The following is a 448,457-nucleotide window of genomic DNA, read 5'->3' as shown; positions in this document are numbered from 1 at the left end:
CCGAGACCCAGGCCAGCAGCCTGCAGCAGACCGCCGCGTCCATGGAGGAGCTCACCAGCTCCGTGGCCCAGAACGCCCAGTCCGCGGGCCAGGCCAGCCGCATGGCCGCCGACGCGTCCGGCGCCGCCGGCGAAGGCGGCCAGGCCGTCAGCGCCCTGGTCGAGACCATGCAGGGCATCAGCGACGCCTCGCGCCGCATCGGCGACATCATCGGCACCATCGACGGCATCGCCTTCCAGACCAACATCCTGGCGTTGAACGCCGCCGTCGAAGCGGCCCGGGCCGGCGAACAGGGTCGCGGCTTCGCGGTCGTGGCGTCCGAGGTGCGGGCGCTGGCGCAGCGTTCGGCGGCGGCGGCCAAGGAGATCAAGGATCTGATCCAGGCCAGCACCCAGCGTGTGGACACCGGCGCCCGCCAGGCGCAGAGCGCCGGCGAGGTGATGCAGCGGGTGGTGGCGCAGGTCAGCCAGGTCGACACCCTGATCCGGGAGATCTCCGCTGCCACGCACGAGCAGAACGGCGGCATCCAGCAGGTCGGCGACGCCGTCACCCACCTGGACCAGGTCACCCAGCAGAACGCGGCCCTGGTCGAGGAAAGTGCCGCCGCCGCCGAGAGCCTCAACAGCCAGGCGCAGCAACTGGCGAAGCTGGTCAGCCAGTTCCGGGTCGGCGTCGCCGCCTGACGATTACCTAAGTCACCACCCCGACCGTCCCCCGCTGGCTATCCTTTCTTCCGGTCAAGAAGGACAACCAGATGCTCACGCCGCGTTCGGGACACCAAAACCCCCTTTCCCTCACTCGCAGGGCCGCTGTTGCGGCCCCGTTGGCTTTGGGGGCGTTGATCGCCCTGGGTGCCCTGGGGGGATGCTCCTCCCTGGACAAGATCAATCCCTTCTCCAGCTCGGACAAGCCCACCGAGGTGACCAAGGGCAGCATCCAGGCCTCGGCCCAGGTGAACCCGAGCGTCACCAAGCGGCCGTCGCCGCTGCTGGTGCGGGTGTATGAGCTGAAATCGGACGTCGGCTTCAATGCCGCCGACTTCGTCAGCCTGTACCAGAAGGACCAGGCCGAGCTGGGCACCGAGCTCGTCTCCCGCGAGGAGATGACGCTGCAGCCCGGCGAGGCGCGTCCGTGGTCCAAGAAGATCCTGTCGCCCGAGACGCGCTTCGTCGCCGTCTTCGCCGCCTACCGCGACCTGGAGCGTGCGCGCTGGCGCGCGGTGGTGCCGGTGGTCGTCGGCCGCAAGCAGGAGATCCTGATCCAGGCCGACGAACTGGCGGTCAGCGCGACGGTCAGGCTGCCGTGAGCTGGCACAGCAAGGTCATCTGGTCGCAGGGCATGTTCCTGCTGCCGCACCATTTTCAGCAGGAAACCCGCTACCTCGAACACCTGGTGGACAGCCGCGCCCGCGCGCTGGCGCCGCACGGCTGGGGTTTCACCGAGCTGGTGCTGGACGAGGCGCTGCTGAGCGTCGGCCGGCTGGGCATCGTGCGCGCCAGCGGCGTGCTGCCCGACGGCACCCCGTTCCAGATCCCGCAGGCGGACGCCGCGATGGCGCCGCTGGAAGTGCCGGCGGACCTCAAGGGCGACATGATCGTCCTGGCCGCGCCGATCGCCCGTCCTGGTACGGACCAGGTCGCGTTCAACGGCCATGACGCCGGTGAACTGCATCGTTATCACGTCGTCGACCAGGACCTGCGCGACCAGACCAGCGCCGGCGACGAGCCCGAGCCGGTCCAGACCGGCTCGCTGACCTTGCGCCTGCTGCCCGCCCGCGAGTTGAACGACGCCTACGCCGCGCTCGGCGTGGCCCGGGTCGCCGAACGCCGCGCCGACCAGCAGCTGGTGCTGGACCGCAGCTACATCCCGCCTCAGACCCGCATCGACGCCAGCGGCCACCTGTCCGCCATGGCCTCGCTGCTGCACGGCTTGGTGCGCCAGCGCGCGCAGTTGCTGTCGTCTCGCATGGGACAGCTCGGCAACGGCGTGTCCGAACTCGCCGACTTCCTGATGCTGCAGGCGCTCAACCGCGCCGACCCGCTGTTCCGTCAGCATGCGGCCTCCCCGCACGTGCATCCGGAAACGCTGCACCGCGACTGCCTGCAACTGGCCGGCGACATGGCCACCTTCGTCAGCGACACCCGGCTGGCGTCCGAATTCCCGCTGTACCGCCACGACGACCTGCGCGGCAGTTTCGCCCCGCTGCTGGAGGAACTGCGCCGCATGCTCAGCGTCGTGCTGGAGCGCAACGCGCTGCAGATCGACCTCACCGAGCGCACCCACGGCGTGCGCACCGCCATCGTCCCGGACGCCGACCTGCTGCGCAGCGCCAGCTTCGTCATCGCGGTCAACGCGCAGGTGGCCGCCGAACAGCTGCGCCAGCGCTTCCCCGCGCAATCCAAGCTGGGCCCGGTGGACCGCATCCGCGACCTGGTCAACCTGCAGCTGCCGGGCATCAGCATGCGCGCGCTGCCGGTGGCGCCGCGCCAGCTGCCGTTCCACGCGGGCTTCCATTATTTCGAGCTGGACCGCGGCGGCGACCTCTGGAAGCAGCTCGAGCGCAGCGGCAGCCTCGCGCTGCACGTGGCCGGCGATTTCCCCGGGCTGGAACTGGAGCTCTGGGCCATCCGTCAGTGATCGCCGTCCGCGGCGACACCGGGCCCCTGCCCCACGCATCCACCGATCCAAGACACCAGTAACCTCCGGGAGCCGGCATGGACCCCTCCGCGCTCAACGATCCGTTCGCAGGCTTCGACGATCAGCGCACTTTCATCAAGCCCCGTCCGGGCGGCGCCCAGTCGCCGCGCGGCGCCACGCCGTCGCCCGACTCCGTGCAGCCCGACGCCGCCCCGCCGGCCGCCGGGCTCAACCCGCTGCTGACGCTGGCCAATCCGCTGCTGCTGCTGGTGCCGCAACTGCGCGCCACGCGTCGCGTCGACGACGTCGCCGTGCTGCGCAACAACCTCGCGCAAGGCATCCGCGACTTCGCGGCCCGCGCCGCCGCCGCCGGCATCCCGCCGGAGCGCGTCATGGCCACGCGCTACGTGCTCTGCACGATGATCGACGAGGCCTGCGCCGACACCCCTTGGGGCGGCTCCGGCGTCTGGGCGCGGCACAGCCTGCTGTCGATGTTCCACAACGAGACCTGGGGCGGCGAGAAGGTCTTCCAGCTGATGGCCCGTCTGGCCGAGAAGCCCGAAGCCAACCGCGACCTGCTCGAACTGATCTACGCCGCGCTGACGCTGGGCTTCGCCGGCCGCTACCGCGTGATCGACAACGGCCCGGCGCAGCTGGAAGCCGTGCGCGACCGCCTCGCGCAGATCCTGAAGCAGCAGCGCGGCGACTATCCCGCCGCGCTCGCCCAGCATTGGCAGGTCGAGGCCATCACCCAGCGCCGCCACATCGGCTGGCTGCCGCTGGCCGCGACCGCCGCGCTGACCGCGCTGCTGCTGGTCGGCGTGTACCTGACGCTGACGCTGTCGCTGGCGGAACGCTCCGACCCGGTCTTCGGCCAGATCCAGGGCCTGCGCCTGTCGCCGCCCGTGGTCGCGCCGCCGCCGCCGCCGGCCAAGCCGCGTCTGGCGCAGTTCCTCCAGTCGGACATCAAGGCCAACCTGGTCACCGTGCGCGACGAAGTGGACCGCAGCGTCGTGATCATCCGCGGCGACGGCCTGTTCGCGCCGGCCAGCGCGACGATCGTGCCGGAGCGCGAAGCGCTCATGGGTCGCATCGCCGATGCGCTGACGCAGGTCCAGGGCACCGTGCTGGTGACCGGGCACAGCGACAACACGCCGATCCGCACGGCGCGCTTCCCGTCCAACTGGCACCTGTCCGAAGAGCGCGCGAACACCGTGCGCGAACTGCTGATCGCGCGCCGCGTCGCGCCCGAGCGCATCCGCGCCGAGGGCCGCGCCGAGGCCGAGCCGGTCGCCCCCAACGACACCCCGGCCAACCGCGCGCTGAACCGGCGCGTCGAAGTCAGTCTGATGGTCAACGGCCGCGCGCCTGAAGCGCCGGCGCGCGGAGCTTCCCGATGAAACGCGTCCTGGGATGGATTTTCAACCGCTGGGTGCTCCTGGCGGTGCTGGTGCTGGCCGTCGCGCTGCTGATCTGGATCGTCGGTCCGCTGGTGGCCGTCGGCGAAGCCCGGCCGCTGGACACCGAACGCTCGCGCTGGATCACGATCGGCGTGCTGGTCCTGATCGTCGCGGCGTGCATCGCCTGGAGCCGCTGGCGCGCCAAGCGCGGCAACAGCCAAGTCGTCAACCAGTTGCTGCAGCAGCCCGCCGCGGACACGCCCGAGCGCGAGACCGCCGACATGCTGGCCGTGCGCGAGCGCTTCCGCCAGGCCCTGCAGATGCTGCAGCGCTCGCGCTTCGGCGCCGAGGGCTCGGCCGGTTTCGGCGCGAAGCTGCGCTCGCGCTTCGGCGGGCGTTATCTCTACGAGCTGCCCTGGTACCTGATCATCGGCGCGCCCGGTTCGGGCAAGACCACGGCGCTGCGCCACAGCGGCCTGAACTTCCCGCTGGCCGACCAGATGGGCGACCACGCCATCCGCGGCGTCGGCGGCACGCGCCATTGCGACTGGTGGTTCACCGACCGCGCCGTGCTGATCGACACTGCCGGCCGCTTCACCACGCAGGACAGCGATCCCACCAACGACAAGGCGACCTGGAGCGGCTTCCTGCAGATGCTGCGCCGCTCGCGCCCGCGCCAGCCGATCAACGGCGCGCTGGTGACTGTGTCGGTGACCGACCTGCTGGCGCGCAGCCCGTCGGAGCGCGCCCAGCATGCCGCGACCGTGCGCGCCCGCGTGCAGGAGCTGCAGAAGGACCTGGACATCCGCTTCCCGGTCTACCTGCTGGTCACCAAGGCCGACCTGCTGTCGGGCTTCATGGACTACTTCGCCACGGTCGACAAGGACCAGCGCGCGGCACCCTGGGGCTTCACCTTCCCGCGCAGCAGCACGTCGCCGCTGGCGGGCTACGGCGCGGAGTTCGATGCTCTCGAGCAGCGCCTGCAGAACGGCCTGATCGACCGCCTCCAGGCCGAGCGCGACCCGCAGCGCCGCGCCCGCATCTACGGCTTCCCGGCGCAGTTCGCCAGCCTGCGCGCGCTGCTGGCCGAGTTCGCCGAGGGCGTCTTCGCGCCCTCCCCCTACGAAGCCCAGCCGCAGCTGCGCGGCGTCTACTTCGTCAGCGGCACGCAGGAGGGCACGCCGATCGACCGCGTGCTCGGCTCGGTGGCGCGCAGCTACCAGATCGAGAACGCGGTGCAGGCGCCCAACCAGGCCAGCGGCCGCAGCTACTTCCTGAACCGGCTGCTCAACGAGGTCGTCTTCGCCGAAGCCGGCCTGGGCGGCACGCACCGCGGCTACGAACGCCGCCGCAACGCGCTGGCGCTGGCCGGCTATGCGGTGGTGGCGGTCGCCGGCATCGGCCTGCTCACGGCCTGGACCGTCAGCTACTTCAACAACAAGAAGTACCTCGAGGACACCTCGGCGCGCGCGGACCAGGTCCGCGAGCTGCTGCAGGCCACGCCCAACCGCGCCAGCGCCGACCTGCTGCCGATCCTGCCCGCGCTGCAGGCCACGCGCGCGCTGGCGGCGGTGGATGAGAGCGTGCCGTGGTCGATGCGCATGGGCCTGTTCCAGGGCAGGAAGCTCGACAGCGCCGCGCGCGCGGCCTACCAGCGCATGCTGGGCGACGCCGTGCTGCCGCGGCTGGTGCTGCGCATCGAGGAACAGCTGCGCCAGGGCGCGGCCACGCCGGTCACGCTGTACGAGGCCCTCAAGGCCTACGTGATGCTGCACGACCCGCAGCACTTCGATGCCCCGGCGCTGAAGCAGCACATCGAAGGCGACTGGGAGACCACGCGCCGCGAGCTCACGCCCGACCAGCGCGCGGCGCTGGGCGCGCACCTGGACGCGCTGCTGTCGCAGGGCGGCATCGCCTCGCCGCTACCGGAGGACGCCTCGCTGCTGACGGCGGTGCGCACGCAGCTCGCGACGCAGCCGCTGCCGCAGCGCATCTACAACCGGCTGCGCGCGCAGGGTCTGGGCAGCGAGTACCCCGACTTCACCGTCGCGCGCGCCGGCGGCCACAACGCGCCGCTGCTGTTCACGCGGACCAACGGCGCACCGCTGACGCAGGGCGTGCCGGGCTTCTTCACCCGCGACGCCTACCTGCGCGGCTTCCAGCCGCGGGTCGGCCAGGTCGCGGACGAACTGGCCGCCGAAGAGCCCTGGGTGCTGGGCGTCGCCGCCGCGCCTAAGAATCCGCAGGACCTCGTGCGCGCCAACGCGCCGCTGGTCGACGACGTGCGCCGGCTCTACCTGAACGACTACGCGGCCTCGTGGGAGTCCTTCCTCAACAGCGTGAAGCTCCTGCCGATGGCCACGGTGCCGCAGTCGGTGGAGCGCTCGCGCATGCTGTCCGCGCCGGACAGCCCGCTGGGACCGTTCCTGCGGGCGGCCTCGCGCGAGACCACGCTCGCGCAGCCCGGCAACGCGATCGAGAACGCCGAGCGCCGCGCCGCGGACCTGGTCCAGCAGACGCGCGAGAAGGTGGCGGGCATGTTCTCCGGCAAGCCCGGACAACCGAACGCGGCCGACCCGAACGCGCCGCGCATCGAGAACATCGTCGACGAACGCTTCGTCGGCCTGCGGAGCATGGTCACGGCCCCGGCCGGCGGCGGCAAGTCGCCGCTGGACGAGACCGTCGGCCTGATCGCCGAGGCCAACATCATGCTGACGGCGGCCGATTCCGCGCTCAAGGGCGGCAGCGCGCCGCCGCCCTCGCCGGTGCCCACGCGACTGAAGGCCGCCGCCGCGCAGAGCCCCGAGCCGCTGCGCACCATGCTCGACGATCTGGGCAGCAGCAGCGCGCGCGTGTCGCAGGGCGCGATGCGCCAGAACCTCGGCATGGAGGTGCGCTCGCAGGTCGGCGAGTTCTGCAACCAGGCCGTGGCCGGACGCTATCCGCTGGACCGCAACTCCTCGCGCGACGCGACGCAGGCGGACTTCGCCATGCTGTTCGGCCCGGGCGGCAAGATCGACCAGCTCTTCCAGCAGAAGCTCGCGCCTTACGTCGACACGACCACGCGGCCGTGGAAGTTCCGCGCGGTCGAGGGCACGCCGCTGGGCGGCGACAGCGGCACGCTGCCGCAGTTCCAGCGCGCGCAGGCGATCAAGGAGACCTTCTTCCCCGGCAGCGCCACGCCGTCGCTGCGGCTGGACTTCAAGCCCATCGAGATGGACACCACCATCCAGCAATTCATCCTGGACGTGGACGGCCAGATCGTGCGCTACAGCCACGGTCCGCAGATCCCGACCTCGGTGCAATGGCCGGGACCGCGTGGCAGTTCGCAGGTCCGGGTGCAACTGAGTCCGGTCAGCGCGAGCGGCTCGTCGGGTCTGGTCAACGACGGTCCGTGGGCGCTGTTCCGGCTCTTCGACCGCGTCAAGATCGAGAAGACCTCCGCGCCCGAACGCTTCAAGGCCACCTTCGAGATCGAAGGCCGCAAGGCAGTCTTCGAGGTCACCGCCAGCAGCGTGCGCAATCCGTTCCGGCTGTCGGAGCTCAACGAGTTCCGCTGCCCGGGCGGCCTGTGAACCGCATCAGGAGAATCCGACCATGAGCGCGCTGCCCGAAGCTTTGAACACCGCCGGCGACGCCGTGCCCGGCTGGTACGGCAAGGTCGCCGCGCTGGGCGATTTCGCCCAGCGCCGGCTGCCCCAGCATTGCGTGCAGCATTGCGATGCGTGGCTGTCCGGGATGATGCAGGACCTGCCGAAGACGCTCGGTCCGCGCTGGCTGGACACCTACCTGACCGCGCCGGTGCTGCGCTTCGCGTGGGCGCCGGGCGTCGTCGACATGAAGTGGTGGTTCGGCGTGCTGATGGCCAGCTGCGACAACGTCGGGCGCTACTTCCCGCTGGTGATCGCGCAACCGCGCACGCAGCCGCCGGTGGACCGCGCCGGGCTGGATCATCTCGACCGCTGGTACACGGTGCTCGCCAACGCGGCGATGCGCACGCTGGACGACACGGCGACGGTGAATTCGCTGGAAGCGGCGCTGGCCGCCGCCCCGCCCTGGCCGCCCAGCCACGCGGCGACGCTGCCCGCGCCCGAGAACGCGGTGCAATGGGTCAGCTACACCGCGCCGGCGAGCCTGCTCACGGCGGCGGTGCCGATGCTGGCGGCCGGCGAGCTGCTGGAGCGCCTGGCCGGCTGCACGGTGTGGTCGCCCAACCCCGAGCCCGGCGAGCAGGTCCACATGCGCTGGGGACCGGGGCTGCCGTACGTCGAGGCCTTCGCGGCGCTGCTGACGAAGAAGGCGGCCTGATCGCCCATGGGGTCAGGCGTTGCCAGAGTGACCGCCGACCTCACTTGCCGTCCACGGCGGGACCCGGAAGTTCGAGGAACGGCACGCCAAAACGCAGGCTCAAGTTGACCGCGTTGCGAGCCTTCCCGTCGCTGTAGCCCTGTTCGCGCAGACCCGCGAACTGCAGCCAGTACTCCGACTCTTCCGTCGAGAACGGCAGTCGGAGTTCCGCACCGATCGATAAGGTGCGTAGACGTTCCTTCTGCACGTCGCCGAGACGCACGCGCCTGAATCCGTAGTCGGCGAAGAAGTGTCTCGTCGCCTGTCCTGCCTTCAGACGCAAGGTGGCCTCCTTGCTGTCCTGCCGGACCAGCTTGGCGGCATCGTCCGGGTCCTTGGCCCGATCGTCGAGGCGGCGACTGTAGAAGCCTTGCAACAGCACGCGCCAGCCTCCGGCGGTGTCCTCCCCGTTCTTCCCCGCAAAGTCGTAGGAACCCGCCAGCCACAGGGACTTGCCCGCGCCTTTCGCATCGGTCAACTTGGCGGTGCTGGAGTACCACGACTGGCCGAAGCCTGCATAGAGAGACGGCTGGGCCCATAAAGGGTTCGTTTTCCCGATCTCGTCGTAGCAGACGCCGAGATCTGCCGGCTGCGGTGTCAGCGACATCTCGACGGGAACATCCGGCGCCAGCTGCCGCCTGACGCAGCTGGCCAGACTGCGGTAGTACAAGCCCGGATCTGCCTGATCCACCAGCCCGATGCGGACGCCCCAGGCGGCGCGCGAGGCGCCGCTGTCGTCGGGCTTCGTCGCTGCGACGGACACCGTGGTCCGCGCGAGGACGCGCGTCCCGTAGTTGGAGGTCAGGAAATCGCGGTTGCCTTCGCCGTCGCGGGGACCGTAAAGCGTGCCGCCGCGCAGATGGTCCCGGAAGAACAGCGACATCGGGTTGAAGTCCATCGCGACCCCGTTGGTCACCTTGCCGTCGGGCGAGAGGCCTTGAGCAAGCGACGCCGCGAATTCCCTGAGGACACCGGGCCTCTGGGCCTTGTCCGACGACAGACCCAGGATCGCCAGACCTGGACTGGCCGGCACCGAGAGATCCGCCTTCATCCTTGAAGTCGCGGTGGAAAACGCGTCCACGTCGGTCGCCACCGCTGCTGCGGTCGCCGCCTTCTTGGCGCCGCCCGACTTCCCGCCGTCGCTGGCGGCCTCCATCGTGGATGCAATCGGACCGGACGCCGCAGCTGCCGCAGCGACCGCCGTCGCCTTGGTAACCGACGTTGCCGTGTCCGACGGCGCCAGCACCAGACCCAACCGGACCAGTTGCTCCTGGCTCATGAGCAATCGGCACTCCGATGGCTGCCCGGAGGCTCTGCAGACCACGGGAATCTGCATCGTTTCCTGCGGCACCCATCCCTGCGGCACGGCCACCTGCCCCGCGGCGGCCAGCGGCACCGAGCCGAGGATCAGGACGGGGCCGCGCCTCACAGGACCGCCTCGTGATCCAGGGACGTCGGCGCAGGCACAAGGGCCAGCTTGCTGCCGTCGAACTGGATGTCGTCGTTGCTCTTCTTGTCCGGGATGACCGCATCGAAACGTCCGGACTCCAAGGTCCGGCCGCTGGTGTCGGACAGGCGCGAGGCCACCGTGTAATCCGCCAGATTGGCACCGCTGCGGACTGCGGTCACGCCCCACTTCACATGCGAGAGCCCGGGGCCGGCAACGAAGCTCCAGCGCACCCGTCCTCCGTTCTCCGTGGTGAGCGGCTCGCCAAACTCGTGACTCCCTACCCCCTGCGTCACCTTGCCGTTCGCGTCCACGACGATCACCTGCACGCGGGCGATCGGGCCTCCAGTGACGTCCACGGTCAGCGAGACGACCTCGCCTTCCGAAACGCTGATCGGGCGGAATGCAATGCGCTTGTCCTGTCCTGGCTTGATGGGCATGAGCATCTCCTTCAAGAAATGTGAGTGGGGGGGTGGGGCGCGCCGCCTACAACGCGGCGTTCGTAGGCAGATCCGCCAGCCTGGGACGCTCGTCGAGCGTCTCGTCCGGCGGGTCGTCCGGCGAGTCGGTCGCCTCGTCATCGACGGCGGCGACGGCCTTCATGGCCGATTCGGACGACTTCGCCGCGAAGTAGTAGCTGACCACCGAGGTCATCAGCGTGCCGACCAGGGTCAGCAACTGCTTGGCGAAGTCGGACGCGGCGACACCGGCCGGGGCATCGACGACCAGGTCGAACCGATAGCCGCCGGGACAGTCCGTGGCGCTCGCGGCGCAGGCCACAGGCGTGACCGAGCGGACGTGGATGAGCGGGTCTTTCAGGAAGGCTGCCTTCTGCGCCTCCATCACGCCGGACACCGTTCTCCCGCCGTCGAGGGTTTGATAGAGCATCACGGCGATCAGCGCGAAGAGGACGATCAAAGCAAGCGCCACGGTCGCGCGGATCGAACCGGAAGGCAGCCCCAAGGCCTCCGCCGGATTGGCCAAGCCCAATCGCGAGAAGAGCGCAGACACGAGCGCCAGCGAGCCGAGCAGGATCACGATGCCGAAGATGGCAAGCAGCGGGAGCCCGACCGACGGCCTGTTGGCCAGATACGAGAGACCGAACACCAGCGCCGCGCCGGGCAGCACAATCAGCACCAGAGCCAGTCCCGGCGCCATGCCGAAAGGCGAAGCCGGCGAACTGGCCTGTGTGCGGGTACGCGGGCGGATACGAACGGTGGCGCGACGTGTCTTCATGGGACCTCCGACTGACGATGCGACGAAGTATGGAAAGCGGAGATGGCGGCGCCAACCACAGGATTGATGACGTCCATCGACGCGACTTGAGGGCATCGACCGCCGCGATCGCTGGGGCTTGCGAGCGCGCGCAGGGCGACTTGTGCGACATTGCGTCCCAGGGAGAACAAGCACATGAAGACTTTCGGACGCAGCCTCGCGCTGGGATTCCTGCTGGCCGCGCTCGTGCTGTGCGGCGTGGGCGCGGTCGCGATGCGCAGCGCCTACCTCATGGAAGCGGCGGCCGACGGCGTGACGCAGAGCCACCAGGGTCTGCGCATCCTGGCCGAGCTGCTGAACGACGTGGCCGAGGCGGAAGCGGCGCAGCGCGGCTTCATGCTGACCAAGGACACGGTCTACCTGACGGCGCTGGACAAGTCGACGGCCGAGATCAACGCCGAGATGGCGGAGATCCGCGTCACGCCGGCGTGGCGGTCGCGGACCGTGGACATGGACAACACGGAGAAGGACATCGCGGCGCTGCTCACGCTGTTCCGCGAGCGCATCGCCGACCGCCAGACGATGACGCTGGAAGAGGTCACCCGCTCGCCCAAGGTCAACCAGGTCCGCCAGCGGATGGAACGCCTGCGCGAGCGTTTCAACACGATGGAGAACGACGAGGTCGAGCACCTGGTGGCGCGGTCGGCCGAGATGGGCCAGACCACGCGGCTGGTCAAGGCCATCGGGCTGGGCGGCACGGCGCTGGGCCTGCTGATCGTGGTCGTCACCGGCCTGGTGCTGCAGCGGCTGCTGATGCAGATGGTGGGCGCGTCCGCGGTGGACGTGGCCGCCCGGGCGCGCGAGCTGGAGGCGTCCTCGCTCAAGCAGGCCGGCGCGACAAAACAGACCTCCTCCGCCGCCATCGAGCTCACCGCGACGATGCACGAGGTGCAGGCGGCGGCCAACCAGATCGCGCAGCGCTCGACCGAGGTCGAGGAGATGGCCTCGGCCAGCACCCGAGCGGCGCATTCGGGCAGCCAGGCGATGGCCCGTGCGCGCGAGGCCACCGTGGGACTGAGCCAGCAGATCGACATGGTCGTCACCCAGATGACGACGCTGGGCAAGGAGGTCCAGGGCGCCGCGACGGTGCTCGGCGCCATCGAGGAACTGGCCGAGCGCACCAACATCCTGGCGATCAACGCCACGATCGAGGCCTACGGCGCGGGCGACGCCGGCGAGCGTTTCCGCGTCGTGGCCGACGAGATCCGTCGCCTGGCCGAGAAGGTGCGCGCGGATGCGGTGGACATCCGGCGTCAGCTCGACTCGATCCGCAACGTCTCCAACGCCACCATCATGTCGACCGAAGCGGGTGTGAAGGCGGTGGCGGCGAACTCCTCGCTGTTCTCGGAAGCGGAGGCGATGTTCGCGCTGATCTCGGAGCGCGTCGCCGCGTCCGACATCGCGAGCAAGGAGATCAAGATGGCCACGCACCAGCAGTCCAGCGCGGGACGGCAGCTGGAGATCGCGCTCACGGACGTGGGCCGCGCGTCAGCGGACGCGGAACAGGTCGCGCAGAGCAACCTGGAGACGGCCGCGGCGCTGTCGAAGACTGCGCAGCGCTTGAGCGCGTTCGTGGCGTCGCCGACGCGGTGGCCTGCGGCAAGACCTGGCCCCGCGGGCGCCACGAAACGCGCGCCGGGCACTTGATGCACAGGCGAGGCCGCGCCGCGCTGCATTGAGGCTCAGGGCGGCGTACGCCGCTTCATCTCTTCATCGCACCAGATCCGCAAATCAACATGAGTTGTGTGATTCTTATTCTGGACAAGAAACTGAAGTCCATGCAATTTGAAGATTGCCCGAACTTCTTTGCTGACGACACGGGACATCAATACTCAAGAGTTTGCGAGGATGATGACAATGGATTCTATGATTGGCTGAGAAGTCCCGAAGAAAATGTCATCGGCGTACGATGGTTTCCCTATGAAGGTGCAGTCTTAAGGGACAGACGCCTTGCGTATCTGAAAGAGCTTGGCTATTTAGATGTCGAAAGGGACCATCTGGAAACCTCGATATTCTTTTCAGAATCGCGCGAGATCGACAAACCAAAATCCTGCGATCAAGATTTTTGCAACAATAACGTGTTCATCTCTGACCACGGCGTGTGTGCAATATCGTTTTCAACTGCCAATCTGAGTGAGGAGCAGAAGCGCTCTCTGCCAATACCTGATGAGCTACGACGCCGCTGAGTGCCCATAAATGGAATACAGCATTCGCATACTCGTCCGCCATCCGACGTTGTCGATCGATGAGATTTCAAGGTATCTGAATACCGAACCGACCTACTCCCGGACTTCCGATCAAACAAGCGATTCTCAAACAGCCTGGTCAGTCGTCAGTTGGACGGAGGGGAACCGCCGTTTCTTCACCGAGGTGGACGAGGTCATTGATTGGCTGGAACGCCGACCGGAGTTCATCAGTGCCGTCCGGCACGGTGGCGGGAAGGTCTGTGTGATCGCGCAACTCTCGGGGAAAGAGAATATTGGCGACGAGCTCAGCCCGAACACGATGGCGCGGGCCGCAGCCATCGGCGTCAGCATTGGGGTTGAGGTCTTCCCGAATATGACGAAGCCGCGCGAAACGCGGCGCTAAGCTCAAAGCGGCATGCGCCGCGTCGACTCGTCCTCTTCTTCCGCTTCCAGCGGGATCGGACCCGAGTCCACTGCCGCGGTGCCGTCCTCGCCGGTCGGCGTCTGCGCAGTCGCCGCCAGCATCGTCTTGACCACCCTCCGCGCGAGCGCGAACGGCGGAGGCGGGCAAAACATCGCCCCGCGTTTGAAGGTGCTTTCTGTCGTCGCGAACACCCCAAGGAGTGAGCGCGATGGCTGTCGAGGGTTTCCACGAGCGAGGTTCGGAAACTCCGTGTTCTAGCATCGGCGCCGCCGGCTTCGAACCGCGAGATAACGCGGCGTCCGGCCAGACAACAACCAGAAGATTGAGTTCCAGCAGGGAGGAACCTCGGGACATGCCAGACCGGCGGCCGCACGCGCGGTCCGGGGAGTAGGCGCGTGTGTCGAAGGTGGCCACACCCAGCGGGAGCTCGGGAGTGTTTGCCTTGAAGAACCACACGCAAGTTTCCGGATCGGAACTCCTTGGCCGCGCGACATTGCGCGGTGCGCGATGGGCGTCACGCCTTGGCTTGATCGTCCTGACCGCAGTGACGCTGGGCGCGCACGCCCAGTCCGGTGCAACGCTTGAAGAAGCGATGGCCAACGAGCGCGCGAAGCGCGTCAAACCCAGCTCGGGCCTGTCGACACGCTCCGCCATTTCGACCTCAGTGGCGGGCGATCCCGGTGAAGGCGGACCGACCAGCTTCGACCCGGCGAACTACTTCGAGAACGGCAAGCTCATCCGCGCCCCCAAGGCGCTGTCGATGCTGGGCCCCGACCTCTTCGGCGACCGCGTCAACCTCTATCGCGGCACGCTTGAGTTCGTGCAGACGGACGTCAATCTCGATGGCAACAACGCCCTGCCCGTCGCCGTCACGCGTCGGTTGTCCACGGGCAGTCGCGGCAACTATGGGCAAGGCCTGTTCAGCGAGTGGGAACTGGAGATTCCCCACATGCAGGGAACCTTCCACGGCAACCTGGGCTGAGTGAAGCAGCTCTCGCCGGGCGTCAACAGCAACCTGCGCTGCACCAACTTCGGCGCGCCGCCGGATACGCCGTCGCAACCACTCGCTCCCGGCTGGCGGGCCAAGGAGTACTGGCAAGGCAACTTCATCAACATCCCCGGCGCCGGGCAACAGGAGGTGCTGCGCCGTGATTCCGCAGTCAACACGAATGTTCCCGACGATGGCCAGGCCACGCCTCTGGTCACCACAGGGCTGTGGGCGATCCGCTGCCTTGGGTCGCTGGCAAGCACAGGCTCTGCGACGCCGGTCAAGGACCAGGGCGAAGGTTTCCTCGCCATCTCGCCCGATGGCACGCGCTACCGCTTCGATTGGCTGGTCTCGCGTACCGCTGGAGGCATGAGCAAGCAGGCCAGCATCGCCGGCGCGCATGTGTCGATGGAGCGCGTCGACGTGCGCATCTTCCCGACGCTGATCACCGATCGTTTCGGAAACACGGTCAGCTACACCTTCGACACCACCGACAAGTGGAAGCTGCTGAGCATCCAGAGCAGCGACGGCCGCTCCCTGTCCTTCACCTATGAGCCAGGAAGCCGGCGCATCAAGACGGTGTCCGACCGCTGCGCTATACGGATCCTGATGGGCTCAAATGTTCCGGGACTGGAGGCGACGCCAAATGTACGGTCGATCTGATTGACGGCAAGGCAATTGACAGGGCGAAGCTCACTGGGGCTCAGAAGACGCAGATCGGAAAAATTGAAGCTGCGCTCACCGCCGCATATAAAGGAGCACTGGCCAATTCGGATACGACATTCAGCCTGCAGCAAGATGCGGCCGGGCACGAGGGCGAGGTGACGGGTAAAGAGATCGCTGGAATTCTGAAGGAGTCGACCGTCGATCTGCAGTCAAAGGGTGGCAGTGATGGACGAATAGCAGAGGCCGGATTCTCTTCAGGTCAGCCCGGAATTAATTTCTTCTCAAAGAATATTGACAAAAACTCAAATCAAAGTCTTAGAGAGGCAGCGGCGCATGAACCAATTCATTTGGCGCGGGAATTCAAATTCATGCCATTTCGCACAGGAGATGGGCACAACAAATGGTTCGACCCTGCGGTGAAGGAATTGATTAAAAATACCGACAAGGCAAAGAAATGAGTCAAAAAGCAAAGGCGATTGTCGCTCACCCATGTGCAGCGTGCGCATTAACAATATTCGCCGCACTTTTCTCCGCCGGGGCTGAGGCAAAGTATATGTACAATTACGTTTGCCCAAGATTTGCCGGCGGCCTGTTCATGGGAGAAGGTGCAATTTCGCTACAGCTATTTGATGAACATCCCGGAATTGGAAGAATATCGGGACGCAGGCACGTGGTGCTTGATCGATTCGAATATTCCGAGTGCCAAGAGGACAGATTTTTTTGCATCTCAGGTGACGAATCGAAATTCCTTCTGGATGTTCCAATTGCGGCCCCAAAGATAATTTATACAGAATATAAATATGAATACTCTGGACTAACGTTGGAGGCCACGCCGGTGGAGCGTGAGCGCTATAAGAATCGAAGGGCGGTTCAGTTGCTGGTGCAGCGTTCCGGCGACCAAGGTGGGAGCTGGTACAGCCTCACCATTGTCGAGGGAGTAGGGGTAGTAGATTTCTACATTCCTAGGGCGCGGGCAACGAGGGCTTCTACAGGCGATCCAATTGAAGTGAAAGACCTCACATGTTACTTGGATTCAAATAAGGGAATCTTCTCCAAAGTGGTTATTCAAGTCAAATAGGCGAAGGCACGAGGGAACGACTCAATTCAAGCGCCACAGCCCGCTCAAAAGAAACCAAGCCTCGAAAATAACGAATCGATTTAGGCAATTGATCGCAAATCAATAGACGACTGGCATGAATTGTGTGATTCCAATTCTTGATCAAGAATTAAGAACCGTTCAATCAGACAAATATCCAGATTTTTTGTTGATGCCACAACGCTGCATCGCACGTTCACATTCAAAGCACCGGAACGCGAATGGCCTTATACACGTTCATCATGGACTACGATGGCGGCACGTACATCAGCCAGATAAGAGCAACATCACACCTCGCAGCGATGCGAAAGTGGGCTCGCACCAGAACGCCTGGGGAAATCTCCGGCATGGGCGTCAAAGGATTTGAAGAACTTGCGAACGCGATGGACGCAACCGACGCGGCAAACTTCAATGGAGCGATAGTCAATACCTGGTGTACGAGCGCACTCGTTCGAGGGAAGCTGGCCCTCATCAACTTCGTGAAAACGCACGAGGCGTGACCGGGGCGGTCACGAGTATGAAGAGGCCGAGTTGCAGCCGCGCGAGACGTGGCAACCGGCTGTCATGTTGGCTTGCGCTGCGGCGCTAAGCCTCAAAGCGGCATGCGCCGCGTCGACTCGTCCTCTTCTTCCGCTTCCAGCGGGACCGGACCCGAATCCACCGCCGATTCTTCGGCCGCGGTGCCGGCCTCGTCCGCCGGCGTCTGCGCCGTGGCCGCCAGCACCGGCTCGCCCACCCACAGCGCGATCGCGCTGAAGTTGTCCTGATCGGGCAGCCCGCGCTCCTCGATCACCGCGCGCATCGCCGCCAGCCAGTCGTCAGGCGAGCCCGCCGCGCGCAGCGTGTCGTGGATCAGCGTGTCGCCCGCGCTCCCCCACCAGCCGTCGCTGCACAGCAGAAAGACGTCGCCGTCCTGCAGCGGCTGCGGCGCCGTCGTGTGCGGATGCAGGTCGTCCTCGATGCCCAGCGCGGCCACGAGGTGGTTCTTGTGCGGATGATCCTCCGCCTGCTCGGGTGTCAGCAGGCCGGCCTCGATCAGCATCTGCACCACGCTGTCGTCCTGCGTGATCGTGTCGATGTTGCCGCCGCGGATGCGGTACAGCCGCGAGTCGCCCACGTGCGTCCAGAGCGCGAAGTTGCGCTGCGCGTCCACGCACAGCGCCACCAGCGTCGTGTGCATGCGGTCGCGTCCCGTGCCCTCGACGCCGCGACGCACGTCGTCGTGCGCGGCCAGCACCGCGCCGGTCAGCAGCTCCGGGCGCCACGGCAGCGTCGCGTCGCCCAGGCTGGTCTGCATGCGATGCACGGCCCGGCGCGCGGCCTCGGCCCCATTGCGGTGGCCGCCCGCGCCGTCGGCCAGCACGGCGTACCAGCCGGGGCCGTTCTCGTGCGCCACGATGGCGTCCTCGTTGTTGTTGCGCGCGCCTTGTTCGCTGCAGGCGGCAACCCTGATCTTGAGCATGGTGTGAACGACGTGTAGGACAAACGGCGGGGCTCAGGCCCCGCTCTGCTGTGCTTGTTGTTGTGACTGCGCGGCGCCCTGCCCATGCTGGCTCAGACGCTCCAGTTGATCTTCGTAGGCCTCCAGGAAGGCCTTGCCGAACAGCGTGTGGAAGTCCTCCTGCGCCTCGTCCCGGATGGACTCGAAATGCTGCAGGTAGAGCTCCCAGAGCTTGGCCTTGCGGTTCATCGCCAGCACGCTGTCCAGCACCGACCGGCTGGTGAGTTTCGCCTCCAGCGCCTTGGGCTGGAAGCGCGTCAGCACGCCCTCCAGCGCGGCGCGCGTGCCGGCCATGGTGCCGATCGTGTGGCCGACCAGGTCGCGCATCGCGTCCTGCATCGCCGCCGGACCCGGCAGGAAACCGCGCACCGGCGGCTGCAGGAGCTGCTCCAGCGCCGACTGCACGTCCGGCGAGAACTTCAGCGGGTTGTTGTCGCGCGAGCGGATCACCGTCACCTGCGCGCGCAGCTCGTGCTTCGTCGCGGCGCGCACCGCCATCATCCGCAGCGTGCCGTCCACCGAGGCGTTCAGCAGCGAGCCGATGACGCGCATCAGATCCGGATTGAGCCCTTGAGGCGGCGCAGCCATGCGCACGCCGGCGCCTTCGCAGAAGGCCTGCCAGAGGGCGGCCGTGTCGGCAGCCTGGCCAGGCGCGGTCGCCGTCGGCGCTGCGGCCACGGCCGGCGCCGGTGGCGCGACGTACGGAGGCGGCACAAACGGGGGAGGCGCCTGCACCGGCGGCGGCACGACGGCCAGCGGCGGCGGCATCACGGGCGCGGCAATGGGTGCAGCGATCGGGGCGGTGGCAGGCGGAATGACCTGCACCGCCGGCGCCACCACGGCGGGCGGCACGGCTGCCGCAGGCGGCTGAACCGGCTGGACCGGCGGAGGCGGCGTCCGGACCTCCGGCGGACGGAACGCCGAATGCAGCGCCGGCGTGTGGTCGGGCAGCGCGGGGGTCTGCGGCTCGGTGTTCGTGGCCGGCGCCGCGGCGCCGAACAGCGCCAGCGGATCCGAACCCACCGCGTCGCGCAGGCTGTCGCCGGGCTTGTTCGCGCCGGCCATGAAGCCGGCCAGCGGATCGCTGCCGCTCGGCTGCAGGCCGAAGAGATCGTCCAGCGACCGGTTGTTGTCACCCGGCACCAGATCGGCGAAGGCGCCGCCGAAGCCGAGGTCGTCGTTGCGCGCCGGCGGAGCCGTCGGTGCGGGCGGCGGCGCCAGGTCCAGCCCGCCGAAGGGATCGAAGGACGACGGGATGCCGCCGCTCGAGGCCCCGGAAGATGTCGAAGCAGCAGGCGCGGTCCGCGCCGGCGGCGGCGCGAACGGATCGAAATCGTCCGGCAGCATCATCGGACCGGCCGGTGCGGGCGGCGGCGCCTGGACGGGCGGCGCGGCGAAGGCGGACACGTGCGGCGCGGGCGCCGGCGAGGCGCCGAAGACGTCGGACGGCGCCTGCGTGCCGCCGAACAGGTCCGCGAACGGATTGGCGCTGGACAGGGCGGCCGGCGCCGGCGCGGGGGCATGCATCGGTGCCGTCGCGGGACCGATCGTGGGGGGACGGCTCAGATCGGGCGCCCGGCGGATCACCGTGGCGCCGTTGTCGGCGCTCGACTCATGCTGGACTTCCAGCAGATAGCCGCCGATGCGGACCTGGTCGAGATGGCGCAGCGGCACGGCCTGGCCTTGAGCGACGGCCTGGCCCGCGACGGTGATGGGATTGGCGCTGCCGACGTTGCGGATCACGAAGCCGCCGGCGTCGGCGCTGATCTCCGCCTGCTGGCGGGAGATGTGGCGCTCGGGGTCCGGCAGCGCCATGGTGTTGTTGTCGGCGCGACCGATGGTTCCCCCGGTGGCGTCGAAGCGCGCGGTGATGGGCTGCGTCAGGGGCAGGTCGTTGAGCGACACCGCGCGCAGGGTGAGGGTCATGTGGCTGCCTTTGGGACCTCGGGAGACGGCATGGCATGTTTCCGTGACAATGGTCGCGCTTCAATGAACGAAAGTCACCTGAGAGGGGCTTGTCGCTGTTTCATACTGCACCCCGCTCGAATTCCGACGTGATGCCGATGTCGACCTCTTTCCGTTCCGACGCTCCGATCTCCCTGACCCCGACCGCGCAAGCGGCGCGGGGCCGCGGTCATTCCACCCTGACAGTTGGCACGGCCCTGCTGCTGAGCGTCGCGCTCGCGGCCTGCGTCACGCCGGCACCGCCGCCTCCGCCGCCGGAACCGGTGGTGACGGCGCCGCCGCCTCCGCCCCCTCCTCCGCCCGAACCCGTGCCGCCGACCGCGGCCGAGCAGGCGCTGTCGCAGAAGACCGCCATGCAGGCGATCGAGCTGCTGGAGGCCGGCCAGGAAGACCAGGCCCGCAACGAGCTGCAGCGCGCGCTGCAGCTGGATCCGGCCAACAAGCTGGCCAACAGCCTGATGCGCCAGATCACGGTCGATCCGGTGCAGCAGCTGGGCCGCGAATCCTTCGCCTACACGGTGCAGTCCAGCGACACGCTGTCGCGGATCGCGGGCCGCTTCATGGGCGACATCTACTCGTTCTACATCCTGGCCCGCTACAACGACATCCGCGTGCCGCGTCAGGTGTCGGGCGGCCAGGTGCTGCGCATCCCCGGCAAGCCGCCGGCGGGTCCGCTGTACCCGCGTCCGTCGGCCAAACCGGACCCGAAGGCCACCGCTGCGGCCGCCGCTGCAGCCGCGCAGGCGACCCCGCCGGCGACGACGGTGGCCGCCGCCCCGACGCCGGCCGCTCCGCCCGCACCGCCGCCCGCGCCGGAACTCTCGCCCGGCGAGAAGGCCATGCGCGCCGGCGACGCGCATGACCGCGCGGGTCGTTTCGACAAGGCGCTGGAGGAGTACCGCCGCGCCGAAGCCGCCGACCAGCCCGGCGCCGGCGCCAAGATCGAAGCCGTGCGCAAGAAGCAGATCGCCAAGGCCACGCTGACCGCGCGCACCGCGTTCGCCAAGCAGGATCTGGCCGGCGCGATCAAGGGCTGGGACAACGTCCTCCAGCTGGATCCAGACAACGAGCTCGCCAAGCTGGAACGCCAGAAGGCAGTCACGTTGAAGGCCAAGGCCGATCAACTGAAGTGACGGGTCGACGATGACCGCATGCGATGGGGGCGCTTCGGCGCCCCTTCGCTTTTCCGCGCCGGACTTTTCCCGGGTAACGCACGTAACCCGGCGGCACCGCCGCCGGACGGCGCGATCCCGCTACGATCGCGGCCCTTCACGACGCTCACGCCCATGGACGCCCACCCGCCGCGCAACTTCGCCATCGACTGCCTGAGGGGCGTGGCCATCCTGCTGGTGGTCGTGCACCACCTGGCGCTCCCGTTCCGACTGCCGCTCGCCCCCAGCCTGCTCGGCCCCTGGGTGCCCAAGCGCCTGATCGACGCCGTCAGCTTCAACGGCTACGAGGCGGTGTTCATGTTCTTCGTGATCTCGGGCTTCCTGATCACGACACGCATCCTCGACCGCGACGGCGATCTGCGACGCGTCCGGCTGGGCGCCTTCTACCTCGCCCGCGCCCGCCGGATCCTGCCGCTGCTGCTGGTCGTGCTGAGCGTGCTGACGCTGCTCGCCGCGCTCGGCGTGCCGGACTTCGCGCCGTCGTCCCGGCAGTCGCTGGGCGGCCTGCTGGGCTCGGCGCTGACCTTCACCTTCAACTGGTATGAAGGCCGCACCGGCTGGGCGCCGGCGGCGTGGGACGTGCTGTGGTCCTTGTCGATCGAGGAGGTCTTCTATGTCGGCTTCCCGCTGCTGTGCCTGGTGCTGCCGCGCCAGTTGCTGATCGTCGCGCTCGCGGTGCTGGCGTTGAGCCTGCTGCCGTTGCGTTCGCTGGTGCCCGTCAGCAACGAGGTCTGGTGGGAAAAGGCCTACCTGCCCGGCATGTCCGCCATCGCCTGGGGCGTGCTGGCGGCGCTCGCCGCGCAGCGGTGGCGACCGGCCGTGCGCGACGCGCGGGCGCTCGCGATCTTCGGCGGCTTCTGCGTGCTGCTGGTGATCGGGTGGGGCGACCTGGTCCACCGTCACCTCTTCAAGAGCGGCATGTACGGCCTGTGCCTCGGCACCTGCGCGATGCTGATCGCGTTCCGGGCGCAGACGCCCTCCCCGCGCAGCGGCCTGCGATGGCTCGCCCGCATGGGCCGGCTCAGCTATGAGCTCTACCTGAGCCACATGTTCGTCGTGCTGGGAACGGTCGCGCTGTACCGCGCGCTGCTCGGCGCGTCGCAGGCGTGGACCTTCGTCGTCTACGTGCCGGCGGCCGTGCTGTGCGTCGGGCTGGCCATGGCGCTGGAGCGATTCATGGCGCGCCTGACCCGCCTGGCGACGAGAGGGACGCCAGCCTCCCGCGCCGAAGACACGGAGATCGCTCGCAGCGGTTGACCCGATGCCGCCGGAAAACTGTATATTCATACAGTATTCAATCTTTCCGGCAGTTCATGGACCTCTCCCGCAAGCTCGCCATCCTGGCGGACGCCGCCAAGTACGACGCCTCCTGCGCGTCGAGCGGCACCGACACGCGCGATTCCCGCGGCGGCACCGGCATCGGCTCGACCGAGGGCATGGGCATCTGCCACAGCTACGCGCCGGACGGCCGCTGCATCTCGCTGCTGAAGATCCTGCTGACCAACCATTGCCAGTACGACTGCCTGTACTGCGTGAACCGGTCGTCGAGCAACGTCGCGCGGGCGAAGTTCAGCGTCGAGGAGGTCGTCGCGCTGACGCTGGACTTCTACCGCCGCAACACGATCGAGGGGCTCTTCCTCAGCAGCGGCATCGTCAAGAGTCCGGACTTCACGATGGAGCAGGTCGTGCGCGTGGCCCAGGTGCTGCGCGAGGAGCACGACTTCCGCGGCTACATCCATCTGAAGACCATTCCCGATGCCAGCGAGGAACTGCTGCGGCGCGCCGGCCTCTATGCGGACCGGCTCAGCATCAATGTGGAGCTGCCGACGGACGACGGACTGAAGGCGCTCGCGCCTGAGAAGGACACGATCGCCATCCACCGCTCGATGGGCCGGTTGAAGCTGCACATCGACGATTCGAAGGACGCACAGAAGACCGCGACGGCGACGCCGATCCGCGTGATACCCGGCGCCGCGGCGCGTCCGGCCAGACCGCCGCGCTTCGCCCCCGCCGGCCAGAGCACGCAGATGATCGTCGGCGCCGACGGCAGCGACGACCGCAGCATCCTGCGCAGCAGCGCGGCGCTGTACGGACGCTTCCGGATGCGGCGGGTCTATTACTCCGCCTTCAGCCCGATCCCGGATGCCGCGCGGGCCCTGCCGCTGCAGGCGCCGCCGCTGGTGCGCGAGCACCGGCTCTACCAGGCCGACTGGCTGATGCGCTTCTACGGCTTCGACCATGAGGAAATCGTCGACGACGGCACCGGCCTGCTGCGGCTGGACGTCGATCCCAAGCACGCCTGGGCGCTCGCGCATCCGGAGCGCTTCCCGGTCGACCTCAACCAGGCGCCGCGCGAGATGCTGCTGCGCGTGCCGGGACTGGGCGTCGGCTCGGTCGACAAGCTGCTCGTCGCGCGTCGCGTCCGGCGCCTGCGCGCGGAAGACCTGCGGCAGATGAAGCTGCCCGCGCGCAAGGTGCTGCCCTTCGTGATCGTGGACGGCCACCGGCCGGGAGCGAGGGTGTCATCGACGATCCCTGCGACGCCCCCGATCGCCGCGCCGACGCAGATGGGGTTGTTCTGATGGTCCGCGTCACGCTCGACGGTCCCGTCGATGTCGAGGGCTTCCGCCACGCGGCGAAGCAGCTCCTCGCCCGTGGCGTCGCGCCAGGCGACGTGGTCTGGACGACCGGCCAGGAAGACGGAGCCGTTGGCGACCTCTGGGCCGATGAGCGCATCGACGGCACAGCGGGCCTGCCGTTGTCCATCGCGACGATGACGTCGAAGACAGCCGAACCGCCGGCGTTCAACGTCCCGGCGGCTTTCCTGTCGCTGTGTCGCACCGCCCTTCTCCACGCCGAACCCCAGCGCTTCACGCTGCTGTACCGGATGCTGTGGCGGCTCAGGGCCGAGCCGGGCTACTGGCGCGACACGCTGGACGCGGACCGTCGCCGCGCCGAGCGACTCGAGCGCGAGGTCCGGCACGAGATCCACAAGACGCATGCCTTCGTCCGCTTCGTGCCGGTCGAGGACGTCGACGGCGAGCGGCTGGTCGCGTGGTTCGAGCCGACGCACTACACGCTCGAAGCGGCCGCGCCCTTCTTCGCGCGGCGCTTCGCCAACCTGCGCTGGGCGATCCTGTCGCCGCGCTGCTCGGTGTCGTGGGACCGCTCGACCTTGCGCATCGGCCCCGGCGGACGCCGCGAGGACGCGCCGCCGCAGGACGCCGGCGCCGAACTCTGGCTGACCTACTACCGCAGCATCTTCAATCCGGCGCGCCTCAAGGTCGCGATGATGGAACGCGAGATGCCCCGCCGCTACTGGGCCCATCTGCCGGAAGCCGCCTTGATCGAGCCGCTCATCGAGCAGGCCGGGGCGCGAACGCAGGGGATGCTGGCCGCAGACCCGACAGTGCCGCGGCGCATCCGGCCCATCGGCGAAACGGCGCGCTGATTGCCCTCTCCCTTCACGTCACCCGTCAACAGGAGCGCTCATGGAAACCCAGGAACTGCATCGCGGACGGCTCATCGACCACCTGCAACTCGTCGTGCGGGATCTGGCGGCGAGCAAGGCCTTCTACACGGCGATCCTGCCGCCGCTCGGCGTGCCGCTGGGCGGCGAAGGCAAGGACTACTTCTGGTTCGACGAGCTGTTCGTGTCCAGCGCGGACAGCGACGCGGCGGTGGGCAAGCTGACCGGCCGGCATCACCTCGCCTTCCAGGCCAAGGACCGCGCTGCGGTCGAGGCATTCCACAAGACCGCGCTGGCCCATGGCGGCACCGACAACGGCGCGCCCGGCGAGCGCCCCTACCACCCGGGCTACTACGCGGCCTTCGTGCTGGACCCGGACGGCAACAACATCGAAGCCGTCTTCCACGGGGAGGCCAAGCGCAGCGCTCCGTCGGTCAAGGTGACGTTCTGAGCGGCGCTCAGGCCGTCACTTCCTGTCGACCTTGTTCTTCGCCGTCGCCGCCGCGGCCGGCGCGGGCGCTGCGGTCTTCGCCGCGGAATCGTCGATCAGCTGCCGCATCAGGGCCGTCGCGCGCGCGTTCTTCGGATCCACGCGCAGGCACTTCTGCAGCACCATGATCGCGCCGGACTTGTCGATGGCGGCGAGCTTCTCGGCCTTGCGCACGTAGAGGTCGGCCAGCAGCCGCTTGGCCGACGGATCGTTGCGGTCCTGCGGCGCGCGACGCTCCAGCAACCGGATCGGCTCGTCGACCTCGCCCTGTGCGGCCAGCATGGCGATGTGCTCCAGCTGGTTGGGATCCGGGCCGGCCGCGGCCTGCGGGGGCTCCTTCGCCGCAGCGCCCGCCGTCGCGGCCTGCGCCTTCGTCGTCGCCTGCGCCTTCGGCGTCGCCGCCGGCTTCGCCGCGACCGGCGGCGTCGCCGCCTTGCGCAACGTCACCCGCGCGGGCTTGCCCAGATAGCTTTTCTGGTTGCGTTCCTTCTCCAGCGCGCGCAACGCGTCGGCGGCCGTCTCGTTGTCCGGCTGCAGCGACAGCGCCGACAGGTACTGCGTGGTCGCGCCGTCCAGATCGCCGCGCTTGTGCGCGGCCTTGGCCTTGTCCAGGCGCTCCGTCACGCCGGCATCGATCTGCTGGCGCGTCGCGGCCAGGCTGTCGCGGTAGCCGGCGTTGTCCGGACGCAGGACCGTCAGCGCCTCCCAGGTCCAGGCGGCGTCGGCCAGTTGGCCGTCCTTCACCTGCTCCTGCGCGCGCTGGACCTGCGCCTGCTCGAACGCCGACGGCGGCGCGCCCGCGCTCCCTTCCGGGTGGCGCAACGCGCTCGGACCGCCGGTACAGGCCGTCAGCGCGACGGCCGCCAGCATCGCCCATGCAACGGCCGCCCTCATGGGGTGGTCCCGATGCGTCGGCTGGTCTGCAGCCGGGCCTTGAAGGCCTCGAGGTCGTGGTCGCCGAAGATCATCGTGCGGCGCAACATCAGCGGCTGCGCGAAGAAGGCGTTGCCGCCGGGGTTGACGGTGACCGCCAGGGTGTATTTCTGGCGCGTGAGCGCGTCCAGCACCAGCTCGTTGGCGTCGCCGTAGGGATAGGCGTAGTGGCGCACCTGGCCGGCCGTGCCGAGCTTCTGCTCGATCAGGTCCCGCGGGCCGGCGGTCTCGGCGTCGAGGTTGCGCTTGTAGCGTTCCTCGTTCTCGCCGGTGGTGCGTTCGATCAGGTTGCGATGCGACTTCGAGTGCGACTGGATGTCCATCAGTCCCGAGGCCTGCATCTCCGCCAGCTGCGGCCAGCTCACCGCATCGCCGCCCGCGCCGACGAAGTCGGTGTAGACGAACATGGTCGCCGGCAGGCCCAGCTTGCGCAGCACCGGGTAGGCCAGCTTGTAGACCGACTCGTAGCCGTCGTCGAAGGTGATCACCACGGCCTTGGGCGGCAGCGGCTCCTTGCCGTCGAGGTAGCCCGCGAGCTGCGACAGCTTGACGACGCGGTAGTCGTTCTTCGCCAGCCACTCCATCTGCGCGGCGAAGTTTCCCTGCGACACGGCCATCTTGCCGCCGACCGTGCCGAGGCGGTGGTAGCAGAGGATGGGCACCGTCTGGAGGTTGCCCGAGCGCACGCCCAGCGGGCTCATCGGCTTGAGCGGCACGATCAGCGGCTGGCCGGGCTCGGCCTTGGTGACGCCGGCGTTGGCCTCGCTGATCTGCCAGTCGCGGTCCTCGCTGCCGAGCAGCCGACCGGCGATGCCGCGCAGCGATTCGCCCGCCACCGGCACGTAGATCAGCAGCCGGTCGCTGCGCGCGACGATCTCGCCGTTGGTCGTCGTCGCGGGCGCCTTGACCGGCGCGGGCTCGTCCAGCGGCGGCGTCGCGGTCGGCGGCGCGACGCAGCCGGTCAGCGCGAGCACGGCGGCAATGGCAGCCGCGGCGAGGATCGAACGACCCTCACCCCTGCCCTCTCCCGCAGTGCGGGAGAGGGAGTTCATGCGGTGCCCGGTCTTGCCCCCTCTCCCGCACTGCGGGAGAGGGTGGGGGTGAGGGCCAGCGGCCGTCGCAGTACCGCTGTTCAAGAATCCATGCAACACGACCATCAGGCAGCTCCCGGCGTCGATGGCGGAACTGGCGGCGCGGGTTGCGTCTGCTCGTCCGAAGGCGCGGCGGCGACCGGCGCCTTGGCCTCGGGCTTCTGTTCTGGCTTCTGTTCCGCCTTCTGCTCGGGCTTGGCGTCCGCCTGAGCCGCCTGCGCGGCCTGCTGCCGTGCCGCCGCCAGCGCGCCGGACTTGCGTCCGATCGTCGTGGGCGCCTCGGCCTTGGCGGCGGAGGCCGCCAGCGCCTGCTTGTCCTGCAGCGCCTGCGCCATGCGGTCGAAGGCGGCGTAGAGCAGACCGAATTCGTCCTTGCGCTGTTCCCGGATGCGGAAGTCGACGCGGCCGCGGCCGATCTCGTCGAGCGCTTCCACCACCAGCTTGATGGGCCGCGAGAACCAGTTCGCGACGAAGAACATCGCGATCGCGACGGCCAGCACCGTCGTCACCGCGAGCACCGCCATCAGCGTGCGCGACAGCCGCGCGACGCTCTCCAGCGGGCGCTCCGGCAGACCGAGCGCGACGCGCCCCACCGTCTTGTCCTGGAACGTGATCGGCGAATCGAAGCCCAGGATCGCCGCGCCGCCCGCCGCGTGGTACCGCGTTCGCTTGACCGCGCCCTGGTCGCCCAGCAGCTCGCCCGGCGGCGCCTGGTACAGCTTGCCGACCGTGTCGGGCAGGCTGGAGGCCGCGACCACGCCGGCGCGGTCGATGACGCTGACGCTCTCGAAGTCGCCCGTCTTCATGATCTCCTGCAGCGAGACGTCGACGGAGACCCAGTCCTCGCCCAGCGCCGCGGTGGCGTTCTGCGCGGCGATGAAACGCGACAGCGCGGTGCCGTAGTCGGCCACCTGCTGCATCAGCGCGGCGTTCTGGCGCTGGCTGATGATGGAGCCGCTCACCGCCATCACGATGGCGACGATCCCGGCCATCATGGCTGCCCACTTCACGCGCAGCGGGATCAGCTTGGCGCGGCCCTTGTTGCGCGCTTCCTCGTCGATCTCGCCCAGCACCTTGACCAGAGACTCGGCCAGTTCCGCGCCGGTCTGGAAGCGGTTGTCCGGCGCCTTGGCCAGGCAGCGGTCGACGACGCGGCGCAGCGACGCCGGGATCTCCGGACGCAGCTTGTTGAGCGGCGTCGGATCGTCCTTGGCGATCTTGAGCGCCAGGTTCACCACGCTGTCGCCGGTGAACGGACGCACGCCGGTGAGCATCTGGTACAGCACGATGCCGACCGAGAACAGGTCCGAGCGGCCGTCGATCTTCTCGCCGTTCATCTGCTCGGGGGCCATGTATTGCGGCGTGCCGAGCACGTCGCCGACGCGGGTGCGTTGCTCGCCCTTGGTGGACTCCATGTGGGCGATGCCGAAGTCCATCACCTTGATGTCGAGCGTGCCGCGCACGCGGGCGATGTTGCCGGGCTTGATGTCGCGGTGGACGATGCCGCGCTTGTGCGCGTAGTCGAGCGCGCGCGCCAGCTGGATGGCCATCACGACGGTGTCGCGGATGGGCAGCGGCGTGCCGGGTTCGAGCAGGTCGGCCAGGGGTTCGCCGTCGAGCAGCTCCATGGCCATGTAGGGCCGGCCGTCGACCTCGCCCACGTCGTGCACGGTGACGATGTTGGGGTGCGACAGGCTGCCGGAGGCGCGCGCCTCGCGCAGGAAGCGGGCGTGGTATTCCTCATCCTCGCACAGCGAGGCGTGCAGGAACTTGATCGCGACGTCGCGGCCGATGCTCGGGTCGTGGGCCTTGAACACGCTGGCCATGCCGCCGCGACCGATGCGGTCCAGCACCTGGAAGCGGCCGACCTGGCGCACCGGCGCCTCGTTGCTGGCGACCTTGGCGGCGAGCGCGCCGCCCGGCAGCGTGCCGGTGGACGGCTTGGGATCGGGCACCGGGGGCATGGCGCGCAGCGCCGCCACGGCGGCGGCGGCGTCGGGATCGAAGACGGTTTCGGCGAACTCGGAAGCGCCGAACTCGGATTCTTCGGCCTCGACGGGCTGCGGAGCCACGCGAGGCGCGGCCGGAGAGGCCACGGGCGACGCAACAGCCGGTGCCGCGGGCGGCGCCACGGGAGGCTTGGCGGGCGCGGCGTCGACCGCCGCCGGCGGGGTCGCGAGCAGCTTGGACGCGGGCACGATCACGGTCTCGTTGCCGGTTTCGTTGCCGGTGGCGGCGGATTCGGGGATGGGCGCGGCGGGCGGTGTCGGCTCGGCCGGCGGGGAAGTCTTGGTCACGGGATTCAGAACGGCGGCGGGAGCGATCACGGTCTCATTGCCGGTCGGCGAGAGCGTGTCCAGGGGCGAAGCGACGGGCGAGGAAGCGACGGGAGTCGGCGGGGCAACCGGGGCGACCGGCGCAGCGGGAGCGGCCGGTGCGGCAGAAGCCTCCTGGGCGGGAGGGGCCTCGGAGGCTTCCAAGGGAGGGGCGACGGCCTCCACGGGCTCGACGGCGGCCGGCGCGGGTGCGGCGGCGGTCGGTGCCGGGGTGGGCGCCGGGGTCTCTTCCGACGGCTGGGCGCCGGCTGCCGGCGCTCGCGGCTTCAGCATCGCGGCGGGCGCGATGATGGTGTTGTCGGTGTCGAGCGGGATGTCGGCCGGCTTGCGGCTGGCGCGCATCGAGAAGGTGTCGGGGAACGTGGGATCGATGAAGCTGATCTCGCGTTCGTGCTGGACGGTTTCGGGGCCGTCGTCGTGCGCGGGGTCGGCGTCAGCCGCGGGGGTCGGCGCAGAGACCGTCGGGGTGGCGGGCGCGGCGCGGTTGGCGGCGGTATTGGGCGGCATGCGGTCCAGCGGCGCGCCGGCCGGCACGATGCGTGTCGCGTCCGGATCGAGCGTCGGATCGTCGGCCGCCGCCGGTGCGTTGCCCGGCTTGGCCGAGCGGGGGTGGTTCTCTTTTCGTGACATCGAACGCCTCGCCGCGGCGAGGATCGCCGCCCGATGCGCATTGTCCCTGTCACAGGGAACAGCGGCATTGACCGAAAGTCACGAGGTGTAGCGGGGGCAAGCCTCCCTTCAGTAGTTCCTGCGCTTCCACGGCGGGCTTGCTGCGGGGTCGTGCACGATGAAGTGGATGCCTGGGTTCGCTGGCTCGGTGAAGAAAACCCTCCCCCGGCCTTCGAACGCATGGGCGGTCAGGAAGTTGGATTTGATGACTTGGACATCGCGTCCCACCAGCTCGGCAACACCGTCCCAGATGGCAAACAGCACGCGATCGCCGAGCGTGACCACATCGTTGAGCTGGAGCGGATAGCGGCCGAACTCGATGAAGCCGGAGGCTCCGCCGTGCAGCAATCGGCCCTCATCACCCGCCGAACAGATCAGCACCGAGCCGTCGGTCAACAGGGCGATCCCGCCGAACGACTCCCCCTCGTTGGGAGAGCCAGGCGTAGGAAGTTTCCGCCATTGAGCACCATCGAAATGCAGAATCATGTCGCGAGTCCCGATCGCGAAGACGCTGTCGCGACCGTGCCCCTTGATGTCGACGATCGACTGATACGCGGTGCCATCTCCCTGATGGGTCTGCCGCCACGCCTTGCCGTTCCAGTGGTAGAGATGTCCGCCATGGGTGCCGACATGCACGTCGTCATCCCCCGAGCCGTGGATCTTCAGGATGTTCGGGGGCAGCCCTTCAAGGCTGTCGACGGGCAGCGTGGCGACCGTCCAGCCGCGGGAGCCGTTGTGGGCCCTGTAGTCCGCTTGACGCGACGGCGCAGCCCATCCGACCGGAGCCGTCGTCGCCACGCGACCATCCGCGCATCCGACCCAGAGATGCCCCGCCGGCGAACACCACAGCGCACTGAGCGTCTCGTTGGTCGTCAGGATTTCCCTGGCAGTCTCCTGCTCGTCATTTGCATCAATGAGCAGCAATCCACCGATCGGCGCATCGTTCTCGTCCTCGGACTGCAGGGTCAGCAGCACGATGCCCTGTGCGGTCTCGATGACGTGGGTGACCTCTTCTTCCAAGATGAACTCCTTCAGCGTCCGTTCGTTTCCAATCCTGGCCGGCAGTCCCAGAGGTACAAGTGCCCGCAGCCGGTGAGGACTTGAACGTCTGAGTCGCTGTTTCCCAGATCGTCGTGGACTTCACCCACGCCCTACTCCACGTCGACCTTCAACCAGGCCTGTGGCGCAATGAACCGTTGCAGCCAGGCGTTCATGACGTCTTCGTCAGCCAGTTGCCCGAACATCGGCGAGCACGAGGTCAGCAGCGCCGGCTTCAGCGCCTGCGCCACGGTGACCAGCGGCGCCAGCGATTCGTCCGCGTGGATGTCGCCGCGAAGAGGCGCCGCACCGGCGGCCAGCATCGTGGAACCCCGCCCTCGATGGACGAATACCTCGGGCCCAGCCAAGCCGGCCAGCGACGCCGCATCGATGCCGTGTTCTGCTGCAAAGGCATCGCCGACCAGCGTGAGCCAGTTGACGCCGGGCATGCCGCGCAAGGCCTCCCATTGGAGCGCCGACGTCTCCAGGATCTGGATCGACCAATGGCGGCGTGCCTGAGCAATCATCGTCCGCGCGGCCACGTGTTCGGAGCCGCCCTTCACCTCGAAACTCCAGCCGCCCGTGCCCCAGAGCACCGGAACGTGCGCCGCCAGCCACCGGGCAACCTCCGCGATCTGCCGGCCAGATGAATCCGACGGGAAATCGAAGACGACGTGACTCGCCCGTTCCATTCCGAGAGCGGGGGCCAGGTCCGAGATCTTGAGAGACAACGCTTCCCGCCCACCCTGGCCGTCCCCTGCGAACTCCACGCACGCTGCGGGATCAAGGCCCGCGCGGCGCGACCAGATGCGACCAGAACCGCCTCCAGGCGGCAGCCGCCAGTGCGTCTCCGACGCGCGGCGGAAGCGATTCAGATGGGACGCGAACGGCTGCTCTCGCAACAGCTCCCAGAGCGCATCCGGATCCAGCCGCTGCTGCGTCAGAGACCCTCTCACGAAGACCATCAGTTTCAAGCGCACGTCGACCAGAGCACCCGCACGCGGGATCTCCTTCAGCGTTTGCAGCGCAGCCAGCACGTCGGCTCACAGCTCGGCGGTCAGAACCCGTAGCGCCACCACGGCGCGTCGCCGTTGCGCGGATCGAGTTCCACAAACTGAAGTTCCGGCACCGCCGGTTCGATGAAGAACGCGCGTCCAAGTCCCGCTGTCACGCCGGACGTCTGGAACGTCTCCTTGATCATTCGGACATCCCGGCCCACCAGTTCAGCGACGCCATTGCCGGTCGCAAACAGCACCTTGTCATCCACGACGGCGATCCCGACCAATTGAACCGGATAGCGCCCCAACTCGGAAAATCCCGCGCTGCTGCCATGCAGCAACCGACCTTGATCTCCCGTTGCACAGATCAGCGTGGAGCCATCCGCGAGACAGGCGATGCCGTTCAAGGCGTCGCCGGCGTTCGGCGCACCGGGCACCGCCAGGGAGGTCCACGCCGAGCCGTCGAAATGCAGCAGCGTGTCGCGAGCGCCGACGGCAAAGACATCGTCCCGCCCGTGCCCTGAGATCGCCCGGATGGTCTGATAGCTGGATCCATCGCCGTCGCGGACCTGAGTCCATGAACGGCCGTCCCAATGATAGAGATGGCCGCCGAAGGTGCCGACATGAACGTCGTCATCCGCACTGCCCCAGATCGCAGTCACATTGGGCGGCGTGCCGTCCCCGCGCTCGCGGGGCAAGGCGGTCACCGACCACGTCGCTCCCGCCAACGTGTTGTACTGGCTGCCGTCGGCAGGCGCCTGCCACCCCGTCGGGGCCGTCGTCGCCACGCGGCCGTCAGCGCTCGCCACCCACAAATGGCCGGACGGAGACGTCCACATCACCCGCAGCGTGTCGTTGGTGGCCAGCAGTTGTGTCGGCATATCCTCCGAATCCCGATCGGGCGGGATCTGATAGACGTTTCCGATGGCGCTGCCGATATCGCCCTCTTCGTAGACGAGGGTCATGAACACGATGGCCTGGGAGGTCTCCGCGACCTGATGAATTTCCTGCTGCAAGTGGGATCTCCTTCAAATGGGTCCAGTGTCGCCTGATCACGCCCGGTCTCACGGACTCGATCCTGGCAACGAGATTCTGTTTCCGTTGCTTACGGTGGAGGCGCGCTACGACGTCCCAGTTGTCGGGCCGCCGCTTGCACCTGCTCCTGAGTTGCTTTCCACGGATTGCGCAAGGGCGTGTCCTCCGTCACCGGAGGATCAAGTTTCCCAAACGACTCCTTCGCGGCGAGCACGATGCATTCCGCCGCCTGCTCGATCAGGCTGTCCCGGTCCAGATCTGTCCGATTGATCGTGCGGTGAGGTAGACCCTTGTCGAGGGCCGCCTTGGCACCCTCCTTGTATTCCTTCAACCATTCCTTCATCGGTGCGTTGCGAGGAGGCACCTTCACATCGTTCGCCTGGGAGAACTTGCGCATCTGGTCGGTCAGGATCTTGTGCTCGAAGCCTTCCTTCTGGCCGTCCCCGGCCATGAATGTCAGCGCACCTCCAGTGCTGTACCCCTCGCATCCCGCGAACTTGTCCCCGGCGCGCCCGAGGTCGTGCATCGCCGACGTCGGCAGGATGTGCTCCGCCTGATAGCCGTCCTTCGTCCCCTGCATCTGCGAATGCGTGCCGAATTCGATCGGCGGATCAAAGCAGGCCAGGATCTCCGAGCATTTCATGTCGGCGGGAGAGCCGGCGCCGCCGGCTTTCACCACCTTCAACTGAACCATCGCCGCGCTGGTACCCATGGGCTCACATCTGGTTGCCCATGCCCGAGCTGCCGGTGTAGACCACCGCCTTGCCCTCGAACTGGACGTTGGGACTGCCGTCGATGATGAAGGCGGTCGAGCCGATCTTCATGCTGACCACTTCCTTCTGCGTGCCCGGCTGATTGCCGACGCAGTCATGCACCACCGCATCGACGTGGAAGGTCGGCTTGCCGCCTATCTTCACCCCGCGCGTGTCACCGTCGAGCTTGCCCGATCCGGCCGGCGTCAGGATCGGATACGGGATGGGCAACGGGCTCGGCGCCGCGGGCGTGAGGCACACGCTCGGGTTCATGTATACGATGACGTGACCGGTGGATTCGCCGGCTACCTCGCGGAAATTCGCGTTGACGCTCACGCCGGCACCTCCTGCCGATCAGAGGTGCTGGCCGCACTGGACGTGCGCGGTCGCGCGCCGGCCGCCGCGGGATCGCCCGCCGCCAGCAGCAGCGCGCCGCGGGCGCCGTCGTCGGAGCCCGCCGCCAGTACCGCGAGTTCGTCGCGCGCCACGCCGTGCGCCCAGTCCTGCAAGGTCAGCGCCACCATCAGCGGCAGCGCCGCCGCGCCGACGTCGCCCAATTCCTTCAGCGGCATGCGCAGGTCGGTGCCCGGATCCAGCACGTCGCCGAATCGCGCGATGACGTTCTGCACCTCGCGCGTCGCATGGCGCTCGTGCGAAGCGTCCATCGCCCACAGCGCGCAGCGCCGGCCCGCCGCGCGCAGCGGCGCGACGGCTGCGGACAGCGCCTGTGCGAAGCCGTCGGAGCGGCACGGCGCGTCGCTGCCGACCGGATGCGCCTCGCGCCCCAGCCCCAGCCCGGCGACCCAGCCGCCCTCGCGCGCCTCGTGCGTCACCATCGCGAAGGCCGCCGCCTCGCCCGGCCGCACGCCGTCGATGTTCTCCATGGTCAACAGCCGTTCGCGCTGCTGCAGCGCCTCCAGCGTGGGCCAGTGCAGCAGGCTGTCGACGCCGCCCCAGATCACCTCGCGGCGCGACTCGGCCAGCTGCAGCGCGCGCGCCATCGCGATCGCGCCCGCGGCGCGTCCGAACGGGAAAGCCTCGATGTCGGCGCCCGCGAACGGCGCCGGCAAGGCGGCCGCGAGCCGCTGCACGAAATCGCGGCCGGCGACGTTGAGTTCATAACTCTGCGGCTCGAGCGCGAAACGCGCCGGCAGCCCGAGCAGCAGGATGGGCGGCCGGTCGGGCCGGGCCCGTGCGTCGGCCGCGCGGCGTCGGGCCACGCCCGTGAGCGCATGCACGGCCAGCGCCAGCAGCCGCTCGCGCGCCGGCAGATCCGGCGGCAGCGCCGGCGAGGCGCAGCCCATGACGCGACGCCCCTGCGCGTCGACGAAGTCGGTCAGGCCGACGCCCGAGATCCCCGCGCGCAGCAGCAGCGCGGTCTCCTCCAGCGTTTCGCCGAGGCAGGTGGCCGCCTCCGCATGGGCCAGGCCGGCGCGCCAGCCGGCGGATCGCTGGGACGACGCGCTCATTCGAGGTACTCCTTGGCTTGCACGGTGATCGAGGTGAAATGCCCGCGCATCTTGGGCGGGCAGCGGAACACCGCGCGCCAGACCATTTCCAGCATCAGCGCATCGCTGTCGACCACCACCGTGTCAAGATGCGGCCGCCGCGTGTCCGGCCGGCCGTCGACGATGGCGTCGATGCGCAGCAGCTGCCGAGGCAAGGCGAAGTCCAGCAGCGCTTCGGCATGCACGCCGGCGATGCGCACCGGCTCGCCGCCGCGCAGCGGCTCGTCGAAGACCAGGCCGGGCGCGGCGCAATGCTCGTGTTCGGGCCGGTAGTCGGCCGGTCGCGCGGGATAGGCGTTCGCCATCCAGGCGGCGTCGTGCGTGCCGGCGCTGGCGCGGCGCGGCGCGAAATGCCGGCCCAGCGGCGCACAGCCGGCCGGGGTGTGGCGGCCGCCGGCGGCGGTGACCGCCTCGCCGGCCGTTTCGATCTGCGGCGCGGGGCGCCCCACCAGCGTTTCGGGATGGCGGCTCACGCCGCTGCCGACGGGATTGCGCGCCTCCTCCAGCGGCTTGGCGGGATCGCTGAAATCGGCGCCGCCGTAGGCCCGCGACCAGGCCAGCGGCGTCCGCACCAGCGGGCCGCTCTTGCCCGGTCCGATGCCGCCGAAATGTCGTTCCCAGACCCGCGGGCCGTGCACGCGCAGCAGCTTGACGCGGTCGCGCACGCGGATGCCGACGTCCATGGCCGTCGCGTCGCCGCCGACCGGCGGCACCGCATGGCCGCTGAGCACGAAGTCCGTCCCCGGCTTGGGCAGGCCGTAGTCGCCCGGCAGCCGCAGGTCCGCGATCGCGGGATCGCCCCAGGGCTCGTCGCCCAGGCGGATCTCGCGCGGTTCCTCGGCGGCACGCAGGCCGCCGCCGGGCACGATGTCGTAGCTGGCCTTGATGATGACCAGGCGCGCCTCGGCGCCGTCGCGGTCGAGGATGGGCAGCACCTGCGCGTGGTGGCCGCTGTGGTTGTAGAAGGCGGGCTCGTCCATGGGATCGCTGCCGGTGTCAGTGCGCCGAATGCGCAGGGTGCACGGGATGCACCGGAGGCGCGGGATGCCCGGCCTGGGCGGACGCCGCGCGGCCGTCGCGCGGCACCATCGCCTCGGCGAGGCGCCGCAGCGAGGTGTCCTGCACCGCCACGAAGTCGAAGGGGCTGAAGCGCGGCGCGCGACCGCGCGAGGCGGCGACCAGCTCCAGGTACAGGTCGTGGCGACCGGCACGCCACCAGCCGGGGCCCTCCAGCTGCGCCAGCAGCACGCCGGCGCTCAGCGGTCGCCCGCCGCGCACGCGCACATCGCCGGGCGCCTGGGCGACGCGATGCCACCAGGCGGCCGTGTCGCCGCCGTCGGGCGCCGGACCGGCGATCGTCGCCAGCGCCTGTGCCGCGAGCTGACGTTCCTCGTCGTTGCGCAGCGGGTCGTCGTGCAGCGCCAGCAGATCGGGCACCAGCGACGGCAGTCCCAGCACGCCGGCAGCCCGCGCGGCCTGCCAGCGCCCGGCGCTGCGCAGCATCGCGCGCAGCAGGTCGGCATCGCCGGGATGACCGTGCATCGCCATCGCCAGCAGCGCGTCGGCCCAGCGGCCGTCGCGCGTGGCCATGCGGGTGGCCTCGCCGTGCAGCGCGGGCAGGCGCAACGCCGCCCCCAGACGCAGCGCGGCGCGCGCGACCGGCTCGGCGGACGACTGCGCGGCCGCCATCAGCAGCGGCTCGCAGCGGCCCGGGTCGAAGTGCTGGGCCGGCGCGCCGAGCGCCGCTCCCACCACCGACGGATTCGGATCGCGCATGGCCGCGTCCCACGCGGCTTCCGGCAACTCCCAGCGGAACGCCAGCACGCGCACGGCGGCGGCGCGCAGCGCCGCCGCCTCATGGTTCAGCAGAGGCGTCAGCACCTCGGACAGATCGCTGCGCGGCGCGAGCGAGAGCGCCTCCACCGCGTGGGCGCCCTCCTCCGGATGCCGGGTCACGGCGGTCTCGAAGATCCGCCGGATCTCCGACAACGGGCGGTCCCCCGCAACGCAGCCGAGCACCAGCAGCGCCGCGAAAACGCGGCCGGGATCCGGCAGGTCGGGATCGATGGCCAGGGCCGCGATCTGTTCCAGCGCCTCATGTCCAAGGCCCACGATCGCGTTCACCTGCGCCAGCAGCCGGCGCTCCGAGCCGATCGGCGTGCGCCAGTCCTCCTCCGGCTGCGGCGCGCGGTAGGCGCGCAGCACGGCGACCAGGTCCAGGCATTCCTCCGCCGCATGACGACGGAACACCGACGTGCCGCCGGCGTCGAAGGCCGGCGCGGCGCGGTCGGCGTCCGCGGGCCAGGCCGCGCGCCAGCCCGGCTGCGCGGGCACGCGCAGCGACGGCGCCGGCGCGCCGAGGGTCGCCACGTCGAGCACACAGGGACGGTCGAGCATGAGCCCGCGCGGGGCGGACGCATCGCGCCCCGTCCCGGAGGCCGGTCCAGCCGCAAGGGTCACGGGGGCGGTCACGTGGAAGAACTCCTGAGGGACACGGGTCAGTTCATCTTGATCATGGGCGCCAGCAGCCGCAGCAGCCGGCGGCTGCGCGTGGCGAAGCTGGAGCAGACGATCTCCACGTCGCCGTCCGCGCCCAGGCGCAGGCGCGACTGGCCGTTGCGCAGCACGATGTCGCCGCGGGCCTCGAGGATCAGGGTCTCCGGCCGCGCCGCGAAGGCCGCGGGATCGACCACCGGCTGCGGCGCCGCGGACTGGCGTCCGATGCGGCCCAGCACGATGCCGCCGCCCGCGCCGTCCTGCCAGACCAGCACCGCGTCGCCGCCGCTGCAGGCGGCACCGGGCGCGTCGGGCTGGAGCAGCTCGCAGCGCAGCGTGGCGCCGTCGGCGAGCGTGACTGTCAGGCGGCCCTCGTCGTCGACGCCGGCGACTTCGCCCCGGCACAGGGTCTGCGGTTGTCCGATGAGCGGCGCAAGATCGAAGAGGTTGGACACGCGCGCCTCCTTCAGCTGTTCTGGTTGACGTTGGGCGAGCCCTTCAAGTCGAGGTTGCCCCCGGCCTTGACGTTGATCTTGCCGCTGCCCTGGATGGTGATGCTGGCGCCCTTGAGCGTGATGTCGCCGCTGCTCTTGAGGATCAGCTGCGCGGCGCCGCACTTGAGCACCAGCTCGGAGGCGGCCTCCACGGCGGCCTTGGCCTTGCTGTTGACGCTGTAGTCGCCGCCGGACTGGAAGCTCATCGTCGAGCCCGCCTGCGCCGCGTAGCTGGCGCCAGCCTTGTGGCTCATCTTGGCGCCGGCCTCGTGGTTCATGTTGGTGCCGGCGGACACGGCCTTGCTGAGGCCGATCTGTTCGGAGCTCAGGCCGCCCACCGCCACCACCTTGGCCGCGCCGACTTCCTGCAGCAGCGCCGCGCCGATGGCCTGGTTCATCGCCGCGCCGACGGTCAGCGCGTAGGCGGCGCCGATGGTCTCGGCCTTGACCAGCGCGACGGTGACCGTCTGCGTGCTGCCGAAGCTCTGCGTGTCGGCGGCGCCCACGGTCAGCGTGCGCGTCGCGCCGATGGTCTCGATCTGGTTGGCGCCGATCGTCAGGGTCTCGTCCACGCCGACGGACTTGGTGCGGTTGCTGCCGACCGACATCGTCTGGTTGGACCCGATCGAGATCGTCTGGTTCACGCCCACCGTCTGCGTCTGGTTGTTGCCCACGGTCTCCGAGTCGTCCACGTCCACCGTGTCGGTGCGGTTGTTGTGGATGGTGGAGGTCTGGTCGTGCTCGATCGTCGTGGCCATGTCGAACTGGCCGTGGATGGTGATCATCTCCTTGCCGGCGGTGTCGTCCATGGACAGCTCGTTGTAGCCGGCGCCCTTGTGGGTCTTGGACTTGATGCCGCTGATGACGGCGGCGGCGGGCAGGCCGTAGGGCGGCATCTGCTCGGCGTTGTAGACGCGGCCGGTGACGAGCGGCTGGTCGGGGTCGCCCTCGACGAAGTCGACGACGACTTCCTGCCCGATGCGCGGGATGGAGACGCCGCCCCAGCCCTTGCCGGCCCAGGGTTGCGAGACGCGGATCCAGCAGGAGCTGGTCTCGTTGCGCTTGCCGCGGCGGTCCCAGTGGAACTGCACCTTCACGCGGCCGTACTTGTCGGTGAATATCTCCTCGCCGGACGGGCCGGTCACGATCGCGGTCTGCGGTCCCGGGGCCATCGGCTTGGGCGTGCGGCGCTCGGGGCGGAACTGCTGGTCGGCGGGGATGGCGTTGAAGCGGCAGCGCAGCTCGGACTCGCCGGAGGCCGATTCGGTCGACGCCTGGCGCAGCTGCGTGACGGTGCCGGTGATGAGGTACTTCGCGTTCTGGTCGTCGCGCGGATGGCGGCTCAGCGACAGCAGGTGGCCGGTGCGCACGCCCTGGGCGTTGGTGTCGCCGTCGAAGCGGGCGTAGGCGGTCTGGATCTCGTCGAGGCGATCCTCGACGTACTGCGCGCCGTCGCTGCCCTGCACGTAGCCGCCGGGGTAGTCGAACACCTCGCCGTCGGACAGGTCGTAGTCGCGGGTGCGGTCCAGCTTGGTTTCCAGCGAGGTCGAGGGCCGTTCGAAGTCGTAGTCGGTGATGACGACCTTGCCGGGCTTGAGGCTCTCCTGCGTGACCCAGGCGTCGACGTATTCGAGCTCGGGCGGTGCGTTGTTCGTGCCGCCGTAGAACGGGAGCGTCTCGCAGCCGGGGGCGCAGTCGTGGGCGGAGGCGGCGTCGGTCAGCACGAGCGTGTGGCCGGCGTCGTCGTGGGTGAAGTACCAGTAGATGCCCTCGTTCTCGAGCAGCCGGGCGACGAAGTTGAAATCGGTCTCGCGGTACTGGACGCAGTAGGTCCAGGGCCGGTAGGCGCGCATCAGCTTGAATTCGTGGCGGGCGACCGGGTGGTCGTCGAAGACCGCCTTGACGATGTCGGGGACGGTCATCTCCTGGAAGATGCGGCAGTCGGCGGTGCGCGTGAGCAGCCACAGCCAGGGGCGCATCGTCATCTGGTAGACGGTGTGCTTGCCCTCGAAGCCGGTCTGCGCGAAGCGGGTGACGTAGCCGGCCAGATGGCGCGGTGCGTCGTCGCGCAGGGCCATGGTCAGCGTCGCGGACTTGCCCAGCAGTTCCGAGGCGCGGATGTCCTTGCGTTCGCTGAGCAGGGTGAGCGTGGTCTCGCCGAGGTCGCTCAACGCCTCGCGCGACGCGCAGGCGTGGACGCGGAGGACATCGTCGTCGAGGGCGGTCTTGAGACGGAATGGAGCTGCCATGGGCGGACCGGAAGAACGGACCTGAGCAATCGGTCGTTCACGGTAGGCCTGTGCGCATGTCGCAGGAAGCGACCAAAGTCATTCGCGGCCTACCCCCTTGTAAAGGGGTGATACGGCGGCCCGGGGCGTGTCACCGGTGTGGGTGACGCGTGCGCGCCGGCGACCCGGGATGGGTGCGGCGGCGCACGTTGGGTGTTCGCGGAGCGCCTGTCCGACGTCCGCGAGGCGCTTACATCGGCAGCGTCATGGAGACGGTGAGAGTGAGCACTGCGCCGTCGTCGGCGTAGTCGGCGGTGACCTCGCGGCCCTCGACCTCCCACTGTTCCCACTCGAAGACGCCCTCCTCCTCCTCGCCGTCGACGGCGTCGCCGTAGGCGGCAATGGCGGCGTCGCGGGTGGCCACGGGCGTGGTGGCGAACGGGCCGTTGCCCTGGTAGGGGTCGACTTCCTCGCTGCCTTCGGGGTAGTAGAAGATCGCGCTCAGCACGTGGGTGCCGGTGCCCAGCGGCTCGCCGTAGTCGACCGCGTGGGTCTCGCGCGGGGAGAAGGACAGCACGACGCCGGCCTCCTTCAGGTGCACGAAGCCGGCGCGAATCTCTTTCTTGCGCTTCTGGGAGAGCTCGGTCGGCGCAGGCGTGCCGGCGGGCGTGGTGTGCGCGAGCACGGCAGCGATGAGCGGAGCGTCGACTTCGGTCAGGCCGAGGAGGCTCGGGAGCTCGGGGAGCGTCAGGATGGAGGTGGTGGTCATGAGGCTGAACGATAACCCGTAATCGGGCCAACGGGCCGGGTCACCAGGCCGGGCCGGCGATGAGGACGGAACTCAGGCAGTTCCAGTCCCGCTCGGCGAAGCCGAAGGCCAGCTTGCCCCACGGCTCCCGACGGGACCACGAGGTCTCCTCGTCGAGCGAACCGCCACGCGGATGCCCGGTGATCTCCATGCCTTCATGGCGGCGGAGCACATCGGTCCGCAGCACGCACGGCCCGGCGATCCGCAACACCAGCCCCCAATGCGCTTCGGGGTCCCGTTTGCGCATGCGCAGGAAGGCCTCCTGGACGATCACCCCGTCGGCGAGCCGCACCGGACCGCCGAAAAAGGCGTCCGTCCACTCGTTGGCGATGTCGCGCTGTTCCATCGGGGACTGCAGCACGGCAGCCAGCCTGGGTGCGTCGATCGGCGCCTGCGCGACCAGCAAGGGGAGCAAGGCCCAGAGGTCCAGAGGAAGGTCAGTCACGGTCGATCGGCCGGGCGACGGCGAGGAATTCAGTGAAGGAATCGGCGACGAAGCCGAGGTGGTCGTGGGACATCGGATGCGGGATGTGGAAGGTCGACAGGAAGTAGACCTTGCCGCGTCGCTCGCCTTCCAGGCCGAGCATGAACTGCGAGTTGCCCGGATCACCGCCGATCGGCAGCAGCCCGGGCGGATGGAGGTGCTCGTTCCAGAGCAAGTTGTCGTCGAGGTTGCAGCCGCCTCGGTAGGGCGAGTCGGTCCCCTTCTCTTCGAAAAGGCTGTAGGTGCTGTTGAGTTCGGCCTCGTCGCCGTAGGAACTCGCGGGTTTGCCGCCCCAGTCGACCGGCATGGCGATGGCGGCCCAGCCGCCGAACTGGTTCCGCATCATCGGTGGCGAGCCGCGATGTTCGAGCAGGAAGGCGGCGTAATCGGTCGGGAGCTCGAGCTGGTTACGGGCCTCGAAGGCGCGGATGTCCTCCAGGGTGATCTCGGGATACTGGTCCTTCCAGGGGAACTCCATCCGCCATTGGAAGGAGGCCCAGCGGGCAGCGTGGGCCTCCGCCCTCGCCCGCTCGGCGAGTTCCTCGGCCACCTGACGGGCGAACGCCTTGGCGTTCCAGGCGAGTTCGCGCGCGGGCGCTTCCGCGCGGCGCCGCTCCAGGGCCGCTTGGAGATCGGCCTTGGCCTGGTCGAGCTCCTCGCGCGTGGCCGGCGGGTACGGACCCGGGCCCTGCGACTGGCGCAGGGCGATGACGAACTCGGCCCAGTCGTCGTCGGTCAGAGGGGTGTCGTCGGCGTCAGTCATTTGCCGTTGAAGACTCAGCGAAAGTCGAATGCTTGCCTTAGTCCGAACTTAAACGTAGGGCGCCACGCTGGTGACTCATCCGCCGGACGCCCAGGAAGTAGTTGCGAACTCCGCCCAAAGTCGGGGAAGCTCGACCAGACCGCCCTGATGCGGATCCAGCAACTGACTTCCTTCGATCGGCAGCGGATTCAATCGGACCCGATTGAAAGGCGATGCACTGGGATCGATATCTACGACTACTGCGGCCTGGACGCACATACCGTTCCGCCAGCGCAGGAGTAGCGGGAGATCGGGCGGGATGAAGCCTGACAGGAAGTCCGCATGTTCCTCGAGATCAAGCCACAGCCAAGCCACATGCTGCGGCATCGCCACGGCACACAGCGCATCGAAAGCTGGCCGCAGGCGTTGGCACTTCTGGCACCACGCCTCCGCGCCGATCACGATCATCAACTCGGCGCCAGGCGCTTGAAGATGGCGTCCGAGTGCCCGGGCATCAGTCCACGGATCAAATGTCGGCATGCTCAGGCGACCACAACGCCCATACGGCGCAGTTGCTCGCCCTGTACGCGAGCGGGTGCACGGAGGTCGAGTGGGTAATCCGGGTGCATCCACGAAAGGGCGTGTGCGGCGACGGCACGCAATGCCTGAGGTTGATCAGCCCCTGGATGGAGCAGCGAGCGCAAGTGCTGCGCGGTGACGTCCTTCCCCAGCAGGCGACGGGAGCCGCTGTGCGGCGTCGGCGAGGAGCCCCCGTGGGCAGCGATTCGCGCGACATCCGGCAGGGGCAGTCCTGCATCACCGTCCGCTCGCGCTGCATTGAGCGGAGCATCCAGATCGATCTCGGTTTCCTCGAGCGCCAGGTCTTGCGCTTCGATGTCGACGCCGGTCATCGCCTGCCAGGTCCAGCCCGCCCATCGTGCCTCGCGCTCGTCGCTCATTGACGCGATGACGAAGGGCAAATGGGCGACATCTCCATGGACCAAGATCGCGTCGAGCGCGAGCCGGCGTGGCAACCGGTCGAGCAATGCGCGCATGCCCGGATGCCCCAACGGCGTGAACCACGCGAGATGCTTCAGCCAGCGGCGCAGACGGCGCTCGGCCTGAGCGCGCGGCCAGCCCGTCAACGACGTCCAGACTGCGATCTGATCCGTCACGCACGGCCAGAGCTGGGCGGCCGCAGTCCGGCCGTCCGACTGCTCGAGACGCGCGACCGCAATGGCGCATTCAGCACGAACGAACAAACTGTCGTCCTGGGCTAGCGCGCCGATGGCGCCCCGGCCTCCGGGTCCGGTTGCCCTGCAGGCAGCGGCGCGGACCTGCGCATCCGGATGCTTCAACCACATCGATATGCTCGCGACCTCCTCTCGAACAAGCGAGGCAGCGCGCAGCGCAATCGCGATGTCCACGGGATTGTCACCAGCAAGGGCTGCACGCATCCAAGCCGCTCGCTTGTCGGGAGATGTCCAGGCCAAGGCGGAAATCGCCCCTCGCGCGACCACATCGGGATGGGCGCGAATGCTGCGCATCACACTCGTCATCGCAGGCGCCCATTCGCCGTTTCCATGCTCTAGCGCGAGCAACATTGCGACGAAAGCTTCGCCGGGCTTGCGCCAACGCTCGAGATTGCCTTGAGTGATCTTGACGCCCTCCTCGCCGGCCACGATCAGGCCTTCGAGATGGGCTCCGAGTTGGGCCTGGAAACCTGAGACCGCGTCGGCACGCAGCAGGACTGACGAAGCCGCGCCGTCGATTTGGCTCCAGTAGAAAGCGGCATCGTCGGCATGGCGGCGCACGATCGCGGTGATCGGCACATCAGCCAATGCGAGCGTCACGGAGGAAGAGGTGTCGGGCATGTGGGTCAGGGAAGCCGTCGATCACTCGTTGAAATCATCATTGAAGAGCAGGTCCCACGTCTTGCCATCAAACATCGTGGCTCCGTACATCCCGGCCACCAGCAACTTGTCTCCGTCAGGCGACACGTCGAGCCGGTGGGCGTGGACCGCAGTTCCCGCAGGCATCGGATCCCGCTTCGCTCGATGCGCGGCAATCATCTGCCCATCCTCCAGCACGAAGCAGCCGTAGGAGTCATTGGCGCAATAGAGGCGGCCCTTGAACCAGACTGAGTCCTGGTAGGGAAGCATTTGATTGGCCTGGACAATTCGTTCCCATTGATCATCGTGCCCCTTCCATACAGACCCACGCATATCGGTGATATACGCCGTCCCATCCGGAGACACCGCCACGGTATGGAGTGCGAGGTTGCCAGGGAACTCCACCTGCTTCCAGACGCCGCCCTTTCGCCTCCAGACCGCGCCGGCACCACCCACCGCATACATATCTTCCGGGGAAATGCCTGCCAGATCCTGGAATCTGCTGTCACTCACTGCGTCCATCATCGTTTCGCGATCAGGACTCCCCAGTCCGGCAGGAATTTCTATGTCGCCGTGCTCTTTCCAGAGCTGGCCGTCAGTTCTTTCGAAGATTCGCTGCGGCCCACCGATGGCAAAGACCGTCCGTCCCACACGCACGGTCTTCATGACGACCGCATCAAATTCATGATGAGCGTTCGCAGCAAGCTTACGTGCTTCAAAAGGAATATCCTGCTCTCGTCCCTTGTAGGTTTTCGGCTTATATGAATACGTTTCACGACCAATACCTACGGCCACAAACTCTTCATTGTGAGGCGCCCATGCGCTCGTCAAGCGCGCCCCCACCCCCAAGCCATTGGCGGACATGGAAAAGAAGCGCTTGTCCATTGCATTGGCCAGCTTGACCGACAAGACACGGATCTTGAAACCATTTTCCAGCTCGGCGTCTTCGTCAAGCTCCTCATAGAGCAAGAACCCCAGGCGACCGTCTTCGAAGCCAATCGTGCAATCCTTGACGACATAGCCTTTCAGAAATTCATTCCAGCAAGCCTTATCAATAATCATTTCAACTCCTTAAGATCAATCGTCGTTACCGCCGTCGTCGTCATCATTGCGCACAGGCTGAGCGCCAGTTCCATCGTGGGGAGTGACCTTCGAGTTCTCACAATCAGGGCAACCCAGCTTTTTACTGGCCGCCTTACCACAGTAATAGGCATCCAGTTGTTCCTGGAGGCACTTCTTGTTGCAGCCATAGGTAGCGGACACCTCTTTCAGAATCAGATCGCGTGCGACGGGATAGGGCATCTCTTTCTTGCCTGAATACCCATTACCCCGCAAACTCGCCTTCGTCAAATCATGCATGATTCCATGAGAACCCATGTGCTGGTTGTTCCCCTCGACACAGATTGTCGGCGAATTACCCTCGGTGTAGCCATCCCAGCAATCACGCGTCGGCATCTTGCTGCGAGGCATCGACTTGAGCTTGCCCTTCGCATTGAGATTCTTGGGGTCCGCCGCCCAAGCCGACTTCGCGGCAGCCGCCCTGGCCCCGTTATCGCGGAACATTGCATCAGGGAGCAGGTGGTGGCCGGTCTGTCCGGGACAGCAACCATTGCCGGCCCATTTCGCGGCGCCATCCTTGCTGAACGGCACCAACATGCACTTCCGGGCGCGCAGGCACGGATCGGCTCCGGCATAGGCGGTTTGAATGTCCGCCATGACCGTGTTGGCGACCTTCTTCTGGTCGGCTTTGCTGAGCTTGTCGAAGTTCTTGAGATCGTCCTTGTAATGGTCGAGCGTGCCCGAAATCTTGTTGCCCGCGTCCTTCAAGCGCTCGACCGTTCCTTTGAGATCTTCGACGGTCTTGCGCATCTCACCGATGCGCCCGGCAGCATCGTAGGCAGTGACCGCGACATCCACCGCCGTCAACACCCAGCCGACGACCGGAATCCAGCCCGTCAGTCCGCGCCGGACAGCAAGTTTGGCGATCTGCTTGCCGCTGTACTCGAGCACCTCCTGCTCGATCTTCGCGATCACCGAATTCTGCAGCGTGCTTCGAATGGCACTCAACGAGGACGTGATGTCGCCGAACTCCTGCGCCCATTCCTTGAAATTTCCGAGTCCGGGCTGGACCATCAACGGCCCACAGTGATCCAAGACCCAGTTGCTGTCCTTGCCGGCATTCTTGTGGGACAGGCGCGACTTCGGGCGTCCCTTGCCCCGGCCCTTGTTCTTGTCGTCCGCCGCGCACTTCTTCTCCATCTCTGCCTTGTCATCGGCGCACGCCTTTTTGGCGGCGGCCGTGTCGAGGTAATAGCTGGTCGGCGTATTCGCTGCTGATGCCATCGCGCGCTCAGGAGTGGTTGTGCGTCATCGGATCTTGATGACGGCAGACGTTGAGACCTTCGACCTTCACGTCCGAACTCCAGTTCACGAAATACGCATCGCCCGTGATCGTGTGCGTCGCGACGCCCATCGGGAAACTGCGCGTCGCGGGTTCGTTGCCCGTGGACTTCGTGAGGAAAGACTTGTCGCGCAAGGCGAGCGGCTTGCGGCAGATGAAGACCGTCGAACTGCCCTTGGTCAGCTTCGTCGCGAAGGCGGTGTTGCCGTAGGGAATAACGACAGGACCCGCCGCCGGCGCCGGTGGACTCCAGCACGGATCGGGTCCGATGATCGCTTTGCCGTCGGCGGCCTTGGAGCAGATCTCGTTGTCGTTGGCGTAGACGTGGGTTTCCATGGCGTCAGTCGGCTCGGGCCCAGACGGGCCGCATTTCAAGGATCACCGCCGCACGCAGGCCACGATCGTCGGCCAGGTGCATGACGTGATGAGAAGAGATCGACACTGGCCAATCTCGCGGACGTACCACCCGACCCGCCCGATGCCAGAGATAGGCAATCGCCGCGGGCCCAAGGGCCGCACCGACTTCACCCAGGCCGCTTGCCGGCGTGACGTGCGATAGCTGAGGCCGGCCATTCAGCAGCCGGGTGAAAGCCGTCGCAGACTCGCGCGCGTAGAACGCCTCGCCGTTGATGTCGCTGATGCGCATGGTCAGGTCAGCGACGTCCACCTCCGCGGCGCCGCAGGCGGCACGCACCGCCGCCGTCAAACCTTCCGCGCGATTGGGCAAGGCGCCGTCCCAGTTGCCGGACTCCTGCGCGGCGCCCACGCCGCGCAAGCCCAGCGAGCCGCCGCGCCCGCGCTCCACAAGCACTGCGGCCGCGGCCTCTCCGGGGAAGAATCCATCCGGGTTCCCCGGCACCTGCAAGCGCTCGTCGCGCAACAGCAGGTTGATCCGCCTGGCATTCAGCAGGCTGCTCGCCCCCGCCATCAGCACGTGACGGACCCCATCCTTCTCATCCAGCAGCTGTTGCGCTCGCGAACACAATGCAGCAAAGCCTGCCCTCCCCGAGGGAAGGATGGCGCTGCGTCCGCTAAAGCGCAGACCGGTCAATTCGCCAAATCTGGTGAAGAGCTCCGCGCCCCACGTGCCGGAAGTGTCGCCCACGTCGTCGCAAAGCAGCAGCAGCGCACAGTCGGCCGGGTCGAAACGCAAGCGACCGTCAACAGGCATCGCCTGGAGCGCATCCTGCACCGCAAGCGCCAGCCACTTGGCAACGCGGCCAACGCCCCAGGACTTTTCACCCGGCAGCCGCGCGACCCGGACCGGATCGCCTGCGTTGCTCTGGAACTCGCTTTCCTGGAAATGATCGAGGTTGGCAAGCAGAGCCGGAGACGCTGCATCGAGGCGCTGGCCCACGGCGCAGCACAGTCCGGCCGCCACCACGTCCAGGTCCAGGCTCGCCGCACGTGCTTCCACTGCGGGTCTGGCGGATTGATTCGTCGTCATCTCGTCACGCGCCCTGCGGCTCAGCCGCGCTATGGACAGGCACGTCGTCGCGACAACCCGCGCAGCCGCCTCCCAGCCGCTGCTTGTCCCACCAAACCGGGTCGATCGGGCCGATGCCCACCTGCTTGATCTCCTGGATGCGTCGCCGGATGGGCAAGGTGGCCCGCCAGACCACGCTGAAGCGGCCGCGCTCCACCTCGAAGAAGAGCGTGTCGACATGCGCCAACGGTGCCGCCTGACTGAAGTCGCTGCGCAGCACCCGCACCTGCATGTCCAGCTTGGGCAAGACGAAACGCAGATCCGGGCGTCCGTGAGCGAGATGCACGAGGCGTACAGGCTCGCCACCATTCGGATATGGCATCTGCTGGTCCGAAGGCGCACATTGATGGAACTGGTCGTCGAAGTCGTCTGGCAGCAGCGGGAACACCTCCCGCTGCCATACCTCGTCGTATGTGCCGGCAAAGGCGCGGCGCGGCTGCCAGTGGCGTCCAACGGCGCTCAACGCGACCGGTAATCCACCGACCGTCGGTCTCTCCAAGGGCTGTTCAACTGACGACAGTTGAGGTGCGGGTGCTCCGGCAAGCTGAGCCAGAGTGGTCGCGCCAGCGAAGCCTAAGCCCACGGGATTGGCATCTAGCGCCTCGCAGAATGATTTCCCATCACGTTCGTACCAACGAGCGCCACCATAGGCTCGCCCGAAATGCATCGGCACCTGGAGGAATGGCTCCGGCTCTCCAAGCTGATAGTCCTTGGCATCAACGCCCGAACCGTTCCACACTCGGGGGCCAGAGACACGGACTCGCTTGAGGAGCGGGCCGATCTCGAACCCGGCCACCAACTCCCGCACACGCACTCCGCCCGGCGCATGAGCCGTCGCATCGAAGATGACGTCACATCGCGGCTTGAATCTGGCGAGGTCCGCGCCATAGCGCAACGGCGACTCGCCAGGGTCACCCAAGTATTCGTCGACCATCGCAATCGGCTCAGGTGGCAGCGGTCGCGGCCGCTGGCCTTCCTCCGGAATGCTCCACGTCGCCTTTGCAACAACCACGAGATGCTCTCGGCCTGTTACGTCCGGCGCGACCGTCACTTCCGTCGCGAGATAGCGGGATCCGACTTCAACCTGCACGCCAGCCCCTCAGTTCACATGCACCGACCCACCGACGATGCGCTGCGTCGCGCTCGCGTGGCTGGTGATGTAGGTCCCGCGCAGCTGGATACGGCCATCGGCCGTCAGCACGATGCACGCCTCGCCGCAACGCAGCTCCAGTTCCTCGGCGGCTTCGATCACCTCGCGATGACCGTCCACTGTGATGACGAGCCCTTGCGGCTCCTCGTCATGCGAGACCGCCGCCGGCTCGGTCGCTGGCGGGGTCGCGCCGTTCCACAGCAAGCCCAGTACGATAGCGGAACCGCCGGCGAGCACACTCAGCGCGACGCCCTGGCCTTGGTGTTCCGCCGACAACGGCACCAAGCTGTGAGCCACGCCAACCAGGCCCAAACCAGGGACCATCGCCGCGCCGGTGGCGCCCTGAGCAGGGACCGTCTGCAGCGTGCCGATGATCACCTGTCCCGGCACCGGCATCGCCGCGGCCTGCGAGCCCTGATTCAGCAGCGCATGGAACGGCGATGCTTCCTGCGCGGCCACATCGACGCCATGCGCCGGCATGTCGAGTCGCTCCACGTCAGTTCTCCAGGATCTTCTTGCCCTTGACCGTGACCTCGCCGTCGGCCTTGAAGGTCTGCTCGCCGGTGGTGCCGACGCTGAACGTGTGGCCGTTGATGATGATGGTGCCGTCGGACTTCATCGTGAGGCTGGCCTTACCGACCGTCAGATGGAGTTCATCCTTCGCGGTGACCGAGTACACCGCGCCGCTGTTGATGGTGTAGTCCTTGCCCACCATCGTGTTCTTGTACAGGCCAACCTGCTCGGTCTGGAACGCGCCGACCGTCGTGTTCATCATTGCGCCCACGGAGGTCTGGTAGCCCAGGCCGATGGTCAACGCCTTGGCCATGCCGATGGTTTCGGCCTTCGCCATCGCGATGGTCTCGGTCTTGTTCGCCCCGATCGTCACCGACCGGTTCGACCCGATGCTGATCGTCTCGTTGATGCCGACGTCCTCGGTGCGGTTCATCCCGATCGAGATCTTCTCGTCGAGGTCGACCCGCTCCGTCCGGTTCTGATGGATCGTGATCGTCTCGTCCAGGTTCACCGTCTCGGTGCGGTTGCCCTTGACCAGCGTCGTCTCATGCCGGTCGATCGTCTTGGTCCGATCCCGTCCGACCCAGTGCGTCTCGTCGTTCTCGACCTCGATGTCCTGGTTCTTCTCCGCGTGGATCCAAAGCTGCTCGTCGCCGTGTTTGTCCTCAAATCGGATCGCGTTGGCGTTGCCGTAGCTGCCGCCCTTGGTCGAGCGCGTCAGGAAGCCGCTCTGTGTCGCGTTGGCCGGCAGGTCCCATGGCGGCAGGTTCTCGCCGTTGTAGGTCCGCCCCATGATGATGGGCGCGTCCGGGTCCCCTTCGATGAACCCGATGATCACTTCCTGCCCGATGCGCGGGATGTGGATGCCGCCGAAGTTCGAGCCCGCCCACGGATGCGCGACGCTCACCCAGCACGAGCTGCGCTCGTCGCTCTTGCCGCGCCGGTCCCAATGGAATTGCACCTTCACCCGGCCGTACTTGTCGGTGTGGATCTCTTCGCCCGCCGGGCCGCTCACGATGGCCGTCTGCGGCCCCGCCACCAGCGGCTTCGGCGTGCGCCGCGCCGGCCGGTACTGCTGAGCCGCCGGGATGCAGTTGAAGCTGCAGCGCAGCCCCGTCTCACCCGAACCGGCTTCGTTGGCTGCCTGGCTCAAGCTGATCTGCGTGCCCGTGATCAGGTATTGCGCGTTCTCGGTCTCGCGCGGATGGCGCGACAGCGACAGCAGATGCCCCGTGCTCACACCCTGCGCGTTGGTCGTGCCGTCGTAGGTCTGGAACTGCGTCTGCAGCTCGTCCAGGCGGTCCTCGACGTACTGCGAGCCGTCGCCCGTCTGGATGTAGCCGCCCGGGTAATCGAAGATCTCGCCGTCCGACAGGTCGTAGTTGCGCGCCACGCTCTGATTCGTTTCCAGCGATGTCGATGGCCGCTGGAAGTCGTAATCGGTGATGACGACCTTGCCCGGCTTCACGCACTCCGCGCTGCCCCAGGCCTGCACGTATTCCAGCGCCGGCGTGGCCTGCGCGCCCGAGCCGTAGAACGGCAGCGACTCGCAGCCCGGCTTGGCGTCATGCCCGCTGGCCGAGTCGCACAGCACCACCTTGTGGCCGGTCTCGTCGTGCTCGACGTACCAGTAGATGCCTTCGTGCTCCAGCAGCCGGGCCACGAAGTTGAAGTCGGTCTCGCGGTACTGGACGCAGTAGTTCCAGGTCCGGTACGGGCGCAGCAGCTTGAACTCGTAGCGCGCGACCGGGTGGTCCTCGAAGACCTGCTTGACGATGTCGGGGACCGACAGCTCCTGGAAGATCCGGCAGTCAGAGGTCCGAGACAGCAGCCACAGCCACGGCTTGAGCTGCATCTCGTAGACGCAGTGCTTGCCCTCGAAGCCGCGCTGCGCGAAGCGCGTCACGTAGCCGCTGAGGAATCGCGGCGCGTCGTCGCGCAGCGCGATCGTCAGCGTCGCGGGCTTGCCCAGCAGCTCCGAGGCCTGGATGTCCTTGCGTTCGCTCAGCAGCGTCAGCGTGGTGTCTCCGGCGTCGCTGAGCCCCTCCCGCGACACACAGGTGTGCACGCGCAGGGTCTCGTCAGGCAAGGCGGTCTTGAGGCGGAAAGGTGAGGCCATGGCACCAGGGGTCAGGTCGACACCCCGGAGGCTAGGGATCACCCGCGATCACCACAACGGTCGAAAGTCACTCCCACATTTCGTGGGCCCCTGGCGAATTCCGCAGAATTATCAGAACGGGGCCATGCAGACGGCTCAACAGGGTCAGGTCATGAGCATGAAATCCTGATCGTCGACGCGCTGAACGACGTCTTCCCGCCATTGGCGCGGGTCGTCCAGCACGGACCAGGACACGCTTTGGGGCCAGGTCCTGCCTTCGTGGAAACGGTCGCGCATCGTGGCGACGATGCCTCGCGAAGTAGGCCATCCGGTTTGTCCGATGCCGATCATCAGGTTTCCCCGATCGAGCTCATCCAGCAAGACCTGACGCAGATCGGCCGGAAGTCGGTAGGTCAGTGAAATCCAATCCTTGGCGGCGTGAGGATCACGCTGGCGCGCGCGGATCTCATGAGCGTGCAGCCTAGCGGTAGACGCAGCCTCCTCATCAGACATTGACGCCCAAGGGAAATCGAACTGGTCGCCGCCAGGCGCGGAGAAGCGGCGCCAAGCCGAGTGGTGGGTCATGTCGATCGCTTTCCACGGAGCCATCTCGTCATGATTGCGATGGATCCTCAAAGCCATCACGGTAAGGGAGGCCGAACGCATGCAGGAGAGGCGAAGGTCATTCCGGGCGGAAAGCGCCCGATACTCCACGCATGTCCATTCTCCGCCGCGTCATCGCCCTCACCGTCCTCGCCGGCTGCGTCTGGACTTTCCAGGAGAGTCGACGAGGCGGCTTCGGCATGCTGGGCGCCCCCTTCGCGATCATCGCGGTGATCATCGGCATCCTGGCGCTGGCCGCGGCGATCTTCAACCTCAAGGTCTTCGGCGATCGGCAGTGGGAGGACAGCGGTTTCGACAACTCCGTGCTGGGTCAGCGCTCCGGCCGTGTGTTCGGCGTCTTCCTGGCCTTCATCTTCGGCGGCGCGCCGATCTTCATCGCGATCCGCGGTCTGGCGCGAGGCGTGATCCCGCCGCTCTGGAGCGCGCCGGACCTCGCCGCCGCCCGGTCGCCGGTGATGTTCGTGCTCTGCTTCGCGCTCTGGCTGGGCATCGGCATGGCGCTGTTCGTGCTGATCATCAAGGGCACATGGCTCGCGAAGTTCGGCGGCGAGAAGACCCCGCCCGTCCAGACGCCGCGCCGGCGGCGTTGATCCGCGCAGGGCGGTCCGCGCCCGGCGAGAAACACCCGGTTGCGAATTCCCGCCTGTGCAGAGGCCAAAGTCACTTCGGTCCGACCCACCCGACCGGTACCGTGCGTTCATCCGCATTGCGAAGGAAGCGTCGATGGGTGCTGCACGCATTCCCGGGCCTCAAGGCGCCGGGGCCAACACGTTCGAGATCGACGACGGCACGATGATCCGCGCCGCGTCCCCGCTGGTGTCGCCCGTCGGCGCCGCGCCGCGCGCCGAGAAGGCCGCCCCCATCGACGACGACACCCGCGCGCTGGCCGCCGTCGCCTACGGCGAGGGCTCGACCGGCAACGTCTACGAGGAGATGGCCGCCATCGCCAACGTGCTGGTGCGCCAGCAGAAGGCGCGCGGCTTCGCGACCATCAGCGCGTTCATCAAGACGGACAAGACCTTCGCCTTCGCCGCGCATGACGGCAACCAGCGACACAACAAGCTCAAGAAGGCCACCGCCGACGAGATCGCCGCCGACACCGGCATGAGCGACGCCGTGCGCGGCGCGCGCAACGCGCTCAGCGCCACCGGCACCGATTACGCCAACGGCGGCTACTTCTGGGACGGCGCCGACATCAAGTCGAACTACGACAAACACCCCAAGGTGAAGGCCGGGATCCACATCACCGATCCGAAGCACAACATCTACGACATCAAGGACAAGGACGTCCCCGGCGAAGAATGGTGGCGCAGCGCGACCGGCGCCAAGACCAAGCTGCGCGGCAAATGGGACTACAAGTACGAGTCCACCGCCGCCTACGGCGGCACCATCTTCTGGAAGTACAACGACGACTTCGTGAAGGCCACCAACAACAAGGTGTACGACTGATGTCCAGGCTGTCCCGTCCCCTGCCCCACACCCTGCCCCACACCCTGCGGGGCTCTCTGCGCCGCACCGTGCGCCGCTCGCTGCCGGTGATGGCGACCGCCCTCGCCGGCTCGTTCTTCGTCGCCTGCGCGGCGCATGCGGACGCCGTGGCCAGGAACGCGACCGAGCTGCGCGATCTGCTGCGAGGCACGGCGACGCCCGCGGCGCTGGAGCCGGTCAAGACCGAAGGCTGGTGCGGGCCGCAAGGCTGCTTCGTCGACGTCGGCGAGCTGCGCCTGGACCGCGACAAGGGGGGCGTCGCCAGGGCGTCCGGGGGCAAGCCGCTTGTGGTCGTCGAACACCGGGCGATGGGCGGAGATCCCCTGCCCGACATCGACTGGACCTCGACCGAAGCCTACCGCGTGAGCGTCGGCGGCCAGCGCTGGGGCACCTGCATGGAGTTCTCGCACACGGGGATCGGCAAGAGCGGCACGTACCAGCGCTGGGTCAGCGTGGTGCTGGTGCCGTTCAGCGGCGACAAGCCGGCGGGACCGGCGCATCGATTCGTCGGGTACTGGGCCGGCTGCGATTCGCTGCAGGCAGCGAGCGCGGGTCAGGTCTTGCTTCCCGTGATCGAGCGCGGCGAGCCCAAGGCCGCCAAGCCGGTCAGGCTGGTGAACTACCAGTGCTCGGCGAAAGGCTGCGAGGGGAAGGTCGACGAGCGGGTCGTCGACGGAGATCCGGCGGGCGAGAACGGCGGGATGTCGATCCGGGCGAAGTGAACGGCTGACTGCCACGGCCGCAGGCCCTCACCCCCACCCTCTCCCGCAGTGCGGGAGAGGGGGCCACCCCCTCAGTCGAATGCGTAGTCGAAGTCCCCGTCCTTCACCGCCAGCTCGACCTTCGTGATCGCCTGGCCGTTGGTGACGCGGGTGAGGTACTCGCGGCTGATGCGCGGCAGGACCGTGTTCGTGAGGATCGCGTCGACCACGCGGCCGCCGCTCTCCACCTCGTTGCAGCGGCTGATGATCAGCTTCACCACGTCGTCGCCGAAAGTCAGCGGCACGCCCAGGTTCTCGCCCACGCGCTTCTGGATGCGGCCCAGCTGCAGACGCACGATCTGGCCCAGCATCTCCTCGCTCAGCGGGTAGTACGGGATCGTCACCAGGCGGCCCAGCAGCGCCGCCGGGAAGATCTTCAGCAGCGGCTCGCGCAGCGCCTTGGCGATGCCTTCCGGTTCCGGCATCAGCTCCGGATCCGCGCACAGCTTCATGATCAGGTCGCTGCCCGCGTTGCTGGTCAGCAGGATGATGGTGTTCTTGAAGTCGATGTGGCGACCCTCGCCGTCTTCCATCCGGCCCTTGTCGAAGACCTGGAAGAACAGCTCGTGCACGTCCGGGTGGGCCTTCTCGACCTCGTCCAGCAGCACGATCGAATACGGCCGGCGACGCACCGCCTCGGTCAGCACACCGCCTTCGCCGTAACCGACGTAGCCCGGGGGCGAGCCCTTCAGCGTCGAGACCGTGTGGGCCTCCTGGAACTCGCTCATGTTGATGGTGATGACGTTCTGCTCGCCGCCGTAGAGCGCCTCGGCCAGCGCGAGCGCCGTCTCCGTCTTGCCCACGCCCGACGTGCCCGCCAGCAGGAACACGCCGATCGGCTTGCTCGGGTTGTCCAGCCCGGCGCGCGAGACCTCGATGCGCTTGGCGATCATCTCCAGCGCATGGCGTTGGCCGACGACGCGCTGGTTCAGCGTGTCCGCCAGCTGCAGCACCGCCTGCACCTCGTTGCGCACCATGCGGCCCACCGGGATGCCGGTCCAGTCCTGCACCACCGCGGCCACCGCCTGCTCGTCGACCTGCGGCAGGATCAGCGGCGCATCGCCCTGCAGCGTCGTCAGCTCGGAACGCAGGCCGTGCAGCTCCGTCAGCAGCGTCTCGCGCTCGGCCTCTTCCGGCGCGCCCTCGCCGTCCTTGCGCAGCAGCGCGTGCAGTTCCAGCACGCGGTCGACCATGCCCTTTTCCTTCAGGTGACGGGCTTCGAGCTCCGCCTTGCGCGTCTGCGCCTCGTCCAGCTGCGTCGCGACGCGCTGCTTGCGCTCCGCGACGTCCATGCCGATCGCGCCTTCGCGACCGATGATCTCGCGCTCGATCTCCAGCGCCTGGATGCGGCGCAGGCAATCCTCCAGCTCCGCCGGCGTCGCATGCTGGCTCACCGCCACGCGCGCGCAGGCCGTGTCGAGCAGGCTCACCGCCTTGTCCGGCAGTTGGCGCGCCGGGATGTAGCGGTGGCTCAGCCGCACTGCGGCCTCGATGCCTTCGTCGAGCAGCGCCACGCGGTGGTGCTTCTCCAGGATGGACGCCACGCCGCGCAGCATCAGCACGGCCTTGTGTTCGTCGGGCTCGGGCACCTGCACGACCTGGAAACGCCGCGTCAGCGCGGGATCCTTCTCGATGTGCTTCTTGTACTCGGCCCAGGTGGTCGCCGCGATCGTGCGCAGCTTGCCGCGCGCCAGCGCCGGCTTGAGCAGGTTGGCCGCGTCGCCCGTCCCCGCCGCGCCGCCCGCGCCGATCAGCGTGTGCGCCTCGTCGATGAACAGGATGATGGGCTTGGGCGAGGCCTGCACCTCGTCGATGACCTGGCGCAGGCGGTTCTCGAATTCGCCCTTCATGCTGGCGCCGGCCTGCAGCAGGCCGATGTCGAGCATGTACAGCGACACGTCCTTCAACTGCGGCGGCACGTCGCCCTGCGCCAGGCGCAGCGCGAAGCCTTCCACCACCGCCGTCTTGCCGACGCCCGCCTCGCCCGTGAGGATGGGGTTGTTCTGGCGGCGGCGCATCAGGATGTCGACGATCTGGCGGATCTCCTCGTCGCGGCCGGCGATCGGGTCGATCTCGCCGTTGCGCGCGCGCTCCGTGAGGTCGACGGCGTAGCGCTTGAGCGCCTCCTGCTTGCCCATCGCCGCGGGCGCGATCGCGCCGCTGGCGTCGCCGGGGGCAGCGCCCGGTTCGGCGGCGCGCATCGCGCGCTCGGGCGAGCCTTCGAGGATCTGGTTGAAGTTCTCACCCAGGTCGTCGACGTTGATCTTCTCGAACTGCTTGGACACCGACAGCAGCACGTTGCGCATCGAGGCCGTCTTCAGCAGCCCCAACACCAGGTGGCCGGTGCGCACCTGCTGGTCGCCGAACATCAGCGAGCCGTAGACCCAGCCGCGCTCGACGGCGTTCTCGACCCAGCTCGACAGGTCGGTGACCGAGGTCGCGCCGCGCGGCAGCCGGTCCAGCGAGGCCATCAGGTCCGTCGACAGCTGCGCGGCGTCCAGCCCGTAGTGCTTGACGATGCGATGCAGGTCGGAGTCGGGCGTGTTGAGGATCTGGTAGAGCCAGTGCTGCAGCTCGACGTACGGATTGCCCCGCAGCTTGCAGAACACGGTGGCGCCTTCGATCGCCTTGTAGGCCAGCGGGTTGAGCTTGCCGAAGAGGCTGGTACGCGAGATTTCAGTCATGACGATGCTCCCTGTGATGCCGGCGGCGTGGCCCGCCCCTTCACCCGCTGTTGCGGATGCAGGTGCAGGTCGCCCCGGTCGTGACGATGCGGACGGCCGCCCGAGCTGCCCGTCCAGGAGGTGAAGCCCAGGCGCGCGCCGCCGCTGAGCGCCGCGGCGGGCACCTCGTCGCGGCGCAGCACGGGCTGCAGCTCCCATTGCAGGTTGTGGCCGACGTACTGCCGGATCCAGTCGTTCAGCGGCCGCCACGCGTCGCCGTCGGGCAGGAAGCCCTCGTACTGGCGCAGCGTCAGCGGACCCAGGACGACGCGGAAACGGTACTGCCGGTCCCAGGCCTTGTTGCCTGCGGACGTGTTGCGGCCCAGGCGCGGCAGCTCGCGGCCGATACGCTCGGGCCGCTGGCGCGCGAAGCCCAGCCGCGTGCGCTCGCCGTCCTCGACGGGCAGCCAGTGCGGCACGTGCTCCTCGATGCGCACCGGCACCTTGAAGTGGGACGACAGGATCTTGGCGAGGCCTTCCGGATGCTGCGCGCGGCCCCCGTGCAGGCCGGCCTGGAACAGCCGCGCCGTCTGCGGCAGCGAGTCGCCGGGGCGCTGCGCGCCGTCGAGCCCCGCGGCCGCGCCCAGCCAGGCCGCGTAGCGGTCCGTCGCCGGGCGGTCGTGCTGCACCGCCGGCTGCGACTGCGCCCAGGCGCGGTAGAAGTGCAGCAGCAGGCGGTGATGGAAGACGTCGAGGAAACGGCTCAGCGTCGGATCGCCGCGCTGGTGCAGCCGCTCGCGGGTGTATTCGGTCAGGTGCAGCGGCATCGGCCCCTGCGGGCCGAGCAGGCCGAAGAAGCGCACGCCCAGCCGCGGCGCGGGGCTCTGTCCGCGCGTCAGGCTCTGCAGCGCCGCCGGCGCGAAATCGAGTTCGGGCTCCTGGCCCAGCCGGATCGCCTCCTGCGACGGGCGCAGGCCGCGGCCCAGGCGCGGCTGGTCGGGCGTCAGCCCTTCGATGCGGCGGAGGAGCGCGAAGAAATCATGCGCCCAGGGCGTCGCTTCGACGTCCTCGAACAGGGCGCGCAGCGCGGCGTCGGTCTCGTTGCGCTTCTCGGGACGACGCGCGAGCAGCGAGGCCGGCGACGCCGACGCGCTGTCATCGGACGCGGCCTCCGGCCCAGCGTCGGCCGCCTGCGCGACGTCGCCGCCGGCACCGCCGGTGGCCTCGTCGTCAGGCGTGGAGCCCGGGCCGTGGAGGCTCATCCGCGTTCCTCGTCGCGGGCGCGATCGCCGCGACCCTCGGCGTCGCCGCCGACGCGCGGCGCCCAGCGTTTCACCAGGCCGCGCTGGGTCGTGCGCAGGCTCAGCTGCGTGAAGCTGTTGATCGCGGCGTGACGCGTGAAGTAGCGCTCCAGCACGCTGGCGAAGAGGAAGCTGCTGTGGCCCTGGAACGCGTGTTCATCGAGTTCCAGCGCGATCTCGGCCCCGGTGCCGTAGCTCAGCGGTCCCGTGAACGGAAGACGGCGCACGACGGGCTTGGCCTCGACGGCGCGCACGCCTTCGACCTGCCGCAACCAGCCCGGGTCGCCGGGAGGTCCGTACAACGCAAGGAGCCGTCGCAGCGTCGCCGCCGCCTGCGCGGGCGGTTCGTCGCCCCACGGCAGCTGCTGCTGCGTCAGCAGGCCGACCAGGCTCCAGCCCGCCTCGCCCGCCGGCTGGCGGTTCACCGGCCGCGTCGGCCCATGCACCGCGTCGACCTTGAGCACCGGACCGGCCGCGTCCAGCCGCCACATGCCCGCGCCGTTGTGAGGGAGCAGCATCGGCAGGTCGCGGTTGGTCACCAGCGCCGACACCGACAGCTGGCGGATGTCCTCGCGATACGGCGCGTGGCGCGGATCGACCAGCGAGATGAAGACCTCGTCGCCGATGTAGCCGGTGCGCGGTCCCTGGTCCTTCTGTCGCGTCGACATCAGCCGCGGCTCGCGCCGCGCGGTGTAGAAGCCCGGCGCCTCCGGCGGCGCCTGGTGATACGTGGCGTAGAGCGGCTCGAAGCCCTGCTGGCCGAGCGCCCCGGCACCGTAGCCGGTCACCGACTGCAGGCTGTGGACCTCGTAGTCCATCGGCCGGGTGCGGTCCGGCACGACGTGGTACTCCCAGTTCCCGGTGCCGAGCTGGATCCGGTCCAGCCGCTTCGGGAACAGGTTGATCGCCGGCGTGCAGTGCAGCGACACGCTGTCGACGTCGACCATCGCCTCCAGCGCGCCGTCGCCGCGGGAGAAGAACAGCACGATCTCGAAGGACGTGCCGTCGATGCGCGCGAGGCGGTCGGCCAGTTGATCGATCTCGAGGAACAGGAAACGCCGCGGCATCGCCGCGAGCTCCTGCATCAGCCGGCTGCCGGAGAAGTTGCGGTGCGTCTCGGGCAGCAGCGCCTCGTCGGGTGCGAAGCCCAGCGGACGGATGCTCGTCGCCGAGCGCCACTGCACCGGCACGGTCGACGCATCGATGCCGTCGCCGGTGACGAAGGTGCCCAGCGGCGCGCCCAGCGCGAGTTCATGCAGCCGGTAGGCGACCTCGTCCGGCGCGCTCAGGTAGAGCGCGAGCCGGTCCAGGCCGAGCTGCTTCACCGGAATGCCGCCGCCGGTCTTGAGCTTGAGCCGCACGCCGCCGCGGCTGCCCGCCGCTTCCGGTAGGCGCGACATCGGCAGGTCCGGCGCGTGGGTGAAGTACTGGACGTCGTCCAGGGTCAGAGGCCACAGCGTGAGGTCGTGGGAGGTGCGGAACTCGCAGCGCGTGTCCTGCCCGCGCGGGATGCCGGACTGCAGCACGCTGCCGCGCGGCACCGGGTGGCCCTTGGACAGGTTGGGGTCGGTGGGATCGACGCTCAACCGCGCGATCATCATCGACGGAATGGGCGCCAGGAAGTTCGGATAGATCGATTCCAGCAGGTGCGAGATCAGCCGCGGGTGTTCCGCGTCCAGCTTGAGCTGCACGCGCGCGGACAGGAAGGCGAAGCCCTCCAGCAGCCGCTCGACGTAGGGGTCGGCGACCTCCGCGTCCTCCAGCCCGAGCCGGGCCGCGATCTTGGGGAAGTCGCGCGCGAACTCGGCGCCGACCTCGCGCAGGTGGGCGAGTTCGTCGTTGTACAGGCGCAGCAGGCGCGGATCCATGTCCTCAGCCCTCGCGCACTTCGACCTGGCCGGCCTCGAGGTCCATCTGCGTGCGCAGCAGGATCTCCAGCGGGATGGGCTGCGCCCACAGGTGGCCGCGGATGTCGAACTCGATCACGTTGTGCGTGTCCATGACGCTCTGCGTCTCGATGGCGCGGACCTCCAGCGTGTCGGGCAGGATGCGCGGCTCGAAGCGCAGGATGGCCTGGCGGATCTGCTTCTCCAGCAGGTGCACGTCGATGCGCGAGGCCAGTTGCCCCGACAGCGCCGGCAGTCCGAAGTTCAGCACGCTGTCGCCCACGTGGCCGTAGGGATCGCATTCCTTGCCCATCGGTTGGATCGCGTTGAACAGCCAGCCCAGGTCGCGCAGCACCGCCTGGCGCAGCTGCGACTTGGTCATGACGCGGCGCTCCTCCGCCTCGACACGGTGGAAGGGATCGTCGTCGGTCAGCCGGTCCAGCAGGGCCGGCTGCAGGCGGTCGCGGTGGATCTGGCTCATGAGCGGGTCGGACGGTTCCGGAGCGGCGTCGCCGCGCAGCGCACCGCGCGCGACGTCGGGATCATGGCTGGCGCAGTTCGATCAGGCGCGCGTCGAGCAGCCCGGTCTCGCCCTGGTCGGTCATCAGCACGCGCTGGCCGACGCCGGCGTACTGGTCGTCCTGCGAGCCCGGCAGCGGCTGCCATTCGGTGCGGCGCGCCATCCAGACGCGCTCGTCGTCGAAGGCCACGCTGCGCGGATAACGCGTCGGGATCAGCGCGACCGAGCCGCCGCCGTTCGGGAATTCGAGGTGCGCCGCGGACCACACGAGATCGCGCAAGTCGGTCGGCGGCTCGATGTGGATCTCCTTGATCGCGGAGAACGGCACCCAGCAGTAGCGGCCGTTGATCACCGCCTCCAGCACCGGGCCGATGCGCGAGTCGCCGTCGCAGATCCAGTCGAAGGCCTGGCCGTCGATGGAACCGGGCGTCGCGGGCGCGGCGTCCAGCGCCTGGGCGCGCAGCTGGCGCGCGCCGGCGACATCGCCGTCATGCTCCAGCTTCAGCGAGTGCACCAGGTTCGCCACCCATTCGGCCGGCTCGCCCATCACCATCGGCGTGGTGCGGCCCTCGAAGACGGCCTCGCGCACCAGCTCGCACTTCAGCGCTTCGCGGTAGGTGTTGACCATCGCGAGCGTGCCCGCGTCGAGCTCGCCGCAGACTTCCAGCTGCGCCGCCGCGCGCGCCCACTGGCCCGTCACCGCCAGCAGCTGGAACAGCATCGTGCGCAGCTTCGCGTCCTGCGGACGCTGGCGCACTTCCGCCTGCGCCGCGGCCAAGGCCTCGGTCGGGCGGCCCGCCGCCAGCAGTTCCTGCACTGCGCTCATTCCGTACTCCCCTGCAATTCAAGGATCGCGGCACTCGCGGGTGTCCGCGATGGCGCGATGTTCCGGCGGGCTCACCGGCAGTGAGCGCGCCGCAAAGACCTCAGGTGAGGTCGTCGTCGAAGGTGTGCGTGCCGCCCATCGCGCCCTTGGCGTTCTGGGTGCGGTACTCGATGTTGACCTTCTGGAAGCTCATCGAGATGCGCTCCACCGGCGCGCCGGTCTCGTCGCAGTCGATGTCGTAGGACGCGATGCGCGCCTTCTCCAGCGTCAGGCAGAAGTAGTCCTCCTGCGAGCCGCCGGCCTTGCGCAGGTAGAGCTTGGAGCTCTTGACCTCGTCGTTGGTCGCCACCGCGCTCATCAGCGCGGTGCTCGCGGCGTCGAGGCCCTTGGTGATCGTCAGCTGGCGGTAGCTGCGGCGGCCGGTCTGCTGGCCCGCCACGGCATCGCCCGCGGCGCCCACGCCCCAGCTGAAGCCGCGCACGACGATGTCGTTGGCGTGGCCCGCCGAGGTGGATTCGCCTTTGACCTTGCCCGCGCGCTTGAGCGACAGGTCCAGGTACATGTCGGCGCTGCTCGCGCCGCTGGTCAACGGATTCATCTTTCGCTCCGGCATGGACAACGGATGACGGCTGCACGCCCCGTCCTACCGTCATTCGTTGTCCGAGCGCGGCGCGGCAGACCGAAGCCTGTCGCGCCGCGGGGATCATCGACGGCGGCGGCGCCGGCGCGAGCCGGCGCACCGCCCTCAATGCATCAACGCGTTTCGGTCGTGGCCACGTTCCAGCCGAACTTGACCGCGCCGCCCAGGCCGCCCTTGGCGTCTTGAGCCTTGTACTCGAACTCGATGTCGGCGTAGGACACCGACACGCTTTCGCTGATCTCGCCGCCGGCCGAAGCGGACGGGGAGACGGCGGTCACGAGGACTTGCTTCAGGGTGACCTTCAGGAAGTCCTGCTGGCCTTCACCGGCCTTGCGGCAGGTCAGCACGGCCTGGTCGAAATGCTTGCCCGAGGCGCAGGCCTTGGCCAGCACCGGGGACGCCTTGTCGTAGTAGTGCGCGAACACGAACTGGCCAGGAACGCCCTTGCCCTTGCCCGAGCCGGTACCGGCGGCGGCGGTGCTTTCCTGACGCACGTCCCACGACCAGGCCAGCAGGTCGATCTCGCCCTTGTGGTCCTTGTGGGTGGATTCGCCTTCGACTCCGGCGAACTTCAGATTGGCGTCGATCGTCATGGTCGGTTTCTCCTAGATGAACTCTGTGAAAACGGTCTCCGCCTCGACGCTGACCGCGACGGAGACCAGGGATTTCGGACCTCGAAAGATCCGGATGGCGGGGTGCCTCGAAAGTTCAGAACGCGCCTTCGGAGGCGCTCCCTTCAACACGTCGCGCGTCGTCGCGCGCGATTCTCAAATTCTTGGGGCGATGACCGCGCGGCGGTCATCGCCGGGCTCACTTGCCCCGATCATTTACCCTTTTGCGACGGCAGCGTCGAGACCAGACGCAGCGACACGGTCAGGCCTTCGAGCTGGTAATGCGGACGCAGGAAGAATTTCGACGAGTAGTAGCCGGGGTTGCCCGGGATCTCCTCGACGACCACTTCCGCGGACGCCAGCGGCTTCTGCGACTTCGTCGTCTCCGACGAGTTCGCCGGATCGCCGTCGACGTAGTTCATGATCCACTTGTTGAGCCACTTCTCCATGTCGCCGCGTTCCTTGAACGAGCCGACCTTGTCGCGCACGATGCACTTCAGGTAATGCGCGAAGCGGTTGCAGGCGAACAGGTAGGGCAGGCGCGCGGCCAGGTTGGCGTTGGCGGTGGCGTCGGGGTCGTCGTACTCGGCGGGCTTTTGCAGCGACTGCGCGCCGATGAACGCGGCGAAGTCCGAGTTCTTGCGGTGCACCAGCGGCATGAAGCCGTTCTTGGCGAGCTCGGCCTCGCGGCGGTCGCTGATCGCGATCTCCGTCGGGCACTTCATCGCCACGCCGCCCTCGTCGGTCGGGAAGGTGTGGGCCGGCAGGCCCTCGACCGCGCCGCCCGCTTCCACGCCGCGGATGCGGGTGCACCAGCCGTAGGTCTTGAACGAGCGGTTGATGTTGGTCGCCATCGCGTAGGCCGAATTGGCCCACGTGTACTTGGCGTGCTCACCGCCGCCGGTCTCTTCCTCGAAGTTGAAGTCCTCGACCGGATTCGTCTTCGAGCCGTAGGGCAGGCGCGCCAGGAAACGCGGCATGGCTAGGCCGATGTAGCGCGCGTCGTCGGACTCGCGCAGCGACTTCCAGGCGGCGTACTCGGGCGTGCTGAAGATCTTGGTCAGGTCGCGCGGGTTGGCGAGTTCCTGCCACGAGCCCATCTGCATCAGCGACGGGTTCACCGCGGCGATGAAAGGCGAGTGCGCGGCGGCCGAGACCTTGGCGATCTCGCCCAGCAGCTCGACGTCCGGCGGGCTGTGGTCGAAGTAGTAGTCGCCGACGATGGCGCCGAAGGGCTCGCCGCCGAACTGGCCGAATTCCTCTTCGTACACGCGCTTGAAGATCGGGCTCTGGTCCCAGGCCGTGCCCTTGTAGCGCTTGAGCGTCTTGCCGAGGTCGGTCTTCGAGATGCTCATCACGCGGATCTTGAGCTGCTCGTCGGTCTCGGTGTTGTTGACCAGGTAGTGCAGACCGCGCCAGGCCGATTCCAGCTGCTGGAACTCGGCGTGATGCAGGATCGCGTTGACCTGCTCGGACAGCTTCTTGTCGATCTCGGCGATCATGGCCTCGATCGAGACGATGACGTCGCTGCCGATCAGCGTGGTCTGCGACAGCGCCTGCTGCGCCAGCGTCAGCACCGCCTGCTCGACGGCGGACTTGGCCTCGTCGGTCTTGGGCTTGAATTCCTTGTTCAGCAGCGAGGCGAACTCGCCGCCTTCGTACTCGATGCCCTGCAGTGAAGGCGCGTGTTGCGCGAGGGTCTCATCGGCCATGGTGCGTGCTCCGTGGGGTCCGTCGGTTTCTGTGTGACGTGAGGCGCCGCGCTTACTGCGCGCCGCCGTCGGCCGGTTTCTGGGCCGTGGCCAGGGATTTCAGCAGCGCCTCGTCCTTGACGACCTTGGCGATCAGCTGCTCGGCGCCGGCCTTGCCGTCCATGTAGGTGATCAGGTTGGCGAGCTGCTGGCGCGCCTCGAGCAGCTGCTTGAGGCCGTCGACCTTGCGCGCGACCGCGGCCGGCGAGAAGTCGTCCATCGATTCGAAGGTCAGGTCGACCATCAGGTTGCCTTCGCCCGTCAGCGTGTTGGGCACGGCGAACGACACGCGCGGCTTCATGGCCTTCATGCGGGCGTCGAAGTTGTCGACGTCGAAGTCCAGGAACTTGCGGTCCGACACCGGCGGCAGCGGCTCGGTGGGCTTGCCCGACAGGTCCGACAGCACGCCCATCACGAAGGGCAGCTGCACCTTCTTCTCGGCGCCGTAGAGCTCGACGTCGTACTCGATCTGCACGCGCGGGGCGCGATTCCTGGCGATGAACTTCTGGCTGCTGGTGGCCATGGGGTGCTCCTTGAAGCGGGGATCGGGTGAAAGGTGGAAGCTGGGAAAGCGACGTCGGTCTGGGTGTCAGTAACGGTGTCGGGCGCTACTCGCTGGTCGTGCCGGCGAGCTTCTCGATCTCGTGCACGCCGTCCGGATTCAGGTCGCGCATGATTTCCATGAAGCTCTTGCTCATCAGCCGCTGCGCGCGGCGGATCAGCAGCGGCGCGGGATTGCTGGGCTCGTGGCGTTCGATCCATTCGCAGGCGCGTTGCAGCGCGCGGACGGCGTCCTCGCGGCTGGCGATCGTGCCGGGCGCGGGCACCGCCCCGACGACCACGCCGCCGAAAGCCGCGGCCGGCGCACCGGCGGCGTCGTCCGCAGCGGCCGCGGCGTCGCCGCCCTGCCCCTGGAGCTGTCCGGCCGCCGCGGCGAGCGGCTTGAACAGTCGCAGCAGCGGCGAGAAATCAGGCCCCTGCCCGGCGCCCAGCGGCGCTTCGATCGCCGCGACGATGCCCTGCACCGTCGGCAGCGCCTCGTGCAGGCGGGCCGCGAAGGCGGGATCGTTGGCGGCCTGCGACGACAGCCCGGCCATCAGGCCTTCGGGCGACGGCACGGATTCCTCGCCCATCGGATCGGCGTTGCCCAGCGCCAGTTCGACGTCGCGCACCCGCGGACCGCCGCGCTGGCCGGTCAGGCTCGCGGCGCGCAGATCGGCGATGCCGGCCATCACGCTGGTCAGCGGCTGCAGCGCGTTCAGGCGCATCGTCGGATCGTCGTGGTCGGAAGCGTCCAGTTGCGGATGCACGTGCGCCCACTGCTGCTCCAGCAGACCGCGGATCAGCGCCAGGCCGTCGATGGCGGCGCTCAGGCCCTGCAGCCGGGCGCCGGCGCGCACCAGCCAGACCGCGACGCGCAGGTCGCGGGTCCGCTTGGCCAACGCCAGCGCCTGTTCCTGCACGGCGTGCCAGTCGGGCTCCTCGGCCGCGATGATGGTGTCGCCGAATTGCTGCTCGGGTTTGCCCGCGCCCGCCGCTTCCAGGGCGAGGAAGGCAGGGTCGTACTCCAGGTCGGCGCCGCACGGGGCGTCATCCTGCAGGGGGGCAAGCAGCGAATCGAGGTCGAGGTCAGCCATCGCGTCGGAGGCAGCAGAACAGTTGCATGCCATGGACTCTATTGAGGGCTGTAACCGCGCGCAGTGGTCGAAAGTCACTTTGGCGCAAGTGGGGGGTGCTCAGGCTAGGGATTGATGCACTCCGGATGTCAAGCCGACGCACCTCCGCGCAGCCTGCGACACCCTCTTCCGAGGTACCAGGATGAATGCCAGCCGTCAGCAACATTAACAATGTGTTTCGGTGCGGGACAAGAACACAGCGGGCCACTCATACTGCGACCCCGCAAGACCTGTCCCCTGCGTGAGGGACAGGGCGATCCAACGCTGCAAGAGCTCTCCCCCATGAAGCACCCGGTTGATTTCCCCTTGAAGGCGCTGACGGACGCGCTGGTCGCGCCGAGCGCGCCGACGCTCGTCGCCCCGTTGCCGCCCGACGTCGACCGTCGTCGCCTGCTGACGCTGGCCGGCGCGAGCGCGCTGCTGTCCGCCTGCGGCGGCGGTGGCGGGGATTCGCCGGCAACGCCGGCCTCGCCTCCCGTGGCAGGATCGCCGCCCGCTTCACCCCCGCCGCCAGCCGCACCCACGCCGCCGGCCGCACCGCCGCCACCGGCTTCGCCCCCTCCCCCGGCAGCCCCGCCGCCGCCGGCGTCCCCCCCGCCTCCGGCGTCGCCTCCTCCTTCGCCCCCGCCACCCCCGCCGGCTCCTCCCCCGCCGGCGCCACCGCCGCCGGCCCCCGCCCCGTCGGTCAAGCGCGGCATCGCCTACGACCTCAAGGACGCGGCCGACTTCAACGCGCTGTCCGGCGGCAGCGTCGGCTGGTGGTACAACTGGGCGCTCCAGCCCGATGCGAACGTCCGTTCGAATCCGTCGATCGCCGGCACGATGGAACACGTGCCCATGGTCTGGACCTCCAAGGATGTCAATGTCGCCAGCGTCGTCGCGGCGTTGAAGGCGCGTCCCACGGTGAAGGACCTGCTGGTGGTCAACGAGCCCAACCTGACCGATCAGGCCAACCTGTTGCCGGCAGACGCCGCCGTGCAGTGGCTCAAGCTGGAGGACATCGCGCGCCAGACCGGCGTGCGACTGATCGGGCCGGCGCTCAACTGGGGCACGATGGCCGGCTACAGCGATCCGATCGTCTGGATGGACGCCTTCCTCGCCGCCTTCCGCGGCGCCAACGGGCGCGATCCGCAGATCGACGCCCTCGCGTTCCACTGGTACGACTACGGCCTGGCCGACCAGTTGAACCGACTCAAGAAGTACGGCAAGCCGTTCTGGGTCACCGAGATGGCGAACTGGCACAACGGCGACGGCAACGCGCAGATCGACACGCCCGCCAAGCAGATGGAGCAGATGGCCGACATGGTTCGCATCTGTGAGTCGCGCAGCGACGTGCTCCGCTACTCGTGGTTCATCGGTCGCATGTCGCCCGATCCGCATTTCACGAGCCTGCTCGGCGCGCCCGGCGTGCTGACCGACGTCGGCAAGCAATACAAGAGCCTGCCCAAGGCCTGACCGACGTCCGGGCGACGGCGGCGATCAGCGCAGGGCGGCAATCAGCGCCGCCTGCGCGAGGTGACAGCGCGCCGCCGCCTCCTGGCCGCGCTTGCCCCCCGGTCCGTCGGTGGAGGCGAGCACGGCCTGCACGTCCACGACGGGGACCACGGTCACGGCGCGCAGCCGTCGCACCACCGACGGCGGGAGGCCGTCGCACGCGATCGCCCCGTACAGGTGGCCGAGCAGTCCCGCGACCTCCTCCAGCGCGGCGCCGTCCGCCAGCACCCGTTCCGGGTCCAGCATCGTGACCTGCGCGCCCAGTTCGACGGCCATCTGCCGGAACAGGACCGGGTCCGGCGCGTCCCCATGCCTACACACCATCCCCATGCGCAGGCCTAGCAAGGGCTGATGCGTCGTGCGCGAAAGCGGGTCGGGTGGCGGCATGGTCGCAAGGGCGGTTGGGAAAGCGGAGGGTGTCGGCATGGCGAGTCCGGCGGGCGCGACGCCGCGCCGGGAAGCGAGGCCCGCAGCGTAATCAGCTCTGGCGCGCAGCCCTTGATCGATGTCAACGAGTGGGGGCGCGACTCCCCGGAGAGAGCGCCGGGAGAGCGCCGGGAGGGCGTCGGGAGAGCGTCGGGGACATCGCCAGACCGACCGGTCTCGACCGGTCGTTACTGAACCGTCACCGAGGGTTCACCGACTGTTGCTGATCGATGTCAAGGATTGGTGCCGCATTTGCGGGCGATTCCTAGCATCCCCAGCAATCCCTTCAACCACGAGACCATCATGCACAGCGCCATCGCCATCGCCTCCCCTTCGAGCGAACTCCCCCGCGACCGCCTGCGCGATGCCACGGCCGGCCGGCCGCGCAAGGCGCCCGCCGCGAACGCATCGCCGCGCGACGCCGCCACGCCGCTGTCCTCCGTCTGCGCACTCGTCGCCGGCGCCACGCCGGGTCTGATCGCGCCCGATCTGCGCCCGACGCTGCCGACACCGCTGCAGCTGACCCTTGCCGAACCGCGCGTGTTCAGCCGCGACCCGCAGCAGCGCATGCTCGACGTGATGCGCACCATCCGGGACATCATCCAGCCCGCGGCCAAGGTGGTCCGCGCCGGCGACATGATCTTCCGCGCCGACCAGCCCTTCAATACCGTCTACCTGATCAATGCCGGCGCGTTCAAGCTGGTGAGCCGCAGCCTGGACGGCCGCGAGCAGATCGTGAGCCTGAAGTTCCGCGGCGACTGGCTGGGCTTCAGCGGCATCGCGCACGGCCGCCATCCCTGCGACGCGGTCGCGATGGACACCGGCAACATCTCGATCATTCCCTACGACACGCTGCTGCAGGCCTGCGCGCGTTATCCCGAGATGATGGCGGTCGTCCACGAAGGCATGAGCGCCGAGATCACCCATGAGCGCCAGTCGCTGATGTCGGTCTGCACGCTGGCCTCGCTGGCGCGGGTGGCGGAATTCCTCTGCGCCTGGGCCCGCAGCATGCACCAGCGCGGGCTGCGCGCCGACGAACTGACACTGCGCATGACGCGCGCCGATCTGGGCAACTTCCTGGGCATGACCCTGGAGACGGTGAGCCGTTGCCTGTCCAAGCTGAACCGCGAGGGCCTGATCCTGTTCGGCGAACGCGGCCGTCGCCAGATCTCGATCCCCAACCGGGAACGGCTCGAACAGTTCGTGATCGGCGGCTCGATGTCGCGGGGGAAGCTGGCCGCGGCGGCGTGAACAGCCAGCGTGAACAGCCAGCGTGAACCGTCAGCAGGGACAGCCGGCGTGTCAGCGCGCCAGCACCTTTCCGATCGCCCGGGCAAGCGCGGTCCGCTCATAGGGCTTGGGCAGCAGCGCCCAGTCCAGCCCTGTCTGCGAGTCGGACGACAGAATCTCCACGGAAAACCCGGACATCAACAGCACGGCGATCCCCGGCCACGAACGGCGGACGTGGGTCGCCAGCTCGGTGCCTCGCATGCCGGCGCCCAAGGCGATGTCGCTCAGCAGCAGATGCGGGAGCTGGCCGCCCGCCGACTCTGTGAGCGCGTCCAGGTGGCGCAGCGCCTCTTCCCCGGACGCGCACGCCGTGACGCTGCACTGCAGATCGTTCAGATAACGACGCGCGACCGCACGCACCTCGGCGTCATCTTCCACCAGCAGGACGCGCAATCCCGGCGGCACGGTTGCGGCCGTCGCATCCTGTTCAGCCACCTCGCGAGGCGAGGCCGGCGGCTGCGGCAGGATCAGCGACAGCGTCGTGCCATGGCCCGGCGTGCTCTCGATACCGATCGCCCCCAGCGACTGCCGCGCGAACCCATACACGGTACTCAGGCCCAGACCGGTGCCCCGACCGACCTGTTTGGTCGTGAAGAACGGCTCGAACGCACGCTCCTTGACGTCCTCCGGCATCCCCGTGCCGGTGTCGGAGACCGCGATGCGGACGTAGCGTGTCGTCGACACCTCCGTGCCTGCCGGTAACGGGGCCTCGTCGCCCGCTTCCAGCTCCCTCCGCAACTCCGGCGGAATGGCCGCCAGCGGCCCGGCCTCGAACACCAGGTCGCCGCCCTCGGGCATCGCGTCCCGCGCGTTGATGGCGATGTTGAGCAGCGCCGACTCCAGTTGCGCCGGATCGGCCTGCACGTCGGGACAGCCAGGCGCCACCGCGATCCGGATCCGGATGCGCTGGTCGAGCGTGCGGCGCAGCATGTCGGCCAGCGAGCGCATCATCGCGCCCACGTCGACCGTCGTCGGTTGCAGGCGTTGGCGGCGCGAGAACGCCAGCAGCTTGCCGGTCAACTCCGCGCCGCGTCGCGAGGCCCGCGTCGCCGCCGCGACCAGTTGCGGCGCGACGCCGTCGTCGGCGACCGTCGGCAGCTCGGCCAGCACCTGGAGATTGCCTTGAATGACCGTCAGCAGGTTGTTGAAGTCGTGCGCGATGCCGCCCGTCAACTGGCCGACGGCCTCCAAGCGTTGCGAGTGATGGAGCGCCTCCTCCGTCTGCGCCCGCTGCAGGCAGGTGCCGAGCAGGTTGGCCACCGATTCCAGGAAGCGCGACTCCGCGTCGCCGAAGCGCCGCGGCTGGCGCGAGCGCACCGCCAGCGTGCCCACGGCCCGCCCCCGATCGGACAGCGGAACCGCCAGCGACGACACCAGCCCGGCTTGCCGGTAGGCCTCGGGCACGGTGAAGCGCTGCTCGCTGCCGTAATCCTCCACGACGACCGGCGCGCCCTGCGCCAGCACGAATCCCTGCGGCGTGTCGGGCCGGTTCGGCACCAGCGTGCCGGGGCCTTCGTCCGCGAGCAGCCCGACGCCTCCCACGACGCGCAATGCCGTCCGTCCCGCTTCCAGCAGACACACCACCGCCACCTCCGCTTCCAGGGCCTGGGCGGCAATCGCCGGCACCTGGCGCAGCACTTCCTGCGGATCAAGCGAGTCGACGGCGACCTTGCCGAGCTGCGCCAGATGCTCGCTGTAGCGCGCCCGCTGCAGCGCCTGACGCACCCGCGGATACTCCGCGACGCTGCGGATCGACGCCATCGTGTACGGCAGCCCGAGCGGCTGCAACGGGCTCAGGGCGATCTCCACCAGCACTTCCGAGCCGTCACGCCGACGCGCGACCAGCTCCGTCGCCGTGCCGCCCATGGGTCGCGACCGCGGCGCGCCTTCATAGTCCTGCCGGTATGCCGCGTGGCGGGGGCGGATGCTGTCGGGCACGAGCATCTCGACCGGCGCGCCGACCAGTTCCTCCGCGGCATAACCCAGCAACTGGGTTGCCGTCGGATTCGCGAGCCGGATGACGCCTTGATCGTCGACGAGCAGCAGCCCGTCCGGCGACGCGGCGAACAGCGCGCGCAAGACCGCGGATTCGTCGATGGCGCCGCTCATGGGGAGTCCAGGTCGGTCAGGACCGGTTCAGGTCGACCGCGTCGAGGTGACCCTCGGCGCGAACAGGTAGCCGGCGCCTCGCACCGACTTGATCCACTGCCCTTCGCCCGACTCGGCGCCGAGCTTGCGGCGCAGTCGCCCCACCTGCACATCGATCGTGCGGTCGAACGGACCGGACTCGCGCCCGCGGGTCTGCTCCAGCAGGAAGTCGCGCGACAGCACGCGCCCCGGGTGCAGCAGGAAGATGTGCAGAAGATCGAACTCGCCGGTCGTCAGCGCGGCCTCTTCACCGCCCGGTCCGGTCACGCGCCGGGCCGCCACATCGACGGTCCAGCCGTCGAAATGCAGCAGCGTATGGGCTTCAGCGACCGGCATCGGCACCGGCACCGGCACCGCCGTCGGCGCCGTTGCCACCGCAGGTGCCGGCGCCAGGCGACGCAGCACGGCCTTCGCGCGGGCGACAAGCTCGCGCAGGTCGAAGGGCTTGGTCACGTAGTCGTCGGCGCCGACCTCCAGCCCGACGACCTTGTCCACCGCATCGCCGCGCCCCGTGACGATCACCAGGCCGCAGCGCCAGTGTTCGCGCAACTGGCGGGCGATCAGGAATCCGTCCTCGCCCGGCAGGCCCAGGTCCAGCAGCACCAGGTCCGGCGTGTCCGCGGTCATCAGGTCCATCAACGCGCGGCCGGTGTGCAGCTGCGTCGTGCGAAAGCCGTGCGAGCCGAGGTAGGCGGCGAGGAGCTGCGTGATGTCCGGCTCGTCGTCGAGGATCGCCACATGCGCCGGCGCGGGCGCCGGAACGGGCGATGTCGCGCTGGCCGGAGCGGTCGCGGAAGGGAAGAGATCGGGCGCGGTCATGAGCCCCGATTAGAGCGCGTCCGCGCGGGTCAGCCGCTCCAGCGTGCGCGTCAGGCGATCCAGATCGATGGGCTTGACCATGTGTTCGTCGAAGCCGCTGCTCAGCGCCTTGTCGCGATCCGAGGCCTGGCCATACCCGGTCAGGGCGATCAGGCGCGGCGCGGCGGCGCCGAGCTCCCGGTGGATCAGCATCGCCAGCTGGTAGCCGTCGATGACCGGCATGCCGATGTCGAGCACCGCGGCATCGAAGCGCGACGCGCGCACCCGCTCCAGCGCCTCTTGCGGCAGCGTGGTCGTGACGACGTCGTAGCCCGCGTAGCGCAGCGCCATGCCCAGCGTCTCGGCGGCGTCGCGGTTGTCGTCGACCACCAGCACCCGCCCCTGCACCGGCGGCAGCGTGTCCAGCGCCTCCGTGGCCGGTCCCGGCGCCGGCGGCACGGCGTGGATCTCCGCCGGCAGCGTCACGCGGAAGGTCGCGCCCTGACCCGGTCCGGCGCTGTGCACCGCCACCTGGCCGTGATGCATCTCGACCAACTGCTTGACGATCGCCAGCCCGATGCCGAGGCCGCCCTTGGAGCGGTCCAGCGTCGTCGAGCCCTGCTCGAACAACTCGAACACGCGCGGCAGCATGTCCGCATCGATGCCGGCGCCGTTGTCCTGCACCTCGATCACCAGCGCGTCGCCGACGGCGCGCGCCGCCACGCGGATCTCGCCGTTGGTCGGCGTGTACTTGGCCGCGTTGCTCAGCAGGTTGACGACGACCTGCCGCAGCCGGGCCCGGTCGCCCATCAGCCGCAGCTCCGGGCCGACCTCGCAGGCCACGCGCAGCAGGTGGTTGCGCTCCTCCAGCAAGGGGCTCACGCCTTCGATCGCGTCGGACAGCAGGAAAGGCACGTCCACCGGCTCGCGCGACAGCTCGATCTTCCCGCGCGTGATGCGGGTGATGTCGAGCAGGTCGTCCACCAGCTTGGAGAGGTGGCCGACCTGGCGTTCGATGATCTCGTGCTCCCGCGACAGCTGGCCGGTCTGCAGCCGGATCAGATGCAGCGCCGTGGAGATGGGCGCCAGCGGGTTGCGCAGCTCGTGGCCGAGCATGGCGAGGAACTCGTCCTTCGCGCTCGCGGCGCGTTCGCGCTCGTGGTCCAGGCGGGCCGCGTGCAGCCCGGTCGACGCCAGCGTCGCCGCGGCGCGCATGAAGGCGCTCTGGTGCGGCGACGGGAAATCCGGCCGGGAGGAGCCGAACCACAGGCTGCCCGCCCGGCCTGCCGGTCCCAGGTAGAGCCGCACCACGCGCAAGGTGCCCAGCGGCGACTCCAGCGCGGTGGCGCTGTCGGCGGTGTCGGGCATCTGGCGGCAGGCGACGATGAAATCGGTCCACGCGTCCTGCGAGACGCGCACGCCCCCCAGCTGGAGGACGGTGGCCGGCGCGGCGTCCGGCACCAGCGGCGCATGCAGCAGGCAGACGGCCGTGCCGACGATGCGGTTCACGGCCTCGGTGGTGAGCTGGAGCACGGTGGCCGCGTCGCGCCCGACCCAGAGGGCCGGCAGCGCGAGCAGCCCCATCAGGTCGCGCAGCGCCTGGTCGGCCGCGGACGGTTCTCTTTCTCGGGACATCGTGGTCATTCGATCCGCCGGTCTCGGGCCGGCATGGGGAGCGCCACCGGTGCGGACCGTCCCCGGCGCCTGGCCGTGGCGCGGCGCGCGGACAGCTCGCGCAACATCTCGGCCGGCGGCGTGAAGAACGGATTCTCGCGCAGCACGCCGCCTATCATCGTCAGCGGATGCGTCCGCAGCAGATCCATCATCGTGGCGCCGTCCAGCGGCGCCAGGTCGTAGACGCAGATCGCCAGGCGACGGTGCTCGTCCAGCACCCCGTTCAGGCGGGCTTCGTACTCCAGCAGGTCCAGCCGGTCCATGCCGTGACGGATCGCCCAGCCCATCTGCGCCATGACGCGCAGGCCGTCATGGCCGTCATGGCCGTCATGGCCGTCATTGCCATCATGGCCGACGGGCTCGCCCTGGGAGGGTCCCGTCACGCTCGACATGAGCGCGAGCAAGGTCTCCACGTCCACACCGTCGGATCCGGCCGGCCAGGTTTCGAGCGCGAGCTGGCCGCGGTGTTCGCAGGCCACGACGTCGATGCCCGCGCCGACCAGCCGGGCCCGGTGCTCGTCCAGACAGCCCGGCTCGATCAGGTGCAGGTTGCGTTCGTTGTTCTGCTCCGCCTCCCGGTAGAACGGCGCCAGGACCTGACACGCGTCCTCCCGGCTGTCGAAGAAGGCACAGATATGGAAATGAGGGGTGATCACTGCTCTCTCGCACCGTCCGAGGCGCGCGCGCCGCCGGACGTCCTCCATCCCGAGTTGCATCGGCCAGTCGACTGGCTCTTGGGAATCGATGCGTGGATGTTAGCCGTGAAGGCCGAGGGCCAGGAGCAAGCTCGGACGGGATCTCAGGCCGGATGGTTGACCGTCTTGAGATGGTGTAGAGCGCCATGTCGACCGCCAAGGTCCTGGTGGGATGCCTGTTCAGAACGCCACACCAGCGCGTGCCGGCTCGTGCCGGCGTTCCCGCCTGTTTGATCGAATCCCGATTTACTTCACATGGTTTCGGTTTCAAAACCGCATTCGCATCCCGCGAGGTGGTTGAAGGCATCGAATCCGAATATGCCTGAGCGCGGCCCGTGATCGATATATCGATAGGGAATGCACGGGAATCCGGGAGGGTTTGGAGACCAGCCGCCCGGCAGGAAGTTCCTGGCGGGCGGCCTTGCGGTCAAGTTCAGGCATGGGCGCCCAGCGAGTGGCGCTCGCCGGCGTGCGGTTCGCAGGCCAGCGCGCAGGCCCGGCAGGCCTGCGCGCAACGCTTGCAATGCGCGTGCTGATGCTTCTCGCATTCCTCCGCGCACGCCCGGCAGAGATGCGCGCACAGGGCGCAGAAATCGCCGTGGTGGCTGGACTCGCGGGAGAGGACACCGATCGTCGCCTCGCAGAGGGCGGCGCAGTCCAGGTTCAGCAACGCACAGGCCTCCATCAGCCGATCGCCGGAACGGATGCACGCATTGGCGCACTGACGCGTTGCGAGCAAGGCGTCCGCGCAGGCCTTCATGCAGGGTTCGAGGTCTTCGTTCAGCGTCGTCATGGCAGGTCCTTTTCGGGGGAGTGGGACACACCGTCTGGCAACCGACATTCCCCACCCGCTGGATAGCAAATATTTGCTAGTTTCTTTGCATAAACAAACTACCAATGGTTGTCGGCGCCGAAAGGCTAGCAAACGGATGTCATTGTGAGAGGAACGGGCAGGAAACGAAACTGAGCGTCATCGCCAAACAGCCTGACGGGGTTTCCCTTGCACTGCCGACTGACTTTCCCGCCCTTTCGCCTCTCGAATATCGATATTGCCGGCGGATGGCAATATCTGTTCGCCGCGTTGGCATTGACCTGCCTCCAGGCGCGGGCTGGCGACGTAAACCCGACCCTGACCGAGGTCGCGCCTGTCATCGCCAAGGACACCAGCCGCAACCTCGAGAAGGGGACCGCGCAACCGGCCTCCGTCACCGAGCGCTGGGGGGCCGGCATGGACGACTTCCTTCGCGGCGCGTTGTCGGCCGATCCGTCGATGGAGGGCGCCCGGGCGTCCATCGCTGCAGCTGAAGACGGCGTTACCGCCGCGAAGTGGCAATTCGGTCCGTCGCCGAGCTTCTCCCGTCAGCTCGCGGCTGGCACAAGTCGGTATGTCAACGTCCTGAGCATCCAGCAGCCGCTCTACACCGGCGGGCTGCTGTCGGCCAACCTGAGCGCCGCCCGGACCGCGCTGCGCAGCAGCGAGATGACCTTGCGATCCGTGCAGCTCCAGTTGAAGTTGCGCATCGTGCAGACCTGGTCCGACTGGGCCAAGGTCCGCGGTCGCATCGACAGCCTGGAGGCGCTGCGCGGTGAGCACCAGCAGTTGTTGGACATGATCCGGCGCCGCACCCAGGCCGGCGTCGCCACCAATGCCGACGCGGCACTGGCGGCCTCCCGGCTGAGCGCCGTGCAGGCCGAACTGGCGCAGGCGCGGCTGGAGGAAGCGCTCCAGCGCGACCGGCTGCAGCGCCTGGCCCGTCGGCCGGTCGACGATCCGCTTCGGGCCGTGCTCGACGGCGATCTTCCGGCGCCGCCAAGCTTGAACCAGGTGCTCGACCGCATCCAGCTCTCGCCCGAACTGGCCCTGGCCCGCGCGAACGTCGACCTGTCCCGCGACGAGCTGGCCAAGGCCAAGGCGGCGCTGATGCCGACCCTCAGCCTGCGCCTGGACCGCCAGAGCGGCGCCTACAAGGACGATCGCATCGGCTTCGTGTTCCAGGCCGGCCTGCCGGGCGGCCTCTCGGCCCTGTCCGGCGTGAACGCGGCGCGTTCGCGCATCGCCGCGGCGGAAGCCGCCGTGTCCGCGACCGAACAGGACCAGTTCGCCGCCTATCAGCTGGAGTTCACGCGTCATGCCGCCGCGGTCGCCTCGCTGCAGAACGCCGCGCTGACCGCGGCAACCGGCGACGAGGTGCTGGCTTCGTACAGACGCCAGTTCGATGCCGGCAAGCGTGCCTGGCTGGACCTGCTGAACATGGTCCGCGAGGCGCATGCCACCCGGCAATCGCAGCGGGACGCCGCGATCGACGAACGCGCCGGGCTGTACCGCCTGAACCTGCTGCTCGACGGCGCATCGGGGCCGGGCTGAACGTGCCGTCTCCTGCATCCCCCCACTCCCCTCTTGCCCAGCGCCACTCCCGAGATGCCCACCATGTCATGGAATCCCTTCAAGCGCCCGAACGCCTCATCGACGCCCCCATCGGCGGCCCTTGCGGCCGTCCTGGCCCACTGGATGCGACTGAAGGGGCGCCCCGTCCCGCTCGATCTGGTGCGTCAGCATCAGATGGCCTTGGCGATGCCGCTGGAGGACCTGTCCGCCGCGCGGCTGCTGGCCGGGGCCATCGACGGGCAGACCCGTTTCGTCCTGCTGGACTCCCCCCAGCCTGCCGCGCTGCCGCTGCTGTTCCATCACGCCGAGCTCGGCTGGCAGGTCATCACGGCACGCACGCCTGAGGGACTCTGGACCTGCGTGGACAGCGCCAAGACCTCGCGCGACCTCGTGCTGGCGGACCAGCCCTGCCTCCACGCGGCCATGGACAGCGACATCGATGCGGTCTCGTCCAGCACCGCCCGCGGGATGATGCTGTCGCAGGTCCGCGGGCAATGGCCGATCTTCCTGGAGGCGGCGGGCCTGTCGCTGGTGCTCTCGACGATCGGCATCGCCATCTCGTTCTTCTCGATGCAGGTCTACGACCGCGTCATCCCCAGCCAGGGCCAGCAGACGCTGTGGGTCCTCACGCTGGGCGTGGGCCTGGCGGTGGTGATCGAGTTCCTGCTCAAGCTCGCACGCGCCTCGCTGCTCGAACCGCAGCTCAAGCAGCTCGATGTCAGCATCTCCAAGGCCTTGATGAGCCGGCTGAACGCGGTGCGCATGGACCAGCGGCCCGGCTCGGTCGGCACGCTGGCCTCCCAGGTGCAGAGTTTCGAATCCATACGCGGCATCCTGTCGGCCAGCACGCTCTTCCTGCTGTTCGACATGCCGATGGCGCTGATCTTCGCGCTGGTGATCGCGGCCATCGGCGGCTTCTGGATGGCGCTGCCGGCGGTGGTGCTGTTCGGCGTGACCGTGCTGACCGGGCTGCTGCGCGCCCGCCGCATCGCGCGGCTGACCGCGAGCACCCAGTCCGGCGCGAACGCCAAGACCGGCCTGCTGGTCGAGGCCATCGAGGGCACCGAGGCGATCAAAGGCCTGGGCGCGACCTGGCGTTTCGAGGCCCGATGGGCTGCGTTGTGCGAGGTGAACGCCGCGCAGAGCCTCGCCTTGAAGCATGAGAGCGACACCACCTCCTACCTGTCTGCCGCACTGCAGCAGGCGAGCTACATCTCCCTGATCTGCGTCGGCGCCGTGCTGGCGATCGACGGGCACCTGACGCAGGGCGCCATCGTGGCCTGCTCGATCCTGTCGGGTCGCGTGCTCTCACCACTGGCGTCCATCCCGCCGCTGCTGGTTCAACTGGGCAGCGCCCGCGCGTCCATGAAGGCGCTGGATGCGATCTTCAAGCTCCAGGTGGACAACGACGGCATCGCCCGGCCCATCGTGCCCCAGACCATGCACGGCGAGCTGCGTTTCGAGGAGGTCGAGTTCGCCTACCCCGGCCAGAAGGAGCCGCTGCGCATCGGCAACCTCCGGTTCCGCCCGGGGGAGAAGGTCGCGATCCTGGGAACGATAGGCGCGGGGAAAACCACCCTGTTGTCGCTCGCGTGCGGTCTGACGAAGCCGACGCGCGGCACCGTCTACCTGGACGGCGTGGACCAGCAGCAGATCCACGTCGGATGGCGCGCGAACCAGTTGGCCTACGGCCCGCAGCACGCCTGGCTGTTCGCCGGCACCTTGCGCGACAACCTGCTGTTCGGACTGCCCGACGCCAGCGATGACCAACTGGTCGCCGCGTGCCAGCGCACGGGTCTGTGGCCCATGGTCGCGCAGCATCCGCTGGGCCTGGACCGCAAGCTCTCGGAAGGCGGGCGCGGACTGTCCGGGGGGCAGCGGCAGCTCGTGGCGCTGACGCGCCTCGTCCTGGCCGATCGCGCGGTGTGGCTGCTCGACGAGCCGACCTCGGGCATGGACGACGGCCTGGAGCAGGCCACCGTCCGGCTGATGCGGCAGATGCTCAAGCCGGAGGCGACCCTGCTGCTGGTGACCCATCGCCTGTCCATGCTGGCGCTGGTCGACCGCGTCATCGTGCTCGCGCCGCAAGGCGTCCTGGCGGACGGCCCCCGGGACGAAGTCCTGGCAAGGCTGCAGGGCCGGCCCACGCCCCCCACGCCCCCCACGCCCACCCCGCCACCCATCGCCCTCGCGACCGCCCCCCGGGTCGGGTGAACGCTGCCGTTCCAGGACTTCCGACATCGAGAGATTCCCATGACAATCAAGACAAGTCTTCACGAAGGTCAAGCGCGCATTCGCTGGACCGTCCTCGCCACCGTGGCGGCGCTGGGCGCCGGTGGGTGGTGGGCCTCGCAGGCGCAGATCGAGCAGGTCACGCGCGCCGCAGGCAAGGTCATGGCGTCTTCGCGCACACAAGTGATCCAGGCGCCCGATGGAGGTGTGGTGGAAAAGCTGTTCGTGCATGAGGGGGATGCCGTCCGCAAGGGCGACCTGCTGGCCCAGCTGGACAACACCAAGGCCAGCGCGGCGCTGGCGGACTCCAGCGAGAAGGCCGACGCGTTGAACGCGTCGCTGGCGCGCCTGCGCGCCGAGACCCTGGGCACGCCCTACCGTCCCGCCGGCACGGGCCCCTTCAACGAGTTGCAACGCCAGCTCTATGAACGGCGTCGGACGGCCTTGCAGGAAGAACTGGCCGTCCTGGCCACGTCCGCGGACCTGGCACGCCGCGAGGTCGACCTCAACGAGCCCCTCTACAAGGCCGGCGACATCAGCGCGGCCGAATTCCTGAGGCTGCAGCGCACGGCGAACGAGGCGGCCGGCCAGGTCACCTCCCGACGCAACCGCTTCCTGCAGGATGCGCAGGCCGAGCTGGCCAAGGCGGAGGAAGAACTCGCCAGCGTGCAGCAGATGCTGAACGACCGGCGCGGCAACCTGGAACACACGCAGCTGCGCGCGCCGGTCGACGGCGTGGTCAACCTGATCACGCTGACCACCGAGGGCGCCGTCCTGCGTCCCGGCGACGAGATCATGCAGCTGCTGCCCACCGGCGATGACCTGATCATCGAGGCGCGACTACGCGCCGCCGACATCGGTTTCATCCGCCGCGGCATGCCCGCGGCGGTCAAGGTGGACGCCTTCGACTACAGCATCTACGGCGCGCTCGACGGCAGCGTGACCTATGTGAGTCCCGACGCGCTGACCGAGCGCACGCCGCAGGGCGAGCAGGCTTATTACCGCACCCACATCCGCATCGACGGCAAGCGCTTCAAGGGCGAGAAGGCGGATCGCATCGTGATCCAGCCCGGCATGACGGCGACGGTGGAGATCATCACCGGCCGCCACACCGTGCTGGACTACCTGCTCAAGCCGGTGAAGAAGACGGTATCGGAATCGCTCGGCGAGCGCTGAAGCCGCGACGACCGCACGACGTCTGCACGAGCACCACTCACTTCACGTCATCAATCCTCATCGACCATCAGCAACAACAACTGCGAACTACAGGGGAACACCACATGATCACCGTCACCATCATCGAAGACGACGCCACCGTCCTGCAGCGCCTGATCGACGTCGTGTCGGCCAGCAGTGCCTGCCAGATCGTCGGCATCGGTCGCAACCGCGGCGAATCGGTCTCCGCGATCCTCGCCAACCGCGCCGACATCTACCTCGTCGACCTCGGCCTGCCCGATGTGGACGGCATCGACCTGATCAAGCTGATCAACGAGAAGTGCCCGGATGCGCACAGCATCGTGATCAGCACGTTCGGCGACGCCAAGCACGTGATGCGCAGCCTGCGCTCAGGCGCCTCCGGCTACCTGCTGAAGGAGGAGATCCAGCCCAGCCTGATCGACAAGATCATCGCCACCCACAACGGCCACGCGCCCTTGAGCCCGGCCGTCTCGCGACTGGTGCTCGACAAGCTCGAAAGCCTGGAGACCGGCGTGAAGCCCAAGGTCGACAAGGCGCAGAAGCTGAAGGAGCTCGGCCTGGGTCAGCGCGAATGGAGCGTGCTGAACCTGCTGATCGAAGGTCTGCCGATCGTCGACATCGGCAGTCGCCTGTCGATCTCGCGCTTCACCGTGAATCAGCATCTGCGGTCGATCTACCGCAAGTTGAACGTCAACTCCCGCGCGATGGCCACCAGCGTGGCCAGGCTGCATGGACTGATCGACGAATGAGCCGACGGGGTCGGCCAAGGCCGGCCATGGACGGCGAGGACACCGATCCCGTCGTCCTTCCCGGCAAGAGAAAGCCGCCCTCGGGCGGCTTCTTCGTTGGTCCCGGAGGCTCGTGCGTCAGGCGGCGGCTCTATCCACACCGTTGCCCGATCCGGCATTCCCTGCGGTCGCTGCACGAGCCGAGGGCGCCTGGAACTCCGCGGCCGGTCTCGAGAGCAGACGCATGCGCAGCAACTGCTTGCAGAGGATGAAGGAGGCCTCTTCAAATGCGCTGTTCGTTTGCACCCGACCTTCGCTGCGCAGGCGCAGGCGGCCGTCCGCCAGTTCGCCGCGCAGCAGCCGTGCCAGTTCGCGATCGCGGCCGTGCACCGCGGCGATGTTGAACACGGCCAGCCAGGCGGTCAGGACGGCGCGCGGCAGGGAGTCCAGCACGGCGGCGAGAGAGTCCGCCGTCGCCACGTATTGCGGCGCGTGGATGGCCTGCACACGCAGCAGCCTGGCGACCAGCGCGGGATGGCGCCCCGCGAGCAGCGCGAGCGATGACGCCGATACGCCTGAACGCGACAGCAGGAACATCTGCCCGACCACGGCCGCCTCGCACCCGGGGAGGGCCGGCACGGCCAGCGTCGTCGGGCTGGCGATGTCGTAACCCTGGAAATAGTCGGCGCCGGCACGGCGCGCGCGCTGGAGTGCGTCCTCATCCTCGATCTTCTCGGCGATCACGGCCATGCCCAGCTGATGCGCCCGGTGGACCAGCCGGGGCAGTTGATCCGCATCAAGGCCGAGGACATCGATCTTGGCGAACTGGACCCAGGGCGCCAGCTGCCATCGGGGATCGTCCGCGCTGACGATGTCGTCCAGCGCGAAACGGTAGCCGCGCCCGTGAAGATCGCTGATGCGCTGCATCAGCGTCACATCGATCTCGACGGTCTCCAGCAGCTCGATGACGCCGACGTCGGGTGTCAAGGCCTCGGCCACGGGACTCAGCAGGGTGCGACGGTCCATGTTGACCAGCAGGTCGCCGACGGGGTGTTCCGCCGCCGGGGAGTCCGTCAGCACCCCGCCGTCGATCAACGCGTTCGACAGCGCGGCGGCGGTCGCATAGGCGCCCAGCTCCGGGCCGACCGTGTCGTCGCTGGCATTCCAGCGGAACAGGAGTTCGGTGGCGACCACGCGGCCGGACCTGTCGATGATCGGCTGGGTGGCATAGCGGACGCGCGGGCCGAGGTGCTCGTCCTCCCGGCTCTTCGGGACGTCGTTTCCGGCACCGCTGACGGGGGTGCGACCGGGTTCGAGGCAGCGGGACATGGGCACTCCGCGGAGCGGTTGGCAAAGGAGGCTTCATGCTATGAACCCTGCCCGTTACGCTGAATAACAAGTACTTGTCATCCCACCCCTCGGAATAACAGTTATCTGCAGGAGTCCTGACTGTGATGCGGGTCGAATCGGCAGGTGCCGCGCTTGCCCTCGAGCCATCACCGTCGAACGCGCGCCTGAATCGGAACCCCGGTGCGACGCGCGGGCAACTCATCCAGCAGACCTGGAACGGCGGTGCCGCCGCGCGGGATACTGACTCGCGCGGGCAGCGGCACAGCTGCCCGGGTCGTTGGGTTTTCTTACCCGGATCACAAGGAGAAGCAAGATGCAGATGCGACACACCCGACTGGCCGTGGCGGCCCTGGCGGCGGCCGTCCTGGCCGGCTGCGCGAACATGGACGAGCGCCAGCGCGGCACCGCGGGCGGCGCCGCGATCGGCGCCGTCTCCGGCGCGGTCATCAGTTCGGCCACCGGCGGCAAGGCCGGCACCGGCGCGCTGATCGGCGGCGCGCTGGGCGCGGTCGCCGGCAACGTCTGGTCGCGCCACATGGAAGACAAGCGCCGGGCGATGGAGCAGGCCACGCAGGGCACCGGCGTGGAGGTGACCCGCACGGCCGACAACCAGCTCAAGCTGGATGTGCCCAGCGACATCTCGTTCGCGACCAACAGCGCGGCGGTCGAACCGCGACTGCGGCCCGTGCTGGACGCGTTCGCGAACGGCCTGAACAACAACCCGTCGCCGACGGTGGTGCGCGTGGTCGGCCACACCGACAACACCGGCTCCGATGCGATCAACGACCCGCTGTCGCTGCGTCGCGCGGAAAGCGTCCGGGCCTACCTGGCCGACCGCGGCGTCCGTGGCGACCGGATCGAGGCCGCCGGCCGGGGTTCGCGCGAGCCGCTGGTGTCGAACGACACGGCCGAGAGCCGCGCCAAGAACCGCCGCGTCGAGATCTTCCTGCGCGAGCCGCAGCAAGGGTCGGGCGGCTGATCCTCGCTGGAGCGCGCGATGGCGCGCCATCGCGCGGCCATGAAAAAGGCGCTCCTTGCGGAGCGCCTTTTTCGTATCCGGCGGACGGAATGCGTGGGCCTGTCAGGCGGATGGCTTGGCCGGCTCGGGCCCCATGTGCGGGCCGGAGCGATGCAGCGCGCCGCCCTCGCCTTCCCAGGTCGTGACTTCCTCGGGTTTCGAGTGCGAGGTCTTGTGCCGCTGCTCGTGGCGCCGGGCCTGCCATTGCCACAGGGCATAGCCGGCCAGGCTGGAGAGCGCGAGCGGGACGAGGCGTTTCATCAGCATGGTGTCGCTCCTCTTCGATCGCTCAACGGGCCGGCGCGCTGGCCTTGGGCTGGCGCGGCGGCGGGACGTCGGGGCCCGGTCGCATGGTCGCGCTCGGAGGCTCGGCCGGGGCCGACGGGATGCCGGCCGCGGTCGGGTTCTCCTGCACCATGCGGTCGATGCGGGTCAGGATGCCGCCGCTCTTCACGCTGCCGTCGCGGGTACCCTGGCCCATGACCATCATGCGGCAGTCCTCACGATCCTCTTCGGCCACGCGCTGGCAGCGCAGCATCGCGTTGTTGGCGAGATCCTGCGTGCTCGCGGTGCGGAGGTTGCCGCGCTGGGCTTCCTGGCGCGCCGCGCCGGCTTCCTTGAGACAGGCGGAGCGTTGCTGGCCGGTCTTGCCGGCGAGGCAGTTGGCCCGTTCCTGCTCGTAGGTCGCCTGGATGTCGGTCTTGGACGACGCACCGGCCGCGAAGGCCGGCGTGGTCACGATCATGACGGCCGACAGCACCGCCCCGGCAGTGATCCAGGCGGCGGCGGAGGGCGACGTGAAGGTCTTGTTGAGCTTGATCATCTGGGTTCCTTTCCGGCGCTCGGCGCCGAGGTCGGAGACGGGGGGAAGTTGATGGAGCAAGGCTAGGTCGGTCGCCGGCGGCCGTCTGTCGTACCGCGCCGGAGCCGCGTGTAGGACGAGTCCGGCATCCGCGCCAGCCGCCTCCGTGCCCCGCTCCTGCGGCGTCCTGTCCTACACCCGGACGTGGGCCCTGCTGATCCCTTCGCCCCCCCGGCCGCTTCTACAGTGAGCCCAAGCGCCGCGCCGCGGCCGACTGCTCGAAAGGACATCGTCATGTTGAAGTGGGCCCTGATCTTTGCCGTGATCTCGCTGGTGGCGGGCGTCCTCGGCTTCACCGGTCTCGCCGCGGGCGCGGCCGGCATCGCCAAGATCCTGTTCGGGATCTTCGTGGTCATCTTCCTGGTGCTGCTGGTGCTGGGCATCACGGGCTTCAACGCCATCCGGAAGTGACGCTTCCGGTTTCCTGAAGTTTCCTGAACCCAGAGGAGCCAGCCCATGAACGCCCCCGAACACAAGCACCTGAAGCTTGATGAAACGGCCTTGCAACGCGCTCGCCAGCACCTCGACGAAGGCCCGGTCACGCCGAGCTACGGTCCCTGGCGCGAGGACGTGATCCGTCTGCTCAACGACGCGCTCGCGACCGAGTTGGTCTGCGTGCTGCGCTACAAGCGCCACTACTTCACCGCGCACGGCCTGAACTCGCCGCGCATCGCCGAGGAGTTCCTCGAGCACGCGACGCAGGAGGCGGTCCACGCCGACCGCATCGCCGAGCGCATCGTGCAGCTCGGCGGCGATCCGGATTTCAAGCCGGATTCGCTGACCCAGCGCAGCCACGCCGAGTACGACGAATCCAAGGACCTCAAGGCGATGCTGCGATCGAACCTGATCGCCGAGCGCATCGCGGTGGAGGCCTACCGGCAGATGATCCAGCTGATCGGCGACAAGGATCCGACGACGCGCCGCATCCTGGAGGAAGTCCTCGCCGAAGAGGAAGAGCACGCCGACGACCTCGCCGACCTGCTGCGGGACTGAGCCCATGCGCCGACGCGTCGCCGCCCTGCTCTTCGCGCTCGGCGCGAGCGTCGGCCTGGTCGCGTGCGGCACGCCGCGCGCGCCGGTCAACGGCCGGGTGCCGGATCCGCCCTCGACCGCGCCGACCTTGACGCGGGTGGCCGCGCAGGTGGACGTCACCGGATCGCGTGGCCAGATGAACCAGGCCGGCCGCGAGCAGGCGCTGCAGGGGGCGGCCTCGCAAGGCAAGGCGGACCTGCTGAAGCGCCAGATCGCCGCGATGTCCGCCTTCGGCGATGTCGATCTCTACGCGGGCAACGACGCTCAGCTGCTGGTCGACGGTCCGGCGACGTTCGCCGCGATGTTCTCGGCGATCGACAAGGCGCGACGCCAGATCGTCCTGGAGAGCTACATCATCGAAGACGCCGACGTCTCCCGGCAGCTCGCAGACCGGCTGCTGAAGCGGCGCGCCGACGGACTCGAAGTCGCCGTCCTCTACGACGGCGTCGGCTCGATGGGCACGGACGAGACCTACTTCGACCGCCTGCGCCAGGGCGGCATCGCCGTCTGCGCCTTCAATCCGGTCAATCCGCTCAAGCAGCGGACGAAGTACCACAAGATCACGCAACGCGACCATCGCAAGATGCTGGTGGTCGACGGGGAGACCGGTTTCACCGGCGGCATCAACATCAGCGCGGTGTACTCGTCGGGCTCGGGCGGCTTCGGCAGCCGCAGTCCCGCGAAGCCGCCCAGGCCCAAGGCCGCATCCAGCGACGCCGGCGACGGCAAGTCCGGCGACAAGGCGGACGAGAACGGCTGGCGCGACACGATGGTCCAGGTGCGCGGCCCGGCGACGCAGAAGCTGCATACGCTGTTCCGCGAGGTCTGGTCGCAGCAGCACTGCGAGGGCACCGTCGCCGAGATCGCTCCGCCGCCCGGCCCGCCGCCCGGTCAGCAGCTGATGCGGGTGGTCCCGTCCACGCCGCAGGACACGGAGAACCGCATCTACACGCTGCTGCTGGGCAGCATCCGCGCCGCGCAGCGCAGCGTGTACCTGACGATGGCCTACTTCGCGCCCGGCCAGGACATGGTCGACGCGCTGTGCGAGGCCGCGCAGCGCGGCGTCGACGTGCAGCTGATCCTGCCCTCGCGCAGCGACTTCGGCCCGGTGATGCACGCGGGCCGCAGCCATTACGAGCGCATGCTGAAGGCCGGCGTGCGCATCCATGAACTCCAGGACGCGGTGCTGCACGCGAAGACCGCCGTCATCGACGGTGTCGTCTCCACGGTGGGCTCCAGCAACATGGACTGGCGCAGCTTCGTGCACAACAACGAGGTCAACGCGGTCGTGCTGGGCGAGGACTTCGGCGGCGCGATGACGCGCATGTTCGAACGCGACCGGACCGCGTCCAAGACGATCGAGCTGCAGCGCTGGCAGGACCGCGGGCTGTGGCAACGGGGCAAGGAATACTTTTCCAGGATGTTTGAACAATGGTGGTGAACAACGCTCCCTCTTCCGCCCCGGCGCCGGCGCCGGGTCCTCGACGACGAGGCCGACACGGTTGGGCGCTGGGTCTGGGCGTGCTGGTCGTCCTGCTGGCGATCACGGTCGGCGTCTGTGAATGGCTGGGCTGGCCCTTCCTGCGCCGGCCTGCCGAGCAATGGCTGAGCCAGAAGCTCGACCGGCAGGTCCGCTTCGACGGCAACGAGGACAACGCGGCCTGGCAGCTTCGCCTGATCGGCAACCTGCGCCTGCGCACACACAGTCTCACGATCGCGGGTCCGAGCTGGAGCACGCTGGGCGGCCCGATGCTGCAGGCGCAGGACGCGGCGCTGACCTTGCGCTATTCGGACCTGCTGGCCCTGCGCCACGAGGGTCAGGCCTTGCAGGTCAAGGCGCTGCGCGCGGGTGAGCTGAGCATGAAGCTGGAACGCGACGTCGAAGGCCGCGCGAGCTGGCAATTCGGCAAGCAGCCATCCAGCGACACGCAGGTGCGCAAGCGCCCCAACATCGACGGCATCCGTTTCGACCTGCTCGAGGTGAACAAGGGCACGGTGCTGGTGGACGACAAGATCCAGCAGCTGTCGCTGCTGGGCCGGTTCGCGCTGCGCGAGACCTGGACGACGGCGGAGGAAGCCGCATCGGCGGTGCGCTCCGGTCGCGCCGCGTCGAGCGACGTCCGGAGCACGGTGGAACCGCAGCGCGCGCCCACGGCGGCGGCGCGCGTGGCGAGCGCGGCGGCTTCCGGCACCCGGCTGGCCGTGGACTTCGGCGAGCGCGTGGCGGGCAAGCCCAAGGGCGCGTCGGCGCCCGCCGACGATGCCCGCCCTGGCGAAGGCGGCCGCTACGGCGTGACGGCGCAGGCCGAGGGCCATTGGCGCGACCTGCCGATCAAGGCCAGCCTGCAGACCGGCTCCGCCCTGCCGTGGATGTCCTCGGATCCGAACGCACCCGCGGTGCCGGTCACGCTGCGCGGCAACATCGGCAAGGCACAGCTGAGCTTCGACGGCCTGGTCCGCGACCTGCTGGTCAGTCAGGGCCTTTCCGGCCAGTACACGCTGGCGGGCCCGTCGCTCGCCGCGGTCGGCGAGCCGCTCGGCGTCACTTTGCCGACCACGCCCGCCTTCGCGATGAAGGGCAAGCTGACCCGCGACGGCTCGCGCTGGGCCACGGCGGTCAGCCAGGCCACGATCGGCAAGAGCCACCTGAACGGCGAGTTCGTCTACGACAAGAAGGAGAACGGCCTGCCGACGCTGACCGGCGAGTTGCGCGGTCGCGAGCTGTGGCTGGCCGACCTGGGACCGGCGGTCGGTGTGCCGGCGGAGCCCGGCGCGCCCAAGGTGAAGAAGGCGCCGTCGCGCGTCCTGCCGGACAAGCAGTTCGACCTGCCCTCGCTGCGGGCGATGAATGCCGACGTCAACGTGAAGCTGGCCCGTTTTGAATCGGGCACGGCGATCCTGCAGGCGGCCGAGCCGCTGAACGCCCGCATCGTGCTCCAGGACGGCGTGCTGGAACTGCGGGACATCGACGCCCGCGTGGCGCGCGGCCAGGTCGCCGGCAGCATGAAGCTGGACGGCCGCGGCCCGCAGGCGAAGTGGCAGGCACGGCTGCGCGTCGGCGGCGTGCACCTGGAGCAATGGCTGAACCTGGAACGCAAGAACGGCCAGCGCTGGGTGACCGGCCTCATGGGCGGACGCATCGCACTGGACGGCGAAGGCAAGTCGACGGCGGAGCTGCTGGCCAGCGCCGACGGCCGCATGGTGCTGTATTGGACCGACGGCACCATCTCCCACCTGATCGTGGAGGCGGCGGGCATCGACATCGCGCAGGGCCTGGGCATGCTGGTGCGCGGCGACGAGCCGCTGGCGGTCTACTGCGGCGTCGCCGATCTGCGGGTCAAGGACGGCGTGGTGACGCCGCGCCCGATGGTGATCGACACGAAGGACTCCGTGGTGCTGGTGGACGGCGGCATGTCGCTGGCGACGGAGCGGCTGGCGCTGACGGCCAAGGTCGATCCCAAGGACCGGAGTCCGCTGACGCTGCGCACGCCGCTGAACATCCAGGGGACATTGGGCGACCCGCAGCTCAGCCTGCAGAAGGCGCCGCTGCTGCGCAAGCTGGTGCCGGCGGCGGTGCTGGGGGTGGCGGTGGCGCCGCTGGCGGCGATCGTCCCGCTGATCGACCTGGGCGAGGATGCGGATCCGGAGAGCATGAAGGCGCTGTCTGAATGCAACGCGCGGCTGGCGCCGACATCGAAGCGGGGCTCGGGATCGTGATAATGGGCGCCTCGCTCACGCCCATGCCCATGTCCACCGTTCCCGTCACCGCACCGACGCCAGGCACGCTGAACTGTTTCCTGGTGGAGGACAGCCCGCTGATCCGGGAGAACCTCGTCGCGACGCTGCAGGAGATGCTCGACCTCGACGTGGTCGGCATGGCCGAGGACGAAGCCGGCGCCTTGCGCTGGCTGCACGACGAGGCGGTCCCCTGCGACATCCTCATCATCGACCTCTTCCTGAAGCGCGGTTCGGGCATGTCGCTGCTGCCCAAGGCGCGGCTGCTGCAGCCCGAGGCCAAGGTCATCGTGCTGACCAACTACGCCACCGCCGACATGCGCCAGCGCTGCGAGGGCCTGGGCGCCGACAAGGTCTTCGACAAGTCCAGCGAACTGGACGAACTCATCGCGTACTGCCTGGAGCTGGCGTCGTCGAAGGCCTGACCGCGCACACCAACGCGCGGCGCGACCGCATACCGCCCGTCTCACAGCAGAAAGGGGTCCCGCAGGACCCCTTTTCTGTTGCTGGGCGACGACTGTCGCCTCGACGATCGCTTCAACGGCGCGCGATCAATGAGCCCCGCCCGCATCCACCGGCGCGCCCATCTTCGGCGGCCGCTTGGTCAGCCACACGAAGGCGATGAGCACGATGAACAGCACCGCGGACGCCAGGAAGATGTCGTCCGCCGCGCGCGTGAACGCCTGCTGGTCCACCAGCCGGTTGATGTAGGCCAGCGCCTGGTCGTGGCTGAAGCCCTGCCGCTGCAGCGTGTCCAGCGCCGCCGTCTCCGCCGGATCGCCGAGCGAGAGACGCTCCGCCAGGTGATGGTGGTGCAGCGCCGCGCGGTTCTCCCACAGCGTCGTGGAGATCGACGTCCCCATCGCGCCCGCCGTGATCCGCACGAAGTTCGACAACCCGGCCGCCGCGGCGATCCGGTCCGGCGTGATGCCCGACAGGGTCAGCGTCGTCAGCGGAATGAAGAAGAACGCCAGCGCCCCACCCTGCAGGATCGTCGGGATCATGATGGTCCCGAGGTCCGTGTCCGTCGTGAACAGCGAGCGCATCCACAGCACGATCGCGAACATCACGAAGGCGAAGCTCGCCATCATCCGCGGATCCCACACCGAAACCTTCTTCCCCACCACCGGTGAAAGCAGGATGGCCAGCACCCCCACCGGCGCGAGCGCGAAGCCCGCGGCCGTCGCGGTGTAGCCCATGTGCTGCTGCAGCCACAGCGGCAGCAGCACCACGTTGCCGAAGAACAGCCCGTAGGCGATCGACAGCACCGAGGCCCCGAACAGGAAGTTCCGGCGCGCGAAGAGACGCAGGTCCACCACCGGATGGTCGTTGGTCAGCTCCCAGACGATGAACACCGCCAGGCCCACGACTGCGACCACGGCCAGCGCGATGATCTGGTTCGACTCGAACCAGTCCAGCTCCTTGCCCTTGTCCAGCATCACCTGCAGCGAGCCCACCCACAGCACCAGCAGCGACAACCCGACGGTGTCGATCGGCAGCTTCTTGGTCGGCGTCTCGCGGGTGCGGTAGATGCTCCAGGTCAGGCCGGCCGCGAACAGGCCCACCGGCACGTTGATGTAGAAGATCCACGGCCAGGTGACGTTGTCGGTGATCCAGCCGCCCAGCAGCGGCCCGACCACCGGCGCGACCAGCGTCGTCATCCCCCATAACGCGAGCGCCGTGCCCGCCTTGTGCTTGGGATAACTCGACAGCAGCAGCGTCTGCGACAGCGGGATCATCGGCCCCGCCACCAGCCCCTGGAACACGCGGGCGACGACCAGCATCTCCAGCGAGTGCGCGAATCCGCACAGCCAGGACGCGAGCACGAACAGCAGCACGCTGGTCGTGAACAGCCGCACCGCGCCGAAGCGCTGCGTCAGCCAGCCGGTCAGCGGCACCGAGATCGCGTTGGCGACGCCGAAGCTCGTGATGACCCAGGTGCCCTGCACCGGGCTGACGCCCAGGTCGCCGGCGATCGCGGGCAGCGACACGTTCGCGATGGACGAGTCCAGCACGTTCATGAAGGTCGCCAGCGACAGCGAGATGGTGCCCAGCACCAGCGCGGTGCCGGTCAGCGGCGCGGGACCCGCCGGTGGCCCCGCCGGAGCAGGCATCGCGGACGGCCCGGGGGCCGCCGGCGCGCCGGGCGCGGTTGGAGTGGATTCGCTCATTGCACGCGGGAAGTGTTCGCCTTGGCCGCGGCCTTGCCGAGGTTGGTCGCGATGATCTTGTTGACCTGCTCGTCGGCGGCCTTCTCCTGGACGTCGTAGATCGTGGTCTGCAGACGCGGCGCGCTGGCGCCGGTCGCGGCGGCCAGCATCGCGCCGCCCTGCTCACGGATGTCGACCTGCACGTCCATCGACAGTCCCACGCGCAGCGGGTGCTCCTGCACTTCCTTGGGGTCCAGCGCGATGCGCACCGGCACGCGCTGCACGACCTTGATCCAGTTGCCGGTGGCGTTCTGTGCCGGCAGCAGCGCGAAGGCCGCGCCCGTGCCCGCGCCCAGGCCCTGCACCGTGCCGTGGTACTCGGTCTTCTTGCCGTAGACGTCCGCTTCCAGCGTCGCCTTCTGGCCGATGCGCAGCTTGGCCAGCTGGCTTTCCTTGAAGTTGGCGTCGACCCAGACCTGCTGCAGGCCGACCACCGCCATCAGCGGCGCACCGGCCGCGACGCGCTGGCCCAGCTGCACCGAGCGACGCGCGACCCAGCCGTCCACCGGCGCGATCAGCTCGGCGCGCTGCAGCGCCAGGTAGCTTTCGCGCAGTCGCGCGGCGGCGCGCAGCACGTTCGGGTGTTCCTCGACCTTGACGCCGTCGGTCAGCACCTGGTTGGAGGCCAGTTGGTCCTTCGCGGCCTGCAGCGCCGATTGCGCGGCGGCGGCCTGCGCGCGGGCCGAGGTCAGTTGCGACTGCGCGTGTTCCAGCTCTTCCTTGCCGACGGCGCCGGTGGCGACCAGCGGCTGGCGGCGGGCGACGTCGGACTGCAGACGCTCCAGATCGACGCTGACGCGCTTGAGGTCGGCCTCGCGGACCTTGACCTGCGCCTCGAAGCCGCTGTTGTTCGCATACAGCGTGCGGACTTCGCGGACCGTCTGAGCCAGTTGCGCCTGCGCCTGTTCCAGCGCGACGCGGGCGTCGACCGGATCCAGGCTCACCAGCTTCTGGCCGGCCTTCACGAAGTCGGTGTCGTCGGCGTAGACCGCGCGCACCGTGCCGCCGACCAGCGGCGTGATCTGCACGACGTTGGCCTGCACGTAGGCGTTGTCGGTGGACTCGTAGCGGCTGCCGACGATCCATTCGTAGGCGACGTAGCCCAGGCCCGCCACGATGACGACGGCGGCGATGGCGGTCAGGCCCTTCTTGCGGGTGCCGTTCTTGGCGGGAGCTTGCGTGTTGTTCGGGGGCGTTGCGCTCATGGTGTGCTCTTCGGGATTCTTGTGATTCGGGGGCGTCGGCGCTCAGCGGCGCTCAGGGGCGATCGGCGGAAGCGGTCGTCTGCGCGGCGCCTCGGGCGGGCTCGGCGTAACCGCCGCCCAAAGCGCGCATGAGGTTGATCTGCGCGTCGACGGTCAAGGCCTGCAGATCGATCTGGCCGCGCTGCTGCAGCAGCTGGTTCTGCTGCGCGCTCAGCACCGCGATGCGGCCGGTCAAGCCGGCGCGGTGGCGCTGGTCCGCCAGCGTGGCCTGGCCGTCGGCGTTGGCCACCAGCGCGTCCTGCTGCGTACGCTGCTGACGCAGCGATTCGAGCGTCGTGTACTGGTCGCTGGCGTCGCGCACGGCGTCCAGCACCGCGACGTTGTAGCTCGCGATCGCGGCGTCCTGCTCGGCGGCGCTGCCGCGCAGATTGGCGCGCAGCCGGCCGCTGTCGAACAGCGGCAGGTGCAGTGCGGGGCCCGCGCCGTACTGGCGGCTGCCGCTCTTGAACAGCTCATCCAGGCCGATCGAATTCAAGCCGATGAAGGCCGTCAGGCTCACGCTCGGATAGAACTGCGCGCGGGCGACGCGGATGTCCTGCGCGGTCGCCTCGACCCGGGCGCGCGCGGCGGCCAGGTCCGGGCGGCGGCCCAGCAGGTCCAGGTGGGGCGCCTGCTGCCAGTCGAGCGCGACCGGCAGCGCGGCGTCCAGCGACTCGGTCGCCTTCGGGCCCTGGCCGGTCAGCGCGGCGAGCTGGTGGCGCAGCAGCGTCTGCTGCTCGCGCAGCACGACCTGCTGGCGCTGGATGTCGGGCAGCGGCGCCTCGGCGACGCGCAGGTCCTGGCCGTTGTCCAGGCCGGCGGCGCTGCGCTGGCGCACCAGTTCGAAGGACTGGTCGCGCAGCGTCTTCTGCTGCTCCAGCAGACGGCCCTGCGCCTGGCTGCGAGCCAGCGCGACGTAGGCCTTGGCGACCGCGTTGGACACGCTCAGCCGCGCGGCGGCCGCGTCGGCCTCGGCGGCGCGGCGCTGGCCGAGCGCGGCCTGCAGCGCCGCGTCATGCTTGCCGAAGAAGTCGAACTCGTAGCTCAGCCCGGCCTGGATGTTGGCCAGCGTCTGCACGCTGCCGGCCAGCGGCGGCGGGTAGATGCCGTGTTCGGTGATGCGCTGGCGGGTCGCGTCGGCCTCGAGCTCGGCGGCCGGGCGCTTCGCGGCCTCGGCGTTCTCGGTCATGGCGGCGGCGCGGGCGATGCGGGCACGCGCGAGCGCCAGGTTCGGCGAGTTCGCGATCGCCTGGTCGACCAGCGCGTCCAGCTGCGGATCGCGGAAGGTCTTCCACCAGGCGGCGTCGAGCGCGGGACTCTGGCTGTCGTCCAGGCCGAGGCGGGCCGCTTCGGCGCCGTCGATCGGGCGGCCGGGTTCGTCCAGCTTGGGGATGGGCGCGCAGGCGGTCAGCACCATCAGCAGCGCCGCGCCCATGGCCAGGACCAGGGTGGTGCGGTGAAGGAATCGGGAGGTCATCGGGGGGTCCTCAATGTTGTTCTTGTGGAGAGCGTTCATTCGCATTTGTCGACGAGGGTCGACGATTCGGAGGTCAGGCCCGCGTCGCGGATCGCCTGGCCGTTGACGACGATGCGCTGCAGCAGGCCGATCAGCGTGCGGAACTCCTGGTCGGAGAACCCGGCCAGGTGGTCGTTGAACACCTTGGACAGCACGCCCGGGGCGGCTGCCATCGCGTTCACGCCGACCTCGGTCAGCGACACCATCACCACGCGCCGGTCCTCGACCGAGCGCTCGCGGCGCACCAGGTTCTTGGCTTCCAGCCGATCCAGCAGCCGCGTCATCGCGCCGCCGTCCATCGCGAGCTCGCGGGCGAGCGCGGCGCTGGACATCGGGCCGTTGAAGCGCAGGCGCAGCATGGGCGCCCACTGGGCGTGGGTCAGGTCATGCTCGCCGAGCATCTTGTCGGCCTGCAGGACCATGGACTGCTTGATCTGACGCAGCAGCCAGCCGAGGCTAGGCTCCGACGTGAAACTGTCGGCGCTGTAGAAATCGGCGGGCGGGGGCAACTTGGCACTCATGGCGTCGTCCTTCGTGACTTCGGATTTCCGGGACGGAGCTTCCGGAAATGCTTGATGACAATTATTGCTTAGGCAATGATTGCCGTGCCAATCACTGCCTGGGATGGGCTTTCCGTGGATAGGGACATTCCCGCAACACGAGGCCCCTAAACTGAGCTCATGTCCGCCATGTCCCCTACTTCTCCCACCTCGTCCTCCTCGGAGACGGGGTCCCGCCCCGAGTCGGCTCCCTCATCGGGCGGACAGGCAAACGCCGTGCGCACGCCGCCCAAGGCTTCGCCCCCCTTGCGGGCGATGGCGCCGGCGCTGTGGCCCTTCCTGCGGCCCTACCGGGGACGGATCGCCGCGGCGATCGTCTTCCTGATCCTGGCGGCCGCGGCGACGCTGGTCTTCCCGCTCGCGCTGCGGCAGCTGATCGACCAGGGCCTGGTGTCCGCCGATCCGGGCGACCGGCTGATGGCGCTGCGCGAGCACTTCGTCTGGCTGTTCGCCACCGGTGCGGCGTTGGGCGTGTTCTCGGCGCTGCGCTTCTATGCGGTGACCTGGCTGGGCGAGCGCGTCAGCGCCGACCTGCGCACGGCGGTCTACAGCCACGTGCTGCGGCAGAGCCCTGAATTCTTCGAGACCACCCAGACCGGCGAGGTCATCAGCCGCATCACGACGGACACGACGGTGATCCAGAGCATCGTCGGCTCCAGCCTGTCGATGGGGCTGCGCAACGTGATCATGGGCCTGGGCGCGGTGGCGTTGCTGATCGCCAGCAACCCCTGGGTGATGACGCAGGTGCTGGGCATCCTGGTGCTGGTGGTGGCGCCGGCGATGTTCTTCGGCAGACGCGTCAGACGACTGTCCCGGTCGAGCCAGGACCGCATCGCCGACACCAGCGCGATCGCTGCGGAGATGCTGAATGCGATCACGGTGGTGCAATCGCACGCGCAGGAAGCGCGCGAGGCGGTGCGCTTCGACGTCGCCAGCGAGGCCGCGTTCGACACGGCGCGCAAGCGGACCAAGGTGCGGTCGTTCCTGGTGGCGTTCATCATCACGGCGACCTTCGGCGCGCTGCTGTGGGGGCTGTACCAAGGGACGCAGGCGGTGATGGCGGGCAAGATCTCCGCCGGTCACCTGGGGCAGACGGTGGTCTACGTGATCCTGCTGGTGTCGTCGGTGGCGGTGCTGGCGGAAGTCTGGGGCGACCTGCTGCGCGCGGCGGGCGCGATGGAGCGACTGATGGAGCTGCTCGCGGCGCAATCGCCGGTGGCGGATCCGGCGGCGCCGGTCGCCCTGCCCGCCTCCACCGGGCCGGCACGCGTGAGCTTCGAGCAGGTGCGATTCCACTATCCCTCGCGCCCGGACCGCGCTGCGCTGGAGGACTTCACCCTGCGCATCGAGCCCGGCGAGACCGTCGCACTGGTCGGCCCGAGCGGCGCCGGCAAGAGCACGGTGCTGCAGCTGCTGCAGCGCTTCTTCGACGTGCAGGGCGGCAAGCTGCAGCTGGACGGCGTCGCGGTGGACCGCGTGAAGCTCGCGGAGCTGCGAAGCCGCATGGCGCTGGTGCCGCAGCAGAGCGTGATCTTCTCGGCCAGCGCGCTGGACAACATCCGCTACGGGCGTCCGGAGGCGAGCCGTGAGGACGTCATCGCCGCCGCCAAGGCCGCACATGCGGACGAGTTCATCCGTCAGTTGCCGGACGGCTACGACAGCTTCCTCGGCGAGCGCGGCGTGCGCCTGTCCGGCGGTCAACGTCAGCGGATCGCGATTGCGCGGGCGATGCTGCAGGACGCGCCGTTGCTGCTGCTCGACGAAGCCACGAGCGCGCTCGACGCCGAGAGCGAACGGCTGGTCCAGCAAGCCTTGGATGAAGCGATGCGGGACCGGACGACGCTGGTCATCGCGCACCGGTTGTCGACGGTGCAACGCGCTGATCGCATCGTCGTGATGGATCAAGGTCGCATCGTCGAGCAAGGCACGCATGCCGAGCTCGTGGCGCGCGGCGGGCTGTACGCGCGCCTGGCCGCCCTGCAATTCAATGCGTAAGTCCTGGCCCCTCTAAAATCTTCCCCATGACCGCCGACATCACTTCCTCGCGCCCGGTGCGCAGCCAGTTCGAAGACTTCATGCGCCACGTGTACGAGCACGGGGTGGCCAAGGGTGACCGAACCGGCACGGGCACGCGCAGCGTCTTCGGCCACCAGATGCGCTTCGACCTGAGCGAGGGTTTCCCGCTGGTGACGACGAAGAAGGTGCACCTGAAGTCGATCATTCTTGAGCTGCTGTGGTTCCTGCGCGGCGACTCGAACGTCAAGTGGCTGCAGGAGCGCGGCTGCACGATCTGGGACGAGTGGGCGCGGGAGGACGGCGACCTGGGTCCGGTCTACGGCGTGCAGTGGCGCAGTTGGCCGAAGGCCGGCGGCGGTCACGTGGACCAGATCGCGGAGGTGGTGAAGCAGTTGAAGACCAACCCGGACTCGCGGCGGATCATCGTCTCGGCGTGGAACGTGGCGGAGCTGGACCAGATGGCGCTGATGCCCTGTCACGCGTTCTTCCAGTTCTACGTGGCGGACGGGAAGCTGTCGTGCCAGCTGTACCAGCGCAGCGCGGACATCTTCCTGGGGGTGCCGTTCAACATCGCGAGCTACGCGCTGCTGACGCAGATGCTGGCGCAGCAATGCGGGCTGGGGTTGGGGGACTTCATCTGGACGGGCGGGGATTGCCACATCTACTCGAATCACTTCGAGCAGGTGGAGACGCAGCTCTCGCGCACGCCCTTCGCGTATCCGACGATGCACATCAAGCGCAAGCCGGAGTCGATCTTCGATTACCAGTTCGAAGACTTCGAGCTGCAGGACTACCAGCACCACGCGGCGATCAAGGCGCCGGTGGCGGTGTGAGCAGCGGGAGCTGAACTCACATGGTGCTCAAGCCGGAGGATCTCACTGAAGAGGAGATGCTCGCGGCGGAGGCGCGATTTCCGGAGCTGGCCGCGAAGGCTGGGCGGAAGGCCTACGAGCGGGCGTTGGCGGAGATGGGCTCGGTCGTGGTGGCGAGCGGTGATTGGCTCGTCAGGCGGTTTGCGGATGGCAGCGAGACGCTCATTAAACGACTTCCGCCGGATCTGAAAGTGAAACGCGGTGTTGCCTTGACCAGGAACGCTTCCTCGTTTCTTCATCAATCCAGAGGATGAAACGATTCGGCCCCTGATGCCGCTTCATTCGGTGGATTCAGACTTGGGAGTCACGAACAACCCGAAAGCGATGTCACATTGGCTGACCATCCGGACCGGACGCGAGCATCGCGTCCACGCTCGACATCGCCGCCGACCACGGATCGACCTTTTCGGCATCCAGGACCGTCAACTACGACCGTCTGTCGAAGCAAAAGACTACTGCCACCGTCACCGGGCGCTCTGTGTCACTCGCGGGGTTGAACTCCACCGATATCCAGCGAGGTGCATCGGCCTCATATTGCCTGGACAGTTCTGACCTTCAACAGAGCGATGACGGAATGGCGCTCAGCGGCAATCCACTGTCGGAGCGGCTCCAGGGACTTTACCTTCCGGCGATTGAATAGGGAGGAGTCGCGCCAAGTGTGAAGTCTCAATGGCTGTGTCGATCAGCTGCAGCAGGAGGAGGAGTGAGACTGTGTCTAAGGTCATCTTCGAGCGTTTCGGAAAGATCGTCCGACTACTTCAGTCCAGGCCATCGGTCCCGATGAAGGACTTCATCCGTGAATTGGAGGTCTCTCAGGCTTCAGTCAAACGTGACCTTGATTTTCTGCGCGACCGAATGGGTTGCCCGCTTGCCTGGAACGCAAAGAAGCGCGGCTACGTTATCAACGACACGGAGGGCAATCGATTCCAGTTGCCTGGAGTCTGGTTCGAAGCTTCCGAGGTCTTTGCTCTTCTGACCATGCTGCATCTTGTCGAAGGCGTGCAGCCGGGCTTGCTCGCTGAACATGTCGGCCCGCTCAAGACACGACTGAAGTCGATGTTGTCCGAGGGAACGACGTCGCGGCGTTCTATCGAATCCAAAGTGCGACTCATCCACTTTGCCCCGCGAAAGGTGCAAGCCAGCCATTTCCGGGAGGTCGCGAGCGCGCTTCTGGACGGGAAAAAGCTCCATCTCAGGTATTGGAATCGCGACCGCAACGACTCCACCGAACGAACCATCTCCCCTCAGAAGCTGGTGCATTACCGCGAGAACTGGCTTCTCGACGCTTGGTGCCACCAGCGTGAGGCGCTTCGCTCATTTGCGCTGGAGTCGATCCAGTCCGTGCAGGCGCTCGAAGAAGAGGCCGTTTCTGTCAGCCCGGAGGTTATGGAAGAGCACTTCCGTGCAGGCTACGGAATCTTCGCCGGCCCTGTTTTGCACAAGGCTAAGTTGAAGTTCACGCGTCAGCGCGCTCAATGGATCAGCCAGGAAACTTGGCACCACAGTCAAACAACCTCGACCGAATCAGACGGCTCTTTCATCCTCGAAGTGCCTTACTCAAACGACCAGGAGCTGCTGATGGACATCATGCGCCATAGCCCCGAGGTAGAGGTCCTGGCTCCCGCCGAGCTGAGATGCAAGCTGCATGAAGCCTTGTGCGCCGCAGCAGCAAAAAACCTACCCGCAGCGGGCCAGTAGGTCACTCTTTGAACCACTGCACTTCCAACAATGCGGCTCACGCTTGGCAGTTTTCCAAGCGCGGAGTAATCACATGCAGATCGAATTTGCGCACCTTCGCGAGCAAGCTCGCGGCGGAGGCTGGATCAATTTTGCAGTCTTCGGCGCTCGCTCCGGGTCTGGGACTCGCGACGACAACGCACGTTTACTGGCCCAGTTGACGGCCAGGGCGAGGGCCGCCAACCTCCGCGTCGACCAATCCGCCCTCGCCTTCACCTCCGGTGGCCGAACCCAGTTTTTTGGCGATCCGAACTTGGTGGATTACCTGTCCAAATCTGGACTACCGCGCTGGACTCATTCCCTGAACGCCTGACTGACAGGAGCCTTGACATGGCCAAAAACGATCCCGTTGGTGATAACGCTCGACGCGGCGCGGTCCGCGATCGCTCGCAGGTCTACAACCCAAAGAATGAAACTTGGACCAAGCGCGACTCTGACTCCGGAAGGTTCATGGACCAGAAGAAGGATGGAGAGCCATTCAAGGGCGTACGCAAAGAGCCCAAGTAGGAGTTCAGTCCCCGCTGCGCAGCTCTCGTTGGAGCGAGATCGGCCGCGCCGCCGCGCACTGCAGTTGAGCTATGCCGTCAACGCTCAGTTCAACCTCAGATTCGCGGTGGCGTGGCCCTCGATGTCGCCCATGCTGCGCAGCAGCCACTTGCTGTCGCTGCTGTAGTCCTTCTGGTCTCTTACCAAGCAGCGCGCCCTTCAACCGACTTCAACCTTTGCCATCGCGGCCGCTCGCTCCTGCGCCTTCTCCCGCCTCGCCGCCCACCACGCCTTGATCGACGGATGCCCCCAATACTTGTCAAAGAAGTAGTGAAGGACAGTGTTCACCAGCGGCTCGATGAACGTCACCAGGCCCGCGATGGCGATACTCCCGGTGAGCAGGTAGGTCACCGTGAAGGAGGTACCAAGGTGGAGCACCCCGAACGCTGCCGTCTTCGCCATTCCGCCACCCCTTCCAAGCTGATCTGATGTTGCTCGGAATGGTACGGAGCGTCGATACGTCCGCCCAATCGCCATTGCTCATCGCGGGGATAGGTACTGACGGGACAAATCCTGGCACCTCGACGCCCTTGAGCTCAGCGCCCGATCACTTCTTGGTCCGTCTGAACTCCCACGGCGGCGTCGGCGCCGCTTCGCTCCACAGTCCGCGTCTCGCGCGCCGGGCATCGACCTCCTCGTCGGAGTACAGACTGCGCTGCGCGGCCTCCTGCTCTCTCGCGTACGCCTTGTAGTGCCACGCCAGGCCCGCTCTCAACTGCGCTTGACCCACATCCACCGACCTCACACGAACCACCCCGAGGATGCGGCCGTAGCGGTCTCTCTTCTTCCAGTCCACGACCACCTCCTGCCGGAACACCAGCTCCGAGAGGTGCTGCCGCGATCGCTCCCCGAAGGCTTGGCGCTTCTCCGGCGCATCGATGCCGACCAGCCGCACGCGATGCTGATGGCGCTCGTTGTCAAGCACGGTCAGCGTGTCGCCGTCGGCGAGGCCGACGACTTCGCCGCGCAGCGTTTCTGCGCCGGCGGTACCGAGCAGGCCGCACAGGAAGCCGGCAATCAGCCATGCGCGGCGCGAAGAGAACAGGGAGGGACGTCTACCGGATGAAACGGACATGAACTTCTGCGGATGGCAACGGGCCCCGGTTTGTAAGTCATTTCCCGACAGCCGTTTGATGGATCCGCCGACAGACTGACAAATGATAAAAATGCAAAATTCATTTCACGTTGTTGCCGCGATCAGCGGTGTCAACGTCCCCGCTTTTCCTCCCTGAGCGGGGTCGGCTTCAAGTCGATTACGCCCGGTCGCGCAAGCGGTCCGGGCTACTTTTTTTGCTTGCACGGTTGGGGAGATCGGCGACCGTCCACCGAGAAAAATGCGAATTCTGCTAATCGACGCTTCGTCCTCTTTCCGCCGGCGACTCCACGATCGCCTGACCCGCGTGCCCGGTGCGGCGATCGTGGGCGAGGCGGAGCATGAGGATCAAGCCGTCATGGCCGCCGGCCTGTGCAGGCCGGACGTCATCCTCACCGACCTGACCCTGTCCAAGGGCACCGGGTTCTCGGCGGTCGAACGGCTCCGGGCCAGCGGGTTCCAGGGCACGGCCTACGCCGTCACCTGCGAGGACGAAAGCGTGTTCGGCCCGCTCTGCATCACTGCGGGCATCGACGGCTATTACGACAAGATCCACGACCTGGACCGCCTCGTGCAGGCGCTGGTCGTGATCGCGGACGCCCCGACCCCGCCTACCCGGTCGACCCTCAAGATCGCCGAACTCTGAGTTCAGCGCACTGAAGGAATGCCGGGTTGCGGCCGATGGCGGCCAGCCGCACGCGACGCTCACGACGCGTGGCAGAGTCGAGGCTGTCAACAGCCAACGATCGTCACCGCGCATGAAGCTCCTCATCACCGGACTGAACGGCACCGTGGCCCCTTGGGTCGGCCGTGAAGCGCAAACGCGAGGCTGGGAGGTCGTGGGCTGGGACCGCAACGCCGTGGACCCTGCCAACGAGGCCGCCGCCCTCGCCTTCCTGCGCGTCGAAGCGCCGGATGCCATCATCCATCTGGCGATGGGCTCAGAGCACTGGGCCGGTCAGCTTGCCGGCTTCGCGAGGCTGCACGGTGCACCGATGGTCTTCGTGAGCACCGCGATGGTCTTCGACGCTTCGCCGGACGGACCTCATCGGCCCGGCGACCCGCGGACCGCCAAGGACGACTACGGGCGCTACAAGATCCGATGCGAGGACGCAGTGCTGACGCTCAATCCGTCGGCCACCGTGGCCCGCATCGGTTGGCAGATCGCGCCGGACGCCGTCGGCAACAACATGCTCCGCCACCTGGATGAGCAGCACGCCCGCGACGGTCGCATCCGCGCGAGTTCAGCCTGGCGCCCGGCGTGCTCGTTCATGTCCGACACCGCGGCGGCGCTCTGCGACCTCGTGCAGGAAGGCACCGGCGGTCCCGTCCATCTCGATAGCAACGCCCTGGATGCGCTGACCTTCGACCAGCTGGTTCAGAAGCTGGCGACGAAGTTCGAGCGCGATTGGGTGGTCGAAGTGACGCAGGACTACGTGCACGATCAGCGGCTCGTGAACGAGAGCGGCGGCTCGATGCTGCCGCCGCTGAGCATGCATTGGGGATGAGGCCGGTCACGCGCCCGTGACCGCTCTGCTGCCCCAGCACACGCATTGTTCCTCCGCAGACAACTCCCTGTTCCCCCGCCCCTCGTTGATTGCCTCCTCTCACATCGTTACGCTCTCGTATCGATAGGAGGGCCAGGAATTGCGTCCTGGCCATTGACGTATGCAGCAGTTCGACTTTGATCTCTTCGTGATCGGCGCGGGTTCCGGCGGCACGCGTGCCGCGCGGGTCGCCGCACAGCATGGCGCACGCGTGGGCATCGCCGAAGGCGCCAACTTCGGCGGCACCTGCGTGAACCGCGGTTGCGTGCCCAAGAAGCTGATGGTCTACGCCAGCCGCATCCCCGATGCGATCAAGTCCGGCAAGGCCTTCGGATGGGACGCGCCCGCCGCCAGCTTCGACTGGCACGCGCTGATCAACCACAAGGACACCGAGATCGACCGCCTGGAGAGCGTCTACGAGCGCAACCTCCACGGTGCGGGTGTGCAGACCTTTTCTGAACACGCCACGCTGCTCGACGCCAACACCGTGCGCCTGCGCGACAGCGGCCAGGTCGTGACGGCGGAGCGCATCCTCATCGCCACCGGCGCCGCGCCGGCCCGCCCGGATTTCCCCGGCGTCGAACTGGCGATCACGTCCGACGAGCTCTTCCATCTGCCCGAGCAGCCGAAGCGTCTCCTGATCGTCGGCGGCGGCTACATCGCGGTCGAGTTCGCCGGCGTCTTCGCGGGCCTGGGCAGCCGGGTGACGCAGCTCGTGCGCGGCCCGGCGCTGCTGCGCGGCTTCGACGACGAGATCGCCGAGACGCTGCGGGAGCATCTGTCCCTGCGCGGCGTCGACCTGGTCTTCGATGACCGCATCGAACACCTTCAGCGCGACGGCGCGTCCCTGCGCGTCACCACGACCGGCGGACGATCCTTCGAGGTGGACACCGTCCTGCTCAGCACCGGCCGTCGCCCCAACATCGAGGCTCTCGGGCTTGAAGCCGCCGGCGTCGAGATCAACGACAAGGGCGCCATCGTGGTCGGCGCCGGTGGCCGCACGAACGTCGCATCCATCTTCGCCATCGGCGACGTGACCGATCGTCTGAACCTGACGCCGGTGGCCATCCGCGAGGGCCAGGCGTTCTCGGACCGCCACTACGGCGGCATCGAGTCGCCGGAGATCGACTACGCGCTGGTCCCGACCGCCGTCTTCACGACGCCCGAGATCGGCGTCGTGGGCATGACCGAGGCGCAGGCGCGCGAGCACTACCCTCGCCTGCGCGTGAGGAAGACCAAGTTCCGCTCGATGGCGCAGGCCTTTGCAGGCTCGCGCGACCAGGTCTTCTTCAAGGTGCTCGTCGATGAGGCGACGGACCGCGTGGTCGGCGTGCACCTGCTCGGAGAAGGCGTCGCGGAGATGATCCAGTTCATCGCCGTGGCCCTGAAGGCGAATGCGACCTGGCAGGACTTCCGAAGCACGGTCGCCTTGCATCCGACCATCGCGGAGGAACTGGTCACGCTGCGCTGACTCTTCCTCTTGTCCTACACGCACTCCCACCGCTCTCCGGCAGAGGCAAGTCCCGACCCCCGGCACCATTCACGGCAATCCACCCGAGACATCCGAGAGCCGCCATGACGACCAACCCGCCGATTTCCGCCGCCGACATCCTCCTCCGCATCGCTTCCGCGCGCCCCGCCCTGCGCGTGGAGGACGTCGAGATGCACAGCTCGGCGCGCGGCCTGAGCAACGCGGCGCTGGACGCGCTGGTGGAACTCGCCGCCCTGACCGAGACCACGGACGAAGTCGCCGCCGAAGCCGGCTACCGCCAGGCCATCGCCAACGATCCCTGCCACATCGAGGCCTTCTCGCAGCTGACCTCGCTGCTCAGCCGCCAGGGTCGCCATGACGACGCGCTGGAGATGATCGACCAGGCCGTCGGCTGGTGCAGCGACATCGCCTCGCTGTACTTCTTCGCCGGCAAGGTGCAGGAAAGCGCCGGCCGCGTCCCGCAGGCCATCGCCGCCTTCGAGCAGGCACTCGACCTGAACCCGGCCCTGGCCGAAGCGCATTACCGCCTGGGCTCGCTGTGCGAGCAGCTCGGCGAGCCGCGCGCCTCCGCCGCCCACTTCCGCGTCTACCGCCGCCTCGTGGACGAGAACCAGTCCAATCAGCGCCTGAGCTGATCCGGCCCGACCGGATTCGCGTAATCCCTCCTTCCGATCGCGCACCGCCGGTCCATCATCCGGCGGTCGACGAGGACTGCGGCGAGCCTGACGCTCGCCGCGCCGCGTGGTGCCGCCGGATCGAGATCCAGAGCCGTTAGACGCCCGACCGAGCCCCGCCACGTTCCTCGTGCTCCCGCACTCGAGGAGGGGTTCCGTGAACACCATCGCCATCCTGATGTCGGCGTTCGTGCTGTCCGTCGTCGCGCTGATGATCTTCATCTGGACGCAACGGCGCGGCATCCTGCACGGCGACCCGAAAGCCGCCGAAGTCATCTTCGCCGCCGGTGAAGTCGGCACCGTCGAAGATCCCGCCGCCTCCGGCCGACGCGCGCAAGCACTGCAAGGCACCAGCCCGCCGCAGGGCGTGCCCGACGCCCGCGAGCTCGCCGAGCGCGCCCGCGCCGACGCCTCCTCCGGCCCGCTGGTGTTCTTCTTCCTCTGCTGCGCCTTCGTCTGGCTGCTGGTCGCTTCCGCCGCCGGACTCACCGCCTCCATCAAGCTCCACGAGCCCGACTGGCTGGTGCAGTACCCCTGGCTCACCTTCGGCCGCATCCGCACCATCCACCTCAACGCCGTCGCCTACGGCTGGGCGCCGATGGCGGGACTGGGCATCGCGCTGTTCGTGATCCCGCGGCTGCTCAAGACCGAGCTGGTCGGCGCGCGTTACGCCTTCCTCGGCGCGGCGCTCTGGAACGCCGCGCTCATCGCCGGTCTCGGCGCGATCGCCGCCGGCTTCAGCGACGGCCTCGAATGGCTGGAGATCCCCTGGCAGATCGACATCCTCTTCGTCCTCGGCGGCTCGCTGGTCGGCGTGCCGCTGGTGCTGACGCTGCTCAACCGCCAGGTCCACCACCTCTACGTCTCGGTCTGGTACATGGGATGCGCGCTGTTCTGGTTCCCGGTGCTGTTCTTCGTCGCCAACGTGCCCGGCCTGCACAAGGGCGTGCAGCAGGCCGCCATGAACTGGTGGTTCGGCCACAACGTGCTGGGCCTGTTCTACACGCCGCTGGCGCTCGCCTCGATCTACTACTTCCTGCCCAAGATCGTGGGCCGGCCGATGCAGAGCTACAACCTCTCGCTGTTGGGCTTCTGGGGCCTGGCCTTCTTCTACGGCCAGGTCGGCGGCCATCACCTGATCGGCGGCCCGGTGCCGGGCTGGCTCATCACGCTGTCCATCGTCCAGTCCTTCATGATGGTGATCCCCGTGCTGGCCTTCAGCGTCAACATGCATGGGACCTTGAAGGGACGGCTCGCCGCGATCAGGCATTCGCCGACGCTGCGCTTCATCGCCTTCGGCGGGCTGATGTACTTCGCCAGCTCGGTGCAGGGATCCTTCGAGGCGCTGCGCAGCGTCAACGCCGTCGCGCACTTCACGCACTACACCGTCGGCCATGCGCACCTCGGGCTCTACGGCTTCGTCACCATGGTGTTCTTCGGCGCGATCTACTTCGTCGTCCCGCGCGTGACGACGCGCGAGTGGCCCTCGCCCTGGCTCATCGGAGCGCACTTCTGGCTCGCCGCCGTCGGCATCACGCTCTACTTCCTCAGCACCAGCATCGGCGGCTGGGAACAGGGCAAGGCGATGCTCGACGCGTCCCGCCCCTTCATGGAATCGGTGACGCTGACGATCCCCTACCTCAAGCTGCGCAGCATCGGCGGCGGGCTGATGGCGCTGGGGCACGTGGTCTTCGCGGTGCACTTCGCGATGCTGCTCGCCGGCAAGTCGGCCGGGCAGGATCGACCGACGCTGTTGCGCGCCATCTGAGCGGAGCCGCCCATGTACAACGAAACCAAGTTGCTGGCCGGCGGGATGGTGATGCTGGGCGTGGCGACCAGCGCCCTCGTGGTCGTGCCCTACCTGACGGTGCGCGACCTGCCGCCGCCGGCGGAGCTCAAGCCCTACACCTCGGCCGAGCTGCGGGGCCGCCAGCAGTACATCGCCAACGGCTGCGTGTACTGCCACTCGCAGCAGCCGCGCGCCAAGGCCTTCGCGCCGGACACGGAGCGCGGGTGGGGTCGGCCCAGCGTCGCGGCGGACTACGCCTACGACACGCCGCATCTGCTCGGCACGATGCGCACGGGGCCGGACCTCTTCAACATCGGCGCACGACAACCCAGCGACCAGTGGCATCTCGGCCATCTGTTCCAGCCGCGGGCGTATGTGCAGGGCAGCATCATGCCGTCCTACCCCTACCTGTTCGAGCTCAAGGCCAAGGCCGATCCCGGCGATGTCGAGGTGGTCCTGCCGCCGGGCTACTCGCACGGCAAGACCGTCGTGGCGACGAAGGAGGCGCTGGATCTCGTCGCCTACCTCAAGAGTCTGAATCACACCTACGCCATCGTCGAGCTGCCGCCGGAAACGTCCGCGACGTCCGCGACGTCCGCGACGGCAGCCTCGGGCGCGGCGCGCTGAAACGGGAGGACCCATGGCCGACCTCGACGTCTCCGCGCAGCAGAAGCGCGAACTCCCCGATCCCACCGAGCGGGTCACGCCGGTGCCCTGGTTCGTCCTCGCGACCACGATCGCGCTGATGGCGCTGGGCGTCGTCTACATCGCGTTCGCGGACATCAACACGCCGGCCGCCTGGGGCGACGGCCGGCAGGAGTCGGAACTGGCCGGGCCGGCGAAGAGTGCCGCCGGCGCGAAGGTCGACGGCGCGGCGTTGTTCGCTTCGCTGTGCGTGGCGTGCCACCAGGCGTCGGGGATGGGCCTGCCCGGCGTGTTTCCGCCGCTGGCGGGCTCGGAATGGGTGGCGGGGAAGGACACGACCGCGGCGGCCATCCTGCTGCATGGCGTGACCGGCCCGGTGAAGGTCAAGGGCACGACCTACAACGGCGCGATGCCCGCTTTCAAGGACCAGTTGAACGACGCGCAGATCGCGGCGGTGCTGTCGCATATCCGATCGCAATGGGGCAACACCGGCGCTGCCGTGACTGCGGAGACGGTCGCCAAGGTCCGCGAGGACACGAAGGACCGCACCGCGCCCTTCGCCGGCGACAAGGACCTGCCGTCGCACGAGTGAGGCGCGGGCATGAGCGATTCCGCCGCAGCGCCGACTCCGATCCAGAACGCAACGACGCGCCTGGCGCCGACGCTCGCGGTCTGCGCGGCCGTCCTCGCGATGGCCGCAGGATCGATCGGACATCTGACGCGCGGATTCGAGCTCTGGACCTTCGAGGACATCCGGCGGGATGAGGTGCGTCGCGGTGAGCTGCGCGCGGTGCCGACATCGTTGGTGAAGGCGGACGGCGCCGCGCTGAACGCATTCGGAGACGCGACGCCGGGTGATTCGGCGGCTCGTCCGGCCGTCTATGTCGTGGACTTCATCTACACGAACTGCACGTCGGTCTGCCAGACGCTCGGCGCCGAGTTCTACCGGATGCAGGAAGCGCTTCGTCGCGAAGGCCGCAACGATGTCCGGCTGCTCTCCATCAGCATCGATCCGCAGCGCGACACCGTGCCCGCACTGCGGGCCTACGCGGCACTCCATCGTGCCGACGGGGAACGGTGGACCATCAGCGCGCCGGTGCAGATGGCCGCGCTGCACGAGCTGACCGGAGCCTTGGGCGTCATCGCGATTACCGATGGACTCGGCGGCTACGTCCACAACGGCGCCATCCATGTGATCGACAGTTCCGGCATCGTCCTCGGCATCCACGATTACGAGCAGTGGGAATCCGCACTGCGGCAGGCGAGAGGCCTCTGGCCCTCACCCCTCCCTCTCCCGCAAGCGGGAGAGGGCGAACGGGCGAGCGCTGCACAGGTCGCGCGCAGCGTCGAAGTCCCGCGATGAGTTGGCTCCTCATTGCATCGCCGCTGATCTGGCTGATCAGTCCGCTCCGTCATGCGGTCGAGGCGAGCATGTTCACGCACATGGTCGTGCAGTTGCCTTTGCTTCTTCTCGCCGGGCTCTGCGCCGGCCGTCGGCTGTCCGGTCCGACGAGCGCGCGCGTCGCCATGGTCGATGCCTTCGGACTGACCTCCGTGCTGCTCGTGATCGCGTCGTCTTTCGCGTGGATGATTCCAGCCGCGCTTGACCTCGCACTGCTGTCACCGTCCATCGACCTGCTCAAGCACGTCTCGCTCTGGGCCGCCGGGTTCCTGCTCGGAACGGCGAGGCGCCGGCTCACGCTCGGCATGGAGACCTTCCTGCTGGGCAACGTCGGCTGGATGCTCGCCACCGCCGGACTGCTCTACATGGACGCGACGACGCGACTCTGCGTCAACTACCTGTTCGACGAGCAACGCGCCGCGGGCATCGGGCTGATGGCGATGGGCGTGCTGCTCGGACTTCGGCTGATGGTGCGGTGGCATGGGGCGTCCGATGCGGTCATCCCCGCGCATACCGGCTCGGCGCCACACCCACCTCCCGGCTGAATGCGGTGCTGAAGGTGCTCGTCCCATGAGACATCATCAGGCCAGCTCGGTGCATTCTCACTCCCTCTCCTGCTTGCGGGAGAGGGTGGGGGTGAGGGCCAGAGGCCTTGGCAGTCAACGATCCGCCACGAAGGCAAGGGTCATGTCTTGCGTGGGGCTGCTGGCCCTCACCCCTGCCCTCTCCCGCAAGCGGGAGAGGGAGCAAGAGGGCTTCAGCACTTTCACCGCCGCAAGCGCTGAGTCTGCGACGGCCGTTTGGACGCGCGGCCGCGTGCCTGCCCTCAATACTTCGCCGGCACAAACATCGATTCCGGCACCGGATGGCGCTGGTAGTCCTCGTGCCGCTCGCGATCCGGCAGGCGGATCTCGGGACGCTCGACCTCGTGGTACGGGAACTGGTCCAGCAGATGCTGGATGCAGTTCAGCCGCGCGCGCTTCTTGTCGTCGGCCGCCACCACCCACCACGGCGCTTCCGGGATGTGCGTGCGGTCCAGCATCACTTCCTTGGCTCGCGTGTAGTCCTCCCAGCGGCGGCGCGACTCCAGGTCCATCGGCGACAGCTTCCACTGCTTGAGCGGATCGTGGATGCGGCCCAGGAAGCGCAGATGCTGTTCCTCGTCGCTGATCGAGAACCAGTACTTGATCAGCGTGATGCCGGAGCGCACCAACATGCGCTCGAACTCGGGCACCGAGCGGAAGAACTCCTCGACGTCGTCCTCGCCGCAGAAGCCCATCACGCGCTCGACGCCGGCGCGGTTGTACCAGCTGCGGTCGAAGAGCACGATCTCGCCGGCCGCCGGCAGGTGCGGCACGTAGCGCTGGAAGTACCACTGCGTGCGCTCGCGGTCGTTGGGCGCGGGCAGCGCCACCACGCGGCACACGCGCGGGTTGAGCCGCTGCGTGATGCGCTTGATCGCCCCGCCCTTGCCCGCGGCGTCGCGACCCTCGAAGAGGATCACCACCTTCTGCCGCGAGTGCTGCACCCAGTCCTGCAGCTTCACCAGCTCGCGCTGCAGGCGGAACAGGTGCTTGAAGTAGGCGATCCGCTCGCTGTGGGCCTCGGTCGAGTCGCTCTCATCGAGCGCGCGCAGCGCCTCGTCGACGTGGCGGTCCTCGATCTCCAGCTCCAGTTCCTCGTCGTAGCCGTCCTGCAGGTCGCGGCGGATGCGTTCGACGAGATCGTCGCGGTCGGATGCTGAGCTCATGGCGGCAGAGGCGGAATTTCAGAAGCTCCCATCATCCTCCCCCGAGGTGACGGCGACGTGACGAGGCCGGACCTCCTCCCGCAGCGCCCACCCGACATCCCCGACCCGCCTCCTCCCAAAGGATGAGTCCCCCCTCCCCGCCCGGGAGGAGCCGCCACGCATCCCCCGTGCTGACGACATCGCCCCGTCGCCGCCGGACAGTGGGTCCTCCACAGGAGGACTCCGCTCATGGCCTATCAACTCAAGATCAACGGCAAGACACAGACCGTCGACGTCGACGGCGACACCCCGCTGCTCTGGGTGCTGCGCGACGTCGTCGGCCTCACCGGCACCAAGTTCGGCTGCGGCATGGCGATGTGCGGCGCCTGCACCGTGCACGTAGCCGGCAACCCGGTCCGGTCCTGCTCCTTCCCGGTCGAGGCCGTCGGCAGGCAGTCCGTCACCACCATCGAGGCCGTCGGCCAGACGCCCGCCGGCAAGCGCATCCAGGCCGCCTGGGTCGCCAAGGACGTGCCGCAGTGCGGCTACTGCCAGTCCGGCCAGATCATGTCCGCCTGCGCGCTGCTCAAGCAGAATCCGCGCCCCTCCGAGGCCGACGTCGACGCCGCCATGTCCGGCAACCTGTGCCGCTGCGGCACCTACCCGCGCATCAAGTCGGCCATCCTGATGGCCGCCGCCGGCGCGACGGCCAAGGGGTGAGCCATGGAACGCCGCGATTTCCTCAAGATCGGCGCCGGCACCGGCGGTGCCTTCGTCGCCTCGTTCTGTCTGCCGCTGCCCGCGGGCGCGGCGAAAGCCGCCAAGTCCCCGACAGCCCCGGCAGCCGCCTCCTTCGAACCCAACGTCTACATCCGCATCGCGCCGTCCGGCAAGGTCACCTACGTGATCCCCTTCGTCGAGATGGGCCAGGGCTCCTTCACCGCGATCCCGATGATGCTGGCCGAGGAGATGGACATCCCCCTCTCCAGCGTCACCGTCGAGCAGGCCCCGGCCGATGAGAAGCGCTACGCCAACCCGATCTTCGGGATGCAGATCACCGGCGGCTCGGCGTCGATGATCGCGGCGTGGAAGGCCGTGCGCACCGCCGGCGCGACCTGCCGCGCGATGCTGGTCAACGCCGCCGCCGACACCTGGCAATGCAGCGCGCAGGAATGCGTCACCCGCGACGGCAAGGTCGTTCAGACCGCCACTGGCAAGCAGCTGACCTACGGCGCGCTCGCGACCAAGGCCGCCACGCTGGCCGTGCCCAAGGACGTGCCGCCCAAGGACCCGAAGGCCTACAAGCTGGTCGGCAACCCGACCAAGCGGCTGGACACGGTCAGCAAGACCAACGGCACGGCGCAGTTCGGCATCGACACGCGTCTGCCCGGCATGAAGGTCGCCGCGATCACGCACTGCCCCGTCGTCGGCGGCAAGGTGCGCCGCGTCGACGACCGCCAGGCGCTCGCCGTGCGCGGCGTGCGGCGGGTGCTGGTCGCCGACGACATCGTCGGCGTGGTCGCGGAGCACTACGGCGCCGCGCGCAAGGGCCTCGCCGCGCTGGTGATCGACTGGGACGAAGGCCCCAACGCCGGCTTCTCGACGACGGCCTGGAAGGCCTCGGTGCGCGACGCGCTCAAGCGCAAGGGCATCGTGTCCAAGCAGGAGGGCGACTTCGCCGCGGCCAAGGCCGCGCCGGGCGCGCGCCTGGTGGAGGTCGAGTACGACGCGCCGACCATGGTCCACGCGCCGCTGGAGCCGATGAACTGCACCCTGCACTTCCACGACGGCGCCTGCGACGTGTGGCTGGGCACGCAGGCCCCCGTGAAGGTGCAGCAGGCCGTCGCCGCCGTCAGCGGCGTGCCGGTCGAGAAGATCCAGGTCCACAACTTCCTGATCGGCGGCGGCTTCGGCCGCCGGCTCGACGCCGAATACGTCGGCCAGGCGGCCAAGCTCGCCAAGCAGGTCGACTTCCCGCTCAAGGTGGTCTACAGCCGCGAGGAGGACATCCGCCATGGCAGCTTCCGCCCGCTCTACTGCGACGAGATGGCCGCGACGCTGGACGCCGCCGGCAGGATCACGGCGTTCTCGCACCGCCTGTCGGGCTCGTCCATCGTGGCCCGCTACGCACCCCAATGGCTACAGCCCGGCGTCGCTGATCCGGATGCCGTCGAAGCGGCCGAGACGCCTTACGCGATCCCCGCGAAGATCGTCGAGTACGTCCCGGTGGAGCCGCCGCCCGGCTACATGACGGCCTTCTGGCGCGGCGTCGGCCCCAACCACAACGCCTGGGCCGTGGAAGGCTTCATGGACGAGCTCGCCGTCACGGCGAAGGCCGACCCGGTGGCCTTCCGGCTGGCCCATCTGAACGACAACCCGCGCCTGAAGGCGGTGCTGGAGACCGCCGCCGCGAAGTCCGGCTGGGGCACGCCGCTGCCGGCGCGCACCGGCCGCGGCGTGGCCGTGCTCAACGCCTGGGGCAGCCACATCGCGATGGTGATGGAGCTGAGCGTCACGCCCGACGGCGCGGTGATGCTGCGCCGCCTGACCACCGCGCTGGACTGCGGCATCGCGGTCAATCCGGACAGCGTCGTCGCGCAGATGGAAGGCGGTCACATCTTCGGCTTGACGGCGGTGATGCTGGGCAAGCTCACCATCGACAAGGGCCGCGTGGAACAGAGCAACTTCCACGACTTCCCGCTGATGCGCATCGACCAGACGCCGAAGATGGACATCCACCTGGTCCACAGCAGCGCGGAGCCCGGCGGTGTCGGCGAGATCGGCACCGCCATCGTCGCGCCGGCCTACATCAACGCGCTGTACGCCGCGACCGGCAAGCGCTTGCGCAGCTATCCCGTGACCCCCGAGGAGCTGAAGGCATGAACCACACGACCTCTCTCCTGGCGTTTTGCGCCGTCGCGGCCTTCACCGGGTCCGTCTTCGCGCAGGACGCGCGGCCCGCGTCCGTGGTGCCGCTGCGCACCGTGCAGAGCTTCGACGCGATCGCCGATCCGCAGGAGCGCTCGCGGGCGATCTTCACCGAGGCCGGCCGCGTCATCCAGAGCCCGCGCTGCGTGAACTGTCATCCCACCGGCGACCGGCCATTGCAGGGCCAGGGCGTGCAGACGCGGCTCCACATCCCCAACGTCACGCGCGGTGCGGACGGCAAGGGCGTGCCCGCGCTGCGCTGCGCCAGCTGCCACCAGGCGAAGAACAACGACGCCTCCGGCGTGCCGGGCCACGCGCAGTGGCACATCGCGCCGCGCGAGATGGCCTGGCAGAACCTGTCGCTCGGCGAGATCTGCGAGCAGATCAAGGATCCCGCGCGCAACGGCAAGCGCACGCTGGCGCAGATCCACGAGCACATGGCGCACGACACCCTCGTCGGCTGGGCGTGGATGCCCGGCGCGCACCGCGAGCCGGCGCCCGGCACCCAGGCTCAGTTCGGAGAACTCGTCGACGCCTGGATCAAGACCGGCGCCTTCTGTCCGGCGAAGTGAGGCGGTCGGGCGGTCAGCCCGCTGCGCGCGGCGATCGCGACCGCCTCGGTGCGCGCGCCCGCGCCGACCTTGCTGAGGATCGCCCTCACATGCGTCTTGACGGTCGCGTCCGTGATGCCCAGGCGCTGCGAGATGTCCTTGTTCGACGCGCCAGTGGACATCGCCACCAGCACGTCCATCTCGCGCTTGGTGAGCCGGTCCTGCGTCAGGCTGCGCGCGAGCTTGGGCGCGAGTTCCACGGACACGAACTGCACGCCGAGCATCACCGCGTCCACCGCTTCGACCAGCTGTTCGGGTCGGCATCGCTGCAGCAGGTAGCCGTGCACGCCCGCCTCCATCGCGGCGCGGACGTCCCACTCCCGGTCCATCGCGGTCAGGACCAGGATGCGTGGACATCGACCCGCCGCATGTGCGCCGTGGCGCCGCGCCGCCTGCCGGGCGGTCAGGGCCAGCGCCAGCGCGCTGGTGTAGTCGGCGATGAGCACGTCGCAGCGCTCGGGCGACTCGCCCGCCGCGATGCGCACCGCCTGCGACAGGCTGCAGATCGACGTCGCGAAGTCGTCGCGACCGCCCAGCACCGCCGCGCATCCCGCGCAGGTCAGGGCTTCCTCGTGGACGATCTGGATGAAGGTCGGTCCAAGATGGGACATGGTGGCGCACCTCGTTGTGCTCGCCGGGGGTGGCCCCCGGCGTTCGAGACTCCCGCCCCAATGTAGATCGACGACCACCGGTACCGCAACCAACCCGCGCACCGACGCAGGGGACACGCCATGAACGCAGAAGCCTCCCACCACTCGCTGGAGACCCGCCGCCACCAGATGTATCCGCGGCTGAGCGCCTGCGACATGGCGCGCATGCAGCGCTTCGGCACGCCGCAGACCTTCCTGCCCGGCCAGACGCTGCTCAGCGCGGGCAAGCCGGGGCCGGGTCTCTACCTCATCCTCGGCGGCACGGTCGAGGTCTGCCATCGCGACGGCATGGGCAACACCACGCCGCTCATCCAGCACACGCGCGGCAACTTCTCGGGCGAACTGGCGGCGATGTCGGGCAAGCCCTCGCTGGTCGACGCGGTCGCGGTGGACACGGTGGAGACGCTGCTGCTCCCGCCCAGCCAGCTGCGCGCGCTGATCATCGCGGAGGCCGACCTCGGCGAGCGGCTGGTGCGGGCGATGATCCTGCGCCGCGTGGGCCTGATCGAATCGGGCGCGAGCGGCCCGGTGCTGATCGGTCGCCCCAATTCCGCCGCGCTGCTGCGGCTGCAGAGCTTCCTGCACAGCAACGGCGAGCCGTACCGCGTCGTCGACGTGGCGCAGGACGCGGCGGCGGCGACGCTGATCGAAGAGTACGGCGCCGCGCCCGGCGACGTCGTCGCGGTCTGCCCGGACGGCGCGGTGCTGGTGAATCCGCCCGAGGCGACGCTGGCGCGCTGCATCGGCATGGTGGACGAGTCGCCGCGCGAGGAGCTGTTCGACGTCGCCATCGCCGGCGCGGGCCCTGCCGGTCTGGCGACGGCGGTGTACGCGGCCTCGGAGGGCCTGCGCGTGGTCGTGCTCGATCGCCGCGCCTACGGCGGCCAGGCGGGCAACAGCGCGCGGATCGAAAACTACCTCGGTTTCCCCACCGGCATCTCCGGCGGCGCGCTCACCGGCCGCGCCTGCGTGCAGGCCGAGAAGTTCGGCGCTGAACTGCTGATCCCCACGGAAGTCGAGTCGCTGGACTGCGCCCGCGAAGGCCCGGAGGGCGAACTCCTCATCGCCCTGACCGACGGACGCAAGCTCCGCGCGCGGACGGCCGTCATCGCCAGCGGCGCGCGCTATCGCCGCCTCGCGGTGCCGCGCCTGAGCGACTTCGAAGGCCGCGGCATCTGGTACTGGGCCTCGGCCCTGGAGGCTCCCTTGTGCGTGGACACCGAAGTGGTCCTGGTCGGCGGCGGCAACTCGGCCGGACAGGCGGCGGTGTTCCTGTCCGAACACGCGTCCCGCGTGCACGTGCTGGTGCGGGGGCCGGGTCTTGCCGACAGCATGTCGCGTTACCTCATCGATCGCATCGAGGCGACCTCCAACATCGAGCTGCGTCCGTACACGGAGATCACCGAGCTGCACGGCGATCCGCTGCGCGGCCTGGAGGCGGTGACCTGGCGCTGCGCGCGCACCGGCGCCGAGTCGCGCCAGGACACGCGCAACGTTTTCCTCTTCGTCGGCGCCGAGCCGGAGACGGACTGGCTCGCGGGCTGCCCGGTGATGTCCGACGCCAAGGGCTTCGTGCTGACCGGTGCGGACGTGCGCCGCGCGCAGCGGCTCGCGGACCCGACGCTGGCCGCGGACCTGGAGTGGCAGATCGAGAACGGTCCCGCGCCGCTGGAGTCCAGCGTCCCCGGCGTGTTCGCGGTCGGCGACGTGCGCTCGGGCTCGGTGAAGCGGGTCGGCGGCGCCATCGGCGAAGGGGCGGCGGTCGTCGCACAGATTCATCAATGTCTGGCGAGAATGCGGCCACGGAGGTCCCCATGATCCTTGAAGTCGCCCCGCTCCCCGTCCGCGCCGGCCACGAGGCCGCGTTCGAAGCCGCTTTCCTGCAGGCTCAGCGCATCATCTCGGCCATGCCCGGCTACCTGGGACATGAACTCCAGCGCTGCGTGGAACGGCCGGGCGAGTACCTCCTGCTCGTCCGCTGGCGCACGCTCGAGGACCACGAAGTCGGCTTCCGCAAGTCGCCGCAGTACCAGGACTGGCGCGCGCTGCTGCATCACTTTTACGACCCGTTTCCGGTGGTGTCGCATTACGAGTCGGTGGCAGGCGCCGCCGGCTGAGGGAACACTGTCCGCCACGCGGGGCGACCGTAAACTTCCGTCCCTGTCTTCTCCCGCCCGCGACCACTGACGTTCCCATGCCTCACCTGACCCTCATCGCCGCCCTCGACAGCGCGCGCGGCATCGGCCGCGACAACGAACTGCTGGTCCGACTGCCCGAGGACATGGCGCGCTTCAAGGCGCTCACCCTCGGTCACACCGTCGTCATGGGACGCAAGACCTGGGACTCGATCCCGGCGAAGTTCCGGCCGCTGGTGCAGCGCCGCAACCTGGTGCTGTCGCGCCAGCCGGGACTGAAGCTCGAGGGCGCCGAGGTGTTCGCCACGCTGGACGAGGCCCTCGCCGCCTGCGCGCCGGACGAGGCCGTGTTCGTCATGGGCGGCGCCCAGGTCTACGAGCTCACCCTGCCCCGCGCCGACGCGCTCGAACTCACCGAGATCGACGCCGCCTTCGACGCCGACGCCTTCTTCCCTGCCGTCGATCCCCAGGTCTTCGCCGAGGTGCGCAGAGAACGCCACCACAGCCCCGCCGAACGCGGCCACGACTGGCACTACGACTTCGTGCGCTACGAGCGACGCGGCTGACGCCCCGGCGCGGCGTCGACAGGCGCCGACCTCCCCTCCCTAGTCATCACTCTCCGAACTCATGTCCGGCAACCATTTCCACGTCCACGGTCCGCACGACCACGAACTCGAACACGCGGCGCAGCACGAGCCCAAGGGGCTCGCCGGCCAGTTGGCGGTGATCACCGCGATCCTGGCCACGCTGGGCGCCTTCTTCTCCTACATGGGCGGCGCCACGCAGGCCAATGCGGGCCTGTTCAAGAACAACGCCGCGATCACCAAGACCGAGGCCGCCAACCGCTGGAACTACTTCCAGGCCAAGAGCAGCAAGCAGAACCTGGCCGAGTTCGCGCTCGACCTGACCCCTAGCGACGAGCAGAAGGCCAGGTACCGCGAGAAGATCGCCCGCTACGAGACCGAGAAGAACGAGATCAAGGTCCAGGCCGAGAAGCTCGAAGCCGAGTCCACCGAGTGGGACCACAAGAGCGACGAGCAGCTGCACCTCCACCACCGCTGGGCGCAGGCCACCACGGCGCTGCAGGTGGCCATCGCGCTCGCCGCGATCGCGCTGCTGACCAAGCGCCGCTGGATGGAGTACGCGACGCTGGGCGCCGGCGCGATCGGCGTCGGTCTGGGCATCGCCGCCTGGCTGCACGTCTGATCGCAGAGCGCACTCCTCGCCTGAGCCGTTCTCCCTCCGTCGGGGGAGACCGCTCAAGTTCCGGGGAGACCGGTCGATAGCGAAGGGATCACCGCCACGCCTTCAGAGCACCGCGGGATAAGCCGCCAGGGAGGCGCTTCGCAATGACCCTCATCACCTCGACCGGCGCGGGCGTGCTGGACCGCATCGCGGCCAGCCGCACGACCTCGACCTTCCGCCCCGCGGGCATGACCGCGCAGGCGGCCAGCGCCGCCGCCAGGACCGCATCGACGGCCTCTGCGTCGTCCGCGGCCACGCGCATCACGCTGGAGGCGACGTCCGACAGCGACCTCGTCTACGCCAAACCCAAAGCGCCGGGCTTCGGACCCCAGCGCTTCTGGGCCAACGCGCGTGACGACAGGCTCACCGAGATGATGACCCGCAACAGCGGCAAGGACGCGCTCTCGCTGTCCGACCGTTGGCGCGGACTCGGCGGGGGACTGCTGAAGCAACTCGCGGAGACCGGCACCGGCTACAAGCAGACGCTCGCCGACTACGTGCCGGCCGCGGATGCCGCCGGTGCCGTCGAGGGCACCGACGCCACTGCGACCGCTGCGGCTGCCGCCGCACTCCAGGAACAGTCCCTGGGCGGCGTCAGCACGAACGCCGCGGAGGTGAACCTCAAGATCCAGACGCGCTCGGGTCACACCGTCGAACTCAAGATCGGCGTCAACAACGGCGACCAGGGCGGCACACGCGGCCTGCAGGTCGAGGTGAAGAGCTCCGGCGCGCTCAGCAGCGCGGAGCGCCAGGCGCTCTCCGCCTTGAGCGACGGCCTCGATCAGGCGCTCGAAGGCCTCGGCGAAGGCGCGCCCACGCTCGACCTCTCCGGGCTGACGGGCTTCGATCGCGGCGGCGTGCTGAGCGGACTCGATCTCAAGATCGAGAACCCGAACGCACCCGCCGACGTGCCCGGCAGGATGCAGGCCTTCTCGCTGCACCTGGGCACGGACACGAAGTCGGTGAACATGCGCACGACCAGCGGCGAGATGAACCTGGAGGTCGACGCCACGCCGCCCAAGGGCGCCGCGAACAACGGCCAGCGCTGGTCCGCCATCGACCAGTTGCTCAAGCAGATCGACACCGCCGCCGATCGCGGTCATGCGGACGCGGCGATGACGAAGTCCTTCAAGGACGCGTTCCAGCAGCTGCAGGCACCGCCGGTGGACGACGCACCGTTGAACGCGGGGAGCGCAAAGAATGCCGAGCCCCCCGTCGCGAAGGACGACGGCAAGCCGATCACGCCGACCACGCCGACCATGAGCGACGGCCTGCGCGACCAGGTGCAGTCGCTGCAGAGCGGCCTCGCCGATTTCAAGGCAGACTTCAGCGCCGACTCGCAGCGCACCAGCCGCATCGGCAGCATCCAGGAAGCCGGCCACGCCGACTACAAGATCAGCCAGACGACCACCGACCGGCCCAACACGGCCACGGGCGGCCGCTCGGTCACGCAATCGCAGACGGAAGAACTCGACGCCCACTTCGAGAAGTCGCGCACCTTCACACTGGACCGCAGCAAGGGCAACTACGACGCGTACACGGTCAAGGACAGCAAGACCGTCACGACGCTGATCGACACGGTGAAGGATTCGGTCTCGCGCGCGATGCGCAAGACCGACGAGCAGCAGCTCAAAACCTACTCCCGGATCGAGGACTTCAAGCCCACCGAGCACAACGAGTGGCCCTCGCAGCGGAGCTTCACCGAGCGGCTGCGCTGAGTAGGCCCATGCATTGACCTCCCGCGGCAGTTTGTGCGTAAATGCGAATCGTTTTTATTTGGAAACGACACGCAGGTCGCCCTTTCGAGCCGCTCCATGCAAGACACGCACACCCTCCACCTCGCCGACGTGGGCCACCTCTACCGTGGCCATCACCAGTGGTTGGTCGGCTGGCTGCGCCGGCGGCTCGGGTGCCCCCACCATGCGGCGGACCTGGCCCACGACACCTTCGCGCGCGTGCTGGTGCGGCGGGATGTCCTCACCTGGCATGCCGAGCTAGGCGGCGGCAAGGCGCTGCTCAGCACCATCGCCCACGGCCTGATGGTCGACCATCTGCGACGGGCGGCGCTGGAGCGCGCGCTGCTCGAAGCCCTCTCGCTGATCTCGCAGGACCAGACGCCATCGATCGAGGATCAGCAGGTGATGCTGGAGACCCTGGTCGAGGTCGACGCCGTGCTGCGCGGGCTGCCCGACAAGGTCCAGCAGGCCTTCCTGCTGTCCCAGATCGACGGGCTGCCCTACGCCCAGATCGCCAAGGAACTCGGCGTGTCGCTCAGCTCCGTCCAGCAGTACATGACGAAAGCGTTCAGCGCCTGCTACCAGGCGCGGCAAGGCATGTCGCTGCAATGACGAGTTCCAGCCCGGCGTCGGGCGAACTGCACCCGGCGGTGGTCGAGGCTGCCGTGGCGTGGATGGTCAAGCTCCAGTCCGGGCGCGCGACACCTCAGGACCACGAGGCCTGCGAGCACTGGCGGCACGAGCGGCCTGAGCACGCGCAGGCCTGGGCCACGTTGAGCGGCTTCAGCCAGCGGCTGAAGACCTTGCCGCCGTCGCTGGCGCGAAGCGCGCTGGCGGCCACGCGCGAGCTCGAACGCGAACGCGCCCCGCGTCGGAGGGCCCTGCTCAAGGGCGTGGCGCTGCTGGCTGGCACCGCAGGTATCGGACTGGCGAGCTCGCCAGACGGCGGTTGGAAGAGCCTCGCCGCTTCGCACCGCACCGGCGTGGGCGAGCGCCGACGCGTGGCGCTGGCCGACGGCAGCGTGCTGCATCTCAACACCGCCACGGCGGTGGACGTCCGTGTCGATGCGCACGAGCGTTGCATCGACCTCTTGGCCGGCGAGGTGCTGGTCGAGTGCGCGCGAGACACCGGCACCGGCACCGGCACCGGCACCAGCACCGGCACCGGCAACGGCAGCGCGACGTCCCGACCTTTCGTCGTGCGCACGGCACAGGGCCGGATCCAAGCGGACGAAGGCCGCTTCATCGTCCGGCAACTCGCCGCACAAACCTTCGTTCAGGCGCTGGACGGATGGGTCGACGTGAGCCCGGGCAGCGGACAGCTCGCCAGCCGACGGCTCGCGGCGGGTCGTCAATGGGCGTTCGATGCCCGCGGCGTCGGTGCCGTCGAAGCGGCCAACGGCGACGCGGGCGCCTGGGTCGACGGCGTGATCGTGGCGCGCGACATGCCGCTCGCGGCCTTGGCCGCGGAGCTTTCGCGCTACCGCCACGGCTGGCTGCGCTGCGACCCGGCCGTGGCCAGGCTGCGCATCTCCGGCGTGTTTCCCGTCGACGACCTCCACCGCGTGATCGCCGCGATCCAGCGCACGCTGCCGGTCCGGGCGCGCACGCGGACGTCCTGGTGGGTGACCTTGGAGGCGCGCTGAAACTTTCTGAAGATTTTTTGCGAAGGGACTGCAGTTTTCGGCGACTCGTTCGGTTCACAGGAAAACCACCCTCTTCTGACGAAAGGTTTCCATGACCGCCCGACGCCTCAGCGCCGCTCCTGCTTCTTCTGCTTCCGCTTCTTCCGCCTCTGCTTCTTCGAAGACCTTGTTCAAGCGCTCGCCTCTGTCTGCCGCCAGCCTGGCCGCTTGCTTCGCCTTGCCGCTCGTGCCTGCCGCCGTGCTCGCACAGCAGGGCGTCGGCGGTGCCGCAGCGTCCGCCGCATCGGGGGCGCGCAGCTTCAACATCCCGCCCGGTCCGCTCGATCTGGCGCTGAACCGCCTGGCCCGGAGCGCCGGCGTGCTGCTGTCCTTCGACCCCAAGCTGGTCGAAGGCCGTCAAAGCGCCGGACTGAACGGGACCTACACGGTGGACGCCGGCCTGCGCAGCCTGCTCGGCGACACCTCGCTGAAGGCGGTGGCCCAGAGCGACGGCAGTTTCGTCGTCGAGCGCGCGACGCCCGATGAGTCCGCCGCGATGCCCTCGGGCACGCTGCCCGCCGTGCGGATCAAGGCGCGCACCGGTCTGCCGGCGAGCGAAACGACCGACCGCTACGGCGCCCCCGCGTCCAGCACGGCGACGCGCCTCGCGCTCTCGCCGCGCGAGACGCCGCAGTCCGTCACCGTCGTCACCCGCGCCCGCATGGACGACTTCGGCCTGCTCAACGCCAACGACGTGCTGGCCAGCACCACCGGCGTCTCGGTCGACGTGGTCGAGACCGACCGCACCTACTTCAACGCCCGCGGCTTCGACATCTCCAACTTCCAGATCGACGGCGTCGGCATGCCGTTCACCAACGGCGACCAGCTCGGCGACATCGACACCGCGCTCTACGACCGCGTCGAAGTGCTGCGCGGCGCCAACGGTCTGCTGTCCTCCACCGGCAACCCCGCGGCCACGGTGAACTACGTGCGCAAGCGTCCCACGGCGGACTTCCAGGCCTCGTTCGGCCTCACGCTCGGCTCGTGGGACAAGAAGCGCGCCGAAGGCGACATCTCCGGCCCGCTCAACGAGTCCGGCACACTGCGCGGCCGCGCCATCGTCATGGCCCAGCGCAACGAGTCCTTCATGGACAACTACGCGCTCACCAAGAACCTGGCGGCGGGGCTGCTGGAGGCCTCGCTCGCGCCGCGCACGACGCTGACGCTGGGCGTCTCGCGCCAGGCCAACCGTCCCGAAGGCACGGCCTGGGGCGGCCTGCCGCTGAACTATGCGGACGGCTCGCCCACCGACTACCCGCGCTCGACCGCCGCGGCGCCGCGCTGGTCCCACTGGGACAACACCGACACGACGGGCTTCGTCGAGCTCGCGCACGCGCTGGGCAACGGCTGGACCGCCAAGGGCATGGCGAGCTATCGCAAGCTGAGCGCCGACGGCAAGCTGTTCAGCATCTCCGGCGCCCTGCCCGATCGCGCGACGGGCGCCGGCACGGAGAGCTGGCTCTCGACGCAGGTGACCGACGAAACCCAGAAGCTGGTCGACGTCAGCGCCTCCGGCCCCTTCGAACTGCTGGGACGCCGCCACGACGCGGTCGTCGGCATCAACACGGCACGCGTCCACAACGAAGCGTCCTACCAGCGCGGCGCCGGCAACGGCACGGCGATCACGGCGCCCGACGGCTGGGGCAGCTATCCCGAGCCCGCGTGGGACGGCGGCACCGGCTCGGCGGACTTCGTCAATCGGCGCGAGTCGATCTACGCCATGACGCGCCTGAACCTGGCCGATCCGTGGAAGCTGCTGCTCGGCCTCAACCACACGCGCATGCGCAGCGAAGGCATGGGCTTCCGCGCCGTACCGCGCGTCTACAAGGAAGCCGAGACCGTGCCCTACGTCGGCACCGTCGTCGACATCGACGCGCATCACTCGCTCTACGCGAGCTACACGAAGATCGTGAATCCGCAGACGCAGGTCGACGCGCGCCAGGCGCTGCTCGGGCCGATCACGGGCAGCAACGTCGAGGCCGGCGCCAAGGGCGAATGGCTCAACGGCGAGCTGAACGGCTCCGTCGCCGTGTTCCGCACCAAGCAGAACAACCTCGCCGAGTACGCCGGCTTCGACACCGACGGCGGGTTCTCGTACTACCGCCGCATCGATGCGGCGTCCACGGGGTTCGAGCTGGAGATGGCGGGGCGGCTGAGTCCCGACTGGGACCTGACGGCCGGCTACACCCAGCTGCGCATCGAGGACGCCGCCGGCGCCGACGCCCGCACCTTCATCCCGCGTCGCACGGCCCGCGTGTCGGCGCGATACCGCGTGCCCGCGCTGCCGCAGCTCAAGCTCGGCGCAACGCTGCGCTGGCAGAGCGACATCCACCGCATCAACGGCACGCAGACCGCGCCCGACGGCGCCGATATCGTCGCGCGTCAGTCCGGCTACGCGGTGCTGGGCCTGATGGCGCGCTACGACTTCAGCGACCGCCTGAGCGGGCATCTGCTGATCAACAACGTGACCGACCGGAAGTACCTGGCCAGCCTCTACTGGGACCAGAGCCTGTACGGCGCCGGACGCAACGGCCAGGTCACCTTGAACTGGAAGCTCTGACATGACGGCGCCGCTGCCGCCGTCCCCGCACCCCGTCGTCGCCGACTTCATCGCCCACCGCCCGCAGCTCAAGCGCGCGGCGTGGCGCTGGATGGGCGACCGCGATCTCGCCGACGACGTGATGCAGGAGGCCTACATGAAGCTGATGCAGAGCACGCCGCCGCCCGGCGTGCAACAGCCCGTGGCCTACTGCATGCGGGTCGTGAAGCACCTCTGCATCGATCACCTCCGTCGTCGCCAGACGGAGCAGCAGCTCATCGGCGAAGAGGACGAGGGCCTCGACCCGGAAGGCGCGACCGGCACGCCCGAGCACCGGGCCATCGGCCGCCAACTGCTGCAGTGCGTCGACCGATGCCTGCGCGGTCTGCCCGCGCGCACGCGCCAGGCCTTCGTGCTGCATCGCGTGCACGGCCACACGCAGCAGGAAGTGGCGCAACGGCTGGGCGTGTCGACCCCGCTCGTGAACGCCATGGTGCAGGACGCCCTGCGGGCGCTGACCCGATGCCCGGAGCTCGGACGTTCGAACTGAGCGCCTGCGGAGTTTCCCCTCGGAGTACCCCCTCGGATCGCAGGTCCTCTTCCTGAATATTCGTCGGCGCGTTTCGTCAAAGGGAGGTAGCGCGCGGTTGTCCACTGCGCACCCCACTCTCAGCGACTGGAAGGCGGCCACGATGCCTGGCAACGATCCCCGATCCAACGACGCCGAGGTGCTTGATGTCATCGGCATCGGCCTCGGCCCTTTCAATCTCAGCCTTGCGTGCCTGATGGCGCCATTGGCCGACGCGCCGGCGCCGTGCCGCGCGCTCTTCCTCGACAGCCACCGGGAATTCAACTGGCACCCCGGCATGCTGATCGACGAGACCACGCTGCAGAACCCCTGCCTGGCCGACCTCGTCAGCCTGGCCGACCCGACCAGCGAATACAGCTACCTCAACTACTGCAAGCACAGCGGCGAGATCTACTCGCACTACATCAACGGTCCGCACTACATCACCCGCGAGGCCTTCAACCGCTACTGCCAGTGGGCCTCGCGCCGCCTGCCCAACGTGCGCTTCGGCCATGAGGTGATTGCCGTTGCGCATGACGCCCACGCTGCGGGCGGCGCTGGCTACCGCGTCCATGCGCGCCGCGCGGACGGCTCGCCCGTCGAGTTCCTCGCGCGCAAGCTGGTGCTGGGCGTGGGCGCGCAACCCAGCCTGCCGGCATGCTGCGACGGCGACGCCCATCCCTACCTGCACACGGCCCACTACCTGCAGCACAAGGCGCAGCTGCTGGACAAGCGTTCGGTGACCATCGTGGGCAGCGGCCAGAGCGCCGCCGAGGTCTGCCACGACCTGCTGAAGGAAGCCGTGCATCGTGGCACCACGGTCAACTGGATCACGCGCTCGCCCTACTTCTTCCAGATGGAGACGACCCGGCTCACGCTGGAGATGTTCTCCCCGGACTACACCGACTACTTCTACGACCTGCCCGAGGACCGCAAGCCCGCCGTGCTGGCGCGGCAGGACAGCCTCTACAAGGGCATCAACGCGCGGCTGATGGACGACATCTACCACCAGCTCGAACGCGCGCGGCAGCGTCGCAGCCATCAGGCGCATCTGGTCACGCAGTCGGAACTGCGGCGCTGCCGCTTCGACGAGGCCAGCGGCCAGCACGTGCTGGAGTTCCATCGGACCGACACGGGCGAGGTCTTCGAGCACCAGACCGACGGACTGATCTTCGCCACCGGCTACCGGCAGCGCGTGCCGCGCTTCCTCGGCGGCATCGAGCATCGGCTGCGCTTCGACCGCCAGGGCCGCTACCAGCCGACGCGCAACTACGCGGTCGACACCGCGGGCAGCGAGGTCTATGTCCAGAACGGCGGCCTGCACAGCCACGGGCTGAGCAACCCCGAGCTGGGCCTGGCCTGCTATCGCAACTCCTGCCTGATCCGCGAGCTCACCGGCCGCGAGCACTACCCCATCGAGACCGGCTTCGCGCTGCAGAGCTTCGGCGTGCCGCGATCGCCGCTGTTCCGGGCGATGCCGTCCGTTTCCCTCTTCCCCAACTCCCCGCACTCCCCGCAGGACACCGCATGCGCCTGAGACACGGACTCATCCTGATGACGCTGTTCGCCGTCATCAGCGACGCCCTGCTGATCCCGTTCTATCCGCAGTTCTTCGCGGAGCGCTACGGCGAAGGCAGTCCCTGGCACGTCGGCGCCTACGTGGCCTTCATCTCCATCACGGTGATGTGCGTGTTCCCGCTGTGGGTGCGCGTGGCGCGCCGCTTCGAGACGCTGCACATCCTGCAGTACACGCAGGGCGTCGCCGCGGCGCTGTGCCTGGCCAGCTACTGGGCGCCGGACCTGGTGAGCTACTGGGTGCTGTCGATGGCGATGTTCGCCTTCAAGAGCAGCTACCTGCTCAACTTCCCCTACCTGATGCGCACCGAGTCCGACGAGACGCGCGCCGGCGCCATCGGCCTGCTGTCGGTGACGGCGCATCTGGGCGTGGTCCTCGGCGCGGTGACGGGCGGCGCGGTCATCGAGCACTGGGGCGTGCGCGACTGCGTGCTGCTGATGGCGCTGGCCGACCTCGTGCAGATGGGCCTGTGCACCTGGCTGATCCGCAGCCGGCGCATGGTGCCGGTACTGGCCGAGGACGCCGAGGAACGCGCGGCCCCGCGGCGCTTCAGCCTGAGCGGTCACACGGCCATCCTGAAGCTGGCGGTGGTGATGCTGCTCTTCGACTTCGGCGCGGCGCTGGTGCGGCCGTTCTTCTCGATGTACTGGTCCAGCCTCAGCGCGGCGGGCAGCGAGGCAGGCGGCGAACTGGCGGCCGGGGCGGCCTTCGCGGTGCCCAAGATCGTCGCGGTGTGCGCCTTGCTCATCCATCGCTGGCTGACGCTGCCGGAGCAGCACCCCACGCGGCGCACGCTCGCCAACCTGATGCTGGGTGCGGTGGGCCTGCTGCTCCAGGCCGCGCCGGACATCGCGACGCTGCTGATCGGGCGCGTACTGCTGGGCTGGGCGCTGTACCAGCTGGTCATCAACTTCGACGTGCAACTCTACCGGCTGAGCACGCCGGACGACTTCGGCCGCGACTACGGCGTCATCAACATCTTCCAGAACTGCGGCGTGCTGCTCGCGTCCTTCACCGCCGGGTCGCTGGTGGCGACGCTCGGCCTGCGGGCGCCGTTCATCGTGGCCGGCACGGCCTTCCTGCTCGCGGCCGCGCTGTGGCTCTGGAGCTTCCCGAAGGCGCGCTCCGCGGACCACGCGCCCGCCCTCACCCCTGATCCGGAGGAGTCGTCCCATGCGCCCGTCGCTTGAATCCGCCGTCGCCGACATGGCCGCCGCGTCGGTATCCCATGCTGCCGCTGATGCGCCGGCGATCTACACCTCGCCGGGAGGCCTGGCGTTCCGCCGCCTCGTCATCCCGGACGACATCCCGCTCATCCACGGCTGGTTCCAGCAGCCGCACGCGAAGTTCTGGTGCCTGCAAGGCAGCACCGTCGGGGAGGTGCGCGAGCTCTATGCCGCGCAGCTCGCCTGCGGCTTCCGCGACGTGCACATCGGCTCTCTCGCCGGCGAGCCCGTCGTGCTGGCCGAGTCCTACGACCCGCGCTTCGACCAGTTGGCCGATCACTACGCGGTGCAGCCCGGCGACCTCGGCATGCACATCTGCGTGGCGCCTGCGCGCCGGCCCGTGCGCGGCTTTTCGCGCCGCGTCTTCCAGGCCGTCATGGACCTGATGTTCGATGGCCTGGGCGCGCGCCGCGTCGTCGTCGAACCCGACGCCGGCAACGAGCGCATCCACGTGCTCAACAAGACCTTCGGTTTCGTCTACCGCGGCGACGTCCAGCTGCGCGAGAAGGTGGCCAGCCTCGCGCTGTGCACCCGCGCGGACTACCGCACCGCCCTGCAACACCTCCAGGAGATCCCCGCATGACCTCGCCTTCCACTTCGTCGCCTCTCACTTCGTCGCCTCTCACTTCGACGCTTGCCGCGCCGGCCGCCGTGGTCGATCACCTGAACCCCGAGGTCTGGCGCACCGTCAACCGCCTGCTCGTGCGCAAGGCGCTGTCCGAATACGCGCATGAGCAGATCATCGAGCCGCGGCTCGATCCCGCCTCGACCGCGCGACGCCCGCTGCACCAGTGCTATTCGCTGGCCACGCCCGACGGCAACACCGTCTACCGCTTCGAGGCCCGGCTGATGGCGCTCGGCCACTGGGCCGTCGACGCCGATTCCATCGAGTGCCTGGCGGGCGGCGTCGTCCGCGAGCTGGACGCATTGCGCTTCATGACGGACTTCAAGCAGGCGCTGGGCCTGAAGCCCGAGCAGTTGCCGATCTATCTCGACGAGATCTGCAGCACGCTCTACAGCAGCGCCTACAAGCGGATCAACACCGCGCACGGCAGCCGCGCGCTGATCCACGAGGCCGACTTCCAGGTGATCGAGACCTCGATGACCGAGGGCCATCCCGCCTTCGTCGCCAACAACGGCCGCCTCGGCTTCGACGGCGCCGACTACCGCGCCTACGCGCCGGAGGCCGCCTCGCCGTTCCAGATCGTGTGGCTGGCCGTGCACCGCGACCAGGCGGCCTTCCACTGCGTGCCCGACCTCAGCTACGAACAGCTGCTGCGCGAGGAACTCGGCGACGAGACGCTCGCCCGCTTCGACCGCCAGCTGCGCGAGCAAGGCCTGACCCCGACGGACTACCTCGTCGTGCCCGCGCATCCCTGGCAGTGGGCCAACAAACTCTCGGTGGCCTTCGCGCCCTACGTCGCCCAGCGGCGCATCGTCTTCCTCGGCCTGAGCGAAAACCAGTACCTCGCGCAGCAGTCCATCCGCACGATGTTCAACGTCAGCGCGCGGCACAAGCGCTATGTGAAGACCTCGCTGTCCATCCTCAACATGGGCTTCATGCGCGGGCTCTCGCCGTACTACATGTCCGGCACGCCGGCGATCAACCAGTGGATCAAGGAGCTGCTGGATCGCGACGACGAGCTGCGCGCCAACGGCTTCACGATGCTGCGCGAGGTCGCCTCGATGGGCTTCCGCAACCACTACTACGAAGCCGCCGTCGAGTCCGACACGCCCTACAAGAAGATGTTCTCGGCACTGTGGCGCGAGAACCCGCTGCCGCTGCTGAAGACGGGCGAGCGGCTGATGACGATGGCCGCCCTGCTCCACGTCGACCGTGACGGCGAGTCGCTGCTCCCCGCGCTCATCGAGGCCTCCGGGCTCAGCGCGCGCGCGTGGCTGAAGCGCTACCTCCAGGCTTACCTCACGCCGCTGATCCATTGCTTCTATGCGCACGATCTGGTCTTCATGCCGCACGGCGAGAACCTGATCCTCGTCCTGCAGGACCACGTGCCGGTGCGCGTGCTCATGAAGGACATCGCCGAGGAGGCCGCGATCTTCAACACCGAGGCGCAGTTGCCGGAGAACGTGCGCCGGCTGGTGATGGACTTCCCGGACGACCTGAAGACGCTCGCCGTGTTCATCGACATCTTCGACGGCTTCTTCCGGTACATGAACCAGATCCTCGTCGAGAGCGGCACGTGCAGCGAGCAGGACTTCTGGCACGAGGTGGCCGACAACATCCGCGTCTACCAGGACGAGCATCCGCAGCACCGCGACAAGTACGCCCGCTACGACCTCTTCGTGCCGACTTTCCGGCAGTCCTGCCTGAACCGGCTGCAGATGGGCAACAACACGCAGATGATCAACCTGTCCGATCCGGCGGCCAACCTGAAGATCGTCGGCACGCTGGACAACCCGCTGGCGCCTTTCGCTTCTTTCGCGCCCGTCGCGGCGAAGCGCGGAGCGGCGTCGGCGTCCGCCTCGGCGGCGACGGCCGAGGTCGCATCCTGACCCTCGCTGCGTTCTTCGCGAGGGCGCGCAGCGTGGTGCCGTCGCTGCAGGGGCGTTGCGATGCCGATGCGGCGGCCCTGCCCGCCGGCCCCGCTGCCGAGCGGCTCATCGGCGCGCTGCGGGCGCGCGATCCGCAGGCGGGCCGCGCGTACTGGGCGCTGCGTGCCTGGTCGCGGCTGGTCTGGCAACCGACCTACGCCAGCGTGTTCTCCGTCGAGTTGGCGGGCGGCGTGTTGCCGCTGGCCAGCCTCGGCTGGGACGTGGACGTCGACGAGGCGGACGTGACCGGCTTCGCCGTTCCGGCGTCGAGCTTCGCGGCACCGCACTTCGCGGGGGCGACGCCGGGGTCAGGTCGTGCCAGGGCCGCAGAGCAGTTGCGGGCCTTGTCGGCGACGCTCCTGGCCGCGGTGCAGGCCAACCTGCCGCTGCATCCCAAGGCGGCGCGGCGACAGCTCGCCGACTGCGTGCTGGCGGCGCTGCTGCGGGTGCAGCCGATCGCGAGGCTCGCGGACGACGCGCTGTCCGACATCGGCGCCGACTGGCTCGCGCAGCTCGGCGCGTCCGGCGACAGCGGCTATCTGGCCTTCGACACGGCGCCCGGCACCTCGTGCCTGGCGCTGGACCGCGGCGTGTGCTGCCTCGACGACAGGCGCGCCGGCGGCGACATGTGCAACACCTGCCCGCGCCTGCCGCGCGCCGAACGGCTGCGGCGGCTGGGCGCCCAAGATCTCCGGAACTCCGCATGAACGACATCGTCCGACGCGCCCATCTGCTGTCCACCCAGCCGCAGCTGCCGGTGCAGGCCTACTTCGACGACGCGCTCTTCCAACGCGAGATGGCGATGTTCGAGCGCCAGGCGCCGCGCTACGTCGGGCATCGCCAATGGGTGCCGGAGCCCGGCGACTGGCGCACCCTCCAGCACGAGGACAACGCCCGCGTGCTGGTGAACGGACGCGAGGGCGTGAAGCTGCTGTCGAACGTGTGCCGCCATCGCCAGGCGCTGATCCTGGGCGGCGATCCGGGCGCGGTGACGGCCGGTACCTCGCAGGGACGCCTGCCGGCAGCCTCGGGCGGCCACATCGTCTGCCCGCTGCATCGGTGGACCTACACCGATGCCGGCGAGCTCGTGGGCGCGCCGCACTTCTCGCCGCAGCCCTGCGCCCATCTGCCGACCTATCCGTTGAAGGAGAGCCACGGCGCCTTCTTCGAAGGCCCGCGCGATCCCGCGCGCGACCTGGCCGGTCTCTTCGACCGCCCGGAGTTCGACTTCTCGGACTACGTGCTGGACCGCATCGAGACCCACACCTGCCGCTACAACTGGAAGACCTTCATCGAGGTCTACCTGGAGGACTACCACGTCGGCCCCTTCCATCCGGGGCTGGGCAGCTTCGTGACCTGCGACGACCTCGATTGGGAGTTCGCCGCGCCGTTCAGCGTGCAGCGCGTGGGCGTGCACCGCGAGCTGGACTCGCCGGGATCGCCGGTCTACCGCGCGTGGCATGAACGGCTGCTCGCCTATCGCGGCGGCGTGCCGCCGGAGTTCGGCGCGATCTGGGTGACCTACTACCCAACCCACATGATCGAGCTCTACCCGCACGCGCTGGTGCGCTCGACGCTGCACCCGCGCGGGCCGCAGGAGACGCTCAACGTCACCGAGTTCTACTACCCCGAGGACATCGTCGCCTTCGAGCGCGAGTTCGTCGAGGCGCACCAGGCGGCCTACAACGAGACCGTCGTCGAGGACGACGAGATCGCCGAGCGCATGGACGCGGGACGTCGAGCGCTCTGCCGGCGTGGCACGACCGATGCCGGTCCCTATCAATCGCCGATGGAGGACGGGATGCGGCATTTCCATGAGTGGTACCGGCTGGCGATGGGCGGTTAGCCCTCAAGGCGCGCGTCGCGTAGAATCGGTGTCCCCCTCATGGCTGACTGGCAATGCCGCCAGACCGCAGCCGTTCGCGTACCGACCATCTACTCACGCCAGAGGTCGAGCACGCATCCTCCGCGCCGTGCGCGCCTATGGGGCGCCTCAGACTCCTGACGGCGCGCCATGACTCAGAAAGGCTCTCCTTGAGCACCAAGATCTATGTTGGGAATCTGCCCTACTCCGTGACCGACGCCAGCCTCCGAAGCAACTTCGGGGAACATGGCAGCGTCAAGTCCGCCAAGGTCATGACCGACCGCGACACCGGCAACTCCAAGGGCTTCGGCTTCGTGGAAATGGCCTCGGCCGAAGACGCCCAGGCGGCCATCACCGCGCTGAACGGCATGTCGGTGGACGGCCGCTCCATCGTCGTCACGCTGGCCCGCCCGCGCGAAGGCGGCAACGACGCCGGCGGCAGCCGCGGCAACAGCGGCTCGGGTGAGTTCCGTTCGAGCAAGCGCTCGGACGTCGGCTACGGCAACGGCGGTTTCGGCGGCGGACGCTACTGATCCCGACAGCTTCGGCTGAAAAGGACCGGCTCGTTGGAGCCAGTTTTTTTTCGCCCGAGCCAGCTCGCGATGTCGCGCTCCAGGACCTGCAGCGCCCCTCGGGTCAGGACTTGCCTGCCACGTGGCGCACGACGTCGTCGAAGAACCGCGCCGGCTGTTCGATCCAAGGGAAGTGACCGGTGTTCTCGTAGATCACCAGGGTCGACTCCTTGATGCCTTCAGAGATGCGCCGGGACACCATCGGCGGGCAGACCGGGTCCTGCAGCCCATCGATGACGAGCGTGCGAGCGGTGATCAGCGGGAGGCTGTCGACCTGCTGGACAGGCGGCGCCGGACGACGCTTGGCTTGCGACGGCCAGGCCGACAGCGGTTTCTTCAGCGTGGCGATGAAGGCCGGCGCGTCCTTGGTGTCGTAGAGATAGTAGGGCGACATCCGGATGAAGTGGCGGGTGTAGGCCTCGTCGGTCGGCGGCCGGGGCTCGTCCGCGGCCTTGATCGCTTCCTTGAAGCGCGGGTCCTGCCTGCGGGCCTCGTCGAGCGGTTTGGTCTCCGCCGTTCCGGCATACCCGTACAGCTGACTGCCGACCAGCACCAGCCGGCGCACGCGCGACGGGAAGCGGGACGCGTAGGTCATCGCCAGCGCACTGCCCTGCGAATGACCGAGCAGATCCATCTGGGGGAGCTTCAGATGCTGCCTCAGGCCTTCCAACTGATCGGCGACCTCCGACGACGTGAGCGAATAGCCGTCTTCAGGCTTGTCGGAAGCACCGCTCCCGGCGACGTCATAGGCGACGAGGGTGAAGTGCTTCGCGAGCGGCGACAGGCCGTTCAGCAGATAGTCCGACCCGATGCCCCACGACGGGGACTGGATCACCAGCACCGGGCCGCTCCCCACCACGTCGTAGTGAACCTGCAGCCCGTTGATGCGGGCCCAATGTTCGCCGGGGCTGAGCGGACCGGCGTCCGACGGCAGGGACGGCGCGTTGCGCTCGGACACCGACGCAGCCTCGCTCTGCCCATCCATTGGCTGCGCCACGGTGGCCGTGGCCAGCAGGCAGAACGACACGGCGGCGACGATCGGAGACCAGCGGTTGGACGCGCAGAGAGAGTCAGACTTCTTCACAGTCGGCAATTCCAGATTCGAGACGCAGGAGACCGCTGCATTTTCGCCGCCACCCCGCGGGTCGCTGTTGCCGCGTCGAACAATCCGTCGAGCTCTACCTCTGAAGGGTTCAGGACATCCATCAATCACAGTTCGCGCCGCCTTGCACGCGCCGCAGACACCCGCGCTCCGAGCGCGGGTCGGCGTCCGTTCCCCAGTAGCTGGGCGGATAGTTCCAGACCGGTCCGCCCCAGGCCAGGGTGCGTGCGCCGTCCGTGACGTAGACGAAGTGCGTGCGGGTCCGCTGAAGCGCATCCTGCATCTGAGCGGGCGTGGCCGAATGGATGAGCGCCCAGGTCTTGACCTGGCGCGTGTCGGCGACTTCTCGCGCTTGAACGTCGAGGGCGCCCGCGCGCACGTCATCGGCCGGGCCGTCGATGCTCACCACATGCTCGCCCGCGCGGGCCGATCGCAGGAAGCAATGGTTGGGACCGGAAGCGCCCGCATTCCAGACCACGGTGCCTCCGACGTTCAGCGCGGCCAGATGCGTACGCACGCCCTGCCAGCGGGCATTCGCGGTCTCGCACGCGTCGGGCTTGCCGGCGATCATCGGATCGGGACCTGCCTGATCGAAGAAGAAGCCGTCCACCCCGTCCAGGACATCCCGATAGGCAGCGATCTCCCGCGGCACGGCGGCGAAGCTGGCCTGCTGGTCCTGCGTCACGCCGCCGTGTCCCATGGCGATGTAGCCGAGCGCCCTGCCCCCTTGCGACCGGATGGTCCGGATGACTGCTTTCCAGTTGGCCCGCTGCGTCGCATCGAGACGCTGCACGCCCTCCACCGGGCCGATGACGACCAGGCTGCCCGGCGGCACCCGCCCCTCATAGCTGCTGGGCGACTGATCCCACAGGGCCAGCATGCCGAAGTTGGACGGCGCGGCTTCGCAGGCCGGGCTGAGCGCGGCGAGTGAGATGAGCGCGACAGCCAGGGCCATCGCGGCGGTCCGGGATCTGATCAGGAGGCGGGTTGAGGTGTTCATCGTCTTCATCATCTGCGCGACCTTCGTAGCGATCGTGAACGACGCACCCATGTTCGCCCGTTGCGAACACCCTTGCGCGGCGGAGGGATCGTTGTGCCCTCCAGTTGGATACGATGGCGCGTTGCGCAATCGCTTAGAGAAGTCATGAAATTCGCCACCTGGAACGTCAACTCCCTGGCCGTGCGCCTGCCGCAGCTGCTCGACTGGCTGGCCGCCAATCCGGTCGACGCGCTCGTGCTGCAGGAGACCAAGCTCACCGACGACAAGTTCCCGACGCTGGAAATCGGCGAGGCCGGTTATCAGGTGCAGTGGTTCGGTCAGAAGACCTACAACGGCGTGGCCCTGCTGAGCAAGACACCGGCGAAGGACGTGGTCAAGAACATCACCGGCTACGCCGACGAACAGGCGCGCCTGATCGCCGGCACCGTGGGCGACGTCCGCGTGATCGGCGGCTACTTCCCGAACGGCCAGGCGCTGGACAGCGACAAGTTCGTCTACAAGATGGCCTGGCTGGACGGCCTGCGCGCCTGGCTCGCCACCGAGATGCAGCAGCACGAGAACCTCGTGCTGATGGGCGACTTCAACATCGCCCCCGAGGACCGCGACTGCTACGACCCGGCCGCCTTCGTCGGCCAGACCCACACCTCGCCGCAGGAGCGCGCGCACTTCCAGGCGCTGCTCGACCTGGGACTGACCGACGCCTACCGGATGTTCGAGCAGCCGCCCAAGAGCTACAGCTGGTGGGACTACCGGATGCTGGGCTTCCAGAAGAACAAGGGCCTGCGTATCGATCACATCCTCGTGAGCGCGGCGTTGAAGTCCCGCGTCACCGCCTGCACGATCGACCGCGCCATGCGCAAGCTGCCCAAGCCCAGCGATCACGCGCCGGTGATCGTCACGATCGATTGAACGCGTCGCCGGAGCGGCCCGCTCCGGCCCACGACGGGCTCCTCAGTCCAATCAGTCCGGCGCGACCTCGCCCCGCATCAGCGCGGCGCATTCGTCCAGCAGCGCGTGCAGGCGCTGCACGCGGTCGTCGCCCAGGCGCTCGTTGAGCGAGAGCTGCGCGCGCTTCCACGTCGCCTTCATCTGCTTGCGCCGCGCGTGGCCCTCTTCCGTGGCCTGCAGCTGGCGGCTGCGCGCGTCCGCGCCCGGCAGCGTCTCCACCAGGCCCTGCGCCTGCAGCGGCTGCACGTTGCGCGACAGCGTCGAGAGATCGATGTCCATGCGCCGCGCGAGCTCGCTCGGCTGGATCGGCCCCAGCACCACGATGTGCGACAGCAGCGCGTACTGCGTGGTGGTGAGGCCGGACTCGGAGAACTGCGCCTCGCAGTGGTTGGACACCAGCCGCGTCACCTGACGCAGCTTGAAATTGGTACAGCCCTTGGGCGAGATCGGCTCCGCCTGGGCCTGCGCGGACGTCGGCTTCGAGGTGGAGACGGGGACGCTCATCTGGAGTGATCTCTCAAGGTGTCGCCGAGAGGCTTGACAAGGAAATATTGTAGCTGCAACCATTGCAGCCACAAGTATTCACGGCGATCGGGCCGGATCCAACCGCACAGGACAACATGATGAGCGCAGCACTGACTCCTTCGCCCACCCCTTCGTCTGCCGTGTCGCATGACGAGGCGCTGGCTCAATGGCAGGCGGAGGAGCGGGAGGTCCGCGCGAAGATCCGTCCGGATCATGGTGTGGCGACGATGGCGGAGATCGCCGGGCTGACGGGTCTGGAGCAGATGGAGGCGATGCTGGCTGGCAAGCTCCCGCCGCCGCCGATCGCGCAGACGCTGGATTTCACGTTGCTGCGCGTGAGCAAGGGCGAGGTGATCTTCCAGGGCACGCCGAAGTTCCGGCACTACAACCCGATGGGCACGGTGCACGGCGGCTGGTACGCGACCTTGCTGGATTCAGCGCTGGGCTGCGCGGTGCACACGACGATGGACGTCGGCCGCGCCTACACGACGCTGGAATTGAAGATCAACCTCGTGCGCGCGCTCAGCGACAAGGTGCCGGTCGTGCGCGCCATTGGCCGTGTGCGGCACGTCGGCCGCCAGATGGCGACGGCCGAGGCCGACCTGGTCGGCCATGACGGCAAGTTGTATGCGCACGCCAGCACCACGTGCCTGGTCTTCGATCCGCCGAAGCGCTAAGCCCTCCGCCGCTCACCCGCCCCTTGGGGGCGGGCCGGGGTGGGGTGACATCTGCCCCGCCCGCTTGGAGGGCGGGGATGGGGTGGGAGCGAAACGATAAAAGAAAGCTTCCAGAGCCTCGTTCACCGGGTGAATTCAAGCGCGTAGCGCGCTGGCCTCCTTGGCCAACTGCGTGATGCGGGCCCAATCGCCCGCCTTCACTGCGTCTGCCGGCGTCAGCCACGAGCCGCCGCAGACCTTCACGTTCGGCAGCGCCAGGAAGTCGGGCGCGGTCTGCACCGTGATGCCGCCCGTGGGGCAGAACACCACGTCGGTGAACGGTCCGGCCAGCGCCTTCAGCAGGTTCACGCCGCCCACCGCCGTGGCGGGGAACAGCTTCAGGAACTTGTAGCCCGCGTCGCTGGCCATCATCACTTCGCTGGCCGTCGAGACGCCCGGCAGCAGCGGCAGGAAGTTGGCTTCGCAGGAGCTCGCCACGTCCTGCGTGAAGCCGGGGCTGACGGCGAAACACGCGCCGGCCTTCTTCGCCGCCACGGCATCCGCCGAGGTGCGCAGCGTGCCCGCGCCGAGGATGGCTTCCGGCACGTCGCGCGCGATGGCGGCGATCGCCTCCAGCGCCACCGGCGTGCGCAGCGTCACCTCCAGCACGCGCACGCCGCCCGCCACCAGCGCGCGCGCCAGCGGCACCGCGTCCTCGAGGCGGTCGATGACGATGACCGGAATCACCGGACCGTGTTCGGCCAGGCTCAGGGTGTCCTTGATGGAAGTCATGTGGATCTCCTCGTAGTCAGATTCGTCAGATTCGGTCGCATTCGAAAGCGGGCAATGGCACGGTCGGCGGGCGGTCGGGACGGCCTCACAGCCAGCTGACCGCGCCCTCCTCGGCCGTCGTCACGTTGCGCCGCATGCCGGCGAACAGCTCGCGGCCCATGCCGGCGCCGTTCTCGATCACCGCATCGGCGGTGATCTGCGCCAGTTCGCGGCGGTCCCATTCGTCGGCCGGCACCAGCGCGCTCAGCACGCCGGTGTTGGCGCAGACGCGCACCAGGTCGCCGTCGCGCAGCTTGGCCAGCGGACCGCCGGCCAGCGCCTCGGGACTCACGTGGATCGCCGCCGGCACCTTGCCCGACGCGCCGCTCATGCGGCCGTCCGTCACCAGCGCCACCTTGAAGCCCTTGCCCTGCAGCACCGCCAAAGGTGGCGTCAGCTTGTGCAGCTCCGGCATGCCGTTGGCCTGCGGGCCCTGGAAGCGGACCACGACGACCACGTCGCGTTCCAGCTCGCCGGCCTTGAATGCCGCCTGCATCGCTTCCTGGCTGTCGAAGATGCGCGCCGGCGCCTCGACCGTGTGCCGATCCTCCGGCACCGCGGAGACCTTGATCACCGCACGACCCAGGTTGCCCGCCAGCAGCTTCAGCCCGCCGGTCGGCGAGAACGGCGCCGCGACCGTGCGCACCACGCTGTCGTCGTTGCTCTGGGCCGGCAGGTCGGTCCAGCTGACGCTGCCGTCTTCATTGCGATGCGGCAGGCGTCCGAAGGCGCTCAGGTTCTGGCCCGACACCGAGGTCAGCACGTCGCCGTGCATCAGCCCCGCGCCGACCAGTTCCTTGATCACGAAGCCCGGGCCGCCGGCGGCTTGGAACTGGTTCACGTCGGCGCTGCCGTTCGGGTACACGCGCGCCAGCAGCGGCACGACGGACGACAGCTCGGAGAAGTCGCTCCAGTCGATCAGGATGCCCGCCGAACGCGCCACCGCGACCCAGTGGATCAGGTGGTTGGTCGAGCCGCCCGTGGCCAGCAGCGCGGCCATCGCGTTGACGATGCTGCGCTCGTCGACCATGCGGCCGATCGGCGTGTAGTCGCGCTGCGGGATGATCTTCAGCGCCTGACGCACCGCTTCGCGGGTCAGCGCCTCGCGCAGGCCGTCGTGCGGATGCACGAAGGCCGCGCCCGGCACGTGCAGGCCCATCGCCTCCAGCAGCATCTGGTTGCTGTTGGCCGTGCCGTAGAAGGTGCAGGTGCCCGCGCCGTGATAGGCCTGGGACTCGGCCTGCAGCAGCTCGTCGCGGCCGACCTTGCCCTGCGCGTAGAGCTCGCGCACCTTGGCCTTGTCGTTGTTGGACAGGCCCGAGCTCATCGGCCCCGCCGGCACGAACACGCAGGGCAGATGCCCGAAGTGCAGCGCGCCGATCAGCAGCCCCGGCACGATCTTGTCGCAGATGCCCAGCAGCAGCGCCGCGTCGAACACGTCGTGCGACAGCGCCACCGCCGTGCCCATTGCGATCGTGTCGCGCGAGAACAGGCTGAGCTCCATCCCCGGCGTGCCCTGCGTGACGCCGTCGCACATCGCCGGCACGCCGCCGGCGACTTGCGCCGTCGCGCCCAGGCGGTGGACCTCGTCGCGGATGAGCGCGGGGTAGCCCTCGTAGGGCTGGTGCGCCGACAACATGTCGTTGTAGGCCGTCACGATGCCCAGGTGGGGCGCCTTCTCCGCCACGATGCGCAGCTTGTCGTTGGCCGGCATCGCGGCCACCGCGTGCGCCACGTTCGCGCAGCCCAGGCGTTGCACGCCGCGCTGCCGACCCGCCATGCGCTCGATCAGGTCCAGATAACGCTCGCGCGACGCGGCGCTGCGCGCCTTGATCCGCGCGGTGACATCCAGAATGGTCTTGTTCATGCCGACTGCCGATGTAACTCGGCCAGGGTTAGATTGGTAACCATATTACACGCCCGGGAGGCCCAACGGCTCTCCAACAGGCCTTTCCCGGGTACAAGCTGGTTACAGAAACGTTCCCGGGCGCCCATGGACGGCGGCACACCACGTTCCCAGGCTATGGCAGCATCTCTCCCATGATCGCCGACCCCCTCGCCGAAGCCAGATTGGAAGACCTCCCCACCCACAGCCAGCGCCTGCTGGAGGTGGCCGAACGCACGTGGGACCGTGAGCACGGCCTGATGATGTTCGCTTACGGCTCGCTGATGTGGAACCCCGGTTTTGACCCTGCGCAGACCTTGGTCGCGAGGGTCCAGGGCTACCACCGCGCGCTGCGGCTGCGCTCGCTGGTGAACCGCGGCAGCAACGAGCAGCCCGGGCTCGTGATGACGCTGTTGTCGGGCGGCAGCTGCCGGGGATTGATCTATCGCGTCGAGCCCAAGGACAGCGAAGCGACGCTGCGCCGGCTGTGGCTGCGGGAGATGGTGGTCGGCACCTATGTGCCGCGGTGGCTGGACTGCCATTGCGCCGACGGCCTGGGCACGCGCAAGGCGCTGGCCTTCACGCTGTCGCGACGCAGCCCGGGCTGGGTCGGTGACATCGCCGACGACCGGCTGCTGCACATCCTGCGGCATGCGCGGGGCCGGTACGGCACGACGCTCGATTACCTGCAGCGTGCGGTGACCTGTCTGCGGGAGCACGGCATCCATGACCGCGCGCTGGAACGTCAGCTGGCGCTGGCCCGGTCGAACGGGCTCTGAGCGGGCGGGTTCTGAACGTCTATTGAACGCGGACCGGCTTCAACCCAGCGTCCGCAGTCCTTCGCCGCTGGGGCGCGGCTTGAGCGGATCGTGGGCGAGCCGCTCCAGGTCCTCGACGGTGTCGACGTCGATGAGCACGCCCGGGTCGTCGACCTCCACGGCCTGCGCCGGATAACGCGCCAGCAATCGCCGCGCGCCCTCGTCGCCCTGCAGGCTCGCAAGTTCGGAGAAGAGCTCCGCGTTGAACCCCACCGGATGCCCGCGGCGTCCGCGGTGCTGCGCATACGCGATCGGATCGTGCTCGATGGCCTGTGCGACCGCGGCCAGGGTGCTGGACCGCACCATCGGCATGTCGGCCGGCAGGATCAGCCAGCCGGGCGCATCCCCGGTCGCGGCCACGCCGGCCGCGATCGAATGCCCCATGCCCAGCGGCGCGGGGCGCCCCAGGCGGTCCTGGTCGGGCAGCACCAGCATGTCGCGCGAGGCCACATGGCGTCGGACCAGAGGCGCCAACGCGGTCGAGGTCACCACGAGCATCGGCAGGCCTGACGCCATCGTCTGGCGCAAGGTCAGCGCCAGCACGGTGTCTCCGTTCACGACCTGTTCCAGCTTGTGGCCCTCGCCGCGAAAGCGCTGGCCGCGCCCTGCCGCGAGCACGACGACGGCGGGTCGTCGCTGATTCATGCGAACTTCCTTCTGGTTTGGTCCCGATCCCCCTGGGCCCCGCTCTGCGGCGCGGCTCGACGAGACCAAGCATGCCTGCGGCACGAAAGCGCTCCCACCCGGAGTTTCCAGGGTGGGAGCTTTACTTAAGGATTCGCCCGATACTCCAAAGGATGGACAAACTCTCCGACCTTCGAAAGAGCTACGAGCGCGCCGAGCTCGATGAACAGCAGTCCGCGGGCGAACCGCTGCGCCAGTTCCGCGAATGGTTCCAGCAGGCGCTGGACGCCAAGGTGCCCGAACCCAATGCGATGACCCTGGCGACGGTCGGTGCTGACGGGCGACCGTCCACGCGGATCGTGCTGATCAAGGACATCGAGGAGCGCGGCCTCGTCTGGTACACCAACTATGACAGCCGCAAGGGCCGCGAGCTCGCGCTGCATCCGTTCGCCGCCCTGCAGTTCCACTGGGTGGAGCTGGAACGCGTGGTCCGCATCGAGGGCGCCGTCGAGCAGGTCGACGGGGCGCAGTCCGATGCGTACTTCGCGTCGCGGCCGCTGGACTCGCGGTTGGGCGCGTGGGCCTCGCCGCAAAGTCAGGTGATCTCCTCGCGCGCGGTGCTGGTGGCGAATGCGGCCAAGGCCGCGGCACAGCACGGGTTGAGCCCGAGCCGGCCGCCGCATTGGGGCGGCTACCGGCTCGTGCCCGAGCGCTGGGAGTTCTGGCAGGGGCGTAAGTCGCGGCTGCATGACCGGCTCGTGTACCGCCGTGAAGGCAACGAGTGGATCCGCGAACGGCTCGCGCCCTGAGGTCAGTACTGCCACGGCCGCTGGCCCTCACCCCTGCCCTCTCCCGCAAGCGGGAGAGGGAGACTGACTGGCTCGACTCGCGGCACTGACTCCTCTTGCCCCCTCTCCCGCTTGCGGGAGAGGGTTGGGGTGAGGGGGTTCTCTCCCGCTTGCGGGAGAGAACCGGGGTCGGTGCAGTCCTCAGAACTTCACCTGCAGCCCCGCGAAGAGGCTGCGGCCCGGCAGCGGCGTCAGGTCGCGGATGGTCTGGACGCTGCCGGCGTTGTAGGCCAGCTTGTTGGCCAGGTTGTCCAGCTTGACGTACCACATCGCGTCCAGGTTGCCGATGTCGAAGTGGCGCGCGATGTTCAGACGCAGGATGCCGTAACCGGCCGTCGGCGTGTCCAGCGCCGGCACGCGGTCCTGGCGCATCGCGCCGCGCAGCTCCGCCTGCAGCAGCCACGGGCCGCGCTCGGCCTGGATGGAGACGCTGCCCCGCACCGGCGCCAGACGCGGCAACGGCTCGTTGGTGTCGCGGTTGGTGCCGCGCACCAGATCGATCGTCGTGCCCAGCGTCAGGTCCCAGCCCGCGAGCCTGGACAGCGGCTGCTTGCCTTCCAGCTCCACGCCGTGCATGCGAGCACGCACGCCGCGGTAGAGGTACTCGGGCACCGAGGCGATCTCGCCGTCTTCGCCGACCTCGTCGATGCTGCGGCCGCTCGCATCCAGCGCGATGTAGTTGGAGAAGCGCGTCTGGTAGACCTGCACGCTCCACTTCGCGTCGCCCTGCTTCCAATGCAGCCCCAGGTCGACCGCCTTCGCGCGTTCGAGGCCCAGGTTGATGTCGCCCACCTCGTACGCGCCGGACGCCACATGCACGCCGTTGGCGAACAGTTCGTAGAAGGTCGGCGCGCGCTGGCTGCTGCTCAGGTTGCTGGACAGGCTGAAGCCGTTGCCCAGCTCGTAGGCGCCGCTCAGTGAGAAGCTCTTGGGGCTGAAGCGCCGCGTCACCGGATCGCCGAAGCGCTCCTCGTCGCCGCCGGTCGAGCCGATGTTGACCCGCTCCGCTCGCGCGCCGGCCTGGAGGCTCCACGGGCCCGAGCGGAACTGCTCGATCAGGAACAGCGCGTTGTTGCGCGTCTTGGTGCCGGGCACCAGCGCCTCCTCGCCGAGCGCGGAGAAATCGCTGAGTTCCCACTGCCATCCGAGCACGCCCTGCATCGTGCCCCAGTCGCCCTGCAAGGCCGAATGCGTCGCCTCGATGCGGCCGTCCTTGCCGTCGGACGAGAAGACGGTGCCGACCTCGCCGCTGCCCTCCACTTCCTGGTGCTTGTAGCGGCTGCTCGCGAACTGCCAGGTCACGCGCGCCAGGCCCGGCAGCGGATCGCGCCATTCGCCGGCGGTGGCCAGGCGCTGGCGCTGCATCTCGATGCGCACATCGGGCTCGACGGTGACGCCGTAGTCGTTGTGATAGTCCTCGACCGACACACCGGCATAGCCCTGCGAGAACAGCAGCGAGCCGCCCACCGCGCCGCTGCGGCCGTGGCTGTCGGAGTTGCGGACGTGCGTCGACGAACCGTCCTCGCTCTGGAAGCGCGGCACGCGCTGGTCGTCGGCGCGGCGATCGGCCGCGTCCACGTGCCAGGCGAAGCCGGTCGTGCCGCCGTCGAGCACGACCGCGCCGCCGCGTTCGTTCGAAGCGCCGCCCAGGCGCAGCTCGGCCGCGCCGTTCAGGCCGGGCTGGGCCAGGCGCGGGATGCGGTTGTCGATCGCGTTGACGACGCCGCCGATCGCGTTGCCGCCGTACTGCAGCGCGGCCGCGCTGCGCAGCACCTCGACGCGGGTCAGCACCAGCGGGTCGACCGGCAGCGCGTGGTCGAAGCTCAGGCTGGACGCATCGACGGACGCGCCGGAGTTGCTGAGCATGCGCACCCGGTCGCCGTCGAGGCCGCGCATCGTCGGCCGGTTGCCGTTGGGGCCGAAGTAGGTCGAGCCCACGCCGGCCATGCCGTCCAGCGTCTCGCCGAGGCTGGCGCCGCGCTTGAGCGTCAGCGCATCGCCGCTCAGCACCTGCACGGGCGCGGCAAGTTCCTTCTGGCTCAGCGGGTTGCCGGTCACGACGACCACGTCGAGCTTGTGCTTGTGGGGGCGGTCGGCGCCGCCGGACGCGGTGCCGCCGTCGGCTGCGGCCGAGGTCGATGCGGCCGAGGTCGATGCGCCCGAGGTCGACGCCGCCGCGTCAGCCGAAGCGGATGCGGGAGCCGGCGCACTCGGCGCGGCCGGTGCCTGTTGCGCCCAGGCGCCCCCGGCGGCGACGCTCAGCGCGATGGCCAGCAGCGTGGGTTGGAAAGGAGCGTGCGAAGACGCCGACGAACGGATCGAAGTGGACTGGAAGGCCATGGAAACACTCTCGAGCACCGGCGGCACAACGCCGCGGCGCCATCAAATTCTTGGAGGGCCCAAGCCGGCACGCCGCGCTGCCGGAGGCAGGCGCGAACGACCCGGTCGCGTGAACGGACACGCCCGGAACGGACGCGCCTGAGCAAGGGCGGAATCGATGGAGGTGTCAGGCTCTGGGCGGCCCGCGGGCGCCCTTGCGCCACTGCTGCGCGAGCGTGGCGTCGTGCGGCTGGTCGATGCCGACGGGGATGTCCGGCGGCATCGCGGTCCAGGCGGACGCCTGGACGATGGGGCCCAGCACGTGGCTGAGCTGGTCGAGAAGCTGGCAATCGCCGGAGCCGGCGACGTGCCCGAAGGTCAGGATCGGGCCCTCATCCGCGTCGCCGGACGCCGCCAAGGCGGCTGCCGCGGCCAGTTCCGCGCGTTCGATGGCGGCGGCCTGCTGCGCGGCGGCGACCGCGAGCCGGATCGGCTCCGGCATCGGTCCGCCATGCAGCGCGCGGTGCACCAGGCCCAGCGCCTGGAAGCCCACCACGGTGACCACGCACAGCCAGATCCACCAGCGCTGCTGGCGGGTCCTGACGATGGCGGGCGGACGGGACATGGGCGTCGGTGATTCAGCGTTACAGCGTTACAGCGTTACAGCGCTTCAACGCGTCGCGCGGACGGCGTCCGTCACGCGATAGAACATGCCGTAGGGATCGTCGTTGAGGACGGCCAACTGGCCTTCCACGGTCACGACATCCAGCGTGTAGCGCACCGGCGTCTTGCTGCGCACCTCGACCAGCCCTTCGGGACCTGCCGGCACGCAGAACGAGCAGCTCGTCGGCACCGACGACAGCAGGAAGTGGCTCTGCTTGTCGCCCGGCTCCAGCGGCATCATGAAGCCCTGGACCTTCACCGTGCGCTGGTTCAGCGCCAGCACGCCGGAGGGGAAAGTCGGGATGACCTTGCTCTTGTCCGCCTTCACGGTGACCGAGGACAGCAGCTTCCAGCTGACGACGCCCTCGACCTCCTGCAGCGGCTTGAAGGGGCTGCGCGGATCGTGATAACCGGGGCCGGAGCCCATCGGCATGGCGGCGCCCGACGTGGCGGCCGGCGCGGCCGATGTCGAGGCCTGCGCGAACGCCGTCCCCGAGGCGCCTGCCATGACGATCGTCACGAGCGCGATCGCGGCCCGGCGGGCGGGCGGTGCAGCGGTGGTGGAGCGAGTGGTCATCGGAGCGGCGGCGACGTGAATGCGACCTCAGGGTCGCGTGAAGCTCATCATTGTGCACCGGCTCGATGACCGCCCGGAGCAAGGTCCGGGCGAGCCGCGATCAACGAGGCGTCTGGAGCAGCTCGGTGACGTCGAGCCGATAGCCGCGCCAGGCCGGCCACGCAGCCGCGAGCAAGGCCAGGCCGAGCGCGAGCGCCGGCACGAGCGCCTCCCAGCCGGAAACCCAGGCGCCGGAGATCCGCACCGACTGCTGCTGCGCGAGCACCGCCCCCAACCCCGCCGTCAGCGCGTGGGCCAGACCCAGCGCCAGCAGCGTGGCGAGTCCCGCCAGCATCAGCGCCTCCATCGCGATCAGCGCGGCGACGCGCATGGGCGTGGCGCCGAGCATGCGCAGCATCGCAAGATCGCCCTGGCGCTCGCGCACCGCGTGCAGCAGCGCCACCAGCACCGACAAGGCCGCCGCCAGCAGCAGCACGCCGCCGAAGCCGCGCAGCACGTCGACGCCCACGCCGACCATGCTCAGCAACCGCGCCGTCTCCAGCGCGGGCACCGAGGCCTGCAACCCCGGTTGCGCATTCACCCAGCGCGGCAGCATCACGGCCGCCAACGGGCTGCGATAACGGACCAGCACCATGCTGACCTCCAGCGAGGCCTCGTCCGGATGTGCATCGTGGTCCTCGTGGTCCTCGTAGCCCTCGTGGCCCTCGTGGGCGCCCTGCCCGTCGCGTCGATCGCGGCCGTCGTCGCCTGAGGTCGCGGTCTTCCCATGCCCGTGCGAGGCATGCGCCTCCCACACGGAAGCGAGGTCCGTCAGCACCAGCCGATCGACGACGCCCCCCGTCGGCGCCAGCACGCCGGTGACCTCGTAGGCCTGCTCGTGCTCGTCGCCGCCGGACGCGAGTCCGTGTGTGCCGTGGAAGCGGTCGCCGGGCTTCAAGCCGGACCGGCTCGCCACCTCCGCGCCGAGCACGGCCTGCATCGGCGCCTTCCACGGCGCACCTTGAGCCAGCGAGAGCTGATAGAGCCCCAGATAGTCGGCGGTCGTGCCGACGATGCGGAAGCCCTGGAAGCTGTCGCCGAGGGAGATCGGCACGGCCTGCGCGACCAGCGGCTGCGCGCGCAGCTGCGACACGGTGGCCAGCGGGATGTTGCCGGTGGACTGGTCGAGGTGGAACACGCCCGCCAGCAGGATCTGCATCGGGCTGCCCTTCGCGCCGACGACCAGGTCGATGCCGCCGAGATCGCGCCGCAGGCCCTGCTCCATCTGCTCACTGACGAGGACGACGAATCCGATCGCCGCCAGGCCGAGGCTCAGCAGCATCAGGTTGAGCGCCGTCAGCATCGGACGCGCCCAGAGGTAGCGCCACGCCAGGCGCGGCAGGTTCAGCGGCGCGCGGCTCATGCGGTCGAGGTCGAGGTCGAGACCCAGGCAGTCGAGCTCGGGACGGCGCTCCGACCGGGGAGCCTCAGTCGATGCAACGCCGGCCAATCGGCCCAGGCTGCCTCAATCCGCGCGTCGTGCGAGGCGATGATCAGGCACACGCCATGCTCGGCGGCCGCGCGGCGCAGCAACGCCAGCGTCGCGGCGCAGGCCTCATCGTCGAGATTGGCGGTGGGCTCGTCGGCGAGCACGAGGCGCGGCGCACGCAGCAGCGCCCGCGCGAGCGCCACCCGCTGCGCCTGCCCCTGACTGAGCGCATGCGGTCGACGATCCTGGAGCGCGGCGATGCCGAGCTCGTCGAGCAAGGCGTGGATGCGTGCGGCATCCGGCGCCAGACCCGCCGCCACGTACGGAAGCGACAGGTTGTCGCGCACGCTGAGCGAGGGGCTGAGATGCAGTCGCTGCGGCACGAAGCCGAGATGCGCACCGCGCCACGCGTCGCGCGCGGCGGGCGCGAGCGCGCCGACCTCGACGCCGCCCACCGTCAGCCGCCCGCCCGTCGGCGTCAGCAGGCCCGCCATCAGTGCCAGCAACGTGCTCTTGCCGCTCCCGGACGCACCGCGCAGCAGCAGGTGCCCGTCGGCGGGCAGCGAGAAGTCCGGGAACCGCAGCTCGGCGACGGACGCGCGATCGTCGTCCTGCATCCGGCCGTGATCGCCGCGATTGCCGCGATTGCCGCGATCGCCGTCGGTGCCGTAGCGGTAACGAAGCCCCTCCAGAACGACCATCAACCCGCCGCCTCGTCCTTCAGGAGTTCCTTGAACTTCTTGGCGAACTTGTCCACCTTGGGCGCGACGACAAAGGCGCAGTAGCCCTGCTCCGGATGGTTGGCGAAGTAGTCCTGGTGGTAAGCCTCGGCGGGCCAGTAGTTGTCCTCGGGCTGGACCTCGGTCACGACCTTGCCGCCGTGGGCGCGCTGGGCCTCGTCGACGACCTGCCGGATCACGCCGAGCTGGTCGGGCCGCGCGTAGTAGATGCCCGAGCGGTACTGCGTGCCGACGTCGGCGCCCTGGCGGTTCAGCGTGGTCGGGTCGTGGATGGTGAAGAAGACCTGCAGCAGGTCTTCCAGGCTCACGACCTTCGTATCGAAGCGCACGCGCACGACCTCGGCATGACCGGTGCTGCCGGAGCAGACCTGCTCGTAGTTCGGGCTGGCGAGCGGCCCGTTGGTGTAGCCCGATTCAACGCCGAGGACGCCCTTGACGCGCAGGAACACCGCCTCGGTGCACCAGAAGCAGCCGCCGCCCAGGGTGATGAGGTCCTCGCCGGGCTGGAGTTGGACGGGGTTCGGGGTGGTGGTCATGGTGGATCCTTGGCTCATGGGTCGATCGCCCTACATGGCGTCTGCGGCGTATTCCTCAAGGCTCGCCCGCCGCACCTGTCGCACTCGTCGCCCCCGCTTGAGGCTGGACGAGGTCGAACTGGAGGACTTCCTCGAACACGCGGTTCCGCGCCTTGGCGTCGCGAATGAGGGACGAGGCCGGCGTCACATACAGGTGAAGCGGCACATCGCTGGATTGCCCGATCAGGAAATCGTTGTAGACCACCCGCTCGGACAGGGAGAAGACATCCTTGAATCCGGTCTGCTTCAAGTCGCGGTAGAACTCGTCGTCCACCTCGACGATCGAGAACGCGAAGACTTCCCTCACTGTGGGGATGCGATCCGCCAGCGCGCTCGCATAGAGGCGGCACTGCAGCAGCGACTTGTTGTTCTCGAAGATATCCGCCGCCGGCTTCTTGAATTCGATGATCACCAGCTTGTTGGGCTGGTCGTCGCTGTCCTTGGAGAAGAAGGCCGCGACATCCGGCCGCCGTTGCAACTTGCCTTCGAGGCCGTGCCCGACCTCTTCCAGGATCTGCTGGAGCCGCTCATCGCTGTGGATGCTCGAATAGGAGAGGAACTTGTCGTCGACCAGCCAGACGTTGTTCTCCCGCAGATTCGCACCGTCGCTGCGCTTCGGAAGGATCGCGCTGTGGATCACTTCCTCCACGCAGTCGTGCGGCAGGTTGGCCAGGGAATCGATCACCAGGGCCCGGTGGACGATGAACCGGGCCAGGTCCTCGCTGGCCAGGTGGGAGACATCGTCCAGGGAGACTTCGCGCCCGCTTTCGAGGGCCTCGACCACCTGGTCCTCGCGCCGCGCCTGCTGTGCGCGATACGCCTTGACGATCTCGTCCGCGTCCAGCAGCGCGGCGTTGCCGCCTAGCGACTCCAGGCGGATGAACGGGTAGTACTTCCTCAAACGCCCCAGATTGTTGGACTTGAACTTGTCGATGCCGCTGTTCGAGGACCCACGGATGAGCCGCATGCATTCGGCCTCGATACGCGGCATCAGCCGTTCCCGGCTGATCGGCGAGATCATGTCCACATCGTCTTCGGTGCGCGGCAGTTCCAGGCGCTGCCGCTCGATGTTGGAGCGGTCGTTGAAGTAGTTGGAGGTGATGAAGATCAGATGCCGGCAGACATCGAAGCGCCGGCTGATCATGAACTCCTCGATGCAGAGTTCGTCCGCGCACAGCATGGCCGCGATGCCCTTGCGCGGCAGTTCATCCCGGAACAGATAGCAGCGGAACTGCTCGTCCCCGACCGAGAACTCGTGCTCGGCCACCGCCTTGACCTCGTTGCCCGAGAAGACGAACTCGTCGTCGAACGGTTGCCGGGAGTTGTGGCGGAAGGTCACCGAGATCTGATGCCCTTGCCGCGCCTTGAGGAAGAGCAGCAGGCGCAGGTCGTCGCAGATCGAGTTCACCAGCTTGGTGACCTGCGTGTTGATCCGCTCCTTCAGGTCGCGCAGGACGATCGCCGTGCGCGACGGTCCCGCGACATCGACATACCGCACATCCTCGAGCGTGAACTCCGGCGTGTAGCTGAACTGGACCAGGCGCTCCGGAAGCTGGCTCTCGATCTGGACCACCCGGGCGTACTTGAGGAACGCGAGCCGACCCACGCCCTTCCCGCCGATCTCATCCTTGTGACCGGTGCAGATCTCGTCGAAGTACTGGAGGTTCTCGTGCGTGAACCCTTCGCCGTCGTCCGCGATGGTGATCTGCTCCAGCACGCGGCGCACCTCGGTGCCCTGGAACAGCTCGCCGTTCTTCTCCGAGAAATGCAGATCCACGGCGATCTGGCGTCCGCCGGCATGGATCGAGTTGGTGATGGCCTCACGGATCACGTCGCGGGCCGAGACCCCGCCGCGGTAATGCTCCGCAATGAATTTCCGAAGATTGATCCGGGCCATCTGGTCGTTCCCCGCCTCGACGGCGGCACTTGAATCGAATGATCTTACGGCCGTTCGACAGCGTCGGATTCGAAGCTACTGTGCGCTCAGCGCCAGATCGACGCGCGGCGTCCAGGCCTTGTCCTTGTCGGCGCCGCGCTCGTCGTCCTTCGCGTGCAGCTTGGGCGACGCCAGGAACATGCGCGCGTTCGGCACGCCGCGCTCGAGCAGCGCGTCGCGCACCGCGACCGCGCGCTGCAGGGCGAGCTCGCGCAGCTGCTCGTCGGTGACCGTGTAGCTGTCCATCAGCAGCTCACGCATCTGCGCCGCCGGGATGTCCTTGGACAGCCCGATGAAGTTGCGCGGCTTGTTGGGCAGCTTGGCGTTGTCGTAGACGACCTTGAGCAGCCGCGCGCGCTGCGCGTCGTCGAGCACGACCGGCGCCTGCGCGTCGGCGGCTGTCGACGGCCCCGAGGCACCCGAGGCCGCTGCGCTCGCCGCAGCCGGTGTGCCGACCGCCTGCGTGACCGCCATGCGACGCAGCTCGCGGCGGCGTTCGGCGATCAGCGCGTCTTCGAGACGGGCACCCTGCGCGGCGCGGCGCTCGCCGTCGGGATCGACCCAGCCGGTGATGCTCAACTGCAGCGCCGGCTTGTCGGCCAGCACCTTGGTCAACGGCTCCAGCTTCTTCGCCGCCTCGGGCTGCAGCGCCGCCGTGCCGGGTTTGAATTCGAGCTGGCTCATCTCGGCGCCGCCGCCCCCGCCGGACAGCAGCGAGAACGGCGCCGTCAGCGCCTTGGTCAGCAGGTTGACGATCAGCTTCACCACCAGGCTGCCGACGCTGAACTCCGGATCGTTCAGCGAGCCGCTGACCGGCAGGTTGACGTCGATGACGCCGTCGCTGTCCTTGAGCAGCGCCACCGCCAGCTTGACCGGCAGCCGGGTCGCCGTCGGGCTGTCGATCCGCTCGCCGAAGGTCAGCTGGTTGAGCACGATCTTGTTGTCGGCCTCCAGGCGGCCGCCGGGCTCGATCTGGTAGTGCACCCGCGTGGACAGCTTGCCGCGCTCGATCGCGTAGCCCGCGTACTTGCCGGCGTAGGGCGACAGCGGCGCAAGCTCGATGTCGGTCGCGCTGGCGGTGATGTCCAGCGCCAGCGGCGCCCCGCTCGGGTTCAACTGGCCGCTGATGTCCAGCAGCCCCGTGCCCTCGACCTTGCCCTTGAGCTGCAGCGGCGCCATCGCCGCCGATCCCGCCGAGAACGCGCCCAGCGTGCCGGTCAGCTCGCTGAGGTTGGCGCTGTAGTTGGGCTTGATGAAACGGTCGTTGAAATCGACCTTGCCACCGTTGACCCGGGTTTCGGCAATGCTGATCCGCAGCGGCGGATTCCCATTTCCGTTCCCACTCCCGGCTGCGGACGCCGCGGCCGACGGGTCAGCCGCCGGGTTGGGCGCCGACGTCGCGCGGGCCACCGTCGCCGCCACCGGCGCGGACGCTGCCGTCGTGCCCGCCACGGCGGCCACCGCCTGGCCCTGCTCGGTCTGGTTCAGGTCGCGCAGGTTCAGGCGGCCCTGCTCGTTGATGATCAGCCGCGCGTAGAACTCGTCCAGCACGGCCTGCTGGATCTTCACGTCCGGCGCACCGCCCGGCGCCAGCGTCACCCGCAGCCCGCCGAGCTTCAGACCCTGCCAGTTCAGCAGCTCTTCGGCGGAACGGCGTCTGCCGTCCTGCAGCCGCGCCTGGCGCAGCCGGAGGTCGGCGATCACCAGCTCGCCGCCGGCGCGCACCGAGGGCCCCTTGGGCGTTTCAGTGAACTCGAAACCGCCGCGCATCGAGCCCTCGGCGCGCTGCAGATGAATACCGATCGACGGATCGAGGTAGGGATCGGCCCAGTGCAGCGGCAGGTGCTCGGCGGTGAGGCGTCCCGAGGCCTTCAGCGGCGCCAGCGCCAGTTGACCGTCCCAGCGGAACTTCGGCACCTCGCGCAGGTTGCGGCGCGTGGCGTCGGGCCGACGCAGCGTGGCGCCCAGTTGCACCGGCAGCGGCTTGCGGAGCTGGCGGCCATCCCAGTCGATGCCGGACACCTTCAGCATCAGGTCCTGCACGCCGATCGGGCGGGCGGGCTCGTCGTCCAGCACGTGCGTGGCCAGGTCGAGCAGGGTCGCCTCGCCGCCTTCGACAGCGACCTCGGCGATCTGCGCGGTCCAGAGGGTGTCGTTGGCCGGTGCTGGCGTCATCGCAGCCGCCGGAGTCGCGGGCGCGATCGTGCCCGCGACAGGCCCTGCCGCCCCTGCTGTCGCCGGGCGTTGGAGCACCTCGGGAACATTCAGCGTCAAGCGATCGCCACGTCCCTCCGAGGCGCGTCGGCGGGAAGCCGCCGCCACGCCGAGATTCGCCGTCGCAGTCCCCTGCCCGCTCGCCACCGGCGTCGACGTCGCAGCGCCCATCCAGGCGTCCCAGCTCCACTTCCCGGCCTTGTCCCGGCCCATCTGGACCTTGGGCGCCACCAGCGCAAGTCGACCGGCCGTCAGCTTGCGGCTGCCCAGCGCGAGCTCCGCCTGATCGAGGCTCAGTTGCTTCAATGCCAGCACCGGCTTCTTGCCGTCGGCCAGTTGCACGTCGTCGAGGCTGAGCGCCTTCAACGAGAGCTTCAGATCTTCGCCAGTGGGGCCCGCGCGCACGGCGCCCTGCGTCGCGAAGCGGCCTTGCACCGACAGCGGCGTCGCCGCCTTCAGATACGGGGCGAAGGCTTCCAGCGCGAGGTCCTTCAGCGCCCAGTCGAGCGCGACGCCCGCTGCGCCGAGTTCGCCCTTGCCGCTGAAGGCAGCCGGGGTCTTCTCGCCCTCCGGCGACAAGGTCGCGGCGATCTCCACCGGCGCCGCCTTCGCGGCCAGCGGCCACGACAGCGCGCTGCCCTTGACCGTCAGGCCGTCGACGCTCCACCGCGCCACGGGACGGAGCGTCTCGTCGGTCCAGCCGACGCGACCGCCCTCCAGCGCCAGTTGCCGCACGCCGACGCGCCAGGGCGTCGCGCCTTTGGCCGGCGTCGTCGCGGGAGCCGACGACGGAGCCTTCGGTACCTCGGCGACGGCCTGGGTTGCCGGCATGTCCGGCAGCCACAGGCGGCCCTGCGCGTCCCGGCCCATCAGCAGCTCCGGCTGCTTCAGGCTCACCGCGCCCAGCAGCACCTGCCGCTTGAGCGGCTGCACGTCCGCCAGCTCGACGCTCAACGCCTGCCAGCGCAGCCAGTCCTCCCAGCCGCTGTCCGCTCCGGCACCCGCGCGTCGCTGCAAGGACAGCTCCCGCACCGAGGTCCGGCCGCTGATCTTGACCTCGGGGGACTGCTTGGGCGGCTGCTTGAAATCCAGCGTCAGCTGCGAATCGACCAGCCCCTTGGCCAGCCGCATCGCCAGCTCCTTCGGCCAGTACGCGCGGTACGCCGACAGGTCCAGCGCGTCGAGCTTGACCGTCATGCTCGCGCTGCGCGTCTCTGCAAAGGGCTGCACCTGGCCTTCGCTCTCGAAACCGACGCCGTTCAGGCGTCCGGACAAGCGCGGCTGCACATGGACCTCGACGTCCGCATCCAGCGTCGACAGGAACGGGATGCCCAGGTGGAGCGCCTTGAGCTCGTGGACCATCCCGGCCGTGCGATCGTCCAGGCGGAACTCGCCGTCGGTCAGCTCGATGTTGTAGAGCGCGGCCTCGGCGGGGCCGTCGTCGGCCGTGGGCGGCGCCTTGGGCGCGGCGGCCAGCTTCGCGCGGATGTCGTCCAGGTCGGTCTTGCCGTCAGGCAGCAGCGCGACGCGCACCCTCGGCGCCTCCACCGTCAGCGACGACAACACCGGCGCCAGGTGCCAGAGCGAGCGCGGCGACAGCACCGTGCGCACGCGCTTCACCTCGAACAGCGGCGGCGCCTCGGCCGTCGGCCCGGCGATCTTCAGGTCGTCCAGCGCGAGGGCCAGCCGCCACGGCGTGAAGCTCGCGCCGCCCAGCGTGACCGGTCGCCCCAGCTGTTCCGAAGCGATCCTGACGCCCGCCCGCTCGATCCACATCGGCAGCGCCACCCACGCCACCAGCAGCAGCGCAACGACGGACAGCACCAGACCCACGAGCACGCGCAGCGCGCGCCGCGGCCAGACCGGAAGAGCAGAGAAGAACACGAAGGGCAGCCGGCGAAACCCGGACGAGTCGTCAAGGAAGCTGATTATGCTGGCGGGCCTCAACACCTGACACCGATCCCCGGCTCTCGATGAACGACCTGATACATGCGGTCGCAGCGTTCCTGCTGCCGCCCACCGGCGCCTTTCCGCTGCTGCTCCTCGCCTGGTGGCTGCGGCACCGCCGCCGCTGGATCTCCGGCGCGCTCTTCGCGACCGGATTGATCGCCGTCTGGATCGGCAGCACCGAGCTCGGCGCACTGTGGCTGCAGGACCGGCTGCTCGGGCCGCAGCAGGCCGTCCGGATCGAACGCCTCAAGGACGTGCCGCCGAAGCAGACCATGATCGTGGTGCTTGGCGGCGGCGCCCGAAAGCTGATGCCGGAATACGGCATCGCCCAGCTCAAGCCCATCTCGATCGAGCGGCTGCGCTACGGCATCTGGCTGTCGCGGCAGACCGGCATCCCGATGATGTTCACCGGCGGCACGCCGCGGGACTCGTCGGACGAGCGCATGACCGAGGCCGCGTTGGCCGAACGCACGGCGTCGCAGGAATTCGGTTTCACGCTCGCGGCCAAGGAAGACCGTGCCACCGACACGCGCGAGAACGCGCGCTTCACGGCCGAGCTGCTGCGTGGCCAGTCGATCCGGCGCGTCGTGCTGGTGACGCACGACGTCCACATGCGCCGCTCGCTGCGCGCCTTCCGCGAGGCACTGCCACCGGAGGTGGAAGTGGTCCCCGCCCCGCTGGGCCTGGCCTTGCCGGGCTTTGAATGGCGCGATCTGCTGCCTTCGCAGGAGGGCATCTCCCGGGCGCGGTATCTGGGCTACGAATGGCTGGGCAACGTCGGAGGCCATTGACCCGACCCGAACGGACCAGAACGGAACGGAACGGAAACCGGCGCCCCAAATAGAAACCCCCTCCGCGCCGGGCGTGCCGGACGAGGAAGGGGTGGGCGGACCAGCCGCCTTTGGGGCTCCGCAGCGAACTGCCGCAGGGCTCCTGGCGCGCAGAGACTGCGCCAGTTGAAGTGCCGGAAAGGCCCGACAACCTTAGGCAGGCGCGACGGCGCTTTCAAGCGGCCATCGCCAGAACGGGTAGTTTCCTAGCCCCCGAACAAACGCTGATAGAGATCCGCCGCACGGGCTTTCTGCTCAGCCGGCATCTCGATCACCCGACCCCATTCGCGCGGCGTCTCGCCCGGCCACTTGTTGGTCGCGTCCAGGCCCATCTTCCCGCCCAGCCCGCTGACCGGGGAGGCGAAGTCCAGGTAGTCGATCGGCGTGCCCTCGACCAGCGTCGTGTCCCGCACCGGATCCATGCGCGTGGTGATCGCCCAGATCACGTCCTGCCAGCTGCGGATGTCCACGTCCTCGTCCACGATCACGATGAACTTCGTGTACATGAACTGGCGGAGATAGCTCCACAGACCGAACATCAGCCGCTTGGCGTGTCCCGGATAGGCCTTCTTGATGGAGATGACCGCCATCCGGTAGCTGCAGCCTTCGGGCGGCAGATAGAAGTCGACGATCTCCGGGAACTGCTTCTGCAGGATGGGGACGAACACCTCGTTCAGCGCCACACCCAGGACCGCCGGCTCGTCGGGCGGCTTGCCGGTGTAGGTCGAGTGGTAGATCGCGCCGTCGCGCTGCGTGATCCGGTTGACCTCGAAGACGGGGAACCAGTCCTGCTCGTTGTAATAGCCGGTGTGGTCGCCGTACGGGCCTTCCAGCGCGTGGAGGTAGCCGCCCTTCTCCTTCAGCGGGATGCCGTCCTCGCTGTGGCCGGTGAAGCCCGGCGCGGCCGGCGGGATGTGGCCTTCGAGCACGATTTCCGCCGTCGCCGGCACCTGCAGCATGCGGCCAGCCTCGCCGACGTTGGTGTCGGCGACTTCGGTCCTCGAACCGCGCAGCAGGCCGGCGAACTGGTATTCAGACAGCGTGTCCGGCACCGGCGTGACCGCGCCCAGCGTCGTCGCCGGATCGGCCCCCAACGCCACGGCGATGGGGAACGGCTGTCCCGGGTTCGCGATGCCGAAGTCGCGGAAATCCAGGGCACCGCCGCGATGCGCCAGCCAGCGCATGATCAGTTGCCGCTTGCCGATCAACTGCTGTCTATAGATACCGAGGTTCTGGCGCAGCCGCGGGTTCGCGATCTTCTGCGGCCCCCGCGTCACCACCAGCCCCCAGGTCAGCAGCGGGCCGACGTCCCCGGGCCAGCAGGTCTGGATGGGCAGGCGCTTGAGGTCGACGTCGTCGCCCTCGATCACCTGCTCCTGGCAGGCCGGCCGCTTCACCAGCGACGGCTTCATGTCCCACAGCGCCTTGCCCATCTGGGCCAGCTTGCCCACGTCGCGCAGGCCGCGCGGCGGCTCCGGCTCCTTCAGCGTCGCCAGCAGCTGGCCGACCTCCCTCAACTGGGTGGTCGACTCGGCGCCCATGCCCAGCGCCACCCGTTTCGGGGTGCCGAACAGGTTGGCCAGCACCGGCATGCGGTAGCCGGTCGGCTGTTCGAACAGCAGCGCCGGCCCCTCCGCCTTGAGGACGAGGTCGCTGACGGCCGTCATCTCGAGGACCGGCGACACCGGCTCGGCCACGCGGCGCAGCTCGCCCATGGCCTCCAAAGCGCCCATAAAGTCACGCAGATCTCGGTACTTCATAACCCAAAGTAGTTAAGAACAAGGCCCATACGGTTGACGGGTTATTTTTGATCCATAAAATCGCGCCCTGCCCTGACCCCAGGGTTATCCCGGTCTTTGCTGTGGGACGCAAAACCGGTGTGCTGCCAATGGACGCTGGATCGCCCGTCTGTCGCATCAAGAGCCTGGAGCCCTCTGAGAGCCCTCCAGGCCGTCGACGACGCCCGAGCCGGCCCATTATCACCACCCCCAGGTGGCTGTTTCGCGAGTGGACGCTTCGAGCGGCTCGCCAGACGGACACCGGGCGTGGTCGGAGAAAGGAGTCGCATGACAGCGCGTTCAGACCTGCTATCCCTGCCCCGCCAGGCGCAAGCCGCCCTGGTGCTTTTCGTCAAGGACATCGGCCAGGGCCTCCTGGTCGTCAGCCACAACACGCTCGCCCTGGTGGGCTTCGCCGTCGTCGCCGTCGGGCTGGTCTTCGCCAGCCAGGCCGATCTGCGCCAGCAACTGGAAGGCCAGGTGCTGGGATGGCTCAACGCCCGCCACGAGGCGCGCGTCGAGGCCTCCGGCGACGTGCTCGCCCTGATGGCCGAGCCCGACGCGATCAGCCGCGCCACCGCGGTCGATCCGAAGGAGCTCACCCGCCAGCAGGCGCTGGTGGCCAACTACCTGGCCCGGCGCTACCGCGTCGCGCCGGAGCCGGTCAGCCGCTTGGTCAAGGAAGCCTGGGAAGTCGGCCAGCGCGCCCGCGTCGAGCCGACGCTGATCCTGTCCATCATGGCGATCGAATCGGGCTTCAACCCCTTCGCCCAGAGCGCCGTCGGCGCCCAGGGCCTGATGCAGGTGATGACGCGCGTGCATGACGACAAGTACGAGGCCTTCGGCGGCAACTTCGCCGCCTTCGACCCCGTCACCAACCTGCGCGTGGGCGTGCAGGTGCTGAAGGAATGCATCCAGCGCGCCGGCAGCCTCGAGGAAGGCCTGCGCCGCTACGTCGGCGCGGCCAACCTGCCCGACGACACCGGCTACGCCTCGCGCGTGCTGGCCGAGCAGGACCTGCTGAAGGCCGTCGCCCAGGGCCGCAATGTCAGCCCGTCGGCGCCGCGCCCGATCCGCGAGCCGGCGTCCGCACCGGCCTCGACCGGCGAACAGGTCGCCATGACCGCCGTGATGCGCTGATCGTTCGAGCCGCGCCTTCGAGGCGTTTCTGAAAACGGGTTCCCATCGGAACCCGTTCTTCATTGGGCGAAGCCTTCGCCCCCTCTACCCCCACGGCCGTGGGAACAATGTCACGGGATGGCCTGCGCCCCTCGACGGTGCGGCTACACTGCGGGCTTCGCGCAACTGGCGATCAGGGCGCCCTGCCCGGAGACGATCCTGTCTCCGCACAGGCGTCGCCCGAGGTGGGCCACCACCGGGAAGCGCGAACGGCCGGGGACGTCTCCGGCTGTCCGTGCCGTTCGCCTGGGCCGCCGTCGTTCCGACATCCGTCGCCGCCTCGCCGCCTCGCCGTCATCCCGACCCGCGAGCGCGCCGATGCGCTGCCGGGCGGGCGGGCGGCGCCAACCCTTGAGCCGACATCATCATGTTTGACCGCACCCAACAGACCCTCGCCACCGTCGATGCCGAAGTCTTCGCCGCCATCCAGCAGGAGACCCGGCGCCAGGAAGACCACATCGAGCTGATCGCCTCGGAGAACTACACCTCCCCGGCGGTGATGGAAGCCCAGGGCAGCCAGCTGACCAACAAGTACGCCGAGGGCTATCCCGGCAAGCGCTACTACGGCGGCTGCGAGTACGTGGACATCGTCGAGCAACTGGCGATCGACCGCCTGAAGCAGCTCTACGGCGCCGAGTTCGCCAACGTGCAGCCCAACAGCGGCTCGCAGGCCAACCAGGGCGTGTTCTTCGCGCTGCTGCAGCCCGGCGACACCATCATGGGCATGAGCCTGGCCGAAGGCGGCCACCTGACCCACGGCATGGCGCTGAACATGAGCGGCAAGTGGTTCAATGTCATCTCCTACGGCCTGGACGCCAAGGAAGCCATCGACTACGACGCGATGGAAGCGCTGGCGCGCGAGAAGAAGCCCAAGCTGATCATCGCGGGCGCGTCGGCCTACTCGCTGCGCATCGACTTCGAGCGCTTCGGCAGGATCGCCAAGGAGATCGGCGCCTACTTCATGGTCGACATGGCGCACTACGCCGGCCTGATCGCCGCGGGCGTCTACCCGAACCCGCTGCCGCATGCCGACGTCGTGACCTCCACGACGCACAAGAGCCTGCGCGGCCCGCGCGGCGGCATCATCCTGACCAACGACGAGGCGATCGCCAAGAAGATCAACTCCGCGATCTTCCCCGGCATCCAGGGCGGCCCGCTGATGCACGTGATCGCCGGCAAGGCGGTGGCCTTCAAGGAAGCGCTGACGCCCGAGTTCAAGGCCTACCAGCAGCAGGTCGTCGCCAACGCCAAGGTGCTGGCCGACACGCTGATCGAGCGCGGCCTGCGCATCGTCTCCGGCGGTACGCAGAGCCACGTGATGCTGGTGGACCTGCGTCCGAAGAACCTGACCGGCAAGGAAGCCGAGGCCATCCTGGGCGCGGCCCACATGACCTGCAACAAGAACGGCATCCCGAACGACCCGCAGAAGCCGATGGTCACCAGCGGCGTGCGCCTGGGCACGCCGGCGATGACCACGCGCGGCTTCAAGGAGGAGCAGGTCCGCAAGACCGCCCACCTGATCGCCGACGTGCTGGACAACCCGCACGACGAGGCCAACCTGGCCCGCGTGCGCGAGCAGGTGGCCGAACTGACGCGTCAGTTCCCGGTCTACCGCTGAAGCGGGTCCGCGGCGCATGCGATGCCCGTTCTGCGGTCACGGCGACACGCAAGTGTCGGAGACCCGGGAGTCCGACGAAGGCGACGTGGTGCGTCGCCGCCGTCGCTGCCAGTCCTGTGACAAGCGATTCACGACCTATGAGCGCGCGGACATCGCGCTGCCCATGGTCGTGAAGAAGGACGGCACGCGCGCCGAGTTCGACATGGGCAAGCTGCGCGCGTCGATGACGCTGGCGCTGCGCAAGCGGCCGGTGAGCATCGAGCAGATCGACGCCGCGCTGGAGCGCATCCAGGAGAAGCTCCTGAGCACGGGGGTGCGCGAGATCCCGTCGACCAAGCTGGGCGAGCACGTGATGCGCGAGCTCAAGCGGATCGACAAGGTCGCCTACGTGCGCTTCGCATCGGTGTACCGCTCGTTCGAGGACGTCGACGAGTTCCGGCAGTTGATCCGCGACATCTGAGCGAGCGCTGAGTGACGGCTCGGCGAACGCCGAACGAGCGCTGAGTTCGTCAACGCGTGGTCTGGGATCACGCGCCCTTCACGAGCATTTCAGGCGTATCCCCCATCGCCGCCTTTTCGCTCGTGGTCTGCCCGATTTCTCCCCCAAAAGCCGGCCCCCTTCAGCGGGTCGCCGCTTCCCTCCTGAAGGCGAAGCGGAATACGGGCCATCTCCCTAGAGTTCTCAGCAACTCTTCGGGAGATCTTCCTTGCAGCCCTCCGCGTCCCCGCTTCCCCGCCCGCTTCCTTCAGCGTCGGCGGCGCCCGTTGCCCCAGTCGCACCTGCAGCCGCGCCACGTGGCATCAGCCTCATCGAGATCCTGGTCAGCCTCGCGCTCGTGACCTTCGTGGCCCTGCTGGCCGCGCCCGACCTGCGCGACTGGCTCTGGCGCCAACGGCTCGCGAATGCCGCGCAGGCCGTCCTCGGCGACCTCCAGCTCGCCCGCAGCGAAGCGATCCAGGGCGCGCGCAATGTGATCCTGCGCTTCGGCGGCGATGCGTCCGCCGTCAGCGGCAGCGGCAGCGGCCGCTGCTATGTCGTGCATACCGGCGCCGTCGCATCGGGCGTCTCCGGCGCCACCGTGCCCGCCACCGCGCCCGCCGCCAACTGCGATTGCCGGCTGGACGCCCCGCCTGTCTGCGATGGCGGCGCGCAGGCGATCAAGCAGACGCGCTGGCAGGGCGGCCGGGGCCAGGCGGAGATCGTCTCGAACGTGCCCTCGATGCTCTTCAGCGGACGCCAGGGGACCGTGTCGGTGAGCGGCACGATCGAGGTCCGCATGACCGGCATCGGATCGGTCCGCCACATCGTCAGCATCACGGGGCGCGTGCGCAGCTGCACGCCCGACGGCGCGCTGAGCCGCCTGCCGAGGTGCGCATGAAGACCCCCACCACCGCGGGCGTCACCGCGAGCACCACCCCGGGCATCACCGAATGCGTCGCCGCGCACCTCAGCGCCCGCATGAAGACGCCGGGCCGGCAGCGGGGCTTCTCGCTGATCGAGCTGCTGACCGTGCTGGCGATCGTCGCCGTGCTGGCGGCGCTGACGCTGCCCGGATTCCGCGATCAGGTCATGAAGGGCCGACGCGCCGAGGCGCGCGAGGCGCTGCAGACCATCCAGCTCGCGCAGGAGCGCTTCCGCTCGCGGAGCGCTCGCTACGCCGACCGGCTGGAGGACCTGGGGCAACCCGCGACGACGAGGAGCAGCCTCTATCGACTGCGCATCGTCCAGGCCGATGCAACGCGGTATCAGGTGGAGGCCGTCGCGCAGGGCAACCAGCTCGGCGATCGCCGGTGCCGGGTGTTGACGCTCCGGCTGGAGCTCGGGGCGACCACCTCGACCGGGTTCGACGACCAGGGTGTCGAGCAGGCCACCGCCTGCTGGCCGCAGTGAAGGGAGCCGAACGATGACCCGAAAGATGACCCGAACGACGAACCAGCGAGGCTTCACCCTGGTCGAACTCATGATCGGCCTGACGATCGGGCTCCTGCTGCTGGCGGGCGCCTTCTCGATGGCCGGTGTCCAGCTCGGCGAGCACCACCGGCTCATGCTGGAGCTGCAGGTCCAGCAGGAACTGCGCGCCACCGCCGAGTTCATCCTGCGCGATGTGCGGCGCGCGGCGTTCTGGGATCGCGCGCAGGACGGCGTCTGGCAGGACGAGACCGACGCCCCGATCCGCAACCCCTTCACCGAAGTTGCCGTGGAGGACGCCGGGCGCCGGGTGAGCTACAGCTTCGCGCGGGATGGCGGTTCGCCCAGCACCGGCAGCGTCCGCGAGACCTCCGGCTTCCGGCTGCGCGAGGGTCGGATCGACCAGCTGATCGCGGGTCGTTACCAGCCGCTGACGGATCCCGACCTGCTGCGCGTGAGCCGGCTGGAGGCGCGGCTCGACGCCCAGGCGCATCCCCTGGACGGCGCCTGCCCATCGACGCTGTCCAGGCGCCTGGTGACCGTCATCGTCGATGCCGAGGCCACGCACGACGCGCGCGCCGGGCACCACCTTGAACTGCTCAGCCAGCTCCACAACGACGCCCTCTCGGGAGATTGCCCATGATCCGACGACAGGAACGCCGGCAGGAACGCGGTCTCGCCACGCTGACCGTGTGCGTGGTACTGCTGGCCGTGCTCGCGCTCGGAGCCGCCTGGGCGGCGCGGCAACTGGTGACGGCGCAGCGCGTGGCGGCCAACGATCTCCGGGCGGCCGCGGCGTCCGAAGCCGCCGAATCGGGCATGGCCTGGGCCCTGGCCCTGCTCAACAGCGGCACCATCGACGACGCCTGCCGACCCGCGGCAATGCGACCAGGGTCGGGGTCGGGGTCGGGGTCGGGGTCGGGGTCGGGGTCGGGGCCGAGCGCCTCGGCGTCGTCGGACTTCCGCAGCCGCTTCCTGCTGATCGGCGCGGACGGGCACTATCACGCCCCGCCGCCGCCGTCGGGATCGGCCGGCTCCGCGACGCCTGCAACGGCCGCAGCGCCGGCCTGCGCCAACTCGGGTCCGCTGCGGTGGTCCTGCCGCTGCGCCCCCACGCCCGGTACGCCGTGGGACGCGACGGCCGGTCCACGCGCCGACGGCGAGGCGCAACCGCAGTTCAGCGTCCGCTTCGTCGACGCGGGCGGGGTCGGACAGCTGAAGCTCATCGTGCGCGGTTGCAGCGACCGGCGCGCGGACTGCGACGACCCTTCCGGCGGACCGATCGGCGTGACGGAAAACGCCCAGCAGTTGGCGCTGCTCAGCGCGCTGCGCCTGCCGCCGCCATCCGCCCTGATCGAAGGGCCGGGCAGCTTCCTTCGGGTCTTCGGTTACCCGTCCAACCGCTACCGGGACCAACCCGCCATCACGCGGCTGCGCTGCACCGACGATTGCAGCGGGCCACTCGCCCAGGCGCTGGCGCGCGGCCGCCGCCTGATCTGGATCGACGGCGACGCCCGCCTGACCCAGTGGCCGGCTTCGGCGCTCGACGGCACGCCGCTGGTGCTGGTCGTCGACGGACGACTGGACCTGCTCGCCGCCGGCCACCCGCAAGGCGTGATCTACGCGGCCAACGGCGTGGATTGGCATCCGCCCGCGGATCAGCCCACGTCGCTGCGCGGGGCGCTGGTCAGCGAGGTCCCCGTGACCAAGGCGGGCTCGGTCCAGTTGATCCACGATGCCGCCGTCCTGTATCGCATCCACCGGCAGATGGGCAGCTTCCTGCCCGTGCCCGGCGGCTGGACACCGACGCGATGAAGACCGACGCGATGAAGACATTCCGCGGATTCACCCTCATCGAAGCCCTGGTCGCGCTGGTGCTGCTGTCGATCGCGGCGGTCGCCCTGATGACGCTGCAGGTCCGGCTGCGCGTCGCCGCAGACGAGGCGCGCCACCACGACCAGGCCCTGCGCCTCGCGCGCAACGAGCTCGAACGCTGGCGCTGGCAGCCTGCCGCGCCCGCCCCGACGCTGAACTGGGAAGGACCGGACATCGGCTTCTCCGTCGCAGGCAGCGCGACGCTCACGGACGACGCCTTCGGCCGCGCCGACGGGGACGCGCCGGACGCGGGATCCGTCGCCCTGCCCTTGCGCCCCGTGCGGCTGCGCGTGCAATGGACGGACCGCACCGGCCAGGCCCGGTCCGTCACGCTCGACAGCCTGCTCCCCCTCAACGATCCGGCCCTCTCCGGATGGCTCCAGTTGCCCCCCGGTTCGCGCCGCTAGACTCCGCGCCATGCAAGAAGTCCGACTGCCTCCCCCCTCCGACGCACACGCCCCGTCGCCGATGTCACGCGACGACCGCTGGATGGCCCAGGCCGTGCGCCTGGCCCAGGACGCCGTCGGCCTGACCGATCCGAACCCGCGCGTCGGCTGCGTCATCGTCGACGGCCAGGATCGCGTGCTCGGCCAGGGTCACACGCAGGCCGCCGGCCAGGCCCATGCCGAAGTCATGGCCCTGCGCGATGCCCAGGCCCGGGGTCAGGACGTGCGCGGCGCCACCGTGTACGTCACGCTGGAACCCTGCGCCCACCACGGGCGCACACCGCCCTGCTGCGACGCCTTGATCGCCGCCGGCGTCGGACGGGTCGTCGTGGCGCTCGGCGACCCCAATCCGCAGGTCGCCGGCCAGGGGCTCGCGCGCATGCGCGCCGCCGGCATCGCGACGGAGGTGCTAGCGACCGGCCACCCCAGCGCCGTCGAGGCGCGAGAGCTCAACATCGGCTTCCTGACCCGGATGCAGCACGGACGCCCCTTCGTGCGGATGAAGATCGCCGCGTCCCTCGATGGGCGGACGGCGCTCTCGAACGGCGTCAGCCAGTGGATCACCGGCCCCGAGGCGCGCCGGGACGGCCATGCCTGGCGCCGCCGTGCCGGCGCGGTGCTGACCGGCATCGGCACCGCGCGTGAGGACGATCCGCGCATGGATGTCCGGGATGTCGAGACCGTGCTGCAGCCGCAACGCGTGCTGATCGACTCCCGCCTGGAGCTGGATCCGACCGCGCGGCTGCTGGCGCCGCCCGGGCAACTGCTGATCTATCACGCGCTGGCCGAGCCCGGCGAGCGCGGCGCCGCGCTGGCGGCCCAGGGGGCCGAACTGGTGTCCGTCGCCGACCCGGTCAGGGGCAAGGTCGACCTCGGCGCGGCGATCCGCGACCTGGGCCGTCGCCAGGTCAACGAGCTCCACATCGAGGCCGGCTACAAGCTCAACGGCTCGCTGCTGCGCGCCGGGCTGATCGACGAACTCCTGATCTACATGGCGCCGATGCTGCTGGGCGAAGGCCGCGGCATGGTCGACCTGGGCGGCCTGACGGCGCTCTCCGGCGCGCCGCGCTTCCGGATGGTCGACTGCCGCCCGGTCGGGGGCGATCTCCGACTGCGGCTGAGACCGGAGGACCCGGAGGCGGGCTCCGCGACGTCGACGGCTCCCCCCGTGTGACCACGCGGCCCTCCCGGCCGTTCCCAGGAACCCCGCGCCCCGGATGACCGGGCCGCCCCGCCTACAATCGCACCCATGCCTATTTCACCGATTCCCGAGCTGGTCGCCGAGCTGGCGGCCGGCCGCATGGTCATCCTCGTCGACGAAGAGGACCGCGAGAACGAGGGCGACCTCGTCCTGGCCGCCGACCACGTCACGCCGGAAGCGATCAACTTCATGGCCAAGCATGGCCGCGGCCTCATCTGCCTCACCCTGACCCGAGAGCGTTGCGAGCTGCTGCAGCTGCCGCCCATGGCCACGCGCAACGGCACCAAGCACGGCACGGCCTTCACCGTCTCGATCGAGGCGACCACCGGCGTCACGACCGGCATCTCCGCGGCCGACCGGGCGCGCACCGTGCAGGCGGCGGTGGCCAAGGGCGCGGTCGCGACGGACCTGGTGCAGCCGGGCCACATCTTCCCGCTGCAGGCGCAGGACGGCGGCGTGCTCATGCGCGCCGGCCACACCGAAGCCGGCTGCGACCTGTCGCGCATGGCCGGCCTGACGCCCGCCGGCGTGATCTGCGAGATCATGAACGACGACGGCACCATGGCCCGTCTGCCGGATCTGGAGATCTTCGCCAAGGAACACGGCCTGAAGATCGGCACCATCGCCGACCTGATCGAGTACCGCAGCCGCAACGAATCCATCGTGCAGCGCATTGCGCAGCGTCCGCTGGACACGCGCGAAGGCCGCTTCGACTGCCACGTCTTCCGCGACCGCTCCAACAACGTCCACATGGCGCTGGTGCTGGGCCAATGGCAGCCCGACCAGGAGGTGCTGGTGCGCGTGCACGAGCCCTTCTCGGCGATGGACCTGCTCGACGCCGGCCGCTGCGGCCACAGCTGGCCGCTGCCGCAGGCGCTGGCGGCGATCCAGCGCGAAGGCTCCGGCGTCGCGGTGCTGCTGAACTGCGGCGAGGACGCGGACGCGCTGCTGGCACGCCTGCAGCCGAGCGCCTCGGAAGACACCCGCCAGACCATGGACCTGCGCACCTACGGCGTGGGCGCGCAGATCCTGCGCGAACTCGGCGTGCAGCGGATGAAGCTGCTGGGCAGCCCGCGCCGCATGCCGAGCATGACCGGCTACGGGCTGGAGGTGACCGGCTTCCAGGCCGCCCAGGAAGGTGCCCGTGGCGGCGCCGACGACAAGAACTGCTGAAGGGCCGAGGACCGCATGCAAGGATCTGACAAGGGTCAATCGACCCGACTGGACGGACGGGGTCTGCGCGTCGGCATCGTCCAGGCGCGCTTCAACGACGAACTCACGACGGCGCTGGCCAAGGCCTGCCTGGGCGAGCTCGCCCGGCTGGGCGTCCAGGACGCCGACATCCGGCACGTGACCGTGCCGGGCGCGCTGGAAGTGCCGGTGGCGCTGCAGGCGATGGCCGAGAGCGGCAAGTTCGACGCGCTGGTCGCGCTGGGCTGCATCATCCGCGGCGAGACCTACCACTTCGAACTGGTCGCCAATGAGAGCGGCGCCGGTGTGACGCGCCTGGCACTGGACTACCGCCTGCCGGTCGCCAACGCGATCCTGACGGTGGAGAACGAGGAACAGGCCTGGGCGCGGGCCGAAGACAAGGGCCGCGATGCCGGGACCGTTGCCGTCGAGATGGCACAGCTGCTGAAAGAACTCAAGTGAACAACAACGACAACAACCCCGCCGGCAAACCCGCTTCCAAGAGCGGCAACACAGGCGGCAACACGGGCGGCGGCAAGCCGGCCGCCAAGAAGGCGCCGGCCAAGTCGGCCCGCCGCCGTTCGCGCGAGCATGCGCTGCAAGGCATCTACCAGTGGCTGGTGACCGGCGACGACCTGGGCGTCATCGACGCGCACACGCGTGAGCAGGAAGGCTTCGAGAAGGCCGACCGCGGCCACTACGACAAGCTGTTCAACGGCGCGATCGAGGAAGCGGCCGATCTGGACGCGGTGCTGGCCCGCCACGCGGACCGCAAGACGACCGAGCTGTCCCCGATCGAGCATGCGATCCTGATGATCGGCGCGTACGAGTTGAAGAACTGCATCGACATCCCGTACAAGGTCGCGATCAACGAGGCCGTCGAACTGGCCAAGTCCTTCGGCGGCACGGACGGCCACAAGTACGTCAACGGCGTGCTGGACCGCGCCGCCATTGATCTGCGCCCCGTCGAGGTCAAGTCCGTCCGCGGTAGCTGATCTCCGTCGTCTGACGACCAAGGCCCGGATGGCATTCGCCTCCGGGCCTTTTCTCTTTCAGGGCCTGGGCACCGCAGGGGGATGAACCACCGACGCAACGACAGGTGCCGGCGCCAGATTGACGCGCGCCAGCAGGCCCGTGCCGACCCAGGCGATGCACGGCCCGATGCCGGCAAGAATGAGGCCGGCGGCCCAGGCGGCGCCCTTGTTGTACGAGCCCTTGTGGAGCAAGGTGTCGAGCTTTTTGTTGGTCTCCTCGAAACCCTTGTCGACCTTGGCTTCAAGCTTGTCAATGCGGACGTCGAGCTTGTCCATCCGAACATCGAGCTGATCGATCCGACCCTGCATGGCCCGGCTCTCCACCTTCAGCTCCGTAACGTCGTCGCTCAGCGCGGTCATGCGCTCGACCAGATAGACATTCAGGTGGAAACCTTGGCGGTCCGCTGCGCGGGCCAGGACGAGCTGTTTGTTGACCTGGTTGCGAGACCGACGATGGGGCTGCGCGCGGGACGGATCGATGTACGGCATGGAGAGGCTCATGACGGAGGCCTTTCAGGACTGGGAAATAAGGAGGGGGAGTTGCGGCTGGAGAGGCGATTAGTTTCCGCCTGCCACGATCCCGGGACATTGACGCAGCCCTGCAACGACATCGAATCCGTCAAAGAAACGGCGCACCTCCGCTCAACTCGCGCGCCCTCGCCACACGCTCACCAATCCCGCGACCAACGCGAATCCCGCAGCCATCGCCAGCCCTGCATGCGACGCCCGTGACGCGGGCAGCCACGTGAACAGCAGCCCCATCAGCAGGCTGCCCAGCGTCTGACCGGTGAGGCGCGCCACGCCTTGCGCGCCGCCTGCCGCGCCGCTGCGCTCCTTGGGCGCGGACAGCAGCATGTTGCGGTTGTTGGGCGTCTGGAAGAAGCCGAATCCCAAGCCCGCCAGCGCGGTGAAGACGATCAACGGCGGTCGCGGATCCGCCTGCACCGGCCACGCCGCGCAGAGCGCGAGTCCCGCGGCCAGACAGCCCGCCCCCGCCGCGCAGAGCCAGGCCGTCGGCAGACGGTCGGCCATGCGGCCGGACAGCGGTGCGGCCGGACAGCGGTGCGGCCAGCATCACCGCCAGCGGCCACGGCGTCATCAGCAGGCCGGTCGCGAGCACGCTCAGTCCCAGCACGTGGTGCATGTAGAACGGCAGCGCCACGTAGCTGGCCATCTGCCCGGTGAAGCAGCACACCGACGCGATGATCGACATCCGGAACGACGGCGAGCGCAGCAGGTCCAGCGGAATCAGCGGCGCCGCGCGCGGCAGCTCGCGGCGGACCAGCAGCGCGCCGCAGACGATGGCCGCAATCAGCAGCGCGCCGCCCTCCATCGGCCTGGCCAGCACCTGATCGCCGCCAAGCACGAAGGCCGCGAACATGCCCGCGTTGAGCGCAACGCTCACGACGTCCAGCGGCCGGCGTGTACCGGGCGTGTCGGGCAACCCGCGGGCGGCGATCAACACGAGCAGCCCGACCGGCAGGTTCACCGCGAACAGCCACGGCCAGCCGGCCACCGACAAGATGGCCGCGCCGATGGCGGGCCCGGCGGCCGACGCCCCTGCGACGGCCAGTGCGTTGTACGCGATGGCCTGACCGAGCAACCGCTTCGGATAGGTGAAACGCAGCAGCGCCAGACCGAGCGGCATCACCGCCGCGCTGCCCAGACCCTGCAGGCAACGCCCCGCCACCAGCCACCCCAGCGAGGGCGCCAGCGCACACAGCGCCGACGCCGCGGTGAACAGCGAGACGCCCGCGACGAAAACGCGTCGATAGCCGAGCCGTTCGCCGAGCGCCGACGCCGGCAGCAGGAACATCACCACCGCCAGTTGATACGCCGTCGCGACCCAGATCGCATCGGCGGGCGAGCTGTTCAAGGTCTGCGCGATGTTGGGCAGCGCGACGTTGGCGATCGCGCCGTCCAGCACGACCAGCGCGATCGCGCCGAGCAGTGCAGCGACCGCGGCATGCCGGCGCGGCAGCGGGACGCCGTCGGGATCAGACTCGGAAGCGGACGAAGCGGGCAGCGTGGCGGACATCGGGACGACGGCTCGGAAAGGGATGCGTTCAGCATAGGAGCCACCCGGCGACGCGACCAGCGCGCCGGGCGCAGGGAGTCCCTGCACCGGACGCCATCCGCACTGCTCGCGCGCGTGCTAGCGTGCCGCGATGGCCGACATCGATCTCAACCTGCTCACCGCGCTGGATGCGCTGCTCGCCGAAGGCAGCGTGGCGAAGGCCGCCGAGCGGCTGCGGCTCAGCGAATCCGCGATGAGCCGCACGCTGGCCCGTCTGCGCGAAGCCACCGGCGACCCGCTGCTTGTGCGCGCGGGCCGCACGATGGTGCCCACGCCGCACGCGCTGGCGCTGCGCGAGCAGGTCCGGGAGTTGGCCCAGGGCGCGCGCGCCGTGCTGCAGCCCGCCGGGGCGGGCTGGGACCTGCGCCGGCTCCAGCGGACCTTCACGCTGCGCGCGAACGACGGCTTCATCGAGGCTTTCGCGCCGGCGCTGGTCGCCCGCGCGGCCGAGGAGGCGCCGGGTGCCTGCCTGCGTTTCGCGCCAAAGCCCGACAAGGACGTGCGCCCGCTGCGCGAAGGCCTGATCGACCTGGACATCGGCGTGCTCGGCGAGTCCGGTCCCGAGGTCCGGATCCAGGCGCTCTACCGCGACCATTTCGTCGCCGCGGTCCGCGCGGGTCACGCGCTGCTCGACGAGCGTGAACTCGATGCAGCGCGTTATGCGGCCTGCGCCCACGTCGTGACCTCGCGCCGAGGCCGCCGCGCCGGACCGGTGGACGAGGCGCTCGCCGCGCGGGGCCTGGAGCGCCGCGTGGCGGTCGTCGTGCCGAGCTTCCGCGCGGCGCTGTCGATCGCGGCCGCAACGGACCTCGTGGCGCTGGTGCCCTCCTCCTTCTTCCGGGCGGACATGGCCCACGGGTCGCTGCGCTCCCTGCCGCTGCCGGTAGCGACCGAACCCATCACCGTGTCCCAGATGTGGCATCCGCGCCAGGACAAGGACCCGGCGCATCAATGGCTGCGCGGCGTGGTGTTCGACCTGTGCCGGTCGACCGCGTCGACCTGATCCCACATCGCCACCGCTCCCACCTGCCCCTCCCTTCAACCCGCTCAACGTTGCTTCTCATGTCCCGACTCAATATCGCGATCACCGGTTTCGGCGGCATCGGCCGCAAGGTCGCTGAACTGCTCTCGGTCCGCGCCGAACGTTATCGCCAGCAATTCGACCTGGACGTCCGCATCGTCGGCGTCTGCGGCTCTTCAGCCGGTCTCATCGAAGAAGACGGATTGACGCCCGAGGCGCTGGCGGATCGTTCCAGCTATACACCCGGCCTGAGCGGCGACACCTTCATCGAGCAGGTTCCCGCCGACCTCCTGATCGAAGCGAGCCCCACCGACTTCCGCACCGGCGGCGCGGCGCTCGGCTACATCCGGACCGCGTTCCGCCGCCGGATGCACGTGATCGCGATCTCCAAGGGGGCGCTCGTCCACGACTTCCCCGGGTTGCATGCGCAGGCGTCCCGTCAAGGACTGGCCCTCAAGGTCAGCGGTGCCGCGGGCTCGGCGATGCCGACCGTCGACCTCGTCCAGTACAACCTGGCGGGCTGCGAGGTGAAGTCGCTCTCGGCCATCGTGACCGGCACGACCAACATCATCCTGTCCGAGATGATGGACAGGGAATGCAGCTTCGCCGACGCGCTCGCCGAAGCCCAACGCCTGGGCATCGCGGAATCCGATCCGACGCTGGACACGCACGGCTGGGACACGGCGTGCAAGATCGCGATCCTGTGCAGCGCCGCCTTCGGCGACGTCATCGACGTGCAGGCGATGAAACGCCAGGGCATCGACCACGTGACGCTGGACGACGTCCGTCGCTGGAAGGTGCAGGGCGTCATGCCGCGCCTGGTCGGCCGCGTCGACCGCTCGGCCGGCGTGTGCGACGCGTCGGTCGGCATCGAGCTGTGCGGACCGGACCACCCGTTCGCGCGAGCCCACGGACGCGCGAAGGCGGTCCACGTCGTCACCGACCTGATGGGCGAGCTGACGCTCACGGGCGGCGGATCGAGTCCCTACGGCACGGCAGCCGCCGCGCTCAAGGACCTCGAACACATCCTCAGGGACACGCGGCTTGCGCCCAGGCTGCGCAGCCTTTAACCCCCGTCCCGGAACTCCGGATACAGGCTCATCCCGCCGTCGATGAACAGGGTCGTGCCCACGACGTAGTCGGAGGCATCGCTCGCCAGCCACACCGCCGCGGCCGCCACGTCCTCCGGCGCGCCGATGCGCCCGTACGGGATGAGCGACAGCATCTTCTTCCTGGCCGCCTCGTCTTCCACCGACGCGCGATTGATCGCCGTGGCGATGGCGCCCGGCGCGATGGCGTTGACGCGGATGCCCTCCTGCGCCACCTCCTGCGCGAGGCTGCGCATGAACAGGTCGATGCCGCCCTTGGACGCCGCGTAGTTCGCGTGCCCCGCCCACGGAATGAGTTGATGCACGGAGCTGATGTGGACGATCTTGCCGAGCGCGCGTGAGCGCTCCGCCTCCCGCCCCTGCCGGCGGAACAGCCCGACCGCCGCTCGGGCGCAGAGGAACTGCCCGGTCAGGTTGGTGGCGATCACCTCGTTCCACTGGGCCAGCGTCATCTCGCCGATCGGTGCGTCGCGCTGGATGCCGGAATTGGCCACGAGGATGTCGACCCGGCCGAACGCCCCCAGCGCCCGCTTGAACAACCGGTCGACGTCGGGTTCCGATCCGACATCGGCCTTCACCGCGATCGCGCGGCCGCCGGATCGGGTGATGTGTTCGACGACCGCCTCTGCCGCCTCCGCCTGCGAGTGGTAGTTGACGACGACGGCCGCGCCGGCCTGCGCCATCGCCACGGCGATGGCCTTGCCGATGCCGGAACTGGCGCCCGTCACGAGGGCCACCTGTCGATCCAGGATGGATGGATTCAGGAGGGGCTGATCGAGAGTTGGCGCGTTGGGCATGAGGTCCTTTCCGTGGTTCATCGGCCAGGCGCGTGTGCGTCGATGGCCTCGTCCAGCGCGATCGCGGCGCTGATCAACGCCAGGTGGGTGAGCGCCTGCGGGAAGTTGCCGAGGTGCTCGCCGCCGCGCCCGATCTCCTCGGCATACAGCCCGAGATGGTTGGCGTAGGTGAGCATCTTGTCGAAGTGCAGCCGCGCCTCGTCGACGCGCCCGGCCCGGGCCAGGCACTCGACGTACCAGAACGAGCACGCCATGAACGCGCCCTCCTGCCCATGCAGACCGTCGAGGTTGTCCGCGTCCGCGCCGTCCGACGTGGTGTATCGCGCGACGAGGCCGTCCACGCTCAGTTCCCGGCCCACGGCGTCCAGCGTGGACAGCCAGCGCGGATCGCTCGATCCGATGAACTGGACCATCGGCATCAGCAGCACCACCGCGTCCAGCGTCTCACCGCCGCGGTACTGCACGAAGGCCTGTTTCCCGGAATGCCAGAACTCGTCGATGATCTGCGACGCGATCGCGTCGCGCGTCTCGACCCAGCGCAACACCGGCGCCGGGCGCGCATAACGCCTGGACATGCGCAGCGCCCGGTCCAACGCCACCCAGCTCAGCAGCCGGCCCGAGAGGAAATCGCGCCGCTCGCCGCGCATCTCCCAGATGCCGTCGTCGGGCTGGTCCCAGTGCTCGCAGAGCCAGTCGATGCGCGCCGTCAGCCGACGCCAGACATCGATGGACGGCGCGGGTCCGTGCTGGTCGGCCAGGTACATCGCGTCGACCAGCTCGCCCACGACGTCGAGCTGCAACTGGTTCGCGGCGGCATTTCCCACACGCACCGGGCGCGAGCCGCGGTAGCCGGAAAGGTGATCGAGCGCCATCTCCTGCCCGACGCGACGGCCGTCCACGGCGTAGAGCACTTGAGGCAGCGAGCCCTCCTCGTCCTCATCCGCCCGGCCCTTGGCCCAGGCGATGAAGCGGTCCGCCTCTTCGGTATACCCCAGCCGCAGCAGCGCATGCACGGTGAACGCCGCATCGCGGATCCAGCAGTAGCGGTAGTCCCAGTTGCGCACGCCGCCGACGTGCTCGGGCAGACCGAAGGTCGCCGCGCCGATGATCGCGCCGTGTTCGGCAGAACTCAGCAGCTTCAGGATCAGCGCGGAGCGCAGCACGATCTCGCGCCATCGGCCGCGGTAGGACGAGCGCTCGCTCCAGGCCTGCCAGTACCCCACCGTCTCGGTGAACGAGGCCTCCAGGAAGTCATGGAGATCCTCATCGTCGGTCGGCCGCTCGATCACGCATTCGAAGACGAAGCCGACCTCGTCGCCCGCCGTCAGGTCCATCGTGGCGACCACCGCGCCGACCTCGTCGCGATCGACCTGCAGCGGCACCGTGCTGCGCAGTTGCATCGGACCCGGCGACGCCCCCATCGTGAACGACGCCTGCAGGCCGTCGTCGCCGACCTCGGCCTCGCATTCGGCGCGGCCGTAATCGAACTTCGGCTCGCAGCGCATCTCGAAGCGCTGCGCACCGCGAATACAACGCACCCGACGCACCAGGGCGCTCTGCGGACCATTTTGTCGAACCGGCATGTAATCGATGACCTCGACCAGGCCCTCCGCCGACATGTGACGGGTCAGCAGCACGTTGGTGTCGGGCAGGTACATCTGCCGCGTGTGCATCCCGGCGCCGTCCACGGGCCCGATGCTGAAACGCCCGCCGCGCCGCTCATCCAGCAGCGAGAGGAACACGCTCGGCGAGTCGAAGCGCGGGAAGCAGAAGAAGTCGATCGTGCCGTCCGTGCACACCAGCGCCGTCGTGCGCAGATTGCCGATGACGCCGTGCGATCCGATGTCGGGGTAACTCAATGCAACTCCTGCGCCCAAATGCGGGAAGCCCCTGCAATCGGTATTCCCGCATCGCCGTACATTCCGCTCGTTGAAGCACCTGGATGCGGCGCTTCGCACCTCGACACAACGTTTCGCGCCGGTGTTCGCCCAAGTGCACCGGCGTGGCGCGATGACCACGATCACGGTCGCCATTCGCCCGATCATGGCGGCCCTCAACTTTCTGCCAGGAACGCACGTGAGAACTCTCTGTGGGCTGACGCTCTCCCTCCTCTGCGCCACGATGACCGCCACGATGACCGCGGCGATGACCCCGACGACCGCGCACGCCGAAGTGCTCATCGGCCAGACCTCCGGCTTCACCGGCTCGGTCGCGGCCAGCGTCAAGGAAACGACCGACGGCGCCAAGCTCTACCTCGACTCGGTGAACAAGGCCGGCGGCGTGCACGGCGAAAAGATCAAGCTGATCTCGCTGGACGACAAGTTCGATCCGAAGCTGGCGGCGGAGAACGCGAAGACGCTGATCGTCAACGACAACGTGCTGGCGCTGTTCCTCACGCGCGGCACGCCGCACAACCAGGCCATCATGCCGCTGCTCACCGAGCACCGCGTGCCCCTGATCGCGCCCTCCACCGGCGCGATGGCGCTGCACAAGCCGGTGCATCCGTGGCTCTTCAACGTGCGCGCGACCTACCAGCGCGAAGCGGAACGCGCGGTCAAGCACCTGAGCCTGATCGGCATCGAGAAGATCGGCGTGGTCCAGGTCGACGATTCCTTCGGCGCGGACGCGGTGGTCGGCGTGATGGCGGGCTTCGCCGCGGTCGGCAAGACGGCGGCCTTCCTGGAGAAGTTCGACCGCGCCCATCCGGACTTCAAGGCGTCCGTGGCCAAGACGCAGTCGAGCTCGGCACAGGCGGTGATCTTCCTGGGCTCGGGCCAGGCGGTCGTCGACGGCGTGGCCGCGCTGCGAGACAGCGGCTCGCGCGTGCAGATCGTGACCTTGTCCAACAACGCCTCGTCGGGCTTCGTCGCCTCGCTGGGCAAGAACGCGCGCGGCATCATTGTCGGCCAGGTCTTCCCCTACGAGCGCTCGCGCAACGCCGCCATCGTGACCGAGGCGCAAGGCCTGGCGTCCGCCCAGGGCCTGGGCGACATCACGCCGGCCATGATCGAAGGCTTCGCCGGCGCGAAGGTGCTGGTGGAGGCGCTGCGCCGCGCCGGCCCGCACCCGACGCGCCAGAAGCTGCGAGACACGCTGGAGAACATGCAGAAGGTCAACATCGGCGGGCTGGAGATCAGCTACAGCCCGACCGACCACTCCGGCCTGGACTTCGCGGACCTCTCCATCGTGGGCGAAGGCAACCGCTTCGTGCGCTGAGCGGCAGCGTCACGGCGAGGCCGCCCGGCGTCACGGCTCCCCGGGGCCGGTCGGCTGGAGCTCCAGGCTGGTGATGAGACAGCAGGCCTCGCCCAGATGCTCGATGGGTTCGGCGCTCAGGATGACCGGGACGGCTTCGCCGCTGTCGGTGCGCAGGCGCAGTCGCAGGTCGCGGACGCGACCCTGCGTCGCCAGGACGCGATAGAACCGATCCCTGTCTTCCGGCAGCACGCCGTAGGCGTGCGAGGCCGTCGAGGTGCCGAGGATCTCGCCCTCGGACTTGCCGTACCGCTGGCACAGCGCCTGGTTGACCATGACGATGCGCCTGTCCTTGACCGCCACGATGGCCATGGGCACGGGGGCGGCCTGGAACAAGCGCTCGAAGCGGTCCCTGCCGGCGGCGATCTCGCGGTAGTCGCGCTCCCGCGCGCGCCGCGTCTCGACGATGTCCATCGCGAAGGACAGGTCCGCGCCCAGCTCTTCCAGCAGCGCCATCAGTTCGGCGTCGAAGAAGCCGGCCTCGCGGGCGCACAGCATGAGCACGCCCGCAACCTCGTCGCCGCGACGCACGGGAATCCACGCGATGGCGCGGATGCCCTTGTCCACGGCTTCCGCACGCCATCGGCCCGCCTGGGCGTCGAGGACGTAGTCGTTGCTGACGGCGCTCACGCCGCCGCGGAACACGCGGCCGGTGTAGCTGTTCTGGATCTCCGTCTCCCGCAGGTCGAGAGGATCCGGCACGTTGGCCAGCACCTCGGTCGCCGGTCCGGCGAACGCGATCCGGCGGGCCAGGTCGCCGTCCTTCAGATAGACCGTCGCCAGGATGGCGTAGCCCGCGTCGACGCAGATCCGGCAGGCCTCCTGCAGCAGTTCGCGCTCGTCGTCGATGCGCTGCACCATGCGGTTGGCGCGCAGGACACTGGTGAGCACGCGCGTCACGCGTTCCTCGCGGGTGCGTGCGCGGGTCCGCAGCGACCGCTCAAGCCGCAGCCGCCACAACAGGACGACGACGCCGGCGGTCAGCAGCGGGAGACACAGCAGGAGCAGGGGCGAGCCGTTCATTCGACGGGTCCGTCAGGGACACGCCGCCATTGTCGTCGGCGGCGCCGCACCAATTCCGGAGCCCGTGGAACCGAAAGGCTGGACGCTCAGCGCTCGCGTTCCTTCTCCCTCTCCTTTTCCCTTTCCTTTTCCTTCTCAATCTCCCGCTGCTTCGCCTTGTCCTTCACGCGTTGCTTGTCGTGCTCGCCGGCCCGGTCGCCCTCACGGCGATCATCGGCCGACGAGGGTTGACGTGGCGGTGGCGTGCTCGCCGCGGGACGGGGCGCCTGCGTCGCGAGCTCGTGCTGCCGCGCGAGCTCGCGTTCGCGTGCCGCGTCATGGGCATGAGCGGCTTCACGTTCGCGATGGACGTCCTGCTCGCGCTGCGTTTGCTGCTGTTGCGCTTGCTGTTGCGCTTGCTGTTGATGCGGCGTCGTCGGCTGGGGCGGCTGTTGCAGCCCGGGCGCGGGCGCGTGCACGACCGCCGGGAGGGCCGCCGCCAGATGCGCGGCGGCAGGCACGTCGCCCTGGAAGGCTCTGCCGTTCGCCGTCGCGTTGGGCGGTGCCACGATGGTCACGTTGGTGATGGTCGTCTCGTTGCGGACGTTGTTCACCGTCGTGTTGTTGTTGACCACCGAGTTGTTGACGACCGTGCGGTTGATCTGCGTGTTGTTGTTATTGTTGTTGTGCTGGATGCGCATGCCGACGTTGGTCACCGGGGGCGCGCTGACCACCACGGCGGGCGGCGTCCCGACCGGAGCCGGGACGATCAGCCCCGCGCGCGATCCCGGCGGCGGCGGGACGAACACGCCCATCGGTCCCACCGGACGGGCACCGCCGCCGATGGCGATCTGGACCGAGAGATGCAGCCCCGGCGGCGGCGGGACGAATCCCACGCCACGCGCCGCCCAGTAGCCGGAGACGAACACGACCGCGCCGTCGCGATGCTCGTAGTACGGCTGGACCCAGACGTAGTCGGCGCGCGGCGGCGACGACCACCGCCCGACACACCACACCCAGCGGCCCTGCCAGCCCCAATATCCGCCGGTCCAGACCGCGCCCGGATACGGTTGCGGCGGCGGCACCTCGACCAGCATGGGCGGCGGCGCGACGTCGATGAACACGGGCTCCGGCTGCACCAGCGGGGGCTCGACATACACGCTGACGACAGGCGCCGGCGGCGGCGGCGGCGGCAGGGGCGCCCAGGTCGGCGGCGCGCGGTAGGACGCATCGGCATGGACGCTGGTGTGCGTGGGCGCGGCGCATCCGGCGAGGAGCACCGCGAGGACAGCCGCGGCCGGCGCGGCAAGACGGAACGAGTGGCTCATGGGCTTGAAGGGATTGACTGCGATGCCCTTGCCAACGAGGCCCGGAAGGCGATCGTTGACAGCTCTTCCGCCCCATCGGTATCGGCTTGTCAGCCACTTCAACGGGTCGTCAACAGCGCTTCAACGCCGCTTCAACGAAGCTTCAAGATCCCCTCAACGGCGCCTCAGTGCCGCCTCAAGAACGCTCGCGGGTCGTTCCCAGGACGCTCCCAGGATGCATCGGGGCCGCTACGGGAGCCGCTCGCAAACCTCCTATCATTCCGACCATGAAACTGTCCGACCGAGTAGCGCGCATCGCCCCGTTCTACGTCATGGAATGCGCCAAGCGGGCCGACGAGATCGCCCGCACCGCCGTCTGCGATCCGGCGCAGGGCGGCCGGCGCATGATCTACCTGAACGTCGGCGAACCCGACTTCGGCGCCGGCCCCGCCGTCCGTGAAGCCGCCGCGCGCTTCACCGCCGAGGGCCGCATTCCCTACACGCAGTCCAACGGCCTGCGCGCGCTGCGCCAGCGCATCGCCGACTGGTACGGCCAGACGCAACACCTGACCCTCGATCCCGATCGCATCGTCGTCACCGCGGGCGCGTCCGCCGCCTTGCAGCTGGCCTGCCTCGCGCTGTTCCAGAACGGCGACGAGGTCCTGATGCCGGATCCCAGCTACCCCTGCAACCGGCATTTCGTCGCTGCCGTCGACGCCACGCCGGTGCTGGTCCCGTCGACCGCCGAAGAGCGTTTCCAACTCAGCCTCGACCGGCTGCGCGCGCACTGGAACGAGCGCAGCCGCGGCGTGCTGCTGGCCTCGCCGAGCAACCCGACCGGCACGTCGATTCCGCAGCAGGAGCTCGCCGGCATCCACGCCTTCGTGCGTGAGCGCGGCGGCGTCACCATCGTGGACGAGATCTACCAGCCGCTGGGCTACGACGACCGCTACGCCCGCAGCGCGCTGACGCTGGGCGACGACGTCGTGTCGATCAACAGCTTCTCCAAGTACTTCGGCATGACCGGCTGGCGGCTCGGCTGGCTGGTGCTGCCGCCGGCGATGGTGGGCGCGGTCGAGAAGCTGGCGCAGAACCTCTACATCTGCCCGTCGACGATCGCGCAACACGCCGCGCTGGCCTGCTTCGAACCCGCGTCCATCACCGAGTACGAACGCCGCCGCGAGGAACTGCGCCGCCGTCGCGACTTCGTCGTGCCCGCGCTCGAGGCCATGGGCCTGCCGGTGCCCGTCGTGCCCGACGGCGCGTTCTACGCCTGGGCCGACGCCTCCGGCACCGGGCTCTCCAGCTGGGACCTGTGCATGGACCTGATGGAACACGCGCAGGTCGCGCTCACGCCCGGTCGCGATTTCGGCCCGGCCTTCGGCGAACGCTTCCTGCGCCTGTCCTTCGCGAGCAGCATGGACGACCTACGCGAGGCGCTCGACCGCGTGAGCGCCCGCCTCGATCAGCTGAAAGCCAAAGCCTGAAGCCGGCCTGAACCCGGTCTGAACCCGGTCTGACGGCGGCCCGAGGACGGCCCGAAGCCGCCGCGGTGTCGTCCGCTACAGGTTGGTCGGCTTCCGGATGCGACCCGTCTTCGCCAGATCGGCGGGCTGACCGAGACCGGCAATGCCGCCCGCGCCCAGCACCCGCTGATGCGGGTCGTCGGACGCTCGCATCGCCTCGATGCGCCGGGAGGCCAGCCGGGACGCCTGGGACGCCTGCCGGCCCTTGGGCGTGACCGCCGCGGTGGCAAGTTGACCGATGTAATCGAGATCAAATGGGTGCATGGCACATCACGTGATGAACACGAGCCCACAGAGCACGCGGCGTGCCAGCCCCCCACCCGGAATGGGTATCGCGAGCACCGAACCGCGCCTGCGGCTTCCCGGACCGGGTGAGCCCGGCAAACGCCCTATCATCCCGGCATGAGTTCCGGTTCCCCTGACCATCCCGATTCGGATCCCCGCGCCGACGGCGCCGCCGCCACCGTCCCCGCCCTGCTCGGCGGACCGCTCGCCGTCTCCGGCGCCTCGCCTGCGCTGGCCGTCCATCATCACGAGCTGCGCATCTACTGGGAAGACACCGACGCCGGCGGCGTCGTCTTCTACGCCAACTACCTGAAGTTCATGGAACGCGCCCGCACCGAGTGGCTGCGCGGCCTGGGCTTCGAGCAGGAAACGATGCGCCGCGAGGAAGGCCTGATGTTCGTCGTCAGCGACACCGCCCTGCGCTACCTGGCGCCGGCGCGGCTGGACGACTGGCTGCGCGTCAGCGTCGTGCCGGCCGAGGTCGGTCGCGCCAGCCTCGTGATCGACCAGCAGGTCTGGCGCGGCGAACAGCTGCTGACCCAGGGCCGCATCCGCATCGGCTGCGTCGACGCGATCAGCCTGAAACCCGCCCGCATCCCGGCACGCATCCTGCAAGCGCTGCAGCCTGCCCCGGGCACCCCAGGCGCTTCGGGGGCGGTGTCGCCTGCCGACCTCTGACGCCGCCCTCCGCCCTGCCCCCGCCCCTGACACGCTTCTTTGCATGTGGCTGGTCCGTCGTTTGCCAAGGACCCCGCCAGACTTGTCACAATTCCAGGATGGATCCCAGGCCGGGTCCACCGTTGATCCGTTGTTGATCCGTCCTTGATCCCCGACCACCGCCCGTCGACCTCATGAACCAAGACCTCTCCATCGTTTCCCTGATCGCCCACGCCAGCCTCACGGTGCAGCTGGTGATCGCCGCGCTGCTGCTGGTGTCGCTGGCCAGCTGGAGCGTGATCTTCAGCAAGCTCATCTCGCTGGGCCGCATCCGCTCGCGCAACGAGGGCTTCGAGCAGGAGTTCTGGTCCGGCAAGAACCTCAACGACCTCTACAACAGCGTCTCCAACCGCCAGGACGGCGCGCCGCTGGAGCGCATCTTCGCGTCCGGCATGCGCGAGTTCCTGAAGCTGCGCGAGAAGCGCGTGGTCGACGGCGGCCAACTGCTGGACGGCGCCCGCCGCGCGATGCGCGCCAGCTTCCAGCGCGAGCTCGACGCGATGGAATCGCACCTGTCCTTCCTGGCGTCGGTGGGCTCGGTCTCCCCGTACGTGGGCCTGTTCGGCACCATCTGGGGGATCATGCACGCCTTCGTCGGCCTGTCCAACCTGACCCAGGTCACGCTGGCCACCGTCGCGCCCGGCATCGCCGAAGCGCTGGTGGCCACGGCGATCGGCCTGTTCGCCGCGATCCCCGCCGTGCTGGCCTACAACCGCTTCGCGCGCCAGATCGACCGCAACGCCATCACGCTGGAGACCTTCATCGAGGAGTTCTCCAACATCCTGCAGCGCAATGCCGGCCAGCCCGCGCCGGCCGCGCAGCGCTGATCCGGAGCGTCGGTCATGCCCGGAATGTCCTCCCGCAGCGGCTCGCGCCGCCGCACGATGAACGAGATCAACATGGTCCCGTTCATCGACGTCATGCTCGTGCTGCTGATCATCTTCATGGTCAGCGCGCCCCTCATCACCACCGGCGTCGTCGACCTGCCCAGCGTCGGCTCCAGCCGCACGCAGCCGCAGCACGTGATCCAGGTGATCGTGGGCACCGACGAGCAGCTCAAGATCAAGCTCGACGGCGACCAGGACCCGTCGCCGGTGCCGCTCAAGGCGCTGGCCGCCCGCGTCAAGGACGCGCAGAAGGGCGACGCGGCCACGCCGGTCGTGATCTCGGCCGACCGCAACGTGAAGTACGAAGCCGTCGTCAAGACGATGGACGTGCTGCAGCGCGCGGGCATCCAGCGCGTGGGCCTGTCCGTGAAGAACGGCGCCCCCGCCGATCGTTGAGACCGGGAAGCGATCCGCAGCGATGAGCACCATGGTCTCCCGATTCCACCCGGACCGCGATCCCCTGCGGCCGCCGCCCGCGCCCGGGCTGGGGCGCGGCTTCAGTTTCGCGATCGTCGCGCACGTGCTGCTGGTGGCGGCGCTGAGCTTCGGCGTCAACTGGCGCTCGGCGCCGGTGCCGGCGATGGACGCGGAGCTGTGGTCCGCCATCCCGCAGGCCGCCGCGCCCAAGGAACAGCTGCCGACGGAGCAGCAGCCCGAACCGCCCAAGCCGCAGCCCGAGCCCCCGAAGCCGCAACAGCCGACCCCGCAGGAAGTCCAGGCCCAGCGCGACGCCGACATCGCGATCGCCAAGGCCAAGGAGCGCAAGCAGAAGGAAGAGCAGGAGCAGCGCGAGGCCGAGGACAAGCGCAAGCAGGAGCAGCGCAAGAAGGACGAGGCGGACCAGAAGGAACGCGACCGCAAGGCCAAGGAAGAGCAGGCGAAGAAGGACGAGGCCAAGGACAAGGCCGCCGACAAGGCGAAAGCCGAGAAGGCCCGCAAGGAGTCCGAAGCCAAGGCCGAGGCACAGCGCCAGGAGAACCTGCGCCGCATCCAGGGCATGGCGGGCGGCACCGGCGCGCCGGGCGCGACCGGCACGGCCGCGAGGAGCTCGGGGCCGTCGGCGAACTACGCCGGCCGGATCAAGGCCCGCGTGCGTCCGAACATCATCTACAACGATCCGGGCGGCGATTCGAATCCGGAAGCGGAAGTCGAGGTGCGCACGGGTCCTGGCGGCTCCATCATCGGACGCAAGATCGTCAAGTCCAGCGGCCTGCCGGACTTCGACAGCGCCGTGCTGCGGGCCCTGGACAAGACCGAAAGCTTCCCCGCGGACACCGACGGCACCGTGCCCAAGGTGATGATCATCACCTTCCGCCCCAGGGAGTGACGGCCTTCTCGACGTTCTGGACGTTCTGGACGGTCTCGACGCGCGCCAGCCAGCCGCGCGAGACCGCCGCCGACAACCACGCGCTGAAATCGAAGCCGGAGCCGGCGGCCAGGAGCGCGCGCTCCAGGTCGAGCCCGGCACGCAGCGATTCCAGCCAGCGCACGGTCACGCCGTCGAGCGCCATCGACTGAGCACCCCAGCCGTCGCGCCACACCATCAGCGCGGCGCGCGGACCGTCGCCGAAGGACTCGTTCGCCAGGTCGAGCAAAGCCTGCGGACCGGGCGCCCCTCCCCCATGCAGCGCGACATGGTCCGCCAGGACCAGCCGCACCGCGCCGGCCGGCAGCCGGCCGAGCAGCGCCAGCGAGTTCAGGTCGGGCTGCGGATCGGCCAGGCGCGCCACCCGGTGCAGCTCCCATTCGATCCGGGCCAGCGCGGTCCAGAGCGGGGGCAGGCCTTGCGCCTCCGCGCCCGTGAGCAGGCCGATCAGGGCCTCGCCCCATTCGCCCAGGTCGCCGTCGACGGGCGGATGGCGGCGCCAGCAGGCCCAGGCCAGCGACGCGAAGCTGCCGGGCTGGTCCGCCTCCACGCGATCGCGCAAGCGCGGATAAACCGCCGCCAGCGCGCGGTCCGCCTGGGCGCTCACGTGCGCCTGGTAGGCGCGCAAGGCCCGCGGCAGCCCGCCGACGATGCCCGCGGGCGCACGCAGGCCGACCGGCGCCGGCGGCGTGGTGTCCGCGACGGATGGACCGGACGAACCGGACGAACCGGCCGAGCCTGACGAATTCGACGAGCCGGACGGGACCGACGCACCCGGCGCGGTCAGCAGCGCGGCCATCAGCCCGGACTGCAGGACCGCGAGGTCTTGATCGGCGGCGGATGACTCGATCTCGCGCGTCGGCGCCGTCCGCCGCCGTTCCCGTGCCGCGACCTGCCCCTCCGGCTGCAAGCGCTCCCCGCGCGACGATGGTCGCGGCGGCGGCGGTGCGATCTGCTCCCGGTCGAACGCGGCCTGCTCCGTGCGGGCGCGGGCCACCTCGCCGCACAGCGTCGCGAGCGGCGGCAGCGCGTGGTCCCATTCGATCAGGGTCGGTCGCGCGCCGATGTGCGCCAGCGCGTGGCGATACAGCGACCACACCGGCTCGCCGACTGTGCCGCCATGGTCGGCGACCACCATCCCTGCCATCCTGGAATGGCCCGACAGGTGGTACTGCCCCACGACGGCCGGGTTCACGGCGTCCAGCCAGGCGAGGCTCTCCTTCAAGGCCGATTCGTCGTCCAGGCCGCGATTGAGCGCGTTGACGAACAGGCTGTTCAGGTCGAGCAGCAGACCGCAGCCGGTCCGCCCGGCGAGGGCGTTGAAGAAGTCGGCCTCGTGGATCGCATCCTCCTCCCAGGCCAGGTAGGCGCTGAGGTTCTCGATCAGGATCTGGCGGCCGAGGCCCTGCTGCACGGCGTCCACGTGCGACGCCAGCAGCGACAGGCCGCGCTCGCTGAACGGGATGGGCAGTTGCTCGTGCGCGTGGACGGTCGTGAGGCGATGCCGCGCACGGGCGAATCCGGCGTGTTCCGATACCACCGCCGGCTTGACCGCGTCCACCAGCGCACGCACGCGCTGGAGGTGCCGGGTGTCGACGCCGGCCGCCGAGCCCAGGCCCAGTCCGGTGCCGTGCAGGCTGATCGGGAATCGCCGGGCGGCGTCCAGCAGCAGTTGCCGGCTGGCGCCGCCGGGCGCCAGGAAGTTCTCGGTGTGGACTTCCAGGAAATCCAGGTCCGGGGTGCCTCGCCCCAACACCTCGCGGTAGTGGGGCTGGCGCCAGCCGATCCCGACGGCGACCGGCCACAAGGCCGCGCCGCGCCTCACGAAGCCTCCTGGACGACGTAGGCCCATTCGTCGGGCACCCGGTCCCGTGCCGACGGGCCGGCGCAGTCGTGCTGGCCTGCCTTGACCAGGTCGTGGCACTTCTCCCGGGCCCGCGTCCCCGGCTCCGCGTCGGAAGCGGCGGATGCGCCGGCGGACAGGGAGGCCGTCAGCGCCGCGAGGACGATCTGGCGAATGGTCATGGATGACTCCGATGGGCGGGGCCATGCCCGCGAAGGTGGAAGGCGGCGCAGGCGACACCGGGCAGTTCCCTCGCCCTCGCCGCGCCTGGGCCCTCAGTTGGGCCATCCCTTCCCCTCGCTCTGCGCGTCCGGTTCCGTTCGTTGACATCGGTCAAGCGCCGGGGCGCCGTCCCGAGAACCGCTACGGAATGCGCAGACCGCGCGCCCGACCACCGTCCGTCCGGCGCTCAGCCAGGCTGTCAGTCGAGCTGCCCGCCGCCCGCGCGGATCTCCTGCGCGGTGACGGCCAGTTCCACGGCCAGCCGCGTGGCCGCGACCAGCGTGGTCAGCGGCAGGCTGGGCGCGCCGGGGTGGCGCGCGGCCTGTTCCGGCAGATACGGGATGTGCATGAACCCGCTGCGCAGCCCCTGTCCGTCCAGCCGATGCTGCAGCCCGTAGAACAGGTGATTGCAGACGAAGGTCCCCGCCGTCTGCGAGACGGACGCCGGAAACCCGGCCGCACGCAGGCCCGCCACGATGGCCTTGATCGGCAGCGTCGAGAAATAGGCCGCCGGCCCGTCCGCCACGATCGGTTCATCCACGGGCTGGGCGCCCGCGTTGTCCGGGATGCGCGCATCGTCCACGTTGATGGCGACCCGCTCCAGCGACAGGTCGCAGCGGCCTCCGGCCTGGCCGATCGCCAGCACCACCACGGGCCGCACGCGCTGCAAGGCCTCGTCCAGGCGCTGCAGCGCCTCGCCGAACACGCAGGGCAGCTGCACGGCCACGACACGGGCGCCGGCGATCACCTCGCCGTTGAGCGAACGCGCCAGCTCCCACGAGGGGTTGATGACTTCGCCGCCGAACGGGTCGAAGCCCGTGACCAGAAGGTTCTTCATGGCGACCAGTCTAGACGCGAGGCCTGACCCCGTGTGCGCGCCGGAGCCGTCCGGAGCGCTCTGGCGCGATGAGGAGCAGCGGTCGACCGCCGGCGCAACCGGGCATGCCACCTGCTTATCTGGGTAGTGACCACTCTGCAAACGGGTTAATCTCCCGCCTCAAGAATGTCCAGATACAAATTTCCCGCGGAGACCGCCAGATGACCGACCCGTCCGTGCCGCTGCAATGGCCTACAGCCCAGCCGGGCAGCGCTCCGGCCGACGCGGCACCGCAGTTCGAGTGGCCCACCCCGCCCTTCGCCGCCTACCCGCGGCCGCGGCCGCAGCGCGAGCCGCAGGCCTGCGAGATCATGGGACTGAACGGCAGTCGCACGGTCGGCAAGGTCATCCTGATGGTGCCGTCGGAGCGGCTGGCGCAGGTCGTCGTGCCGCCGGCGCGCAATGCGATGCCGCTGAAGTTCTCGCAGTTCAAGGCGCTCAAGCTGCTGCATGCGATCGAGGTCCCGCCGCGCGACCCGGCCGCGGCCAACGACGCGATGTCGCTGGACCAGCGTCCGCGCAGCGACTTCAAGCTGGTCTACCAGGGCGGCGAGGAACAGAAGGGCTCGACCATCGGCCATCACGAGACCGAGCTGGGCCTGTTCCTCTTCCCGCCGGTGAGCGAGACCAGCGACTGGGTGCGCTGCATGTTCGTGCCGCGCGAGGTGCTGGTCAGCTTCGAGGTCGGCGAGCGCATCGGCGACCTGCTGGTGCGCCAGGAAGTGGCGACGCAGGCACAGGTCGACGCCGCCGCGGATGAGCAGCGCGAGCTGCGCGACCGCCGCGTGGGCGACATCCTGGTGGCCACGCACATCGTCAGCGCCGAGCAGCTGATGCAGGCGATCGAGCAGCAGGCCAAGATGCCGATGGTGCGCATCGGCGAGGCGCTGCTGGCGCTGGACCTGATCACGCAGCCGCAGCTGGACGAGGCGCTCGCGCAGCAGAAGCAGGACCGCTCGGTCCCGCTGGGCGAGCTGCTGGTGCGCAAGGGCATCGTGACCCGCGCGCAGCTGCAGTCGGCGCTGGCCCGCAAGATGGGTTATCCGCTGGTCGACGCCGACAACTTCGCGATCGAGCCGGACTCGGTGCGCAAGCTGCCCTTCTCGGTGGCCAAGCGGCTGGAGGTGCTGCCGCTGGTGCTGCGCGACGGCCGCCTGATCGTGGCGATGGAAGATCCCACGCGGCGCGACTGCATCGACGAGGTCGAGTTCATCACCCAGCTCAAGGTCGTGCCGGCGCTGGCGCGGCTGGGTTCGCTGATGTTCGCGATCCCGAGCGCCTACGAGCGCTTCGGCAACCAGCCGGTGTCGGCCCTGGGCAGCGCCCTGCCCGCGCTGACGATGGACTTCGAGCTCGACAGCTCCGACAAACTGATCGAGACGCTGGAGCGCGAAGGCCAGGAACAGTCCGCCCGCGAGTCGGCGCGCGAGGAGGAGAAGGACCGGCAGATCGAGCAGAGCGACAACTCGCTGGTCCGGCTGATCAACACGATGATCATCGACGCGCACAACCAGAACGTGTCGGACATCCACATCGAGACCTATCCGGGCAAGGAGAAGGTCAAGATCCGCTTCCGCAAGGACGGCGTGCTGCAGCCCCACCTGGAGCTGCCGCACACCTACCGCAGCGCGCTGATCGCCCGGATCAAGATCATGTGCGACCTCGACATCTCCGAGCGTCGCAAGCCGCAGGACGGCAAGATCAATTTCGCCAAGTTCTCGGAACGCCACAAGATCGAGCTGCGGGTCGCGACCATCCCGACCAACAACAGCCTCGAAGACGTGGTGATGCGGATCCTGGCCTCGGCCAAGCCGATCCCGATGGAGAAGCTGGGGTTCTCGGAGCGCAACCTGCGCGAGCTGAAGGCGGCCTCGGAGCGGCCGTACGGCATGGTGCTGTGCGTGGGCCCGACGGGCTCGGGCAAGACGACGACGCTGCATTCGGTGCTGGCCAACATCAACAAGCCGGAACGCAAGATCTGGACGGCCGAGGACCCGGTCGAAATCACGCAGACCGGTCTGCGCCAGGTGCAGGTCAACCCGAAGATCGACTGGACCTTCGCCAAGGCGCTGCGCGCCTTCCTGCGCGCGGACCCGGACGTGATCATGGTCGGCGAAATCCGCGACGAGGAAACGGCGGAGATCGCCGTCGAAGCCTCGCTGACGGGTCACCTGGTGCTCTCCACGCTGCACACCAACAGCGCGCCGGAGACGGTCACCCGGCTGCTGGACATGGGCATGGACCCGTTCAACTTCGCCGACTCGCTGCTGGCGGTGCTGGCGCAGCGGCTGGTGCGTCGCATCTGCCCGTCGTGCCGCAAGTCGGAACCGATGACGGACGCGACGCTCAACGAGCTGCTCGACGACTACCTCCACGTGTTCTCCGCCGAGAACCGGCCGGACCGCGAGAAGGTGCTGGCCGAATGGAAGGGCCTCTACGGCCAGCCCAACCTGCTCCAGTACCACGCACCCGGCTGCGAGAAATGCGACAACTCCGGCTTCAAGGGCCGCGCGGGGCTGCATGAACTGCTGATCGTGACCCGCCCCATCCGCCGCCTCATCCAGACCGGCGGGCGGGCGGAAGAGCTCATGCACCTGGCCATGGCCGAAGGCATGACCACGCTGCGCCAGGACGGGATCGCGAAGGTGCTGCAGGGCGTCACCACCCTGGGCGAGGTCAGGTCGACGAGCAACCAGTAGCGAGTTGAAGAATCGGCGCGGCCATCCGCGCCGCCGCACCGCGATGCGCCGCGGCGAAGGCCGTGGCCGCTGCGGCCATCGCATCGCGTTCGGCTGTTTGCGTGAGCAGGGTCAGGGCTTGCGCCACCCCTTGCGGCAGCGTCTCGACGCGGCGCGCAGCACCGGCCTGCAGCGACAGCTCCGCCGCCTCGGCGAAGTTGAAGGTGTGCGGTCCCATGAAGAGCGGCACGCCGCAGGCGGCCGTCTCGATGAGGTTCTGGCCGCCCAGCTTCTCGAAGCTGCCGCCGAGCAGCGCGACGTCGGTCAGGCCGTAGTACAGCGCCATCTCGCGCATCGAGTCGCCCAGCCACACGTCCGCCACGCCCGCGCTCAAGGGCGGCGTGGCGATGTCGCTGGTGCCGAAGGCGCTGCGCCGCGCGAGCGTGAGCCCCGCGTCGTTCACCATCGCGGCGATCTCGTCGAAACGCTGCGGATGTCGCGGCACGATCAGCAGCAGCGGTGAGCCCGCAGCCGCCCTCGCCTGCGACGCCGCCTTCCACGCGGCCAGCATCGCGGCCTCCTCGCCTTCGCGGGAGACCGCCAGCATCACCACCGGTCGATTCAGTCCGGCGCGCCAGGCGCGACCGCGCGCGAGCAGCGCCTCATCCGGCTGAAGATCGAATTTCAAATTGCCGCAGATGCGGACGTCCTCGACGCCGGCTTGACGCAGGCGATCCGCGTCACCGGCCGTCTGCGCCAGCGCGAGCTTCAGGCTGCGCGCCGCCGGTGCCAGCAGCGCCTTGAACTTCTCGCCGCGACGCAGGCTGCGCGCGGACAAGCGCGCGTTCGCGAGCACCATCGGCACGCCCGCCTTCTGCGCCTCGTGCTGCACGTTAGGCCAGATCTCCGTCTCCATCAGCACGCCGACCGCCGGCCGCGTGCGCTTCAGGAATCGGCGCACCGCGCCCGGCGTGTCGAAAGGCAACCAGCGCTGCGTGTCGCCCTCGCGCAGCAGCGCGCGGCCGGCCTCCCGGCCGGTCGCCGTCGTGTGCGTGAGCAGCAGCCGCATGCCGGGCCGCTCCTGGCGCAGCCGCTCGATCAGCGCCGCGGCCGCCCGCGTCTCGCCGAGCGACACCGCATGCACCCAGACCGCACCCGGCGCGATCGCCTCGCCGAAGCCGAAGCGTTCGCCCGGATGCACCGCGTAGAGCGGCTCCTGGCGTCCGCGCAGGAACAGGCGCAGGAAGTACGCCGGCGAGGCGAGCCTCAGCACCGTGCTGAAGACGCCGCGCGCCAGGCGCTCCTTGAACGAATCGGCGGGCAAGGGACGATGCAACGGACGATCAGTGGCCGGACGTGAAGGTGATGTCCGGCTTCACGCGCTTGAGCTGGGCCAGCACTTCCTTCTGGATGCGCTCCAGCGCTTCCTGCGTGTGGCCTTCGAAGCGCAGCACCAGCACCGGCGTCGTGTTGGACGCGCGCACCAGGCCGAAGCCGTCGTCGTACTCCACGCGGATGCCGTCGATCGTGATGATGTCCTTGGCGTTCGGGAACTCGGCGATCTCCTTGAGCTTGGCGACGACCTCGTGGTGCTCGCCTTCCTTGCAGGGGACGTTCAGTTCCGGCGTGTTCACGCTGTTGGGCAGGTCGTGCAGGACCTTGCTCGGATCGTCGCTGCGCGACAGGATCTCCAGCACGCGCGCGGCGGTGTACATCGCGTCGTCGAAGCCGTACCAGCGCTCGGCGAAGAAGATGTGGCCCGACAGCTCGCCGGCCAGCGGCGCGCCCGTTTCCTTCAGCTTGGCCTTGGCCAGCGAGTGGCCCGTCATCCACATCAGCGGCTTGCCGCCGTGCTCCTCGATCCAAGGGGCCAGGCGTTGCGTGCACTTGACGTCGAAGATGATCTCCGAGCCCGGCAGACGCTTCAGGATGTCCGCGGCGATCAGCATGATCTGGCGGTCCGGCATGATCATCGTGCCGTCCTTGGTCACGATGCCCAGGCGGTCGCCGTCGCCGTCGAAGGCCAGGCCCAGCTCCGCGTCGGTCGCGTGCACGATGCGCTTGAGGTCCTCGAGGTTCTCGGGACGCGACGGATCCGGATGGTGGTTGGGGAAGTCGCCGTCCACCTTCGAGAAGATGTCCACCACCTCGCAGCCCAGCGCGCGCAGGATCGCCGGGGCGGTCGCGCCGGGGATGCCGTTGCCGCTGTCGACCACGATCTTCATCGGACGCGCCAGCTTGGCGTCGGTCACGATGCGATGCGTGTACTCGGCGATCACGTCCATCTTGGCGACGCGACCGTTGCCGGTGACGTAGTCGTCGGCCTCGATGCGACGCTTCAGGCCCTGGATCTGCTCACCGTAGACGGCAGCACCCTTCAGGACCATCTTGAAGCCGTTGTAGTCCTTCGGATTGTGGCTGCCCGTGACCATGATCCCGGAGTTGCAGCCATGCTTGCCGCGCGTCGCGGCGACGTAGTACAACATCGGCGTCGTCACCGAGCCGATGTCCACGACATCCAGACCCGTCGACTTCAGACCGCGGATCAGCGCGTCCACCAGCGAGGGACCCGACAGGCGACCATCGCGACCGACAGCGACCGCCTTTTCACCGGCATTGACCGCCTCGGTACCGAAGGCCTTGCCGAGCGCCTCGGCCAGCGCCTCGTCCAGCGTCGTACCCACGACGCCGCGGATGTCGTAAGCCTTGAAGATGGATGCGTGAACTTGCATGTGCTTCCTTGCAGGAATGGTGGAGATTCGAAACTGGGGCGCATTGTAGGCAGCGCCTATGAGGGCTCCGTGTAACCCGGTGCACGGAGGCCCAGAGAGGGCAATTACCGGGCCAGGGACTTCGTGGGGCCGAGCGCTCGGGAACCGGCCAGGGGCCCCTTTTCTCCATGCCTGTGGCCAGAGGCCACAGGCCTTCGCTAGGCACAAACAGTCCTCAGGACTGTTTGTGTCCGAGCGAAGTCCCTCCTTTGTCGGCCGCCCCGGCCTCCAAATTCCTTCCTAATACTTCCGAAAAGGGGCCCCTGGCCGGTTCCCTCCACACGTCTCGTGGTGGGCCTGGAAGGCCGGAGGGAGATGTCCGAAAACGGCGAGAACGCCTGGACATCGACTCCTATGATCCTGTTCATGGACTTCCTCCTCGACCCCGACCACTGCTACCCGGCGCTGCTGGCGCGGGACGCGCGCTTCGACGGCCAATGGTTCGTCGGCGTGACGTCGACCGGCGTCTATTGCCGACCGATCTGCCGGGTGCGCGCGCCGCGGCGCGAGAACTGCCGGTTCTTCCCGAGCGCGACGCTGGCCGAGGCGGCACGCTTCCGCCCCTGCCTGAAATGCCGCCCCGAACTGGCGCCCGCCGCACGTCCGTGGAGCACGATGGACGCCGCCGAGGTGCTGGCCCGCGAAGCCGCCCGCTGGCTCGACGAATGCGCGCCGGAAGAAGCCTCGCTGCCTGCCCTCGCCGCATACCTGGGCGTCAGCGAACGCCATGTGCGCCGCGTCTTCACCACCGTGCACGGCGTCGCCCCGCTGCAGTACCTGCAGACCCGCCGACTGCTGCTGGCCAAGCAGTTGCTGACCGATACGCGGCTACCGATCGGCGAAGTCGCGCTGGCGGCGGGTTTCTCCAGCCTGCGCCGCTTCAACGCCGCCTTCCAGGAGCACTACCGGTTGAGCCCCACCGCCCTGCGCAAGGGCGGCGCGGAAGCCGAGCCGAGCTCCGCCGGCGCCACGCTCGAAACCGCCGAGCTGCGCCTGGACCTGCGCCCGCCGCTGCTGAGCTCGGCGCTGCTGAACTTCCTCGCCGCCCGCGCGGTGCCGGGCGTTGAGCAGGTCGATGTCGAGCGGCTGACGGTGTCGCGCAGCGTGCGCTTCGTGCGACCGGGCCAGCCCGACGTGCTCGGCTGGCTGTCGGCGCGGCTGCCCGCCGACGGCGACGAGCGCCCCCGCGTGCGCCTGTCGCTGAGCCCGTCGCTGTGGCCGGTGATCGCGCCGTTGATGCCGCGACTGCGTCGCTGGCTGGATCTCGACGCCGATCCGCAGGCCATCGCCGCCGCGCTCGGCGAGACGCTGGGACCGGCCGCCGCCGGGCTGCGGCTGCCGGGCTCGCTGGACCGTTTCGAACTCGCGATCCGCGCCGTGCTCGGCCAGCAGGTGACGGTCGCCGCCGCCCGCACGCTGGCCACGCGTCTCATTGCCAAGTTCGGCGAGCCGCTGCCCGACGCCACCGGCGCCCCGCCCGGCGTCACGCATGTGTTCCCGACGCCGGCCACGCTGGCCGCCGCGACGGTCGACGACGTCGCTCCGCTCGGCATGCCCGGCCGCCGCGCCGAAGCGCTGATCCACCTCGCCCGCCAGTGGCCGGCACTGGCCTTCGCCCAGGGTCGAGGCACGGTGGAGGACGCCATCGCCGAACTGGCCGCCCTGCCCGGCCTCGGTCCCTGGACCGCGCACTACATGCTGATGCGCGGCTGGAGCTGGCCCGACGCCTACCTGCCGGGCGACGTCGTCCTGAAGCAATGCCTCGAAGAACGCGCCGGCACCCCCTTGCGACCGCGCGAGCTGATCGCCGCCGCCGAGCATTTCGCCCCTTACCGCAGCTACGCGGTGTTGCAACTCTGGCGGGATGCCGCGCTCAAACCCAAGGTCAAGGCTGTCAAGCCGCTCAAAGGAATCCCGTCATGAAGTCGACGCACACCGCCTGGACCGAGACGGACACCCCGCTCGGCCGCCTGCTGATCGCGCGTAACGCCCAGGGCCTGTCGGGTCTGTGGTTCGAGGCCCAGAAGTACCACCCGGGCGTGCTCAGCGCCCCGCGCGACGATGACGACGTCTTGCTGAAGGACACCGTCGCCGCGATGAAGGACTACTTCGCGGGTCGCGTGGCCGCTCTTCCGCCGATGTCGCCGACGGGCACCGCCTTCCAGGAAGCCGTGTGGAAGGCCTTGCTCGGCATCCCGTCGGGCGAGACCGTGACCTACGGCGAGCTCGCCGCGCGGTTGGGCCGTCCCGAGGCCGTGCGCGCCGTCGCCGCGGCGGTGGGCCGCAACCCGGTGTCGGTGCTGATCCCGTGCCACCGCGTCGTCGGCGCCGACGGCAGCCTGACCGGCTACGCCGGCGGCCTGCACCGCAAGGAGGCCCTACTGACAATCGAGGGCGGCCTCCCCGCTAAGCTCCGGGCCTCGCCGACAGAGACTCCTCCCGGACCACCGGCCATGCGCGGATCCGGCAAGCAGAACAACGACCGGCACGACAGCGACCGGCACGACAACAACCAAGAGGCCCCCGCGTGAAGCGAAGCGATCTGATCGAACTGCTCGTCCTGGCCGCCATCTGGGGCGCCTCCTTCCTGTTCATGCGGGTGGCCGCGCCGGAGTTCGGCGCCGTCGCGACGGCCGCCGTGCGCGTGGCCGGCGCGTCGCTGTTCCTGCTGCCGCTGCTGGGCCTGCGCGAGGGCCTCGGTGATCTGCGCACCCATTGGAAGGGCCTGCTGCTGGTCGGCCTGCTCAACAGCGCCTTCCCGTTCGCGCTGTTCAGCTTCGCCGCGCTGTCGATCAACGCCGGGCTGTCGAGCATCCTCAACGCCACCACGCCGATGTGGGGCGCGCTGGTCGCGTGGGCCTGGTTCGGGCAACGCCTGGACGGGTCGCGGATGCTGGGCCTGGCATTGGGCTTCGCCGGCGTGGTGCTGCTGGCCTGGGACAAGGCCTCGTTCAAGCCGGGCGGCAGCGGCTTCGCGATCGTCGCCTGCCTGATCGCCGCGCTGAGCTACGGCGTCGCCGCCAGCGCCACCAAGCGGTATCTCACCGGCGCCAGCCCGCTGGCCGTGGCCACCGGCAGCCAGTTCGCGGCCGCGCTGCTGCTGGCCGCGCCGGCCTGGTCGCTGCGTCCGGCCGCGCTGCCCAGCGGCCATGCGTGGGGCGCAGTCGCGCTGCTCGCGCTGCTGTGCACCGGCATCGCCTACATCCTGTTCTTCCGGCTGATGAAGCGTGTCGGCCCGACCAACACGATCTCGGTGACCTTCCTGATCCCGGTGTTCGGCCTGCTGTGGGGCTGGATCTTCCTCGGCGAGACGCTGAGCGCCGGCATGGCCGTCGGCTGCCTGGTCGTGCTGCTCGGGACCGCGCTGGCGGTGGGCGTGCTCAAGCTGCCTTCGACGTCGCCTCCAGCGACGTCTTGAGGATCCGGTCCGACAGTCCCGGCGCCGACCCGGCGCAGGCCCGGGCCAGGATCATCCCGCCGACCATCGTCGACAGGACCTGGATCGCGCGGGCCTCGTCCTCCGCGGTCGGCTCGTCGACCACCGTGCCGTCGGGCCGGTGCACGGCGAGTTCGCGCAGGTAGGCGGCGATGCCGCCGCTCATCGCATCGCGCAGCAGACCGCCGTCGCGCGCGGCGTCGACCGCCAGCGCCGCCATGGGGCAGCCCGCGCCCGGCGCGTCTCGGTGCGCCGCGCCGAAGTAGCGCTTGAGGAAGGGCTGATAGTCGCCGTCATGCTTCTCCAGCTGAGCGTTCAGGCGCGTCAGCGAGACGTCGAAGGCCACGTCGCAGGCCTCGGCCGCGAGCTCTTCCTTCGACGCGAAGCGCCCGTAGAACCCGCCGTGCGTGAAGCCGGCCTCGCGCGAGATCTCCGCCAGCCCGACGCCGGACACGCCGCGCTCGCGGTACAGCTTGGACGCCGCGTCCACCAGCGCCTTGCGGTTGGCTGCGGATTGCTCTTTGGTGACTTTCATGATGGTCACCATTGTAGGAAGCTCGTCCGCCAGCGCCCATCGACGCGCGATGCCGGATTTTGAGTAGGGACATCATCAAATCTGCGGCGCGTGTCGGGAATCCCGATACGATGGCGACCATCATTAAAACAAGCACCCCTGGAAGGATTCCCGCATGCTTGCCGCCGCCATGTCCCGACGCATGACCCATCGGGGTCTCCACTTCAGCTGGGTGATCGCCGGGCTGACCTTCCTGACGATGCTGTTCATGTCGGCGGCGCTGGGCCTGCCCGGGGCGATGCTGCAGCCGCTGGCGACGGAGTTCGGCTGGTCCACCAGCCAGATCTCGTCGGCACTGGCACTGCGCTTCGCGCTGTTCGGGTTGATGGGGCCGTTCGCGGCGGTGCTGATGGAGCGTTTCGGCGTGCGCGCCGTGGTCAGCGTGGCGCTGGGGCTGGTCGGCGGCGGGATGCTGCTGGCGGGGCTCGTCACGCAGCTGTGGCATCTGGTGGTGCTGTGGGGCGTGGTGCTCGGCCTGGGCAGCGGGATGACGGCGCTGGTACTCGGCGCGATCGTGTCCAACCGCTGGTTCGCGACGCGCAAGGGCCTGATCATGGGCATCCTGACGGCGAGCGCCGCGACGGGTCAGTTGATCTGCCTGCCGATCGCCGCCTGGATGATCGAGCGCTGGGGCTGGCGCGCACCGCTGCTGCCGCTGGCCGTGATGTGCCTGGCGGTGATGAGCCTGGTGCTGCTGTTCATGCGCGACCGGCCGTCGGACGTGGGCCTCGCGCCTTACGGCGCCGATCCGGCCGCCGCCGCGGCGCCTGCCGCGCCCGCAGCGAAGGTGGGCTGGCTCACGCCGTTCACCGCGCTGCGTGAAGCGTCGACGCAGCCGACCTTCTGGCTGCTCTTCGGCACCTTCTTCATCTGCGGGTTGTCGACCAACGGTCTGGTGCAGACCCACTTCATCTCGCTGTGCGGCGACTACGGCCTGGCGGCGGTGCCGGCGGCTTCAGTGCTGGCGATGATGGGGATCTTCGACTTCATCGGCACCATCCTGTCGGGCTGGCTCAGCGACCGCTACGACACCCGCAAGCTGCTGTGCTGGTACTACGCGCTGCGCGGGCTGTCGCTGCTGTGGCTGCCGAACGCGGAGTTCACCTTGTACGGGCTGTCGCTGTTCGCGGTGTTCTACGGCCTGGACTGGATCGCGACGGTGCCTCCGACGGTGCGTCTGACGGCGGAGCGCTTCGGTGCGGCGAAGGTCGGGATGGTGTTCGGGTGGATCTTCGCGGGTCACCAGATCGGCGCGGCGGTGGCGGCGTACGGCGCGGGACTGAGCCGCAGCCTGCTGCTGAGCTACGCCCCGGCGCTGTATGTCGCCGGCGCGGCCTGCCTGCTGGCGGCGGTCATGGCGATGGTGATCCGGCGAAAGACCGCAGCGGCCTGAGCGCTAAGGGCTTCAGTACTGCCACCGCCGCTGGCCCTCACCCCCGCCCTCTCCCGCAAGCGGGAGAGGGAGTGAGAATGCACCGAGCCACTCGGAGCAGCGGTAAGAGCGAGCCATTCGCACAGGAGTAAGAGCGAGCCATTCGCACAGGAGTAAGAGCGAGCCTTTCGCGCAGGAGCACTGGGGTGGCCCCCTCTCCCGCACCGCGGGAGAGGGCGGGGGTGAGGGCCAGCGGCCTGTGCAGTCAGCCGGCGTCGACGACGTCCGGCGGTGCGGCCAGCAGCGCCTGCAGGCCTTCCTCATCGAGGACCGTGACGCCCAGTTCGCGCGCCTTGTCGAGCTTGGAGCCCGCCTCCTCGCCCGCGATCACGTAGCTGGTCTTCTTGGACACCGAGCCGCTGACCTTGCCGCCGGCGGCCTCGATCAGTTCCTTGGCCTCGTCGCGCGACAGCGTCGGCAGCGTGCCGGTCAGCACCAGCGTCTTTCCCGCCAGCGGTTGCGGTCCGGCCGGCGCCGCGGCGGCGCCTTCCGATTGCGGGAAGGTGACGCCCGCCGCGATCAGCTGCTCGACGACCTCGCGGTTGTGCGCCTCGGCGAAGAACGCCGCAATGCTCTTCGCGACGATAGGCCCGACGTCCTTCACCGCGAGCAGCTGTTCCTCGCTCGCGCCCATCAGCGCGTCCAGGTTGCCGAAGTGCTTCGCCAGGTCCTTGGCCGTGGTCTCCCCGACCTGCCGGATGCCCAGCGCGAACAGGAAGCGCGCCAGCGTCGTGTGCTTGCTCTTCTCCAGCGCGTCGACGAGGTTCAGCGCGCTCCGGTCGCCCATGCGCTCCAGCGCGGTGAGCTTGGCCACGCCGAGCTTGTAGAGCCCCGGCAGGCTGGCGACGATGCCGCCATCCACGAGCTGGTCGACGAGCTTGTCCCCCAGCCCCTCGATGTCCATCGCCCGCCGACCGGCGAAGTGCAGCAGCGCCTGCTTGCGCTGCGCCGGGCAGAAGATGCCGCCGGTGCATCGATATTCCGTCCCGCCCTTCTCCCGCTCCGCCTTGCTGCCGCATACCGGGCAGGTGGCCGGCGCACCGTCCTTCTTGAAGCGGAAGTTGGACACGTACGCCGAGCGCGGCGCATCGACCTTGCCGACGACCTCCGGGATCACATCCCCGGCGCGTCGGATGATGACCTGGTCCCCGACGCGGATGCCCTTGCGGCGCATCTCGAAGAGGTTGTGCAGCGTCGCGTTGCTCACCGTCGTGCCGCCGACGAAGACCGGTTCCAGCTTGGCCACCGGCGTCAGCTTGCCGGTGCGGCCGACCTGGATGTCGATGCGGTCCAGCCGCGTGACCTGCTCCTGCGCCGGGTACTTGTGCGCCACCGCCCAGCGCGGCTCGCGCGAGACGAAACCCAGCCGCCGCTGCAGCTCGCGGTTGTTGACCTTGTAGACGACGCCGTCGATGTCGAAGGGCAGCGCGTCGCGCTTCTCGCCGATCGTGCGGTGGAACGCCACCAGGCCGTCGGCGCCACGCACCACCGCGCGATCCTCGTTGACCGGCAGCCCGTAGCTCTGCAGCGCGTCCAGCATCGCGCCATGCGTGGCCGGAATCTCCCACCCCTGCGTGTCGCCGATGCCGTAGGCGAAGAAGCTCAGCGGCCGCTGGCGCACCAGCGCTGGATCCAGTTGCCGGATCGCGCCCGCGGCCGTGTTGCGCGGATTGACGAAGGTCTTCTCGTTGGCGGCGCGCTGACGCTCGTTCAGCGCCTCGAAATCGTCGCGCCGCATGTAGGCCTCGCCGCGCACTTCCAGCACCGCCGCCTTCGCGCCCTCGCCCTTCAGCTTCAGCGGGATCTGCTTGATCGTGCGCACGTTCTGCGTCACGTCCTCGCCCGTCTCGCCGTTGCCCCGCGTGGCGGCCTGCACCAGCACGCCGTGCTCGTAGCGGAGGCTGATCGCCAGGCCGTCGAACTTCAGCTCGGCCGCGTACTCGACCGGCGCGGCGTTCTCGCCCAGGTCCAGCTCACGGCGCACGCGCGCGTCGAAGTTCTCCGCGCCGCTGGCCTCGGTGTCGGTCTCGGTGCGGATCGACAGCATCGGCACCACGTGCCTCACCGTCTCGAAGCCGTCCAGCACCTGCCCGCCCACGCGCTGCGTCGGCGAGTCCGGACTCAGCAGCTTCGGGAACGCGGCCTCGATCGCCTGGAGTTCCTGGAACCGCTTGTCGTACTCGGCGTCGGGCAGCGACGGCGCGTCCAGCACGTAGTACAGGTGGGCGTGGTGATGCAGCAGCTCGCGGAGTTCGGCGGCGCGCGCGGCGGCCTGTTCGGCGCTGAGGGAGGACACGGGAGTCGGATCGGATGTCGGCACGGCAGTCGGCACGGGATGGGACCTCGAGGGAGTCATGCGCGCATTGTGGCCCACCCCCACTGAGCCGCCGCCGGTCACAGCCGGCACCCTTGTCTTCTCGAACTCCCTGGAAAGGAGGTCTGTTCCATGACCGTCAACACATCCCGCCGCGCATCCCTCCCGGCACCGCGACACGCCGTCCTCCCCGCCTCGGCGCGCCGTCCCCGGCATCGCCGCCACGGCGCCCGTCCGCAACGCGGCGTCACGCTGCTGGAATTGCTGATCGGGGTCGGCGTGATCATCGTCGTGATGGTGATCGTGCTGATGGGACTGCGCAGCCTCAACAGCCAGATGGACCGGTCCGCCCTGCTGCGCCAGGCACCGCAGATCCGGGCCAACCTGGCCGGCTACGGCAGCAGCACGGGCGGGATGAGCTTCGCCACGCTGACCACCGCGCAGGCGAACGCCCTGGGCGCCTTCCGGCCGGAGACGGTGAGCGGCACCGGCAACGCGGTCACCGTGCAGCACGAGTTCGGCGGAAGCATCTTCGCGGCAGGATTCGGCCACGACTTCGGGAGCGTGAAGAGCGGCACGGGGTTCACGCTGAGCTACGCCGGCATTCCCAGGGCGCAATGCGCCAGCATCGCGCGCGGACTTGCGCTCGTGGCCGAAGGCCTCTGGGTCGGCGACGAGACGACTGAAACGCTGCTCTCCAAGCCCACCACCAAGATCGTGAAGACGCCCGGCAGCCCTGCGCCGATCAGCGTGTCCGAGCTCACCGACGCATGCACGACGACCGCCGACGTGGTCACCATCCACGCCCTGATGTCCTGAGCGCCCGGATCGATGTTCCTGTCAAGATTGCTGTCCGCGTACATGCTGGCCTGGGTTGCTGCGACAGCGTCGACAGCGGCGACAGCGGCGCCGTCGACGGTCCCCGACCGGGCGCCGCCCGCATCCGACGGCGCGACCGCGTGGTCCTTCACCCGCGCCGACGGCACCGTCCATCAGGCGCTCCAGCGCTGGACGCGCGAGGCGGGTTGGCAACTCGTCTGGGAGGTGGAACGCGACTTCCCCATCGATGCCGAGGTCACCCTGCGCGGCACCTTCCTGGACGCGCTGAACCAGGCGATGGCCGCGCTGCGCGACACCGACTTCCCTTTGCAGGCCCGCGTCCAGGCCGACACCCGCGTGGTGCGCATCGGGCGCTACCTGCCCGACGGAGCGCGTCAGTGAGCGGCGTGTTCGTCCTGCGAGATCTTCGGCGGACGCCGCCGCGACGCCTCGCGCTCGCCGTGGCCGCGTGCGCCGCGCTCGGCGGTTGCGCCGTGCCCGCCGCGCGGCAGTCCCAGGCGGTCCAGCAGGGCCTGATCGACCGCACCGCGGCGCTGCAGTCCCGGTTGCGCACCGCCGCGCCGCCGCCGCCGCTGGTGGTGCACGACCCGGCACCGCGTTTCGCGAGCCGGTCCATCCCGCTGCACCGCGACGAACGGCTGCCCGCGCACCTGGGCGACGTCCGCCTGCACGTGCCGGGCCGGCTGCCGCTGGCCGCGGTGGCGGAACTGTTGTCGCGCACGATCGGCCTGCCGGTGATCATGACGCCGGACGCGCTGCACAGCGCCGCGGACTATGCGCCCGGTCCCGCGGCGCGCCCCGCCTTCGACGGATCGACCGCCGCGCCCGAGGAGACGACCGCGCTGCGCCGGGCCGGCCGGGCGGGAGCGCTCCGGCTCGACGTCTCCGCCGCGGAACACCAGAACACCGTGGAGCTCGATCATGCGGGCCCCTTGCGCCCGCTGCTGGACCGCATAGCGGCGCACGCCGGCCTGCAGTGGCGCCACACCGGCGGACGCATCGTGTTCTCCCGCGTGGTCACCCGCGCGATGCCGGTCAAGGCCTTGCCCGGCGGACTGGACGCGAGCGCGGCGTTCGACGTGCTCGGCGGCGCGGAAGGTGCCGGCGCGGGCGCCGCCAAGATCGACGGCAGCTCGCAGAGCGACTACTGGGCCGGACTGCCCGACGCGCTCAAGCCGATGCTCTCCCCGGTCGCGTCGCTGCAGGTGGATCCTCGCGCCGGCCTGGTCACCGTGACGGACGCGCTCGCCAACGTCGAGCGCGTGCAGGCCTACCTGGACGCCCTCAACGCCAACCTGCTGCGCCAGGTCGTGCTGGAGATCGAGGTGCTGCAGGTGAGCTTCTCCGACGAGTTCAGCAACGGCATCAACTGGGAACTCGTGCTGGGCGGGCTTGCCCCGGCCAACCGCCTGCGCGTCACCGCGCCGTCCGCGCTCGGCCCGCTGGGCGGCGGCACGTCCGCGTCGATGAGTTTCGTGCTCGGACCGTCCGCGTCGCGCGCCGCGCCCAGCAAGTGGATCGCCCAGGCGCTGCAGGAGTACGGCAGCGTGTCGACCGCCTACTCCAGCGTGGTCGCCACGACGAACCGCATGCCGGTGCCGGTCGGCGCGCTGCAGACGCGGTCCTATGTGCAGCGCTCGACGGCGCCGACGGTGAACACGACCATCGGCCTGACCTCCCCCGGCGCGCTGGAGACCGGCAAGCTCACGACCGGGCTCGGCCTGACGGTGCTGCCGGTGATCCTGGACTCCCACCTCGTGCTGCTCCAGACCGCGCTGCAGATCAGCGAACTGCGTCAGCTCCGCGTCTTCACCAGCGGCGGCGGCGCGATGGAGCAATCGGTGCAGCTGCCGGAGACGATGAGCTTCAGCACCCTGCAGCGCGTCAGCGTGCCCGCCGGCCGCACGCTGGTGCTGGCCGGCTTCGAGCGCCAGCAGACCCAGCTCGACGACGCGGACGTGGTGCGCGGCCTGCTCCCGCTGGCGCGCCGCGGTCAGCGCGCGCAACAAGGCACCGTCGTGCTGATCACGCCGCGGCTGGCGGAGCCGTGATGGGCGGCCGATCGACATCGACGGCCGGCGCCGGCGAGCCGGGGGCGTCGCCCGAGCCCCCGGTGCAGGGCGCCACGATCCACGGGGCCCGGGAGAACGGCGCGGCCCGGGTGATCGAGGTCGGCGGCGTGCGGCTCGCCTTCGGACTGGAATGGCATCCGGTGACCCGGTCCGGGGACCCGGGACCGGAGCTGCGTCAGGCGCGCGCCGCCGGTCACCGGTTCGTCGCCCGGCTGCCGGACGGCAGCCTGGTCGGCCTGGCGCGGACGATCGACGGCGGCGGTCGGCCCCTGCGTCCCGTGCATGCCGGCGTGGCACTGCTGGTGGCGCGATTCGCCGAGCGCGGCGCGGAGGCTTGCCTGATCGCCGCGACCGGTCCGGGCGATGCGCCGGCGCCGGTGGCCTTCGTCGGCCTGATGGAGCGGCGGCCGGTGCCGGGTTTCGATCGGCTCCTGCCCGACCTCGACACGGCGCTGGCCGTGCTCCAGGAGTTCCGCGAGATGCATCCGGACCAGGAGATCCGCATCGCCGGTCACCTGCCCGAGCGGGATCGGATCGGCGAGGTGCTGGCGCCGGATCTGCTGTTCGGGCAACCCGACGGCGACACGCGGTTGCGACCGCTGCTGCCCGCGCGGTGGCCGGCCGGGCTCTCCGCCGGCCTGGTCGTGCTGGGCCTGGCGGCCGGGTTCACGCTCTGGTGGCGGCACGAACGCGCGCTCGAGCGCGACATGATCGCCGCCGCGCGCCAGAGCGCCGCGGCGGCGGCGTCGCGCGCACAGGCCGGTGCCGAGCGGATGCGGCAACTGGCCGGCCGGCTCGAGCGGGCGGGGCGACCGGGTGCGACGCCGCTGGACCGTTGGCGCGCAGCCATCACCGCCTTGCCGGTGAGCCGCGGCGGATGGACGCTGCAGCAGGTCGACTGCGACCGGATGCTGGGATGCGTGGCCACCTGGGCGCGGCATCACGGCAGCCTCGAGACGCTGGACGCCTTGCCGTCCGGCGCGATCGGACCGCCGTCGATGCCGCCCGACCTGGCCGCCGACGGTGATCTCCTCGCCGCGTCCATGCGCACTGCGCTGGTGGACACGCTCGAACTGCCGCTCAGGCCCGGGGAGGCGCTCAGCGCCGCGCGGCTGCCGCCGCTGCGCCTGGCCGTCAACGTCTGGGGCAGCCACCTGCAGGACCTGGTCACCGCAGGCGGGGCGCAGGCCACGTTGCAACCCGGCGTTCCCCTGGAGGCCCCGGCTGCGGTCGGCGGTACTGCAGGCGGCACGGCAGGCGGCACGGCAGCCGCGGCGCCTGACGGCGCCGTCATCGGAACGGCGCGCGCGCCCTCTCTGGCGGACGCGGCACCCACCGGCACGAGCGCGGTTCCCCAGAGCGTCCTTCGCATGGCCTGGCGGCTGAAGGGCGGCGCCTGGTCGCTGCCGCTGGTGGAGATACCGCCGTACGTCGTCGTGGAGACCCTCACCTTGAACTTCGCCGACTCCCAGATCAGTTATGAGCTCTCCGGATCCCTCTTTGCCCACGGCGCGCATGGCACGCGCTACTGACCGTCGCCCGCCTCGACCGGCGCCGTGCCCGGCCTGGCTGGGACTGTGGCTGCTCGCCGGCCTGTCGACGGCGCATGCCGGCCATGCCGACCATGCCGAGACGCCGCCCCCCGGCAATGCCGGGCCGCAGGCGGACGGCACTGCGCCGGCAGTGACGCTGCGCGCGCTCGTGGACATCGCCCGTCGCAACAAGGCGGCGGAACTCGGCGAGGCCACGGCGCGTCTGGCGGGCACGCCGCTGCCGCCCGGTGCGTCGGCGGGCCGCCTGCCTGCACGGGACCGCAGCGCCGGCGCGCCGCCCCGACTCTGGTCGCTCACGGCGGCAGGCGGACGCTGGCGGGCCGAAGTGCTGCTCGACGGGCGTGTGCATGCGGTCGACGCCTCGTCCGGGCCGGCGGCGCGGATCGGGCCGTGGCGTGTCGTCGGACCGACGCCGGACGGACTGCACATCGAGCGGATCGCGGCGGTCGGCGTGTCGCCGCGTCGCCTCGTGCTGCCGCCGCCGGGAAGAGGCGCCTCGACGGCGAGTTATCGTTTCGGCAGGCCCGGGCCGCCATCGACCAACGCGGCCAACGCGACCGGAAGCGCCGTCGCGGCGCCGACGGACCGAGGCGAGGACATCGATGCCGGCCATGCGCGCGCCGATGACGAGGGCAGCGGCGACGGCGGCAGCGAGGGCGATGCCGACGCCGCCGTCCGGCGCGCCGCGGCCTTGCCGATGCCGGCCGTTCCGGCCCGGCCCGGCACTTCCGGCCCGTCGACGCATGCCGCCCCTTCCGTCGCTCCGTCCATCCCTTGAGCCGCCACATCGACGCCCCCGCGGGGCTGCCGCCGTTCGAGCGCGTGCTGAGCGTCCCCGCGGACGGCCGGCTCGACGCGCCCTCCGCCGACGGGCTGCCCGTCGCCCGCCACAAGCAGGACCGGCTGGCGGCCCTCGCGTTGGGCGCCAACCGCTTCCTCGTCGTGTCGGCACCGGACGAGGTGCACCGGCCCGACTGGTACCGCCTCGTCCAGGCCGGCAAGGCCAGGGGGCTGAACTACGCCGGCCACCTGACCGCCGCGCCCGAGGTGTTCACGGCGCTGCTCGCCCGCGCCGATGCGCTCCGGGCCATGGCGGAAGAGCTGTCCGAGGCGACCGCCGACGAACGCCGGGCGGCGGAGACGGCCCGCGACATCGACGCGATGGTGGCCGGCTCCTCACCGCTGGAATGGTTCCGCGCCATCGTGCAGCGCTGCCGCCTGGCCGGCGCCAGCGATCTCCACGTCGAACTGCGCGGCGCGGTGGCGGTCGCCCGCGTGCGGCTGGACGGCCGCATGCGCGAACTGGGCCGCCACCCGGCGCGCACCGCCATCGACGGACTTTCGGCCGCGTACACCATGCTGGCCGAGGAACGATCGCGCTCCGAGGTCGCCTTCAACGGCGCGGTACCGCAGGCGGCGATGATTCCGCTGGACCTGCCCGGGGCCAGGCTGACCCTGCGCTACCAGAGCCACCCCGCGGTCGGCGGCATGGACGTGGTGATCCGGCTGCTGCGCGCGTCAGGCCAGGGCGGCGACAGCAGCGGCGGGCAACGCCCGCGTCCCGCCGCCCTGGAGCCGCTGGGCTTCACGCCCTGGCAGGCCGACCGCCTGCGCGAAGCGCTGGCCTCGGCCTGGGGCGGCGTGTTCGTCGCCGGCGTGACGGGCTCGGGCAAGACCACGACCCTCAACGCGATGATGACCATGCTGGCGCGCGACGGCTCGCGCAAGCTCTTCACCATCGAGGACCCGGTCGAGTACGAGACGCCCGGCGTCAGCCACCTCTCGATCCAGCGCGGCGCGTCCGGGGGCGCCGACCCCTTCCACGGCGCGATGCTGGCCTTCCTGCGGATGGATCCCGACGTCGGCCTGTTCGGCGAGATCCGCGACGCGCTCTCCGCATCGATGGCGCAGGCCGCCATCCAGACCGGCCACAAGATCCTGTCGACGGTGCACGCGACCTCCGCGCTGGGGATCGTGGGCCGGCTCTCCTCGCGCCTGCTGGGGCTGGCCCGCGAGGACCTCTGCGATCCGGAGTTCCTCTCCGCGATGGTCTACCAGGTGTTGATGCCCATCAACTGCGAGCACTGCAAGCGTCCCGCCACCGCCGTCCTGGGTGCCGACGCGTTGCAGGTGTTCCAGGCGGGGTTCGGCCTCGATCCGGACAAGATTTGCTGCGCCAGCGCGCACGGCTGCACGCACTGCCGGCGCCCCGGGATCGACTACGGGGACAGCATGCCCGCCGACACCCTGCCCCCTTCCTTCGACGGCGTCGTCATGGGCGCTCCCCCGGGGGCCGTTCCAGACGTCGGAACCGCCCGACCGCCGCACGACACCCATGACGGCACGGCCGGCGTCAAGGTCGGCGCCGAGGTGATCGTGCCGGACCTGCGTCTGCTGGACCTGCTCCGGCAGGGTCGGGACGCCGAAGCGCGACGCCACTGGCGCCGGCGCCGCACGGCGCCGTTCACCGACCCCGACATGGACGGCAAGGACGCGTGGGGGCATGTGCTGTACGACGTCGCCCAGGGGCGCGTCGATCCCTATCACTTCGAGCGGACCTTCGGCAGCGCGGCGCTGCTGGCCCAGACGCTCGCCGACGATGACGCCTGACCCATGAGCCCGCCCCGATGACCAACCCGCTCGACTGGCTGCTGCTGCGCGCGGCGGCCCGGCGCCTGCGCCGCCGGCGCGCCGACTTCTACTACGACCTGGCGTCGGCGCTGGAAGACCGCGTCCCGCTGTACACCATCCTGCGCAAGCTCGAGGCCCGCGCCCGGCGGCGCTCGCGCGGCGACCAGCTGCTGTACCGCCAGATGCTGCGCGCGGCGATGGGCGGCTCGCTGGCGCGTGCGCTGCAGGGCGTCATGCCGCCGACCGAGCTGCTCATGATCGACGCGCTCCAGGGCGGCGGCGACGAGCGCCTGTCGCAGGGCCTGCACTTCCTGTCCGGCACCGTGGAGAAGGTCGACGGCATGTTCCGCGCGGTGCGCAAGGCGGTGGCCTACCCGCTGCTGCTGCTGGGCGCGATGACCGGGATCCTGGTGGCGTTCTCGCTGCACGCGGTGCCGGTGCTGGCCGACCTGATCGACCCCGAGCGCTGGCCGCCGCTGGGGCGCGCGCTGTACGCGGTCGCCTGGACGATCCGTCATCACGGGCTGACCCTGGGCGCCGCGGTGCTCGCCGCAGGCGGGCTGTTCGTGTGGGCGCTGCCGCGCTGGCAGGGGCGCGCGCGGCGCTGGCTGGACCGGCATCCGCCGTTCAGCCTCTACCGCGACTTCTCCGGGGCCATGCTCGTGATCTCGCTGTCGTCGCTGATGCGGGCCGGGGTATCCCTGCGCGCCTCGCTGGAACGCGCCGGCCGCTTCAGCGCCCCGTGGATGCGCTGGCACCTGCGGCAGATCCTGTCGCGGCTGTCCGGGCGCGAGTCGGCGCAGTTCGGCCGCGCCTTCGCCACCGGCGTACTCAACCCCAGCATGGAGGAACGCGTCCAGGACGCCGCCGAACGCCGCGATCCGGTCGCCGCGTTCGTGCGCATCGGCATCGGCTCGATCGACCGGCTGCAGCAGGGCATCTCCGACTCGGCGGCGCGTCTGAACGGGCTGCTGATGGTCGCCGCGGCGATGCTGCTGCTCTTCCTGCTGGGCGGTTTCCTGGCGACGGTGATGGAGGCGCAGAGCAGCCTGCAATCCGAGATGGGGGGACTGTGAAACCGGCGGCTGCGGGTTTCGCCCACGCGCTGGCGCTGGCCGCGGCCATGGTGCTGTCCGCCGTCGCTTTGCCGGCGCGTGCGCAACAGGCGACGGCAGGCGCGAAGGACGGGCCGTCACCGCGCGCCGACGCCTCGCGTTTCGACCGCTGTTTCCTGCTGGCCGGAGAGCGCTACGGCGTCTCGCCGCTGCTGCTGAAGGCCGTCGCGCGCCAGGAGTCAGGTCTGAACCCGTCGGCCTTGAACCGCAATGCCAACGGCTCGACCGACATCGGCCTGATGCAGATCAACTCCTCCTGGCTGCCGGTGCTGGCGCGACACGGCGTGCAGGAAGCCGACCTGCACGTGCCCTGCGCCAACATCCTCGTCGGCGCCTGGATCCTGGGCAGCAACTTCCGGGCGATGGGCACGACGGCCGATGCGCTGGGTGCCTACAACGCGCGCGATCCGGCGAAGCGGCTGGCCTACGCGCGCCAGGTGTTGCGCCACTACGCGGCCTTGCAGACGGCCGTCCCGCACGCCGTCCCGAACGCCGTCCTCAGTCGGCCGTCTCCGCCGCCTCCGACGCCGGCGCGTCCCCCGACGGCGGACCGCCCACCCGCGCGATCATGACCTGGTCGACGCGGTGGCTGTCGACGTCGACGACCTCGAAGCGCCAGCCGTGCCATTCCACGACGTCGGTGCGCTTGGGGATGCGGCGCAGCATCACCATCAGGAAACCGGCCAGGGTGTCGTACTGGCCGTGGTGCGGGAAGTCGTCCACGCCCAGCGCGCGCTGCACGTCGGGGATGGGGGTGATGCCGTCGGCCAGGAAGCTGCCGTCGTCGCGGCGGATGATCTGCTGCTCCTCCTCGGCGGTGGAGACCAGCGAGCCCATCACCGTGCTCATCACGTCGTTCAGCGTGATGACGCCCACGACCAGGGAGTATTCGTTGACGATCACCGCGAAGTCCTCGTGCGCATGCCGGAACTGCGTCAGCACCTCGGCCAGCGTCAGGCGGTCGGGGACGATCAGCACCTTCTTGACCAGCGCCGGCTCGGCGCGCAGCGAGATGACCTCGCCGCGCAGCACGCGCTGGAACAGGTCGGTCGCGTCGACGTAGCCGACGACCTGGTCGATCTCGCCCGCGCAGACCAGGTAGGTCGAGTGCGGCGAGTCCGCGATCCGCGTGCGGATCAGCGCCTCGTCGTCGTCGAGCGAGAAGTACACGACGCGCTCGCGCGAGGTCATCGAGGACTCGACGGTGCGGGTCTCCAGCTCGAAGACGTTCTCGATCACCTGCTGGTCCGCCGCCGAGACCACGCCGGCGCGCTGGCCGGCGGCGGCCAGGGCGAGGATGTCGTCGTGGGTGATCGTGTTGTCCGGGCTCATCGGCCGGCCGAGCAGGCGCAGCAGGCCGTCGGCGACGTGGTTCAGCGCCCAGGCGATGGGCCGCAGCACCAGGGTGAGGAAGAGCATGGGCCGGATCAGCGCCATCGCGACGCGCTCGGGCTCGTTCATCGACAAGCGCTTGGGCAGCAGGTCCGCCAGCACCACGAACAGGATGGTGACGCAGGTGAAGGACAGCGCGAACGCGGCGCGCTGCGCGGTGTCGACGTCGATCAGCGGGCGCAGCAGCGACTCGAAATGCGGCGTCAGCGCGCCCTCCCCGACCACGCCGGCCAGGATCGCCAGCGTGTTGACGCCGATCTGCACGACGGTGAAGTAGTAGCCGGGCTGCTCCTGGACCTTCAGCACCTGCGCGGCGCGGTGGTCGCCTTCGTCCGCCAGTTGCCGCAGCTTCAGCCGGCGCGACGCGGCGAGCGAGAGCTCGGCCATCGAGAAGAACGCGCTGGCGCAGATCAGCAGGAGGATGAGCAGCAGGCTGGAACTCAAGGCGGCTTTCGGAATGGGAGAGCCGCCAGTGTAGCGGGCGCCCTCTGTCCGCCCGGCCCCTCGTCCAGGCTGGAAAGGGCCGCCGCGCTGGCCCATGGAGGCCAGCGGACAGTGCCGATGCGGGTGCGCGGTTTGCTTCGCCCCTCATAGACTCCCCTTCTCCGCTCCCGACACGGGAAATTCTGCCGATGCACGTCCTGCCCGCCGGCGCCGCCGGCCTGCCCTCCGAACCGCGCGGCGACACCCCCCGCGACACGCCGCGCGACGCGACGGATCCCACGCTGCCGGCGCCGTCCGCCGCGCCGCGCCTGCGCCACTTCCTGGACGGCGGCGGCGAGGTGGGCGAGCGGCTGCGCGCGCTGGACTGGGCCGCCACCACCATGGGCCCGCCGGACGGCTGGCCGGCCTCGCTGAAGACGGTCGTCCGGATGATGCTGGACTCGCGCTACGCGATGTGGCTGGCCTGGGGGCCGGAGATGACCTTCTTCTGCAACGATGCCTACCTGCCGACGCTGGGGCTCAAGCGCGAATGGGCGCTGGGGGCGCGGTCGGAACGCGTCTGGGCCGAGGTCTGGGACGCCGCCTACAGCCGCATCCGCCATGTGCAGACGACCGGCGAGGCGACCTGGGACGAAGGACTGCTGCTGTTCCTGGAGCGCAGCGGCTTCTCCGAGGAGACCTTCCACACCTTTTCCTACAGCCCGGTCTACGACGACGCGCTGCGCGTGGACGGCATGCTGTGCGTGGTCACCGAGGTCACGGACCGCGTGATCGGCGAGCGCCGCCTGCGCGTGCTGCGCGACCTGGCGGCGCGCACCGTCGGCGCCGAGGACACGCACGACTGCGCGCGACGCGTCTGCGACGTGGTCGCCGACTGCCCGCTGGACCTGCCGTTCGCGGCGCTCTACCTCAACGACCCCGGCGGACAGGTCGCGCGACGGATCTGCTTCAGCCTGCCGGAGGCCGACACCCCCTCGCCCTTCCCCGAGCGGCTCAGCCTGGTCGATCCGGCGGGCGGCTGGCCGGTGCAGGAACTGGCCGCGGGCGGCGGCGCGCGCGACCTGCCGGACATGCCCGCCCTGGGCGTGTCGCTGACGCGGCCGCCGTGGCCGGAAACGCTCCGGCGCGCCGTCCTGCTGCCGCTGCGTGGCGCGGGCAAGGACCTCGCCGGTTTCCTGGTGCTGGGCGTCAGCCCGCGCCGCCCGCTGGACGAGGAGTACCGCGATTTCCTGAACCTCGTCGCGGGCCAGGTGTCGGCGGCGCTCGCCGACGCCACCGCCTACGAGGCCGAGCGCCGCCGCGCGGAGTCGCTCGCCGAACTGGACCGGGCGAAGACGGCGTTCTTCTCCAACATCAGCCACGAGTTCCGCACGCCGCTGACGCTGATGCTGGGCCCGCTCGAGGAACTGGTGACCGCGCCCCACCTGGACGGTCCCGCGCGGGACCGGCTGGCGCTGGTGCTGCGCAACGCGTCGCGGCTGCAGCGGCTGGTGAACACGCTGCTGGACTTCTCCCGCATCGAGGCCGGCCGCGCGCAGGCGCGCTTCGAGGCCACCGACCTCGCCGCGCTGACGCGCGACCTCGCGAGCACTTTCCGCTCCGCGATGGAGCGCGCCGGACTGGGCTTCGAGGTCGACTGCGCGCCGCTGTCCGCGCACGCCTATGTCGACCGCGAGATGTGGGAGAAGATCGTCCTGAACCTGCTGTCCAACGCCTTCAAGTTCACGATGCGGGGACAGGTGACGGTGCGGCTGCGGCAAGCCGGCCGTGACGAGCGCGGTGACGACCGCCGCGATGCCGACGCGGACACCGAGGCAGAGGCGGACCGCGATCCCGGCCAGGCGGTGCTGGAGGTCGCCGACACCGGCGCCGGCATCCCGGCGGACGAACTGCCCAAGGTCTTCGAGCGTTTCCATCGCGTCGCCGGCGCCGAGGGGCGCACGCACGAGGGCTCGGGCATCGGCCTGGCGTTGGTGCAGGAACTCGTCCGCCTTCACGGCGGCCGGATCGAGGCATCCAGCGTGCACGGCGCCGGTGCGCTCTTCCGCGTGATGATTCCACTGGGTCGGGAGCATCTGCCGCAGGATCGGATCGAGCGGGTCGAACGCGTCGCCAGTACCACCGGCGCGCGGGCCTATGTCGACGAAGCGCTGCGCTGGCTGCCGGCACAGGAAGGGCCGCGGGACACCGCGTCGCGCGAGGCGGCCACCGAACGGATCGACGGCGCCGACGCCGCCTGGCCGGCGGGGGACCAGCGGTTCGCGGCGACCTTCGGCGCGCGCGTCGTCGTCGCCGACGACAACGCGGACATGCGCGCCTACCTGCGCGACCTGCTGTCGCCGTACTACGCGGTCGAGCTCGCGGCGGACGGCCTGCAGGCGCTGGAAGCCGCGCGGCGCGAGCCCCCGGACCTGCTGCTGAGCGACGTCATGATGCCCCGGCTGGGCGGGCTGGCGCTGCTGGCGGCGATCCGCGCGGATGCGCAGCTCGGCGGCGTGCCGGTGGTGCTGCTGTCGGCGCGGGCCGGCGAGGAGGCCCGCATCGAGGGCCTGGACGCGGGCGCCGACGACTACATGATCAAGCCCTTCTCCTCGCGCGAGCTGCTCGCGCGGCTGGGTGCGCTGCTGGAGCTGCGGCGCATGCGGCAGTCCGCGGAGGCGGCGTTCCGGCTCCGCACGCGGCAGTTCGAGACCCTGCTCAACGAGGCGCCGATGGGCGTGTTCCTGGTCGAGCACGACGGCACGACGCTGCGCCTGCGCGAGGCCAATCCGACGGCCCGCGCCACCTTCGGCGATCCGCCGGACCTGCTGGGCGCGCGCTTCGACGCGCTGATCGAGCGGCAGTGGGGCCACCCCTTGTCGGACCAGATCGTCTCGCTGTTCCAGCGCACGCTGGAGACCGGCGATCCGTACCACACGCCGGAGTTCATCCAGGAACGCAACGACCTCGGCATCACCGAGGCCTACGAGTGGCAGATCAGCCGGATCCCGCTGGCGGACGGCTCGATGGGCGTGGTGTGCTACTACCGCGAGATCTCCGCCCACCTGAAGGCGCGCCGTCGGCTGGAGGCGGCCGACCGCCAGAAGGACCAGTTCCTGGCGATGCTGGCGCACGAGCTGCGCAACCCGATCGCGCCCATCCGCAGCGCGGGCGACGTGCTGTCGCGACTGGGCCTGCCCGATGAGCGTTCGAAGAAGATGGTCGACATCATCCGGCGGCAGGTGGAGACGCTGACGCGCCTGGTGGACGACCTGCTGGACGTGTCCCGGATCACCCAGGGCCGGGTGGAGCTGCAACTCGGTCCGGTGCTGCTGTCGGAGGTGATCGCGCAGGCGGTGGAGACGGCCGAACCGCTGATGCGCGAGCGTCGCCACCACTTCACGGTGACGTCCTCGACCTCGGTGGCCACCGGCGGCCCGCCGGTGCGCGTGCACGGCGATCAGGCGCGGCTGGTGCAATGCGTGGCCAACGTACTCATGAACGCGGCCAAGTACACCGATCCGGAAGGCCGCATCGAGCTGGCGATGAGCGAGGAGCCGCCGTCCCCCGGGAACGCGGGCACGGCCTTGATCCGCATCAGCGACGACGGCATCGGCGTGCCGCCCGCGCTGCAGGCGACGATGTTCGATCTGTTCGTGCAGGGCGATCGCGCGCTGGACCGCTCGCAGGGCGGGCTGGGGATCGGGCTCTCGCTGGTCAGGCAGTTGATCGGCATGCACGGCGGCAGCGTCTCGGTGCACAGCGAAGGCCCGGGACGCGGCGCGCGCTTCGAGCTGCGCCTGCCGATGCTCTCGACGACGGCCGCCTGAACACGCACCTGGGCCTGCGACGCCCCTCCCCCCGCCCGCAGCGCGGGAGGGGGAGTCATGCGGACCGAGCGCGGCTCAGACCAGCGTGACGGTCGGCTTCACGTCCAGCCGCTGCTTGAGCAACCCCACCTGCAGATAGAAGTCGGCGCTGCGCTGCTGATCCGCGAGCACCTGGTCGTCGAGCGCGATCCAGCGCGTGGCGCGGCGCTCGAACTGCAGGCGCGCGGCCTCGACGGGGATGCCGATGATGCGCGCCAAGGTCGCGGAGAACTCCGGCACGTGCTGGTAGGACCAGGCCTGCGCGCGCTTCACGCGCTGCGCGAGGTCGGCCAGCGCCTCGCGCTTGGTCGCCAGCGCCTTGTCGGTCGCCGCCAGGAAGCTCAGCCCCGACCACTGCCCTCGCCCGCTCACCAGCACGCGCGCGTGGCCCGCCGTCTCCGCCAGCGCGGTGTACGGCTCCCACGTCGCCCACGCGTCGAGCGAGCCCTGCGTCAACGCGAGCTTCGCCTCCGCCGGCGGCAGGAAACGGACCTGCGCGTCGTCAGGCTTCAAGCCCGCAGACGCGAGCGCCTTCAGCGCGATGAAATGGCCGATCGATCCGCGGTTCGTGCCGATGGACCTGCCCTTGAGGTCGGCCGCCGTCTTGAACGGCGAGTCGGGCCGCACCAGCACCGCCGTGCCGTAGGCATCGGAGCGGTTCACCGCGAAGGCCTTGATGCGCGTGCCCGCGGCGATCGCGAACAGCAGCGGCGCGTCGCCGATCGGGCCGAAGTCGACGGCCTCCGCGTTCAGCGCCTCGGCCAGCGGCGCGGCGGCGGGGAACTCGCTCCACTGGATGTCGTAGGGCAGCTGGCGCAACTCGTCCGCCGCTTCCAGCAGCGCGCGCAGGTTGCCCTTCTGGTCGCCGGCCTTCACGACGACTCGGCCCTGCGCGCGCACGGAGCGCACGTACGGGACGGCGGCGAGCGCCGCGAACGCGGCGCCGCCGGACAGCACGCGGCGGCGTGATCGGTCGTGAGCCTCGGGCCGGCTCGTGGCCTTGTCGGTGAGGTGGCGGTTGTCGAGGTCGTCGTTGGAATCCATGCTCATGCAGTCCTCGAAACGGAGAAGGTGAAGCGGAGAAGGTGGACCGGGGAGTTCAAGCGGCCCGGCGCTGCGCCAGCCGCTGCTCGACGAGCGCCCGCGTGCGCGGGATCAGCTCGCGGCCGTAGTCGATCGCGTCTTCGAGCGGATCGAAGCCGCGGATCAGGAAGGTCGTGACGCCCAGGTCGACGTAGTCGAGCAGCGCCTGCGCCACCTGCTCCGGCGTGCCGACCAGCGCGGTGCTGTTGTGGCGCGCGCCGGTCTCGCGCGCGATCTCGGTCCACAGCCGCTTGTCGACGCGGCTGCCCTTCTCCGCCGCCGCGAGCAGGCGCCGCGCGCCCTCGCTCTGCTGCGGCCCGCCGCGGCTGTAGCCCGCCGCGACGCGCAGGCGGCGCGTGTCCTCCAGGATGCGCTCGGCGCGCGCCCAGGCGGCCTCCTCGGTGTCCGCGAGGATGGGCCGGAAGGACACCGAGAACCCGATGCTGCGCCCATGCCGCGCCGCTTCCGCGCGCACGCGCCGGGTCAGGTCCGCCGTCTGTTCGAGCGACTCGCCCCACAGCGCGTAGACGTCCGCGTGCTTGCCGGCCACCGGCAGCGCCGCGTCGGACGCGCCGCCGAAGAACACCGGGATGTGCGGCTGCTGACGCGGCTTGACCTCGCTGAAGCCCTGATCGAAGCGGTAGTGCGTGCCCTCGTGATCGAAGGGATGGTCGCTGGTCCACAGACGGCGCAGCAGGCCGACGTATTCGTCGGTGCGCTCGTAGCGCCGGTCGTGGTCGAGGTAGTCGCCGTCGCGGCGCTGCTCGGCGTCCGAGCCGCCGGAGATGACATGCACCGCCAGCCGGCCGCCGGTGAACTGGTCCAGCGTCGCGAGTTCCCGCGCCGCCAGCGTCGGCGCGACGAAACCGGGCCGGTGCGCCAGCAGGAAGCCGATGCGCGAAGTGTGCGCCGCCGCATGCGCGATCGTGAGCTGCGCGCTCGGCCCGGTGGAATGGTGCGGCACCAGGATGCGGTCGAAACCGGCCTCCTCGTGCGCCCGGGCGAAGGCGCTCACGTAGTCCGGATCGACGACCGGCCCGCTGGCCGCGTGGATCTCGGACGTCTTCTGCGACTGGATCATGCCGATGAATTGGATGCTCATGGTGGTGGCTCTGGGTAGGTCGGACAGCGCCAGACCGTAGAGCTCCGCGCCGCGAGCCGCAAAGAACGAATCCGACTTTCCATGCTCGGATTGCAGGATTCACGGCCGCCAGCGCGGCGCCCACACTGCGACGCATGAGCGCCCTTCGCCAGCCCGGGTCACCGGGGCTACCGGAACTACCGGAACTACCAGAGCGTTTGCAACGATTCATCGCCTCCATCGAGGCGTTGATCGATCGAGGCCTGCGCGAGTCCGAGCTGCTGCCCGAGTTGCGCCCCTTGCTCGCTGAACTCGTCGCGCGTGACGACTGGCTGCCGTCGAGCCACGCGCAAGCGGGTGCCGATCGCTATCGGCAGTACCCGCTGCACGTCGATGCGCAGGGACGCTTCTCCGTCGTGTCCTTCGTGTGGGGACCGGGCCAGGCGACGCCCGTCCATGACCACACGGTCTGGGGCCTGATCGGGATGCTCCGCGGTGCGGAGGACTCTCAGGGCTACCGCTTCAAGGGGCCGCACGAACTCGTGCCGGACGGGCCGCCGGTGCGCTTGTCGCCGGGCCAGGTCGAGGCGGTCTCGCCGCGTCTGGGCGACATCCACCGCGTCCACAACGCGGTCGAGGGTCAGGTCTCCATCAGCATCCACGTCTACGGCGCCGACATCGGCCGCATCGAGCGATCGACCTACGACGCCGATGGCACGCCGCATCGCTTCGTGTCGGGGTACTCGGCGCCGGGCTGAGGGCGAGCAGCGTCGGCAGTCAGATCAATCGGGCCGGTCCAGCACCGCGCGGACCGCGGCGGCGAGTTCATTCAGCGTGAACGGCTTGCCCAGCAGGTCCACGCCGGGATCGAGCACGCCGTTGTGCACGACCGCGTTGCGCGAGTAGCCGGTCGTGAACAGCACGCGCAGGCCGGGCCGGCGCCGGCGCGCCTCGTCGGCGAGCTTGCGTCCGTTCATGCCGGGCATCACGACGTCGGCGAAGACCAGCGCGATCTCGGGATGCGCGTCGATCAGCTTGAGCGCCGCCTCGCCGCCGTCGGCCTCGAGCACGCGATAGCCGAGCTCCGTCAGCGCATCGACGGAGGACGCGCGCACGGCGGGCTCGTCCTCGACGACCAGCACCGTCTCCTGGCCCTGCGAGACAGACACCAGCGGCACGCGCTGCGACTCGATCTCTTCTTCCTGATCGTTGAGCAGGCGCGGCAGATAGATCTTCACCGTCGTGCCCTGACCGGGCTCGGAGTAGATCTTCACGTGCCCGCCCGACTGCTTGACGAAACCGTAGACCTGGCTGAGGCCCAGGCCCGTGCCGCGGCCGACTTCCTTGGTCGTGAAGAAGGGATCGAAGGCGCGCGCCAGCACGTCCGGCGTCATGCCGCTGCCGGTGTCGGTCACCGCGACCATCACGTACTGGCCGGGCATCACGCCCACCTGCTCGGCGACGTAGCGCTCGTCGAGGTGGGCGTTGGCGGTCTCGATGGTCAGGCGGCCGCCGTCGGGCATCGCATCGCGCGCGTTGACCGCGAGGTTGAGGATCGCGCTCTCCAGCTGGTTGGGGTCGGCGTGCGTGCGCCAGAGGCCGCCGGCCTGCACGGCTTCCAGCGCGATGGCGCCGCCGATGGAGTGGCGCAGCAGGTCCGACATGCCCGCCACCAGCCGGTTGGCGTTGAGCGCCTCGGGCCGCAGCGGCTGCTGGCGCGAGAACGCAAGCAGCCGTTGCGTCAGCTGCGCCGCGCGCTGCGTGCCGTTGCGCGCGGCGTCGACGTAGCGCATCGCGAGCGGGTCGTCCTTGAGGAACTTGCGCGCCAGCAGGTCCAGCGAGCTGACCACCACCGCCAGCATGTTGTTGAAGTCGTGCGCGATGCCGCCGGTCAACTGGCCCACGGCTTCCATCTTCTGGGACTGGCGCAGCGCCTCCTCGGTGCGCAGGCGCTGGGCGACCTCCTCCTGGACGCGGCGTTCCAGCGTCTCGTTGAGTTCGCGCAGTTCCTGGTCGGCGCGATGACGGCGCGTGACGTCCTGGAACAGCACGGCCACCTGGCGGCGCTCGACCGGCTCGATGCGGAAGGCGGAGAGCTCCAGGTAGCGGCCGGTCCGTTCGAGCTCGCGCTCGAAGCGCACCGGGATGCCGGTCACCAGGACGTTGCGGTAGATCTCGACCCAGGCGTCGGCTTCGTCCGGCACCATCTCGCGCACCTTCTGGCCGACGACGTCGGCGATGCCGGCGTTGGCGTAATAGGCCGGATTGGCGAGCACGTGCACGTAGTCGCTCAAGGGGCCGTGCGGGCCGTCGATGAACTCGATGACGCAGTAGCCCTCGTCCATGCGCTCGAACAGCGTCTGGAACTGGGCGAGGTCGTTGTCGGGAGGGCGCTGATCGTCGGTCATGGCGGGCACTGGAGCGGGGCCCTTCCGGAGCGAAGGGGACGGCGGAGTATCGCAGCCGGGTGCGACGCTTCGTCCCCGGGTCAAGCCGCATGGGGCAAGTGGCGCGCCGCCATGCGTGCGCGCAGCGCGGCGGCCTCGCGCGTCAGGTTCACGGCCTCGGCGGCCCGGATCGCCAGCAGGTAGGCGCGACGCGTCGGGCGCTCGCGCAGGTTGGCCCGCGCCAGGGACCAGGCGCGCCGCGGATCGCGGCCGGCACCGAGGTAGAACTCGGCGGCGTGATCCGCGAAAGCCTGCGGATGCCGGGCCAGCAGCGCCTCGTAGCGGCGCGCCGCGCGGGCGATCTCCTCGTGCCCCTCGGACGTCCGGCCTTGCCGCAGGTGCAGTTCGCCGAGCAGCGCCAGCGCCTCCGGTTCATCGCCTGACCGGACGACACGCGTCAACCGCGCGTGGGCCGAGGACTCGTCGCCGCGCACCAGGTCCAGCTCGGCGAGGTGGATGCCGGCCGCCGCGTAGTCGGGCAGCAGGCGCAGCGCCTCCTCGTAGAAGGCAGCGCCACGCGCCGCGTCGCCGCCCTGCTCCGCCCACATCTGCCCGCGCGCGAATGCGATGGATGCGGCGGGGAACGGCCACGTCGTGTCCAGCTTCGTCAGCGCCTGGGCGTAGTGACGGTCGGCCTCGTCGAGTCGACCCACGGCGGCTTCGGCACGAGCGAGCGCGACCAGGCTCGCGAAGTCGGGCCGGCGCGCAGCCTCGTCCGTCAGCGCGGACAAGACCTGACCCGCGCGTCCGGTGGCGACGAGCAGGGCCGCGCGCTGCAGCGGCGTGGCGCCGGCGGCGTCGAGGAGCCGCTCAGCCTCCGCGAACCGATGCAAGGTCACGAGCGCGCGCACGCGCCGCAGGCTGGCGGCGGCATCGCCGGCTGCATCGACCGTCGGGCGTTGCGCGACCTCGGCCGCACGGTCGAGCACGCGGTAGTCGGCAAGGAACTGCAGACGCATCAGCGAGTACTCCAAGGCCGCCGGATCGTCCCCGTGCTGTCGGATCAGGTGGTCGAGGTTGGCGATGGCGAGGTCGCCCTGCGTCGTGGCCGCAGACGATGTCGATGTCGATGTCGATGCAGGTGCTGATGCAGGTGCCGGTGTGGGATTCGCCGGCGCGGCGAGGAACGGAAACTCGATGGTGGAGTGCGAACGATCGTCGCGCGTGACGCCGTCGTCCGCGACATCCGGCGTGCCGCGGATCAGCAGCGAACGGAACACTGCGTTGACGTTGACCAGCGGCGTGCGGCCGCCGCAGTCGGGCGGGAGGCTCGCGCCGGCGGCGTGCCGCTCCACCGCCAGGTAGAGCTCGCAGCGCGTCTGCCGGCTATCCACCCAGAGGCGGTCATCGGCCAGCAGCTCAGCCAGACGTCGGTAGCGAGCCGGCGAGGCGTCCTTCGCCTCGGCCAGCCACTGGTTGCCGGCCACGCCGTCGAAGCCGTCGTACAGCGCGAGGTTGCGGCCGATCTCCGGGGCGAAGTCCTGCCAGTCGGCGGGCCCGGCGCGGTTGTAGGCCTCCTTGAGCGCATTCGCCGCCTCGTCCGTGCCGATCGTGGCCAGCAGCGCATTGCCGGTCAGCGCGCGGCCCATGCGGTCGATGGGCGCGCCGGGCGGCGGCGGTCCGTCGTCCGGCGCGGTCTGACGACGCTCCGTGCGCCCCCAGACCGCCAGCATCGGTCCGCCGGCGTTCACGAGGTCCAGGTCCACCGACACGACCAGCGCCGAGGTCGTCCACCCGGCGAGGAAGTTGCGCGCCGGACCGCCCTCGGTCTGGCCCCACAACGTGCCGATGCGCTGGAGCGTCTTCTCGTCGAAGCGATGGAAGCCGCTGGCGTCCTTCGTCGCCTGGCCGGCGCGGACGGCGTCGGCCGTCGCGTTGAGCGCGGCGCGCGTGCCTCGTACGTTGTTGAAGTAGGGATCGTCCCGCTGGCCGGCGAAGACGCGCAGGCGACCGTGCCGGCTGGGCAGGCCGACCGCGACGCTCGCATCGCCCTGCACGCGGTCCTCCCGGCCCGCCCAGCAGCTCACGATGCCGGCAGCATCGAACTGGCAGAGCAGCCGCGTACCGACGGTCGTCGCGCCGAAGCGCTGTCCGCTGTCGACGTGGAAGACGTACTGGACCTGATCGGAGAAGCGCTTGCCGACGATGTCCATGACGAGGTTCAGGCGTTTCCCATCGGCGGAGGTCCAGGCGTAGAGATCGCCGATGTCGGCCGCGGGATCGGCGATGACGGTCGGCGTGTCGAGGTGATCGGCGGCGCGCGCCGGCGCAACGACGAAGAACGTGGCGATGCCGAGCGCGGCGATGAAGGGCGTGATGAGGTGTTTCATGCGGGCAAGCCTAGGGAGGCCCGCCGCAGAAAACTTGGCAAAAACTGCGATGCCTGCTGACAGGCTCTGGAGCGGGCGTTCCTTAGCATCCGGACCATGCCGCTCAGCCACCCTGCCCTCGATGACGCCGTCGCTCACGACCGCCGCTACCGCCCGCTGCAGTCGGGCACCGGCCTGCGCCTGGCGCACTGCCAGTGCCGGGCCGCTCGCGGCGAGCGACCGATCGACGAGGAGCACCAGCACTTCTCCATCACGCTGGTCGATCGCGGCCGCTTCACCTACCGGACGCGGACCGGCGCCGCCGTGCTCGGCCCCGGCTGGCTGATGCTGGGCAATGCCGGCGACGGCTACGCCTGCTCGCACGAGGACAGCGACGGCACCGGCGACGACTGCACGGTGCTGTCGATGTCGGCATCGATGCTCGACGAGCCGCTGGCGGCTGAACGCTTCGCGCATGCCTGCCTGCCGCCGATGCCGCGCGTGGCCGCCCTCTTCCGCGGCCTGGACGACGGCGGCGAGGAAGGCTTCGCACTCGAAGAGGCCACGCTGGCCATCGTGGCCCAGGTGCGTCGGGCGCTGGGCGACGGCGAGGCGCCCGCGCCATTGCCCCGGCAGGACGAACGCGCCCGCGCCGCCGCGCACTGCATCGAGACCCGCAGCGCCGAGGCGCTCACCCTCGACGACGTCGCCGACGCCGCCGGTCTCAGCCCCTTCCACCTGCTGCGCGTGTTCCGCCAGGCCATCGGCGTGACGCCGCACCAGTACCTCATCCGCCAGCGGCTGATGCACGCCCTGCGCCTGCTGCGCGACACCCGCCGCCCGGTCACCGACGTCGCCTACGACAGCGGCTGGGCGGACCTGTCGAACTTCAACCGCGCCTTCCGGCGTGAATTCGGCTGTTCCCCACGAACACTCAGAGGTGAAGCAAAACTACATCCGACAGCATGAAATCGTGGCCTTTTCACCCGGATGCCGCCTGGATCCTGTAGCTTCCTTGTCCCCTGAAGCCTCGACATGTAATCCGACTTCGGGATTTCACGGTCACATGATGTAGTTTTACTTCCTTAGCATCCGGCCACCTTTGAGGAGGGCACGGACATGCAGGCATGGGCTGACAGGTGGTCGCGCACCGCGCGACGGGTGGCGGGGGCGCTGACGATCAGGCTGGCGATGGGCTTGAGGGTCGGCTTCACCGTCGGCTTGACGGTCGGCGTAAGCGGACTGCTCTCGGCGTGCGGCGGCGGCGACGCCGGCGTCGCGGCCAAGGCTGGCACGAGCGCGGCAGTCGTCGACGAGAACGGCGTCGCGCTGATCGCGGAGGTGCCGACCGACTCGACCTCCGGCTCGACGAGCACCCGCGCGCGGATCGCCGCGGTGGCAACACCTGACGCTCCCGCGACTTCGCTGCGCGTGCATTACCGCCGCGCCGACGGCAACCACGCCGGCTGGCAGATCCACACCTGGAACGCCGCGCAGAGCCCCAACTGGAACGAGGGCTGGAACGCCGCGGGCAGCGACGACTTCGGCGTCTACTACGACGTGCCGCTCGCCGCCACCAGCGGCACCGTGGGCTTCCTCTTCCACAACGGCGACAACAAGGACAACGGCGGCGCGGACCAGAGCCTCGTGCTCCAGGCGGGCGCCAACGAGGTCTGGCGCCTGCAGGGCGACAGCACCAACTACCCGGGCAATCCGCTGCAGCTGGCCACGCCCGACATCACGACGGTCCGCGTCCACTACAAGCGCTTCGACGGCGCCTACAGCGCCTGGGGCCTGCACCTGTGGAACGGCAGCGGCCTGAACGCCGCCGCCCTGCCCGGCGGCGTCACCATCGACAACTGGACCCAGCCCGTCGCCTTCAACGCGATGCCGGGCTACGCGGCCGGCGGCGACGAGGTCGTCTTCGACATCCCCGTGCTCAATCCGCAAGGCGATGCGAGCCGCAAGGGCCTGGAGTTCATCGTCCACGGCATGCCGCCAAACGAGAACGACAAGGACGGCCGCGACAACAACATCCGCGTCGAGTTCTCCGCGCTGACGATCCAGAACCAGGTCGGTCACGTCTGGCTGGTGGAGCGCGACGCGACGGTCTACACCGCGACGCCGGACCTGCGCCAGGTGTCCAGCACCGATGCTCGCGCCGTGTGGCTCAACAAGACGCTCGTGAAGTGGCCGCGCATCGGCGCTTCCGCTCCCGGCGCGGGCTCGGTGCGGCTCTATCACTCGGCGACCGGCCAGATCAGCGTCGCCGCCAACGCGCCGGTGGGCGGCGCCGACGGCTTCATCACGCTGGACCCGTTCACCGGCACCGTGCCGCCGGCCGACGCGCTGCGCTTCAAGTACGTGGCCAGCGGCGCGGTCTTCGCGGTCCGCCAGGCCGATGTCGCGCGACTGCCATCGTTGCATCAGCGGCAGCTCGTGCTCGTGCAGGAGGACGCCGACGGCCGCGTCCAGAACGCCACGACGGCGCAGATCGCCGGCGCCCTCGACGATCTCTACGCCGCCGCCAACGACGTGCCGGACCTCGGCGCCGTCGTCGCCAACGGCTCGACCAGCTTCAAGCTCTGGGCGCCGACCGCGCAAGACGTGGCCCTCGTGCTGACGACGCCAATCGCGGGCTCGCCGCTCACCCGCACGACCACGGAGCCGATGACGCGCGACGCCGCCACCGGCGTCTGGCGCCTCAGCAAGGCCGGCAGTCTGCAGGGCGCCACCTACCGCTACCAGGTGCAGGTCTTCGTGAAGGGCGTCGGGCTGGTGCGCAACCTCGTCGCCGATCCCTACTCGCTGGGCGTGACGCTCGGCGGCCAGCAGAGCGTGGTGATGGACCTGCAGTCCGCCGCGACCAAGCCCGCGGGCTGGGACGCCGGCGCGCCGCCCGCCACGGTGTCGGCGCCGTCCGACCTGAGCATCTACGAGCTGCACGTCCGCGACTTCTCCATCAACGACGCCACCGTGCCCGCCGCCCGCCGCGGCAAGTACCTGGCCTTCGCCGAGAGCGGCTCCAACGGCATGCGCCATCTGGGCGCCCTCGCCGCCGCGGGTCTGACCGACGTGCACCTGCTGCCGGTGTTCGACTTCGCCACCGTCAACGAGAAGGGTTGCGTGACGCCCTCGCCTTCCGGCGCGCCGGACGACGAGTCGCAGCAGGCCGCCGTCGCCGCCACGGCCGGCACCGACTGCTTCAACTGGGGCTACGACCCGCAGCACTTCTCGACGCCGGAAGGCAGCTATTCAAGCAACGCCAGCGACCCGCTCGCGCGCGTCGTCGAGTTCCGCCGCATGGTGCAGGCGCTCAACGCCGCCGGCCTGCGCGTGGGCATGGACCTGGTCTACAACCACACCACCTCGTCGGGACAGAACGTCACCTCGGTGCTCGACAAGGTCGTGCCCAACTACTACTTCCGCTACAACGCCGCCGGCGGCATCGAGCGCTCCACCTGCTGCGAGAACACGGCCTCCGAGAACCTCATGATGGCCAAGCTGATGATCGATTCGGCGGTCACGTGGACGCGGGACTACCGCATCAGCTCGCTGCGTTTCGACATCATGGGCCACCACCCGCGCGCGGTCATCGAGGCGCTGAAGGCCCGCGTCAAGCTGGCCGCCGGCCGCGAGGTGCAGATCGTCGGCGAGGGCTGGAACTTCGGCGAGGTCGCCAACGGCGCGCGCTTCGTGCAGGCGGAGATGCTGTCGCTGAACGGCTCGGGCATCGGCAGCTTCAACCCGCTGATCCGCGATGCGGTGCGCGGCGGCGGCTGCTGCGATTCGGGCGAAGCGCTACTCGCCAGCCAGGGCTACGTGAACGGCTTCTTCTACGACAACAACGGCCACAACAGCGGCCAGACGCGCGGCGAGCTGATGTGGCAGGCCGACCGGATCCGCGCGGCGCTGGCGGGCTCCATCCGCAGCTTCCAGATGCAGACGAGCTGGGACGCCACGCTGCGCCTGGAGCAGATCGACGTCGGCGGCATTCCCGCGGGCTGGGTGCTGGAGCCGGGCGAGGTCGTCAACTACGTGGAGAACCACGACAACCTGACCCTGTTCGACAACAACGCCTTCCGGCTGCCCGTCGGCACCAGCCGGGAGGACCGCGCCCGCGTGCAGATCCTGGCCAGCGCGATCAATGCCTTCAGTCAGGGCGTGGCCTACTTCCACGCCGGCGCGGACACGCTGCGCAGCAAGTCGCTGGACCGCAACAGCTACGACAGCGGCGACTGGTTCAACCGCCTGGACTGGACCTACGCGGACAACAACTTCGGCGTCGGCCTGCCGCCGTCGCGCGACAACGCCGACAACTGGCCGTACGCGAAGCCGCTGCTGGCGAACGCGCTGATCAAGCCCTCGGCCGCCGACATCGCGTGGACGCGAGACGCCTTCCGCGACCTGCTGCGCATCCGCAAGAGCTCGACGCTGCTGCGCCTGCGCACGGCCGAGGACATCAAGGCGCGGTTGACGTTCCTGAACACGGGTTCGTCGCAGGAGGCGACGGTGCTGGTCGGCAGGCTCGATGGCACCGGGTATCCGGGCGCCAACTTCGCCGAGCTGGTCTACCTCGTCAACGTCGACAAGACCGCCAAGGACCTGACGCTGCCGTCGCTGGCGGGGCATGCGCTGACGCTGCATCCGGTGCACACCGCGCCGGGCGCCGCCGACGCGCGCGCCCGGCAGGCGGGCTTCGATCGCGCCACCGGACGCTTCTCCGTGCCGGCGCGCACGGCGGTCGTGTTCGTCGTCCCCGCCGCCGCTTCGCCCGCCGCAACCGCCACCGCAACCGCCACCCATAGAATCCCGACGCCATGAAAAAACTCCATCACCTCGCCGCCGCGTCCGTCGTGGCCTCCGCCCTGCTGAGCCTCGCCAGCGCGCCCGCACAGGCGACACCGTTCGTCGTCGATGTCGCCGGCGCGAAGAGCGTCAACCTGCAGGGCGAAGCCGGCAACACCCTCTGGTTCATCGATGTCGGCGCGAACGCGGCGCTGAACTCGCTGTCCTGGTCGATCGAGCTGGACGCCTTCGCGCCCAGCGCGCTGTCGGAGATGCAGATCAATTTTGGTGAATCCCGTGGATGGGGCTTCGTCACCTTCGCGCCGGGCCGATCCAGCTCCGCCAGCGGCGTCGGCAGCTTCAGCGGTTCGCTCAACTTGAGCGGACTCGGCCTGGGCCTGGGCTCGGACGGCCTGCTGCGACTGGAGTTCAGCGAGGCGTACAAGGACTTCGCGACCGGCGTCGCCGAAGGGGAATGGCTGCGCGGGACCCTCACCTTCGATTACACGGTCGCCTCGGCCGTGCCGGAGCCCGCGAGCGCGGCGCTGGCGCTGCTCGGCCTGGGCGCGATCGTCGGTGTGCGGGCGCGTCGACGGGTCGCGCCCCGTCGGAACGGCTGAGAGGCTGGCCGGCTGAGACGCCGGCCGCCACGCATTCGTTGAGGCCCGCCTACACCTTCGGCGGATCGGTCTCGCGCTCGAAGTGCCGGTGGGTCGCCAGGGCCTCGATGAGCGACTTGGCACCCTTCTCCGCGGAATCGCCGGTGAACAGCCCCGGCGTCATGACGTCGGGCTCCACCGCGGGTCCGAGACCCGCGGCGCGCAGCAGCGAGACGCCCGCGCCCAGCGCCAGGATCGGCTTGCAATGCCGGAACTGGTCTCGGATGAACTCGTAGACGTGCGCGTCCCGTCCGAGCGCGCGGATGGCTTCCTCGCCGTCCGGCACGACCAGCGCGTCGAACAGGAAACCGGGCTCGTTCTCCAGCGACACGTCCGCCTCGATCATCACGCCGTCGGCCGCCTTCACCGGACCGATGCGCGGCGCTGCGTAGCGCGGCGCGGCGCCTTTCGCGAGCAAGGCGGCGTGGACGTCCCTGGCCCCCTGTCCGACGACGCCGTCGGCCACCAGGATCACCACCTTGCGGCCGGTGATCGAGCCGTCGCCCGGACGCGCCAGCAGCGACAGCGACGGTGACTTTTGCACCTCCGGCTCCGGCGCGTTGTCGATGGCCAGGGGCATTGGCGGCGGCAAGGGCATGTTCAATCCGTCGGCGACCTTTGCCGCCAACTCTTCCGAAGCGTTCCGCAGCGAAGACAACATGCGTTCGCGGATCGCGGGCACGGTCACCTTGCTGAGCTCGAAACGGAAGGCCGCGGCAATGTGTGCCTGCTCCGCCGGCGACTGGCTCTCGAAGAAGAGGCGCGCCTGGTGGTAGTGCTCGGCGAAGAGCTCGGGCTTGGCGCGCACCTTGGCCTGCTCGTCCGAGCCGCGCTGGCGCGCCGCGACGGAGGTGAAGCCCTGCGCCGCCCCCGCCTGGAACGGACAGCCGCCGCCCAGCGAGTTGGGCTCGTAGGACACGCGTCCGCGCGGGATCGCCTGTCGATGCGCCCCGTCGCGCTGGTTGTTGTGGACCTGCGCGATCGGCGCGTTGATCGGGATCTCGTGGAAGTTGGGCCCGCCCAGGCGCGTGATCTGCGTGTCCACGTAGGAATGGATGCGCCCGGCCAGCAGCGGGTCGTTGCTGAAGTCGATGCCCGGGATCACGTGCGCGGTGCAGTACGCGACCTGCTCCGTCTCGGCGAAGAAGTTGTCCGGATTGCGGTTCAGCACCATGCGCCCGATCGGGCGCACCGGCACCAGTTCCTCCGGGATGAGCTTGGTCGCATCGAGGATGTCGAAGCTGAACGCGTCCGCCTGCTCCTCGGTGAAGACCTGCACGCCGAGCTCGTACTCGGGGAACGCGCCCGATTCGATGCGCTCCCACAGGTCGCGCCGGTGGAAGTCCGGATCGGCGCCGGAGATCTTCACTGCCTCGTCCCAGACCAGCGAATGCGTGCCGGCCTTGGGCGTCCAGTGGAACTTCACGAACACGCTCTCTCCTGCCTCGTTGACGAAGCGGTAGGTGTGCACGCCGAAGCCCTGCATGGTCGCGTACGAGCGCGGGATCCCGCGGTCGCTCATCACCCACATCAGCATGTGCGTGGACTCGGGCATCAGCGAGACGAAGTCCCAGAAGGTGTCGTGCGCGCTGGCGGCCTCGGGCATGTGGTGATGCGGTTCGGGCTTCACCGCGTGGACCAGGTCGGGGAACTTCATCGCGTCCTGGATAAAGAACACCGGGATGTTGTTGCCGACCAGGTCCCAGTTGCCTTCGTCGGTGTAGAACTTGACCGCGAAGCCGCGCACGTCGCGCGCCGTGTCCTTGCTGCCGCCGCCGCCTTGCACGGTGGAGAAGCGCACGAACACGGGCGTCTGCTTGCCCGCTTCCTTGAACGGCGCCGCCTTGGTGAGGTCGGTGATGGCGTCGTAGCACTCGAAGAAGCCATGCGCGGCGGAACCGCGCGCATGCACGATGCGCTCGGGGATGCGCTCGTGGTCGAAGTGGGTGATCTTCTCGCGGAGGATGAAGTCCTCCAGCAGCACCGGACCGCGCGGACCGGCCTTCAGCGAGTTCTGGTTGTCGGCGATGCGCACGCCCTGGTTGGTCGTCAGCGCCTGACCCGAGGAGTCGACGCGCACGCGGTCCAGCGGCGCGATCGCGGCATTGCGGCCTTCGGGCGCCTGCGTGCCGACCTTGTCGTTGGTCTGGGCCTCGGACAGCGTGCTGGCCGACGGCAGGCGCGATGGGGCCTCGACGGTGATGCCGGGCTGCGGATGCACGCCTTCATCGAAGCCGTGCTCGGCCGGCTTGTTCGCGTTGAAGGGGAAAGCGGTCGCGAGCGCATTCGTTTCTGCGGCCTGGGCAGCTTGCGCGCCGGCATCGTCACGGGCCTTGCTGGCGGGTGCGCCCTTGCGGGACGCCCGTGCGGGCGGGGTGGGAGATTTGGCCATGGTCGTCCTCATGATTCGACAGGGAGGTCGACGCAAGACAAGGCAGGAGGCGTTCCTGCCCATGGGCAGGGCCTGAAAACGCTTGGCAAGGGGCTTCACCGGATCGCGGTCCGGTGGGCCGTTCCTCAACTCGATCGACAGTCCAACGCCGCAAGGGAGCGCCCATGGTGACCATGGAGTCGGCACGCGCGAACCGGCTCCTGGCCGCGTTGTCGCAGGACGAACTCGCCCGGTGGCTGCCGCATCTGGAGGCGGTGGACGCGCCGCTCGGCGAGGTGCTCTACGAGCCCGGCGGTCCGCTGACCCATGTCTGCTTTCCCACGACCTGCATCGTGTCCCTGCTCTACGTCCTGGAGGACGGCGGGTCCGCGGAGATCTCCGTCGTGGGCTTCGAAGGTGTGCTCGGGGTGGCGCTCTTCATGGGCGGTCAGACGACGCCGAGCCGCGGCGTCGTGCAGAGCGCCGGCCGTCTGCTGCGCCTGCGATCCGACCTGATGCTGGCGGAGTTCAACCGCGCCGGCCGGGTCATGCAGGTGCTGCTGCGCTACACGCAGGCGCTGCTGACGCAGATGTCGCAGACGGCGGTGTGCAACCGGCATCACTCGCTGGATCAGCAGCTGTGCCGCTGGCTGCTGCTGAGCCTGGATCGCCACCGCGGCGACGACCTCGTCATGACCCAGGAGCTGATCGCCAACATGCTTGGCGTACGCCGGGAGGGCGTGACCACGGCCGCCGGCAACCTGCAGGACGCGGGGCTCATCCGCTATCGACGCGGCCACATCACCGTGCGCCGCGCGATCAGGCGCTCCGATTCGGAGCCCTGGCGCTGCAGGCGTCCGAGCAGCGCCGCAGCGATATCCTGGCGCTCGTCGCGCACGAACTGCGGGATCCGCTGGCGGCGATCGGCTCCGCGCTGCGGGTGCTCAACGTCAGGGCGCACGCGGACGACACGGCTGAGCGCGCCGTCATCGAACGCCAGCTCGACACCTGCCAGCGTCTGGTGGAGGACCTCCTTGACCACGCGCTGGTCTCGCGCAATACCTTGGCGGTGCACCGGGTGCCGGTGACCGTCCGCGAGTTCCTTTCCAACGCCTTGGAAGCCACGAAGCCCGGTCGCGAGCTCAAGCGTCATCGGATGATGGCCATGCTGCCCGATTCGCAGCTGCGTGTGCGGGGAGACTGCACGAGGCTGGCGCAGGTGGTCGGGAACGTGCTCTCGAACGCCACGCGGTACACGCCCGCCGACGGATGCATCGAACTCTGGACAGAGAAGTCCGACGGACACTGCGTCGTGCACGTGAAGGACAACGGCCAGGGGATCGCCGTCGAGCAGTTGGGGCGCATCTTCGAGCCGTACGTCCAAGGCCGGCAACCACTCGGCACGGAGTACCACGGGCTCGGTCTGGGACTCGCGCTGGCGAAGGCTATCGCGGAGCTCCACGACGGCTCGATCACCGCGCACAGCGAAGGACCGGGTCAGGGGAGCGAGTTCTGCCTCAAGCTGCCGATCTGGCAGCCATCTGAGGCCGGTTGAAGGTCGAGGCCTGTCCACGCCCCGAACGAGCGCCTAGGGCTCGTTTGCTCGCCCCCAACGGGGTTCAGGCCTGGGTGTCCGTCTCAGCGTGCTCTGAAGCGTCACGCGACTCGCCGGAGGCGAGCGAGATGAACAGGTAGGACGCGCCCAGCATCACGGTCGCGAACAGCCCATGGCCGAACACATCGCCGTGACCGGACCGCCAATGGGAGATTCCCAGCGCGATCCCGCCGCCTGCCAACATTGAATGCGCCATCCCGACGACGCGCCAGAGCACTTTCATTCCCGACCTTCAGACCTTTGGATTTGTGCCAGGAATGTAGCGAGGGCGGGTCAGCACGGCTGGCGAGACTGAGGGGGTTGCGAGGCAGCGGCAACGCGGCGGCGCGACTTCTGCACGGCGAAGCATCGCGAACAAGAACGCCCGCAAGACACCGATGAAGGACACCAATGAAAAACGCCCGCAGGACTTGCGTCTTGCGGGCGTTTCTTATTCGGTGGGGTGGCTAATGGGACTCGAACCCACGACAACCAGAATCACAATCTGGGACTCTACCAACTGAGCTATAGCCACCACTGGAGAAGCCTTAGATTATGGCCACTTTTCTCCTCTGTGGGAAGCACTTTCTGCGATTCTTCTGAAAATACTTTCGAATCGCGCGAGTGCCGCCCTTTTCACTCTGCGCAGCAATCAGTTCGCCGGCGCCGAGGCCGCCGTGGCCTTCAGCACCGCCGGCTTGATCGCCGCCTTGTAGTCGGCCTTGAGCACGTTGTAGTAGCTCGCCATCTCGACCGCGCTCCAGGCGCGCGCGTACTGGTCCGCCGCACGCTTGGCATCGATCAGCGCCGGATCGCGCGGCAGGATCTTGTCGATCTTCACCACCAGGAAGTCGCCGTTGCCCGCGTCCACGCCGACATAGGCCGGCAGCTTCGAGGCATCGGCACGCAAGACCTGGTCCAGCGCCTTCTGCGGCAGCACGCCCGGCTTGGCGCGCGACACCGTCAGCGCCTCGCCCAGACCCTTGGCGTCGCCGCCCTTCTGCAGTTCAGCCAGACGGGCCTCGCCCGCCTTCTTCGCAGCCTGCGCGGAGTGATCCGCCACCCAGGCCATCGTCAGCACAGGCTTCACTTCGGCCAGCGGCGGCACGCGCGCCGGCTTGTAGGCGATGACGCGCGCCGACACCAGCTGGTTGCCGCCCGCCTCGACCGCGGCGGTGTTGTTCTTCTCCTTCAGCGAGTCCGCCGCGAACACCGCTTCCAGCAGCTTCGGCGAGGCCAGCACGCCGGTCGCGTCCGGCGCGGCCTTGCGCTGCACGGTCGCCTTCTGGATCGTCAGCTTGAACTTGTCGGCCGCCGGCTTCAGCGACTTGGCATCGCTGTAGACCGCGTCGCCGAAGCTGTCCGCCTGCTCGGTGAAACGCTTCTGCGCCAGTTCGCGGCGCAGGTCGTTCTCGATGCCGGCCTTGACCGTGTCGAACGGACGCACCACGCCGCCGCGCACGTCCGTCAGCATGATGATGTGATAGCCGAAGTCGGACTGCACGACGTTGCTGATCTCGCCCTTCTTCAGCGCGTAGACCGCGTCCTCGAACGGCTTGACCATCGCGCCCTTGCCGAAGAAGTCCAGATCGCCGCCGTTCGCGGCCGAGCCCGGATCCTCGGAGTTCTTCTTCGCCAGCTCGCCGAAGCCGGCCGGGTTCTTGCGCGCTTCGGCCAGCAGCTCGTCGGCCTTGGCCTTCGCCTTGGCCTTGTCCGCCGCCGACATGTCCGAACCGGCCTTGATCAGGATGTGGCTCGCGCGACGTTCCTCATCGCTGGTGAAGCGGGGCTTGTTCGACTCGTAATACTTCTGCACGTCTTCCGGATTGATCGTCACGCCCGCCTGCAGCGCGCCGACATCCAGCACCACGTACTCGATGTCCGCGCTTTCCGGCAGCTGGAACTTGGCGGAGACCTTCGGATCCTTGTAGTAGGTCTCCAGGTCCGCGTCCGTCGGCGTCTGCGCGGCGGCGAAGTCCTTCGCGGCGAAGGACTGGAAGCGCAGCTCACGCTGCTGCAGCAGTGCGTCGAAGGCCAGGTTGGCGCTGGCCTGCGTGGGCAGCGCGCTCTGCGCGATCGGGCCCAGCACGCCGTTGGTCTGCAGGCTCTGGCGCACGTTCTGCAGCAGACCGTCCACCGTCATGCCCTGCTGCGCCGCGATGCGCTTGGCGGTCTCCACGTCGCGCAGCGGCGCGAGTTGCGGATCCGTCTTGATCAGCTCGATCAGCTGCTCGTTGCTGATGGTGCGATGCTCGTCGGCCACCACCGCGGCGAGCACGCGCTCGCGCAACAGGTTCTCCAGCACGTCCTTGCGCACTTCCGGCGAGTCGAAGACCTTGGGGTCCATCGTCGGCGATTCCATGCGCATGCGCTCGACCTGCGTCTTCTGCGCCTGGTCCCATTCGGACTGCGTGATCTTGTGGCCGTCCACGGACGCCACCGTCGCGTTGCCGCCGTCCATGAAGCGGCTGTAGCCCTCCACGCCGACCAGCACGAAGGACGGCACGATCAGGATCAGCAGGATGAACTGGAACAGCCGCGTGTGCTTGCGTACGAAATCGAACATCAACAACCTCAGGTCTCTTTTAGGACGGGTTCAAAGGCACGTCATCAGATACGACAAAGGCGAACCGGGGTTCGCCTTTGGGCCGCGGCATTCTAGTCCACCGATGAGATGGATACGCCTCGGTTTTCTGGTGGGCGCTGACGGGCTCGAACCGCCGACAATCTCCGTGTAAGGGAGGTGCTCTACCAACTGAGCTAAGCGCCCGGAATTCTTCAGGTTCCGGCTTTCAGGCTTTCAGTTCACCGCGTCCTTGAGGGCCTTGCCCGGACGGAACTTCGGCACCTTCGCCGACTTGATCTTGATCGCCTCGTTCGTGCGCGGGTTGCGGCCCGTGCGCGCCGCTCTCTTCGTGACGCTGAAGGTGCCGAAGCCCACCAGCGACACGGTCCCGTTCTTCTTGAGCGTGGTCTTCACACCGCCGATGACAGCTTCCAGTGCGCGCCCCGCGGCCGCCTTGGAAATGTCCGCCTGCTTGGCGATGTGCTCGATCAATTCGGACTTGTTCACGAAGGTACCCCCTCATTGGTTTGCCAGGCCGCCCGAACGGCGCGGGAAGCGGATTCTAGACGCTTTGACCGCGCGTCCAGACAAGGGGGAAGTCCCGATACGAGGGGGTCCGACGCCAGTCGCCCAAGGGACAGCGCCCGACTTGAAACCCGCATCCGCACGCACTCTTCACACGCTGTTTCAACGTTCCCGCGAAACCAGGTACCGAACGAGGTAGCGAATGCGCGTCAGCGCGCCTTGGCCCGGATCTCGGGCAGCGCCTTCTGCAGGTAGTAGACCATCGACCAGATGGTCAGCACGGCGGCCAGGTAGATCAGCCAGGTGCCCCAGATCCGCGTGTTGATGACATCGAACAGCCTGCCGTCGAACAGCAGGAAGGGGATGGCCACCATCTGGACCGTCGTCTTGAGCTTGCCCAGCACGTGCACCGCCACCGAGCGCGAGGCGCCGATCTGCGCCATCCACTCGCGCAGCGCGGAGATCGCGATCTCGCGGCCGACGATGACCAGCGCCACCAGCGCATCGACGCGCTGCTGCTCCAGCAGCACCAGCAGCGCGGCGCAGACCAGGAACTTGTCGGCCACCGGATCCAGGAAGGCGCCGAAGGACGAGGTCTGGTTGAGCTTGCGCGCCAGGTAGCCGTCGGCCCAGTCGGTCAGGGCCACCGTGATGAAGAGGACGGTGGCCAGCAGGTTTTGATGGGCGGGCGACATCTGCAGGTGGAACACCCCGACGATCAGCGGGATGGCCACGATGCGGGCCCAGGTCAGCAAGGTTGGCAGCGTCCAGAACATGGGCGGCATTGTGCCCACGTTTCACGGCGCGAAACCGTCGGTCGCTGCTTAATCGTCCAGCGTCCGCGGCTTGAAGCGCCGGTCGTCGTCGAAGAGGAACACCTCGACGAACTTCCAGGGCTTGGGCAGCCGGCTCACGTCGCCGAACGGCGCGGCGCGGCGCACCGCCGCGATGGCGACCTCGATGGTGTCCTCGGCCTGCGTCGGCTTGCGCAGCACGCGGATGTGGCGGATGGAGCCGTCCTGGTTGAGTTCGACCTCCAGCACGGGAATCGCCAGCAGCTCCGGCGGCACCTCGCCCATGTAGGTGCCGTCCGGATTGGCGGCGACCATGCGCTGCGCGGCCTGGCGGCGCAGGTCCTCGTGCGAGCTGACCGCGTGCGGCGCCGGCAGCGGCAGGCCGCGGCGCACGGCCGGAGAGGTCGGCACCGGACCGCCCGGGGCCACCGGGGTGGCCACAGGCGCGCGCGGCGCCTCCTGCACCGGCGGGCGTTCGGGCTGGCGCTGCGTCGGCGAGCCGCAGGCCGCCAGCGACAGCGCGAGCGCCAGCTTGCCGCTCCAGCGCAGCGCGCGCATCCAGGTCATTCGATCGATCGGTGTCATTCGTTTTCCCAACACATCCCAACAAGCCGCGCGCCGTTCAATGCAGCGCGCGATAGATTTCTTCCGCGAGCTCGCGCGAGATGCCCTTGACGCTGCAGAGCTCCTCGACGCTCGCGCCCGCCACGCCGCGCACGCCGCCGAAGCGCTGCAGCAGCTGCGCCCGTTTCTTCGGACCGACGCCGGGCACGTCCTCCAGGCGCGAGCCGCCGGTGCGGATCGACGCGCGCTTGGCCCGCATGCCGGTGATGGCGAAGCGGTGGGCCTCGTCGCGGATCTGTGCGACCAGCATCAGCGCCGCCGAATCGCGCCCGAGGTAGACCTTCTCGCGGCCATCGGCGAAGACGAGTTCTTCGAGGCCGACCTTGCGCCCTTCGCCCTTCTCCACGCCGACGATCAGGCTCAGGTCCACGCCGAGCTCCTCGAAGACCTCGCGCGCCATCGACACCTGGCCCTTGCCGCCGTCCACCAGCACCAGGTCCGGCATCCGTCCGGTCCCATTCTGGGCGGCCTCGGCCATCTTGCTGTAACGGCGTGTCAGGACCTGGCGCATCGCCGCGTAGTCGTCGCCGCCGGTGATGCCTTCGATGTTGAAGCGCCGGTACTGGGCGCTCTGCATCTGGTGGCCCTCGAAGACCACGCAGGACGCCTGCGTCGCCTCGCCGGCCGTGTGGCTGATGTCGAAGCACTCGATGCGGAACTTGTCCAGCTCGGTGACGCTGAGGTCCAGCGCGTCGATCAGCGCGCGCGTGCGCGCCTGCTGGGACCCCTCTTCCGACAGCAGTCTGGCCAGCGCGATCTCGGCGCCCTTGACGCACATCTCCTGCCAGATGCGTCGCTGACCGCGCGGCTGCGCCTGCGCCGTCACGCGGTAGCCGGCCTGCGCGCTCAGCGCCTCGGCCAGCGCCGGGTCCACCGCGTCCGACAGCACCAGCAGCGACGGCACCGCCATCTCCAGGTAGTGCTGCGCGATGAAGGCTTCCAGCACGAGGCGTTCGGCGCTCGGCGGTTCGACGCGGGTGCGGGTGGCTCCTCCGCCCTCGCCTTCGACTGCAACTTCAACCGGCGTCAGCTCGTCGTCGTCCAGCAGCTGGACGGCGGTCGCATCGTCGACGTGCTTGGGGAAGTACGCGCGGTCGCCCAGGTGCCGGCCGCCGCGCACCATCGCCAGGTTCACGCAGGCGCGCCCGCCCTGCAGCTTCACCGCGAGGATGTCGACGTCGCGATCGCGGCCGGTCGCGCTGTTCTCGTCGACGGCCTGCTGCTGCAGCACCTTCGACAGCGCGGTGATCTGGTTGCGGATGCCCGCCGCCTGCTCGTACTCGAAGCGTTCGGCGTGGGTCATCATCTGCGCCTGCAGCGCGTCCATCACCTCCTGCGTCTCGCCGAGCAGGAAGCGCTCCGCGTTGCTGACGTTGCGGCGGTAGTCGTCGTTCTGCCCTTCGGGCACGCAGGGCGCGGTGCAGCGGTGGATCTGGTGCAGCAGGCAGGGCCGGCTGCGGTTGTTGAAGACGGTGTCCTCGCAGGTCCGCAGCTGGAAGACCTTCTGGATCAGCTGGATCGATTCCTTCACCGCCCAGGCGCTCGGGAACGGCCCGAAGTAGCGGTGGCGGCGGTCCACCGCGCCGCGGTAGTAGCTGATGCGCGGCCAGGCGTGGCCGGACAACCGCATGTAGGGGTAGCTCTTGTCGTCGCGGAACAGGATGTTGAACCGCGGGTTGAGCGCCTTGATCAGGTTGTTCTCAAGCAGCAGCGCCTCGGCCTCGGTGCGCACCACCGTGGTCTCCAGCCGCGCGATGCGCGCGATCATCATGCCGATGCGCGTGCCGCCGTGGTCCTTCTGGAAATAGCTCGACACGCGCCGCTTCAGGTTCTTCGCCTTGCCGACGTACAGCACGTGGTCCTGCGCGTCGAAGTAGCGGTAGACGCCGGGCAGCGCGGGCAGCGCCAGCACCTCGGCCAGCAGGCGGTCGCGGCCCTCGCGCGCGGCGCGCTCCATGTCGGCGACGCGGCGCGACTCGGCCGCCTCGATGGCGGCGGACTGGGTGTTCCACTCGTCGGCGGCGGACGCGGCAGGACTCGCGGGGGCGAGGGACGGATCGGGGGTCGGCTCCGGCGCTTCGCTGGCGCCGGCGGGGGTCGTGCTCATGGGGCGCGATTGTGCCGCCGGATAATCGGTCGATGCCTGACGCCCTCGCCGATTCCTCGTCCGACGTGCCGACTCCTGACAGCCCCGACAGACCGACGTGGGACATCTTCTGCCGCGTCATCGACAACTACGGGGATCTCGGCGTCTGCCTGCGGCTGGCGCGCGACCTCGCGCAGCGCGGCGCGCAGGTGCGGCTGTGGAGCGACGACCTGTCGCCGTTGAGCTGGATGCAGCCGACGCCGGTCGAGGGCCTCGCCTGCCTGCCGTGGACCGACAGCGCGCGGGCGGCGCCGGGCGATGTCGTCGTCGAGACCTTCGGCTGCGACCTGCCGGAGCGCTTCGTCGCGGCGATGGCCGCGCGCGCGGTGAAGCCGGCGTGGATCAACCTCGAATATCTGAGCGCGGAAAGCTACGTCGAGCGCAGCCATGGCCTGAAGTCACCGCAGTTCTCCGGCCCGGGCGCCGGTCTGGAGAAGCGGTTCTTCTATCCCGGCTTCAGCGACCGCACCGGCGGGCTGCTGCGCGAGCCGGGCCTGATCGAAGCCGCCGACGCTCACGTGGCCCACGGCGCCGCGGCGTGGCTGGCCGCTCGCGGCTGGGCGCCGGCACCGGGCGAACGCGTGCTCAGCCTGTTCGCGTATCCGCACGCGCCGCTGGCGGCGTTCCTGGACGCGCTCGGGCCGGGCTGGCTCCTGCTGCTGTGCCCCGGCGCGCCGCAGCAGGAACTCCCGCCGCTGCTGCGCGACGGGCAGCGCGCGATCGCCCTGCCCCACCTCAGCCAGACCGACTACGACCGCCTGCTGTGGTCCTGCGATCTGAACCTCGTGCGCGGCGAGGACTCGTTCGTCCGCGCGCAATGGGCCGGGCGGCCGATGCTCTGGCAGATTTATTTCCAGGACGACGGCGCGCACGGACCGAAGCTGGAGGCTTTCCTCGCCCGGGCGATGACCGGCAGCCCGGCGCCGCTGCGGGCGCGCTGGGGGGCGTTGTCCCGCGCGTGGAACGGCTTGGCGCCGTGGACGCCGGAGGCCGCGGAGGCGCTCCGCGAGCTGGCCGACGCCGCCGCGCATGCCCGCGCGTGGCGCGCCGAGCTCGCGGCGATGCCCGATCTCACTGCCCGGCTCCAGGCCTTTGCCGGGCTGTCGAGTGGCGCATGAGGGGCCTTTCGAGCTAGAATGCGCGGCTTTTCCGCGTTCTGACGGCGCGGCTCCCCGAAAGGCCAGGGCACACCAGGACATACCAGGACACGGCGTGTCAGGGTGCCAGGCACCAGGGACGCCGCGACAGAACGCCTCACACCACCGGAACAGTTCGGATCTTCAAGCATCCAGATGACTGTGCCCGGACCCAATCTCCCGGAATCATCATGAAGATCGCTCAAGAAATTCGCGCCGGCAACGTGATCATGCACGGCAAGGACCCCATGGTCGTGCTGAAGACCGAATACAGCCGCGGTGGCCGCAATGCCGCCACCGTGCGCATGAAGCTGAAGAGCCTGCTGAACAACTCGGGCACCGAAGTCGTCTTCAAGGCCGACGACAAGATGGACCAGATCATCCTGGAGAAGAAGGAGTGCACCTACACGTACTTCGCCGATCCGATGTACGTGTTCATGGACTCCGAGTACAACCAGTTCGAGGTGGAAGCCGAGAACATGGGCGACGCCATCAACTACCTGCAGGACAGCATGGAAGTCGAAGTGGTGTTCTACGACGGCAAGGCCATCTCCGTGGAACTGCCGACCAGCGTCGTGCGTGAAGTCACCTGGACCGAGCCGGCCGTCAAGGGCGACACCTCGGGCAAGGTCCTGAAGCCCGCCAAGATCGCCACCGGTTTCGAAATCCCCGTGCCCATCTTCGTGGCGCAAGGCGACAACATCGAAATCGACACGCGCACGCACGAGTACCGCAAGCGCGTCTAAGACGCCTGCGAGTCGGCAAGTCGGCGAGCCTTCGGGTTCGCCACCTGCTCGGCACCAACGAAAAAGCAGCCCTCGGGCTGCTTTTTTGCTTTCCGGCTTGTCCGGTACCCGCCTCCTGACGAGGCCAGGTCCGTCGGCGGGATCAGGCGGCAGCGTGACGCTGCTTGCTCTTCTTCGGCTTGCCGTTGCCGGCGTTGGCGACCTTCTTCGAACCCGACTTGCCCGACGAGGCCTGCTGCGCCGACTTCTTCTTGGCGCCCGACTTCTTGGCGACCGCGTGCTTGCCGCTCTTGTTCGCCGCCTTGCCGGTGGCCTTGTGCTTGCTGCCGGCCGTCTTGCCGGCATGGGCGGGCTTGGCCGCGGGGGCGGCCATGTCGGCGTGCGCGGCCGCGACCGGCGCCGTCGCGGGAGGCATCGGTTGCGACTGCGGCTGCGGCTGGACTTGCGCCTGCGCGAGCGTGGTCAGCAGTGCGGCACCCAGGGCGGCGATCAACGACTTCATGAGGATTTCCTTCTTCTGGACGCGCCGACCTGGCCGGCGCTCGTGATGATGAGCGGGAGTCTAGCGGGCGGCCGGTCAAGGCCGCGTCAAACGAACTCGCCCTGACGTAACCATTTTGTGGCGACCCACTTCTCGCCTTCGACCACCGGCGCGCCGCCGTGCAGCGTCAGCGTCGCCGGATCGGGCCGGTCGTAGCTGAAGAAGACCGCGTTGCCCTTCTGCGCCATCACGTCCAGCTTGATGTCGGGGAACACCGTCGCGCCGCCTCTGGCCGGCGTGTTCAGGTACATCACGATGGTGGCGACCCGCTGGCCGCCGCGCTCCAGGATCGCCTTGCTGCTGGCGTGGCGCGGGTCGAAGTAGTCGTAGTGCGGCTGGTACTCGGCGCCGGCACGGTAGCGCAGCACCTGCAGACCTTCGCCGTTGCGCACCGGCCAGTTCAGCAGCGTCGCGATGCGGCGCTCGATGCGGGCGACGACCTCGTTCTCGCCGCGCTCGAAGAACATGCCCTCGCTGGTGCGGGCGGCATTGACCTCGCTGCCTTCGCGCTGCGCCGCCACCGTCTCCGAACGCGCCAGGCGCTGCCCGGCGTTGGTGACGATGGCGTCGCACTCGTCCGCCGACAGCAGGTTGCCGAACACGATCACCCGCGGTCGCTGCAGCGCCGTCAGGATCTCGACGCGGTGGCCGTCGGGCAGCAGCACGCTGCGCTGCTCGCTGAGGTCGGGCTCCGGCAGCGAGCCGGGCTCGATCGGGGGCTCCGCGATCGCGGGCAGGGTCAAGGGCGCCTCGAACGGACGATGCTCCGCCAGCGCCTGCTGCGCCATGTCGGGCTGCCAGCCGCTGGTGAGCATGGCCTGGTACAAGGCCTCGCGCGTAATGCCATTGCGCAGTTGCGTGGCCACCCATTCGCGCAGTTCGGGCGTGAGGTATTGCGAGTTACTCATATCCGCAACGGTATCAAACTGATCGATGTCTGCCTGTATCCCGGTGTGCCCGGAACAGGCCCCTGCTTACGCTTGGCTGCTCATTCGTGTCGACGCCACCCGGTTGATCACTCGGCGATCACTCGGCGATGCGACGACGGAACACCAGCCGATCCGGCTCGCTCGCCTCGGGCGCGTAGGCGTAGCCGTCGACGGCGAAGTCCTGCAGACCGGACGGCGTGCCGATGCGATGCTGGATCGCATACCGCGCCATCAGGCCGCGCGCGCGCTTGGCGAAGAAGCTGATGATCTTGTAGCGGCCATTCTTCCAGTCTTCGAACTGGCATTCGATGACGCGCGGCTTCAGCACCTTGCGGGCGGCGGCCTTGAAGTATTCCTGCGACGCCAGGTTCACGATCACCGGCGACTGGAGCTGGGCGCTCTGGGCGTTCAGATGCTCGGCGATCGTGTCGCCCCAGTAGGCGTAGAGGTTGCCGCCCTTGTCGTTCTTCAGCGCGGTGCCCATCTCCAGCCGGTACGGCTGGAGCCGGTCCAGCGGCCGCAGCACGCCGTACAGGCCGGAGAGGATGGCCAGGTGGCGCTGCGCCCACTGCAGGTCGTCCAGCGACAGCGTCGACGCCTGCAGGCCGTCGTACACGTCGCCGTTGAAGGCGAGCACGGCGACCTTGCTGTTCTTGTCGGTGAAGCGGCTGGACCACGCGTGGTAGCGGGCAACGTTCAGGTTGGCGAGGGTTTCCGAGATGTCCATCAGCCCGCCGATGTCGGACGGCGTCCGGGTCTTGAGGATCTCGATCAGTTCGGCCGACTGCGGGACGAACTGGGGACGGCTGGCCAGGGCGGCGACGGCGTCGGGGGTGGGCGTGTCGTAGTCCAGGGACTTCGCGGGGGAGATCACGAAAAGCATGGGACGGATTGTCGCGTGTCCGGCGCGCAAGACCTGTCACCAGAGACCCGGATGGACGAAAGCCGCCCGGAGGCGGCTTTCGTTCAGGGGGCGGCGCTTACTGCGCCAGCAGCGCGTTGATCGCCGTGATGTCTTCAGGGCGGAGCTGCCCGGAGGCCTGGCGCAGCTTGAGGCTGTTCACCAGCACGTCGTAGCGCGCCTTCGCGAGGTCGCGCTGCGTCGTGTAGAGCTGGGTCTGCGCATTCAGCACGTCCAGGTTGACGCGCACGCCGACCTTGTAGCCCAGCTGCGTCGCTTCCAGCGCCAGCTTGGTGGAGGATTCCGCCGCTTCGTAGGCCTTCACCTGCGCCTGCAGCGACTGCACGCCGAAGAACGCGCGCTTGGTGCCTTCCTCGACGCTGCGGCGTGCGAAGTTCAGGTCGTTGCGGGACTTCTCTTCCAACGACATCGTTTCCTTGATGCGGTTGGTGATCTGTCCGCCGGTGTACACGGGCAGGTTGACCGACACGCCCAGCGAGCCTTGCTTGGTGTTGCCGGTGTAGCTGACGCCTTCGCCGGTCTGGCGCTGCACGCCCAGCGAGGCGTTCAGGTCGACGGTCGGCCAGCGGGCGCCCTGGGCGCGGTCGATCTCGATCTTGGCGATGTCCAGGCCCAGTTGGGCCTTGCGGATGGCGGGGTGGGCGCCTTCGGCCACGCTGACCCAGGGTTCCACGGTCGACGGCGCGACGGGGGGCAGTGCCACCGGCACCGCCAGCGGACGCGGCTCGACGCCGACGCGACCGACCAGCTGGTCCAGCGTCACGCGCTTGACGCGCAGGTCGTTGTCGGCGGCCAGTTCCTGGGCGGTCGCCAGGTCGTAGCGGGCCTGCGCTTCGCGGGTGTCGGTGATGGTCGCGGTGCCGACCTCGAAGTTGCGCTTGGCCGAGGCCAGTTGCTCCGCGATCGCGGCCTTGTTCGCGCTGGAGGTCGACAGCGTGTCCTTGGCGGCCAGCACGTCGAAGTAGGCCTGCGCCACGCGGACGATCAGGTCCTGCTCCGCCGTATCCAGGTCGGACTGGGCGACGTCGACGCCCAGCCGGGCCTGCTCGATGCTGCCGGCGTTCGGGCGGTTGAAGATCGCGTACTTCGCGTTCAGGCCCGCGGTGGCGACCGTGTTGCCCTGCCAGCCGGTGTTGACCGAGCCGCCCTGGCCGTTGGGGATCGCCGGGAGATCCACCTCGTTGCGCGTCGCGCCGACGCCCAGACCCACGCTCGGGCGCGCCAGCGCCTGCGCCTGGCCGTAGCGGTACTGCGCCGAATCGGCCACTGCGCGCGCGGCGAGGAAGGTCGCGTCGTAGGCGCGCGCCGCGTCGTACAGCTCTTGCAGGCTCTGCGCCTGGGCCGCGCCCGCCACGAAGGCGAGCGCCGCGGCCAGGAGCGTGACCCGCGGCAGGCGGGAGGTCGGAGACGGACGGCGTTCAGCGGCCATGAGGCATCCTCGTGTCGATGTGATGTTCTTCGGATCGATCCAACTGCGGACCGCACGCGGCCAGGCCGCGGACGGGATTCAGTACCTCGGCACCGGCGGGTCGATCGCCTCCGATCCGACCCGGGTGCCGCGGGCGAGGTTATAGATCACCTCCCCCGCTTCCCTCGAAAGAAATGCGACGACTTGCAGTCTTCGCACCCCCTGACGGCAATTACGCGCGATGGGCTGCTGGCGCGCCTCGGGCTCCTTTGAAGCGCCCGTGCCCGCCTTGGCGACGCCCGCCGCCTCAGAACGTGAAGTGCGAGCCCGTGTCGAAGCCGTCCAGGCGCTGCACCACCGTCTCGAACAGGTTCTTCGTCGCGAACTCGCGCTCGCCGGTGCGGGTGATGATGCGGGCGGTCATGGCCGGCTCCTCGCCGACGATCACGCCCATGCGGCCGCCGACCTTGAGCTGGTCCAGCAGCGCCTGCGGCACCTGCGCCACCGACCCCGACAGCAGGATCACGTCGAACGGACCTTCGGCGGGCAGGCCCTTGACGCCGTCGCCCTCGACCACGGTCACGTTCAGCACGCCGTTGCGGCGCAGCGCGTCGCGGGCGGCGCCCACCAGCTGCGCATCCGGCTCCACGGTGAAGACCTGCTGCGCCTTGTGGCCCAGCAGCGCGGCCAGGTAGCCGGCGCCGGTACCGATCTCCAGCACCTTCTCATGACGTTCGATCTGCAGCTCCTGCATCCAGCGGGCCTCGACCCGCGGGGGCAGCATCTTGCGGCCGTGCGCCAGCGGCAGCTCGACGTCGGTGAACGCCACGTTGCGGTAGGCCGCCGGCACGAAGTCCTCGCGCTTGACCACCGCCAGCAGGGCCAGCACGGAGGTGTCCAGCACATCCCAGGGGCGGATCTGCTGTTCGATCATGTTGAAGCGGGCTTGTTCGAAGTTCATGTTCTGGTCCTCTGGCGCCGCACGGCGCGCCAAATTCGATCGGGAAAGCAATCGGAATGCGATCAGGAAGCGGTCGGGAATGCGGGCGGTATTCTAGGCGGCCGGCCGCGGGGTGGCCGGATCTCGCGGGCGGTTGAGAAGTCCCTCGAACATGAGTTCGAGCTGCAGCTTCAGCACCACCTCGGGTTCGGGCTTGTGGTCGTGGACGACGCCCGCCGCGCCGATCGAGTGCTGATGCAGCACCAGGTGCAGCACCGGACCGATCAGCACCATCACGCAGGCGTCGGGATCCACGTCGCGGAACTCGCCCGAGGCGATGCCCCGGCGCACGACCTCGGCCAGCAGCGCGCAGCTGGGCTCGATGACCTCGTCGTTGTAGAACGCGGCCAGCTGCGGGAAGTTGCCGGCCTCGCTCATCATGATCTTGTGGATGCCGCCGGCGGGGGTCAGTCCCATGCGCTCCCACCAGCTCCACAGCATCCAGGTCAGCAGCTCCGCCATCGAGCCCTGGTGCTTGCCCAGCTCCGAGACCCCTTCGGCGATCTTGGTGCCGATGGCCTCTCGCACCACCGCCTTGAAGAGTTCCTCCTTGGAGGGGTAGTAGAGGTACAGCGTCCCCTTGGACACCCCCGCCTTGGCGGCGACCTCCTCCGAACGGGTGGCGGCGAAGCCCTTCTCCACGAATAGCGACAGCGCCGCCTCCAGCAATTCCTGCGGCCGCGCCTCTTTGCGCCGTTGTCGGGTGGACGACGGCGCCGGTGCGGCGGTCTTGGCGGAAGCGCGAGGCATCTTGAACGAACGGAGCTTCTTGCTCCCTCTCCCGCATGCGGGAGAGGGTGGGGGTGAGGGGCGCGCGCAGCGCGCGGGATCTGGGCAGTCCCATAACTGACTAACCGGTCAGTAATGTAGCGGCGGGCTTTCGAGCCGGTCAAGCGTCGCCCCTTCAGCGATCCCCTGGCACGGAGCCTGTTAAGAGGGACTGAAGGCCTTCACGCTCCTCTCACGCCGGACCCGCCCATCCGGGTGCTGCACTGCGGCAAACCGGGTTCGAGCCGCGGCTATGATCCCCGCCGACCCGCCTCCACCCCCGAGCGAGGCGGCATTCTGGAGTCGAAGTTTGGACACTCTGATGCTGATCAAGGCCGCGATCATGGGGATCGTCGAAGGCCTGACCGAATTCCTGCCGATCTCGTCGACCGGCCACCTGATCCTGGCGGGTTCGCTGCTGGGCGGCTTCGAGGATGCGCGGGGCAAGGTGTTCGACATCGCGATCCAGACCGGCGCGATCCTGGCGGTGATCATCGTGTACTGGCAACGCCTGCGCGAGACCGCCGCCGGCCTGGGCAGCGACGTGCGCGCCCGGCGCTTCGTGCTGAACGTGGCCATCGGCTTCCTGCCGGCGGTGATCCTGGGCCTGCTCTTCGGCAAGGTCATCAAGGAACACCTGTTCACTCCGGTCGTGGTGGCGAGCACCTTCATCATCGGCGGCTTCATCATCCTGTGGGCGGAACGCCGCCAGCAGACCGCCGTGCGCATCCAGGACGTCGACCAGATGACGCCGATGGACGCGTTGAAGGTCGGTTTCGTGCAGTGTCTGGCGATGGTGCCGGGCACCAGCCGCTCCGGCGCGACCATCATCGGCGGCATGCTGCTGGGCCTGTCGCGCAAGGCGGCGACCGATTTCAGCTTCTTCCTGGCGATCCCGACGCTGATCGGCGCCGGCCTGTACAGCCTGTACAAGGAACGCTCGGTGCTGTCGACCGGCGACATCCCGCTGTTCGCCGTCGGGCTGTTCTTCTCCTTCGTCAGCGCCTGGATCTGCGTGCGCTGGCTGCTGAAGTACATCGCCAGCCACAGCTTCGTGCCTTTCGCCTGGTACCGCATCGCCTTCGGGATCGTGGTGCTCGTGACGGCGTACACCGGCGTCATCGTCTGGGCTGAATAAGCTCCCCCCTACCGGCTACGCCGGCCCCCAAGGGGGCGAGCCCGTGCGCCTGGCAAAGCCAGATCGCCGGGCTCCGCTTGAAAAGTCGGCCGCCTTCGGGGCCTCCGCAGGCGGTCCGGCGTTTCCGACTGGCGGCAGCTAAAATCGAACCCATGACCATCACGATCAAGACCGGCGCCGACATCGACGCCATGCGCATCGCCGGGCGTCTGGCGTCCGAGGTGCTGGACATGCTGACCCCGCACGTCAAGCCGGGCGTCAGCACCGACCACCTCGACAAGCTGGCCCACGACTACATCGTGAACGTCCAGCAGGGCATCCCCGCCCCGCTGAACTACCAGCCGCCGGGCTACACGCCCTACCCCAAGTCGATCTGCACCTCGATCAACCACCAGGTCTGCCACGGCATTCCCAACGACCGTCCGCTGAAGAACGGCGACATCGTCAACATCGACGTGACCGTCATCAAGGACGGCTGGCACGGCGACACGAGCCGGATGTTCGTCGTCGGCGAGGGTTCGATCGCGGCCAAGCGGCTGTGCGCCTTCACCTACGAGGCGATGTGGAAGGGCATCCAGAAGGTCAAGCCGGGCGCGCGCCTGGGCGACATCGGCCATTCCATCCAGACCTTCGCGGAGAACGCCGGCTTCAGCGTGGTGCGCGAGTTCTGCGGCCACGGCATCGGCCAGAAGTTCCATGAGGAGCCGCAGGTGCTGCACTACGGCCGCCCCGGCACGCTGGAGGAACTCGTGCCCGGCATGGTCTTCACCATCGAGCCGATGATCAACGCCGGCCGCCGCGAGATCCGCGAGATGGGCGACGGCTGGACCATCGTCACCAAGGACCGCTCGCTGTCGGCGCAGTGGGAGCACACGATCCTGGTCACCGACACCGGCTTTGAGATCCTGACGCAGTCGGCCGGCACCCCGCCGCCGCCGGCCTTCGCGTTGCCCCAGGCCGTCCCGGCCTGATCCGCGCGGCCCGCCCATGAACGCCAGGACGCCCGGCGAGGTCGGCGACGCCGGCGCTTCCTCGAACGAGCCTGCGAAGGTGCCGGCCGAGGCCCTGTCGGTCGCCGACCTGCGCCAGCACTTCAAGTCCGGCAAGCAGGCGCTGCTGGATGACTTCGCATCCGCCAAGGCCAGCGTGTCCGCCGCCGCGCGGCTGATGCGGCTGCTGGCCCGGCATGTCGACGGCACGCTGCAGGCCTTGTGGACGCAATCGGGCATCGCCGCGGCGGCGCCCGAGGCGGCGCTGGTCGCCGTGGGCGGCTACGGGCGGGGCGAGCTGTTCCCGCATTCGGACGTCGACGTCCTGCTCCTGCTGCCCGACACACTGCCCGACGGCGTCACCCCCGACCAGCCCGGGCCGCTGAAGCAGGCCATCGAGGCCTTCATCACCGCGTGCTGGGACATCGGGCTGGAGATCGGCTCCTCGGTGCGCACCGTCAAGGAATGCCTGGACGAGGCCGCGGGCGACGTCACCATCCAGACCGCGCTGCTGGAGTCGCGCTGGCTGGCCGGCGCGAAGCCGCTGGTCAAGCGCTTCGACCGGGCCTTCTGCGCGGCGATGGATGCGCGGGCGTTCATGCGCGCCAAGACGCTGGAGATGCGCCAGCGCCACACCAAGTACGAAGAGACGCCCTACGCGCTCGAACCCAACATCAAGGAAAGCCCCGGCGGCCTGCGCGACCTGCAGGTGCTGATCTGGATCGCGCGCGGCGCGGGCCTGGGCAAGACCTGGCCCCAGCTGGCGGCCAAGGGCCTGATCACCACCTTCGAGGCACGCCAGCTGCAGCGCAACGAAGGCGTGCTCAAGAGCATCCGCTGCCAGCTGCACCTGGCGGCCCGGCGGCGCGAGGACCGGCTGGTCTTCGACCTGCAGACTTCGGTGGCCGAGCGCTTCGGCTACGAATCGACCAAGTCGCTGCGCGCCTCCGAGAAGCTGATGCGCCGCTACTACTGGGCGGCGAAGGCGGTCACGCAGCTCAACCAGATCACGCTGCTCAACCTGGAAGAGCAGATCAACGGCACCGTCGGCAACGAGCTGCGGGCGGTGGACGAGCGCTTCCTGGAACGCAGCGGCATGCTGGAGATCGCGACCGACGACCTCTACGAGCGCGAACCGCACGCCATCCTCGAGACCTTCCTGATCTACCAGCAGACGCCCGGCATCAAGGGCCTGTCCGCGAAGACGCTGCGCGCGCTGTACAACGCGCGCGGGCTGATGAACAGCGCGTTCCGGCGCGACCCGGCCAACCGCGCGATGTTCATGCGCATCCTGGAGGAGCCGCAGGGACAGACGCACGCGTTCCGGTTGATGAACCAGACCTCGGTGCTGGGGCGTTACCTCTGGGTGTTCCGGCGCATCGTCGGGCAGATGCAGCACGACCTGTTCCACGTCTACACGGTGGACCAGCACATCCTGATGGTGCTGCGCAACATCCGGCGCTTCTTCATCCCGGAGCACACGCACGAGTACCCGTTCTGCTCGCAGCTGGCGGCGCAATTCGACCGGCCTTCCGCGCTGTACGTCGCGGCGCTGTTCCACGACATCGCCAAGGGACGCGGCGGCGACCACTCCGACCTCGGCGCGGCCGAAGCCAGGCGCTTCTGCCGCGCGCACGGGCTGCCGAAGGCGGACGCGGCGCTGGTCGTGTTCCTGGTCGAGCACCACCTGACGATGTCGCGCGTGGCGCAGAAGGAGGACCTGTCGGATCCCGAGGTCATCCAGCACTTCGCGCAGCTCGTCAAGGACGAGCGCACGCTGACGGCGCTCTACCTGCTGACGGTGGCCGACATCCGCGGGACGGGACCCAAGGTCTGGAACGCGTGGAAGGGCAAGCTGCTGGAGGACCTCTACCGGCTGACACTGCGCGCGCTCGGCGGCGCCAAGCTGAACATGGCCGCGGAGATCGAAGGCCGCAAACAGGAAGCGCGGCAGGAGCTCGCGCTGAAGGCGCAGCTGCCGGGCACCGAGGATGCGCTCTGGAAGACTTTGGACCTGAGCTACTTCGCGCGGCATGACGCGCCCGATCTGGCCTGGCATGCGCGGGCCCTGTGGCGGCATGTCGAGAGCGTCGAGCCGGTGGTGCGGGCGCGGCCCTCGCCGGTCGGCGAAGGCCTCCAGGTGCTGGTGTACGCGAAGGACCTGCAGGACCTGTTCGCGCGGATCTGCGGCTACTTCGACGGCGCGGGCTTCAACATTCTCGACGCCAAGGTCCATACGACCCGCAGCGGCTATGCGCTGGACACCTTCCAGGTCATCGCGCCGGAGCTGGACCTGCATCACCGCGACCTCACGGCGCTGGTCGAGTCCAAGCTCGGCCAGGCGCTGGTCGCACAGGGGCCGCTGCCCGAGCCCCGCAAGGGCCGGCTGTCGCGGCGGGTGAAAAGCTTCCCCTTCACGCCGCGCATCGCGCTGCGACCCGATGAACGCGCGCAGCGCTGGCTGCTGTCCGTCAGCGCGACCGACCGCGCCGGTCTGCTGTACGCCATCGCCCGCGTGCTCGCGCGGCATGGCATCAACCTGCAGCTGGCGAAGGTCTCGACCTTGGGCGAGCGCGTCGAGGATACGTTCCTGCTCGACGGCGCCGCGCTGCAGCAGAACCGCACCCAGCTCCAGATCGAAACCGAACTGCTGGACGCGCTGTCGGTCCAGTGAGGCGATGAGCCAGTACCACGTGATCCCGTCGGCCGAGGCCTTTTCCCGGCTCGGCGGGTTCAGCACCGTGATCGACGTGCGTTCGCCCGGCGAGTTCGCGGAAGACCATCTGCCGGGCGCCCTCAACTGGCCGGTGCTGGACAACGAGGAGCGACGCATCGTCGGCACGCTCTACCGGCAGGATCCGCTGGAAGCCCGCAAGCTGGGCGCGGCGATCGTCGCGCGCAACATCGCCAACCACCTCGACGCCAACCGGCCGCTGATGCAGAAGCACTGGCGGCCGCTGGTCTATTGCTGGCGCGGCGGGCAGCGGTCCGGCGCGATGAACTGGTTCCTGAACCAGATCGGGTTCAAGTCGCTGCAGCTGGTGGGCGGCTACAAGGCCTTCCGGGGCGAGGTGATCAAGATCCTGGCGGAGCAGCCGGCTCGGTTCGATTTCGTGGTGCTGTGCGGACGCACCGGATCAGGCAAGACCCGGTTGCTGCAGGCGCTCGCCGCCGCGGGCGAGCAGGTGCTCGACCTCGAAGCGCTGGCGCGGCATCGAGGCTCGGTGCTGGGCGCCCTGCCCGATCAGCCGCAGCCCAGCCAGAAGGCGTTCGACACGGCGCTCTGGCAGGCGATGGTCGGGCTCGATCCGTCCAGGCCCGTCTTCGTCGAGAGCGAGAGCCGCAAGATCGGCGGCGTGCAACTGCCCGAGCCGCTTCATCTCCGATTGCGGCAGCACGGCCGCTGCGTCTGGATCGACATGGCCGACGCCGGACGTGTGCAATTGCTGCTGGAAGACTACGCCCACTTCAAGGACCAACCCGAACAGTTCAACGCGCTCATCGGCGGACTGGTCACGCTGCGCGGCAAGGAACGCGTCGCGAGGTGGCAAGCCCTGGCCCTCGACGGACAGTGGTCCCAAGTCTTCGGGGAACTCATGCGGGAACACTACGACCCCGGCTATGAGCGCTCGCTCACGAATCAGTTTCCGAAGCTGGTCGACGCGCCGCGGGTCAGTCTGCTCGACGGCAGCGCCGCGGAGACCGGGCGGGCGGCGGAAGCGCTGGTCTCGTTGACCGCAGATGGAGCGATGCGACGACCCTCACCCCAGCCCTCTCCCGCAGTGCGGGAGAGGGAGTAAGAAGGGCCGTGGGTTGCCCCCTCTCCCGCACTGCGGGAGAGGGTTGGGGTGAGGGTCTCCCGAGGACGCTCAAACCGCCAGCAATTCCACTTCGAACAGCAGCGTCGCGTGCGGCGGAATGACGCCGCCGGCGCCGTAGGCGCCGTAGCCCAGCTCCGACGGGATGACGAGGAAGCGAGTGCCGCCGACCTTCATGCCTTGGACGCCTTCATCCCAGCCCTTGATGACTTCGCCGGCGCCGAGGTGGAAGCGGAAGGGATCGCGGCGGTCTTTGGACGAGTCGAACTTGCGACCGCGTTGGCCGTCCTTGTAGAGCCAGCCGGTGTAGTGGACGGTGACGCGCTTGCCGGCTTCGGCGACGGCGCCCTCGCCTTCCTTGACGTCTTCGAACTGGAGGCCGCTGGCGGTGGTCGACAGCTGGTTCAGCTCGATGGCTTCGGCGCCGCCGGAGACGCCCAGCAGTTCGACTTCGAACATGAGCGTCGCATTCGGCGGGATCACGCCGCCGGCGCCGCGGGCGCCGTAGCCGAGCTGGGGCGGGATCACGAGCACGCGGGTGCCGCCGACCTGCATGCCTTGCACGCCTTCATCCCAGCCCTTGATGACCATGCCGCCGTCGAGTTCGAACTCGAACGGTTCGCCGCGGTCCTTGCTGGAGTCGAACTTGGTGCCCTTCTCGCCGTCCTTGAACAGCCAGCCGGTGTAGTGCACCTGCACGTCCTGGCCAGCGCGGGCGGTGGCGCCGGTGCCGGTGGTGGTGTCGTCGTATTGCAGGCCGCTGTCGGTCGTCTTCATCGAGTTTTCCTTGAAAGGGGGAAGCGCATCCGCATCCCGAAAAGCAAAAGCGTGATCATGCCAGCGGCGCGGGGTCCTTACACCGCGCGTTGGCGTACAGGCCACGCTGCCACGGCGCTGGCGAGCCACTCGGGCGTCGTCCGCGCTTCGTCCAGCGCCGGCAGGCCGAGGCGCATGCCGGCGCGCCGCAATGCGGCAAGCGGGTTGCCCAGGTCGAGGGCCTGGGCCCCGTTCTGCTTGGAGAGTTTCTCGCCGTTCTCGCCGAGCACCAGCGGCGTGTGCAGATAGCTCGGGCGCGGCAGGCCGAGCAGTTCCTGCAGCCGGATCTGCCGCGGCGTGTTGTCGGCGAGGTCTTCGCCGCGGACGACATCGGTGACGCCCTGCCAGCCGTCGTCGACGACCACGGCGAGCTGGTAGGCCCAGAGGCCGTCCGCGCGCAGGAGGACGACGTCGCCGACCTCGTCCGTCAGGTCCTGCGACTGCGCGCCGAGCCGTCGATCGAGCCAGTCGATGCGCAGCGGATCGTCGCCGTCCACCGTCGCGGTGCTGCGCAGCCGCCACGCCCGCGCCGGCTTGCCTTGCAGGCCGTGTCGGCAGGTGCCCGGATAGACGAGTTCCCCATGCCGCTCCCGCTGCCCGCCCTGGGCCGCGATCGCCTCGGCGATGTCCTTGCGCGAGCAGCCGCAGGGGTAGGCCCAGCCCGAGGCCCTGAGCCGCTCCAGCGCGGCCTGGTAGGCCGCATCCCGCTTCGACTGCCACACCGGCGGCTCGTCGGGCAGCAGCCTCACCTGGGCGAGCTGCGACAGCACCGTCGCATCCGCGCCGGCCGGGCAGCGCGGCCGGTCGACGTCCTCGATGCGGATCAGCCAGCGCCCGCCATGCGCACGCGCGTCGAGCCAGCTCGCCAGCGCGGCGACCAGCGAGCCCTCATGCAGCGGCCCGGTGGGCGACGGCGCGAAGCGGCCGACGTAAGCCCGGCCCTGCCGGATCACAGCAGCAGCCCTTCGTGCTGCTCGATCAGCGAGCGCCGCGTCGTCTCGCTCCGCAACCGCTCCAGCCACCAGGCCAGCGCCTTGGCAGGACGCTGGCTGGTGTTGCGCCACGCGTAGTGCATCGGCGAGATCCGTTTCCCCTGGAAGGTCTCCTTCTGGACCAGCCGCCCCGCGTCCACATGCCGCCGCACCATCGGCGTCGGCAGCGAGCCCACGCCCAGGCCGCGCAGCATCGCTTCCAGCTTGATCGCCATCGACGGCACCGTCAGCACCTCCTGGCCGGGCACCACGCCGACGGTGATGGGCGCGAGGCTGCGCGCCGTGTCCGCCACCGCGACGATACGGTGCCGGGCGATCTCGGCGGAGGTCAGCACCCCCTCGAATCCCGCCAACGGGTGATGCGGCGCGACGCAGAACACCATCTCCATCGGTCCCAGCACCTCGCAGACGACCGAGCTCCCCGGCGGCTGCGCGCTGGTGCCGATCGCCAGGTCGGCCTGGCCGGAGATCAGCGCCTCCCAGGTGCCCGAAAGCACCTCGGTCCGCAGCTTCAGGCGCGTCGGCGGCGGCTTGCCGTCCTCGGCCTGCTGGTAGAAGGCCTCCATCAGGTCGAAGATCGCGCGCCGCGCGATCGCGTCGTCGAACGCGATGGTGAGTTCGCTTTCCCATCCGGTGGCCACGCGCTTGACCCGGTTCGCGACCGCATCCATCTCCTGCAGCAGCCGCCGCCCTTCGGTGAGCAGTTCGTGCCCCGCGGCGGTCAGCACGGCCTGGCGCGAACTGCGGTCGAACAGCAGCACATCGAGCGCGTCCTCCAGCTGCCGCACCGAGTAGGTCAGCGCCGACGGCACCTTCCCCATCTCCCGGGCCGCCGCGGCGAAGCTGCCGCTGCGCGCGATGCTGTCCATCATGGCCAGCGCTTCCGGCGTCAGCACCCGTCTCTTGTCTTGTTGAGCCATCCCTTCATCTTATTTGAATGCTGGCTTCAAGCCCCCTCCCCCTCGGGAGAGGCCTGCTTCCCTACAGTGAGTCCATCGCCAACCAGCGGGCCCTCTCCACCACACCCGGGGGGCCCGCCACAGAAGGAGCATCCCCATGCGTGAAGTCATCAAGTCCTCGGATCGCGGCTACGCCGACCACGGCTGGCTGAAGAGCTTCCACAGCTTCTCGTTCGCGGACTATCACAACCCGCGCCGGATGGGCTTCGGTCCGCTGCGCGTGATCAACGAGGACCGCATCGCCGGCGGCACCGGCTTCGGCACGCACGGCCACCGCGACATGGAGATCATCAGCTACGTGCTCAGCGGCGAGCTGGCGCACCAGGACAGCATGGGCAACGGCACGCCCGGCGGCGCGAACGCGGGCGTGATCCGTCCGGGCGACGTGCAGCGGATGAGCGCCGGCACCGGCGTGCGCCACAGCGAGTTCAACCACTCGAAGGACGGCCAGACCCACTTCCTGCAGATCTGGATCATGCCGGACCGCCAGGGCGTCGAACCGGGCTACGAGCAGAAGCATTTCGCCGACGCCGACAAGCGCGGCCAGCTGCGGCTGGTGGCCTCGCCGGACGGTGCGCAGGACTCCGTCTCCATCCACCAGGATGCGCGGCTGTACGCCGGACTGTTCAACGGCGATGAACGCGCCGAGCTGCCGCTGGCGGCGGACCGCATCGCCTACGTGCACGTCGTGCGCGGCCAGGCGAGCGTCAACGGCGAGGCACTGGGCACCGGCGACGCGCTCCAGCTGGCCAAGGAAGCGCAGGTGACCATCGAGGCCGGCCAGGACGCCGAGGTGCTGGTGTTCGACCTGCCGGTCTGATCGGTTGATCTGATCGCAGGATCTGATCGTCCCGGTCTGACCGGCCGGGACGATCTGCCGAACGGCCTCGAACCCGCACCGCCGGGATCTTCACTTCGCCGCTTCACTCGGGGCCGGACCCGTCGCATGTCGCGACGGGCCGCCGCCGGACGGAGACTGCGGATGAAGCCCGGCCCCTTGACCTTTCCGATGGTCCCGATCTGCCCCGAGGGCACCGGCGCGGCGTCGTCGGCTGGGCTGTCGTCGTTGATCCGCCTGTTGATGGGGCTGGACGACTGGCCCGAGGACCACGGGATCCTCGTCTACAGCAAACGGCATCGCGCGCCGTTGGCCTATGCCCGGGTCGCCACGACCCGGCATGTGGTCGAAATCCTGTTCGACCCCGAGACGGGTCGCTATGACTGCATGAACTGCCAGTCCATCGGTGTCGACCTGCCGACGGCGATGGCGACCGAACCCGAAGGCCGCTTCATCGGCGCCGTCATCCGCGGCCTGACGGCGGCGGCGGCGACGGCGCTGCTGCAAGGCGCCATGGCGCTGCTGGAGCGGTGGGCGGATTGGACGTCAGCGGCCCGCATGGCCCAAATGGCCGACATGGCCGATATGGCCGCCCTGGCGCACGACGACTGTGGCCCCCTGGTGGATGACGGTATCGCGGTGCGCCGCAAGCCGGCCGTCTGAGCGCCTCGGACCCACCGCCGAGGTCCCGCCCTGTCCCGGGCGGCCCCTACACTCGCGCGATGCAAACGCTCCGACAACTCCTGGCCGCGTTGCCGCTGCTCGACTGGGCATCGCTGGGCCTGTATTTCGTGGCCTGGATCGGCTACGCGCAATTTTCCAAACGGCATGCGGACGGGCGCGGCTCGCTGCTGGCCATCACCAACCGCGTGCGGCGCCAGTGGATGCTGCAGTTGACCTACCGCGAGATGCGGGTGCTGGACGGTGCGGTCAGCCAGGCGCTGCTGTCGAGCCCGTCGTTCTTCGCCTCCACGACCATCCTGATCATCGGCGGCCTGCTGGCCGCGCTGGGCGCCAGCGAACAGACCAGCGCCATGGTGCTGGGGCTGCCGTTCGCGGTGAAGACCAGCACGCTGGTGTTCGACATCAAGCTGGCGCTGCTGACCGGCATCTTCGTGTATGCCTTCTTCCGCTTCACCTGGAGCATGCGGCAGTACACCTTCGGCGCGCTGCTGGTGGCGTCCGCGCCGGAGGCGGGCCAGTTCGCGCAACTGGGGGCGGACGCGGGCGCGGCGCGCGAGCAGTTCGCCGACCGCGCCGGCGCCGTCGTCGGCATGGCGGCCGAGGCCTTCAACGACGGCCTGCGCGGCTACTACCTCGCCTTCCCCGTGGTGGCCTGGTTCTTCTCGCCCTGGGCACTGGCGCTGTCCACGGCCGGCGTGCTGAACGTGCTGTATCAGCGCGAGTTCAGATCCGAAGTGCTCGAGAAACTGCGTTAATGCACCACCCGTCCGAACGAGAATTCGCCCGGCTCGCCGCCGGCTGAGCTTTCGACACTCACCGGGATCACGTCCTTCGGGCCGAAGCGGCCCTGCAGGATCAACTTCGACAGCGGGTTCTCGATGCGCTGCTGGATCGCCCGCTTGAGCGGCCGCGCGCCGAAGACCGGATCGAAGCCGACCTTGGCCAGCTCGTCGAGCGCTTCGTCGCTGACGTCGAGCTTCATCTCCAGCTTGTCTAGCCGCTGTTCGAGCTGACGCAGCTGGATCTTCGCGATGGACTTGATGTGGTCCGCGCCCAGCGCATGGAAGATCACCGTCTCGTCGATGCGGTTGAGGAACTCGGGCCGGAAGTGCGCCTTGACCTCGCCCCAGACCGCGTCGCGGATGACCTCGTCGGGCTCGCCCTGCAAGGCCATGATGTGCTGCGAGCCCAGGTTGGACGTCATCACGATCACGCAGTTCTTGAAGTCGACCGTGCGACCCTGGCCGTCGGTCAGGCGACCGTCGTCCAGCACCTGCAGCAGCACGTTGAACACGTCCGGGTGGGCCTTCTCGACCTCGTCGAGCAGCAGCACGCTGTAGGGCTTGCGGCGCACGGCCTCGGTCAGGTAGCCGCCCTCGTCGTAGCCGACGTAGCCCGGAGGCGCGCCGATCAGCCGGCTCACCGAGTGCTTCTCCATGAACTCGCTCATGTCGATGCGGATCATGTGGTCCTCGCTGTCGAACAGGAAGCCCGCCAGCGCCTTGCACAGCTCGGTCTTGCCGACGCCGGTCGGGCCCAGGAACAGGAAGCTGCCCAGCGGCTTGTCCGGATCGGACAGCCCGGCGCGCGAGCGCCGGATCGCGTCCGCGACCGCGACGATGGCCTCGTCCTGGCCGACCACGCGCTCATGCAGCTTGTCTTCCATCTGCAGCAGCTTGTCGCGCTCGCCCTGCATCAGCTTGGCCACCGGGATGCCGGTCGCGCGGGCGACCACTTCCGCGATCTCCTCCGCGCCGACCATGGTGCGCAGCAGCTGCGGCTGGGTCTTGTCCTTGGCCTTGCCCATCTCCTTGGCCTGCGCCTCGTTGAGGCGCTTCTCCAGGTCGGGCAGCTTGCCGTACTGCAGTTCGGCGACCTTGTTGAAGTCGCCCTTGCGCTTGAGTTCCTCGATCTGGAACTTGATGCGGTCGATCTCTTCCTTGACGTGCGCGGAGCCCTGGGCCTGGGCCTTCTCGGAGGTCCAGATCTCTTCCAGGTCGTTGTATTCGCGCTGGAGCTTGAGCAGCTCTTCCTCGATCAGGCCGAAGCGGCGCTGGGAGCCCTCGTCGGTCTCCTTGCGCACGGCCTCGCGCTCGATCTTGAGCTGGATCATGCGGCGGTCGAGCCGGTCCATCGCCTCGGGCTTGGAGTCGATCTCGATCTTGATCTTGGCCGCGGCCTCGTCGATCAGGTCGATGGCCTTGTCGGGCAGGAAGCGGTCGGTGATGTAGCGGTGCGAGAGCTCGGCCGCGGCGACGATGGCCGGGTCGGTGATCTCGACGCCGTGGTGGACCTCGTACTTCTCCTGCAGCCCGCGCAGGATGGCGATCGTCGCTTCGACCGTCGGCTCGTCAACGAGCACCTTCTGGAAGCGGCGTTCCAGCGCGGCATCCTTCTCGACGTACTTGCGGTATTCCTCCAGCGTGGTCGCGCCGATGCAGTGCAGCTCGCCGCGCGCCAGCGCGGGCTTGAGCATGTTGCCGGCGTCGATGGCGCCCTCGGCCTTGCCGGCGCCCACCATGGTGTGGATCTCGTCGATGAACAGGATGATGCGACCTTCGTCGGCGGCGACTTCCTTGAGCACGGACTTCAGGCGTTCCTCGAATTCACCGCGGAACTTGGCGCCCGCGAGCAGGCCGGCCATGTCCAGGGACAGCACCCGCTTGCCCTTGAGGCTCTCGGGCACTTCCTCGTTGACGATGCGCTGCGCCAGGCCTTCGACGATGGCGGTCTTGCCGACGCCCGGCTCGCCGATGAGCACGGGATTGTTCTTGGTGCGGCGCTGCAGCACCTGGATGGCGCGGCGGATCTCGTCGTCGCGGCCGATCACCGGGTCGAGCTTGCCGGCGCGGGCGCGCTCGGTCAGGTCCAGGGTGTACTTCTTGAGCGCCTCGCGCTGGCCCTCGGATTCCTGGCTGTCGACCTTCTGGCCGCCGCGCACGGCTTCGACCGCCGTCTCCAGCGCCTTGCGGGTCAGGCCGTGGCCGCGCACGACGCCGGCCAGGTCGCTCTTGGCATCGGCCAGCGCCAGCAGGAACATCTCGCTGGCGATGAAGTGGTCGCCCCGCTTGGAAGCTTCCTTCTCGGCGTTCTGCAGCAGGCTGACCAGGTCGCGGCTGGGCTGGACCTGCTGGCCCTCGCCCTGCACCTGCGGCAGGCCGCCGAGGATGCCGTCCAGCGCGCCCTTGAGGGCAGGCACCTTCACGCCGGCGCGCTCCAGCAGCGCCTTGGGGCCGTCGTCCTGCGCCAGCATGGCGCCCAGGACGTGGACGGGCTCGATGTAGGGGTTGTCGCGCGTCACCGCCAGGCTTTGAGCCTCGGCCAGCGCTTCTTGGAACCGGGTAGTGAGCTTGTCGACTCGCATGGGTAAAAACCTCCGTTGCGAACCAAAGTAGGACTATGTCCCTAATTTGCAAGAGGCTTCGGCAAGGATCGCGCCCAACTTTTTTATCGTTTCGCTCCCACCCCATCCCCGCCCTCCAAGCGGGCGGGGCAGCAGTCGCCCCACCCCCACCCGCCCCCACGGGGCGGGAGCCATTCACTTCATGCGAGGAACTGGCTCAGGGTCGCGTGGCCGGGCTGCCAGTCGATGCGGCCGAGCGCCCCCTGGACAATGGACCACTGGGGGCCGACGTGGCCGATGTCGAGGTCCAGCAGCACCGGGCACGGCAGATCGCCGAGCGCGCGTTGCAGCGCGTGTTCTTCGGTGAAGTCGCCGCCCGAGGCGATCTCCCTCGCCACCGCGCTGCGGCCGAAGACGATGCCGGCGGCATCGTCGAACCAGCCCGCGAGTCGCAGGCCGTGCAGCGCGCGGGCCAGCTCGAAAGGCGGCAGTTCCGCCACCTCGAAGAACCAGAGCGGACGCTCGTCGTCGCCCAGGGTGCCGCGCCAGGCGGCCACGTCGGCCACCTTCGCACCGGCCAACCGCGACAGCGAATCCAGGCAGCCGCCGACGAGGCACCCCTCGACCGACAACGGTTCGACGCCGCCGTCGAGCCGACGCGCCACAGTCCCCGGCGCCGAGTCCTGCTCGAACGGCGCGCCGCCCTCGGCGAACCACAGGTCGAGGATCCGTTTCGACACCGCGTCCAGCGCCGGATCCCAGAGCTGCATCAGGTTCGGTCCATGGAGCGACGCCCAGCCCGCGCGCAGCAGCAAGGGCACCTGGATCGTCGACAGGTCGGAGAAGCCGCTGAACCACTTGGGCGACGCGTCCCGGAGCCGATCGAAGTCCAGCCGTCCCAGCACCTCGATCGCGAGCTCCCCACCCCAGGGCGGGATCACGGCGGCGATCTCCGGGTCGAGCAGGACCTCCATCAACTCCGCCGCGCGCTGGTCGGCACTCGCGCTCGCGCCTTGGACCTGCTGCCGCAGCGAGCGCCCTTCGCGCACGATGAATCCCTGGCGACGCAGCATCCACAGGGCGGCATCCAGGCGCTCATGCATCGCCGGCTTCACGCCGGACGACGGCGCGACGACCGCGACGACGTCGCCCGCGCGCAGCGGCCGGGGAAATCGGATCGGCGAGTCCGTCCCGGCGTTCATGCCGAGGTCAGCATCTGCATGACCTTGAGGCCGGCCGCGGCGGCCGCCAGCGAGCCGATCACATGCGCGGCCGAGTGCGACAGCGCCATCAGGAACTCACCGCGCTGCAGCAGCGACAGCGATTCGCCGGAGAAGGACGAGAAGGTCGTGAGGCCGCCGAGGAAGCCCGTGACGAGCAGCAGCTTGAGCAGGTCGTCGGGATACCGCCCGAACCACTCCAGCGCCATGCCGATCAGAAAACCGCCGACGATATTGACGGCCAGCGTCCCGAGCGGGAAGCCCTGCCACTTCGTGTTCAGCATCAGCCCCGCGCCCCAGCGCGCGAGCGCCCCGCCCGAAGCCCCGACGGACACCGCCGCCACCTGCATCCAGCTCATCGCCCATTCCCCTCCACGTTGATCCCCCAGCGCGCGAGCGCCTCGTCGTCGGCGACGCGCGCGTCCACCCAGCGGGCGCCGTCCGGTCCGTGTTCCTTCTTCCAGAACGGCGCCTGCGTCTTCAAGTAATCCATCAGGAACTCGCAGGCCTGGAAGGCCTGGCCGCGGTGGCGCGAGCTCACGAGCACCAGCACGATCTGCTCGCGCGGCTGCAGCGCGCCGACCCGGTGGATGACGCGCGCGCCGCGCAGGTCGAAGCGCCTGAAGGCCTCGTCGATCATGGCCTCGATGGTGGCCTCGGTCATGCCCGGGTAGTGCTCCAGCTCCATCAGCGTCACGGGCGTGCCGTCCGCCCCGTCGCGCACCGTGCCGACGAAGCTCACCACGGCGCCGACGCCGCCGTCATCGGCGCGCAGCGCCAGCGTCTCGGCGCTGAGGTCGAAGTCGTCGGTCTGGACGGAGACGCGCGGCAGGCGCGAGGCAGGCGAGTTCATCGGGCCATTTTGGCATTCGTCCATGCAGCTGCAGCCTCTTGACGAGTTCTTGATGCCGGAGGGCCGGGTCTTGCCCCGCCCTTGAGGCACGGCTCCCTACGCTGGAGGCCTCTCCACAACGGCGCGCTTGTCCGCGCCCCCTCGCATGAGACCGGTGTTGATCCTTCAGCACGAACCCGCTCAGGGTCCGGGTTTCCTTCTCCAATGCCTGCGCGCGCATGACGTGCCGGTGCACCTGCTGCGGCCTGACCTGGGCGACACGCTGCCGCGCACCGCCGGCGCGTTCAGCGGCCTGGTGCTGCTGGGCAGCGACCACGGCGTCAACGACGGCACGCCCTGGATCCGTGCGGAGCAGGCGCTGCTCATCGACGCCTTGCGGCACAGCCGCCCGATCCTGGGCCATTGCTTCGGCGCGCAGCAGCTGGCGCGCGCGATGGGCGCGGGCGTGGCGCGCAATCCGCGTCCCGACATCGGTTGGCGCGAGCTCTGGATCACCCCGGCGGCGCGCGGTCTGTTCGGCGGTGAGGACCGGCTGCTCAGCTTCAACTGGCATTACGACAGCTTCCAGATCCCGGCCGGCGCGACGCGGACGCTGTTCGGCTCGAACTGCCTGAACAAGGGCTTCTCGCTCGGACCGCACATCGGGCTCCAGAGCCACCTCGAAGTGACCGAGCAAGGCCTGCGCGACTGGTGCGCCCACGGGCGCGAGGAATTGCGACGCGGCCGCGGCCTGACCGTGCAGAGCGAGACCGAGATCCTGTCCGCCCTGCCCGAGCGTCTCACGCGCCTGCGCGGCGCGGCAGCGAGCTTGTACCGCCACTGGATCGGGCAGCTCGACCGTCCGCCGGTCTTTGGCGGCGCACGCGCGGCCTGACCCTTCGCGACGGTCCGCAAGGCTCGATGAAGGGAGTGATTGGGGAAACCCCGCCCCCGCCTCTCCCCCATCCGACCGATGCGCTCGCCCCGGCCCTCCCCCTAAGGTGTCCGCAGGAGCGCGCCGCGCTTCGCCACGCCGCGGCGACGCGGCTCAGCAGGGAGCACGCATGTTCGGTCTGACCCTCCTCGGCGCCGTCCACACGGCCTTCGCACTGGTCGCCCTCGTGGCCGGCTACGCCTTGATCTTGCGCCACGGCCGCATCGACGGGCAGTCGACCTTCGGCCGCGTCTACGTCTGGTGCACCGTCGTCACCTGCCTGACGGCCTTCGGCATCTTCCGTCACGGCGGCTTCAACATCGCGCACGTGCTGGCGATCGTCACCCTCGTCACGCTGGCCGTCGCCGTCGCGGCGCATCGCACGCGTTTCCTCGGCGGCCTGTCGCCGTACGCGACGACGCTGGGCTACAGCTTCACGCTGTTCTGCCACATGATCCCCGGCCTCAACGAGACCTTCACCCGCGTGCCCGTCGGCGCCCCGCTGTTCACCGGCCCGGATGATCCGGCGTTGCAGAAGGCCATCGGCGTCGTGTTCCTGCTCTTCCTGATCCTCATGGCGGTGCAGGCCTGGCGCATCCGCAAGGGCCCTGCGGCAGGACGGTCGCCGCATCCGGCCTGATCGGACTGGACGAATGGATGCGTCGCCTGGACGATCGGCGATGACCTGAACGGCAGCGGGACACGACGGGCGCGGATACTGCGCGCATCCCCACCCGCTCGCGCGTCCGCCGCGCTCCGTCGATGTCCACGCCCAAGACCGTCCTCGCCGTCCGCCATCTGGCTTTCGAAGACCTCGGCCTGCTGCGGCCCGTGCTGGCCGAACGCGGCTTCGAGCGCTTCCTGACGCTGGACGCCGGCGTCGACGACCTGCGCGAGGTGGACCTCGACGCGGTCGACCTGCTGGTCGTGCTCGGCGGCCCCATCGGCGCGTACGACGACGCGCTCTATCCGTATCTGAACGACGAGATCGGGCTCATCCGCCGTCGCATCGCGTCGCGGCGACCGTTGCTGGGCATCTGCCTCGGCGCGCAGTTGATGGCGCGGGCACTAGGCGCCGACGTGCGGCCGATGGCGCACGGCCGCAAGGAGATCGGCTTCGCGCCGCTGACGCTCACCGACGCGGGCCGCGACTCCGCGCTCGCGCCGCTCGCCGGCGGGCAGCCGGTGCTGCACTGGCACGGCGACCAGTTCGAGATCCCTGACGGCGCCACGAGCCTGGCGACCACGCCGCTGTGCCCGAACCAGGCCTTCGCCGTCGAGGACTTTGCGCTCGCGCTGCAGTTCCATCTGGAGAGCGATCCCGCGCGTCTGGAGCAGTGGCTGATCGGCCACGCCGGCGAGCTCGCGCAGGCGCGCGTGTCGCTGGACGAGCTGCGACGCGACGCCGCCACGCACGGCGCGGGATTGCGCGCTGCACTCGGCGAGATCGTCGATCGCTGGATGGCGGGCTGGCCTCATTCCACCGGGCGATCCTCCGGACAGTAGCGCACCGCGTGCGCCTCCGTCGGCACCGGCAGCTCCCACTTGCGCAGCATTCCCTGCAGCGCACCGTTGGACAGCGACGTATCCCGCCGGTCGTTGCGTCGCAGCAGCTCCGCACGCGGGCGTTCGAGGTAGACGATCTCCACCTGCGCGCCGTACGCGAAGAGCAGGTCCAGCGTCTTGTCCCGCATCTGCTGGCTCAGGTGGGTCGCGTTCCACACGAACGGCGCGCGCTCGCGCAGCAGCGCCTTCGCCTTGTCCACCGCCGCATGCGCGACCTTGCCCTCGTTCTGCCCGTGCTTCAAGCCGAGTTCCGCGCGCGCGTCGTCGAAGGACACGACCGGAAGACCGCGTCGATGCGCCGCCACCCAGGTGTCCTTGCCGGATGCGGGCAGGCCGCACATCACCGTCACGCGTGCGCCGGGTTCCTGGAACAGCGCGTAGTCGGGATGAACGTCCGCGCCGCGGAAGTAGCTGACCCGCGTGTGCGCATCCGCGAAGGCCCGCGGCTGGCCGTAGCAGCCCTCCTCCCGCGCCAGTTCCCGGAACAGCTCGATGTGATCGAGCACCCGGTCGCGGTCCTCGCAGACACGTCCACGCATGTCGGCCTCGGCCAGCGCCGCGAGCAGCGGCAGGCTCAGCCGGCACGACAGCTCGCGCACGATGAACTCGGGCGACAGGCCGCGCTTCGAATCGGCCAGCGCGAAGAACGGCACCTGGTGCACGGCGATCAGCCGGCAGACCGCTTCGCGCTGCTCGAAGGGCATGCCCGCATCCCACAGCAGCACGCGTGCATCGATCGCACCCATGCGGGAATGACCCGGCTGCCCGATGGCGCCCGTCACCGGATCGATCACCGTCGTCGCGTGCTTGGACACGTCGTGCAGCAACGCGGCCAGGAACAGCACCTCCTGATCGGCGCGGCTCGCCGCCCGGTAGTCGGGCAAGGCGAGCAGTTCCTCGATCACCATCCTGGTGTGCGTCCAGACGTCGCCCTCGGCGTGATAACGAGGATCCTGCGGTGTCGTCTTCGCGAGTTCCAGCACCGGGAACGCGGCCAGGCAGGCCGCGAAATCCGCGGACCGGCCGTCTTCAGGCACCAGTGCCTGGATGTCTTTCCATTGGATGTTCATGGTTCTCTCCTCCGTCCGGTTCAGGGACATCGGTGTTCACGGTGTTCGCGCCGATCGCTCGACGCCGCCGTCGCCTTCAACGCCTTCAACGCCGCCAGCGACGTGATCGTCTCCAGCCCGAGGTCGTGCCACGTCACCGTGGGCCGCTCGGCGAAGAGATCCGCTCCCGGCGCCAGCGCGTTGGGCAGGATCGGCCGCCGGGCGTGGTGCGACTCGCTGTCGAGGATGGTCTGCGTGAAGGACGGCCTCACCAGCTTGAAGCGACCGAGCACCTGGTCCTCGTCCTCGACCTTCAGGTAGAGGCCTTCGGACTGGTCGGCCTTGTCGGTCTGCTTCCAGCACAGGTCCAGCGGCAGCGATTCGCGCCGCGTCGCGGCCTCGAAGGCGCCGCGCCAGTCGGGCGACTTCGCCAGCGAGCGCACCACCAGCGCCCACAGCAGCGTCGGGTCGGTCGGCATGGGCCCCGCGTACAGCACGGGGACCGACAGCACCGGCGAGCCCGCGAGCAGCGCCTGCCGACGCGGCGTCGACAGGAAGCGCGAGGTGGCGCGGTCGTAGACGTCGAACTCGTTGAAGTAATGCGGCAGCCGGTCGTACCAGACGCTGTGCTTGGCATAGGCCCACTCGCCGTAGAGGACGTAGCGGTCCTCCAGGCGCTCGATCAGCCGGTGCTCGTGCGCCAGCGCCCAGATCTTCATCGGGTTGAACTGGCGCTCGCCGAAGCCGCCGATCAGGTAGTGGCCGCGCGACTGCAGCAGCAGATCGCCGCCGTCGCTGAACGAGAGGCCGGCGTTGGCGCCGTCGAGCTTTTCCTCGATGACGACGTGGCAGCCGGCGAGTTGCTCGAGCGGCATCTGGTCATGGGCGGAGTCGCCCGCCTGCAGGCGGCTGCCCGCGAGGTGCGCCGTGCGCGGATAGCGCAGCAGCGGCAGGGATTGCAAAAACATGGGATCCGTCACCCGCCGCGTTGTTGGCGCGGGCGGGTCCTGGTGGAGTCAGGGAACCGACGGACGTGTCGCAGGCGCGGTCGAGTCGCCGCCGGTCGAAGGGACCGGGCGGAGTCGCTGGGGGAAGTCGCGGGAGGTGTCGTGCGCCACCGGCCTCATGGCAGGTCTCGGGGCGTCAGGAACCGGTGCCGCAGCCTTCGCGGGCGCAGACGGCGCCGACACGATGCTGCAGGGAAGCAGTCGTCGGCAATCAGCAGTGGATGGACGTACGGGTCTTCATGGGGCACCTCCTGGACAGTGAGAGGTTGGAACGCGCGCGGACGGAGCCGTCCGGCGTGGGCGCGATTCTTCAACGCAAGGTCGGGCGCGTCAACCCGCGCGAGCGGCGCTGATGCATCGATCCGACACCGGGATGAGGGACGCCGTCGGTCGCGCTCAGTCGTCGGTGACGAGCGCAGGCAGCACTTCCGCGCCCAGTTCCTCGATCACCTCGCGGGCTGACCGCCCTCGTCCGAGGTTGAACAGCACATGGGCCACGCCCATCGCGCGCAACCGGCGCAGATAGGCGATGAGCGCGCGCCGGCCGCTGCGCAGGCCGAGCTCGAGCGGCTCCGGCGCCGCGTCCGGATCGGCGAGCAGCTCCAGCTGCACCGACTGCACGAAGGGCTTCGCGCCGACGCCCTTCTGTTCGAGCGCGCGCTGCCACAGCTCGATGCGGCCTTCCTGCCGCGCTTCCTCGCGGTGGTAGGTGGCCCAGGCGTCGGCGTGCGACGCGGTCCATTGCAGCGACTGCCGCGCCGAGCCCACGACGATCATCGGGATCCGCCGCGCCGGAGCGGGCAGCACCTCGAAGCCGCCGGTCGCGGCGGTCACCGCAAGGCGCTCGTCGACATCGGGCGACAAGGCCGCGCGCACGGTGGCCCAGCGGTTGCGGAAGGCCTCCGCGCGATGGTCCAGGTCTTGTCCGAAGGCGGCGAACTCCGCGGGCCGGTCGCCCGAGCCCATGCCGAGGATGAAGCGCCCGCCGCTGAGACGGTCCAGCGACAGCGCGGCCTTGGCCACATGCAGCGGATGCCGCAGCGGCAGCACGATGGCGGCCGCGCCGACGGCGATGCCGCGCGTCGCACCCGCCAGGGCGCCCAGCCATAGGAACGGATCGTCCAGCGCGCTCGCCGTGTTGTCGCTGCCCTGCGGGATCATCAGCGGGACGTCGCGCGTCCACAGCGCGGCGAAGCCGAGCCGGTCCGCGAGCGCGGCCAGTTCGAGCGCCTCGCGAACGTCAGCCATCCGGTCGGGCCGGGCGTCGACGGGTGTCATCAGCCCGACCGAGAGCCGGCCGGGCTGGAAGACGCGCCGATGCGCGTCGTTGAACGCAGGACCCACCGGTCCTTCCGAACTCACTGGCTCACTTGGTCTTCTTCTGGACCACCTTGGCGTAGTCCGCCTGCATCTTGGTCATGAAGTCGGTGGTGGCGCGGAACTGCTGCTCGTGGAAGTCGATCAGCTTCTGGAACTCGTCAGCGGCGACCTCGAAGGGCGTGCCCGCCGAGCGCATCGATTCCATGATCGCCTTCTGCGATGCGAGCACCGTGCTCCACGCCGCATAGTTCTGTTCGAACGCCTTCTTCGATTGCTCGAAGAAGGTCTTGGCGAGTTCAACCTGGGCCTGTTGGATCATGAGGAGTCTCCGATTGAGCGGGTTGTCGAGTCCACGCCCGCGGGACGGGCGTCGGGCAATGCTACAGCGCGTTGGGCTCCGGCCTTGCTGGAACGCTCATCATCCGCATGCAACAGGTTGATCGTGAGGTGGTCGCACTGGCCACACGTGAACCACTGACTGAGCAGCAGGCTGTCGATGCGATCTGGAACCGTCACCCAGCCAAGCGGAGACTGCCACGTCCCCCCCTTATGCTTGGAGATCAGCCGCTTGCCGTCCGACTCCCATTTCGTCATCTTCTGCCGGAAGCGTTCGGGATACTCGTTGGCCGGACCGCTGATATTGGCCCAAGGATCGCAGACGTACAGGTGGCGCGGCCACAGAGAAAGAGGACGACCGGCATGGGTCGGCTTGAGCGACCCCACGACCAGCATCGCATGGTCCTCTCGAAAGTGGACGGTGGAAATCTGGACCTTGGGAAAGTGCCTGGCGAGATAGTCTTGCGCGGCCCGGCACAAAGCGCTGCAGTTTCGCTTCATCCCCCTCCAGGCCTCCATCGACGCCTTCGCGTAGGCATAGCGCGCAGCGGCCGCCGGGTCATCGGCAAGCTCCGCCTGAGAAGGCTTCACATTGAGAGTGGCCGTGGGGAACTCGCGTGGATCGGTGCAGGCATGTCGGGGCCACTTGTTGGTCGACTTGGCCGGACTACCCAAAGACAGGTCATGCAACGCTTCCCTGATGGCCTGAAGGGCCTCTTGGGCAGCCGTTGCGTTGGTCGCGGCCCACGAGCCATCGTCCGGCGCGGGGTACTCGACAGGGTCGCCGAGGGCCTGTCTGCAACAAGCCATTTCCAGGCGGCGGAACGCCGCCTGATCGAAGTCCCTTCGCAGGGCATCGGCTCTTGCGATGCGTTCCGCATCAATCGACGCCGAGCCTGGCTCCATGCCTTCGCAGCTCGTTCGCGTCTGGGTGTCGGCGCCGGGCAGACTGTCGTGGAGAGCGGAGGCACTGCTCGAATGAAACGCCGTCGACCTCGTGGTAAAAGGCATCGGGGGGCTCTGGGGATACTTGAGGAACCCGACTAGTGCGCGCCGCCGCACACGTCGGTCGAATCCCGTGGCCGCTTCAAGGCATCAACCGATACCCCACCCCGGTCTCCGTCAACAGGTGCTTCGGACTGGCCGGCTCCGCCTCCAGCTTCTGGCGCAGGTTGCCCATGTAGACGCGCAGGTAGTGGTTCTGCTCCACGTGCGACGGCCCCCACACCGCCTTGAGCAGTTGCCGGTGCGTCAGCACCTTGCCGGCGTTGCCGATCAGGTGGCTGAGCAGGCGGTACTCGATCGGCGTGAGGTGCACGTCCTCGCCGGAACGGCGCACGCGACGCGCGGCCAGGTCGATCTCGACCTCGCCGAAGCGGAAGGCCGGGTCCTGCTGTTCGCTGGACCGCGCCTGGCTGCGCCGCAGCGCGACGCGCACGCGCGCCAGCAGTTCGCCGACGCCGAAAGGCTTGCTCAGATAGTCGTCGGCGCCGTGGTCGAGCGCCGCGATCTTGTCGTCCTCGGCGCCTCGCGCCGAGAGCACGATCACCGGCACCGCGGACCATGCGCGCAGGTCGCGCAGGAAGTCCTGGCCGTCGCCGTCGGGCAGGCCCAGGTCGAGGATGACCAGGTCAGGACGCCGCGTCCCCGCATCGATCAGGCCCTGGCGCAGGGTGCCGGTCTCGTGCACGGCCCAGCCCTCGCCCTCCAGCGCCAGGCGCACGAAGCGGCGGATGTTGGTTTCGTCCTCGACGATCAATGCCACGGGGACGACGCTGGCCTGCAGTTCGTTCACGATCGGACGCTCACGGTTGGAATTCCCTGTCTTCGTCGAAGGCCGGCAGCGCCGGCGGCTGCCCCAGCGGCAGCGCCAGGCTGAAGCGCGCCCCGCCCTGCGGCGTCGCGCGCTCGGCCCAGATGCGCCCGCCGTGGGCCTGCATGATGGCACGGCAGATCGCCAGGCCCAGCCCCACGCCGGGCAGGGGCGACTCGGCATGGCCGCGCGTGAATTTCTCGAACAGCGCCTCCTCCCGGCCCAGCGGCAGGCCGGGGCCGTTGTCCTCGACGGACAGGCGGATCTCGCCCTGATCCCCCGGGGCACCGAGCTCGACGACATCGCCGCCCTGGCCGCTCACGGCCACGCCGTGCGTGCGGGCGATCACGCGGATCTCGCTCCCCGGCGGCGTGTACTTCGCGGCGTTCTCCAGCAGGTTGACCAGCACGCGCTCGATGAGCACCGCGTCCAGCTCCACCATCGGCAGTGTCGCGGGCACGTCCAGCACCACGCGGTGCCGCGCCAGCGTCGCGCCCGTCAGCTGCAGGCTGGTGCCGATGACCTCGTCCACGGGCTGCCACTGCCGGTTGAGCTTGAGCGCGCCGCTCTGCAGCCGCGCCATGTCCAGCAGGTTGTGCACCATCGCGTTGATGCGCAGCGATTGCTGCTCGATCGCGTGCGCGGTCTCGGCGGCATCGGGATCGAGCGGGCGCTTCGTCAGTGTTTCGGCCAAGCCCTGCAACGCCGCCAGCGGCGTGCGCAGGTCGTGCGACAACGCGGACAGTAGCGAGTTGCGCAGCCGCTCCGATTCGATCTGCAGCAGCGCCTGCTGCGCGACCTCGACGTAGTGCACGCGCTCCAGCGCCTGCCCCGCGATGCGCGCGGCCGTTTCCAGCTGCGCGCGGCGCTCCGGCAGCATCAGCGTCTGCGCGTCGCCCGGCCGCAGCGCGAGCACGCCGCGCGTGCGCATCGGCGCGCGCAGCGGCAGGTAGAACCAGTGACTGCCCGGCAGCGTGTCGGTGCCCAGGCCGGCGGCCTGCTCGTGATCGAGCGCCCAGCGCGCGGTGCCGGCATCGGGCCGCTCGCCCATCGCCAGCGTCTGCTCCGTCGGCGACGGCTGCAGCCGGTCCTCGTCGTCGAGCACGTGCAGCAACGCCCGTCCGCCGAACTGCTGCGCCAGCTGCAACTCCGCCGTCGCGACGACCTGCTCGGTCTGCAGCGCGCCGGCCAGCTCGCGGGTGAGCTCGAAGAGACCGCGCGCCCTCGCCTCGCGCTCCGAGGACACGCGCGCCTCGTAGCGCAGCCCCGCCGTCAGCTGCCCGGTGATCAGGCCCACCGCCAGCATCACGACGAAGGTGATCACGTATTGCACGTCGCTGACCGCCAGACTCAGCCGCGGCGCGACGAAGAGGAAGTCGAACAGCGCGACGCTGAGGAAGCTCGCCAGCACCGCCGGTCCGCGTCCCCAGCGCATGGCGACGCCCACCACGCCGAGCAGGAACAGCATGACGATGTTGTCGTTGGCGATGCGGTGCGACAACGGCCAGCAGGCCACGGCGACGCCGACGCAGGCCAGCGTCGCCCAGAGGTAGCGGCGCGGCGCGGCCCCCAGGGTCGGACCGGGGTCGTCCTCGCTGCTGCGCTGCGTGGCCGACGCGCCCACCTGGATCAGGTCGAGCTCCGGCGCCGCACGGCCCAGGTGGGCCGCCAGGTCGCGACTGCCCCAGCGCCGCAACGACGAGAACGACAACGAAGACGAGGACGCGGACGCCGCTGGCGCGCCCCGCCCCATCAGCAGCTTGGACAGGTTGTGCTGGCGCGCATAGTCGGCCAGCGCCTGCGCGGGGTCCTGCGCGGCCAGCACGGCCGTCGCCGCGCCGAGGTCCTGCGCCAGCCGCACCACGCGCAGCGTGCGTTCGCGGCGCGCGTCGGACTGCCGATGCAGCGCCGGCGTCTCGACATGCACCGCATGCCAGCTCACCGCCAGTTGCTGCGCGAGCTGCGCGGCGCTGCGCACGATCGATTCGGCCTCGTCGCCGGGGCCGATCGCACACAGGATCGCGGCCTCGGTCTTCCACACCGGCGCGATGCGCTCGTTGCTGCGCCACGCCTGCACGTCGTCCTCGACGCGGTCGGCGGTGCGGCGCAGCGCAAGCTCGCGCAGCGCCATGAGGTTGCCCTTGCGGAAGAAATGCTGGCCGGCGCGCTCGGCCTGCGCGCCCTGGTAGACCTTGCCGGCCTTCAGGCGCGCGAGCAGCTCGTCGGCCGGCGTGTCGACCAGCACGACCTCGTCCGCGCGGTCGAAGAAGGTGTCGGGCAGCGTCTCCTGCACGCGCACGCCGGTGATGCCGCCGACGACGTCGTTGAGGCTCTCCAGGTGCTGGACATTGACCGTCGTGTAGACGCTGATGCCGTTGGCGAGCAGTTCCTCGACGTCCTGCCAGCGCTTCGGGTGCCGCGAGCCGGCGACGTTGGAATGGGCCAGCTCGTCGACGAGGATCAGCGCGTCGGGCTGGTCCTTCAGGCGCGCGAGCGCGCCGTCGAGGTCGAACTCCGGCAGCGCGCGGCCGCGGTGGTCGACCTGGCGCAGCGGCAGCCGAGGCAGCGGCGGCTGCCCGTCGAGCAGCGCGGCCGTGTCGGCGCGCCCGTGCGTCTCGACGACGCCGATCAGCGGTGCGCGGCCCTGGTCGGCCAGATGGCGCGCCGCCTGCAGCATCGCGAAGGTCTTGCCCACGCCGGCCGACGCGCCGAAGTAGATGCGCAGCCGGCCGCGCGACTGTGCCGCCTCCTGCTGGCGGATCTGCGCCAGCAGGTTGTCGGGGTCAGGTCTTTCGTCTGCGGCGCTCGGCATCCGGCGATTCTCTCCCTGTCAGGGGCTCAGGCCACATCAGAACGTCTTGGAGACGCTCAGCACCACGCCGGTATCGCCCAGGCGCTTCGCGCGTGCAGCCGCCGAATCGCCCGCCTGGTACAGCGCCTTGTCCGCGTCGGTGCCGACAACGGCCAGCCCCAGCGTCAGACCGCCGAGCTGCTTCATCTCCTTGGTCACGGACAGCTTCCAGTCGGTGTAGGAGAGATCGCCGTACTTGCGCACCCAGAGGTGGCCGAGGTGCACGCCGGCGTTGAAGCCCTGCCCCAGCTCGAAGCCGTAGTTCAGGTCGAGGTAGGCCGTGCCCTTGGACGAGCCCCTGGCCGGCAGCGCGTTGAAGTAGGCGTAGCCGGCGGTCCCGCCGTCCAGGCCGAAGTAGTCGGTCGCGGCGACCGACAGCTTGGCCGAGAACGCGCCCGCCGTGACGGCGGCGTAGAGGTCGACGTTGTCGTACTTGTTCGAGGTCGGCTGGCCGGGCGCCGCGTTCAGGCGCGCACCCGGATAGACGTAGGCCAGCGCGCCGACGTCCAGCGTGACGGCGTCGGTCACCGGCAGCTTGTAGCCGCCGTAGAGGTCCCACTCCATGCCGGCGCCGTTGTTGTAGCTGTTGCCCGAGACGGTGGACGCCCAGGTGCCCAGGTACAGGCCGCTGCTGTGGCTGTAGTCGAAGCCGGCCTGCACGACGGGACGCTTCCAGGTCTGGCTGATGCCGCGGAAGCGGTAGTCGCTGACGAAGCCGACATTGCCGGTGAAGGTGTGCTCGGGCGTCGGCGCCGACGTGGCGACCGGCGCTTCGCCTTCGGCACGCGCGGCGGCGTGCAGGAAGCAGGAGGAGATCAGGAACAGCGAGAGAAGACGGGTTTTCATGAACTGCGTGAACTGCTTGAGTTGGGTTTGTCGTTCCGTTTATGCGGTCGGCGCGGAGGCCGACGCGGCCGGCGGCACCTCCGCCTTGCGTCCCGACACCTTGTCCAGTGCCAGGTTGAGCTTGAGCACGTTGACGCGCGGCTCGCCGAGGACGGCAAGATCGCGGGCCTCGGTGTTGGCCTGGATGAGGCGCTGGACGGCCTCGACCGGGAGGCCGCGTTCGCGGGCCACGCGGGCCGTCTGGTAGCGCGCCGCGGCCATGCTGATGTGCGGATCCAGACCGCTGGCGGAGGCGCTCACGAGGTCGACCGGCACCGGCGCGGTGTTGCCCGGATCGGCGGCCTTGAGCGCTTCGATGCGGCCCTTCACGGCGTCGACCAGCGCGGGGTTGGTCGGCCCTTGGTTGGAGCCGCTGGAGCCGGTGGCGTTGTTGGCCATGGGACCGGTCGCCGACGGACGGCCCCAGAAGTAGCGCGGCGAGGAGAAGTTCTGGCCGATCAGCTCGGAGCCGACCACCTTGCCGTCGTGCAGGAGGAGGCTGCCCTCGGCCTGGAACGGGAACATGGTCTTGGCGACGCCGGTCACCAGCGCCGGATACAGCAGGCCGGTGACGGCGCTCAGCAGCACGAAGCCGACGAGCGCGGGGCGCAGCATGCGCAGCGGCGAATGAGCGGTCGACGTTGAAGTCGACGCCGAGGTCGACGTCGAGGTGGATGGGGTGCGTGTCATGATGAAGTCCTCCGCGTCACACGAGGTGGAGCGCGACCAGCAGCAGGTCGATCGCCTTGATGCCCGCGAAGGGCACGATCAGGCCGCCGAGGCCGTAGATCCACAGGTTGCGACGCAGCAGCGCGGCCGCGCCGATGGGCCGGTAGGCGACGCCCTTGAGCGCCAGCGGGATGAGCGCGACGATGATCAGCGCGTTGAAGATGACGGCCGACAGGATGGCGGACGACGGGCTGTGCAGGCCCATCACGTTGAGCGCCGCCAGCTGCGGATATACGCCCAGGAACATCGCCGGGATGATGGCGAAGTACTTCGCCACGTCGTTGGCGATGGAGAAGGTCGTCAGCGAGCCGCGCGTCATCAGCAGCTGCTTGCCGGTCTCGACGATCTCCAGCAGCTTGGTCGGATTCGAATCGAGGTCGACCATGTTGCCGGCCTCCTTCGCGGCCTGCGTGCCGCTGGCCATCGCCACCGCCACGTCGGCCTGCGCCAGCGCGGGGGCGTCGTTGGTGCCGTCGCCGGTCATCGCCACCAGGCGGCCTTCGGCCTGGTAGTCGCGGATCAACTTGAGCTTGGCTTCGGGCGTGGCTTCGGCGAGGAAGTCGTCGACCCCCGCTTCGGCCGCGATCGCCGCGGCGGTGAGGCGGTTGTCGCCGGTGATCATCACCGTGCGGATGCCCATCCGGCGCAGCTGTGCGAAGCGTTCCTTGATGCCGCCCTTGACGATGTCCTTGAGCTCGACCACGCCCAGCACGCGGGCCTGGCCGTCGCTGAGGTCGGCCACGACCAGCGGCGTGCTGCCGCGGCGCGCGACTTCCTCGGCCACCGCGGTGACCTGCGCGGGCATCTGGCCGCCGTGCAGCTCGACGAAGCGACGGATCGCCTCCACCGCCCCCTTGCGCAGCTGGCGCTTCGGGTGCTCGGGATCGCCGAAGTCGACGCCGCTCATGCGCGTCTGCGCGGTGAACGGGACGAAGTGCGCCTGCAGCGTCGCCAGCTCGCGCTCGCGCAGGTTGAAGCGCTGCTTGGCCAGCACGACGATGGAGCGGCCTTCCGGCGTCTCGTCGGCCAGCGAGGCGAGCTGCGCCGCGTCGGCCAGCAGCTGCTCCTGCAGCGTCGGGGCCGGCAGGAAGGCGCTGGCCTGGCGGTTGCCCAGCGTGATGGTGCCGGTCTTGTCGAGCATCAGCACGTCGACATCGCCGGCGGCTTCCACCGCGCGGCCGGAGGTCGCGATCACATTGGCCTGCATCAGCCGGCTCATGCCGGCCACGCCGATGGCCGACAGCAGTCCGCCGATGGTGGTCGGGATCAGGCACACCAGCAGCGACACGAGCGCGGTGATGGACACCACGGTGCCGGCGCCGGCCGCCTCGACCGCGAACAGCGAATACGGCAGCAGCGTCACGGTGACGACCAGGAAGACCAGCGTCAGCGCGACCAGCAGGATGGTCAGCGCGATCTCGTTGGGCGTCTTCTGGCGCTTGGCGCTCTCGACCATCGCGATCATGCGGTCGAGGAAGGCCTCGCCCGGGTTGACGGCGATGCGCACGACGACCCAGTCCGAGAGCACGCGCGTGCCGCCGGTGACGGCGGAGAAGTCGCCACCCGATTCGCGGATCACCGGCGCGGATTCGCCGGTGATGGCGCTCTCGTCGACCGAGGCGACGCCTTCGATGACTTCGCCGTCCAGCGGCACCAGGTCGCCGGCCTCGACCAGCACGACGTGGCCCTTGCGCAGTTCTTCCGATGCCACCGGATGCCAGGACGAGCCGTGACGCGGGGTCTCCAGCTTCTTCGCCCAGGTCTTGCTCTTGAGGCCGCGCAGCGAGGCGGCCTGCGCCTTGGAACGGCCTTCGGCCAGCGCCTCGGCGAAGTTGGCGAACAGCACGGTGAACCACAGCCACAGCGCGATCGCGAGCATGAAGCCGGGGCCTTCGGCACCGGCCAGCTCGGGCCTGGCGAAGCTCGCCAGCCACAGGCCGGTGGTGAGGATGCTGCCGGCGTAGACGACGAACATCACCGGGTTGCGCAGCTGCACGGCGGGCGTGAGCTTGGCGAAGGACTGCGCGATCGCAGGTTTCACCAGCGCGGGATCGAAATATTGATTCTTCATGACGGGCTCCGAATCACTTCCAGAGCATCAGGTGCTCGACGACGGGACCCAGCGCGAGCGCGGGCACGTAGTTCAGCAGGCCGACCAGGAGGACGGTGCCGATGAGCAGGACGACGAACAGCGGGCCGTGGGTGGGCAAGGTGCCCTCGCCGACGGGGATGCGCTTCTTGGCGGCCAGGCTGCCGGCGATGGCCAGCACGGGGACGATGACCAGGAAGCGGCCGAGCCACATCGCGATGCCGAGCAGCGTGTTGTAGAACGGCGTGTTGGCGGACAGCCCGGCGAAGGCGCTGCCGTTGTTGTTGGCCGCCGAGGTGAAGGCGTAGAGGATCTCGCTGAAGCCGTGCACGCCGGGGTTGGCGACGCCGGCCTTGCCCGCGTCGGCCAGGACCGCGATGGCGGTGCCCGCCAGCACGACGATCGGCGTGACGAGGATGGCCACGGCGCTCATCTTCATCTCGAAGGGCTCGATCTTCTTGCCGAGGTACTCGGGCGTGCGGCCGATCATCAGGCCGGCGATGAAGACGGCCAGGATCGCGAAGATCAGCATGCCGTACAGGCCGGTGCCGACGCCGCCGAAGACCACCTCGCCCAGCTGCATCATCACCAGCGGCACGGCGCCGCCGATCGGGGTGAAGCTGTCGTGCATCGCGTTGACCGCACCGCAGGACGCGGCGGTGGTCACGACGGCAAAGAGCGAGCTGGCGCTGATGCCGAAGCGCGTCTCCTTGCCTTCCATGTTGCCGCCGGCCTGGAGCTCGGTGGCCTGGATGTCGACGCCCTGCGCGGCCACCAGCGGATTGCCGGCCTGCTCGGCGGGCGTGGCGATCAGCACGCCGACGATGAACATCACGCTCATCGCGGCCAGGATCGCGGCGCCCTGGCGGCGGTCGCCGACCAGTTGCCCGAAGCTCAGGCACAACGCGGCCGGGATCACGAAGATCGCGACGATCTGCAGCAGGTTGGTGAACGGCGTCGGGTTCTCGTACGGATGCGCGGAGTTGGCGTTGAAGAAGCCGCCGCCGTTGGTGCCCAGCATCTTGATGGCTTCCTGCGACGCGACCGGACCCATCGCGAGCGACTGCTCCTGCGTGTGCTGGTGCTCCATCACGGGCTCGCCCTTGGCGTCCTTCAGCGGCTGGCCGTCGGCGCCGAGCCTGGGCGTCTGGTAATCCTGCGCCTCGACGGTCTGCACGGTGCGGTAGCCGTCGAAGTTCTGGATCACGCCCTGCTGGACGAAGACGACCGCGAACACGAGGGACAGCGGCAGCAGCAGCCACAGCGTGCAGCGGGTCAAGTCGGCCCAGAAGTTGCCGACGTGGCCGGACAGGCGCGAGGCGAAGCCGCGGATCAGCGCGAACACGACCGCGATGCCGGTGGCGGCGGACAGGAAGTTCTGCACCGTCAGCGCGAGCATCTGCGTGAGGTAGCTCATCGTCGACTCGCCGCCGTAGCCTTGCCAGTTGGTGTTGGCGACGAAGCTGATGGCGGTGTTGAAGGACGAGTCCGGGCTGATCGCGCCCATTCCCTGCGGGTTGAGCGGCAGCACGCCCTGCAGGCGTTGCAGCGCGTAGACGGCGATGACGCCGATGAAGTTGAAGATCAGCAGCGCGATCGCGTACTGCTTCCAGCCCATGCCCTCTTCGGGCCTGACGCCGGCGAGGCGGAAGATCGGCCGCTCGATCGCGGCGATCCATCCGGGCATCTGCCCCTTGGCGAGCGCCGTGATCCAGCGCGCGAGCGGCCAGGCCAGCAGCAGCGTGACGACGAGGTAGAGGGCCAGGTTGGCCCAGGCGAGGTTCGTCATGTCAGAACTCCTCCGCCCGCCACAGGGCGACCAGGAGATAGACGAACAGACCGGCGGAGATCAGTCCGGTCAGCCAGTAGAGCGTGCTCATGGCTTGGCCTCCAGACGATGGCTGGCCACGGCCAGGCCCACCGCCACGAGGAACAGCACGACGCTCAATCCGAGAAAGAGTGCATCCATTTTTTTGCGGTCCCATGCCCTCTCGATTGAGGGCGGGATGGGATGGATGGACTCTAGGAACGACGGCCTCAAGGGGCCGTAGAAGCTCGGAACGGGGGTATCAAGATTTCATCAAGAACAGTCCTTGAAACCGTCTTGTCGTACAGCCTAAAGTAGTCCTGGCCGAGGTCAACGACGGAGGGGATCCTCATGAACCGGCGTCATCTGCTCCAGAGCGTCGCCGCCCTCACGGGGGCGCGCAGCCTGTCCGCCTTCGGCGAGGTGCCCCGCATCGTGCTGGGTCAGTCCGCGCCCTTCAGCGGCCCGTCCCAGGACCTGGGCGACCAGTTCAAGGCCGGCGCGATGCTGGTCTTCGATGCCGTCAACCAGCGCGGCGGCGTGCACGGGCGGCACATCGAGCTGCGCAGCCTGGACGACGGCGACGACCCCGAACGCTGCGCGGCCAACACGAGGCGCCTGATCGAGGACGGCGCCCAGGCGCTGTTCGGTTATGTCGGCACGCGCACGACGCTGGCGGCGGTACCGGTGCTGACGGCGGCGAAGGTCCCGCTGGTGGCGCCGCTCACCGGCGCGGACGCGCTGCACGCGCCCTTCAACCGCTACCTCTTCCACATCCGCGCGTCGTACAACGACGAGGCGGCGGAGATCGTCAAGCAGCTCACCTCGGTGGGCAGCCGGCGCGTGGCGGTGTTCTTCCAGAACGATGCCTACGGTCAGGCGGACCTCGAGGCCTTGAGCTCGGCGCTGAAGCTGCACGACCTGACCCCGGTATCGCAGGGCATGGTGGAACGCCACTCCGACAACATCATCGCGCCGCTGCACGCGGTCATGGCGGGCAAGTCCGACTGCATCGTGCAGATGGCGGCGCACAAGTCCTGCGCGGCTTTCATCCGGGGGGCGCGCCGGACCGGTTACCGGGGAGCGTTCTACAGCTTCTCGTTCGTGGACTCGCAGGCGCTGGCGACCGACCTGCACAAGGACGCCGGCGGGGTGGTGGTGTCGCAGGTCGTGCCCTTCCCCTTCCACGGGCTGACGCCGCTGGCGGGGGACTACCTCCAGCACGCCAAGGCCGCGAAGGCGGAGGTGAGCTACACCGGCATGGAGGGCTTCATCGCCGCGAGGACGATGGTGGAAGGCCTGCGCCGTGCGGGCAGCGGGCCGACCTCGGCGAGCATCGTCAGCGGCCTGGAGTCGCAGAACCAGCTCGACCTGGGCGGGTTCTTCATCAGCTTCTCCAACCAGCGCCACGCCGGGTCCCGGTTCGTGGACATGACCATCCTGACGGAGGACGGGAAGGTGATGCGCTGACGGCGCGGGAGCGCCGGTGGACGATCAACCCCTGAGCTCGGGGGTTCATGTTTCAATGTGAAAGCGCTGTGAAGTTGTCCACGGTCAATACGGATAAGCAGGCGATGTGGCTACTGCATACACGTCTGGTCACCGCGTTCGGGGAAGATCGCGGGTTTTCCAGAAGTGCCAGGACGTCTTCCCGCCATGAACCGCCGCCACCTGCTCCAGAACTTCGCCGCCCTCGCGGGCGCCGGCAGCCTGCCTGCCTTCGCCGACAACTCGCGCATCCTGCTGGGCCAATCCGCGCCGTTCAGCGGTCCTGCGAAGGAGCTGGGCGAGCAGTTCAAGGAAGGCGCGATGCTGGTCTTCGACCAGGTCAACCAGCGCGGCGGCGTGAGCGGGCGTCGCATCGAGCTGCGCAGCATGGACGACGGCTACGAGCCGGAGCGTTGCGCGGCCAACACGCGCCGCCTGATCGAGGACGGCGTCAACGCGCTGTTCGGCTACGTGGGCACGCCCACGACGCTGGCGGCGGTGCCGCTGCTGACGGCCGCGAAGATCCCGCTGGTCGCGCCCTTCACCGGCGCTGAAGCGCTGCGCGCGCCGTTCAACCGGTTCCTGTTCCACATCCGCGCGTCCTACAACGACGAGGCGATGGAGATCGTCAAGCAGATCACCTCGGTGGGCATCACGCGCGTGGCGGTGTTCTTCCAGAACGACGCCTACGGCCAGGCCGGCCTGGCGGCGGTGACCGCAGCCCTCAAGCAGCACAACCTGGCCCCGGTGTCGCAGGGCACGGTGGAGCGCAATTCGGTGGACGTGGCGGCGTCGCTGACGTCGGTGATGGCGGGCAAGCCCGAGTGCATCGTGCAAGTCGCGGCCTACAAGTCCTGCGCGGCCTTCATCCGGGGCGCGCGCAAGACCGGCTTCCTGGGCAACTTCTACAACTTCTCGTTCGTGGGCGCGCAGGCGCTGGCGTCGGAGCTGGGCAAGGACGCGCGCGGCGTGGTCGTGTCGCAGGTCGTGCCCTTCCCGTTCTCGGGCCTGACGCCGATCGCCGGCGAGTACCTGCAGCGCGTGAAGGCCGCCAAGTCGGAGCCGAGCTACACCGGCATGGAAGGCTTCATCGCCGCCAAGACCATGGTGGAAGGCCTCAAGCGCGCCGGCAACGACCCGACGCCGTCCAACATCATCAACGGCCTGGAAGCGCAGAGCCAGCTCGACCTGGGCGGCTTCTTCCTCAGCTTCTCGGGACAGAAGCACGCCGGCTCGCGGTACGTGGACATGACCATCCTGACGGATGACGGGAAGGTGCGGCGCTGAGCCAGCACTGAACGGGCACTGCATCTGCGCCCCTTGCAGGACCTTCCCTTCGTCAGAAGTTCAGATCCAGCCCCAGCCACTTGCCGACGACGAAGGTCAGGACCAACAGGACCACGGCGAGCACCAGGAAGATGCCGACCAGCTTGGCGCACGCGCGGAGCACCGCGCGCTGCTTCTCCACGCCGTTCTTCCTGCCCTGGTCGTAGTGCCACTTGACGGCGTAGAACATGCCGATGCACAGCACGGTGCCCTTGAAGGCGATGAAGAGTGTGGGGACCCATTCCATGATGGTGAGACTGTGCTCCCGCCGGCCTGATAAATACAGATTCAGATTCCTGTAAAAACACCGGATCAGATGGGCGATTGAGAGGGAAATCACGGTGGCCGGGAGCTAGCCGATACAGTGCAGTCGTTCCACGCGACAGGCCATATCAGCATCCTCCTCATGAAGCGCTACGAAGCCCTTGCAGATGATCTGGCGGCGTCCATCGCCTCGGGCCAGTTGCGGCCTGGCGACCGCCTGCCCTCGGTCCGCGAAGCGAGCAAGGACCGCGGCGTCAGCCCCTCCACGGTCTTCGAGGCCTACTACCTGCTGGAAGCCCGCGGCCTGATCGAGGCGCGGCCGCGGTCCGGTTACTTCGTCAGCCAGGCGGCGATCCCGCACCCCGAGCCCCACGCATCGGACCCGCTGGCCGAAGAGCGCAGCGTCGAGGTCTCGGAGCTGGTGTTCCAGGTGCTCGGGCTGTCGCGCAACCGGGCCGTGGTGCCGCTGGGCTCGGCGTTCCCGAGCCCGACCCTGTTCCCGCTGGACAAGCTGGCACTGGCGCTCGGCAAGGCCACGCGCGGGCTGGACCCGTGGCGCACGGTCGAGGACCTGTCCCCGGGCAGCGCGGAACTGCGGCGCCAGATCGGCCTGCGCTACCTGGGCGCGGGGTGCAAGGTCGACGCGGACGAGATCGTCGTGACCAACGGCGCGATGGAAGCCCTCAACCTCTGCCTGGAAGCAGTCACGAAGCCGGGCGACCTTGTCGCCATCGAATCCCCGACCTTCTATGGCGCCCTGCAGGCGCTGGAACGTCGCGGGCTCAAGGCGGTCGAAGTGGCCACCCATGCGCGCACCGGCGTCGACGTGGCGGCGCTGGCGGCCGTCATCGACCGCCATCCGGTCAAGGCCTGCTGGCTGATGCCGAATTTCCAGAACCCGCTGGGCAGCCTGATGCCCGATGCGGCCAAGGCGGCGCTGGTGGCGCTGCTCGCCGAGCGCGAGATCCCGCTCATCGAGGACGACGTCTACGGCGAGCTGTACTTCGGTTCGCGCCCGCGGCCCGCCAAGGGCTGGGACAAGAGCGGCCTGGTGCTGCACTGCAGCTCGTTCTCGAAGTCGCTGGCGCCGGGGTTCCGCGTCGGCTGGGCGGCGGCGGGGCGGTTCGCGCGGGACGTCAGCCGTCGCAAGCTCATGAGCTCGCTGGCCACGCCGGTGCCGATGCAGGAGGGCCTGAGCGAGTACCTCAGCCGGGGCGGCTACGACCGGCACCTTCGACAGCTCCGGCAAGCGCTCGTCACGAACCGGCAAGCGGTACTGAGGACCATCGCGAAGAGCTTTCCCGAAGGCACCCGCGTCACGCAACCGGAGGGCGGCTACTGCGTCTGGGTCGAGCTGCCCGAACAGATCGACGCGCTGGAGTTGCACCGGGTCGCCCTGTCCCATGACATCAGCATCGCGCCGGGGCATCTGTTCTCCGCCGAGCCCCGTTTCACGCACCACCTGAGGCTCAACTTCGGGCATCCGGACAACCCGCAGGTCGAGGGCGCTCTGAGGACGTTGGGGCAGATCGCCAAGGTGCTCGTGCGCTAGAGTTTGACGAGATCCTCCGCGTCACTGGGCCGACCCAGAACCATCCGCAATGACACAGCTTCCCCGCCCTCGCCTTCGCGGCCACACGTGGGAATTCCCCGTGCATCACATGCGCGGCGGCACGTCCACCGGGCTGGTGATCTGGGACGACATCGCTCCGAAGGAACTCGAACTCCGTGAGGAGCTGCTGCGTCATCTGATGGGCGTTCCGCTGTCGGGCGAATGGCCTGGCAATCGGCAGATCACGGGCTTGGGTCGCGGTCCCGCGACGAGCAACAAGGTCTTCTTCGCCTCGCTGGAAGAAGGGAGCGATGCGCCTCGTCTGATCAGCACGCTCGCGCAACTGGCGTCCGACCACGGCCGCATCGACTGGAGCGTGAACTGCGGGAACATGTCGTCGGCGCTGCAGCTCTGGGCCTTGGACACGGGGCTGGTGAGCCGACCGGACGCCGGCAAGATCGAGCTGGACATCCTGAACACCAACACCGGCGTCCTGACGACGTCGCGCATGGTGATCGAGCCGGACGGGACCTTCGCCGCCGGCGAGATCCCCGGCGTGATGGGTCGACACCCCGCAGTGAACCTGTTCCTGCATCGGCCTGCGGGCGCGAAGACAGGCGCCCTCCTTCCGACGGGTCAAGCGGTCGATGTCTTCCAGGGCGTGCGCGCGAGCTGCGTGGATGTCGCAGTCCCCATGGTCATCATTCCCGCAGTCGATCTGGGAAAGACCGGACACGAGTCCACGCGTGAGCTGGCAGCCGACGTCGCGCTGATGCAGCGCCTGCGGGAGATCTGGGTCGAAGCGGGCCTGAAGATGCAGCTCCGCCGCAAGGACGGTCAGCCGATGACGGCGCAGGAGCTGCTGCTGAGCGAAACCATTCCCAAGGTCTGCATCATCAGCGCGTCTACCGTCGGGGCTGACCTGGCGGTTCGGTACTTCACGCCGCAGACGGTGCATTCGTCGCTGGCGGTGTCGGGCGGCTGCTGTCTGGCCGCGGCCACGCTGATCCCCGGATCCGTGGCGCATGACCTGGCACCCAAGCAGGCTTCGGCCTCTTTCACCGAGATCGGTGTCGACATCGAGAATCCCGCCGGGGTGCTGTCGACCACGGTGGTTGCAGCGCTTCGAGATGGTCAGCTCGACATCGAATCTGCGGCCTATCAGCGCAGCGCTCAAGTGTTGCTCAGCGGGTTTGCGCCGGTCTATGGCGCTTCGGTTGAACTGCAACGTGCGCTTAGGCAAGTCGCTGGGGGCTGACTTCACTCGTTCCCGTTTTGGTAGGAGCCTGTGGGGATCGGAGGGACGAGCGACTCGTCATTCTCGAAGTAGTCCGATACAACGCCGTGCGCGTATTCGTGCCATGAGGAAGCCTCGTTCGGGATGTGCGCAACCTCAACTTCACCAAGGTTCTCATCCGGCTGCGGCTTGGCCCGCTCGAGAAAGCAAACCTTTGGAAAGAAGTGAGTTTCACCCTCTTGAAACCAACCGGCATCGAGCTCATAGGAGAGGCCGAACATGAACTGAGCGCAGATCTCCTGCCTCTGTTCTGAAGCGGAGACACCATTCGCGCGAAGCGCGGTGTTCAAGCGATGGGTGACAAGCGCCATGAAAGTCATCCCGACTTCGTCGAGCACCTCGACGGTGTGATCATCGTCATGCTTGATTTTCATGGTCATTTGGCGGTTCCTTGCGCGGCCCTTTGCATGCTTGCCGCCGCTCCTACGTTGGTCTTTGGCGGACTTTGCCGGACATTTGAGCAGGCTTTGTGTCAGGCCGACCTGCGAAATTGTCTGGATTGATGGTGGTCATCGGCTGGAGTTACCAGCGCCATCAGGCGCTGCCAGGCTCCCAGCCATGGAGACACTATGCCTCGCCTTTGCGCGGCTCTCCATCGCCGGGTGTTCCACCCATCCATCGACCGGTACTTCACGCCTCAGACGACGCATTCGTCGCTGGCGGTGTCGGGCGGCGGCTTCCTGGCCGCGACCACGCTGGTCCCCGGAACGTCGCGCATGACCTGGCACCCAAATGCTGTTCGGCAGGTCTGATCCACTCTATGGCGCGTCGGTGGAACTGCAACGACACTCCCGCACCACTCTGACGCCGAATAAGATCGACCGCCATTTTCAACAACCAGATTCGCAATGCCAACTTCCCCTGCGGACACGCGACGACTGTTTGAACAGGAGCTACAACGACGTGGCATCGAATTCGGCATCGATCCGGAATCTGGTCGTCATTCGCTGAGCATCGCTGGAACGGACATCCTGGTCAGCCTCTCCAACCTGGAGAGAAGTCTGGAAGATGGCGATGACGTCGATCGCGTGGCCCGCTTCGTCGACACGGTCGTCGAAACGGGTTCGCACGGCACGGACGACCTGTCCGCTGAGCAGCTCTACTGGGCGATGGAACCCAACGACTATGAAGAGCCCGCGGAATTCCGAGTTCCGCTGAGCGATCGGGTGGACCGGGTTCTGGTTCACCAGTCGCCTGACGGCGGAGCCATTCATTGGGTCAGTCACGACATGCTGGAGCAACTCGGCCTGAGCGAGGCACAGGCGCAAGACAAGGCGTTCGATAACTTGGCGTCGAGCTTGCGGAATGCCACGGTCGAATGGTCTGACGTAGACGGCGTTCGACTGGCTTATCTGAGCACTTCACTCCCCTTCAAGGCGTCGCTGCTGCTTGCGCCCAATCTTCGGGAAGTCGTCCAGCACACGATTGGCTGGCCCGTACTGGCAGTGGCTCCCGATCGCGACTTTCTCTATTTCTGGGCCGCAGAGCATGCCGACTTCGCCGGCCGCGTGGGCGCAGTTACCGTGCACGAATTCCAGGAAGCCGCCTACCCTCTCTCGACAGAGGTCTTCGAGATCTCCGAGGAGGGATGCCGCGCCATCGGCGAGTTCCCAATTCCGAACTGATGGAAACTCCTGCACCGATGACCCTGCTCCAGCCTGAAGCCGTTCCACCTCAAGCTACAAGCCGCAGCATTGGTGCCAGAGACGGCTCTGCAGCGCAAGGGTCGACCGGAAACGGCTATGCCTTGAAGTCGCACCACGCGCTCCAGATCTGCTGAGACACCGCTGCGTACTGCTCCCTGGCTCCGGCCTCTTCCGGCCCGAACCAACGACAGAACTCCTCGTGCACGATCGTCTGAACGTCGTCCGCCGAATGCGCCCCTTCCAATCGGGGCAGGATGGTCCCAACCTCCGGGTCGTATTCATCCGTGTTGCTCTCGAAGTTGATACCCATCGGGTCGGCTTCGAACAGCAGTTGAGCCATCTGATCAAAGAGCGGCTTGTACTTGTGCTTGAGTTGCTCTCGCTCGGCTTTCATCTCGGCGTCACGTTTGGCAAGGGATTTGTCGGATTGCACCTTCCCAGACATTTGAGCACGCACTGTTCAGCGGGGGCTGGTGAAATCTCCTGGATGGCAACGACCGGCCCCTGCTTGGAGTTGCTGTCCAACCGCAGATTGACGACTTGACCACTGATGCCGCAGAAGGCTCTGTGGCGATAGCGATTCTGGCTGAAGTTAAGAGCCCCATGCTGTGCTGCTAGGCTTCCTGCCATGAAGATCCCGTGCCTCGCGCTTGCGCTGCTCTCCATAGCCGGCTGCTCAACTCATCCAGACAGCCTGCGTCTCGCGAAGCGAGATGCCGAGTTTGTGGAGTTCGCCAAGTACTCGTCATCGTGGCCTCCTGGCACGCTAGCGCTGGCTTTGATCTTCGAAGGCAATGCGCCTTTTGCCGCCATCGCCAATGAGCAGCGGCAAGCACAGTTCCGCTGCCATGTGCTGAGCGCGACGGGCACTCCAATCACGCAAATCGAATCCGGCTGGGTGTTCCTCGAAGGCCCGGCAGCCCCTGCAGGTCAAACGAGCCCTTTCGTTCCCGGCGAGTTGTCCAGCGAGGGGGAGCGCTATCGCTACAAGGCGATTCTTTATCCCGGCCTGAAGGCGTTCACAGAGGCCAATCAGCCTGCCGTTTTCGACCTCCTGAAGCGCGACTACGACCGGATCCGATGCCAGCTGGTCGGGGTCCAGATGATTGGGGGCTTCATGTACTCCAACGAGCTATCGGTTTCCAGATCGGAGCTGATCCGACTGCACGAGCGCAATGCCACGAAGTAGCAGAGGCCGGCTGGAGCCTGGGAGCGGACTGGCTAACGCCGCTGCGCCCGCCAGGTCATCACGCCCAAGATGAGGCACGTCGCGCCGCAGATGAGAAAGACCAGCACATACAGGGAAAAGGCCAGTGGGTCGGTTTCCCAGTAGAAGCTGCTCTCTCCATACCTGGACGGCTTGGACACTTCTCCAGTCTGTATGGCGTTGATCGCGAAGTGGAAACCACACAGCCCCAGCACCGCGATGGCGGCGCCGGCCGCTCGCCAGATCAATCTGTCGATGAGCTTCGGCTGACGATTGCTGTTTGAACGCATTGGATGTGGTCTCTTCCGACCCCAGTCTCGCAGATTCGGAACTCCGCTTCCGCCGTCCCTGATACCAGTCAAGCAACGAAAGGACGGCAATCTCAACCGCCTACACGGCCGCCTCGCTGATCAGCCAGTCGCGGAAGGCGACCAGTCTCGGCAGATTGGCACGCTCGGCGCGGTAGACCGCGAAGTAGGCCAGCGCGGAGACGAACTCGATCTTCGGAAACAGCCGTACGAGCCGCCCCGCCGCGAGATCGTCGCGAGCCATCACGCTGCGCGCCAGCGCAATGCCTTGGCCGTCGATCGCGGCTTGCAGCACCGCCGCGGAACTGTTGATCCGCGTGCCGCGCTTGGTCGAGACGCCGGACACGCCCGCCTTCTTGAGCCACTCGTCCCAAGAGGGGAAGTCCGCATGACTGTCCATCGACAGGTCGTGGATCAGCGTCTCGTTCGCTAGGTCGCCGGGCGCCTTCAGTCGTCGACCTGCGCGCATCAGGCCGGGAGAACAGACGGGAAAGACCTCCTCGTCCATCAGCTTGTCCGCGACCAGCCCGGGCCAGCGCCCGGTGCCGTAGCGCACCCCGATGTCGATCCACTGGGAAACGAAGTCGACCGGCTTGAGGCTGGTCTCCAGGCGCAGGTCCGTGTCGGGCCATGCGGCGTGGAATCGCTCGATGCGGGGCAGCAGCCACTTGGCGGCAAAGGCAGGGCTGACGGTGACCGTCAGGACGCCACTCGCCGAGCCTTCCTTGAGTCGCTCCAGGCCGACGCTCAGCCGGTCGAATCCGGCCCGCAGGTCCGGCAATGCGAGCTGCGCCGCTTCGGTGGCGACCAGCCGCGCGCGGCCACTGGTGCCGCGGACGAACAGCGGTGAGCCCAGCCAATCCTCGAGCGTGCGCACCAGTTGGCCGACCGCCGCCGGCGTCACATTCAGCTCCGCCGCCGCGGCCGAAAAGCTCTGATGCCTGGCGCTGGCCTCGAAGGCGCGCAGCGCGTTGAGATGGATGGGTGCCTTCACGACGCTAAAGAATTTCTTTCTGACCGAGGCACTTTATCTCGTTTGTCCGCGAGCGACCAGATCTGAAGAATGCGATGCATGGCTGGCGGGAGGAGCAAACACACCGGGCTCCACCTGTGACCACCATCAACGTTATCTATCAAAGGAAGATCGTCATGAACACCGGAAACAAGCAGAAGCGCGTGCTGCTCGTCATGTCCTCCGTGGACGAAATGGGCATCAGCGGAAAGCAGACCGGCACCTGGTTCACCGAACTGGCCGCGCCGTACTACATCCTCACCGAGGCCGGCTACGAAGTGGTCTTCGCATCGCCCGCCGGCGGCGACGCCCCCATCGATCTGCTGAGCATGAAGGCGCCGTTCACCACCCCCTTCACCGATCGCTTCCTGGCCGATCCGGTCGCGATGTTCGCCGCCAGGAACACCCGCAAGCTGCGCAACATCAACACCGACACCTTCGATGCGGTGTTCTTCCCCGGCGGCTACGGCCTGCTCTGGGACCTGGCGTCGGATTCCTTCGTGGTCAAGCTGATCCGCGACTTCCATGCCAGCCAGCGCCCGATCGCCATGGTCTGCCACGCGCCCGCCATCCTGCGTGACGTCAAGAAGGCCGACGGCGACTACCTGGTCAAGGGCGTCAAGCTGACCGGTTTCAAGAACGCCGAGGACAACGAGATCGAGCTGCTGGACCACCTGCTGTTCTCGCTCGAAGACGAGCTCAAGGGCCGCGGCGCCGACTACGTCAGCAAGGCCAACTGGGAGCCCAACGTGATCGTGGACGGTGTGCTCATGACGGGCCAGAGCCCGGCGTCGGCAGCCCCGCTGGCTGAAGCCCTGGCTCAGCGCCTGCAAGGCTGATTGCCCCGACGCGCCGGTCGGCCGCGGCTGCGACCGCCGGCGCTCACCAGCCCTCCCCGCGGAGCACCGCTGGACCTTTCCTTGGCTCATGAAACACACGATGAACGTCAATGCAGATTTCTCGCGCCGCGCCGTTGTCGTGCCCGATCAATACCAATGGGTCGCCTCGCCCCAGTCCGGCGTTGAACGCATGATGCTGGACCGCGTGGGTGAAGAGGACGCACGCGCGACCAGCCTCGTGCGCTATGCACCGGCTTCACACTTCCCGCCTCACCAGCACCCGGGTGGAGAAGAGATCCTCGTGCTGTCCGGCACGTTCTCGGAAGGCGATCGCCACTACCCCGCTGGCTGGTACCTGCGCAATCCGCCGGGTTCCGCTCACAGGCCGTCCAGCGCTGAAGGCGCCCTCCTTTTCGTCAAGCTCCGTCAGATGACGCCGGGCGAAGCGCATCCGATCCGCATCGACACGCGCGATCCTGCTGCCTGGACACGCGCGAGCGGTCGAGACATCTGCCCACTGTTCTCGAACGAGAGCGAGCAGGTGGTCCTGGAGCGCCTTGCTCCGGCGTCGCCACTCTCCACGGCTCCCGTCGGAGGCGCCGAGTTCCTGGTGCTCGACGGCGACCTGTCGGTGGACGGTCGGCCTTTCATTCGCGGCAGCTGGATGCGCTGGCCTGTGGGCGACCATCCCGACGTCGTCGCCGGCGCGAATGGCGCCACGCTGTATCTCAAGACCTGCCACCTGCCAGCGGAAGCGAAAGGCGCTCTCCCATGCTGACCTCACGGATCGCCATCATCGGCGGCGGCCTCAGCGGCCTCTACGCCGCGCATCTGCTCGAACAGCAAGGCGTCAAGGACTATGTCCTCCTGGAGGCCCGCGGCACCTTCGGCGGGCGGGTCGAGTCCGCGTCATTCGGCGGGACGCAACTTGCCGACACGGTTAGCGTCCCGAATGGCGTATCGAGAAAGGCAGATCGCTTCGATCTCGGACCGACCTGGTTCTGGCCCGCATTCCAGCCTGAGCTGGACCGGGTAATCCGCGATCTGGGCCTCACTCGCTTCCAGCAGCATGAAGCCGGCGACATGGTGATCGAGCGTTTTTCGATGGCATCGCCCGAACGCATGCGCGGCCACCTGACCTCGCCCCCGTCGATGCGATTGGCCGGAGGAATGGGTGCGCTGGTCGATGCCCTGCGCAGCGCCTTGCCGCCTGATCGTCTGCATTCCGGTCAGCGGGTACGTCATCTGCATGTCGACGGCCAACACATCGGACTGGAGACCGAAGACATCGATGGACGTCGAACCTCCTACCGCGTCGACCATGTGCTGCTGGCCGTTCCTCCACGCCTGGCCATGGCCGCGATCGTTTTCTCACCGGCCTTGCCCGATGCCCTGGCGCAAGCGTGGAGCGCCACGGCCACGTGGATGGCGCCGCACGCCAAGTACGTCGCCGTCTATGACACACCGTTCTGGCGTGAGCAGGGCCTCTCCGGGCAGGGCCGGAGCGCCCGAGGTCCGCTCGCGGAGATCCACGACGCCTCGTCGCCCGGCGGACGTGCCGCCCTGTTCGGCTTCCTCGGCGTCCCGGCGCACGCGCGCACGACCATCCCCGACGACCAGTTGCTGGCTCATTGCCGTGCGCAACTGACACGGATGTTCGGTGTGAACGCGGGTTCGCCGAGGGCAGAGTTCATCAAGGACTGGGCCAACGACCCCTACACGGCGACCGCCGCGGATCGCGAGGGCGCGACGCTGCACGAAGCGGCCCCTTTGAGCAGCGCCGGCGCGGGCGCATGGCGCGGGCGGATCGTGGGCATCGCCAGCGAATGGTCCCCGCAATTCCCCGGGTACCTTGCCGGGGCGATCGAGGCGGCAGGACGAGGCGTGCAGACGCTCTTGAAAGCAACCCCACAGGAACGACAAACCCCATGACCCCGACCACCTTGATCATCGCGGGATTTGCGCCGGGCCTCGGCGCCGCACTGAAGCTCCGGTTCGAACGCGCCGGCTACGACGTGCTGGGCATCTCGCGCAGCAGCGATCCGCCGTGGAACACCGATCTGCAGGACCCTGCCGCCACCGCCCGACTGTTCGAACGCATCGACCGCGACATGCCGCCCTTGGCCGGCGTGATCCATACCGCCATGCACTTCCTGCGCAAGCCCTTCCTCCAGACGGAGCCCGAAGCGTTCCAGGCCGCCTGGCAATCGATGGTGATGACGGCGGTGAACGTCAGTCAGCAGGCCATACCGCGCCTGAAGGCCCAGGGCGGAGGTGCGCTCATCTTCAGCGGCGCGTCCGGCAGCCGGCGGGCCGGCCCGAACTTCTCCGCATTCAGTTCGGCGAAATTCGCGCTGCGCGGCCTGAGCCAGGCGCTCGCCCGCGAACACGGCAGCGAAGGCATCCACGTCGCGCACGTCGTCATCGACGGACTGGTTCGCAGCGAGCGGACCGCGCAGCGCTTCGGGCCTGTCGACGACGAGCAGCTGATCGCTCCGGCCGACCTGGCGGAGCAGTACTGGCACCTCTTCCACCAGCCTCGCAGCGCGTGGACTCACGAGCTGGATGTGCGCCCCAGCGGCGCACGTGCCTGAACAAGTTGGCCGTGGCGTGTCGCGCACCGACGCGAGCGCACTGAGCGGGCTTCCCGACTATCCAGGAGCGCGCCATGCCTGGCGGCATTCCCACTCTTTCTTTCCCTGAACACCTGCGCAGCGCCAGCGGATTTCCCGATTGCCTGCAACAGCGACGCGTCGGCGCGCGTCCGCCTGAGCGCAACGCAACGCTCGACGCGGCGATGTCGCGACTGACGCAGTCCGCTGCGGCATCCTCGACGCCGCCGGCGCTGCTGGAAGATCTGCGCGAGGGGCTAGGCCTGGCCTCCGAGGCCGACGTGGGCTGCGAGTTCGAAGGGCAGTACTATTTCAGGCAGCGCCTCGATGCCCTCCAAGGGGCACTCGGATCGCTCGCGCAGGACGATCCATTGAGCGTCGCACAACTGCGGGAGCTGCGCGACGAGGTGCTGTCCCTCGCGGCCAAGTCCGTGGAACGCGGCAGGCTCGGTCGGCTGGAGAGCACAGACGTCGACGATGAGCCATTTTTCAGACTCGACCAACTCCGTGCGCCGGACGACCTGGTGGAAGCGATGAACATGTTGGCCGGGCTGCGACGCACCGTGGAGTTCTACCCTGCGTCGCTCCCGCTGGACAAGGCGTCGCTCCAACGGCTCGGGGACTGGCTGAACGACCTGCGCCAGGCGGACATCAGGGACCTCGGCGCCCTGCCCCGATATCGCCAGCTCATCGAGCGCTGTCTCGCCCTGCCGCGTTCATGAGTCGCTGGCCGACAAACCCTGCACGCTGACGACAGGCGCGCCGGCCGCTGCAGTTCAAGCCTCGCAATCTGCAGCCTGTCGGCGAGCGATGGGGGCTGATCCTCGGATCGGGCAGAGTGCCGGCACCATCGATTCACCGCGCAGCCTCTGCGTCGCACCATGGACCTTCCCGGAATGAGACCAGGCGCCGCCGCGTCGGCTTCGAGCCCTGCCCCATGGGTTCAGCGCTTCGGCGCTTCAACCGCCGGCACATGGCTCGCCGCACTGCTGTTCATCGCCCTCCCTTTCATTGCGGCGAACATCTTCACCAAGCTGTTCATACCTGACCCCGGCCTGCGAGAGTGGCGCAACCTGATCAAGGCGCTGGTGCTCGTCGCCGGGTACTGGGCTTACGTCCGCTACTGGGAACGGCGTCCAGCGCGCGAGTTGTCCGCCTTCGGGGCCGGCCCCGAACTTCTTGCCGGCCTGCTGCTGGGCGGCCTGCTCTTCTCCTGCGTGGTGGCCATCCTGACTGCCGTTGGCGCGTATTCGCTGGAAGCCGTGGGGACGCCCGGCGACCTCGGCGCGGTGCTCGTGAGCATGGTCCCGAAGATTGCAGCCGGTGCGCTGATCGAGGAACTCCTGTTCCGGCTCGTGCTGCTGCGACTGCTGGAGCGTTCGTTCGGCGCCGCCTGGGCGCTGGCGATGTCCAGCCTCCTCTTCGGTCTGGCCCACCTGGGCAATGCGGGCGCGACGCCACTGATCGGTGTCCTGCTCGGGTTGGAACTCGGCCTGCTGTTCGGAGCCGCCTACCTGCTGACGCGCCGGATCTGGCTGTGCACGGCGCTGCACTTCGCCTGGAACTTCGTGCAGGGCGCCGTGTTCTCCATCGCGGTCTCCGGTCACTCGGGGGAGTCCTGGCTCCACGGCACGCTGTCCGGCCCGGCCTGGTTGTCCGGTGGCGCCTTCGGCGCCGAAGGATCCGTGGTGGCGATCGTCCTCTGCCTGGCCATGACCGGCGTCCTGCTGACGCTCGCACACCGTCGAGGCCGACTCATCCCCACGGCAGCTCAGTAGCCAAACTACAAACGAAAACAAATCCGCCGCCCAATATCTATAGGCAAACGGCGTGACTTGGTAGTTTTCCTACGCTTCTCCGTCGCATGCCCGCTTAGAGTGGTGGCACTTCTCCGATCCGGAGAAGCGGCCATGGCATGCAGTCGATTGGCCGACACCAGCCGCCCCGCGACGAGGGCGGCGGTCGATCAACACCGGAGACCCCCATGCCCCAGCTGCCCTTCCCGAGCCGCCGGCTCGCCCACGCCCTGACGGCCGCCGCCGGCCTCGCCCTGGCCGCCGTCGGCGGTCCCGCGCAGGCCCTGAATCCGAACAGCACCTCGGTGCAGATGTTCGAGTGGTCCTGGCCCGACATCGCCACCGAATGCACGCAATGGCTGGGCCCCAAGGGCTTCGGCGGCGTGCAGATCTCGCCGCCCGGCGCGTCCAAGAACGCCAACGGCTGGTGGGGCGTTTACCAGCCCGTCAACTACACCAACCTGACCAGCCGCATGGGCACGCCCGCGCAGCTGCAGAGCATGGTCAACGCCTGCCACGCGGCCGGCGTGCGCGTGTATGCCGACATCGTCGTCAACCAGATGGCCGACGGCAGCGGCACGGCCACCGACGGCTCGACCTGGAACGCCGCGACGCTGAGCTATCCCTTCTTCAGCGCCAACGACTTCCACGCCAACTGCAACATCAACGACGCCGACTACAACTCGCCGTCGGGCCGCAGCAACGTCCAGAACTGCCGCCTCGGCGGCCTGCCCGACCTGGCGACCGAGAGCAGCTACGTGCAGGGCCAGATCGCCAACTACCTGAAGTCCCTGCTGGCCATGGGCATCGACGGCTTCCGCATCGACGCGGCCAAGCACATGCCCGCCGGCGCGTGGACGTCCATCATGAGCGCCGTGAAGGCGACCTACCCCAAGACGCTGCAGGGCGAGGACATCTGGATCACGCAGGAGATCATCAACGACGGCGAGGTGGACCGGCCCAGCTACCTTCCCATCGGCACGATCAACGAGTTCCAGTTCCCGTACGCGATGCGTGACGTGTTCCGGGGCAACAACGGCAACACCCTGTCCAGCCTGCCCGGCATCATGGGCACGTGGGGCAACTGGGGCGGCAGCTGGGGCTTCCTCCAGCCGCAGAACGCCACCGTCTTCGTCACCAACTGGGACACCGAGCGCAACGGGAGCTCGCTGAACATCAACAACGCGGCGAGCAACGACGCCGCCAACCAGCGCTACACGCTGGCCAACATCTTCATGCTGGCCCAGGGCTATGCCGAGGCGCAGCTGTACTCCGGCTTCAAGTTCAGCAACACCGACGCCGACCGGCCCACCGCCAGCCCCTACAGCGGTGGCGTGCCGCAGATCAATGTGGTGTGGGACTTCGCCCACCGCTGGACGCCGCTGGCCAACATGGTGGGCTTCCGCAACGCCAGCATCGGGCAGGCGCAGCAGAACTGGATCGTCGGCGACAACGGCAACCAGGTCGCCTTCAGCCGCGGCAACGTCGGTTTCGTCGCGCTGAACAACAGCGGCAACGCCTGGACGCGCAGCTTCGCCACCGGCCTGTCCGCCGGCACCTACTGCAACGTCGTCAACGGCTCGAAGAACGCCGCCGGCACCGGCTGCACGGCCGACACCGTGACCGTGGACGCCGGCGGCAACGCCAGCTTCACGGTGCCCGCCAACTCCAGCGGCAGCACGCCCGCGGTGGCCATCTACACGGGCCAGAAGGTCAGCGGCGGCGGCACCGCCAGTTGCGCCGTGACGTTCACGATCGCCAATGCCAACACGGTGGTCGGCCAGAACCTGCGCGTGGTGGGCAGCGTGAGCGGACTGGGCGCCTGGGCGCCGGGCTCCGGCTTCGCGCTGACCATCCAGGGCTCGGGCGCCAACGTGCCGTGGACGGGGACCGTCACCCTGCCCGCCGGCACGGCCGTCCAGTACAAGTACGTGAAGTGGAACGGCTCGACCGCCGTCTGGGAAAGCAACCAGACCACCGGCAGCGGCAACCGCGAGTTCACCAGCTGCGCGAGCGGCTCGCAGGCCCGGTCCGACGGCAACTTCAAGTTCTGAACGCGGGCCTGGCAAGGAAGCCGGACGTAACAGTCCGGCCCGCAAGCCTCGCATACGATGGGCCGGTCCTTCCCTCGGAAAAGATCGCGCCCCTCCATGACTCCGATTCAGCAATGGCATGCCACCCGCAGCCTGCGCCTGCTGGTGCAGACGCTGCGCGACATGATGGTCTCGATGGGGCCGCTGCTGCTGCTGGGCGGCGGTCTGCTCATCGCGGCCTACTGGTGGCTGGATCCGCAGCCGCCGCGCCAGGTGCGCCTGGCCACCGGTCCGACCGGCAGCGCCTACGCCAACTTCGGCGAGGGCTACGCGAAGGCGCTGGCGCGCGAGCGCATCCAGGTGACGCTGATCGCCAGCGAAGGCGCGCAGGACGATCTGGCCCATCTGCGTGCCGGCACGGCCGACGTGGGCTTCGTGCGCGGCGGCATGGCCGATCCGGTGGCCGACACCGAGGCCGGCATCGTCTCGCTGGGCAGCCTGTTCTACGAACCGATCTGGGTCTTCTACCGCCGCGACCTCGGCATCGCACGCCGCCAGCCCGGCGGCGAACTGCAGCGCCTGGACCAGCTGCGCGGCCTGCGCGTCAGCGTGGACCAGGACGGCAGCGGCGTCCCGCAGATCGTCGAGCGGCTGCTGACGCTGAACCATCTGAAGCCCAGCGATCTGCGCCTGTCCAACCTGTCGCCCGACGACGCCGGCGCGGCCCTGCGCGAGGGCCGGCTGGACGCCGCGGTGCTGATCTCCGCGCCGCAGTCCCGCCTGATCCGCGCGCTGCTGCGCGACCCGGCCATCGCGCTGATGGCCTTCGAGCAGAACGAGGCCTACTCGCGCCACCTGCCCTTCCTGTCCACCGTCACGTTGCCGCGCGGCGTGGTGGACCTGGCCGCCGATCTGCCGCCGCACGACGTGCCGCTGCTGGCCACCACCACCGCCCTGCTGGCGCGCGAGCAGACGCACCCTGCGCTGCGACAGCTGTTCGCGCAGGCGGCCCTGGGCCAGCACAGCGGGGCCGGCTGGTTCAACGGCGCGCGCGACTTCCCCAACACCCGCACCAGCGAGCTGCCGGTCAGCGCCGAAGGCGACCGCGCCATCAACGGCACGCCGCCGGCCTGGGCGCGCTACCTGCCCTTCTGGGCCGGCAACCTGCTCGAACGCATGTGGCTGGTGGTCGGCGGCCTGCTGGTGCTGATGCTGCCGCTGTCGCGCGTGGTGCCGCCGCTGTACACCTTCCGTGTGCGCTCGCGCGTGTTCCGCTGGTATGCGCGGCTGCGCGAGGTGGAAGCCAGGCTGGAAACCGGCACCGGCCAGCGCGAGGACCTGCTCGACGAGCTGGATGAACTGGACCGCGTCACCCACCGCATCGCCGTGCCGCTGTCCTATGCCGAAGAGCTCTACGCGCTGCGCAACAACATCTATGCGGTGCGCAAGCGGCTGCTGGCGCAAGGCGCCCGGCAGACGGACAAGCCGGCGCCGACCGACTGATCGCGGTCGCGGTCGCGGTCGCGGTCGAGCCTCTCAGAGCGCTTCGACCAAGGCCCTCGCCGCGCGCAAGTCCGCCGTGCCGAAGCCTTCCTTGAAGCGGACGAACACGGGTTCGAGCGCCGCCAGGGCTTCCCGCGAACGGTCCTGCGTCTGCCAGTGGCGCGCCAGGCTGGTCGCGGTGCGCAGTTCCCAGGAAGCCGCCTCCTGCTCCCGCGCCAGCGCGAGCGATCGCTGCAGCAGCCTCTCGCCGCGTGCGCCTGCATCGCCTGAGCGCTCCCGCAGCGCGCGCTCTCCGAGCAGGCGGAACGCCTCGGGGGCGCACCATCCCACCATGCCGGACTCGACGCGCTGGATGCAGCGCGGCGTCAGCCAGCGCTCGTCGAGCGTGGCCAGATGATCGGCCAGCACCGGCTCCGGCTCCTCGAACCAGCTGGCGTCGGCATCCGCGGGGACCTCGCCGCCTTCGCGCAAGGCCACCATGGCGCGCAAGCCCCGGCTCCAGCGCAGCCAGTGGGAGAACCCGAGCAGCCTTTCGAGGTCGACGAGCTGGTTCGCCAGCAGCCTCGCCGGCTCGGCCAGACCGCTCCACAGGGCGATGACGAGCGAGCCCATCGAGATCACCTGGCAATGCGCCAGGGGCGAATCGGTGAGCGCGTGCTCGATCGCCTCCTGCGCCATCGCGGCGGCGCTGTCCGGTCGCCCCTGCATCCACAAGGTCCTCGCCAGCGTCACGCGCATGGACACGCGGAGCTCGACGGGCGACGGGTGGTAGCTCAGCGGAATCGTCCGCCACGATTCGTTCAGCACGCCGCGCGCCCTGTCGGCGGCGAGGGAATGCCGACCCGCGAAATGCAGCGTCTGCGCCTGGATGCGGCTCGACACGAGGCGCGCGACGGGATCCTCGATGCGCCCGGCGAGCGCCTCCATCCTGTCCGCCCAGACCGCCCCCTCCTTGAAATCGCCGCGGAACACCGCCATCGCCCACAGGCCGTTGCAGCCGGCGAAGCGCTGCAGCAGTTGATCCCCGCTCGTCAGCGAATTCGCCGCCGTCTCCAGCGTGAGCGTCAGCGACGCGTCGGCGGCCAGGCCCAGGCAGGCGATGAGGAAGGTCAGCCGCTTGCGACTCGCATCGGCATCCGCCGGATCGAGCGCCGAGCCGGGGCCCTCGCCGTGGCGCGCGATCGCGTCGATCGCCCGCCTCACGCGGTCGGTGAATTCGTCGACCAGCAGCATCTGACGCCCGATCGCAAAGCCGGCGATCGTCAGGTCCACACCCAGCGCGACATCGCCGTCCGCCGTGAACGCCCAGTCGAGCGCGGCGCGGATGTCGTCGATCAGCGGCGAGTAGCGCGACATCCACTGCTGCCGGGTCATCCGGTTCCAGGCGTCGTCGGCCTCGGCCAGCACGCCCGACAGCCAGCGCGCATGGCGCCGGCTCACGCGATGACGCTCACCCGCCTCGTCCAGCTTCTGGCCGGCATACGCGCGCGTCGTGTCGAGCAGGCGTCGCAGCGCATGATTGCCGCCGCGATCCGGGGCGACCAGCGACTTGGCCATCAGATCCAGCAGCAGGTCCTGCATGTCCTCGGCGTCGGCCGCGTCGACGTACGCCACGACCTGCTGCGCCGCCTCCGCGCTGAAGCCGCTGCGGAACACCGACAAGCGGCGCAGCACGGTCTGTTCCTCGGGCGAGAGCAGCCGATAGCTCCATTCCAGCAGGGCCGACAGCGTGCTGTGCCTGGCGGGCGCGTGGCGACGCCGGGCCGGCAGGTGGAGCAGCAGGCTCTCGAGCTGGTCCGACAGGTCGGCCAGGCCCAGCGAGGCCACGCGCGCGGCAACGATCTCGATGGCCAGCGGGATGCCGTCCAGCCGGGCGCACAGCGAGACCAGCTGCGGCATGTCGGCGTCCGTCAACACGAAGCCGGGCGATGCGGCCTGCGCGCGCTCCACAAACAGGCGCAATGCAGGGAACGTCATCGCCTGGTCGGCGGCGACCGTCTCGCCGGGTTGCGGCAGCCGCATCGGAGGAAGCCGGTAGATCCATTCGCCGCGCGCGCGCAGCGGCTCCCGGCTGGTGGCGAGCACGGCCACCCGTGACCCCGCACCGCCGAGCGCTTCGGCCAGCTCGGCGGCCGCGTCGAGCACGTGCTCGCAGCTGTCGAGGACGACCAGCGCGCGGCGCTCGTTCGCCCATTGCTGCAGGACGGCATGCGCGGAGGTGTAGCCGGTCAGGCAGCCCACCGTCGAGGCGACCCGCTGCGCGAGCAGGTCGGGATCGACGACCGGCGCCAGATCCACGACATACACGCCGTCCGGATAGTCGTCGGCGGCCGCGTGCGCCGCGGCCACCGCGACCGTGGTCTTGCCCATGCCGCCCGCCGCGAGGAGGGTGACGAAGCGATGCGCCTCCAGCTGCGTCACCACGCGGGCGATGGCGTCCTCCCGGCCGAGGATGTCCAGCCGCCTGGCCGGCAGCGCGGTCCGCGGCGCGCTGGCGCGGCTGGCGTCCATGAGGGTGAAGCGCGGTTCCGCGTCGTCCGGATGCCAGGCCACGTACCAGGCTGACGAATGCAGGCCCAGCGCGTGGTTGATGTCGCCCACGCGCGCGCACAGGCGCTCGACGCTGTCGTCAGGAGCGGCCGCGCCCGACGCCGCGAGCTGCGCCGGCGAGAGGCCGGACGGCGCGGCGGCGATCGCCGCGAGCAAGGCGATCGCCGGGGCGTCCAGGTCAACCGCATGAGCGCCGACGTGAAGCCCGGGCGGCGCGCCAGTCAACAGGAAGGGCCCGAAGGCGAGGGGTTCGGTCTCGCTCATGATTCAGGCTCGCATGGTCGCACCGGTGCACGCGCCCAGCCGTGAATTTGCGTGAATCCTGCAGGACGCAGCCGCCCGAGCGTCGCGCAATAGGTATGGTGACGCCCATGGTTGCCTCTCTGAACTCCGACCTCGCCGAGCGCATGGACCGTCTGCCGCTCACCCGGCTGCACGTCCTGGCCATGTTGACCTGCGGGATCGGCATGACGATCGACACGCTGGAGATGGCCTTCGGCGGTGTGCTCGGCACGGTGTTCTCGACGCAATCGCCGCCGGTGCCGCCCGGCCAACTGGGCCTGCTGCTGTCCGCCGTCTTTGTCGGCGCCGTGCTGGGCGCGCCACTGCTGGGCTGGTGGGCCGACCGGCACGGACGACGCGGCGCGCTGGTGGCGCTGATGCTGTGGATCGCGCTCACCTCGCTCGGGGCCGCGATGGCCGACGGCGTGGGCCAGCTCACGCTGTGCCGCTTCCTCGCCGGCCTCGCGCTCGGCGGCTATCCGCCCATCGTCATTGCCTACCTCACGGACCTCCTGCCGCCGCAGCGTCGCGGCACGCTCATCTTCCTGAGTCTCACGCCGTCCCTGCTGGGACCGCCCGCCGCCATCTTCATGGTGCGCTGGCTGGGCCCGCTGCAGCCGCTCGGCCTGGAAGGCTGGCGCTGGGGCTTCCTCGTGGGCAGCGCCTGCGCGCTGCTGTCCGCCCTCTCCTTCCTCGCGCTGCCGGAATCGGCGCGCTGGCTGCGCACGCGCGGCCGGAACGACCAGGCCGAAGCGGTCCTGCAGGCCTTCGAGCGCTCCGCCACCGTGGTGGCGGCCCCGCCCGATGCGGGCGCTGCGACACCGGTCGAGCAGGTCGCGCCCCCCCCAGCGCCGCCGCACCGGCGCTGGCTGGCCGTCGTGGGCCTGTTCTCGCTCAGCCCGTGGGCCACCATCGCCTTCCCGCTGCTGACGGGCGCGGTGCTCGCCCAGCGAGGCTTCCGGCTGGATGCGGCGCTGCTCATCTTCGGACTCTCCTCCATGGGTCCGCTGCTGGGCACCCTGCTCGCTTCCGCGGTGATGGACCGGATCGACCGTCGCCTCGCGATGGCGACCTGCATCGTCGCGATGCTCGCCTGCGGCGCGGCCTTCAACTTCAGCACCGGGACCGCCTCGCTGATCGTGGCGATGGCGCTGTTCAACCTCGCCGTATCACTCTACGTGCCGCTGCTCACGGTCTACAGCGCCGAGCTCTTCCCGACCCGCCAGCGCGCCTCGGCCACGTCCATCGCGTGGTCGATCAATCGCCTCGGCGGCGCGCTGGGACCGCTGCTGCTGGTGCCGACGCTGCGCGGCGCAGGGCCGGCCGTGATGTTCGCGGTCGTCGCCGCGAGCCTGGTCGCGACCCTCGGCGTGCTGGCCGCGTCGCCGCGCGGACTGGAACGCCAGACGGTGAGTTGACGGTCCGGTTGAAGGGTCTGTCGACGGGCGGGTCGACCCGCTGATGGACGGGTCAGCTGACGGCGTCACCAGCGGCCTGCAAGGCCATGGCGCGCCGCACGTCGACGCATCCGCGGCCCTCCGTGATGGCGGCCAGCACCTCACCGAGCAATGCCTGTGCGGCGTCGTGCCGGCCGACAGATCGCCACAGCGCCGCCAGGCTGGTCGCCGTGCGCAATTCCCAGGCCCGGGCGCCCTGGCGGCGCGCCAGCGTCAACGCGCGCAGCAGCAGCGCCTCGCTGCCCAGCCGCTCGCCCTCCACACGCAGCACCTCCGGCGCGCACCAGCCGACGATGCCCGCCTCCACCCGCTGCAGGTCGCCCGGTCGGACGAATCGAGGCGCCAGCGTGCCGAGCATGTCGGACTGCATCTCGTTGATGCGCTCGGTATCGCCGAGCCGCGCGCGCAACGCCGCCACGTCCAGACCGCGCAGGGCGAGCGCCTTGCAGTAGAGGTGGGGCCAGGCGATCCAGAAACTCTGGAAGTGCATCAGCTCGTGGTCGATCAGGCGTGTGACGAAGCCCAGCGCGCGCTCGTCGTCCCCGCGCCAGAGCAGGATCGGGATGATGGCCAGCGACAGCGCGTGGCTGAGCGCGAACGGGTGCGCGCCTTCGCAGAAGCGCAGCAGCTCCAGCGCGCGGTCGAGGGCCTCGTCGGCGAAGCCCTGCAGCCAGCGGATGCGCGCCTGCAGCACGCCCATCGACACGGGCAGCGGCATCTGCATGTAGGTGCCGGCGCGCCAGGGTCCGGCGTGCTCCAGGACCCGCACGCTGCCGGCCCAGGCCGTCTCGTGCTCGCCCAGGTAGTGCCGGCCGAGCGCATCGAAGCGCAGGCCGGTCAACGTGGCGGCGGCATGGGTCGGGTCCAGCGGATCCACCGGCAAGGTCGCGAAGCGGTCGGCCCGCGCGACGACCGTCGGGTAGTCGCCCCGCCCGAACGCGTTGACGCACAGCGCAAACAACGCCAGGCGCTGCTGCTCGGGCGACCCGATGCGCCGGGCCAGCGCGTCGAGCTGCGAGGGCAGCTCGGCGGGGACCGCACGATCCAGCAGGGCATGGCCGCCCATCATGCACACCAGGGTCAGCAGTCGAAGTCCCAGTTCGGACTCGAGCTCGCCGTGCGCCTGCAGGGCCGGGAGCGCGTCGAGCGTGCGCGGCAGCAGCTCGTCGATCAGGCCGATCTCCAGCTGCAGCCGGCCCGACTCGACCAGCAGCTCCGCGCCGAGGAGGCGATCGGCACCGGGTCCGTGCGCCCAGTCCAACGCGGCGCGGACGTCCGGTATGGCGGACGCATTGGCGGATCGCCAGGCCATGAGGCGGGTGCGCGGGTCGCGCAGCTCCGCATTCGCTCGCCCGAGCGCGGCGCGGATGCTCAGCGCGTGGCGTCGCCTCACCGCGTGGGCATCGCCGTCCTCGATCAGCCGCTCCGCCGCATAGATCCGGGTGACGAAGAGCAGGCGATAGCGGGCATTCCCCCCCGGCTCCAGCTCGACCAGCGAGCGCGACACCAGATCGAGGACGCAGGCGGTGACGGTCCCGGGCGCGATGCGTTGGCAGCCGGCGACCTCCGCGGCTGCCTGGAGATCAAAGCTGGCCCGGAAGACCGACAGGCGATGCAGGACGGTGCGCGTCACCTCGTCCAGCAGGTCGTAGCTCCAGTCGAGCAGGGCCTGCAGGGTCTGGTGCCGCGGCAGCACGGTGCGGCGGCCGCGGCGAAGCAGACGGAACACGTCGTCCAGCCGGTCCGCGAGCGCGTGGATGCCCAGACTGCCGACGCGCGCCGCCGCGAGCTCGATGGCCAGCGGCATCCCGTCGAGGTGGCGGCAGATGGTGATCGCCGCGGCCAGGTTCGAGGACGAGAGACGGAAGTCGTGCGCGCTCGCGGTGGCGCGCTCGACGAACAGCCGCAGCGCCGAGAAAGCCAGCGCGTCCTCGACGTTGGACGCGGTCTCCACGGGCGGCACGGCCAGCGGGTCGAGTCGATAGACCGCCTCGGATTCGGCGTCCAGCGGCTCGCGGCTGGTGGCGAGGATGCGGACCCGCGGTGCGATGCGCAGGACGCGTTCCGCCAGGTCCGCGGCGGCCGCGGCGAGGTGTTCGCAGTTGTCCAGGACGATCAGCAGGTCGCGCGGCGCGATCGCCTCTTCCAGGATGGACCACGTGCACGGATCGGGCGCGGTGACGCCGATCGCACCCGCCAGCGCATGGGGGACCATCGCCGGATCGTCGAGCGGCGCCAGGTCGACGAAGCAGGCGCCGTCGGCATGCCGCTCGATCGCGTCGCCGGCGAGCGCGAGCGCGACCGTCGTCTTGCCCATGCCCCCGGTCGCCACCACCGTGACCAGCCGGGACCGTTCCAGCTTGGCGGCGATGACCGCCAGTTCCTGCTCGCGGCCGACCACGCCGGTCAGCCGATAGGGCAGCAGGCGCGGCGTCATCGGGACGGCCGCCGGCGCCGCCTCGGGGATCGGACGGTCGACGTCCGTCGTCGAGACGTTCATGACGAAGCTGTAGCCGCGGCCCGGCAGGCTGGCGATGTAGCGCCTGCCGTCCACGCTGTCGCCGAGCGCCTTGCGCAGCGCGGAGAGGTGCACGCGCAGGCTCGACTCTTCCACCACCGTGCGAGGCCAGACCCGCGCGAACAGCTCGTCGTGGCTCACCACCTCGCCGGCCCGCTCCACCAGCGCGATCAGCAGGTCCAGCGCCCGCCCGCCCAGGCGCACGGCCCGCCCGTCGTCCAGCAGCAGCTTGCGCGCCGGGTCGAGCGTGAAGGACCCGAAGCGCTGCACCTTCGCGAACGCGAAGTCCGGCGCCGGTGCGGGAGTCACGTCGGACATGGGACTAGAAGTCGTGGCGCAGCGTGGCCACCCACGTGCGCGGCGCGTTGTAGTTGGCCGCGTCCACGTCCACCGACGGGATCATGGTGCGCAGCACCACGTGGGTCCGGTTGGTGACGTTGCGCACGCGCACCGAGAAGGTCCAGCCGCGATCGGGGCTGGACCAGCTCGCGGCGAGATTCAGGTAGGTCTGCGGCTCGATCGCGAGGGCCGCGGTGTTCTGCACATCGGCGTACTGGCGCGACAGGTGCTGCAGCGTCGCCGTGAATTCCAGCGCCGAGCCGTCCTGCAGCGGCTGGACATGGCCGAGCCGGGCCGACAGCGACACGTGCGACGCATACGGCAGCTCGTTGCCCACGTAGTTGCTGATGGCCGCGCCGGTGGGATTGGCGAACGCCTCGATGCGGCTGCGCAGCAGCTCCACGGCCAGCGCCAGCTCGGTGCGCTCGGCCAGCTTGGCGGCCAGGTCGATGTCGGCGCCGTAGGTCTTCGCGCGGCCGGCGTTGACCAGCACCTGGTCGGGCACCGTCACGCCGTTGATCACCGTGTTCTGCAGCGAGGCCAGGTATTGCCCGTACCGGTTCAGGAACAGCGCGACGTCGGCCGTCAGTCGTCCGCCCGCCAGGCGCCATTTGCTGCCCAGCTCCCACGTGCTGACCTTCTCCGGGCGGGTGGCGTAGGTCGAGGCCGTCTCGGACGCCGTCGCCCGGTTGAAGCCGCCGAACTTCTGCCCCATCGCGAAGCTGGCGTAGAGGAAGTGGTCCTCGTTGCGCTGCCAGTCCACGCCCAGGCGCGGCAGCAGGCCGCGGCTGGAGGTCGACAGGTCCGTCGCGTCGTAGACCTGCTGCGTGCGCTGCTGGTCGGCGTCCAGGGTCCAGAAGCGGTTGTCGCCGGTCTGCTTCGTCCGGTACGCGCGCAGACCCGCGGTCAGGCCGAACGCCTCGGTCCACGCGTAGTGCGCCTGCCCGTAGAGACCGACATCGGTGGTCTCCAGATGGGTCTGCCCTTCCGTGTCGGCGCGCGCCCTCGGCGGCAGCGGGATCTGGTCCACGATACGGTCGAAGTCGAAACGGTCGGACACCAGCATCAGGCCCGCCGTCCAGTCCAGGCGGTCCTGCTTCGCCTGCAGCTGCAGCTCCTGCGAGAAGGCCTTCTGTTCCACCGTCTGGGTCAGGAGGTAGCGCAGGACCGCCTTCCCGCCGAGGTCGGCGATCGTCGGGTCGTCCTTGTACGCGCGGTAGCCCGTGATCGAATGGACCTCGATGCCGTCGCCCAGCGGCTGGCTGACCTTCAGCTGCAACCCGCCGGACACACGCTTGAACGGCCCCGGCGTCGCGGTCACGAAGGTCACGCGCGGCGACGACTGCGGGTCGTTGAGCGGGAAGTTGCCCGTGTTGGTGTCCGAGGTGTCGCGCAGGCCGTCGACCGCCAGGATCGCGTCCAGCCCCGACGGCTGCTTCAGGCGCAGCTTGGCGCGGAACTGCGTCGCGTCGAGCTTGTTGACGCCCTCCCCCGTGGACGCGTTGTAGCCGAAGCCGTCGTTGCGGCGGCTGGAGAGCGCCACGCTGCCCGACAGGGGACCGTCGCCGATCGGACCGTTGACGTAGCCGTGCACCTCGGCGTCGCGGTAGTTGCCCACGCTCACGGAGCCCCACGCCGACGGCGTCCGGGTCGGATCGATCGAAATGACCCGCACCGCGCCGGCGGTCGAGTTCTGGCCGTACAGCGTCCCCTGCGGTCCGCGCAGCACCTCGATGCGGGCGATGTCGGGCAGGTCCCAGAGCGCGGTCGCATAGCCGCGGATCAGCGGCACGTCGTCCACGTAGATGCCCACGGCCTGGCTCATCGCCGGCACCGACACGCCCATGCCGCGGATGCCCACGGCCTGCGGCTGGTTGCTGAAGCCGTTGGGCACGGTCACGCCGGGCACCGTGCCGACCAGGTCGCTGAGCTGGGCGGTGCCGCTCGACTCGATGGCGCGCTGGTCGACGACGCCGACCGACAGCGGCGTCCTGCCGAGCACCGTCTGCTTGCGTTGCGCGGTGACGATGACGGGCTGCATCGTCACGGTCGGAGCCATGGCAGACGCAGCCGCCTCGGGCGGCACGGCGGCGTCCTGCGCGAGCACCGGGACGGCGGGCCCGGCGAGCAGCACGCCGACGATCACCCCGGACGCGCCGCCCTGCCAACCCTTGCTGATTCCCCCGTGCCCCATGCCTGCTCCGCGACTCACTGATTCGATGTGGGCGCGCCGACGGGGCGCGCAAGGCGGGCATGATCGCCGCGGCGCGGTGCCGGGCCGCGTGAATCGGTGTGAAATCTGGTGACGGGGTCAGCCGAGGTCAGCCGAGGTCAGCCGAGGTCAGCCGAACTCAGCCGAGGTCAGCCGAGCTCGTCGATCAGCTGCCGCGCCGTCACCAGGTCGGCGGTGGTCAGGCCTTCGTCGAACCGCTGGTAGACGCCGTACAGCAGCTCATGCGCGTGCCGGCGCCTGCCCTGGTCGCGCCACAGGCGCGCCAGACTGGTGGCGCTGCGCAGTTCCCACGACAAGGCGTTCTGCGCACGGGCGATCTCCAGCGCCCGCGTGAGCTTCGCCTCGGCGTCGACCACGCGCTGCGGACCGCCGCGCAAGCCGTTCTCGGTATGCGCCCGCAGGATCTCGGGGGCGCACCACCCCACCCGGCCGCTGCTGGCCCGCTCCACGCCGAAGGTGGACACGGCGCTCTCGACCAGCGTGCCCACCATGTCGAGCTCGCCCAGGCCCGACAGCGACTCGATGGGTCCGAGCTCGATGCCCGGGCGCAGCGGCTTGCCGCTGGCGCGCGCGGCGAGGACCTTCTCGTAGCTGCGCGCCCACGACTGCCAGTACGCCTGCGAGTGCCGGTCGACGTGACGGCGCAGCCGGTACAGCAGCGCGCCGGCGCGCTGGTTCTCGCCGCGCCACAGCGCGATGGGGATCGTGGCCATGGCCAGCGCCTGGCTCAGCGCCAGCGGGTTGGTGCAGGCGGCGTGCGCCTCCGCCTCCGCGGCGCGCTCCACGGCGCGGTCGCAGGCGCCCTGCATCCACAGCGTGCGCGCCTGCAGGATGCGCATCGACACCGCCCTCGGGATGTGACCGATGTACTGGCGGTAGGCGTTGCCGGCCGGGTAGTGCAGCACGCGCTCGGCCAGCGGCTTGGCCACTTCGTGTTCGCCCAGGTAGTGGTGGCTCAGGGCCAGGAACCGGTCGGACAGCAGCACCGCGGCGGGTTCGTCCGGCTCGGGCGCGAAGTGACGGATGCGGCGCGCCACCTCGCCGACCTCCCGGTAGTCGCCCGCGCCGAAGGCATTGGCGCAGAGGCTGAACATCGCCTCGATGCTCTGCGCGGCCGAGTCCAGCTTCGCCGAGAGTCCCAGCGTTCTTTCGACATGGGCGCCGTAGGCGAAGTTCCGGCCCTTCGTCGACGATCCGAGGAAGCTGCGCGCCGAGCACAGCCGCAGCTCCAGGCCGGGCTGCGGCGGCTGCAGGGTGTCGACCGCCTCCATGGCCAGGTCCACCCAGCCGCGGAACTCGTCCACCAGGCCGAGCTCGTAGACGAGGTCCATCGCCGCCACCGTGAGCTGCACGCCCAGCAGCGCATTGCCGTCCGGCGAGAACGCCCAGTCCATGCCGGCACGGACGTCGTCCATCATCCTGCCGTAGCGTTGCAGCCACTCGTCGATGGGCAGCATGTCGCGCTCGGGCAGGACCTGCTGCAGCACGTCGCGGAAATGGGCGGCGTGGGCGGCGGCCAGCCGTCGCGCTTCCCCGCCGCAGGTGAGCTTGCCGGCCGCGTAGGTCCGGGTCGTGTACAGCAGGCGGTGCAGCACGGTGTCGCCGTCGACCTCCACGGCCAGCAGCGACTTGCTCGTCAGTCCGAGGACGCCATCGACGACCGCCTCGGGGGTCAGGTCTTCACTGGCGAGCACGGCCGCCGCGGAGTCGAGCGTGAAGGACGAGCGGAAGATCGACAGCCGGCGCAGGACGACGCGTTCGCCGTCGGTCAGGAGGTCGTGGCTCCAGTCGAGCAGCGCCTGCAAGGTGCGGTGCCGCGGCAACGCGGTGCGCCGGCCGCGCGTGAGCAGCGTGAACATGACGTCCAGGCGCGCCGCCAGTCCGTGCAGGCCCAGGCTGTCGATGCGCGCGGCCGCCAGCTCGATGGCCAGGGGCATGCCGTCCAGTTGCCGGCACAGGTGGCACACGACCTCGAGGTTGGCCTCGTCCAGCACGAAGTCGTCCGAGTTGGCGCTGGCCCGTTCGACGAAGAGCTGGACCGCGGCGAAGGTGCGGGCCTGCTCCAGCGAGGGCGGCTCCTCCTGGACCGGGGACTCCAGCGCGGCCAGGCGATGCACCCATTCGCTCTCGGCGTCCAGGGCCTCGCGGCTGGTGGCGAGGATGTGGATGCGCGGCGCCTCGCGCAGCACGCGTTCGGACAGCGCGGCGGCGCCCTCGATCACGTGCTCGCAGTTGTCGAGCACGATCAGCATGCGGCTGTCGCGCAGCGGCTCGCGCAGGCCCGCCCAGGGGTCGCCCGCCGAGACCGAGACGTTCAGCGCCGAGGCCAGCGCCAGCGGCACCCGCGCCGGGTCCGACAGCGGGGCCAGGTCGACGAACCAGACGCCGTCCGGGAACTGCGCCAGCTGCGATTCCGCGACGGCCAGCGCGACAGTGGTCTTGCCCATGCCGCCGGGGCCCACGATGGACACCAGGCGATGCGTGGACAGCCGTTCCTGCAGCGCGCGGGTGACCGACGACCGCCCGATCGCATGGCTCAGGCGGGCCGGCAGGTTGTGCATGCGCCGCGCGGGCGGCGGCGCGACGGGAAGGGTCGGCGCGTCGGCCTGCAGCGCGGCTGCCCGCGCCGACTGCGCCGACTGCACCGTCTGCGGCGCATCGACCGCCAGCACCGGGACCACGAAGCTGTAGCCGCGCCCCGGGACGTTGGCGATGTAGCGGGCGCCCGCCACGCCGTCGCCGAGCGCCTTGCGCAGCGCGGAGATGTGCACGCGCAGGCTGGTCTCTTCGACGATGGTGTGCGGCCAGACGCGGGACTCCAGTTCCGAGCGGCTGAGCACCTCGCCGGAGCGTTCCGCCAGCGCGCACAGCAGGTCGAACGCGCGCCCGCCAAGGCGCAGCGCCTTGCCGTTCTCCAGCAATTGCTTGCTCGCGCGATCGAGGACGAAACGTCCGAAAGCGAGCGGCGGCAAGCCCCCACTCGTGTTGGTTCGCATGGTCCGTAGGTTGGTGTGGCGGCGCCTTCGAGAGAGGCTTTTCCTCCTCTGAAGTTCCGGAAATATAGCTCAACGGACCCTGGGCTTCAGAGAAAACGACAGCGTTTTCCACGAGCGGCCGGCCGCCGCCTGACGCGACGATCCGGCGGCCCTTTCTGGTCGCGCTGGTTGCTCTCGTCGCGCCCGTCGGACCTGCGCCTCCGACTACTTGGCCAGGAACTCCGTGACGCCCTGGACGACGGCGGCGGGCTCCTCCTCCATCAGCCAGTGGCCCGCGCGCGGGATGACGAGTTCGGTGACGTTGGTGGCCGCGTTGCGCATCGCCACGGCCTCCAGACCCGCGAACGACTTCTCCCCGCCGATCGCCAGCACCGGCATGGTCAGCTTGGTCTTCATGGCTTCCAGGTTGTCCTTGGCATCCTGGCGGAAGGCCTGGAACTGCGACAGCGCGCCCTTCATCGCACCGGGCCGCGCGTAGAGCTTCGCGTAGTGGTTGCGGGTGCCTTCGTCGATCTTCTCGGGCTGGCCGCCGAAGTCGTTGTAGAAGCGGTCCAGGAAGATGCGCTCGCGGCCTTGCAGCAGGCGGAACACGTCCTTGCCGTAGAAGTCGAAGTGCCACAGCTTGGGATTGCGCACGACCTCGTCCCACGGCGGGATGCCGGGGGGCGGCGCATCCATCACGACCAGCCGGGTCGTCTTCGTCGGGTAGCTCGCGGCGTAGGCATAGGCCACCATCACGCCGATGTCGTGGCCGACGACGTCGGCCTGGTCGATGCCCAGCTTGTCCAGCACGCCGCGGATGTCCTTGGCTTGGTTCATCTTCTCGTAGCCGGCCTCGGGCTTGGCCGACAGGCCGATGCCGCGCAGGTCCGGCACGACCACGCGGTGGTTCCTGGCCAGCTCGACGGCCAGCGGCGTCCACATGTCCCCGGTGTCGCCGAAGCCGTGCAGCAGCACGACCGCCGGTCCGCTGCCGCCCACGCGCACATGCAGCGTGGTGCCGTTGGTGGCGATCTCCTGCACCTTGAACGTCGAGGGATAGGGCTTGGGCTGCGACCACGCGAGCGGCGCGGCCATCAGCGCCGAGGCGGCCAGCAGCGCGGCGCCCAGCAGTTGCTTGGGGGAAGTGGACATGGAAGCTCCTTGGTAGGTGCGGTTGGGGATTCAGGTGCGAGTGATGGACAGCCCGCCGTCGACCAGCGACGCGGTGCCCGACACGAAGGACGAGTCGTCCGAGGCGAGGTAGAGCGCGGAGCGCGCCAGCTCCTCCGGCGTGCCCACGCGCTTGAGGGCGTGCAACCCGGTGATGAAGGCCTGCGACTCGGCGGTGGCGTTCATCGCGCGGTACATGTCGGTGTCGACCGCGCCCGGCAGCAGCGCGTTGACGCGCACGCCCTGCGGCCCGAACTCGGCGGCCAGCGCCTGCGTGAGGCCGACGAGGCCGGACTTGCTCGCGGCGTAGGCCGCCACGCCCGGGAACGCGGCGGTGTGGCCGACGAAGGTGGAGGTGAAGATCACCGACCCGCCGCCGTTCCTGAGCATCTGCGCGATCTGGTGCTTGGCGCCGAGAAAGGCGCCGGTCAGGTTCACCGCGAGCGCGTCGGAGAAGCCTTGGGCCGAGATTTCGGTGGAGGCGCCCGCCTCCCCGAGCGTGCCGGCGTTGTTGAAGGCGACGTCCAGCCGGCCGTGGCGCTTGACGGCCAGGGCGACCAGCGCCTGCGCATAGGCCTCGTCGCGCACGTCGCCGGCCAGCCAGACCGCCGAGCCGCCGCGGGCGTCGATCTCGCAGGCCAGGTCCTTCAGCTCGGCCTCGCGCCGCGCGCCGAGCACGACCTTCGCGCCCTCGGCGGCGAAGAGCAGCGCGCTGGCGTGGCCGATGCCGGAACTGGCGCCGGTGATGAGGGCCACCTTGCCCCGAAGACGTTGGCTCATGCGGAACCTCCAATCCGTGTTTGACGGCCTGAAGGTTGGGCGAAGGCGGCGTGAAGCGCGAGTGAATCGGCGCGATTCGTCGTGAACGGCGGTCGCGATCGCAACGCTTCACACCGCTTCACTGGTCACGGCGCGCCGCGGTGACAACATGGCGGCGCCGGGCCCGAGCCCCACCAGGAGAACACCATGCTGATGCCCACCGCCATCCGTGTCCGGGTCGCCCATCCCGAGCCGCTCGTCCATCGCGGCATCGTGGCCACGCTGGACGCGGACAGCCGCTTCCATGTCGACGAGCAGTGTCCTGTCACGGTCGATCAGGCGGTCGACCCGGCGGCAGGGACGGGGCCGTCGCACGTGCTCGTCACCGACCTGCCCTTCGGCGTGTCGGCGGCGCTGAGCGGCGGCGCGGCGACGCCGGCGGTGCTGGTGCTGTCCCATCTGGACGGCGAACTGAGCATCCGCGGCGCGCTGCAGCGCGGCGTGAAGGGCTACGTCACCCACGAGTGCCAGCCCGAGCAGCTGGTCGACGCCGTGATGGCGCTGGCGCGCGGCCAGCGCTACCTGCAGGGCAGCGTGGGTCAGCGCCTGGCCGACACGATGGCGCAGGACCTGCCCACGCCGCGCGAGGTCGACGTGCTGCGCCTGGTGGCCACCGGCCTGTGCAACAAGGCGATCGCCGCGGAGCTCAACATCGGCTGCGGCACGGTGAAGACGCACGTCAAGTCGCTGCTGAACAAGCTGGGCGCCTCCACCCGCACGGCGGCCGCGGACATCGCCAAGCGCCGCGGGCTGCTGGACCCGGTGACGGCCGGCCTGGGGCCGCTGCCGACGGACAACGCGCCGCGCCGCCGGACCGGTCCGGTGAAACACCTGCACGGATCGGGACACGCGCTCGCCTGAACCTTCGCGAACATTCACGCCGATTCACGCCGCCCGCACGCGGCGGCGCCGATGATGTCGCCGCGCGTGTGCAACGGAGGCAAGGGCATGAGTGCTGGCGAGGTCGTGGACACCCTGGCGAACGCCGCGCCGGCGGTCATCGCGTTCGGCCCCTTCCTGTACGACGCCACGCGTCGCGAGATCAGCGACGGCCACGGATTCCTCCGGCTGGGCAGCCGGGCGCTGCATCTGCTGGGCGTGCTGCTCGAACAGCCCGGTCGGCTCTACAGCCGCGAGGAACTCGTCGCCCGCGTGTGGCCTCACACGGTGGTCGAGGAGACGAGCCTGCGCGTGCACATCTCGGCGCTGCGCAAGGTGCTGGGCGACGGCCTGGACGGCGCCCGCTACATCGCCAACGTGCCGGGCCGCGGTTACGCGTTCGTCGGGGAGGCGAAGCCTTCGCCCCTTCCCGGCCGCGGCGCACAGACCGTAGACGCGGACGAGTCCGGCGCGTGGGCGTCCCGCCCCTCCCCCGCTTCTCCGCCCGCTTCTCCGCCCGCCTCTCCCCCCTCCTCTCTGCCCCCCTCTCCGCCCGCCTCATCCACCTCCTCGCCGGCGTCCTCGCGATCCCGCTCCACCCTGCCGGCGCGCCTGAGCCGGCCGATCGGGCGCGGGCAGGACATCGCCCAGCTCACCGGGCTGCTGGCGCGCGAGCGCCTGGTGACCATCGTCGGCGCGGGCGGCATGGGGAAGACGACGGTGGCCCTCGCGGTGGCCGAACAGCCGGGCCGAGGCGCCGTGGAGGAAGTGCGCCTGGTCGACCTGTCCCACCTGTCGGACCCGGCGCTGGTCGCGGCCGAGCTGGGGCGGACCCAGGGACTGATCCTCGCTTCGGGCGAGGCGTCCGCCGATCTGCTGATCGCCGCGCTGCGCGACGCGCGGCTGCTGTTCGTGCTGGACAACTGCGAGCACGTGGTGGACGCCGTCGCCGTGCTGGTCGCGCGGCTGATGCGGGCCTGTCCCGGCCTGCAGTTCCTGGCGACCAGCCGCGAGCCCCTGGACATCGAAGCGGAGTGGGTGTTCAAGCTGCCGCCGCTGGCCCTGCCGGCGACGGACGATCCGCTGTCGCTCCAGGACTTGCTGGCCTACCCGGCCATCCAGCTGTTCGTGGAACGCGCGCGAGCCAACGGCGACACCTTCGAGTTGACGGATGCCCACGCCCCCGCGCTGCGCCAGTTGTGCGGCTTCCTGGACGGCATTCCGCTGGCGATCGAACTGGCGGCGGCGCGTGTCGGCGCCCTCGGGGTCCAGGGCCTGCTGCGTCGACTCGGCAGCGCGTTCGAACTGCTCAACCGGGGCCGACGCACGGCGCTGTCGCGCCATCGGACGCTCCAGGCGGTGATGGACTGGAGCTACGAGCTGCTCAGCGACAGCGAGCGCCTGGTCCTGCAGCGTCTGTCGGTGTTCCGCGGCGCCTTCGACCTGGAAGGCGCGGTGGCCATCGCCGCCTGCGAGCGGCTGGACCGGCAGCGCGTCATCGACGACGTGCTCAGCCTGACGGCGAAATCGCTCATCGTGCTGGCGTCGGCCGACCACGATCTGCTGCTGCACCGCCTGCTGTACATCACGCGGCTCTACGCCGAGAAGCGACTGGCCGACACCGACAACGCAGGGGAAGTCCATCGCCGACATGCCGGCTTCATCGCCGCCGGCTTGCAGCACGCGCGGCAGACCGGCGCCAGCGTGTCCGAATATCACTGGTCCGCGGCGCTGGCGTCGTCCATCTCGGACCTGCGAGCCGCCATCGAATGGGCGCTGATCGACGGCAACGATGTGACTCTCGGCATCCGGCTGACCGCTTTCGCCAAACGCAGCTATGACGAAGTCGGCCTGGTGGAGGAATACCTGCGCCACCTCGAGACGGCGTTGGCCAAGCTCCCGACGGCCGGTGCGGAAGCGGCCGGCCTGGAACTCCCGCTGCTCGTTGCGGCCGGGTTCATGCTGGGCTACGTGTCCGATGGCAGCACGCGATACCCGGCGGTCTTCTCGCGCACCCGCGAATTGCTGAGGACCTCGGGATCCGACGAGGATCGCATCGAGGCGTTCTACGGCATGAGCACGACGAGCTACGGCCAAGGCGACTATCGCTTGTCGCTCGACTGCTGCGAAGAGATCCGGCGGCTGGCCACCGGCAGGTTCGAACCGCTGTCCGTGGCGATCTCCGACCGCGTGTCGACGCTGTGCCTGCATGCGCTGGGGCGGCACGACGAGGCCGAGCGACTGGCGCGGCGGGTGATCGACTTCAACGGCGCGCGGGTCGACCGGCGCTTCCTCAGCGGCGTGCCCTTCGGGGTGTCCATGCGCGTGCAGCTCGCGCGCATCCAGTGGCTGCGCGGCGAGTTCGGCACCGCCTGGAAGACGCTGGAGGAAGCGCTGGCGCACAGCGAGAACGCGCACGTCTTCGCGCGCTGCCAGGTCCTGGCCACGGCAGCCATCCCGATGGCGATCTGGCGGGGCGAGACCGCGCTGGCCGATCGTTGGACGCAGGAGTTGCGGGACCTGTCGGCGCGCAAGGGGCTCGGCTACTGGATGGCCTATGCCCGATGCTTCGGACACGTGACCGCCGGCGAGGCGATTCCGCTCGGCGGCGCGTTGGCCTTGACCATGACGCGCTGCGCGCCGCTGGGCGACCTCATCGCCACCTGCCATGCGGGTCGCCCGCCAGCGGCCGTCCAGGCTCGCGTCGATGAACAGGTCGTGGGCTGGTGTGCGCCCGAAGTGATGCGGCTCGTGGCGCTCGATGAACTCGCGCAGGCGCCAGATGCCGCCGTCGACCGACTGGGACAAGCCTTCGAACTGGCCGAGTCACAAGGCGCGCGATTCTGGATGCTGCGAATCGCGCTGAGCATGGCTACGACAGCATCAGCAGCAGCGCCAGCGCCAGCGCCAGCAACTCAGGCTGCGGCATCGGAAGCGCCGGGACTCGTCAGCGGGTTGATGTCTGTCATCGACGATGGCAGCGACATCCCCGATCTGGTGGCGGCGCGCGCGCTGCTGGTCAGCGTGACGGCGCGGTCTCAAGGAATCGACGCACCGCGGCGATCAACTCGGCCGGGCGCTCTTCCAGCACCCAGTGACCGGAGCCGGGAATGATCTCCTCCGTGACGTCGTCCGCCACGTTGCGCATCACCGTGGCCATCGTGGCGCCGTAGGACCGCCCCCCGCCGATCGCCAGGACCGGCATCGGAAGCCTCAGCGCCGCGGCGAACGCGCGGTTGTCGATCACGTCCTGGTCGAAGGCCTTGAACTGCTCGAAGGCCGCATGCATCGCGCCGGGCCGGGCGTACAAGTCGGCGTAGTGCGTCCGCCAGCTGTCGGGGTACCGGTTGCCCGGCGCGGTGAATTCGTTCCAGAAGCGGTCCAGGTAGATGCGCTCACGGCCGGCCACCAGGCGTTCCGCGTCCGCGCCCCAGAACGACCAGTGCCACACCGCGTGGCGGCGGGCGATCTCGGTCCAGGGCTCGATGCCGGGAAGCGGCGCATCGATGAGGGCGAACCGGCTGACGCGGCGCGGGCATTGCGCCGCGAACGCGTAACCCACCATGTTGCCGATGTCGTGGGTGACGAGCGCCACCGACCGCACACCCAACGCGTCGAGCACGGCCGCGAGCTGGCGCGCCTGGGTCTTCTTGTCGTAGCCGCCCGCGGGCCGCGCCGACAGGCCCATGCCGCGCAGGTCGGGCACGATGACGGTGAAGTTCGCGGCCAGTTGGGCCGCCAGCGGCGCCCACATGTCGCCGGTCTCGCCGAACCCGTGCAGCAACACCACGGCGGCCTCGCCCTTCTTCCCGCCGATGCGCAGGTGCAGCGCCGCGCCGTCGCCCTCGACCTCTCGCACCACGAAGTCCGCCGGGAAGGCGGGGACGTCACCGTCTGCCCGGCAAGCCGGCCAGGCGGCCATCAACGCCGACGCCATCAAAGGGGCCACGCAACGTGACCAGCGTGACCTGCCACGCGACCAACCTCGAGACCAATGCGTCCACCGCGGCCAAGTTGAGTGCACGGCATGTGTGGCGGTGGGGTTCGGCATCGAGGGTCTCTCCGTTGGGCAGCCCCTGCAGTCTGGCTCGCTGAAGCACACCATGCGTGTCCTAAAGGGGAGAGGCCGGTCTGTCCTCCCCGGAAGTAGGCGCGCGACGGGATCCGCTCGACAGTGCGCTCATCCTTTGAGGAGCACCCCACATGAGTTCACAGTCCTTTCCCGCGCAGCGATCGACTCCGTCCCGGAAATCCCGCGGTCGCCACCTGCTGCGCCTGACGATCCTGGCCTTGGGCCTGCACGCGGCGCACGCCATCGGCGCGCCGGTGCAATCGGCCGGCAAGATCACCTTCGTCGACGCGGACACCCTGGTCGTCGCGGACTGGCGCGGCGGCCAGCTGCATGCCCTGCACCTGCCGCCCATCCCGGCAGGAACGCCGACGCCCTTCAACCTGAAGGACGTGTCGGGGGCCATCGCCACCGCGCTCCACACCCGGCCCGAGCGCCTGCGCTTCGAGGACATGGCCCTTCGGCCGGGCGGCGAAGTCGCCTACATCACGCTGTCCGTCGACGGCAACGGCAACGGCGCGGGCGCCAAGCCCAAGCCGATGCTGGTGTCCGTCGACGCCGCCGGCAAGGTGGGCCGCGTCGACCTCGACCGCAGCAAGCACGAGTCGATCGCCATCGGCAACCTGCCCGCTGCCAACCTGCGCCTGTGGCGCGACACGCCGGCCGCGAGCTTCACCGTGACCGACATGAAGTTCTACGAGGGCAAGCTCTACGTGGCCGGGCTGTCCAACGCGAGCTTCGCATCGGCGCTGCGCGTGTTCGACTTCCCGTTCAAGGGCGGCGCGGCGGTCAGCAGCGTCGAGATGTACCACCCGGTGCACAACCAGCTGGAGACGCGCGCGCCCATCCGCAAGATGGTGATCACCCGGCTCAACGGCGAGCCGACGCTGGTCGCGGCGTTCACCTGCTCGCCGCTGGTGACCATCCCGTTGAAGGACCTGAAGGACGGCGCGCACATCGCCGCCAAGACGGTGGCCGAGTTCGGCTGGGGCAGCGCGCCGGCCGGCATGGTGATGTTCGACGCGGGCCAGGGCCCGATGGTGCTGCTGACGCATTCGCACAAGTCGGCGGACCTGATGTCGGTCGACGACATCGCGCAGGCGTCGGGCAAGCCCGGGCTCTCCACCCCGATCAAGTGGCCGGCCGAGCCGACGCTGGGGATCAAGTCCACCTACGTGCCGATGCGCGTGGCCCACATCGACAACCAGGATGCGAGCTTCTTCGCCGCGCTGCGCCGCAACGAGGCCAGCGGCGCGATGGAGCTGGTGTCGATGCGCAAGGGCCTGTTCCTGCGTCTGAGCGACTTCATCAACGAGTACGACTTCGCCGACTACAAATACCCGGCGGGCGATCAGTGGAGCGGCGTGCATCGCACGCTGCGCACCGACGAGGGCTACGCCGATCTGGCGCCGCCGCCCAAGCCATGAAGCCGGCGTGGGCGTGGGCCTGGGCATGGGCGTGGATCGCGCTCGCGGCTCTGGCGAGCGTGCCGGCGGCTCGGGCCGCGTCGGTCGAGATCCATCCGGCCGGGACCGCTGTTCCAGAGAACCTGCTGAGGCTGGAGCTGCGTTTCGACCGCCCGCAGCCCCTGCCCTTCGACGTCGAGCGGCTGAAGCTGCTCGATGGCGACGGCCTCGAGATCCGGCATGCGCTGCTCGACATGGCCCTGCCCGACGCGGAGGGTCGACGCATCACCGTGCTGCTGGACCCCGGCCGTGTGAAGACCGGCGTCGGCCCGAACTTGGAAGCGGGTCGAGCGTTGACGCAAGGATCGACGGTCAGTCTGAGCGTGGCGGCCGCAAAGACCGGCGCAGAGGCCGATGCGCAGACCGACGAATCGCCCGTCGTCAAGACCTGGCACGTCACCGCCGCCGTCTCCCATCCGCTCCAGCCAGCGCTGTGGCAACTCAGCTCGCCGCGCCGGGGCACGCGCGACGAGCTGTCCGTCGACCTGCGCACGCCGATCAGCTCGGTTGGAGAACGGTTGATCGCCGTGCTGGATGGACGCGGTCGCCGCGTCGACGGCGTGGCCACGCTGGCGGATGGCGACGCGACCTGGCGCTTCAAGCCATCGCGCCCGTGGGCGACCGGTCGACATCGGCTGGTGACCCATCCCGAGCTGGAGGACCCCGCCGGCAATCGGAGCTGTGCCGCGTTCGAGGCGACGAACCTCAGCGCGTCCCGATGCGACGGCGCGACTCTCGACTTCACCCCGAAGGACGCGCGCTGAAGCGCGTCTCTTGTGCAACGATGGCTTCCCGGCCGTCGGTCACCTCAACCACTCTTCAAGGAGCGTCGACATGGATCTGAAACTGGAAGGCAAGCTGGCCCTGGTCAGCGGCAGCACGGCCGGCATCGGCTACGCCATCGCGCGCACGCTGGCGCAGGAAGGGGCCCGGGTCATCGTCAACGGGCGCACGCAGGCGGCGGTCGACAACGCCGTCGAGCGGATCCGCTCGGACACGGACGGGGCGGTCGAAGGCTACGCCGGCGATCTGAGCCGGGCGGAGGCCGCCGAGGAAGTGGTGCGGCTGCATCCGGGCATCGAGATCCTCGTCAACAACCTGGGCATCTTCGAGCCCAAGGCCTTCGAGGACATTCCCGACGAGGACTGGATGCGGTTCTTCGACGTCAACGTCCTGAGCGGCGTGCGGCTCGCGCGGCTGGTGCTGCCTGCGATGAAGCGGGCCAACTGGGGGCGCATCGTCTTCATCTCCAGCGAGAGCGCGGTGCAGATCCCGACGGAGATGGTGCACTACGGCATGAGCAAGACGGCGCAGCTGGCCGTGTCCCGAGGCCTGGCCGAGTCGGTCGCCGGCACCGGCATCACGGTCAACAGCGTGCTGCCCGGGCCCACCAAGTCGCGCGGCGTCGGCGACTTCGTGCAGGACATGGCCAATGCCGACGGCAAGACCTTCGAGCAGGTCGAGGCCGAGTTCTTCGACAAGGTGCGCCCCACCTCGCTCATCAAGCGCTTCGGCACGCCGCAGGAAGTGGCGTCGCTCGTCGCCTACGTGGCCAGTCCGCTGGCGTCGGCGACGACGGGTGCGGCGCTTCGCGTGGATGGCGGCGTGGTGAAGAGCGCGTTCTGATCGCGGCGATGGTCATGACGGCCGTGATCTCTCGCCATGTAGAGTCCTGCCTCGCGGTCCTTCGACGACCGCGGCGCGGCCACTTCCGGCCGTCGACTCTCTCAAGGTGCGGCAAGTGGACAGACTGGAAGCGATGGCGATGTTGGTGGCCTCCGTCGAGGAGGGCAGCCTCTCCGCGGCTGCCCGCAAACTGCGGATCCCCGTCGCCACGCTCACGCGCAACGTCAACGATCTGGAAGCGTTCGTCGGCACGAAGCTGCTGGTGCGGACGACGCGCAAACTCCAGCTGACGGATGCGGGGACCGACTACGTGGCCGCCGCCAGGAGCATCCTCGAACAGGTCGATGAACAGGAGCGTCGCGCCGCCGGCGAGTTCACGAATCCACGCGGCGAGCTCGTCGTGACGACGCCGGTGCAGGTCGCGCGGTTGCGGGTTCTGCCTGTCATCAACCAGTTCCTGACGCTGTTCCCCGAGATCCGGATCCAGCTGCTCCAGTCCGACCGCAACATCGACCTCGTCGATTCGCACGCCGATGTCGCCGTGCGGATCGGCCGCCTCGGTGACAGCAGCCTGGTCGCGACTCGAGTCGGGCTGCTGCGTGTGGTGGTGGTCGCCTCCCCCGCGCTGCTGAAGCAGCATGGCGAGCCACGCAACCCCGAGGAGCTGAACGCCTTCCCTCGCGTCGTGTTCAACAGCCCATTTCTGTCGCCGTGGCGCTTCCGTCATCCGGATGGCAAGGGTAGCAACGGCGCCAACGGGACCGACGAGAGCCTCACGATCACGGGCACGCCGCGCCTGCTCGTGTCGTCGCCCGACGCGGCCGCCGATGCCGCCATCGACGGCGTGGGCGCGACCATGCTGCTCGAACACGACGTCGCGGAGGCCGTGAGTGCCGGGAAGCTCCGATGCATCCTGGAGCCGTTCGAGGTCGAGCCGATCCCGGTGCATCTCGTCCACCTGTCGCGGGACATGATGCCGGTGAAGCTGCGACGGTTCATCGACTTCGCCGTCCCGAAACTGCGCGAGGCGCTGGCGGACTTCGGACGCGTTCCGAAGCCGTGAAGCTCGACAGCGATCGACGCGCGCCGGGCGGGCGCGCATCGATCGTGCGGTGCTACTTCTTCAGGAACTCCGCCGCCTTGGCGACGCCTGCCTGCGCGCAGACTTCGTCCTTGTCGCCGCCGGGCGAGCCGCCCACGCCGAGTCCGGCGATGGTCTCTTCGCCGACCTTGAAGGCCACGCCGCCGGGCAGTGCCGTGACGTTGGGCGTGCCGGCCAGCGACTGCGCCACGAGCGGCGGGTACTTCAACAGCACGCCGATGAAGCCGCTGGTGGTGTCGACGTGGAAGATCGGTCCCATCGTCACCACCGTGTAGGCCTTGCGGAAGCTGCTGTCCTTGGTGTGAATCACGGCGTGGTCGCCGCGCAGGACGACCTGCGGAGTGCCCGAAACGTCGACGACCGTCGCGGTCACGTCGTAGCCGTTGGCCTTGCAGGTGTCGACGGCCGTCTGGGCGGCGATGAGGGCGGCACTCAGGGGCAACGTCCTGCCGCTGATGGACACCTGTGCTTGAGCGGGTGCCGCGGAGAGCAGCGCGATGAATGCGGCGACTGCCGCGGATGCGGTGAGGGAATAACTGCGCATGTCGATCTTCAGAATGGGTCAGGCCAGGTGTTTGGCGAAGAAGGTGAAGGTGCGATCCCACGCCCGTTGCGTCCACACCGGGTCGTAGTGCGTCTCCGCGATCCGCCCCTTGCCGAGCGCCTCTTCGTTGCCGAACGCGTGGTGGGCTAGGTAGTGGTGGAAGTCGTGCGTCACCTCGGCGGCGGTCAGCTTCTCCGTCAGCCCTGCGACCAGGGACGGCGGGAAGAACAGGTCCTGATCGGCCCAGTGGCCCTGCAGCGGGATCTTGATCTTGCCGGCGTCGAGGTAGTCCAGAGGCGGACAGCCGTACCACGTGACGGCGGCGTCCAGCTCGGGGACGTTGGCAGCGGCCAGCAGGGTCAGCGCGCCGCCCATGCAGAAGCCGATGCAGCCGACCTTGGCGGCGCGGGTCTTCAGGAACTGGGTCGCGCCGCGCACGTCCTGCGCGGCGGCCGTGCCGAAGTCCAGGCCGGTCATCAGGTGGTGCGCCTCTTCCTTCTCGACCGTGCTCTTGCCGCGGTAGAGGTCGGGCACCAGCGCGAGGAAGCCGGCGTGTGCGAGGCGGTCGGCGACGCCGCGGATCTGGTCATTGAGGCCCCACCATTCCTGGATCACCACCACCGCGGGCGCACCGCGTGGCTGCGTCGGCTCGGCGAGGTAGCCGGACAGCTCCTGGCCGTCGGGGCGCTTGAATTGGATCGTCGTTCCCATCGTGTTCTCCTGGTTCGTTCGATTGAGCGGGCCGGGCTGGAGCCCGGCCAAGGTGTCAACTTGCGCGTCCCTGCAGGGACGTCAGAACTGGGTCAGGCCGCCGTCGACCACCAGCTCCGTGCCGGTCGTGTACGACGAGTCGTCGCTGGCCAGGAACAGCGCGGTCTTGGCGAGTTCCGCGGCATCGCCGAAGCGCTTCAGTCCGACCTTCTGCGTGATGCCGGCGGCGATCTCGGACAGCACGTTGTCGGGCAATCCGATCTTGCTGTAGAACGGCGTCGCGATCGCGCCGGGGCTGACCGCGTTCACGCGGATGCCGCGCGGCGCCAGTTCCGCGCCGAGGGTGCGCACGAGGGAACGCGCCGCGGCCTTGGTCGCGGCCAGGATCGACAGACCGGCGTAGCCGATGGTGTTGAGGAAGGACGTCGTCACGATGATGCTGCCGCCTTGCGCCATGAGCGGCGCCACCTTCTGGATCGTGAAGAAGGTGCCGGTGAAGTTGAGCGCGAGGTTGTCCGCGACATAGGCCTCCGTCACCGCTTCGAGCGGAGCGACGGTGGTGGCGCCGGCGTTGGCGAAGAGCACATCGATGCGGCCGAATCGGGCCTTCGTTTCCTGGACGGCGCGTTCGATGTCGGCGACCTTGCGGATGTCGGCGCGGACCAGCAGCGCTTGCCCTCCGAGTTCGTTGCCGGCCGCGGCCAAGCGCTCGGCGTTGGAGCCGACCAGGACGACATGGGCACCCTCGGCCTGGAACAGCTTGGCAGTCTCCAGGCCAATGCCCGACGTACCACCCGTGATGAATGCAACCTTGTTCTTGAGCTTCATTTCAGGACCTCACATTGGCTAAGTTGAATGACGAGAAAGACGTCAGACGGGATGATGCGTTTAGCCAATTCGAGGGGGAATGCCTTGAAGTCGAGAAACAGTTAGTCGGATATTGGTGAGGTAAAACTGGAACGGCTGGCTTCGACACCGGGCAGGTTCTGATGGGGAAAGGATTTTTCCATCGCTCGCTTCGACGCGCCGCGCTTCCCTGGCGCTTCGCACAGGGACTACTTCACCGCGTGGGCAATTGCTTCCGGATCGCACTGCTCGCTCCCGTAGAAGCGCATGGGCGGCGTCAAAGCGGAGTTCACAGGCAGAATGCGCAGGCTGATCGGCGTCGATCCCATCGTCAGATCCGCTCACAACAGGCCTCGCCGACGTCGGATTCCTGAGCGCGTCGGCGGCGCCCTTCTCGATGTTTCTCGATGGATGCGCCATGCGGACGCCGCATCTCTGCGATCAAATCCACCAGCGGGCGAGAGCACGGGCAACATTGCCAAGTCGGGCCCGCCGCTATGCCTTCTTTCATCGACCGGACCTCGACCGCGTACGCCTATTCGGCGAAATTCTCGGGTCGATCGTCGCCATCAAAATTCACCGCTAGTCGGGTTAGATAGACCGAAACGACCTGCGTTGGCGGCATGTTCGCTGGCAGGTTCTGAGCCATCGCGACAACTCCCTCGAGGAATGATCGCGCGGGCATGTTCATCTGCGTAACACTGCCGTCTCGGTGGCCGATCTCGAAGCCACCCCTGTCAAAGATCAATGAAGGACCTGGCTGCACTGGCACTGGTCGCAGTTTGCCGCGGCCTCTTTTTCCCTCGCCTGGTGAGGCCAGATCGAGGCCGTCCGGTGCCCATTCGCGCCACAGTTCCAGCATGTCAAGCAGGACCGCTTCCGCCTTTGTTACGATCAATGGAGGCTGATGGCCACGGCGGCGAGGATCCCTTAACTTGAAGCGATTCCACATTGCCTCGACAACGTCAGCGCGCAGCTCCTCACGCTTCAAGATCTCCCGCGACCTCGGAAGTCCTGCCGTGTCCGAGAATATTTTCAAGCAACTGACCGCATCGATGCTTGGAGACAATGCCATTCGGACCAACATGGCAACAAGTCGCTTGCGCAGCAACGCGGGCAGTTCGACGCCGTCCGCAAGTGCGCGAAGCGCGAACTGAGACTCCTTGCGGTCACTGAATGGCGCGGCCATTGCCTCGTAGACGCGCGACGCCACTTCTGCCTTCCAACCCGCACGGTCCAAGGCCCCGAGTTGCACAAGGGTGAAGCGTTCCGACGACTCACGCTCTGTTCTGTTCACCAATGCTCTGATAGCCGCCGCGTCTTGGCCGGCGACCTTGATGCGCGCTTGCGCCGCTAGCACGTCCAGGAGCGTCTGATGTTCCCAAGCGATGTTTCCACCATCGGTGCGCAACTCAATCGCGACGATTCCGAGTCTGACCACGAGATCCCGCTCTACAAAATCCACGCATTCTCTTGGGCTAGCGAACACATCCGCGAAGTAGGGAGTGCCCGCTAGCGTGTTCATCCGCGATGCGAGCTCACCAAGTTTGGTGATGCCTTGTGTCCAACTTATCAAAGCCAGTCCATGAAGCACTCGATCAACGTTGCGTCTGTAAAAGGACCACCGCTCCGGCACCGCTGTGTCATTTCGCTCGGACATCTCATGCTCCCGAGCATGCTTCACGCGCATGTCAACGTATTCGAATGCCAGATTCGATTCCCTTAGCGGCAGGTCACCCGCCATCTCGAACAGTACCGCAGCCATCTCCAGCTGCATCGGCGCCGCCTGCGTGTGCCATTCCGCCCGTTGCAGTTTTGTTAGGAACATCTTCCTACGTTCAAGATCAGCAATCCTACCGGCGGCGAATTGCTCAACTTGACTTTCGCTGAATGGCAGGATCTCCAATAAGTCGAAAATTGTTCCATCCCTGTATCTCGCGCCTAGGATCTGAGAATCGGGCCGGCTCGTCAGCAAGACGTGGCTGATGTTGGCTGAACCTTCGATCAAGCCGCGGCAGTGAGCGATGATGCGCGCGACCTTGTAAGAATCTTGAATCTCATCCAACCCATCGATGATCAGAATCGCATTGACTTCATTTAAGCGAAGCGCGTCTGCAAGCTCCGCATTGGAAGGCAGTTGCTCGTTCCGCTTTCTTGCCAACTGAAAAAGATCCGAAAGGTTGAATCTGTCACTCAGCTCAACCGCGTCGATCAGAAGAGGGAGCACCCGCCAGCCATCAGTGGATCGGAAGCCCAGCTCCAGGCACCTCTTCGCGAACTGGCGCGCGAGCGTTGATTTTCCAGATCCCGCGATCCCGGTCAGACAAACCATCCGCCCGATATCGAAGGCCCGCTCGAGCATCTGCAGGGCTGGGCCTCCCCCCTCAACAACCGCCGAGAGTCCACTATCCACGCCGAACTGAATAGCCCGGATCATGGGCTCAACAAATACCTCCTGGAAGTTATCGAACTCGGGGTGACGTACGCTCGTGAATGCAGACACTAGGGTTAGCGCAGCCACCCGGGCTTGGTGCATTGCTACGTCTGTGCTCAGTTCAATGTCAGCAAACCTCGCGATCGTTCTTGAACTGGTACAAAAAATGGCATTCGGCAGACGCGCCGAAACGCCAGATCTTACGAAGCCAACGACCAAGCGTCTCTTGTTATCCCATACCGGTCCGCCGCTGAACCCCCGTTCAATTCCAGGCACGTCGATCTGAAAGGCATCATGCAGCGCGCGCTCATGCCCGCGAAAGGTGCCGAATGCGGACCACATTCGAAAACCCTTCAGATTCGACTTGACCGACCAAGCGCAAAAGGCGGCCTGGTCCTCCAGTCGATATCCCGCGAGCCCAATAGGCAAGAAACGCAGCCGCCCGATCAGTTCCAACCGCGACACTCTTTCACAAGAGCGCTTGGCATCAAACCTAATGCTTTCCGCGTCAATCTGCAGGAGTGCCATGTCCTCCTGCAGGCTGTCTGGAAGTAGAGGCCTAGCGCCTCGATGCTCCAGCAATGGCCCTCGCCAACCGCGCTCCAGGACACGTGCAGTCGCACACAATGGGAGCTCAGGAGAAACCGAGAAGACACCCACCGTATCTCCCGGCATCAGGTCGTTCTTCCATATCACGTGAGCAGCAGTGACCAGCAATCCGTCGCTAGAAGCAAGAAAGGCCATGCCATCGGCAGTCGCTCCAGCCGGCCAACGGTTCGCGTCGTTCAGACGTGCAGCGCTAAGGACAAGGAATACGCCGGCTTCCGGAGAATCGGTCTGCTCCAACGCCTTGAATTTGGTGACGGGTTGATCGTCATCGATCACGGCTTGCGCTCCCACACGACCTTCACCTGAAAGTTCGCCTCAGCCGCTGCCTTCGACACGATCAAGCTGCCCTCGGCTGACGCTTTCAGCGAGAACGTAATCTCGCAGAGCTTTGGACCGTCCTCGCTCGGCTTGAACTTCTCAGCCAGCTGGGTGATGGCACGGGACAAGTTGTCTCCCAACTTGCTGATGTCTACGACCTCCCAGACCCGAGGTGGCACTCCTCTGCTGAGGAGATCATCATCTGGAAAGGCCTCGGGAGATAGCGAATGGACGACTTCAATTTGCAGCGGGGGTGCGGATTTTTTTGTCATGATCTGACTCCGATGTCGTGAGGCTCATGTAGCCGCGAGTTCGAACAAGTCGCCTATCTGTGAAAGCGCGGTACTCTTCTCGAAGCGCTCTTTCATGCTCGGCTCCAAGAACAGCACCGTTTCCAGGCCGTACTGGACGACCAAAGTGTCGAAGATGCCGTTATCCTCGATCGTTTCGAATCGATCGATAAATTTGAAGTTGTGCGCGTCCAGGGTGTCGAAATGGATGCTCGTGTAGACGAATATCCAGTTGTCGCCCGCATCCATTACCGCGGCCACCGGTCCGCCTTGTAGAACTCCCATGACAATGCGCTCACCCTTGGCCTGGAACGTTTCGAAGCCCGCCACATTCTCCTTGCGACAGTAAACGGGTCTGTACAGAAATGGGTCTATCAGTTGCATTACCTGGGCTTTGGTCAGCAAGTCGCTAGAGGCAAGTTCCACTCGGCCTTGATCAATGAGGTCCCAGACCTCATCCAATCCTCCCCCACCTTTCATGCCGGAGTCGTTCTTGGTCCCCACGGTCTTGATCAACGGCTTGATCTCGGCCAAGCGGCGCTCGAAGTGAGGCATGGATGGCCGGGACCGCTCATCCTCATGGAACGCGTCATAGAGGGCGTCCAATACAAGTTGTTCCATCTCAGCGCCTGTATAGCCATGCGTAGCGCGTACGAGCTTGTCCAAGTCCAGCGATTCCGGATCGATGCGCCTCCGTTGCAGGTGCATCGAGAGGATCTCCTTTCTCCCGCTGGCGCCTGGGCAACCCAGAAAGAACCTCGCATCAAAGCGACCGGCGCGCATCAGCTCGGGCGGCAGATTGCTGATGCGGTTCGCGGTTGCCACGATGAAGACCGGTTGCGTGTACTCCTGCATCCATGTGAGCAACGTCGCCCGGACGTTTAGATCAGTGCTATGTGACGCCGTACCGGCCCCTTGAGCGACACCTTTGTCGATCTCGTCGATCCACAAAACACACGGGGACATTGCGACCACCGTGTTCAATGCCTCGCGGATGCGCGCCTCGGAAGAACCGACCCACTTGTCCTGAATTGCGCCGAGGTCAAGCCTAATCAAAGGCAATCTCCACGTCTTCGCGACCAGCTTGGCCGCTAGGCTCTTCCCGGCACCGGGAATACCAAGCAGTAGCACGCCTTTGGGTCTTCGATCAATGCCGGCGGCTTCCGCAGCATCCGGTCGGTCAAAGATGCGATGCCTGGCCTTGAGCCAGTTCACCAACCGCTCCATACCACCCAATTGCAGCTCGCTTCCCTGCACGTCAACGACTTCCAAGGCGGGGCTTCGCGCGACAGAGCGTTTCTTGGCGTCATGCATCGCACTCACCAGGTCTGAAGGCTGCAAATTTCCGTGTGCAACGAACTGGTCCATGACGGAACGGATCTCTCCCATCGTCATTCCCACGGATGCATCAACGAGTCTGCTGAAGTGCCCATCAGGGCCCAAGTCCAGCACGGACTTGGGCCAACCCTTTGCGGCCGTCCGCGCCTTAAGCAAATATTCGACCTCAGCGCGGGTGGGTAGCGGCAAACTTATCCGCTGCAGCTCCTCGCGAAGATCGTTTGGCAGGTCGCCATCTGCTGCGAACAGGATGAGCTTTACGTTTTTCCGCATGCGACGAAGACGGTAAAAGGCGTCCTTCACGACCCGAGCATTCACAGCAGCCACCGGTCCCGCATCCTTGGCTAGATGGTGATGCGCATCACACAAGATGACGATGGCGTCGTCCACGGGATTGTTCAAAAGGAACGAGATCACAGCGGCGAAGTTCAACGTCTTGAACTCATTTCCATGATCGGAGAGCTTCGCCCGCATCGATCGGGAGAACAATCGTCTTGCCTCATCCTCGAGACGCCGAGACTCCTCCTCGTCGAGCGCGAAATCTTCGTCGTCGAGGTCGTCAATTAGCAGATGGACCTCGTTTCCCTTCTCCTCATCTGTGACATGACGCAGCCACGTCTTGGTGGACTTTCCACGTATGACGATAGATCCGGATCCTTCGCATCCCATGCTCAGCGCCATGAACAGGGGCTGCCTGTTTTCGGGATCCCTCGCATCGTCCTCAACGATCTGCGTCAGCCTGATGAGTCGAACGGGACAGCGGTCGATCTGGCGCGCGGCGTTAGCGACCGGATGAAAGACGGCATCAGGCCCCTCACCCTCGATTTCATGGAGTCCCGAAGCAGATGTCCATAGGAATATGGGACGGGAGCCTCGCGATCCGCCATACGTCGCGATGACGGACCGAATGAACCTGTGCGGCTCCGGAGTCACGGCTAGCAACACTGGATGGGCGTCATCAATGGCCTTGGAGAACTCCCACTCAGACGAACGGAAATAGACCCAAGCTGGGACCTCCTCGCCGGCCACGTCGATCACCCGCTGGCGATACCGGTGCAACCCATGTGGACGAAGTTTTTCCTCGATAGCCTGTTCAGCGAGCTGGATCCGCCGCCTGCGCATGGGGCCGGCCAGCCCATCCGTCAATAAATCCTGTAGCACATCTCGCAACGGCGGCCTGTCATGCAGTGCGGAAGCCAATAGCTTCGCTTCCCTTCTGAGGATTAGGTCGGCGATGTCGAAGCTCTTCCTAGTGCGGTCGCGCGGTGCGACGCCAGACGCACTGCGCTGACGACCACTGGTTCCTGACCTCGTCAATTCCTCACGTGCCATCGGGCGCTCCCGCGTGAACATCCGTTCGCCCGTTGTAGCCCTTCTTCCGAATCGAGCCTATAGGCCACCTCATCAGAACTTAGGATGAACACCTCGACGTTCTCCCGCTTACCGTCGGGTGGGGTGATACAGCATTCACGACGGGCCCCGCGGACTAGGTCAGGCCGAACACGGCAGATTCCTGCGGGATTTCATCGCTTCCGGACACCGCCATGAGCACCCAACTCGAAGCCTGGATTCAGCGGATTCGCAACTCTGACCCAATGACGTTTGAGGACGCCTACTTCGACGCAAGACCTGAAGGAGTCGAGGTGTTTCCCCGTTTGACCGAGGAGCCGCAAGCCGCGACCGACAGCTTCATGCGTGGGAAGAATCCGTGAGCTCCTGAGTGAGATGGGAGATGCGTCGGTTGTAGCGGTTTTGCAGGCCGAGCTTGCGCATGCAGACCAGGGAGTTCGGGAGTGGGCCGGGCGAGCCCTGGATGAACTCAACGCTCGTGTAGAGCAGCGAGCCAAGGAAGCAGCCGAAGTGCCGCGCATCGGGTCCCGATGAACTTGCACTTGTCAAAACTCGGTGAGACTGGCAGGTGCGGCGAGAATCCCTCCCTGGACCGCACCGGTCGGCTAGACAGCCTGTCGCTATCTACACCGGGTGCCGTCAGACTGCTCATGACCGACGCTCACTACACGACCTTGCCGCTGTGGCCTAACGCTTACCCGGCCAGCGGCGCCAGCGCCACGCTGAAGCTCCACAACGAGGACTTCATCGTCACCGAAATCCCGCTGCAGCTGCCCTCCGGCGAGGGCGAGCACATCTGGCTGGACATCGAGAAGAACGGCGCCAACACCGCCTACATCGCCCTGCAGCTGTCCGATGCCACCGGCGTGCAGGAACGGGATGTCGGTTATGCCGGCCTCAAGGACCGCTACGCCATCACGCGTCAGTGGTTCAGCATCTATCTGCCCAAGGGCGAGACGCCAGACCTGACCCTGCTCCAGCACCCGGAATTCAAGGTGCTGAGCCAGACCCGCCACGTGAAGAAGCTGCGCCCGGGCGATCTGCAGGGCAACCGCTTCCGCATCGTGCTGCGCGACGTGACCGGCGACCGCGACGCCATCGAGGCCAACCTCAAGTCCGTCGCCGCGCACGGCGTGCCCAACTACTTCGGCGCTCAGCGTTTCGGCCACGACGGCGGCAACGTCGAGCAGGGCCGCGCCATGCTGGCGCGCGAGATCCGAGTCCGCAACCCGAAGAAGAAAGGCATCTACCTGTCGGCGGTGCGCTCCTTCGTCTTCAATGAAGTGCTGGCCTTGCGCATCCGTCAGGGGCTGTGGGGCAAGACTCTGCCCGGCGACGTGATGGACGAAGCAGGACTGCCCACCGGACCGCTCTGGGGACGCGGCCGCGTGAGCACCACCGATGAAGCGCAGGCGCTGGAGAACGGCGTGGCGCAACCCCACGCCACCTTGTGCGACGGCATGGAGCACGCCGGTCTGGATCAGGAGCGCCGCTCCCTGGTCGCAAGCCCGTTGGACATGGCCTGGGAATGGCCGCAAGCCGATCAACTGGTGATCACGTTCTCCTTGCCCGCCGGGAATTACGCCACGTCCGTCCTCAACGAGATCCTCCGGACCACGGAGCCCGACCGGCAAACGGACACGGAGAACGAGCCCGCGGCTGCCGAATGACGGTGCCGGTACTCCGCCTCGCGCTCTTCGTCGCCCTGCTGCTCGGCGCCCTCGTCTCTCCTGATTCATCGGACGCCGCAGAGCGCCAGTCTCCATCGGTGATCGCGCCCGATGTCGCCTCCTCGGCGACTCCGGGCGTTCCGACCGCCCTGCCCCCGCAGCCGCTGGCCCATCTCCACCACACGGCGTGGACCGCCAAGGACGGACTGGCGGGCAACGTCCTCGACATCGCCCAGACGACCGACGGCTATCTCTGGCTGGGCACCGGCAGCGGCCTAGTCCGCTTCGACGGCGTGCGCTTCGAGACCTTCGAATCGCTCTCCGGCCAGACGCTGCCCTCGCGCGGCGTGCACGCGCTGCAGGCCATGCCGGACAACTCGCTCTGGATCGGGTTCGTGGAAGGCGGCGCGGCGCAGATCAAGGACGGACGCGTGCTCCGCGTCGATCGCGAGGGCCTGCTGACGGGTGCGACGCTGCGTCGTTTCGGCCTCGATCAGGACGGCACGCTCTGGGCCGTGGACGGCAGCGAGGTGCTCCGGTACGCCCAGGGCAAGTGGGAGATCGGGAGCGCCGGCATGCCGGAGCCGGCCGCCAACCATCCGATGGAAATGCTGGCGGACCGCGCCGGCAACGTGTGGGTGTCCGCGAGCCGGGGGCTCTACGTGAAGCCTCGTCGCAGTGACCGCTTCATGCAGGTCCCGATTCCAAACCTGGGCTTCCCCGGACTCGCCCTCGCGCCGGACGGACGCGTCTGGATCTCCGACGCGGCGCAGGAACGCGGCGTCCTGCGGCTTCCCGAGGTCCCCGGGCCCGACGGCGCGTGGGGCTCGCTGGAGGATTGGCATCCGGTGCCCGGAGGAATCACCCAGCCGTTCTTCGATCGGCAAGGCCATCTCTGGTACGGCGCGACAAACGGCCTGGCGCGCGTCAAGCCGCCCGCGGCCGGCGCCCTGCAGCCCACCGCGCTCGAACGCGTCGCGCCTTCGTCCGGCGGCGTCTCCGGCTACTACATGCTGCGCCTGTTCCAGGACCGCGAAGGCAACGTCTGGGTCGGCACCAACGCCGGGCTGGACCGGTTCCGCAACACGCGCCTGTCGCAGGTGCCCTTCCACGAGGCGCCAGCCGCGGTCTCCATGGCGGTCGACTCGTCCGGGCGGCCTTGGTTCTCGGCGCATGAGCAGGCGCTCTTCCGCTACGGCTCCGGCCTGGAACGCGTCGACACCGGCGTGCCGGGTGCCCCCACCTACATCACCATGGGCGCGCAGGGCGAGCGCTGGCTGGGCTATCGCAGCGGTCTGCGGGAATGGAAGGACGGCAAGCTGTCGCTGCTGCTGCCGCCCGGGCTGAAGAGCTGGGATTTCTCCATCATCAACCTGCACGTCGACCCCAAGGGCGTGGTCTGGCTGGTCTCCAACGGCGTGGGCTTCTTCCGCTACGACCACGGCACCTGGGAACGTTTCCACCAGCGCGCCGGCGTGCCGAAAGAGCCGCCGGTGAGCCTCGGCAGCGAAGCGGACGGCACCGTGTGGATCGGCTACCTGCGCGGCCGGCTGCTCCGGGTGCGGGGGGACGAGCTGCGGATGTTCACGGCCGAGGACGGGCTGCGCATCGGCGCCGCCAAGTCGATCACGACCCGTGGCGCCCACGTCTGGGCGGGCGGCGACACGGGCATCCAGCGGCTGGATCTCCCCGGCATGCCGCTGCTTCAAGCTCGCGACGGCGCCGCGCTGCAAGGCATCACCGGCATCGTCGAGACCGCCGGCGGTGATCTGTGGCTCAACGGGCTGACGGGCATTTCCCACATCACCGCGGCGGAAGTCCAGCGAGCGCTGAGCGACGCGGCCTATCGCGCCGCCGTCACGCGTTACGACACGCTGGACGGCCTGCCTGCGTTCGCCGAGCAGGCGTGGCCCTTGCGCACCGCGATGGAGACGCCGGATGGCCGGCTGTGGTTCTCGTCGACGAACGGGGTCGTGACCCTCGATCCCGCGGCGATCCGCCGCAACGATCGCCCGCCCGAGGTCTTCCTGCAACGCGTCGCCACGCCGGAGCAGTCCTTCCTCGATGTCAGGCAACCGCTGCTGCTGCCGCCGGGAACGCGCGACCTGACCCTGGCCTACACGGCCCCCAACCTGGCCATCCCGGAGCGCCTCCGTTTCCGCTACCGGCTCGTCGGCCTGGACAAGACCTGGCACGAGGCCGAGGCGCGACGCAGCGCGTTCTATACCAACCTCGGTCCGGGGCGCTATCGCTTCGAGGTGGTGGCGAGCAATGAAGACGGCGTCTGGGGCACGACCCCGGCCGTCGCGGACATCGAGATCCAACCGACGCTCACGGAGCGGGCGGAGTTCCGCGTCGGCATCGCGTTGGCGGTGCTGGTCGTCGTCGGGTTGCTCGTGCGTTGGCGGACGCACGCGACCGCGCGCGTCGAGCAGCAGCGTCTGCGCGTCCGTTTGGAGGAGCGTGTGCGAGTCGCCCAGGACCTGCACGACACGCTGCTGCAGGGCTTCCTCGGACTGGTGCTGCGCATGCAGGCCGTGGCCCGCGCGGCGCCGCGGCAGGAGCCCGTGCGGACGGGCGAGGAGCTCAATCAGCTGATGGAGGTCGCCGACCGCCTGCTGGTGGAAGGACGCGACCGGATCTCGGACCTCCACCGACCGTCGGTGGGGGGTCCGCTGGAGGAGATGCTGGCGACGCTCGGCCAGGATCTGTCGAGGCACCACGGGTTGGCGTTCGAGCTGCTCGTCGAAGGGGCGACGCGCGCGCTGGGGCGGGATCTCCGGGATCAACTGGGGCTCGTGGTGCGGGAGGCGCTGTTCAACGCGTTCCAGCATTCGAAGGGCACGCGCGTGAAGGTGACGGTCGACTACCAGGCGAAGGATCTGGTGGTGCGCGTCGAGGACGACGGCGTGGGCATCCCGGCGGACGTCCTCGCCGCTGGTGCGCGCGCGGGGCACTGGGGCTTGCCCGGCATGCAGGCGCGAGCAGCGCAGGCGGGGCTGCAAGTGACGATCACCAGCGCGGCGGAACAGTCCACCTGCGTGACGGTGCTCGTGCCAGACGCCTTCGTGTAACGCTCGCCGCAGACGCCGATACAGGTCGTCCGCGCCTGACCGTCGGGATTCCTTACAGTGACTGTTTCAGCGTGGAAACACCGCTTCGAGCTAGGGATTGCAAAAGCGATCCATCGCGTTGATTCGCCGAAATTCTTCCCTGTATCTTTTGAAACTGGCACAGGAAATGCGCGCGTGACGATTTTCTTGGAGAGTCGCCATGCAACGAAAAGTTCGAACGTTTGGCCAGGCGCTTGCCGGCTTCCTTGCGGGTGCTGCGATGTTGATGTGGGGCGGAGCCGCCCACGCGGACGTGGTCTACAGCTTCACTGCCAATTCCTCATACAACGGTTTTGGCACGGGCGCGTTCACCTTCACGGTGCCCACGTTCATCAGCACGCCTGACCACATCCCGCTGGCGAGTCTGGACTCCTGCACGTCCTCGACGGGGACCTGCGGTGCCTCGCAAGGTTTCCTGTCCATGTCCGGATACGACACCGTGGGCTTCATGCCCGACAACTCCACGACGATCTTCTACTACTTCGACGCTGGGGTGTTCTCTCAGTTCGGCACCTTCGAAACGGTGCTGTTCGGAAGTGACCAGCACGGCACGTTGACGATTGCCTCCGTGGACGCGGCGGATGTGCCCGAGCCGGCGAGCATCGCGCTGGCTGTGATGGCGCTGGGCGCGGTGGGAGCGGCTCGTCGCAGACGCGTTTGAGACTCAGCAGTCATTGATTGAATGAGACCGGCCTTTGAGGCCGGTTTTTTCATTCGAGACATCAGGGACGCGGACACCGATCGCAGGATCGGCGCCGGAATTGCACGGCGCTTTTGACACACCGGGGTCCATGCTGCGTCCGATCGGGACTTCGAACTTTGATCCATATCAAAAACTTCCGGTGATTCGTTCCTTGGAGGGAAGGCGGGGATGGCCTCCCACCTTTGAGGGTCAGGGCTTGTCAGTTCACCCTCTGCCCCGACATCTCTTGTCTCGGGCTAGCGTCCTCAAGGACTCTGAGGTCGATGGGCGTGCAGAGCGATCAGATCCGATTGATCGCTTCCCCATCGGTCCTGCAGTGCGGCGGCTCGCGTTACAGTGCTACTGCGGGGGAGCTGAAAATGAAGAAGCTACGGTTTGAACAACTGGCCGAACGACATCCCATCGACCCTGCGCAGTTGCAGGGATATGCGAACGCCGCCAAGGTTCGACTGGAGGCGCATCATCGGCCTCCAGTGAACTTTGAAGTCTCTACCAAGGGAGAAACGACGCTGTTCCAGGTCGCCTGGCAGCCGATCGAGGACATGCAGCGGCGCTCATACAACAACCAAGACGACGCGGTCCGTGACGGCGCGTACGTCATGGCGTTTGCTGCGGTCGAAGAAGTCGAGGGCTTGGTCGCAATCGGCCGCGCCGAGACGAAGACCGGGGCTGACTACTACGTTGCACCGCTTGGCACCGCTCCAGAGGACTTCGAAGAAGCCTTACGTCTGGAGGTCTCGGGCACCGACGGCGGGACGGCCGCGACGTGCCGAGCTCGCCTCAAGCAGAAGCAAGAGCAAACCCGGCAAGGCAGCGGCAGCGAGCCAGCGCTGGCGGCCGTCGTCGGCTTCAAGCAGCGACTGATACTCGTTGAGCGGGCGTAGTCATGACGGACTGGCTCACCCATCACCGAGAGAGCGAGGCTCTCGCCGCAAAGGCGCATGAGCATGTCCGCTTCGGAGAACAAGCTACGGCCGAGGTCGTCTTCCGACAGGCGGCAGAGGCAGAGGAGGCAGCGCTTGCGATGCTGGGCCGCTCCAAGCCTCGAACTCTGGGGATCACAGCCGTCAGCGCCGTGGCGCTGTACTACAAGGCGCGCAGCTTTGAAAGGTCAATGGCGTTGGCGCACCAGTACCTCGCCTTGCCGGAGATCGTCGGATCTGCGCGAGCACAGCTCGACGACCTGCTCCTGACCTTGTACGCCGAGCGAGAAAAAACTCGGATGCAGGGCCAGTTCCTTCCCGGCTCTGTGACCGTGTCGGTGAAAGGTGGCGAGGTACTCCGTGGAGCCGCTCCGCTCGACCTGGTCGTCGAGAAGGTCAAGACGCTGCAGTCAATGTTTTACCGGGTGATCGAATGGCAGTGGAAGAAGCCTTTGAGGCGCCACGGCAGCCCCACCAAGGACATTACCGGTACCTTCCAGCCATGGCTTGTGCAGGAACCTGCCGGCAGCTTCCAGTTCTCGGTCGCGGTCAAGGTCAGTGATCAAGAAGACTGGGTGACGCCGGCACAGATGGAGGCTGCGGATATCGCCAAGAAGTTCTTGGATGTGGTCGTCACGCTCTCAACGGATACGGACGGCGATGCGAGCCGAGCCCTCATTCCGGAGGACGACTACCGCGGCACCTTCAGAAAGCTGCTTCGCAACCTGACTCCTACAGGTGACGAGTTCGAGTCCCTCGTCATCAAGTCCAAGGACCGAGAAGGCGTTGATGTGGCCCTGGACCAATCGACTCGGCCAAAGCTTGATCAAGTCATTCGGTCCGAACGCCCCGTCGCGGACGCAGCAGCCGGCGAAGCGCCGGCGGAGTTTCTTGGCGTGCTTCGAGCGCTTGACCTCGACAAGGATTGGCTGAAGGTCGAGCTCGAAAAGGGAAAACAAGTCGAAGTGCAAGGCGTTGCCCAAACGGTCGACGACGTCATTGGTCCGATGGTCAACAAGAAGGTGCTGCTTACGGCAATTCGCGGCAAGTCCGGAGTGCTGCGCTACGTCGACATCCAACTTGCTCCCTGAAAGATCTGGTTTTCTAAGCGGTAGCCCTCTCCTCTTCTCGGATCACAAGCTCGCTTGTATGTCGCCTAGAAAGCTCCTTGTTCTGGACCTCGACGAAACGCTCGTCCACGCGACGGAGATTGAGCTTGAGCATCCGGAGGATTTCCGCGTCGGCCCGTACTTCGTGTACCGGCGGCCACATCTGTCGACGTTCCTCGCGGCAGTGCTGAAGGACTTTGATGTGGCCGTGTGGACGGCGTCCGGGGAGATCTACGCAGAGGCTGTCCTTGAGCAGCTGTTCAAACCGGGCGACTTGAAGTTCGTGTGGTCGAGCCAGCGCTGCACCACCGCGCGCGATTGGACGACCGGGAACTACACGACCATCAAGAACCTCAGCAAGCTCAAGCGGCAAGGCTACGCAATGAGTTCCATCATTGCCGTGGACGACACGCCGTCCAAGTACGCGCGAAGCTATGGGAATCTGGTGACGGTCAGTGAGTTTCTCGGCAGTCCGGATGACAAGGAACTGCCATTGCTGGCGACGTACTTGCGCTCTCTTCTGCCCGAACCGAACGTGCGGACCGTCGAGAAGCGAGGGTGGCGGACCAGAGCAGAGCTTTCCTCCGATGTCGGAATCGGGCAAGCCTGAAGACCTGGATACATCGAGGCGAGGTGGACATCCTCGCCGCGCCAGCGTGACCTGTCTCTGCATGCCTGAGCATTGGCCCTAGATGCGAGGTGCTCAGCCATGGCTGTCACCTCGCCGCCGCAGCACTCGCGCTCAAGCCACCACCTTCCTCAGATCCTCATCCACGGCGCGCTCCACCACGCCGAGCATCCCGAGCGCTTCGCGCAGGGACTCCTTGACGGCGGTAGCCACGTGCTTGGCCGGATCGCACTCGGCGGTGTTGTCGGCGAGCAGGGACAGCATCGACGCGCCGCTCACCAGCAGAGCGCGCAGATTGGCCAGTGCGGAGCCGGTCGTCAGATCCGCCCGCAGGCAGATGGCATCGGAGCCCAAACGCGGCCCGAAGATCTGCGGCTCGGTCATGCCCCAGCCGTGCTGCAGGCTGATCAGCGTCTGCTGATCGCAGCCCGCCAGAGGATGCCGAGAACGCATCGGCTTGTCGGACTCGTCGATGCGTGCTTGTTGGAAGCTAGCCATGTCGTACCTCACTCAAGGTTGGCAGCCACCGGCTCCGACGTTGAAGGCGACATGCCATCGGATCGAGCGGAGAGGTGGGCGAGATGTCAAAAGCACGGCAATGACGTGATGGCCGTCCTCGCGGAGAGGCCCATCTCGCCCCTTGATCGAGACATCAGGGACGCGGACACCGATCGCAGGATCGGCGCCGGAATTGCACGGCGCTTTTGAAACACCGGGATCCATGCTGCGTCCGATCGGGGCTTCGATCTTTGATCCATATCAAAGACTTCTGGCGATTCATTCCTTAGAGGGAATGCGGGGGATGGGCTCCCACTTTGGAGGGTCAGGCCTTGCCAGATCGGACTGGAGTCGCCTCGGCCCGGCGCCGTGGCGACTGCGAGGACGCCTATCGTTCAAGGCCCCGCCTTCGTCACCACCGGACTGGCATTGAGGAACCCCCACACGAAGTCGACCTGCAACACATCCAGCGTGCCGATGCCGTTGTCGTTGTGGAACCACGCCGGGTTGGGCGTGCCGTGCACGCTCTGTGCGTAGCCGTACTCCGACAGGTTCTTGCTGAACACGCTCAGGCGGAGGAAGTTCGCCTTGCCCTGGTCGAGGTGGATGCCGGCGCGGGCGTGGCAGGTGGCGCAGCTCACGCGGTTCATGAAGCCCGCCTCGGTGATGGAATTGCCCAGCAAGGTCTCGCGGCCCATCGGGTTGGTGAACTCCACCTGTGATCCCTTCAGCCGGTAGCTGCGCCAGGCCAGGTCCGCCACCGCCGGCTGATCCTTGTCGGCGCTGCGGGTCGTGCCGATGCCCAGGCTCTTGAACACCTGGTCCAGCCCGGGGTTGACCGCTTCCACCGGATACAGCTTGTCGGTATCGAACACTTTGGACCTCGACATCACCAGATCGTCCGACTTCACGTGCGGCGCCACGTAGTTGCGGGCCACGCCTGCCGGCAAGGGGTCGGTGGAACGGTAGCCATAGGAGTCGTTGCAGCCGATGTAGTCGCACCGGCCGGGCATCGCGATGTGCTCGAAGGTCGTCCACACCCAGTTCGGGATGTCCTTGGACGAGATGTGGAACGCCATCAGGTAATGGGTGCCGGTCAGCCGGCAATTCACCTTCGGCGCACCCTTCTGGGTGTACTCCACCGCCGTCGTCATCTTCTGCGTGATGAACGGCTTGTCCGTCGAGTTGCTGATGCCCAGCTCGCGCGCAATGCCCTCGTACAGCCAATTGCTCTTGATCATGATCGCGTCCGACGGGAAATCGATCTTGCTGAGCCTGGCGGGCTGGCCCTGGCCGGCCGAGCGACTGTCCGCGGCGTACGGGGCGTTCTTCCTCTGGTTGGCGTCATTGGCCGTGAAGACGGCCGCGACCCCGTCGCTGTTGTAGAGGTTGTTCGCAAACAGGTACTCGTGGAAGGCGCGGTTGCGGATGGTGACCTCCGAATTGGTCTGGCGGACCACCCGGCCGATGCTTTCGTAGGTCTTGGGCACCAGTTGCTTCAGCACCGAGGCCGGGCACTCGGGCGTCTCGGCCGCCTGCGACGCCCGCAGCTGCGACAGCTTCAGGTTGGCCACCATCTTGTCCAGGTCGTCCGGGTTCTCCAGCGCCTGCAGGTGTTGCGTCAGCGCGGGGCGGCCGGTGCGGTGTGTGGGAATGGTGGCCTTCAAGGCGTTGACCGAGCCGCGGGCGGCGTTGCCGGGGAAGATGGGGCAGTGGGCCGGGTCGTTCTTCGGCGAGTTGGGTGCGCAGCAACCGGTGGTGACCGTGGCCGAGCACAGCGGCCAGGGCTCCTGCGGCCAGTTCTGCGCCTCATCGGCCCAGTCACTCCAGAACTTGTCGCGCACCACCGTGGCGAAGAGGCGCCACGACGTCATGTCGGGGCAGGTGATCGCCGGATTGCTGACGCGCGGGTCGACGGACCACTTGCCGTCCCGGTCGACCGTCATCGCGCAATGCTCGTTGTCGCGCACGTCGGCCAGGAAGTACATCGAATAGTCGATGCTGTTGGGCTTCTTCGCCTGGGCGTGGGCGGCCGGCGGCAGCGCGATTGAAAGACAACAGGCGAGCACGCCGGCTGTCAGGCGCTGCCATCTCGGTGCGATGAGGTGGGAGGGAGGAAAGGTCGGTTGGATTGCCACGATGCGACTCCTCGGAGAGTTGACACGGATGCCGAACTGCCGGAACACAATAGGTCGACGGCAGGCGCTTCTGGAATCAGCAGGGAGCTGATTTCCGCCTCAGCATTTGCGACTGAGGCATTCAAAGGGCCCCTCCCCTCGTGCTTCAGTCCATCGCGCGCTCCACCACCCCCAGCATTCCTGGCATTCCCGGCCCTTTGCGCAGCAACCCTTTCACCGTGTTGCCCGACGAGGTCGGTGCTGCGCTTCTCGCGGTGATGGAGAGGGCCAGGACTTGCCTGCTGGCCGGACTGTTACGCCCAATGTCGAGGACGGAGTCGCCGGCCACTAAGATCCACGAAGTTCGATTCACGCCACTGCGGCCATCTCATGGATCTCTTCAGCGTTCTCTGGGAGTGGGACAACTTCGACGAGCCGCGGCGGCTGCAGGCGTATTTCCGCCTGGGCGACATCCTGGAAGCGCTGGCGTCCCCGGCGGAGATTCAGGCCAACCTGTACTCCGGATGCCCATACTGCGAATTGGCATCGGCCTACCGGTCGTCCAGGGAAGACTACGAGTGGCACTGCGAGGCGCTCTATCCGCCATCGCTGATGGCGTCGCTCGACCGGATTCAAGCCGCCTTGGACGTGCCATGCGATTGCTTCGATTCCCAGATCTTCACGGGCGACTCCTGGAGTCTGATCCGTTCGCTTGCAGTGAAGGCGAAGGAGGAGATGAAGTGGGAGGAAGCCTTGACCTCGCGTGAGTTCCTGGGTTGCCGACCGTGACCCGGCCGGCAAAGGTGTCACGCTCACAATCTCCCCTTTCCCTTGCGTGCGCGTGGATAGCTCGGCGGCTCGGTCGCTCGACGGGCACTTGGAGTACACGATTGCGTGCCATCCCGAATCGGACAGCTTCGACGCCATCGCGGGGACTCTAGGCGTCATTTTTCGAGGCAAGGAGGGGCTGGTGCTGGCCCCGACAGATCTGGTGTGAGCACTGCACGGCATCGACCGCGGCAGGTGGGAAGTGGCTTCCGTCCGGGACCCGATAACAATAGAGAGAGACGCCGCGCAAGGCGCCCGTCCATCACCGATCCCCTCGCCCTTGTCCCAGCCAAAACTACCGCCCTTCGCCTTCCTTCCGCGCCGCGAACTGGCCGGCAATGAACGCGACACCTTCATTGCCCGGCGAGATCGCCTCTTCACCGCCTGCACGCCGCAGGAGCAGCACCTGCTCGTCGCGTGGGCGCGTTGGTACGAGCGGAACGATCCGGAACTGCTCACGCGTCCTAATGTGTTCAGCCGCGCCCAGCGGATCCGCAGCGCTGAGATATTCCTCCCGCTGCTGCGGCTGGCGCTCAAGCAGGAGGCGGAAAAGCCGCCGGGCGCGCTCGTTCGTGGCTTGGCGACCATCGGCGACCTGATCGACCGATGGGAAGCACGCCGCAGCAGGTTCGCCCAGGAGCGATTTTTCCGGCATGTCCAGGCAGCGTTGCGCGAGGCTTCCCCCGAGGCGGCGATGGGCGCCGTCCACGTGCTGCGGACGCTCCCGTTGCATGTGGGCGTCGGACACCCACGGGGTGGTCCCGATTCCGACTTCGCGAAGGGGTTGGTCGCGCTCACTGCTGAATGCGCGAGGGACCGCAGGTCTCCGGCTGCCAATCGGCTCGCCGCGCTGCTGCGCTGCTCGCAGTGGTCGACGGAGTTCTCGACGCCCCTTCACCGCCCACGCGACCTGGGACTGTTGAGGTGGCATCTGCTGCTGGCGCGTATCCAGGAAGATCCCGCTGGTGCAGGTACGGCCTACGACGAGATGAGCGATCAGAACACGACGGCCTATCCCTTGAGTGACATGGATCTGTTCGGGGAACCGATGCTGAGCCAGGAACTGGCGACGGCGCTGTTTGTCTCTCGGCCGGAAGCCGCGGCCACGCTGATGCAACGATCGCTGTTCAGCAGCAGGTCCACCGTCGAGCGGGCCGCCACGGAAGACGATGCTGCACGAGACATTCGGCGCATTCTTGATGAGGCGGGCGAGACGCTCGCCGAGTGGGTGCTGGCCGACGGCGCGTTGTCACCGAACGCGGCCTTGTCGGCATTGCGTGCTCTGTTCCGCGACGGCGACCCATCGAAGTCCTACTGGCCCCTGCTGCCGCGACGGACGGCCGAGCTGCTGCGGAACTTGGCGCCGGCGGACCGGCATCTTGAAGTCAATGGGTGGATGAACGTCGCCCTGTACGAGCCCGCCGACAGCGCGCTCGGCCTGCAGGCCGTTGCCTGGCTGGGTCGACGCGCGCAGGAGCTTCTGAGCAAAACCGACGGTCTGCCTTTTGCCGGCGGCTCTTCGCTCATCGAATTTCTCGAGAACACCGTAGAGCGGCTGGACGATTCGATGTTGAGCGGACGGAACTGGCGCCTGCCGGCGCCAGCCGACCACACGATATACCGGATCGTCGACGCGGGCTTGGACGAACTGGTCGCGCGGCGTTCGACCGACCACCCGGAGCGATCGCTGCGGGATCGCGGCAGCCTGATCCGCAATGCGCCGCATGAAAGCCTGATCCGCAAACACCACCTTCTGTTTCGACATGAATTCGCGGGCAAAGCGCGAGCGTTTCCGGAGGACGCGGGACTGGCGCTGAAACGGATCGCGCAATACAGCGAATTCAGCCAGATCGACGACCGGATCTATCGACTGGACCTGTGCAAGGAAACCTTCAAGGAGTTGCTGCCGTCGCTGGAAGCGATTTCTCCGAAGGATGCAGCCGTTGCCCGCGAAGGGAAAGACTGGGATACGCGTGAAGGGCCGTTCGAAGACTTCGATGACTGACACCAGTGCTGCGCCGCTGGCGGATCCGGGCCGGAGACCCAGCAAGACGCCGAACGTCCGGTTCTGCAGCGGCGCATACAGCCTCAGCCAGAAACCGACATCCGCTTTGCAGCGGAAGCAGCCATTAAGGGCCTACCATCGGGTTTTCAACGCTCTTCGAGGTTTGAGGCATGAAACTGCCGACCACGCTTGCGCTCGGCGTTGTCGTAGCGCTGGCAGGATGTGCGCATCCGTCCGGCCGCAGATCAATGAATGCGTCACCGGTTTCCGAAGAGGTACAGGTCATCGCTCAGGTCTGTGTGCCCGGGGGGCTGAGCCCCGAGTTTCGCCAGCACATCGGAGTAAGTGTCGTCACGCCTTACTCCGTTCTGAGTGAAGGCCAGAAGGCCACTGGCCACACGAGTACAGAGCAGCCGGTGTTCGAGTTCTACACTGCGAAGCCAAAGGAACTTCGCGCTATCCTGGTCTGGTTGATGAAGGTTGACGGCATCCGCAGCGACCCTTTTCTGTTCGATCCGCCAAAGCATGTTGATTCCGACAGTTGGTCTTCATGGAGTGATGCATCGGCTGTGGCCATGGAAAACAACGGTTGGGGCGTTGGTACAGGAATGGTGAATGGCGTGAAGCCAAAACGGATGCCTGTCCCCTCGGGGTCTCCAGTGATCCGCTATCGACTCATGACGTTCAAGCGCTACTTGGAACTTGCAACACAACGCCGAGCAAGTGCATTGGACACAGACCTTCCGCGCTGCGACGCCCCAGGCGCCGGGCAGAGTGATCCGCGGGAGCCCACTCCGCCGATGAGTCGTTAGGAGAGGCGTGGACGGGAAGCAGTATGGGGCGCCAAGCGCTCACGCGCCAAACTGGCGCTGGAGGGCTCGGATCCGGCGCGAGGATCCGACGTCCGCTTTCAGCCTGAAGCGGTCGACACTGATTCGGCCGGACGAGGAGCATCCCGTCCTCACCCACCATCCTTGGCCGCGACCACTCTCAAGAACTGAGCACGGTATTCAACCGCCCGCTCCTGCAACCCCACCACCTCAGCCGCCTGCTCAAGGATTCGCCAGAACGCTGCCTTCGGTTTCCCCGCGGCGCCCGTTTGAGCGAGCTCGGTCATCCACGCGATCAGCGCAGGCTCCGATAGCAGCTCCAATGTCTGCGCCAATTGCACTTGCTCCGGAATGTGCTGGGGAGTGGGCATGCCCAGGTAACCGGCCGCAGATCGCAGGTGGGCGTGCATCGTGAGAAGTCGCGTGATCCTCCCGACGTCGATGCTCATTCGTCGCGCACTCCGACGGCCAACGTGCCTTCCACGATCTCGCACGCGATCACGAACTGCCTTCGCTGCGAGAGTCGAAAAGCGAATCCGACTTCAACCTTCGCCATCTTGCCTCCGCATGGATTTGGCCTTGCCTTCGCGATAGATGATCCACCCCGAGAGGGCCATGCTGCCGATCATCCAAGCCAGGAACGGAAGGTGCAGAACGCCCATCGCAGTCACGCCTGACTGCAGATGAGCCCGATGAAAGACATACGCCAGCCCCCAGAACACAAATGGCATGAACGGTGCCGGGAAGATCGAGACCCCGCCAGGATGATTGCGCGACCGGTATTCAAGGGCGGTCGCCACCGGCGCGAGCCACCAAGCGATCGTCGAAACGAGCAGCACTTGCAGGTGCGTCATCGCCGTCACATGCTCACCAGCACGATCATCAGGCTGTAGACGAGGATCGCTCCCCCTGCGATGAAGAGCAACGCCACCGTGCGCCACGTCGCAGCACCAACACCGAGCGCATACGTCCCGCGCAACTGCGCGAACATATGCATCGGCGGCACCACCATCGCCAGCAGGACCGCCACGCCCGCGAACCCGAAGTACCCGCAGATCGCCACCGCGCTCATCAGCAACGCCATCGCCGACAGCGAGTACAGCGAGAACACCGCATGGTCGAACATGCCGAATCGCCGCCGCGTCACCAGCAGCAGCCACAGGAACGGCAGCGAGATCGGCATCAGCAGGAACGCGAACTTGGCCGCCGCGCCCTTGATCTTGTAGAGCGCGAGTTCCTTGTTCTCCATCGCATGCTTGAGCTTGCGCTCGAAGACCGGCATCCCTGACGTGCCTTCGATCTGCAGCATCGGCCCTTCCGCCTTGCTCAGCGCGCGGTCGATCCTGCCGTCGATGCCGGGCGCGGACAGCCACGGCAGATACCGCGCGAGCGAGGCGCGCACCTGCTGCGCGGCGGCCCGCGCGGCCTCGGGATTCTTCGCGGCCTGCTGAGGGTCCAGGAACAGCTGCGCCTGCTCGATCCCCGCGACCTCCATCCGTTGCTCGGCAATAGCCGACTCGACGCGGCGGCGCGACGCATCACTCGCCGGCAATGCGGCCAGTTGCGCCTCCAGTTCGCCCAGCTTTGCGCGACTGGCCTCCAACGTCTGGTCCAGCTTGTCGAGCTGAGCCGAGTTCAGACTTCCCCCCACCGTCACGGTCGGGCTGGTCAGCGAGAACACGAGGAACATCACGAAGAGCAGGAACAGCAGCAGCGCCAGCGGCGAGACGTAACGGACGCGTCGGCCGTCGATGTACTCGCGGGTCAGCTTGCCCGGCCTCAGCATCAGCATCGGCAAGGTGCGCCAGGCCTTGGTCTCGAAGTGAAGAATGCCGTGGAGGAACTCCTCCACCAGATGCGCCAGCGAGCGGTGGACGTGGGCGGCCTGGCCGCAGCGGTGGCAGAACGCGCCTTGCAGCGGCGCGGCGCAGTTGGCGCAGGCCCCGTGCGCATGCTTGGAGGCATCGGCCTCCGCCCCTGCCCCGTTGCCGCCGGCGATCTCCTGAGCAACGGCGGCGCCCGCCAGCATCTCGCCGGCCGCCTCGACTTGGATACTCATGACTCCCCTACCCCGACGAGCGCCGCGACTCGCGGCCACGGCGCGAAGTATCTCTTCCGCACCTCAACTCGGATGGTCGGCAAAACCCGCCGTCGACCTGCCGTCGACCCGCCTCGACGGCCTCGCTCCCCGGCCCTCGGCGGCACGGTGATACTCGCCACTGCCCCTGACCTCCGGAGATGTCATGCCGTCAGCGAGAAAGAAGAGGATCACCTCGTGGCTGATCGCCTCAGCGGTGGTCGGCTTCACCGCACTGCTGATCGCCATCCGTCCCTCCCCTGAGGAGCAACAGGCGGCCTGCGCGAAGCAATGTCTGCCGCGGCAAGGTACCTGGGCGCCTGACCCCGATGAGGCAGCCCGGGACACATCCCGACGGGGCACCCCTGCCGCCTGCACCTGTCACTGACGTCCCGCACCTCCGCTTCACCTCACTGCCGCGTTTGGCCAAGAGTCATTTGCGCCCTCCCCGCCAACCCGGCAACATGGGCCGCTCGCCGCCGGACTTCTCCGCGGCGCCCTGCAGGGAGCTTCACATGGCACGTGCCGCCGTTCCTGGTCCTCTCGGGTTGGACGTCGCCCGGCTGATGTCCGATCCGGGCACAAAGTGGCTCGGCGACTCGCCGCGCCCCGGCCCCGTGGGCTTGGACGCGTCCGCCGGCGACAACTGGATCCTCGTCGCCGCCGACTTCACCCCGCCCGCCAGCGCCCCGTACGTCCCCGCGCCGCAGAAGCCCATCGCCACGCCCGACGGCGAAGCCCGCGCCCTCACCGCCGGCGAGATCGCGATGGCGCGCCTGCTCTTCAAGGACGCGCTCGACTACACCGTCATCAAGGTCCACAAGGACGAGTACCTGCCCTTCGGCCTGCAGCCCGACGACACCGCCATGACGCCCAACGGCGAGATGTACTTCAACAAGGCCTACTTCAAGGAAGACTTCTCCCAGGGCGAGGACGGCGACAAGCACTGGTTCATGCACGAGATGGTCCACGTGTGGCAACACCAGCTCGGCTACTGGGTCCGCCTGCGCGGCGCGATCCGGATCGGCCTGTCCTACAAGTACGAGTTGAAATCCGGCCAGACCCTCGGGGACTACAACATGGAAGCCCAGGGCGACCTGCTCGCCGACTACTTCGCGCTCAAGCACCTGGCTTCGCCCGATGCCATGAGCCAGCGGCAATACGCCAAGAGCCTGCCCCTCTTCGAAGAGGTGCTCAAATCCTTCATCGCCAATCCCGCCGACAAGGCCAACCTGCCCTGAGCCCGGAGCCCATGACGTCCATGAAGTCGATGAAGTCGATGAAGACGCTGAAGCCTCTGAAGCCGATGCTCCTGCTCGCGCTGTCCGCCTGGATCTGCTCGGCCTGCGCCACGTCCCGCCGCGGCGAGGCCGAGGTCCGCATGGAAGGCGGCAAGCCCTGTTTCACGCTCACCGCCAAGGAAGTGAAGCGCGATCCCGGCGTGAGACTGCAGGCGGTGATCGTCTCCGATGCGTCCTCCAAGCCGGTGGCCAAGGTGTGGTCGATGGGCGTGGATCCTGCCCAGGGCGCGCCGATGTCGAACGCCAGCTGCATCGCCTACGGACAGACGCCGCCCGGCGCGGAGACCAGCACGCCGCCGGCACCGCTGCAGCCCGACCGCGTCTATCTGGTCTATCTGAACGGCCGCCCGTCGGATCCGTCCGATCCGACGCATGGCTACGGGGCCAAGTTCTGCCTCGCCGCCGACGGCGCACAGGGTCAACGGCTGATCCCTTTGAAGCCCGGTTCCCGCGAGTGGATCGAAGAGGTCTGCCGATAACGACAGGCAGGTGGAAGGCTCGTCCCGAGAATCCTTCGGCCTCCCAGGCCTTCTGCGTATCAGCGCATCAGCGCATCAGCGCATCAGCGCATCAGCGCGGCAACGCCTCAGCGCATCACCTTCGCCAAGTGGCTCGCCATCATCCCCGCCGCGATGCGCGCGACCTCCTTGGGCTTGAGGCTCTCGTCGAAGAGCATCTCGACCGTCGCGTAGATCAGCTCGACGACGATCCGGCTCGCGAGCTTGAGCTCCGCGCGCTTCGCGCCCGGCAGCGCCTTCACCAGCAGGCGCGTCTGCGCCTCCGTCACCGCCGCGTGCGAGGCCAGCCGCACTTCCTGCAACGCGGGCACGGCCCGCATCGCCCGCATGATCCACACGCCCGCCGGCGTGTCGCGCGTGGCTGCGTAGGTGTCGAGCAGCAGCTCCGCCAGCGCCTCCTCCAGCGCGGGCACGCCGCCCCGGATCACCTCCACCGACATGCGCTTGGCCACGCACTCGTTCTGGCGCTGCATCAGGCGCTGGCCGAGCTCATAGAGCAGTGCGTACTTGTTGGGGAAGTAGCGGTACAGCGCCGGCGGCGACAGCCCCGCGCGCATGCACACCAGGTTGGTGGAGAGCCGCTCGACGCCCACCTCGATCAAGGTCTGCGCCGCCGCTTCGAGGATGCGCTCGTAGGTCTCCGTGGCGCGCTGCTGAGCCGGCAGCTTCTTCCCCGCCAGGGACGGCGGAGCCGCCACGTCAGGCAAGGACTCCGTCGAGGTCTCCGGCAGGGACCCGCGCGCGGACCCGGAGGTCGGCGCGAGCTCTGTCGTGGAATCCGGCGAGGAATCCAAGGCGAGGTCGGAAGTCTTGCGGCGCGTCTGGGGCATGGGCATGAACCGGTGTGAACCGGCATGAACGGGCGTAGGCACTGCGGGATTCTTCCAGGGTTGGCGAGCCCCCCGGAAAGATAGCCATGACTATAAGATCTCCGCTCATCTTCCAACGCATGGTTTGCGCCGAGATGAGCACACTTCCTTTCACGGTTCCTGCGCCCGCCTCGACCAGCACGCGCGGCGCGCAGGTGCTGGCGATCGCCGTCGGCTCGGTGGCGTTGCTGATGCTCGGCCTCCAGCCCCTGCTGCTGGGCGCGCTGCTCGAAGCCGGCCATGTGACGCTCGAAGGCGTCGGGCTGGTGGCGATGGGCGAGATCGTGGCCCTGGGCCTCGGCGTGCTGATCGGTGACCTCGCGCTGCGGGTGCACGCGCTCCGGTCTGTCACCGTCGTGGCCGCGCTCGCCGCGGCGGCGCTGAACCTCGTCACCATGCGGGTTGCGGGCGATCTGGCGCTCGGGCTCGTGCGCGCCGGCGCCGGCGTCGCCGAGGGCCTGATGATCTGGAGCACCACCGCCGTCATCGTCCGCGCCGCCGTGCCGGAGCGCCTTGCCGGGCTTTTCTTCGTGGTGCAGACGCTCGCGCAGTCGGTGCTCGGGCTGGCGCTCGCGCATCTCGTGATTCCCTCGCACGGTTGGCCGGGCGGCTTCGCCGTGCTGGCCGGACTCTGCGGCGCGGCCGCCCTGCTCGCCCTCCTCTTCGCGCGGCCGCTCGGTCCGCTCACGCCAACCGCGAGCCAGGCCGGCATCGGTATGCGCTGGACGCGGCCTCGAGTCGGCACCTTGCTGGTCGTATTCCTCCAGCTCGCCACGCTCGGCGCGCTGTGGGCCTATGCGGAGCCGCTCGGCACACGCGCCGGTTTCTCGCCGCTCGCCGTCCAGACGCTGATCGCCGCCGGACTCGGGATGCAGGTGGTCGGCGGCAGCGTGGGGACCTGGCTCGTGCGCCGCCTGCCGGTGCGTCCCGTGCTGCTGGGATGCGCGGTCGTGCTCGGGCTCTGCGCGCTCGGCATCGCGCGCACAGAGCAAGGCGGCACCACCGCCTTCGCCGCGCTCTGCGGACTGTTCACCTTCACCTGGCTGTTCATGCTGCCCTTCCAGATGGCGCTCGCCTTCCGCGTCGACGGCAGCGGGCGCGTCGCGTCGCTGGTGCCAGCCGCCCAGCTCTTTGGCAGCGCGTTCGGGCCGCTCATGGCCTCGCTGGTCGTCACCGGCGAGGAGGTCGCGCCGGTGCCGCTCGTGGCCGCCGGCTTCGCAGCGGCCGCGATCCTCGCGCTGCCGTTGACGCGCTCGTCCATCCGGCAAGAGGCTGGCTGACTGCACCGGCTGCTGGCCCTCACCCCTGCCCTCTCCCGCAAGCGGGAGAGGGAGTAAGAAGGGCGTGGGCATGACCACGCCTGCGCAAGCGGAAGAAGGAGCCGTACGGTCAGCTCAGTGCATTCTCACTCCCTCTCCCGCGCTGCGGGAGAGGGTGGGGGTGAGGGGCGCGCGCAGCGCGCGGGCTCTACCGCAGAGCTAGAACTTCGGACAGGGTTTCTCCGCAAATCAAATTCGATAGTCATCGCTATACCATAGCCATCACTATCCAATTGACGCGAGGGCACGTCCCTCCGGAGAGGACGCGATGGCTGCTAGACCCGCCCTTTCTCGCCGAACCGCGATCGCCGCTCTCGGCGTCACGCTGTTCACAGCGTTCGTGCAAAGACTGGCGATGGCCATCGGCCCGGACGACGCCAAGGGCCGGTGGCTGAGCGCCGACGGCGGCGCGGTCATCGAGTTCAAGCCCTGCGACGACAAGCCCACCGCCCTGTGCGGCCGCATCGTCTGGGACAAGGACGCCGGCAAGGCGAACGACACCTGCGGCATCCAGATCGCGCAGCTGGACCGCTACGAGAACGAGGCCTGGCGCGACGGCTGGGTCTTCGACCCGCGCGACAGGAAGAAATACAAGGGCGCGCTGCGCGTGAAGAGCGGCGATCTCTACATCCGCGCCTACATCGGGACCGAGATCCTCGGCCAGACCGAGCAGATGAAGCGCGTCGCGGAACTGCCCGCCACGCCGGCCTGCAAGTCCTGAGCGCGCATGCCCCGAACACCAGAACGAGGAGACACGAGATGACCCGCAAGACTCCAGCACTATCCCTGACCGCTTCGCTGTCCTCGCTGGCGCCCCGTGTGGCGCTGTGCGCCGTCGCTGTCGCTGCCCTCGCCCCTCTGGCCGCGCACGCCGACGAGAGCGGCACCGCCACCATGGGCATAGAGACCGAAGTGAAGCTGCTCTCCGACCTGCGCAACCGCGGCGTGTCGGACTCCGGCCGCAAGCCCTCGCTGCAGCTGGGCGTGCAGCTCGCGCATGAGTCCGGGATCATCGGCCTGGCGCAGTTGTCCACCGTCAGCAAGAAGGCTTTCACCGACGGCGACGGGGTCAACCTGCTGCTGGGCACCGGCTACCGCTTCGGCGATCCCGACGGCTGGCACTTCGGCGTGGGCCTGGCCAAGGAGTTCTTCCCCGGCGCGAAGTTCGACGCCCCGCACGGCATCGACATGGAGGCCGGCGTGCCCGTCGACTTCCGCCGCACCCGCTACGACACCGCCTACGCCGTGCTGGAGATCGGCTGGGGCAAGCTCGAAGGACGCATCCTCAACGTGCTCTCGCGCACCTACCGCGGCGCGGACACCGGCGGCGTCTGCGGCCAGATCCTCGTCGCCGCCGTCGATCCCACGCCGGCGCTGGAGTGCTACGCGCGCGGCGACCAGAACTCGCGCGGCAGCCTGCTCTACGACCTGACCTACCGCCATCCGCTCACGCCCACCACCACGCTCAACCTGCACGCCGGCACGCAGAAGATCCGCCACTTCAAGGAGGCCGACTTCAGCGACTATTCGATCGGCGTCACCCACGTGCGCTGGGGACTCAACTTCACCGCCGAATGGGTCGCCACGAGCACCCATCGACCCGAGCTCTTCATGATCCCCGACGGCGACGGCTGGAAGCGCCAGGACAACAACACCGTCGTGGTGTCGGTGTCGCGCAAGTTCTGATGACGTCGTCGGCCACCGCGCCAGCCCCTTCCGCGTCGTCGCATGAGTTCTCCTCGACCGCCGCGCCGCTGGTGCTCGCGGTGGACCTCGGCACCAGCGGCTGCAAGTGCGCGCTGGTGACGCTGGGCGGCGATGTCGTGGCCTGGGCCTTCCGCCCCGTGGCGCTGCACATCGACGGCGCGCGGGCGGAGCAGGATCCGCAAGCCTGGTGGCAGGCCTTGCTCGACGCCGCCGGTGAAGTGCTCGCGCCCGATCCAGCGAGGCGGTCGCGCGTCGCGGCGGTGTGCTGCTCGACGCAGACCGAGGTGACCGTCTGCCTCGGTCACGACGGACGCGCAATCGGGCCGGCCTTCAGCTGGCTGGACGCGCGCGGCGCGGCGGCGATCCGACGCCGCCTGCGCGGACGCTGGCTCAACATCGAGGGCTACGCGCCGCTCAAGCTCTGGCGCTGGCTGCGGCTCACCGGCGGTGCGCCGTCGCTCAGTGGACGCGACGCCGCCGGCCACATGGCCTTCATCCGCGATGAGCAGCCCGCCGTGCACGACGCCACGCGTTGCTTCCTCAACGCGCTCGACTACCTGAACTACCGGCTCTGCGGCCGCATCTGCGCGACGCAGGATTCCATCCTCACCAGCTGGGTCACGGACAACCGCGATCCCTCGCGCATCCGCTATGACGACGGACTGATCCGTTCTCTCGGGCTCGACGCCGCCAAGCTGCCGCCGCTCGTGCGCTCCACCGACGTGCTGGGACCGTTGCTGCCCGAAGTCGCTGCAGCGCTGGGACTGTCTACCTCCACGCCGGTCGTGGCCGGCGCGGTCGACACCTCCGCCGTCGCGGTCGGCGCGGCGGTGCCGGACTTCGAGACGCATCTCTACCTCGGCACCTCCTCGTGGCTGGGCGCGCACGTGCCGACGATGCGGACCGACGTCCGCCACAAGATCGCCGCGGTGCCCTGCGCGGTCGATCAGCGCTATCTCGCGCTCGCGCTGCAATCGACGGCCGGCGCCAACCTGTCCTTCCTGCGCGATCGCATCCTCTACCACCCCGACGAGCTGGCTTCCGACGAGGAACACCCCGCCGTCTACGAGCTGCTCAACAAGATCGCCGCCCGCGTGCCACCCGGCGCGCGCGGGCTGATCTACACGCCGTGGCTCTTCGGCGAACGCACGCCGGTGGATGATCCGCTGCTTCGCGCGGGGCTGATCAACCTCTCGCTGGAACATTCGCGGGAGGACATCTTCCGCGCGTTCCTGGAGGGTGTCGCGCTGAACACACGCTGGATGATGGAGCCCTTCGCGCGGCTGCTCGGGCGCTCGCCCGGCACGATCGCGGCGGTGGGTGGCGGCGCGCAGAGCGACGTCTGGTGCCAGATCCTCGCGGACGTCACCGGCCAGCCCATCCGGCAGTTGGAGCACCCGATCCAGGCGAATGCGATCGGGGCGACCTTCCTCGCCGGCATCGGCACCGGCGCGCTGCGCTTCGACGATCTGCCGACATTGCGCCGCACACGCCGCCTCTACGAACCCACCATCGCACTGAGCAGGCTCTACGGCGACAAGTTCGAGGCGTTCAAAGAGATCCGCGAGCGTCTGGCGCCGCTGTACCACCGACTCAATCGCGTGCCCGCGCCGGGCGCGGTGACAGGCCTGGCGACGGGCGCGGCGGCCGGCCCGGCGAAAGGAGCCGCGACATGAAGCACGAGATCGCGCGCCGACACGTGGTGGACCTCTGCCTGCGCCTGTCCGAGTGCGGCTACTTCGCCGGCACGGGCGGCAACCTGATGCTGCGCATCGACGATGAGCTCGTCGCCGTGACGCCGTCGGCCACGGACTACCTCATCATGCGGCCCGAGGATGTCTGCGTACTGCGACTGGCCGATCTCACAGTGGTCGACGACGAGAGCCACGGTGAACGCAAGCCCTCCGTCGAAACCGGCCTCCATGCACGCGTGCTGCGCGCGCGGCCAGACGTCGGCTGCAGCATCCACACGCACCAGCCGCTGGCGAGCGCCTGCGCGCTGATCGGCCAGCCGCTGATCGTGCCGGAGGTGCATAGTCGCTGGCTAGGCGCCGAAGTGCCCGTCGTCGGCTATGCGCCTTCGGGGACCTCGTGGCTCGCGAGCAAGCTCGCCAAGGCCGTCCGACCTGACCGGCAGGCCTATCTCCTGCGCAACCATGGCATCCTCTGCTGCGCCGCGGACAGCGCCACCGCGCTGGACGCCGTCGAGCGCCTCGAAACCCTTGCCCGCGATCTGCTCGCCGCGCGCATCGACGAACGCGCCCGCCGCGAGCCTGGCCTTCTGGATCGCCTCGTCCCCGTGCGTGATCTGCTGCTTCATCCCAAGAGACCGTGATGTCGACGACTGCCTCCGCCCTGCCCTCCTGGCCCGACACCCACGCGCTCTACGAGCGCTTCGCCGAACTCGTCAACCAGCCGATGCGACCGATCCGGCCGGACGCGATGCCCAAGGTCCTGCGCTGGTTCGACGACCACTGCGCCGGCTCCAAGCGCCTCGCGGAGCAGGCCGCCACCGTGATTCCCGGCGGCGTGCAGCACAACCTCGCCTTCAACCATCCGTTCCCGCTCGCGATCACAAGGGCCGAGGGCGCGTTTCTCACCGACATCGACGGCAACCGCTACATCGACTTCCTGCAGGCCGGTGGACCGACGCTGCTCGGCAGCAACCCGCCCGCGGTGCGCGCGGCGGTGAAGGCGCTGCTCGACGACTGCGGCCCGGTCACCGGCCTGCTGCACGAATACGAGGTCAAGCTCGCCGAGCTTGTCTGCCGCCACATGCCCGGCGTGGAGATGCTGCGGATGCTGGGCTCCGGCACGGAAGCGGTGATGGGCGCGGTGCGGCTGGCCCGCACGTTCACGAAGCGCCAGCGCGTCATCAAGATCGGCGGCGCGTATCACGGCTGGAGCGATCAGCTCGTCTACGGGATGCGCCTGCCCAAGACCGGCCGCATGGAGGCGATCGGCATTCCGCGCGGCGCGACGGCGAACACGCAGGAGTGCCTGCCCAACGATCCCGAGGCGTTGCGACGACTGCTGCGCTGGAACCGCCTGCGCGGCGGCACGGCGGCGGTGCTGCTGGAGCCCTTCGGGCCGGAGAGCGGCACGCGGCCCGTGCATCGCGAGTTCAACGCGCAGGTCCGCGCGCTCTGCGACGAGTTCGGCGCGCTGCTGATCTTCGACGAGGTGGTGACGGGTTTTCGCACCGGCATGGGCGGCGCGCAGGGCTACTTCGGCGTGACGCCCGACCTGACGGTGCTCGGGAAGTGCCTGACCGGCGGATACCCGATGGCGGGCGCGATCGGGGGCAAGCGGGAGATCATGATGTCGCTGGTCGGCGGGATCGGGACGACCTCGCGGCGGGCTTTCGTCGGCGGAACCCTGTCGGCGAATCCGCTGAGCTGCGTGGCGGGCTACCACTCGCTGCTGGAGGTGGAGCGCACCGACGCGCCGGCGGTGGCCGGCCGCGCCGGCGAGCGGCTGCGCGAAGGTCTGGACGAGATCATCCGGCGACGCGGCCTGCCCTATGTCGCCTACAACCTCGGCTCCATCGTGCATCTGCAGACCTCGGGCGTGCTGCTGCTCGACACCAGCAGCCTGTGGAAGCTCATCCGCGTCAAGGATGAGGCGAAGCGCCGCAAGCACATGATGGAGGAGATGGGCGCGGCGTTCACCGCGCACGGGCTAATCTCGGTGGCGGGCAGCCGGCTCTACACGAGCCTGGCCGATACGGACGACGTCATCGACGATGCGCTGAACCGCTTCGACGATGTGATGGCGCTGGTGTGAACGCGGCCGTCGAGAGCGCGATGAGCGAATCCCTCCACCGCGGCGCGGACAAGGATGAGGAGTTCCAGGAGACCTGGCGCGGACTGCGGTTGCGGCTGCTCGCGCGCGGGTTGATGCCCCAGCCTGCCGACAGCGTCTCGCTGCGGGATCCCGCCAGCGGCAGGATGTGGTGGGGAACGGCGGCGGACGCGTCCATGCAGGCCGTGTCCATCCGGTCCGGTGCGTCGGAGTTCTCGATGCTCGCGGCGACCGCAGCGTCTGCGGCGACCCCGGCGACTTCGGCGGCATCGCCCTTGGCAACGATCGCCGCGATCGCGTTGCATCGCACGGTCTACGAAGCGCGGAAAGACGTCTGCGCCGTACTCATCGGCGGCGGGGCGTTCTGCCGGCAGATGGGCGCTTTCGGCGGATGGATGCCGTCGGTCTTCGATGAACAGATCCGACAGCTCGGCCACATGGCGCGGCCCACCGAGGATCTGTCGCAGCTGCCTGCCGCGCTGGCCGACGGCGGCAACGTCGCGCTGCATGCGGGTCAGGTCTTGCTGCTGGGCATGACGCCGTCGCGGCTGGCGCTCAACGCGGAGCTCTTCGAGAAATGCGCGAAGGCCTGGGTGCCGGCAACGGCCGCCGGCGCGAAGCTGCGCACGCTGCCGTGGATCGTCCGCCACGTCGCCAACGGCAGGCTCATGAAGGAAGAGGCGCGAGCGCGGGAGCAGGTGCGACGAGGGCTGAGGCCCGAGGAGACGCGCGGGTACTGAACGGCGTGAGGACTGCACCGGCCCCGCGCGCTGCGCGCGCCCCTCACCCCTGCCCTCTCCCGCAAGCGGGAGAGGGAGCAAGAGGGTGCCCTACTGCGGCCAGGCCGCACCGACCCAATCGCTCCACGTCTTCAGCCGCGCCGGCTCGATGCCCGTTCCCAGCTCCTTCGTCTTGATCAGCCCATAGCGCACGATCTGATCGGTCCGCGCGCCGAAGGGCAACTGCACCGATCCCTTGCCGTCGCTCGGCAGCGGGTTGATGGCCCGGTCCAGGCAGAAGCGGAAGCCGGTCGTCTCTTCCGGCTCGCCGGCGATCAAAGCGTTCGGATCGCACCGCCGCCACGCCGACACCGGCTGCGTCGCGTAGAGCTGGTTGAACATCTGGATGCTGCCGTTGAGCGCCATCTTGTACAGCCCCGGCTGCAGCGTGTCGTACAGCCGGTAGCGCGACTGCGGCGAGGTCGAGTTGTAGGCCTCCCCCCCATCCACATACAGCGTGGGCGTGACATGGAACAGCGCCTTCGCCCGTCCGTTGTTGCCCTGGTCCCGCTCCGGGATGTTGGGCGCGGCCGGATCCGGCTTGCTGATCGGATACCCGTTGTTGACGTACTGCGCGAGCTTGATCCGCGCCTGCAGCGTGCGCACGAGGTTGGCCTTCAAGGCCTCGTGCTGCGCGCCGTTCTTCAGCCCGATCTCGTCGGTGAGCATGGCATCCCAGGTCACGATGTACGGCCAGTCCATCGGGAAGTTGCTCCACGCCTGCTGCGCGCCGGAGTTCAGCGTCATCTGCAGCTGGTACCACTGGTTGGTGTGATACAGCGACGCGACGATGTTGTTGGCCTCCCAGGCCATCACGCGATTGCGGTCGACGCCGTTGGGCAGGCGCTCGTTCACATGCATGAAGTGCGGCGCCAGCTCGAACACGCCGAAGGTGTTGAAGGGCCAGCCGCGCACCTCGCCGGCGCCGACCCAGGCACCGTTCTTCTGCTTGTCGGCTGCGCGGATGAACCACTTCTGGTTGCCCTCCAGCCCGAAGGTATGGGCGAGTTCCCACTGTTGCAGCGCGCCCCAGTTGGTCAGCGAGATCTTGGCCCGTTCCGTGAAGGCCGGGACCGTGAACGCCCCGGCATCGGCGCGGGCCATCGTCGTGGTGTTGGCCTTGGACTTCAGGTAGCGCCCGCCGACGATGGCGCCGGTGGCCTGGTTCGGATCGTCCGCATTGCCGAGGAATGAATTCGGCGAGAAGCCCATGCCCAGGAAGATGTTCTGGATCTCGTCGCGCTGCGCATCGGTGAGGTGGCTCCAGTCGCCGTACTTCCCGTTCGGATTCAGATGCGACTGCAGCCAGGTCCGCGCCCGCGTGTGGATGGCCAGCGTGTCCTGCTTGCCGTTCGCGAAGGTGCCGCCCTTCAGGAAGGAGCCGCCGGCCGCGGCGGCGTTCTCCTCCGGCCACACGTCCATCGGGTGGATCGTCGGCAGCCACGCGTTCCAGTCGGGGAACTGCAGCGGGATCTGGATCTCGCGCACGTTCATCGTCTTGGTCACGTCCATCACGCTGTCGATGTCCGCCTGCGTCAGCGCGAGCGGCTGGTCCAGCGGCTTGCCGAACAGCGCCTTGGTCGCCTGCGTCGCGTTGTCGAGCACCGCGTTGATGCCGGCACCTGCCGCCCATTCGACGGTGGGCTTCGCGTCCAGGCCCGGACCGGGCTGGTAAGGCGGATTCCACGGCGTCGCCTGGGCCACGTGCGGCAAGTCGCGCTGGCTGTAGCGGATGTAAGCGGCGATCTGCTTGCCTTGCGCGTCGCTCAGGCCGTGGAAGCGCGCGCGTTGGACGATCGAGTTGTTGGAGTAGTTGAAGTACTGCAGGTCGCGCCCGTCGACCGCATGGCAGGACGCGCACGCGGCCTTGAGGTTGCGGTTGACGATGCTGGACTTCTTCAACAGGCCCAGGCCGTGCCACAGCGCGTCGCCGGCGGTCACGTCGGCGGTGAGCGTCTTGCCGGCCGCCTTCTCGGCGCCGATGTCGGCGCGCTGCACGGTGTCGGTCGCGAGGCTGCGGCCCTGGGCGTCCTGCAGCTGCAGCTCGACGATGCGGTAGCCGTTGGATTCGCCGTCGGTGCCGTTGAAGCGGAACTGCACGCGGTTCACGCCGGCGACGAGTCGCGCCTTCGCCGTGGTGTCGAGCACCAGGCTCATGCGCGTGGTGTAGAGCCCGCCGCGCGTGAGGCCGCCCTGAACGCGCTCGGGATCGGCGAGCTTCATCGTGGCGTCCGTGATGTCGATCCACGGGACGCTGGCGGCCTGCGCGGCCGAGGCGCCGCCCAGCACGCGCACGCTGGCCTTGACCAGGGTCGTCGGCTGGGTGGTGGCCTCGAACTCGGGCGCTCCGAAGAAACCGCAGCGATGGCACACGAACCACAGCTGGCTCACCTTGGCGAGATCACCCGTCGCGATCGTCAGGCCGGCCTCGGCCACCACCGGCGCCGACGGCGAACCGTCGCCCAGCACCTCCAGCGGCAGTTGCAGGGTGTTGGCCGTCTGCGGAGGCGGCGCGGGTGGCGCCGGTGGCGCCGGTGCGGGCGCCGGGGCAGGTGCCGGGGCGGGAGAAGGTGCCGGGGAAGGTGCTGGTGACGGCGCAGGCGAAGGTGCGGGTGCCGGAGACGGCGCTGGAGAAGGCGCAGGCGCCGGTGATGGCGCGGGTGCGGGTGATGGCGCGGGTGCGGGTGACGGCGCTGGCGCCGGAGAAGGCGCTGGCGCCGCCGGCGGTTCTCCCGGCGCGGGCGCGGGTGCGGGAGCCGGCGCGGGCGAAGGGGAAGGCGCTGGCGCTGGCGAGGGCGCGGGCGCTGTCGGAGGCGGAGGCGCCTCCACGCCGACGTTGCCATTGCCGTTGCTGCCGGCGTCTTTGCCGCCGCCGCACGCGACGAGTGCGATCGACATGGGCGCGATCAACAGAGCAGTCTTCAAGCGCATGAAACGATCTCCCCGGCCAGCCTCTCGGGCTGTCTTTTTCATTGAGTCCAAGGGCGCCGAGCGGTATCGCTCAAGTGACGCCAACTGCGATGGGTGCGGATTGAACTCGATGAAGACGGGTCACGCCATGTCGCGGTACAGCTTGAATGATGTCTTACGAAAGTCACCACAGAGCGAGGCCGGACCACTCGAAACCCGCATGGCATCGGTCATCCCGCGTCATCACCCGTTCGAGGTACCTGCCGACGAAAGCGCCTTCCATCGGCCCTGTGCGCGCATTGCTCATTGCCAAACGCTTGCGGCGGGTTTCCCCGGTGACGGGTGTCATCTCGGCTCGCCAGACTGGCGGTCCCTTCCCACCGGGTGCCGCCAGTGACTGCCAACGACCGCCTTCCTGGCGACTCGTCACGACGAGCGCCGCCCTTGGTTCCTCAGGACTTCTTCGCGGCCGACGCGGCCGGCATCCCGCTGCGCGCGATCTTCGGCATCGCGGGCGGGGCCGACGACGGCGCATCGACGGACCGCGCGCTGCTCATCGCGCAGGCCTGCCTCAGCGGATGGCTCCGCCACGCGCATTTCGGCGACCTGGAGCTTGTCCCCTCCGAAGAAGAGTTCACCCGCGTCGAAACGCGTCGCCGGCTGGTCTTCTTCGAAGTCGCGACAGTGCTCGCGCGGGTGGAAGCGGCGCAGAGCCGAGCGTCCTGAGACCGCAGCCCTCTGCAGCCAGGTCAGGTCAAACCCTCGCCGATTACCGCTTTCGCGGTAGCTCTACCGCGTAGTCGTTTCTGCGCTCGCATCTCATTACCCACCGTCACATCCCTCCAGATTTCAGGTTCGTAAAGTCGCCTCGCCCTCATCAGCGGAGCTCCACGAACATGATCGGTCTGCACACCTCCCAGCGCCACGCACGCTCGCCACAAGCGGCCTTCGCCCGGCGCTTCCGATGGACGCTCACGCCCGTCCTGCTGGCCGCGCTGAGCGCTTGCGGCGGCGGCGAGGGCCTCGACCCGCGCGTCGTCGCTCAAGGCTCGACCGCCGAGTCCGATGCGCTCGAAGTTCCGGAGGCACAGATCGACGGCGACCGCGCCACCATCCAGGCCACCGCGCCCGCGAAGTTCCGCCACCCCGGCATCTTCATGAGCCAGGCCCGGCTCGACACCTTCAAGGCCGCCGCCAACTCGCCGTCCGGCAGCGGCATCAAGACGGGCTACGCCGTCGTGCTCGCCGACTCGCGCAGCAACTACACCTACTCGCATCAGGCGCTGACCACGGTGGAAGTCGTGGGCAGCGCCCGCGGTCCGCAGGAGTCGCGCTTCAAGAACGACGCGATGGCCGCCTACCTCAACACCCTGCGCTGGGTGAAGACCAACGACGTGCGCCACCGCGACAAGGCCGTCGCCATCCTCAACGATTGGGCCGCGACCTTCCGCGGCTTCACCGTCGCCTCCGGCACCAACGCCGCGCAGGTGCAGCTCGAAGCCGCGTGGATGCTGCCCGTCTGGATCAGCGCCGCCGAGATCCTGCGCCATCACAACGGCGGGCTCGCCGCCTGGCCGGCCGCCGACGTCTCCCGCTTCAACGGCTTCGTCGACCGCCTCTACACCGAGACCGCCAAGGCGCAGACGCGCGTCAACAACTGGGCCGTGTCGGCCGCGCTGGGCATGATGGCCGCCGGCGTCTACCAGGACAACCCGACCCGCTACGCCGCCGGCCTGACCCGTCTGATCGAGATGATCCCGGTGTCGATCTACGGCAACGGCGAGATCAACGAACTGAAGGCCCGCGACTGCTGGCACCCGCAGTACAACCTGATCGGCATCGCGCAGGCCGCCGAGATGGCCGCCAACCAGGGCGACAACTCGGTCTGGATGCACAAGCCCAACGCCAAGGACGCGCTGCCGCGCCTGGCCATGGGCCTGGAGTACATGGCCAAGTCGCTCGCCAACGGCTCGGGCGTGCGCGACTGCCGCAGCTATCACACCGAGTCCGGCTACACCGAACTCGCGCTCAACGGCTACGTCAGCCGCGGCGTCGCCATCCCCAACTTCCAGTCATATGTGCGCTCGCACGGACCGGACCAGGGCGGGTACGAGTTCCTCGGCTGGACCACCGCCACCCACGGCACCGACACCAGCGGCGCCACGCCGCCTCCGCCGGCGCCTTCCCCGGCCCCCTCGCCCGCGCCGGCGCCCTCTCCCGCCCCTTCGCCAGCGCCGTCCCCGGCGCCTGCGCCTTCACCGGCACCCGCTCCGTCCCCTGCGCCGGCACCGAGCTGCGCCGCCTGGAGCGAAGGCAAGACCTTCAACGTCGGCACCGTGGTGAGCTACCAGGGCAAGACGTACAAGGCACTCGTCACCCACACCGCCTGGGCCGGCGCGGGCTGGACGCCGGCCACGACGCCCACGCTGTGGACGCCGACCTCGGCCAGCTGCGGCACGTCGAAGTAGGCGCTCCGAGACGTCGAAGCAGGCGCCGCGGGACGTCGGAGACGACGTTCCGCCGCGTCGTTTCCTCCGCACAAACCTCCCCCCTCAGGGTGACCAAGGTCGCCCCGGCGCTGAGGGATACTCCTCCGCGACGGTCGACTTGGACCGTGCCTTTTCGTGGAGCAGCGCCATGGGCCTGATGGACTTCATCAAGAAACAGTTCATTGACATCATCCAGTGGACCGAGGACGACAACGGCGTCCTGGCGTTCCGCTACCCGATGCAGGACTTTGAAATCCAGTACGGCGGCTCCCTCACCGTGCGCGAATCGCAGATGGCCGTCTTCGTCAACGAAGGCAAGGTCGCCGACGTGTTCGGCCCGGGCATGTACAAGCTGACCACGCAGACGCTGCCGGTCCTCACCTACCTCAAGAACTGGGACAAGCTCTTCGAGTCCCCCTTCAAGAGCGACGTCTACTTCTTCTCCACCCGCCAGCAGACCGACCAGCGCTGGGGCACCACCCAGCCCGTCACCATCCGCGACAAGGACTTCGGCGCCGTGCGCCTGCGCGCGTTCGGCAACTACTCCTACCGCGTCGTCGACCCCAAGAAGTTCCACACCGAGATCTCCGGCACCCGCGAGCGCTACACCGTCACCGAGCTGGACGGCCAGCTCCGCGGTCTGATGCTGCAGCACATCTCGGACGCGGTCGCGCAGTCCGGCATCCCCTTCCTGGACCTGGCCGCGAACCAGGTCGAGTTCGCCAAGGCGCTGCATGAAGCCACCGCGCCGTCCTTCGACGCGCTCGGCCTCAAGCTCGAGATGGTCACCCTGCAGAACGTCTCCCTGCCGGAGGAACTGCAGAAGATCCTCGACCAGAAGATCGGCATGGGCATGATCGGCCAGAACATGGGCCAGTTCCTGCAGTACCAGACCGCGCAAGCCATCCCCAAGCTGGCCGAAGGCGTCGGCGCGGGCGGCGGCGGCGGCATCGCCGGCGACGCGATGGGCCTGGGTGCGGGTCTGGCGCTCGGCCAGACCATGGCGCAGCAGCTGCAGCAGGGCCTGTCCGGCGCCAACCAGGCGGCCGCACAAGCCGCCGCACAAACCGCCGCACAAGGTGCCGCACCGATCCAGCCGCAACCCGTCAGCGCCAGCGCCGACGAGGTCCTCCTGCTGCTGGAAAAGCTCGGCGACCTGAAGGCCAAGGGCATCCTCACCGACGAGGAGTTCGCGGCCAAGAAGGCCGAGCTGCTGAAGAAGCTGAGCTGACGCGGCCGACGCCGCGCGGTTCGTCTCGCTTCGGGTCCTGATTGGTCACCGCTTCCCCCCAGCGCCGCTGGCAGGCGCACTGCCCCAATTGCGGGGCACCGGTCGAGTTCGCCTCGGCCGCGTCCGCCAGCGCCGTCTGCAGCTATTGCCGCTCCACGCTGCTGCGTGAGGGCGACGCGCTGCGCAAGATCGGCACCAGCGCGGAGCTGTTCGAAGACTACTCGCCGCTGCAGCTGGGCGCCGCCGGGCGCTATGCGGGGTCGCCGTTCGTCGTCGCCGGCCGGCTGCAGATGGCCTATGCCGACGGCAGCTGGAACGAGTGGCACCTCCTCTTCGACGCCAGCGCCGACCGGCCGCCCCGCAGCGGCTGGCTGGCCGAGGACAACGGCAGCTTCGTCATCAGCTTCGAGGCGCCGCTCCAGGAGCGCGCGCCCGACCCCGCCACGCTGCGCCCCGGCGGGCTGCAGATGCTCGCGGGCTCGGCCTGGCAGGTCGCCTCCATCGTCGACGCCACCCTGGCGGCCGCCGAAGGCGAACTGCCGCATCCGCCCCAGCTCGCCAAGAGCTATCCCGTCGTCGACCTGCGCAACACGGCGGACGAGGTCGCGACGCTCGAATACGCCGATCCCGCCCAGCCGACCTGGTCGATCGGGCGCCAGGTCAAGCTCGCCGACCTGTCGCTGACCGGCCTGCGCGAGGCCAGCGGCGCCACGCTGCAGTCGAAGGCGCTGCCCTGCCCGAACTGCGGCGCCGCGCTCGAACCCAAGCTCGGCACGACGCAGTCCATCGTCTGCGGCCAGTGCAAGTCCGTCGTCGACGTCTCCCAGGGCGCCGGCGCCGACCTGGCGGCCTATCGTCAGAACACCGGCGGCGAGCCGCAGATCCCGCTGGGCACCACCGGCCTGCTCGCGGTCGAGGGCGGCACGCCCAAGCCCTGGCAGGTCGTCGGTTACCTGGAGCGCTGCGATCTCCCCGAGTCCAGCGAGGACGAACAGACCTTCTGGCGCGAGTACCTGCTGTTCAGCCGCATGGAAGGTTTCGCCTTCCTGGTCGACACCGAGGACGGCTGGAGCGTCGTGCGCCCGATCACCGGCGCGCCCTCGAACGCGGGCTCGAAGTCGGTCCGCTACAAGGACAAGGATTTCAAGCACAAGTGGACCTACACCGCGAAGGTCACCTATGTGCTGGGCGAGTTCTACTGGCGCGTGAAGCGCGAGGAACGCGCCCTGGTGCGCGACTACGAATGGCGCAACGGCGCGCGGCTGGAGCTGCTCAGCAGCGAGCAGGCCGGCAACGAGGTGACCTGGAGCCACGGCAGAACGGTGGACGCCGCCGAGGTGCGCCGCTTCGCCGCGCTGCCGCAGGACCGGATGCCGGCGCTCAAGCGCGACGTCAGTTCGGGCATGGACCAGGGCAAGCTGCTGCGCAACATCATCATCGGCATCTTCGTGATCGCGGTGCTGTTCGCGATGCTGCGGGCCTGCAGCTCGGACGACTGCGACCGCTACAAGGACACCTACGGCGCCAGCAGCGCCGAGTACCAGCAGTGCAAGCGCAGCAGCCGGGGCAGCGGCACGGGCTACGTCGGCTCCAGCGGCGGCTCGTACGGCGGCTACAGCAGCGGCGGCGGCGGCCACAAGTAGTCACCGGTAGTCACCAGTCTCACGCAGAGTCACTCAGATTCACCCGCAGGCAGCACGACGGGGACGGCATTCACGGAGACACTCCGGCAGCTCGGATCGCCACCCGCCGTTCGCCCCGTCAAGTCAACATCACGACCGATCAGGAGAACGACATGGAAGGTTTCGAATGGCTCAAGCCCGCGATCGTGCTGGGCTCCATCCTGTACGCCCTCATCGGCGTGCTGGTGTTCTGGATCAGCTTCATCGTCATCGACAAGCTGACCCCGTACAAGCTGTGGGAGGAGATCGTCGAGCACAAGAACATGGCCCTGGCCGTCGTGGTCGCGGCGATGTGCATCTCCATCGGCCAGATCGTCGCCGCGGCGATCCACGGTTGAACTGAACAGCTGCTTCATGCCCCCTCTCGCCCGATCCGTCGTTTCCCGTGCGCTGCAAGGCGTCGTGCCGGGCGTCGTGCCCGCCACGCTCGCTGCACTGGTGGCGCTGACCCTCGTCAGCGGCCCCGCGTCGGCGCAGTCCTCGCCCCGGCCCGTGCCGCCGTCGACGTCGACCGGCATCGCGCCCAAGGGGGATTTCACGAAGGATCTGCAGCGTCCGCGCCCCGAGGCGGAGCTGGGACGGGCGCCGGGCGCCGAAGGCTCCGACGAGGCCTTCCGCGCCAAGGCCGAGGCCGACGCCATCCGCAAGGCCAACGCCGGGGGCCGGCACGAGCTGATCAAGCGCACCGGCTCGCGCCTGGTGCTGCCGACGGTCGCCGGACGACCCGAGATCTTCGACAGCGTCTGGCCCAACGCCAGCGGCCGCGGCGAGGCGGCCTACGAGGACTACCGCTTCGACGGGCTGTCCCCGGATCGCGAGTTCTTCGTCGTGCGCGCGACCTTCTACGAGAGCAGCGACGTCATCTGGGTCTCGCGCCAGGACGGCGAGCGCACGTCGCTCCACGCCACGCCCAAGCCCTCGCCCGACGGCACGATGCTGGCCGTCGTCAGCGCGTCCGAACTGCTGGATTTCAACGGCATCGTGATCTGGGAACGGTCGCCCGGGCGGCTGGTCGAGCGCTTCCGCCACGTGCCGCCGGCCGACCAGCTCGCCCTCTACCGCTTCATGCGGTGGAAGGACAACCGCACCATCGAACTCGAGCGCACCGCCGGCGGCGATCCGCTCACCTGCCCCAATGCGATGGAGGAAACGCTGGTCGTGCTCAAGCGCGAAGGTGACACCTGGGCGCTCAAGGACGTCACGGCGCCGCGCTGCAAGCGCTGAGGGAACGGCCACAGGAACGCCGCAGCAGCGCTGCGAGGGCGCTGCGGGGGCAGGTCTTGTCACCAGGCGTAACGTCTGTGGGCCAGCGCACGGAGCCGCTTTTAGACTGCGAGGCCTTGGGGCTTCCCGAGCCCGCCGTTCCGCCCGCTCCCGCCGTTCCGTCCGCCGTCCCGTCCGATGTTGTCCGCCCCGCCCGCCCCGGCCGCCCCCGCCACCCTTGAGGCTGCCGCTCCCGTCCTCCGCTCCGGATCTGCCTTCCGCGCTGCGGTCGCGCTCGCGCTGATGCTCACGGGACTCGCCGCCGAGGCCACTTCCAACGCCTGGCCCGCGCCGCCCCGCCCGGTCGCTTCCGTCGCTTCCGTCGCCCCAGTCGGATTGGCCCCGCGCGGCATGCTGTTCCCGCCCTCGTCCGCGGTGGCCAGCGGCCCCGCAGCCGAGGAAGGCTCCGATGAGCAGTTCCGCGCCCAGGCGGAAGCCGAGGTGCTGCGCCGCCCGGGCGTCTCCGCGCGCCGAGACGATCTGCGCCTGTTCCTGCCCGTCGCCAAGGGTCGGCCGGTGGTCCTCGACAGCCAGCGACCCGATCCGTCCGACCCGTCATTGCCTTCGGTCGACTTCCGCCTCGACGGTCTGTCGCCCGATGGCCAGTTCTACGTCGTGCGCGCGACGCTGTCCGCCGGCAGCGAGCTGCTGTGGATCTCGCGCGCCGACGGCACCCGCTACGAGATGCACGGCAACGTCAATCCGTCGCCGGACGGCCGCTTCCTGGTGGTGACGCATGCGTCGCCGGGCGCCGAGTTCAACGGCGTCGTCCTCTGGAGCCGGGAGGACGGCCGCCTTGTCGAGCGCTACCGCTTCCAGCCCACGCCCGAGCAGACCGCGATCAGCTTCCGCTTCATGCGCTGGCGCGACGCGGACACCGTCGAGCTGGCGCAGTTCGCCGAGGTCGACCCGAGCACCTGCGACCTGGGCACGCTCAGCTCGACCGCGCTGCTCTCGCGCAAGGCCGAGCGCTGGATCCTGCGCAGCGCCAGTGGTCAACGCTGCGACCGTTGAAGCAACGCCGGCCTCCCTATCACGTTCTTCCGTCGCTTCCGGACCTCCGATCAGCCGGGATATGCATCCGTTGTGACGCCCGGTAATCGAACTTGTAACAGCGTCGGGCGCGGACCTAGGATTTCGCATCCTTCCCTCCAGGTCCGACCATGAACCGACAAGAACAAGCTTTCCAAGCCGCTGCCGCCTCCGCGGACACCCCCGCCGTGCTCACGGCGCGTCCCTCGCGGGCCAAGCGCGCGATCGCGTCCACGCTGATCGCCTCCTGCACGCTGATGGCGCTGCCGATGCACGCCGGCGCCCAGGTCGTGCCGACGGACGCGCTGGTGCCGTCGACCTCCGCCGCCACGACGGCCGGCACCGCCGCCGACAGCCGCGTCCGCGTCAACGCCTTCTTCGCCCGCGACGACGTGCGTCAGGCGATGGTCAAGGAAGGCGTCGACGCCGCCGCCGCGCAAGCGCGCGTGGACGCCATGTCCGACGACGAGATCCGCGCACTCGACGGCCGCATCGCCCAGGCGCCCGCCGGCGGCGAGGTGCTCGGCCTGATCTTCACCGTCTTCGTGATCCTGCTGATCACCGACATCCTGGGCTTCACCAAGGTCTTCCCGTTCACGCGGTCGATCCGCTGAGGTCTTGATGTCGATCACCCGGCTCGCTCAGCCCGATCGGGCTCGTCAGCCCCTCCGGCGCTCCGGTCCGCTGATCGCGCTGGCCGCGCCCGCGTTGGCGCTCGCGCTGCTGCTCGGCGGTTGCGCGAGCACGCCGCCGCAGCTGCAGGCGCTGGAACGGCAATGGCCCGCCGACCTGCCGGCGCGTGTGGACCTGTCCGCGAAGACGCCCTTCATCGCGCAGGACGACTACGAGTGCGGTCCCGCCGCGCTGGCGATGCTGCTGCGCACGGCGGGCAAGTCGACGACGGTGGAACAGTTGAAGCCGCAGGTCTTCCTGCCCGGCCGCAAGGGCTCGCTGCAGACCGAGATGCTGGTGGCCACGCGTCGCCAGGGCCTGCCGGCCTACGTGCTGCCGCCGCGGCTGGACGCGCTGCTGGCCGAGGTGGCCGCCGGGCATCCGGTGATCGTGTTCCAGAACCTGTCGCTGGACATCGTGCCGGTGTGGCACTACGCCGTTGCCGTCGGCTACGACAAGCAGCGCCGCACCATCCTGCTGCACAGCGGCAAGACCGCGCGCCAGGAAGTCGAACTCCCGGTCTTCGAGCGCACCTGGGCGCGCGGCGACTACTGGGCGATGACGACGCTGCCGCCGGACCTGATGCCGGCGTCGCTGGACGGCGCGGGCGCCGGCGCGGCGCTGGCCGCGCTCGAACGCCTGGACGCGCCCGCCGCGCGCAAGGGCTACACCGCCGCGCTGGTCCGCTGGCCCGGCGAGCCCGTGCTGCTGCTGGGCGCCGGCAACACCGCCTACGCCGCCAAGGATCGGCGTTCCGCGGCGAAGCACTATGCGCGGCTGACGGACGTGCGGCCCGACCTGCCCGAGGGCTGGAACAACCTGGCGCAGGTGCTGATGGAGCAGGGCCAGCGCTACAAGGCCTCGCTCGCGATCGAGCGCGCGGTGGCGCTCGGCGGTCCGCGCCTGGAGCAGTACAAGGCGCTGCAGAAGAAGATCACCGCGGGGATGTGAGGCCTCGGGAGAGGCCTCCTCCGCAGCGGATCAAGCGCGGATCAAGGGCAGATCAAGGACGGAAGTCGATGGTCCGCTGCGCGGCCTCCAGGGCGGCGTCGGCGGCGTAGCTCCAGGTGTCGAAGCTGCGTTCGAGCTCGTGCCAGTAGCCGTTGAGCTCCGGCTTGCCGCCGGGCGCGGGATGCGCGGCGATGACCAGGTAGCGCGCCCGGAACGGCGGCGCCTCGCCGACGACTTCGCGGACGAACCAGCGACCGTTGTGGCTCTCGACGCCGCCGACGGCGTCGGTGTGGTCTGGCTTGGCTGACATGAGGACTCCTTTTGCGTTGTGATCGGAACCGCGACCTGCAAGCAAGCAGGCTGCGCCTTCACGCCATGGCAAGTTTCCCTCCAACCGTCGCCGGGCGCCACGCAGGCCGACGGTGTTTTACCCCCGCATTACAAGGGCGCCCGTGACCCGGCCCCAACCCGGTCTCAACCGGCCCAGGTGGGCGATCCGCGAAGCAACTTCCACGCCGGAAGTGTCGGGATTCATTACACCTGCTGACCCATTCTCCAGGGACAGTCGGCGCCAGGCCTTGCGGCACCGGGCTTGGCACGTCGTGGCTTGGATGTTGCTTTCCGTTTCCGCTTTCCGCCTCCCGATTTCCGGCCTCCCGCCACCGACGACAAGAACGACCGACCGCAGAGAGAGAAACCCGATGAAACGCTCGCCCCTCCTCCCCGTCCTCCGATCCGTCCTGGCCGCGACCGCGCTGTGCGCGACCGCCCTCGCCGCGCAAGCATCGGTGCTGATCCTCGGCGCGCCCGTGCAAGCAGGCGGTCTGGCCGACGTGCAGTCGAAGATCGCCGCCACGGGTCGGCTGAGCGGCGTGGTCGACGTCTTCAACGTCGCCACTGGCACACCCACGCTCGCGATGCTGACCGCCTACGACGCCGTCCTGGTCTACCACGAAAGCTCGGCCGCGCCCTTCGCCAACTCCACTCAGCTGGGCAACGTGCTGGCGGACTACGTGGACGTGGGCGGCGGCGTCGTCGAAGCCGGCCAATCGAACGCGACCGTCGGATTTAAGGGCTTGCAAGGCCGCTTCGTCTCCGCCAACTACGACGTCTTCAACACCAGCAACAACCAGAGATCCTGCGGCGGCCTCGGTACGGTGGTGCGGCCCGACAGCCCGCTGATGCGCGACATCACCAGCTTCAGCGGCGGACTGTGCTACGGCACCGGCCTCACAGCCAAGGCCGGCGCCGAGATCGTCGCCGACTGGAGCAACGGCTTTGCACTGGCGGGTTACCGCATGGACCACAACGGCGTGGTCGTGGGGCTGAACATGTTCCCCACCTCCAGCGACGTCGCGCCCGGCGGATGGAATCCGTCCACCGATGGCGCGCTGCTGATGGCCAACTCGCTGGCCTTCGCCGCCGGCGAGCTGCCGGAGCCGGGCTCGCTCGCGCTGCTGGGCGTTGCCGCACTGGCTGCCGGCGTCGCTGGCCGCCGTCGCACGCGCGCGGTCAAGGCGTCGGCCTCGGCCTGACGGAGCCGGCCCCTGAGGGATACTGCGGCCCATGTCCACGCCGCCGACTTTCAGCTTCCCCGTTCCGCCCGCCGACCTGGTGATCACCGAGGACGAGCGCGCGGCGCTCTACTTCCTGCCGCAATCGCCCGGCGGCATGCCGGTCAGCGAGGAAATGCAGCAGCGCCTGCAGGACAAGGGCCTGGCGACGGCCATCCGCGAGGACGGCCGCCGCTGGCTGACCGAGCTCGGCGACCGGGCGCGGCTGGGCAAGATCTGACCCCCGCGACGTCCGGTCGACCGGACGCCCGTTCCAGGGGTCAAGCAGCCGCTCGACCTGCTGCTCGATCGCCCTCAGCGCCGCTCGTACTGGGTCTTGCCGAACAGCACCTCGCGCGCCTTGTCGTCGACCAGCGGCCGGCGCTTCTCGGCCAGCACCTCGACGGCGCGCGCCACCGCGGGCCGCTTCGCGATCTCGTCGAACCAGCCCTTGAGGTGCGGATGGTCCGCCATCTCCACGCCCTGGTTCTTCGCGCCGCGCAGCCACGGGAAGATCGCCATGTCGGCGATGCCGTACGCGTCCCCCGCGATGTACTTCGTGTGGGCCAGCCGCCGGTCGATCACGCCGTACAGGCGCTTGGCCTCGTTGGTGTAGCGGTCGATGGCGTACTCGATCTTCTCCGGGGCGTACATCCGGAAGTGGTGGGTCTGGCCCAGCATCGGCCCGACGCCGCCCATCTGGAACATCAGCCACTGCAGCGCCTCGTAGCGCCCGCGGGTGTCGGGCGGCAGGAACTGCCCGGTCTTGCCGGCCAGGTACAGCAGGATCGCGCCGGACTCGAACAGCGAGATCGCCTTCCCGTCCGGCCCGTCGGGATCGACGATCGCGGGGATCTTGTTGTTGGGGCTGATGGCCAGGAATTTCGCGTCGAACTGGTCGCCGGCGCCGATGTCCACGGGAATCACCCGGTAAGGCAGCCGGCACTCTTCCAGCATGATGTGAACCTTGTGGCCATTGGGCGTGGGCCATGAATACACTTCGATCATCAAGCGTTCTCCGTTCGGGCGCGAGGCCCTGTTCGTCGACACCGTCGACACGTCGGATGACTCGTCAATCGATCTGTCAAGCGACTCGTCAATGCACGGACCCCGGGCCCCTCGCGCATCGTCCCGCCTCATGGTAATCAAACAAATCAAACTGTGGTTCGCCGCCCGTGCCAATGCGGCCCGGTGGCGTCCCTTGAGCGACTGGGCCACGGAGCGCGGCGGCCAGCTGCGCCAGGCCCGCGACGGGCGCGGCTTCGTCATCGACCTGCCTCGCACGCTGCCCGGCCTGACCCGCATCGAGTGGGGCCCCTCGCAGCGCAGCTACATCGACGGCTACGAGCTGCGCATGCGCTGCGAGCTCAAGGTCAATCCCGACATGCAGATGATGCTCATCGAGCGCAAGCTGATGGAGCGTCTGGAAAGCAGCGTCTTCGAGGCCTACACCGACACGCTGCGCACGCGCGTGGACACGGACACGCCCGAGGAGATGCGCTGGCTGGTGATGTTCCCCAAGCACTCGCAGCTGGACTCCAAGCTCGTGCGGCAGCGCTTCGGTGCGGTGGGCATCAACCGGGAACTGGTGATGGCCTGGCTGGACAAGGACCTGACCGAGCGGCTGGCGCAGGCGACGCAGGACGTGCTGGTGGAGGGAAGACCCTTCGTGCTGCTGAGTCTGCGCGGCAATGTCTACCTGAGAACGTCGATGCCGGCACCGTCGCTGCCGGAGTTCCAGGCGCTGACCCGCGTGCTGGAAGCCGCGGCGGCCAGCGCGCAGGCGGTGCACCAGCGCCTGGGCGACGGCGGACCGTGGCCGACGACCACGTCGGTGGCCTGGCACAGCCGGCCGTCCGAAGGGGATTACGGCTCGCCGGCTTGAGCGGCGCCGAATCTACGCAAAGAGGTCGGCCGCGCCGGCCACGGCCTCGGTGCAATCGATCAGGCGGCCCTGCCCCGTGATGAAGGCGCAACGTACCGGCTCGCCCGGCTGCAGCGCCATCACCGCTTCGCGGTAGCGCCAGAGTTGCTGGATGTACTCCGGATTGCGCTGCGGCGCCGGGTGGAGCTTGTAGTCGAGTACCCACCAGGTGCGCACGCCTGTGCCGTCCAGGCGGCTGACGAGCCGGTCCAGGCGCATGTCGTGCCCGTTCCAGCTGAGCGGCACCTCGTTGCCCTGCCAGTCGAGCGCGGCGGCGTCGAAGAACGGCGCACATTCCGCGCCGCCCAGGATCGCATGCACGCTGCGTTCGAGACGCTCGGTGCGTCGCGCGTCGAGCCCGTACATCTGCGCCGCGGCTGCCATCAGCCGCTCCAACGCGTGCGCGCCCCTTTGCGGTCCGCTGTGCCATTCCAGCACGCGATGCAGCGCCTCGCCGAGCGCCGCGCTGTCGTCGACTTCGTCCGGGCTCTGGCCGACGTCCGCGCCGGCGTCCACTTCCTCGGCAGGCAGCGGCTCGACGCGCGGCAGGACCTTGAGGCGCGCGACGTCGTCCTTCGGAACGCCGACATCGACGTCGACCTCCGGCACCGCCATCGCCTCGGCCTGCGGCTGCACCCGCGTCCACCACGTGCCCGATGAACTCTGGCGCTTCGCCGGCGTGCGGCTCAGCAGCAGCCGATGCCGCGCCCGCGTCATCGCGACGTACAGCGCGTTGAGTTCCTCGCGTTGGCGCTGGTCCTTCTCGTCGTCGAGCAAGGCCTGAAGCGACGGCGGCGGCTTCGCCTCGGACACCAGGAAGGCCACCGTCTGCGGCACGGCTTCCAGCACCGGCCACGAGATCGCCAGCGCCATGCTCTCCGACCGCGCCGGACCCGCCTCCGCATCCATCAGGATGACGACCTTCGCCTCCAGACCCTTGGCGCCGTGCACCGTCAGCAGTTGCACGGCATCGGGCTCGGCCGGCGCGGCCAGCTTCAGCGCGCGGCTCTTCAGCGCGCGGACGAAGCCGTACAAGCCGGCATAGCGACCGCCGTCCAGCTCCAGCGCCAGCGCCAGCAGCGCCTCCACGGCATGCAAACGCGCGCGACGCTCACTCGCCGGCACGGCCGCAGCCAGACGCGCCATCAGGTCGCCCTCATGCACGATCGCGTCGAGCAGGTCGTGCGGGCTGCGCAGCACCGCCGTCGACGCCCAGCGCGACAGCAGCAGTTGCGCGCGGCGCAGCGACTCGCTCAACGCTTCAGGATCGGCCTGCAGCAGCACTTCCCACCAGGAACGGGTCGCTGGCCCCTCCAGCGGCGGTTCAGTCGGAAGATCGCCCACCTGCAACGTCTCTGCGAGCCCTGCACGGGGCATGGGGGATCCCTCCTGGACCCCCAAGCCCCATTCCGGTCCTGCCGCACTCGCTGCCTGCGTTGGTGCTCTGCCTGCGGAAGGCCGCCCTTGACCGAGCCACTTCACCAGGTTCGACTCGGCGGCGAGCCACAGCAGATCCGCTTCGCTTGCGCCGAACAGCGGGCTGCGCAACGCATGCGCCAGCGACAGCTGATGCCCGCTGGACGCCAAGGCGTCCAGCAGCGCGAGCAGGTCCCGGACGTCCGGCGCGTCGAGCAGCGCCATGTCCTCCGGCGCCGCGTGCGCGATGCCCCGGCCTTTGAGAATCTGCGCCAGCACGCGCAAGCCTTCGCGCTTGCGCGCCAGCACGAAGATCTCGCCCGGCTGCACCTCGCCCTTCGCCAGCAGATCGCCGATGCAGGCGGCGATCCGCTCGGCCTCGGCCTCGCGGCGATGCAGCTCGGGCTCGCGGCGCGGCTCGGTCAGGCTCGGACGCCACTCGCCCTCCTCCCGGCCCGTTTCGGAGGTCTCGTCCTCGGCGGCTTCGTCGCCGGCAATGAAGAAGACGCCGTCCAGCGGATCGCCGCCGCCGGACTCCGTCGTGTGCGGACGGAAGCCGCTGTATTGCTGCGCCAGGCTCGCGGATTCGAAGACGGCGTTCACCGCCGCCAGCACCGGCACCGAGTTGCGCCGCGTGTGGTCGCAGGCCAGCAGCACGCCGTCCAGCCCTTCCCGCACGAAATCCCGCGCCGCGGCGAAGACGCGCGGCTCGGCGCGACGGAAACGGTAGATGCTCTGCTTCGGGTCGCCGACGATGAACACCGACGGCGGCCGCTGACCGCTGACGCCGCCGCCCGCGCCGACGTAGCCCGACAGCCACGCGTGCAGCGCGTGCCATTGCAGCGGGCTGGTGTCCTGGAACTCGTCGATCAGCAGGTGCCGGACCTGGCTGTCCAGGCGTTCCTGCACCCAGCCCGACAGGTCGACGTCACCCAGCAGCGCCAGCGCGCCGCGTTCGAGGTCGTTCATGTCGACGATGCCACGCTCGCGCTTGAGGCGATCGAACGCATCCAGCAGCGTCAGCGCCAGCGCGCACATCTGCTGGTGCCAGCGTCGCGCGCGATCCTGGTCGATGGCGAGCATCAACCGCTGCAGGCGGTCCGACGCCGCCGACAGCGCGGGCGAATCACCGAGGTTCTTGCGGAGCGACCCTTCCGCGGTGAACAAGGCCTGGCGCACGCCGGCGAGCGCGGGCTCGTCCTCCAATTGCAGCGCCTGCTCGATCGCGGTCGCGCATTTCTTCGGCGTGACCTTGGTCGATTGGCCGAGTTCGATGGCGAGCGCCTGCAGCTCGGCGCGCATCGGCGCGAAAGCCTCGATGGGATCGGAGAACGCGGCGAGCTCGGGCACGACTTCGGCGGCCGTCGGCATGCCGTCCATCAGCCGGTGGTTCGTGTGGGCGAGGCGCAGTTCCACGCGCTTGTCGAAGGCCGAGGTCAGCCAGTCCAGCAGCTTGTTGCGGCCGTGGATCAGGCTCAGCTCGCGGTAGATCGCGAGCAGCGATTCGTCCTCGAGCACGGCGGCGTGGAAACGCTGCCAGAGCTCGGGCATCAGGTCGCTTTCGTCCTCGAGCAGCTGGAGCTCCGGCGAGAGGCCCTGCGCGCGCAGCAGTTCCAGCGGCGCGGCGCGCAGCAGCTGCGAGAACCAGGCGTGGAAGGTGCGGATCTCCACCGGGCGCGCGTCCTGCAGCAGCCGCTGCTGCAGCGTCGCCAGGCGCGGCGCGAGTTCCTCGGCCTGCGCCGGCGACATCCCGCGCTGGCGCAGCGCGAGCACGCGGCCGGCGTCGTCGCAGTGGGCGAACTCGTGCAGCCATTCGTTCAGGCGCGCGCGCATCTCGCCGGCGGCCTTGCGGGTGAAGGTGATCGCGACGATGTCCTGCGGCCGCGCGCCGTCCAGCAGCGCGCGCAGGATGCGCGAGACCAGCATCCAGGTCTTGCCCGCACCGGCACAGGCCTCGACGACGACGCTGCGCGCGGGGTCGCAGGCCAGTTCGTAGAAGCGCTCGCGTGCGACCGGCGCACCGTCGAGCGTGTAGGCGGCGGCGCCGAGGGGGCCAGCAGCGGCTGCGGCTGCGGCGGCGGATGCGGCGCCGGGCGTCATGTCGTTCGTCGGCGCGGTCACGGCGCGGCCCCTTCCCAATCGTCGCGACGGCACAGGCCGCGCATCTCGCAGTAGGCGCAGGCCACGCCTTCGCCCAGCGCCGGCAGCGGATCGCCGGCGTGGATGGCCATCAGGTCCTGGCGAAGGCCGTCCAGCATCACGCCGGTGGTCGCCTCCACGTGTTCGTGCTCGATCTCGGCAATGCCCTTGGCGTCGTCCAGGGCCAGGTACTGCGCACGCAGCGGGCCGGCGGACTGCCCAGGCCGCTGGCCCTCACCCCTGCCCTCTCCCGCAAGCGGGAGATGGGGTAAGGCAGGCGAGCCCATCAGCACCGCGTAGACCGCAAGTTGCGTGTCTTCCAGCGGATTCGCGACCTTGTCCTTCAAGCCTTTGAGGCTGCCGGTCTTGTAGTCGATGAGCAGCTGCCCATCGGCGGCATCGTCGATCCGGTCGATGCGTCCGAGCAGCGCCAGTTCCGCGAGCGCCGGCTCGATCTCCGCCCAGGGATGCACGCGGCGATCGACCTCGCCGCGTTCGAAACGCTGGCCTTCGGCCTCGCGCTCCTTGAGCCAGCCGAGGTACGCCGGCACGAAGCGCGCGAAGCTCGCCGAGTACGGCAGGAACTCCGCTGGCGCCAGTCCGAGCTCGCGCATCTGATCCTGCGCGGCGCGTTGCAGGCGGGCGGCGTCGTCGAGTTGCGGATCTCGCGCCTCCACGCGTTCGGTGTGGAACTGATGCAGCACCGCATGCAGCCAGGTGCCGTAATCACGCTTGTCGGCCTGGACATCGAGCTCGCCGGCCTCGCGCAGCCCCAGCAGCACGCGGGCGAAGAACTGGTACGGGCACTGGCGCAGGGATTCCACCGCGCTCGCGCTCAGCGCCGACGGCAGCCGGCCCTGCGCCTGCGCGGCAGCGCGGTCGACGTGCGTCGTCGGTACGGTCGTCTCGATGCGCGGATCGTGCCAATGCGGCAGCGTCTGCCCCACCGCCTGCAGCGCGAGATCGAGCCGGTCCAGCAGCGGACTCGCCGCCAGCGGCTCGCTGCCGAGGTGTCCGCGCCGCAGCAGCGTCACCGCCGGCGCGCGCAGCAGCTGCGCGAACTGCCAGGCCAGCGCCTGACGCTTGCCTTCGACGGTCGGCAGTCCGAGCTCGCGCGCGAACGTGTCGCCGATCAGCACCGGCCCCGGCGGCACCGGACCCAGCGTCGCCGCGTCCGCGCCCGGCAGCACGATCGCGCCGAACGGGCGCAGCATCGTGCGCGCCAGCGGCGTGATCATGATCTGCAGGCCGCCTTCCAGCGGCGGCTTGTATTCGCCAGCCTCCAGCGTCTGCGACACCCAGTCGACGAATTCGGACGCCGTCAGTTGCGCACCGCGCAGCACCGCTTCGTGACCCGAGCCAGGCCACGGCGTCTTGCTCAGCCAGAGCGTTTCCAGCACCTGCGGTCCGCCGGCCGGCTGGCGATGGAGCTGCTCATCGGCGCCGAGGTCCTTGAGCGTCTGCCTCAGCGCCTCGATCCAGGCTTCGAGCGCCTGCGCGCCGCGCGGCTGCAGCGGGATCAGCGCCTCGCGCGCAGCCTCCCAGAGCCGCTCGCTGCCAGGCGGCAGACGATCGGCGCGTACCGCCTGCGGCGCGGACCAGCCGCGCTTGCGGCAGTGCGCTTCCAGCGCGCTCAGCGAGGCGCTACCGCCCTTCTCCCGCAGCGAGACCGCCAAGGGCGTCTTCAGCCACGCGAGCCAGTCGTCGACGGTGGCGTCGCGACGCGCGGCGCGCAGCATCGCCATCAGTTGCGCGGCCGGTGCGGTCGTCGCGAGCGTCCAGCCGGTCTCGTCCTGGATGCCCAGACCCTGGCGCTCCAGCAGCGCGCGCACGCGGCGCAGCAGCACGCGGTCCTGCGCGATCAGCGCCACCGGCGCGCGGCCCGCCTGCAGGTGATCCAGCACCGAGGCGGCGCTGCATTGCGCCAGATCCTCGAAGTCATCGCAGACCGCCTGCTCAAGGAGGCCGACCGGCGCGCCGCCGTCGAACGCGGCGTCCAGCGGCAGGTCGGCGTTCAGGCGCAGGCAGGGGATGCCCGCGGCTTCGGCGCTCGCGAGCAGCGCCTCGGCGAGCGGATCCGGTCCGCCGCACTGCAGGTGCAGCCAGGCGCTCGGCCGCAGCGCGAAGAGCGCATCGGTGGCCGGCGCGCGCGGGTCGGAGGCCGCCCATTCGAGCGCCACCGCCAGCAAGGCGCGTTCCAGATGGCCCACGCCGCTCTGCGCGGCCAGCGCCTGCCGGCCGTGTTCCCAGAATTCGTGGCGACGTGCCGGATCGCGCAGCACGGCGGCGCGCGCCAGCGCGTGCGCGGCTTCGACCAGGCGCTGCACGGCGGCGTCATAGGCGCGGGGATCTTCCTTGCGCAGCGCCTCCGCCCAGCTCTGGCCGCGCATCAGCGCGCGCGCGGCCAGCGCGTCGATCGCGGCGTCGCCGGTGAGCTGCTCGCCCTGCGGCAGCGCGCTGGGGCCCAGCGCGGAGGCGAGGCTGTGCGTGGTCTCGATGCGCGGCTGCCAGCGCGACAGCTTCATCCAGGCGCGTCGCGCGGGGGCCAGGTGTTGCGCGAACGGGAGCAGGAGGACCGCGTCGCGCGCCGGCAGGCCATTGGCCTCCAGCCATTCGGCGGCCCGACGGGTGACGCCTTCCCAGATGGCGGCGCTGGTGTGGGCCGGAGACAACGGAAAGTCGACCGGTGTCGACGTCGGAGCGTCGACGGGCGGGAACGTCATCGAGGGCGGCGGCGTGATCGACAAGGCGGTGGGGCTGGCGGCAACAAGGGAGGGGTTATGGCGACGAGTTATCGCGACGATAGCGAAATCCAAGCGCCCTGCCCCTTGAGAGGTAGCCTGCGCGTCGTCAAGTCTGGGGAGCGCCTACTCGGGCCGAGGTTTCCGGGCTTGTGTGAGAATCGTCGCACCCTGGCAACCCTGGGGCCCCCGAGGCGGTACACATTGTCGCCCGGCTGGCCGCCCGTCCGGGGCATCCGCCCGGCAGGGACATCACGCAAGGATCATCTCCATGAGCAGCGAACAGATCAAACACATCTCCGACGCCTCGTTCGACAGCGACGTCATCCAGTCCGACAAACCCGTGCTGGTCGATTACTGGGCCGAGTGGTGCGGCCCCTGCAAGATGATCGCCCCCATCCTGGACGAAGTCGCCAAGGACTACGGCGACCGCCTGCAGATCGCCAAGCTGAACGTCGACGACAACCGCGAAGTGCCGGCCAAGTTCGGCATCCGCGGCATCCCGACCCTGATGCTGTTCAAGGGTGGCCAGCTCGCCGCGACCAAGGTCGGCGCGTTGTCCAAGGCCCAGTTGACGTCCTTCCTCGACGCCAACCTATAATGATTCCATTCGTCGGGGCCCCAGCGGCCCTGGCAAACAACTTGCCACCACGCCCTCCCGGGCCCAACGGCGTCTTCGGACGCCGTCGACGTTCCGGGTGAGCGCGTGGACTCGGCGCCCAAGACTCCACGCTTTCCTCAAGTCCGCCGCAACGCGGATGCGCGTCCCTTGGGCTCGCCGTTGTTTGTGTCTCTGGCCTTGGCAGGCTCTGGACGACAGACCGGGTCAACCCCCCCATGCATCTTTCTGAACTGAAGGCGCTTCACGTCTCCGCCCTGATCCAGATGGGCGAAGAGCTGGAGATCGACAACGTCGCCCGCCTGCGCAAGCAGGAGCTGATGTTCGCGATCATGAAAAAGCGCGCCAAGGCCGGCGAGCAGGTGTTCGGCGACGGCGTGCTGGAAGTCCTGCCTGACGGCTTCGGCTTCCTGCGCTCCCCCGAGGCCAGCTACATGGCCTCGACGGACGACATCTACCTCTCTCCCAGCCAGATCCGCCGCTTCAACCTGCACACCGGCGACATGGTCGAAGGCGAAGTGCGCGTGCCCAAGGACGGCGAGCGCTACTTCGCGCTGGTCAAGGTGGACCGCGTCAACGGCCTGACGCCGGAGGAGTCCAAGCACAAGATCATGTTCGAGAACTTGACGCCGCTCTTCCCGAAAGAGCAGTTCAAGCTTGAACGCGACATCCGCGGCGACGACAACATCACCAGCCGGATCATCGACCTGATCGCCCCGCTGGGCAAAGGCCAGCGCGCACTGCTCGTCGCCCCGCCCAAGTCGGGCAAGACGATGATGATGCAGCATCTGGCGCACTCGATCGCGGCCAACTATCCCGACGCCCACCTGATGGTGCTGCTGGTGGACGAGCGCCCCGAGGAAGTGACCGAGATGCAGCGCACCGTGCGCGGCGAGGTCATCAGCTCCACCTTCGACGAACCGGCCGCGCGCCACGTGCAGGTCGCGGAAATGGTCATCGAGCGCGCCAAGCGCCTCGTTGAACTGCGCAAGGACGTGATCATCCTGCTGGACTCGATCACCCGCCTGGCCCGCGCCTACAACAACGTGCTGCCCAGCTCCGGCAAGGTGCTGACCGGCGGTGTGGACGCGAACGCCCTGCAGCGCCCCAAGCGCTTCTTCGGCGCCGCGCGCAACATCGAGGAAGGCGGCTCGCTGACCATCATCGGCACCGCGCTGGTGGACACCGGCTCCAAGATGGACGAGGTGATCTACGAAGAGTTCAAGGGCACCGGCAACTGCGAAATCCATCTGGACCGTCGCATGGCCGAGAAGCGCGTCTATCCGTCGATCCTGCTGAACAAGTCGGGCACCCGTCGCGAAGAGCTGCTGCTCAAGCCGGAGATCCTCCAGAAGGCCTGGATCCTGCGCAAGCTGCTGTACCCGATGGACGAGATCGAGGCGATGGAGTTCATCCTCGACAAGATGAAGTCCTCGAAGAACAACCATGATTTCTTCGACATGATGCGCAGAGGCGGCTGATCCAGCCCTCTCCACGCGTCACGCTGGACTTCAAAGAAGCCGCCTCTGGGCGGCTTCTCTCATTTCAGCTATACTCCGCGTTTTTCCGCTGTCGACAAGTGCGCTGCAAGGGGCAGTGTGGCTGGCGGCACTGCAGCGAGGATTTTCAAATGGCCAAAGAAGGCATTCACCCCAACTATCGCGACGTGGTCTTCGTGGACCAGTCCAATGGTGCCCAGTTCGTGATCCGCTCGACGGTGCAAACGAAGGACTCGATCAAGCTGGACGACGGCCGCGAACTGCCGCTGGTCAAGCTGGAAACCTCGAGCGAATCGCACCCGTTCTACACGGGCACGCAGAAGAGCGTGGACAGCCTGGGTGGCCGCGTCGAGAAGTTCCGCAACAAGTTTGCGAACCTGCGCAAGAAGGCCTGAACGGCCCTCCCCGACCGGATCTGATCCGGTCTCGGCAAAGAAGGCAGCCTCATCGGCTGCCTTTTTTCATGGCCGGCCGCCCCCTCTTCTCCCCGGGGCGACCTCCGTCATCCCGACGTGATGCGTCCTCTGCGTCGTCGCTCGACGGGACACCGCTTCGCTGCCTTTACCGTGCGCTGTCAGGAGACTCGTCCTGAGGTCCGCGAAGCTGCGGCATGATGCGCACCGGCATCCACAACGACAACGAGACAGACGCGCATGAATCTGCCCACCCCGGCCGTCGTGGCCGAGCGAAGCACCCACCCGATCCCGCGCTGGGCCCTGCTGCTGCTGTGCGCGGCCTACGTGCTGCCCGGCCTGTTCGGCCGCGACCCGTGGCGCAATGCCGACCTCACCGCCTTCGGCTTCATCGCCAGCATCGCGCAAGGCCACGCGCCCTGGCTGCAGCCCGCCATCGCCGGCCTGCCCGCCGACGGCGGCCTGCTGCCGTACTGGGTCGGGGCGCTCGGCATCAAGCTCCTGCCCTTCCTCGATCCGTCCGTCGCGGCGCGCATCCCCTTCGGCCTGATGCTGGCCGCCGTCCTGGCGCTGGCCTGGTACAGCTGCCTCCACCTGGCGCGCACCGAGGCCGCCCAGCCGGTCGCCTTCGCCTTCGGCGGCGAGGCCCATGCGGTCGACTACGCCCGTGCCATGGCCGACGGCTGCCTGCTCGCGCTCATCGCCAGCCTGGGCCTGCTGCGCCTGGGCCACGAGATCACGCCCGAGATCCTCCAGCTCCTGGGCATCACGCTGTTCGTCTACAGCCTCTCCGCGCTGCCCTTCCGCGCCTGGAAGGCCCGCACCGCGATGCTGGTGGCGCTGCCGGTGCTCGCTACCAGCGGCGCACCTGCGGTCGCGCTCGCGCTCGCCGTCGGCGCGCTGTGGCTCTGCTTCCGCTCCACCTACGAGGACGCCCGCAAGTTCCTGCCCTGGATCCTCGCCGCGATGGCCCTGGCGGCGCTCGTCGCCTGGCCGATGCACGGCTGGGCCTGGCGCCTCAAGGCCGGCGAACGCAGCGTCCTCGACTGGCTGCGGCTCCTCGGCTGGTTCTGCTGGCCGGCATGGCCGCTGGCCGCCTGGTCGCTCTGGCGCTGGCGCACGCACCTCATGCGCCGCCATCTGTCGGTGCCGCTGCTGGCCTCGCTCGTACCCCTGCTGACCAGCCTGCTGATGGGTGCCGACGACCGCGCCATGCTGCTTGCCCTGCCGCCGCTGGCGGTGCTCGCGAGCTTCGCGCTCCCGACCTTCCAGCGCAGCGCCAGCGCCCTGCTCGACTGGTTCTCGGTCTTCTTCTTCACCCTCGGTGCGATCTTCCTGTGGCTGTACTACATGGCCATGCAGATCGGCTGGCCCGCGAAGCTCCTGGCCAACGTGCGCAAGCTGGCGCAGGGCTACGAGCCGGAGTTCAGCCTGCTGACCTTCGTGGTCGCCGTGCTGGGCACGCTGGCCTGGCTGTGGCTGGTGCGCTGGCGCACCGCGCGGCATCGTCACGCGCTCTGGAAGAGTCTGGCGCTGCCGGCAGGCGGCGTCGCGCTGGCCTGGCTGCTGGCCATGACCTTGGGGCTGCACACGCTGAACTACGCGCGCAGCAACAAGCCCTTGGTCGAGCGCATCGCGGCCCATCTGCCGGCGAACGTCGACTGCATCGCCGCACCGGGTGTGCCGACGCATGCTTTGGCCGCCTTCGAGTTCCAGGGCCACTGGAAAGTCGATGCGACGCAAGACCTGACCCGCACGACCTGCCCGGTGGCCATCACGGTGCAGGCTGAAAGCACGCCGATGCCGCCGAGCGGCTGGCGCGTGCTTGGCGTGGTCCGTCGTCCGACGGACCGTTCCGGCACCTACCTGGTGATGCAAAGGGATCGCTGATCCGGAAAGGCGAAGTCCTCGGTCCCAGATCGAGGAAGTCCTGGCTCGTTCAGGGACGGGGATGCTTGGGGTTTTGCCGCTTGCCGGCAAGGCCCCATGCATCTGCGGCCAAGCGCGCCGAACTCTCGAAAGAAAGCGACCTCAGAAAGCGGAATGGCTCCTTACGGAGCCATTCTTTCGAGTGAGATCACCAAGAATCTCGGATCAAGCAACACCTCAGAGCTCGTCACGCCCCGCCAGCAAGGCTGGGGCGGCTTCATCGCCCATCGCCGTCGCATCGACCAGCCGCACGCGCGCTGCGGGGAACAGCAGCCTGAACCTGGAGCCCTTCCCGGGTTCGCTCTCGATGCGCAGTTCGCCGCCGTGGCGTTGCACGACGTGCTTGACGATCGACAAGCCGAGGCCAGTGCCCCCGGTGTCGCGCGAGCGGCTGCCATCGACGCGATAGAAGCGTTCCGTGAGTCGCGGCAGGTGTTCGCGCGCGATGCCGGGTCCGTTGTCGATCACCGAGATCTCGCCGCCGTTGTCCGGCAGCCAACGCCATTGGAGCTCGATGCGTCCGCCTTCCGGCGTGTAGCGCACCGCGTTGCTCATCAGGTTGGCGATCGAGCTGAGGATCTCCGTCTCGACGCCGGCGAGCTCGACGCCCGTCTGGCGTACGCAGACCAGCTCATGCCGGCCGTTCGACAGCGCCTGCGCGTCCGCGCCGATGCGTTGCAGCAGCGGATCCAGCGAGATCCAGTGATCCGCACCCGGCCGCGGGCTGCCTTCGAGCTGCGCCAGCGTCAGCAGGTCGCCGACCAGCGTCTGCATCCGCGTCGTCTGCTGCTGCATCAGGTGCAGCACCCGCTTGCGCTCGGCCTCGGTCAGCTGGAGGCTGGCCATCGTCTCGATGAAGCCCGCCAGCACCGTCAGCGGTGTGCGGATCTCGTGCGAGACATTGGCGACGAAGTCGCGCCGCATCGCCTCGTTGCGCTCGCGGTCGGTCACGTCCAGCGACAGCACCAGCTTGCGCGACTCCCCGCCCACGCCGTAGTCACGCACCAGCACCTGCAGCGTCGACTTCGCGCGGGTGTTGGTCAGCGTCAGCGGCTGCTGGAAGTTGCCGTTCTGCAGGTAGGAGACGAAGGCCGGATACCGGACCAGATTGGTGATGCGTTGCAGCTTGTCGCGTTGCGGGTCCAACGAGAAATGATCGCCGGCCACCACGTTGCACCACTGGATGTGGTCCTGCCCGTCGAGCAGGATCACGCCGTTGGGCGAGGCTTCGATCGCGAGCAGGAACTGCTCCAGCTGCTGGCGTTCGCGCTCGTAGCGGCGTTCGCGATCGCGCAGGCCGCGCTCCACGCGGTAGGCCATCTCGCCCCACAGGCCGCCGACGCGCGGTGCGTCGTCGTTCTGCTCGCCGCGCAGCCAGGTCACCAGCCGGTGCGCCCGCGCCGCATCCCAGACCGCCATCAGGATCACGGCCGCCGCCGCGGCCAGCGCCGCGGCCAGATGCGGCATGCCCGTCCACTCGCCCAGCCAGTACCCCAAGCCGCCCGCGACGCCGGTGCCCAGCACCAGCATCAGGACGCGAGACAACATCCATGCCATGGATGCGTCCTCAGGCCGACAGGGCGCTGCTCTGCTGGGTCAGCCGGTAGCCGGCGCCACGGACCGTTTCGATCATGCGGGCGCAGCTGACCTTTTCGAGCGCCTCACGCAGGCGCTTGACGTGGACGTCGACGGTGCGTTCCTCGATGAACACATGGTCGCCCCACACGCGGTCCAGCAGCTGCGAGCGGCTGTGCACGCGCTCCGGGTGCGTCATGAAGAAGTGCAGCAGGCGGAACTCGGTCGGGCCGAGCTTGACCTCGACGCCTTCGCGGCTCACGCGACGCGTGCCCGGATCCAGCACCAGGCCGCCGACCTCGACCGCCGTGTCCAGCGCCTCGGGCGCCTTGCGGCGCAGCACCGCGCGGATGCGCGCCAGCAGCTCGTTCGTCGAGAACGGCTTGGTCAGGTAGTCGTCCGCGCCGGCGTCCAGCCCGGACACCTTGTCGACCTCTTCCGCGCGCGCCGTCAGCAGGATGATGGGCAGCTCGCGGGTGCGCGCGGCACCGCGCCATTGACGCGCCAGCGCCAGGCCGGTCTGGCCCGGCAACATCCAGTCGAGCACGACCAGATCAGGCAGCACGCGATCCACTTCCAGCTGCGCCTGCTCGGCGTTGCCGGCCAGCGTGACCTCGTAACCGGCGTGGCGCAGGTTGATGGAGATCAGCTCGGCGATGGCGGATTCGTCCTCGACGACCAGGATGCGACTCATGCGGGGTAACTCCTCTTATTGGGTCCCGCCGGGACGCCCGTGGCGGGCGGGCCGGACGGGTGATCGCTTGTCGGTGCTCAGCGCACCATGTTCTCGACGGCGTCCGGCGAGTTGTGGCGGACGTCGGTGCCCTTGACCACGTAGATGATGACTTCAGCCAGGTTCTTGGCATGGTCGCCCACGCGCTCGATCGCCTTGGCGACGAACACCAGGTCGATCGACGACGAGATGGTGCGCGGGTCTTCCATCATGTAGGTGATGAGCTTGCGCATCAGGCCGTCGAACTCCTTGTCGATCTGGTCGTCGGCCTTCAGCACTTCCAGCGCGCGGTCCACGTCCAGGCGCGCGAACGCGTCCAGCGCCTTGCGCAGCTGCGCGGTGGCCAGCTCGGCTTCGTACGACAGGTCCGACATCGGCAGGCGCAGCCGGCTCGACACGCCGGTGTTGATCAGGCGCTGCACGGTGCGGGCGATGCGGGCGGCCTCGTCGCCGACGCGCTCGAGGTTGGCGATCGTCTTGGACACGGCGATCAGCAGGCGCAGGTCGCGCGCGGTCGGCTGGCGGCGGGCGATGATCGTCGACAGGTCGCGATCGATCTCGATCTCCATCGTGTTGACGATCTCTTCCTGCTTGAGCACGTGGCTGGCGATGTCGCCGCTGAAGGTGCCCAGCGCCTCGACGGCCTGCGCGACCTGCGACTCCACGAGACCGCCCATCTCCAGCACGCGCGTGGAGATGCCGCTCAGCTCGGCGTCGAATTGGGTGGACAGATGCTTGTCGGTCATGGTGTTCTCTCCCTGTTGATCAGCCGAAGCGTCCGGTGATGTAGTCCTCGGTGTCCTTGCGCTTGGGCTTCATGAAGAGCTCCGCGGTCGGTCCGAATTCGATCAGGTCGCCCAGGTACATGTAGGCCGTGTAGTCCGAGCAGCGCGCCGCCTGCTGCATGTTGTGGGTCACGATCGCGACGGTGTAGTCGTGCTTGAGCTCATGGATGAGCTCTTCGATCTTGCCGGTCGAGATCGGGTCCAGCGCCGAGCACGGTTCGTCCAGCAGCAGGACTTCCGGCTTGATGGCGATGCCGCGCGCGATGCACAGGCGCTGCTGCTGGCCGCCCGACAGGCCCGAACCGCTCTGGTTGAGCTTGTCCTTGACCTCGTTCCACAGCGCGGCCTTCTTCAGCGCCCATTCGACGCGTTCGTCCATCTCGACGCGCGACAGCGTCTCGAAGAGTCGCACGCCGAAGGCGATGTTGTCGTAGATCGACATCGGGAACGGCGTCGGCTTCTGGAACACCATGCCGACCTTGGCGCGGATCAGCGAGACGTCTTCCTTGCTGGTGAGGATGTCCTCGCCGTCCAGCAGGATCTGGCCTTCGGCGCGCTGTTCCGGATACAGCTGGAACATCCGGTTCAGCGTGCGCAGCAGCGTGGACTTGCCGCAACCCGACGGACCGATGAACGCGGTCACCTTGTTCTCTGGGATGTCCAGGTTGATGTTCTTCAGCGCGTGGAAGCTGCCGTAGTAGAAGTTCAGGTTCTTCACCGAGAGCTTCGCCTTCTCGGTCACCGGCATGTCGACTTTGACGTCCATGTTGTTTCTCGATTCGTTGGATTCGTGGATCGGTCGCCGCGGCCGGCACGGCCGCGGCGGTCAACCGGTCAATGCTTTTCCTTGAACAGCACACGCGCCAGGATGTTCAGCACCAGCACGCCGATCGTGATGATGAAGACACCCGCCCAGGCGAGTTTCTGCCAGTTCTCGTAGGGGCTCATCGCGAACTTGAAGATGGTCACCGGCAGGCTGGCCATCGGGCTGCCCAGCGAGCTGGTCCAGAACTGGTTGGACAGCGCGGTGAACAGCAGCGGCGCGGTTTCGCCGGAGATGCGGGCCAGGGCCAGCAGCACGCCGGTGATCACGCCGGCGCGGGCCGACTTCAGCGTCACGGTCATGATGACCTTCCACTTCGGCGTGCCCAGCGCGTACGCGGCTTCGCGCAGCGCGTTGGGGATCAGGCTCAGCATGTTCTCCGTCGTGCGGATCACCACCGGGATCACGATCAGCGCCAGGGCCAGGATGCCGGCCAGCGCCGAGAACGACTTCATCCGCGTCACGACGACCGTGTAGATGAACAGGCCCACGACGATGGACGGCGCCGACAGCAGGATGTCGTTGATGAAGCGCACCACGGCGCCCAGCCAGGTCTTCTGGCCGTATTCGGCCAGGTAGACGCCGGCCAGCACGCCGATCGGGGTGCCGATGCAGGTCGCCAGACCCACCATCACCAGCGAGCCGTAGATCGCGTTGGCCAGGCCGCCGTCCTCGGACATCGGCGCGGGCGTCATCTGCGTGAAGGTCGCGATCGTGAGGCCGCCTATGCCCTGGATCAGCGTCTCCAGCAGGATCCAGATCAGCCAGACCAGGCCGAAGGCCATCGCGGCCAGCGACAGGGACAGCGCGATCGTGTTGATGCGCCGGCGCTTCTTGTACATCGCCAGGCGCTTGGCGTCGGTCGCGCTCATGAGCGGGCTCCTTCGTTCTTCTTCAGCTTGTTGAGCAGGACCTTGGAGAACGCCAGCACCACGAAGGTGATGAAGAACAGGACCAGGCCCAGGTAGATCAGCGAGGCCTGGTGCAGGCCCGCGCCGGCTTCGGCGAACTCGTTGGCCAGCGCCGAGGTGATGCTGTTGGCGGCTTCGAACACCGACAGCGAATTCAGCTGGTTCATGTTGCCGATCACGAAGGTGACGGCCATGGTCTCGCCGAGCGCGCGGCCCAGTCCCAGCATGATGCCGCCGACGACGCCGGTCTTGGTGTACGGCAGGACGACCTTCCAGACCACTTCCCAGGTCGTGGAGCCCAGGCCGTAGGCCGATTCCTTGAGCATCGCGGGGGTGACCGAGAACACGTCGCGCATCACCGAGGCGATGAACGGGATGATCATGATGGCCAGGATGATGCCGGCCGACAGGATGCCGATGCCCACGGGCGGGCCGGACACCAGCGCGCCCAGGTAGGGGATGCCGCCGAACAGCGACTGCAGCGGCTGCTGCACGTAGGTGGCCAGGATGGGGCCGAACACCAGCAGGCCCCACATGCCGTAGACGATGGAGGGGACCGCGGCCAGCAGCTCGATGGCGATGCCCAGCGGGCGGCGCAGCCAGCCCGGCGAGAGTTCGGTCAGGAACAGCGCGATGCCGAAGCTCACCGGCACGGCGATCAGCAGTGCGATGAACGAGGTCATCAGCGTGCCGTAGATCATCACCAGGCCGCCGAACTGTTCCTTGGTCGGATCCCATTCGGCGGTGACCAGGAAGTTCAGGCCGAACTGCTTGATCGCGGGCGCGGCCCCGATCAGCAGCGAGCCGATGATGCCGGCCAGCAGCGCCAGCGTCAGCCAGGCCGCGCCATGCGTCAGCAGCGAGAACACCGCGTCGGCCCACGGCGCGACGCGACGTCTCGGTGTCGGGCTGCCGCCTGGCTTGGCGCGCTCCTCGCCGCGCTCTCGGTCAATGGAATTGGCTGGAAGTATTGCGGCCACGGGGCCTCCGCTGGAGTGTTGGGATTCCCGGCGCGCCGCCCGCCTCCTCCGGCCGGTCCGACGCGTCCGTCACGACGTCTCTGTCGAGATCTTCTTGAGGTCCTGTGCGAAAGCCCGGTGTCCTCTGGGAGAGCACCGGGCCGTCTTCGTCAGGAGACGATCACTTGAAGCTGACCGCCTTGCCCGAACCGTCCTTCACGCTGGCCGTCCACTGCTTGCGGACCAGGTCCTTGACGCTGGCCGGCAGCGGCACGTAGTCCAGGTCGTCAGCCATCTTGTCGCCCTGGGTGTAGGCCCAGTCGAAGAACTTCAGGGTCGCGGCGGCCTGGGCCGGCTTGTCCTGGGCGACGTGCATCAGGATGAAGGTGGCGCCGGTGATGGGCCAGCTGTCCTTGCCGGCCTGCTCGGTCAGCACCTGGTAGAACGATTGATCCCACTTGGCGCCGGCGGCGGCGGCCTTGAAGGCGTCGTCGCTCGGGCTGACGAAGGCGCCGCTGGCGTTCTTCATCAGCACGTAGGTCATCTTGTTCTGCTTGGCGTAGGCGTATTCGACGTAGCCGATCGAGTTCGGCAGACGCGTCACGAAGGCCGACACGCCTTCGTTGCCCTTGCCGCCCGCGCCGGTGGGCCAGTTCACGGCCGTGCCTTCACCGACCTTGTCCTTCCATTCGGCGTTGACCTTGGACAGGTAGTTCGTGAACAGGAAGCTGGTGCCCGAACCGTCGGCGCGGCGGACCACGGCGATGGCAGCGTCCGGCAGCGCCACGCCCGAGTTCAGGGCGGCGATGGCGGGGTCGTTCCACTTGGTGACCTTGCCCAGGTAGATGTCGGCCAGGACCTTGCCGTCCAGCTTCAGCTGGCCGGGGTTGATGCCCTTGACGTTGATCACGGGCACGACGCCGCCGATCACGGTCGGGAACTGGACCAGGCCGTCCTTGGCCAGCTGGTCGTCCTTCAGGGGGGCGTCGGACGCGCCGAAGTCGACGGTCTTGGCCTGGATCTGCTTGATGCCGGCGCCGGAACCGACCGACTGATAGTTGATGCGGACACCGGTGGCCTTGTTGTAGGCGTCGGCCCACTTGGCGTACACGGGAGCCGGGAACGAAGCACCCGCACCGGTCACTTCTTGAGCATGGGCCGCGGAGAACATCGCGGCGCACGCGGCGAACAGCAGGCCAGCACGCAGTTGATTCATGATCATTCAGTCCTATCGCTTGGGTTGGTTGGCGAACGGAACGGATGCTATGACCTCAATGTGACACATCCGTGACGCGACCCGGGAACCGGAAAAATCTCGTTACGTAGAGCGCCCAGAGGAGAAATGGGGCTTGGCGGACCATCGGCCGACCATTGTCATATTCGATTCACCCCGCTGTCATCTTCGATCCCTAGCCTACCGGAAGCGAAGAAATACCCCGAAGAGTCGCGCCCGACGCGACCCGACCAATGCAAATCGGGCCGCGGACGCTTGCGCGTCGGCGGCCCTTCTTTTTGGGTCGGTGCAGTCGGTGGAAGTGGGTCAGCCGCCGCGGATGGCGTCCGCCAGTCGCTCGGCGCAGCGCTGCGCAAGGTCGGCATCGCTGGCTTCGACCATGACGCGCAGCAGCGGTTCGGTGCCCGACTTGCGGATCAGCACCCGTCCCCGGTCGCCCAGTTCGGCGGTGACCTCGGCCTCGACACGGGCGAGCGCGGGATTGCTCTTCCAGTCCAGATGGTCGGCCTGCAAGCGGACGTTGATCAGCGTCTGCGGGAACAGCGTGACGCCGTCCAGCAGGTCCGCCAGGCGACGTCCGCTGCGGCAGACGGCCTCCAGCACGAGCAGGCTGCTCACGATGCCATCGCCGGTCGTATGACGGTCCAGCGACAGCAGGTGGCCGGAGCCCTCCCCGCCCAGTTGCCAGCCGCGGGCGGCCAGCTCTTCGAGCACGTAGCGGTCGCCAACCTTGGCGCGGACGAACTCGACATCCCGCTGGCGCAGCGCCAGTTCGACCGCCATGTTCGTCATCAGCGTGCCGACCGCACCCGGGACGCGCTCGCCGCGCGCCAGCCGGTCCGCCACCATGACGTAGAGCAGTTCGTCGCCGTTGTAGAGGCGCCCGTCGGCGTCCACCATCTGCAGCCGGTCGGCGTCGCCGTCCAGCGCGATGCCGTAGTCGGCCTGATGTTCCTTGACCGCAGCCACCAAGGCCTGCGGTGCGGTCGCGCCGACCTTGTCGTTGATGTTGTAGCCGTCGGGCTTGTTGCCGATGGTGATGATCTCCGCGCCCAGTTCATGGAACACGGACGGCGCCACCTGGTAGCCCGCACCGTTGGCTGCGTCGATGACGAGCTTCATGCCGCGCAGGCTGAGATCGGTGCTGAAGCTGGCCTTGCAGAACTCGATGTAGCGCCCCTGCGCGTCGTCCAGGCGCCGGGCGCGTCCCAGGCTGGCCGAATCGACCCAGACCGGGGGTTCGTCCAGCACGGCCTCGACGTCCAGCTCCCAGGCATCCGGCAGCTTCTCGCCCTTGGACGAGAAGAACTTGATGCCGTTGTCGGCGAACGGGTTGTGCGAGGCCGAGATGACCACACCCAGATGCTGACGCAGCGCGCGGGTGAGGTAGGCGACGCCGGGCGTCGGCAGCGGGCCGGTCAGCAGCACGTTGACCCCGGCCGACGCAAACCCCGCTTCCAGCGCGGACTCCAGCATGTAGCCGGAGATGCGCGTGTCCTTGCCGATCAGCACGCTGGGCTTGGCGTAGCTGCGCTTGAGCACGCGCCCCACCGCGTGCCCCAGCCTCAACATGAAATCTGGGGTGATCGGGGTGCGGCCCACGGTTCCGCGAATCCCGTCGGTTCCGAAATACTTTCGGCTCATTGAGGCGATCTCCTGCGACTTCTTGATCTTGAATCCGCAGATTGTCGCCGATGCCGAGGGGGTCGCTGCTCGCCCACCTTGGGGCCCCCGATCAGGGGAGCCTCGGGAGGGTCAGCCTTGCGGAGCGCCGAAGGCCTGCCAGACCTTGAGCGCATCGACGGTCGCTCCGACGTCGTGCACCCGGACGACGCGTGCGCCCAGCGCCACCGACGCCAACGCCGCGCCGACGCTGGCGGACTGCCGCTCATCGACCGCCTTGCCGGTCACGGCGCCCAGCGTCGACTTGCGCGACCAGCCGATGAGCAGCGGTCGGCCCAAGGCGAGCAATTCGCGCTGGCGCCGCTGCAACTCGAGGTTCTGCTCGACCGTCTTCGCGAACCCGTATCCCGGGTCCAGCGTGATCCGCTCAGCGGCCACGCCGAGTTCGACCAGATGATTCATCCGCTCGCGCAGGAAATCCGCGACCTCGACGACGACGTCGCCGTAGTCGGTCAGCTGCTGCATGCCCGCCGGCTGCCCCCGCATGTGCATCAGGCAGATGCCGGCGCTGCCGTGTTCCGCCAGCAATCTGTCAGCCCCTTCGTCGCGCAAGGCCTGCACGTCGTTGATGATGTCCACGCCCAGGTCCAGCGCACGGCGCATCACCTCGGTCTTGCAGGTATCGACGGACACGGGGACGCCAAAATTCAGCGCGGCACGCACGACGGGCTCCAGCCGCTTCCACTCCTCGTCGGCATCCAGCCGCGGCGCGCCGGGGCGCGTCGATTCGCCACCCAGGTCGAGGATGTCGACGCCTTCGCCGAGCAGTCGCTCGCAGAAGTTGATCGCGCTCAGCGCATCGGCGTGCCGGCCGCCGTCCGAGAAGGAGTCGGGCGTCACGTTGACGATGCCCATGACCAAGGGTCGCTCCGCCAGGTCGAGGTCGAAGCGCGTGGTCTGCCAAATCGAGGGAGAAGTCATGAACGGCTGAGTGTCGAGGGCGCGGTCGCGCGCTCGATTGCGCCAGGGACTGCCACGCCAAACGGCAAGTATGACGCAAGCCCGAAAGAACCTGGGATTCCGGTCTGGGTAGATCGCAAAAAGCAGAAGGGCCGGTCGTGAGACCGGCCCTTCGAGGATCCGTGCCAACTCAGATGTCCTGACGGCTCATCTGGCTGATCGGGTCGCTATGGCAATCAGGCCGCTGCCGGGGCGCTGCCCGTGCTGACTGCCGGCGTGCCGCCGTTGTCCGGCTTGTTGGCCGGCGGCGTCCAGTCCTTAGGCGGACGCGGGGGCTTGCCTTCCATGATGTCATGGAGCTGTTCGGCGTCGATGGTTTCCCATTCGAGCAGGGCCGTGGCCATCGCGTGCATCTTGTCCTGGTTGTCCTCGATCAGCTTGCGCGCGATCGCGTACTGCTCGTCGAGGATGCGGCGCACCTCGAGGTCGACCTTCTGCATGGTCTCCTCGCTGATGTTGGTCGTGCGCGTCACCGAACGGCCAAGGAAGACCTCGCCCTCGTTCTCGGTGTAGACCATCGGGCCGAGCGCATCCGACATGCCGTAGCGCATCACCATGTCACGCGCCAGCTGCGTCGCCTTGTTGAAATCGTCCGACGCGCCCGTGGTGCGCTGGTCCATGAAGACCTCTTCCGCGATCCGACCACCGAACAGCATCGAGATCTTGGACAGCGCCCAGATCTTGTCGTAGCCGTAGCGATCCTTCTCCGGCAGCGTGAAGGTCACGCCCAGCGCGCGACCGCGCGGCACGATGGTCACCTTGTGCAGCGGATCGGACTTCGGCAGCATCATGCCGATCAGCGCGTGTCCGGCCTCGTGGTAGGCGGTGTTCTTCAGCTCTTCCGGATCCATGACCGCCGAACGGCGTTCCGGTCCCATGAAGATCTTGTCCTTGGCCTTCTCGAAGTCGCGCATCTCGACGATGCGGGCGCTGCGGCGCGCAGCCATCAGTGCGGCTTCGTTCACCAGGTTGGCGAGATCGGCACCCGACATGCCGGGCGTGCCGCGCGCCAGCACATTGGCGCTGACGTCCTGGCCGACCGGCACCTTGCGCATGTGGACGGTCAGGATCTGCTCACGGCCGCGCACATCGGGCAGCGTGACGTAGACCTGGCGGTCGAAACGACCCGGACGCAGCAGCGCGGGGTCCAGGATGTCCGGCCGGTTGGTCGCGGCCATGACGATCACGCCCAGGTTGGTCTCGAAGCCGTCCATCTCCACCAGCATCTGGTTGAGGGTCTGCTCGCGCTCGTCGTTGCCGCCGCCGAGACCGGCACCGCGATGGCGACCGACCGCGTCGATTTCGTCGACGAAGATGATGCAGGGGGCGCTCTTCTTGGCCTGTTCAAACATGTCGCGCACGCGGGCCGCGCCCACGCCGACGAACATCTCCACGAAGTCGGAACCGGAGATGCTGAAGAACGGCACCTTGGCTTCGCCGGCGATGGCCTTGGCCAGCAGCGTCTTGCCGGTCCCCGGAGGGCCGACCAGCAGCACGCCGCGCGGGATGCGACCGCCCAGCTTCTGGAACTTCTGCGGGTCCTTCAGGAAGTCGACCAGCTCCTTGACCTCTTCCTTGGCCTCGTCGCATCCGGCGACGTCGGCGAAGGTCGTGGTGTTGTTGGCCTCGTCGAGCATGCGCGCCTTCGACTTGCCGAAGCTGAACGCGCCGCCCTTGCCGCCGCCCTGCATCTGGCGCATGAAGTACACCCACACGGCGATCAGCAGGAGCATGGGGCCCCAGCTGAGGAGGATGTTCATCAGCACCGAGGGCTCTTCCCGCGGCTTGGCGTCGAACTTGACGCCGTTGTTGATCAGGTCACCGATCAGGCCGCGATCCATGTACGGGGCGGTCGTGCGCAGCTTGTTGCCATCGCTGGTCTGCGCCACGATTTCCGTCCCCGCCTGGGTTTCCTGCAGCGTGACCTGCTTGATGCGTTTCGCACGGACTTCATCGAGGAAGTCAGAGTAGACGATCGGATTCCCCTGGGTTGCGCTGCGATCGAACTGCTTGAAGACAGTGAACAGCACCAGGGCGATCACCATCCACACAGCCACTTTCGAGAACCACTGATTGTTCACCGCGACTCCTTTGTCATTCCATCACCGCACGCCCACGAATACAGCCTCGGGCAGCGGACTTCCATGGCATATGGGGTGGATTCTAGGCCAGTCAAGTCCCCAGACCTGATTGGCATTCCCATACACCTCGATAGATATTGCCACGCGCCTTGCCGGCCGACCGCTCGAAGCGCCCCGGACTTTGACGCTTCATCCGGTCTTCACCGCGCCGTCAGGGCCTTCCGGCGCGCCTCAGCGCGTTTTCAGCCCGATGCCGACGAGGAAATTCTCGGCCGATCTTTCCCGCGACGCCTTCGGCTTGGCGGTCTTGACCCGCTTGAACTGCGCCCGGAACGCGTGCACCAGCTGGTCGTACCCGCTGCCATGGAACACCTTGGCAACCAGCGCGCCTTCCGGCTTCAGGTGTTGTTGGGAAAAGTCCAGCGCCAGTTCGATCAGGTGCTCCATGCGCGCGGCATCGGTACTCTCGATGCCGGACAGGTTGGGCGCCATGTCCGAGACCACCACGTCCACCTTGCGGCCGTCGAGCATCGATTCAAGCCGGGTCAGGACCTCCTGCTCGCGGAAATCGCCCTGGACGAACTCCACGCCCTCGATCGGCTCGAAGTCCAGCAGGTCCAGCGCGATGATGCGACCGTTCAGTTCGCCTACCGCAGCGCCGCCCGCGCCGGCTTCCTTGGGCGCGAAACGGCGCCGCAGGTACTGGCTCCATGCGCCGGGCGAGGCCCCCAGATCGACCACGACCTGTCCCGGGCGGATCAGCTGGAACTCCTCGTCGATCTCCTTGAGCTTGTAGGCCGCGCGGGAGCGATAGCCCTCTTTCTGGGCCAATTTGACGTAGGTGTCGTTGACGTGGTTGTTCAACCACGCCTTGTTCAGCTTCTTGCTTTTGGTATCGACTTTCATTGCACTGATAATAAGCAGATGCCTGCTATTCAATTGACCCCTGCCCAGCGCAAGGAAAAACGCGCCGACGCTCATCACCTGGACCCCGTGGTGATGATAGGCGGCGATGGCCTGACGGCCGCCGTCACCAAGGAGGTCGACCTCGCGCTCAAGTCCCACGGACTGATCAAGGTGCGCGTCCTGTCCGACGACCGCGACAACCGCGAAACCATCCTCGCCACCTTGGCCGAGGAACTGGACGCCGCCCCCATCCAGCACATCGGCAAGCTGCTCGTCCTGTGGCGCCCGATGCCGGAGAAGGAAAAGGCCGCTCCGAAGGACGACGCCCGCGCGGCGCCCAAGATCGTGAAGATCGTGAAGTTCTCGAAGAGCGGCAACAACCGTCCGCAGATCAAGAAGGTCACGGTGCTGGGCAACCAGCGCGTCACCTACGGCGGCGAGGTCAAGCGCGCCAAGAAGCCGCGCCAGACCAGTGTGAAGAAATCCAGCCAAGGCTGAGACCACACAGCCCAACGACAAGACGGCCCTCGGGCCGTCTTTCTTTTTTCCTGGTTACCCCGATCAGCGGGACGCCGTCCTGCTCAGCCGCCAGGCCAGCGCCAGCACGGCGACGGTTCTTACACCGAAGAGCGCCAGCGACACCGCATGCAGTTGCAGGAAAGTCCAGCTCCCCTGCCCTTGCCGTGCGGCTTCCATCAGCGGTTGCAGCGCATAGAAGCCGGCGACCGTGCAGCCGATGGCCACCAGCGGCAGCCAGAAATCCGCGCCCATCGCCGAGCCGCGCACGACGCCGTCACGGTGCAGGCGTCGCTCCATCAGGATCAGCAGCACGCCGGCAGCCAGCGCGAAGCGGGCATCCATCTCGAACAGGCGCGCCACGTACTTGCCGGCTGCGGCCCGCTCCAATGTCGCGAAGGCATTCGGCGCCGCGAGCAGCGCCACCGCCAGCAGTTCACCGGCCCACAACGCGGCCAGCAGCGCACGGATCCGCAGCAGCATCGCCCGAACGCTCAGATGTAGCGGACGTCGACGATCTCGTAGCGCTTGATGCCGCCGGGCGCCACGACCTCGGCCACATCGCCGGCTTCCTTGCCGATCAGCGCGCGGGCGATCGGGGAGCTGATCGAGATCAGGCCCTGCTTCAGGTCGGCTTCGTCGTCACCGACGATCTGGTAGGTCACCTCGTTGCCGGACTCTTCCTCTTCCAGGTCGACCGTGGTGCCGAACACCACCTTGCCGCCGGCGTTCACCGACGACGGATCGATCACCTGCGCCGACGACAGCTTGCCCTCGATCTCCAGGATGCGGCCTTCGATGAAGCCCTGCTTGTCCTTGGCGGCCTCGTACTCGGCGTTTTCCGACAGGTCGCCTTGCGCGCGGGCTTCCGAGATGGCGTTGATCACGGCGTGACGCTCGACCGTCTTCAGTCGATGCAGTTCTTCCTTGAGCTTCTCAGCGCCGCGCTTGGTCAATGGGATCGTCGTGGCCATGTCTCTAGAACCTTGAGTAACAAAACAAACCGCCGCTGCCGCTCAGGATCGCTGAGCAGCGGCGGCGGAATGGGATGAGGCAGTTTAATGCAGTTCGGCGTGCAGTTCCTGCAGCGATTGCACCAGCAGGCCGTCCTTGTGCTTCATGCCTTCGACGGCGGCTTCGCAGCCGGCCATCGTCGTGTAGTAGGTCACCCGATTGGCCAGGGCGGCCTGGCGGATGTGACGGCTGTCGGCGATGGCCGTGCGGGTCTCGTCGACGGTCGTGAACACCAGCTGGATGTCGCCGCCCTTGATCATGTCGACGATGTGCGGGCGGCCGTCCTTGACCTTGTTGACGACGCGCACCGGAACGCCCGCGGCTTCGATCGCCGCGGCCGTGCCCTTGGTGGCCACCACGCCGAAGCCCAGCGCCGCCAGATCGCGCGCCAGCGCGACGGCACGATCCTTGTCGTTGTTCTTGACGGTGATCAAGACGTTGCCCTGACGCGGCAGACGCGAGCCCGCGCCCAGCTGGCTCTTCAGCATCGCTTCGCCGAAGGTCCGGCCAGCACCCATCACTTCACCGGTCGAACGCATTTCCGGGCTGAGGATCGGGTCCACGCCGGGGAACTTGTTGAACGGGAAGACGGCTTCCTTGACGCTGAAATACGGCGGCTGGATCTCGACCGGCGGCTTGCCGCCGGCGGCCTTCTGGTCCTTGAGCTTGACGCCGGCCATGCAGCGCGCGGCGATCTTGGCCAGCGGCTGGCTGGTCGCCTTGGACACGAACGGCACCGTGCGGGACGCACGCGGGTTCACTTCGAGCACGTACACCGTGTTCTCGGACAAGCCCTTCGTGACGTCGCCCTGGATCGCGAACTGCACGTTCATCAGGCCGACGACCTTCAGCGCCTTGGCCATCTCGGCGGTCTGGCGGCGCAGTTCGTCCTGCAGCTCCTTGGACAGCGTGTACGGCGGCAGCGAGCAGGCCGAGTCGCCGGAGTGGATGCCGGCGGCCTCGATGTGCTCCATGATGCCGCCCATCATCGTGTCTTCGCCGTCGCAAATGCAGTCGACGTCGACCTCGACCGCGTCCTCCAGGAAGCGGTCCAGCAGCACGGGCGACTTCTCGCTGACGCGCACGGCCTCGCGCATGTAGCGCTCCAGGTCCTTGTCGCCGTGGACGATCTCCATCGCGCGGCCGCCCAGCACGTAGCTGGGACGCACGACCAGCGGGTAGCCGATCTCGTTGGCCAGCGCGACGGCCTGGTCTTCGTTGCGCGCCGTGCGGTTGGGCGGCTGCTTCAGGCCCAGCTCATGCAGCAGCTTCTGGAAGCGCTCGCGGTCCTCGGCCATGTCGATCGAGTCCGGCGAGGTGCCGATGATCGGCACGCCGTTGGCTTCCAGGTCCAGCGCCAGCTTCAGGGGCGTCTGGCCGCCGTACTGCACGATCACGCCGACCGGCTTCTCCTTGGCCACGATCTCCAGCACGTCCTCGAGGGTCACCGGCTCGAAGTACAGGCGGTCGGAGGTGTCGTAGTCGGTCGAGACCGTCTCCGGATTGCAGTTGACCATGATGGTCTCGTAGCCGTCCTCGCGCATCGCGAGGGCCGCATGGACGCAGCAGTAGTCGAACTCGATGCCCTGGCCGATGCGGTTCGGACCGCCGCCCAGCACCATGATCTTCTTCTTGTCGGTCGGGTTGGCCTCGCACTCCTCGTCGTACGTGGAGTACATGTAGGCCGTCTGCGTCGCGAATTCGGCGGCGCAGGTGTCGACGCGCTTGTAGACCGGGCGGACGTTCAGCGCGTGGCGCGTCTTGCGCACCTCGTGCTGGTTGGTGCCCAGCAGCTTGGCCAGGCGCTTGTCCGAGAAGCCCTTCTTCTTCAGCAGGCGCAGTTCGTCGGTCGACAGGCCGGCCAGTTCGCGCCCCTTCAGGCTCTGCTCGATCTTGATCAGCTGTTCGATCTGGGCGAGGAACCACGGATCGATCTTCGTTTCCTCGAAGACCTCGTCCAGCGTCATGCCGATGCGGAAAGCGTCGCCCAGGAAGAGGATGCGCGACGGACCGGGTTCGCCGATCTCCTGCACGATCTCCTCGCGGTCGCTGCTGATCTCGGACAGGCCATCGATGCCGGTCTCCAGGCCGCGCAGCGCCTTCTGGAACGATTCCTGGAAGTTGCGGCCCATGGCCATCACTTCGCCGACCGACTTCATCTGCGTCGTCAGGCGCGAGTCGGCCATCGGGAACTTCTCGAAGGCGAAACGCGGGATCTTGGTGACGACGTAGTCGATGCTGGGCTCGAACGAGGCCGGGGTGATGCCGCCGGTGATGTCGTTCTTCAGCTCGTCGAGCGTGTAGCCGACGGCCAGCTTCGCGGCGATCTTGGCGATCGGGAAGCCGGTGGCCTTGGAGGCCAGCGCCGACGAACGCGACACGCGCGGGTTCATCTCGATCACGACCATGCGACCGTCGACCGGATTGATCGAGAACTGCACGTTCGAACCGCCGGTGTCGACGCCGATCTCGCGCAGGATGGCGATCGAGGCGTTGCGCAGCAGCTGGTATTCCTTGTCGGTCAGCGTCTGTGCCGGGGCCACGGTGATCGAGTCGCCGGTGTGGATGCCCATCGGGTCCAGGTTCTCGATCGAGCACACGATGATGCAGTTGTCCGCCTTGTCGCGGACCACTTCCATCTCGTATTCCTTCCAGCCGATCAGCGACTCTTCGATGAGCAGCTCGTTCGTCGGCGAGAGGTCGAGACCGCGCTTGCAGATCTCCTCGAACTCTTCCGGGTTGTACGCGATGCCGCCGCCGGTACCGCCCAGCGTGAAGCTGGGGCGGATCACCATCGGGAAGCCCACGCCGCCGATCTCGGCGTGGATGCGCTTCTGCACAGCCCACGCCTCTTCCAGCGAATGCGCGATGCCCGAGCGGGCCGATCCCAGCCCGATCTTGGTCATCGCGTCCTTGAACTTCAGACGGTCCTCGGCCTTCTCGATCGCGTGCTCGTTGGCGCCGATCATCTCGACCTTGTACTTGTCCAGCACGCCGTGCTTGTGCAGCTCCAGCGCGCAGTTCAGCGCGGTCTGGCCGCCCATGGTCGGCAGGATCGCGTCGGGACGCTCCTTGGCGATGATCTTCTCGACCACCTGCCAGGTGATCGGCTCGATGTAGGTGACGTCCGCGGTGTCCGGGTCCGTCATGATCGTCGCCGGGTTGCTGTTCACCAGGATGACCTTGTAGCCCTCCTCGCGCAACGCCTTGCAGGCCTGCGCGCCGGAGTAGTCGAACTCGCAGGCCTGGCCGATGATGATCGGACCGGCGCCGATGATGAGGATGCTTTTGATGTCAGAACGCTTGGGCATGAGTCGTCTCCCTCTTCATCAGGCCTTGGACATGAGACCGATGAAGCGGTCGAACAGATACGAGATGTCGTGCGGGCCGGGGCTCGCTTCCGGGTGCCCCTGGAAGCAGAACGCGGGCTTGTCGGTGCGGGCCAGGCCCTGCAGCGTGCCGTCGAACAGGCTGACGTGCGTCGCGCGCAGGTTGGACGGCAGCGTGTCGGGATCGACCGCGAAACCGTGGTTCTGGCTGGTGATGCTGACGCGGCCGTTGTCGAGGTCCTTCACCGGGTGGTTCGCGCCGTGGTGGCCGAACTTCATCTTGAAGGTCTTCGCGCCGGAGGCCAGCGCCATGATCTGGTGGCCCAGGCAGATGCCGAAGGTCGGGATGCCGGCCTCGATCAACTGCGCGGTGGCCTTGATGGCGTAGTCGCACGGCTCCGGATCGCCGGGGCCGTTGGACAGGAACACGCCGTCCGGCTCAAGGTCGAAGACCGCCGAGGCCGGCGTCTGCGCCGGCACCACGGTGATGCGGCAGCCGCGCGAGGCCAGCATGCGCAGGATGTTGCTCTTGACGCCGAAGTCGTAGGCGACGACGTGGAACTTCGGAGCGGTCTGCTCGCCGTAGCCCTTGCCGAGCGTCCACTCGGTCTCGGTCCACACTTCGCGTTCGGTGCGGCTGACGACCTTGGCCAGGTCCAGGCCCGCCATGCTCGGAGCGCCCTTGGCCAGCGCGACGGCCTCGTCGATGTGCGCCTGTGTGATCTGCTCGCCGGCGTTCAACGCCAGGATGCAACCGTTCTGGGCGCCCTTCTCGCGCAGCACGCGCGTCAGGCGGCGCGTGTCCAGGTCGGCGATGGCGACGGTGCCCTCGTCCTTCAGGTACTGGCGCAGCGTGCGGCCCTTGCGGAAGTTCGAATCGAGGACCGGCGCCTCCTTGATGATCAGGCCAGCGGCAAAGATCTTCGACGCCTCGACGTCCTCGTCATTGACGCCATAGTTGCCGATGTGCGGATACGTCAGGGTGACGATCTGGCGGCAGTAGCTGGGGTCGGTGAGGATTTCTTGGTAGCCGGTGAGCGCGGTGTTGAACACCACCTCACCAACGGTCCGGCCGGCGGCGCCGAGCGCGGAACCCTTGAAGACCGTGCCGTCTGCCAGGGCAAGAATCGCGGGGGGAGCGGAAAGCAGATCGGGCAGCACGGGAAACTCCGTTGTTGTGCGCGCGCCCGGCTCTGCTTCAGGGCCCTGGATTCGCCGCCGGCACGCGCCATGGACGGCTGGCGCGCGGGTGCGACCGGGTCTCCTGTGAGGGAGTCGATCCGAGTGGGATCCGATGCGATCGGGGGTGAAGTTTGCGGGACGCGGTAGGTTGCGGGTAAACCTGACGAGTATAACCCGCCAGGGTATTCACGGAGAAGATTTGCGCAAACGGGTCATGGACCCGTCACGCTGGTGCGCTTATCCGAGCGCCGAGATGCCAGCCTTGGCAACTTGCGCGTCTTCATTCGACTTCACGCCGCTGACGCCCACCGCGCCGACGCAGAAACCTTCGACGAGCACCGGCACGCCGCCTTCCAGCATGCCTTCCAGCGGGACGCTGAGGAAGGCGTTGCGGCCGTTGTTGACGATGTCCTCGTAGACCTTGGATTCGCGACGCCCCAGGGCGGCCGTCTTGGCCTTGGCGGGCGCGATCACGGCCGAGGTGGCCGCCGCGTTGTCCAGGCGTTGCAGCCACAGCAGATGGCCGCCGTCGTCGACGATGGCGATGGTCACCGCCCAGTTGTTCTTCAGCGCCTCGGCTTCCGCGGCGGCGGCGATGCGCTTGACGTCGTCCAGGGTCAGGAAGGGCTTCTGTTTCATCTGCGGCCTCATCGGGATCATTGAAGGAAAGGCGATCACTTTAACGAAGCCTTAAGGCCCGCGCCTACAATCGACAGCAACTCTCACTTCATGGGGCGCACGCACATGAACGATCGCATCATCGATCTCAACACCGGCAGCCACGGCTCCTCGCTGTCCGCCGACCGCCAGCGCGTCCTGCGCAACACCTACGCGCTGCTGGCGCTGTCGTTGATCCCGACCGTGCTCGGCGCCTGGATCGGCGTCTCGACCGGCCTGCTCGCGACCATGGGCACCGGCGCGAGCATGATCCTGTTCTTCGTGGGCGCGTTCGGGCTGATGTTCCTGGTCGAGAAGACCAAGAACTCCGCCGCCGGGGTCGCCTCGCTGCTGGCCTTCACCTTCTTCATGGGCCTGATGCTGTCGCGCCTGCTCGCCGCGATCCTCGGCTTCAAGAACGGCGGCACGCTGATCATGACCGCCTTCGGCGGCAGCGCCGCGATCTTCTTCACCATGGCGTCGCTGGCCACCGTGGTCAAGCGCGACCTTTCCGGCCTGTACAAGTTCCTGATCGTCGGCGCCGTGATCGCGATGATCGCCGGCATCGCCAATGTCTTCCTGCAGTCCACCGGCGTGCACCTGGCGCTGCTGGTCGCCGTGCTGGGCATCTTCTCGGCCTTCATGCTGGTCGACGTCAAGCGCGTCATCGACGGCGGCGAGACCAACTACATCAGCGCCACGCTGAACATCTACCTGGACCTGTACAACGTGTTCACCGCGCTGCTGCAGCTGCTGGGCATCTTCGGCGGCGACCGCGACTGACCGTCCGCCCTGGCGCCAACCCAGCCACAAACAGGAACGCCTCGGATCCCCGAGGCGTTTTTCGTTGCGGGTCCGAACCTGGGAGTCAGGTCCGCGTCGAGGTCAGTGCCCCGGCTTGCCCTGTGCCTTGTCCAGCTCAGGCTGTGCGCTGACAGCCGATTCGACGGTCTGTCCGTCGTCCGGCCGGTGCGTCACGACAGGCTTGATCGCGCCGGTGCCGATGAAGCGGGCGTATTCGCTGCGCGGCATCAGCGCGCTCATCCGCGAATCGCCGTCCTCCCAGCCCAGGGTCACGTCGTGCTCGTTGACCTCGACCTGCACGGCGCCCGGACGGATGACCATCATCGGACCGTCGCCGGTGCGGTAGGTCACCTCGCCGCAGATGAAGGCGGATTGGCTCAGCGGCTGATCTTCATCGGCATGGCGCTCCACGGAAGTATCGACCGTGGAAGCGTCGGCAGGATGCTCGGGCGGCAGGGGTGGTCGGGCGCTCATGGAAGGTCCTCCTGGGAAGCGTCCCGCGGCAGTTCATCGAGCCACTGCCACATGCGCACCGCCAAGGCGGTCGCCGTGCAGGTGGCCAACGTCATCAGCATGAGCATGTTGTCGTCCATGGTGACCTCGAACCGCAGCGGGATCAGGTTGCGATGACGCATGGTCGCCGCCGGCGATGCGCCGGCGAAGCGGCGGCCACCGCGACGCGCTGTAGGTGCTGTCCCACAGCAAGCGCCGCGCCTGTCGCGTTCTGCAAAACTGTGTGAAGTCCTGGGCGGATTCCGACCGCACCGTCAACGTCGCCGAACGCACTTCCGTTGTGCCCACAAGCTGTAGGACGACGTCGGACAGGGAGCACCTCCCCGCACCGACACCGCGCACCGCGCTGCGCTTATGGGAAGCGATCGGCCCAGCGCCGATAGTCAGAGCAAAGGCACTCACCAGGAGAATCCAAATGAGCCTCCAGATCGCCGCAGACGCCGCCGCGTCGCAGTTCGAGATCCGCTTCGAATCCATCTTCGACTCTGGCCGCGGGATGTCCTTCCCGTGCGATCCGCAAGGCCACGTCGATCTGGACAGCCTTCCCGCCCGCGCCCGACACAACTATCTGTTCGCCCGTGCGATGGTCGGCAAGGATTACCTGCCGCCGGCCGTCCGCGGCCGCAACAGCCACTGAGGCACTCGCTGCCCGCGCGACCGACCGCCAGGCGCTCCCGCGCCGAGGCCCTTGGACGGCAGGCTCGCCGCTTGCCACATCAGACTGCATCCTCCCCTGTTGCCGCGCTGCACCCCCTGGGTCGGCGCGGCTCTTTTTTGCGCGGGAGATACTGATCAGCGGCTGATCAGCGCGTGACCGCGGGACTGGCTTCCTCGAACCGGTCCACCGTGCGCAGGGGCTTGAACAACGCCGCCCACGCCGCCACGACACCCAGCGTGCACACCGCGCCGGTCACGGCCGCCGGCACGGCGCCCAGCGCCGCGGCGGCACTGCCGGCTCGGAACTCGCCGAGCTCGTTGGACGACCCGATGAACAGCATGTTCACCGCGTTGACACGACCGCGCATCTCATCCGGCGTCGAGAACTGCACGAGCGCGCCACGGATGTAGACGCTGACCATGTCCGCCGCTCCGGCGATGGCCAAGGCCGCGAACGACAGCCAGAAGGTGGTCGACAGCGAGAACACCAGGTTGGCCAGCCCGAACACCGCGACCGCGACGAACATGGTCCTGCCGACATGGCGGTTGAACGGGCGCAGGCTCAGATAGAAACCGGCGGTGACCTCGCCCACGGCCATCGCGCTGCGCAACGCGCCCAGGCCTTCCGGACCGGCATGCAGCACCTCATGGGCGTAGATCGGCAGCAATGCGACGACGCCGCCCAGCAGCACCGCGAACAGGTCCAGCGAGATCGTGCCGAGGATGATGGGCCGCGAGCGGATGAAGTGGATGCCGGCACCGAAGCGCTGCCAGATGTTCCCGCCGGCGGGTGACGGCGGCGCGGCGAAGCGCACCGGCACGGCGCCGACCAGCAGTGCGGTCCCGATCGCGAAGCAGGTCAGGCAGACCAGATAGGTCAGGCTCGCTCCGCCGAAGGCGTACAAGATCCCGCCGAGGAACGGGCCGCCGATGCTGGCCACGCGCATCAGCATGCTGTTCGCGGCGATCGCCTGCGCCAGCTGTTCACGCGGCACGATCTGCGGAAGCAGGCTCTGCAAGGCCGGTCCCGAGAAGGCCCGCGCGCAGCCGAACAGCACCAGCACGGCGTAGATCCCCGCCACGCCCGCATGACCGTGACCGGACAGCCACCACAAGGCCAGACTGCAGATCGCGCTCACGGCCCAGCTGATCGCCAGGATCGGCTTGCGGCTGAAGCGGTCGATCAAGTCCCCGGCCGGCAGCAGGAGCAGCAGCATCGGGATGAACTGCGCCAGGCCGACGTAGGCCAGCGCCAGCGGTTCCCGGGTCAGGTCGTAGACCTGCCAGGCGACGACCACCGCCTGGATCTGTCCGGCGAAGACCGCCGCGAGGCGGCAGATCAGGAACGCGGTGAAGCCGGGGTGGCGGAAGACGCTGGTCTTGGAGGCCGGCGCGGCGCCGGGGGACGGGGAAGACGGAGTGGCAGGAGCGGTCACGGCACGAAGTGTTCTGGGCCTTCTTGGGCGGGCGCCGACCAGTTTAGCGAGGCGATCCGCCCACTTGGGCGCTGGGCGATGTCACAAGCGGGTGGGCTGCTCCGTCTTGTGGATACCTGCCCTTCTTTGTCACTTCCCATCACGGAGCCCACCATGAGCCAACGTCTGAACTACATGCAACAGTCCCCCGCCGCCTTCAAGAAGCTGGTCGAGCTGTCCATGGCCCTGAAAGAAGGCGGCCTCGAACACGGCCTGCAATTCCTGGTCGAGATCCGCGCCTCGCAGCTCAACGGCTGCGCGTTCTGCCTGGACATGCACGTCAAGCAGGCCGTCATCGGCGGTGAGCGGGCGCTGCGGCTGCACCATGTCGCCATCTGGCGCGAGTCGACACTGTTCTCGCCCCGCGAGCGCGCCGCGCTGCTCTGGGCCGAGACACTCACGCGCATCCCCGAAGCGGGCGTCTCCGACGCGGTCTACGCCGAGGTCCGTGAGCAGTTCAGCGAGAAGGAGCTCTGCGACCTGACCTGGCTGGTGTCATCGATCAACGCCTGGAACCGCCTCAACGTCGCATTCCAGAGCGTTCCCGGGTCGCAGGACAAGGCCTTCGGTCTGGACAAGGCCGGTTTGGCCTGAGCCCTTGTTTGAGTGGGGAAACCCACCCCAATCTGCTAGTTGGTTTGCATCTGCAACCACGGTAGGCCATAGGCGTTTTCGCGCCGGATTCCGACCATGGGCGCCTCGCTTCACACCGAAGCCTGCCCATGGAGTCCACGATGAAACCAGCTTCTGTCCTGATCCGCATGGCCGCCCGATGGCTGAGTCGCCCCGCACGGTCCGCACGCACCATCGGCGCGGCCCCGCTGCTGTTCGGCGCGCTCGTGCTGACGGGTTGCGACGGCGGCGACATGCCGTCCGCCCCGATGACCGCGCCGGCGGCGCGGGCGGAGTCCGCTGCGCCGGTGAAGGCGCCGCGCCCGGTCAGCGCCAGCAGCGGCGAGATCGCCTATTACCAGTCTCTTCAAGGCGACCGCCGCGTCGGCATGGAGGCGGCCCGTGATCACTGAAATCCCCACGCAATCGAGAAACGCCGCTCGTGTGGTCGGCACGGTCCTCTGCATCATCCTGGCCGCGGCCGCGAGTGCGCTGATCCTCACGGGGCCCGTCTGGTCCGTGGACGACCTGGTCCTGCCCGCCGCCCGGCCGCCGACACCGGCGCCTTCCACCACGGTCACCTCCGCCGCCGAGCCCAAGACCGGCAGCGACTCGCATTGACCACACGCCCTCCCCCACAAGGTCCCCCTCGTTCTGCCGTCCGATGTCACGGACGCAAGAAAAACGGCGCCCCGCGGGGCGCCGTTCCAATTGGGGTGTCGACAGGGGGATCCAGGCAATGTTCGAGTTGTGGGCCTGGATCCGCCGGTGCAACGTCAGGCGCGAACGATCGCTGATCGGACACGCCCCCCACCGGGGTTGACTCGTCCCCGGCCGATCAGCGCTGGTTGTAGCGTGCCTTGGCCGAGTTCACGCACACGTCCTTGGCATCGCCGGACAGCGTGTTGCACTTCTCGGAAGCCAGCTTGTAATCGGCCTTCACACGGGTTTCCTCGGCGTCATCGACCGCCGCGGCCACCTTCTTGTTCATCTTGAGCTCGGCCTTGGCCTTCTCGTAGGACGTCTTGGCCTCGCGCTGGCACACGTCCTTGGCTTCGCCCGAACGGTCGTCGCAGCGCTCCTTGGCCACGTCGTAGCGCGCTTCATAGCGGGCCTCGATCAGCTTGGCCTCGTCCTTGGCGTTGCCGCTGTAGTTGTATTCGAGCTGGGCCAGCGCCACGTCCTCACGGCCCTTGGCTTCCTTGACGCAGATGTCCTTGGCATTGCCCGACAGCTGGTCGCACGCATCCTTGTCGACCTTGTAGGTCTTCTTGATGTCGTCCTTCGCGCCGTCGTAGACCGACTTCGAGAAGTTGGCGGCGTTCGCCATGCCGGCGCACAGGCTCAGGGCGGCGGCGATCAGGGCGGTGGTGGCGTGCTTGTTCATGGTCATCCTTTGGTTCTTGTGGGGGAAGGCAGTGACTCGGTCGGCGGACAGGTCCGGCGACGTCACTTTCGCAGCAGGCTCATCACGAAGGTGACGACGGCCATGATCACGAAGACGAAGAAGAGGATCTTCGCGATGCTCGCGGCGCCGGCGGCGATGCCGCCGAAGCCGAACAGCGCGGCGATCAAGGCAATGACGAAAAAGACGACGGCGTAGTGCAGCATCTCGGTTCTCCTGCGCGGCACCGTGCCGCGATGGAATGACTGTAGGGACTGGGCCGTCCGCCGCGGGCAGTCCCGCACCGCGAGCGGGCGTCGGAGCCGCAACCGACGCGCTGTAGGAGAGGACCTACCGGTCACATGAAGGCGCTGGAAGCCTGTGCAGCGACCAGACACCCCCTAGGCAGCAACGAGACAGCGACGAGGCTGCGACCAAGCACCAACGAAAAAGCCGGCTGGCGCCGGCTTTTCGTGAGGATGGCGAGGCGCCCTGAGGCCGTCGTCTCACCAGATCTTCTGGAAAGTCACCCCCACGCGTCCGCCGCGCGGGCGCAAGGTCAGCGACGACTGCCCGCTGAGCTCCATCTTGAAGCCCTTGCGGAGGTCCGCATACGCCTTGCGGCTGTTGAACGCCAGACCGACGCGCACCTGACGCTCGCGGTTGTTGAGGCCGGGGACGTTGAGGTCATCGATCTGCGCGCGTTGCGCGTCGAGCAGCGGCGTCTGGACGAAGGCATGGGACCGAGGTCCTGTCGGCATCGCCAGTCCGACCAGGACACCGGCATCGCCGGTCGCGCCGGGACGAAGGTTCTGATACGGCGTCGAGTACAACCCGCCGCCGATGGCCGTACCGCGCTGCTCGACACCCACACCCAGTCGCAGGCCGCCGCCCGACAGGGGCTTGCCCCACAGCATCGTCTGCGTGGCCTGCGGCGACCGTCCGTACCAACCGGCGGCGCCGGCGGACTGGTTGGCGGTGGCCAACGGTTCTGCGGCGCTCTGGGTCACCGTATAGCGGGAGCCGGACGAAGCTTCGCGCAAGGAGGCTTGATGCGTCCGGTCCGCCAGGCTGCGGCCCGACAGCTCGACCCGATCGTCGAGCGAAGTCGGCGTCGCTTCGACGCCAGGTGCGGCCTGGACGAGCGAAGCCAGCGAGGCCAGCGAGAAGGCGGCCGGCATCAGCGCGGCGCGGAGGACGTTTCGGGGGCAGAAGGCATTCATGACTCAACTCCCGTGCTTGATGACAACTTAGGACGCGGGTTGCGACAGGAAAATCTCGATCCGACGATTGGCGGCCCGCCCGGCCTCAGTGGCGTTGCTGGCCACGGGCTGCCGACCGCCGCGGCCCTCCACCAGCAGCCGGCCGCGCCGGACGCCGTGGTGGACCAGGTATTCACGCACCGCCTCGGCCCGGTCCAGCGACAGCGGCCCGTTGACCGCATCGCCTGCCGAGCTGTCGGTATGTCCGACGATGGTCACCCGGACGGCGTCGTCCAGATTGCGGCTCACTTCGTCGAGCACCGGCCGCATCGCCGGCTTGAGTTCGGAACGACCGATGTCGAAGGACGCATCGGCGGGAACGCTGAGCTTGAGCTGGTTGTCCGCCGTACGGGCAACACTGATGCCCGAGCCGGTGCCGGTCTGGATCAGGGCTTGCCGGCGCTCTTCCATCTGGGCGGTCCAGAGATTGCCGCCGATGACCGACGGTGCGGCGCCCGGCGTTGCGCCGGTCGGCGCGTTGGGCCCGGTGGTGCCTGTCGTGCCGGAACCGTCCATCGAGGCGCAGCCGCCCAGCGTCAGCAGCACGGCGATCGCCAGGATCGGCAGACCGGCCGCGGCCATCAGCCGCCAGCGGCTCTCTAAGGAAGCACCAGAGACGCTGGAGGCGCCGGAGCGGCGCGCGGCGTCGGCAGGGTGGGCGCAAAGGACTCGGGGGCGGCGCATGACAGTCTCCAGGAGGGCTGTGGGGCTCGGTCACACGATAAGTCGACCTTGATGAGCGTCATGCTAGGGAGATCGCGGGGCGGCGGGTGTAGTCGGCTGTCGGAAGCGGAAGTCAGACTGGGCTGACAAGCCGCCTTGCCAGTCGCGTCGGCCGATTCCTTGCCCCGGCAGCGATCACGCGCTCAGCGTGACGCCGTCGGACGACTCGTCGTCCAGCGGCAGCAGGTCGGCTTCGGAGAGTTCGGCGGCATCGACTTCCTCGTCGAACGCGGCCTGGTCGGCGGCGCCGACGTGCGCGATCAGGGGCTTGTCCAGCGGGCGGTAGACGCGGCTGCGCAGGCGGGACAGACGCTCGGAGGCGGCCACTTCGTGGGCGACGCGCTCGGGATCCAGCAGCATCGCGAACGGGTTGGCGGCGAAGAACTCTTGGGTCGTGGTCTGCATGTCGGTCTCCAGGGGGATTCAGTCGATTCCGAAGGGCCAGCTTGCGAGGGCCTGAGGGCGGCGCCGACACCGTGTCGGCATGGAATGAACTGTAGGGACCGCCCCGGTCCGCCGACAGTGGGCGGCGGGCCAAACCGCGTGTCAGACGGATTCCTAGGGGATTGCCAGCAGCCGCCTCACGGCGATGTGCGCGAGCGTGACGGATGCCGCGCCTGGGCCAGCTTGTCCAGCTTCTCGGCCATCTCGTCCTGGCCGGCGCGGCGGGCGAAGTCGGCCGCCGACATCTGATGGTCGTTGCGCAGCGTGACGTCGGCGCCGGCCGCGATCAGCACCTCGGCGCCGCTGAGGCCGCCGTAACCGGCCGCCATCATCAGCGGCGTCGTGCCGTTGGCCGAACGCGCGTCGATATCGGCGCCCTGCGCCACCAGCCAGCGCACGACCTGCTCGCTCGGTCCGGCGGCCGCGTAATGCAGGGCCGACCAGCCCGGCTCGTTGACGAAGGCGCCGCGCTTCACGAGCTCCTTGACCCAGTCCAGCTGGCCCTTGAGCGCTGCGAGCATCAGCGGCGTCTCGCCGGCCTGGTTGATCGCGCTGACGTCGGTGCCGGGGCTCTTCAGCAGGGTCTCGAAGGACTTGCCGGATTCCTCCCGGATCGCGACGTGCAGCGCCGTGTTGCCCTGCGCGTCGCGGACGTTGGGGTCGACGCCCGCCAGCAGCAGTTTCATCACCGTGGAAGCGTGGTCGTTGCGGGCGGCGACATGCAGTTCAGGTGGCGCTGCGACCTCGGAAGCGGCCGGCGCCGGCGTCTGCGAGCCGAAGCGCGCCTGCGCCAGGACCGGCGCGACCGGCATCGCCGTCAGCACCAGCACCGTGAGCGCGACGCCCGCCGCGAACGCGCGACGAGCCTTCACCCCGCCGTGGCCGTGTCGGCGCGCGGCCATCTCAAGCGGCCTCCGGCAGCCGGAACAGCCGCCGCGTGTTCGCCGTGCACTGTTCCGCCAGCGTTTCGACGGAAACGCCGCGGACTTCCGCGATCAGCTTGGCCACGTGCGGCACGTAGGCCGGCTGGTTCAGCTTGCCGCGATACGGAACCGGCGCCAGATAGGGGCTGTCGGTCTCGATCAGGATGCGGTCGGCGGGCACCATCTTCGCGACTTCTCGCAGATCGGCCGCGTTCTTGAAGGTCACGATCCCGGAGAACGAGATGTGGAAGCCCTGATCCAGCGCCGCCTTGGCGACGTCCATGGTCTCGGTGAAGCAGTGGACGACGCCGCCCGGCTGGCCGGCGTCCTCCTCGCGCATCAGGCGCAGCGTGTCCTCGGCCGCCGAGCGGGTGTGGATCACCAGCGGCTTGGCCGTGCGCTTCGCGGCACGGATGTGGTTGCGGAAGCGCTCCCGCTGCCATTCCATCTCCTCGACGGTCCGGCCGTTGAGGCGGTAGTAGTCCAGCCCGGTCTCGCCGATGGCGACCACCTTGGGATGCGCGGCGCCGGCGACCAGTTCGTCGACGCTGGGCTCATGGACCTCGTCGCTGTCCGGATGGACGCCGACGGTGGCGAACAGCTGGCCGTGCGCATCGGCGATGGCGCGGACCTCCGGAAACTCCTCCATCGTCGTGCAGATGCAGACGGCCTGCGTCACCTGCGCCGCGTCCATGGCGGCGAGCAGGTCGGGGAGCTGGGACTTGAGTTCGGGGAAGCTCAGGTGGCAATGGGAATCGATGTACATGAAACAACTCCGCCCGGCGCCAGGCCGGGCGCTGCGAAGGCCGGGAACGTCGAGCGCCGGACGCTCAGATCGTCTGCGTGGGCTTGGCCGAGGAGATCGCCGTGCCCAGCAGTTCCTCGATCTTGAGCTTGATCACCCGGGTCTTCTCGTCGCCGGGGAAACGCACGCCCACGCCCTGCGTGCGGCCACCCGACGCGTTGGCCGGCGTCAGCCAGGCGACCTTGCCGGCGACCGGATAGCGGTTGGGATCCTCGGGCAGCGTCATCAGCAGGTAGATGTCCTCGCCCAGCTTGTAGTCGCGCGTGGTCGGCACGAACACGCCGCCTTCCGAGAAGATCGGGATGTAGGCCGCGTAGAGCGCGCCCTTCTCCTTGAACACCAGCTGGATCACGCTGGGTCGGGCACCGCCGGCGGGAGCCGGGACGGGGGCGGACGCGGGGGGCGTGGTGCTCATCGGTTTCAGGGTGAGTTCGCTCATGGCACCAAGTCTACTCGCCGCGCCCGGGGGTCAGACTTGGTTACCAGTTTCAGCAGATCGGCCCGCGGTTCCAGCAGCGGTTCCGGAAGCGGTCTGATCAGCGTGCCGGGCGCATCGCCTGCTGCCCCTGGGCCACCAACGATTCCATCAGCAGCCCGGCGTTGAGCGGGTGGTCGGCGTGCCGCGCCGCCTGCTGCAGCGTCTTCGCCCAGTGGTCCAGCGCGGTCCGCACCGCCGGCAGCTTGGGCAGCGCGTCGCGCGGGAAGTAGGCCGGGCCGGCGCCGTGCGCAATGCGCATCAGGTCGTGCACCAGCCGCTGCATCGCGGCGATCGCGCGCGGCACCGGCCATTCGGTCAGCGCCACGGCCTCGCCCTTGGCGATCCGGCGGGGCAACTCCAGCCAGGTCTTGGCGGCGATGCCCTCCTCGCTCCACTGCAGCGCTTCCTGGGGGCGGCCGCCGGTGGCGTCCAGCAGCACGCCCGCCTGGTCGACACCCTGCCCGGTCAGCCAGGCCAGCGCCGCGTCGCGCGCGGGCAACGCCATCTGCAAGGGCTGGCAGCGGCTGCGGATGGTCGGCAGCAGTTGCTGGGGCGCGGCGCTCGCCAGCACGAAACGCAGCAGGCCGGCCGGCTCTTCCAGCGTCTTCAGCAGCGCGTTGGCGGCCACCGTGTTCAGGGCCTCCGCCGGATAGACCACGACCACCTTGGCCTTGCCGCGTGCCGCGCTGACCTGCGCAAAGGCCAGCGTCTGGCGCACGGCCTCGATCTTGATTTCGCGACTGGGCTTGGTCTTGCTGACCTTGGCCGAGGCAGCGCCCTCGCCCTCCGCCTCCATCGCGCCGAAGCCCAAGGCCTCGCGCAACGCTTCGGGCAGCAGGACCTGGAAGTCGGGATGCGAGCGCGAGCGCAGCAGGTGACAGCTCGGGCAGCGGCCGCAGCCCGGCTGGTCGGTCGAGGTTCTGGCCTCGCAGAGCCAGGCCTGCGCCAGCAGCAGCGCCAGGTCGAACTGGCCGACGCCCGCCGGCCCCTGCAGCAGCATCGCGTGGCTGCGGCCCTGCGTCAGCGCCTGGTGCAGCGGCCCGGCCAGCCAGGGCAGCGGGAGCTGGCCGCCCTCGGCCAGCGCCGCCGCGCCTTCGGCGTTGAATGAAGTTTCAGTCACCATCCGCGGCGCTCCAGCTCGGCGCGGATCTGGCCTGCGACGCCCTCGATCGTGTCACCCGCGTCGATGCGGACGATGCGTCCCCGGGAGGCCTCGGCCCGACGCTGGTAGCCGGCCCGTACCCGGGCGAAGAAATCCAGATCCAGTTGCTCGAGCCGGTCCGCGTCGCGGGCCTGGGCCCGCCGCTGCGCGGCGATGGCGGGATCCACATCGAACCAGAAGGTCAGGTCCGGCTGGCGCCCCTGCTGCACCCACTGCTCCAGCGTGGCCAGCACCTGGAGGTCCATGCCGCGGCCGCCGCCCTGGTAGGCGAAGCTCGCATCGGTGAAGCGGTCGCACAGCACCGTCTGGCCCAGCGCCAGCGACGGCGCGATGACGCGCTGCACGTGATCCCGGCGCGCGGCGAACACCAGCAGCGCCTCGGTCAGCCCGTCCATGTCCTGGTGCAGGAAGAGCCCGCGCAGCGACTCGGCCAGCGGCGTGCCGCCGGGCTCGCGGGTCTGGACCAGTTCGGCGCCGCGCTGGCGCAGGTGTTGGGCGACGGACTCGATGTGGGTGGACTTGCCCGCCCCGTCGATGCCTTCGAAGGTGATGAATCGACCGCTCACGCGTGGTGCTCTCTCGGCTCTCTGGGAACCCGGATGGAAAACAGCGAAGGAACTGCGGAAAAAGCGAAGCGCGGGCGCTTCAGCGGCCGCGCTGGTACTTGTTGACCGCCCGATTATGCGCGGCCAGATCCTCGCTGAACTGGCTGGTGCCGTCCCCGCGCGACACGAAGTACAGCGCCTTGGACGGCGTCGGATGCAGCGTCGCCTGCAGCGCCGCCAGGCCCGGCATCGCGATCGGCGTCGGCGGCAGGCCGCCCCGGGTATAGGTGTTGAACGGCGTGTCCGTCTGCAGGTGGATCTTGCGCAGGTTGCCGTCGTAGTCCGTGCCCAGGCCGTAGATCACCGTCGGATCGGTCTGCAGCGGCATGCCGACCTTGAGCCGGTTGACGAACACCGCCGCGACCAGGCCGCGGTCCGCCGCGGCGCCGGTCTCCTTCTCGACGATGGAGGCCAGGATGAGCGCCTCGTCGGCGCTCTTGAGCGGCAGGCCGTCGCCGCGGCCGGCCCAGGCGCTCTCCAGGCGCTTCTGCATCAGCGCATGCGCGCGCTTGAGCACCGTCAAGTCGCTGACGCCCAGGCTGTAAGCGTAGGTATCGGGGAAGAAGCGCCCCTCCGGCGCCTGGCCGGGCGCGCCGAGCGCCTCCATGATCTGGGCGTCCGTCATGGCCGCGGTGGTCTGCTTCAAGGCCGGCGCGGCGGCGATCGCGGCGCGCAGCTGGCGGAAGTTCCAGCCCTCGATCAGGCGCAGCTGTTCCAGCACCTGGTCGCCGCGCACCATCTTGTCGAGCAGCTCGCGCGGCGTGACGCCGGCGTGGATCTCGTAACTGCCGGCGCGGATCTTGCGAGCCTGCCCCGAGTAGCGGAACCAGGCGTACAGGAGACGCGGATCGGTCTGCACGCCGGCCGCGACCCAGGACTGCGCGACCTGCTGGGGCGGCGTGCCGGGTTCGATCGAGAGCTCGATGCCCGGTTTCTCCAGCACCAGCGGCGCTTGCAGCCACCACCAGACCGCGGCCGCGCCGCCGCCCAGCAGCACCACGCCGGCCACCAGCGCGGACAGCAGCCAGCGTCCGATGCGGCCCGACTGCTTCTTCGTTTTTCTCGCGGTGCCGCGAGATCTGTTTTTCGCGCGTGACAAGACCCGGGGCCCTTCGTGAAATGCGGGGGCTGATGATAATCGGACCATGATCGAAGACCTCCACCACGCTCCGCCGCCCGTGCCGTCCTCGGCGCTGGGCGCCGTCCGGCTCGCCGACTGGGGCGTGATCCGCGCCCAGGGCGAGGAAGCCGCCAAGTTCCTGCACACCCAGCTGACGCAAGACCTGGCCCTGCAGACCGGCGCGCAGGCCCGGCTGGCGGGCTACTGCTCGGCCAAGGGACGCCTGCTCGCGACCATGCTGGCGCTGAAACCGGACGACCAGTCCGTGCTGCTGGCCCTGCCCGCCGAGGTGCTGCCGGCCACGGTCAAGCGGCTGTCGATGTTCGTGCTGCGCGCCAAGTGCAAGCTGAGCGACGACAGCGCGGCCTGGGCCGTCTGGGGCCTGTCCGGCGCGCAGGCGCGCGACTGGCTGGCCGAGGCTGGCGAGGGCGCGGCCCCGGCGACGGTCTGGTCCGTGGGTCGCCTGGCCCTGCCCGACGGCCGCGAGGCGCTGGTCACCCGACTGCCCGACGACGGCCTCACCCCGCGTTTCCTGCTGCTGCAGCCCGCCGATGCGCCCGCGCCGGCGCTGCCCGTGATCGACCCCGAGGAATGGCAAGGGCTGGACGTGACCGCCGGGCTGGCCTGGGTCCGCCAGGGCACGGTCGAGCAGTTCGTGCCGCAGATGCTCAACCTGGAGCTGCTGGGCGGCGTGAACTTCCAGAAGGGCTGCTATCCGGGCCAGGAGATCGTGGCCCGCAGCCAGTACCGCGGCACGATCAAGCGCCGCACCCACCTGTTCGCGCTGGACGGCAGCGACGCCGACGCGACGCCGGGCCAGGAGATCTTCCACAGCGCCGACCCGGACCAGCCCGCGGGCCTGGTCGCCGGCTTCGGCCGCCAGGAGGGCCGCCCGCTGCTGCTGGCCGAGGTGAAGCTGGCCGCGCTCGAGTCCGGCACCCTCCACCTGGGCAGCGTGACCGGCGCCGTCCTCACCCCCCGTCCCCTGCCTTACGTCATCGGAGAACCTGAATGAACACCTCGCCGCCGACGCGCGCCGCTGCGCCGCCCACCGTCCATCCTGCCAACCGCTCGACCGCACCGGTCGAGCTCTACGTCTACTACCGCGTCCACGCAGACCAGCTGACGGCCGCGCTGGCCGCCTTCGAACAGGCGCGTCAGGCGCAGCCGGTGCGGCTGCTGCAGCGCCATGACAACGATCCGGTCTTCCAGACCTGGATGGAGATCTACGGCCCCGAGCTGCCCGACGCGGCGGACGCGGAGCGCCGGATCGCCGCCGCCCTGGGCGCGTTCGCGCAGGGTCCCCGTCACCGCGAGGCCTTCGCCGCCGTCGCCGGTCCGGGAGCGATCCACTGATGGAACACAACGTCTCCCTCATTTCCACGCTGGCGGCGGGCTTCGGTCTGGCGCTGATCCTGGGCTTCATCGCCGAGCGGCTCAAGCTGCCCGCGCTGGTGGGTTACCTGCTCGCCGGCATCGCGATCGGTCCGGCCACGCCGGGCTTCGTCGCGGACGTCGGCATCGCCGCGCAGCTGTCGGAGATCGGCGTGATGCTGCTGATGTTCGGCGTCGGGCTGCACTTCTCGCTGAAGGACCTGATGGCGGTCAAGCGCATCGCGCTGCCCGGCGCGGTCGTGCAGATGGCCGCGGCCACGGCGCTGGGCATGGGCCTGGCGATGTGGTGGGGCTGGCCGGCGGGCCAGGCGCTGGTCTTCGGGCTGACGCTGTCCTGCGCCAGCACGGTGGTGCTGCTGAAGGCGCTGGAATCGCGCGGCACGCTCGAATCCATGAACGGTCGCATCGCGGTGGGCTGGCTGGTGGTCGAGGACCTGGCCACGGTGCTGATCCTGGTGCTGCTGCCGCCGCTGGCCTCGGTGCTGGGCGGCAACGCGGCGCCCGGGGCCTCCGCGGACGTGCCGCTGTGGCGCACCATCGCGGAGACGCTGGCGCAGATGGCCGCGTTCGTGGTGCTGATGCTGGTCGTGGGCCGTCGCGTGCTGCCGTGGATGCTGTGGCAGGTGGCGCGGACCGGCTCGCGCGAGCTGTTCACGCTGATGGTCATCGCGGTGGCGATCGGCATCGCCTACGGCGCCTCGGAACTCTTCCACGTGTCCTTCGCGCTGGGTGCGTTCTTCGCCGGCACGGTGATGCGCGAATCCGAATACAGCCACCGCGCCGCGCAGGAATCGCTGCCGCTGCGGGACTCGTTCTCGGTGCTGTTCTTCGTGTCGGTGGGCATGCTGTTCGACCCGATGACGCTGGTCGACCAGCCGCTGCACCTGCTGGGCGTGGTCGCGATCGTGATGCTGGGCAAGGCGATCGCGGCGGCGGCGCTGGTGATCGTGTTCCGCTATCCGCTGAACACGGCGATGACGGTGTCGGCCAGCCTGGCGCAGATCGGGGAGTTCAGCTTCATCCTCGCAGGCCTGGGCCTGCAGCTGGGTCTGCTGCCCAAGGCCGGGATGAACCTGGTGCTGGCGGCGGCGCTGATCTCGATCGCGCTGAACCCGGTGATGTTCGCGATGATCGCGCCGCTGCAGCGCTGGGTGCTGGCGCGGTCGGCCTTCGCGCGCAAGCTGGAAGAGCGGGATGATCCCTATGCCGAGCTGCCGCAATCCACCGACCGCCAGTTCCTGGAGGGTCAGGTCGTGCTGGTCGGGTACGGCCGCGTGGGGCGGCGCATCGCCGACGCGCTGACCGAGCGCGGCATCCCCTTCGTCGTCGCGGACGAGAGCCGCGAGACCGTCGAGGCGCTGCGCAAGCGCGGTCTGGCGGCGGTCAGCGGCGACGCCAGCGAGCCCATGGTGCTGATCCAGGCCCACATCGCCAACGCGGCGATGCTGGTGGTGGCGGTGCCGGACTCGATGAAGGCGCGGCAGATGGCCGACACGGCGCGTCAGCTGAACCCGGGCATCGAGATCGTGCTGCGCACCCACGGCGAGGAGGAGTCCGCGCTGCTGCGCAAGGAACAGCTGGGCACCGTGTTCTATGGCGAGGAGGAACTCGCCAAGGGCATGAGCCGGCACGTGCTGCAGCGCTTCAACGCGGACCTCCCGGAGGGTCTGTCGCCGGTGGCGACGCCGGCGCATTGAGCGCCAGTCCGCGGACCTCGCAACCGGCGCCGTTGCGGCGATGATGAGCGACCCTTCGGGGTCGCTTTTTTCTTGCCCGCCGGCCTGACCGGCAGCCCAGCAATCGCCGCTTTACATCGCCCGCTTAGCGTCGCCGCCCATGATTGAATCGACCCGCCCTTGCCAGCGTCCTCACCCGCCTCGCGCTTGGCGCGCTCCCGCGCGTTCCCTCGTCCTTGGCGGCGTTGTGGCGGTGGCCGCGGCCTTGCTGCTGGCCGGGTGCGGCAACGCGCCGCCGAAGGCGCGCGTCGAGGAGCAGCAGCAACAGCGCGAATTCGCGTCGCGTGGTTACGCGCCGCAGGGCGAGCCGGTGACCCTTCAACCGGTGCTGTGGCGCATGCGCGGCGACGATGTGCGCCTGAGCCTGACCGTGCCGGCCGGCGCGGCGGCCGCGCCGCGTCCGGTCATCGTGTACCTGCCCGGACTGGGCGAGTCCGAGACCGCCGGCATCCGCTGGCGCCGCGCCTGGGCGGCGGCTGGATATGCGGTGCTGACGCTGCAGCCGCTGGACGAGGATGCAACAGCCTGGTCGTCGGACCTGGCGCGCTCCGCGGAGTTCACCGAGCTGGGCCGGCGCCACTACGCCGAGGCCCAGATGCGCAAGCGGCTGGCCCGGCTCGACGAGTTGCTCGCCGAAGCCCAGCGGCTGAGCCGCCAGGCCCCAGGCCAGGGGGCGGGTCCGGGCGCGGCCCCGAACGAGGTGTCCTGGCGTTCGCTGGACTGGTCGAGGACGGCGATCGCGGGGTATGAGCTCGGCGCGCAGACCGCGATGGCGCTGGCGGGCGAGCGGCAGGCGGACGGCTCGGTGCTGTCGCTCAAGAGCGTGAAGCCGGTGGCGGCGATCGTGATCAGCCCGCAGGTGTTCGCGCAGCCGGACCCGGCTCGCTACCGCGACGTCGCGATCCCGGTGCTCGGCCTGACCGGTCCGGACGACGGCGACGTGCTCAACCTGGTGCGTGACGTGCAATGGCGCCAGGCGCCGTTCGCCGCGATGCCGGCGCAGCGCGGCTGGCTGCTGAGCGTGAAGGAGGTCCGCCACGCCGCGTTCGGCGGGAACGAGGCCCGGCCCGAGGACGTCGAGCGCGAGCAGAAGCGCATCCGCGCCGCCGAGGAGCAGGCCCAGTCGCAACCGCAAGGCCGACGCGGCGGCGGTCGCGGCGGGCGCGGCCAGGAAGGACCGACGCGCATGGCGCCGGTCCCCGCCGTGCCCGACTACCGGCAACTGCACGAGCAGCAGCTCGGCCTGACGGCGGCGCAGCAGGTCAGCGTGGCGTTCCTGGACCTGCAACTGAGGAAATCCGACGCCGCGCGTGCGTGGCTGGGCGCACCGGCCGCGTCGTGGATGCGAGGCGTCGCCACCCTGCCTCCTTCAAAGGACTGAGGAGGTCCCCGAGTCCGCGTAGATCCTCAGGATCTCGTTGGACGTCAACCTGACCGCGTCGCTGGCATTGCCTGCGAGATCGATCTGTCGGAGTTCCAGCGGCCCGGTCAAGTCGTCCTTGCTCGCCAGACGCGTCCAGGTCGACTCACCTTCACGTCGAAGCTCGAAGTGGGCGAAACTTTCGGGCTTCTTGAGCGAGCGCAATGCCATGCCGTCGGGGTTGGTCCCCAATGGCGTCCACTCGGGTTGGGATGGGGGCGTCGTATCCAGAACGACATTCGCCCATCGAATGGCATCGTCCCAGTTGCCGGCACGATCGAACCGCTTGACGCCGATGATCTGAGCCCCCTCCCTAAAGAGCTCTTTTGGGAGTAGTTCTGCACTGCCTTCCACGACTTCTTCCCCGATGGCGTCACCGGACCGGTCGTAGTGCCTGGCCTGCCATACGGCCCTTTCCTCCAATCCAGGCAACCGGACCAGCGCCTGATTCGTGAGCGAGTACGTTCCGCCGCGATATGGGGCCCCGGATTCGTTCACTATCGCACGCTCGTTCACCACCACAAGCGGATGCAGGACAGGAGCCGTCCGGTCGACCTCGACGTGCAGATCCACCACGGGCAGCGGTTGCCCATTCGCATCCTTGGACCGCACTTCCACGTGCCTTTTCCCATCCCCTGGGAACAGGGTGTTTCCGATGACTCTGCCGTCACCTAGCGGGCGCCACTGACCTGCGTCGATCCGGTACTCCACCGCCCCGTACAGCCCGCTGACCCCCAGCACTTCCACCGTGGCGTTCGACGTGACGCGATCGACCTTTTGTTCCGGCGTGCGGCCGGTGTCTTCCTTCAAGCGCAGTTCAAGCGCTCCAGCGACCTTGATCGGCACCCGGTGGACGTCGCTTTCGTTCCCATGCTCATCGACATGCATGAGGCTGACCTCGTGCCGGCCGGCCTTGCGAAGTTCCGCATCGCTGAGCGTGGAACCGACCCCATCCAACCACATCCCCCCATCGATCGAGTAGCGCCACCTTGCCCGGGGCTCGAGTCCGGTGACCGTCAGATTGCCGGCATGCATGCGAACCGTTCCGTCCTGGCCGTCGCCATTGGCGGGATGCTCCGCGTCCAGCAGGAGCGGCTTCGGCGCCGTGACGTCGACGTCCAGCACGATCTTCTCGCTCGCACGGCCGGCGAAGTCCGTCTGCCAATATCGGACGTTGTCAGGCTTGGCGACCAGGTCGCGGGGCAACTCCCAGAGCCTCGATGCCGAACTGTCACGCTGGAGCCCGTCCGTCGTCTCCCAGTGGAGGATGCCCGGCTCAGAAGCCTCGAGCATGACCTTGGCCAGCTCTCTATCGCCTGTCGCTGCATCGACGCGCGTGGGCGTGAGACGAACGGAGGGGGGCTGCGGCGGCGTGAGGACTGACGGCGGCTCTGGGCCAGTCTCCGGATCCGGCTTCGAGCCTGTGCCTGTTTCAGGCTCAGGCTCAGGCTCAGGCTCAGGCTCAGGCTCAGGCTCAGGCTCAGGCTCAGGCTCAGGCTCAGGCTCAGGCTCAGGCTCTGGTTCTGGCTGAGGCTGAGGTTCAGGCTGAGGTAGCAAAGTCTGCTCGACAGAGGAACCGGTCGTCCATGTGGGCGGGAGAACGAGCTTGGCCTCGGGCGGGGTGACGACCACCGAGGGCATCTGCTTCGGCGGCAACGGCGGCATCGCTTCCGACGGTGTCCTTCCTCCCCCGGTGACGGCGGCCAGTCCGGCCAAGGAAAACGCCGTCATTCCCGCCCAGGCCACCCCCTCCTCTTGCGATGCGCCGTCGTTGCCCAGCGGCTCGTCTTGCGGAACCGGCTGTTGCGGCACGGGCTGCCCGGGGTGTTCGGGCCCGGTGCCCGCTTCGCCGTCGGCGAGTTCCTTCTTGCGGGGTTGCTTGCGCTGCTGCTTCGCGTTCTCGTGCTTCGCGGTCTGGACCGTCATGCCGTCTTTCAAGGTTCAAACCGGACAGTATCGAAACGGCGCGGCGCGACGGCACTTCCCAGTCCTTGCCCCCATTTCCTCCCGGGCGGCAACCTGCTGCGGCGGCAATGCCTGCTTCCGGTCGGTCCGGTTCGCGGGTCGGTTGATGATGACAAATTTCTGTATTGACAGAAATTTCTGTCTGGATAAAGTCAGCGCCATGGAACTCACCGACACCGCCCGCCGCTTCGTCCTGCACTGGGGCGAGATGGGCAGCGCCTGGGGCGTCAATCGCACCGTGGCGCAGATCCACGCCCTGCTCTACTTCCACGGCCGCCCGCTCAACGCGGAGGAACTGGCCGAAACGCTGTCGGTCGCCCGCTCCAACGTCAGCACCAGCCTCAAGGAACTGCAGAGCTGGAACCTGATCCGCGTGACCCACGTGCTGGGTGACCGGCGCGACTACTTCGAGACGACCGCCGACGTCTGGGAGCTGCTGCGCACCATCGTCCGCGAACGCAAGCACCGCGAGTTCGACCCGACCGTGCGCATGCTGTCCGAACTCGTCGAGGACAAGGGCTTCCAGGACGAATCCCCCGACGCCCAGGACCGCGTGCGCGAATGCCTGCGGCTGATGCAGACGCTGGGCGCCTGGTCCGAGGAAATGATGCGGTTGTCGCCGTCGACGCTGGAGAAGGTGCTCAAGCTCGGCGCCAGCGTGCAGCGTTTCGTGCGCGGGGACGGGACTTGATCCGTCCCTTTTTTTGAACCTTTATTTCTGTTTTTACTGAAATATCAAATATACCGCAAAGGAGTGATGTGATGACCTGGACCCTGCCCCTGAGCCTGCTGATCGCCGCCGCCGCCCCGCTGCTGGCCTTGCGTTACCTGCGCACGATCCTCCTGCAGGTGCTGACGATGATCTGCGACGCCCGCGGCGGCGCCGAATTCTGGTGGCGTGTGACGAACGTGCTGGCGCTGTGCGGCTCGGTGCTGCTGATGCTGACCTTCGGCAACGGCGACGAGCTCGACGTGAGCTGGAGCGAGTTCCTGCGCCGCACCCTGTGGCTGGTGACCGCCGGCATCTTCGTCAGCGTCGCCATCGTCGCCAGCCAGGTGTGGTCGAACGTGAGGACGATGCTCAGGGAGCGCCTCCGCACCGCGGCGCCCGTCGCCACTGCGGCCGCCCCGCACGAGGCGGGTGCCACGCGAGGTGCGTCGTGAACGCGGCAATGCCGCGATCGGTGCTGGTCTGCGGCGCCAGCGGCTTCGTCGGCCGACGCGTCGTGCGCACCCTGCGCGAGGCGGGCCTGTCGGTGACGGCCGGAACCTCCCGCACGCAGGACTTCCAGCACGACCTGACCCCCGAGGTCTGGTTGCCGCGCGTCACCGGCTTCGATGCCGTCGTCAACGCGGTCGGCCTGCTGCGCGACACGCCGCGCCGCCAGCTCGAACCCGTCCACCACCAGGCGCCCGCCGCGCTGTTCGAGGCCTGCGCCCGTGCGGGCGTGGCGCGGGTGATCCAGATCTCCGCCAACGGCGTGGCGCACAGCCCGACCCGCTACGCGACGACCAAGCGCGCCGCCGACGAGGCCCTGCTGCGCCTGCGCGCCGAGGGTCGGCTCGACGCCACCGTGCTGCGCCCGAGCATCGTCTTCGGCCGCGGCGGCGCCAGCGCCGCCCTGTTCATGGCCCTCGCCCGGCTGCCGGTGCTGGTCCTGCCGCGCGCGGCCGTCCAGGCCCAGGTCCAGCCCGTCGCCGTGCCCGACGTCGCGCTGGCGGTGCTGCGCCTGCTGCAGGACGGCGGACCGGAGATCGTGACCGCCGTCGGTCCGCGGGCGCTGCCGCTGGCGGCGTTCATCGGGGAACTCCGGCGCCAGCGCGGTCAAGGGGGACAGGGCGGACAGCAACCGGCCCACGTCATCCCGCTGCCGGACGCGCCCAGCCGCTGGAGCGCGCGCCTGGGCGACTTCGTCAGCAGCCAGCCCTGGAGCAGCGAAAGCCTTGCCCTGCTGGAGCAGGACAACATCGGCGACGCCGCGGCATTCGAGCGCGTGCTCGGGCGGCCGGCCGTGCCCGTCGAACAATTCGTGGAGGCCGCATGGGCATCGGACGTGTGAATTTCCGGCACCGGCGCACGCGCGTGGTCGCGCGCGGCGGTCTGATCGCGCTGTGGCTGGCCACCGGCGCGGCCAGCCTCATCGAGCTCGACGGCCGCAGCCGCGATCTGATGGTCGCCGCGCAGACGCCGGACGCCTGGATCGCCCCGGTCATCGTCGCGGGCGCGCTCGTGGACCTGCTGATCGGCGCGGCGATGTGGCGCTGGCACCGCCGTTGGGTGTACCGCCTGGCGGGCGGGATGATGCTGCTGATGACGGCGGTGGCGACGCTGATCCTGCCCTCGCTGTGGCTGGACCCGCTGGGCTGCCTGACCAAGAACCTGCCGGTGGCGATCCTGCTGCTGATCCTCGACGAGGACGCGCCGGCCTGAAGCAGCCGGCGACGAGATGCTCGAAGAAGAACCGAAGAACAACCGAAGAAGAATTCCAGGAGGAAAAAATGAACACCTACCTCGTGATCAAGTGGCTGCACATCGTGTCGAGCGTGCTGCTGGCCGGCACCGGCTTCGGCTCGGCCTTCTACCTGTTCTTCGCGAACCGCAGCGGCTCGCTGCCGGCGCAGGCCGTGGTGGCACGCCTGGTCAAGCGCGCGGACCTGTGGTTCACGACGCCGGCGATCATCGTCCAGCCGGTCACCGGCGTGTGGATGGCGATGACGGCCGGGTGGGCGCTGGACACGCCGTGGCTGGCGCTGTCGATCGTGCTGTACCTGCTCGCGGGCGCGTGCTGGCTGCCGGTGGTGTGGCTGCAGATCCGGCTGTCGCAGATGGCCGACGCCGCGCTCGCGGCCGGCCAGCCGCTGCCGGCGCGCTACTGGCGCTACGCCCGCTGGTGGGAAGGCCTGGGCTACCCGGCCTTCCTCGCGGTACTCGTCGTCTTCTACCTGATGGTGAACAAGCCGGCGCTGTGGGGGTGAGTCCTGCCACCTCCCTTGGCCCTCACCCCTGCCCTCTCCCGCAAGCGGGAGAGGGAGCAAGAGGGTCAGCGCCACGAGGCAGCTCGGTGGAACTCCCTCTCCCGCTTGCGGGAGAGGGCCGGGGTGAGGGCCAGCGCACGCGGCAGTCCGCCGAGTCAAGCGCCGCTCAACTGCGCCTTGCGCTCGATGATCCGCGACACCAGTCCGTAGTCGACGGCCTCCTCCGCCGACAGCCATCGATCGCGGCCGATGTCTTCGAGCACCACCTCCAGCGACTTGCCCGTCTCGCGCGCGATGGTCCGGGCGATGCGTTCCCGGGCCTTGATGATCTCGCGGGCCTGGATGGCGATGTCGCTCGCCGGGCCGCCGGCGCCGCCGCTGGGCTGATGGATCAGGAAGCGGGTGTTGGGCAGGCAGAAGCGGCGCTCGCGCGGCACCGACAGGTACAGGTGGGTGGCGGCGCTGCCGACCCAGCCCGTGCCGATCATGTTCACCGGCGCGGCGATGAATCGCACGATGTCGTGGATCGCATCGCCGGACTCCAGGTGACCGCCCGGCGAGCTCACCAGCACGTCGATCGGATCGGCGCTCTCGGCGTCCAGGGCGATGAGACGGCGTGTCACGTCGGCGGCCATCACGTCGGTAACGGTGCCGAAGATCAGCAGCGTGCGCGCCTTGAAGGCCTTCTCTTCGAGGTAGGAGGTGCGCGGCTCGGTGGCGCTGGACGGGGCGGCGGGGGTCGGATGCTCCATGGGGCGGTTCCTCGTGGTTGAACTGCTGCCTTGACGAACGAGCGGGCTCCCGCGTGACACCGCCGCCGCCGCCGCCGATGTCCTGCCTTCGCCTGTGGCAAGCTCGCCCCATGCACGACGACCGCGCCCGCCCCCTCCTGGATGCCGACCACCGCAGCCTGGTCCGCGCAGCGGCCCGCCTGCTGGGCCCGGCCGACGCCGAAGACGCCGTGCAGGACGCCTACGTCCGCGCGCTGGAAACGACCCCGACGGGGCTGAACGCCGCCCAGGCCTGGCTGCTCACCGTCGTGCGCCATCTGGCGATCGACCGGCTGCGGCGGCGCGACTGGATGCGGCAGTGGCTGGAAGCGATGGACGGCCAGCCGTCGGTGGCGGCGTCGACGTCGCCGTGGACGACTGCCATGGCGCCCTCGGCGGAAGCGGTGGCGACGTTGGCGGAAGAAGTCGTGCTGGCGCTGCGGCTCATGGCCTCCCACCTGACGCCGATGGACGGTGCCGCCCTCCTCCTGCACGAGGTGTTCGAGGTCGAGCATGCGGAGATCGCCCGCGCGAACGACCAGTCCGAGGCCGCGAGCCGGCAGCGGCTGCGCCGTGCGCTGGCGCGGCTGCGCGAGGCTGGCCGGGCGGGTCAGTCCGGCATCGACGTCGCCGCTTCCGATGCCAGCGAGGACCTCGTCTTCCGCCAATACCTCGAATGCCTGCGCCTGCGCGATCCGCGCGCGCTCTGGGCGATGCTGCGACAGCCGCCGATCAGGGCGATGGCGTCGAGATCCCCGGTCTCCGGCACACCCGCTCCAACGTCCTTCCATGCCTCCGCGCCGGGCGGCGCCTCGTCCGGCGTCGTCCAGGTCGGCGGCCAGCTCGGCCTGGTGCTCACGCTCGACGGGGTCACCTTGTGCGTGCTGCCGCTGGGCGTGCAGGACTCGCGGGAAGCGTCCTACTCGACGATCAGCGTGTAGCTGACCGCCTGCGACATGCGCGGCAGCGCGCCGCCGAAGTTGATCGTGTGCCGGCCGCGCGTCAGCGGCTTGAGCATCACGTAGTAGCCGTTGGACGCCGTCGGGAAGAGCCGCGCGCCGCTGGGATGCCGCGCCCAGGCGTTGAAGCACTCCGGGCTGGCCTGCCGGTGGCGCTGCAGATCGCCGTAGCGCACGCCGTCCACTTCCAGGACCAGCATCTCGGCGCCGTTGGTGACCCGCGCGGCGGTGCCCGAGATCTCCATGCAGCTCCGCACGGCGCCGCCGTTGGGCATGACGACGTAGTTGATCAGCGGGAAGAACAGGTACTTGTCCGCCGGCACCCGGCAGGTGCGCACGGTGCGGGCCGTGCCGTAGGTGCCCGCGAGGAAGAACACGTCGCCCGACTGCCGGTTGCCGCACTGCACGCCGGAGGGGTCGGCGATGGGGTTGATGTCGTCGTCGAAGGACAGCGCCCATTCCCACCAGCGGCGCGACCATTCGGCCTGCGTCACCCAGCCCACCTGCTCGTCGGGCCCCAGCAGCGGCGAAGCCGGCGCGGCGGCGGAACTGGAGGCCTCGGGCGCCGCGGCCGACGCGGCCGTCGCGGCGAGCGCGCGCCCCTGGACCCCCATCGTCAGACCCATCGCGGCGGCCAGCAGCACCGCCTTCCCTCGTGCGTTCATCGCTCGTGCGTTCATCGTTCCGATCTCCCTGGTATCTCCCTTGGATCGGGGCGCATTCTCGCCGTGACGGATGACCGTCCGACGTGACCTCCGCCACAATCCCGCCCCATGAGCTTCGAACCCACTCCGCTGCTGGACATGTCCGGCGACCAGGCCAAGCGCGCCTCGTACGACACGCTGGTCGCCCAGACCCAGGCCCTGCTGCACGGCGAACGCGACTGGCTCGCCAACCTGGCGCAGTTCTCCGCCCTCGTCTTCAACGCCGTCCCGACGCTGAACTGGGCCGGCTTCTACCTGGTCAACCCGAAGAACGACCAGGAGCTGGTCCTCGGCCCGTTCCAGGGCAAGGTCGCCTGCGTGCGCATCGCCTTCAGCCGCGGCGTCTGCGGCGCCTGCGCGCGGACGCAGGAAGTCCAGCTGGTCGAGGACGTGCACGCCTTCCCCGGCCACATCGCCTGCGACGCGGCTTCGCGCTCGGAACTGGTGCTGCCCGTCGTCGCCGGCGGCGTGCTGCGCGGCGTCTTCGACCTCGACAGCCCGGAGCCCGCGCGCTTCGACGCGATCGACGCCGAAGGCTTCCAGCGCGCGATCGCCGTGCTGGTCGCCGGCACCGACTGGGCCTGATCCCGATGCGCACGACGTCCAAGCGCGGCCTGCGCGGGCAGGTCCGGGGTCTGGTCGCTCTCGCCGGGCTGGCGGGTCTCAGCGTCCTGTCGATGCCGCTGTCCGCCGCGGAGCTCAAGCTCCGCGTGCTGGAGACCAGCGACATCCACATGAACCTGCTGAACTACGACTACTACCAGGACCGCCCGGCCCAGGAGTTCGGCCTGGCCAAGACGATCACGCTGATCCACCGCGCCCGCGCCGAGGCGCCCAACAGCCTGCTGTTCGACAACGGGGACCTGCTGCAGGGCAATCCGCTGGGCGACGTCGTCGCGCGCGTGAAGCCGCTGAAGGCCGGGGACGTCCATCCCGCCTACAAGATCCTGAACCTGCTGGACGTGGACGCCGCCAACCTCGGCAACCACGAGTTCAACTACGGCCTGCCCTTCCTGCGTCAGGCCATCGCCGGCGCCAACTTCCCCTATCTCAACGCCAACGTGATGGAGGCCGACGGCCAACGTCATGCGTTCACGCCCAGCGTCATGCTGTCGCGCACGATGCGTGACGAGGACGGCAAGGACCACGCGCTCAAGATCGGCGTCATCGGCGTGACGCCGCCGCAGATCCTGGAATGGGACCGCCAGAACCTCGCCGGCAAGGTGAAGGTGCGCGACATGGTCGACGCCGCCGCCGAACAGGTCGCCGACCTGCGCAAGCGCGGCGCCGACCTGATCGTCGTCATCGCCCACACCGGCATCGACAAGACCGAACTGCCCAAGCTGTCCGAGAACATGGCCGCCCAGCTCGCCCGCGTGAAGGGCGTGGACGCGCTGCTGCTGGGCCATGCGCACACCGAGTTCCCCGGACCCGGCTTCGCCGGTTATCCGGGCGTGGACCTGGAAAAGGGCCGGCTCTACGGCACCCCGGCAGTCATGCCCGGACGCTGGGGCGACCACCTCGGCATCGTGGACCTGACGCTGAAGCAGACCGGCAAGACCTGGCACGTGGCGGACAGCCAGTCCAGCCTGCGCCCGATCTTCGACCGCGCCGCTCGCAAGCCGCTGGTCGAGGCCGATCCGATGCCCGCCGCCGTCATCGCCGACGAGCATCAGGCGACGCTGGACTACGTCCGCAGCCAGGTCGCCGTCGCGGACCAGCCGATCCAGAGCTACTTCTCCCAGGTGCTCGACGGCACCGCGGTGCGGCTGGTCGCGCAGGCCCAGCTGGCGTACGCGCTCAAGGCGGTCCAGGGCACGGCGCTGGAGAAGCTGCCCATGCTCAGCGCCGCCGCGCCGTTCAAGTCCGGCGGCCGCCAGGGTTGGACGCAGTACACCGACATTCCCGCCGGCCCGGTCGCGATCAAGCATGTGGCCGACCTCTACGTCTACCCGAACACGATCAAGGTCGTGAAGCTGAGCGGCGCCCAGGTGCGCGACTGGCTGGAGATGTCCGCCGGACAGTTCCGCCGCATCGATCCGCAAGGGCCGGCGCGGCAGGACGTCGTGGACACGAGCTATCCGAGCTTCAACTTCGACATGATGCTCGGCCAGGACGACGCCCTGCGCTACGAGCTCGACCTGACGCAGCCCGCGCGCTTCGACAAGGACGGCAAGCGCGTCGGCGACGGCCGTCGCGTCGTGAACCTGAGCTGGCGTGGCCAGCCGATGGACGAGCGCGCGGACTTCCTCGTCGTCACGAACAACTACCGCGCCTACGGCGGCGGCCACTTCCCGGCGCTGGCGGCGGACAAGGTCGTCGTCGACGCCCCGGACGAGACACGCGAAGCCCTGGCCCATTTCCTGGCGGCCCAGCCGTCCCTGAGCACGGCGGTCGCGGTCTCGTCGTGGCGCATCCGGCCCGTGCCGGGCGTGGCGATGCAGTTCGTGTCCGGCAACGGCGCGGCGGCGCACCTCAAGGACACGCCGCAGGTGACCCAGGTGAAGGACAACGGCGACGGCTCGTCGCTGTTCGAGTTGAAGCCCTGAGCTGAAACACGCCCACCAACGACAACGGCCGCTCGAAGCGGCCGTTGTTCATGGGGTCGGGACGTCCGCGCCGGGAGGCCCGGACGCAGGTGTCGTTCAGACGTGGATGTCGAGCAGCGCGCCCTCGGCGCGGATCTGCGTCTGCAGCACCCGCAGGTTGCCCACGAAGGCGTAGGTCGCGGACTGCTGTTCGACGATGTCGGCCGCCAGGTCGGCGCCGGGTTCCGGCAGCTTCTCGACCTTGGTCGTGACGCCGTTGCCGTCCTCGGCCGTCTGGGCCTCGATGCGCTCGCGGCGGTAGCCCGGCGTGGCGGCGTTGGCGACGTTGTTCGCCGAGGCGCGCAGGCGCTCGTTGGCGGCGGAGATGCCGGACAAGGCGGTCGACAGGCTGACGTTGGACATGGCTTTTTTCCCAGGAACCCGGCCTCAAGCGACCAGGTATCCCGCCGTCATCGGCACTTTCCAGCCGATCTTTAGAAAAGAAATGGGTTCCGGGCGTTTTTTTCTGGATCGGGTCCGTCCGGGTTTCCCCTGAAAACGACGGTCAACGCCCCAGAACGGGGCATCCAGCCACCAACCGCCCGTCCGATCTACCTCGGAAGGGGTGTTTGCCGCTCCGTACGTGACGACCGCAGCCGACCGACACACCGCTTCCGGATAATGCGAAACATTCTTATCTGCGAACTCTTCTCATCGTCATGCCGACTGCCGCATTCCGACCTGCCCTCGCGCCGCTGGCGCTCGCCCTGACCGCCGCGCTGCACGGCGGCGCCTTCGCCCAGTCGGCTCCCGCGGCCCCGTCGACACCCCAAGCCCCCGCGGCGGCGGCCTCCGCAGCCGCCCTGGCCAACACGACACAGTTGGAGAAGGTCGTCGTCGAAGCCAGCGCGGACGCCTCCCGGGGTGGCCTGATCAAGTCCTACGCCGGCGGCCAGGTGGCGCGCGGCGGGCGGGTCGGTCTCCTGGGCAACCAGGACATCATGAGCACGCCGTTCAGCACGACGGCCTACACCAACGAGCTGATCCAGAACACGCAGGCCCACAGCGTCGGCGACGTGCTGCTCAACGACCCCGGCGTGCGCCTGGCACGGGGCTTCGGCAACTTCCAGGAAAGCTACTTCATCCGCGGCTTCATCCTGAACTCCGACAGCGTCGCCTACAACGGCCTCTACGGCCTGCTGCCGCGCCAGTACATCTCCGCCGAGCTCTTCGAGCGCGTTGAAGTCCTGCGCGGCGCCTCGGCCTTCCTCAACGGCTCGACGCCCAACAGCGACGCCATCGGCGGCTCCATCAACCTGCTGCCCAAGCGCGCGCCCAGCCAGCCGCTGACGCAGATGACGGTGGGCACCGCCAGCGGCGGGCAGACCATCCTGGCGGTGGACGTCGCCCGACGCTTCGGCCCCGACAACGCCACCGGCGTGCGCGTCAACCTGGCCTCGCGGGCCGGCGACACCAGCGTGGACAAGGAAAGCGTCAACCTCGGCATGGCCTCGGTCGGCCTGGACTGGCGCGCCCGCGACGTGCGGCTGTCCGCCGACGTCGGCTACCAGGACCACAAACTCAAGCGCACCCGCACCAACGTCACGCTGGGCGCGACCGCCACCGCCGTGCCGGCCGCGCCGGACGGCGACGCCAACTGGGCGCAGCCCTGGACCTATTCGAACGAGCGCGACCTGTTCGGCACGCTGCGCGGCGAGGTCGACCTGGACCGCTGGCTGGGCACGGGCTGGACCGCGTGGTTCGCCGCCGGCGCGCGCAGCAGCGACGAGGCCAACTCGCTGGCCAACCTGACGCTGACCAACAGCACGACCGGCGCGGGCACGACCTCGCGCTTCGACAACACCCGCGAGGACCGCGTCCGCACCGGCGAAGTCGGCCTGCGCGGCCTGCTGACCACCGGCCCGGTGAAGCATGAGCTGGTGGTGTCGGCGAACGCCTTCCGGCTCGACAAGCGCGCCGCCTTCGGCGTCTCCACGACGGCCGCCACGCCGCGCCTGATCCCGACCAACCTCTACGGCGAAGGCACCGCGCCGCTGCCCGCGCTGATCTCCGTCAGCAACCGGCTGGAGGATCCCGCCACCACCGGCATGACCCGCCTGCGCAGCCTCGCCGTGGCCGACACGCTGGTGATGCTGGACGACGCCTTGCGCGTCACGCTGGGCGCGCGGCACCAGTCGATGGACCTGCGGACCTACGCCTACAACACCGGTGCGCCGGGCGCGCCGTACGACCGCAGCAAGACCAGCCCGATGGGCGGCGTGGTGTTCAAGTTCAGCAAGTGGCTGTCGGTCTACGGCAACTACATCGAGGGCCTGACGCAGGGTGACTCGGCGCCGTCGACCGCGACCGCCGCGATCGGCAAGGTGCTGGATCCCTACCTGTCCAAGCAGAAGGAAGTCGGTTTGAAGGTCGACGGCGGTCGCGTGGGCGGCGGGCTGGCGTTCTTCTCGACGGCCAAGCCGCGCGGCGTGGTGACGAGCACGCTGGGCTTCGAAGCCCAGGGCGAGGACCGTCACCAGGGCGTCGAGCTGACCGCCTTCGGCGAGCCGATGGCCGGGCTGAAGCTGCTGGGCGGTCTGACCTGGCTGGATGCGGAGCAGAAGAGCACCGGCGTCGCGAACACCGAGGGCAAGCGCGTCATCGGCGTGCCGCGCACGATGCTGAACCTGGGCACGGAATGGAACGTGCCGGGTGTGCAGGGGCTGTCGCTGGATGCGCGCGTGATCGCCACGGGCAGCGTCTACGCCAACGCCACCAACACACTGAGCGTGCCGGGCTGGGGCCGCGTGGACGTCGGCGCGCGTTACGCGATGGACGTCCGCGGTCACCTGGTGACCTTGCGCGCCCGCGTCGACAACGTCGCGGACCGCAACTACTGGGCGTCGTCGGGCGGTTTCCCGAACAGCGGCTACCTGGTGCTCGGCACGCCGCGCACGGTCAGCGTGAACGCGTCGTTCGAGTACTGAGCCGAGCCGCTCCCACGGACCCCACGGACCGTGTCTAGTGTTCTCCCTCTCCCGCTTGCGGGAGAGGGTTGGGGTGAGGGGCGCGCGCAGCGCGCGGGGTCTGAACAGTCAGCAAGAAGGCATCCGCACTTCCACCGCCGCTGGCCCTCACCCCTGCCCTCTCCCGCAAGCGGGAGAGGGAGCTCGACCGAGCTCTTCGACGCGGAGCCTCACGCCCCCGCGAGTTCCTCGTAGCTCCCGCTCGAGATGAACACCCGGACCGAGTCTCCGCCGGCGGCCTTGGCTTCGGTGCAGGCCAGTTGCCCGGCGCCGAGCACCGCATCCACGGTATCCAGCGAGGTCTGCAGCTGCACCACCCCCAGGCTGGCCTTCACACGCGCGCGGTGCAGGCCCCAGCGCAGGCGGTAGCCGGCGATGGACGAGCGGATCTTCTCCGCGACGATCTGGGCGTAATGCTGGTCGCAGTCCGGCAGCAGCACGACGAAGTGGTCGTCCTCCAGCCGCGCGACGGTGTCGGAGGCCCGCACCTTGGTGATCAGCATCTGCCCGAGTCCATACAGGAAGTGGTCGGCGACCTCCGCCCCCATGCCCTGCTGGATCTCGCTGAACTTGTCGATGTCGACGAACAGCACCGACACCGGCTCGTGCCGGCGGCTGCCGACGTGTTCGGCCAGGCGGCGTTCGATCTCGCGACGGTTGGCGAGTTCGGTGATGTCGTCGTGCTTGGCCGACCAGGTCGGCTGCAAGCGCTGCTGGCGGGCGGCGGTGACGTCCTCGAGGATCCACATCGCCTCGCCCGCCGGCTGTTCCCAGTGCACCGGCGTGGCCTGCAGCCGGCCCCAGAAGCGCGAGCCGTCGCGGCGGACGAATTCCACTTCCTCGTCCAGCGGCCGTCCCGCGCCGAAGGCGGTCCCCAGACGGACCTGCAGCGCCTGATGGGCGGCCTCCGACACGACCGAGGCGCGCTGGTCGGTGCCGGTCAGGTCGGTCTCGTCGCCGTGGCCGAACAGGTGGTTGAAGTGCTCGCTGACCACCTCGAACTTGCCGGCGGCCACGAAGGCCACGGCCAGCGGCGCCCGCACCAGCAGCGCCCGCATGCGGGCGGCGGTCGGGTCGTGGGCGTCGTGTTGGGATTGCATGTCGTCTCCTGGCGTATCCCGAAGGTGTACCCGTTTTGGCTCGCCCTGGAAAGCCCGGAAAGGACCCGGTTCCCGGGCCTCGTCAGCGGCTGGACCCGCTTTCAGGGGGGCGGCGGAGCGATCTGCTCCGCCCAGTCGTAGAGAGCGGAGAGGATCTCCCCGGCGCGCTCGTCCTCCGACTCCTCGGCCGTCTGGGCCAGGGCGTCGATGCGTTCGGAGAACGCTTCCAGCGTCTGAGCCCCGCCCTCGCCGCCGTACAGGCGGGCGGCGCGGTGCTGTTCCCAGCGTGCCTGCTCTTCGCCGGTCAGGCTGTCCGGGAAGTTGCGCGCGCGGTAGCGGAACAGGATCTCCTCCAGCCGGGCATCCTCGAACGCGACCTTGCCTTGCGCGACGCGGTCGGCCAGCGCCTCGGGCGACAGCCCGCGGATGCGTTCCAGCGAGCGGCGGTCGTCGTTCGACACGAACCCGCCGTACAGGTCCTCGTCCACGTCGACGCCGCCCTCGCCCGCCGGGCGCTGGAACACCTGCGACCAGAGCCGCGAGAGCTCCCCGCCGCGCGCCGCCAGCGTCTGCGCATGCGCCTGTCCCTGCGCGAGGTCCAGGCCCCAGCGCGCCGCCATCTCCGGCGAGAGGATCTTCATCGACGCGATCACGATCGGCGACTTGTTGACGTGGATGGTCTTGATCGGCAGCCGCGTCACGCCCTCGGGCAGCAGCTCCTGCTTCGTGTACATCCGCGTCCGGATCGTCTCCGCGTCCAGCGCCAGCAGCTCGGCCGGGTCGCTGCCCAGGTCCCAGACGATCAGCTCGTTCTTGTTGGTCGGATGCGGCGCCAGCGGCCACACGAGCGCGATGCAGCCCCGGTCCGTGCCGTACATGCCGGACACGTGCAGGAAGGGCCGGTTGGTCCCGATCTCCGCCCAGACGGCGTCCTTGCGGCGCAGCTTCAGGCAGAAGTCCCACAGCCGCGGCTGCTTCTCCTTGATCAGCCGGGCCAGCGCGATCGTCGCGCGCACGTCGGACAGCGCATCGTGCGCCGCCTCGTGGGCCAGGCCGTTGGCGGCGGTCAGGTGCTCCAGCTTGAAGGACGGACGCCCGTCCTCGTGTTTCGGCCACTCGATGCCTTCCGGACGCAGCGCATACGCGCAGCGCACCACGTCCAGCAGGTCCCAGCGGCCGCAGTCGTTCTGCCACTCGCGTCCGTACGGGTCGATCAGGTTGCGCCAGAACAGGAACCGCGTCACCTCGTCGTCGAAGCGGATCGTGTTGTAGCCCAGCCCGACGGTGCCGGGTCGTGACAGCTCGGCGTGGATCTCCGCGGCGAAGCGGTGCTCCGCCAGCCCCTGCTCCGCGCAGGTCTGCGGCAGGATGCCGGTCAGCAGGCAGGACTCCGGATCGGGCAGCGAGTCCGTCGGCGGCTGGCAATAGACCATCAGCGGATCGCCGATCTCGTTCAGGTCGGCATCGGTGCGGATGCCGGCGAACTGCGCCGGCCGGTCGCGGCGCGGCACCCGCCCGAAGGTCTCGTAGTCGTGCCAGTAGAAAGTCATCTCATGCATGGGGCGGCACGATACCTCAGCGGACCGGGTGCGCGGGGCGGCGCCCGGCCCGCCCGTCCGACGCGGTCAGCGCCCGCCGCGAGCCCCGGGCGGGGGTGTCGGAGGACCGTCGGTCTCCAGCAGCACGCCCTCGACGAACTGCTCGACCACGGCGCCATACCGGCCCGCCGGGGTCGTGTCGCCGAGGAAGGTGTTCAGATGACTCGCCGGGTCCGGCAGCACCGGCCCGTGCTTCTTGTTGGTCAGCAGCAGCAGGTAGCGACCGCTGGCGAAGTCCAGGACGGCGCACTGACCGGTCCAGCCGGTGTGCGCCACGACCTCGCCGGGCTGGCGGTGCTGCGGCAGCAGCTTGCCGAACAGGTGCGAGGTCGCTTCGGTCGGCAGCCGCCAGCCCAGCGCGAAGCTGCGGTCCGGATTGAAGGTCTCGCGGAAGAGCGCCACGGTCTCCGGCGAGCACAGCTTGAAATCGCCGTGACGTCCGCCGTTGAGCATCAGGCGGCACAGCCGTCCGAGCTCCGACGCCGTGGAGAACAGCCCCGCATGCCCGGACACCTCACCCATCGCGTGGAACGCCTTCTCGTCGTGCACCTCCCCTTGCAGCGTACGGGTCCGGACGCCGGGGAACCACACGTGACCGTCGCGCGTGTTGCCGCAGCGTTCCGTCGCCATGCAGTCGCTCGCCCTGAAACCGTTGTGCAGCGGCCGGTAGCCGGTGCGCGACAAGCCCATCGGGGCATAGATTTTCGCCGTCGCCGCCTGGTCGAGCGGCTGTCCGGTCACCGCCTCGATGACGGCGCCCAGGGCCATGAAGTTCAGGTCGCTGTACGTGATGCGGGTGCCCGGCGGCGCGTCCATCGGCACCTGGCCCAGCATCCGCACGGTCGTCTCCCGATCCTGCGAAAACAGCGCACCGGCGCGCACCGGATTGTGAAAGGCCACGCCGTCGGGGAAAGCGGCATGGCCCATCAGGTCGCGCAGCCGGATGTCGCGCTTGTCGCTGACATCCAGCGCAGGCAGGTAGCGGGCGACGGGGTCGTCGATGCGCAGCGTCCGGTCGTCGACCAGTTGATGCATCAGCGGCAGCACCGCGAACACCTTGGTGAGGGAGGCCAGATCGGCCATCGAGTCCGTCCGCATCGGTTCCGGCACGGCCCGCAAGGCCATGCCGTCATAGTGCCGTTGGTGTCCGTACGCGCGCTCGTCCCGCGCACGGTCCCGGTCGCCGACATGCAGCACCGCGCCGGCAAGGCCCGAAGACACGCTCTCCAGCACGGTTTCCTCCATCGTTCCGATCGTCGGGAACGGCGCGGCACAGGCATACATGGCTTCTCCTGCCAATGAAGACGCGCGTGAGTGCGCCACCCCGCTCTGGAGGCCATCCGGAAAGCCGTCCGCGCCGCTTCGCGGATACTGCGGCGCGATTGCCTTCCGACCACCCGACGACGCCCCAGATCCCGATGCCGCTCAGCCACCTGCTCCTGTGCCTGTCGATCGCCGCCACGCTATTGCCGGTGCGCGCGCCCTGGCCCTGGTTGTCCCTGCTGATCATGGCGGTCACCGCCGGGTTGGTGCAGGGACAGCTCACCATCGTGGCGATGGTGCCGGTCGCCGCGCTGGCGGCCCTGGCCTGGATGGCGATCGAGGCCCGCCACCGCCCGCGCCGCGAGGCGGTCCTGATGCTGCTGATGCTGGTGATCGGCTTCGCGCTGGCGCTGCACCTGCTGCCCGGCTTCCTGAACCCGACCTACCTGGCCACGACGTCCGACGCGCGGCCGCCGACGCTCAAGTACCTCAACTTCGACAAGGGCGTCGCCGGCATGCTGATGCTGGCGGTGCTGGCGTCGCAGCAGCGGCGGCGGTCCGAGGGCGTGTTGCCGGTCCCCTCGCCCGGCCTGCCGGGTTGGGCGCTCTGGGCGGTGCTCGTCGCCACGCTCGCCCTGCCCTGGCTCATGGCCGCGATCGGCGGCCTCGGTCGGCCGGCGCTGCGCTGGCCGGACAACGCCGGTCTGTTCCTGGCGGCCAACCTGTTCCTGACCTGCGTGGCCGAGGAAGCCGCCTTCCGAGGCGTCATCCAGGGCCTGCTGGCGCGCCGCCTGGGCACCGACCTGCGCACGATGAACGGCTGGCTGCCGGTGCTGCTGGCCGCCGTGCTCTTCGGACTGGCCCATGCCGCCGGCGGCACCGCCTACGTGGCGCTGGCCATGCTGGCCGGCCTGGGCTACGGCCTGGCCTACACGCTGTCCGGCCGCATCGAGGTGGCCATCCTGCTGCATTTCGCGCTCAACGCGCTGGTCTTCCTGACCTTGAACCTCGGGCACGGTTGATGCCCTGCCGGCCGCATCCCACCTTTTTCCCCACTGTGGGTCGGCCGTGTGTCTTATGTGTACGGATTGTTGCCGTGCGCACGCAGGCCGGGACAGCCCCGGATGTCTGACGATAATCCGCCGACCTGAACTCGTGCGCCCCGCATGCAGCAGATTGCCCACATCGCCCGCAACATCGCCCAAGCCCTGGCCGGCTTCTTCCTGGCGCTCTGGCGCCGCACCGCCCCGCTGCGGGACGCGCTGCGCCAGTTGCCCACCTGGAAGCGCATCGCCGTCTGGTCGGGCGCGGGCCTGCTGGCGGTGGTCCTGCTGCTGGGCGGCGTGGCGGCGATCATCTGGCCGGGCCTCCCCGACCTGGACCGCCTGACCGACTACAACCCCAAGCAGCCGCTGCGCGTCTACTCGGAGGACGGCCAGTTGCTCGCCGAATACGGCACCGAGCGCCGCAGCTACCTGCCGCTGGAGAAGATCCCCAAGCAGATGCAGCAGGCGCTGCTGGCGGTGGAAGACACCAACTTCTACGACCACCAGGGCGTCTACGTGCCCGGGATGATGCGGGCGTTCTGGGTCAACCTGTTCTCGTCCTCCCGCAGCCAGGGCGCGTCGACCATCACGCAGCAGCTCGCGCGCGACCTCTACCTCACGAAGAAGAAGCTCTACACCCGCAAGATCGTGGAGATCCTGCTGGCCTTCAAGATCGAGAGCCAGCTCTCCAAGGACAAGATCCTGGAGGTCTACATGAACCAGATCTACCTGGGTCAGCGGGCTTACGGTTTCGAGGCGGCGTCGCAGGCCTACTTCGGCAAGTCGCTGAAGGACCTGACGACGGCGGAGACGGCCATGCTGGCCGGCCTGCCGCAGAGCCCGTACCGCGCCAATCCGATCACCAACCTGAAGCTGGCGCAGCGTCGCCAGGCGACGGTGCTGATGCGCATGGTCGACGTCGGCATGATCACGCCGGAGCAGGCCAAGCAGGCCCGCGAGGAGCCCGTGAAGCTGCGCAGCGCGCAGGAGCAGCGCCTGCCGTACGGCCAGTACGCGACCGAGATGGTGCGCCAGGTGGTGCACGCTCAATACGGCGAGGACGCCTACAACCGCGGCCTGCGCGTGACGACGACGCTGCGCATGGACGACCAGGTCGCCGCGTACAAGGCGCTGCGCCGCACGCTGATGGACTACGAGCGCCGCAAGGCCTGGCGCGGTCCGGAAGGCGACGTGGACCTGCCCGACGGCATGGACGCGCAGGAGCAGGACGCCGCGATCGCGCAGGTGTTCAACGAGCATCCGGACAACGACGACCTGCGCACGGCGGTGGTCACGCAGGTCGCGAACAACAAGATCCAGGCGAGCCTGTCCGACGGCGACGACATCGAGATCACGGGCGAAGGCCTGCGTTCGGTGCAGTCGGCGCTGTCGCCCAAGGCCAAGGCCGACCTGCGCATCCAGCGCGGCTCCATCATCCGCGTGCTGCGCGGCGCGCCGACCAAGGCGGCCCCCAAGGGCGCGTGGGCGGTGACGCAGTCGCCGGAGGCCGAAGGCGCGCTGGTATCGGTCGAGCCCGACACCGGCAAGATCCTGGCGCTGGTCGGCGGTTTCGACTTCAACCGCAACCAGTTCAACCATGCGACGCAGGCGTGGCGGCAGCCGGGCTCCAGCTTCAAGCCCTTCATCTACTCGGGCGCGCTGGAACTCGGCGCGGGACCGGCGACGCTGGTCGACGACGCGCCCATCTCGGTCGGCGACTGGAATCCGCGCAACTCCGACGGCAACTTCGACGGCCCGATGACGCTGCGCCAGGCGCTGGCCAAGTCCAAGAACATGGTGACGATCCGGGTGCTGGAGCAGCTCACGCCGGCGCGCGGCCGCACCTGGGCCGGCAAGTTCGGCATCGACGTCGACAAGCAGCCGGAGAACCTGACGCTGGCGCTGGGCTCGGGCTCGGTGACGCCGCTGCAGATGGCGAGCGCGTATTCGGTCTTCGCCAACGGCGGCTACCTGCTCAAGCCGCTGCTGGTGACGAAGATCGTGGACTCGCAGAACCAGGTGCTGTTCCAGGCGGAGCCGGAGAAGCTCACCGACGATCGTCGCGCGATCAGCGAGCGCAATGCGTTCATCACCGGCTCGCTGCTGCGCGAGGTGGCGATCCGCGGCACGGCCTACAAGGCGAGCGCGTCGCTCAAGCGCTACGACCTGTACGGCAAGACCGGCACGACCAACGACGCGGTGGACGCGTGGTTCGCGGGCTTCCAGCGGCGCGTGGCGACGGTGGTGTGGATCGGCTACGACCAGCCGCGCAGCCTGGGCGCGGGCGAGTCCGGCGGCGGCATCGCGCTGCCGGCGTGGATCGACTACATGCAGGTGGCGCTGAAGGACATCAAGCCCTCCGAGATCGAGCCGCCCAAGGACGGCGGCCTGTTGCAGGAGGAAGGTCCGTTCGGTCCCGACTGGGTCTTCAGCGAGTACGCGGGCGACGCGGGGCTGAAGACGATCGGACCGATGCCGCCGCCGTTACCGCCTGCGGACCCGGCATCGGGCGCGGCCTCCGGGCCCGCGACGGGCGCCTCGGGCGTGCCGCCATCCTGGTGGATGGGTGGCGAACGCAGCGGCGGCCAGTAAGAAGGACTTCCCATGACGAAGACGCTGGTGATCGTTGCGGCGCTGCTCACGGCGGCCGGGTCTGCCCGTGCGGCGGATGAAGCCATCGAGCCGGATCAACCCGGCATCGTCGAATCGAGCAGCACCGTCGGCAAGGGCCGCGCGATGCTGGAGACGGGTCTCGGCTACCAGCGCGACAAGAGCGACGGCGTACGCAGCCGGCTGTGGTCGACGCCGACGCTGCTGCGTTTCGGCTTCGCCGAGGACTGGGAATTCCGCGTCGAGACCGACGGCTACCAGCGCCTGCGGGCGTCGGACGGCGGCGGCACGGTGAAGGCCAGCGGCTGGGCCGACACGGCGCTCGGCGTGAAGTGGCACGTGCAGGACGGCGACGGCGAACGCAACAAGCCGGGCCTGGCCTGGCTGCTCAACGTGGACATGGACAGCGGCTCATCGGCCTTCCGGGGTCAGGGCTTGCGTCCGTCGCTGCGGCTGACGGCGGAATGGGACCTGCCGCGCGACTGGTCGGCGGGCGTGATCGGCGGCCTGTACCGCGACAGCCGCGACGACGGCAGACACTTTGTCGGCGGCATCCTCGGCGCGTCGCTGGGGTGGCCGATCGCGGAGTCCTGGAAGGGCTACGTCGAAGTCGCGGGCGACCAGCTCGCGTCCAACCGCAACGGCGGGCGGAGCATCTCCGCCGGCACCGGCGTGACCTGGCTGGTCGACCGTCGTCTGCAGCTGGATGCGTCCATCAACCGCGGTCTGACGAAACAGACGGCGGATTGGGTGCTGGGCGTCGGCGTGTCGGTCGGCTTCTGACATCTCCGACGTTCCCCAGGCGCCCCCACCCCGTCGTTTCCGGTCATTTCCGGCAACGCCGAGATGACGTACAAAGCCGGCTGTCCTGACTGCATCGCCTGACTCCCATGCGCCTCGCTCTCCGAATCGCCGCCCTGTCGCTGGCGATCAGCACCCTGCCCTCGGCCTGGGCCGATCCCGCCAGCGGCACCTTCACCGCCTCGCGCGCCTGCGAGGCCTTCCAGTCCTTCAGGAAGAGCACCAACCCGGACGGCGCGAAGCTGTCGCCCGGCACGGGCTACACGATCCTGGAATCGCACGACGCGGGCTGGACGCGCGTGCAGGTGCCCGGCGCCCGACCGCCGGAGCGCTGGGTGCCGAACGACTGCGGTGCGGCGGCGGGCGGCGGCGCCCCGGCGACCTCGAACCCGACGCGGGCTCGCGGGCCGGCGGTCGACAACGCCGCGGCGAACAGCGCGAACACCAGTCAAGGCATGTGCAAGACGCCGGACCAGTACGACAGCTTCGTGCTGGCGATGTCGTGGCAGCCCGGCTTCTGCGAATGGACGGCGGGCGGCAAGCGCGGCAAGCCCGAGTGCGAGGCGATGGAGGACGGCAAGCTCAAGGTGACCAACCTGACGCTGCACGGCCTGTGGCCCAACCGGCAGCAATGCGGGATCAGCTACGGCGACTGCAGCAACGCACCGATGACCCTCTCGAAGGAAACGATCTCGTACATCGGCCCGTGGATGCCGAACTTCCTGTACGAGAAGGACTTCGGCGAGCACGAGTGGCGCAAGCACGGCACCTGCCAGACGACGCTGAACCCGGATGCGTATTTCCGCCGCGCGGTCGACCTGGTGAAGCAGTTCAACGATGCGGAGGTCGGCAAGTACATCCGGCAGAACATCGGCGGCGCGATCTCGCGCAACACCTTCTACGAGAAGCTGAAGGCCGAGACCGGCAGCGACGCGTATCGCGACAGCGTCAAGCTGATGTGCTCGGGGCAGTACCTCACCGAGATCCAGGTGAAGCTGCCGCGCGACTACCAGGCCGGCGGCACGCTGAAGCAGCTGCTGGGCGATCAGCCGAGCGGCAGCGGCGGCGGCACCTGCCGCCGGGACGAGATCCGGATCGAGGCGAGCGGCCGCTGAGCCGATGCCCACCATCCTCACCCATGCCGTCATTCCCGTCGCCGCGTGATCGAGGTGTCGCCGCTCAGCCTGCGACGCGTGCTCAGCGGACGCGGGTGGGAGGTGCTGCAATCCGAGCTGGTGTGGGTGTGGCTGCCGGCGATGGTCGCGGCCATCGGCATCACGTTCGCTCTGGCCGCGTGGCGCGGCACGGTACGACACTGAGCAATGACGGCGGGGCCCGTCGGGTCAGCTCGGTGCATTCTCACTCCCTGTCCCGCTTGCGGGAGAGGGCGGGGGTGAGGGCCAGCGGACTCAGCAGTCAGCGCTTCTTGACGATCACGCTGCCCACGGAATAACCGGCCCCGAATGAGCAGATCACCCCCAGGTCGCCCTGCTTGAGGTTGGCGCGGTGCTCGTGGAACGCGATCACTGAGCCGGCCGAGGCCGTGTTCGCATACGTGTCCAGGATCAGCGGCGCGATCTCCGCGCCGGCTTCGCCGCCGACCAGCTTCTTGATCACCAGCTGGTTCATGCCCAGGTTGGCCTGATGCAGCCAGTAGCGGCTCACGTCCGTCGGCTGGATGTGCAACGACGCCAAGTGGTTTTCGATGTGCGCCGCGGCGATGGGCACCACTTCCTTGAAGACCTTGCGGCCCTCCTGGCGGAAGGTCTTGTCCCGGCCGTCCGGATCGCTGTCCTCGGCCTTGTTCATGAAGCCGAAGTTGTTCCGGATGTTGTTGGAGAACTGCGTCGCCAGCTTGGTGCCCAGGATCTCCCATTGCTCCGGCGCGGTCGCCAGATCGGCTCGCTCGACGACGATCGCCGTGCACACGTCGCCGAAGATGAAGTGGCAGTCCCGGTCTTTCCACTCCAGATGCGCGGACGTGATCTCCGGATTCACGATCAGCACGCACTTCGACGCGCCCGAGCGCACCGCGTTGTACGCCTGCTCCAGCGCGAAGGTCGCCGACGAGCACGCCACGTTCATGTCGAAGCCGTAGCCGCCCGCGCCCAGCCCCTGCTGGATCTCCACCGCCATCGCCGGATACGCGCGCTGCATGTTCGCCGCCGAGCAGAACACCGCGTCCACGTCCTCCGGTTTCTTGCCCGCCGCGGCCAGCGCCTTGCGCGCCGCGTCGACCGCGATCTCCGCCATCAGCGACAGCTGGTCGTCCGCGCGCTCCTCGAAGCGCGGGTACATGCGCGTCGGATCCAGCACGCCTTCCTTCTCGATGACGTAGCGCTGCTTGATGCCCGAGGCCTTCTCGATGAACTCCACATTCGAGTGCACCAGCGCCTGGCGCGTGCCGGCGGCGATCGCCTCGGCGTGCTCGGCGTTCTGCAGGTCCACGTAGCGGTTGAAGGACTCCACCAGCTCGGCGTTGGTGATGACGTGCGGGGGCTGGTAGAGACCGGTGCCGCTGATGACGACGGAATGCATGTGGCTTGTCTTCTGATGTCGCCCGTTGACGGGCCAAGGGGCTGAAGTTTAGCGAACTGCGCCCAAAAGCCCCCGAGCGATGCATGCTGCACCGCAGCGCGGCGGCGGCGCCCCGCAGTACGCGTAGAATGAGTCACCGGGCCCAAATTTTGGGACCCGGTTTTTTATTGGCCGGGTCCCAAGTCAAGCGCTCGCAGCCCAGGGCGTGCACTGCATCAACGCAGCCCGACTTTGCGACTTTGGACCATGGAAATCTTTGACTACGACAACATCCTGCTGCTGCCGCGCAAGTGCCGCGTGAACAGCCGCAGCGAGTGCGACACCTCCGTCGAGTTCGGCCCCCGCCGCTTCAAGCTGCCGGCGGTGCCCGCGAACATGAAGACGGTCGTCGACGAGTCCATCACCGAATGGCTGGCCGCCAACGGCTACTTCTACGTGATGCACCGCTTCGACCTCGATGCCGTCGCCTTCGCCCGCACCATGCGCGACAAGGGCCTGCTGGTCTCGATCAGCGCCGGCGTGAAGGAAGCGGACTACGCCATCATCGACCGCCTCGCCGCTGAAGGCGTCGGCGCCGACTACATCACCATCGACATCGCCCACGGCCACGCCGACGCCGTGCAGCGCATGATCGCCCACATCAAGCACAGGCTGCCCGACACCTTCGTCATCGCCGGCAACGTCGGCACGCCCGAGGGCGTCATCGATCTCGAGAACTGGGGCGCCGACGCGACCAAGGTCGGCATCGGTCCGGGCAAGGTCTGCATCACGCGGCTCAAGACCGGTTTCGGCACCGGCGGCTGGCAGCTCTCGGCCTTGAAGTGGTGCGCCCGTGTCGCGACCAAGCCCATCATTGCCGACGGCGGCATCCGCCATCACGGCGACATCGCCAAGAGCGTGCGCTTCGGTGCCTCGATGGTGATGATCGGCTCGCTCTTCGCGGGTCATGAGGAGTCGCCGGGCAACACCGTCGAGGTCGACGGCAAGCGCTACAAGGAGTACTACGGCTCCGCGTCCGACTTCAACAAGGGCGAGTACAAGCACGTCGAAGGCAAGCGCATCCTCGAGCCCGTGAAGGGCCACCTGGCCGACACGCTGCGCGAGATGGAGGAGGACCTGCAGAGTTCCATCTCCTACGCCGGCGGCCGTGCCCTCGGCGATCTGCGCAAGGTGAACTACGTGGTCCTGGGCGGCGAGAACGCCGGCGAACACCTGTTCATGTAAGGCGCAAGGCCCGCGCACATCGAGCCTCACTGGGGCCGGAATGATGCTGGAGGTTCGCGGACGCGAGGCCTCCAGCATCGTGGAGAGCCCGCGCCAGGCGACACGAAGTCCAGGGCCCTCCCGTTATGATCCCGCCCGTTGGTGCTAGCGCCCGGCTCCCTGCCGGCGCAGTTCAACGGGAATCAGGAGGGACTGCGGTCCCAACCTGAGCTGCCCCCGCAACGGTAAGCGGAAGGCGCGCTTCATCTGAACGATGAGAGCGCGCAGCTCGTGTCTGAACACCACTGGACGGTCGTCCGGGAAGGCAACACGGGTTCATTCTTCCGACAGCCCGGATACCGGCCAACAGGCGGATCGTCGCTGTGCTTCCAGGAGCACCGCGCGTCCATTCCGCATGCGGCCGCGGGGAAGCGGCCGTCTGCCGCTGCTTTCCGAAGTTCCGACATGCAAGCCTCTTCTCCTCGCGCCACGCTGCGCGCCGTCGCCCGTGCTTCCGCGACCGCGCTGGTCGCCCTGCCCGCCTTGTCCATCGCTCCGTCGATCGCCTTCGCGCAATCCTCGCTGGATCCCGTCATCGTCATCGGCACCCGAGAGCCGCAAGCCCTGAGCAAGAGCGTGGCCGACGTCGTCCTGATCGATGCCGACACGATCCGCGACAGCGGCGCCGGCAGCGTCGAGGACCTGCTGCGCCGCTACGCCGGCCTGCAGATCACGCGCAACGGCGGTCCCGGCCAGAGCGGCGGCTACCTCCTGCGCGGCGCCAACACGACCGGCACGGTGGTGATGATCGACGGCGTGCGCGTCGGCTCCGCGACGCTGGGACAGGCGGCCTTCGAGGCGATGAGCCTGTCCAACATCGATCGCATCGAAGTCCTGCGCGGACCGGCCTCCGGCCTGTACGGCGCTGACGCCGTCGGCGGTGTCATCCAGATCACGACGAAGAAGGGCCAGGGTCCGCTGAACCTCACGGCCAACGCGGCCGTCGGCGAATACGCCTCGCGCCTGGGCAGCGTGGGGGTGAGCGGCGCGCAAGCCGGCTTCGACTACGCGGCGAGCCTGAGCCGCGAGACCAGCGACGGCATCTCCTCCATCCGTCCCAACGACGTCAACGGCTACTACAACCCCGATCGCGACGGCTTCCGCCGCACGACGGGTTCTGCGCGACTGGGCTTCACGCCGGCGGAAGGTCATCGCATCGGCGTCACCGCCACCGAGAGCAAGCTCAACGCGCAATACGACAGCGCCAACTTCGGCGGCCCGCCGGACTTCCTGAGCGACCCCACGCCCGACTTCCGCAACCGCCTGACGACGCGCGTCGTCAGCGCCGATTACCGCGGCACGCTCTCGCCGATCTGGACCACCACGGTGCAGATCAGCCACGGTCTGGACGACTCGCGCAGCGGCGCGCCCGATCCCGCGCGCTTCACGACCAAGCGCGACCAGGCGACGTGGCAGAACGCGCTGCGCCTCTCGCCGGACCAGCAGGTGGTGCTGGCCTACGAGCATCTGAACGAGACGGCCGACGGCGTCACGACCAGCACGCTCAAGCGCAAGAACGACGCGTACATCGCGGGCTACTCGGGCCAGTTCGGTCCTGCCTCGCTGGAAGCGAGCCTGCGTCATGACGACAGCAACGCCTACGGCACGTCCACGACGGGCAGCATCGGCGCGAGCTACGCGCTGACCTCGACCTTGAAGGTCCGCGCCGTGGCCGGCAAGACCTTCCGCGCGCCGACCTTCAACGAGACCGACTATCCGTTCTACGGCACGGCGGTGAAGCCCGAGGACGGCCGCAGCGTGGAGCTGGGCGTGAACTGGCGCTCCGGCGCGAGCAGCGCCTCGGCGACGGTCTACCGCAACAAGGTCGACAACCTGATCGGCTACAACCCCGATCCGGACGGCACGCAATGCCCGCCGGGATACTTCGGCTGCTCGTACAACATCGCGAAGGCCAAGCTGCAAGGCGCGACGCTCAGCGGCGCGCATCGCTTCGGCAACCTGAGCCTGAGCGCCACGGTGGACTTCCTCGACGCGAAGGACGAGCAGACCGGCTCGCGCCTGCCGCGCCGCGCGGCGCATCAGGAAAGCATCTCGGCCGACTACGACACCGGCGTGTGGAGCGTCGGTACGTCGCTGACGGAAGTCGGCGCGCGGCCGGATGTGGGCGCGCAGCTCGGCGCGTACACCGTGGTGGACGTGCGCGCGACCTGGCGCTTCCTGCCGCAATGGCGCCTGGAGGCCAAGGTGCTCAACGCCGCGGATCGCGACGTGCAGCCGGTCTACACGTACCAGGGTCTGGGCCGTCAGGCGTGGGTCGGCGTGCGGTACGACATGAAGGGCTTCTGAGCCTTCCGATGCCGATCGAAGGCGCGCGGCGAAGCGGTCGCGCGGCCTTCGATCGGCGCCGCATCGAGTGGTAGCGATGCCACTGCGGCATCCTTCACAGCACTTCCCCCCGACGCGGGGGAAGCTTTCGCGCGGAAGCCACACGCGCCCCCTTTAGCATCCCGCCCCTTCAGCCAACAAAGACGAGCAGTCGGGGAGTGAGTGATGGCGCGGAATTCGAAGTCCTGGGGTCGCGGTGTGATGGCCGTTCTGGCGGCGTTGACCGTCGCCGCGCTGCTCAACGGCTGCGGCGGAGGCGGTGACGACTGCGAGGTCACCGGCGAGCATCCCAACGTCTACTTCACCCCCAGCGTGCCGCTGACGGGCCAGGTCGCACAGGACGCGCTGACCTATAAGCTGAACCAGCGCAACACCTGGACGCTCCAGGCGCGCGGCATGTCGCAGGCGTGTCTCACGGGATTGAAGGTGGAGATCCGCGATCCGCAGTTCGGGCTGCCCGCGGGCTTCACGCTGAACGCGACGACCGGCACGATCGAGAGCCCCGTCATGACGCGCCACATCGAGGGCACGTGTTTCCGGAACGACACCGCTGCCAACGGCACGACGACGCAGTACAGCGTCGACTCGATCAACCGGGTGTGCCCGGCCGGCTACAAGCTGATGGAAGACACGACCGCGCTGATCGTCACGTCGGACCACTACAACCGCTCGACGCGCGTCGTCACGGCCGTGGCCTTCCAGCCGGCGCCGTAAGGCGCGGATCCCGCGTCGGGGTCGCCGACAAGATCCGTGTCAGGGCACCGCACGCACGGCGGTGCATTCGATCTCGACCCGCGCGCCCAGCGCGAGTCCGTTGCAGCCGAAGGCGCTGCGCGCCGGCATCGGCCGGTCGCCGAAGAACGCGCGGTAGACCTCGTTGAAGACGCCCCACTCCGCCATGTCGGCGAGCATCACTGTGCAGCGCATCAGATGCTCGACGCCGAGACCTTGCGCCTGGAGCGAGGTCTCGATATTGCGCAGCGTCTGCAGCGCCTCGGCGCGGATGCCGCCTTCGACGAGCTCCAGCGTGCCGGGCTTGTTGCCGAGCTGACCCGACAGGAACACGAACGGCCCGAAGGCCGTTCCCTCGGGGAACGGCACGCTGGCGGGGAGGACGAGGCCGCTGTTGAAGCGGTGGATCGTGTCGTGGTTCGTCGTCATTGCATGCACCTCACTTCGTCATCCCCATCGCCGCTTCCAACTGTGCCGGATCGAACACCCGTCCCGCCTTGATCGTCTTCACCACCTGCCGCAGCGCAGCGATGTCCTTCAGCGGGTCGCCGTCCAGCAGCACCATGTCGGCCTGCTTGCCTGCGGCGATCTCGCCGCGCTGGCCGGCCACGCCCAGCACCTGCGCAGGCGTCAGCGTCGCCAGGCGCAGTACCTCGGCGTTGGGGATGCCGGCGCGCACGTAGAGCTCCAGCTCGCGGTGCAAGGTGTAGCCCGCGAAGGCATCCGTTCCGGGCATCAGCGTCACGCCGCCGTCGTGCAGCCGCTTGATCAGCTGCAGCAGCCGCGGCAGCGCCTGCCGGTAGGCCTCCTCCTTGCCCGGCGGCACGGCCACCGCGCCCGTCAGCAAACGCCTTCGCACGATCGGCGGGAAGCGTTCGACCATGCCCTTCAGCGCCGCCGGCGGCTCGCCCGGCGCGCCGGAGTACAAGCCCTCCAGGATCGCCACCGTCGGGTCGAGCACCGTGTGCCGGCGCTTCAGCTCCGCGATGAAGCCCGTCACCGGCGCGCTGTCGAGGTCCAGCTGCAGCAGCTTCTCCGCCATCACCGTGTAGCGGTCCTTGCCGCGCGTGTCGGCGACCTCGGGGAAGAAGTTCAGCACGATGAAATTCAGATGCTGGATCTCGTCCGCGCCCGCATCGATGAACTGCCCCGCCCGCATGAACGCCGGCACGTGGCCGCTGACGCGCAGCCCGCGCGCATGCGCCATGTCGGCGATCGGACGCACCAGCTCCGGCTTGAAGGACGAATAGATCTTGATCTGCTCGTAGCCGCGGTCGGCGTACCAGTCGACCGCCTTGCGCGCCTGCTCGACCGTCTCGACACGCACGTCGGTCGGGCCGGCCAGCGGGCCAACGCCTTCGACAATGCCGGCCTTCACCACGCGCGGGCCGAGCTCGGTGCCGGCGTCGAAACGCTTCACGCGCTCGATCAGCGGGACGTTGTCGTTGGCCATGTCGCGCGCGCTCGTCACGCCGGCGATCAGGTCGAAGACGCCGTCCGTGCCGGAGAAGTGCTGGTGTACGTCCCACAGCCCCGGCATCAGGAAACGGCCTGCCGCCTCGATGACCTCGGTGCCCGCCGGCGCCGGGGAGCCGTCGTCGGGCTCGACGCGCACGATGAAGCCTCCGCGCACCAGCACCCGCATGTCCTCGCGCGCCACGAGGTCGCGCGGCTCGAACAGGCGCGCATGGCGGATCAGCAGGTCGCCCTGCGGCACGTGCGTCAGCCGCTTCGCGACATCGGCGGACCATCGCTTGTCCGCGTCGCGCTGCGCGGTCGTCAGGCGCGCGAGCGCCGGCACGTCGCGCGCTTCCAGCACCTCGAACCAGTCGTCGATGACGGCGGCGGTCTGCTGGCGCTCGTCCAGCCACACCGCCACCGGCGTGAAGTCGATGCCCGAGATCTGATGCAGCGTCAGCCGCCGACCGCCCGCCACGATGGTCGACCCCTTCGTCAGCGTCGCCTCGCCCGCCGGCAGCAGGGCCAGGCGCTGCCCCGGTGCCTTCAGCAGCGCACGCGCCAGCACGCCGGTGAACTCCGGCGGCGCGTTGGCGGGCAGGTAGAAGGCGCCCGCCTCCGGCCACGTCGCGCTGCCCTGCTCCACGCGGTTCTTCCAGGACGCCTTGCCGTCGGCGCGGTCGAAACGCTCGGCGAGCGGGACTTTCCAGTAGTCGTTGCCTTCCGCCTCGTAGCGCAGCGGCAGGCCGCGCGCGTCGAGCGTCCACTTCGCGCGGAGCTGGTCGCCGCGACCGCGTTCGCTGAAGGCGTAGTCGACCAGCACCTCGTCGCCCTGGCGGCTGAGCGCCTGGCGGCCCACGGTCATGCCGTGGATCTGAACCTGCGACAGCAGCGGCTTCGCGCCCGGCAGGACCTGAGGCGCGGGCAACGCGGCCTGCGCCGCCTGCGCATCGGCGGCGGTCGGCGCCCATTGGCGTTCGAGGTCGTCGTGCGCGCGGACAGCCGGAGCCCACAGCACGGCGCACACGGCGCACACGGCGCATACGGTCGCCCGCAGCGTGATTCGATTCATCGTCCTCATTCCCAGGTCTCCGTCATCAACCGGCGGAAGTTGCCGTGCAGGATCTTCTCGATGCGCGACGCACGATACCCCTTCGCCGCCAGCAGGCGCGCGAGCTGCTGATATTGGTCGGGACCGCACAGGTCGGGCAGGAACAGCCCCACGTCCGCCGTCTCGCCCGGCGCGCCAATGCCCAGGCTGCGGCGCAGCGCGACCTCGTCCTCCAGATGCTTTCGATACGCCGCCAGGTCGTCGTAATGCGTGCTGCCGCCGTCCGTGCCCAGGCCGACGTGGTCCTCGCCGCAGACATCGATCGCGTGCGCCAGATGCGCGAAGAGATCCTCCGCATGCGGTTGACCGCTCAACCGCAGGTAAGGCATGAAGTACAGCCCGACCACGCCGCCGCGCTCGGCGAGCAGCCGCAGCTCCGAATCGCTCTTGTTGCGCGGATGATCGGCGATCGCGCGACAGCCGGTATGCGTGATCGCGACCGGACGCTTCGCCAGACGAAGCGTGTCCAGGCAGGTGCGCTCACTGCTGTGGCTCAGGTCGACCAGCACGCGCCGCTGCTGCAGCCGCTCGACGACCTCGGCGCCGAAGGCGCTCAGGCCCTCGTCGTCCGGCACCGTCGCGCCGCAGCCGACCGCGTTGCGGCCGTTGTAGGTCAGCTGGATCACCCGCACGCCCCGGTCCGCGAAGTGGTCCACGGCCGACGCGTCGGTGCCCAGCATCTCGGTGTTCTGGAAGCCGTAGATGACGCCGATGCGCCCCTCACGGCGCGCGACGGCGAGGTCCTCGCCCGACCTCACCTTCAACAGCTGCGGATGCGCGTCGATGAAGGCGTCCCAGCCGGCGATGTCGCGCTCCGTCGCGGCGCGCGGATCGTCGCTGCCGGCGACATGGCCCAGCGTCACGTTGACCGCATACAGCCCCGAAGCGAGCGCATCAGCCAGCGAGCGCTCATCGACGTCCTGCGCGCTGCTGGCGTAGGCCATGGCCTGACGATCGCCGGGATCCGACTGCAGATGCCGGTTTGGGTTGTCCAGGACACCGAGCGCGTTCAGGACGGGCAGCAACGAGGGCTTCATGCGTGCGTGGACACCAGGGTGTTTGAGGGATGATCGCGGCTCGCACCGCGGTCGCCGGAATTCCGGCCGGAACCGCGCGATGAGATCGAAGAGAAACTCTAGAAGATTATTCTAAACA

The 448,457-nt window shown here is 68.7% G+C and carries 406 protein-coding genes, 2 tRNA genes, 3 pseudogenes and 1 riboswitch (2 of these 412 cut by a window edge); of the genes and pseudogenes, 213 read left to right on the top strand and 198 right to left on the bottom strand.

Annotated features, from left to right (window positions below; genetic code table 11):
- The 6 genes from ACQZ13_RS14410 to tagF form a co-directional block, all read left to right on the top strand.
- Nucleotides 1–683, top strand: the 3' portion of a protein-coding gene (locus ACQZ13_RS14410; protein ID WP_431053012.1) for a methyl-accepting chemotaxis protein. It extends 886 nt beyond the left edge of the window; only the last 683 of its 1,569 coding nucleotides appear in the window; the start codon falls outside the window, past its left edge; it ends in the stop codon at nucleotides 681–683.
- 155 nt (nucleotides 684–838) lie between these two features.
- Complete coding sequence (gene tssJ, locus ACQZ13_RS14405; protein WP_431053010.1) at nucleotides 839–1,306, top strand: type VI secretion system lipoprotein TssJ; 468 nt, start codon at nucleotides 839–841, stop codon at nucleotides 1,304–1,306.
- Nucleotides 1,303–2,637, top strand: a complete 1,335-nt coding sequence (gene tssK / locus ACQZ13_RS14400; RefSeq protein WP_431053008.1) for a type VI secretion system baseplate subunit TssK — start codon at nucleotides 1,303–1,305, stop codon at nucleotides 2,635–2,637. The genes tssJ and tssK overlap by 4 nt, the downstream gene beginning before the upstream one ends.
- Before the next feature lie 77 nt (nucleotides 2,638–2,714).
- On the top strand, nucleotides 2,715–4,037 hold the full coding sequence (locus ACQZ13_RS14395; protein WP_431053006.1) for a DotU family type VI secretion system protein: 1,323 nt from the start codon (nucleotides 2,715–2,717) through the stop codon (nucleotides 4,035–4,037).
- Nucleotides 4,034–7,612, top strand: a complete 3,579-nt coding sequence (gene tssM, locus ACQZ13_RS14390; RefSeq protein WP_431053004.1) for a type VI secretion system membrane subunit TssM — start codon at nucleotides 4,034–4,036, stop codon at nucleotides 7,610–7,612. The genes ACQZ13_RS14395 and tssM overlap by 4 nt, the downstream gene beginning before the upstream one ends.
- 22 nt (nucleotides 7,613–7,634) lie before the next feature.
- Nucleotides 7,635–8,345: a type VI secretion system-associated protein TagF gene (gene tagF / locus ACQZ13_RS14385; protein WP_431053002.1), complete on the top strand. Its 711-nt coding sequence runs from the start codon at nucleotides 7,635–7,637 to the stop codon at nucleotides 8,343–8,345.
- 40 nt (nucleotides 8,346–8,385) lie between these two features.
- On the opposite strand, the gene ACQZ13_RS14380 is transcribed toward tagF, so the two are convergent.
- From ACQZ13_RS14380 to ACQZ13_RS14370, 3 genes are read right to left on the bottom strand one after another with little or no spacing between them, the layout of a single operon-like run.
- Entirely contained in the window at nucleotides 8,386–9,780 is a 1,395-nt protein-coding gene (locus tag ACQZ13_RS14380; RefSeq protein ID WP_431053000.1) for a hypothetical protein, read from the bottom strand.
- A 29-nt stretch (nucleotides 9,781–9,809) separates the two neighbouring features.
- Nucleotides 9,810–10,271 carry a hypothetical protein gene (locus ACQZ13_RS14375; RefSeq protein WP_431052998.1) on the bottom strand — a complete coding sequence of 154 codons (462 nt, stop codon included), beginning with the start codon at nucleotides 10,269–10,271 and terminating at the stop codon, nucleotides 9,810–9,812.
- A 46-nt stretch (nucleotides 10,272–10,317) separates the two neighbouring features.
- Nucleotides 10,318–11,067: a hypothetical protein gene (locus tag ACQZ13_RS14370; protein ID WP_431052996.1), complete on the bottom strand. Its 750-nt coding sequence runs from the start codon at nucleotides 11,065–11,067 to the stop codon at nucleotides 10,318–10,320.
- 174 nt (nucleotides 11,068–11,241) lie between these two features.
- Here ACQZ13_RS14370 and ACQZ13_RS14365 point away from each other — a divergent pair, with 174 nt between their 5' ends.
- The 3 genes from ACQZ13_RS14365 to ACQZ13_RS14355 all read left to right on the top strand — a co-directional run bounded on the left by ACQZ13_RS14365 (nucleotide 11,242) and on the right by ACQZ13_RS14355 (nucleotide 13,695).
- Nucleotides 11,242–12,753 (top strand): HAMP domain-containing methyl-accepting chemotaxis protein, encoded by a 1,512-nt coding sequence (locus ACQZ13_RS14365; RefSeq protein ID WP_431052994.1) that lies wholly within the window; start codon nucleotides 11,242–11,244, stop codon nucleotides 12,751–12,753.
- Between the two features lie 131 nt (nucleotides 12,754–12,884).
- Nucleotides 12,885–13,292, top strand: coding sequence for a hypothetical protein (locus ACQZ13_RS14360; protein ID WP_431052992.1), 408 nt, complete (start codon nucleotides 12,885–12,887; stop codon nucleotides 13,290–13,292).
- 10 nt (nucleotides 13,293–13,302) lie between these two features.
- The gene (locus ACQZ13_RS14355) at nucleotides 13,303–13,695 is read left to right on the top strand and encodes a DUF4279 domain-containing protein (protein ID WP_431052990.1); all 393 of its coding nucleotides are present in this window, start codon (nucleotides 13,303–13,305) and stop codon (nucleotides 13,693–13,695) included.
- A gap of 2 nt (nucleotides 13,696–13,697) precedes the next feature.
- Here the strand turns inward: ACQZ13_RS14355 and ACQZ13_RS14350 are convergent, their stop codons facing one another.
- Nucleotides 13,698–13,868, bottom strand: coding sequence for a hypothetical protein (locus tag ACQZ13_RS14350; protein ID WP_431052988.1), 171 nt, complete (start codon nucleotides 13,866–13,868; stop codon nucleotides 13,698–13,700).
- 245 nt (nucleotides 13,869–14,113) lie between these two features.
- Between ACQZ13_RS14350 and ACQZ13_RS14345 the strand changes: the two genes are divergently transcribed.
- The 5 genes from ACQZ13_RS14345 to ACQZ13_RS14325 all read left to right on the top strand — a co-directional run bounded on the left by ACQZ13_RS14345 (nucleotide 14,114) and on the right by ACQZ13_RS14325 (nucleotide 16,966).
- Nucleotides 14,114–14,698: a hypothetical protein gene (locus tag ACQZ13_RS14345; RefSeq protein ID WP_431052986.1), complete on the top strand. Its 585-nt coding sequence runs from the start codon at nucleotides 14,114–14,116 to the stop codon at nucleotides 14,696–14,698.
- On the top strand, nucleotides 14,699–15,367 hold the full coding sequence (locus ACQZ13_RS14340) for a hypothetical protein (protein WP_431052984.1): 669 nt from the start codon (nucleotides 14,699–14,701) through the stop codon (nucleotides 15,365–15,367).
- A 158-nt stretch (nucleotides 15,368–15,525) separates the two neighbouring features.
- Nucleotides 15,526–15,828 carry a hypothetical protein gene (locus ACQZ13_RS14335; protein ID WP_431052982.1) on the top strand — a complete coding sequence of 101 codons (303 nt, stop codon included), beginning with the start codon at nucleotides 15,526–15,528 and terminating at the stop codon, nucleotides 15,826–15,828.
- Nucleotides 15,825–16,448 carry a hypothetical protein gene (locus ACQZ13_RS14330; protein WP_431052980.1) on the top strand — a complete coding sequence of 208 codons (624 nt, stop codon included), beginning with the start codon at nucleotides 15,825–15,827 and terminating at the stop codon, nucleotides 16,446–16,448. Before ACQZ13_RS14335 ends, ACQZ13_RS14330 begins: the two co-directional genes overlap by 4 nt.
- Before the next feature lie 239 nt (nucleotides 16,449–16,687).
- A complete protein-coding gene (locus tag ACQZ13_RS14325) occupies nucleotides 16,688–16,966 on the top strand; it encodes a hypothetical protein (protein WP_431052978.1) in 279 nt (92 codons plus the stop codon).
- Between the two features lie 92 nt (nucleotides 16,967–17,058).
- Here ACQZ13_RS14325 and ACQZ13_RS14320 read toward each other — a convergent pair whose 3' ends face one another.
- Together ACQZ13_RS14320 and tagH are read right to left on the bottom strand one after the other, a co-directional pair.
- The gene (locus ACQZ13_RS14320; RefSeq protein ID WP_431052976.1) at nucleotides 17,059–17,928 is read right to left on the bottom strand and encodes a PP2C family protein-serine/threonine phosphatase; all 870 of its coding nucleotides are present in this window, start codon (nucleotides 17,926–17,928) and stop codon (nucleotides 17,059–17,061) included.
- A gap of 33 nt (nucleotides 17,929–17,961) precedes the next feature.
- A complete protein-coding gene (gene tagH / locus ACQZ13_RS14315) occupies nucleotides 17,962–19,893 on the bottom strand; it encodes a type VI secretion system-associated FHA domain protein TagH (protein WP_431052974.1) in 1,932 nt (643 codons plus the stop codon).
- Nucleotides 19,894–20,030: 137 nt separating this feature from the next.
- Here tagH and ACQZ13_RS14310 point away from each other — a divergent pair, with 137 nt between their 5' ends.
- The 5 genes from ACQZ13_RS14310 (at nucleotide 20,031) to ACQZ13_RS14290 (ending at nucleotide 25,024) form a co-directional block, all read left to right on the top strand.
- Nucleotides 20,031–21,065, top strand: coding sequence for a LysM peptidoglycan-binding domain-containing protein (locus ACQZ13_RS14310; RefSeq protein WP_431052972.1), 1,035 nt, complete (start codon nucleotides 20,031–20,033; stop codon nucleotides 21,063–21,065).
- A gap of 153 nt (nucleotides 21,066–21,218) precedes the next feature.
- On the top strand, nucleotides 21,219–22,361 hold the full coding sequence (locus ACQZ13_RS14305; RefSeq protein ID WP_431052970.1) for an acyltransferase family protein: 1,143 nt from the start codon (nucleotides 21,219–21,221) through the stop codon (nucleotides 22,359–22,361).
- A gap of 56 nt (nucleotides 22,362–22,417) precedes the next feature.
- Nucleotides 22,418–23,686 (top strand): putative DNA modification/repair radical SAM protein, encoded by a 1,269-nt coding sequence (locus tag ACQZ13_RS14300; protein ID WP_431052968.1) that lies wholly within the window; start codon nucleotides 22,418–22,420, stop codon nucleotides 23,684–23,686.
- Entirely contained in the window at nucleotides 23,686–24,555 is an 870-nt protein-coding gene (locus ACQZ13_RS14295) for a TIGR03915 family putative DNA repair protein (protein WP_431052966.1), read from the top strand. The genes ACQZ13_RS14300 and ACQZ13_RS14295 overlap by 1 nt, the downstream gene beginning before the upstream one ends.
- Before the next feature lie 40 nt (nucleotides 24,556–24,595).
- The gene (locus tag ACQZ13_RS14290) at nucleotides 24,596–25,024 is read left to right on the top strand and encodes a VOC family protein (protein ID WP_431052964.1); all 429 of its coding nucleotides are present in this window, start codon (nucleotides 24,596–24,598) and stop codon (nucleotides 25,022–25,024) included.
- A gap of 15 nt (nucleotides 25,025–25,039) precedes the next feature.
- On the opposite strand, the gene ACQZ13_RS14285 is transcribed toward ACQZ13_RS14290, so the two are convergent.
- From ACQZ13_RS14285 to ACQZ13_RS14160, 26 genes are all read right to left on the bottom strand, one after another.
- On the bottom strand, nucleotides 25,040–25,957 hold the full coding sequence (locus ACQZ13_RS14285; protein WP_431052962.1) for a hypothetical protein: 918 nt from the start codon (nucleotides 25,955–25,957) through the stop codon (nucleotides 25,040–25,042).
- A complete protein-coding gene (locus tag ACQZ13_RS14280) occupies nucleotides 25,954–27,048 on the bottom strand; it encodes a polysaccharide deacetylase family protein (protein ID WP_431052960.1) in 1,095 nt (364 codons plus the stop codon). Before ACQZ13_RS14280 ends, ACQZ13_RS14285 begins: the two co-directional genes overlap by 4 nt.
- Nucleotides 27,049–27,152: 104 nt before the next feature.
- Nucleotides 27,153–30,053 carry a protein kinase domain-containing protein gene (locus tag ACQZ13_RS14275; protein WP_431052958.1) on the bottom strand — a complete coding sequence of 967 codons (2,901 nt, stop codon included), beginning with the start codon at nucleotides 30,051–30,053 and terminating at the stop codon, nucleotides 27,153–27,155.
- A gap of 108 nt (nucleotides 30,054–30,161) precedes the next feature.
- Entirely contained in the window at nucleotides 30,162–31,112 is a 951-nt protein-coding gene (locus ACQZ13_RS14270) for a hypothetical protein (protein WP_431052956.1), read from the bottom strand.
- Nucleotides 31,113–31,243: 131 nt separating this feature from the next.
- Nucleotides 31,244–32,167 (bottom strand): type VI immunity family protein, encoded by a 924-nt coding sequence (locus ACQZ13_RS14265; protein WP_431052954.1) that lies wholly within the window; start codon nucleotides 32,165–32,167, stop codon nucleotides 31,244–31,246.
- A 20-nt stretch (nucleotides 32,168–32,187) separates the two neighbouring features.
- Nucleotides 32,188–33,144 (bottom strand): hypothetical protein, encoded by a 957-nt coding sequence (locus ACQZ13_RS14260; RefSeq protein ID WP_431052952.1) that lies wholly within the window; start codon nucleotides 33,142–33,144, stop codon nucleotides 32,188–32,190.
- 89 nt (nucleotides 33,145–33,233) lie between these two features.
- A complete protein-coding gene (locus ACQZ13_RS14255) occupies nucleotides 33,234–33,875 on the bottom strand; it encodes a hypothetical protein (RefSeq protein ID WP_431052950.1) in 642 nt (213 codons plus the stop codon).
- A gap of 4 nt (nucleotides 33,876–33,879) precedes the next feature.
- On the bottom strand, nucleotides 33,880–34,251 hold the full coding sequence (locus ACQZ13_RS14250) for a PAAR-like domain-containing protein (RefSeq protein WP_431052948.1): 372 nt from the start codon (nucleotides 34,249–34,251) through the stop codon (nucleotides 33,880–33,882).
- Complete coding sequence (locus ACQZ13_RS14245; protein ID WP_431052946.1) at nucleotides 34,248–35,384, bottom strand: hypothetical protein; 1,137 nt, start codon at nucleotides 35,382–35,384, stop codon at nucleotides 34,248–34,250. Before ACQZ13_RS14245 ends, ACQZ13_RS14250 begins: the two co-directional genes overlap by 4 nt.
- A complete protein-coding gene (locus ACQZ13_RS14240) occupies nucleotides 35,381–36,403 on the bottom strand; it encodes a DUF2169 family type VI secretion system accessory protein (RefSeq protein ID WP_431052944.1) in 1,023 nt (340 codons plus the stop codon). Before ACQZ13_RS14240 ends, ACQZ13_RS14245 begins: the two co-directional genes overlap by 4 nt.
- A 16-nt stretch (nucleotides 36,404–36,419) precedes the next feature.
- Complete coding sequence (locus ACQZ13_RS14235) at nucleotides 36,420–37,820, bottom strand: hypothetical protein (protein WP_431052942.1); 1,401 nt, start codon at nucleotides 37,818–37,820, stop codon at nucleotides 36,420–36,422.
- 101 nt (nucleotides 37,821–37,921) lie between these two features.
- Nucleotides 37,922–38,374: a hypothetical protein gene (locus ACQZ13_RS14230; RefSeq protein WP_431052940.1), complete on the bottom strand. Its 453-nt coding sequence runs from the start codon at nucleotides 38,372–38,374 to the stop codon at nucleotides 37,922–37,924.
- Nucleotides 38,375–38,385: 11 nt separating this feature from the next.
- A complete protein-coding gene (locus ACQZ13_RS14225; protein ID WP_431052938.1) occupies nucleotides 38,386–40,662 on the bottom strand; it encodes a type VI secretion system Vgr family protein in 2,277 nt (758 codons plus the stop codon).
- 229 nt (nucleotides 40,663–40,891) lie between these two features.
- Nucleotides 40,892–41,410 carry a hypothetical protein gene (locus tag ACQZ13_RS14220; RefSeq protein ID WP_431052936.1) on the bottom strand — a complete coding sequence of 173 codons (519 nt, stop codon included), beginning with the start codon at nucleotides 41,408–41,410 and terminating at the stop codon, nucleotides 40,892–40,894.
- Nucleotides 41,411–41,450: 40 nt separating this feature from the next.
- Nucleotides 41,451–41,864: a hypothetical protein gene (locus ACQZ13_RS14215; protein ID WP_431052935.1), complete on the bottom strand. Its 414-nt coding sequence runs from the start codon at nucleotides 41,862–41,864 to the stop codon at nucleotides 41,451–41,453.
- Between the two features lie 22 nt (nucleotides 41,865–41,886).
- Nucleotides 41,887–42,696 (bottom strand): SMI1/KNR4 family protein, encoded by an 810-nt coding sequence (locus ACQZ13_RS14210; protein WP_431052933.1) that lies wholly within the window; start codon nucleotides 42,694–42,696, stop codon nucleotides 41,887–41,889.
- Between the two features lie 75 nt (nucleotides 42,697–42,771).
- Entirely contained in the window at nucleotides 42,772–43,146 is a 375-nt protein-coding gene (locus ACQZ13_RS14205) for a hypothetical protein (RefSeq protein WP_431052931.1), read from the bottom strand.
- Nucleotides 43,147–43,217: 71 nt separating this feature from the next.
- Entirely contained in the window at nucleotides 43,218–44,549 is a 1,332-nt protein-coding gene (locus tag ACQZ13_RS14200; protein WP_431052929.1) for a HEAT repeat domain-containing protein, read from the bottom strand.
- Nucleotides 44,550–44,570: 21 nt separating this feature from the next.
- A complete protein-coding gene (locus ACQZ13_RS14195; protein WP_431052927.1) occupies nucleotides 44,571–45,629 on the bottom strand; it encodes a WD40/YVTN/BNR-like repeat-containing protein in 1,059 nt (352 codons plus the stop codon).
- Nucleotides 45,630–45,644: 15 nt separating this feature from the next.
- Nucleotides 45,645–46,910, bottom strand: a complete 1,266-nt coding sequence (locus tag ACQZ13_RS14190) for an HNH/endonuclease VII fold toxin-2 domain-containing protein (protein WP_431052925.1) — start codon at nucleotides 46,908–46,910, stop codon at nucleotides 45,645–45,647.
- A 7-nt stretch (nucleotides 46,911–46,917) separates the two neighbouring features.
- The gene (locus ACQZ13_RS14185; RefSeq protein ID WP_431052923.1) at nucleotides 46,918–47,304 is read right to left on the bottom strand and encodes a DUF4150 domain-containing protein; all 387 of its coding nucleotides are present in this window, start codon (nucleotides 47,302–47,304) and stop codon (nucleotides 46,918–46,920) included.
- A 4-nt stretch (nucleotides 47,305–47,308) separates the two neighbouring features.
- Entirely contained in the window at nucleotides 47,309–48,415 is a 1,107-nt protein-coding gene (locus tag ACQZ13_RS14180) for a hypothetical protein (protein ID WP_431052921.1), read from the bottom strand.
- A 4-nt stretch (nucleotides 48,416–48,419) separates the two neighbouring features.
- Entirely contained in the window at nucleotides 48,420–49,544 is a 1,125-nt protein-coding gene (locus ACQZ13_RS14175) for a DUF2169 family type VI secretion system accessory protein (protein WP_431052919.1), read from the bottom strand.
- Nucleotides 49,545–49,553: 9 nt separating this feature from the next.
- Nucleotides 49,554–50,099, bottom strand: coding sequence for a DUF6484 domain-containing protein (locus ACQZ13_RS14170; protein ID WP_431052917.1), 546 nt, complete (start codon nucleotides 50,097–50,099; stop codon nucleotides 49,554–49,556).
- 1 nt (nucleotide 50,100) lies between these two features.
- Nucleotides 50,101–52,236 carry a type VI secretion system Vgr family protein gene (locus ACQZ13_RS14165; RefSeq protein ID WP_431052915.1) on the bottom strand — a complete coding sequence of 712 codons (2,136 nt, stop codon included), beginning with the start codon at nucleotides 52,234–52,236 and terminating at the stop codon, nucleotides 50,101–50,103.
- A 144-nt stretch (nucleotides 52,237–52,380) separates the two neighbouring features.
- Entirely contained in the window at nucleotides 52,381–52,881 is a 501-nt protein-coding gene (locus ACQZ13_RS14160; RefSeq protein WP_431052913.1) for a hypothetical protein, read from the bottom strand.
- Between the two features lie 50 nt (nucleotides 52,882–52,931).
- Here ACQZ13_RS14160 and ACQZ13_RS14155 point away from each other — a divergent pair, with 50 nt between their 5' ends.
- The 3 genes from ACQZ13_RS14155 to ACQZ13_RS14145 all read left to right on the top strand — a co-directional run bounded on the left by ACQZ13_RS14155 (nucleotide 52,932) and on the right by ACQZ13_RS14145 (nucleotide 55,049).
- Nucleotides 52,932–53,429 (top strand): hypothetical protein, encoded by a 498-nt coding sequence (locus tag ACQZ13_RS14155; protein WP_431052911.1) that lies wholly within the window; start codon nucleotides 52,932–52,934, stop codon nucleotides 53,427–53,429.
- Between the two features lie 133 nt (nucleotides 53,430–53,562).
- Nucleotides 53,563–54,288, top strand: coding sequence for a hypothetical protein (locus ACQZ13_RS14150; RefSeq protein ID WP_431052909.1), 726 nt, complete (start codon nucleotides 53,563–53,565; stop codon nucleotides 54,286–54,288).
- Nucleotides 54,288–55,049 carry a hypothetical protein gene (locus ACQZ13_RS14145; protein ID WP_431052907.1) on the top strand — a complete coding sequence of 254 codons (762 nt, stop codon included), beginning with the start codon at nucleotides 54,288–54,290 and terminating at the stop codon, nucleotides 55,047–55,049. The genes ACQZ13_RS14150 and ACQZ13_RS14145 overlap by 1 nt, the downstream gene beginning before the upstream one ends.
- A gap of 71 nt (nucleotides 55,050–55,120) precedes the next feature.
- Here the strand turns inward: ACQZ13_RS14145 and tssH are convergent, their stop codons facing one another.
- The 10 genes from tssH to tssA form a co-directional block, all read right to left on the bottom strand.
- Nucleotides 55,121–57,772 (bottom strand): type VI secretion system ATPase TssH, encoded by a 2,652-nt coding sequence (gene tssH, locus ACQZ13_RS14140; RefSeq protein WP_431052905.1) that lies wholly within the window; start codon nucleotides 57,770–57,772, stop codon nucleotides 55,121–55,123.
- Nucleotides 57,769–59,013: a type VI secretion system baseplate subunit TssG gene (gene tssG, locus ACQZ13_RS14135; RefSeq protein WP_431052903.1), complete on the bottom strand. Its 1,245-nt coding sequence runs from the start codon at nucleotides 59,011–59,013 to the stop codon at nucleotides 57,769–57,771. The genes tssH and tssG overlap by 4 nt, the downstream gene beginning before the upstream one ends.
- A complete protein-coding gene (tssF, locus tag ACQZ13_RS14130; RefSeq protein ID WP_431052901.1) occupies nucleotides 59,010–60,920 on the bottom strand; it encodes a type VI secretion system baseplate subunit TssF in 1,911 nt (636 codons plus the stop codon). The genes tssG and tssF overlap by 4 nt, the downstream gene beginning before the upstream one ends.
- A gap of 4 nt (nucleotides 60,921–60,924) precedes the next feature.
- Nucleotides 60,925–61,419: a type VI secretion system baseplate subunit TssE gene (gene tssE / locus ACQZ13_RS14125; RefSeq protein ID WP_088404496.1), complete on the bottom strand. Its 495-nt coding sequence runs from the start codon at nucleotides 61,417–61,419 to the stop codon at nucleotides 60,925–60,927.
- Nucleotides 61,420–61,480: 61 nt separating this feature from the next.
- Nucleotides 61,481–62,284 carry a type VI secretion system accessory protein TagJ gene (locus ACQZ13_RS14120; RefSeq protein WP_431052899.1) on the bottom strand — a complete coding sequence of 268 codons (804 nt, stop codon included), beginning with the start codon at nucleotides 62,282–62,284 and terminating at the stop codon, nucleotides 61,481–61,483.
- Between the two features lie 100 nt (nucleotides 62,285–62,384).
- The gene (locus ACQZ13_RS14115; protein ID WP_431052897.1) at nucleotides 62,385–62,882 is read right to left on the bottom strand and encodes an Hcp family type VI secretion system effector; all 498 of its coding nucleotides are present in this window, start codon (nucleotides 62,880–62,882) and stop codon (nucleotides 62,385–62,387) included.
- A gap of 155 nt (nucleotides 62,883–63,037) precedes the next feature.
- Nucleotides 63,038–63,517: an Hcp family type VI secretion system effector gene (locus ACQZ13_RS14110; protein ID WP_067271515.1), complete on the bottom strand. Its 480-nt coding sequence runs from the start codon at nucleotides 63,515–63,517 to the stop codon at nucleotides 63,038–63,040.
- Nucleotides 63,518–63,747: 230 nt separating this feature from the next.
- On the bottom strand, nucleotides 63,748–65,247 hold the full coding sequence (tssC, locus tag ACQZ13_RS14105) for a type VI secretion system contractile sheath large subunit (protein WP_431052894.1): 1,500 nt from the start codon (nucleotides 65,245–65,247) through the stop codon (nucleotides 63,748–63,750).
- 52 nt (nucleotides 65,248–65,299) lie between these two features.
- Entirely contained in the window at nucleotides 65,300–65,809 is a 510-nt protein-coding gene (tssB, locus tag ACQZ13_RS14100) for a type VI secretion system contractile sheath small subunit (protein WP_067271509.1), read from the bottom strand.
- Nucleotides 65,810–65,894: 85 nt separating this feature from the next.
- On the bottom strand, nucleotides 65,895–66,923 hold the full coding sequence (gene tssA, locus ACQZ13_RS14095) for a type VI secretion system protein TssA (protein ID WP_431052892.1): 1,029 nt from the start codon (nucleotides 66,921–66,923) through the stop codon (nucleotides 65,895–65,897).
- A 321-nt stretch (nucleotides 66,924–67,244) separates the two neighbouring features.
- Here tssA and ACQZ13_RS14090 point away from each other — a divergent pair, with 321 nt between their 5' ends.
- Nucleotides 67,245–68,417, top strand: coding sequence for a glycosyl hydrolase (locus tag ACQZ13_RS14090; protein ID WP_431052890.1), 1,173 nt, complete (start codon nucleotides 67,245–67,247; stop codon nucleotides 68,415–68,417).
- A 24-nt stretch (nucleotides 68,418–68,441) separates the two neighbouring features.
- Here ACQZ13_RS14090 and ACQZ13_RS14085 read toward each other — a convergent pair whose 3' ends face one another.
- On the bottom strand, nucleotides 68,442–68,843 hold the full coding sequence (locus tag ACQZ13_RS14085; protein ID WP_431052888.1) for a hypothetical protein: 402 nt from the start codon (nucleotides 68,841–68,843) through the stop codon (nucleotides 68,442–68,444).
- Between the two features lie 342 nt (nucleotides 68,844–69,185).
- Between ACQZ13_RS14085 and ACQZ13_RS14080 the strand changes: the two genes are divergently transcribed.
- Nucleotides 69,186–70,133, top strand: a complete 948-nt coding sequence (locus ACQZ13_RS14080; RefSeq protein ID WP_431052886.1) for a Crp/Fnr family transcriptional regulator — start codon at nucleotides 69,186–69,188, stop codon at nucleotides 70,131–70,133.
- Between the two features lie 51 nt (nucleotides 70,134–70,184).
- Here the strand turns inward: ACQZ13_RS14080 and ACQZ13_RS14075 are convergent, their stop codons facing one another.
- Genes ACQZ13_RS14075 through ACQZ13_RS14060 form a run of 4 tightly spaced genes read right to left on the bottom strand, consistent with a single transcriptional unit; the run spans nucleotide 70,185 to nucleotide 75,448 of the window.
- Nucleotides 70,185–72,281, bottom strand: a complete 2,097-nt coding sequence (locus tag ACQZ13_RS14075) for a PAS domain S-box protein (protein WP_431052884.1) — start codon at nucleotides 72,279–72,281, stop codon at nucleotides 70,185–70,187.
- Between the two features lie 27 nt (nucleotides 72,282–72,308).
- Complete coding sequence (locus ACQZ13_RS14070) at nucleotides 72,309–73,139, bottom strand: response regulator transcription factor (RefSeq protein ID WP_431052882.1); 831 nt, start codon at nucleotides 73,137–73,139, stop codon at nucleotides 72,309–72,311.
- 9 nt (nucleotides 73,140–73,148) lie between these two features.
- Nucleotides 73,149–74,762 carry a hybrid sensor histidine kinase/response regulator gene (locus ACQZ13_RS14065; RefSeq protein WP_431052880.1) on the bottom strand — a complete coding sequence of 538 codons (1,614 nt, stop codon included), beginning with the start codon at nucleotides 74,760–74,762 and terminating at the stop codon, nucleotides 73,149–73,151.
- Nucleotides 74,759–75,448: an MEDS domain-containing protein gene (locus tag ACQZ13_RS14060; RefSeq protein WP_431052878.1), complete on the bottom strand. Its 690-nt coding sequence runs from the start codon at nucleotides 75,446–75,448 to the stop codon at nucleotides 74,759–74,761. Before ACQZ13_RS14060 ends, ACQZ13_RS14065 begins: the two co-directional genes overlap by 4 nt.
- A gap of 185 nt (nucleotides 75,449–75,633) precedes the next feature.
- Here ACQZ13_RS14060 and ACQZ13_RS14055 point away from each other — a divergent pair, with 185 nt between their 5' ends.
- Nucleotides 75,634–75,813, top strand: coding sequence for a hypothetical protein (locus tag ACQZ13_RS14055; protein ID WP_431052876.1), 180 nt, complete (start codon nucleotides 75,634–75,636; stop codon nucleotides 75,811–75,813).
- 107 nt (nucleotides 75,814–75,920) lie between these two features.
- Here the strand turns inward: ACQZ13_RS14055 and ACQZ13_RS14050 are convergent, their stop codons facing one another.
- Nucleotides 75,921–76,280, bottom strand: a complete 360-nt coding sequence (locus ACQZ13_RS14050) for a four-helix bundle copper-binding protein (RefSeq protein WP_431052874.1) — start codon at nucleotides 76,278–76,280, stop codon at nucleotides 75,921–75,923.
- Between the two features lie 294 nt (nucleotides 76,281–76,574).
- Here ACQZ13_RS14050 and ACQZ13_RS14045 point away from each other — a divergent pair, with 294 nt between their 5' ends.
- From ACQZ13_RS14045 to ACQZ13_RS14030, 4 genes are all read left to right on the top strand, one after another.
- The gene (locus ACQZ13_RS14045) at nucleotides 76,575–77,852 is read left to right on the top strand and encodes a TolC family protein (RefSeq protein WP_431052872.1); all 1,278 of its coding nucleotides are present in this window, start codon (nucleotides 76,575–76,577) and stop codon (nucleotides 77,850–77,852) included.
- 63 nt (nucleotides 77,853–77,915) lie between these two features.
- Nucleotides 77,916–80,087, top strand: a complete 2,172-nt coding sequence (locus tag ACQZ13_RS14040) for an ATP-binding cassette domain-containing protein (RefSeq protein ID WP_431052870.1) — start codon at nucleotides 77,916–77,918, stop codon at nucleotides 80,085–80,087.
- Between the two features lie 39 nt (nucleotides 80,088–80,126).
- Nucleotides 80,127–81,281 carry an HlyD family type I secretion periplasmic adaptor subunit gene (locus ACQZ13_RS14035; RefSeq protein ID WP_431052868.1) on the top strand — a complete coding sequence of 385 codons (1,155 nt, stop codon included), beginning with the start codon at nucleotides 80,127–80,129 and terminating at the stop codon, nucleotides 81,279–81,281.
- Between the two features lie 104 nt (nucleotides 81,282–81,385).
- Complete coding sequence (locus ACQZ13_RS14030; protein WP_088404512.1) at nucleotides 81,386–82,051, top strand: response regulator; 666 nt, start codon at nucleotides 81,386–81,388, stop codon at nucleotides 82,049–82,051.
- Between the two features lie 117 nt (nucleotides 82,052–82,168).
- Here ACQZ13_RS14030 and ACQZ13_RS14025 read toward each other — a convergent pair whose 3' ends face one another.
- On the bottom strand, nucleotides 82,169–83,359 hold the full coding sequence (locus tag ACQZ13_RS14025) for an EAL and HDOD domain-containing protein (RefSeq protein WP_431052865.1): 1,191 nt from the start codon (nucleotides 83,357–83,359) through the stop codon (nucleotides 82,169–82,171).
- A gap of 340 nt (nucleotides 83,360–83,699) precedes the next feature.
- On the opposite strand from ACQZ13_RS14025, the gene ACQZ13_RS14020 reads away from it, so the two are divergent.
- Complete coding sequence (locus ACQZ13_RS14020) at nucleotides 83,700–84,359, top strand: OmpA family protein (protein ID WP_431053240.1); 660 nt, start codon at nucleotides 83,700–83,702, stop codon at nucleotides 84,357–84,359.
- Between the two features lie 102 nt (nucleotides 84,360–84,461).
- On the opposite strand, the gene ACQZ13_RS14015 is transcribed toward ACQZ13_RS14020, so the two are convergent.
- Both ACQZ13_RS14015 and ACQZ13_RS14010 read right to left on the bottom strand, forming a co-directional pair.
- The gene (locus tag ACQZ13_RS14015; RefSeq protein ID WP_431052863.1) at nucleotides 84,462–84,665 is read right to left on the bottom strand and encodes a hypothetical protein; all 204 of its coding nucleotides are present in this window, start codon (nucleotides 84,663–84,665) and stop codon (nucleotides 84,462–84,464) included.
- Nucleotides 84,666–84,687: 22 nt separating this feature from the next.
- A complete protein-coding gene (locus ACQZ13_RS14010; protein WP_431052861.1) occupies nucleotides 84,688–85,221 on the bottom strand; it encodes a hypothetical protein in 534 nt (177 codons plus the stop codon).
- Nucleotides 85,222–85,494: 273 nt separating this feature from the next.
- Here ACQZ13_RS14010 and ACQZ13_RS14005 point away from each other — a divergent pair, with 273 nt between their 5' ends.
- From ACQZ13_RS14005 to ACQZ13_RS13985, 5 genes are read left to right on the top strand one after another with little or no spacing between them, the layout of a single operon-like run.
- Entirely contained in the window at nucleotides 85,495–85,671 is a 177-nt protein-coding gene (locus tag ACQZ13_RS14005) for a DUF1328 family protein (RefSeq protein WP_088404516.1), read from the top strand.
- Nucleotides 85,672–85,716: 45 nt separating this feature from the next.
- The gene (locus ACQZ13_RS14000; protein ID WP_431052858.1) at nucleotides 85,717–86,253 is read left to right on the top strand and encodes a ferritin-like domain-containing protein; all 537 of its coding nucleotides are present in this window, start codon (nucleotides 85,717–85,719) and stop codon (nucleotides 86,251–86,253) included.
- A gap of 4 nt (nucleotides 86,254–86,257) precedes the next feature.
- A complete protein-coding gene (locus ACQZ13_RS13995; RefSeq protein ID WP_431052856.1) occupies nucleotides 86,258–87,733 on the top strand; it encodes a phospholipase D-like domain-containing protein in 1,476 nt (491 codons plus the stop codon).
- On the top strand, nucleotides 87,724–90,009 hold the full coding sequence (locus tag ACQZ13_RS13990; protein ID WP_431052854.1) for an AsmA family protein: 2,286 nt from the start codon (nucleotides 87,724–87,726) through the stop codon (nucleotides 90,007–90,009). Before ACQZ13_RS13995 ends, ACQZ13_RS13990 begins: the two co-directional genes overlap by 10 nt.
- A 29-nt stretch (nucleotides 90,010–90,038) precedes the next feature.
- Entirely contained in the window at nucleotides 90,039–90,452 is a 414-nt protein-coding gene (locus ACQZ13_RS13985) for a response regulator (RefSeq protein WP_088404607.1), read from the top strand.
- Between the two features lie 126 nt (nucleotides 90,453–90,578).
- Here ACQZ13_RS13985 and ACQZ13_RS13980 read toward each other — a convergent pair whose 3' ends face one another.
- The 4 genes from ACQZ13_RS13980 to ACQZ13_RS13965 are packed head-to-tail and all read right to left on the bottom strand — an operon-like array spanning nucleotide 90,579 to nucleotide 95,518.
- The gene (locus ACQZ13_RS13980; RefSeq protein ID WP_431052852.1) at nucleotides 90,579–92,198 is read right to left on the bottom strand and encodes a DHA2 family efflux MFS transporter permease subunit; all 1,620 of its coding nucleotides are present in this window, start codon (nucleotides 92,196–92,198) and stop codon (nucleotides 90,579–90,581) included.
- Nucleotides 92,195–93,442, bottom strand: a complete 1,248-nt coding sequence (locus ACQZ13_RS13975; protein ID WP_431052850.1) for an efflux RND transporter periplasmic adaptor subunit — start codon at nucleotides 93,440–93,442, stop codon at nucleotides 92,195–92,197. Before ACQZ13_RS13975 ends, ACQZ13_RS13980 begins: the two co-directional genes overlap by 4 nt.
- A 52-nt stretch (nucleotides 93,443–93,494) precedes the next feature.
- Nucleotides 93,495–94,958, bottom strand: coding sequence for an efflux transporter outer membrane subunit (locus ACQZ13_RS13970; RefSeq protein WP_431052848.1), 1,464 nt, complete (start codon nucleotides 94,956–94,958; stop codon nucleotides 93,495–93,497).
- A gap of 35 nt (nucleotides 94,959–94,993) precedes the next feature.
- Nucleotides 94,994–95,518: a MarR family winged helix-turn-helix transcriptional regulator gene (locus ACQZ13_RS13965; RefSeq protein ID WP_088404525.1), complete on the bottom strand. Its 525-nt coding sequence runs from the start codon at nucleotides 95,516–95,518 to the stop codon at nucleotides 94,994–94,996.
- Nucleotides 95,519–95,812: 294 nt separating this feature from the next.
- On the opposite strand from ACQZ13_RS13965, the gene ACQZ13_RS13960 reads away from it, so the two are divergent.
- From ACQZ13_RS13960 to ACQZ13_RS13935, 6 genes are all read left to right on the top strand, one after another.
- Complete coding sequence (locus ACQZ13_RS13960) at nucleotides 95,813–97,552, top strand: ABC transporter transmembrane domain-containing protein (RefSeq protein ID WP_431053238.1); 1,740 nt, start codon at nucleotides 95,813–95,815, stop codon at nucleotides 97,550–97,552.
- A 26-nt stretch (nucleotides 97,553–97,578) separates the two neighbouring features.
- Nucleotides 97,579–98,406: a thymidylate synthase gene (locus ACQZ13_RS13955; protein WP_431052846.1), complete on the top strand. Its 828-nt coding sequence runs from the start codon at nucleotides 97,579–97,581 to the stop codon at nucleotides 98,404–98,406.
- 20 nt (nucleotides 98,407–98,426) lie between these two features.
- Complete coding sequence (locus tag ACQZ13_RS13950; RefSeq protein ID WP_431052844.1) at nucleotides 98,427–98,699, top strand: hypothetical protein; 273 nt, start codon at nucleotides 98,427–98,429, stop codon at nucleotides 98,697–98,699.
- Between the two features lie 526 nt (nucleotides 98,700–99,225).
- Nucleotides 99,226–100,143, top strand: a complete 918-nt coding sequence (locus tag ACQZ13_RS13945; protein WP_431052842.1) for a helix-turn-helix transcriptional regulator — start codon at nucleotides 99,226–99,228, stop codon at nucleotides 100,141–100,143.
- A 73-nt stretch (nucleotides 100,144–100,216) separates the two neighbouring features.
- Entirely contained in the window at nucleotides 100,217–100,495 is a 279-nt protein-coding gene (locus tag ACQZ13_RS13940) for a hypothetical protein (RefSeq protein ID WP_431052840.1), read from the top strand.
- Between the two features lie 17 nt (nucleotides 100,496–100,512).
- The gene (locus tag ACQZ13_RS13935; RefSeq protein ID WP_431052838.1) at nucleotides 100,513–100,689 is read left to right on the top strand and encodes a hypothetical protein; all 177 of its coding nucleotides are present in this window, start codon (nucleotides 100,513–100,515) and stop codon (nucleotides 100,687–100,689) included.
- Between the two features lie 198 nt (nucleotides 100,690–100,887).
- Here ACQZ13_RS13935 and ACQZ13_RS13930 read toward each other — a convergent pair whose 3' ends face one another.
- Complete coding sequence (locus ACQZ13_RS13930) at nucleotides 100,888–101,130, bottom strand: DUF2061 domain-containing protein (protein WP_431052836.1); 243 nt, start codon at nucleotides 101,128–101,130, stop codon at nucleotides 100,888–100,890.
- A 145-nt stretch (nucleotides 101,131–101,275) separates the two neighbouring features.
- A complete protein-coding gene (locus tag ACQZ13_RS13925; RefSeq protein WP_431052834.1) occupies nucleotides 101,276–101,803 on the bottom strand; it encodes a thermonuclease family protein in 528 nt (175 codons plus the stop codon).
- A 259-nt stretch (nucleotides 101,804–102,062) separates the two neighbouring features.
- Here ACQZ13_RS13925 and ACQZ13_RS13920 point away from each other — a divergent pair, with 259 nt between their 5' ends.
- The 9 genes from ACQZ13_RS13920 (at nucleotide 102,063) to ACQZ13_RS13880 (ending at nucleotide 109,915) form a co-directional block, all read left to right on the top strand.
- A complete protein-coding gene (locus ACQZ13_RS13920; protein ID WP_431052832.1) occupies nucleotides 102,063–102,467 on the top strand; it encodes a response regulator in 405 nt (134 codons plus the stop codon).
- Between the two features lie 112 nt (nucleotides 102,468–102,579).
- Nucleotides 102,580–103,329, top strand: coding sequence for a sugar nucleotide-binding protein (locus ACQZ13_RS13915; RefSeq protein ID WP_431052830.1), 750 nt, complete (start codon nucleotides 102,580–102,582; stop codon nucleotides 103,327–103,329).
- Between the two features lie 160 nt (nucleotides 103,330–103,489).
- Nucleotides 103,490–104,839, top strand: a complete 1,350-nt coding sequence (gene gorA / locus ACQZ13_RS13910) for a glutathione-disulfide reductase (protein ID WP_431052828.1) — start codon at nucleotides 103,490–103,492, stop codon at nucleotides 104,837–104,839.
- A 104-nt stretch (nucleotides 104,840–104,943) separates the two neighbouring features.
- Nucleotides 104,944–105,495 (top strand): tetratricopeptide repeat protein, encoded by a 552-nt coding sequence (locus ACQZ13_RS13905; RefSeq protein WP_431052826.1) that lies wholly within the window; start codon nucleotides 104,944–104,946, stop codon nucleotides 105,493–105,495.
- A 196-nt stretch (nucleotides 105,496–105,691) separates the two neighbouring features.
- A complete protein-coding gene (locus tag ACQZ13_RS13900; RefSeq protein ID WP_431052824.1) occupies nucleotides 105,692–107,302 on the top strand; it encodes a cbb3-type cytochrome c oxidase subunit I in 1,611 nt (536 codons plus the stop codon).
- Between the two features lie 12 nt (nucleotides 107,303–107,314).
- Nucleotides 107,315–107,950, top strand: coding sequence for a cbb3-type cytochrome c oxidase subunit II (locus ACQZ13_RS13895; protein WP_431052822.1), 636 nt, complete (start codon nucleotides 107,315–107,317; stop codon nucleotides 107,948–107,950).
- A 13-nt stretch (nucleotides 107,951–107,963) separates the two neighbouring features.
- A complete protein-coding gene (locus ACQZ13_RS13890) occupies nucleotides 107,964–108,560 on the top strand; it encodes a c-type cytochrome (protein WP_431052820.1) in 597 nt (198 codons plus the stop codon).
- A 9-nt stretch (nucleotides 108,561–108,569) separates the two neighbouring features.
- Nucleotides 108,570–109,331, top strand: a complete 762-nt coding sequence (locus ACQZ13_RS13885; RefSeq protein ID WP_431052818.1) for an SCO family protein — start codon at nucleotides 108,570–108,572, stop codon at nucleotides 109,329–109,331.
- A complete protein-coding gene (locus tag ACQZ13_RS13880; protein WP_431052816.1) occupies nucleotides 109,328–109,915 on the top strand; it encodes a hypothetical protein in 588 nt (195 codons plus the stop codon). Before ACQZ13_RS13885 ends, ACQZ13_RS13880 begins: the two co-directional genes overlap by 4 nt.
- A gap of 281 nt (nucleotides 109,916–110,196) precedes the next feature.
- Here ACQZ13_RS13880 and ppk2 read toward each other — a convergent pair whose 3' ends face one another.
- A complete protein-coding gene (ppk2, locus tag ACQZ13_RS13875; RefSeq protein ID WP_431052814.1) occupies nucleotides 110,197–111,120 on the bottom strand; it encodes a polyphosphate kinase 2 in 924 nt (307 codons plus the stop codon).
- A gap of 228 nt (nucleotides 111,121–111,348) precedes the next feature.
- Between ppk2 and ACQZ13_RS13870 the strand changes: the two genes are divergently transcribed.
- Genes ACQZ13_RS13870 through ACQZ13_RS13860 form a run of 3 tightly spaced genes read left to right on the top strand, consistent with a single transcriptional unit; the run spans nucleotide 111,349 to nucleotide 114,599 of the window.
- The gene (locus ACQZ13_RS13870; RefSeq protein WP_431052812.1) at nucleotides 111,349–111,819 is read left to right on the top strand and encodes a (2Fe-2S)-binding protein; all 471 of its coding nucleotides are present in this window, start codon (nucleotides 111,349–111,351) and stop codon (nucleotides 111,817–111,819) included.
- Between the two features lie 3 nt (nucleotides 111,820–111,822).
- On the top strand, nucleotides 111,823–113,982 hold the full coding sequence (locus ACQZ13_RS13865; RefSeq protein ID WP_431052810.1) for a molybdopterin cofactor-binding domain-containing protein: 2,160 nt from the start codon (nucleotides 111,823–111,825) through the stop codon (nucleotides 113,980–113,982).
- Nucleotides 113,979–114,599, top strand: coding sequence for an Isoquinoline 1-oxidoreductase subunit (locus tag ACQZ13_RS13860; protein WP_431052808.1), 621 nt, complete (start codon nucleotides 113,979–113,981; stop codon nucleotides 114,597–114,599). The genes ACQZ13_RS13865 and ACQZ13_RS13860 overlap by 4 nt, the downstream gene beginning before the upstream one ends.
- Here ACQZ13_RS13860 and ACQZ13_RS13855 read toward each other — a convergent pair.
- Nucleotides 114,539–115,249: a LuxR C-terminal-related transcriptional regulator gene (locus tag ACQZ13_RS13855; protein WP_431052806.1), complete on the bottom strand. Its 711-nt coding sequence runs from the start codon at nucleotides 115,247–115,249 to the stop codon at nucleotides 114,539–114,541. The two genes, ACQZ13_RS13860 and ACQZ13_RS13855, sit on opposite strands and share 61 nt — an antisense overlap.
- 120 nt (nucleotides 115,250–115,369) lie before the next feature.
- Here ACQZ13_RS13855 and ACQZ13_RS13850 point away from each other — a divergent pair, with 120 nt between their 5' ends.
- The 16 genes from ACQZ13_RS13850 to ACQZ13_RS13775 all read left to right on the top strand — a co-directional run bounded on the left by ACQZ13_RS13850 (nucleotide 115,370) and on the right by ACQZ13_RS13775 (nucleotide 132,948).
- Entirely contained in the window at nucleotides 115,370–117,106 is a 1,737-nt protein-coding gene (locus ACQZ13_RS13850) for an FAD-dependent oxidoreductase (RefSeq protein WP_431052804.1), read from the top strand.
- Entirely contained in the window at nucleotides 117,103–117,405 is a 303-nt protein-coding gene (locus ACQZ13_RS13845; protein WP_431052802.1) for an antibiotic biosynthesis monooxygenase family protein, read from the top strand. Before ACQZ13_RS13850 ends, ACQZ13_RS13845 begins: the two co-directional genes overlap by 4 nt.
- A gap of 77 nt (nucleotides 117,406–117,482) precedes the next feature.
- Nucleotides 117,483–117,989: a dihydrofolate reductase gene (locus ACQZ13_RS13840; RefSeq protein WP_431052800.1), complete on the top strand. Its 507-nt coding sequence runs from the start codon at nucleotides 117,483–117,485 to the stop codon at nucleotides 117,987–117,989.
- A 61-nt stretch (nucleotides 117,990–118,050) separates the two neighbouring features.
- Nucleotides 118,051–118,629, top strand: a complete 579-nt coding sequence (locus ACQZ13_RS13835) for a DUF4337 domain-containing protein (protein WP_431052798.1) — start codon at nucleotides 118,051–118,053, stop codon at nucleotides 118,627–118,629.
- 143 nt (nucleotides 118,630–118,772) lie between these two features.
- Nucleotides 118,773–120,386 carry a hypothetical protein gene (locus tag ACQZ13_RS13830; protein ID WP_431052796.1) on the top strand — a complete coding sequence of 538 codons (1,614 nt, stop codon included), beginning with the start codon at nucleotides 118,773–118,775 and terminating at the stop codon, nucleotides 120,384–120,386.
- A 96-nt stretch (nucleotides 120,387–120,482) separates the two neighbouring features.
- Nucleotides 120,483–121,016 carry a sigma-70 family RNA polymerase sigma factor gene (locus ACQZ13_RS13825; RefSeq protein ID WP_431052794.1) on the top strand — a complete coding sequence of 178 codons (534 nt, stop codon included), beginning with the start codon at nucleotides 120,483–120,485 and terminating at the stop codon, nucleotides 121,014–121,016.
- Complete coding sequence (locus ACQZ13_RS13820; RefSeq protein WP_431052792.1) at nucleotides 121,013–122,050, top strand: FecR domain-containing protein; 1,038 nt, start codon at nucleotides 121,013–121,015, stop codon at nucleotides 122,048–122,050. Before ACQZ13_RS13825 ends, ACQZ13_RS13820 begins: the two co-directional genes overlap by 4 nt.
- Nucleotides 122,051–122,141: 91 nt before the next feature.
- Nucleotides 122,142–124,649 carry a TonB-dependent siderophore receptor gene (locus ACQZ13_RS13815; RefSeq protein WP_431052790.1) on the top strand — a complete coding sequence of 836 codons (2,508 nt, stop codon included), beginning with the start codon at nucleotides 122,142–122,144 and terminating at the stop codon, nucleotides 124,647–124,649.
- A 1-nt stretch (nucleotide 124,650) separates the two neighbouring features.
- A complete protein-coding gene (locus ACQZ13_RS13810; protein WP_088407016.1) occupies nucleotides 124,651–125,178 on the top strand; it encodes a sigma-70 family RNA polymerase sigma factor in 528 nt (175 codons plus the stop codon).
- 142 nt (nucleotides 125,179–125,320) lie between these two features.
- Entirely contained in the window at nucleotides 125,321–126,733 is a 1,413-nt protein-coding gene (locus tag ACQZ13_RS13805; protein ID WP_431052788.1) for a lysine N(6)-hydroxylase/L-ornithine N(5)-oxygenase family protein, read from the top strand.
- Nucleotides 126,724–127,962, top strand: coding sequence for an MFS transporter (locus ACQZ13_RS13800; RefSeq protein WP_431052786.1), 1,239 nt, complete (start codon nucleotides 126,724–126,726; stop codon nucleotides 127,960–127,962). Before ACQZ13_RS13805 ends, ACQZ13_RS13800 begins: the two co-directional genes overlap by 10 nt.
- Complete coding sequence (locus tag ACQZ13_RS13795; RefSeq protein ID WP_431052784.1) at nucleotides 127,946–128,581, top strand: GNAT family N-acetyltransferase; 636 nt, start codon at nucleotides 127,946–127,948, stop codon at nucleotides 128,579–128,581. The genes ACQZ13_RS13800 and ACQZ13_RS13795 overlap by 17 nt, the downstream gene beginning before the upstream one ends.
- The gene (locus tag ACQZ13_RS13790; RefSeq protein ID WP_431052782.1) at nucleotides 128,578–130,512 is read left to right on the top strand and encodes an IucA/IucC family protein; all 1,935 of its coding nucleotides are present in this window, start codon (nucleotides 128,578–128,580) and stop codon (nucleotides 130,510–130,512) included. Before ACQZ13_RS13795 ends, ACQZ13_RS13790 begins: the two co-directional genes overlap by 4 nt.
- A gap of 32 nt (nucleotides 130,513–130,544) precedes the next feature.
- Nucleotides 130,545–131,258 carry a (2Fe-2S)-binding protein gene (locus ACQZ13_RS13785; protein WP_431052780.1) on the top strand — a complete coding sequence of 238 codons (714 nt, stop codon included), beginning with the start codon at nucleotides 130,545–130,547 and terminating at the stop codon, nucleotides 131,256–131,258.
- Nucleotides 131,255–132,397, top strand: coding sequence for an aromatic ring-hydroxylating oxygenase subunit alpha (locus ACQZ13_RS13780; protein ID WP_431052778.1), 1,143 nt, complete (start codon nucleotides 131,255–131,257; stop codon nucleotides 132,395–132,397). Before ACQZ13_RS13785 ends, ACQZ13_RS13780 begins: the two co-directional genes overlap by 4 nt.
- A gap of 188 nt (nucleotides 132,398–132,585) precedes the next feature.
- The gene (locus tag ACQZ13_RS13775; RefSeq protein ID WP_421033985.1) at nucleotides 132,586–132,948 is read left to right on the top strand and encodes an RNA recognition motif domain-containing protein; all 363 of its coding nucleotides are present in this window, start codon (nucleotides 132,586–132,588) and stop codon (nucleotides 132,946–132,948) included.
- A 103-nt stretch (nucleotides 132,949–133,051) separates the two neighbouring features.
- Here ACQZ13_RS13775 and ACQZ13_RS13770 read toward each other — a convergent pair whose 3' ends face one another.
- Complete coding sequence (locus tag ACQZ13_RS13770) at nucleotides 133,052–134,071, bottom strand: alpha/beta fold hydrolase (RefSeq protein ID WP_431052776.1); 1,020 nt, start codon at nucleotides 134,069–134,071, stop codon at nucleotides 133,052–133,054.
- 121 nt (nucleotides 134,072–134,192) lie between these two features.
- The gene (locus ACQZ13_RS13765) at nucleotides 134,193–135,098 is read right to left on the bottom strand and encodes a spherulation-specific family 4 protein (RefSeq protein WP_431052774.1); all 906 of its coding nucleotides are present in this window, start codon (nucleotides 135,096–135,098) and stop codon (nucleotides 134,193–134,195) included.
- A gap of 135 nt (nucleotides 135,099–135,233) precedes the next feature.
- Between ACQZ13_RS13765 and xth the strand changes: the two genes are divergently transcribed.
- Nucleotides 135,234–135,998, top strand: coding sequence for an exodeoxyribonuclease III (gene xth / locus ACQZ13_RS13760; RefSeq protein WP_431052772.1), 765 nt, complete (start codon nucleotides 135,234–135,236; stop codon nucleotides 135,996–135,998).
- Between the two features lie 51 nt (nucleotides 135,999–136,049).
- Here xth and ACQZ13_RS13755 read toward each other — a convergent pair whose 3' ends face one another.
- On the bottom strand, nucleotides 136,050–136,541 hold the full coding sequence (locus tag ACQZ13_RS13755) for a MarR family winged helix-turn-helix transcriptional regulator (protein WP_431052770.1): 492 nt from the start codon (nucleotides 136,539–136,541) through the stop codon (nucleotides 136,050–136,052).
- A gap of 119 nt (nucleotides 136,542–136,660) precedes the next feature.
- Here ACQZ13_RS13755 and ACQZ13_RS13750 point away from each other — a divergent pair, with 119 nt between their 5' ends.
- Nucleotides 136,661–137,239: a PaaI family thioesterase gene (locus ACQZ13_RS13750; protein ID WP_431052768.1), complete on the top strand. Its 579-nt coding sequence runs from the start codon at nucleotides 136,661–136,663 to the stop codon at nucleotides 137,237–137,239.
- Nucleotides 137,240–137,374: 135 nt separating this feature from the next.
- On the opposite strand, the gene ACQZ13_RS13745 is transcribed toward ACQZ13_RS13750, so the two are convergent.
- Together ACQZ13_RS13745 and edd are read right to left on the bottom strand one after the other, a co-directional pair.
- Nucleotides 137,375–138,010, bottom strand: coding sequence for a bifunctional 4-hydroxy-2-oxoglutarate aldolase/2-dehydro-3-deoxy-phosphogluconate aldolase (locus ACQZ13_RS13745; protein ID WP_431052766.1), 636 nt, complete (start codon nucleotides 138,008–138,010; stop codon nucleotides 137,375–137,377).
- 85 nt (nucleotides 138,011–138,095) lie between these two features.
- A complete protein-coding gene (edd, locus tag ACQZ13_RS13740; RefSeq protein WP_431052764.1) occupies nucleotides 138,096–139,916 on the bottom strand; it encodes a phosphogluconate dehydratase in 1,821 nt (606 codons plus the stop codon).
- A gap of 173 nt (nucleotides 139,917–140,089) precedes the next feature.
- Between edd and ACQZ13_RS13735 the strand changes: the two genes are divergently transcribed.
- Nucleotides 140,090–140,713 carry a gamma-glutamylcyclotransferase gene (locus ACQZ13_RS13735; protein WP_431052762.1) on the top strand — a complete coding sequence of 208 codons (624 nt, stop codon included), beginning with the start codon at nucleotides 140,090–140,092 and terminating at the stop codon, nucleotides 140,711–140,713.
- A 39-nt stretch (nucleotides 140,714–140,752) separates the two neighbouring features.
- Here the strand turns inward: ACQZ13_RS13735 and ACQZ13_RS13730 are convergent, their stop codons facing one another.
- Entirely contained in the window at nucleotides 140,753–141,397 is a 645-nt protein-coding gene (locus ACQZ13_RS13730) for a nucleotidyltransferase family protein (protein ID WP_431052760.1), read from the bottom strand.
- A 152-nt stretch (nucleotides 141,398–141,549) separates the two neighbouring features.
- On the opposite strand from ACQZ13_RS13730, the gene pdxH reads away from it, so the two are divergent.
- Nucleotides 141,550–142,185 (top strand): pyridoxamine 5'-phosphate oxidase, encoded by a 636-nt coding sequence (gene pdxH / locus ACQZ13_RS13725; protein ID WP_431052758.1) that lies wholly within the window; start codon nucleotides 141,550–141,552, stop codon nucleotides 142,183–142,185.
- Nucleotides 142,186–142,365: 180 nt separating this feature from the next.
- Here pdxH and ACQZ13_RS13720 read toward each other — a convergent pair whose 3' ends face one another.
- From ACQZ13_RS13720 to ACQZ13_RS13685, 8 genes are all read right to left on the bottom strand, one after another.
- Nucleotides 142,366–144,564, bottom strand: a complete 2,199-nt coding sequence (locus ACQZ13_RS13720) for a TonB-dependent receptor (protein ID WP_431052756.1) — start codon at nucleotides 144,562–144,564, stop codon at nucleotides 142,366–142,368.
- 166 nt (nucleotides 144,565–144,730) lie between these two features.
- On the bottom strand, nucleotides 144,731–145,168 hold the full coding sequence (locus ACQZ13_RS13715) for a hypothetical protein (protein ID WP_431052754.1): 438 nt from the start codon (nucleotides 145,166–145,168) through the stop codon (nucleotides 144,731–144,733).
- 45 nt (nucleotides 145,169–145,213) lie between these two features.
- Nucleotides 145,214–145,783, bottom strand: coding sequence for a DUF3299 domain-containing protein (locus ACQZ13_RS13710; RefSeq protein ID WP_088406977.1), 570 nt, complete (start codon nucleotides 145,781–145,783; stop codon nucleotides 145,214–145,216).
- Nucleotides 145,784–145,883: 100 nt separating this feature from the next.
- Nucleotides 145,884–147,185, bottom strand: a complete 1,302-nt coding sequence (locus ACQZ13_RS13705; protein WP_431052751.1) for an ABC transporter permease — start codon at nucleotides 147,183–147,185, stop codon at nucleotides 145,884–145,886.
- Nucleotides 147,182–147,952, bottom strand: a complete 771-nt coding sequence (locus ACQZ13_RS13700) for an ABC transporter ATP-binding protein (protein ID WP_431052749.1) — start codon at nucleotides 147,950–147,952, stop codon at nucleotides 147,182–147,184. The genes ACQZ13_RS13705 and ACQZ13_RS13700 overlap by 4 nt, the downstream gene beginning before the upstream one ends.
- Complete coding sequence (gene msrA / locus ACQZ13_RS13695) at nucleotides 147,952–148,527, bottom strand: peptide-methionine (S)-S-oxide reductase MsrA (RefSeq protein ID WP_431052747.1); 576 nt, start codon at nucleotides 148,525–148,527, stop codon at nucleotides 147,952–147,954. Before msrA ends, ACQZ13_RS13700 begins: the two co-directional genes overlap by 1 nt.
- Before the next feature lie 55 nt (nucleotides 148,528–148,582).
- A complete protein-coding gene (locus ACQZ13_RS13690) occupies nucleotides 148,583–150,463 on the bottom strand; it encodes an ATP-binding protein (RefSeq protein ID WP_431052745.1) in 1,881 nt (626 codons plus the stop codon).
- Between the two features lie 75 nt (nucleotides 150,464–150,538).
- Nucleotides 150,539–154,600, bottom strand: a complete 4,062-nt coding sequence (locus ACQZ13_RS13685; RefSeq protein ID WP_431052743.1) for a DUF748 domain-containing protein — start codon at nucleotides 154,598–154,600, stop codon at nucleotides 150,539–150,541.
- 89 nt (nucleotides 154,601–154,689) lie between these two features.
- Here ACQZ13_RS13685 and ACQZ13_RS13680 point away from each other — a divergent pair, with 89 nt between their 5' ends.
- Complete coding sequence (locus tag ACQZ13_RS13680; RefSeq protein ID WP_431052741.1) at nucleotides 154,690–155,457, top strand: YdcF family protein; 768 nt, start codon at nucleotides 154,690–154,692, stop codon at nucleotides 155,455–155,457.
- 245 nt (nucleotides 155,458–155,702) lie between these two features.
- Here the strand turns inward: ACQZ13_RS13680 and ACQZ13_RS13675 are convergent, their stop codons facing one another.
- Nucleotides 155,703–157,256, bottom strand: coding sequence for a UbiD family decarboxylase domain-containing protein (locus ACQZ13_RS13675; RefSeq protein ID WP_431052739.1), 1,554 nt, complete (start codon nucleotides 157,254–157,256; stop codon nucleotides 155,703–155,705).
- Between the two features lie 306 nt (nucleotides 157,257–157,562).
- Between ACQZ13_RS13675 and ACQZ13_RS13670 the strand changes: the two genes are divergently transcribed.
- The 12 genes from ACQZ13_RS13670 (at nucleotide 157,563) to nusB (ending at nucleotide 167,688) form a co-directional block, all read left to right on the top strand.
- Nucleotides 157,563–158,414 carry a lytic transglycosylase domain-containing protein gene (locus ACQZ13_RS13670; RefSeq protein ID WP_088406961.1) on the top strand — a complete coding sequence of 284 codons (852 nt, stop codon included), beginning with the start codon at nucleotides 157,563–157,565 and terminating at the stop codon, nucleotides 158,412–158,414.
- 406 nt (nucleotides 158,415–158,820) lie between these two features.
- Nucleotides 158,821–160,071 carry a serine hydroxymethyltransferase gene (glyA, locus tag ACQZ13_RS13665; RefSeq protein WP_431052736.1) on the top strand — a complete coding sequence of 417 codons (1,251 nt, stop codon included), beginning with the start codon at nucleotides 158,821–158,823 and terminating at the stop codon, nucleotides 160,069–160,071.
- Between the two features lie 16 nt (nucleotides 160,072–160,087).
- Nucleotides 160,088–160,531: a transcriptional regulator NrdR gene (nrdR, locus tag ACQZ13_RS13660; RefSeq protein ID WP_067271194.1), complete on the top strand. Its 444-nt coding sequence runs from the start codon at nucleotides 160,088–160,090 to the stop codon at nucleotides 160,529–160,531.
- Nucleotides 160,532–160,907: 376 nt separating this feature from the next.
- A complete protein-coding gene (locus ACQZ13_RS13655) occupies nucleotides 160,908–161,450 on the top strand; it encodes a pilus assembly FimT family protein (RefSeq protein ID WP_431052734.1) in 543 nt (180 codons plus the stop codon).
- Entirely contained in the window at nucleotides 161,447–161,962 is a 516-nt protein-coding gene (locus ACQZ13_RS13650) for a type IV pilin protein (RefSeq protein WP_431052732.1), read from the top strand. The genes ACQZ13_RS13655 and ACQZ13_RS13650 overlap by 4 nt, the downstream gene beginning before the upstream one ends.
- Nucleotides 161,963–161,987: 25 nt before the next feature.
- A complete protein-coding gene (locus ACQZ13_RS13645; RefSeq protein ID WP_431052730.1) occupies nucleotides 161,988–162,623 on the top strand; it encodes a PilW family protein in 636 nt (211 codons plus the stop codon).
- The gene (locus ACQZ13_RS13640; RefSeq protein ID WP_431052728.1) at nucleotides 162,620–163,795 is read left to right on the top strand and encodes a hypothetical protein; all 1,176 of its coding nucleotides are present in this window, start codon (nucleotides 162,620–162,622) and stop codon (nucleotides 163,793–163,795) included. Before ACQZ13_RS13645 ends, ACQZ13_RS13640 begins: the two co-directional genes overlap by 4 nt.
- A gap of 11 nt (nucleotides 163,796–163,806) precedes the next feature.
- A complete protein-coding gene (locus tag ACQZ13_RS13635) occupies nucleotides 163,807–164,262 on the top strand; it encodes a type IV pilus modification PilV family protein (RefSeq protein WP_431052726.1) in 456 nt (151 codons plus the stop codon).
- Nucleotides 164,263–164,323: 61 nt separating this feature from the next.
- Nucleotides 164,324–165,475: a bifunctional diaminohydroxyphosphoribosylaminopyrimidine deaminase/5-amino-6-(5-phosphoribosylamino)uracil reductase RibD gene (ribD, locus tag ACQZ13_RS13630; RefSeq protein ID WP_431052724.1), complete on the top strand. Its 1,152-nt coding sequence runs from the start codon at nucleotides 164,324–164,326 to the stop codon at nucleotides 165,473–165,475.
- A 75-nt stretch (nucleotides 165,476–165,550) separates the two neighbouring features.
- Nucleotides 165,551–166,675 (top strand): bifunctional 3,4-dihydroxy-2-butanone-4-phosphate synthase/GTP cyclohydrolase II, encoded by a 1,125-nt coding sequence (gene ribBA / locus ACQZ13_RS13625; protein WP_088406947.1) that lies wholly within the window; start codon nucleotides 165,551–165,553, stop codon nucleotides 166,673–166,675.
- Nucleotides 166,676–166,690: 15 nt separating this feature from the next.
- A complete protein-coding gene (gene ribH / locus ACQZ13_RS13620; protein ID WP_431052722.1) occupies nucleotides 166,691–167,155 on the top strand; it encodes a 6,7-dimethyl-8-ribityllumazine synthase in 465 nt (154 codons plus the stop codon).
- On the top strand, nucleotides 167,152–167,688 hold the full coding sequence (gene nusB, locus ACQZ13_RS13615; RefSeq protein ID WP_431052720.1) for a transcription antitermination factor NusB: 537 nt from the start codon (nucleotides 167,152–167,154) through the stop codon (nucleotides 167,686–167,688). Before ribH ends, nusB begins: the two co-directional genes overlap by 4 nt.
- Nucleotides 167,689–167,745: 57 nt before the next feature.
- Here the strand turns inward: nusB and ACQZ13_RS13610 are convergent, their stop codons facing one another.
- Nucleotides 167,746–168,228: a hypothetical protein gene (locus ACQZ13_RS13610; protein WP_431052718.1), complete on the bottom strand. Its 483-nt coding sequence runs from the start codon at nucleotides 168,226–168,228 to the stop codon at nucleotides 167,746–167,748.
- Nucleotides 168,229–168,346: 118 nt separating this feature from the next.
- The gene (locus tag ACQZ13_RS13605; protein ID WP_431052716.1) at nucleotides 168,347–169,765 is read right to left on the bottom strand and encodes an MFS transporter; all 1,419 of its coding nucleotides are present in this window, start codon (nucleotides 169,763–169,765) and stop codon (nucleotides 168,347–168,349) included.
- A 130-nt stretch (nucleotides 169,766–169,895) separates the two neighbouring features.
- Here ACQZ13_RS13605 and ACQZ13_RS13600 point away from each other — a divergent pair, with 130 nt between their 5' ends.
- Entirely contained in the window at nucleotides 169,896–170,807 is a 912-nt protein-coding gene (locus tag ACQZ13_RS13600; protein WP_431052714.1) for a LysR family transcriptional regulator, read from the top strand.
- Nucleotides 170,808–170,866: 59 nt separating this feature from the next.
- A complete protein-coding gene (locus ACQZ13_RS13595) occupies nucleotides 170,867–171,895 on the top strand; it encodes a homoserine dehydrogenase (protein WP_431052712.1) in 1,029 nt (342 codons plus the stop codon).
- Here the strand turns inward: ACQZ13_RS13595 and ACQZ13_RS13590 are convergent.
- Entirely contained in the window at nucleotides 171,892–172,731 is an 840-nt protein-coding gene (locus tag ACQZ13_RS13590; protein ID WP_431053236.1) for a glucose 1-dehydrogenase, read from the bottom strand. The two genes, ACQZ13_RS13595 and ACQZ13_RS13590, sit on opposite strands and share 4 nt — an antisense overlap.
- A gap of 17 nt (nucleotides 172,732–172,748) precedes the next feature.
- Nucleotides 172,749–174,590 carry a glycoside hydrolase family 15 protein gene (locus ACQZ13_RS13585; RefSeq protein ID WP_431052710.1) on the bottom strand — a complete coding sequence of 614 codons (1,842 nt, stop codon included), beginning with the start codon at nucleotides 174,588–174,590 and terminating at the stop codon, nucleotides 172,749–172,751.
- 262 nt (nucleotides 174,591–174,852) lie between these two features.
- Here ACQZ13_RS13585 and ACQZ13_RS13580 point away from each other — a divergent pair, with 262 nt between their 5' ends.
- Entirely contained in the window at nucleotides 174,853–175,947 is a 1,095-nt protein-coding gene (locus ACQZ13_RS13580; protein WP_431053234.1) for an ABC transporter substrate-binding protein, read from the top strand.
- A gap of 30 nt (nucleotides 175,948–175,977) precedes the next feature.
- On the opposite strand, the gene ACQZ13_RS13575 is transcribed toward ACQZ13_RS13580, so the two are convergent.
- Nucleotides 175,978–177,009, bottom strand: coding sequence for a GAF domain-containing protein (locus tag ACQZ13_RS13575; protein WP_431052708.1), 1,032 nt, complete (start codon nucleotides 177,007–177,009; stop codon nucleotides 175,978–175,980).
- Nucleotides 177,010–177,095: 86 nt separating this feature from the next.
- On the bottom strand, nucleotides 177,096–178,316 hold the full coding sequence (locus ACQZ13_RS13570; protein ID WP_431052706.1) for a hypothetical protein: 1,221 nt from the start codon (nucleotides 178,314–178,316) through the stop codon (nucleotides 177,096–177,098).
- Between the two features lie 266 nt (nucleotides 178,317–178,582).
- Here ACQZ13_RS13570 and ACQZ13_RS13565 point away from each other — a divergent pair, with 266 nt between their 5' ends.
- Entirely contained in the window at nucleotides 178,583–179,782 is a 1,200-nt protein-coding gene (locus tag ACQZ13_RS13565) for a pyridoxal phosphate-dependent aminotransferase (protein WP_431052704.1), read from the top strand.
- Nucleotides 179,783–179,857: 75 nt separating this feature from the next.
- On the opposite strand, the gene ACQZ13_RS13560 is transcribed toward ACQZ13_RS13565, so the two are convergent.
- Nucleotides 179,858–180,085: a hypothetical protein gene (locus ACQZ13_RS13560; RefSeq protein ID WP_431052702.1), complete on the bottom strand. Its 228-nt coding sequence runs from the start codon at nucleotides 180,083–180,085 to the stop codon at nucleotides 179,858–179,860.
- 138 nt (nucleotides 180,086–180,223) lie between these two features.
- Here ACQZ13_RS13560 and ybgC point away from each other — a divergent pair, with 138 nt between their 5' ends.
- The 4 genes from ybgC to tolA all read left to right on the top strand — a co-directional run bounded on the left by ybgC (nucleotide 180,224) and on the right by tolA (nucleotide 183,037).
- The gene (gene ybgC / locus ACQZ13_RS13555; protein WP_431052700.1) at nucleotides 180,224–180,784 is read left to right on the top strand and encodes a tol-pal system-associated acyl-CoA thioesterase; all 561 of its coding nucleotides are present in this window, start codon (nucleotides 180,224–180,226) and stop codon (nucleotides 180,782–180,784) included.
- A 173-nt stretch (nucleotides 180,785–180,957) separates the two neighbouring features.
- On the top strand, nucleotides 180,958–181,650 hold the full coding sequence (tolQ, locus tag ACQZ13_RS13550) for a protein TolQ (protein ID WP_431052698.1): 693 nt from the start codon (nucleotides 180,958–180,960) through the stop codon (nucleotides 181,648–181,650).
- 15 nt (nucleotides 181,651–181,665) lie between these two features.
- On the top strand, nucleotides 181,666–182,106 hold the full coding sequence (gene tolR, locus ACQZ13_RS13545) for a protein TolR (RefSeq protein WP_088406917.1): 441 nt from the start codon (nucleotides 181,666–181,668) through the stop codon (nucleotides 182,104–182,106).
- Between the two features lie 22 nt (nucleotides 182,107–182,128).
- Nucleotides 182,129–183,037, top strand: a complete 909-nt coding sequence (tolA, locus tag ACQZ13_RS13540) for a cell envelope integrity protein TolA (RefSeq protein ID WP_431052695.1) — start codon at nucleotides 182,129–182,131, stop codon at nucleotides 183,035–183,037.
- Here tolA and ACQZ13_RS13535 read toward each other — a convergent pair.
- The 3 genes from ACQZ13_RS13535 to pcp all read right to left on the bottom strand — a co-directional run bounded on the left by ACQZ13_RS13535 (nucleotide 183,015) and on the right by pcp (nucleotide 185,979).
- Entirely contained in the window at nucleotides 183,015–184,901 is a 1,887-nt protein-coding gene (locus ACQZ13_RS13535) for a multinuclear nonheme iron-dependent oxidase (RefSeq protein ID WP_431052693.1), read from the bottom strand. The genes tolA and ACQZ13_RS13535 overlap by 23 nt on opposite strands.
- Entirely contained in the window at nucleotides 184,898–185,101 is a 204-nt protein-coding gene (locus tag ACQZ13_RS13530) for a hypothetical protein (protein ID WP_431052691.1), read from the bottom strand. The genes ACQZ13_RS13535 and ACQZ13_RS13530 overlap by 4 nt, the downstream gene beginning before the upstream one ends.
- A 239-nt stretch (nucleotides 185,102–185,340) precedes the next feature.
- Nucleotides 185,341–185,979, bottom strand: coding sequence for a pyroglutamyl-peptidase I (gene pcp, locus ACQZ13_RS13525; RefSeq protein ID WP_431052689.1), 639 nt, complete (start codon nucleotides 185,977–185,979; stop codon nucleotides 185,341–185,343).
- Nucleotides 185,980–186,179: 200 nt separating this feature from the next.
- On the opposite strand from pcp, the gene ACQZ13_RS13520 reads away from it, so the two are divergent.
- Nucleotides 186,180–188,717 (top strand): ATPase, T2SS/T4P/T4SS family, encoded by a 2,538-nt coding sequence (locus tag ACQZ13_RS13520; RefSeq protein WP_431052687.1) that lies wholly within the window; start codon nucleotides 186,180–186,182, stop codon nucleotides 188,715–188,717.
- Here ACQZ13_RS13520 and ACQZ13_RS13515 read toward each other — a convergent pair.
- Both ACQZ13_RS13515 and ACQZ13_RS13510 read right to left on the bottom strand, forming a co-directional pair.
- The gene (locus ACQZ13_RS13515) at nucleotides 188,695–190,020 is read right to left on the bottom strand and encodes a 3-deoxy-D-manno-octulosonic acid transferase (RefSeq protein ID WP_431052685.1); all 1,326 of its coding nucleotides are present in this window, start codon (nucleotides 190,018–190,020) and stop codon (nucleotides 188,695–188,697) included. The genes ACQZ13_RS13520 and ACQZ13_RS13515 overlap by 23 nt on opposite strands.
- A gap of 19 nt (nucleotides 190,021–190,039) precedes the next feature.
- Entirely contained in the window at nucleotides 190,040–191,428 is a 1,389-nt protein-coding gene (locus tag ACQZ13_RS13510) for a phosphomannomutase/phosphoglucomutase (RefSeq protein WP_431052683.1), read from the bottom strand.
- Between the two features lie 405 nt (nucleotides 191,429–191,833).
- Here ACQZ13_RS13510 and ACQZ13_RS13505 point away from each other — a divergent pair, with 405 nt between their 5' ends.
- Genes ACQZ13_RS13505 through ACQZ13_RS13495 form a run of 3 tightly spaced genes read left to right on the top strand, consistent with a single transcriptional unit; the run spans nucleotide 191,834 to nucleotide 194,885 of the window.
- A complete protein-coding gene (locus ACQZ13_RS13505) occupies nucleotides 191,834–193,390 on the top strand; it encodes a DNA-3-methyladenine glycosylase 2 family protein (protein ID WP_431052681.1) in 1,557 nt (518 codons plus the stop codon).
- A complete protein-coding gene (locus ACQZ13_RS13500; protein WP_431052679.1) occupies nucleotides 193,387–193,998 on the top strand; it encodes a methylated-DNA--[protein]-cysteine S-methyltransferase in 612 nt (203 codons plus the stop codon). Before ACQZ13_RS13505 ends, ACQZ13_RS13500 begins: the two co-directional genes overlap by 4 nt.
- Nucleotides 193,995–194,885 (top strand): DMT family transporter, encoded by an 891-nt coding sequence (locus tag ACQZ13_RS13495; RefSeq protein ID WP_431052677.1) that lies wholly within the window; start codon nucleotides 193,995–193,997, stop codon nucleotides 194,883–194,885. The genes ACQZ13_RS13500 and ACQZ13_RS13495 overlap by 4 nt, the downstream gene beginning before the upstream one ends.
- Here ACQZ13_RS13495 and ACQZ13_RS13490 read toward each other — a convergent pair.
- Entirely contained in the window at nucleotides 194,848–195,438 is a 591-nt protein-coding gene (locus ACQZ13_RS13490; protein WP_431052675.1) for a TetR/AcrR family transcriptional regulator, read from the bottom strand. The two genes, ACQZ13_RS13495 and ACQZ13_RS13490, sit on opposite strands and share 38 nt — an antisense overlap.
- Before the next feature lie 154 nt (nucleotides 195,439–195,592).
- Between ACQZ13_RS13490 and ACQZ13_RS13485 the strand changes: the two genes are divergently transcribed.
- Nucleotides 195,593–196,870 (top strand): MFS transporter, encoded by a 1,278-nt coding sequence (locus tag ACQZ13_RS13485; RefSeq protein ID WP_088406895.1) that lies wholly within the window; start codon nucleotides 195,593–195,595, stop codon nucleotides 196,868–196,870.
- A gap of 244 nt (nucleotides 196,871–197,114) precedes the next feature.
- On the opposite strand, the gene ligA is transcribed toward ACQZ13_RS13485, so the two are convergent.
- Nucleotides 197,115–199,265, bottom strand: a complete 2,151-nt coding sequence (gene ligA, locus ACQZ13_RS13480) for an NAD-dependent DNA ligase LigA (protein ID WP_431052673.1) — start codon at nucleotides 199,263–199,265, stop codon at nucleotides 197,115–197,117.
- Between the two features lie 90 nt (nucleotides 199,266–199,355).
- On the opposite strand from ligA, the gene ACQZ13_RS13475 reads away from it, so the two are divergent.
- The 8 genes from ACQZ13_RS13475 to ACQZ13_RS13440 are packed head-to-tail and all read left to right on the top strand — an operon-like array spanning nucleotide 199,356 to nucleotide 208,006.
- Nucleotides 199,356–200,042: a hypothetical protein gene (locus ACQZ13_RS13475; RefSeq protein WP_431052671.1), complete on the top strand. Its 687-nt coding sequence runs from the start codon at nucleotides 199,356–199,358 to the stop codon at nucleotides 200,040–200,042.
- A gap of 12 nt (nucleotides 200,043–200,054) precedes the next feature.
- The gene (locus ACQZ13_RS13470; RefSeq protein ID WP_431052669.1) at nucleotides 200,055–200,444 is read left to right on the top strand and encodes a toxin co-regulated pilus biosynthesis Q family protein; all 390 of its coding nucleotides are present in this window, start codon (nucleotides 200,055–200,057) and stop codon (nucleotides 200,442–200,444) included.
- The gene (locus tag ACQZ13_RS13465; RefSeq protein WP_431052667.1) at nucleotides 200,441–202,114 is read left to right on the top strand and encodes a hypothetical protein; all 1,674 of its coding nucleotides are present in this window, start codon (nucleotides 200,441–200,443) and stop codon (nucleotides 202,112–202,114) included. Before ACQZ13_RS13470 ends, ACQZ13_RS13465 begins: the two co-directional genes overlap by 4 nt.
- The gene (locus tag ACQZ13_RS13460; protein WP_431052665.1) at nucleotides 202,114–203,667 is read left to right on the top strand and encodes a hypothetical protein; all 1,554 of its coding nucleotides are present in this window, start codon (nucleotides 202,114–202,116) and stop codon (nucleotides 203,665–203,667) included. Before ACQZ13_RS13465 ends, ACQZ13_RS13460 begins: the two co-directional genes overlap by 1 nt.
- The gene (locus tag ACQZ13_RS13455; protein ID WP_431052663.1) at nucleotides 203,651–204,466 is read left to right on the top strand and encodes a hypothetical protein; all 816 of its coding nucleotides are present in this window, start codon (nucleotides 203,651–203,653) and stop codon (nucleotides 204,464–204,466) included. The genes ACQZ13_RS13460 and ACQZ13_RS13455 overlap by 17 nt, the downstream gene beginning before the upstream one ends.
- Complete coding sequence (locus ACQZ13_RS13450) at nucleotides 204,463–206,298, top strand: GspE/PulE family protein (protein WP_431052661.1); 1,836 nt, start codon at nucleotides 204,463–204,465, stop codon at nucleotides 206,296–206,298. The genes ACQZ13_RS13455 and ACQZ13_RS13450 overlap by 4 nt, the downstream gene beginning before the upstream one ends.
- Nucleotides 206,299–206,315: 17 nt before the next feature.
- The gene (locus ACQZ13_RS13445; RefSeq protein ID WP_431052659.1) at nucleotides 206,316–207,395 is read left to right on the top strand and encodes a hypothetical protein; all 1,080 of its coding nucleotides are present in this window, start codon (nucleotides 206,316–206,318) and stop codon (nucleotides 207,393–207,395) included.
- Nucleotides 207,392–208,006, top strand: a complete 615-nt coding sequence (locus ACQZ13_RS13440) for a lytic transglycosylase domain-containing protein (RefSeq protein WP_431052657.1) — start codon at nucleotides 207,392–207,394, stop codon at nucleotides 208,004–208,006. Before ACQZ13_RS13445 ends, ACQZ13_RS13440 begins: the two co-directional genes overlap by 4 nt.
- Here the strand turns inward: ACQZ13_RS13440 and ACQZ13_RS13435 are convergent.
- A complete protein-coding gene (locus ACQZ13_RS13435; protein WP_431053232.1) occupies nucleotides 207,933–209,285 on the bottom strand; it encodes a hemolysin family protein in 1,353 nt (450 codons plus the stop codon). The genes ACQZ13_RS13440 and ACQZ13_RS13435 overlap by 74 nt on opposite strands.
- 173 nt (nucleotides 209,286–209,458) lie before the next feature.
- Here ACQZ13_RS13435 and ACQZ13_RS13430 point away from each other — a divergent pair, with 173 nt between their 5' ends.
- A complete protein-coding gene (locus ACQZ13_RS13430; protein ID WP_431052655.1) occupies nucleotides 209,459–213,079 on the top strand; it encodes an ATP-binding protein in 3,621 nt (1,206 codons plus the stop codon).
- 75 nt (nucleotides 213,080–213,154) lie between these two features.
- Here ACQZ13_RS13430 and ACQZ13_RS13425 read toward each other — a convergent pair whose 3' ends face one another.
- Both ACQZ13_RS13425 and ACQZ13_RS13420 read right to left on the bottom strand, forming a co-directional pair.
- A complete protein-coding gene (locus ACQZ13_RS13425; protein ID WP_431052653.1) occupies nucleotides 213,155–214,168 on the bottom strand; it encodes an ABC transporter substrate-binding protein in 1,014 nt (337 codons plus the stop codon).
- Between the two features lie 49 nt (nucleotides 214,169–214,217).
- Nucleotides 214,218–215,303, bottom strand: a complete 1,086-nt coding sequence (locus ACQZ13_RS13420) for an LLM class flavin-dependent oxidoreductase (RefSeq protein WP_431052651.1) — start codon at nucleotides 215,301–215,303, stop codon at nucleotides 214,218–214,220.
- Between the two features lie 197 nt (nucleotides 215,304–215,500).
- On the opposite strand from ACQZ13_RS13420, the gene ACQZ13_RS13415 reads away from it, so the two are divergent.
- Nucleotides 215,501–216,040, top strand: coding sequence for a cysteine dioxygenase (locus tag ACQZ13_RS13415; RefSeq protein WP_431052649.1), 540 nt, complete (start codon nucleotides 215,501–215,503; stop codon nucleotides 216,038–216,040).
- A 24-nt stretch (nucleotides 216,041–216,064) separates the two neighbouring features.
- Here the strand turns inward: ACQZ13_RS13415 and ACQZ13_RS13410 are convergent, their stop codons facing one another.
- Together ACQZ13_RS13410 and ACQZ13_RS13405 are read right to left on the bottom strand one after the other, a co-directional pair.
- Nucleotides 216,065–217,690 carry an ATP-binding protein gene (locus ACQZ13_RS13410; RefSeq protein WP_431052647.1) on the bottom strand — a complete coding sequence of 542 codons (1,626 nt, stop codon included), beginning with the start codon at nucleotides 217,688–217,690 and terminating at the stop codon, nucleotides 216,065–216,067.
- Between the two features lie 80 nt (nucleotides 217,691–217,770).
- Nucleotides 217,771–220,059, bottom strand: coding sequence for a hypothetical protein (locus ACQZ13_RS13405; RefSeq protein ID WP_431052645.1), 2,289 nt, complete (start codon nucleotides 220,057–220,059; stop codon nucleotides 217,771–217,773).
- A gap of 96 nt (nucleotides 220,060–220,155) precedes the next feature.
- On the opposite strand from ACQZ13_RS13405, the gene ACQZ13_RS13400 reads away from it, so the two are divergent.
- The 3 genes from ACQZ13_RS13400 to ACQZ13_RS13390 all read left to right on the top strand — a co-directional run bounded on the left by ACQZ13_RS13400 (nucleotide 220,156) and on the right by ACQZ13_RS13390 (nucleotide 225,446).
- Nucleotides 220,156–221,007, top strand: a complete 852-nt coding sequence (locus ACQZ13_RS13400) for a helix-turn-helix transcriptional regulator (RefSeq protein WP_431052643.1) — start codon at nucleotides 220,156–220,158, stop codon at nucleotides 221,005–221,007.
- A 150-nt stretch (nucleotides 221,008–221,157) separates the two neighbouring features.
- Nucleotides 221,158–224,862 carry an alpha-1,6-glucosidase domain-containing protein gene (locus ACQZ13_RS13395; RefSeq protein ID WP_431052641.1) on the top strand — a complete coding sequence of 1,235 codons (3,705 nt, stop codon included), beginning with the start codon at nucleotides 221,158–221,160 and terminating at the stop codon, nucleotides 224,860–224,862.
- Nucleotides 224,859–225,446 carry a PEP-CTERM sorting domain-containing protein gene (locus ACQZ13_RS13390; protein ID WP_431052639.1) on the top strand — a complete coding sequence of 196 codons (588 nt, stop codon included), beginning with the start codon at nucleotides 224,859–224,861 and terminating at the stop codon, nucleotides 225,444–225,446. Before ACQZ13_RS13395 ends, ACQZ13_RS13390 begins: the two co-directional genes overlap by 4 nt.
- Before the next feature lie 49 nt (nucleotides 225,447–225,495).
- Here the strand turns inward: ACQZ13_RS13390 and ACQZ13_RS13385 are convergent, their stop codons facing one another.
- Nucleotides 225,496–227,877, bottom strand: coding sequence for a catalase (locus ACQZ13_RS13385; protein WP_431052637.1), 2,382 nt, complete (start codon nucleotides 227,875–227,877; stop codon nucleotides 225,496–225,498).
- A gap of 164 nt (nucleotides 227,878–228,041) precedes the next feature.
- On the opposite strand from ACQZ13_RS13385, the pseudogene ACQZ13_RS13380 reads away from it, so the two are divergent.
- From ACQZ13_RS13380 to ACQZ13_RS13370, 3 genes and pseudogenes are all read left to right on the top strand, one after another.
- A pseudogene (locus ACQZ13_RS13380) lies at nucleotides 228,042–228,665 on the top strand (Crp/Fnr family transcriptional regulator); the annotation flags it as partial.
- A 32-nt stretch (nucleotides 228,666–228,697) separates the two neighbouring features.
- Nucleotides 228,698–228,835: pseudogene (locus ACQZ13_RS13375) on the top strand (hypothetical protein); the annotation flags it as partial.
- 42 nt (nucleotides 228,836–228,877) lie between these two features.
- Nucleotides 228,878–229,411: a sensor histidine kinase gene (locus ACQZ13_RS13370; protein WP_431053230.1), complete on the top strand. Its 534-nt coding sequence runs from the start codon at nucleotides 228,878–228,880 to the stop codon at nucleotides 229,409–229,411.
- A gap of 64 nt (nucleotides 229,412–229,475) precedes the next feature.
- Here the strand turns inward: ACQZ13_RS13370 and ACQZ13_RS13365 are convergent, their stop codons facing one another.
- The 8 genes from ACQZ13_RS13365 to uvrC form a co-directional block, all read right to left on the bottom strand.
- The gene (locus tag ACQZ13_RS13365) at nucleotides 229,476–229,694 is read right to left on the bottom strand and encodes a hypothetical protein (RefSeq protein WP_431052635.1); all 219 of its coding nucleotides are present in this window, start codon (nucleotides 229,692–229,694) and stop codon (nucleotides 229,476–229,478) included.
- 215 nt (nucleotides 229,695–229,909) lie between these two features.
- A tRNA-His gene (locus tag ACQZ13_RS13360) sits at nucleotides 229,910–229,985 on the bottom strand.
- A 117-nt stretch (nucleotides 229,986–230,102) separates the two neighbouring features.
- Nucleotides 230,103–232,016, bottom strand: a complete 1,914-nt coding sequence (locus ACQZ13_RS13355) for a peptidylprolyl isomerase (protein WP_431052633.1) — start codon at nucleotides 232,014–232,016, stop codon at nucleotides 230,103–230,105.
- A 128-nt stretch (nucleotides 232,017–232,144) separates the two neighbouring features.
- Nucleotides 232,145–232,220: transfer RNA gene (locus tag ACQZ13_RS13350), tRNA-Val, on the bottom strand.
- Between the two features lie 30 nt (nucleotides 232,221–232,250).
- Nucleotides 232,251–232,523 (bottom strand): HU family DNA-binding protein, encoded by a 273-nt coding sequence (locus ACQZ13_RS13345; RefSeq protein WP_067270581.1) that lies wholly within the window; start codon nucleotides 232,521–232,523, stop codon nucleotides 232,251–232,253.
- Nucleotides 232,524–232,750: 227 nt separating this feature from the next.
- Nucleotides 232,751–233,317, bottom strand: coding sequence for a CDP-diacylglycerol--glycerol-3-phosphate 3-phosphatidyltransferase (pgsA, locus tag ACQZ13_RS13340; RefSeq protein WP_431052630.1), 567 nt, complete (start codon nucleotides 233,315–233,317; stop codon nucleotides 232,751–232,753).
- 48 nt (nucleotides 233,318–233,365) lie between these two features.
- On the bottom strand, nucleotides 233,366–233,902 hold the full coding sequence (locus ACQZ13_RS13335) for a hypothetical protein (RefSeq protein ID WP_431052628.1): 537 nt from the start codon (nucleotides 233,900–233,902) through the stop codon (nucleotides 233,366–233,368).
- Nucleotides 233,903–233,957: 55 nt separating this feature from the next.
- Nucleotides 233,958–235,916 carry an excinuclease ABC subunit UvrC gene (gene uvrC, locus ACQZ13_RS13330; protein WP_431053228.1) on the bottom strand — a complete coding sequence of 653 codons (1,959 nt, stop codon included), beginning with the start codon at nucleotides 235,914–235,916 and terminating at the stop codon, nucleotides 233,958–233,960.
- Between the two features lie 182 nt (nucleotides 235,917–236,098).
- Between uvrC and earP the strand changes: the two genes are divergently transcribed.
- Both earP and efp read left to right on the top strand, forming a co-directional pair.
- On the top strand, nucleotides 236,099–237,223 hold the full coding sequence (gene earP / locus ACQZ13_RS13325; RefSeq protein WP_431052626.1) for an elongation factor P maturation arginine rhamnosyltransferase EarP: 1,125 nt from the start codon (nucleotides 236,099–236,101) through the stop codon (nucleotides 237,221–237,223).
- 209 nt (nucleotides 237,224–237,432) lie between these two features.
- Nucleotides 237,433–237,987 (top strand): elongation factor P, encoded by a 555-nt coding sequence (efp, locus tag ACQZ13_RS13320; RefSeq protein WP_088406857.1) that lies wholly within the window; start codon nucleotides 237,433–237,435, stop codon nucleotides 237,985–237,987.
- Nucleotides 237,988–238,129: 142 nt separating this feature from the next.
- Here the strand turns inward: efp and ACQZ13_RS13315 are convergent, their stop codons facing one another.
- The 6 genes from ACQZ13_RS13315 to ACQZ13_RS13290 form a co-directional block, all read right to left on the bottom strand.
- Nucleotides 238,130–238,489, bottom strand: a complete 360-nt coding sequence (locus ACQZ13_RS13315; protein ID WP_431052624.1) for a hypothetical protein — start codon at nucleotides 238,487–238,489, stop codon at nucleotides 238,130–238,132.
- A gap of 86 nt (nucleotides 238,490–238,575) precedes the next feature.
- Entirely contained in the window at nucleotides 238,576–239,436 is an 861-nt protein-coding gene (locus ACQZ13_RS13310) for a 2OG-Fe(II) oxygenase (RefSeq protein ID WP_431052622.1), read from the bottom strand.
- A 118-nt stretch (nucleotides 239,437–239,554) separates the two neighbouring features.
- The gene (gene yaaA / locus ACQZ13_RS13305) at nucleotides 239,555–240,340 is read right to left on the bottom strand and encodes a peroxide stress protein YaaA (RefSeq protein ID WP_431052620.1); all 786 of its coding nucleotides are present in this window, start codon (nucleotides 240,338–240,340) and stop codon (nucleotides 239,555–239,557) included.
- Nucleotides 240,341–240,437: 97 nt separating this feature from the next.
- Complete coding sequence (locus tag ACQZ13_RS13300) at nucleotides 240,438–241,808, bottom strand: TolC family outer membrane protein (protein ID WP_431052618.1); 1,371 nt, start codon at nucleotides 241,806–241,808, stop codon at nucleotides 240,438–240,440.
- Between the two features lie 286 nt (nucleotides 241,809–242,094).
- Nucleotides 242,095–242,748 (bottom strand): protein-L-isoaspartate O-methyltransferase family protein, encoded by a 654-nt coding sequence (locus ACQZ13_RS13295; protein WP_431052616.1) that lies wholly within the window; start codon nucleotides 242,746–242,748, stop codon nucleotides 242,095–242,097.
- 93 nt (nucleotides 242,749–242,841) lie between these two features.
- The gene (locus tag ACQZ13_RS13290) at nucleotides 242,842–243,537 is read right to left on the bottom strand and encodes a TetR/AcrR family transcriptional regulator (protein ID WP_431052614.1); all 696 of its coding nucleotides are present in this window, start codon (nucleotides 243,535–243,537) and stop codon (nucleotides 242,842–242,844) included.
- A 328-nt stretch (nucleotides 243,538–243,865) separates the two neighbouring features.
- Here ACQZ13_RS13290 and ACQZ13_RS13285 point away from each other — a divergent pair, with 328 nt between their 5' ends.
- The 4 genes from ACQZ13_RS13285 (at nucleotide 243,866) to mnmH (ending at nucleotide 249,482) form a co-directional block, all read left to right on the top strand.
- On the top strand, nucleotides 243,866–244,693 hold the full coding sequence (locus ACQZ13_RS13285) for an undecaprenyl-diphosphate phosphatase (RefSeq protein WP_431052612.1): 828 nt from the start codon (nucleotides 243,866–243,868) through the stop codon (nucleotides 244,691–244,693).
- A 152-nt stretch (nucleotides 244,694–244,845) separates the two neighbouring features.
- Entirely contained in the window at nucleotides 244,846–245,664 is an 819-nt protein-coding gene (map, locus tag ACQZ13_RS13280) for a type I methionyl aminopeptidase (protein WP_431052610.1), read from the top strand.
- A gap of 16 nt (nucleotides 245,665–245,680) precedes the next feature.
- A complete protein-coding gene (locus ACQZ13_RS13275) occupies nucleotides 245,681–248,356 on the top strand; it encodes a [protein-PII] uridylyltransferase (RefSeq protein ID WP_431052608.1) in 2,676 nt (891 codons plus the stop codon).
- A gap of 4 nt (nucleotides 248,357–248,360) precedes the next feature.
- Nucleotides 248,361–249,482, top strand: coding sequence for a tRNA 2-selenouridine(34) synthase MnmH (gene mnmH / locus ACQZ13_RS13270; RefSeq protein ID WP_431052606.1), 1,122 nt, complete (start codon nucleotides 248,361–248,363; stop codon nucleotides 249,480–249,482).
- Between the two features lie 69 nt (nucleotides 249,483–249,551).
- Here the strand turns inward: mnmH and ACQZ13_RS13265 are convergent, their stop codons facing one another.
- The 4 genes and pseudogenes from ACQZ13_RS13265 to ACQZ13_RS13250 form a co-directional block, all read right to left on the bottom strand.
- The gene (locus tag ACQZ13_RS13265; RefSeq protein WP_431053226.1) at nucleotides 249,552–249,899 is read right to left on the bottom strand and encodes an FKBP-type peptidyl-prolyl cis-trans isomerase; all 348 of its coding nucleotides are present in this window, start codon (nucleotides 249,897–249,899) and stop codon (nucleotides 249,552–249,554) included.
- 33 nt (nucleotides 249,900–249,932) lie between these two features.
- Nucleotides 249,933–250,277, bottom strand: a pseudogene (locus ACQZ13_RS13260) (FKBP-type peptidyl-prolyl cis-trans isomerase); the annotation flags it as partial.
- 77 nt (nucleotides 250,278–250,354) lie between these two features.
- Nucleotides 250,355–251,269 carry a tRNA glutamyl-Q(34) synthetase GluQRS gene (gluQRS, locus tag ACQZ13_RS13255; protein WP_431052604.1) on the bottom strand — a complete coding sequence of 305 codons (915 nt, stop codon included), beginning with the start codon at nucleotides 251,267–251,269 and terminating at the stop codon, nucleotides 250,355–250,357.
- Nucleotides 251,266–252,228: a LysR family transcriptional regulator gene (locus ACQZ13_RS13250; protein ID WP_431052602.1), complete on the bottom strand. Its 963-nt coding sequence runs from the start codon at nucleotides 252,226–252,228 to the stop codon at nucleotides 251,266–251,268. Before ACQZ13_RS13250 ends, gluQRS begins: the two co-directional genes overlap by 4 nt.
- Nucleotides 252,229–252,364: 136 nt before the next feature.
- Here ACQZ13_RS13250 and ACQZ13_RS13245 point away from each other — a divergent pair, with 136 nt between their 5' ends.
- The 3 genes from ACQZ13_RS13245 to ACQZ13_RS13235 all read left to right on the top strand — a co-directional run bounded on the left by ACQZ13_RS13245 (nucleotide 252,365) and on the right by ACQZ13_RS13235 (nucleotide 254,544).
- On the top strand, nucleotides 252,365–253,087 hold the full coding sequence (locus tag ACQZ13_RS13245) for a pirin family protein (RefSeq protein WP_431052600.1): 723 nt from the start codon (nucleotides 252,365–252,367) through the stop codon (nucleotides 253,085–253,087).
- A gap of 162 nt (nucleotides 253,088–253,249) precedes the next feature.
- Nucleotides 253,250–253,768: a hypothetical protein gene (locus ACQZ13_RS13240; RefSeq protein ID WP_431052598.1), complete on the top strand. Its 519-nt coding sequence runs from the start codon at nucleotides 253,250–253,252 to the stop codon at nucleotides 253,766–253,768.
- A 59-nt stretch (nucleotides 253,769–253,827) separates the two neighbouring features.
- Nucleotides 253,828–254,544 (top strand): DUF599 domain-containing protein, encoded by a 717-nt coding sequence (locus ACQZ13_RS13235; protein WP_431052596.1) that lies wholly within the window; start codon nucleotides 253,828–253,830, stop codon nucleotides 254,542–254,544.
- On the opposite strand, the gene clpB is transcribed toward ACQZ13_RS13235, so the two are convergent.
- The 4 genes from clpB to ACQZ13_RS13215 form a co-directional block, all read right to left on the bottom strand.
- On the bottom strand, nucleotides 254,541–257,153 hold the full coding sequence (gene clpB / locus ACQZ13_RS13230; protein ID WP_431052594.1) for an ATP-dependent chaperone ClpB: 2,613 nt from the start codon (nucleotides 257,151–257,153) through the stop codon (nucleotides 254,541–254,543). The genes ACQZ13_RS13235 and clpB overlap by 4 nt on opposite strands.
- A 179-nt stretch (nucleotides 257,154–257,332) precedes the next feature.
- Nucleotides 257,333–258,334, bottom strand: coding sequence for a S66 family peptidase (locus ACQZ13_RS13225; protein ID WP_431052592.1), 1,002 nt, complete (start codon nucleotides 258,332–258,334; stop codon nucleotides 257,333–257,335).
- Complete coding sequence (gene crcB / locus ACQZ13_RS13220; protein ID WP_088406819.1) at nucleotides 258,331–258,711, bottom strand: fluoride efflux transporter CrcB; 381 nt, start codon at nucleotides 258,709–258,711, stop codon at nucleotides 258,331–258,333. The genes ACQZ13_RS13225 and crcB overlap by 4 nt, the downstream gene beginning before the upstream one ends.
- A complete protein-coding gene (locus ACQZ13_RS13215) occupies nucleotides 258,708–259,205 on the bottom strand; it encodes a molybdenum cofactor biosynthesis protein MoaE (protein ID WP_431052589.1) in 498 nt (165 codons plus the stop codon). The genes crcB and ACQZ13_RS13215 overlap by 4 nt, the downstream gene beginning before the upstream one ends.
- 154 nt (nucleotides 259,206–259,359) lie before the next feature.
- On the opposite strand from ACQZ13_RS13215, the gene ACQZ13_RS13210 reads away from it, so the two are divergent.
- From ACQZ13_RS13210 to ACQZ13_RS13200, 3 genes are all read left to right on the top strand, one after another.
- A complete protein-coding gene (locus tag ACQZ13_RS13210) occupies nucleotides 259,360–260,079 on the top strand; it encodes a type 1 glutamine amidotransferase (RefSeq protein WP_431052587.1) in 720 nt (239 codons plus the stop codon).
- 169 nt (nucleotides 260,080–260,248) lie between these two features.
- A complete protein-coding gene (locus tag ACQZ13_RS13205) occupies nucleotides 260,249–260,758 on the top strand; it encodes a hypothetical protein (RefSeq protein ID WP_431052586.1) in 510 nt (169 codons plus the stop codon).
- Nucleotides 260,759–260,880: 122 nt separating this feature from the next.
- On the top strand, nucleotides 260,881–261,624 hold the full coding sequence (locus ACQZ13_RS13200) for a glutamine amidotransferase (RefSeq protein WP_431052584.1): 744 nt from the start codon (nucleotides 260,881–260,883) through the stop codon (nucleotides 261,622–261,624).
- Here the strand turns inward: ACQZ13_RS13200 and ACQZ13_RS13195 are convergent.
- The 12 genes from ACQZ13_RS13195 to kdpF form a co-directional block, all read right to left on the bottom strand.
- Entirely contained in the window at nucleotides 261,594–262,754 is a 1,161-nt protein-coding gene (locus ACQZ13_RS13195) for an AAA family ATPase (RefSeq protein ID WP_431052582.1), read from the bottom strand. The two genes, ACQZ13_RS13200 and ACQZ13_RS13195, sit on opposite strands and share 31 nt — an antisense overlap.
- 20 nt (nucleotides 262,755–262,774) lie before the next feature.
- Entirely contained in the window at nucleotides 262,775–263,701 is a 927-nt protein-coding gene (locus ACQZ13_RS13190; RefSeq protein WP_431052580.1) for an RNA ligase family protein, read from the bottom strand.
- A 435-nt stretch (nucleotides 263,702–264,136) separates the two neighbouring features.
- Nucleotides 264,137–265,102 carry a TIGR03571 family LLM class oxidoreductase gene (locus ACQZ13_RS13185; protein ID WP_431052578.1) on the bottom strand — a complete coding sequence of 322 codons (966 nt, stop codon included), beginning with the start codon at nucleotides 265,100–265,102 and terminating at the stop codon, nucleotides 264,137–264,139.
- 4 nt (nucleotides 265,103–265,106) lie between these two features.
- Nucleotides 265,107–265,379, bottom strand: coding sequence for a hypothetical protein (locus ACQZ13_RS13180; protein ID WP_088406801.1), 273 nt, complete (start codon nucleotides 265,377–265,379; stop codon nucleotides 265,107–265,109).
- On the bottom strand, nucleotides 265,376–266,302 hold the full coding sequence (locus tag ACQZ13_RS13175; RefSeq protein WP_431052576.1) for a hypothetical protein: 927 nt from the start codon (nucleotides 266,300–266,302) through the stop codon (nucleotides 265,376–265,378). Before ACQZ13_RS13175 ends, ACQZ13_RS13180 begins: the two co-directional genes overlap by 4 nt.
- A gap of 181 nt (nucleotides 266,303–266,483) precedes the next feature.
- Entirely contained in the window at nucleotides 266,484–267,191 is a 708-nt protein-coding gene (kdpE, locus tag ACQZ13_RS13170) for a two-component system response regulator KdpE (protein WP_431052574.1), read from the bottom strand.
- A 10-nt stretch (nucleotides 267,192–267,201) separates the two neighbouring features.
- Nucleotides 267,202–270,021, bottom strand: a complete 2,820-nt coding sequence (locus tag ACQZ13_RS13165) for a DUF4118 domain-containing protein (protein ID WP_431052572.1) — start codon at nucleotides 270,019–270,021, stop codon at nucleotides 267,202–267,204.
- 36 nt (nucleotides 270,022–270,057) lie between these two features.
- Entirely contained in the window at nucleotides 270,058–270,906 is an 849-nt protein-coding gene (locus ACQZ13_RS13160; protein ID WP_431052570.1) for a TorF family putative porin, read from the bottom strand.
- A gap of 39 nt (nucleotides 270,907–270,945) precedes the next feature.
- A complete protein-coding gene (kdpC, locus tag ACQZ13_RS13155) occupies nucleotides 270,946–271,560 on the bottom strand; it encodes a potassium-transporting ATPase subunit KdpC (RefSeq protein ID WP_431053224.1) in 615 nt (204 codons plus the stop codon).
- A gap of 91 nt (nucleotides 271,561–271,651) precedes the next feature.
- Nucleotides 271,652–273,745 (bottom strand): potassium-transporting ATPase subunit KdpB, encoded by a 2,094-nt coding sequence (gene kdpB, locus ACQZ13_RS13150; RefSeq protein ID WP_431052568.1) that lies wholly within the window; start codon nucleotides 273,743–273,745, stop codon nucleotides 271,652–271,654.
- A gap of 13 nt (nucleotides 273,746–273,758) precedes the next feature.
- Entirely contained in the window at nucleotides 273,759–275,552 is a 1,794-nt protein-coding gene (gene kdpA / locus ACQZ13_RS13145; protein WP_431052566.1) for a potassium-transporting ATPase subunit KdpA, read from the bottom strand.
- Between the two features lies 1 nt (nucleotide 275,553).
- Nucleotides 275,554–275,643, bottom strand: coding sequence for a K(+)-transporting ATPase subunit F (kdpF, locus tag ACQZ13_RS13140; RefSeq protein ID WP_421033877.1), 90 nt, complete (start codon nucleotides 275,641–275,643; stop codon nucleotides 275,554–275,556).
- 278 nt (nucleotides 275,644–275,921) lie between these two features.
- On the opposite strand from kdpF, the gene ACQZ13_RS13135 reads away from it, so the two are divergent.
- The gene (locus tag ACQZ13_RS13135; RefSeq protein ID WP_431052564.1) at nucleotides 275,922–277,040 is read left to right on the top strand and encodes an ABC transporter substrate-binding protein; all 1,119 of its coding nucleotides are present in this window, start codon (nucleotides 275,922–275,924) and stop codon (nucleotides 277,038–277,040) included.
- A gap of 186 nt (nucleotides 277,041–277,226) precedes the next feature.
- Complete coding sequence (locus ACQZ13_RS13130; protein ID WP_431052562.1) at nucleotides 277,227–278,345, top strand: ABC transporter substrate-binding protein; 1,119 nt, start codon at nucleotides 277,227–277,229, stop codon at nucleotides 278,343–278,345.
- Between the two features lie 52 nt (nucleotides 278,346–278,397).
- Here the strand turns inward: ACQZ13_RS13130 and ACQZ13_RS13125 are convergent, their stop codons facing one another.
- Nucleotides 278,398–278,631, bottom strand: coding sequence for a hypothetical protein (locus ACQZ13_RS13125; RefSeq protein WP_431052560.1), 234 nt, complete (start codon nucleotides 278,629–278,631; stop codon nucleotides 278,398–278,400).
- Nucleotides 278,632–278,790: 159 nt separating this feature from the next.
- Here ACQZ13_RS13125 and ACQZ13_RS13120 point away from each other — a divergent pair, with 159 nt between their 5' ends.
- Together ACQZ13_RS13120 and ACQZ13_RS13115 are read left to right on the top strand one after the other, a co-directional pair.
- A complete protein-coding gene (locus ACQZ13_RS13120; protein WP_088406776.1) occupies nucleotides 278,791–280,200 on the top strand; it encodes a PLP-dependent aminotransferase family protein in 1,410 nt (469 codons plus the stop codon).
- Between the two features lie 109 nt (nucleotides 280,201–280,309).
- Nucleotides 280,310–281,458 carry a PrpF domain-containing protein gene (locus ACQZ13_RS13115; protein WP_431053222.1) on the top strand — a complete coding sequence of 383 codons (1,149 nt, stop codon included), beginning with the start codon at nucleotides 280,310–280,312 and terminating at the stop codon, nucleotides 281,456–281,458.
- 2 nt (nucleotides 281,459–281,460) lie between these two features.
- Here ACQZ13_RS13115 and ACQZ13_RS13110 read toward each other — a convergent pair whose 3' ends face one another.
- Nucleotides 281,461–281,877 carry a hypothetical protein gene (locus ACQZ13_RS13110; RefSeq protein ID WP_431052558.1) on the bottom strand — a complete coding sequence of 139 codons (417 nt, stop codon included), beginning with the start codon at nucleotides 281,875–281,877 and terminating at the stop codon, nucleotides 281,461–281,463.
- Between the two features lie 222 nt (nucleotides 281,878–282,099).
- Here ACQZ13_RS13110 and ACQZ13_RS13105 point away from each other — a divergent pair, with 222 nt between their 5' ends.
- Together ACQZ13_RS13105 and ACQZ13_RS13100 are read left to right on the top strand one after the other, a co-directional pair.
- Nucleotides 282,100–282,249 (top strand): hypothetical protein, encoded by a 150-nt coding sequence (locus ACQZ13_RS13105; protein ID WP_431052556.1) that lies wholly within the window; start codon nucleotides 282,100–282,102, stop codon nucleotides 282,247–282,249.
- A 96-nt stretch (nucleotides 282,250–282,345) separates the two neighbouring features.
- Nucleotides 282,346–283,122, top strand: a complete 777-nt coding sequence (locus ACQZ13_RS13100) for a hypothetical protein (RefSeq protein WP_431052554.1) — start codon at nucleotides 282,346–282,348, stop codon at nucleotides 283,120–283,122.
- A 115-nt stretch (nucleotides 283,123–283,237) separates the two neighbouring features.
- Here the strand turns inward: ACQZ13_RS13100 and ACQZ13_RS13095 are convergent, their stop codons facing one another.
- A complete protein-coding gene (locus tag ACQZ13_RS13095) occupies nucleotides 283,238–283,576 on the bottom strand; it encodes a hypothetical protein (RefSeq protein ID WP_431052552.1) in 339 nt (112 codons plus the stop codon).
- Nucleotides 283,577–283,771: 195 nt separating this feature from the next.
- Here ACQZ13_RS13095 and ACQZ13_RS13090 point away from each other — a divergent pair, with 195 nt between their 5' ends.
- The gene (locus ACQZ13_RS13090) at nucleotides 283,772–284,332 is read left to right on the top strand and encodes a hypothetical protein (protein ID WP_431052550.1); all 561 of its coding nucleotides are present in this window, start codon (nucleotides 283,772–283,774) and stop codon (nucleotides 284,330–284,332) included.
- A gap of 32 nt (nucleotides 284,333–284,364) precedes the next feature.
- On the opposite strand, the gene ACQZ13_RS13085 is transcribed toward ACQZ13_RS13090, so the two are convergent.
- Both ACQZ13_RS13085 and gcvA read right to left on the bottom strand, forming a co-directional pair.
- Entirely contained in the window at nucleotides 284,365–284,640 is a 276-nt protein-coding gene (locus ACQZ13_RS13085; RefSeq protein WP_431052548.1) for a hypothetical protein, read from the bottom strand.
- A gap of 100 nt (nucleotides 284,641–284,740) precedes the next feature.
- The gene (gene gcvA, locus ACQZ13_RS13080; protein ID WP_431052546.1) at nucleotides 284,741–285,652 is read right to left on the bottom strand and encodes a transcriptional regulator GcvA; all 912 of its coding nucleotides are present in this window, start codon (nucleotides 285,650–285,652) and stop codon (nucleotides 284,741–284,743) included.
- A 155-nt stretch (nucleotides 285,653–285,807) separates the two neighbouring features.
- Here gcvA and ACQZ13_RS13075 point away from each other — a divergent pair, with 155 nt between their 5' ends.
- From ACQZ13_RS13075 to ACQZ13_RS13040, 8 genes are all read left to right on the top strand, one after another.
- Entirely contained in the window at nucleotides 285,808–286,509 is a 702-nt protein-coding gene (locus ACQZ13_RS13075) for a type 1 glutamine amidotransferase domain-containing protein (RefSeq protein WP_431052544.1), read from the top strand.
- Nucleotides 286,510–286,609: 100 nt separating this feature from the next.
- The gene (locus tag ACQZ13_RS13070) at nucleotides 286,610–287,287 is read left to right on the top strand and encodes a cupin domain-containing protein (RefSeq protein ID WP_431053220.1); all 678 of its coding nucleotides are present in this window, start codon (nucleotides 286,610–286,612) and stop codon (nucleotides 287,285–287,287) included.
- A complete protein-coding gene (locus tag ACQZ13_RS13065; protein WP_431052542.1) occupies nucleotides 287,281–288,441 on the top strand; it encodes a flavin monoamine oxidase family protein in 1,161 nt (386 codons plus the stop codon). Before ACQZ13_RS13070 ends, ACQZ13_RS13065 begins: the two co-directional genes overlap by 7 nt.
- Complete coding sequence (locus ACQZ13_RS13060) at nucleotides 288,438–289,103, top strand: SDR family NAD(P)-dependent oxidoreductase (RefSeq protein ID WP_431052540.1); 666 nt, start codon at nucleotides 288,438–288,440, stop codon at nucleotides 289,101–289,103. Before ACQZ13_RS13065 ends, ACQZ13_RS13060 begins: the two co-directional genes overlap by 4 nt.
- A gap of 74 nt (nucleotides 289,104–289,177) precedes the next feature.
- The gene (locus ACQZ13_RS13055) at nucleotides 289,178–289,843 is read left to right on the top strand and encodes a hypothetical protein (RefSeq protein WP_431052538.1); all 666 of its coding nucleotides are present in this window, start codon (nucleotides 289,178–289,180) and stop codon (nucleotides 289,841–289,843) included.
- 174 nt (nucleotides 289,844–290,017) lie between these two features.
- Entirely contained in the window at nucleotides 290,018–290,899 is an 882-nt protein-coding gene (locus ACQZ13_RS13050; protein ID WP_431052536.1) for a CPBP family glutamic-type intramembrane protease, read from the top strand.
- A 206-nt stretch (nucleotides 290,900–291,105) separates the two neighbouring features.
- Nucleotides 291,106–292,971, top strand: a complete 1,866-nt coding sequence (locus ACQZ13_RS13045; protein ID WP_431052534.1) for a carbohydrate-binding module family 20 domain-containing protein — start codon at nucleotides 291,106–291,108, stop codon at nucleotides 292,969–292,971.
- Between the two features lie 96 nt (nucleotides 292,972–293,067).
- Complete coding sequence (locus ACQZ13_RS13040; protein WP_431052532.1) at nucleotides 293,068–294,453, top strand: TAXI family TRAP transporter solute-binding subunit; 1,386 nt, start codon at nucleotides 293,068–293,070, stop codon at nucleotides 294,451–294,453.
- Nucleotides 294,454–294,486: 33 nt separating this feature from the next.
- Here the strand turns inward: ACQZ13_RS13040 and ACQZ13_RS13035 are convergent, their stop codons facing one another.
- Nucleotides 294,487–297,267, bottom strand: coding sequence for an ATP-binding protein (locus tag ACQZ13_RS13035; RefSeq protein WP_431052530.1), 2,781 nt, complete (start codon nucleotides 297,265–297,267; stop codon nucleotides 294,487–294,489).
- A gap of 107 nt (nucleotides 297,268–297,374) precedes the next feature.
- Here ACQZ13_RS13035 and ACQZ13_RS13030 point away from each other — a divergent pair, with 107 nt between their 5' ends.
- Nucleotides 297,375–298,703, top strand: a complete 1,329-nt coding sequence (locus tag ACQZ13_RS13030; RefSeq protein ID WP_431052528.1) for an MFS transporter — start codon at nucleotides 297,375–297,377, stop codon at nucleotides 298,701–298,703.
- Nucleotides 298,704–298,755: 52 nt separating this feature from the next.
- On the opposite strand, the gene ACQZ13_RS13025 is transcribed toward ACQZ13_RS13030, so the two are convergent.
- The 5 genes from ACQZ13_RS13025 to ACQZ13_RS13005 form a co-directional block, all read right to left on the bottom strand.
- Nucleotides 298,756–301,578, bottom strand: a complete 2,823-nt coding sequence (locus ACQZ13_RS13025) for an ATP-binding protein (RefSeq protein WP_431052526.1) — start codon at nucleotides 301,576–301,578, stop codon at nucleotides 298,756–298,758.
- A 4-nt stretch (nucleotides 301,579–301,582) separates the two neighbouring features.
- On the bottom strand, nucleotides 301,583–303,793 hold the full coding sequence (locus ACQZ13_RS13020; protein ID WP_431052524.1) for a TonB-dependent receptor: 2,211 nt from the start codon (nucleotides 303,791–303,793) through the stop codon (nucleotides 301,583–301,585).
- A gap of 167 nt (nucleotides 303,794–303,960) precedes the next feature.
- Nucleotides 303,961–306,804 carry an ATP-binding protein gene (locus ACQZ13_RS13015; protein ID WP_431052522.1) on the bottom strand — a complete coding sequence of 948 codons (2,844 nt, stop codon included), beginning with the start codon at nucleotides 306,802–306,804 and terminating at the stop codon, nucleotides 303,961–303,963.
- Nucleotides 306,805–307,032: 228 nt separating this feature from the next.
- Nucleotides 307,033–307,962, bottom strand: coding sequence for an alpha/beta fold hydrolase (locus tag ACQZ13_RS13010; RefSeq protein WP_431052520.1), 930 nt, complete (start codon nucleotides 307,960–307,962; stop codon nucleotides 307,033–307,035).
- 30 nt (nucleotides 307,963–307,992) lie between these two features.
- Complete coding sequence (locus ACQZ13_RS13005) at nucleotides 307,993–308,760, bottom strand: SDR family oxidoreductase (protein ID WP_431052518.1); 768 nt, start codon at nucleotides 308,758–308,760, stop codon at nucleotides 307,993–307,995.
- Between the two features lie 186 nt (nucleotides 308,761–308,946).
- On the opposite strand from ACQZ13_RS13005, the gene ACQZ13_RS13000 reads away from it, so the two are divergent.
- Together ACQZ13_RS13000 and ACQZ13_RS12995 are read left to right on the top strand one after the other, a co-directional pair.
- Entirely contained in the window at nucleotides 308,947–309,660 is a 714-nt protein-coding gene (locus ACQZ13_RS13000) for a LuxR C-terminal-related transcriptional regulator (RefSeq protein WP_431052516.1), read from the top strand.
- An 87-nt stretch (nucleotides 309,661–309,747) separates the two neighbouring features.
- The gene (locus ACQZ13_RS12995) at nucleotides 309,748–312,792 is read left to right on the top strand and encodes an ATP-binding protein (protein WP_431052514.1); all 3,045 of its coding nucleotides are present in this window, start codon (nucleotides 309,748–309,750) and stop codon (nucleotides 312,790–312,792) included.
- Here the strand turns inward: ACQZ13_RS12995 and ACQZ13_RS12990 are convergent.
- Nucleotides 312,698–313,615 (bottom strand): alpha/beta fold hydrolase, encoded by a 918-nt coding sequence (locus ACQZ13_RS12990; protein WP_431053218.1) that lies wholly within the window; start codon nucleotides 313,613–313,615, stop codon nucleotides 312,698–312,700. The two genes, ACQZ13_RS12995 and ACQZ13_RS12990, sit on opposite strands and share 95 nt — an antisense overlap.
- Nucleotides 313,616–313,881: 266 nt before the next feature.
- Here ACQZ13_RS12990 and ACQZ13_RS12985 point away from each other — a divergent pair, with 266 nt between their 5' ends.
- From ACQZ13_RS12985 to ACQZ13_RS12970, 4 genes are all read left to right on the top strand, one after another.
- Nucleotides 313,882–315,174: a hypothetical protein gene (locus tag ACQZ13_RS12985; RefSeq protein WP_431052512.1), complete on the top strand. Its 1,293-nt coding sequence runs from the start codon at nucleotides 313,882–313,884 to the stop codon at nucleotides 315,172–315,174.
- Nucleotides 315,171–315,977, top strand: a complete 807-nt coding sequence (locus tag ACQZ13_RS12980; protein ID WP_431052510.1) for a hypothetical protein — start codon at nucleotides 315,171–315,173, stop codon at nucleotides 315,975–315,977. The genes ACQZ13_RS12985 and ACQZ13_RS12980 overlap by 4 nt, the downstream gene beginning before the upstream one ends.
- A gap of 70 nt (nucleotides 315,978–316,047) precedes the next feature.
- The gene (locus ACQZ13_RS12975) at nucleotides 316,048–316,839 is read left to right on the top strand and encodes an SDR family NAD(P)-dependent oxidoreductase (protein WP_431052508.1); all 792 of its coding nucleotides are present in this window, start codon (nucleotides 316,048–316,050) and stop codon (nucleotides 316,837–316,839) included.
- Between the two features lie 115 nt (nucleotides 316,840–316,954).
- Nucleotides 316,955–317,902 carry a LysR family transcriptional regulator gene (locus ACQZ13_RS12970; RefSeq protein ID WP_431052506.1) on the top strand — a complete coding sequence of 316 codons (948 nt, stop codon included), beginning with the start codon at nucleotides 316,955–316,957 and terminating at the stop codon, nucleotides 317,900–317,902.
- 52 nt (nucleotides 317,903–317,954) lie between these two features.
- On the opposite strand, the gene ACQZ13_RS12965 is transcribed toward ACQZ13_RS12970, so the two are convergent.
- The 6 genes from ACQZ13_RS12965 to ACQZ13_RS12940 all read right to left on the bottom strand — a co-directional run bounded on the left by ACQZ13_RS12965 (nucleotide 317,955) and on the right by ACQZ13_RS12940 (nucleotide 326,363).
- On the bottom strand, nucleotides 317,955–318,485 hold the full coding sequence (locus tag ACQZ13_RS12965; protein ID WP_431052504.1) for a GlcG/HbpS family heme-binding protein: 531 nt from the start codon (nucleotides 318,483–318,485) through the stop codon (nucleotides 317,955–317,957).
- A gap of 18 nt (nucleotides 318,486–318,503) precedes the next feature.
- Complete coding sequence (locus tag ACQZ13_RS12960) at nucleotides 318,504–319,196, bottom strand: dienelactone hydrolase family protein (protein WP_431052502.1); 693 nt, start codon at nucleotides 319,194–319,196, stop codon at nucleotides 318,504–318,506.
- A gap of 81 nt (nucleotides 319,197–319,277) precedes the next feature.
- On the bottom strand, nucleotides 319,278–320,024 hold the full coding sequence (locus tag ACQZ13_RS12955; RefSeq protein WP_431052500.1) for an SDR family oxidoreductase: 747 nt from the start codon (nucleotides 320,022–320,024) through the stop codon (nucleotides 319,278–319,280).
- A gap of 553 nt (nucleotides 320,025–320,577) precedes the next feature.
- Entirely contained in the window at nucleotides 320,578–323,361 is a 2,784-nt protein-coding gene (locus ACQZ13_RS12950; RefSeq protein WP_431052498.1) for an NACHT domain-containing protein, read from the bottom strand.
- Nucleotides 323,358–323,675: a CU044_2847 family protein gene (locus ACQZ13_RS12945; protein WP_431052496.1), complete on the bottom strand. Its 318-nt coding sequence runs from the start codon at nucleotides 323,673–323,675 to the stop codon at nucleotides 323,358–323,360. Before ACQZ13_RS12945 ends, ACQZ13_RS12950 begins: the two co-directional genes overlap by 4 nt.
- A 24-nt stretch (nucleotides 323,676–323,699) precedes the next feature.
- Nucleotides 323,700–326,363 (bottom strand): AAA family ATPase, encoded by a 2,664-nt coding sequence (locus tag ACQZ13_RS12940; protein ID WP_431052494.1) that lies wholly within the window; start codon nucleotides 326,361–326,363, stop codon nucleotides 323,700–323,702.
- 212 nt (nucleotides 326,364–326,575) lie between these two features.
- Between ACQZ13_RS12940 and ACQZ13_RS12935 the strand changes: the two genes are divergently transcribed.
- The 7 genes from ACQZ13_RS12935 (at nucleotide 326,576) to ACQZ13_RS12905 (ending at nucleotide 334,509) form a co-directional block, all read left to right on the top strand.
- Nucleotides 326,576–326,743, top strand: a complete 168-nt coding sequence (locus ACQZ13_RS12935; RefSeq protein WP_431052492.1) for a hypothetical protein — start codon at nucleotides 326,576–326,578, stop codon at nucleotides 326,741–326,743.
- Between the two features lie 288 nt (nucleotides 326,744–327,031).
- Complete coding sequence (gene truD / locus ACQZ13_RS12930) at nucleotides 327,032–328,051, top strand: tRNA pseudouridine(13) synthase TruD (protein ID WP_431052490.1); 1,020 nt, start codon at nucleotides 327,032–327,034, stop codon at nucleotides 328,049–328,051.
- Nucleotides 328,048–331,125, top strand: a complete 3,078-nt coding sequence (locus ACQZ13_RS12925) for a ligand-binding sensor domain-containing protein (protein WP_431052488.1) — start codon at nucleotides 328,048–328,050, stop codon at nucleotides 331,123–331,125. Before truD ends, ACQZ13_RS12925 begins: the two co-directional genes overlap by 4 nt.
- A 199-nt stretch (nucleotides 331,126–331,324) precedes the next feature.
- Nucleotides 331,325–331,825 (top strand): PEP-CTERM sorting domain-containing protein, encoded by a 501-nt coding sequence (locus tag ACQZ13_RS12920; protein ID WP_431052486.1) that lies wholly within the window; start codon nucleotides 331,325–331,327, stop codon nucleotides 331,823–331,825.
- Nucleotides 331,826–332,226: 401 nt separating this feature from the next.
- Nucleotides 332,227–332,751 carry a hypothetical protein gene (locus ACQZ13_RS12915; RefSeq protein WP_431052484.1) on the top strand — a complete coding sequence of 175 codons (525 nt, stop codon included), beginning with the start codon at nucleotides 332,227–332,229 and terminating at the stop codon, nucleotides 332,749–332,751.
- A 2-nt stretch (nucleotides 332,752–332,753) separates the two neighbouring features.
- Nucleotides 332,754–333,881, top strand: coding sequence for a hypothetical protein (locus ACQZ13_RS12910; RefSeq protein WP_431052482.1), 1,128 nt, complete (start codon nucleotides 332,754–332,756; stop codon nucleotides 333,879–333,881).
- A gap of 58 nt (nucleotides 333,882–333,939) precedes the next feature.
- Complete coding sequence (locus ACQZ13_RS12905; protein WP_431052480.1) at nucleotides 333,940–334,509, top strand: NIF family HAD-type phosphatase; 570 nt, start codon at nucleotides 333,940–333,942, stop codon at nucleotides 334,507–334,509.
- A gap of 132 nt (nucleotides 334,510–334,641) precedes the next feature.
- Here the strand turns inward: ACQZ13_RS12905 and ACQZ13_RS12900 are convergent, their stop codons facing one another.
- Complete coding sequence (locus ACQZ13_RS12900) at nucleotides 334,642–335,025, bottom strand: hypothetical protein (protein WP_431052478.1); 384 nt, start codon at nucleotides 335,023–335,025, stop codon at nucleotides 334,642–334,644.
- A gap of 395 nt (nucleotides 335,026–335,420) precedes the next feature.
- A complete protein-coding gene (locus tag ACQZ13_RS12895; protein WP_431052476.1) occupies nucleotides 335,421–337,094 on the bottom strand; it encodes a hypothetical protein in 1,674 nt (557 codons plus the stop codon).
- A gap of 438 nt (nucleotides 337,095–337,532) precedes the next feature.
- On the opposite strand from ACQZ13_RS12895, the gene ACQZ13_RS12890 reads away from it, so the two are divergent.
- From ACQZ13_RS12890 to ACQZ13_RS12880, 3 genes are all read left to right on the top strand, one after another.
- Nucleotides 337,533–337,931, top strand: a complete 399-nt coding sequence (locus ACQZ13_RS12890) for a hypothetical protein (protein WP_431052474.1) — start codon at nucleotides 337,533–337,535, stop codon at nucleotides 337,929–337,931.
- 319 nt (nucleotides 337,932–338,250) lie between these two features.
- The gene (locus ACQZ13_RS12885; protein ID WP_431052472.1) at nucleotides 338,251–339,975 is read left to right on the top strand and encodes a hypothetical protein; all 1,725 of its coding nucleotides are present in this window, start codon (nucleotides 338,251–338,253) and stop codon (nucleotides 339,973–339,975) included.
- A 170-nt stretch (nucleotides 339,976–340,145) separates the two neighbouring features.
- Nucleotides 340,146–340,787 carry a hypothetical protein gene (locus ACQZ13_RS12880; RefSeq protein ID WP_431052470.1) on the top strand — a complete coding sequence of 214 codons (642 nt, stop codon included), beginning with the start codon at nucleotides 340,146–340,148 and terminating at the stop codon, nucleotides 340,785–340,787.
- A gap of 149 nt (nucleotides 340,788–340,936) precedes the next feature.
- Here the strand turns inward: ACQZ13_RS12880 and ACQZ13_RS12875 are convergent, their stop codons facing one another.
- The 3 genes from ACQZ13_RS12875 to ACQZ13_RS12865 form a co-directional block, all read right to left on the bottom strand.
- The gene (locus tag ACQZ13_RS12875) at nucleotides 340,937–341,254 is read right to left on the bottom strand and encodes a hypothetical protein (protein ID WP_088406695.1); all 318 of its coding nucleotides are present in this window, start codon (nucleotides 341,252–341,254) and stop codon (nucleotides 340,937–340,939) included.
- A 93-nt stretch (nucleotides 341,255–341,347) separates the two neighbouring features.
- On the bottom strand, nucleotides 341,348–341,659 hold the full coding sequence (locus ACQZ13_RS12870; RefSeq protein WP_431052468.1) for a hypothetical protein: 312 nt from the start codon (nucleotides 341,657–341,659) through the stop codon (nucleotides 341,348–341,350).
- Between the two features lie 5 nt (nucleotides 341,660–341,664).
- On the bottom strand, nucleotides 341,665–342,864 hold the full coding sequence (locus ACQZ13_RS12865; RefSeq protein ID WP_431052466.1) for a DUF3667 domain-containing protein: 1,200 nt from the start codon (nucleotides 342,862–342,864) through the stop codon (nucleotides 341,665–341,667).
- Nucleotides 342,865–343,397: 533 nt separating this feature from the next.
- Here ACQZ13_RS12865 and ACQZ13_RS12860 point away from each other — a divergent pair.
- Nucleotides 343,398–344,123 (top strand): hypothetical protein, encoded by a 726-nt coding sequence (locus ACQZ13_RS12860; protein ID WP_431052464.1) that lies wholly within the window; start codon nucleotides 343,398–343,400, stop codon nucleotides 344,121–344,123.
- 11 nt (nucleotides 344,124–344,134) lie between these two features.
- Entirely contained in the window at nucleotides 344,135–344,662 is a 528-nt protein-coding gene (locus tag ACQZ13_RS12855) for a hypothetical protein (RefSeq protein ID WP_431052462.1), read from the top strand.
- 107 nt (nucleotides 344,663–344,769) lie between these two features.
- Here ACQZ13_RS12855 and ACQZ13_RS12850 read toward each other — a convergent pair whose 3' ends face one another.
- Entirely contained in the window at nucleotides 344,770–345,531 is a 762-nt protein-coding gene (locus ACQZ13_RS12850) for a TetR/AcrR family transcriptional regulator (RefSeq protein ID WP_431052460.1), read from the bottom strand.
- 134 nt (nucleotides 345,532–345,665) lie between these two features.
- Here ACQZ13_RS12850 and ACQZ13_RS12845 point away from each other — a divergent pair, with 134 nt between their 5' ends.
- The 7 genes from ACQZ13_RS12845 (at nucleotide 345,666) to ACQZ13_RS12815 (ending at nucleotide 353,140) form a co-directional block, all read left to right on the top strand.
- Entirely contained in the window at nucleotides 345,666–346,850 is a 1,185-nt protein-coding gene (locus ACQZ13_RS12845) for an MFS transporter (protein WP_431052458.1), read from the top strand.
- 394 nt (nucleotides 346,851–347,244) lie between these two features.
- On the top strand, nucleotides 347,245–347,610 hold the full coding sequence (locus tag ACQZ13_RS12840) for a DUF2147 domain-containing protein (protein ID WP_431052456.1): 366 nt from the start codon (nucleotides 347,245–347,247) through the stop codon (nucleotides 347,608–347,610).
- A 38-nt stretch (nucleotides 347,611–347,648) separates the two neighbouring features.
- A complete protein-coding gene (locus tag ACQZ13_RS12835) occupies nucleotides 347,649–348,575 on the top strand; it encodes a TorF family putative porin (RefSeq protein ID WP_431052454.1) in 927 nt (308 codons plus the stop codon).
- On the top strand, nucleotides 348,575–350,272 hold the full coding sequence (locus ACQZ13_RS12830; RefSeq protein ID WP_431052452.1) for a xylulokinase: 1,698 nt from the start codon (nucleotides 348,575–348,577) through the stop codon (nucleotides 350,270–350,272). Before ACQZ13_RS12835 ends, ACQZ13_RS12830 begins: the two co-directional genes overlap by 1 nt.
- A complete protein-coding gene (locus ACQZ13_RS12825; RefSeq protein WP_431052450.1) occupies nucleotides 350,269–350,931 on the top strand; it encodes a class II aldolase/adducin family protein in 663 nt (220 codons plus the stop codon). Before ACQZ13_RS12830 ends, ACQZ13_RS12825 begins: the two co-directional genes overlap by 4 nt.
- Nucleotides 350,931–352,382 (top strand): aspartate aminotransferase family protein, encoded by a 1,452-nt coding sequence (locus ACQZ13_RS12820; protein WP_431052448.1) that lies wholly within the window; start codon nucleotides 350,931–350,933, stop codon nucleotides 352,380–352,382. Before ACQZ13_RS12825 ends, ACQZ13_RS12820 begins: the two co-directional genes overlap by 1 nt.
- A gap of 20 nt (nucleotides 352,383–352,402) precedes the next feature.
- Nucleotides 352,403–353,140, top strand: a complete 738-nt coding sequence (locus ACQZ13_RS12815; protein ID WP_431052446.1) for a hypothetical protein — start codon at nucleotides 352,403–352,405, stop codon at nucleotides 353,138–353,140.
- 90 nt (nucleotides 353,141–353,230) lie between these two features.
- Here ACQZ13_RS12815 and ACQZ13_RS12810 read toward each other — a convergent pair whose 3' ends face one another.
- Nucleotides 353,231–355,648: a hypothetical protein gene (locus ACQZ13_RS12810; RefSeq protein ID WP_431052444.1), complete on the bottom strand. Its 2,418-nt coding sequence runs from the start codon at nucleotides 355,646–355,648 to the stop codon at nucleotides 353,231–353,233.
- A gap of 47 nt (nucleotides 355,649–355,695) precedes the next feature.
- On the opposite strand from ACQZ13_RS12810, the gene ACQZ13_RS12805 reads away from it, so the two are divergent.
- The 10 genes from ACQZ13_RS12805 (at nucleotide 355,696) to ACQZ13_RS12760 (ending at nucleotide 365,409) form a co-directional block, all read left to right on the top strand.
- Complete coding sequence (locus ACQZ13_RS12805; RefSeq protein WP_431052442.1) at nucleotides 355,696–356,112, top strand: hypothetical protein; 417 nt, start codon at nucleotides 355,696–355,698, stop codon at nucleotides 356,110–356,112.
- A 421-nt stretch (nucleotides 356,113–356,533) separates the two neighbouring features.
- Entirely contained in the window at nucleotides 356,534–356,815 is a 282-nt protein-coding gene (locus ACQZ13_RS12800) for a hypothetical protein (RefSeq protein WP_431052440.1), read from the top strand.
- 170 nt (nucleotides 356,816–356,985) lie between these two features.
- Entirely contained in the window at nucleotides 356,986–358,557 is a 1,572-nt protein-coding gene (locus tag ACQZ13_RS12795; RefSeq protein WP_431052438.1) for a carbohydrate-binding protein, read from the top strand.
- Nucleotides 358,558–358,726: 169 nt separating this feature from the next.
- Nucleotides 358,727–359,809 (top strand): SPFH domain-containing protein, encoded by a 1,083-nt coding sequence (locus ACQZ13_RS12790; RefSeq protein ID WP_431052436.1) that lies wholly within the window; start codon nucleotides 358,727–358,729, stop codon nucleotides 359,807–359,809.
- 41 nt (nucleotides 359,810–359,850) lie between these two features.
- A complete protein-coding gene (locus ACQZ13_RS12785) occupies nucleotides 359,851–361,452 on the top strand; it encodes a DUF4178 domain-containing protein (RefSeq protein WP_431052434.1) in 1,602 nt (533 codons plus the stop codon).
- 152 nt (nucleotides 361,453–361,604) lie between these two features.
- Entirely contained in the window at nucleotides 361,605–361,829 is a 225-nt protein-coding gene (locus ACQZ13_RS12780; RefSeq protein WP_067270396.1) for a DUF350 domain-containing protein, read from the top strand.
- A 16-nt stretch (nucleotides 361,830–361,845) separates the two neighbouring features.
- Complete coding sequence (locus ACQZ13_RS12775) at nucleotides 361,846–362,715, top strand: hypothetical protein (protein WP_431052432.1); 870 nt, start codon at nucleotides 361,846–361,848, stop codon at nucleotides 362,713–362,715.
- A gap of 390 nt (nucleotides 362,716–363,105) precedes the next feature.
- Nucleotides 363,106–363,768 carry a hypothetical protein gene (locus tag ACQZ13_RS12770; RefSeq protein WP_431052430.1) on the top strand — a complete coding sequence of 221 codons (663 nt, stop codon included), beginning with the start codon at nucleotides 363,106–363,108 and terminating at the stop codon, nucleotides 363,766–363,768.
- Between the two features lie 149 nt (nucleotides 363,769–363,917).
- On the top strand, nucleotides 363,918–364,400 hold the full coding sequence (locus ACQZ13_RS12765; protein ID WP_431052428.1) for a PA2779 family protein: 483 nt from the start codon (nucleotides 363,918–363,920) through the stop codon (nucleotides 364,398–364,400).
- Between the two features lie 7 nt (nucleotides 364,401–364,407).
- Nucleotides 364,408–365,409 (top strand): PA2778 family cysteine peptidase, encoded by a 1,002-nt coding sequence (locus tag ACQZ13_RS12760; protein WP_431052426.1) that lies wholly within the window; start codon nucleotides 364,408–364,410, stop codon nucleotides 365,407–365,409.
- Between the two features lie 52 nt (nucleotides 365,410–365,461).
- On the opposite strand, the gene ACQZ13_RS12755 is transcribed toward ACQZ13_RS12760, so the two are convergent.
- On the bottom strand, nucleotides 365,462–365,719 hold the full coding sequence (locus ACQZ13_RS12755; protein ID WP_088406659.1) for a hypothetical protein: 258 nt from the start codon (nucleotides 365,717–365,719) through the stop codon (nucleotides 365,462–365,464).
- Nucleotides 365,720–366,110: 391 nt separating this feature from the next.
- On the opposite strand from ACQZ13_RS12755, the gene ACQZ13_RS12750 reads away from it, so the two are divergent.
- Together ACQZ13_RS12750 and ACQZ13_RS12745 are read left to right on the top strand one after the other, a co-directional pair.
- On the top strand, nucleotides 366,111–366,944 hold the full coding sequence (locus ACQZ13_RS12750) for a PEP-CTERM sorting domain-containing protein (protein ID WP_431052424.1): 834 nt from the start codon (nucleotides 366,111–366,113) through the stop codon (nucleotides 366,942–366,944).
- Between the two features lie 31 nt (nucleotides 366,945–366,975).
- Nucleotides 366,976–367,203: a hypothetical protein gene (locus ACQZ13_RS12745; RefSeq protein WP_067270377.1), complete on the top strand. Its 228-nt coding sequence runs from the start codon at nucleotides 366,976–366,978 to the stop codon at nucleotides 367,201–367,203.
- 74 nt (nucleotides 367,204–367,277) lie between these two features.
- Here ACQZ13_RS12745 and ACQZ13_RS12740 read toward each other — a convergent pair whose 3' ends face one another.
- Nucleotides 367,278–367,970 carry a glutathione binding-like protein gene (locus tag ACQZ13_RS12740; RefSeq protein ID WP_431052422.1) on the bottom strand — a complete coding sequence of 231 codons (693 nt, stop codon included), beginning with the start codon at nucleotides 367,968–367,970 and terminating at the stop codon, nucleotides 367,278–367,280.
- A 193-nt stretch (nucleotides 367,971–368,163) separates the two neighbouring features.
- Here ACQZ13_RS12740 and ACQZ13_RS12735 point away from each other — a divergent pair, with 193 nt between their 5' ends.
- On the top strand, nucleotides 368,164–368,847 hold the full coding sequence (locus ACQZ13_RS12735) for a hypothetical protein (RefSeq protein ID WP_431052420.1): 684 nt from the start codon (nucleotides 368,164–368,166) through the stop codon (nucleotides 368,845–368,847).
- Nucleotides 368,848–368,859: 12 nt separating this feature from the next.
- Here the strand turns inward: ACQZ13_RS12735 and ACQZ13_RS12730 are convergent, their stop codons facing one another.
- Both ACQZ13_RS12730 and ACQZ13_RS12725 read right to left on the bottom strand, forming a co-directional pair.
- Entirely contained in the window at nucleotides 368,860–372,423 is a 3,564-nt protein-coding gene (locus ACQZ13_RS12730; RefSeq protein WP_431052418.1) for a UvrD-helicase domain-containing protein, read from the bottom strand.
- Nucleotides 372,420–375,164, bottom strand: a complete 2,745-nt coding sequence (locus ACQZ13_RS12725) for a PD-(D/E)XK nuclease family protein (RefSeq protein WP_431052416.1) — start codon at nucleotides 375,162–375,164, stop codon at nucleotides 372,420–372,422. Before ACQZ13_RS12725 ends, ACQZ13_RS12730 begins: the two co-directional genes overlap by 4 nt.
- Before the next feature lie 289 nt (nucleotides 375,165–375,453).
- Here ACQZ13_RS12725 and trxA point away from each other — a divergent pair, with 289 nt between their 5' ends.
- The 4 genes from trxA to ACQZ13_RS12705 all read left to right on the top strand — a co-directional run bounded on the left by trxA (nucleotide 375,454) and on the right by ACQZ13_RS12705 (nucleotide 379,603).
- A complete protein-coding gene (gene trxA / locus ACQZ13_RS12720) occupies nucleotides 375,454–375,783 on the top strand; it encodes a thioredoxin TrxA (protein WP_088406647.1) in 330 nt (109 codons plus the stop codon).
- A 236-nt stretch (nucleotides 375,784–376,019) separates the two neighbouring features.
- Nucleotides 376,020–377,282 (top strand): transcription termination factor Rho, encoded by a 1,263-nt coding sequence (gene rho / locus ACQZ13_RS12715; RefSeq protein ID WP_067270357.1) that lies wholly within the window; start codon nucleotides 376,020–376,022, stop codon nucleotides 377,280–377,282.
- A gap of 149 nt (nucleotides 377,283–377,431) precedes the next feature.
- Nucleotides 377,432–377,695, top strand: coding sequence for a type B 50S ribosomal protein L31 (locus tag ACQZ13_RS12710; RefSeq protein ID WP_431052413.1), 264 nt, complete (start codon nucleotides 377,432–377,434; stop codon nucleotides 377,693–377,695).
- Between the two features lie 258 nt (nucleotides 377,696–377,953).
- On the top strand, nucleotides 377,954–379,603 hold the full coding sequence (locus tag ACQZ13_RS12705; RefSeq protein ID WP_431052411.1) for a hypothetical protein: 1,650 nt from the start codon (nucleotides 377,954–377,956) through the stop codon (nucleotides 379,601–379,603).
- Nucleotides 379,604–379,819: 216 nt separating this feature from the next.
- Here ACQZ13_RS12705 and phoR read toward each other — a convergent pair whose 3' ends face one another.
- The 11 genes from phoR to ACQZ13_RS12650 all read right to left on the bottom strand — a co-directional run bounded on the left by phoR (nucleotide 379,820) and on the right by ACQZ13_RS12650 (nucleotide 392,292).
- Entirely contained in the window at nucleotides 379,820–381,199 is a 1,380-nt protein-coding gene (phoR, locus tag ACQZ13_RS12700; protein WP_431052409.1) for a phosphate regulon sensor histidine kinase PhoR, read from the bottom strand.
- A gap of 10 nt (nucleotides 381,200–381,209) precedes the next feature.
- Complete coding sequence (phoB, locus tag ACQZ13_RS12695) at nucleotides 381,210–381,911, bottom strand: phosphate regulon transcriptional regulator PhoB (RefSeq protein WP_088406639.1); 702 nt, start codon at nucleotides 381,909–381,911, stop codon at nucleotides 381,210–381,212.
- 77 nt (nucleotides 381,912–381,988) lie between these two features.
- On the bottom strand, nucleotides 381,989–382,696 hold the full coding sequence (gene phoU, locus ACQZ13_RS12690; protein ID WP_088406637.1) for a phosphate signaling complex protein PhoU: 708 nt from the start codon (nucleotides 382,694–382,696) through the stop codon (nucleotides 381,989–381,991).
- 19 nt (nucleotides 382,697–382,715) lie between these two features.
- Nucleotides 382,716–383,501 carry a phosphate ABC transporter ATP-binding protein PstB gene (pstB, locus tag ACQZ13_RS12685; protein ID WP_067270340.1) on the bottom strand — a complete coding sequence of 262 codons (786 nt, stop codon included), beginning with the start codon at nucleotides 383,499–383,501 and terminating at the stop codon, nucleotides 382,716–382,718.
- Nucleotides 383,502–383,569: 68 nt separating this feature from the next.
- Nucleotides 383,570–384,430 carry a phosphate ABC transporter permease PstA gene (pstA, locus tag ACQZ13_RS12680; RefSeq protein WP_088406635.1) on the bottom strand — a complete coding sequence of 287 codons (861 nt, stop codon included), beginning with the start codon at nucleotides 384,428–384,430 and terminating at the stop codon, nucleotides 383,570–383,572.
- Nucleotides 384,427–385,440, bottom strand: a complete 1,014-nt coding sequence (pstC, locus tag ACQZ13_RS12675; RefSeq protein ID WP_431053216.1) for a phosphate ABC transporter permease PstC — start codon at nucleotides 385,438–385,440, stop codon at nucleotides 384,427–384,429. Before pstC ends, pstA begins: the two co-directional genes overlap by 4 nt.
- Nucleotides 385,441–385,609: 169 nt before the next feature.
- Entirely contained in the window at nucleotides 385,610–386,644 is a 1,035-nt protein-coding gene (gene pstS / locus ACQZ13_RS12670) for a phosphate ABC transporter substrate-binding protein PstS (RefSeq protein WP_431052406.1), read from the bottom strand.
- Between the two features lie 324 nt (nucleotides 386,645–386,968).
- The gene (glmM, locus tag ACQZ13_RS12665) at nucleotides 386,969–388,306 is read right to left on the bottom strand and encodes a phosphoglucosamine mutase (RefSeq protein ID WP_431052404.1); all 1,338 of its coding nucleotides are present in this window, start codon (nucleotides 388,304–388,306) and stop codon (nucleotides 386,969–386,971) included.
- A 111-nt stretch (nucleotides 388,307–388,417) separates the two neighbouring features.
- A complete protein-coding gene (folP, locus tag ACQZ13_RS12660; protein ID WP_431052402.1) occupies nucleotides 388,418–389,266 on the bottom strand; it encodes a dihydropteroate synthase in 849 nt (282 codons plus the stop codon).
- Nucleotides 389,267–389,481: 215 nt separating this feature from the next.
- A complete protein-coding gene (gene ftsH, locus ACQZ13_RS12655) occupies nucleotides 389,482–391,386 on the bottom strand; it encodes an ATP-dependent zinc metalloprotease FtsH (protein ID WP_088406629.1) in 1,905 nt (634 codons plus the stop codon).
- A 231-nt stretch (nucleotides 391,387–391,617) separates the two neighbouring features.
- Complete coding sequence (locus ACQZ13_RS12650) at nucleotides 391,618–392,292, bottom strand: RlmE family RNA methyltransferase (protein ID WP_431053214.1); 675 nt, start codon at nucleotides 392,290–392,292, stop codon at nucleotides 391,618–391,620.
- An 18-nt stretch (nucleotides 392,293–392,310) separates the two neighbouring features.
- Between ACQZ13_RS12650 and yhbY the strand changes: the two genes are divergently transcribed.
- On the top strand, nucleotides 392,311–392,790 hold the full coding sequence (gene yhbY / locus ACQZ13_RS12645; protein ID WP_088406625.1) for a ribosome assembly RNA-binding protein YhbY: 480 nt from the start codon (nucleotides 392,311–392,313) through the stop codon (nucleotides 392,788–392,790).
- Nucleotides 392,791–392,853: 63 nt separating this feature from the next.
- On the opposite strand, the gene ACQZ13_RS12640 is transcribed toward yhbY, so the two are convergent.
- The 5 genes from ACQZ13_RS12640 to ACQZ13_RS12620 form a co-directional block, all read right to left on the bottom strand.
- On the bottom strand, nucleotides 392,854–393,291 hold the full coding sequence (locus ACQZ13_RS12640) for a DUF4149 domain-containing protein (RefSeq protein WP_431052399.1): 438 nt from the start codon (nucleotides 393,289–393,291) through the stop codon (nucleotides 392,854–392,856).
- Nucleotides 393,292–393,302: 11 nt separating this feature from the next.
- Nucleotides 393,303–393,782 carry a transcription elongation factor GreA gene (gene greA / locus ACQZ13_RS12635; protein WP_088406621.1) on the bottom strand — a complete coding sequence of 160 codons (480 nt, stop codon included), beginning with the start codon at nucleotides 393,780–393,782 and terminating at the stop codon, nucleotides 393,303–393,305.
- 84 nt (nucleotides 393,783–393,866) lie between these two features.
- The gene (gene carB / locus ACQZ13_RS12630; protein ID WP_431052397.1) at nucleotides 393,867–397,133 is read right to left on the bottom strand and encodes a carbamoyl-phosphate synthase large subunit; all 3,267 of its coding nucleotides are present in this window, start codon (nucleotides 397,131–397,133) and stop codon (nucleotides 393,867–393,869) included.
- A gap of 18 nt (nucleotides 397,134–397,151) precedes the next feature.
- Nucleotides 397,152–398,312: a glutamine-hydrolyzing carbamoyl-phosphate synthase small subunit gene (carA, locus tag ACQZ13_RS12625; RefSeq protein WP_088406617.1), complete on the bottom strand. Its 1,161-nt coding sequence runs from the start codon at nucleotides 398,310–398,312 to the stop codon at nucleotides 397,152–397,154.
- Between the two features lie 258 nt (nucleotides 398,313–398,570).
- The gene (locus tag ACQZ13_RS12620; protein WP_431052395.1) at nucleotides 398,571–398,972 is read right to left on the bottom strand and encodes a GlcG/HbpS family heme-binding protein; all 402 of its coding nucleotides are present in this window, start codon (nucleotides 398,970–398,972) and stop codon (nucleotides 398,571–398,573) included.
- A 105-nt stretch (nucleotides 398,973–399,077) separates the two neighbouring features.
- On the opposite strand from ACQZ13_RS12620, the gene ACQZ13_RS12615 reads away from it, so the two are divergent.
- Nucleotides 399,078–399,773, top strand: a complete 696-nt coding sequence (locus ACQZ13_RS12615; RefSeq protein ID WP_431052393.1) for a Bax inhibitor-1/YccA family protein — start codon at nucleotides 399,078–399,080, stop codon at nucleotides 399,771–399,773.
- Nucleotides 399,774–399,875: 102 nt separating this feature from the next.
- Here the strand turns inward: ACQZ13_RS12615 and ACQZ13_RS12610 are convergent, their stop codons facing one another.
- Both ACQZ13_RS12610 and ACQZ13_RS12605 read right to left on the bottom strand, forming a co-directional pair.
- A complete protein-coding gene (locus tag ACQZ13_RS12610; RefSeq protein ID WP_431052391.1) occupies nucleotides 399,876–400,268 on the bottom strand; it encodes a hypothetical protein in 393 nt (130 codons plus the stop codon).
- Nucleotides 400,265–400,429, bottom strand: coding sequence for a hypothetical protein (locus tag ACQZ13_RS12605; protein ID WP_421033799.1), 165 nt, complete (start codon nucleotides 400,427–400,429; stop codon nucleotides 400,265–400,267). Before ACQZ13_RS12605 ends, ACQZ13_RS12610 begins: the two co-directional genes overlap by 4 nt.
- Nucleotides 400,430–400,722: 293 nt before the next feature.
- Here ACQZ13_RS12605 and ACQZ13_RS12600 point away from each other — a divergent pair, with 293 nt between their 5' ends.
- Complete coding sequence (locus tag ACQZ13_RS12600) at nucleotides 400,723–400,944, top strand: hypothetical protein (RefSeq protein WP_088406611.1); 222 nt, start codon at nucleotides 400,723–400,725, stop codon at nucleotides 400,942–400,944.
- Nucleotides 400,945–401,110: 166 nt separating this feature from the next.
- Here ACQZ13_RS12600 and ACQZ13_RS12595 read toward each other — a convergent pair whose 3' ends face one another.
- Nucleotides 401,111–402,400: an MFS transporter gene (locus tag ACQZ13_RS12595; RefSeq protein WP_431052389.1), complete on the bottom strand. Its 1,290-nt coding sequence runs from the start codon at nucleotides 402,398–402,400 to the stop codon at nucleotides 401,111–401,113.
- 153 nt (nucleotides 402,401–402,553) lie between these two features.
- Between ACQZ13_RS12595 and ACQZ13_RS12590 the strand changes: the two genes are divergently transcribed.
- The 3 genes from ACQZ13_RS12590 to ACQZ13_RS12580 all read left to right on the top strand — a co-directional run bounded on the left by ACQZ13_RS12590 (nucleotide 402,554) and on the right by ACQZ13_RS12580 (nucleotide 403,672).
- A complete protein-coding gene (locus tag ACQZ13_RS12590; RefSeq protein WP_431052387.1) occupies nucleotides 402,554–403,033 on the top strand; it encodes a carboxymuconolactone decarboxylase family protein in 480 nt (159 codons plus the stop codon).
- 140 nt (nucleotides 403,034–403,173) lie between these two features.
- A complete protein-coding gene (locus ACQZ13_RS12585; RefSeq protein ID WP_431052385.1) occupies nucleotides 403,174–403,464 on the top strand; it encodes a hypothetical protein in 291 nt (96 codons plus the stop codon).
- Nucleotides 403,454–403,672 (top strand): hypothetical protein, encoded by a 219-nt coding sequence (locus ACQZ13_RS12580; protein WP_431052383.1) that lies wholly within the window; start codon nucleotides 403,454–403,456, stop codon nucleotides 403,670–403,672. The genes ACQZ13_RS12585 and ACQZ13_RS12580 overlap by 11 nt, the downstream gene beginning before the upstream one ends.
- 217 nt (nucleotides 403,673–403,889) lie before the next feature.
- On the opposite strand, the gene ACQZ13_RS12575 is transcribed toward ACQZ13_RS12580, so the two are convergent.
- From ACQZ13_RS12575 to mltG, 11 genes are all read right to left on the bottom strand, one after another.
- Nucleotides 403,890–404,438, bottom strand: a complete 549-nt coding sequence (locus tag ACQZ13_RS12575) for a hypothetical protein (RefSeq protein WP_088407066.1) — start codon at nucleotides 404,436–404,438, stop codon at nucleotides 403,890–403,892.
- 62 nt (nucleotides 404,439–404,500) lie between these two features.
- A complete protein-coding gene (locus ACQZ13_RS12570; protein ID WP_067270282.1) occupies nucleotides 404,501–404,662 on the bottom strand; it encodes a DUF1328 domain-containing protein in 162 nt (53 codons plus the stop codon).
- Nucleotides 404,663–404,941: 279 nt separating this feature from the next.
- Nucleotides 404,942–405,658, bottom strand: a complete 717-nt coding sequence (locus tag ACQZ13_RS12565; protein ID WP_431052380.1) for a hypothetical protein — start codon at nucleotides 405,656–405,658, stop codon at nucleotides 404,942–404,944.
- A gap of 27 nt (nucleotides 405,659–405,685) precedes the next feature.
- Nucleotides 405,686–406,381 (bottom strand): OmpA family protein, encoded by a 696-nt coding sequence (locus ACQZ13_RS12560; protein ID WP_431052378.1) that lies wholly within the window; start codon nucleotides 406,379–406,381, stop codon nucleotides 405,686–405,688.
- A 174-nt stretch (nucleotides 406,382–406,555) separates the two neighbouring features.
- Nucleotides 406,556–406,825 (bottom strand): hypothetical protein, encoded by a 270-nt coding sequence (locus tag ACQZ13_RS12555; protein ID WP_431052376.1) that lies wholly within the window; start codon nucleotides 406,823–406,825, stop codon nucleotides 406,556–406,558.
- Nucleotides 406,826–407,001: 176 nt separating this feature from the next.
- Nucleotides 407,002–407,766, bottom strand: a complete 765-nt coding sequence (locus ACQZ13_RS12550) for an ankyrin repeat domain-containing protein (RefSeq protein ID WP_431052374.1) — start codon at nucleotides 407,764–407,766, stop codon at nucleotides 407,002–407,004.
- Between the two features lies 1 nt (nucleotide 407,767).
- Nucleotides 407,768–408,553, bottom strand: a complete 786-nt coding sequence (locus ACQZ13_RS12545) for a TatD family hydrolase (RefSeq protein WP_431052372.1) — start codon at nucleotides 408,551–408,553, stop codon at nucleotides 407,768–407,770.
- 64 nt (nucleotides 408,554–408,617) lie between these two features.
- Nucleotides 408,618–409,007: a PilZ domain-containing protein gene (locus ACQZ13_RS12540; RefSeq protein ID WP_088407064.1), complete on the bottom strand. Its 390-nt coding sequence runs from the start codon at nucleotides 409,005–409,007 to the stop codon at nucleotides 408,618–408,620.
- 121 nt (nucleotides 409,008–409,128) lie between these two features.
- Nucleotides 409,129–410,193 carry a DNA polymerase III subunit delta' gene (holB, locus tag ACQZ13_RS12535; RefSeq protein WP_431052370.1) on the bottom strand — a complete coding sequence of 355 codons (1,065 nt, stop codon included), beginning with the start codon at nucleotides 410,191–410,193 and terminating at the stop codon, nucleotides 409,129–409,131.
- Entirely contained in the window at nucleotides 410,187–410,798 is a 612-nt protein-coding gene (gene tmk, locus ACQZ13_RS12530) for a dTMP kinase (RefSeq protein ID WP_431052368.1), read from the bottom strand. Before tmk ends, holB begins: the two co-directional genes overlap by 7 nt.
- 79 nt (nucleotides 410,799–410,877) lie before the next feature.
- Nucleotides 410,878–411,873, bottom strand: a complete 996-nt coding sequence (mltG, locus tag ACQZ13_RS12525; RefSeq protein ID WP_431053212.1) for an endolytic transglycosylase MltG — start codon at nucleotides 411,871–411,873, stop codon at nucleotides 410,878–410,880.
- A 109-nt stretch (nucleotides 411,874–411,982) separates the two neighbouring features.
- Here mltG and ACQZ13_RS12520 point away from each other — a divergent pair, with 109 nt between their 5' ends.
- The 4 genes from ACQZ13_RS12520 (at nucleotide 411,983) to ACQZ13_RS12505 (ending at nucleotide 416,469) form a co-directional block, all read left to right on the top strand.
- Entirely contained in the window at nucleotides 411,983–412,972 is a 990-nt protein-coding gene (locus tag ACQZ13_RS12520; RefSeq protein ID WP_431052366.1) for a YgfZ/GcvT domain-containing protein, read from the top strand.
- The gene (locus ACQZ13_RS12515; protein ID WP_431052364.1) at nucleotides 412,969–413,313 is read left to right on the top strand and encodes a DUF4936 family protein; all 345 of its coding nucleotides are present in this window, start codon (nucleotides 412,969–412,971) and stop codon (nucleotides 413,311–413,313) included. Before ACQZ13_RS12520 ends, ACQZ13_RS12515 begins: the two co-directional genes overlap by 4 nt.
- Nucleotides 413,313–415,049 carry a YbaL family putative K(+) efflux transporter gene (gene ybaL, locus ACQZ13_RS12510; RefSeq protein ID WP_431052362.1) on the top strand — a complete coding sequence of 579 codons (1,737 nt, stop codon included), beginning with the start codon at nucleotides 413,313–413,315 and terminating at the stop codon, nucleotides 415,047–415,049. Before ACQZ13_RS12515 ends, ybaL begins: the two co-directional genes overlap by 1 nt.
- A gap of 232 nt (nucleotides 415,050–415,281) precedes the next feature.
- A complete protein-coding gene (locus ACQZ13_RS12505) occupies nucleotides 415,282–416,469 on the top strand; it encodes a hypothetical protein (protein WP_431052360.1) in 1,188 nt (395 codons plus the stop codon).
- On the opposite strand, the gene ACQZ13_RS12500 is transcribed toward ACQZ13_RS12505, so the two are convergent.
- Nucleotides 416,458–418,434 (bottom strand): hypothetical protein, encoded by a 1,977-nt coding sequence (locus tag ACQZ13_RS12500; protein WP_431052358.1) that lies wholly within the window; start codon nucleotides 418,432–418,434, stop codon nucleotides 416,458–416,460. The two genes, ACQZ13_RS12505 and ACQZ13_RS12500, sit on opposite strands and share 12 nt — an antisense overlap.
- A gap of 199 nt (nucleotides 418,435–418,633) precedes the next feature.
- On the opposite strand from ACQZ13_RS12500, the gene ACQZ13_RS12495 reads away from it, so the two are divergent.
- The 5 genes from ACQZ13_RS12495 (at nucleotide 418,634) to ACQZ13_RS12475 (ending at nucleotide 421,449) form a co-directional block, all read left to right on the top strand.
- Complete coding sequence (locus tag ACQZ13_RS12495; protein WP_088406575.1) at nucleotides 418,634–419,164, top strand: GbsR/MarR family transcriptional regulator; 531 nt, start codon at nucleotides 418,634–418,636, stop codon at nucleotides 419,162–419,164.
- A 71-nt stretch (nucleotides 419,165–419,235) separates the two neighbouring features.
- Nucleotides 419,236–419,637, top strand: coding sequence for a hypothetical protein (locus tag ACQZ13_RS12490; protein ID WP_431052356.1), 402 nt, complete (start codon nucleotides 419,236–419,238; stop codon nucleotides 419,635–419,637).
- Between the two features lie 8 nt (nucleotides 419,638–419,645).
- Nucleotides 419,646–420,533 (top strand): NAD-dependent epimerase/dehydratase family protein, encoded by an 888-nt coding sequence (locus ACQZ13_RS12485; protein WP_431053210.1) that lies wholly within the window; start codon nucleotides 419,646–419,648, stop codon nucleotides 420,531–420,533.
- Complete coding sequence (locus ACQZ13_RS12480) at nucleotides 420,515–420,904, top strand: DoxX-like family protein (protein ID WP_088406569.1); 390 nt, start codon at nucleotides 420,515–420,517, stop codon at nucleotides 420,902–420,904. Before ACQZ13_RS12485 ends, ACQZ13_RS12480 begins: the two co-directional genes overlap by 19 nt.
- A gap of 68 nt (nucleotides 420,905–420,972) precedes the next feature.
- On the top strand, nucleotides 420,973–421,449 hold the full coding sequence (locus ACQZ13_RS12475) for a DUF2269 family protein (RefSeq protein WP_431052353.1): 477 nt from the start codon (nucleotides 420,973–420,975) through the stop codon (nucleotides 421,447–421,449).
- 155 nt (nucleotides 421,450–421,604) lie between these two features.
- Here ACQZ13_RS12475 and ACQZ13_RS12470 read toward each other — a convergent pair whose 3' ends face one another.
- Nucleotides 421,605–422,201, bottom strand: coding sequence for an ATP-dependent Clp protease proteolytic subunit (locus tag ACQZ13_RS12470; protein WP_431052351.1), 597 nt, complete (start codon nucleotides 422,199–422,201; stop codon nucleotides 421,605–421,607).
- Nucleotides 422,202–422,311: 110 nt separating this feature from the next.
- On the opposite strand from ACQZ13_RS12470, the gene ACQZ13_RS12465 reads away from it, so the two are divergent.
- Nucleotides 422,312–423,160, top strand: a complete 849-nt coding sequence (locus ACQZ13_RS12465) for a sigma factor (RefSeq protein WP_431052349.1) — start codon at nucleotides 422,312–422,314, stop codon at nucleotides 423,158–423,160.
- On the opposite strand, the gene ACQZ13_RS12460 is transcribed toward ACQZ13_RS12465, so the two are convergent.
- Nucleotides 423,139–423,858, bottom strand: a complete 720-nt coding sequence (locus ACQZ13_RS12460; RefSeq protein WP_431052347.1) for a hypothetical protein — start codon at nucleotides 423,856–423,858, stop codon at nucleotides 423,139–423,141. The two genes, ACQZ13_RS12465 and ACQZ13_RS12460, sit on opposite strands and share 22 nt — an antisense overlap.
- 93 nt (nucleotides 423,859–423,951) lie before the next feature.
- Here ACQZ13_RS12460 and ACQZ13_RS12455 point away from each other — a divergent pair, with 93 nt between their 5' ends.
- Nucleotides 423,952–424,467, top strand: coding sequence for a GAF domain-containing protein (locus ACQZ13_RS12455; protein WP_431052345.1), 516 nt, complete (start codon nucleotides 423,952–423,954; stop codon nucleotides 424,465–424,467).
- Between the two features lie 5 nt (nucleotides 424,468–424,472).
- Entirely contained in the window at nucleotides 424,473–426,431 is a 1,959-nt protein-coding gene (locus tag ACQZ13_RS12450) for a bifunctional 2',3'-cyclic-nucleotide 2'-phosphodiesterase/3'-nucleotidase (protein ID WP_431052343.1), read from the top strand.
- Nucleotides 426,432–426,527: 96 nt separating this feature from the next.
- Here ACQZ13_RS12450 and ACQZ13_RS12445 read toward each other — a convergent pair whose 3' ends face one another.
- Nucleotides 426,528–426,833 carry a flagellar basal body protein gene (locus ACQZ13_RS12445; protein ID WP_431052341.1) on the bottom strand — a complete coding sequence of 102 codons (306 nt, stop codon included), beginning with the start codon at nucleotides 426,831–426,833 and terminating at the stop codon, nucleotides 426,528–426,530.
- Nucleotides 426,834–427,129: 296 nt separating this feature from the next.
- Here ACQZ13_RS12445 and ACQZ13_RS12440 point away from each other — a divergent pair, with 296 nt between their 5' ends.
- Entirely contained in the window at nucleotides 427,130–429,397 is a 2,268-nt protein-coding gene (locus ACQZ13_RS12440) for a TonB-dependent receptor (protein WP_431052339.1), read from the top strand.
- Between the two features lie 209 nt (nucleotides 429,398–429,606).
- Here the strand turns inward: ACQZ13_RS12440 and ACQZ13_RS12435 are convergent, their stop codons facing one another.
- The 3 genes from ACQZ13_RS12435 to ACQZ13_RS12425 form a co-directional block, all read right to left on the bottom strand.
- Nucleotides 429,607–430,536, bottom strand: coding sequence for a GGDEF domain-containing protein (locus ACQZ13_RS12435; protein ID WP_431052337.1), 930 nt, complete (start codon nucleotides 430,534–430,536; stop codon nucleotides 429,607–429,609).
- 101 nt (nucleotides 430,537–430,637) lie between these two features.
- On the bottom strand, nucleotides 430,638–432,095 hold the full coding sequence (sbcB, locus tag ACQZ13_RS12430) for an exodeoxyribonuclease I (RefSeq protein WP_431052335.1): 1,458 nt from the start codon (nucleotides 432,093–432,095) through the stop codon (nucleotides 430,638–430,640).
- 66 nt (nucleotides 432,096–432,161) lie between these two features.
- Nucleotides 432,162–433,418 (bottom strand): serine hydrolase, encoded by a 1,257-nt coding sequence (locus tag ACQZ13_RS12425; protein ID WP_431052333.1) that lies wholly within the window; start codon nucleotides 433,416–433,418, stop codon nucleotides 432,162–432,164.
- Between the two features lie 98 nt (nucleotides 433,419–433,516).
- On the opposite strand from ACQZ13_RS12425, the gene ACQZ13_RS12420 reads away from it, so the two are divergent.
- The 5 genes from ACQZ13_RS12420 (at nucleotide 433,517) to ACQZ13_RS12400 (ending at nucleotide 439,173) form a co-directional block, all read left to right on the top strand.
- Nucleotides 433,517–434,419, top strand: coding sequence for a lysostaphin resistance A-like protein (locus ACQZ13_RS12420; protein ID WP_431052331.1), 903 nt, complete (start codon nucleotides 433,517–433,519; stop codon nucleotides 434,417–434,419).
- A gap of 144 nt (nucleotides 434,420–434,563) precedes the next feature.
- On the top strand, nucleotides 434,564–437,035 hold the full coding sequence (locus ACQZ13_RS12415; protein WP_431052329.1) for a penicillin-binding protein 1A: 2,472 nt from the start codon (nucleotides 434,564–434,566) through the stop codon (nucleotides 437,033–437,035).
- A gap of 12 nt (nucleotides 437,036–437,047) precedes the next feature.
- A complete protein-coding gene (locus ACQZ13_RS12410) occupies nucleotides 437,048–437,836 on the top strand; it encodes a transporter (RefSeq protein WP_431052327.1) in 789 nt (262 codons plus the stop codon).
- 107 nt (nucleotides 437,837–437,943) lie between these two features.
- Nucleotides 437,944–438,969 (top strand): ribonuclease T2 family protein, encoded by a 1,026-nt coding sequence (locus ACQZ13_RS12405; RefSeq protein ID WP_431052325.1) that lies wholly within the window; start codon nucleotides 437,944–437,946, stop codon nucleotides 438,967–438,969.
- Between the two features lie 54 nt (nucleotides 438,970–439,023).
- The gene (locus ACQZ13_RS12400; protein WP_431052323.1) at nucleotides 439,024–439,173 is read left to right on the top strand and encodes a hypothetical protein; all 150 of its coding nucleotides are present in this window, start codon (nucleotides 439,024–439,026) and stop codon (nucleotides 439,171–439,173) included.
- A 97-nt stretch (nucleotides 439,174–439,270) separates the two neighbouring features.
- On the opposite strand, the gene ACQZ13_RS12395 is transcribed toward ACQZ13_RS12400, so the two are convergent.
- Nucleotides 439,271–440,392: a beta-ketoacyl-ACP synthase III gene (locus ACQZ13_RS12395; RefSeq protein ID WP_431052321.1), complete on the bottom strand. Its 1,122-nt coding sequence runs from the start codon at nucleotides 440,390–440,392 to the stop codon at nucleotides 439,271–439,273.
- 246 nt (nucleotides 440,393–440,638) lie between these two features.
- On the opposite strand from ACQZ13_RS12395, the gene ACQZ13_RS12390 reads away from it, so the two are divergent.
- The 3 genes from ACQZ13_RS12390 (at nucleotide 440,639) to ACQZ13_RS12380 (ending at nucleotide 444,715) form a co-directional block, all read left to right on the top strand.
- On the top strand, nucleotides 440,639–441,616 hold the full coding sequence (locus tag ACQZ13_RS12390; protein WP_431052319.1) for a GMP reductase: 978 nt from the start codon (nucleotides 440,639–440,641) through the stop codon (nucleotides 441,614–441,616).
- Nucleotides 441,617–441,738: 122 nt separating this feature from the next.
- A riboswitch (cobalamin riboswitch) is annotated at nucleotides 441,739–441,977 on the top strand.
- A gap of 83 nt (nucleotides 441,978–442,060) precedes the next feature.
- The gene (locus ACQZ13_RS12385) at nucleotides 442,061–443,962 is read left to right on the top strand and encodes a TonB-dependent receptor domain-containing protein (RefSeq protein WP_431052317.1); all 1,902 of its coding nucleotides are present in this window, start codon (nucleotides 442,061–442,063) and stop codon (nucleotides 443,960–443,962) included.
- Nucleotides 443,963–444,166: 204 nt separating this feature from the next.
- A complete protein-coding gene (locus ACQZ13_RS12380; RefSeq protein WP_431052315.1) occupies nucleotides 444,167–444,715 on the top strand; it encodes a hypothetical protein in 549 nt (182 codons plus the stop codon).
- 39 nt (nucleotides 444,716–444,754) lie between these two features.
- Here ACQZ13_RS12380 and ACQZ13_RS12375 read toward each other — a convergent pair whose 3' ends face one another.
- The 3 genes from ACQZ13_RS12375 to ACQZ13_RS12365 are packed head-to-tail and all read right to left on the bottom strand — an operon-like array spanning nucleotide 444,755 to nucleotide 448,339.
- Entirely contained in the window at nucleotides 444,755–445,162 is a 408-nt protein-coding gene (locus ACQZ13_RS12375) for a RidA family protein (protein ID WP_431052313.1), read from the bottom strand.
- A 10-nt stretch (nucleotides 445,163–445,172) separates the two neighbouring features.
- Entirely contained in the window at nucleotides 445,173–447,263 is a 2,091-nt protein-coding gene (locus ACQZ13_RS12370; protein ID WP_431052311.1) for an amidohydrolase family protein, read from the bottom strand.
- 5 nt (nucleotides 447,264–447,268) lie between these two features.
- Nucleotides 447,269–448,339, bottom strand: coding sequence for a dipeptidase (locus ACQZ13_RS12365; RefSeq protein ID WP_431052309.1), 1,071 nt, complete (start codon nucleotides 448,337–448,339; stop codon nucleotides 447,269–447,271).
- A 117-nt stretch (nucleotides 448,340–448,456) separates the two neighbouring features.
- Between ACQZ13_RS12365 and ACQZ13_RS12360 the strand changes: the two genes are divergently transcribed.
- A protein-coding gene (locus tag ACQZ13_RS12360) for a TetR/AcrR family transcriptional regulator (RefSeq protein ID WP_431052307.1) crosses the window boundary here: on the top strand, nucleotide 448,457 shows a 1-nt sliver of it. It continues 647 nt past the right edge of the window; a 1-nt sliver of its 648-nt coding sequence is all that appears in the window; only part of the start codon is in view: it crosses the right edge, with 1 base visible at nucleotide 448,457; the stop codon falls past the right edge of the window.

The sequence above is a fragment of the Roseateles sp. L2-2 genome, from assembly GCF_050613215.1.
Classification (GTDB): Bacteria; Pseudomonadota; Gammaproteobacteria; order Burkholderiales; family Burkholderiaceae_C; genus Roseateles; species Roseateles noduli.
Note: the sequence above shows the minus strand (reverse complement) of the source record. Positions and strands in the feature narration are given on the sequence as shown.

Excerpts from the sequence above, each read along its gene's own strand:
- ACQZ13_RS14295 (WP_431052966.1), top strand. The coding sequence starts at position 23,686 with ATGGTCCGCGTCACGCTCGACGGTCCCGTCGATGTCGAGGGCTTCCGC.
- ACQZ13_RS13420 (WP_431052651.1), bottom strand. The coding sequence starts at position 215,303 with ATGAGCATCCAATTCATCGGCATGATCCAGTCGCAGAAGACGTCCGAG.
- ACQZ13_RS13335 (WP_431052628.1), bottom strand. The coding sequence starts at position 233,902 with ATGACCTGGATGCGCGCGCTGCGCTGGAGCGGCAAGCTGGCGCTCGCG.
- ACQZ13_RS13455 (WP_431052663.1), top strand. The coding sequence starts at position 203,651 with ATGGCACGCGCTACTGACCGTCGCCCGCCTCGACCGGCGCCGTGCCCG.
- ACQZ13_RS14165 (WP_431052915.1), bottom strand. The coding sequence starts at position 52,236 with ATGGCCTCACCTTTCCGCCTCAAGACCGCCTTGCCTGACGAGACCCTG.
- ACQZ13_RS13975 (WP_431052850.1), bottom strand. The coding sequence starts at position 93,442 with ATGAGCGCAACGCCCCCGAACAACACGCAAGCTCCCGCCAAGAACGGC.
- ribBA (WP_088406947.1), top strand. The coding sequence starts at position 165,551 with ATGCCTATTTCACCGATTCCCGAGCTGGTCGCCGAGCTGGCGGCCGGC.
- ACQZ13_RS14210 (WP_431052933.1), bottom strand. The coding sequence starts at position 42,696 with ATGACTGACGCCGACGACACCCCTCTGACCGACGACGACTGGGCCGAG.
- ACQZ13_RS12560 (WP_431052378.1), bottom strand. The coding sequence starts at position 406,381 with ATGCGCCGCCCCCGAGTCCTTTGCGCCCACCCTGCCGACGCCGCGCGC.
- ACQZ13_RS13815 (WP_431052790.1), top strand. The coding sequence starts at position 122,142 with ATGACCGCCCGACGCCTCAGCGCCGCTCCTGCTTCTTCTGCTTCCGCT.
- ACQZ13_RS12850 (WP_431052460.1), bottom strand. The coding sequence starts at position 345,531 with ATGCCCCAGACGCGCCGCAAGACTTCCGACCTCGCCTTGGATTCCTCG.
- ACQZ13_RS14195 (WP_431052927.1), bottom strand. The coding sequence starts at position 45,629 with ATGATTATTGATAAGGCTTGCTGGAATGAATTTCTGAAAGGCTATGTC.
- ACQZ13_RS13205 (WP_431052586.1), top strand. The coding sequence starts at position 260,249 with ATGTTCGGTCTGACCCTCCTCGGCGCCGTCCACACGGCCTTCGCACTG.
- ACQZ13_RS13715 (WP_431052754.1), bottom strand. The coding sequence starts at position 145,168 with ATGTCCCGTCCGCCCGCCATCGTCAGGACCCGCCAGCAGCGCTGGTGG.
- ACQZ13_RS14000 (WP_431052858.1), top strand. The coding sequence starts at position 85,717 with ATGAACGCCCCCGAACACAAGCACCTGAAGCTTGATGAAACGGCCTTG.
- ACQZ13_RS12955 (WP_431052500.1), bottom strand. The coding sequence starts at position 320,024 with ATGAAGCTCAAGAACAAGGTTGCATTCATCACGGGTGGTACGTCGGGC.
- ACQZ13_RS12960 (WP_431052502.1), bottom strand. The coding sequence starts at position 319,196 with ATGGGAACGACGATCCAATTCAAGCGCCCCGACGGCCAGGAGCTGTCC.
- clpB (WP_431052594.1), bottom strand. The coding sequence starts at position 257,153 with ATGCGAGTCGACAAGCTCACTACCCGGTTCCAAGAAGCGCTGGCCGAG.
- ACQZ13_RS14070 (WP_431052882.1), bottom strand. The coding sequence starts at position 73,139 with ATGACCGCGCCCGATCTCTTCCCTTCCGCGACCGCTCCGGCCAGCGCG.
- ACQZ13_RS13290 (WP_431052614.1), bottom strand. The coding sequence starts at position 243,537 with ATGCCTCGCGCTTCCGCCAAGACCGCCGCACCGGCGCCGTCGTCCACC.
- ACQZ13_RS12775 (WP_431052432.1), top strand. The coding sequence starts at position 361,846 with ATGCCCCCTCTCGCCCGATCCGTCGTTTCCCGTGCGCTGCAAGGCGTC.
- ACQZ13_RS13970 (WP_431052848.1), bottom strand. The coding sequence starts at position 94,958 with ATGACCTCCCGATTCCTTCACCGCACCACCCTGGTCCTGGCCATGGGC.
- ACQZ13_RS13045 (WP_431052534.1), top strand. The coding sequence starts at position 291,106 with ATGCCCCAGCTGCCCTTCCCGAGCCGCCGGCTCGCCCACGCCCTGACG.
- ACQZ13_RS13125 (WP_431052560.1), bottom strand. The coding sequence starts at position 278,631 with ATGGAATGGGTCCCCACACTCTTCATCGCCTTCAAGGGCACCGTGCTG.
- tssE (WP_088404496.1), bottom strand. The coding sequence starts at position 61,419 with ATGAGCCAGATCCACCGCGACCGCCTGCAGCCGGCCCTGCTGGACCGG.
- ACQZ13_RS13115 (WP_431053222.1), top strand. The coding sequence starts at position 280,310 with ATGCGCGGCGGCACGTCCACCGGGCTGGTGATCTGGGACGACATCGCT.
- tssM (WP_431053004.1), top strand. The coding sequence starts at position 4,034 with ATGAAACGCGTCCTGGGATGGATTTTCAACCGCTGGGTGCTCCTGGCG.
- ACQZ13_RS12860 (WP_431052464.1), top strand. The coding sequence starts at position 343,398 with ATGGCACGTGCCGCCGTTCCTGGTCCTCTCGGGTTGGACGTCGCCCGG.
- ACQZ13_RS14120 (WP_431052899.1), bottom strand. The coding sequence starts at position 62,284 with ATGAGCGCAGTGCAGGAACTGCTGGCGGCGGGCCGCCCGACCGAGGCC.
- ACQZ13_RS13085 (WP_431052548.1), bottom strand. The coding sequence starts at position 284,640 with ATGCGTTCAAACAGCAATCGTCAGCCGAAGCTCATCGACAGATTGATC.
- ACQZ13_RS12365 (WP_431052309.1), bottom strand. The coding sequence starts at position 448,339 with ATGAAGCCCTCGTTGCTGCCCGTCCTGAACGCGCTCGGTGTCCTGGAC.
- kdpF (WP_421033877.1), bottom strand. The coding sequence starts at position 275,643 with ATGAGCACGCTCTACTGGCTGACCGGACTGATCTCCGCCGGTCTGTTC.
- ACQZ13_RS12545 (WP_431052372.1), bottom strand. The coding sequence starts at position 408,553 with ATGTACATCGATTCCCATTGCCACCTGAGCTTCCCCGAACTCAAGTCC.
- ACQZ13_RS13310 (WP_431052622.1), bottom strand. The coding sequence starts at position 239,436 with ATGAGTAACTCGCAATACCTCACGCCCGAACTGCGCGAATGGGTGGCC.
- ACQZ13_RS13955 (WP_431052846.1), top strand. The coding sequence starts at position 97,579 with ATGACCGCCGACATCACTTCCTCGCGCCCGGTGCGCAGCCAGTTCGAA.
- ACQZ13_RS12710 (WP_431052413.1), top strand. The coding sequence starts at position 377,432 with ATGGCCAAAGAAGGCATTCACCCCAACTATCGCGACGTGGTCTTCGTG.
- ACQZ13_RS13215 (WP_431052589.1), bottom strand. The coding sequence starts at position 259,205 with ATGAACTCGCCTGCCTCGCGCCTGCCGCGCGTCTCCGTCCAGACCGAC.
- ACQZ13_RS12855 (WP_431052462.1), top strand. The coding sequence starts at position 344,135 with ATGACGTCCATGAAGTCGATGAAGTCGATGAAGACGCTGAAGCCTCTG.
- ligA (WP_431052673.1), bottom strand. The coding sequence starts at position 199,265 with ATGACTCCCTCGAGGTCCCATCCCGTGCCGACTGCCGTGCCGACATCC.
- ACQZ13_RS12770 (WP_431052430.1), top strand. The coding sequence starts at position 363,106 with ATGCTGTTCCCGCCCTCGTCCGCGGTGGCCAGCGGCCCCGCAGCCGAG.
- earP (WP_431052626.1), top strand. The coding sequence starts at position 236,099 with ATGCCTGACGCCCTCGCCGATTCCTCGTCCGACGTGCCGACTCCTGAC.
- phoB (WP_088406639.1), bottom strand. The coding sequence starts at position 381,911 with ATGAGTCGCATCCTGGTCGTCGAGGACGAATCCGCCATCGCCGAGCTG.
- ACQZ13_RS13195 (WP_431052582.1), bottom strand. The coding sequence starts at position 262,754 with ATGAACATCCAATGGAAAGACATCCAGGCACTGGTGCCTGAAGACGGC.
- ACQZ13_RS12640 (WP_431052399.1), bottom strand. The coding sequence starts at position 393,291 with ATGCTGCTGCGGATCCGTGCGCTGCTGGCCGCGTTGTGGGCCGGTGAA.
- ACQZ13_RS13925 (WP_431052834.1), bottom strand. The coding sequence starts at position 101,803 with ATGTCCGTTTCATCCGGTAGACGTCCCTCCCTGTTCTCTTCGCGCCGC.
- ACQZ13_RS12760 (WP_431052426.1), top strand. The coding sequence starts at position 364,408 with ATGTCGATCACCCGGCTCGCTCAGCCCGATCGGGCTCGTCAGCCCCTC.
- ACQZ13_RS12910 (WP_431052482.1), top strand. The coding sequence starts at position 332,754 with ATGACGGACTGGCTCACCCATCACCGAGAGAGCGAGGCTCTCGCCGCA.
- ACQZ13_RS12405 (WP_431052325.1), top strand. The coding sequence starts at position 437,944 with ATGCGCCTCGCTCTCCGAATCGCCGCCCTGTCGCTGGCGATCAGCACC.
- ACQZ13_RS12555 (WP_431052376.1), bottom strand. The coding sequence starts at position 406,825 with ATGCAGACCACGACCCAAGAGTTCTTCGCCGCCAACCCGTTCGCGATG.
- ACQZ13_RS13470 (WP_431052669.1), top strand. The coding sequence starts at position 200,055 with ATGTTCCTGTCAAGATTGCTGTCCGCGTACATGCTGGCCTGGGTTGCT.
- ACQZ13_RS12750 (WP_431052424.1), top strand. The coding sequence starts at position 366,111 with ATGAAACGCTCGCCCCTCCTCCCCGTCCTCCGATCCGTCCTGGCCGCG.
- ACQZ13_RS13275 (WP_431052608.1), top strand. The coding sequence starts at position 245,681 with ATGAACGCCAGGACGCCCGGCGAGGTCGGCGACGCCGGCGCTTCCTCG.
- pdxH (WP_431052758.1), top strand. The coding sequence starts at position 141,550 with ATGGACAAACTCTCCGACCTTCGAAAGAGCTACGAGCGCGCCGAGCTC.
- ACQZ13_RS13635 (WP_431052726.1), top strand. The coding sequence starts at position 163,807 with ATGAAGACATTCCGCGGATTCACCCTCATCGAAGCCCTGGTCGCGCTG.
- ACQZ13_RS13590 (WP_431053236.1), bottom strand. The coding sequence starts at position 172,731 with ATGCCCAACGCGCCAACTCTCGATCAGCCCCTCCTGAATCCATCCATC.
- ACQZ13_RS13425 (WP_431052653.1), bottom strand. The coding sequence starts at position 214,168 with ATGAGCATGGATTCCAACGACGACCTCGACAACCGCCACCTCACCGAC.
- ACQZ13_RS14055 (WP_431052876.1), top strand. The coding sequence starts at position 75,634 with ATGTCGACCGCCAAGGTCCTGGTGGGATGCCTGTTCAGAACGCCACAC.
- ACQZ13_RS12435 (WP_431052337.1), bottom strand. The coding sequence starts at position 430,536 with ATGCAATCCCAACACGACGCCCACGACCCGACCGCCGCCCGCATGCGG.
- ACQZ13_RS13250 (WP_431052602.1), bottom strand. The coding sequence starts at position 252,228 with ATGGCTCAACAAGACAAGAGACGGGTGCTGACGCCGGAAGCGCTGGCC.
- ACQZ13_RS13915 (WP_431052830.1), top strand. The coding sequence starts at position 102,580 with ATGAAGCTCCTCATCACCGGACTGAACGGCACCGTGGCCCCTTGGGTC.
- tssB (WP_067271509.1), bottom strand. The coding sequence starts at position 65,809 with ATGGCCACCAGCAGCCAGAAGTTCATCGCCAGGAATCGCGCCCCGCGC.
- ACQZ13_RS13840 (WP_431052800.1), top strand. The coding sequence starts at position 117,483 with ATGCCTCACCTGACCCTCATCGCCGCCCTCGACAGCGCGCGCGGCATC.
- ACQZ13_RS12540 (WP_088407064.1), bottom strand. The coding sequence starts at position 409,007 with ATGAGCACCACGCCCCCCGCGTCCGCCCCCGTCCCGGCTCCCGCCGGC.
- ACQZ13_RS13355 (WP_431052633.1), bottom strand. The coding sequence starts at position 232,016 with ATGTTCGATTTCGTACGCAAGCACACGCGGCTGTTCCAGTTCATCCTG.
- ACQZ13_RS14080 (WP_431052886.1), top strand. The coding sequence starts at position 69,186 with ATGCACAGCGCCATCGCCATCGCCTCCCCTTCGAGCGAACTCCCCCGC.
- ACQZ13_RS13055 (WP_431052538.1), top strand. The coding sequence starts at position 289,178 with ATGCCTGGCGGCATTCCCACTCTTTCTTTCCCTGAACACCTGCGCAGC.
- ACQZ13_RS12925 (WP_431052488.1), top strand. The coding sequence starts at position 328,048 with ATGACGGTGCCGGTACTCCGCCTCGCGCTCTTCGTCGCCCTGCTGCTC.
- mnmH (WP_431052606.1), top strand. The coding sequence starts at position 248,361 with ATGAGCCAGTACCACGTGATCCCGTCGGCCGAGGCCTTTTCCCGGCTC.
- ACQZ13_RS14360 (WP_431052992.1), top strand. The coding sequence starts at position 12,885 with ATGCAATTTGAAGATTGCCCGAACTTCTTTGCTGACGACACGGGACAT.
- tssA (WP_431052892.1), bottom strand. The coding sequence starts at position 66,923 with ATGGCTGACCTCGACCTCGATTCGCTGCTTGCCCCCCTGCAGGATGAC.
- ACQZ13_RS12520 (WP_431052366.1), top strand. The coding sequence starts at position 411,983 with ATGATCGAAGACCTCCACCACGCTCCGCCGCCCGTGCCGTCCTCGGCG.
- ribD (WP_431052724.1), top strand. The coding sequence starts at position 164,324 with ATGTCACGCGACGACCGCTGGATGGCCCAGGCCGTGCGCCTGGCCCAG.
- holB (WP_431052370.1), bottom strand. The coding sequence starts at position 410,193 with ATGGTGACTGAAACTTCATTCAACGCCGAAGGCGCGGCGGCGCTGGCC.
- ACQZ13_RS12820 (WP_431052448.1), top strand. The coding sequence starts at position 350,931 with ATGTCGACGACTGCCTCCGCCCTGCCCTCCTGGCCCGACACCCACGCG.
- ACQZ13_RS13980 (WP_431052852.1), bottom strand. The coding sequence starts at position 92,198 with ATGAGCGAATCCACTCCAACCGCGCCCGGCGCGCCGGCGGCCCCCGGG.
- ACQZ13_RS13010 (WP_431052520.1), bottom strand. The coding sequence starts at position 307,962 with ATGTCCACTTCCCCCAAGCAACTGCTGGGCGCCGCGCTGCTGGCCGCC.
- ACQZ13_RS13300 (WP_431052618.1), bottom strand. The coding sequence starts at position 241,808 with ATGGCCGCTGAACGCCGTCCGTCTCCGACCTCCCGCCTGCCGCGGGTC.
- ACQZ13_RS12920 (WP_431052486.1), top strand. The coding sequence starts at position 331,325 with ATGCAACGAAAAGTTCGAACGTTTGGCCAGGCGCTTGCCGGCTTCCTT.
- ACQZ13_RS12795 (WP_431052438.1), top strand. The coding sequence starts at position 356,986 with ATGATCGGTCTGCACACCTCCCAGCGCCACGCACGCTCGCCACAAGCG.
- ACQZ13_RS13780 (WP_431052778.1), top strand. The coding sequence starts at position 131,255 with ATGAACGACATCGTCCGACGCGCCCATCTGCTGTCCACCCAGCCGCAG.
- ACQZ13_RS13700 (WP_431052749.1), bottom strand. The coding sequence starts at position 147,952 with ATGGTCGTTCTGGAGGGGCTTCGTTACCGCTACGGCACCGACGGCGAT.
- ACQZ13_RS12705 (WP_431052411.1), top strand. The coding sequence starts at position 377,954 with ATGAATCTGCCCACCCCGGCCGTCGTGGCCGAGCGAAGCACCCACCCG.
- ACQZ13_RS12815 (WP_431052446.1), top strand. The coding sequence starts at position 352,403 with ATGAGCGAATCCCTCCACCGCGGCGCGGACAAGGATGAGGAGTTCCAG.
- kdpA (WP_431052566.1), bottom strand. The coding sequence starts at position 275,552 with ATGACGAACCTCGCCTGGGCCAACCTGGCCCTCTACCTCGTCGTCACG.
- ACQZ13_RS13750 (WP_431052768.1), top strand. The coding sequence starts at position 136,661 with ATGAGCGCAGCACTGACTCCTTCGCCCACCCCTTCGTCTGCCGTGTCG.
- ACQZ13_RS13565 (WP_431052704.1), top strand. The coding sequence starts at position 178,583 with ATGAAACTGTCCGACCGAGTAGCGCGCATCGCCCCGTTCTACGTCATG.
- ACQZ13_RS13090 (WP_431052550.1), top strand. The coding sequence starts at position 283,772 with ATGAAGATCCCGTGCCTCGCGCTTGCGCTGCTCTCCATAGCCGGCTGC.
- ACQZ13_RS12755 (WP_088406659.1), bottom strand. The coding sequence starts at position 365,719 with ATGTCAGCCAAGCCAGACCACACCGACGCCGTCGGCGGCGTCGAGAGC.
- ACQZ13_RS14375 (WP_431052998.1), bottom strand. The coding sequence starts at position 10,271 with ATGCCCATCAAGCCAGGACAGGACAAGCGCATTGCATTCCGCCCGATC.
- ACQZ13_RS13865 (WP_431052810.1), top strand. The coding sequence starts at position 111,823 with ATGGAACGCCGCGATTTCCTCAAGATCGGCGCCGGCACCGGCGGTGCC.
- ACQZ13_RS14115 (WP_431052897.1), bottom strand. The coding sequence starts at position 62,882 with ATGAATCCGTTGACCAGCGGCGCGAGCAGCGCCGACATGTACCTGGAC.
- yhbY (WP_088406625.1), top strand. The coding sequence starts at position 392,311 with ATGCCTGCTATTCAATTGACCCCTGCCCAGCGCAAGGAAAAACGCGCC.
- ACQZ13_RS13880 (WP_431052816.1), top strand. The coding sequence starts at position 109,328 with ATGAGTTGGCTCCTCATTGCATCGCCGCTGATCTGGCTGATCAGTCCG.
- ACQZ13_RS13935 (WP_431052838.1), top strand. The coding sequence starts at position 100,513 with ATGGCCAAAAACGATCCCGTTGGTGATAACGCTCGACGCGGCGCGGTC.
- truD (WP_431052490.1), top strand. The coding sequence starts at position 327,032 with ATGACCGACGCTCACTACACGACCTTGCCGCTGTGGCCTAACGCTTAC.
- ACQZ13_RS13850 (WP_431052804.1), top strand. The coding sequence starts at position 115,370 with ATGAACGCAGAAGCCTCCCACCACTCGCTGGAGACCCGCCGCCACCAG.
- ACQZ13_RS13030 (WP_431052528.1), top strand. The coding sequence starts at position 297,375 with ATGGTTGCCTCTCTGAACTCCGACCTCGCCGAGCGCATGGACCGTCTG.
- ACQZ13_RS12880 (WP_431052470.1), top strand. The coding sequence starts at position 340,146 with ATGAAACTGCCGACCACGCTTGCGCTCGGCGTTGTCGTAGCGCTGGCA.
- rho (WP_067270357.1), top strand. The coding sequence starts at position 376,020 with ATGCATCTTTCTGAACTGAAGGCGCTTCACGTCTCCGCCCTGATCCAG.
- ybaL (WP_431052362.1), top strand. The coding sequence starts at position 413,313 with ATGGAACACAACGTCTCCCTCATTTCCACGCTGGCGGCGGGCTTCGGT.
- ACQZ13_RS13405 (WP_431052645.1), bottom strand. The coding sequence starts at position 220,059 with ATGAAACACCTCATCACGCCCTTCATCGCCGCGCTCGGCATCGCCACG.
- ACQZ13_RS14245 (WP_431052946.1), bottom strand. The coding sequence starts at position 35,384 with ATGAGCGCGTCGTCCCAGCGATCCGCCGGCTGGCGCGCCGGCCTGGCC.
- ACQZ13_RS13445 (WP_431052659.1), top strand. The coding sequence starts at position 206,316 with ATGACCAACCCGCTCGACTGGCTGCTGCTGCGCGCGGCGGCCCGGCGC.
- yaaA (WP_431052620.1), bottom strand. The coding sequence starts at position 240,340 with ATGCTTTTCGTGATCTCCCCCGCGAAGTCCCTGGACTACGACACGCCC.
- ACQZ13_RS13490 (WP_431052675.1), bottom strand. The coding sequence starts at position 195,438 with ATGAAAGTCACCAAAGAGCAATCCGCAGCCAACCGCAAGGCGCTGGTG.
- ACQZ13_RS14280 (WP_431052960.1), bottom strand. The coding sequence starts at position 27,048 with ATGAACTCCCTCTCCCGCACTGCGGGAGAGGGCAGGGGTGAGGGTCGT.
- ACQZ13_RS12495 (WP_088406575.1), top strand. The coding sequence starts at position 418,634 with ATGGAACTCACCGACACCGCCCGCCGCTTCGTCCTGCACTGGGGCGAG.
- ACQZ13_RS12875 (WP_088406695.1), bottom strand. The coding sequence starts at position 341,254 with ATGAGCATCGACGTCGGGAGGATCACGCGACTTCTCACGATGCACGCC.
- ACQZ13_RS14075 (WP_431052884.1), bottom strand. The coding sequence starts at position 72,281 with ATGAGCGGCGCCATCGACGAATCCGCGGTCTTGCGCGCGCTGTTCGCC.
- ACQZ13_RS13735 (WP_431052762.1), top strand. The coding sequence starts at position 140,090 with ATGATCGCCGACCCCCTCGCCGAAGCCAGATTGGAAGACCTCCCCACC.
- ACQZ13_RS14350 (WP_431052988.1), bottom strand. The coding sequence starts at position 13,868 with ATGTTTTGCCCGCCTCCGCCGTTCGCGCTCGCGCGGAGGGTGGTCAAG.
- ACQZ13_RS13040 (WP_431052532.1), top strand. The coding sequence starts at position 293,068 with ATGACTCCGATTCAGCAATGGCATGCCACCCGCAGCCTGCGCCTGCTG.
- ACQZ13_RS13730 (WP_431052760.1), bottom strand. The coding sequence starts at position 141,397 with ATGAATCAGCGACGACCCGCCGTCGTCGTGCTCGCGGCAGGGCGCGGC.
- ACQZ13_RS14200 (WP_431052929.1), bottom strand. The coding sequence starts at position 44,549 with ATGCCCGACACCTCTTCCTCCGTGACGCTCGCATTGGCTGATGTGCCG.
- ACQZ13_RS14300 (WP_431052968.1), top strand. The coding sequence starts at position 22,418 with ATGGACCTCTCCCGCAAGCTCGCCATCCTGGCGGACGCCGCCAAGTAC.
- ACQZ13_RS13825 (WP_431052794.1), top strand. The coding sequence starts at position 120,483 with ATGCAAGACACGCACACCCTCCACCTCGCCGACGTGGGCCACCTCTAC.
- ACQZ13_RS13110 (WP_431052558.1), bottom strand. The coding sequence starts at position 281,877 with ATGACCATGAAAATCAAGCATGACGATGATCACACCGTCGAGGTGCTC.
- ACQZ13_RS13885 (WP_431052818.1), top strand. The coding sequence starts at position 108,570 with ATGAGCGATTCCGCCGCAGCGCCGACTCCGATCCAGAACGCAACGACG.
- ACQZ13_RS14065 (WP_431052880.1), bottom strand. The coding sequence starts at position 74,762 with ATGACCACGATGTCCCGAGAAAGAGAACCGTCCGCGGCCGACCAGGCG.
- ACQZ13_RS13430 (WP_431052655.1), top strand. The coding sequence starts at position 209,459 with ATGCACGTCCTGCCCGCCGGCGCCGCCGGCCTGCCCTCCGAACCGCGC.
- greA (WP_088406621.1), bottom strand. The coding sequence starts at position 393,782 with ATGGCCACGACGATCCCATTGACCAAGCGCGGCGCTGAGAAGCTCAAG.
- kdpC (WP_431053224.1), bottom strand. The coding sequence starts at position 271,560 with ATGCTGCGCCCCGCGCTCGTCGGCTTCGTGCTGCTGAGCGCCGTCACC.
- ACQZ13_RS13605 (WP_431052716.1), bottom strand. The coding sequence starts at position 169,765 with ATGTCCGCCACGCTGCCCGCTTCGTCCGCTTCCGAGTCTGATCCCGAC.
- ACQZ13_RS12450 (WP_431052343.1), top strand. The coding sequence starts at position 424,473 with ATGCGCACGACGTCCAAGCGCGGCCTGCGCGGGCAGGTCCGGGGTCTG.
- ACQZ13_RS13805 (WP_431052788.1), top strand. The coding sequence starts at position 125,321 with ATGCCTGGCAACGATCCCCGATCCAACGACGCCGAGGTGCTTGATGTC.
- folP (WP_431052402.1), bottom strand. The coding sequence starts at position 389,266 with ATGACTTCTCCCTCGATTTGGCAGACCACGCGCTTCGACCTCGACCTG.
- ACQZ13_RS13965 (WP_088404525.1), bottom strand. The coding sequence starts at position 95,518 with ATGAGTGCCAAGTTGCCCCCGCCCGCCGATTTCTACAGCGCCGACAGT.
- ACQZ13_RS13960 (WP_431053238.1), top strand. The coding sequence starts at position 95,813 with ATGGCGCCGGCGCTGTGGCCCTTCCTGCGGCCCTACCGGGGACGGATC.
- ACQZ13_RS12375 (WP_431052313.1), bottom strand. The coding sequence starts at position 445,162 with ATGACGACGAACCACGACACGATCCACCGCTTCAACAGCGGCCTCGTC.
- gorA (WP_431052828.1), top strand. The coding sequence starts at position 103,490 with ATGCAGCAGTTCGACTTTGATCTCTTCGTGATCGGCGCGGGTTCCGGC.
- pstB (WP_067270340.1), bottom strand. The coding sequence starts at position 383,501 with ATGGACGTCAAAGTCGACATGCCGGTGACCGAGAAGGCGAAGCTCTCG.
- ACQZ13_RS12965 (WP_431052504.1), bottom strand. The coding sequence starts at position 318,485 with ATGCGCAGTTATTCCCTCACCGCATCCGCGGCAGTCGCCGCATTCATC.
- edd (WP_431052764.1), bottom strand. The coding sequence starts at position 139,916 with ATGAACAAGACCATTCTGGATGTCACCGCGCGGATCAAGGCGCGCAGC.
- ACQZ13_RS13595 (WP_431052712.1), top strand. The coding sequence starts at position 170,867 with ATGTCCCGACTCAATATCGCGATCACCGGTTTCGGCGGCATCGGCCGC.
- ACQZ13_RS12650 (WP_431053214.1), bottom strand. The coding sequence starts at position 392,292 with ATGAAAGTCGATACCAAAAGCAAGAAGCTGAACAAGGCGTGGTTGAAC.
- ACQZ13_RS13855 (WP_431052806.1), bottom strand. The coding sequence starts at position 115,249 with ATGTCCCATCTTGGACCGACCTTCATCCAGATCGTCCACGAGGAAGCC.
- ACQZ13_RS13245 (WP_431052600.1), top strand. The coding sequence starts at position 252,365 with ATGCGTGAAGTCATCAAGTCCTCGGATCGCGGCTACGCCGACCACGGC.
- ACQZ13_RS14330 (WP_431052980.1), top strand. The coding sequence starts at position 15,825 with ATGAGTCAAAAAGCAAAGGCGATTGTCGCTCACCCATGTGCAGCGTGC.
- ACQZ13_RS13050 (WP_431052536.1), top strand. The coding sequence starts at position 290,018 with ATGAGACCAGGCGCCGCCGCGTCGGCTTCGAGCCCTGCCCCATGGGTT.
- ACQZ13_RS13720 (WP_431052756.1), bottom strand. The coding sequence starts at position 144,564 with ATGGCCTTCCAGTCCACTTCGATCCGTTCGTCGGCGTCTTCGCACGCT.
- ACQZ13_RS12905 (WP_431052480.1), top strand. The coding sequence starts at position 333,940 with ATGTCGCCTAGAAAGCTCCTTGTTCTGGACCTCGACGAAACGCTCGTC.
- ACQZ13_RS14365 (WP_431052994.1), top strand. The coding sequence starts at position 11,242 with ATGAAGACTTTCGGACGCAGCCTCGCGCTGGGATTCCTGCTGGCCGCG.
- ACQZ13_RS13905 (WP_431052826.1), top strand. The coding sequence starts at position 104,944 with ATGACGACCAACCCGCCGATTTCCGCCGCCGACATCCTCCTCCGCATC.
- ACQZ13_RS13830 (WP_431052796.1), top strand. The coding sequence starts at position 118,773 with ATGACCCTCATCACCTCGACCGGCGCGGGCGTGCTGGACCGCATCGCG.
- ACQZ13_RS14160 (WP_431052913.1), bottom strand. The coding sequence starts at position 52,881 with ATGCGTTCGGCCTCCCTTACCGTGATGGCTTTGAGGATCCATCGCAAT.
- crcB (WP_088406819.1), bottom strand. The coding sequence starts at position 258,711 with ATGAGCTGGATGCAGGTGGCGGCGGTGTCCGTCGGGGCTTCGGGCGGG.
- ACQZ13_RS13510 (WP_431052683.1), bottom strand. The coding sequence starts at position 191,428 with ATGCAAGTTCACGCATCCATCTTCAAGGCTTACGACATCCGCGGCGTC.
- ACQZ13_RS12550 (WP_431052374.1), bottom strand. The coding sequence starts at position 407,766 with ATGGCCGCGCGCCGACACGGCCACGGCGGGGTGAAGGCTCGTCGCGCG.
- ACQZ13_RS13645 (WP_431052730.1), top strand. The coding sequence starts at position 161,988 with ATGACCCGAACGACGAACCAGCGAGGCTTCACCCTGGTCGAACTCATG.
- ACQZ13_RS14255 (WP_431052950.1), bottom strand. The coding sequence starts at position 33,875 with ATGGGTACCAGCGCGGCGATGGTTCAGTTGAAGGTGGTGAAAGCCGGC.
- ACQZ13_RS14310 (WP_431052972.1), top strand. The coding sequence starts at position 20,031 with ATGTCGACCTCTTTCCGTTCCGACGCTCCGATCTCCCTGACCCCGACC.
- efp (WP_088406857.1), top strand. The coding sequence starts at position 237,433 with ATGAAGATCGCTCAAGAAATTCGCGCCGGCAACGTGATCATGCACGGC.
- ACQZ13_RS12835 (WP_431052454.1), top strand. The coding sequence starts at position 347,649 with ATGACCCGCAAGACTCCAGCACTATCCCTGACCGCTTCGCTGTCCTCG.
- tolA (WP_431052695.1), top strand. The coding sequence starts at position 182,129 with ATGAGCACCATGGTCTCCCGATTCCACCCGGACCGCGATCCCCTGCGG.
- ACQZ13_RS12445 (WP_431052341.1), bottom strand. The coding sequence starts at position 426,833 with ATGTCCAACGTCAGCCTGTCGACCGCCTTGTCCGGCATCTCCGCCGCC.
- ACQZ13_RS12515 (WP_431052364.1), top strand. The coding sequence starts at position 412,969 with ATGAACACCTCGCCGCCGACGCGCGCCGCTGCGCCGCCCACCGTCCAT.
- xth (WP_431052772.1), top strand. The coding sequence starts at position 135,234 with ATGAAATTCGCCACCTGGAACGTCAACTCCCTGGCCGTGCGCCTGCCG.
- ACQZ13_RS12440 (WP_431052339.1), top strand. The coding sequence starts at position 427,130 with ATGCCGACTGCCGCATTCCGACCTGCCCTCGCGCCGCTGGCGCTCGCC.
- ACQZ13_RS12460 (WP_431052347.1), bottom strand. The coding sequence starts at position 423,858 with ATGAACGCACGAGCGATGAACGCACGAGGGAAGGCGGTGCTGCTGGCC.
- ACQZ13_RS13005 (WP_431052518.1), bottom strand. The coding sequence starts at position 308,760 with ATGAGCCAACGTCTTCGGGGCAAGGTGGCCCTCATCACCGGCGCCAGT.
- ACQZ13_RS14305 (WP_431052970.1), top strand. The coding sequence starts at position 21,219 with ATGGACGCCCACCCGCCGCGCAACTTCGCCATCGACTGCCTGAGGGGC.
- ACQZ13_RS13505 (WP_431052681.1), top strand. The coding sequence starts at position 191,834 with ATGGACTTCCTCCTCGACCCCGACCACTGCTACCCGGCGCTGCTGGCG.
- ACQZ13_RS12935 (WP_431052492.1), top strand. The coding sequence starts at position 326,576 with ATGAGCACCCAACTCGAAGCCTGGATTCAGCGGATTCGCAACTCTGAC.
- ACQZ13_RS12590 (WP_431052387.1), top strand. The coding sequence starts at position 402,554 with ATGAGCCAACGTCTGAACTACATGCAACAGTCCCCCGCCGCCTTCAAG.
- uvrC (WP_431053228.1), bottom strand. The coding sequence starts at position 235,916 with ATGGAGCGCGCCGCGCGCGAGGGCCGCGACCGCCTGCTGGCCGAGGTG.
- ACQZ13_RS12995 (WP_431052514.1), top strand. The coding sequence starts at position 309,748 with ATGAGTGCTGGCGAGGTCGTGGACACCCTGGCGAACGCCGCGCCGGCG.
- ACQZ13_RS13000 (WP_431052516.1), top strand. The coding sequence starts at position 308,947 with ATGCTGATGCCCACCGCCATCCGTGTCCGGGTCGCCCATCCCGAGCCG.
- ACQZ13_RS12485 (WP_431053210.1), top strand. The coding sequence starts at position 419,646 with ATGCCGCGATCGGTGCTGGTCTGCGGCGCCAGCGGCTTCGTCGGCCGA.
- ACQZ13_RS12385 (WP_431052317.1), top strand. The coding sequence starts at position 442,061 with ATGCAAGCCTCTTCTCCTCGCGCCACGCTGCGCGCCGTCGCCCGTGCT.
- ACQZ13_RS12740 (WP_431052422.1), bottom strand. The coding sequence starts at position 367,970 with ATGATCGAAGTGTATTCATGGCCCACGCCCAATGGCCACAAGGTTCAC.
- pgsA (WP_431052630.1), bottom strand. The coding sequence starts at position 233,317 with ATGTTCTGGACGCTGCCAACCTTGCTGACCTGGGCCCGCATCGTGGCC.
- ACQZ13_RS13025 (WP_431052526.1), bottom strand. The coding sequence starts at position 301,578 with ATGTCCGACGTGACTCCCGCACCGGCGCCGGACTTCGCGTTCGCGAAG.
- trxA (WP_088406647.1), top strand. The coding sequence starts at position 375,454 with ATGAGCAGCGAACAGATCAAACACATCTCCGACGCCTCGTTCGACAGC.
- ACQZ13_RS13475 (WP_431052671.1), top strand. The coding sequence starts at position 199,356 with ATGACCGTCAACACATCCCGCCGCGCATCCCTCCCGGCACCGCGACAC.
- ACQZ13_RS12455 (WP_431052345.1), top strand. The coding sequence starts at position 423,952 with ATGAGCTTCGAACCCACTCCGCTGCTGGACATGTCCGGCGACCAGGCC.
- tolQ (WP_431052698.1), top strand. The coding sequence starts at position 180,958 with ATGAACCAAGACCTCTCCATCGTTTCCCTGATCGCCCACGCCAGCCTC.
- ACQZ13_RS14275 (WP_431052958.1), bottom strand. The coding sequence starts at position 30,053 with ATGTCACGAAAAGAGAACCACCCCCGCTCGGCCAAGCCGGGCAACGCA.
- ACQZ13_RS12425 (WP_431052333.1), bottom strand. The coding sequence starts at position 433,418 with ATGTATGCCTGTGCCGCGCCGTTCCCGACGATCGGAACGATGGAGGAA.
- ACQZ13_RS13845 (WP_431052802.1), top strand. The coding sequence starts at position 117,103 with ATGATCCTTGAAGTCGCCCCGCTCCCCGTCCGCGCCGGCCACGAGGCC.
- ybgC (WP_431052700.1), top strand. The coding sequence starts at position 180,224 with ATGAGTTCCGGTTCCCCTGACCATCCCGATTCGGATCCCCGCGCCGAC.
- ACQZ13_RS14370 (WP_431052996.1), bottom strand. The coding sequence starts at position 11,067 with ATGAAGACACGTCGCGCCACCGTTCGTATCCGCCCGCGTACCCGCACA.
- ACQZ13_RS12845 (WP_431052458.1), top strand. The coding sequence starts at position 345,666 with ATGAGCACACTTCCTTTCACGGTTCCTGCGCCCGCCTCGACCAGCACG.
- ACQZ13_RS13990 (WP_431052854.1), top strand. The coding sequence starts at position 87,724 with ATGGTGGTGAACAACGCTCCCTCTTCCGCCCCGGCGCCGGCGCCGGGT.
- glyA (WP_431052736.1), top strand. The coding sequence starts at position 158,821 with ATGTTTGACCGCACCCAACAGACCCTCGCCACCGTCGATGCCGAAGTC.
- ACQZ13_RS14290 (WP_431052964.1), top strand. The coding sequence starts at position 24,596 with ATGGAAACCCAGGAACTGCATCGCGGACGGCTCATCGACCACCTGCAA.
- ACQZ13_RS14145 (WP_431052907.1), top strand. The coding sequence starts at position 54,288 with ATGTCCAGGCTGTCCCGTCCCCTGCCCCACACCCTGCCCCACACCCTG.
- pstA (WP_088406635.1), bottom strand. The coding sequence starts at position 384,430 with ATGAGCGCGACCGACGCCAAGCGCCTGGCGATGTACAAGAAGCGCCGG.
- ACQZ13_RS12390 (WP_431052319.1), top strand. The coding sequence starts at position 440,639 with ATGGAAATCTTTGACTACGACAACATCCTGCTGCTGCCGCGCAAGTGC.
- ACQZ13_RS13020 (WP_431052524.1), bottom strand. The coding sequence starts at position 303,793 with ATGGGGCACGGGGGAATCAGCAAGGGTTGGCAGGGCGGCGCGTCCGGG.
- ACQZ13_RS13190 (WP_431052580.1), bottom strand. The coding sequence starts at position 263,701 with ATGTTTTTGCAATCCCTGCCGCTGCTGCGCTATCCGCGCACGGCGCAC.
- ACQZ13_RS14220 (WP_431052936.1), bottom strand. The coding sequence starts at position 41,410 with ATGACCACCACCTCCATCCTGACGCTCCCCGAGCTCCCGAGCCTCCTC.
- ACQZ13_RS14005 (WP_088404516.1), top strand. The coding sequence starts at position 85,495 with ATGTTGAAGTGGGCCCTGATCTTTGCCGTGATCTCGCTGGTGGCGGGC.
- carB (WP_431052397.1), bottom strand. The coding sequence starts at position 397,133 with ATGCCCAAGCGTTCTGACATCAAAAGCATCCTCATCATCGGCGCCGGT.
- ACQZ13_RS14010 (WP_431052861.1), bottom strand. The coding sequence starts at position 85,221 with ATGATCAAGCTCAACAAGACCTTCACGTCGCCCTCCGCCGCCGCCTGG.
- nrdR (WP_067271194.1), top strand. The coding sequence starts at position 160,088 with ATGCGATGCCCGTTCTGCGGTCACGGCGACACGCAAGTGTCGGAGACC.
- ACQZ13_RS12600 (WP_088406611.1), top strand. The coding sequence starts at position 400,723 with ATGAGCCTCCAGATCGCCGCAGACGCCGCCGCGTCGCAGTTCGAGATC.
- pstS (WP_431052406.1), bottom strand. The coding sequence starts at position 386,644 with ATGAATCAACTGCGTGCTGGCCTGCTGTTCGCCGCGTGCGCCGCGATG.
- ACQZ13_RS13940 (WP_431052840.1), top strand. The coding sequence starts at position 100,217 with ATGCAGATCGAATTTGCGCACCTTCGCGAGCAAGCTCGCGGCGGAGGC.
- ACQZ13_RS12975 (WP_431052508.1), top strand. The coding sequence starts at position 316,048 with ATGGATCTGAAACTGGAAGGCAAGCTGGCCCTGGTCAGCGGCAGCACG.
- ACQZ13_RS14185 (WP_431052923.1), bottom strand. The coding sequence starts at position 47,304 with ATGGAAACCCACGTCTACGCCAACGACAACGAGATCTGCTCCAAGGCC.
- ACQZ13_RS12575 (WP_088407066.1), bottom strand. The coding sequence starts at position 404,438 with ATGAACAAGCACGCCACCACCGCCCTGATCGCCGCCGCCCTGAGCCTG.
- ACQZ13_RS12825 (WP_431052450.1), top strand. The coding sequence starts at position 350,269 with ATGAAGCACGAGATCGCGCGCCGACACGTGGTGGACCTCTGCCTGCGC.
- ACQZ13_RS14090 (WP_431052890.1), top strand. The coding sequence starts at position 67,245 with ATGAAGCACCCGGTTGATTTCCCCTTGAAGGCGCTGACGGACGCGCTG.
- ACQZ13_RS12380 (WP_431052315.1), top strand. The coding sequence starts at position 444,167 with ATGGCGCGGAATTCGAAGTCCTGGGGTCGCGGTGTGATGGCCGTTCTG.
- ACQZ13_RS12500 (WP_431052358.1), bottom strand. The coding sequence starts at position 418,434 with ATGACGGTCCAGACCGCGAAGCACGAGAACGCGAAGCAGCAGCGCAAG.
- ACQZ13_RS14235 (WP_431052942.1), bottom strand. The coding sequence starts at position 37,820 with ATGCTCGACCGTCCCTGTGTGCTCGACGTGGCGACCCTCGGCGCGCCG.
- ACQZ13_RS14110 (WP_067271515.1), bottom strand. The coding sequence starts at position 63,517 with ATGACGATCGACGCCAATCTGAAGTTCGCCGGAGTCGAAGGCGAATCC.
- ACQZ13_RS13065 (WP_431052542.1), top strand. The coding sequence starts at position 287,281 with ATGCTGACCTCACGGATCGCCATCATCGGCGGCGGCCTCAGCGGCCTC.
- ACQZ13_RS12900 (WP_431052478.1), bottom strand. The coding sequence starts at position 335,025 with ATGGCTAGCTTCCAACAAGCACGCATCGACGAGTCCGACAAGCCGATG.
- ACQZ13_RS13985 (WP_088404607.1), top strand. The coding sequence starts at position 90,039 with ATGTCCACCGTTCCCGTCACCGCACCGACGCCAGGCACGCTGAACTGT.
- ACQZ13_RS13130 (WP_431052562.1), top strand. The coding sequence starts at position 277,227 with ATGAACCGCCGCCACCTGCTCCAGAACTTCGCCGCCCTCGCGGGCGCC.
- ACQZ13_RS12470 (WP_431052351.1), bottom strand. The coding sequence starts at position 422,201 with ATGGAGCATCCGACCCCCGCCGCCCCGTCCAGCGCCACCGAGCCGCGC.
- ACQZ13_RS13365 (WP_431052635.1), bottom strand. The coding sequence starts at position 229,694 with ATGAAAGTGCTCTGGCGCGTCGTCGGGATGGCGCATTCAATGTTGGCA.
- ACQZ13_RS14395 (WP_431053006.1), top strand. The coding sequence starts at position 2,715 with ATGGACCCCTCCGCGCTCAACGATCCGTTCGCAGGCTTCGACGATCAG.
- ACQZ13_RS12465 (WP_431052349.1), top strand. The coding sequence starts at position 422,312 with ATGCACGACGACCGCGCCCGCCCCCTCCTGGATGCCGACCACCGCAGC.
- ACQZ13_RS12765 (WP_431052428.1), top strand. The coding sequence starts at position 363,918 with ATGAACCGACAAGAACAAGCTTTCCAAGCCGCTGCCGCCTCCGCGGAC.
- ACQZ13_RS13390 (WP_431052639.1), top strand. The coding sequence starts at position 224,859 with ATGAAAAAACTCCATCACCTCGCCGCCGCGTCCGTCGTGGCCTCCGCC.
- ACQZ13_RS12490 (WP_431052356.1), top strand. The coding sequence starts at position 419,236 with ATGACCTGGACCCTGCCCCTGAGCCTGCTGATCGCCGCCGCCGCCCCG.
- ACQZ13_RS13400 (WP_431052643.1), top strand. The coding sequence starts at position 220,156 with ATGCCGCTCAGCCACCCTGCCCTCGATGACGCCGTCGCTCACGACCGC.
- ACQZ13_RS13945 (WP_431052842.1), top strand. The coding sequence starts at position 99,226 with ATGAAGGACTTCATCCGTGAATTGGAGGTCTCTCAGGCTTCAGTCAAA.
- ACQZ13_RS12565 (WP_431052380.1), bottom strand. The coding sequence starts at position 405,658 with ATGAATGCCTTCTGCCCCCGAAACGTCCTCCGCGCCGCGCTGATGCCG.
- ACQZ13_RS13895 (WP_431052822.1), top strand. The coding sequence starts at position 107,315 with ATGTACAACGAAACCAAGTTGCTGGCCGGCGGGATGGTGATGCTGGGC.
- ACQZ13_RS13835 (WP_431052798.1), top strand. The coding sequence starts at position 118,051 with ATGTCCGGCAACCATTTCCACGTCCACGGTCCGCACGACCACGAACTC.
- ACQZ13_RS13950 (WP_431052844.1), top strand. The coding sequence starts at position 98,427 with ATGGTGCTCAAGCCGGAGGATCTCACTGAAGAGGAGATGCTCGCGGCG.
- ACQZ13_RS12945 (WP_431052496.1), bottom strand. The coding sequence starts at position 323,675 with ATGACAAAAAAATCCGCACCCCCGCTGCAAATTGAAGTCGTCCATTCG.
- ACQZ13_RS13200 (WP_431052584.1), top strand. The coding sequence starts at position 260,881 with ATGTCCACGCCCAAGACCGTCCTCGCCGTCCGCCATCTGGCTTTCGAA.
- pcp (WP_431052689.1), bottom strand. The coding sequence starts at position 185,979 with ATGAAGAACCTTCTGGTCACGGGCTTCGACCCGTTCGGCGGCGAAGTC.
- phoR (WP_431052409.1), bottom strand. The coding sequence starts at position 381,199 with ATGGCATGGATGTTGTCTCGCGTCCTGATGCTGGTGCTGGGCACCGGC.
- tssF (WP_431052901.1), bottom strand. The coding sequence starts at position 60,920 with ATGGATCCGCGCCTGCTGCGCCTGTACAACGACGAACTCGCCCACCTG.
- ACQZ13_RS14180 (WP_431052921.1), bottom strand. The coding sequence starts at position 48,415 with ATGACGACGAATCAATCCGCCAGACCCGCAGTGGAAGCACGTGCGGCG.
- ACQZ13_RS14240 (WP_431052944.1), bottom strand. The coding sequence starts at position 36,403 with ATGGACGAGCCCGCCTTCTACAACCACAGCGGCCACCACGCGCAGGTG.
- ACQZ13_RS12940 (WP_431052494.1), bottom strand. The coding sequence starts at position 326,363 with ATGGCACGTGAGGAATTGACGAGGTCAGGAACCAGTGGTCGTCAGCGC.
- ACQZ13_RS12605 (WP_421033799.1), bottom strand. The coding sequence starts at position 400,429 with ATGCGTCATCGCAACCTGATCCCGCTGCGGTTCGAGGTCACCATGGAC.
- ACQZ13_RS12870 (WP_431052468.1), bottom strand. The coding sequence starts at position 341,659 with ATGACGCACCTGCAAGTGCTGCTCGTTTCGACGATCGCTTGGTGGCTC.
- ACQZ13_RS12865 (WP_431052466.1), bottom strand. The coding sequence starts at position 342,864 with ATGAGTATCCAAGTCGAGGCGGCCGGCGAGATGCTGGCGGGCGCCGCC.
- ACQZ13_RS13100 (WP_431052554.1), top strand. The coding sequence starts at position 282,346 with ATGCCAACTTCCCCTGCGGACACGCGACGACTGTTTGAACAGGAGCTA.
- ACQZ13_RS12725 (WP_431052416.1), bottom strand. The coding sequence starts at position 375,164 with ATGACGTTCCCGCCCGTCGACGCTCCGACGTCGACACCGGTCGACTTT.
- kdpB (WP_431052568.1), bottom strand. The coding sequence starts at position 273,745 with ATGAAGAATCAATATTTCGATCCCGCGCTGGTGAAACCTGCGATCGCG.
- ACQZ13_RS13315 (WP_431052624.1), bottom strand. The coding sequence starts at position 238,489 with ATGAAGTCGTTGATCGCCGCCCTGGGTGCCGCACTGCTGACCACGCTC.
- ACQZ13_RS13570 (WP_431052706.1), bottom strand. The coding sequence starts at position 178,316 with ATGAGCCACTCGTTCCGTCTTGCCGCGCCGGCCGCGGCTGTCCTCGCG.
- ACQZ13_RS13240 (WP_431052598.1), top strand. The coding sequence starts at position 253,250 with ATGAAGCCCGGCCCCTTGACCTTTCCGATGGTCCCGATCTGCCCCGAG.
- ACQZ13_RS13790 (WP_431052782.1), top strand. The coding sequence starts at position 128,578 with ATGACCTCGCCTTCCACTTCGTCGCCTCTCACTTCGTCGCCTCTCACT.
- ACQZ13_RS14225 (WP_431052938.1), bottom strand. The coding sequence starts at position 40,662 with ATGGCAGCTCCATTCCGTCTCAAGACCGCCCTCGACGACGATGTCCTC.
- ACQZ13_RS13075 (WP_431052544.1), top strand. The coding sequence starts at position 285,808 with ATGAACACCGGAAACAAGCAGAAGCGCGTGCTGCTCGTCATGTCCTCC.
- ACQZ13_RS14355 (WP_431052990.1), top strand. The coding sequence starts at position 13,303 with ATGGAATACAGCATTCGCATACTCGTCCGCCATCCGACGTTGTCGATC.
- ACQZ13_RS13690 (WP_431052745.1), bottom strand. The coding sequence starts at position 150,463 with ATGGCCCGGATCAATCTTCGGAAATTCATTGCGGAGCATTACCGCGGC.
- tssG (WP_431052903.1), bottom strand. The coding sequence starts at position 59,013 with ATGAGCCTCCACGGCCCGGGCTCCACGCCTGACGACGAGGCCACCGGC.
- ACQZ13_RS14190 (WP_431052925.1), bottom strand. The coding sequence starts at position 46,910 with ATGGCATCAGCAGCGAATACGCCGACCAGCTATTACCTCGACACGGCC.
- ACQZ13_RS13995 (WP_431052856.1), top strand. The coding sequence starts at position 86,258 with ATGCGCCGACGCGTCGCCGCCCTGCTCTTCGCGCTCGGCGCGAGCGTC.
- ACQZ13_RS14085 (WP_431052888.1), bottom strand. The coding sequence starts at position 68,843 with ATGCCGCCACCCGACCCGCTTTCGCGCACGACGCATCAGCCCTTGCTA.
- tssH (WP_431052905.1), bottom strand. The coding sequence starts at position 57,772 with ATGACTGAAATCTCGCGTACCAGCCTCTTCGGCAAGCTCAACCCGCTG.
- ACQZ13_RS13930 (WP_431052836.1), bottom strand. The coding sequence starts at position 101,130 with ATGGCGAAGACGGCAGCGTTCGGGGTGCTCCACCTTGGTACCTCCTTC.
- ACQZ13_RS13070 (WP_431053220.1), top strand. The coding sequence starts at position 286,610 with ATGAACGTCAATGCAGATTTCTCGCGCCGCGCCGTTGTCGTGCCCGAT.
- ACQZ13_RS12990 (WP_431053218.1), bottom strand. The coding sequence starts at position 313,615 with ATGGCGTCGGCGTTGATGGCCGCCTGGCCGGCTTGCCGGGCAGACGGT.
- ACQZ13_RS12370 (WP_431052311.1), bottom strand. The coding sequence starts at position 447,263 with ATGAATCGAATCACGCTGCGGGCGACCGTATGCGCCGTGTGCGCCGTG.
- ACQZ13_RS13640 (WP_431052728.1), top strand. The coding sequence starts at position 162,620 with ATGATCCGACGACAGGAACGCCGGCAGGAACGCGGTCTCGCCACGCTG.
- ACQZ13_RS13410 (WP_431052647.1), bottom strand. The coding sequence starts at position 217,690 with ATGACCGACGATCAGCGCCCTCCCGACAACGACCTCGCCCAGTTCCAG.
- ACQZ13_RS14030 (WP_088404512.1), top strand. The coding sequence starts at position 81,386 with ATGATCACCGTCACCATCATCGAAGACGACGCCACCGTCCTGCAGCGC.
- ACQZ13_RS12980 (WP_431052510.1), top strand. The coding sequence starts at position 315,171 with ATGAAGCCGGCGTGGGCGTGGGCCTGGGCATGGGCGTGGATCGCGCTC.
- ACQZ13_RS14020 (WP_431053240.1), top strand. The coding sequence starts at position 83,700 with ATGCGACACACCCGACTGGCCGTGGCGGCCCTGGCGGCGGCCGTCCTG.
- ACQZ13_RS13650 (WP_431052732.1), top strand. The coding sequence starts at position 161,447 with ATGAAGACCCCCACCACCGCGGGCGTCACCGCGAGCACCACCCCGGGC.
- ACQZ13_RS13600 (WP_431052714.1), top strand. The coding sequence starts at position 169,896 with ATGGCCGACATCGATCTCAACCTGCTCACCGCGCTGGATGCGCTGCTC.
- ACQZ13_RS13870 (WP_431052812.1), top strand. The coding sequence starts at position 111,349 with ATGGCCTATCAACTCAAGATCAACGGCAAGACACAGACCGTCGACGTC.
- ACQZ13_RS13560 (WP_431052702.1), bottom strand. The coding sequence starts at position 180,085 with ATGCACCCATTTGATCTCGATTACATCGGTCAACTTGCCACCGCGGCG.
- ACQZ13_RS14320 (WP_431052976.1), bottom strand. The coding sequence starts at position 17,928 with ATGCTCAAGATCAGGGTTGCCGCCTGCAGCGAACAAGGCGCGCGCAAC.
- ACQZ13_RS12475 (WP_431052353.1), top strand. The coding sequence starts at position 420,973 with ATGAACACCTACCTCGTGATCAAGTGGCTGCACATCGTGTCGAGCGTG.
- ACQZ13_RS13395 (WP_431052641.1), top strand. The coding sequence starts at position 221,158 with ATGCAGGCATGGGCTGACAGGTGGTCGCGCACCGCGCGACGGGTGGCG.
- ACQZ13_RS13175 (WP_431052576.1), bottom strand. The coding sequence starts at position 266,302 with ATGGAGCCAGGCTCGGCGTCGATTGATGCGGAACGCATCGCAAGAGCC.
- ACQZ13_RS14015 (WP_431052863.1), bottom strand. The coding sequence starts at position 84,665 with ATGCTGATGAAACGCCTCGTCCCGCTCGCGCTCTCCAGCCTGGCCGGC.
- ACQZ13_RS14025 (WP_431052865.1), bottom strand. The coding sequence starts at position 83,359 with ATGTCCCGCTGCCTCGAACCCGGTCGCACCCCCGTCAGCGGTGCCGGA.
- ACQZ13_RS13745 (WP_431052766.1), bottom strand. The coding sequence starts at position 138,010 with ATGACTTCCATCAAGGACACCCTGAGCCTGGCCGAACACGGTCCGGTG.
- ACQZ13_RS13225 (WP_431052592.1), bottom strand. The coding sequence starts at position 258,334 with ATGAACGCCGGGACGGACTCGCCGATCCGATTTCCCCGGCCGCTGCGC.
- ACQZ13_RS13680 (WP_431052741.1), top strand. The coding sequence starts at position 154,690 with ATGAACGACCTGATACATGCGGTCGCAGCGTTCCTGCTGCCGCCCACC.
- ACQZ13_RS13800 (WP_431052786.1), top strand. The coding sequence starts at position 126,724 with ATGCGCCTGAGACACGGACTCATCCTGATGACGCTGTTCGCCGTCATC.
- ACQZ13_RS13035 (WP_431052530.1), bottom strand. The coding sequence starts at position 297,267 with ATGAGCGAGACCGAACCCCTCGCCTTCGGGCCCTTCCTGTTGACTGGC.
- ACQZ13_RS12480 (WP_088406569.1), top strand. The coding sequence starts at position 420,515 with ATGGGCATCGGACGTGTGAATTTCCGGCACCGGCGCACGCGCGTGGTC.
- ACQZ13_RS14050 (WP_431052874.1), bottom strand. The coding sequence starts at position 76,280 with ATGACGACGCTGAACGAAGACCTCGAACCCTGCATGAAGGCCTGCGCG.
- ACQZ13_RS13920 (WP_431052832.1), top strand. The coding sequence starts at position 102,063 with ATGCGAATTCTGCTAATCGACGCTTCGTCCTCTTTCCGCCGGCGACTC.
- ACQZ13_RS13485 (WP_088406895.1), top strand. The coding sequence starts at position 195,593 with ATGCTTGCCGCCGCCATGTCCCGACGCATGACCCATCGGGGTCTCCAC.
- ACQZ13_RS13755 (WP_431052770.1), bottom strand. The coding sequence starts at position 136,541 with ATGAGCGTCCCCGTCTCCACCTCGAAGCCGACGTCCGCGCAGGCCCAG.
- ACQZ13_RS14325 (WP_431052978.1), top strand. The coding sequence starts at position 16,688 with ATGGCCTTATACACGTTCATCATGGACTACGATGGCGGCACGTACATC.
- ACQZ13_RS13670 (WP_088406961.1), top strand. The coding sequence starts at position 157,563 with ATGACAGCGCGTTCAGACCTGCTATCCCTGCCCCGCCAGGCGCAAGCC.
- ACQZ13_RS13530 (WP_431052691.1), bottom strand. The coding sequence starts at position 185,101 with ATGACCATTCGCCAGATCGTCCTCGCGGCGCTGACGGCCTCCCTGTCC.
- ACQZ13_RS13060 (WP_431052540.1), top strand. The coding sequence starts at position 288,438 with ATGACCCCGACCACCTTGATCATCGCGGGATTTGCGCCGGGCCTCGGC.
- ACQZ13_RS13235 (WP_431052596.1), top strand. The coding sequence starts at position 253,828 with ATGCAAACGCTCCGACAACTCCTGGCCGCGTTGCCGCTGCTCGACTGG.
- ACQZ13_RS12890 (WP_431052474.1), top strand. The coding sequence starts at position 337,533 with ATGGATCTCTTCAGCGTTCTCTGGGAGTGGGACAACTTCGACGAGCCG.
- tssC (WP_431052894.1), bottom strand. The coding sequence starts at position 65,247 with ATGGCCGATGAGACCCTCGCGCAACACGCGCCTTCACTGCAGGGCATC.
- tolR (WP_088406917.1), top strand. The coding sequence starts at position 181,666 with ATGCCCGGAATGTCCTCCCGCAGCGGCTCGCGCCGCCGCACGATGAAC.
- ACQZ13_RS13295 (WP_431052616.1), bottom strand. The coding sequence starts at position 242,748 with ATGAACTTCGAACAAGCCCGCTTCAACATGATCGAACAGCAGATCCGC.
- phoU (WP_088406637.1), bottom strand. The coding sequence starts at position 382,696 with ATGACCGACAAGCATCTGTCCACCCAATTCGACGCCGAGCTGAGCGGC.
- ACQZ13_RS13520 (WP_431052687.1), top strand. The coding sequence starts at position 186,180 with ATGACCGACCCGTCCGTGCCGCTGCAATGGCCTACAGCCCAGCCGGGC.
- ACQZ13_RS12745 (WP_067270377.1), top strand. The coding sequence starts at position 366,976 with ATGTCCACGCCGCCGACTTTCAGCTTCCCCGTTCCGCCCGCCGACCTG.
- ACQZ13_RS13580 (WP_431053234.1), top strand. The coding sequence starts at position 174,853 with ATGACCGCCACGATGACCGCGGCGATGACCCCGACGACCGCGCACGCC.
- ACQZ13_RS13385 (WP_431052637.1), bottom strand. The coding sequence starts at position 227,877 with ATGGCCAAATCTCCCACCCCGCCCGCACGGGCGTCCCGCAAGGGCGCA.
- ACQZ13_RS12615 (WP_431052393.1), top strand. The coding sequence starts at position 399,078 with ATGAACGATCGCATCATCGATCTCAACACCGGCAGCCACGGCTCCTCG.
- ACQZ13_RS14285 (WP_431052962.1), bottom strand. The coding sequence starts at position 25,957 with ATGAGGGCGGCCGTTGCATGGGCGATGCTGGCGGCCGTCGCGCTGACG.
- ribH (WP_431052722.1), top strand. The coding sequence starts at position 166,691 with ATGCAAGGATCTGACAAGGGTCAATCGACCCGACTGGACGGACGGGGT.
- glmM (WP_431052404.1), bottom strand. The coding sequence starts at position 388,306 with ATGAGCCGAAAGTATTTCGGAACCGACGGGATTCGCGGAACCGTGGGC.
- map (WP_431052610.1), top strand. The coding sequence starts at position 244,846 with ATGACCATCACGATCAAGACCGGCGCCGACATCGACGCCATGCGCATC.
- ACQZ13_RS12415 (WP_431052329.1), top strand. The coding sequence starts at position 434,564 with ATGCAGCAGATTGCCCACATCGCCCGCAACATCGCCCAAGCCCTGGCC.
- ACQZ13_RS12570 (WP_067270282.1), bottom strand. The coding sequence starts at position 404,662 with ATGCTGCACTACGCCGTCGTCTTTTTCGTCATTGCCTTGATCGCCGCG.
- ACQZ13_RS13795 (WP_431052784.1), top strand. The coding sequence starts at position 127,946 with ATGCGCCCGTCGCTTGAATCCGCCGTCGCCGACATGGCCGCCGCGTCG.
- ACQZ13_RS13675 (WP_431052739.1), bottom strand. The coding sequence starts at position 157,256 with ATGAAGTACCGAGATCTGCGTGACTTTATGGGCGCTTTGGAGGCCATG.
- ACQZ13_RS13705 (WP_431052751.1), bottom strand. The coding sequence starts at position 147,185 with ATGAGCCGCGCGCCGCTGAACCTGCCGCGCCTGGCGTGGCGCTACCTC.
- ACQZ13_RS12915 (WP_431052484.1), top strand. The coding sequence starts at position 332,227 with ATGAAGAAGCTACGGTTTGAACAACTGGCCGAACGACATCCCATCGAC.
- ACQZ13_RS13160 (WP_431052570.1), bottom strand. The coding sequence starts at position 270,906 with ATGAAAACCCGTCTTCTCTCGCTGTTCCTGATCTCCTCCTGCTTCCTG.
- ACQZ13_RS12395 (WP_431052321.1), bottom strand. The coding sequence starts at position 440,392 with ATGCATTCCGTCGTCATCAGCGGCACCGGTCTCTACCAGCCCCCGCAC.
- ACQZ13_RS13135 (WP_431052564.1), top strand. The coding sequence starts at position 275,922 with ATGAACCGGCGTCATCTGCTCCAGAGCGTCGCCGCCCTCACGGGGGCG.
- ACQZ13_RS13820 (WP_431052792.1), top strand. The coding sequence starts at position 121,013 with ATGACGAGTTCCAGCCCGGCGTCGGGCGAACTGCACCCGGCGGTGGTC.
- ACQZ13_RS13890 (WP_431052820.1), top strand. The coding sequence starts at position 107,964 with ATGGCCGACCTCGACGTCTCCGCGCAGCAGAAGCGCGAACTCCCCGAT.
- ACQZ13_RS12585 (WP_431052385.1), top strand. The coding sequence starts at position 403,174 with ATGAAACCAGCTTCTGTCCTGATCCGCATGGCCGCCCGATGGCTGAGT.
- ACQZ13_RS12620 (WP_431052395.1), bottom strand. The coding sequence starts at position 398,972 with ATGAAACAGAAGCCCTTCCTGACCCTGGACGACGTCAAGCGCATCGCC.
- ACQZ13_RS13610 (WP_431052718.1), bottom strand. The coding sequence starts at position 168,228 with ATGAGCCTCTCCATGCCGTACATCGATCCGTCCCGCGCGCAGCCCCAT.
- ACQZ13_RS13765 (WP_431052774.1), bottom strand. The coding sequence starts at position 135,098 with ATGAAGACGATGAACACCTCAACCCGCCTCCTGATCAGATCCCGGACC.
- ACQZ13_RS12830 (WP_431052452.1), top strand. The coding sequence starts at position 348,575 with ATGACGTCGTCGGCCACCGCGCCAGCCCCTTCCGCGTCGTCGCATGAG.
- ACQZ13_RS14035 (WP_431052868.1), top strand. The coding sequence starts at position 80,127 with ATGACAATCAAGACAAGTCTTCACGAAGGTCAAGCGCGCATTCGCTGG.
- tagF (WP_431053002.1), top strand. The coding sequence starts at position 7,635 with ATGAGCGCGCTGCCCGAAGCTTTGAACACCGCCGGCGACGCCGTGCCC.
- ACQZ13_RS14150 (WP_431052909.1), top strand. The coding sequence starts at position 53,563 with ATGGGTGCTGCACGCATTCCCGGGCCTCAAGGCGCCGGGGCCAACACG.
- ACQZ13_RS13120 (WP_088406776.1), top strand. The coding sequence starts at position 278,791 with ATGAAGCGCTACGAAGCCCTTGCAGATGATCTGGCGGCGTCCATCGCC.
- ACQZ13_RS12780 (WP_067270396.1), top strand. The coding sequence starts at position 361,605 with ATGGAAGGTTTCGAATGGCTCAAGCCCGCGATCGTGCTGGGCTCCATC.
- ACQZ13_RS12840 (WP_431052456.1), top strand. The coding sequence starts at position 347,245 with ATGGCCATCGGCCCGGACGACGCCAAGGGCCGGTGGCTGAGCGCCGAC.
- ACQZ13_RS12985 (WP_431052512.1), top strand. The coding sequence starts at position 313,882 with ATGAGTTCACAGTCCTTTCCCGCGCAGCGATCGACTCCGTCCCGGAAA.
- ACQZ13_RS13575 (WP_431052708.1), bottom strand. The coding sequence starts at position 177,009 with ATGAACGGCTCGCCCCTGCTCCTGCTGTGTCTCCCGCTGCTGACCGCC.
- ACQZ13_RS13180 (WP_088406801.1), bottom strand. The coding sequence starts at position 265,379 with ATGATCCAACAGGCCCAGGTTGAACTCGCCAAGACCTTCTTCGAGCAA.
- ACQZ13_RS13460 (WP_431052665.1), top strand. The coding sequence starts at position 202,114 with ATGGGCGGCCGATCGACATCGACGGCCGGCGCCGGCGAGCCGGGGGCG.
- ACQZ13_RS14040 (WP_431052870.1), top strand. The coding sequence starts at position 77,916 with ATGTCATGGAATCCCTTCAAGCGCCCGAACGCCTCATCGACGCCCCCA.
- ACQZ13_RS13710 (WP_088406977.1), bottom strand. The coding sequence starts at position 145,783 with ATGACCACTCGCTCCACCACCGCTGCACCGCCCGCCCGCCGGGCCGCG.
- ACQZ13_RS13500 (WP_431052679.1), top strand. The coding sequence starts at position 193,387 with ATGAAGTCGACGCACACCGCCTGGACCGAGACGGACACCCCGCTCGGC.
- ppk2 (WP_431052814.1), bottom strand. The coding sequence starts at position 111,120 with ATGAGCTCAGCATCCGACCGCGACGATCTCGTCGAACGCATCCGCCGC.
- ACQZ13_RS13860 (WP_431052808.1), top strand. The coding sequence starts at position 113,979 with ATGAACCACACGACCTCTCTCCTGGCGTTTTGCGCCGTCGCGGCCTTC.
- ACQZ13_RS12790 (WP_431052436.1), top strand. The coding sequence starts at position 358,727 with ATGGGCCTGATGGACTTCATCAAGAAACAGTTCATTGACATCATCCAG.
- ACQZ13_RS12410 (WP_431052327.1), top strand. The coding sequence starts at position 437,048 with ATGACGAAGACGCTGGTGATCGTTGCGGCGCTGCTCACGGCGGCCGGG.
- ACQZ13_RS13165 (WP_431052572.1), bottom strand. The coding sequence starts at position 270,021 with ATGCCGAGCGCCGCAGACGAAAGACCTGACCCCGACAACCTGCTGGCG.
- ACQZ13_RS14155 (WP_431052911.1), top strand. The coding sequence starts at position 52,932 with ATGTCCATTCTCCGCCGCGTCATCGCCCTCACCGTCCTCGCCGGCTGC.
- msrA (WP_431052747.1), bottom strand. The coding sequence starts at position 148,527 with ATGACCACCACCCCGAACCCCGTCCAACTCCAGCCCGGCGAGGACCTC.
- tagH (WP_431052974.1), bottom strand. The coding sequence starts at position 19,893 with ATGACCCTCACCCTGCGCGCGGTGTCGCTCAACGACCTGCCCCTGACG.
- ACQZ13_RS13810 (WP_088407016.1), top strand. The coding sequence starts at position 124,651 with ATGACGGCGCCGCTGCCGCCGTCCCCGCACCCCGTCGTCGCCGACTTC.
- ACQZ13_RS12610 (WP_431052391.1), bottom strand. The coding sequence starts at position 400,268 with ATGAGCGCCCGACCACCCCTGCCGCCCGAGCATCCTGCCGACGCTTCC.
- sbcB (WP_431052335.1), bottom strand. The coding sequence starts at position 432,095 with ATGCATGAGATGACTTTCTACTGGCACGACTACGAGACCTTCGGGCGG.